The following is a 461373-nucleotide window of genomic DNA, read 5'->3' as shown; positions in this document are numbered from 1 at the left end:
ACCTCGTTCGGCAGCGATCGTCGTGCCCGTACGCCCCGTGCCGCCCCGCGCCGTAATCTATGGCGCGCCCCCACCTTACTACTACGCGCCGTACTGATTTCGCTCGTATGGTCGTGTCATGGCTTGACCTGGAATTCTGCCGGCTGGAAATCCTGGGTCGAGCTTTGTCCCCTGGCTATTCCGTGCACGTCATTCATTTCTTAACGGAGTCTTTGATGAAACGTTTATTCATTATTCTGGCTGCAACGTTCGCTGTGTCGTCTGCGTTCGCGCAGAGCAGCATGCAGCAGATGTTGGAAGCGCGCTTTACTGCCGCGAATGCAACTCATGACGGCAAGCTCACGAAAGAACAGGCGGAGGCAGGTATGCCGCGCGTCGCAGCCCATTTCGATGAGATCGATACTACGCATCAAGGGTACGTGACGCTTGAGCAGATCGAGCAGTTCGCTGCGCAGCATCGGCAGTAAGCGCTTGCAAGGCAAGCTTCAATACCCTCGGGTGGTTTAACCGTGTATTGAATATGTCCCATCGGGTCGCCTCATCACGTCGAATGATGGGGCTGCTGCGCGCTCCGGTTACCCGACGCTAGCAACCCGCCATGGGCAAGTCGATAGCTGGAAGTCCTGCGGGCCTGGCGCACCGAAATCAATCCGAGCGTGCTCGTCGCGCCCGGCGCTCCAGTGGAGGGCGACCTGGACAGGGAGACCAACACCGCGAATCTTGGCCCCCCAAATGCGGATTACGGTCTGGGACACGAGCGGCGCGGCGTCCCCAGCGGTAACGCCTGAACGCATCCCTAATGCCAGTCGCTGAGCCTCAATCGAAAGGAGTTGAATTAATGCTTAATGCGCGTGTTCTTTGTCGCTTTGCGCTTGCTGCCGGTTTTTGCATGAGTGCCGCGGTGCTTAGCGGCTGTGTAGTCGTTCCGGTGGGTCGTCCAATAATGGCCCGGCCACTGGTTGTAGTCCCTCGACCGCCACTGATCGTCGCTCCCGCGTACTATTGACCTGAGTCTATTCGCGTCCGCCCCGTGGGCGGGCGGGATGCATAGCGGCCGCTTTGCATCCTGTCCGAAGCTCGCCGCAGGGACGATGCGCAACTGCGTCCAGTTCACGGATAGCGACCAGGATATAACGGCCGCTCAAAAATCGTGTATATCCGAGTGAGTCAGTGAGCCGGCGCTCGACTTATCTTCGATTACCCTTGCCATGGCGTTCGCGGTGGTCACCACTTGGCCGCTGCTACCGTATAGTAGTTTGGCGACTGGTCGCGCTCGAAGCAATAAGCGCATATACAGCAGTATGAGGGCAACCAGAGACCTCAGTTATGCGAATGGTGAGTCGATGTGCCGGCAGCATGCTCTTCGAGGTCCGGCACGAAGATGTATCCGCACCCGCGAACGGTCTGGATGAATCGTGGTGTCGACGGGTCAGTTTCCACGATGCGGCGCAGACGATAGACCTGAACGTCGATGCCGCGATCGGCGGACTCGGATTCCGCGCCATGAAGTGACTTGAGCAGACGCCGGCGGGTGAGTGTGCACATGGGAGAATTAACGAAGATCTGCAGCAGCGCAAACTCACTGGCAGATAAGGTAAGAGATGTCTCTCCGCTATTCAGAGTGCGCGACTGAAAGTCCAGCGTGAACGCGCCGAATGTGTAAGGTTGCCGTCGTTGGGGAATGCCCGCATCGGGTACGGCGCGCTGGCGCCGCAGCACTGACTGAATCCGTGCTACCAGCTCACGCGGGTTAAACGGTTTGCGGAGATAGTCATCGGCACCCAATTCAAGGCCAGCGATGCGGTCCTCTTCGTTGGCGCGGGCGGTGAGCATCAAGACTGGAATGTCGTCGCCTGATGCGCGCAACCTACGTAGTGCCGTCAAGCCGTCGACGCCCGGCATCATAAGATCGAGCACTATCAGGTCCGGGCGTTCGTGTTTGAGCCGGTGTTCGAGCGAACGCGCATCATGTAGCACTGACACGTCGAAACCCCACCTTACCAGGTAGCGGCGAGTCGCATCACACAATTCGGCGTCGTCGTCGATTAGAAGAATCTGAGCTGACATAGGAAGAGAATAACGCTCACAAACGAGTGATGACCGGGGCCGCGACTAACCGCAATGCGAGCGCACCGCAGAAGCTGCAGCACACGATCGATCGAAGAAATGTAGGCGAATTTCATAACGCCAGGTGTTAGCAAATCATGTCAGGAAATGTCATCGACGGGGCCTGTTTTTCTGTCCGCAAATGCACGGGTGCACTCGCTTTCTCGCTGACCACGAGCGACAGCTGTAATATGAGCAGTCAGGATGGCATGCCCGGCACATACGGGTGGCGCCGGGCGGTCGTGGGCTTTCGCCAGTCAGTGTTGTGGCCAGCACAATCGATGACATCTTTTGACATACCTTTCCAACACATCCAGTGCGGAGATCCTTGTATATTCCGTTCGTCGAACCATACGGAACTTCCTGTGGCATGCAGATGCATGCGAAGGTGTTAGCGGATTGCAAGTCCGTTTTCTTGCCAAAGGAGGCATTGGATGTCGCTACGGAACTGCATGCCGCACTGGCACTGTCCGAGGTGCAACGTATCGCCGCAGACATCAAGCGGATTGGTAAGCAGTGCAGGCGCAACTGCAGGCCGGTAGGCCGCGCGGCGCAGCCCGCTTCGACGAGATTGTCGCCGCCCACCGAGGCACGTGACGGCTGTAGCAAAGCCAAGCGGTTCGCCGCGTAGCATCGGAAACAGGAACTAAAAGACAGGCGTTATTAGAGGTGTCTGCTTAATCATATGTCAGATGATCAGCCAACCGGTCGCATCATCGTGCTTGACGATGATGTTGAAATCCGCAATATGCTGCAACGCTTTCTGACGGCACAAGGTTTCTCGGTGCGCGCGGTGAAGACAGGCATTGAGTTGGACGTCTTGATCGAGCGCTACCCGTTCGACCTGTTGATTCTCGATATCATGATGCCAGGCGAAGACGGCCTGTCCATCTGCCGTCGGTTGCGTGCTCGGAGAGAGACAATCCCCATCCTCATGCTAACAGCGCGTGGCGATCCCGCGGACAAGGTCGTAGGTTTGGAGATCGGCGCCGACGACTATCTCGCGAAACCGTTTCTGCCGAGCGAGCTGATAGCGCGGGTTCGGGCGATGTTACGTCGGCAGCAGTTTCAGGTGCGCCTGCAAAACGTGCGGGGCGAGATGCTGCTCGCAGGCGAGTCGCAATGCTTGCGGTTCGGCGCCTTCAGGCTGGACGTTCGGCGTAGAGAATTGATGTCGGACGAAGCGGGCATCGTCGAACTCGGCGCAGCTGAAATGCGTCTCCTGTGTGCGCTTGCGGAGACGCCAAACCGTCCTGTAAGCCGCGCAAATCTGATAGAGCGCGCGCGCGGGTCGCAATATGAGGCGAGCGCCCGCAGCGTTGACGTGCAAGTTCTTCGCTTACGACAGGTGATTGAGACAGAGGCAAGCTCGCCCCGACATATCCGCACGGTGTGGGGCCTCGGCTACATGCTCGTTGCAACCTCAAACTAAAGCGTCACCTGTTGGACGCTCGACAGTGACATTCAAGCCGCTTCCTCTGCTTTCCGTGTACACCGCGCGCAACGCCGTGGCTACAGCGTTCATCGGGGTCTCTTGCGCTGCAACTCCCGCAACTCGTGTGGCTCCCGACAAAGCGTCGAGCGTGCCGCGGCTGCTCGGGTAAAACAACGAGGCAGGGCAGTTTCCGTCATCGCTTGCGCGACCGTTCAGCTATTTCAGGCCCTGTCCAGCGCCTTGATCGCAAGCGCAGCGCCAGCCGCGCGCGTCTCGACGTGCAGCTTACGGAACAGATGTTCGAGGTGCTTGTTCACCGTGCGCGGCGCCATGCCGAGAATGTCGCCGATATCGCGATTCGTCTTGCCGCGAGAGACCCAGAGCAGCACTTCGGCCTCGCGCGCCGTCAAATTGAAGCGCGCCGCGAGTGCGCTGCTGTGCACAGTGTCATCGGTCTCCTTGAGGGTGAGGATCCACTCTCCAGGATCGGGAGCGGAGGTTGCGCTCGCAGAACGCCGCACGTGTCCCGCGGTGAATTCGAGGACGGCGCCGGCCGGACTCCCGCGCCCGAGCCAGTCCACAAACCAGTCGCGCAACAGCGGCGGCAACATGGGGTGCGCAACCGCTTGCACGAGGTCATCGGCGTGGCTGGCCCGGTAGGCAGAAATTTGCCGTGCCGCTTGCGGACTCTGCCAGCGGATCGCGCCATCGGCGCCGACGATCAGCGCCGCCCGCGCATCGAGCGACAGTGCCGCGTGCGCATAGAGTTGCGCACGTGAGCGCTGCACGTGTGCGCCAATGCGCGCGCAAACCTCCTCGGGACGCACGGGTTTCGTCACATAGTCGATGCCGCCGACGCGAAACGCGCGTACCACATGCTCGCTTTCCGTTAATGCCGTCATGAAGATCACGGGCAGATGTTCGTGGCGAACGTCCTGCTTCAGGTGCCTGCAGGTCTCGAAGCCATCCATGCCAGGCATCATCGCGTCGAGCAACACGACGTCGGGCGTCACGCGTGCGAGGCGCTTGAGCGCATCTTCGCCCGAAAGCGCGACCAGCACCGCGTAACCATGTGCCTGAAGCGTATCGGAGAGAAATGCGAGGTTGTCCGGCGTGTCGTCGACAATCAACACGACGGGACGCTCGCGCAGCCACTCGGGCGACGCATCGGTGGAGTTCATCGCGCGCGCGTCAGACGTCCGCGGCGCGAGACAGTCGGTCGAGTTCATGCTCAAGCTCCCTTAGCTGAAAGCGTTCCGCCAAAGCGCGCAACACGTCGATCTGCTCCTGTAGCGCGGGCCAGGTCGCGCGCGCCGAGTCGAGTTGTTCGATCACGCCTTGCAGGTAGCCGACTTCGAGGTGTGCGCGCAGCCGCTCGAGCACCGCTTTCGGCCACGCGAGGTCCAGTGACGCGTGCCTGACGGGCGGCGTGGCTTGCGCGGACGCGGACGGCTCGGATGCGATCCAGTCGAGCACGAGTAACTGCGCGAGCTTGTCGAGCAACAAATTGATCTGGAGCGGCTTCACGAGATATCCGGCGCATCCGGTCGCGCTCGCGCGTTCCCGATCGTCGGCAAATGCATTAGCCGAAAGCAGCACGATCGGGGCGTTCGACAGCTGGTTTTCGCGGATCAGCCGGCTGGCTTCGTAGCCGTCCATCAGCGGCATTGAGATGTCCATGATGATCACGTCGACGCTGTGTGTCGCCAGCCAGCGCAACGCGTCGGGGCCGCTTTCCGCCTCGGCGACGTCGAAGCCGAGCGGCGTCAGCAGTTGCACGACGATGCCGCGCTGATCCGCGAGATCGTCGACGACGAGAATCGCGCGCTTCGGCCCGGTATAGCCGCGGATCGCCGCGAGTTCAGTGCGCGCGTCGGCTGCGCTGTTCACTGCTGGCGCGAACAGTCGCACGATGAAGCGCGTGCCGCGCCCGACCTCGCTGTCCACTTCCAGACTGCCACCGAGTGCCTGCGTGAGAAGCCGGCAGATCGTGAGCCCCAGTCCCGCGCCGTGATCGTGCGCATGCGCCGCTTCGCCTCGCTCGAACGGCAGGAACAGGCGCTCCATCTCGGCCGGAGGAATTCCGGGGCCGGTGTCGACTACTTCGAACTTCAACGTGTCGAGCACGTGGCTCACGCGCAGCGTCACTGTACCCGTGGACGTGAAGCGAATCGCGTTGCCGATCAGGTTGGTCAAAATCTGACCCATGCATTTCTGGTCGGTACGCACGGTGGCGGGCAGGCGGCCTACGGTCTGCACGTCGAAAGCGAGCGCTTTCTCGAGCGCCTGCGGGCGCAGCATTGAGGTGACGTGCGCGACGAAATCCACCAGTGACACGCGTGCGATGTTCAGTTCCAGCTTGCCCGCCTCGATACGCGCGACGTCGAGCAGCCCATCGACGAGCGCAAGCAGATGTTCGCCGCTGCGGTGAATCGTTCGCACGGCGCTGTAGCGCGTCGGCGAAAACTCCTCTTTCGCCTGCAAAAGCAACTGTGCATAGCCGAGAATGCTGTTCAGCGGTGTGCGCAACTCGTGGCTCAAACCGGACACGTAGCGGCTTTTCGCCTGATTCGCCGATTCGGCGGCGGCCGTCGCGCGCTTGAGCGCGGCGTCGGTTTTCTGGTGCGCGTCGATTTCCTGCATCAGCAATTCGTTTTGCCGTTGCGATTCTTCCTGCGTGACGCGACGGCTTTCGCGCTCCAGCACGAACCACCACGCCGCTATGCAGCCGACGAGAGAAAGCGCGAAGAATATCTTCAGAAAACTGTGGCCGATCGCGCTGTCGATCGACGATCCGTCGACGGCGAGCGAGGTCACACTCTGCGACCAGGTCAGATAGAGCACGCTCGCGAGCACCGCGAGTATCGCGCACATGAGGCTGGCATAGTGCATGAGACGCAGCGCGGCTGGGCCGAGCCGCACGCGGGGAAACACGCGATGTAGCGCGCGATCGGCTTGCGACGCGAAGCGTGCGTGCGGCTTGCAGCGATCGTGGCAGCGCGAATCGAGCGAACAGCACAGCGAGCAGATCGTGCCGCCGTAGGCAGGGCAGAAGGCTGTGTCTTCCGGTTCGAACGCGTTCTCGCAGATCGCGCAGCGAAGCGAAGTGGCGTTGCCCGTGGGTTGGGCGGCGCGCGCGATGTAGTAGCGTCCGCGCGTGACGATCGCGAGCACCGGAGCACAGGCGACCGCCACGCCGAACGCGATGAACGACGACATGGCTTGTGCCAGCAAGCCGAACATGCCGCTCTGCGCGAGCATCGCGGCGGCGGCGGCGATCAGCATCGCGCCTACGCCGACGGGATTCACGTCGTACAGGTGTGCGCGTTTGAATTCGATATGACGCGGGCTAAGCCCAAGCGGCTTGTTGATGACGAGATCGGCGAACAGTGCGCCGATCCATGCGATCGCGATGTTTGCGTAGAGCGACAGCACCCTGGCGATCGCCTCGAATACACCCATTTCCACGAGCAGCAGCGCGATCATCACATTGAACACGAGCCACACCACCCGCCCCGGATGGCTATGCGTCAGACGGGCAAAAAAATTCGACCACGCGAGCGAGCCCGCGTACGCATTCGTCACGTTGATCTTCAACTGCGAAACGATCACGAACAGCGTCATCGCGGGCAGCGCCCAACTCGCGAGCCCAAACGGATCGAGCAGCAAGTGATAGGCGACGAGGTACATCTGGGTGGGCTGCGTGGCCTCCGCCGGACTGACTTCGTACTGGATCGCGACGAAGGCGAGGAATGCGCCGCCGAGCATCTTGAGCGCGCCGGGCACGATCCAGCCTGGTCCCGCCGACAGCAGCGCGAGCCACCAGCGCGTGTGGTTCTTTGCAGTCAGCGGCGGCAGGAAGCGCAAGTAATCCACCTGCTCGCCGACCTGCACGATCAATGCAAACACCACGGTCGAGGCCTGCCCGAATGCGATCACGCTGAACGCGCGGCCTTGCGCAGCGAAGCCGGCAAAGGTCGTCCATTCGTGCACCAGACCCGGATGGTGCCACAGCACAGCCGCATAGGGCAGCGCGAACAGTACCAGCCACAGCGGCTGAGTCCAGCTTTGCAGCCGATTGATCAGCGTGATGCCGAACATCACGATCGGAATCACGACGAGCGAGCTCAGTACATAGGCGATCGCCAGCGAGATATGAAAATAGAGTTGCAACGCGAGCGACATGATGGCCGCTTCGAGCGCGAAGAAAATAAACGTGAAGACGGCATAGAGCAGCGACGTGAGCGTCGAGCCGATATAGCCGAAGCCCGCGCCGCGCGTAAGCAGATCCATGTCGACGCCATGGCGCGCGGCGTAAAAGCTGATCGGCAGACTGGTGAGCCAGATGAGCACCGATACGACCGCGATCGCCCAGACCGCGTTCGTAAAGCCATAGTTGACGACGAGACTGCCGCCGATCGCTTCGAGCACCAGAAAAGACACGGCGCCGATTGCCGTGTTGGCGACGCGCAGTTCCGACCAGCGTCGAAACGAACGCGGCGTGAAGCGCAATGCGTAATCCTCAAGCGTTTCGTCGCCGACCCACGCATTGTAGTCGCGCCGCACCTTGACGATGCGTTGGGTACTGGGCGTGCCCACTGACGGGTGACTCTGGGGCATGGAGATGAGCTGGATTGGTGCGGAAACGATCGGATCGGTGTCTGATGCAAATTACATTCCAGTGCGACTGCGGGGAATACGTCAATCGACGTATTCCGGTTGCCAATTTGGCTTTCTACATTGCGTCCAACCTCGAACCAGCTCTCGCAAGAAGCGCAGGGCGACCGATAAGGAGAATGTGATGTCCGCAGACGATCGAATCGATGATGATGCTCGCATACCGTCGCCGTTGCGCCGGAAACTGATCGGCGGCCTCGCCGCCGCGCCGTTGATGGCGCTGGGGCTGCCACGTACTTCGTTTGCTCAAACGCCGCCCACCGCCAAGGTGAACACCACCGGGCTCGCGGTGACCGATACCACGGTGACAGTCGGCCAGTTGCATTCGGCGACCGGCACGATGGCGATCTCCGAAACCGGTTCGATCCAGGCCGAACGCCTCGCGATCGAGCAGATCAACGCAATGGGCGGCGTGCTCGGCCGCAAGATCCAGATCATTCAGGAAGATGGCGCCTCCGACTGGCCGACCTTCGCGGAGAAGTCGAAGAAGCTGCTCGAGAACGACCACGTCGCGGCCGTGTTCGGCTGCTGGACCTCGGCCTCGCGCAAGGCAGTGCTGCCGGTGTTCGAGAAGGACAACGGGCTGCTCTATTACCCGACCTTCTACGAAGGCCTCGAACAATCGAAGAACGTGTTCTACACGGGCCAGGAAGCGACCCAGCAGATTCTCTGGGCGCTCGACTGGGCATCGAACACGAAGAAGGCCAAGACGTTTTTCCTGATTGGTTCCGACTATATCTGGCCGCGTACGTCGAACAAGATCGCGCGCCGCCATATCGAGCAGCATCTGCACGCGAAGGTCGTCGGCGAGGAGTATTACCCGCTCGGCACGACCGAGTTTGCGTCGCTGATGAACAAGATCAAGCTCGCGCGGCCGGACTGCATTTTCGCGAGCGTGGTGGGCGGCTCGAACGTTGCGTTCTACAAGCAGCTCAAGGCGGCCGGTATCACTCCGCAGAAGCAGTTCCTGCTGACGCTGTCGGTAACCGAGGACGAAGTGCTCGGCATCGGCGGCGACAACTTCGCGGGCTTCTATTCGTCGATGAAATACTTCGAGGCACTCGATAACGAGAACAACAAGAAGTTCGTCGCTGCGTTCAAGGCGCGCTACGGCCAGAAGTCCGTGATCGGCGACGTGACCCAGGCCGCGTATCTCGGCCCATGGATCTGGAAGGCCGCCTGCGAACGCGCGGGCAGCTTCGACGTGGACAAGGTGGTGGCGTCGTCGGCGGGCATCGACGTGGCCAATGCGCCGCAGGGCTATGCGAAGGTCGATGCGAATCACCACCTGTGGAGCCGCTCGCTGATCGGCCAGGGCCAGGCAGACGGCCAATTCAAGGTCGTCGCGCAGTCCGACCAGCCGATCCAGCCGAATCCGTTCCCGAAGGGCTACATGTAATCCGTCAACCGCAGCTGCGCGGCGACGCAACGCGCCGCCGCGCGAGGAGCGCTCGATGTCCGCCACCGACATTTTCAACATCACGCTGATGCAGGGCTTCGCCGGTCTGAGCCTGTTCAGCGTTCTGCTCCTGATGGGGCTTGGACTCGCCGTGATCTTCGGCCAGATGGGCGTGATCAACATGGCGCACGGTGAATTCATGACGATCGGCGCTTATACCGTCTACATGTTTTCGTGGTTCTCGCAGAACGTCTGGCACGCGTTCACGCCGGTGTACTTTTTCTTCGCGATCGTCGCGGCGTTCGGCCTCGCGTTCGCGGCGGGCTGGCTCGCCGAATGGGCATTGATCCGCCATCTATACCGCCGTCCGCTCGACACGCTGCTCGCTACCTGGGGTCTGAGTCTCGGCATGCAGCAAGTGTTTCGCTCGACGTTCGGGCCGAAGGAAGTGAGTCCTGCGCTGCCCGACTGGCTGATGGGCTCCTGGGAGCCAGCGCCAGGCCTGGATATTCCAGTCAGTGGCATGTTCGTGATGGGACTCGCGCTGGTCATGACAGGCGGACTGCTGCTCGCGCTCTACCGCTCGCGCTGGGGCCTGCGCGTGCGTGCCACGGTTGCCAACCGGCCCATGGCCAACGCTGCCGGCATCAACACGCGGCGCACTGACCGGATGACCTTCGCGATCGGCTGCGGTATTGCGGGGGTGGCGGGCGCGGCGTTCACGGCGATCGGCTCGACCGGACCCACCAGCGGTTCTCTTTATATCGTCGATTCGTTTCTTGTCGTCACCTTTGGCGGCGCGGCGAGCCTGCTCGGCACCGTGGCCTCGGCGTTCGGCATCGCGCAGATGCAGTCGATCAGCGAGTTTTTCCTGTCGGGTTCGATTGCACGTGTTCTTACGCTGCTGACGGTCGTCGTGATCCTGATGCTGCGTCCGCAGGGACTCTTTGCGTCGAAGGTGCGGCGCGTGTGAGTGCGGGGCGCCGTGCACGGCTCATTCACTGATTAATTCGTATGGAGATGGACATGGAACCCATCCAAGCCGTGGCGGGGAGCGTTTCCCCGCGATCCGGTCCCAGCGCGCCGGGAGGCTGGCGCGCGCTCGCGATGCGGCTCGACGCGTCGGGTTACGTGGGCATCGCGATACTCGCGGTGCTGATCGTTGTCGTGTTTCCGCTTGTGCTGGATACGTTTCGCCTGAACCTGATGGGCAAGTACCTCACCTACGCTTTCGTGGCGATTGGCCTCGTGATCGCGTGGGGCTACGGCGGCGTGCTCAGCCTCGGACAAGGCGTGTTCTTCGGCCTCGGCGGTTACGCGATGGCGATGTTCCTCAAGCTCGAGGCGTCCGACCCGGCCGCCACCCACACGCAGACCACGCCCGGCATTCCCGACTTCATGGACTGGAATCAGCTCACCGCGCTGCCGACGTGGTGGAGGCCGTTTCATTCTCTACCGTTCTCGATCCTCGCCGTGCTCGTGGTGCCTACGGCTCTCGCGTTCGTCGTCGGTTATGCGATGTTCAAGCGACGGGTGGGCGGCGTGTACTTCGCGATCATCACGCAGGCGGTCGCCTTGATTCTTTCGGTGCTGATCATCGGCCAGCAAGGATATACGGGTGGCGTGAACGGGATCACCGATCTGCGCACGCTGCTCGGCTGGGACATCCGCACCGACCACGCGAAGCTGGTTCTTTATTTCGTCAATGCGGTGCTGCTGATCGGCGCGCTGCTCGCCTGTCGCTGGGTCCAGCGCAGCAAGCTCGGGACGCTGCTGCTCGCGATGCGCGACAAGGAGGACCGCGTGCGCTTCTCCGGTTACGACGTCGCGATGTTCAAGGTGTTCGCGTTCTGCCTCGCGGCGCTGCTCGCGGCTGTCGGTGGCGCAATGTTCACGCTGCAGGTGGGTTTCATGTCACCGTCGTTCGTCGGCATCGTGCCGTCGATCGAGATGGTGATCTATGCCGCAGTCGGCGGGCGCATGTCACTGGTGGGCGCGGTGTATGGCGCGATTCTCGTCAACCTCGGCAAAAGCTGGTTCTCGGAGAGCCTGCCTAATCTCTGGCTCTATCTGATGGCGGCGATGTTCATCGGCGTGGTGATGGCCTTTCCGAACGGGCTCGCGGGTCTCTACGAAGAGCATGCCCGGCCGCGTATCCGCCGGTGGCTCGGCGCAGCGAACAAGGAGATCTGACGCATGAGCAACACTGACTTTCTGCTTGCGATCGAAGATCTGAGCGTGTCGTTCGACGGTTTCAAGGCGATCGATTCGTTGAACCTCTATCTCGAGCGCGGCGAATTGCGCGTCGTGATCGGCCCGAACGGTGCGGGCAAAACGACGCTGCTCGACCTGATTTGCGGCAAGACCAGGGAAACCGCCGGCAGCATCAAGTTTCGCAACGAGGAAATCACGAATCTCGCCGAGTTCCGGCGGGTGCGCAAGGGCATCGGCCGCAAGTTCCAGACGCCGTCGATCTACGAAAACCTGAGCGTCGCGCAAAACCTCGAAGTGTCGTTTCCGCGCGGACGCAGCGTGTTCGGCGCGCTCGCCTATCGCGAGGATGCCGAAGTGGCCGACCGGGTGCGTGCGGTAGCCGATGAGATCGGTCTTGCCGCTTCGCTCGATCTCGAAGCCGGGCTGCTGTCGCACGGCCAGAAGCAGTGGCTGGAAATCGGCATGTTACTGATGCAGGACCCCGAACTCCTGATGCTGGACGAACCGATTGCAGGCATGAGCGCGCGCGAACGGGAAGTCACAGCGGAACTGCTCGATCACATTTGCCGCAATCGCTCGATGATCGTGATCGAGCACGACATGGCCTTCGTCGAGCGGATCGCGCACAAGGTCACGGTCATGCATCAAGGCAAGATCCTCGCGGAAGGGCCGATGGCGCAGGTGCAAGCCGATCCTCGCGTGATCGATGTCTATCTCGGCCACTGAATTTACACGGAGAACACATCATGCTGGAAGTCGACGATCTCGTGGTCAGCTACGGCCAGAGCGAGGTGCTGCACGGCATCGGATTTTCCGTGGCGAACGGCGAAAGCGTCGCGGTGATGGGCCGCAACGGCATGGGCAAGACGACGCTTTTCAAGGCGCTCATAGGCATGCTGCCCGCCAATCGCGGCACGGTGCGGGTGGGCGGCGCCGACGTGTCCAAAGACGAGAGCTACCGGCGCGTGGCGAAAGGCATCGGCTACGTGCCGCAAGGCCGGCAGATCTTCGCGTCGCTGAGCGTCGAGGAGAACATCCAGACGGGCCTCGAAAAGGCGCGCAGCCAGCTCGTGCCCGACGATCTCTACGCGCTCTTTCCCGTGCTGTTCGACATGCGACGGCGCAAGGGCGGCAACCTCTCGGGCGGCCAGCAACAGCAGCTCGCGATTGCGCGCGCGCTCGCGACCGATCCGAAGGTGTTGCTGCTCGACGAGCCTACCGAGGGCATTCAGCCGTCCGTCATCAAGGACATCGCGAAGGCGCTCAATCAGATTCGCACGACCCGCAACATCGCCATCGTGGTGTCCGAGCAGGTGTTGAGCTTCGCGCTCGACGTCGCCGACCGGCTCTTCGTGATCGAAGGCGGCCGCTTCGTACATCAAAGCACCCGCGATGCAGGCGACACCGACCGCATCCGCGAATACCTCTCGGTATGAGTGCGGCGCACCGAACCGCATTTACTGACCCTCGAACCACGGAGCGAACGCAATGCCCGAAACTCTCATCAAGGTGGATCTGAACCAGCCGGCCTACGAAAACACGCAGGTGCACAACCGCTGGCACCCGGATATTCCGATGGCTTGCTGGGTCAAGCCCGGCGACGACTTCATCCTCGAAACCTACGACTGGACCGGCGGCTTCATCAAGAACGATGACAGCGCCGACGACGTGCGCGACATCGATCTGTCGATCGTCCATTTTCTGTCCGGCCCGGTCGGCGTGCATGGCGCGGAACCCGGCGATCTGCTGGTCGTGGACCTGCTCGACATCGGTGCGAAGTCCGAGAGCCAGTGGGGCTTCAACGGATTTTTCTCGAAGTCCAATGGCGGCGGTTTTCTCACCGACCATTTTCCTGCCGCGCAGAAGTCGATCTGGGATTTTCACGGCGTCTACACGAACTCGCGCCACATTCCAGGCGTGAATTTCGCGGGTCTGATTCACCCCGGCCTGATCGGATGCCTGCCTGATCCGAAACTGCTGGAAACCTGGAACGCACGCGAAACCGGCCTGATCGCGACCGCGCCGGAGCGCGTGCCGCCGCTGGCGAATCCGCCGTTCGCCGCGACCGCGCATATGGGGCAACTCACGGGCGACGCGCGTGACAAGGCGGCGGCGCAAGGGGCGCGCACCGTGCCGCCGCGTGAGCACGGCGGTAATTGCGACATCAAGGATCTGTCGCGCGGCTCGAAGGTGTTCTTCCCCGTCTACGTGGATGGCGCAGGACTTTCCGTCGGCGATCTGCACTTCAGCCAGGGCGACGGCGAGATCTCGTTTTGCGGCGCGATCGAAATGGCGGGCTGGGTACACATGCGCGTGAATCTGATCAAGGGTGGCATGGCGAAATACGGAATTCGCAATCCGGTATTCCAGCCGAGTCCTATCACGCCGAATTACAACGACTACCTCATTTTCGAAGGCATTTCGGTCGACGAGCAGGGCGCTCAGCATTATCTCGACGTGACGGTCGCGTATCGGCAGGCTTGTCTGAACGCGATCGAGTATCTGAAGAAGTTCGGCTATTCGGGCGCGCAGGCGTATTCGTTGCTCGGTTGTGCGCCGGTGCAGGGGCACATCAGCGGCGTGGTCGATATTCCCAATGCATGCGCGACCTTGTGGCTGCCGACACAGATTTTCGACTTCGACATTCGCCCGAATGCCGATGGGCCCATCCAGCACATCAAGGGCGGTGTGGATTTGCCATGCTCGCCGGATCTGGCGAACGTCTGAGCCAACGCTACGAGGAGAGCTTGTCATGCCGATCTACGACTTCGAATGCGTGAGTTGCGGTCCCTTTTCCGTCATGCGGCGCATGGCGGACCGCGAAAAGCCTTGCCGCTGTCCCGAGTGCGGAGGGGAGAGTGGCCGGGTGATCAGCGCGCCGTCGTTAGCCTTGATGGCGAATACACGGCGCTCCGCGCACGCAACGAACGAGCGCGCGCAGCACGCGCCGCGCCAGTCCGGTGACGGGGCGCCGTTGCGTCATCGGGCGGGATGCAGTTGCTGCTCGGGTGGCAGCGCGAAGCTCGCGGGATCGGCTTCGGACGGACTCAAACGGCCGGCAGGACGACCATGGATGATCAGCCACTAGTAGTGAGCGTGTGCTGAAGCGGAGCGGGCGGCCCGAAGTCCGCCTGCGATCTAAGGGACTTAAGGAGGATATGTCATGCGACATGGCGATATTTCGAGCAGCAACGATTGCGTGGGCGTCGCGGTGGTCAACTACAAGATGCCGCGTCTGCATACGAAGGCGGAGGTGCTCGACAATGCGCGCCGCATCGCCGGCATGGTGGTCGGCATGAAGCAGGGATTACCTGGCATGGATCTCGTCGTGTTTCCCGAGTATTCGACGCACGGCATCATGTACGACCGGCAGGAGATGTTCGATACGGCGTCGACGGTGCCGGGCGAGGAGACGGAAATATTTGCGGCGGCGTGCCGCCAGGCCAACGTCTGGGGGGTGTTCTCGATCACGGGAGAGCGTCACGAAGAACATCCGCGTAAGGTGCCGTACAACACGCTTGTGCTGATCGACAATCGCGGCGAGATCGTGCAGAAGTATCGCAAGATCATGCCTTGGACGCCGATCGAAGGCTGGTATCCGGGCGATCGTACCTACGTGACGGATGGGCCGAAGGGTTTAAAGATCAGCCTGATCATCTGCGATGACGGCAACTATCCCGAGATCTGGCGCGACTGCGCGATGAACGGCGCGGAATTGATCGTGCGCTGCCAGGGCTACATGTATCCGGCCAAGGAGCAGCAGGTGATGGTGGCTAAGGCAATGGCGTGGATGAATAACACTTACGTCGCCGTGGCGAATGCCACGGGCTGGGACGGCGTGTATTCGTACTTTGGTCACTCGGCGATCGTGGGTTTCGACGGGCGCACGCTCGGCGAGTGCGGCGAGGAGGAGATGGGCGTGCAGTACGCGGAGCTCTCGGTGAGCATGATCCGCGACGCGCGGCGCACGATGCAGTCGCAGAACCATCTATACAAACTTCTGCACCGCGGGTACACGGGCACGATCAATTCGGGCGACGGCGCGAACGGCGTGGCGGCCTGTCCGTTTGGGTTCTATCGCGACTGGATCGAAGACCCCGACGGCACGCGCCGCCGCGTCGAAGCACTCACGCGCCCGACGCCAGGGACGCCGGAGTGTCCGATTGAAGGGATTCCGAACGGGGCGTGAGGATTGGTTCGCCGGGCGTTGTCACGTTCGCGCGCTGGTCAGCTAGTCAGTCATCAGCCACGCGGTTCGGAGGTATTTCCGCTTTCAACTCAGCCTTCGCGACATCGAGGAGCTACTGTTCGAGCGCGGCGTGGTTGTCAGCCATGAATCGATCCGGCGGTGGACGGACAAGTTCGGCGCCAGTTTTGCGCATCAGGTCAGGACTGCCCGTCGCAAGCCGGGCAGCACATGGCCCGCGAAAACAGAGATCCCTGAGCTGGCGAATGTGAAGCACGTGTTCGTCAAGGCCTGCGCGCGCGAACAACCGCGCTGAAAACAGCCATCAACCCACGCGTGAACGCGAGCGCCGGATGCGAGGGTTTCGCTTGCCCGAACGCACGCAGTCATCTGCTGAGCGCCTCGCTCTATCGCAAACAGCTCGCCGCGCGATTTGAAGCGTGGCGTCTCTTCACCGGCATTGCCCAAGCTCCGTCCACCGTGTTCTGAGACACGCCTATTGGTGGCGTTTTTTTACATCGCAGCTCTGCGCATTTATTTTGTCACTGTTTTCTCATTAACGGGATGGCGGGCGGAGAGACGCGCACGCTGGTTTCCGGCGATCTTCGCACACAGTGGTTTTTTTGCAGCTGCAATTGGTGCGGAAGCGCACATACCGGTTGCCGCGCCTCCATGAATCATGCTCCGCATATCGAGTCGCGTAAATGCTTTCAATTTAAAAATTAAAGAAGATAAAAATGAAAGGAAACGCAATGAAGCGATATTTCCACGTAAGAAAAAGGAAAACAAAATGAAGGCGATGCTCCCGGGGCTGGACATCCTGCGGTTCCTGCTGGCCTGCTATCTGGTCGTCTTCCACACGCTCGTCATTTACCCCGAGGCGAGGGCGATGCCAATGGCCGACTTCTTCAAATTCGGCGGCTGCGCGACGAGTATCTTCTTTATTCTGTCAGGATTCATTCTATCGCACGTTTCGGTGGAAAAGAAAACTGGCGAAGCGATGAAGGTTTCGGCATCGAAGTTTTTTATCAACCGCTTTAGCAATATTTATCCCATTCACATCGTTACGTTAGCGCTGAGCATTGCATTAATGGCTGTGAATTCCCATCCCTTCGACACCGAACTGAGCAACCTCGATTCAGCAACGCCGATTGTGCACACCATGAGCGGTGTGGAAGTGGCGGTCAATGCGGTTTTACAGATCCTGTTATTGCAGGCCTGGAATCCCTTTTATCTGTCATTCAACATTCCGTCGTGGTCGTTGTCGACGCTGTTTTTTTTCTATTTATCGTTTCCGGCGCTCGCGCCACGCCTGCTGTCGATGCGCTGGAAGTCCACGATGCTGATGGCGATGTGGGGCGCCAGCCTGTTGCCGGCCGTGATCGTCGTTGCAGGCGGCTGGTATCAGGTGTGGCCGATCGGTGTGTTGCATACCAATCCGCTGGTGCGGCTTCCGGAGTTTCTGGCGGGCATTCTCGCTTACGGGATATTCGAGGCGAACGTCGAAAGCATTACCGGCATGATCGCGAGTTGCCGGTGGATCATATTCGCTGCTACAGGGGCACTTTTCATCGGCGCCACTTTTCTGTTTACGGCGGGAATGCGTTCGTGGGAAGTACTTCTTCACAACGGCGCACTCTTGCCCGCGCAAGTCGCAGTGATTTTTGTTTGCGCGAGCGCACTGCAAAACGCGTCGCCGCGCGTGGCCGCCTGGACGAGACGGCTCGGCAACGCTTCGTTGTCGATCTTCGCGCTGCAATACCCGCTATTTATCGGCTTTCTCAAAGTGCAGAAGCTGCTTGGCATTCCGTATTCGCTGTTGTCATGCGTGCATCGACCGCATGTTTGCCGGGAGGCGGCAAGCCAGGTGCCCGTGCATTTTTCCGCCTATCCGGTCTATCTGGTCCTGGTGCTGGTGGCGTCGGTGCTGTTTCAGGAGCGGGTCGTGTTGCCGCTCAGGACCAGGCTGCGTCGCGTGCTGAAGAGTCGCTGGGACGCAGCGCGGCCCGCGCCGCTGCCAGCGACGTCGGTGCCGAAGACACAGTGAGACGCGCTGCCGGCCAGGTGCAGGCGTTTGCGCATCCCGGTCCCGCACTCGTCGATGTGATCACATCGAAGCATGAGCTTGCCATGCCTCCGAAGGTGGAACGTGCCCATGCGAAGGGATTCAGCCTTTATATGCTGCGTGCGATATTGAACGGACGCGGCGACGAGATCGTCGAGCTGGCTCGCACCGAGCTCAGATGCAAACGGGCGCTAGCCCGATTGCCGACGGCTCGGGCCCGCGTCCGTGATCCTCGTCAACGTGTTCGACTCAGCGCGCCAGCAACGAAACCGTCGCGATGCCGAGAATCGTCATGATCAGCGAAGTGCTCAGGTGAATCGCCACTTCGCCCGCCGCCCAGCCGAACCGGCCGTCCTGCAGACGCTGCACGACCTCCACGGAGAACGTCGAGAACGTCGACAGCCCGCCCATCAGACCGGTGATGACGAACAGCCGCCATTCCGGCGTGAGCTGGGGCACTCGCGCGAAGCCCGCGACCGCCACGCCGATGAGGTAGCCGGCGATCACGTTGGCGGCGAGCGTGCCGAGCGGCAGGTCGCTAAAGAGCGGGTTAAGTCGAATGCCGAGGAACCAGCGAAACAGCGAGCCGAGTGCGCCGCCAATCGCGACAGCGAGAAAAGACCAATACATGGAAGAGGATCGAAACCGGAATGTCGACAGACCGGTTGATGCGGGCGAGTTGATGCCGCGTCCGCATAACCGGGCGTAGCAGGCATCATCAGCCCCAAGGGCGGTTAATGGAGAATGCCATCTCCAGCCGCGAAGTCTAACATCGGCGCGCGCATTTGGGGACAGGCGCGTGAGTCGCGCCTCTCCTGTTTCCCGCGAGCGCCGCCTTCGTTCACTCCGGCGTTGCCGAAATCTTGTGAATCGACAGATCGGCGCCGTTGTATTCCTCTTCCTGGTCGAGGCGCAGACCGACCGTCATGCGGATCACGCCGTACACGACCGTGCCGCCGAGCCCCGAAACGACGATTCCGCCGAGCGTGCCGATGACCTGCGAGGCGAACGACACACCACCCAGCCCGCCGAGCGAATGGATGCCGAAGATCCCGGCCGCGATGCCGCCCCATGCGCCGCACAGCCCGTGCAGCGGCCACACGCCGAGCACGTCGTCGATGCGCCAGCGGTTCTGCACGCAGGTGAACATGTAGACGAACAGCACGCCAGCGATACCGCCCGTGACCAGCGCGCCGAGCGGATGCATGATGTCCGAGCCCGCGCACACCGCGACGAGCCCGGCGAGCGGGCCGTTGTACGTGAAGCCCGGGTCGTTGCGGCCCGCGAACCACGCGCTCAGCGTGCCGCCGACCATCGCCATCAGCGAATTGACCGCGACGAGGCCGCTGATCTTGTCGAGCGTCTGCGAGCTCATCACGTTGAAGCCGAACCAGCCGACCGTCAGCACCCATGCGCCGAGCGCGAGAAACGGAATGTTCGACGGCGGATGCGCGGCGATGCCGCCGTCGCGGTGATAGCGACCGTGGCGCGCGCCGAGCAGCAGCACGGCCGGCAGCGCGACCCAGCCGCCGAACGCGTGCACCACCACCGAGCCCGCGAAGTCATGGAACGGCGCGCCGAAAGCCTGCGTGAGCCAGTCCTGGATGCCGAAGCGGCCATTCCACGCGATGCCTTCGAAGAACGGATAGATGAAACCGACCAGCACGAACGTCGCGAACAGCTGCGGATTGAACTTGGAGCGCTCGGCGATGCCACCCGACACGATCGCGGGGATCGCGGCGGCGAACGTCAGCAGGAAGAAAAAGCGCACGAGCGCATAGCCGTTGTGCTGGGCGAGCGTCGCCGCGCTGTCGAAAAACTGCACGCCGTATGCGATCGTGTAGCCGATGAAGAAGTACGCGATCGTCGAGACCGCGAAGTCCACCAGAATTTTGACCAGCGCATTCACCTGATTCTTCTTGCGCACGGTGCCAAGCTCCAGGAAGGCGAATCCCGCGTGCATCGCCAGCACCATGGCAGCGCCCATCAAAAGAAACTCGGTATCGGCGCCGTATTTCAGACTTTCCATCGATATGTCCCGCTTATGCCAAAAAAGTGCGCTATGTCAGCAAGAAGCGGGCCAAAGCTGTGCTGGTCGCGTCGACACGGTGCAATCGGGCACCGGGATGGGCATCCGGTGGGTTTTGAGCCATGCGCCGCCCGAGCGCGTCATGCACCTGAACAGAGAGGAATGGCACAAGAAAAGTGCATAAATCGACGCCCTTGCGCAGATTGACCCAGAGGAGGGCGAAATATTCGATGTAAATTACATTTTGATTCGAAATCCTGACGCAGCAAGATGCTGGTCGGGCGCGTCGATGCCCATTTCTGGCGCACTGTGCGCGAACGGCAGAAGCTACCGTCGACTCGTTCGTGCCCCTCTTTCTTTTCCCGCGCAAACGCCGACATAATGTGCCGACTCCGTGCACGATCCGCCGGCCAACCCCTCCCATGGGCACGCATGAGACTGACCACTAAAGGCCTGCTTCTGATCGCGATCCCGGCCGTTTTCGAACTCGCGCTGCTCACCGGTGTCGTGAAGGCCCAGACCGATGCGACGATGGCCGAGCGCTGGACGATGCATAGCGAGGAGGTGTTGCGCCAGAGCACGGAGATTCTCGATCCGGTGCTGGCCGAATCGGTCGCGCTGCGGGGCGCGGTGCTCGCCAACGACGCGCATTTCACCACCCCGATCGCGGTATGGATGGACGTCGACCGGCGCATCGACGAGCTCGCCGAACTCGTCGCGGACGATCCGGCGCAGGTTAAGCGCGTGGCCGAGGTGCGCCAGGCGGTGCAGACGTACCGCCAGTGGTCCGACCGGATCCAGGACATGCTGCACGCCGGGCGGCGCGGCGAGATTCTCGCGCGCTTCCACGATCTCGCCCAGGCCGACGTGCTCGATCATTTCCGTGTGGAGGTGAGCGCGTTCCAGGCCGAGGAGCGCCGTCTCGACAGCTCGCGCTCGAATGCCGTCGCCGCCGTGCGCGAACGGGAACAGACGCTGATCGTCGCGGCCGCGTTGGGCTCGCTGCTGTTCGTCGCGCTCGCCGTCTGGATGTTCACGCGCGGCGTGCGCGGCCGGCTCGCGCTACTGTCCGACAACGCGGGCCGGCTCGCCGGCAACGAGCGGCTCGCGCCGCTCGGCGCCGGTAGCGATGAAATCGCGCGGCTCGATCTGACCTTGCACGAGACGAGCCGCCGACTGCTCGAAGCCGAGCGCATCGAAGCTCGCTTTCACGCGGACCTCGAGCGGCGCGCCGCCGAGCTCGCGCGCAGCAACGAGACGCTGCGCCAGCAGACCCAGGAAAACGAAATGTTCATCTACAGCGTGTCGCACGACCTGCGCGCGCCGCTCGTGAACCTGCAGGGATTTTCCAGGGAGCTGATTCGCGCAAGCGACGAGTTGCGCGACGCGGTGCGCGGTTCGTCGCTCGCGATCAGGACGCGCGAGCGGATCGAGCGCCTCGTCGACGAGGACATCGGCGAGGCGCTGCATTATCTGCAGACCGCGGTGCTGCGCGCGTCGCACATCATCGACGCGCTGCTGCGGCTGTCGCGGGTCGGGCGGGTCGAGTACCGGCGCCAGAATGTCGATGTGCGCGACATCGTGCAACGTGTCGTCGATGCGATGCAGGGCTCGATCCGTGCGCGGCGCGCGTGCGTGACGGTCGGCGAACTGCCCGCGGTATGGGGCGATCCGACCGCGCTCGAACAGATCTTCGCAAACCTGATTGGCAACGCGGTCAACTATCTGGACCCGGCGCGCGAGGGCAGCGTCGAAATCGGCACGACGCCTGCGCCGCCGGGCGTGCATTCGCTGCGGATCTTCTACGTGCGCGACAACGGCCTCGGTATCCCGGCGATCGCGCTGCCGCGCCTGTTCACCGCGTTCCAGCGGCTGCACGGCAATGCCGCGGCCGGCGAGGGCATCGGCCTCGCGCTCGTGCGGCGGATGGTCGAGCGACATGGCGGCCGCGTGTGGGCGGAATCGAAGGAGGGGGTAGGCACGACGTTCTATCTGTCGCTGCCAGAGGCGGGTGCCGCGGGCGCGAAACCGGCCGCGGCTGGCGCGGCTGCGCTCGCCGCGGCGGGTCCGGCTCCGGCGGCGCGCGATGCGCGTCAGAGTGTGCCGGGCGCTGCGGGACCAGGCTTGGGCGCAGGCAGCGGGTCGTCCGCACGTTCGGTCCACGCGGTGCGAGGAATCAGCACGCGGTAGGGGGCGCTCGATCGTGCGGCGCGGATGGCGCTCGCCCGCGCATCAACCGGCGAAAATCCGCGGCTTCAGCAGTCTTCTGCCGCGCACCGACCAGGAGCAACCGCATGCCAGCAGCACGGCGATGCCGGCGAACGTTTCGGCCGGTGTTGGCCGAATGCCGGCAAGACCCTCGACGGCAAACAGGCCGTGCGTGACACCGAGCAGCGCCGCCCACAGTGCACACGCAGCCTGCATCAGCAAACGGGTCCCTTTCATATGCCGAGCGCGGGTGTCGTGCGACCAGGTGGGCAGCCGGCGCGCGCAGAAAAAAACGATCGCCATCAGCATGATGACGAGGGTGACGATCCAGTCGATCAGTTTCATCGAAACAGCACTCCCCAAAAGCAGCCGCGACACTATAGGGAGGTGTTTCGCCTGCAACTGTCGGAAGATTCTGAATTGTGGGGCGCTGTTGAGCGATGTTGAGGCGAGCGCCGCTGCAAGTCGACGCTCGTTGCTGCACGTGGTCTCGGGACTCGGTGGGCGATCCGCGTGCCGACTGTCGCGTGAATGCCCAGCGGTCTCAACTCGGCATGCAACGCTTCCGTGATGCCTTCGACGGCGAACTTCGTCGACGAATACACGCCAAAGCCCGCCGCGGCACGATAGCCGCCAATCGATGAAACATTGATCACGTGGCCCGAGCGGTTCGCGCGCATGGTCGGCAATACAGCGCGCGTCGGCTTCGCAATACTGCCGCGGCAACAGGCGCGCGCCGAAGACGATCGTTGAGGGAAGGATCGCCTTTGAATCGCGCGGACGTCAGCTCCATCAGGTTCGACAGAACCGCGACCAACTCGCCGGGGCGATCCGAAGCGGCCGCGCGGCGCAACGGCGGTATCATGGGCACGTCTTCGCATGTGCGAGCCGCCCGACGCGGCTCCTTCCAGATCATGATTTCATCTCTTTCCTCATCGTTATTACGCCGCGCGGCGGTCGTGGCCCTCGTGTTCGGCGCGCTGGCCGCGTGTCAGAAGAACGACGCGTCGGCCGGCCAGGTCGCGGGCAAGCTGAACGACGCCGCGCAGCTTGCCGGTCAGAAGCTCGATCAGGCCGCGAGCTACGTCGGCCAACAGGTCGACGCGACCAAGGACGCCGCGCAACAGAACCTCGACTCGGCCTCCGCGCCGTCGCTCAAGATCGACCCGGCCGCGCTCGCGTCGAGCGCGCAGGCCAACCTGCAGAACGCGGCGAGCGCGGCCAACGCGCAGCTCGGCAAGGCCGCGTCGATCACGGGCCAGGGCCTCGAAACGGCGGGGCGCAAGCTGCAGGCGTGGTCGGCGCAGAATACGGGCGCGTCGGCTTCGTCGACTGCATCGACCGATTCCGCCGACGCGCAGAAGCAGATGGATAAATGACTCGCGCCGTTCGATCCGGTTTCGCCGTTTGACATTAGCGTTATATGTAATTACGATGGTTACACATTGTCGTTTCGGGACGGATCTGCCGTGAACACGAGTAGCCGGTTTGCCTTTGCCGTGCATGTGCTCGCGCTGTTGTCGCTACAGGGCGGCGTGCCGTTGTCGTCGGAGATGATCGCGGGCAGCGTGAACACCAATCCCGCGCTCATTCGCCGGCTTCTGAGCATGCTCTCCGACGCCGGCCTCACCACCTCGCAGATGGGCGCCGGTGGCGGCGCGTTGCTTGCGCGGCGGCCGGAACGGATCACGTTGCTCGAGGTCTATCGCGCGGTGGAAGACGCGCAGTTGTTCGCGTTGCATCGCGAGGAGCCAAATCCAGCGTGCATGGTGGGGCGCAATATCCAGAGCGTGTTGAGCGGGATCATCGACGAAGCGCAGCAGGCAATGGAAGCGACGCTGGCCGCGCGCACGCTCGCCGACGCGACCGCCGACGTGGTCCGCTCGGAGAAGCAGCGCGAGCGCGAGCGCAAGCGCCGTGCTTGAGCGTGTCTTCGCGCACAAGACGCGTCGGCGGTGAACGATAGAAGCGCAGTGTCGTAGGGCGCGGCTCGAACTATTCCGGCACGCGTGCCAAACAAAGGAACGGGGTGAGCGCCCCGCTTTTTTTCTCGTTATATGTAACTATAAAAGTTACATATAAGACAACCTGAGGAGTACGCTGATATGAGCAAGCAACTGAAGATCGCCCTGTTTGGCGCGACTGGCATGATCGGTTCGCGGATTGCCGCGGAAGCCGCGCGTCGCGGGCATCAGGTGACGGCGCTGGTGCGCGATCCGGCGCGCGTGCCGGCCGGCGTCGCGAATCTGCATGCGGCGCAGGCCGATCTGCTCGACGCCGCGAGCGTCGGCGCGGCGGTGCGCGGTCAGGACGTGGTCGCAAGCGCGTATGCGCCGCCGCAGGGCGATCTCGCCACCCTGACGCAAGCGACACGCGCGCTGGTCGAGGGGGTGCGCGCGGCGGGGCTGAAGCGCGTCGTCGTGGTAGGCGGCGCGGGCTCGCTCGAAGTCGCAGCGGGCAAACAACTGGTCGATACCGACGGCTTTCCGGACGCGTACAAGGGTATTGCACTCGCGCACCGCGACGCCTTCGAGTACTACCGCGGCGTGACCGATCTCGACTGGACGTTCTTCGCGCCGGCCGCGCTGATCGCGCCGGGCGAGCGCACCGGCAAGTTCCGCACGGGCGCGAACACGCTGATTGCGGACGCGGACGGCAACAGCCGCATTTCGGCCGAAGACTACGCGATCGCGTTCGTCGACGAACTGGAGCAGGGCCGCTTCATCCGCCAGATCGCGACGGTCGCGTACTGACGAGCGGCGGTTCGAATTCGCCGGCCGCGCAAGCGTACTAACATTCGGTTACGCATGTTCGGCCGCGCCGGGCGAAACTGCGGCTACACTGGCGTCTGCCGTTTTCTCACGGATTGCCATGCAGTCATGCCCGTCGCAGCGTGAGTCCGAGGCTGCGCCGTCTGGCGGCGGCCAGCAGCCGGCGATTCTCAGCGCCCCCCATCTCTCCTCCGCTCACACCGCTTACGACACTGCCAGCGGCGACGCCCGCCCGCGCGCGAGCACAGATGCCGTCGGTTGGTTTGCCGCGCTGCTGTGCGCCGCGCTGATTCTGTGCCTCGGCGCGCTGCCGCGCATGGCGCAAGCCGCGGGCCCCGCGGTCGGCGGCGGCACGCCGGTGATCCCGGCATTGCAGAGCCTGATCAACAGCGCGACGGTGAACGCGACGCCGGCGTCCGCGGCATCGGGGGCGTCGGCGCCCGAGGCGGCGTCGGCGCCGTCGCCCGCGAGCCAGGCGGAGCTGGCGCGCTCGCTCGACAGCGTGATCGCCACGCTCGACAACGACCGCCAGCGCAGCGCGCTCGTTGCCCAACTGAAAAAGCTGCGCGACGTGTCGCAAAGCGCCGCGCAAACCGTCGGGCCACCTGCGCCCGCGTCCGCGCAACCTAGCCCGGGCCTGCTCGGCGCGATCGCCTCGGGCATCGCGTCGTTCGAATCTGACGTGCATCAGGGCCGCACGCCGGTGCGCTACTGGAGCGGGCGCGTGACCGCGGCCGGCAACGAGCTGTACACGATCGTCTCGGGCCAGGGACACGAGGGTGTCGGCACGATCCTGTTGGCGATGCTGGGGATGCTGGCCGGCTGGGGCGCCTGTGCCGGCGCGCTGATCTATCTGCAGCAACGGCTGCACCGGCGCTTCGGTGTCGAGCTGGTGCTGCGGCCCAATCCCACCACGCGCGAGCTGCTGATCTTCGCGTTGCGCCGCGTCGGTCCGTGGATCATCGCGTTCATCGCGGCGCTGCTGTTCATGCGCGCGATGCCCGATTCGCTCGGCCGCACGCTGGGCATGGTGGTCGCGTATGCGATCGTCGCGGGCGCGGTGTTTTCCGCGATCTGTCTGATCATGTTTTCGCTGTTCGGCTCGGGCCACCGCCGCGTCGCGGTGCGTCTGCTGATCGATCACGCGCGCCGCGTGCTGTTCGTGATCGGCGTGTGCGGCGCGCTCGGCGACGCAGCCGTCAATTACGACGTCGAGCATCAGCTCGGCACCAACCTCGCCGCGCTGATTTCGACCGCGGCCAACATGACGGCCGCCGTGCTGACCGGCTATTTCGCGCTCGCGTTTCGCCGGCCGGTCGCGCATCTGATCCGCAACCGGCCGTACGAACAGCGCAACGACCACAAGGCCGCGACCGAAGCGTTCGAGGTGCTCGCCGCGCTGTGGCACGTGCCGGTGCTGGTGCTCGCGGCCGCGTCGGTGGTCGCGACGCTCGGCGGCTCCGGCTCGAGCGAAAACGTGCTGCAGATCTCGATCGTCACCGCGCTGCTGCTGGTGCTGGCGTTCTTCCTGTCGGCGATCGTGCTGCGCATGACGCGGCCGCGCAGTGCCCGCGCGCGGCGCCGCTCGCCGTATCTGACGCGGCTGCTGCGCTTTTGCGGCACCTTGCTGACATTGTTCATCTGGCTGTTTTTCTTCGAATCCGCGGCGCGTCTGTGGGGCGTGTCGCTGGCCGCGGTGATCGAGAGGAACGTGGCGGCGCGCGGCGTCGCGCATGCGATGACGGCGATCGTCGCCACCGTGTTCATCGCGTGGCTGCTGTGGATTCTGGTCGACACCGCGATCACCGAGACGCTCAATCCGGGCAGCCCGCGCAACAAGGCGCGCAGCCCGAGCATGCGCGCCCGCACGATGTTGCCGCTGGTGCGCAACGTGTTGCTCGTCACGATCATGACGATCGGTGGGATCGTCACCGCCGCGAACCTCGGCATCAACGTGACGCCGCTGCTCGCGGGCGCGGGCGTGATCGGTCTGGCGATCGGTTTCGGCGCGCAGTCGCTGGTGACCGACCTGATCACCGGGCTCTTCATCATCATCGAGGACACGATCTCGGTCGGCGACTGGATCGACGTCGATGGCGGGCATGCGGGCACGGTCGAGCATCTGTCGATCCGCACCGTGCGGCTGCGCGACGGGCAGGGCGCGATCCACGCGATTCCGTTCTCGCAGATCAAGATCGTGAAGAACCTGTCGCGCGATTTCGCGTACGCGGTGTTCGAGGTGCGCATGTCGTTCTCGACCGATGTCGACGAGATCACGCAGTTGATTCGCGAAGTCGGCGCGGAGCTGATGGCCGACTTCCGCTACCGGCGCGAGATGCTCGGGCCGATCGAGGTGTGGGGCCTCGACCGCTTCGATCCGAACTGGATGGTCGTCAAAGGGCAGATCAAGACGCGGCCGCTGCAGCAATGGAGCGTCGCGCGCGCGTTCAATTTGCGGCTCAAGCGCAAGATGGACGAGGCCGGCATCGAGATTCCGGTCGCGCAGATGCGGCTGTACACATCGTCGAAAGATAGCGAGGGCGAGCCGCTGCGCGACGATGAGATGACCGGGTTCGTCGCGCCTGTGAATGCCGGTGCCGATGACAGCCGGCATGCGCATGGCGAGGCGCAGCAGCGGGCGCGGGACGGCGAGCGCGGCAAAACCCATCAAAGGGCGCATGAACCCACTCGCGAAAGAGACCGCGAAGGGCCGCACGAGTATCCGCGCGAAGCTGAGTATGAGGTGGGCGTCGTTGGCCCGTCGGCGCGCGCGTCGACACAGGTGCCGCTTGCGCCCGCCCGTGACGTGTCGCACGAACCGCGTCCGGCGCCGCCGACGACCGGACAGACCGCGCCGATTCCGCCGCAGATTCCGACGGCGGGTGATGTGGGTGGGAAGAATTGAGGCGGGGGTGTGTTTGGGGGCCGTGCAACCGTCAAACCATCTCCGCCGCGTCGGCCATGCGCACGATGTCGTTCACGTGCGAGCCGATCCGCGCGCCTTCGACGCCATAGATATGCAGCGACACCGCCGGCGCATCACTGCTGTTGCCAAGCCGATGAATCGCAGCACGGCCGCCGCGCACGAACGACACTGCGCCGCGTTTGCGCGTCTGAGCGCGCAGCGCGCTCGCGCATTGATGCGCGTCGTCCCATTCGAAGACCGTTTCGCTCAGCTTGCCCTCGACCACCGCGTAACCGCACCAGGTGTGATGCGCGTGCACGGGGCTCGCCTGGCCGGGCTGCCAGACCAGCGCGGCAATCGCATAGCGGCCTTGCGGATCGGCGATGAGCAGATGGCGCCGATAGGTGTCGGCGGAACCTTCGCGTTGCATCGGTGCGAGCAGCGCCGGGTCCGCGGCCGCCTCGGCGAGCGCGAGCCGCATGGTGCGCGCGAAGAACGTCGAATGCGACGGTTCCGGAAATTTCGCGCAGGCTCCGAACATCGCGTCGAGCGTGTCGCACAGGCGCTCGAGCGGTGTGCGCCCGATCTCGCCCAGCGTTTGTGTCGGTAACGCGGCCGTTTCAAGTCGGGCCGGGTCCGGCAGCGACTTCAGGTAGTCGGGAAGGTGCTCGAAAGCGGTGGCGCGAAGGTCGTCGCTCATGGTTTTATTGCAGCGCGGGCGCTGCTGTTCGGCAATTTTCGGTATCGATATTTATACCGGTTTGCCCGGAGAAAGAGTTTCCATATAATTCCCTCGACCGTCAGAAAAGTAGAATAATTTCCTATGAGGGGTGGGTGGTATGAGTATGGATATCATCGATCGGAAGCTGCTCGAATTGCTGCAGGCAGACGCGACGATGCCGATCGCCGAACTCGCGCAGCGCGTGAACCTGTCACAGACGCCTTGCTGGAAGCGGCTGCAGCGCCTGAAGGAGGCGGGCGTGATTCGCGCGCAGGTGGCGCTGTGCGACGCGCGCAAGCTCGGGGTCGGAACCACGGTGTTCGTGGCGGTGCGGACGAATCAGCACACGGAGACATGGGCCGCCGCATTTACGCAGGCGGTGCGCGATATTCCCGAGGTGGTCGAGGTCTACCGGATGAGCGGCGAGACCGACTATCTGCTGCGCGTGGTGGTCTCCGATATCGACGACTACGACCGGATCTACAAACAGTTGATCACGGCCGTGCCGCTGTACGACGTGAGTTCGAGCTTTGCGATGGAGCAGATCAAGTATTCGACGGCGTTGCCAGTGCGGCCGGTTGTGACTGTCACAAATAACGGCTGACGCGCGACATGCGATGGGGCGGTGACGAACGAACGGAACACGGGTTCGCTACGATGGCGACGTGGTCGATGCATTTAAGGCGACGGGAGAGCACAGACCAAGGAGCGCCGCTTGCTGCCTCGACAGTAAACGCGTCACAGCGCATCCGTACTGCTCCCTCGGCTGCAAGCCGCGTGCAAGCCCACTGGGCGTAGAATGCCGCCTTCTCCGACCCATCCGCGACTGCGTCGCGAACCGAGCCCGCTTCATGACCAGACCGCCGCGCAAGAAGAATCCGACCTTTGGCATCTCCGTCTTTATCGTGGTGGCGATCCTGCTGGTGATTGCCACGCTGTTCTATAACGCGATCCGCGAAAAGCACGAGTTCGACAGCCAGCCCACGCAGGTGCCGCCAGTGGCTTCGCAGGCAGCCGCGGCGGCCACCGCGATGAAACCGGCGAGCGGCGCCGCGCAATAACGCCCGCGCGCTTCCTGCTTCACTCCTCCGGTAGCCGGATCATGCTCGCGTCCTTGCGAATCTGCGCGGACGCCGCGAGCATCTGCTTGCATTGATGCGCGAGCAGCTTCGTGTCATGCACGGCATCGGCCGTATAGTCCGGCGATTTCTCCGTTTCGACGACCATCGCATCGAGTTCGCGACTCATCAGTTTGATCTGCTCGCCCTGCTCGGCGGGCAACGCGGTGCCGGCTTCGGCGGCGCTCAGGTTGTCGCGCACGAGGCTCAAAGCGCGCTGCAGCGGCTGTAGCGAGATATCCTCGACCTGGTGCTGCTGTTGCGCGGAAGTGCGCAACAGCGGCGCGGCGGCCGTGATCTGCGACGCGAGCACATGGCTGCGCACCAGCAGACCGTTCAACTCCGGCACGAACTTCTGCGCGGACTTCGGTTCGAGCATCATCCGCTGGAACGCCTGACCGAGATTCGCGAACGCAACGTGAACGTTCTTGCGCGCGAGCCGATAACGGTAATCGCGGTCGAGCGCGGTCGCCGCGGCGGCAGCGGCGACCGATGCACCGCTTGCCGGGCGCGCGGTCGCGTTGCGGATCGTGGTGGTGTCATGGCTGGCCTCGCCCGCGTTCGCCTCGGCATTGGCGTCGGCGACCGGCTGTGCCACGCCGGCGCGCCCAGCGCCGCGCGCACCGACGCCACTCGCCACTTCGGCTCCGGCACCGGCACCGGCACCGGCTCCGGCTCCGGCTCCGGAGCCGGAGCCGGCAACGGCGAGCGCCGGGCCGCCAAAGCCGATCGCCGGATCCGCCATCGCCGCCGCCGGCGCGCGCGCGCCCGCTTCGGTCACGGCCGCGACCACCGCCGCGGCCGGTTTACCGCTCCACCACCAGCTCGCTTCGAGATACTGCCGCGTCGCGCTGATCATGTTGTTGACGAGCTTGCCCATCAAGCGGTACTCCCAGTACGGGAACAGGTGGCTCGCCGCGATCGCGATCGCGCAGCCGACTACGGTGTCGATCGCGCGCTCGCCGATGATGCGCATGCTGCCCGGCGCGAGCAGATGGAACAGCAGCAGCACATACGATGACGTGAACACGACGCTCGCCGTGTAGTTGAACAGCAGCAGGCTGTAGCTCATCACCATCGACGCGAACATCACGACCATCAGGATGTGCGGCTCCTTCACGAAGATGGTCAGCGCGATGCTCGCCGCGCAGCCGATCAGCGTGCCGATGATCCGCTGCCCGTTGCGCTGCTTGGTCAGCGAGTAGCCGGGCTTCAGAATGATCACGGTGGTCATCACGATCCAGTACGCGTTCGTGAGCGGCAGCAGGCGGCCGAGCCAGAAGCCCACGGCGACCGCGATCGTCACGCGCAACGCGTGTCGAAAGCTCGGCGAGGCCATCGTCAGATTCGACAGGATCTGCCCGAACGGCACGCGCCGGCTCGACACGAAACGGCTCAGCGCCTGGTCGATGCGCAGTTCGGTTTCGGTCGGGCTCGGCTCGCTGGCAAGGCTTCGGCGCATCTTGTCGATCAGCCGCGTGGCGCTCCAGATGCGGCGGAAATTCGACGACACGGCCGAATACGCCTCCGGGTTCTGCGTCGGCAGCTCCTGCTTGCGCATCAGTTCGATTTCATACTCGATCGCGCGCAATTCCGCCTTCACGTTCACGCGCATGCGCGGCGCCTGGTTCTGCAGCACCGCGAGGCCGATCTCCTCGAGATCTTCGGCCGCCTTGCGGATCAGATCGCGATAGAACACCAGCAGATCGGAGCCGCCGAACGTGCTGCGCACGAGCGTGTAATCGGTTTGCGCGCCGACGAACAGCTCATGCAGATCGACGCTATTGATGAACAGGTTGTAGAGCATCGCGCGGCGTGGTTCGAGCTTGCCGCGCTTCAACCTGGGCAGATTGCGCAGCACCATGTCGCGCGCGGCGTCCTGGCGATCGACCGCGGAGATCTGCTTGTCGACGAGGTTGCGATAGCACTCGTCGAGATCGTTGTCGAGATCGTAGAAGGCGGCGCGCGCGAGCAGATAGTCCGCGCACGCGAACACGCTTTCGGCGAGCGCCTGCTGCTCGATCCGATGCATCATCCAGCGGCTCACGAAGGTCGACCAGTACGTATACCAGAGACCGCCGAGCAGGATCCACGACGCGTTGACGAGCGCCTGCAAGGGCGTGAAGTGCTCCTCCAGCGTCATGATCATCATGAACAGCGTCGCGAAGCTGATCTGCGGCCAGCGATTGCCGTACACGACGATTAGCGACAGCACGAACGTGAGCGGCACGACCGTGCACCACAGCGCGAGCGGATTGACGGTGGCGAGGCCGGTGGCGAGCGCGGACAGAAAGCCGATCACCGAGCAGGCCAGCATCTCGTTGTGCTTGTACTTGAGCGGGCCCGGCATGTCGACGACGCAGGCGCCGAGCGCGCCGGTCGCGATCGTGAAGCCGAGGTCACGATTGTGAAACACGATCAGGCACAGGATGGCCGGTAACGACACGCCGACCGCGATGCGCAGGCCGCCATAAAAGTACTGGCTATAAAGGAATTTTCTTATTTCGACCGAATAGCGCATCGACTACCTGAATCCATTCACCGAGAAAACCGCAGTTGGAAAGACAGCGCGAAACTGCCGTCGAGTCTAACTGATTTTGCGCGCGTTCTGACCTCGTCCATTCGGCCAGGTTATGCCCTGGGGATGGGTTTGTTATGCTGTCGCTTCAATGTCCGCCGTGGCTCGCGCGCATCGCTCGCGGGCCATCAGCGTGCCAAATGTGATCTGGAATCCATGCTTCAGCTCTTCTACTCGAACCGCTACGAAACGCTGGTGGGCGCGCTGCTCGGCGACCTCGCGCAAGCGCCGTCCGATCCGTGGACCGCGCGGCCCGTGATCGTGCCGAGCGCGGCCGTGCGCCGGCGGCTCGAGCTCGATATCGCCGCGCGCCAGGGCATCTGCGCGAACGTTAACTTTGGTTATCTCGCGCAATGGCTGTGGGCGCAGATCGGCGGCGTGATCGAGGTGCCGAAGCATTCGCCGTTCGCGCCGGACCGGCTCGTGTGGCGCTGCTACCGGCTGCTCGACGACTCAGACGAAGCGCTGCCGTGGAACGCGTCGCCGCGTCTGCGCGCCTATCTCGATGCGGCCGACGCGTCGATGCGCTACGAACTCGCGCGGCGCGTCGCGACCGTGCTCGATCACTATCTGACCTATCGTCCCGAATGGCTGCTGCAATGGCACAAGGGCGGCTCGATCTTCGCGAGCGGCGCGGCTGACGACACCGGTCCGCGTCTGACCGGCGCGAGCGACGCGGCGCGCGAGGACGAGCGCTGGCAGGCGGCGCTGTGGCGCGCGGTGCTCGCCGAGCTCGCGCAAGCCGGCGGTCATGCGCAAACATCCGCGGCCGCGCTGCCGCCCGCGTATCGGTTCCTCGATGAAATCGCGGCGCTCGATCTCGAGGCGATCTCGAACGCGCAATGGCCCGAGGCGGTCAGCGTGTTCGCGCTGCCGACCATGCCGCCGCTGCATATCGCGTTGCTGCGTGCGCTGTCGCGCTGGATCGACGTGCGTCTGTACGTGATGAACCCGTGCCGCGAGTTCTGGTTCGACGTGGTCAGCGAAGGGCGCGTGCAGGCACTCGACGCGGCGGGGCAGCTCGACTATCAGGAAGTCGGTCATCCGCTGCTCGCCGAATGGGGCCGCCAGACTCAGGCGCAGCTGCATATGCTGCACGAGCTGACCGAAAGCGCCGCATCGGCCGAGACCGGCGACTTCACCGAAAACCCGGAGCCGAGCTGGCTCGCCGCCGTGCAGAACGGCATCCTTGCTTTGCGCAATGAGGCCGATGCCGACGAGTTGCCTATCGAGCGCGGTATCGAGGTGCACGTCTGTCATAGCCTGTCCCGGCAGCTCGAAGTGCTGCACGATCGCCTGCTCGGCTGGTTCGACGAATTCGACGATCTACAGCCGTCCGACGTGCTGGTCGCGGTGTCCGATCTCGCGGCGGCCGGTCCGCTGATCGATGCGGTGTTCGGCACCACGCCTGCCGGCGACACGCGCCGCATTCCGTACCGCATTACCGGCCTGCCGCCGTCGCAGGCCAATCCGGTCGCGCGTCTGTTGCTCGACTGGCTCGCGCTGCCCGAGCGCAGCGTCGGCGCGCCGGATCTGATCGAATGGCTGCGCGTCGACGCGGTCGCGGTGCGCTACGGCATCGATGCGAATTCGCTCGAAGCCGCGCAGGAATGGCTCGCGGCCGCCGGCGCGCGGCGCGGGCTCGCGCCGCTCGAACCGGTCGGCGAGCACGTACCGGTCGCGCGTCATACGTTCGCCGATGCGCTGACGCGCCTGTACCTCGGCTACGCGATGCCGGCAGGCGGCGAGCCGGTCGATGCGTGGCTGCCGGTCGAAGGCGCGGGCGGTTCGGATGCTGAACTGCTCGGCCGTCTGTCGCGTTTCGTCGACGACATCGACAGCTTCGCGGCGAGCTGCGCGATCGAGCGCACGCCGTCCGACTGGTCGCAACTGCTGCTCGAGACTCTCGGGCAGTGCTTCGACGGCGGCGTCGAGTTCGCCGATTCGCTCGCGGCCGTGCGCGACGCGCTCGATGCGATGAGCGCCGCGATGCAGGCCGGCGCGCATGATGTGTTGCTGCCGGCCTCGGTGGTGCGCACCGCGCTCACCGAAGCGCTCGATGACCCCGCACGCGGCGGCGTGCCGTGGGGCAGCGTGACGTTTTCTTCGCTGACGAGCTTGCGCGGTTTGCCGTTCCGCGTGGTCTGCCTGCTCGGCATGGACGACGGCGTGCTGCCGTCGCTCGCGCGTGCCGACGAGTTCGACCTGATGGCCGCGTTTGGCAAGGCCGGCGACCGTCAGCGCCGCGACGACGAGCGCAATCTGTTCCTCGATCTGCTGCTCGCCGCGCGCGAGCGGCTCTTCATCGCCTACACCGGCCGCAGCATTCGCGATAACGCGCCGCTGCCGCCGGCCGCGCTCGTCGACGAACTGCTCGATCATCTCGCGCAGGTGTCGGCGGGCGAGGACGCGAGTCCGGCCGAGGTCGACAGCGCGCGGCGCGAGTTCATCGTCGAGCATCCGTTGCAGGCGTTCGCGTCGGACTACTTCGCGGCGAAGCCCGACCTGTTCACCTACGATGCCAATCGCGCCGAGCTGGCCACGCTGCTTGCCGAACCGCGGCATGCCGCCGCCACGCCGTTCTTCGATCAACCGCTGCCGCCGGAAGACATGCACGAGGTGGAGTTCGACGACTTCGTGCGCTTCTGGCGTCATCCGGCGCGCGCACTGCTGCGCGACCGGCTCGGTATCGCGTTGTCGGATGCGCAGGGCGAGTTGCTCGACACCGAGCCGTTCGATCTCGACTATGCGGGCCGCGACGCACTCGCCGAGCGCCTGCTGCCGGTCCTGCTAGACGCCGGCACCGACGACGAGGTGATCTATAGCCGCGTGCAGCGCGTCGCCGAGGCGAGCCCCGAGTTGCCCGGCGGCGCGACCGGCGCGGTCTGGCGCGCGCGCGAGCTGTCCGCGCTGCGGCAGTTGGCGCAAAGCGTGCGGCGCGAAGTGGCCGAGGGCGTCGAGCGCTTGCCGTTCGTGCTCGACGTCTCGCCGCGCTGGCCGCAAGGCGGCGCTGGCACCGACAGCGCCGTCTCCCTGTTTGGCGACTACGACGCGCTGCTGCGCGAGTCCGCCGAAACGCCGCTGCAATTGCGCGGCACGTTGAACCTGCTGACCGGAACGGGACAAGTGATCTTTCGTTATGCCAAAGCCAGCGCGCGCGACTATCTGTCCGCGTGGCTCGCGCATCTGGTCTATTGCGCGGCGCAGCCGGACGGCCCGCGCCGCACCGTATGGCACGGCAGCAACGAGAGCTTCGAGCTGGCGCCCGTCGCGGCTCCGCTCGACGAACTCGCGCCGTTGGCTGCGCTCTTCAATGCCGGCCGCCGGCTGCCGCTGCGCTTCTTCCCGAAAAGCGCATGGGCGCGGCTCAGCGAAAGCGAATCGGCGGCGCAAGGCGTATGGGTCAACGACCGCGTGCGCGGCGAATCCGACGACCCCGCGTTGCGCATCGCGCTGCGCGGCACACCGCTCACGCTCGACGAACCGTTCGGCAGCCTCGCCGCGATCGTTTTCAAGCCACTGATCCAGCATTTGCGGAGCGCCTCATGAGCGACGCGCTGCGCCATCAAAGCCTCGCCGCCGACGAACTCGACGTGTTCGCATGTCCGCTCGACGGCGTGAACCAGATCGAAGCGTCGGCGGGCACCGGCAAGACGTGGAACATCTGCGCGCTGTACGTGCGGCTGCTGCTCGAAAAGAACCTGAACGCGGATCAGATTCTCGTCGTCACGTTCACGAAGGCCGCGACCGCGGAGCTGCACGAGCGCATACGCGGCCGTCTCGCGGAACTGCATCGCGCGATCGAGATGGACGACGACGGCGACGATCCGTTCATCCGCCGGCTGTTCGAAACGACGCTCGCGCCGGAGCGCGGTATCGAGCGCGAGGCCGCGTTGAAGGTCGTGCGCCGCGCGCTGCGCACGTTCGATCAGGCCGCGATCCACACGATCCACGCGTTCTGTCAGCGCGCCTTGCAGGAAGCGCCGTTCGCGGCCGCGATGCCATTCGCGTTCGAGATGGAAGCCGACGACGCGGCGCTGCGTTTCGAACTCGCCGCCGATTTCTGGCGCGAGCAGGTCGAGCCGGTCGCGCATGCGCATCCGGCGTTCGCCGCGTGGCTGGTGGCCAAGCGCGCCGGTCCCGCGTCGCTCGACGAGCAGCTGGCACGGCGCCTGAAAAAGCCGCTCGCGCAATTGCGCTGGGGCAGCGTCGACGCGGCCGGCGTAAGCGCCGATCCGCAGGCCGGCTTCGATGTCGCGTGCGCGATCTGGCGGGCCGAACGCGACGCGATCGTCGCGCTACTGGCCGAGGCACAGGAGCGCCTGAGCAAGACCACGCACAAGCCCGATCACGTGAGCGACGCGATCGCCGCGTGGACCGACTACTTCGCGCAGGGCGATTGCCATGCGCCGCCGCCGCGCGCCGCGCTGAAGCTGATGGCGTCGGCGTTGAAGAAGGCAACCAAGGTCAAGTTCGAGCCGCCCGCACATCCGTTCTTCGAGCATGCCGACGCGCTGGCCGCGGCCGTGGTCGCCGCCGAGGCCGCGCAGCGCGCGCGCTGGCTCGCGCTGGTGCAGACATGGCTCGACTACGCGCCGGCCGAGTTGGTGGCGCGCAAGCGCACGCGCCGCGTTGTATCGTTCGACGATCTGCTCGCGAATCTGTATCGCGCACTGGCCGCGCATGCCTGGCTCGCCGATGCATTGCGTAGCCGCTATCCGGCCGCGCTGATCGACGAGTTCCAGGACACCGATCCGCTGCAATTCGCGATCTTCAGCCGCATCTTCGCGCCGGCGGGACCGCTGTTCCTCGTCGGCGATCCGAAGCAGGCGATCTACAGTTTTCGCGCGGCGGATCTGCATACGTATCTCGCGGCGCGCGAGTCGGCGTCCGCGTGCTACACGCTCGCGGTCAACCAGCGCTCGACCGCACCGATCGTCGAGGCGTGCAACCGCATCTTCGAAGCGAACCGCCAGGCGTTCGTGCTCGACGGGCTCGACTATCAGCCAGTGCGTGCGGGCGAGCGGCGCCGCGCGCCGTTTACCGATCCCGACGCGAGCGGCGGCGACTTCCGCATCTGGACGTTGCCGCGCGGCGCAACGCCGCTGGACAAACGCAGCGCGCAGCGCGCCGCGAGCGAAGCGTGCGCGGCCGAGATCGTGCGGCTTTTGCGAGGGGCGCGCGAAGGTGTCGTGACGATCGGCGACAAGCCGCTCGCACCGGGCGATATCGCCGTGCTCGTGCAGACGCACAAGCAGGGCAGCCTCGTCAAACGCGTGCTCGCGGCGTGGGGCGTCGGCAGCGTGGAGCTTGCGCAGGCGTCGGTGTTCGCGACGCTCGACGCCGAGCAGATCGAGCGCGTGCTCGCCGCCATCGACACGCCCGGCGATCTGCGTCGCCTGCGCGCCGCGCTCGCCACCGACTGGCTCGGGCTCGATGCCGCCGCGCTGTGGCGTCTCACGCAGGTCGCCGATGCGCCCGCGGCCGAGGCCGTTGACGAACCCGCGCCAGCGCTCGACGCCGCCGACGCGATGGGCTGGGTCGAGCGTTTTTCGCGCTACCGGATGCTGTGGCACGAACGCGGCTTCGCGGTGATGTGGCGCACGCTGGTGCGCGAGCTGCGCGTCGCGCAGCGGCTCGTCGCGGGTGTCGACGGCGAGCGTCGGCTGACCAACGTGAACCATCTCGCCGAGCTCGTACAGGCGCGCGCGGGCACCCAGCCCGGCATCGCGCCTACCTTGCGCTGGCTCGCCGCGCAGCGCGAGCAGGGCGGCGGTGACGAGGCCCAACTGCGGCTCGAGTCGGATCGCAATCTCGTGCAGATCGTCACGGTCCATAAATCGAAGGGACTCGAATACGCGGTCGTGTTCTGTCCGTTTCTGAACGATGGCGGCTTGCGCGAGCCGCCATCGTCGGGCTTGCCCGATGCGCGCGAGTATCACGACGACAGCGGCGACGCGGGTGCTGCACTACGGTTGCGACGAAGAGGAAGCCGGGCGCGCCTCGCGTTACGCGGTGCGCGAGCAGGCGGCGGAACGCGCGCGGCTCGTCTATGTGGCGCTCACGCGCGCGGTGTATCGCTGCTACCTGGTCGCGGGCACGTATCTGTCGTCGCGCTCGACGAAGGAGTCGCGGCGCAGCGTGCTGAACTGGCTCGTCGGCGGCAGCGGCCACACGTTCGACGCCTGGCTCGCTGAGCCTCCCGACGAAGCCGCGCTCGCGGCGAGCTGGCAGGCGCTCGCGGGCGGACCGGTCACGTTGCGGGCGCTGCCCGAAGTGACGCGCCGCGTGCCGCTCGAAAGTCTGCGGGATCAGGGCGCGCATCTGCGCGCGCGCGCGAATCGGCGGCCGTTGCGCGATCAGTGGCGCATGGCAAGTTTCAGCGGGCTGATCGCGGCCGGCGGCAGGAGCGCGGATGCGCACGCGCACGCGCCGCAGGAAGACGTGCGGCCCGACCACGATGAAATCGCCGATGCGCTACCCGCCGCGCCGCTGCTCCCGCCGCTCGCCGCGGCGAGCGCCCCGGCGCATGCCGACGACGACATCCTCGGGTTCCCGCGCGGCGCGGCGGCCGGCGATTGCCTGCATCGGATGTTCGAACTCGCCGATTTCACCGAGGCGCGCACCTGGCCCGACGCGATCCGCGGCGCGCTGCGCGAGCGTCCGGCGCCGGCCGCGCCCGAGCTCGCCGCGCGCTTGCCCGCGATGATGCATCGGCTGATCGCCGACGTCGTCTCGACCGAACTCGTGCCGGGCATGACGCTCGCGCGGCTCGATCCGCGTCGGCGCCTGAACGAACTCGAGTTTGTGTTCGCGGCCCCGTCGCTGGATTTTCCGGCGCTGCGCGAGCTGCTGATCGAATACGGCTATCCCGACGTCGCGCTGGAGCCCGGCGTGCTGCGCGGGTTCGTCAAAGGATTTATCGACATGATCGTCGAGCACGACGGCCGCTTCTGGATCGTCGACTGGAAGTCGAACCATCTCGGCGACACCGCCGCCGACTACGCGGCCGCGCCGCTCGAAACGGCGATGGCGAGTCACGCGTACCACCTGCAGGCGCTGCTTTATACGGTCGCGCTGCATCGCTATCTGAAGACGCGCGTGCGCGACTATGCATACGACACGCATATCGGCGGCTACCTGTATCTGTTCGTGCGCGGCGTGCGGCCCGACTGGCGCGATGTCGACGGTGCCGCCGGTGTGCACAGGCGGCGTGCGCCGTTCGAACTGGTGGCGCTGCTCGACGCGGCGATGATCGGAGGTGGCGCATGAGCACGCCCGGCACGCTTGATGAGCGCGCGGCCGCGCCGCTCGGCCTCGAAGACATCGGCGTCAACCTGCCCGCGCCGGCCGATTTCAGCATCGCGCTCGCCGAAGGGTTCGCGCGCCGTATCGGCATGCTCGCGCGGCGCGGTGGCGCATCGACCGAGGTGGTGAAGTGGGCCGCGCGCGGCGCGTTCGCCGCAAGCCGCGCGACCGCCGAAGGGCACGTGTGCGTGCCGCTCGCGACGCTCGCGCGCCGCTTCGACGCGTCGAGCGCCGAAGTGCGCGCGGCGCTGCTCGCGAGCGGCATGGCAAGCGATGGCGCAGCGGACGCGGCGGGCGCGGCGGCGTTGCGCCCGCTCGTGATCGACGCGCAGGGGCGTCTCTATCTCGCGCGCTACTACGACTACGAGCGGCGCCTGGCCCACGCCCTGGTCGCGCATGCGACGGGCGAGGCGAGCACCGCGAAGGCCGACGCCGACACCGCCCCCGCCGCTTTGCGCGAACGCCTGCTGCGCTACTTCGGTCCGCCGCGAGACGACGACGTCGACTGGCAACGCGTCGCGGCCGTGATGGCGCTGTCGGGGCGGCTGACGATCGTCAGCGGCGGCCCGGGAACCGGCAAGACCACGACCGTGGTCGGCGTGCTTGCGTGTCTGCTCGATGCGCGGGCCGATTTGCGCATCGCGCTGGCGGCGCCGACCGGCAAGGCGGCGCAACGGATGCAGGAAGCGTTGCTCGCGCGCGCGGGCGACCTGCCGCCCGAACTCGCCGCGCGTTTGCCGCAGACGTCGTACACGCTGCATCGCTTGCTGGGGTCGGGGCCGGGCGGGCGCTTCCGGCATCATCGCGATAATCCGTTGCCGTATGACGTGGTCGTGATCGACGAGGCGTCGATGATCGACGTGGCGATGGCCACGCATCTGCTCGACGCGATCGGGCCGCAAACGCGGCTCGTGATGCTCGGTGACAAGGACCAGCTCGCCGCGGTCGAAGCCGGCGCGGTGTTCGCCGAACTCAGCGCGCGGCCGGCGTTGAGCGCGCGCGGATTGCAATGGGTCGCGCAGGCGCTCGACATCGACGAGGCGCGGCTCACGCGGGCTTTGCCGCGCGCGTTGCGTGAAGCCGGTGAAGCACCGTTGGACGATTTATTTGCGCTGCCCGAGGCGCCGCAAACCTTCGAGCCACCCGCGTCGGGCGATCTGTTCGGTGACGGCGTGACATCGGCGACTGGCGAGCAGGCGGATCGCGATAAGCGATCGGCGATCGAACGCAACCCGCTCGCGGACTGCGTCGTCTGGCTCGAGCGCAACTACCGGTTCGGCCTCGAGTCGCCGATCGGCCGTTTGTCCGTCGCGATTCGCAACGGCTCACCGAGCGCGGCGCTCGACGTATTGCAGATCGACCCGACCGAGGTCTGCGCCGCGGCGCTGCACGAGGACGCTCACACGACGCTGGCCGAGCGCACCACCGCAAGACTTGCCGGTGGCTTCGCGCCGTACGCCGACGCGCTTGCCAGGGCGCTCGCCGTCGATACGCCCGATCCAGTGCCGCTCTTCGACGCGCTCAACCGCTTCCGCATCCTCTGTGCGACGCGGCTCGGACCTCGCGGCGTCGATCAGGTCAACGCGGCGATGGCGGCTGAGGTGCGCCGCGCCGCGGGCGTCACGCTCGCGGTCGGCGCGCAGTGGTTTGCCGGACGTCCGGTGATGGTGACGCGCAACGATTACGCGCTGGGTCTGTTCAATGGCGACATCGGCATTGCGCTGCCGGGCGCGGGTGGCGCGCTGCGCGTGTACTTCCGCACCGGCGACGGCGGTGTGCGCGCGGTGTCGCCGGCCGCGCTGCCGCCGCACGACACCGCGTTCGCGCTGACGGTCCACAAGTCGCAAGGTTCGGAGTTCGAGCAGGCGGTGCTGGTGCTGCCGTCGGCGTTCAGCCGGGTGTTGTCGCGTGAGCTCGTGTATACGGCGATTACTCGCGCGCGCGAACGCGTCGAGGTGATCGGCGCGCGGGCCGTGCTCGCGCAGGCGATCGCGACGCCGACGCAGCGTGATTCGGGGCTGGCCGCGCGGATTGCCGAAGCATCGCGTTGATTGCGCGGCAGCAGGCAGAAAAAGCGAAGTGGCGGACTTGTGGTGCGAGCGGCGCTCAACCGGCAACCCCGCTCGCCCGCTCGATGGCCTCGACGCGGCTGCGCATCGTCCTGCGATACCACAGTGTCCACAGCGCGAGTCCCGCGTAGATGCCGTAGCCGATAAACGGCGACACGACGAGGAAACGTTCGATCGGCCACGTCAGCGCCATCCACGCGCGTAGCGCGGTTTCGGCGGTCAGCCCGATGCCCCACACGAGCGTCATGGTTCGCATCGCGGTGGCGAGACCGGGGCGCTCGCGCCATAGCGCCTCGAAATGCGCGGCGCCGCCTTCCATTTCGCGCGCGACCGTCGCGCGCGCGAGGTAGAAGATCAGAGGACGACGCATCGGCAGTGACAGCAGGAACACGACGCCGACCGCGCCGGACACCAGCGACTCGCGCAACAGCAGCATGCGCGGACTGCCCCCGAGCGCCATGGCCGCGACCGACAGCACGATGCCCGCCACCACCATCACGCTGAGCGCATCGACGCGCCTGAAGCGCGCGAGCTCGATCGCGCTCCACACGAGCGGCGGCACGGCGGACGCGATTAGCGCGCCGGTCTCGCCGACCCGCGGCAACGCGAGCCGGTAAGCAAGCCACGGCAGCAGAAAGTTGACGGCCAGTTCGAGCACGAAACCGGGACGGATTTTCATATGAATTTACGCCGTAAGCGAAAGAACCAGTATCGGTGAACCGGTCGGGCCGACGCAAATGGTTTTTTTCGTAGCGTTCGCGAGCCGGTGCCGCCGGGCGCCGCACCGGGCGCTCCGCCGCCTTCCCGCGAGTTCGGGCATCTCGCGTCGAGCGCTTGTACACTGACGCATCTTCCTTGCCGACCACCCATGACATCCCGCTATCCGGTCCCGCCCAACGAAATCGAATTGACCGCCGTGCGCGCGCAGGGGGCGGGTGGTCAGAACGTCAACAAGGTGTCGAGCGCGATCCATCTGCGTTTCGACGTGCGTGCCTCGTCGCTGCCGGAAGTGCTGAAGATGCGTCTGCTCGCGCTGTCCGACCACCGGCTCACGCGCGACGGCGTCGTGATCATCAAGGCGCAGGAGCATCGGACCCAGGAGATGAACCGCGCGGCGGCGCTCGCGCGGCTCGATGAACTGATCGAAAGCGTCAGCGTGACCCGCAAGCATCGGGTCGCGACGCGGCCGACCCGCGCGTCGAACCTGCGGCGGCTCGACAGCAAGACCAGGCGCAGCGAGGTCAAGACGGGGCGCGGCCGCGTGCACGAGTAGCGGCGTGGGTCGCTAACGTCTCGCGCCGCGTGTGCCGGTGCGCACATCCGGCGGCGACGCCTCCGGCACGAAGTCGACGCACAGCACGTGCGTGCCGTCGCGCTCGAACGCGATCGCCGCGGTGTAGCAGTCCTGACCATCGGCGAGCGAATAATGCGGCCCCATCATCGCGACGCGGCCCGGCGCCGCGAGCGCGTGCCGGAAATACGCGCGACGCGACCAGTTGCTGCGCGTCTCCGTATAGAGCGGCGCGAGCCGCTTCGGAGGCGGCGGGACCGACGCCGCCGTCACCGAAGGCTGGGTCTGCTCGCCCAGGCCGTCGGTGAGGAACACGCGGCGCGCTTCGGGCAGATGCCAGACCTTTTGCGCGGCCTGTTCGAGGTCACCGGTCGCCTTGTAGGTGTCGGCGGCGGCCAGCACCGCTTCCGCGAAGCCCTCGAACCCGAGCCGCTGGTGGCCGGCGTGCGCACGCTCGTATTCGGCGAACTTGCTCCAGATCGACGCGACGAGCGCAGGCACCTTCGTGCAGGCGGCCAGCACGCTGCTCTCTGGCTGACCGAACCAGAACCCCTGCACGAAATCGACGTCGGCCTGCATCAGGATCATCAGCTCTTCATCGGTTTCGACGCCTTCGGCGAGCACGAGCGTGCCCGACTGATGCAGCATCGCGATCAGATGGCTGATCATCGATTCGTCGCCCTCGCGCTTGCCCGCGCGCGCGACGAGCGAGCGGTCGAGTTTGACGATGTCGGGGCGGAAGCGCCACACGCGATCGAAGTTCGAGAAGCCGGTGCCGAAGTCGTCGATCGCGATCAGAAAATCGCGCGGCTGCGAGGCGGCGAGCATGCTGGCGACGGCGGATTCATCGTCGGCGGGCTGCTCGAGCACTTCGATCACGATGCGCTCCTGCGGCAGCCCGAAATGCGCGGACAACTCGTCGATGAAAGCGCGCTGCGGCCAGCCGGTTTCGAACACCTGCGGGCGCGTGTTCAGAAACAGCCACCCGGTGCTGATGCCTTGCTCCATGAAGTTCGCCACATGCAGGCAGCGCGCGATGCGATCGAGTTCGCGCGCTTCGGCGGCCGAGCGCGTGCCGGAGAACAATACTTCGGGCGAGACGGGCAGACCGACCGGATCGAACGCGCGCAACAGCCCCTCGTAGCCGACCACGCACTGATGCGTGACCGACAGCACCGGCTGGAACACGCTGTGCAATGTCAACGCGCGCCAGGTCGCGGTCCAGCCCGACTCGCCGCGGACCAGGTGCGGGAGCAGGCCGCTCACGCTCAATTCGCTGACGGACGGCATAGAAGCGGGCATGAAAGCTGACATGGGATCGTTGCGGCAAGGGAATGAAGGGGCACGCAAACCCATTCGGCGCGTAGCGCTCGCACACCCGAAGCGCTGCCGGAACGAAACGAATGTGTCCCGCGAACACGGAGGGCGGTGCCAGCCACGCTGGACTCCGGCGAATTGGTCAAAATGAGTCTAGCAGTTTGCAGCGCGCGACAATGTGCGGGTTATCACAAACGCATGGGCGCGAAAATTGTCTGCAAAACGGCTGCCTACGGCCGTGCGGCAATCCGTTGCGGTAATGCGCCGGAGCGTCCCGCGCGCTTGCCACGCGCGAAACCGATTCTCAATCGCAATGAGTTACCGTACCACGCCGAGGGTAGCAGGGCGCCCGGTGGTCGCCCGCCAAACTCCAGGCCGACGGTGCTCACATGCTAGTGCCGCTGTAGGCGCTGATGCGGCCATTCGGGCGGCGGGCTTGGCACTGCTCTGCCGGGCGGATTCTGGCGCGACGTGCAGGAGCCGCGCCGGTTCGTGTTCATCGAGCGGTGGGAAAGCCAGGATGCGCTCGCGGCGCATGCGAAATCCGCGCATATCCAGGCTTATAAGAAGGCGGCCGCGGATTGGATCGAGCACGCGGAGATTCGCGTGATGTCGAAGATCGCCAGAATTCGGGCGCGGGCGTCAGCGGCGCGCGGACACGCTGGACAGGTGGGGCGGCCCTGAGGCCGCCGGCGCGCCGTCAGCGATCAGTGGGTTGCTTGCGGGACATCGAGAATCAGGATGATGGTCCAGTCGGCGTCGCCGTCATGGTGATACTGGCGCTCAGCGACAATGAACGGCTCCTGCTTGCCAGCCGGGCCGAGAAACAGCACGTCGCCTTCCATCGGCAGGCATTCGACGGGCGGCAGCGCGAGGTACGCTTCCTGACCGCCACGCGGCATCAGTTTTTCGATCTTGCGAGATGCTGCTTCGGTCCATTCGATATCAAGCTGGATGTTGCTCATGCTGTCCTCCGCACCAGGGTGCGCACGGGTTAGGGGATGCCGGCGGCTCGCCGGTCGGTGCGCGACTTTAGCATACAGAGAGCAGAGCGCCGGCGGCTTGCCAGGCCGGTGCACGCTCGGAGTGCCTTGCCAGCAGCGAGCGGGTCGCACAAATAAAAAAAGCCGAAACCGGCGCTGCCAGCTTCGGCTTTTTCACCTTCACGACGAGGCCGCGAGGCGAAATCCGCGAAGTCGTTCAGGTGCCCGACGCGTCGGCACCCTTCTTCGGATGATGCGGAGCCATCTTGTGATGCTTGGCCGGCGCGGCCGGTGCGCTTCCCATCGACTGCTCGCGGTTTTGCAAATCTTGCGCACGCTGCTCGACGTCGGCGGCCTTCGCCGGATCGGTGCTCGTCGTGATGCCGTTGTCCTGCGCGTGAGCCGCGCCGGCTGCGGCACACAAGGAAACCAGGATCGCCATGGACACTTTCTTCATCGTTACCTCCGTAGAATGGTGGTGGACCCGAGTATTGCCTGTCCAGTGGGAAAGACAATGCATTCTATCGAGCAAACTCTTCTCCAGCCGATGGCTTTGTAACCGTGCTCAACACTTGTTACGTTTTGTAATAACCGGGCGCTGGTTGAATAAACCGCGACGTCCTCGAGTGCGAGAGCGCAGCGGCCTACATCGTTCGTCAGAACCAGCCGATCGCGCGATATAGGTGAAATTGCGCGAGGCCGATTAGCTCATGCAACGCTATCTCCGCGGCCACGAGATTGGCGAAGCGCGGCAGCACGCCGATCCGCGCGCGCCGCGCGCTCGAAATCTGCGGCTGCGGCTCGACGCCGAAGCGCTGAAAATCGAGCAGCGCACGCGGCATGTGATACGCGGAGGTGACGAGTATCAACGTGTCGTAATGTGATTGACCGACAATAACCGAGACGTTGCGCGCGTTCTCATAGGTCGTGCGGCTGCGTTGCTCGAGCACGATGTCCGAGCGCGCCACCTGCTGACGCAGCAGATAGGGCAGGTAGGTGTCGGCTTCGGTCGCGCTATGCCGCTGCGGATTGCCGCCGCTGACGATCACCCGGCACGTGCTCGCCGTGCGCTTGCAGGCCGCGTAGTTCTGCGCGCTGACCTCGATGCGCGAGAGGACGTCGCGCGGTGGCACCAGCACGTGGTCGTGGTCGTAGACCGTGCCGCCGCCGAGCAGGATGATCGCGGTGCGTGGCGCAAAGGTGGCGGCCGTGGCGCTCTGTCGTTGCGGCTGCGCCAGATCGAGCAGTGGCGCGGTTAGCCAGCCGGCCGCGAGCAGCCAGAACAGCGCGATCATGCAGACGATGAGCGGCCGGCGCGCACGTTTCCATAGCACGATTGCTGCAAAAAAAAGCGCTAATAAAGTGAATAGAATCAATTTAAATGGGGTAACGTATGTCTTTCGGGACAAATCCACGGGCCTGCCATCGCGCCGCGGCGGTTGCATCGTCGGTTCATGGAGAGAACGCTAACATGCCGTTCTGACGGGGGTTCCGAAAACGAGACCAGGCAGCACCTGGCGGAAATCCGCCGTCAGACAGGCGGCGAGCTTCCGACCAGGAGCGGGTGCTACGCGCGTCGCCGGTGGCGCAGTGACGCGTGGGCATGAATGTGTCATAGCTGCACTTTAAGAAAGAAGTGAGATGACCACGTATTCCAACGAAGCGGTACTTGAAGCGCTGCGGCGAGCGCAATATCGTCAGGTTCCCTGGGCCAGAAGGCCGGGTGTCTTCCAATATCTTCGCGCGCTGGGGCTGATGGACACCGTTCGTCAGCGAACCGTCGCACCGGCGCCAGGCTTTCATGCTCCCGTCGACATCGCGGTGCTCACCGAACGCGGCAAAGCGGAGTTTGCGCGCCTCGAACACGACGAGCGTCTGCTCACATGGACAGCGCAACGCATGAACGATTATGTTCTCGGCGCGGCCGAACCGCAGTCCGCCGCGACAGCCGAAGTCAGATCTTAGCTCAAGGTTCATCGCTTATCCGAACTAAGTCACTGTCCGCCCGGGCATGTCACTCCCTCGGCGGGCCGTCGCTGACGTCGACCGGTCGCCGTGCGCGTCCCGGGGCGAATCTCGGCTTCCCATCGACAAGGCGGCGACGCGATCCGCGCAGGTCGTTGCCGTTGCGCGCCTTTCATGCCATCAACGCCTCGAGGGCGAAAAAAAGCCCGTATCACGAAGATACGGGCATACCGGAATTACTACTGCCACGCTGTGCTAATGGCGTTGAGTCAGACTGGTGCCGCGTCCGGTGGTTCCCCGATCGTAAGTGCGCAATGCAAGATACTGGGCACCGCGTCGCGCGACGCGCCGTCCGAGCGGCGACTTGGCAAATCAACGCCGCCGCTGATCCTCACGCGGCGCATCGGGCCGTGCCCGCACATTGCTGGCGATATCGCCGCGCAGATCGCCACGCGGCGTCGGCGGCGTGAAGTCGCGATTATGGGCCTCGCTCTGCTGCCACGCTTCCAGCGTGGCTTGGCGGTCCGGGCGCCAGTTCCACCCTTGCGGGCGTTGTTGCGCAATTGCGGGCGCGGCCATCGATGAAATCACAATGCCGCACAACACCAGTGACATTGGTTTCATTCCGAAATCCCCCTCAACCTCGAGCCCCTCGACTCAAGGCCTGTTTGCATAAGTATTAACGTATGCCGGGGGACGAAAGCACGCTGTAATTAATAGTAAATGGATGTTTCACCCGGAGCTATCGGGTAGTTTGGCAGTCTGAGGCAGCGCGCAAGGAGCGCTGTGGCGGTCGTGCGGGAGGCGCGACGAAAGGGGCGCGCGAAGCGGAGAAGACAGCGTCTCGCGGCGACCGTCAAATGCTGGCGGGTCGTGGGCGCGCACGCAATCGTGGAAAGTCGGCTCGATAAAAAACCGGGCGCCTACAGGCGCCCGGTGACCGCGTAGTTTCGCGTCAGGCCATCTTGACCGGCGCGCGCCACGATTCCGGATTGGTCCAGAACGCGCCGCGTAGGCGGTCGCGGCTCGGCGGTGCCGGCGGTTTCGCGGCCGTTGCGCCGATCCGGCCGCGCAGCGAGATTTCGCGGCCGCTCGTGCCAAGCCGTTTCACAATTTCAGCGAGCGTGCCATCGGCTTGCCACTCGTCGAAGCGCCGGCGGCAAGTCGGGGGGGACGGGTAGCGGCCCGGCAACTTGGACCAGCCTTCGCCTGTCGACAACACCCAAAGCACGGCGTTGACCACCGCCCGAGCTTCCACGCGCGGTCGACCGCGCCGTTCGCTGCGCGCCGGCTCGGCGCAGAACAAAGCCTCGACCAGCGCCCATTCGTTATCTCTCAAATCGTCGAACAGCATCATGTTTCACCTCAGCGAAGCTAACTCCGGTGCGCTGCCCCGCGCCGCGCACTCTTCACGCACTCGATAGGCGAGTGCCAAAGGGGACGGGCTTGCCACGGATTGCCATCGGAAATCAGGGCGCCCTCCCTGTGCGTTTCACAACGCACGAAGTGTGCCAATCTGCTGCCGATTGCCTGAAAGCCCCGTGGCGGCGGGCCAACGCGGGCGCCAGCCAGGGCCGTATAAGAATCCAAAAAACCCATCTCGCAAATCGGGACAATCACCAATCTGGGGCAGAAAAGCCCGGCCGGCGTGCGTTCGCGCTTTTTTGCTGCATTGCAGCGCCCACGTGGACGGTGCTATGCCGCATGTATTTGGTCGTACAATGCGCATCAAGCTGCGCTATTGATGAGGTGAACAAATGAATGTGACGCTGCGACAGCTCAGGGTTTTCATCGAGGTGGCGCGCTTGCAAAGCTTCAGTCGGGCCGGCGCCGAAATCGGCCTCACGCAGTCGGCGGTCAGTCGCTGCGTACGCGAGCTCGAAAGCGAGATCGGCCTGAAGCTCATCGATCGCACGACGCGCGAAGTGCAACTAACCGACGTAGGCGGCAACCTCGTGGCGAGTGTGTCGCGACTGCTGGGGGATCTCGATGACGCGTTGCGCGAGATCCGCGAAATCGGCGAGCAGCGCCGCGGACGCGTGGTGGTCGCGGCGAGCCCGACCGTCGCGTGCCGGCTGATGCCGCGCGTAGTCGCGTCGTGCGGACAGCAGTTTCCTTATGTGACGCTTGGGCTGCGCGACGACGTGCAAAGCGACGTAGTGCGCAAGGTGAAGTCGGGTGAAGTGGACTTCGGCGTGATCATCGGCCCGTTCTCCGACGACGATCTGCTCAGCGAGACGCTGATGACGGACTCGTTCTGCATCGTGTCGCGTGACGATCACCGGCTCGCCGCGCGCAAGCAGGTTACGTGGAAGGACCTCGACGGCGAGCAACTCGTGATGCTCGATTATGCGTCCGGCAGCCGCCCCCTCATCGATGCCGTGATGCAGGCGCAGGGCGTGAACGCCACCGTGGTGCAGGAACTCGGCCATTCGGCGACGGTGTTCGGGCTCGTCGAGGCGGGCGTCGGGATCAGCGTGCTGCCGTGGCTCGCGCTGCCGCTGCCGGCGGGGGCGTCGCTGGTCGCGCGTCCGCTGGTGCCGCGCGCGGAACGCCTCGTCGAACTAGTGCGGCGGCGCGACCGGTCGCTGTCGCCCGCGGCCGAGGCGGTGTGGAATCTGATCCGCCAGTTGCCGGGCCGGGCCGAGGAGTTGAATTAACGGGCGGGATCGCGTGCGATCCGTTCGACTGGTGGATTGGCGCCGGGCGCGGCCCGCCGCCCACACGCCGCCTGCCGCTACTCGCTGCGCCGCTGTCCGGTTACCCGGCGCGCTAAACTACCAACTTCATCGCGCACGCCTTCGCGGTTGCGCCCCGAGCCTCTTATCCTTCACCCACCCGGAAGCCTCGATGAGCGAATTGGACCTGCCCGTGCTCTCCATCCCGAATGCGCGCGACGCCGTACGCGCGCTGCGTCCATCGCAAATCCGTGAAGTCGCGAACGCCGGTTTCGGCGTCGACGACGTGCTGCCGTTCTGGTTCGGCGAGTCCGATCGCGTCACACCCGCATTCATTCGCGACGCCGCGAGCGCCGCGCTCGCCGCCGGCGCGACGTTTTACACGCACAATCTCGGCATCGCGCCATTGCGCGCGGCACTTGCGGGCTACGTCAGCGAGTTGCACGGGGCGACGTCGCCCGAGCACGTCGCGGTCACGAGCGCGGGCGTCAACGCGCTGATGCTCGCCGCGCAGCTGGTGGTCGGCGGCGGCGACCGCGTCGTCGCGGTGACGCCGCTATGGCCGAATCTGGTCGAAATCCCGAAGATTCTCGGCGCGCATGTCGAAACCGTCGCGCTCGGCTACGGCGAACGCGGGTGGGAGCTCGACGTCGGGCGATTGCTGACCGCGCTGACACCTGACACGAAGATGCTGATGATCAACTCGCCGAACAACCCCACCGGCTGGGTGATGAACCGCGACGACCAGCGCAGCGTGCTCGAACACTGCCGGCGGCACGGCATCTGGATCGTCGCGGACGAGGTCTATGAGCGGCTCTACTATCCCGGCGATGACGCTGCCCAGGCGGCCGGTGTGCGCACCGCGCCGTCGTTTCTCGACCTCGCGATACGCGACGAACGCGTGATCTGCGTGAATTCGTTCTCGAAAGCCTGGCTGATGACGGGGTGGCGGCTCGGCTGGATCGTCGCGCCGACCGCGTTGATGGACGACCTGGCGAAGCTGGTCGAGTACAACACGTCGTGCGCGCCGTCGTTCGTGCAGCAGGCGGGCGTCGCGGCGCTCGAGCAGGGCGAGCGTTTTACGCAGCAGCTGGTGCGCGACCTGAGGACGTCGCGCGATCATCTGGTGCGCGCGCTGTCGGCGGTTCCCGGCGTCGATGTGAAGGCCCCGCTGGGCGCGATGTATCTGTTCTTCTCGATGCCGGGCTCGACGCGCAGTCTCGATTTGTGCAAGGCGATGGTGCGGGAGGTCGGGCTCGGCGTGGCACCGGGCAGCGCGTTCGGGCCGCAGGGCGAGGGGTTCGTGCGCTGGTGCTATGCGTGCGATACGGTGCGGCTCGATGCCGGCGTCGAGCGCTTGACGCGGTTTCTGGCGCGCCACGCCGGGGCCTGATCATGCGGCCTCGTACGCCCCCCGCGCTTCGTGTTGACGTACCGCGAGCGGCGAAAAGCCGCGAATCGTGAGAATCTTCTTGCTGTCGACTCGACGCGGGCGGGCGCGGCTACACCGGTCAGCGCCGCAGCAGAAGATGCACGGCAGATCGCGGCTTTACGCCCCGGTCGTTTTTGCGTAATATGGCGCTCAGTCACGCGATTCCTTTCAGGAATATCGCCGCTCCGTCCGGCTGGGTCTGGCTCGATAAGTCTGTTCGCCACCCCCCGGTGCGTGCTCCCATCAATATGACCGATCAGAATCGGGCGAGCGCGTCTTCAGTTCCACATCGTCTGTTTGATCCGGTTCTTTGACCACAGGGTCTGACCTAGCTGCATGAATACCCAAGAGGCGAAGATCGTCCTCGAGACTGCCTTGATCTGCGCGCAGGAGCCGTTAAAGCTCGGCGAATTGCGCAAGCTCTTTGCCGACGGCGTGTCGGCGGACACTGTTCGGACCTTGCTCGAAGACCTGAAGCGGGACTGGTCTGGGCGCGGTGTGGAGCTGGTCGGGCTGGCGTCGGGCTGGCGGTTTCAAAGCAAGCCCGCGATGCGTTCGTACCTGGATCGGCTGCATCCGGAAAAACCGCCGAAATATTCGCGCGCGGTGCTCGAAACGCTCGCGATCATTGCCTACCGGCAACCGGTGACACGGGGCGATATCGAAGAAATTCGCGGTGTGACGGTGAATACGCAGGTCGTCAAGCAGCTCGAGGATCGCGGCTGGATCGAGGTGATCGGTCATCGCGACGTGCCGGGGCGTCCGGCGCTGTATGCGACCACGCGGCAGTTCCTCGATGACCTTGGTCTAACGGCGCTTGACGAGTTGCCTCCGCTTGCCGATCCGTCCGCACAACTGAACGTGGATCTGCTGGGTCAGCACGCGATCGAGTTTGCCGAGGGCGACGCGCAAAGCATGCAGCAGCCGGTGCAGGATGCCGGGCACGACATGGCGGGTGAGGCTGGCGAGCCGGCTCCGCCGGAAGCGGCGCAGCACGCCGCGTCGGGATTTGAAGCAGCGCCGCCCGAGACGGTAGCCGAGTCGACGCTCGAACCGGAGCCCCGTGCGGAAGCGACCGGGCAGGCCGGCACGACGAATGCGTCGAGTGCGTCAGACGCGTCGAGCGCGCCGCACGACATGCAACAACAGCCCGAACCGGCACCCGCGGCAGCGCATGCCAGCGTCGCCGGCTCGGCACAGCATTACGATCCGGTCGCCCAGACCGATCCGGCAACACCCGCGCACGGCTCGGGCGTGGCTCGCAATACGGAGCACGCTGCCGAGCCGAACCCGATCGAGGCGGCGCACGACGATCCCGAGGATCGCCGCGATGCCGCGCAGGACGCAGGCTTTCTGACCGACGACGAAACCGAGTCGCGCAGCGCCTGACGTAACCGAACTTTTTTGCCGCGCCCGCAACGGGCGCGCGCGACCTGACATTTTGAGGTTGTTTTGACACATACCCACGACACCGATTCGTCCGAATCCGAGCGCCCCGTGCCGTCGGCGCGGACCGACGAACGCACTACGCAAGCGGCGGCAGGCGAGGGCGAGCGCCCGGCTCATGGCGCGGAAGCAGAGGGCGAAGAGCGCCCCCGCCGCGGTCTGCGTCGCGGGCCGCGCAGCCTGATCGCGCGACGCCGCGCCGGCGCGAAGACGAAGGCAGCCGAGGGCGCGCCCATGCAAGGCGCGCCGGTCGTCGCCGAAACGCCGCCGGACGGCGAGGTCGTCGCCCAGGTGCGCACGCCGCGCAAGGACGCGGGTGCGAAACAGGGCGGGCGTCGTAACGCTGGCGGTGCGAAGCGCGAGGGCGCATCACGCGAAGACCAGCGCGAACGTCAGCCGCGCGAAGGTCAACGTGAGGGCCAGCGCCAGAATCGCCGCGGCGCCGATGCGGCCGCGGAGTCAGCTCAGGACGATCTGTTCTCATACGTGACTTCGCCCGCATTCGATGCCGACAACACCACGACTGGCGGCGTACGCGCGCCGATGCTGCGCCATGGCAAGGCAGCGGGCCCAAAGCGCGTGCTGTCGCCCGATGACGACGCGCCGAAGCTGCACAAGGTGCTCGCCGAGGCGGGCATGGGCTCGCGCCGCGACATGGAAGAGCTGATCATCGCCGGCCGCGTGTCGGTGAACGGCGAACCGGCGCACATCGGCCAGCGCATCATGCCGACCGACCTGGTCCGCATCAACGGCAAGCCGGTCAAGCGCAAGGTCGCCGGCAAGCCTCCGCGCGTGCTGCTGTACCACAAACCGACCGGCGAAATCGTCAGCCACGCGGACCCGGAAGGCCGTCCATCGGTGTTCGACAAGCTGCCGCCGATGAAAACCGCCAAGTGGGTCGCGGTCGGGCGTCTCGACTTCAACACCGAAGGTCTTCTGATGCTGACCACCTCGGGCGATCTCGCGAACCGGTTCATGCATCCGCGTTATAGCGTCGAGCGCGAATACGCGGTGCGTGTCGTCGGCGAACTCGCCGAGGGTATGCGTCAGAAGCTGCTAAACGGCGTCGAACTCGAGGACGGCCCGGCGAATTTCTTGCGCATCCGCGACGGCGGCGGCGAAGGCACGAATCACTGGTACCACGTCGCGCTCGCCGAAGGGCGGAATCGCGAAGTACGCCGCATGTTCGAAGCGGCCGGCCTGATGGTCAGCCGGCTGATCCGTACGCGCCACGGCCCGATCTCCCTGCCGCGTGGTCTGAAGCGCGGCCGCTGGGAAGAACTCGAGGACAATCAGGTGCGCGCACTGATGGCATCGGTCGGCCTGAAGGCGCCGACTGAGGAGCGCGGTAGCCGCAATGCGGCGCCGGAGCGTCGTCAGCCGGATCCGATGCAGACGTCGATGGGCTTTATCAACCGCGAGCCGGTGTTGATGTCGCACAGCCGCTTCGAGCAGCAGCCGCGCGGACAGGGTCGCCGTGGCGCGGCGGGCGGTGGCTTCGGCGCGGGGATGGGGGGCGGCACTGGTTCTGGTGTCGGTGTGGGCAATCGCGGCGCCGGGGGGCAGCGCGGCCGCGACGTCGACGGCAACCGCGCGTCGTCGCCCAACGGCAACCGTGCGCGCACTGGCGGCAAGCGTGCCGGCGCGTCCGGCGACAGCGGCGGCAATCGCGGGCCGGGCGGCAATCGTGGCGGTAACGCCAACCGTGCCGGCGGCAACGCGGGTTCGGGCGGCGCGAATCGTGGCGGCGGCACGGCGCGCGGTCGCTCGCGCGGCCGTTGAGCGGGGCGCTGTACCGCGTTTGAGGGGTGGCCGTTGAACGGCCATACCCTTTGGTGCAGTTCGCATGACCTGCCAGGCTGATATGACTCCCGGTGTCAATTGGGATCGGGTTTTTAGTTTCTCGAATTCACGTTGCGGGAATTTCCTCAGGGCGGCGTAGCAGTACATTTCGGCGGTGGATCAAGCTGATATCCGCGGGTTGGGTACCGCACTACAGATGTCCGCCCAATGAGCCTGCCGCTATCTGGAACCGCAAGTCGGATGCAGTAGTCCGTTGCGTAGCCTGGTCGCGGGTTACTCGTCCCAAGCGAGAGTAGAAAGGCCTTCACGCGTTGCCGTGCGCGCTTCAGGTCGTCTTTGGCGCCACCCACGTCCGTGCCAGATCGCGGAACGCTTCGTCGTCGTCGCTCGGCACGTACACCGCGGAGAGGTCACCGGCGCGCAAAGACCGCACAAGCTTGATCGCATCACGTCGCCCAGTCTTGACCCGTTCACCCGGTTTTTTCGGAATCAGCGATCGGGCGCACACGATGCACCCGAATCCCTTCTGCACGAACTGCCGGTAAAGTCCGTAGCCGCATGGACCGGCCTCGCAGACAACGCAGATGTGCCGCACTTTCGACTGCAGGCGCCTGCACAGGTGATCGATATCAGCCTGCGTCATACCGATCTTGCCCAGCAGTTCGACTTCGCCCGAGCCCGGCGCATACGCGACTTTGATCGAGTCCTTGTGTACATCGAGACCGACGCACAGCGTGCTATCGTCTTCCATGCTGGCCGCCGTGCCGGAAATCGCCGGGAGCGGCCGTGTCCGCACTGTGCTGCTCTGGCTGCAATGCTAACCCGCGCTTGATTCCTTACGGCGGGCCAGCCATTGCCTCACGGGAGTCATACTGCATACTGACTAGCAATGTCGAGTGCTTCCCGGCCGAGCCGTTTATCGTTTTTGGCGATTTTATGCCGCCTCTTGTTTGCCGCGTTCGCACGGCGTTCCGATGCGTCAAACGCCGTGCGAAACTGCGCTGAAGACCGACAGGACGCATCGCCGCAAAGTGTTGGCGTAGCCCGTCCGGCTCCCCTTCCCGACGGCTCGGGCGACCTTGCAAAAGCCCGGATTTGCCGCCACATTGTCGAAAGATTCCTATCAATTCAAGCGGAAATGCACATCGCCCGGCGTTCCGCGGATTGCGTTTGGGCCGGAAAATGGCTACAATCGCGAAGTCGCTGGGCGTACGGTTTCATGTGCGGCTCAGGTGCGACCACCGGCAATAAGATGATGGGCGTTCAGCCCATTTTTTTTTGCCGCTCAGTTCATCGTGGTTCGGCATCTCGGGTTCGCACGAACGTGCGCCGGCTTGGCGCGCGGCCCGCATTGGTTGTTTGCAGAAGAGGCGAGGCTCGCTGCGCGAACATCTAAGAGGGCACTGTGCAACTGACGGAACTGATTGAAACCACGGTCGTGGGACTCGGCTACGAGCTCGTCGATCTCGAGCGCACCGGGCGCGGCATGTTGTGTATCTATATCGACCAGCCAGCCGGCATCGCAATCGAAGACTGCGAGAAAGTCACGCGTCAGCTCCAGCACGTTCTGACGGTCGAAAATATCGATTACGAGCGGCTCGAAGTATCGTCACCCGGTCTCGATCGCCCGCTGAAGAAACTGGCGGATTTTGAACGTTTCGCGGGCAGCGAAGCGGTTATCACACTGAAAAAGCCATTGGACGGTCGGAAATCGTACCGGGGCATTTTGCGTGCTCCGCAAGGCGAGACGATCGGTCTGGAATTTGAAGGAAAAGAAGGGGCCGCGATGCTCGATTTCACGCTCGCGGACATGGACAAGGCGCGCCTTGTTCCGAAAGTTGACTTTAGGAGCCGCAAACAATGAGTCGCGAAGTGTTGATGCTGGTGGATGCGCTGGCACGCGAGAAGAATGTCGATAAGGACGTGGTATTTGCCGCGCTCGAAGCGGCTCTCGCTTCGGCCTCCAAGAAACTCTTCGAAGAAGATGCGGATATCCGCGTCCACATCGACCGTGAAAGCGGCGAGCACGAAACGTTTCGCCGCTGGAAGGTGGTGCCGGACGAAGCAGGTCTGCAGGAACCGGATCAGGAAATTCTGCTGTTCGAGGCGCGCGAGCAGCAGCCCGATATTCAGCTCGACGAGTTCATCGAGGAGCCGGTGCCGTCGATCGAATTCGGCCGTATCGGCGCGCAGGCCGCCAAACAGGTGATCCTGCAGAAGGTGCGCGACGCCGAGCGCGAGCAGATCCTGAACGACTTCCTCGAGCGCGGCGAACACATCATGACCGGCTCGGTGAAGCGCCTCGACAAGGGCAACTTCATCGTCGAATCGGGTCGCGTCGAAGCGTTGCTGCGCCGCGACCAGCTGATCCCGAAGGAAAACCTTCGGGTGGGCGACCGCGTGCGCGCGTATATCGCGAAGGTCGACCGCACCGCGCGTGGTCCGCAGATCGAGCTGTCGCGTACGGCGCCGGAATTCCTGATGAAGCTGTTCGAGATGGAAGTGCCGGAAATCGAGCAGGGCCTGCTCGAGATCAAGGCGGCGGCTCGCGATCCGGGCGTGCGCGCAAAGATCGGCGTGGTGGCTTATGACAAGCGCATCGATCCGATCGGCACCTGCGTCGGTATTCGCGGCTCGCGCGTGCAGGCCGTACGCAACGAGCTCGGTGGCGAAAACGTCGACATCGTGCTATGGTCGGAAGACCCCGCCCAGTTCGTGATCGGCGCGCTCGCGCCGGCAGCCGTGCAGTCGATCGTCGTCGATGAAGAAAAGCATTCGATGGACGTCGTCGTCGACGAGAACGAACTCGCGGTCGCGATCGGCCGCAGCGGCCAGAACGTGCGGCTTGCCAGCGAGCTCACCGGCTGGCAGATCAACATCATGACGCCGGACGAATCTGCGCAGAAGCAGAATCAGGAGCGCGGCGTCCTGCGCGACCTGTTCATGGCGCGTCTCGATGTCGACGAGGAAGTCGCCGACATCCTGATCGACGAAGGCTTCACGAGCCTTGAAGAGATCGCCTACGTGCCGCTCAACGAAATGCTCGAAATCGAGGCATTCGACGAAGACACCGTTCACGAACTGCGCAACCGCTCGCGCGACGCGCTGTTGACGATGGCGATCGCGAACGAAGAAAAGGTCGAGAATGTAGCGCTCGACCTGAAGAGCCTGGACGGCATGGACGCCGACCTGCTCGCGAAACTGGCCGAACATCAGATCCAGACGCGCGACGAACTCGCCGAGCTGGCCGTGGATGAACTGGTCGAGATGACTGGGATGGGAGAGGATGCCGCTAAGGCGTTGATCATGAAAGCACGTGAACACTGGTTCCAGTGAGAAATGACCATGGCGCACTGAATTGAACGCGGCCGTCAGGCCGCATGACCCGATGCTAACCGCAAGGAATCGGTCCTTGCATTAAGAGGAATGAATGGCGAGTAACAACGTAGCCCAATTTGCCGCGGAACTGAAAATGCCTGCAGGCGTGCTGCTTGAGCAGCTGCAGGCAGCTGGCGTCACAAAAGCGAGCGAAGCCGACTCCTTGTCCGAAACGGACAAGGCGCGTCTGCTCGACCACTTGCGCAAGTCTCACGGCTCGACTGATGCAGACAAGCGCAAGATCACGCTGACGAAACGGCATACGTCGGAGATCAAGCAGTCCGATGCGACGGGCAAAGCTCGCACCATTCAGGTCGAGGTGCGCAAGAAGCGCACGTTCGTCCGCCGCGACGAGACTGTCGCGGAAGGCGGGGATGCATCGAATCATGTGGCCGAGAACGCGGACGCAGAAGATCTCGAACTGCAGCGTCGTGAGGAAGAAGCACGTCACGAAGCTGAGCTGCTCGAAAAGCAGGCGCAGGAGCTGAAGGCGCGCCAGGAGCAGCTCGAGCGCGAAGAAGTCGACCGTCAGGCGCGCGAGCAGGCCGCGGAAGCCGAGCGTCAGCGCGCGGAAGAAGATGCAAAGAAGCGCGCAGCGGCTACGGCCGAGGCGGCGGCTCGCGAGAAGGCCCAGCAGGCGGCGGCGAAAGCCGCTGCACCGGTTGCCGAGAAGGCAAACGAGCAGGACGACGAACGCGCGGCAGCGGAACGCGCCGCGCAACGCGAAGCCGCGAAGAAAGCGGAAGACGCCGCCCGCGTGGCCGCCGAAAAGGCGCGCGCCGAACAGGAAGAAATCGCCAAGCGCCGCGCGGCGGCCGAAGCCGAAGCGCGCGCGATTCGCGAAATGATGAACACGCCGCGCAAGGCGCAGGTGAAGGCGCCGGAACCGGCACCGAAGCCCGCCGAGCCGGCCAAGGCGGCCGAAGCCAAGGGCACGCTGCATAAGCCGGCGCGTCCGGCTGGTGAAGCACCGGCGCGCCCGGCAGCGAGAAAGCCGGCAACCGCCGCGACTCCGGCGCCCGCGAGCGCACCGTCGGCGGGCGACAAGAAGAAGCCGGGCGGCGGTAAGAGCGGCTGGCAGGACGATGCAGCGAAGCGCCGCGGCATCAAGACGCGCGGCGATTCGAGCGGCGGCGTCGATCGTGGCTGGCGCGGCGGTCCGAAGGGGCGTGGCAAGCATCAGGAGCAGAGCACCACGTTCCAGGCGCCGACCGAACCGATCGTGCGTGAAGTGCATGTGCCGGAAACCGTCACGGTCGCGGATCTCGCGCACAAGATGGCGGTGAAGGCTTCGGAAGTCATCAAGGTGATGATGAAGCTCGGCCAGATGGTCACGATCAACCAGATGCTGGACCAGGAAACGGCGATGATCATCGTCGAGGAACTGGGCCACCATGCGCTCGCGGCGAAGCTGGACGATCCGGAAGCCATGCTGGTCGAAGGCGAAGCGAGCGACGCCGAAGCGCTGCCACGTCCGCCGGTCGTCACGGTGATGGGCCACGTCGACCACGGCAAGACCTCGCTGCTCGACTACATCCGCCGCGCGAAGGTTGCGGCAGGCGAAGCGGGCGGTATTACGCAGCACATCGGCGCCTACCACGTCGAAACGCCGCGCGGAGTGATCACGTTCCTCGACACGCCGGGTCACGAAGCCTTTACGGCAATGCGTGCCCGCGGTGCGAAGGCGACCGATATCGTGATCTTGGTGGTGGCCGCCGACGACGGCGTGATGCCGCAGACGAAGGAAGCGATCTCCCACGCGAAGGCTGGCGGCGTGCCGCTCGTCGTCGCGATCAACAAGATCGACAAGCCGGAAGCGAATCCGGAGCGCGTGAAGCAGGAGCTCGTCACGGAAGGCGTCGTGCCGGAAGAGTACGGCGGCGACTCGCCGTTCGTGCCGGTGTCGGCGAAGACCGGCGCGGGCATCGACGATCTGCTCGAAAACGTGCTGCTGCAGGCCGAGGTGCTGGAGCTGAAGGCACCGGTCGAATCGCCGGCCAAGGGCCTCGTCATCGAAGCGAAGCTTGACAAGGGTAAGGGTCCGGTCGCAACGATCCTCGTCCAGTCAGGTACGCTGAACCGCGGCGACGTCGTGCTGGCAGGCAGCGCCTACGGTCGCGTGCGTGCCATGCTCGACGAAACCGGCAAGCCGACCAAGTCCGCGGGTCCGTCGATCCCGGTCGAAATCCAGGGTCTGTCGGAAGTGCCGCAGGCTGGCGAAGAAGTAATCGTGATGCCGGACGAGCGCAAGGCGCGTGAAGTTGCGCTGTTCCGTCAGGGCAAGTTCCGCGACGTCAAGCTCGCAAAGCAGCAGGCCGCGAAGCTCGAGAACATGCTCGAGCAGATGGGCGAGGGCGAAGTGCAGTACCTGCCGCTCATCGTCAAGGCCGACGTGCAGGGTTCGCAGGAAGCGCTGGTGCAGTCGCTGCAGAAGCTCTCCACCGACGAAGTACGCGTGCAGATCGTGCACGGAGCGGTCGGCGGCATCAGCGAGTCGGACGTCAATCTCGCGACGGCGTCGAAGGCGGTCATCATCGGCTTCAACACCCGCGCGGATGCGCAGGCTCGCAAGCTCGCGGAAGCTAATGGCGTCGACATCCGCTACTACAACATCATCTACGACGCCGTGGATGAGGTGAAGGCGGCAATGTCGGGCATGCTGGCGCCGGAGAAGCGCGAAGTCGTGACGGGCACGGTGGAAGTACGCCAGGTATTCAAGGTGCCGAAGGTCGGCACGGTGGCCGGCTGTATGGTCACGGACGGTTTCGTCAAGCGCTCGTCGTCGGTGCGCGTGCTGCGCAACAACGTCGTCATCTTCACGGGCGAACTCGATTCGCTCAAGCGGTTCAAGGACGATGTGAAGGAAGTCCGTCAGGGCTTCGAGTGCGGTATGTCGATCAAGAACTTCAACGATATCGTCGAAGGCGATCAGTTCGAAGTCTTCGAGGTCACCGAAGTCGCGCGTACGTTGTAATTCGCGCGGCACGGCACAGCGGGCGGAACGGGCTTGACGCCCGCTCCGCCCGTTGTTTTTGAGCCCGCAGTGTCGAGTTTGTTGCTGGCTTGGTTGCCGCGTTCGTCGCAAATGGACTCTCACCCCGCCGCGGCGACCGCGACGCCGTCGTATCGAACGAATATCGAACACGGCTCGCGCGAACCAATTTTTTGCATCCGTCTTAGCGGAGCACACAACACCATGCCTAAGAAACGTACTACTCCCAATCGCAACGTGCAGATCGCCGATCAGATCCAGCGCGACCTTGCTGAGCTTCTGCGCGAGGTCAAGGATCCGCGCATCGGCATCGTCACATTTCAGAGCGTCGAGCTAACGCCCGACTACGCGCACGCAAAGGTCTACTTCACGACGCTGACGGGCGACCCGCAGCAAACGCTCGAAGCGCTGACGCACGCTGCCGGCCATCTGCGCAATCTGCTGTTCAAGCGCCTGCATATCCACACGGTGCCGACGCTGCATTTCCACTACGACAAGACGATCGAGCGCGCCGTGGAGATGTCGCGTCTGATCGACGAGGCAAATTCCACGCGCGCGAAAGACGACTGAGCGTCTGCCATGCCGTGGCGTTCCATGTAGCGCGCGGCGCCGTTTTTCGCATTTCCCGAACGTTCTGCCTCCCTCGACATGACCGCACCTCAACGCCCCCGCGTGCCGCGTCGCGCGCTCGATGGCGTGCTGCTGCTCGACAAGCCGCTCGGCCTGTCGAGCAACGACGCGCTGGTTCGCGCGAAACGTCTTTATCTGGCGAAAAAGGCGGGCCACACCGGCACGCTCGATCCGCTGGCTACCGGCCTGCTGCCGCTGTGTTTCGGCGAGGCCACCAAGTTTTCGCAAGACTTGCTCGAAGCCGACAAGACCTACGAGGCGACGATGCGCCTCGGTATCCGCACGACCACCGGCGACGCCGAAGGCGAGGCGTTCGACATCCGCGCCGTCGACTGCGACGAAGCGGCGGTGCGGGCGGCTTTGCCGAAATTCATCGGCGAGATCGTTCAGATTCCGCCGATGTACTCGGCGCTCAAGCGCGATGGCAAGCCGCTGTACGAGTACGCGCGCGCCGGCCAGACGGTCGAACGGGAAGGGCGGCAGGTGACGATTCGCGCGCTCGAGCTGATTGCGTGCGCGTTGCCGGATGTGACGTTTCGCGTGACGTGCAGCAAGGGCACCTATGTGCGCACGCTTGCCGAGGATATCGGCGAAGCGCTCGGCTGCGGCGCGCATCTGGTCGCGCTGCGGCGCACGGGCGTCGGCGCGCTGACGCTCGAGCATTCGGTCACGCTCGACGCGTTGTCCTACGCGACCGAACTCGAACGCGACGCATGGCTGCAACCGGTCGACGCGCTGCTGTCCACGTTCCCGCAGGTCTGTCTGAACGACGATGACACGCGCCGCTTCCTTCACGGCCAGCGCCTGAAGCTGTCGTCGCTGACGATCGCCGCCGACGCGGTGAATGCCCCGCGCGTGAGGGTGTACTCGGCGCAGGGGCGGCTTCTGGGGGTCGCGAAGCCGGGCGAAGGCGTGCTCGCACCCGACCGTCTGATCGTGACGACGGAGAGCTAGAGGTCGCCGTTTTGCCAGCCCGGCGCGGACAATAAAAAAACGGGATCGCCATCGAGCGATCCCGTTTTGATCATGCCCTCCGGTGGAGCGGTGTCGAACTAAAGCAACATCACAAACACCCCCCTCAATGCGCCGCGGCCGCCGCCGCTCCCGCATCGCCGCCTGCCCGTTCCGGCCGCGTGATCCAGATCAGCGCGATCAGCGCGACAAAAATACCGGCCGAAATGAAGAACAGATCGTTTACGCCGAGCTGCGCGGCCTGCTGCGTGACCATGGTGTTGAAGAGACCATAGGTCTGCTGCTGATCCAGACCCACCGCGCCCATCTGATGAATCGATTGACCGAACGCTGGGTTGTAAGCATTCGCCTGTTCGGTCAGTTGCGCGTGGTGCATGACCGTGCGGTGATCCCAGGCGGTCTGGAAGATCGACGTGCCGATACCGCCGCACATGATCCGCACGAAGTTCGACAGCCCCGAGGCCGCCGGAATCCGATGGCCCGGCAAGCCCGACAGCGTGATCGACACGAGCGGAATAAAGAAGCCGGCCATACCGATACCTTGAATCAGCGTGGGCAGCATCAGCGAGTACGTATCGACGCCCGTCGTATAACGCGAGCGCATCCAGAAACACAGCGCGAAAATCAGGAACGACAGCGTCGCGATATAGCGCGGATCGGTACGCGGCAGCACCTTGCCGGTCAGCGGCGACAACAGGATCGCGAACACACCGACGGGTGCCATCACGAGTCCAGCTTCGGTCGCCGTGTAGCCGATATCGGTCTGCAGCCACAGCGGCAACAGCACGAGATTGCCGAAGTAAAGCCCATAGCCGATCGACAGCGCGATCGTGCCGCCGGTGAAATTGCGCCGGCTGAACAGCGACAGATCAACCACCGGATGCTCGGCCGTCAACTCCCACACGATAAAAAACGCGAGCGCGATCACCGCGAGGAGCGCGAGCACGACGACCGTCGTCGACGAGAACCAGTCGAGGTCCTTGCCCTTGTCGAGCATCACCTGAAGCGAGCCGACCCAGACGATCAGAAGACCGAGGCCGACGCCGTCGATTGGCGCCTTCCTGATGACCGAATCGCGGTTACGGAAGATCATCCACGTCGCGGCGGCCGCGACCGCGCCGACGGGAATGTTGACGTAGAAGATCCACGGCCACGAGATGTTGTCGGAAATCCAGCCGCCGAGGATCGGACCGGCAACCGGTGCGATCAGCGTGGTCATCGCCCACATCGATAGCGCCATCGGCGCTTTCGCGCGCGGATAGCTCGCGAGCAGCAGCGTCTGCGACAGCGGGATCATCGGGCCGGCCACCGCGCCTTGCAGCACGCGCGACGCAAGCAGGAACGGCAGGTTCGGCGACAGCCCGCACATCCATGACGACAGCACGAACAGCACGATCGACGCCATGAACAGCCGCACCTGGCCGATGCGGTCGGTGAGCCAGCCGGTCAGCGGCACCGAGATCGCGTTGGCCACCGCGAACGACGTAATCACCCACGTGCCCTGGTCGGACGATACGCCGAGGTCGCCGGAAATCGACGGGATCGACACGTTCGCGATCGACGTGTCGAGCACGTTCATGAACACGGCGAGCGACACCGCGATGGTGCCGATCACCAGTTGCGCGCCCTCGAGCGGCGGGTGAGGGACTTGCGCCTGAGCCTGAGCCATTAAAAGAGCCTTCTTTGAATCGTCGGACGGAGCCTCAGCTCTTATGGGCCGCCGGTTTCGCGGCGGCCGCGGCGCTCGCCGCGGTCGACTTCTGCGCGCCGCCGTTCGCGTTCGTGCCGGCGTTTTCCGAGATGATGCGTGCGATTTCCGCATCGGCTTCCGCGCCGTACTTGTCGAAGACGTTGGTCTGGTAAACCGTGGACGGCGCCTGACCGAGCTGGCCGCCGGTGTCGTCCTTGATGTTCACGTCAGCTTGCATCGACAGACCGATACGCAGCGGATGCTTCTCCAGTTCCTGCGGATCGAGCGAAATACGCACTGGCAGACGCTGCACGACCTTGATCCAGTTGCCGGTCGCGTTCTGCGCGGGCAGCAGCGAGAACGCCGAACCCGTGCCGGCCGAGAAGCCGACCACCTTGCCGTGATACGGCACCGACGAGCCGTAGACGTCGGCCGTCAGTTCGACCGGCTGGCCGATGCGCATGTGCTTCAGTTGCACTTCCTTGAAGTTCGCCTCGACCCACACGTCATGCAGCGGCACGATCGCCATCAGCGGCGAGCCGGGCGATACGCGCTGGCCGACCTGCACCGAGCGTTTTGCGACATAGCCTGTGACCGGCGCCGGCAGAGTATTGCGAGCGTGGTTCAGGTATGCGTCGCGCAGCTTCGCGGCGGCGGCCTGCACGTTCGGGTGATCGGCGATCGTGGTGTTCGCGGTCAGCGCGCGGTTTGCCGCGAGTTGCTGTTTGGCGGCGTCGAGCGCGGCTTGCGCGCTCTTCACGGAGTCGCGTGCGTGCGAAATTTCTTCCTGCGATACCGCGCCGGTTTGCGCGACCGTCATACGGCGCTTCAGGTCGTCCTGGGCGCGCGACAGATCGGCCTGGCTCGCCGCGACCCGCGCTTCGTACTGGCTGTCGTCGGCGAACAGACCGCGCACCTGGCGCACCACCTGCGCAAGATTGGCCTCGGCCTGTTCGAGTGCGACGCGCGCGTCGGCCGGGTCGAGCACGACGAGCGGGTCGCCGGCCTTGACGACCTGGGTGTCGTCCGCGTTGACCGCGATCACGGTGCCCGTGACCTGCGGGGTGATCTGCACGACGTTGCCGCTCACGTAGGCATCGTCGGTGTCTTCATGGAAGCGCGCGACGAGGAAGTAGTACAGGCCGTACGCGACCGCGGCAATCAGGATCACGATGACGAGCAGCGTCATCATGCGCTTGCGTTTGCCGTTGTTCGCCGCTTGCGGTGGAGTGGCGGGCTGCTGGGGGGTGCTCATTGATGTGCTCCGGGTTCTTTTGAACGTCGTCGTTTATTCGGGTGTTCGTGTGTATGCGTGTGCGTCGGCGCGGGCGGGCTCGCTCAGTTCGCGGCGGTGCTCGTGGCGTGGTTCGCGGCGTTGGCCGATGCGGGAGCATCGGTCGGCACGACGAGACCGGTCTGGGTTGCGTCGAAGCCGCCGCCCAGTGCCTTGATCAGACCGATCTGCAGACTACGGCGGCGCATCTGCAGACCCGTGACCGTCTGCTCGGCGGCAAGGCGGTTTTCGTCGGCGGTGAGCACCTGCAGCTGCGGCGACAGGCCGGCCTTGTAGCGGATTACGGCGAGCTGGTATGCCTTGCTCGACGCGTCGAGCGCGCGCTGGGCGTCACCCTCCTGGCGGTCGATCGAGCGGATCGACGACACCTGCGTCGAGACGTCCTGCAGCGCGTTGATCAGCGTCTGGTTGTAGTTCGCGACGTCGCCCTCGAAGTCGGCGTAGCGGCCCTTCAACTGCGCGCGCAACGCGCCGGCGTCGAAGATCGGCAGATGGATCGCCGGGCCGAACTGGATCTGACGGCTCGACGCGGTCAGGAAACGGCCCCAGCCGAACGCGTCGAAGCCGAAGCCGGCCGCGAGATTCACGTCCGGGTAGAACTCGGCTTTCGCTTCCTTCACGTCATGCATCGCGGCTTCGACCTGCCAGCGCGCGGCGACGATGTCCGCGCGACGCGCCACGAGGTCGGCCGGGATGTTGTCCGGCAGAGCGACCACGTCGCCGCCGGTGAGCACCGGCTTGTCGATCTGCAGGCCACGGTCCGGGCCTTTGCCGAGCAGCGCGCCCAACTGGTAGCGCACGACGGTGATCTGGCCGTCGAGGTCGGTCAGGTTCGACTGGCTCGTCGCGACGTTGCCGGCGGCGGTCTGCTTCTCGACGTTGGTGTCGAGGCCGGCCGTCACGCGGTCATTCGTGATACGGCCGACGTCCTGGCGGTTCGCGATTTCACGCGCGGCGATGTCGCGAAACGCATACAGCTGCGAGAGCTGGTTGTAGGTGCTCGCGACCGACGCGGCGAGCGTCACGCGCGCCTGCTGCATATCGGCCTCGGCGGCTTTCTGCTGCGACACGGCCTGGCCGAGCCGCTGACGGTTCTTGCCCCACAGGTCGAGATCCCACGACGCGCTCGCGAGCACGTTGTTCTCGCTATACCAGGTGCCGCCGAACGGAGGCGGGTAAAGGGAGTTTGCCGAGTACAGCTCGCGGGTCCACGAATAGCTCGCGCTGACCTTCGGGAACAGCGCTGCGCGCGAGCTTTCAATATACGACGAAGCCTTTGCGAGCCGCGCTTGCGCCTGGGCGATCGACGGGCTGCCCTCGAGCGCTTCCGCGATCAGCTTCGGCAGTTGCGGGTCGCCGAACTGGTTGGCCCAGTCGAGCGATGGCCACTGGCCGCCCTCGTTGGGCAGACTCTGCGTCGACTCGTACTGCGTCGGCGACGCGATCTGCTTGTCGCTTTTGACGCCGAAGTAGTTCGCGCACCCCGTGAGGGCGAGCGCCGTCACCGCGGCGGCGACAGCGGCCCGGCTCGACAGCGCGGGCGCGGACAGGGAAAGGGATTTCATCGCTCGACTCTTCTTTGAGTGGAATGTATTGATGGACGCAGCAAGCAAGCTATTACGATTTGCTATCGGGATGGCTTGCGGCGTCGCGGGAAAGTCCCGTGTGTTCGCCGGAATTGACGAGCACGCGACGCAGCATGCTCTTCAGGAAGCCCACTTCTTCCGGGGTGAACCCGCTCAGCAGGTTATCGAGCACGCCATTGAAAATGGCCGGCATGCGAGCCGCGATCGCATGGCCTTCCGGCGTCAACGCGAGGCGCACGACGCGCCGGTCTTCGTTACTGCGCACCCGCGTGAGCAGGCCGCGCTTTTCGAGCCGATCGATCAGGCGCGTGACGGCGCTTGCGTCGATACCGTATTCACGCGCCAACTCAGCCGCGAGCAGGCATTTGCCGCTCGCCACCATGAACAGGATGCTGCCCTGCTGGCTGGTGATGCCGAGTTCGGCCATGCTGCGCTGTGTGATCAGGTTTGATAGCGTCGATTTCACCCGTGAGATGAGATAGCCGACGCTTTCGCCGAGCTGGTACTCGCTGAGATTCGGCGTGGATTCGTTGGACGGCTCCGTCATGATTCTCGTGCGAATGCAATGGTTGACTAGGCATTAGTATAGCTGGCTGTTGATTGACGCGACAAGCGTTAATACAGCTTAGGCAAGGATTATTTCGCGCTCAAGCAACAAACCGTACGGAATGACGTAGGGCAGGGCAAGGCGCGATTCGCGCAACTCGCGCAGGCGCGGAGAGCGGACGGTCTATCGGGGAATACCAGAAAAGGATCATCCGTGCGTGCTATAATTTTGGGTTCCCAAAAGTGCGCTTTGGGCTTGTTGTCGTGGTTTGGCTCCTCAACCAGCAGCATAAGCAAGCGGCGCACTCAACCGTCTTCAGGTTTCCTATGACCCGCGCCCTACGCAACATCGCCATCATTGCTCACGTCGACCACGGCAAGACCACGCTCGTCGACCAGCTCCTCCGTCAGACCGCCACGTTCCGCGAGAACCAGCAGATCGCCGAGCGCGTGATGGACTCGAACGACATCGAAAAAGAGCGCGGCATCACGATCCTGTCGAAGAACTGCGCGGTGGAGTACGAGGGCACGCACATCAATATCGTCGACACGCCGGGGCACGCCGACTTCGGCGGCGAAGTGGAGCGCGTGCTGTCGATGGTCGACTCGGTGCTGCTGCTCGTTGACGCGGTGGAAGGCCCGATGCCGCAAACCCGCTTCGTCACGAAGAAGGCGCTCGCACTGGGTTTGAAGCCGATCGTCGTGGTCAACAAGGTCGACCGTCCGGGCGCGCGGATCGACTGGGTGATCAACCAGACCTTCGACCTGTTCGACAAGCTCGGCGCCAGCGAAGAGCAGCTCGACTTTCCGATCGTCTACGCATCGGGCCTGAACGGCTACGCGGGTCTCACGCCTGATGTACGCGACGGCGACATGCGTCCTTTGTTCGAGGCAATCCTGCAGCACGTGCCGGTGCGCCCGGCCGACCCGGAAGGTCCGCTGCAACTGCAAATCACGTCGCTCGACTACTCGTCGTACGTTGGTCGTATCGGCATTGGCCGTATCACGCGCGGCCGCATCAAGCCGGGCATGGCCGTCGCGGTGCGATCGGGCCCGGAAGGCGAAATCCTCAATCGCAAGATCAACCAGGTGCTGTCGTTCAAGGGTCTCGATCGCGTGCAGGTCGACTCGGCCGAGGCGGGCGACATCGTGCTGATCAACGGTATCGAGGAAGTGGGCATCGGCGTGACGATCTGCTCGCCGGAACAGCCGGAAGCGCTGCCGATGATCACCGTCGACGAACCCACGCTGACGATGAACTTCCTCGTCAATTCCTCGCCGCTCGCGGGCCGTGAAGGCAAGTTCGTCACGAGCCGCCAGATTCGCGACCGGCTGATGAAGGAACTGAATCACAACGTCGCGCTGCGCGTGCGCGATACCGGCGACGAAACGACGTTCGAAGTGGCCGGCCGCGGTGAGCTGCACCTGACCATTCTGGTCGAAAACATGCGCCGCGAAGGCTACGAGCTGGCCGTGTCGCGTCCGCGCGTCGTGATGCAGGAAATCGACGGCGAGAAGCACGAGCCGTACGAAAATCTGACCGTCGACATGGAAGACCCCCACCAGGGCGGCGTGATGGAAGAACTTGGCCGCCGCAAGGGCGAAATGCTCGACATGGCATCGGACGGCCGTGGCCGCACGCGTCTCGAGTACCGTATTTCGGCGCGTGGTCTGATCGGCTTCCAGTCGGAATTCCTCACACTCACGCGCGGTACGGGTCTGATGAGCCACACGTTCGATTCTTACCAGCCGGTCAAGGAAGGCGCGGTCGGCGAACGTCGCAACGGCGTGCTGATCTCGCAGGACGACGGCGCGGCAGTCGCATACGCACTGTGGAAGCTGCAGGACCGCGGCCGCATGTTCGTGGCGCCGGGAGAAGCGCTGTATGAAGGCATGATCATCGGCATCCACAGCCGCGACAACGATCTCGTCGTGAACCCGATCAAGGGCAAGCAGCTTACCAACGTGCGCGCGTCTGGCACCGACGAAGCCGTGCGTCTCGTGCCGCCGGTTCAGCTGTCGCTCGAATACGCGGTCGAGTTCATCGACGACGACGAGCTGGTCGAAGTCACGCCAAAGTCGATCCGTCTGCGCAAGCGCTACCTGAAGGAACACGAACGCCGCAGCGCGAGCCGCAACAAGGTTGCCGGCGAATAAGCCGGACTCGAATATCCGTCTGGATAGCAGGAAGCGGAAGCCACCTTCGGGTGGCTTCCTTGTTTTCGGCGCATCAAAACGTTTGGCGCTGCATCATGCCTGCCACTTTCCGGGGCGGCACACATGTAGACACCCATTGCGCCGTTCGCCTTCATTTCTCACAGAACACTGTTGCGCGCTGTGAAAAGGCACCCCGTCGCCCGCGAAACGTCCGCCATCACAGGCTTTGCGCCTGTGCCGTTCGCTATCTGGGCTATTCGTTCTGTGCTATGCTCCCGGGTGCAAAGTTTTAGGTCCTTCCAAGCAAGACTTGATTCGCGCAATCCGCTAAACGGTCAGGCCGTGTCGCGGAAGGTTCGGTAACCCGCTATTTCTCGAGAAACTCGAAGAAAGGTGAGCGTAAAAATGATGAAGCAATTCCAGTCGAACTCTTATCTGTTCGGCGGCAATGCTCCGTACGTTGAAGAAATGTACGAAGCGTATCTCGATAATCCGGCGTCAGTGCCCGAGACCTGGCGCAGCTATTTCGATGCGTTGCAGAACGTGCCCGCATCGGACGGCAGCAACGCCAACGACGTGGCCCATGGCCCGATCGTCGAATCGTTTGCCCAGCGCGCCAAGGCCAATGCCTTCCTGCCGCGCGCAACGGTCGGCGGCGAAGATCTCGCAACCGCCCGCAAACAGGTTTACGTCCAGTCCCTCATCGGCGCATATCGCTTCCTCGGCTCGCAATGGGCCAATCTCGATCCTCTGAAGCGCCGCGAGCGTCCCGCGATCCCCGAACTTGAACCCGCGTTCTACGACTTCACCGAAGCCGACATGGACCAGGAGTTCAGCGCAACGAATCTGTACTTCGGGTTCGAGCGCGCGACGCTGCGCGAGATCGTCAAAGCCCTGCGCGACACGTACTGTGGCACGATCGGCGCCGAGTACATGTACATCAGCGATCCGGAGCAGAAGCGCTGGTGGAAGGAACGCCTCGAATCGATCCGTTCGACGCCGAGCTTCAACAACGACAAGAAGAAGCACATCCTGAATCGCCTGACGGCCGCCGAAGGCCTCGAGCGTTTCCTGCACACCAAGTACGTCGGCCAGAAACGCTTCTCGCTCGAAGGCGGCGAGAGCTTCATCGCGGCGATGGACGAAGTCGTGCGTCACGGCGGTCTGCGCGGCGTTCAGGAAATCGTCATCGCGATGGCTCACCGTGGCCGTTTGAACGTGCTGGTCAATACGCTCGGCAAGATGCCGGCAGACCTGTTCGCCGAATTCGAAGGCAAGCACGTCGATGATCTGCCGGCTGGCGACGTGAAGTACCACAAGGGCTTCTCGTCGGACGTCGCGACGGAAGGCGGCCCGGTTCACCTGTCGCTCGCGTTCAACCCGTCGCACCTCGAAATCGTCAACCCGGTGGTCGAGGGCTCGGCGAAGGCGCGTATGGACCGTCGCGGCGACGAAAACGGCGTTCAGGTGCTGCCGGTGCAGATCCACGGCGACGCGGCTTTCGCCGGCCAGGGCGTCGTGATGGAAACGCTGAACCTCGCGCAAACGCGCGGTTACGGCACGCACGGCACGCTGCACATCGTCATCAACAACCAGATCGGCTTCACGACGTCGGACCCGCGCGACTCGCGCTCCACGTTGTACTGCTCGGACGTCGTCAAGATGATCGAAGCGCCGGTGCTGCACGTGAACGGTGACGATCCCGAAGCGGTCGTGCTGGCCACCCAGATGGCGATCGACTTCCGCATGCAGTTCCACAAGGACGTCGTCGTCGACATCGTCTGCTTCCGCAAGCTGGGCCACAACGAGCAGGACACCCCGGCGGTCACGCAGCCGCTGATGTACAAGACGATTTCGAAGCACCCCGGCACGCGCGCGCTGTACGCTGAAAAGCTCGTTCAGCAGGGCGTCATCAAGGCCGAGGATGGCGAGGAATTCGTCAAGGCTTATCGCAGGGCGATGGACGAGGGCCACCACACGGTCGACCCGGTGCTCTCGAACTACAAGAGCAAGTACGCGGTGGACTGGGTGCCGTTCCTGAACCGCAAGTGGACCGACGCGGCCGACACGGCCGTGCCGCTCGCGGAACTGAAGCGCCTCGCCGAACGCATCACCACGATTCCGGAAAACTTCAAGGTTCACCCGCTCGTCGAGCGCGTGATCAACGACCGTCGCACCATGGGCCGCGGCGAAGCGAAGCTCGACTGGGGCATGGGCGAGCACCTCGCGTTCGCGTCGCTGGTCGCTTCGGGCTACGCAGTTCGTCTGACCGGTCAGGATTCGGGCCGCGGCACGTTCACGCACCGTCACGCAGTGCTGCACGACCAGAACCGCGAGCGCTGGAACGACGGCACCTACGTGCCGCTGCAGAACATCGCCGAAGGTCAGGCGAAGTTCACGGTGATCGACTCGGTGCTGTCGGAAGAAGCGGTGCTCGGCTTCGAATACGGTTACTCGACCGCTGAACCTAACACGTTCGTCGCGTGGGAAGCGCAGTTCGGCGACTTCGTGAATGGCGCGCAAGTCGTGATCGACCAGTTCATCTCGTCGGGCGAAGTGAAGTGGGGCCGCGTGTCGGGCCTGACCATGCTGCTGCCGCACGGCTACGAAGGCCAGGGTCCGGAGCACTCGTCGGCGCGTATCGAGCGTTTCCTGCAACTGTGCGCAGACCACAACATGCAGGTCGTTCAGCCGACCACGCCGGCGCAGGTCTTCCACCTGCTGCGTCGCCAGATGATCCGCCTGTTCCGCAAGCCGCTGATCGTCGCGACGCCGAAGTCGTTGCTGCGTCACAAGGAAGCCGTGTCGGATCTGTCGGAACTCGCGAAGGGTTCGTTCCAGCCGGTCATCGGCGAAGTGGACGAAACCATCGACGCGAAGAAGGTCAAGCGCGTGCTGGCCTGCTCGGGCCGCGTGTACTACGACCTGGTCGCGCATCGCCGCGAAGCGAAGGTGAACGACGTCGCGATCATCCGTATCGAACAGCTCTATCCGTTCGCGCACAAGCAGTTCGAAGCGGAAATGAAGAAGTACGACAACGCAACCGAAGTGGTGTGGGTGCAGGACGAGCCGCAGAATCAGGGCCCGTGGTTCTACATCGAGCACCATCTGAAGGAAGGCATGAAGGAAGGGCAGAAGCTGGCGTACAGCGGCCGTCCGGCTTCGGCTTCGCCTGCAGTCGGCTACTACGCGAAGCACTACGAGCAGCAGAAGGCGCTGATCGAAGGTGCTTTCGGCCGTCTCAAGAGCGCGTCGATCGCTAAATAAAGAAACAGACGAGCCGGGAAAGCGCAGTGCGCTTTCCCGCGCCGCGCCGAACGTTTCCCATGAGGTTCAGGCGCGGCGTTCACGGTTCGCAGGCGGTCGTGAAGAAGCGCCGTCACCCGATACGTAATCAGGATACTCATAATGGCTATTGTTGAAGTCAAGGTTCCCCAGCTCTCCGAGTCGGTCTCGGAGGCAACCATGCTGCAGTGGAAGAAGAAGCCCGGCGAGGCTGTCGCTCAGGACGAAATCCTCATCGAAATCGAGACCGACAAGGTCGTGCTCGAAGTGCCGGCACCGGCAGCAGGCGTGCTCGCGCAAGTCATTTCGAACGACGGCGACACGGTCACGGCTGAGCAGGTGATCGCGAAGATCGACACGGAAGGCACCGCAGGCGCCGCCGCTGTCGAAGCCGAAGTGAAGCCGGCTCCGGTCGCCGCCGCGGCTCCCGCACCGGCGGCTCAGGCCGCTGTCGCAACGGGGTCGAACACCGCTGCTTCGCCGGCTGCCGGCAAGCTGATGGCAGAGAAGGGTCTGGCTGCGGGCGACGTCGCCGGCACCGGCCGCGACGGCCGTATCACGAAGGGCGACGTGCTCGTCGCCGGCCAGGCTGCTCCGGCTGCCAAGGCTGCACCGGCTCCGGCTGCCGCACCGAAGGCTGCGAAGCCGTCGCTGCCGGACGTCAAGGCACCGGCATCGGCCGATCAATGGCTGAAGGACCGTCCGGAACAGCGCGTGCCGATGTCGCGTCTGCGTGCTCGTATCGCCGAGCGTCTGCTCGAGTCGCAGCAAACCAACGCCATCCTCACGACGTTCAACGAAGTGACCATGGCGCCGGTCATGGATCTGCGCAACAAGTACAAGGACAAGTTCGAGAAGGAACACGGCGTGAAGCTCGGCTTCATGTCGTTCTTCGTGAAGGCGGCTGTTCACGCGCTGAAGAAGTTCCCGCTCGTGAACGCGTCGATCGACGGTAACGACATCGTCTACCACGGCTACTTCGATATCGGTATCGCTGTCGGTTCGCCGCGCGGTCTGGTGGTGCCGATCCTGCGCAATGCAGATCAGCTGAGCCTCGCCGACATCGAGAAGAAGATCGCCGAATTTGGCCAGAAGGCGAAGGACGGCAAGCTGTCCATCGAAGAAATGACCGGCGGTACGTTCTCGATCTCGAACGGCGGCGTGTTCGGCTCGATGCTGTCCACCCCGATCATCAACCCGCCGCAGTCGGCGATTCTCGGCGTGCACGCCACCAAGGAACGCGCAGTGGTCGAAAACGGCCAGATCGTGATCCGCCCGATGAACTACCTCGCGCTGTCGTACGACCACCGTATCATCGACGGCCGCGAAGCAGTGCTGTCGCTGGTCGCGATGAAGGATGCGCTGGAAGATCCGGCTCGCCTGCTGCTCGACCTGTAAGCGCACGTTCCACCGACGCCGGCCCGCGGTTTGCGCGGGCCGGCGTCATCCGTAGCACGTCTTTAGCATTCCGCAGTACAGGAACGGCGCGCGCCACCTCGGGTGGCCCGGCGCCGTTCCGCCATCAAAGGGATTGTCATGTCCAAAGAATTTGACGTCGTCGTGATCGGCGCAGGCCCTGGCGGTTATATCGCCGCCATCCGCGCAGCGCAGCTCGGCAAGACCGTCGCATGTATCGAAAAGTGGAAGAACCCGGCCGGCACGCTGAAGCTCGGCGGCACCTGCCTGAACGTCGGCTGCATTCCGTCGAAGGCGCTGCTCGCTTCGTCGGAAGAGTTCGAGAACGCGTCGCATCACCTTGCCGACCACGGCATCTCGGTGGAAAACGTTTCGGTCGATATCTCGAAGATGATGGGCCGCAAGGACGGCATCGTCGAGAAGATGACCAAGGGCATCGAATTCCTGTTCCGCAAGAACAAGATCACGTGGCTCAAGGGCCATGGCAAGTTCACCGGCAAGACGGACGCCGGCGTGCAGATCGAAGTGAGCGGCGAAGGCGAAGATGGTGCAAGCAGCGAAGTCGTCACGGCGAAGAACGTGATCATCGCAACGGGTTCGAAGGCGCGTCATCTGCCGGGCATTCCGGTCGACAACAAGCTGATCGCCGACAACGAAGGCGCACTGTCGTTCGACACGGCACCGAAGAAGCTCGCCGTGATCGGCGCAGGCGTGATCGGTCTGGAACTCGGCTCGGTGTGGCGCCGCCTCGGCGCGGACGTGACCGTGCTCGAAGCGCTGCCGGAATTCCTCGGCGTGGCTGACCAGGCGCTGTCGAAGGAAGCGGCCAAGCAGTTCAAGAAGCAAGGTCTCGACATCCAAGTCGGCGTGAAGGTCGGCGAAGTGAAGACGAGCGCGAACGGCGTGACGATCGCCTACACGGACAAGGACGGCAACGCGCAGACGCTCGAAGCCGACCGCCTGGTCGTGTCGGTCGGCCGCGTGCCGAACACCGACAACCTCGGCCTCGAAGCGATCGGCCTGAAGGCCAACGAGCGCGGCTTCATCGACGTGGACGACCACTGCGCGACGGCCGTGCCGAACGTGTACGCGATCGGTGACGTGGTGCGTGGCCCGATGCTCGCGCACAAAGCTGAGGACGAAGGCGTGCTGGTTGCCGAAGTGATCGACGGTCAGAAGCCGCACATCGACTACAACTGCATTCCGTGGGTGATCTACACCGAACCGGAAATCGCGTGGGTCGGCAAGACGGAGCAGCAACTGAAAGCGGAAGGCCGCGAGATCAAGACCGGCCAGTTCCCGTTCATGGCGAACGGCCGCGCGCTCGGCATCAACAAGGCGGACGGTTTCGTCAAGATGATCGCCGACGCGACGACCGACGAACTGCTCGGCGTGCACATCATCTCGGCGAACGCATCGGACCTGATCGCGGAAGCCGTGGTGGCGATGGAGTTCAAGGCGGCGTCGGAAGACATCGGCCGTATTTGCCATCCGCACCCGTCGCTGTCGGAAGTCATGCGCGAAGCGGCACTCGCCGTCGACAAGCGCGCGCTGAACATGTAAGCACGCACGCCTGACCGAAACGCAACCTTGGCATCACCAAAGGCGGGCGGGGTTCAATCCCTCCCGCCTTTCTTTTTGCAGCAACACGATGAACGTCACCGAATACTACGAAAAAGAACTGCAGACGCGCGGTTATCAATCCGATCCGGCGCAGCGCGCGGCGGTCGACCGCCTGCAGCGGTGCTATGAAGAGTGGGTCGCATACAAGTCGCGCCGCTCGAACGCGTTCAGAAAGCTGATCATTCACCCCGATCTGCCGCGCGGCGTGTACATGTGGGGCGGCGTGGGCCGCGGCAAGAGCTTCCTGATGGACAGCTTCTACATGATCGTGCCGTTGCATCGCAAGACCCGTCTGCACTTCCACGAGTTCATGCGCGAAGTGCATCGCGAACTCGAAGAACTCAAAGGCCGGGCCGATCCGCTCGACGAACTCGCGCGGCGCATTGCGAAGCGCTATCGGCTGATCTGTTTCGACGAATTCCATGTGTCGGATATCGCCGACGCGATGATCCTGTATCGCCTGCTCGACAAGCTGTTCGAGAACGGCGTGCAGTTCGTGATGACGTCAAACTACGCGCCCGACACGCTGTACCCGGACGGCCTGCATCGCGACCGCATGCTGCCCGCGATCGAACTGATCAAGCAGAAGCTCGACGTGATCAACGTCGACGCGGGGATCGATTATCGCCAGCGCACGCTCGCGCAGGTGGAGGTCTATCACACGCCACTGGACGCCGCCGCCGGCAAGGCGCTGCGGGACGCCTTCGCGCGCCTCGCCGCGGTGCCCGACGAAAGCCCGCTGCTGCATATCGAGAAGCGCGAGCTGAAGGCGCTGCGCCGCGCGGACGGCGTGGTCTGGTTCGACTTCGCGACGCTGTGCGGGGGCCCGCGCTCGCAGAACGACTACCTCGAACTCGCGACCCGCTTTCACGCGGTGATCCTGTCGGACGTGCCGCAGATGTCGGTGCGCATGGCGTCGGAAGCGCGCCGCTTCACGTGGCTCATCGACGTGTTTTACGACCACAAGGTCAAGCTGTTGATGTCGGCTGCGGTGCCGCCGGAGCAGTTGTACGTCGACGGTCCGATGGCTAATGAATTCACGCGTACGGTGTCGCGCATCGTCGAGATGCAGTCGAAGGAGTATCTCGACACGCCGCGCCGGATCGTCGACACGTCCCTAACCTGAGCTACCGCGCACGACATATTTTCAGGATTCGGAGTGGTCTGATATTCCGCGCACGGATGACTGGCTATCTTTTGTCGTTGTTCTGACAAAGGAGGAAGCATGAACCCGTATCGCGAAATCACCGATGAAGAATGGCAGCGCGTTGCGCCACTGCTGCCCGAACTCCGGCCGCGTACCGAAATGCGTGGCCGTCCACTTGCCGATACCCGCTCGGTGCTCAACGGCGTGCTTTGGGTCATGTATAACGGCGCCACCTGGTCCAAAATGCCGCGCCGCTACCCGTCATATCAGACCTGTCATCGCCGCTTCAAGTCGTGGTACGAATCGGGCGTGCTCAAGCACGTCACGGAGCAACTGCTCGGCACCGCGAGCGAAGATTTCTGCAGATTGATGGAAGCGCGTATGCGTATGCACGCGAGCGTGCGGCACAAGCGCGCCGCGTCCAAGCGCGTGCCCGCGGCGTTTCGTATTCCGGCCGCCGCATACGATCCGGTACCGGCCACGTCGGTGCCGGCGTCGCCGATCGCTTACGCTGCACCGCTCAAGCAGGCAGCATGAGCATCGCAAACAGCTTGCCCCAATGAAAACGGCCGCGCGATTCTTGATCGCCGGCCGTTTTTTATGTTGCACCTCCTGACGCAGAGCGCGCATCGTTGCAGCATCATGCGCACATTCAGGCGACGTGCCAGGCGCCACGCATGCGCCGCACGTCGACCCTCATTGCTGCCGTATCCACGTTTGCGAGCGGCCAAGCAGCGCGACCCCAATGTAGCCACGCACCACGAGCTTGTTGCCGTCGTCCTCGAGATGCATCTTGCATTTGTAGACCTTGCCGTTTTCAGGATCGAGAATCTGGCCGTGATCCCATGCGTCGCCATCCTTCTTCATGCTGTTGATGATGGTCATGCCGAGGACCGGTTGATCCTTGCGCGCGTCGGTGCATTCGGTGCAACGGCGATCCGGCTGGTCGTTCGCGCCGAGACCCTTGATAACCTTGCCGTTCAGTTCGCCATTGCCGTCTTGTGTGATCTGCACGAGCGCCTTCGGCTGGCCCGTGTGATCGTCGATGGTTTGCCACGTGCCGATCGGTGTATCGGTCTGCGCCATCGCGGTCACGGCGCTGGCGAGCAGGGCGCCGGCGAGCGCGGCGTGACGGGCGGTGCGCAGCGCAAGCGCGCTGGCACGTCGAGTGAATTGCGTCATTGCCTTCCTCCTTGATATGAGACAGCGCGATCATGGTCGCGCGGCGTTATGGGCGTCGTGGTCGGATGTGCGGTACCGGCCCTCGCGATGCGCAACGATGCCAGCGGTGTGCCGTTTGCAGCGTCAGCGCAGAATACGCGAAAGTGCATGTGTCGTTTGATAGTGGAGCTTCTAATCCGCTCGCGGCACTTCTGAAGCGTGTCAATTCAGCTGGTAGCAGAACCTCGCGTTGATGCGCGGACTGTGCGATGCGCTCTCCACCGGCGCATCACCGACCGCTTTTCCGACGGACACATCGAGGCTGTAGCAGTGCGCATATGTGAAGCCGAGCGTGACCGGCCGGTTGGCCTCGACCGTCGCGCCCCAGCCGGAATCGCCCGACGCATCGCCCGGCTCATGGCATGTCCTTGCCGACGAGCGATCAGCGGCAGGGAATCGAACGGATCGTCGTCTACCGCCGCGCCGGTGAGGCGGGACTGCGCTTGTGCCTGTTATAGAAGCAAACGCGCAAGTACCATATTTTCGACGAAGAGCCCGAAACCCGCCAAAGTGAGTAATAATTCCCCGTTTTCTACTAAAACAAAATCTGTTCAACAGGTATCACATGGACCGAAAGTCGAAGCTACGAGAGATTGCTCTGGCCGCATGCATCGTATTGGGGGCCCTTCAGGGCGCGAATGCACAGGCTCTGCAGAACAGTGGTGCGAGCGGTACGGTCGTGTCCCAGCCGGGTACGACGAGTGCGTTGCCCGACACCTCGCAGGCCGGCCAGGCGGAAACCACTGCACTGACGCCGGATGAAAACCGGCAATCCGCCACCGGGAACGTGGCTGAATTGCAGCAGATGATCCACGGGCCGGATCTGAGCGAATTGCGCACCACGTATAACGGCAGCTATGGCGCGAGCCTGCTGTTCTACGGCAAGGAGATGACCTACTACATCGCGCTGTTCCAGCAGAAAAACTTCTGGCGCGTGATCAAGTCGCAGGACGCCGCGCGCGCCGAGCTGATCTACAAGGATTTCGCGCGGCAGACGATGCAACTGTCGGACATCGAGATCCGCCGTACGCAACTCGAAGCGCAGAAGGCGTTCACGCAGCGCATGGTCGCGCTGTCGCAGGAACGCGCGAGCCGGCTGCAGGCCGACCTCGACGTCGCGCGTCAGCAGCAAAGCATCGTCGCGAGCCAGCAGGAGCAGAAGCGCGCCGAGGCGACCGAACTGGCGCAGCAGAAGGCCGCCGCGCAGGATCAGTTGCGCGTCGCCCAGCGCCAGGTGCGCGACCTGCAGCGTCAGCTCAATAGCGGCTTGCCGGTGCATTGAGCACGACGGTGTGAGCCTGGGTGGAGTGGCGGGACGGCGCGGAAATCGGTGCGCCGTCCGGCTCGTCCGCGGGCGTTACCGTTGTTATGTTTGAGCGGTGCTTTCCATACCCCGCCAGCCCGCGCATCGCACTTTTACCGCCGGGCTTTTCGGCATTTGCACTCGGCATTTTTCGCGAGCCCTGACGGCTCGTTGCCGCGTCGTTGTGCGCCGCCGTCGTACGACGCAAGACGGCGCGACTTCAATGCCGCTTGCGCGTATCCGCTTGCGTTTTGCGCATCCGTTCGCGAGGCGGCTGCGTCACGTCGACGGCGATCGGATCGCTGGCGGGAAAGCTTTCCATCAGCGCTTCGTCGAGCCGCGTATCGGCGGACGTCGGGGGCGTCCGGCGCGTGCGCGCCGGTCGGGAGGCATGCTGGTTTTTGCTGGTCATGGCGCGCTCCATCGGTAGAGGGTCGATCATTCAGCATAGCGCATCGCGGCTATCGGCGAACGACCGCCAGATGGCGCAGGCGCGTCGTTTAAAGCCGGCTGGCATCGATTCGTTCTCCGAGTGTCCCGGCCGCGCTCGAGCCGCGAACGACACCTCCATCGATCCATCACACAGCGAACCAGATGAACGGGAAAAAGCCGGCGGGCTCGCGACGAGTGCTCGCAGCCCACGTCGTGGAAGCCGAACTGGAACACCTGGATTGGGCGACGCGGCAACCGGCGCTGCACCTGTTCGACGCCGGCTACTGGCGCCGCCGCGTGCTGGCGGTCAAGGGGAGATTCGAGCTGACCGAGCGTCAGCTGACCCAACTGGAGAAAATTCCGCGGCGCCTCGGTTCGTCCGCGCAGTAGCGAGGCGCGGCCGCTACAGCTTCTTCGTATTTATTCCTGATTGCCGCCGGGGCTGCCGCCGCCGTGGTTGCCGCCATGATTGCCGCCATGATTGCCGCTTTCGCCGCCGGTGCCGAACAGACGCCGCCGCCGCGTGACGACCACCGGACCTTCGGAGTTGCCGCTGCGCTCGCTCGGCGCGCGTTCCGCCGACGGCGTGCCGTACGATTCACGCCCTTCGCGCGGCTCGCGATGTTCGCGCGAACCATGGGGACCGCGCGCGCCATGTTCGCCATGCGACGTTCGGCCCGTGCGCGGCGCCGGCCGCGTGCCGGTGTCGAGCTGGATCGTGGAGATCGCGCGCTTGTAGATGCCTTGCAGGCCAACCGGCGTGCGCAGCATCACCAGGTACTGATCGAACGACTCGATGCATCCGGTCAGGCGGATGCCGTTGACCAGATAGATTTCGACGCGCTTTCGTTCCTTGCGCGCAGCGTTCATGAAGTCGTTTTGCGGATGCGATTCTGCGGAAGCCATGGACAATTCAGGTTAGATAGACGGTGGTTCGCCGCGATTTTACCCTTTCTACCCTATGCGGGGGCAGAACGCGTCGACGGGGCGAACTTTGTCCACTATAACGACTTGTGAGCACATAAGCATCCGATAACGTGGGACTGTAACGTTGAGTTACGAATCAGCTGGTCAATGTCGTCTTCTTCCGGTCTCTCCAGGCATTGCCGGCATGGTTGGCGGAAAAGGAAGAACATAGGGGCATGTTGCGCGACCACGGCGGCGGCGCCGAAGCGCCGCGAAAAGCCCGGAGAAACAGCGCAGCGAAACAGCGCCACGACGGCGATGGAATAAACCACGCGATCGCGGCGTTGAGTCCAGTATGGCAGTACCGCATTCCGCGGCCTGCCGCCCGCCGCGCCGGTCGGTCGATCGCGTGCCGGGCATCTGCCAGGAGGCTCACCATGAAAGCATCCCGTATTCTGTCAGCGCTCTTCGTCCTGCTCGCGCTCGCGTGCGGCTCCCTCGCGCACGCGGCCGATACCGACAACGCCGCGTCGGGTTCGAGCAACAACAGCAACAGCAGCGGCGGCGGCTACTAACGCCGCGACCGGGCGCTGGCACGCCGGGTGACATTCGAAGCGGAAGTGATCGCGTGGCTGCCCCAGCTGCGCCGCTATGCGCGCGCGCTGACGGGCGACCGCGCCTGGGCCGACGATCTCGTGCAGGATACGGCGGAGCGCGCGCTTGCGCGCTGGTCGGCATTCCGGCCGAACAGCAACCTGCGCGCGTGGCTGCTGACGATCCTGCGGCATCTGTACATCGACCAGCTGCGCGGGCGCCGCGAGATCGCCGTCGACGACGAAAGCGCGCCGTGGCGCAATCTCGAGGCGCCGCAAGGTGAGGTCGACGGTCTGGTGCTGCGCGACGTGCAGCGCGCGCTGTACTGCCTGCCGCTCGAGCAGCGTGAGGTGCTGCTGCTGGTGTGCGTCGAGGAGCTGTCGTACCAGCAGGCATCGAGCGCGCTGGGGGTGCCGATCGGTACGGTGATGTCGCGGCTGTCGCGGGCGCGCGAGCATATGCGCGCGTTGCTGTGCGAGGAGCCGCCAGGACCGATGCACGGACCGCAGCCCCGTGCGCCGCGGGCGGCGCATAAAGTCGCGCCGCTGAAAGTGGTGAGAAACCGATAATGAACAACGACGACTCCGATTCCGGCTTGCATGACGAGCTCGATCTGCGCGCGCTGTCGGCCTATGTCGATGGCGAATTGCCGGAAGAGCAGCGCGCCGCGATCGAAACGCAGCTTCGCCAGCATCCGCAGGCCACCGCGCGCGTGGCCGCGTGGCGCGCGCAGAAGGCGGCGCTGCGGGCGCTGTGCGGCGCGCCGGACAGCGATGCGCGGCAAGCGCAAGCAGGGCAGCGGGCCGACGATCGGCAGCAAGCCGCTGAAGCCGGCGAGCGAAGCTATGCAGGCAGCCAGCCCACGGAGGCGGAGGAGCCGGCTTTTATCGTCGTGCGTCGGACGCGGCCGTGGTGGCAGCGCGCGGGTCTCGCCGCCTGCTGGCTCGCGGCTGGCGCCGGGCTCGCGCTGGCGCTCGGTCCGCTCGCGCCGCGGCTGACCGGCGGCGCGTGGAGCGGCTTCGGCGGACAGCCGGCCGGTTTTGCGCAGCGCGCGGATGTCGCGTACGCGGTGTACTCGCCGGAGCGGCGTCATCCGGTCGAAGTCGCCGCGAGCGAAGAGGAGCATCTGATCACCTGGCTGTCGAAGCGGCTGAATCGTCCGCTGTCGGTGCCGTCGCTGCAGGAGTATGGTTATTCGCTGGTGGGCGGCCGGCTGTTGCCCGGCGAGGCCGGGCCGGCTGCGCAGTTCATGTACGAGAACCAGACCGGCGCGCGCCTGACGCTGTACGTGACCGGCGTCACCCGCAACGAAACCGCGTTCCGCCTGTTTCGCGACGGCAACCGCCGCACCTTCTACTGGATCAGCGACGGCATGGGCTACGCGCTGTCTGGCGCGATCGCGGAAGGCAAGCTGCGCGAGATCGCGATCGACGTGTGCAGCGAGCTCGGTGGTAAGCCCGAGACGTGGCAGCAGTAGCGGGCGGTAGCGTGTCGTCAAGGCCGTCAGCGGCGACGCACGCATAGCTTGCCCGCGCGACTGCACCCGCGGGTTGCCCGACCGACAAGGAGACGCCTTGCCCCAGACGCTGCCGCCCAACCTGTCCGCCGCGCAGTTCGACCGGGCGCTCGCCGGCTGGCGCGCGATCGTCGGTGAAGCGCACGTGCTGCGTTCCGACGCCGGCCTCGCCGCCTATGTCGATCCGTTCGCTCCTGGCGAGCCGGGGGCGTTTGTCGCGAGCGCCGCGCTGCTGCCCGCGTCGGTCGATGAAATCCGCGCGGTGCTGCGCATCGCCAATCAGTACCGGATTCCGCTGTGGACCGTGTCGACCGGGCGCAACTTCGCATACGGCGGCGCGGCGCCGCGTCTCAGCGGCTCGGTCGTGCTCGACTTGCAGCGCATGAACCGCATCCTCGAAGTCAACGAAACGCTCGCCTATGCGCTGGTCGAACCGGGCGTCAGCTATTTCGATCTGTACGCGCATCTGCGCGACAAGGGCTACAAGCTGTGGGTCGATCCACCGGCTGCCGGCTGGGGCAGCGTGGTCGGCAACACGCTGGAGCGCGGCTTCGGCTATACCGACTACGGCGATCACGCGGCGGCCCAATGCGGGATGGAGGTCGTGCTCGCCAACGGCGACGTGCTGCGCACCGGCATGGGCGGCGTCGAGATCGGCACTGCGTGGCAGCTGTATCAGCCGGGCTACGGGCCGTCGTTCGATGCGATGTTCATGCAGTCGAACTACGGCATCGTGACGAAACTCGGCGTGTGGCTGATGCCCGCGCCGCCCGCGTATCTGCTCGGCGAAATCCAGTTTCGTCGCGAGGCCGATCTGGAGGAGATCGTCGAGATTCTGCGGCCGTTGCGGCTCGACGCCACGATCCGCAATCACGCAGTGATCGAGGGCGGATTGCGGCGCGCGGCGAGCCTGTCGCCACGCCGGCAGTGGTACGACGGCGCGGGCGCGATGCCCGGGAGCGCGGTGCAGGCGATGCTCGACAAACTCGGCGTCGGACGCTGGAACCTGCATTTCGCGCTGTACGGCACGCCCGAATTGATCGATGCGCGCTACGCGCTGATCGAGCGCGCGTTCGCGCGTGTGCCGGAGGCGCGGCTCATGGCGGCGCGCTATGCGGGCGATGCTCAGCCGACTGGCGGCGGCGATCGCAACATGGCCGGCATTCCCGCGATGACCGCGTTTCGCATGCTCGACTGGCGCGGCGGCGCGGGCGCGCACGTCGACTTCGCGCCGATCTGTCCGGCGACCGGGCGCGACGCGATGCGCCAGTACACGATGGTGAAAGCGCGCGCCGCCGAATACGGCTTCGACTACTACGGTGGCTTCACCGCGGGCGCGCGGCATCTGCATCATATTTTCGCGGCGATTTTCGATCGCGACGACGCGAACCAGGTGGAGCAGGCCGGCGCGCTGCTGCGCTCGCTGATGAGCGACGCGCGCGCGGCCGGCTACGGCGAATATCGCGCGCATCTCGCGTACATGGATTTCGCGGCCGCGCAATACAGCTTCAACGACGGTGCGTCGCTGCGCTTCGCCGAAACGCTGAAGGATGCGCTCGATCCGAACGGCATTCTCGCGCCGGGCAAGCAGGGCATCTGGCCGGCGGCGTGGCGCGACCGGCGCGGGTACACGTGAACGACGCGTACGGACACGCACGGCAGACCGAAGCGCAAACAGAACGGAACGTACACGCCAATGGATCGACGCACTTTCATGCTCACCGGTGCATGCCTCGCGACGGCCGCGGGCGGCGCATGGCCGTGGCTCGCGCGAGCCGCCGCGTGCGCTGACAATGCGCGCGCGTTCGCGATCGTCGACTCGACGCTCGAATGCGGCGCGTCGTTCGCACGCTATGCCGCGCATCTTCGCTTGCCGACCTTCGAAACCGGCGACGATGCGGGTGCGCTCTGGTTCACCACACTTGCGCCACTGCTCGACGATGGGCGGACCCCGCACGCGATGCCCGCGCTGATCGGCTTCACGCGCGCGTCCGATTACTTCGTCCTGCAACACCTCGCGCTTCGCACGGGACGCTTCGTCGAGCATCGTCACGAAGCGCGCGAGGGGCTGGACGCGCAACCCGCCCACGTGGCCTTCGCGCTGACGCCGCGCAGCGCGCGCTAGAACTTATAGTCCTTGTTCTTTGGATCGAAGGTCGAATCGTCGAATGTCCTCGGCGTGATGCTCTCGAACACGATCTGCTCGAAAATCTTGCCGTCGTTGTCGTAAGACTGGACGCTGCGAAAGAACGGATGACGCAGATCGAGCCCGAGCGTTTCCTTTTTCGCGTAGAACTGTGGCTGGCCGACCGGTGTTTCGAACGTGAACGCGACGACGCGCACACCGTCGATGGTCTTCACTTCGATCCGCACCGAACGCGGCAAGCCGGCCTCGGTGTATTTTTTTCCTTCACTCAGGTATTGATCGGCAACGTACTCGGTGCCGAGATCGCGCACGCTGTGATTCGATTGCGAGCGTGCGAGCGCGCCGGTCAGCGACGTCCACAACGGCATCACGTTCATGATGCCGCCGAGGTGGCCGTAGGTTTCGTCGCTACGTTTCGATTCGTCGTAGATGATTTCCTGGCCCGCGTGCGCGCCGTCGGGCAGCCACTTCGCGTAGATGCGCAGCGGGTCGTGCGCGACGCGCACCAGCATGTGATCGGGCTTGTCGGGCCAGATGCCGCGAATGCGCTCGGAGCGCGACATCGTGAACTCGTACGACGGGTAGTCGTTCGGCCCTTCCTTGATATAGCGCGGCAGCGCGAGCGGATCGAGCGACTGGAACAGCGCGACCAGTTGCGCGTCGTCGAGCTTTTCGAGCGTGCCGCTTTGCTGCGCGGCGCGCAGCCATTTGACCTGCTGGTCGAGCGTCAGCATGCCGACCTGCGCGGCCGGCGTGGTGGGCGGCTTGACGGCGCTCGCGGTGTTGAGCGGGGGCGGGCGATCGTCGTTCTGCGCGAAGGCCGTCGGCACCGACAGCAGGCCGAGCGCGACGAGCAGCGCACCCAGCAAGCGCTGTCGCCGGCGATGCGAACGGGCGGTCATGCGGTGCTTCATGAATTTCTCCAGAAAGTGACGCGGCCGCTCATGCAACCTGCAAGGCAATAACGCGAAGCAACAAAGCAATAACGCTTTGAAGCAACGCTTATTCCCGTCAGGCGGACTTCTGTTTCGCGAGTTCCTCGTCGCGCAACGCACGGCGCAGAATTTTGCCGACGTTGGTTTGCGGCAGCTCGTCGCGGAACTCCACCAGCTTCGGCACCTTGTAGCCAGTCAGATTCTTGCGGCAGTACGCAATCACCTGCTCGGCGGTCAGTGTCGGCGTGCGCCGCACGATGAACACCTTCACGCGCTCGCCTTGCGCGGGGTCGGACACGCCGATCGCGGCGACTTCGCGCACGTCCGGATGCGCGGCGATCACGTCCTCGATTTCGTTCGGATACACGTTGAAGCCCGACACGAGGATCATGTCCTTCTTGCGATCGATCAGACGGATAAAGCCGCGCGAGTCCATCACGCCGATGTCGCCGGTCGCAAGCCAGCCGTCGTCGTCGATCACCTTCGCGGTTTCGTCGGGGCGGTTCCAGTAGCCCTTCATGACCTGCGGGCCCTTCACGCACAGCTCGCCCGCCTCGCCGATATTGGCCCAACTGCCGTCGTCTTTCCTGAAGCGCACCTGCGTGGACGGCGCGGGCAAGCCGATCGAGCCCTCGAAGTCGCGCAGATTGGTCAGATCGACCGGATTCATCGAGACGATCGGCGAGCACTCGGTGAGTCCGTAGCCCTCGATGATCGGCTTGCCCGTCACCGCCTTGAAGCGCTCGGCGACGGCTTTCTGCGTCGCCATGCCGCCCGCCATCGCGAGCTTCAGGTCCGAGAAGTCGCGCCGACAGAATTCCTCGTTGTCGAGGAACGCGTTATAGAGCGTGTTGACCGCGGTCATGCCGGTGAATTTTTCGTGACGGATGATCATCATCACGCGCTTCATGTCGCGCGGATTCGCGATCAGGATGTTGCGCCCGCCGAGCCCCATGAAGATCAGCGCATTCACGGTCAGCGAGTAGATGTGATAAAGCGGCAGCGGCGTGAGCACCGTTTCGCCCTCGCCGGACAGCTGCCCCGCGGCCCACGCCTTCGCCTGCAACAGATTGGCGAGGATGTTCCGGTGCGTGAGCATCGCGCCTTTCGCGACGCCGGTCGTGCCGCCCGTGTATTGCAGGAACGCGATGTCTTCGTGGGTCGCGCGCACCGGTGTATGCGGCCGCGCATAACCGGCCGAAAGCGCTGTCAGGAGCGGCACCGCCTGCGGCAGCTTGTAAGGGGGCACCATCTTTTTCACGTGACGCAGCATGAAATTGAGCAGGTGTCCCTTCAGGTTCGCGCCGTCGGCGAGCAGATCGCCGAGCCCGGTCACGATCACGTTGCGCACCTTGGTGCCGGGCAATGCATCTTCGAGCGTCTTCGCGAAGTTCTCGAATACGACGATCGTCTGCGCGCCGCTGTCCTTTAGCTGGTGCGCGAGTTCGCGCACCGTGTAGAGCGGATTCACGTTGACGACCACCGCGCCCGCCTTGATCGTGCCGAACAGCGCGACCGGATACTGGAACGTGTTCGGCAGCATGATCGCGACGCGCTCGCCCGGCTCCACGCCGATGCTTTGCAGGTACGCCGCGAACGCGCTCGCCTTGCGGCCCAGTTCACCGTACGTCAGGTTCGCGCCGACGCTCACGTACGCGACGCGCTCGCGGAACTGTGCGATGCATTCGTCGAAGAACTGATCGATCGACTCGTATTGCGTGACGTCGATGTCGCGCGGCACGTCGTCCGGATAGGACGCGTACCAGATGCCGTCGGTGTTCGGAGCGGGGTGGGGCACCGGGTTTTGACGAGGCGTGCCGCCTGCGTCCGGCACGTGCAGCGGGGCTTGGGTGGGCTCGGTCATCGGTTGCCTCCTGAAAATGTTGGTATGCGCTGCCGCGCTAGGGCCTGTTCACGCTAATAACGGGCTTGCGAACGTGCCTTTGCGCGCGTAGTGCAAGGAGAGAGGAGCGCCGTTTGGCCGAGCCAAACAAGCGACGACCGACGCCGCAATACGCGCGCAAAGGCACGTTCCCCTGTTTTAAAAAAATCCTTCCCGGGGCTGGCCGCCAGAAGGGCCGATCGCCGCGTCATGCTCCTTGCGAATACGTCGAGTATTCGCTGCGTCGCAATCCTTACGCTCGGCCCTTCTGGCGGCCAGCGCAAGCCCGTTATTAGCGTGAACAGGCCCTAGCGTTCCAGAATCGCGACGACCCCCTGGCCGCCCGCCGCGCAGATCGAGATCAGCCCGCGTGCGCTGCCGGCCGGTTTGTCGAGTTGCGCCAGCATCTTTGCGAGCGCGGCGACGATACGTCCGCCCGTCGCCGCAAACGGATGGCCGGTCGCGAGCGAACCGCCGTTCACGTTGAGCCTGGTGCGGTCGATCGCACCGAGCGCGCCGGCGAGGCCAAGCTGCGTGCGGCAATATTCGTCATCCTGCCATGCCGCGAGCGTGCACAACACCTGAGCCGCGAACGCTTCGTGGATTTCGTAGAAATCGAAGTCCTGCAGCGTGAGGCCGGCGCGCGCGAGCATGCGCGGCACCGCGTAGGCGGGCGCCATCAGAAGGCCTTCCTGCTGGTCGAAAAAGTCGACCGCTGCGGTTTCCGACCAGCTCAGATACGCGAGCACGGGCAAGCCACGCTCGGCCGCCCACGCTTCGCTCGCGAGCAGTACCGCGGATGCGCCATCGGTCAGCGGCGTCGAGTTGCCGGCGGTCAGCGTGCCCGCGTCGCGGTCGAACACGGGCTTCAGGTTCGCAAGCCTTTCGAGCGACAGGTCGGCGCGCAGGTTGTTGTCGCGCGCGAGGCCTTTGTACGGCGTCATCAGATCGTTGACGAAGCCGCGCGCGTACGCATCGGCGAGCTTGCGATGGCTCTCGTACGCGAGCACGTCCTGCGCCTCGCGCGAGATGTTCCAGCGCTTGGCCATCAGCTCGCAATGCTCGCCCATCGACAGCCCCGTGCGGGGCTCGCCGTTGCGCGGCAACAGCGGCTTGAACAACATGCCAGGCCGCAGCCTGCTGAGTGCGGCGAGACGCTGACCGGTACTCTTGCCGCGATTCGCTTCGAGCAGGATCTTGCGCATGCGCTCGTTGACGCCGATCGGCGCGTCGGACGTGGTATCGACGCCGCCCGCGATGCCCGCGTCGATCTGCCCGAGCGCGATCTTGTTGGCGACGAGGATCGCGGCTTCGAGGCCGGTGCCGCAGGCCTGCTGCACGTCGTAGGCGGGTGTTTCCTTCGCGAGCGTGGTGGACAGCACGGACTCGCGCGTCAGGTTGAAGTCGCGCGAATGCTTGATGACGGCGCCCGCCGCGACTTCGCCGAGACGCGCGCCGTGCAGGTCATAGCGATCGATCAGCCCTTGCAGCGTGAAGCTCAGCATGTCCTGATTCGATGCGCTCGCGTACGCGGTGTTCGAGCGGGCGAACGGAATCCGGTTGCCCCCGATGACGGCGACGCGGCGCACGGCAGGTTGCGGGTGGGACATACTCGGCTCCTTTGGGTCGTTCCCAGATTATTGGTCGATGCGAACGGCGCGCTCGCGGTTCACAGCAGCCGCCACTGCATGCGCCCGCGCAAATGCGGCTTTTCCCCGGCGATATCGCGCACCTCGAGATCGCGCTCGATCAGCGAAGGCGATGCGCTCCACAGCGACGCTTCGCCCGGCAGCAGCATCGGCACCTTGAACTCGGCGCTGAGCGTTGCTTCGGCGAGCGGCTTCGGCGGCTGCAGCGACGACGCCGCGCGCGCGAGCGTCCACATGCCATGCGCGATCGCGCGCGGAAAGCCGAACGCCTTCGCCGATAGCGCGCTGATGTGGATCGGGTTGTAGTCGCCGGACGCGCTCGCGTAGTCGCGGCCCAGTTGCGGCGCGAGCTGCCAGCGCGCGATCCGTTGCAGCGCATCGGGACCGAGCGTCAACGCTTCGAGCGGATGGCCGAGCGCCGGCACCGCGCGCTTCAGATAGATGCTGTCGCCGTCCCACACCGCCTCGCCGCGCCGATAGATGCGCGTATGCACGACGAACGCCTGGCCCTTGTCGTGACGCAGCAGCGCGCCGAATTCGACCTCGATGCGCAGCAGGTCCTTGTAGGCGAGCGGGCGGCGCAGCCGCACGTGATTGGCCAGATGCACGAGACCGAGCGCGGGCCACGGAAACGCGGGGTCGGTCAGCATCAGCAGATGCAGCGGAAACGCGAGCAGGTGCGGGTAGGTGAGCGGCACGCCGTGCTCGGGAATGAAGCCGCACACGCGCGCATAGCGCCACACGGGGCCGGGCTCGAGCACGACGGCGGGGCGCACGAGCCGCAACGGCGGCAGCCGCGTGTCGCGGCCGCGCTTGACGATGCCTGTCAGCGCGCGCCCGTACAGCTTGGCCGGCGCGGGCAGCGTTTCGATGACGACGGTTTTCGGCCGCGCGCCGTCGCCCGGCGCGGGAGCGAGCTGACGGCTGCCGAACGGATCACGCGGTTCGTCCATACCCATGCTCCCGTTCAGGCGCCAATCAGGCTTTGACCGCACACGCGCACGACCTGGCCCGTCACGCCGGCCGAGCCCGGATGCGCGAGCCACGCGATGGTCTGCGCGACGTCGACGGGCTGGCCGCCCTGACTCATCGAGTTCATGCGGCGGCCGGCCTCGCGGATCGCGAGCGGAATCTTCGCGGTCATCTGCGTTTCGATGAAGCCGGGCGCGACCGCGTTGATCGTGATGCCGCGCGCGCGCAGTGGCGGCGCCATGCTCTGCACCCGGCCGATCACGCCAGCCTTGGACGTGGCGTAGTTGGTCTGGCCTGCATTGCCCGCGATGCCGCTGATCGACGACACCGCGACGATGCGCCCGCCGTCGCGCAGGATGCCGCCCGCGAGCAGCGCGTCGTCGATGCGTTCCTGCGCGCTCAGGTTGATGTCGATCACGCTTTGCCAGACGGCGTCGGTCATCTTCGCGATGGTCTTGTCCTTCGTGATGCCGGCGTTGTGCACGATGATGTCGACGCCGAGCTCGTCGAGCGCGGCGGCGATCTGCGCGGGCGCTTCGGGCGCGGCGATGTCGAACGCGAGCGGGCTGCCGTTCAGCTGCCGCATCGTCGCATCGAGCGCGTCGCGCGCGGACGGAATGTCGAGGCCGATCACATGCGCGCCCTCGGCCGCGAGCACGCTCGCGATCGCCGCGCCGATGCCGCGTGCCGCGCCCGTGACCAGCGCGCGCCGGCCGGCGAGCGGCTGGCGCCAGTCGAACGCGGACGCGTCGTGCGGCGGCGCGCCATGTGCCGCGATCCGCACCACCTGACCGGACACATAGGCCGAGCGCGGCGACAGGAAAAAGCGCAGCGTCGCCTCGATGGCGTTTTCAGCGCCTTCCTCCACGTACACGAGATTCGCGGCGATGCCGCGCCGCGCTTCCTTGCCGAGCGAGCGCACGAGCCCTTCGAGCGCGCGCTGGGCAGTCCACTGACGCGGGCTCGCGCAGGCCTCGGGCGGCCGGCCCAGCACGACGATGCGCCCATACTTGCCGAGCGAGCGCAGCGTGTCGTGGAAAAAGCCGTGCAGCGGTTCGAGCAGGCTGCTGTCGTCGATACCGCTCGCGTCGAACATCAACGCGGCAAGCTTGCCCGGCGCACCGGCTTCGGCCGGCTCGAAGCGGCCGGTCATCAGGCCGTGGCGATGGGCGAGCGGCACCCACAGCCCGGCGCTTTCGTGCGCGACGCTCGTCATGCCGATGGTGGCGATCAGACTCGCGAGCGCGTCGAACAGGCGCGGCTCGCGGCCCGCGCCGATCGCGATCAGTCCGTCGAACTCGGGCCGGTCCGCGCGATAGCGCCGCAGCACCTCGGGCTTCGGCAGCCCGAGCGAGCGCGCGAGACGGCCGCCGAACGGCGAGTTGACGAACTTCAGGTAGGAGTCGTTCATGTTATCGGTTGCTCTGCTGGACGCGCCGCAGGCAGCCCCGTGATTTTCAGGGGCGCCGGACGTGTGTCAGTGTGCCTTGAGTTGCGTGACTCGGGTACGGTTTGCCGCGCTGGGTCGGTAGTTTTTTCTGCGTGAGCGCGCGCATCAGGCCACCAGTTCCAGCGCCTTTTCGAGCGCCTGCTTGCGCTGTTGCAAGCTCGCGAGCAGGTCGAAGTCGGCCGGGAAATCGTCGACCTTGACGACCTGCGCGCCGTAGCGCGCGTAGTCGTCGAGCACGCGCCGCTCGTCCGCGTCGACGAGGCCCTGGCGTTGCGCCGCATCGGTCCATGCGGCGAACTGCGGCAGGCTTTGCGGCAGCGGTTCGAGCAGACCCTGCTTCACCGCCTCGCGCAGCTTCTGCTCGATTTGCGTGAACTGCGGATTGAGCGCGAACGCGAGTTCGCCATAGCCGAGCGCATCGACGTCGGGGTGCGGCACGTACGAGTCGGCGACGAGCCGCTCGCGCGCGGCGCCGGGCGTTTGCATCAGTTCGGCGATCTCGCTGCCGACCCGGTCCGACGGCTCGCGATGCGGCAGGCCGAACGGGAATGCGAGCACACGCACGAGCGTCGCGGCGACCCGGTTCGGGTAGTTCGCGAGCACGCCGTCGAGCGCGTGCTGCGCCTTGTACAGCGCATCCTCGACGCCCCACCGCACGAGCGGCAGGTCGTCGTGCTGTCGGCCTTCGTCCTCGAAACGCTTCAGCGTCGCCGAGATCAGGAACAGCTGCGACAGCACGTCCCCGAGGCGTCCCGAGATGCGTTCGCGACGCTTCAGATCGCCGCCGAGCACCAACATCGACACGTCGGCGAGCAACGCGAACACGGCCGATAGACGCGTCGCCGCGCGATAGTACGCATGGAGCGGCGCATACGCGCGGCGCGGCTTCGCGATCAGCGCGCCGCCGCTCAGCCCATACACGGCACTGCGCACCACGTTCGACACCGTGAAATTCACGTGACCGAAGAACGCCGCGTCGAACTCGCGCAAGGCTTTCGCGCGATCGGGCTCGCGCGTCGCCGTCATTTCCTTCAACACGTACGGATGGCAGCGAATCGCGCCCTGGCCGAAGATGATCAGACAGCGCGTCAGAATGTTCGCGCCTTCGACGGTGATCGAGATCGGCATTTGCTGATACGCGCGCGCCAGAAAGTTCGACGGCCCCATGCAAATACCCTTGCCGGCGACGACGTCCATGCCGTCGTTGATGACCATGCGCGCGCGCTCGGTGATGTGATATTTGGCGATCGCCGAAATGACGGACGGCTTTTCGCCGAGGTCGACCGCCTGCGCGGACAGGCGGCGCGCGGCGTCCATCACGTACAGGTTGCCGCCCATGCGGCCGAGCGCTTCCTGCACGCCCTCGAACTTGCCGACGGCGGTGCGGAACTGGCGCCGAATCGCGGCATATGCGCCGGTGCCGCGCACGGCAATCTTCGCCATCCCGACGTTCGACGACGGCAGCGAGATCGCGCGGCCCGCCGCCAGACACTCCATCAGCATGCGCCAGCCGTTGCCGACCTGGGCGCGTCCGCCGATCACCCAGTCGAGCGGAATGAACACGTCCTTGCCCGAGTTCGGGCCGTTCTGGAACACCGCGTTCAACGGCCAGTGACGCCGGCCGATGTCGATGCCAGGGTGGTCGGTCGGAATCAGCGCGCAGGTGATGCCGGGTTCGTCGTTCGCGCCGAGCAGATGGTCGGGGTCGAGCGCGCGGAACGCGAGGCCGAGTACGGTCGCGATCGGCCCGAGCGTGATGTAGCGCTTGTCCCACGTGACGCGAAAGCCGAGCGTCTCGCGGCCTTCGTGCAGGCCCCGGCAAGCGATGCCGACATCGGGAATCGCGGCGGCGTCGGACCCGGCATACGGGCTCGTCAGCGCGAAGCAGGGGATTTCCTCGCCGCGCGCGAGACGCGGCAGATAGTAGTTCTTTTGCGCGTCGGTGCCGTAGTGCATCAGCAACTCGGCCGGGCCGAGCGAGTTCGGCACCATCACCGACACGGCCGCGGCCGAGCAGCGCGTCGCGAGCTTCATGATCACCTGCGAATGCGCGTACGCGGAGAACTGCTTGCCGCCGTACTGCTTCGGAATGATCATGCCGAGAAAGCCGTGCTGCTTGATGAACTGCCACGTTGGCGGCGACAGGTCCTGCCAGACCATCGTGGTTTCCCAGTCGTTCGCGAGCTCGCACAGTTGCTCGCATTCGACGTCGAGGAACGTCTGCTCTTCGGCGCTGAGCACGGCCGGGCCATAGCCGAGCAGCGTGTCCCAGTGCGGGCGGCCCGAGAACAGCTCGGCATCCCACCAGACCGTGCCCGCCTCGATCGCGTCGCGCTCGGTCGGCGACATCTGCGGCAGGATCTTGCGGAACGTGTCGAGCACCGGTTTCGCGAGCCATGCGCGGCGCAGCGGTTTGATCGTCAGCACGAGGGCGGGGAGTACGAACACGATCGCGAGCAGTGTCGTCAGCAGCGGGCCGGCCGCGCCGCTCACGAGTGCGGCCGCGACCCAGACGATCAGCGCCGCGAGCCACCATGAGGCGCGGGCCTGAACGTAGACGAGAGCGAATGCGGCGATGACGAGCGCCAGGATAAACCACGGCATGACGTTTCCTCCTCTGTGGTGACGCAATCGCCGGGCCAGCTGCGAGTCGCGCTCTTGCGTCGGGCGTTACCGCGTCTTACCGATTCGACTGACGGGCACGGCGCAGCTGCGCAACGTAGATGTACTGCTTGTACTGCTCGGGTAAGCGAGCTCGATCGGGTTCCATGTACGACGTGTGGTGGTTACGTCGAGTGATGACGCAATGACGCCGTGAGACGTCGTCAGGCGGTGCCGTGCAGCCCATGCTGATAGCTTGCCGGCGCCGCTTCCATCGTGCCGCCGCGGCTGTTGCTGTCGAACGTGTCGCGTGCCACTGCGCACGCGGCCGCCTCGCCGCTGGTATGTTCTTGCGCACTGGCGAACGTGCCGTCCACGCCGCCGTCGGTCGCATCGCCGAGCACGGCGCCGAACACGGCCAGTTGCGAGCCGTCCGGCAGCGGCGCCTTCAGCGCGGAGACCATCAGCGACGCAAGGCGCGCGATGAGCTGCAGATCGTTCATCGACTTGCCTTGCGAGAACTCGGCAATCAGGCTGTCGGTATCGGTGCCGGCGAGCACCCCCGACAGCGCGCCGATCGCGAAATGCAACCGCCAGCCGAGCTCCTCGCGCGGCAGATGCGGCAGCGCGCGCTGGAACGCGTCGAAGAAGCGCATCGCCACCGCTTCGTAATGCGCGTTCAGAAAGTCGCGGATGAACGACGAGGGATCGGTGTAGGCGCGCCCGAGCAGGCGCAGAAACGCTTTGCCGCCGACACGCGGATCGCGCGACAGACGCAGCGCCGGAATGAACATCGCGCCGAGCACGTGCTCGCAGGTCAGGCGCGCGCCGAGCATGACGTCGAAACGGTCGAGCAGCTTCAGGCGCTCCGGGTTCAGCTGATCGAGCCGGCGCGACAGCATCGAGTGAATCAGCGATTCCTTGCTGCCGAAGTGATAGTTGACCGCCGCGAGATTGACTTCGGCGCGCGAAGTGATCTGGCGCAGCGACATCGCCTCATAGCCGCATTCGATGAACAGCGTCTCCGCGGCGTCGAGAATGCGTGACTTCGTATCGCCGGCATGCCGGCCGGGTGTGCGAACTGCCATGTTGCCGTCTCCCTGTGGCCGGGGCTGCCGGCTCGCAAACACGCGATTCAAATCGATATTTGAAACGACCGTTTCCTGAGAAACTCCCCTGAGTCAGGTCGCTTTGGCCCGAAGGACATAGCCCAGGGACTCGGCCCGGCGCGTCAGGTTGTTCAGGACCCGCTGCCGATAACGTTCCTCATAATAGGCTGCGCCTGGATCGACATATTCCATGCCGTAGCGCAGTGTGTTGTAGAAGAGCGCCGCGATCTTGCGTGCGGTGGCAGTGACGGCCTTCGCCTTGCCGATGCGGGCTGACAGCCGTCGGTAGAAGCCGCCCAGAGCGGTGTCGGTCCTACCGACCGTGACGGCGGCGAGCCGCAACGCGGCAGCGGCCTTGCTGGAGGAGCGGCGCGTTTTCGAAGACAGGATCTTGCCGCCCGAGATCTTGTTGCCAGGTGCGAGGCACAGCCATGACGTGAAGTGCTTCACGCTCGGCCAGCGGGACATGTCGTTGCCGCATTCGGCAATGAGCTTGAGCGCCACGTAGGGTCCCAGGCCGTGAATCTGCGTCAGGTCGACACCGAGCATCCCGTACAGCGCAGCACGCACGTCGAATGAGAAGTCGTTTGACTGCTTGCCTCGATGTCGCGCTGCCGGCAGTGGCGCGGCGACGGGTTCGATGCCAGCCTGCAACTGCTTGAGCGCGATTTCGATCCGCTGATCGCATTGCGTCACCTGGGTCTGGTAGAAGTCGTACAGGGCCACGGCCTGGGTGAGCTCGAACACGTGTTCGGGCTGGTAATGACCGCCCAGCGCTTCACGGATTGTCTCGATGGAGGCTTTGCAGCGCCTGTCGCGATGCTGTGCGAGGACATCGGTATCGCGCTCACCCGCGACGATCGCCCGGATGATCTTCATGCCGGTGACGCCTGTGATGTCCTCAACGACGTGATGCAACTGTACATTCATCTGCATCATTGCCTTCTGCATATGCTGGATATGGGACGCCGCATATTCCAGCAGGCGCTCCCGCTGCCGCAGATAGGATCGTAGCGTGGCCACCTCCTGTCGGGGGCGGAAGCTGGCGCGCAGCAGTCCGTACCGGTGCAGCTTCTGCAGCCACTGGGCATCGTTCACATCGCTCTTGCGTCCCGGCACGCTCTTTGCCTCCCGGGCGTTGACCAGCAACACCTCGAAACCATAAGACTCGAGGATTTCGAACACGGGAAGCCAGTAAATCCCGGTCGACTCCATCACGACAGTCGTGACCTTGACCTGCCTGAGCCACCTGGCAAGTTCGTGAAGATCGGCGGTGAAGCTGCGGAACGAACGCACCGGTTCCTCGGCGCATTCGGGTCCGACCGCGACAACGTGAAACTGTGCGCCGACATCGATGCCTGCGGCGTGCGGATTGACAACGGACATATCGGTGCGGCGAGCGACGGTTCGCCTCGGTTTGGGCTGTGCCATGTCTGACCCTCCTGGTCATGGAAGTGCCAAAGGGCGGGACTGCGGTATCTATCACTTTCCTGAACGGGATCACCTCACGGTGTCACCAATGCCGGGTCCGCATCGGTCCCTGGACCATGTTTTTTAACGGGATCAGTCACCAGTAAGCGGACGGCCGCTCCCTTCAGCGTGGCCAGTGTAGGACTTGCCCGGAGTTTCTGCTCCTTGGGGAGGGCATGGCCCTTCGGATGTTTTTTAGGATAAGAAAGGATGGTCGGTGCGATCAAGGGACGGGCTCGACGAACTCCTCTAGAAGACCTGTCGGGGAACCATGCTGGCGAAGCGCGGCGCGTCATGCCGCGCGGAAAATAAAAAGACCGTTCCGAACGAATCGGAACGGCCTCGTGTCGTGTTGCGATGTAATCTGGCCTTGCGCTCGACGACCGGGTTGACCCGCCTCCACGCGTTGACGCGTATTGGCTAGCCGTCCAGTTCGAAAGCCTCAAGCTCTTAAACTCGTCCTCCGACCGCGCCGTCCGTCGATTCCGCGCCGACGACTTCACGCGCGGACTGCGTCATGTCGATGCCACGGCGCTCGCGACTGAACGGAATCAGCGCGCAGATCAGGATCGCGACGATGCCGACAACGATCGCCAGCACGAGCGCGTAGTTGTTGCCGTGCACTTCGGCGATTTTCGCTTGCAGCGGACCGTTGACCGACGCGATCAGATTGCCGAGCTGATACACGAGACCGGGGAAGGTCGCGCGGATTTCATCGGGCGAGATTTCGTTCAGGTGCACCGGAATCACGCCCCAGGCGCCTTGCACCGAGATCTGCATCAGGAACGCGCCGAGCGCGAGCAGGATCGGCGTGGTCGAGAAGGCCCACAGCGGCAGCACCGGCAGCGCGATCAACGCGGCGATGAAAATCGCGCGCTTGCGGCCGATCTTCTCCGACGCCCAGCCGAAGAACAGACCGCCGCAGATCGCGCCGATGTTCAGCGTGATCGTGATCCACGACACCGTGTGCGCGTCGAACTGGCGCTGTACGCGCAGGAAGGTCGGATACAGATCCTGCGAGCCGTGCGAGAAGAAGTTGAAGGCGGTCATCAGGATGATCGCGTACATCGACAGACCGACGTTCAGCTTGAGCGTCGCGACGAGGCCAGGACGGACCTTCTTCTCGAGCGTCTTGAACGCGGGCGACTCCGGCACATGCGCGCGAATGTACAGCACGAGCAGCGCGGGCAGCACGCCGACGAAGAACATGCCGCGCCAGCCGAGGTATTGATAGAACAGGCCGAACACGATCGACGCGAGCAGGTAGCCGCTCGGATAACCGGCTTGCAGAAGACCCGACACGATACCGCGCGACTTCGTCGGCACGGTTTCCATGGTCAGCGCGCCGCCGACACCCCATTCGCCGCCCATCGCGATACCGAATAGCGCGCGCAGCACGAGCAGCGTCATCAGGTTCGGCGACAGACCGGACAGCAGTTCGAGCAGCGAGAAGCACGCGATGTTGACCATCAGCGTCGGACGGCGGCCGTATTTGTCGGCGAGCCAGCCGAAAATCAATGCGCCGAGCGGGCGCATCATCAAGGTCAGCATGATCGCGACTGTGACCGAAGGAATGTCCGTATTGAATTCCTGCGCGATATCTTTCAATACGAACACCATCAGAAAGAAATCGAATGCGTCGAGCGTCCAGCCTAGATAGGCGGCGATCGTGACGTTTCTCTGTTCCCGAGTCCAGCTCATTGATTGTTCTCCTCAGTCTCCACAAAACCGCGTTTGATCGCGGACGGCACCGTAGCCCTTGCGCCTTATGGCAAGCGCTTCCCGGCGAGTGTACGCCGAGCATTAAACGTCTGCATGGTTGAAGCCGGTTTTCTCCGTGTTAATCCGGAGAGCAATATTCGTGCTGAATTCGTAGTGCATGTTTAATGTCGGAAAAATGCAATTGCCGGTTCGATTCATGTTTGTATTTTGTAATGTTTATCGGGATTTCCCAGCGCCCATTTTTCATGAAGTTTATGGCAATGGCGTTTTGACGGGGCGGCCCGTGCCGGTCCGCGCGCCGCATCGAACCTTCATGTACAGTTATTTCGCCAACTGATCGACATATCGCTATGTCCTTGACGCCATCGCCTTCGTTGCTCGACGAGATGCTCGACGCTGTCGCGCGTCGCTATCGCCTGCCGGCGCTTGCGGCCGTCTGCGCGCCGACGCAGCAAGCGAGACCCGCCACCGTGCTCGCGCTCGCGATCGAGCAGGCTCGCGAGGCGAGCGCGCGTGGCGAAGCGCCGGATGCGGCGAACCAGCGCTTCTTCGTCGAGGCGCTCGCGCGCATGATTCGGGAGGCGATGCGCGAGGACGCCGGCGACCCGGTGTTTCAGGCGATGCTGCTACGGCATCGCAGCACGGTGGTGCGCGAGTACGCGTCGCTGGCCGCGCACGCGAGCGTCGATCGCCGGCTGATCTACGCGGCCGTCAATGCGATCGCACATCCGGCCAAACAGCAGCGGCTGCTACCCGGCCTGCAACGCGACGCGCTGGCGCATCTGCACGCGCTGGCGTTCGCCGAAGCGTGGTCCGCGCTGGCCGAAGCCGTGCAAGCTTGCATCGATACGCCGCAAATCGCGCACGACGCGGCGCTGCAACGCGGCCTCGCGCAATTGCTGGAGAGTGCCGCTTTGCACCGCTTGCGGCGTCTTTACGCGCTCGCGTCCGACGCGCGCGTGCGTCAGTACCAGACGCTGTGGGATCGCCAGGGGCCGCGGCCGGGAAGCTCGACTGCCGTGGCACGAGGCTTGAGTTCGAAGCAGCGCGGCGCCGCGGTCGAGGCATCGGCCGCCGATGCGCTCGACGCGCTCGCGCGGCGCCTCAATGATGCGCAGGGTGCGCTCGCCTCGTACCGTGTCGTGAACTCGATGCGCGTGCCGGCCGCGATACCCGCGAGCCACGAGCGCGCGAAAACCGAATGGGACGTGGTGCTGCTGCGCCAGGCACAGCCCCCGGCCGACGCGGCGGCGTGGGACGTCTGCCTGCTCGTCGAAGCGAAGGCATCGGTCGATGCGGCCACCACCGATCTGCCGCGGCTCGTGCGTGGACTGACGCTGCTTGCGCATGCGGACCCGCACACTGTCTACCCGTTTCGGACGCAGCAGGGGACGGTGGGTTTGAGCGGCGCGTCGCTCGCCGCGCTGACGAGCGACGGGGCCGGTCTTCGCAGGACCGTGCTGTATTGCTGCGACGCACCCGTCGAAGCGGCGCCGCGCGTGCTGGGCCCTGCGAGCCGGATGCAGCTGCTGTCGGCGCACGCCAGCCTCGATTTCGCGGCAGCACTGGCGGATGGCCGTGATGCCGATTGCGCGGTGCTGGAACCGGTGTGGCATCAGTTGCTCGAATCGCCGAGATGGCGGACGGCGCTCGACCAGTACGCGACGCTGCGCGAGGTCCGCGAATTGATGGTTCATCCGGACGACTTGCGGGCCGCCGTCGGCATCGCCGACGCAAGACGGTTGAGCGCGGCGCGCTAGGCCTGCCAGGTCTGCCTGAGGCCAACGCAAGCGCTGTGCCGCAGTCGCGGCGCGATTGCATTGGAGGTGGCGCGCGCGTTGCTCGTAGCGATAGATCTTCGAGCAAAAAGGAGTGGTGATGGAAACGCCGTCGAAGCGACTGTCGGACACACAGGTGCAGGTTGCCAGCAAGATCTACGGATTTCGCTCGCCGCAGGAGGCGGACCGTTTCGTGCAATGTCTACGCGACGGCGACGCGAGCCGCTGCGTCGCGGACGTTCCGCCCGAGACAGCAACCGATGCCTATCCCCCAGGAACCCGCACAGGGTCGGGCGCGGGCATGACGATCGGGCCGCTGCCGGGCGGGCTCGATAGCGACGAGTAACGCGTTTGCGCCGGATCGCCGGCGCGGGCACGGTTCTAACGCCTCGGCGATCAGAAAGACAATCTCGACCCGGGCAATCCGTCGAACCTGCAATCACGACATTTGCAACGTGCGCGTATTGCGACGTGCGCGTGTTGCGACGCCCGCGTCAGCGCACCGGCCCCAGCGACGCCGACAGAGGTGCGGAGCCGCCGCCCAGCGTCCGGTCGATCAGATAGCGGCCCTGTTCGATGCCGGCGCGCAACGCTTCCGCCTCGGTGAGCCATTCCGGCGTCACGGGCTCCACGTTGGCCAGATTGGCGGGTATCTCCAGCGGCCGGCCCTCGCGGGAAATCGACACATCGGCGATCCAGGCGCCTCGCGAGTTCCGATGCGCGGTCACCGTGATCAGCGCGCCGCGGTGCGCGTCATGCATCGCGTGGTGGGAGCCGGGCTCGGCGCGCGCGGCCGGCATCGCGCGTCCGTCCGCGCTAGCCATATCGGAGCCGGTCTCGCCGATGCTTGCGCCGGCGCTGCGGTCAGTGTGATCGGTTGGGGGGAGCGGGGTCATGCTGTCCTCGGCGAGCGAATGATCTGCCTGATTCGAGCAAGCGCTGTGCCGACCGGGCGAACGCGTGCAGGCATCCGTCCAGAAACGGGCACGCGGCGTGCGATCGCTCAGCGCGGGCCCGGCTCTTGCGCTGCGCTCAACGCTGGCGTCGCTTCGCTCTGTCGGTCGAGAGGCGAAGTCTTTGCTGATGGCGGCCGGCGCAAATGAATCGTAAGGAGGACGGAATGTCGATCCATGCGAAGGTCACGAGGTGGCGCAACGTCGGGCGATTCTGCGTCGAACGTGTAACCGACTATAGCGAACTGCTCGCGCTGGAAGTCGAGGAGACGCGAAAGCGTCTGGTGCGCGAGTTGAGCGCACTCATGGCGTTGGCAGTCGCGGGCCTGTTCACGCTGTCCTTCATTTGCATCGCGATCATCGCCACCGCGTGGCAGACGCCTTACTTCCTTGCGGTGGTCTGGGGCGTGGCCGCCGCGTGGCTGCTCGTGTGCATCGTGTCCTTGCTCGTCTTGCGGGCGCAGAAACCGGCGCAATCGCTTCACGTGCTCAAGGCCGAGATTCACTCCGATCTCGACGCTCTCAGGGAGTCGCTCAAATGAGTCAGCCACAACACGCAAATGAGCTTGCCCGGGTCACCATTCTGGAACGCATGGAGGCATCGCGAGCCGCATTGGTCGCGGCGAACCAGACTGCCGCGTTGCCGGCGGTGCGGGCAGCCTCGCGCTCCTCCGCCGGCAATGTGCTCGCGTCGCTCGCCGAGGCGCCGCATGTTGCGCTGCTTCTCGCGCTGGTGATCGGCGGCATCGTGCTGGGGCCGCGCCGCACGCTGTCGATCGCGGGCCGTTCCGGTCTTGCGGCGTGGATCGCCCGCAATGTGCGGCGGTCGATCGCGCAGTGACGCCCTGAGCGAATGCAGCGATCGGACCAGGCAAAGCAGAATCGCCTCAGCGAACCGTGTGCAACCCTACCAGCCTGCTAGACTGGAAGTTCCCCTGCAAGCCATGGAGGGAAATATGACGACCGTCTACGTCGTAAAGACCGGCGAAAAGTTCCTCTGCACGGCAGAGGACGGCGATATCGGCATGGCACCGGAGATTAAGGAAGCCACGTCCTTTCGCTCGTATGAGGAAGCGAATAAAGTCGCGAACGAGCACGCCGACCCCGGATACGAAATCCTGACCATCGACGTTAACAAACGCTGACGAGGTGTTAGCTGTTTGCGCCCAGGCGCTCAGCGAAACAAGGCTGGCAATACAACAGGCGCCATGCGACATGGCGCTCGGGTCGGGTGCGTCCGAAATCGTCGTCATGACGGCTTCGGGCATTCAGGCGGCGGCCGCAACCACTCTGCAAGCGCGCATAGCACGACACTCCACGCCGTCCCCGGCGGGGACGGCATGCTCTGCATCGTCGAGCTGGTCAGGCGAGCAGGCTTACGATCCGCCAAAGAACACCGGCTTCATCCCACTCGTGCTGGCCGGATTACCCATCTGCTGCGTACCGCTGGTCGCGGGGCCGTAGCCGCTGCTTTGGCCTGCGGCAGTGGCGTTGGTGGTCGGCATGTTGGTAGGAAAGTCGACGGTATTCGCATTGGCCGGATTGAAGCCGGCTTGCTCGAGCTGAGCGATTTCTGCCTGCACTTGCGCGTGCGTCAGCGCCCCGTCCGACTGCGCCAGCGATGCAACTGACACAGCCATGACCGCGACCGCGCAAGCTGTGTGGACTAACGTCTTCATGATGGCCCGCCTCCTTGTTGGTTACTCCGGCTGACTCGCGCTTTGCTTTTCGCGGTTCAACTGATCAAAGGTTAGGTGAGGAACCGCACAGTGGTCGTTTATTTTTCATGGTAGGGGGTTCGTCCATCAGCCGACGCCGGTCGACGCTAGCGCCCGAACGCTCCGATGTCGGCCGCGCATCCGAGACCGTACCTCCGGACACGAGCCGACATCATCGAAGCGTGGGTCAAGCAGCCGTTCGCGGGTCGTCGTCGAACATCCGCATTCCCGCGGGTGCCGTCGTCAAGAAAGCTCAGGTGCGCGTAATCGAAGCCCCACCGTCCACCAACGAAGCGGTACCCGTCACGAAGGACGAATCGTCGGAAGCAAGGTAGAGCGCCGAGCGGGCAATCTCTTCCGGCTTTGCGACCCGCTTGAGCGCGTGCAGCCCGGTCACGAACGTCTGCGATTCGGCCGTATCGTTCATACCGCGATACATCTGCGTGTCCACCGCGCCCGCGAGGATCGCGTTGACGCGCACGCCTTGCGGGCCGTATTCAGCCGCGAGCGCTTGCGTCAGTCCGATCAGCCCGGCTTTGCTCGCGGCATAGGCGGCGGTCCCCGGGAAGGCGAACGAGTAGCCGACGAACGTCGGACGTGAAGATGATCGACCCACCGCCTTGCTTGATCATTTCAGGAATCTGATGCTTGGCGCCGACAAACGCGCTCGTCAGGTTGGTGGCCAGCGTCGCTGACCTACGCGCAGGCCGGCTCGTCCAGGTATTGCCTGAATACCGTTTGCCGGATATCGATGTGCTCGCGCTGTATCCGAGCCGTCGCCACGTGAGCGCAAAAGTTCGTGCGGCAATCGATTTCCTGGTCAACGCGTTCTCGGGCGTGCCACCGTGGGACGAGACGTGAAGGGATGTCTGATGTGTGTCGGCTGTCCGGAAACCGGATGCCTGCAATTGGGGAAGAGGCCGCCGGGCACGGCGCGTTCGATAGCATGATTCAACTGGAATTCGGTCTGTCACCGTTCTTTAATGTGTCGTATGGCGCGTCATGCAGGAGACCTGACACACCCGATGAAAACTGCACATTGAATTACCGGCACGGTCGCCCTCCAACGAGCTCATGCGGTGGCAGGTCTGGATCAGCGATGTCCCGGAACAAGAACCGACGGGAGACATTCGTGAGAACATCCGACGCCATCATGGCCGGTCTGATCTGCTGTTCATGCGCAGCCGCGGCCTACGCCGCCGACATCAAGGGAGCCGGCAGCACGTTCGCCGCTCCCCTCTACACCCAATGGGCCGCCGACTACCAGAAGTCGGGTGGCAGCACGGTGATCTATCAGGGCACGGGTTCGTCCGATGGGCTCAAGCAGGTCATCGCCCGGGAAGTCGACTTTGCGGGCTCGGACGCGCCACTGACCGACGATCAACTGACCCGCAACGGCTTGCGGCAATTTCCAATCGTAATCGGCGGCGTGGTAGCCGTCGTGAACCTTCCGGGGCTCAAAGCCGGCGAGGTGATGTTGACGGGGCCGGTCGTCGCCGACATCTATCTCGGCAAGATTCAGTTCTGGGACGACCCGGCAATCGTGCGGTTGAACCCAAAGATCAAGATGCCTAATTACCCGATTGCCGTGGTGCGTCGCCAGGATGGCTCGGGCACGACGCTGATCTGGACTCACTACCTCGCGCAGGTCAGTCCGGAATGGAAGCGCAGGGTAGGCGAAGGCACCAGCGTGCGGTGGCCGCTCGGCATCGGCGGCAAAGGCAACGAGGGCATTGCCACGTATGTCGGCTATCTGCCCGGCGCAATCGGCTATGTCGCATGGGATTTCACGAAACAGAACCGCTTGAAGTACGTTGCCATGACCAATGCGGCGGGTAATGTCGTTCAGCCCAGCGCCGCGACCTTCAAGGCAGCCGCGGCGAGCGCCGACTGGTCGGGCTCTCTCTCGCAATCGCTGACCAACCAGCCGGGCAAGGATGCCTGGCCGGTCATGGGTGCGACTTATGTGTTGCTTCCGGCGACGCCGAACAAGCCGGGCCACGACGAAGCCACCTTGAAGTTTTTCGAATGGGCGTTGAGTCATGGTGGGCCGACGGTCAACGCGCTGGATTACATACCGCTTCCGGAGCTGGTCGTGACGAAGATCCGCGCACAATGGCCCGCCGATACAGGCGAAAAGTCGGTGCACAACGCGTTCGCAGTGCCGTGACCAGCAATCGTGTCTGGCGCGTGTCGATTTCCCCTATGATCATTCGTCGTCGTCACTGGAGGCGCCGTTGCCTCCAGACACTTTCGTCTTCTAAGGGAAAACCCAAATGCGCGTCATGGTCATGATCAAGGCAACCCCCGAATCGGAAGCCGGGCAAATGCCGAGTACCGAACTCCTCACGGCGATGGGGCAGTACACCGAGCAATTGGTCAAGGCCGGCATCATGCAGGGCGGCGACGGGTTGAAGCCGAGTTCGGCCGGCGCTCGCGTGAGGTTCTCAGGGAAGGACCGCACCGTCATTGACGGCCCGTTTGCGGAAACCAAGGAATTGATCGCCGGGTACTGGCTCTGGCAGGTTCAATCGATGGACGAAGCGATTGAATGGGTAAAGCGCTGCCCGAATCCGATGGTCAGTGATTCAGAGATCGAGATTCGCCCGTTCTTTGAGCCTGCGGATTTTGGCGAAGCTTTTACGCCCGAGCTTCAAGACGAGGAAAATCGTCTGCGCAGGCAAATTGACGGGCAGATGCGTTGACGATTTTCACCGCATCAGTCTGCGGGTACGAACGCACTCCAGATCCGACTGTCCGAGACGCTACGCGGGCTTCCGATACGTTGTCCGGAAGCCCGATGCCACGGGTCGATGATTGCCGTCGTCAGCGGGTCGCCGGCCAACCGTTCGAAGCCGGTCAGTGCGAAGGTATCTGCTCGATCTTATCGGCGCTCAGGTCGCTCGGGAAGCAATGAGGATGCTCAAAGCCGATCGGAGATCCGCTCGTTGAATAGACGATGTTATCCGTGTTGTTCGGGCCTTGGCCGGCGGGTACAGTGCCGAGCCCCGCGAGCTTGCGCATACGATAGGCGATCGCATGATCGGCGCAGGCGCTATCGCCGCTCACACCCAATCCTCCGATGACTTTCCCTGCTGCATAAAGCGCGACGCCGCCGCCGAAGGTAATGACGCCGCCAAGCGTGTGTCCGATGCCGCTGCCCTGTTCGAGGAAGCGCGCGTCAAAAGGATTCGAATTATTCAGGCCGTAAAGGGAGCCGCCCGGCTGGGCGGCCGCGTAGAGATTTGCCGTCGATAGGGCAAGTGCGTCGTTGCTGAAACCGTTCGCGGTATAAGCTTTCGCGATTGCAATGGCCCGGCTACCGGGCCAGGCGTCGCCGGTCACGATCACCGAACACAGATGCCCCTGCCGATCGACAATGGCCGCCCACATCCGGTTAGGCTTGAAGATCCCGCCGTTCGCATCGGACAGGTTCACGACCGTATGCAACTGCTTTTCCACCAATGCGACCGTACCTTGAGGTAGCGTGCATCGGGCTTGTGGGACATCATCATCGCCAGAGGCACGACTTTCGTGCGAAAAGGACGCAATACAAAACGCTGCGACAGCGACGGTAAGCATCTTACGCATGACGATTCTCCTGACGATCGATTTGACAGCAGGCACGCTGTTGGCGAGAACGCGAACAAACAATAGGACAGCCAATGAAATAAACGACTCATCGCTGTTGAATGTCGGTGGCGAGTTCCCGGCAGCGAACGTACCTCGTTGATCCGGGACTTCGTGTAAATAGTGAAGACCATTATGCAAGGGCAATTGGCCAAAACAGAGTGCCCGTCAGCCATGCATGCCTGGCGTTCGACACTGCTACGGACACGAGCGACGATCGGCTCGCCAGAGCGTGGTGCGGCGACGGTTTTGATCGATTGGATGGCGCGGCATATAGTTGGCGCGTGCGCAACACTCTCATTGGAGATCGACGCAATGCCTTATCTACAGCTTGATGTAAACGATCACTACTCTGTCGAGAGCAAAAGACTGCTCGCGGCGAAAATGAGTGAGACCTATGCTCGGATGATGTCGGTGGACGTCAGGCGAATCAGCGTAGGCGAGCGATGAGGGTCCGGGTTCCGCGGCCTGTATTTGCGCATGGCCGTATGACGTCGGCGATATGCGGGAACCACGAGGGCGCCAGGATCGGATCCGCCTCCGTTGCGCCACGACCTGAGCCAAATTAGGAGGAGGACCATGAACAGGCTTGCGACATACCCGGCAGGTAATCGGCGGAAGCGACCGTGGTGGATGGTCTTGATCACGACGGTGTTCTGTTTCTTATGCCAGAGCGTCGTCGCGCAAGCGGACGACGGCGCGGCTCGCCTGCACGCGAAATATCAAAGTCTGACGCAGCAACTCGCGCACAACCAGTTTCAGCGACCGCTGTACCTCGAATCGCAGGAGTTGCCGTCGGCGCTCAAGGGCGATATTTACGGGGTGCTCAACTATCCTTTCGCGGTGGTCAGCGGCGCGCTCAACGACCCGACTCAGGGCCCGGCCAACTGGTGCGACGTGCTGATCCTGCATCTGAACACCAAATACTGCCATGCGTCGACCAGCGACAGCGGTACGATCCTCACCGTGAACATCGGCAAGAAAACCGAGGAATCGCTTTCGTCGTCGTACCGCGTGCAATTCAACTTTCGTGCGGTAGCGAGCACCCCTGATTATTTTCGCGTCGAGCTCACTGCCGCCAAGGGTCCGCTGAGCACGAAAGACTACCGTATCGTGCTGGAAGCGATACCGGTGGGCGATAACCGCACCTTTATTCACCTGACCTACGCGTACGGATATGGCACGGCGGGACGGATTGCCATGAAAACCTACCTGGCGACGATCGGCAGCGACAAGGTCGGCTTTTCCGCTACGCCCGATTCGTCGACGAGCGAGCCGCAATACATCGGCGGCGTGCGCGGCCTGGTCGAACGCAATACGATGCGCTACTACCTCGCCATCGATGCCTATCTTGGCGCGCTTTCCAGCCCGCCCAACGCCCGCCTCGACAAACGCCTCGCTGACTGGTTCGATGCGACCGAGCAGTATCCGCGGCAATTGCACGAGGTCAGCCGCGCCGACTATATGCAAATGAAGCACGACGAGTATCAACGTCAGCAGATCGCCCAGTGATCCGCGCAGCGGGCGGGGATCTGATCAATGCAACGCAATATCGTGTTGAAGGTTTTTTCGGGGGGATGTCGATCCGATGGTGCGTCGATCGTCGTTACCTGGTAAGACAATTGGTCAGGAACCCTGGATCTGCCGTTTTGCGCCAGGTCTGGCCGCCATCGTCATCCGACCTGGGAGCACACTGTGAACCGACTCGACAATCCGATCCTGCAAGTCCTGGAAGGCTACAAAGCCGCGGTATTGGCAAAAGACGTGGACGCGTTCGTTGCGCTATACGACCGCGATGCGGTGGTCTTCGACATGTGGGGGACATGGTCGTACCACGGCATCGCATCGTGGCGCGCCATGGTGGAGGGCTGGTTCGGTTCGCTGGGTACGGAACGTGTGATAGTCGATTTCAGCGCGGCGCAAACGATCGTCGCCGCGGACCTCGCCGTCGTTCACGCCTTCGCGACATATAAAGCCGTCGACGCCGACGGATCGGAACTGCGCTCCATGGACAATCGCCTCACCATGACGCTGAGGCAGCAGGCCGACGGATGGAAAATTGTCCACCAGCACACCTCCTCTCCGATCGAGGTCGGCACGGCGCAGGTCATTTTCAGGCGCTAGCGGTCTGGCGGTTCGACATCGCGCGTCGGCTCGCGAATAATCACGGCTGCGTGACTTTCCAATTTGCGACGTACCTTCTGTTTAAAAGTAGCCATGACACCATTGCTTGCCGGCCGATGCCTTTGCGGTGCCGTCCATTACTCGGTAAGAGACGAATTCGTCTATGCGTTGAACTGCCACTGTTCAAACTGCCGGCGCGCGACCGGCTCGGCGTTCAAACCCTTCGCGGGAATCGAGCGCGACAAGCTGCGCATCACTCGGGGCGAAGACAGCCTGTTGATTTTCGGCGATGAACGAGCGTCGCATGACGTGCGCTGCAAAATATGTGGAAGCCTGATGTTCTCAGTGGTTCGTCAGGGGCAGTACGTTCACGTCACGCTGGGAACACTCACAGACTCGCCCGCCATGTCTCCCACTGCCCACATTTTCGTGGGTTCAAAGGCACCGTGGTATTCGATCACTGACCAATTGCCGCAACACGACGAATTCGGGTGAGTCTCCTTCCTATCGCAACATCGACTCGAAAGGCGCCGTACCAGCCGCCGCCGCCCTGCGACAGCACGATCAGCGGCAGGTGATGGCCTGCTATCGGCGCGCCGGCCGCGACGGTCCGGGTGACGTCGCCCAAGGCGTGCGGCGTGGCCGGCGCATCGGTGGGATACCAGATTCCGGCCGTGAGCGGCGGCTCGGCGGCTGAGCTCCGGACGGCTCGAGGTCTATGAGACCAAAGTCCAATTGAATATTTCAGGCGCGGGTTCAATAGTAGTGAAACGCCGCGTTCTGTCGACGACAAAGCCGGCGCGATCCTCTTCCTAAAATGCCGAAATTGCAGGCAGGCCTTGGTATTGGCGTCAGGAACGTTCCAGTGGGTTTGAGTTTTCGCGATTGCAGGCCTATCACGGTGTCGCCGCCGAACCGCGACGCGACCTGGCGGGAGAACAACTTATGCTGCTCACACCGATTCCCCAACGGACTCCATCCCGAGAGATGCTCGACGTCCTGATCCGCGCCGGACTCATCGCGGTCCTGGCCGTATTCTGTTTTCGGATCTTCGCGCCGTTTCTTAACCTGATGGCCTGGTCGGTGATTCTTGCGATCACGCTCTATCCGCTGCAGGTCCTGCTTCGCTCCATGCTCGGCGGCAAGGATGGCCTGATCGCCACGCTGATCGTCCTTGTCGCGCTTGTCGTGATTCTGGTGCCAACGTATGCGCTGGGTCTCGCGGTAGCCGATTCGGTCGAGAAATCGATAGCCATTGCCAGGAGCGGTAGCTTCCGGATTCCGCCTCCCGCGGACTCGGTGGCGAGTTGGCCGCTGGTCGGCCAGCGTGTGTACGACTTCTGGCAACAGGCATCGACGGACCTGACCGGTCTTGCGCATAAATTCGCCCCGCAGTTGAAGGAGGCCGGGCTCGCTGTGCTTGCAACGGTGACGGGTCTCGGTGCCGGCCTGGTGATATTTTTCGTCGCGCTGATCGTCGCAGGCATCCTGATGGCCCACGGTGAGAAGGGCTATCACAGCGCGGTGCAGATCGCCTCGCGCATCTCGGGGCCCGAGAACGGCGCTCAGATCGCCGACTTGTGCACGGCGACGATTCGCGCGGTGGCCCAGGGGGTAGTGGGCATCGCGTTTATCCAGATGCTGCTGATCGGCATCGGCTTCATCGTGAAGGGGATACCCGGCGCGGGGTTGCTCGCGCTGGCCGTGCTGCTGCTCGGCATCATGCAATTGCCGGCCACGCTGATCACCATTCCGGTGATCGCCTTCGTGATCGTCACGGACGGCGTGAACACCGCAAACATCATCTTCTCGGTTTACGTGTTCGTCGCGGGCCTCGCCGACAACGTGCTCAAGCCATTGATGCTGGGCCGTGGCGTCGCGGTGCCGATGCCCGTCGTGCTGATCGGAGCGCTCGGCGGCATGGTGACGGGAGGCGTCATTGGGCTATTCGTTGGGCCCGTGATGCTGGCCGTCGGTTATCAGCTGTTCTGGCGCTGGGTCCGAGACCAGCCTCAACCCAGGCAACCCACGCAACCGACGCAGACCCACGAACAGAAGCAGACCTGAAGCTCGAGGATGGCTCCGTGTCACCGTTGATGCATCCGTACGGGATCGCAGTGCTGTTCGGGGCGGCGGTTGGCCTGAGCGGATGCATGCGGGTGGGCCCGGACTTCAAGCCGCAGCATGAAGCGTGGAGCGAGCACTGGAGTAGCGAATCGATCACGCGGGTCACGCAACAGGGTGCACAGCCCGATGTGCGCCAGTGGTGGCTGATCTTCGACGATAGGAATCTCGAACGTCTGATCGCCGAAGCCGACGCGAACAACGGCGACCTGAAGATCGCCGGACTACGCGTGCTCGAGGCGCGCGCACAGCTCGGCATCGCGCTCGCGGGACGCTATCCGCAGGTGCAGCAGGCGAGTGCCGATGTACTGGCTTCGGCGCGCAAGCGCTCGGATGGTTCCAATCCGCGCTCGGGCGCCTTCGTGCAGTACGGCGCGGGCTTCAGCATCGGCTGGGAACTCGATTTCTGGGGACGCTTCAGCCGCGCGATCGAATCGGCCGACGCCGGGTTCTTCGCCGCGCAAGCCAACCGCGACGATGCGCTGGTTCTGTTGCACGCGCAGGTCGCGGATTCGTATTTCACACTGCGGGTCGCGCAGGCGCGGCTACGTATCGCTCGCGAGAACGCCCAGTTGCAAAAACGCAGCTACGACATCGCTCAAAAGCTCTTCAAGGCTGGCGAATCCGACGAACTCGACTTCCAGCAGGCGAAGACGCAGTACCTTGGGACGCTGAGCAGCATCCCCGATCTCGAAAGCCAGATCGTGCTTGCGCGTCATGCGCTGTCGGTGCTGATCGGGCGAGCGCCGGGTCCGCTGCCGGAACTCGACGTGCAGTCGGGCAAGGAAGGCGTGGTGCCGCTGGTGGATCATGCGGTGCTGCAGGACGTGCCGGCCGATCTGCTGTTGCGCCGCCCTGACGTTCGCGCGGCCGAGTATCAGATGGCTTCGCAGTCGGCGCTCATCGGCGTGGCAAAAGCGGATCTGTACCCGTCGGTATCGTTGCTCGGCACGCTGACGTGGACCGCCAGTTCGCTCGCGGGCGCACCGAGCACACTGCTCTTTGCCGCGGGCCCGAGCGTGACGTGGAACGTGTTCGATTACGGCAGGATCACGAACAACGTGCGCGTCCAGGACGCACGGCTGCAAGAGTTGACGCTCGCTTATCAGAACACGGTGCGCGAGGCGGCGCGCGAGGCCGACGACGCCGCGACGGCGCTGCTCGCCGCCTTGCAGCGCGACACCATTCTGAATGACGCGCAGGGCGCGGCGCGGCGCTCGCTGACGCTCGCCAATACGATCTATCGGGAAGGGTATTCGGACTTCCAGCGGGTCCTCGATGCGCAGCGCGCGCTGTTCGCGCAGCAGGACGCGTACGTGGTCAATCGCAGCAATGCGCTCGGCAGTGTGATCGCGCTTTACAAGGCGCTCGGAGGCGGCTGGGAAACCGAACAGCCGCTCGTCGACGCGGCGACGCGCGCGCAGATGCGGCAACGCACCGATTGGGGCGACCTGCTCGACCAGACGGCGCCGTCTTCCGGTACGCCGGGGCAAGCCGAAGGGGCGTCACGATGAGCGATACCCAGGATACCCGCGAGCCTCGAACCGCCGCGCCGCCGAAGTCGTCGACGCCTGCCGCCGACCCTTCGGGCAGGGCGGTCAAATGGGTCGTCTGTCTGATCGTGCTGAGCCTGATCTGGTATCTGCTCGCCGACCGCTTCACGCCGTATACGCAGCAGGCGCGGATTCAGGCCTATGTCGTGCCCGTCGCCGCCGAGGTGTCGGGACGCGTGACGCGGGTGTTCGTCCATAACAACCAGGATGTCAACGCGGGGGACGTGCTGTTCGAAGTCGATAGCGAGCCCTACCGCATTGCCGCTGACCGCGCGCGCGCCGATCTGGAGTCCACGCGCCGGCAGCTCGGTGCCAGCACGGCCGGCATCGAGTCGGCAGTCGCGGCGTTGCGGGCCGCCATCGCGAACGAGGTCAAGGCGCGCCAGGACAGCGACCGTCTCGAGCGGCTCTATCGTGAAGACGAGGGCACCGTCTCCCTGCGACGCCTCGAGGTCGCGCGGGCGACGCATGAACAGGCGCTAAGCCAGGTCGACGGGGCCCGTGCCGAAGTCGAGCGGGCGCGGGAGCAGCAGGGCGGAAGCGAGGCGGAGAATGCACAGTTGCGCAGCGCCGCTGGCGCGCTGGAGAAGGCCGAACTCGATCTCGCCAACGCGCGGATCAGAGCCCGCTCGAGCGGCGTCGTGACCGATCTGCGCACGGAAGTCGGTCAGTTCGCCGCGGCGGGCAATCCGGTCATGACGCTGATCGCGATCCGCGACGTGTGGGTCAGCGCCGACATGACGGAGAACAATCTGGGCCATCTCAAACCCGGCACGCGCGTCGAGATCGCCTTGGACGTGCTGCCCGGCGAAGTGTTCGGCGGGCGGGTTCGCAGTATCGGCTATGGCGTGAGTGTGGGGCAGAGCACGCCGGCGGGCAGCCTGCCCACTGTGCAGAATAGCCGCGACTGGCTGCGTCCCGCGCAGCGTTTCCCGGTAATCGTCGAATTCGACGATAACGAGCGCGCGCGTCTGCGCGATCTGCGGGTGGGCGGGCAGGCCGAAGTGATGGCCTTTCCGACCCAGGGCAATCCGCTCAATCCGCTGGGACACGCGTTCATCCGGCTGATGAGCTGGCTTTCCTACGTCTATTGAGAAGCCCATGCAACCCGTGACCCAGCGCCTCGGTTATCGCGCGATACGTGTGGCCATCGGAACGGCGATCGCTCTTGCCGTCAGCTTTGGACTCGATTTCCCGATACCCGTCGTCGCGCCGGTATTCACGGTTTTTCTGCTGGCCACGCAGAGTCGCCCGCTATCGTTGAAGGCCGGCGTGATTCTTTCGCTGGTGGTGGCGTCGACCACCGGCAGCGGCCTGCTCCTCGTTCCGTTGCTTCGTCACTATGCGTTGGCCGGCATCATGATCGTCGGCCTCATGCTGTTCTTCGCGTTTCGTTACGGGCTGCGTGGCGGCAACAATCTCGTCGCGACTTTTCTGGTCGCGGGACTGACGATGATTTCCGCCGCGGGCACGGCCGACTTCGAACTGGCCCTTACGGTCGTCGGCGCGCTGGCGAAGGGACTTCTGCTTGCCGTGCTGGCGTCGACGCTGGCGCACAGATTGTTTCCTGAAAGCATGGGCGCGCGAGAACAGCCCGCCGCGGCAGCGATGGCGGAAGACGAGGCGGCCTATATCGCGCTGCGTGCCGCGCTCGTCGTCATGCCGGCCTATCTGCTCGCGATGACCGACCCGGCGAACTACATGCCGATCATCATGAAGTCCGTCAGCCTCGGGAGACAATCCTGCACGACCTCGGCCCGCGGCGCCGCACGCGATCTGATCGGCTCGACGCTGCTCGGCGGTCTGCTCGCCATCGCGTTCTGGTTTGCGCTGAGGCTGTTCGTGCATCTGTGGATGTTCTTTCTGTGGATGCTGTTGTTCGGCCTGCTGGTGGGACGCAAGCTGTACGGCCTGCAACCCACGCGTTGTTCGCCGGGCTTCTGGCTGAACAGTCTCGTGACGATGATCATTCTGCTCGGGCAATCGGTACAGGACAGCGTGGCGGGCAAGGATGTCTACACCGCGTTTGCCGTGCGAATGGGGCTCTTTCTGGCCGTAACGGCCTATGCGTATTTGATGCTTCTGCTTTTCGAGCAGCACCGCCGTGCGGAGTGAGGCGGTGCGGCATGCTGCAAAGCCGATCCGGTGATCGCAACAGGAGCGTGCAATGGGAAATGCGACAGGCGATGGCGCGGTCCGTCCTCGGGCTAGTGAGATTCTGAAGGAAATGGCGATAACCCTGTGGTATCTGAGAGCGATTCTGATCGGTCTGCTTCTACTGTTCGTCTTGCTGACGGTTGGCATGGACTACTGGGGCGCGCCCGTCGAGACAGCGAACCGGACACCGTCGCCGTTGGGTGAAACCGTGTACTTCTGCGCGATCACGGCGCTCACCATCGGGTACGGCGATGTCGTGCCCACTTCGGCGTTCGGCCGGATCGACGCCGCATGCCTCGGGCTGATCGGCGTGGTATTCACCGGCTTGATCGTGGCCGCGGCTGTACGAGGTGTGCAGGAGGCCGCGCATCGGGCGGAAAGGACGGGATAGCGAGGCGCGCAACAGAATGAGACGGACTGGACGGTATTGAAGGCGGCAGTCAAGGCGGGACGTATTCAGGTCATTCGTGAATGAGGTTCAAGTCCCAGCCTGACTTTTTCTAAACCACATCGGCTAATTGCCTTCCGGCATTTTCGACGAATGATGGCTGGTAATCAGCCACTTGTGCCCATTCCACGCGTAGGTGAACGTATAGCGCGCCTTGACGACCGAGCCGTCCGCGAACTTGAAGGTGTAGAGCCCCGAGTCGATCGCGGTGTTGCATTCGATCATGATGTCGCGGAAGTCGATCGTGCCGACCGGTTTGTTTTCGAGGAAGTGTTTGAAATAGTCGAGCTTTTCGTCGGCGGTCAAACGCGGCTTGTTCGAGACGGTCGGCAGCAGGATCGAGTTCGGCGCGTAGTTCGCCACGACCTTCCGCGGGTCGCCGGTTTTCAGCGAGTCGTTCCAGCGATCGAACAGTGCGGAAATCTGCTTTTCCGAGGTGGGATGGCAGGCCTCGGACCTCGCGAGTGCGCTGCCATGGGCCACGACCGCAATCATCGCAAAGACGACGGACGGCCCGTCAACGCTGATTCTCATGATGCCCTCCGCGATCGTTGCCGGTGGATTGTTCCGCCAGTAAATCGAAACTGCGCACGGCATATCCGCCACAGCATCGACGTTAGAGGACAAGAACCCGGGTTATTTGCGTCGGTTCAGCTCGCTTCTTCCAGAACCACGACACTGCGTGCCTCCACGCGAAATTGATCGCTTTCGACAGCGCCCTGTTGCGCCGCTTGCACGATGTCATGCGGACTGTCGCGCGCGGTATCGACGATACGCCGCCAGTGCCGCCCGTCGGACGCGGGCAACTGGACCGTGCGGGCGCAATCGTCCATGTTGAACACCGCGTGCAGTGCCGGCTCGCCAGGCTCTTCGCCGCCCAGCGTGACGGCGAGAAGCCGCGTGCCTGGATCGTGCCAGCCCGGCTCGTTCAGGCGCTCGCCGTGCCATGCCGCATCCGGCCGAGTCTGCCCCGGCGAGGGCCGGCCGGTCAGGAAATACCGCCGCCGCAAACTTGCGTGGCGCTTGCGCAGCGCGATCAACTCGCGCACGAAGCGCGACATGGCCGAGCCGGCTTCAGTGGGTGTCCAGTCGAACCAGCTGAGGGTGTTGTCCTGACAATAGGCGTTGTTGTTGCCGCGCTGGCTGCGCAGCACCTCGTCGCCGGCGAGCGTCATCGGCACACCCAGACTCAGGAACAGGATGGCCATCACGTTGCGCGCCTGGCGATGTCGCAGACCGAGAATCTGGGCGTCGCCGGTCCCGCCCTCGGCGCCACAGTTCCACGACAGGTTGTCGGAGCAGCCGTCGCGATTCTCGTCGCCGTTGGCTTCGTTGTGCTTCGATTCGTAGCTGACGAGATCGATCAGCGTGAAGCCGTCGTGGCACGTCACGAAGTTGACGCTGTTGTTGGGCAGCCTGCCGTCGTCCGCATAGAGGTCCGAACTGCCCGCGATGCAGGTGGCGACCGCCCCGATGAGCCCCGGGTCGCCGCGCACGAAACGGCGAATCACGTCCCGATAGCGGCCGTTCCACTCGGCCCATGCCATGCCGGGAAAGGCGCCGACCTGATACATGCCGGCGGCGTCCCACGCCTCCGCGATCAATGGCACGCGCGACAGCACACGCGAAGACTCGATCGCCCAGGGCAGCGGTGGATCGACCATCAGCTCGCCGCGCTGGTCGCGCGCGAAGATACTCGCCAGATCGAACCGGAAGCCGTCGACGCCGAGTTCTTCCACCCAGTATTCGAGGCAGCGCACGATGAACGTCGTCACCAGTGGATGGTTGCAATTGATCGTGTTGCCGCAGCCGGTGTAGTCCCGGTAGCGGCGCCGGTCGGCCGCGTCGAGGTGGTAGAAGATATCGTTGACGAGGCCCTTGAAGTTGATGACGGGGCCCGTCTCGCCCGCTTCGGCCGTATGGTTGAACACGACGTCGAGCAGCACGGCGATGCCCGCGGCGTGCATGGCGTCGGTCAGCGCGCGAAACTCCTGGGGCGCGCGCGCGGGATCGCGGCAGTAGCGAGGATGCGGGCTGTAATAGCTATGCGTGCTGTAACCCCAGTAGTTGCTCAGGCCGAGGGCCGCCGTGGCGGGCGGAACGTCCTGTTCGTCGAAGGCCATCACCGGCAGCAGCTCGACGTGGGTCACGCCAAGCTGCGTCAGGTACGGAATCTTTTCGATCAGGCCGGCGAAGGTACCGGGATGCTGCACGCCGCTCGACGGATCACGTGTAAAGCCGCCGACATGCAGCTCGTAGATGATCGCGTCGTCGAGTCCGCGCGAGATACGCCCAAGGGGCGAGGGCAGGGGTTCCGTCACGATCGCGCGGTGGGTTTTGTGCCCGTCCGGATTCGGCTGGCCGACCGCAGGCCGCGTCCACAGCACGTCGCTGACCGCGCGGGCATACGGGTCGAGGAGTTCCCTGTCGGCGTCGAACGCGTGGCCGCTAGAGCGCGTATCGCGCGGACCGTCCACCCGCCACGTGTAGTAGGTGCCGAACGGCAGCGCTTCGACCATCACATGCCAGTAGTAGAAGGTGCGGTTGCAAGCGGCGGCGAGCGTGATGATCTGAAACGGCTCGGGGCTGTCAGCCGCGTCGTACAGCAACAGCTCGACGCGCGTCGCGTGACGGCAGAAGATGCAGAAATTGATGCCGCCGGGCGCCGCCGACGCGCCCACGGGAAACCGCGACCCGGAGCGAACCGCATGAGCACGCACCGATCCCGTTTCAGGGTCATTGATCAAGGGTGATCCTCATCGGGCGGATCTTCCAGATCTTGTCGCAGTATTCGCCGATGGCGCGGTCGGAAGAGAACTTGCCCGAGCGCGCGGTGTTCAGGATCGACATCCGGGTCCAGCGCCGCGTGTCCTGCCAGGCGGCGCTCACGTCGTCCTGACGCGCCACGTAGGCGGCGTAGTCGGCGAGCACGAGAAACGGGTCCGCGTGCGTCAGATTGTCGATCAGCGGGCGGAACATCTCGCGGTCTCCTCGCGAGAAATGACCGTCGGCGATCAGTTGCAGCACTTCGCTCAGTTCCGCGTCGTCCTTCACATAGTCCGCGGGGCGATAACCCGCGCGCTTCACACGTTCCACTTCGTCGGCGCTCAGGCCGAACAGGAAGAAGTTTTCGTCGCCGACCTCTTCGCGGATTTCGACGTTGGCGCCGTCGAGCGTGCCGATCGTCAACGCGCCGTTCATCATGAACTTCATGTTGCCGGTGCCCGATGCTTCCTTGCCGGCCGTCGAAATCTGCTCGGACAGGTCGGCGGCAGGGTAGATGAAGTGCGCGTTCTTCACATTGAAGTCCGGATAGAACACGACTTTCAGCCGCCCGTTCACCATCGGGTCGTTATTCACGACTTCGGCGATGCCGTTGATCAAACGGATGATCAGCTTGGCCGTCGCGTAGCCGGGCGCCGCCTTGCCGCCGAATACGAAACAGCGCGGTGTCAGCGCGAGCTGCGGATCACGCAGCAGGCGCCGGTACAGCGTGACGATCAGCAACGCGTTCAGATGTTGCCGCTTGTATTCGTGGATGCGCTTGACCTGCACGTCGAACAGCGCGGCGGTGTCGACGCCGATGCCCGTGACGCTCCGGATATGCTCGGCGAGCACGGTCTTGTTCGCCTGCTTCACGCTACGCCAATGCTGCTGAAACGTGGCGTCGTCGGCATAGGCTTCGAGCTTGCGCAGTCGCGCGAGATCAGTGACCCAGCCAGCGCCGATGGTCTCGTCGAGCAGCCGCGCGAGCGCCGGATTGCAAAGCAGCATGAAACGGCGCGGCGTGACGCCGTTCGTGACGTTGTGAAAGCGCTCGGGCCACAATTCGGCGAAGTCCCGCAGCACGGTCTGCTTGAGCAGCCCGGAATGCAGTTCGGCGACGCCGTTGATCGCGTGGCTGCCGACCGTCGCCAGATGCGCCATGCGCACGAGCTTGTCACCGCGCTCGTCGATCAGCGACATGCGTGCGATGCGCGCGTCGTCGCCCGGATAGCGCTGCCGGACCTCGTCGAGGAAGCGGCGGTTGATCTCGTAGATGATTTCGAGCAGGCGCGGCAGCAGGTTGCGCATCAGCGGCAGCCCCCAGGTTTCGAGCGCTTCGGGCAGCAGGGTGTGATTGGTGTACGCGAGCGCGCGCCGCGTGATGTCCCAGGCCTCGTCCCACGGCACCTGCCTGTCGTCCACCAGCAGACGCATCAGCTCGGCGACGGCGATCGACGGATGCGTGTCGTTCAACTGCACGTTGAACAACTGCGCGAAGTGTCCGACCGGTTCGCCCTTGATTTGGAGCAGGCGCAGCATGTCCTGCAGCGAGCACGACACGAAGAAGTACTGCTGCGCGAGACGCAGGCGCTTGCCGATCGCGGGCTCGTCGTTCGGATACAGCACCTTCGACAGCGTCTCGGAGATGACCTTTTCGTTGACGGCCTCGTAATAGTCGCCGGCGTTGAAGTCCTGCAGGTCGAACGACTCGACCGCCTCGCTCTTCCACAGCCGCAAGGTGTTGCACGTGTTGACGTGATAGCCGGGCATCGGCGTGTCGCAAGCCACGCCCTTGACCTGGCGTGTGGGTGTCCAGCGCACGCACAGGTGCCCGCGTGCATCGGTTTCGTTGTGGGTGCTGCCGCCGAACCCCACGTAGTACGCAACCTCCGGGCGCACGATCTCCCATGGATTGCCCTTTTGCAGCCATTTGTCGGTGGTTTCGACCTGCCAGCCGTCGCGAATCTGCTGGTCGAAGATGCCGAACTCGTAGCGGATGCCATAGCCGATGGCCGGTATTTCCAAACTTGCGAGCGAATCCAGATAGCAGGCCGCGAGGCGGCCAAGTCCGCCATTGCCGAGCCCCGGCTCTTCCTCGAGTTCGAGCAGCATATCGAGGTCGACGCCGAGCGCGCGCAGCGCTTCGCGTGTGCTGGCCTCGATGCCGAGATTGACGAGGTTGTTGCCGAGTTGCGGGCCGATCAGGAACTCGGCGGACAGGTAGCAGGCGACCCGCACATCGCTTCCGGCGTAGGTCTGTACGGAGGTTGCCCAGCGGGCCAGCAGCCGGTCGCGCACGCTATACGCGAGCGCCATGTACCAGTCATGCGGGGAAGCGATCGCCGGATAGCGGCCCCGCAGGCACAGCAGATTGTCGAGCACGCCGCGTTGGAGCGCGGCGGCGCTCAGGCCGGTGCGCGCTGCATCCGCGCTTTGCTGCGAGGTCGTGGTGGGAGCGTCGGCCATGATGCTTTCCTCGGTGCATGCTGCGCGTGACGTTCAGAAGGGCCAGACCCAGTCGACGATCTCGGCGCGGTCCGTGCCATGCGTATGCGCATAGTTCAGGTTGCTGACGATCGCGTTCCTCATGTCTTCCCTGAGATGCGCGGATCTGCCCTGCAAGCGCGGCACGCGGTCGAGCACGTCGATCACCAGATTGAAGCGGTCCACCTGATTAAGAATCGCCAGTTCGAGCGGCGTGTTGATGTTGCCTTTCTCCTTGTAGCCCCGCACGTGCAGATTCTCGTGATTGCGAAAGCGATAAGCGAGCTTGTGGATCAGCCACGGGTAACCGTGGAAATTGAAGATTACCGGCTTATTGGTCGTAAACAGGCTGTCGAATTCGCGTTCGGTCGAGCCGTGCGGGTGCTCGCTCGCCGGCTGCATCCTGAACAGGTCGACCACGTTGACGAAACGCAGCTTCAGTTCGGGCAGACGTTCGCGCAGGATCGCCGTCGCCGCCAGCGCTTCCTGGGTGGCGACGTCGCCGCACGAGGCCATCACCACGTCCGGTTCGGCGTCCTCGTCGTTGCTCGCGCGCCGCCACACGCCGATGCCTTTGGCGCAGTGCACGACGGCTTCGTCGATGGTGGTGAATTGCAGGTGTTTCTGCTTGTCGGCGACGATCACGTTGATGCAGTCGGTGGTGCGCAGACAGTGGTCGGCGACCACCAGCAGCGTGTTCGCGTCGGGCGGAAGATAGACGCGCGTGACCGAGGGGCTCTTGTTGGTGACGAGATCGATGAAGCCGGGGTCCTGATGCGAAAAGCCGTTGTGATCCTGCCGCCACACGGTCGACGACAGCAGAATGTTTTCCGCCGACACCCACGCGCGCCATGGCACGTGATTGCGGCTGATGTCGAGCCACTTCGCGTGCTGGTTGAACATCGAATCCACCACGTGCGCAAACGCTTCGTAGGTATGGAAGAAGCCGTGGCGGCCCGTCAGCAGATAGCCTTCGAGCCATCCCATCAGCGTGTGTTCGGACAGCATCTCCATCACGCGGCCGTCGCGCGCCAGTTCGCCGCCGTCCTCGTCCTCGGGGAGCATCTCGGCCATCCACACCTTCTTGCTGACCTCGTAGATCGACTGCAGACGGTTCGAGGCCGTTTCGTCCGGGCCGAACACGCGGAAGGTGTTCATGTTCGCGCGCATCGTGTCGCGCAGAAACTCGCCGAGTGGCCGCGTGTTCTCCTGCAGCACCTTGCCCGCGTGCAGCACATCCACCGCGTACGCGCGGATGTCGGGCAGCTTCAGTTCGCGGCGCAGCACGCCGCCGTTCGCGTGCGGATTGGCGCTCATGCGCCGCGGGCCTTGGGGCGACAGCGCCTTGAGTTCGGGGATCAGCCGGCCCTCGGCATCGAAAAGTTCGGCGGGCCGGTAGCTGCGCATCCATTCTTCGAGCACTTCGAGATTCGCGGAGTTGTTGCGCACATCTGAAAAAGGCACCTGATGCGAGCGCCACGAGCCTTCGACCTTGTGCCCGTTGATCTGCTTCGGTCCGCTCCAGCCCTTGGGCGTGCGCAGCACGATCATCGGCCAGAGCGGCCGCTCGAGATTGCCGTTCGCGCGTGCCTGCCGATGAATTGCGCGAATTTCGCCGAGCACGGTATCGAGCGTGTGCGCCATCTTCCGATGCATTTCCGCGTGATCCGATCCTTCGACGAAATGCGGGGTGTAGCCGTAGCCGACAAAGAGCGCTTCCAGTTCTCTGCTGCTGATGCGCGACAGGATGGTCGGATTGGCGATCTTGTAGCCGTTCAGATTCAGGATCGGCAGCACGGTGCCGTCGCGGGCCGGGTTGATGAATTTATTCGAATGCCACGCGGTGGCGAGCGGCCCGGTCTCCGCTTCTCCATCGCCGACCACGCAGGCCACGATGAGGTCCGGGTTGTCGAGCACGGCGCCATACGCATGCGACAGGCTGTAGCCAAGCTCGCCGCCTTCATGGATGGACCCGGGCGTCTCCGGCGTCACATGCGAACCGATATGGCCGGGAAACGAGAACTGCTTGAAGAACTTCTGCATGCCCTCGGCATCCGCGCTCTTGTCCGGATAGATCTCCGAGTAGGTGCCTTCCAGATAGGTGGGGCCGAGCACGCCCGGTGCGCCATGTCCGGGACCGGCCATGAAGACGACATCGAGATCGTCGCGTTTGATCACGCGGTTCAGATGCGCCCAGACGAACGATAACGCCGGGCTCGCGCCCCAGTGTCCGAGCAGGCGATACTTGACGTGTTCGACTTTCAGCGGCTCCCGCAGCAGCGGGTTGTCCAGCAGATAGATCATGCCGACCGAAAGATAATTGCATGCGCGCCACCACGCATCGATCAGCTGAAGTTCGTCGCTGCCGAGCGCGGTCTGCTGCGAAGCGTCCGCCGCGGGATGTTTGCCCATACCGACGTCTCCTGTGCTTGCAGCCGCAACCCGAGGGTGTGGATCGTGTCGGGCCCGCTGCGCAGGCGCTTCGATGATTGATGGGGTCCGAATCGCGCCTGTCGGCGGACCTCTGCAACCGGGTATTCTTCGCCAGCCGATGAACATCCATAACGCAGAATATGTTACTGCGCGAAGATTGCAAGGATGATCCGACACCGTCTCGCGCGGCCCGCGAAACCGAGTCTTGTATTCAGGCCGCGATCCGATGTTCGTAGAACGGCCGGTCCCGATCATCGAGAATCGCGTACAACGCTGCCAGATCGCGCGGATCGGGATTCAACCACGCGTCGATATGCTCAGGCTTGATCGGAATGATGCAGCGATCATGGCCGGCAGCGGCCACCTCGGGTGGCGGATCATCGGTGATGGCCGCGAAGGACAATAGATCGGGCTCGCCTTTGCCGCTCCAGCGGGACCATAAGCATGCGACCAGCATGTCGTGAGGCGGATTGGGCCGGAACTCGAGCCGGACATTTTCATCTTTCTCGCCGGGCGCTGGTTCGCGGCCTTCCATTCGCGCGCGCGAGACGTTCTCATAGAACGAACTGGCCAGCACGAGTCCATGCGAATAGCCGAATAGCGCTTTCCAGAAACTTTCGAGACTGTCCCGACGAGCGTTGTACGTGCCGGGATAGCGGGTGTCGTACGATGCGGGCTTGCCGGCCAGGCGGCACTGATAGCGCATCGGTTTGACGACGCGCTGGCCATTCTCCATCATCATCACCGGCGCGTAGTAGCCTGGAAAGATGCGCGAGTCGCCTGCTTTGGGTGCGGTTCGGCCGAGGTCGTCGAGTCGCTCGAGCGTGCGGTCGATCTTGTCTTTGGCGATCCGTTTGCTCTCGGTCGCCGCCTTGGTGGCTTTGGTCTGCAAAGAGCGCTCGGCATCGGCGAAGCGGGTGCGCTGTTTGAACAGTTCCTGTTCGAGCTTCACGGTCTGCTGCGATCTGAAGCGCTCGATCAGCGCCCAGACTTCCCGTTGCGCGTCGGACTGCGGTTCCGAGAAGGCGTCTTCCATCGCTTTGGGAATCCTGGCCTGACCGTCCTCTGCGCGTTCGAAGAAAAGACGCGCGAATTCCTCGATGCTCATGTGCGCGCCGAACATGCGGACGTAGCGCCGGTAGTCCGCCAGAATCTGAGCCGAATAGCACATGGATGCCTCCGTTTGCTGTTCCGATGATACGCATTTGCGCGCTCGCGTCAGCAGAAGTCTCTGCTCGTCGTCTGCAACTCGCCCAACAGATGAGACATGTCGACGAGCCGCTGCGCGACGAGGTGCCGTACTTCTCCCTGACACTGCCACGTGCCGTATACGGCGAGCAGCGCGGCGCCCAACGCTTCTTTGCGCTGTTTTTCGAGCAGACTCGGCCAGATGATCACATTGACGTTGCCCGTCTCGTCTTCGAGCGTGACGAACACGACGCCCTTGGCCGTGCCGGGACGCTGACGCACCGTCACCAGTCCGCAGCCGCGCGCGAGGTGGCCGTTGCGATAGGTCCGCAGCGTCGAGGCCGGCATCAGCCGGTTCGCGAGCAACTGCGGCCGGAGCAGTTCCAGCGGATGGCGGTTGAGCGTCAGGCCGAGCGAACGGTAGTCGGCGACGATGTCGTTCGCTTCGCTCGGTGCGCCCAGTTCGGGCGTTTCGTCCTGAGTCGCCGCGGCCGCGAGCATATCCTTGTCCGGCACCGCGACGACCGACTGCCACAGCGCTTCGCGGCGGTTTCCCGCGAGCGCTGCCAACGCATTCGCATCCGCGAGCGCATGTAGGTCTTTGCGGTCGAGCTGCGCGCGGCGTGCGAGATCGTTGACGCTCGCGAACGGGCGAACCGCGCGCGCGTTCTCGATCCGTTCGGCGGCGCCGTCCTTCATGCCGCGCAGCAGCGAAAGACCGAGACGCACGGCGGGGCGCGTCGCCCCCGCACGGTGTTCGAGCGAGGAGTCCCAACCGCTGATCGTCACATCGACCGGCAACACCGTGACGCCGTGCCGCTGCGCATCCTGAACCAGTTGCGACGGCGAATAGAAGCCCATCGGCTGGCTGTTCAGCATCGCGGCGAGAAAGGCTTCGGGTTCGTGACGCTTGAGCCAACTGCTCGCATAGACCAGCAGCGCGAAACTGGCCGCGTGACTTTCGGGGAAGCCATATTCGCCGAAGCCCTTGATCTGCTCGAAGATCGCCTCGGCGAAGGCCTGGTCGTAGCCGCGCTCCTGCATGCCGAGCACGATGCGGTCATAGTATTTTTCGAGTCCGCCCTTGCGTTTCCACGCGGCCATCGCGCGTCGCAACTGGTCGGCTTCGCCGGCGGTGAAGCCGGCCGCGAGAATCGCCACCTGCATCACCTGCTCCTGGAAGATCGGCACGCCGAGTGTGCGGCCCAGCGCGGTCTTCAACGCGTCGCTCGGATAGGTCACGGGCTCGAAGCCCTGACGGCGCTGCAGATAGGGATGCACGGCGCCGCCCTGAATCGGACCGGGCCGCACGATCGCGACTTCGATGACGAGGTCGTAGAACTTCTCTGGCCGCATGCGCGGCAGCATGCTCATCTGCGCGCGCGATTCGATCTGGAACACGCCGACCGTATCGGCGGCCGAAATCATCGCGTAGGTCGCCTCATCCTCGGCGGGGATGTCCTGCATTTCGAAACGTTCTCCGCGCTGTTCCGAAACGAGGTCGAGGGTGCGCCGGATCGCCGACAGCATGCCGAGCGCGAGCACGTCGACCTTCAGCAAGCCCAATGATTCGAGGTCGTCCTTGTCCCACTCGATCACCGAGCGGTCGGCCATCGCCGCGTTTTCCACCGGCACGAGCCGGGTGAGCTTGCCGCGGCTGATCACGAAGCCGCCCGAATGCTGCGACAGGTGGCGCGGAAAATTCAGCAGTTGCGAGGCGAGCTTCGCCCAGGCCTGAATCAGGGGCTGGTTCGGATCGAGGCCGGATTCCGCGAAACGCGCGAGCAGATCCCGACTGGTATCGAACCAGTGATGCGACTTCGCGACCGCATCGACGATCTGCGGATCGACGCCGAGCGCCTTGCCCGTTTCCCGCAGCGCACCACGCGGACGATAGGTCGACACCGCCGCCGCGATCGCCGCCCGGTCGCGGCCGTACTTGCGATAGATGTACTGGATCACTTCTTCGCGCCGCTGATGCTCGAAGTCGACGTCGATATCGGGCGGCTCGCCGCGCTCCTTGCTGATGAAGCGCTCGAACAGCATGTTGCCGCGCGCGGGGTCCACCTCGGTCACGCCGAGGCAGTAGCAGACCGCCGAGTTCGCGGCCGACCCGCGCCCCTGACACAGAATGTGCTGGCTGCGCGCGAAGCGGACGATGTCGTAGACGGTCAGGAAATACGGCTCGTACTGCAGGTCCGCGATCAGTTCGAGTTCATGCTCGATCTGCTGCTGCACGTGATGCGCAATCCCCGCGGGAAAACGCCGCTGCGCGCCGACATAGGTTTCCTGACGAAGATACGAGGCCGGCGTATGGCCGGCCGGCACCAGCTCGTCGGGATACTCGTAGCGCAGCTCGTCGAGCGAAAACGTGCAGCGGCTCATGATGTCGACCGTCGCGGCCAGCGCGTCTTGCGGGTACAGGTTGGCGAGCCGCAACCTCGAGCGCAGATGCTGCTCGGCGTTCGGCGCCAGATCATAGCCGCACTGATGGACCGGTTTGCCGACCCGGATCGCGGTCATCGTGTCTTGCAGCGGCTTGCGCGAGCGCACGTGCATCACGACTTCGCCGAGCGCGACGACGGGCAGGTCGCGGCTGCGCGCGACGAACTCGACCGCGCCGCGATGCAGGTCGTCCATCGCGCGTTGATGGAGCACGAGGCCGACCCATGCGCGGCCGGTGAACGTTTCGTCGAGCCATTCGACCTGCGCATCGAGCGCGTCTTCGCTGGCCGGGAAATCCGGCACGAGAATCGCGAGGCAGTCGGGCATGCCGAGCAGGTGGCGATACTCCTTCTCCGGCCGCGACAGATCCTGCGGCGTGAGCCGGTATTCGCCCTTGGGCGCGCGCATGCGCGCCAGCGTGATCAGCTCGGACAGATTGCCGTAGCCGTTGCGGTTGCGGGCGAGCAGGATCAGGCCGAACGCCGGCGAACCATCGGCGTTGACGAGCCGGAAATACGAACCGACGATAAACGGCAGCTTCGCTTCTTTCGCCGCGACATGCGCGCGCACGACTCCCGCGAGCGAGCATTCGTCGGTGATCGCGAGCGCGGAGTAGCCGAGTTGCGCGGCACGCTCGGCCAGTTCCTCAGCGTGCGACGCGCCCCGCAGAAACGTGAAGTTGGAAAAGCAGAACAGCTCGGCATACGCCGGCAGCATCGTGAAGGTGGTGTCCATGGCCGCTCATCCGCGCATATCAGCCGAACAGGCCATGCAGGAACCAGCGTTGCTCTTCTTCCGCGTCGCGGCTGCTCACGCGCTCGCGGTAGATCCAGTAGCAGCTCTGGTCGTCCGCCTGCGCGACGAAGTAGTCGCGCGTGACGAGCTCGCCGTCGAACCAGCCGCTCTCGATGCGCTCGCCCGGCGACACCATGCGCAACGGCGAGCCATAAAACGGGCGGTGCTGGCGCATCAGCAGACGCACGGGCGTGTCGAGCATCCACGTCGGGCGGGGCAGATTCTGCGGCAGCGGGCCGGGCTTGACCGGCTGCGACACCGGCAGCCAGCGGTTCGCGATCTCCGGACGATGATCGGCGCTCGGCGCGGGTTTCAGCACGTTCTCTTCGCCGAGCCGCGCGACCAGCAGTTCGAGCAGCCGCGCGTGATCCTCCTGCGAGCCGCCCGGTTCGGGAAACAGCGTGTCGGACGCGGGCGCGGCCGACTCGACGTTCGACGCGTCGAGCCGCAACGCGATCACGGGCGCGGCGAGCTCGATACGATGCAGCCGCTCCTTGAGCAGCCGCATCAGATGTTCTTCGCGCCAGGTCGGCTCGCCGAGTGCGACGTCGATCGTGGTCGGCTCGATCGCAGCGCGTCCGCGCTCGTGTTCGAGCGATAGGCGAATGCCGGTGAGCGCGAGCTGTTTTGCGCACAGCCATCCGCACAGTTGCACGATCAGGCGCTGCGCGCCGAACACCGCGCCATCCGCGTGTTCGAGCCGGTCCGGCATCTCGATGCGCGCCGAGAACGTGGGCGGTAGTTCGAGCCAGTCGAACAGTTCGGGCGCGGTCCCGAACGCGCGGTCGAGCGAGTCGAGCAGATGTTCGCCGCAGCGGCGCTGCAAGCCGGCGCGGGGCAGGCGGCGCAGATCGGCGATGCGCTCGCAACCGAGGCCCGTGAACCAGTCGGCGAACGGGCGGACTTCGGGCACGGCGAGCATCGGCAGGGCGGACAGGCGCTGGTCGAGCGACGCGAGCTTCAGCACGCGCCGGTTGCCAAACTTCGCGAGCAGCCACGCGCCCTGGCCGGTCGGCGCGGCACTGATGCGCGCGGTGAAGCCGAGCGCGTCGAGGATGGTTTTCGTATCGCGGCACAGCGCGAGCAGGCCGCCGAAGAGCCGCAAACTCGCGCCGATCTCGACGACGACCGTCGCCTCATCGAGCAGCGCGACTTCGGGCGAGAAGCGCATCAGCGCGATACCCACCTCGCGATGGGCTGCCGTTTCACGGCCGCTATCGCGCTCATACATTTCGGTCTGCGGCGACAGCGTCAACACGCCGCCGCGCTTCATGCCCGGACGCACGCCTGCCGAGCGCGCGGCGGGGTCGGCCATGACCACCTTGTCTTTCTCCAGCACCGCGCAGCCATGCGCGGGCTCAGGCGACCACTTCGGTCTGAAGACCTCGAGCGGCAACTTTGGCAGATGAACGGCGAGAAAGACGCGCATGTCGGGAAAGCAGAACGGGAGTGGGTTGAAGGGGAATCGACAGGGGCTCTGCGCGAGCGGGCCCTCGTCGTTTCACGATGTCGATGGTGAGACCTTCGGCCGATGGCCTGAGCGCGAGCCGCAGCAGCGCGGGGGATGCCTCCTGCGCGGTGGCGAGCGGCCGCACCATGATGAAAAGCGTCTCCGACGACTGCGCGGCCAGATGCAAACGGCGCAGCGACGACGCCTGCGCGTACTGCGCCCAGAAGATCAGCGCGCCGCAACTGCCGGCGCGCAGGATCTGCTCGGCGGACCACAGCGCGTCGGCGGTTTTCGGCGCATTGATCCGCAGCACCTGCTGCAGCGACAGGCCGATGTAGTTGAGCCCGAGGCCGTCCGGCGTATGCGGCGGTTGCACGAAGACGAGCGGACGCTCGCCGACGGCGCTGAGCGCCGGCTGCAACAGCCGCAGTTCGCCGACGCCGGCCTGCTGCACGAGCAGATCGACCAGCGCGCCGAGCGGCCAGCCACCGCCGGGCAACTCCGCCGACAGGGCCGGATAGCCGGTATCGACGCTGCGGCCGCGGCCAGCGCCAAGCTGGGACGCCCGCCACAAGGACGGGTGAATGGCTTCCGGTGCTGGCAGGGGGGCTGTCATTTGCGAAAATACCTGTATGGATATACAGTATCCTACATGGTTTTATGAGATAGCGAACAGGCACTTTTTGGGGGGCGGGTTCATGGACATGCGAGTGCGCAAGCCAGCCGGGCATCCGATGCCGGAGATCGCGGCGTTCGTGGCCGAACTGAAAGCGGTGTTCGGCGAGCAGGACGTCGATGAAGCGATTCGCCGCGGCAAGGCGGGCGAGCCGACCTTTCATGCGCGGGAAAACGGACGCTCGGCGGGGACGGCGGCGCCGGTTGCGGCGAACGTCTGGCGCGTGGATCGCGCGGTGCGCGACCGCCATTACTGCGAGGGTTGCGACGGCTCGTGCATTGGCAGCGCGAAGTCGTGCCGTCCATAATGGCAGCGGCCCTCAACCCCGGAGAACCCCATGTTGCGCACGTACCTCGGAAGTTGCCATTGCCAATTCGTGAAGTTCGAGGCTCGCATCGATTTCGACGAGGGCACGTCGAAGTGCAATTGCAGCTACTGCAGCAGGCTGCGATTCTGGCACGTGCAGGTTCGCCGGGAAGATTTTCGTCTTCTTTCGGATGAAGCCGCGCTCAGCGAATATCAGGGGCACAATGCGGTCGCGCATCACCCGTTCTGCACACGCTGCGGGGTCCACGTATTCGATCGCATCGATATGCCAAACGGCACAGGGTATCCGTATATCAACGTGAACATCATGTGCCTCGATGAACTCGATCTCGATGCGGCGTTGAATGCGCCGGTGACCTATCGGAATGGCCTGCACAACGACTGGGGCAATCCGCCTTCGGAAACGCGGCAGCTTTGATTGCGCCGGTCAGAGCGCTCTTCGCGGATGGTGGGGAATGTCAGGCTGGTGGGCATCCAGTTGATGGCGTTCGGACGTGAATTGAACGAACTCGGGCTTGAACCGCGCAGGATCATCGAGCGTGCCGGCATAGAGGGTCACGATGTCCGGCGCATGATGCGGCGTAGCGAATAGCAGGCTGCCGCAATGAGCGCAGAAGTTGCGCGTCGTGGGCATTCCGCTGCCGCCGATCTTCGTATAAGGCCTGACGTCGCCTTTGAACGAAAAGCCGGCGGCTCTCACTACGACGACCGGCAACCCCGCGGAACCTGAAGCGCGCTGACAATCGCGGCAATGGCAGATCAGTTGCGCGAGTGAATCACCGCGAGCTTCGTATTGCACCGCGCCGCACAGGCAGCGCCCCAGCCAGGGTGTCGACATCGATCTTCTCCGGTTCAAATGATCTCGCGGTTTGTTCGGGAGCCTAAGAATAGGTGCGGCGGACCGTAGCTTAGCAGAGCTCGAACGTCGTTCAGCTATCGCATCGAATCAGCGAGCGAAGGGTCCAGGGGCGACGTGTCTTCGCCTGCCGTCATGGGTGCGCCGCTTGGCGGCGCACCCACGGACCAGCCCTCAAACGCGTGGCGCATAGACGTTGCACCAGCCGTCGGCGGCAACCGATTTGCCGGGGAACATCGGGCACGGTCCTGAAGCCTCGCCCGCTGCGCCAGTGTAGAAACGACAGTTCGCGCAGTTCTGGCCCGCGTGGTACTTGGGGAACTTCGCGGCGTCGACGCTGCTCGCTTTCGCACGATAGCCGAGCGAGCTGGCCGTGGCGTCGTTTTCATCGACGGCGGGCGGCGCGGCTAACGCGAGCTCGGCGCTGGCGAGCGCGGCACACAGGCCCGCGGCCTGGAGAGAGACCATGATGATGCCCTGAGAAAAGAAATGGGTCGTCCATGCCGCATTCGCTTGACGCGGCGTGGCGTCGTAATGCGGTGCGAAGCAACGTGTTAGTGGCGCGGTCCGGCGTTCAGCGGTGTGGTCGAGGATTGCGCGGCTTGCGCGGTCAGCTTCGCGCTACCGGCGTCGTAGCCATTCGTATAGAGCAGGAAGGCCATCAGATCGGCGTACTCCTCGTCGCTCATCTTGCCGGGATGATCCGCGGGCATGTTGGTCGACATGTACTGGTAAATGCCGCCGATCGTCAGATGCGAGTTCGCCGCTGGCGCGAAGGCCGGTCCGATCAACGACGGCGCGGTGTTGCCTTCGAGCTTCTCGCCGTGGCATTTCGCACACGAATCGGCATACAGATGTTCACCGTGGGTGACCTGATCGTGATCGAACGACGGTGTCTCGGTCGTCGCCGCAACCTTGATGAAGCCGCCGGCGGCGGGCATGCCGCCCACGCGCCATAGGTCCGCACGCGGCGATGCCTGGCTCGGGCCGTCGAAATAGCGCGCGAGATTCGCGTGAGTGCTGGCCGCGGTCGCCGAATCGCTCGCGAGGGTGGTTGGCAGCGCCCAGTTGCGCGTGAGCGCTGCGAGCCGGCCATCGCTGCGCAGACGCGTGAGCGCGTCATCGATGCGCTTTTGCAGCGGCTGCGTGTCGGGCCCCGACGCGAACACCAGATTCCAGTCGGCATAGGGCGACTCGGCGACGGCGACGTCGAAGTGCTGCTGCGGGTGCGCATGCCGATACGCCACCACGGCCGGGTACCAGACGATCGCGCGCTGGGCGCGCCCTTTCGCGAGGGCGTCGACGGTCAGCGCGGAGGTGCTTTCCAGATCGAAGCGCGCGTTCTTCTGCTGGACCGCGATCAGTTGCGACGGGCTCGACCAGGTGGCGGCAATGGTGATCTTGCCGTCCCGCGCCGCGACGGGGGTGTTGGCCGCATGGGCGCCGCGCAGCGTGACGCTGACGTAACCGGAGTGCAGATAGCTCCCGGAAAAGAGCAGGTGCGAGTCGGAGCCGTCGGCCACGCTCGAACGCGGAAAGCCCGCGATCACGTCGCAGTTGCGCTGCAGCGATGTCGAGAGCTCGCGAGCGGAGATGCCGTCGTCGCCGCCGTCGTCGTCGATGCCGCGCGGCGCGAATGTCGCGGTAATGCCCGCCGCGCTCAACACCGCGCGTGCAACGGACTTGTCCAGCTCGGCCGAAGGGCTGCCGGGCATCGTGCACACACGGACGCTGGAAGACGTCCGCGCGGCCGCCTGGACGGCAACATGTGCGGCGCCGGCGACGAGCGCGCTGGCGAGAGCAAGGTGAGTGAATCGAATGTTCATGATGGTGCGTTCCTGTGATGGCGGGAACACCGCGCCCGCATGGGCTGCGCGCGGGCGCGGAAAGATGCGGCTGCGAAGGCCGGATGGGCAGAACGATGCGGGTGCGGTGGCTGCGCCTAGCTGCGATCGAGCGCGAACACGTACAGCGTGCCGCCGCGCGGAACGTCCTTCGCGACGTCGGCCATCGGGCCGCCCCAGATCGGATTCGCACCGCCGTAGCCCGCGAGCACGGCCACGTATTCCTTGCCGTCGACTTCGAACACGGAAGGTTGCGCGACGATGCCGCTCGCGAGTTGCGGGCTCTCCCACAGCACCTTGCCCGTCGTCACGTCGAACGCGTACAGATGGCCGTCGAGCGAGCCGCTGAAGGCGAGGCCGCTGGCCGTGGTGGCGACGCCACCGTTCCAGGGCATCCTGGTCCAGTGACCCCACAGCTTCTTGCCCGTATTGACATCGATGGCCTGAAGCTCGCCATAACCCTGGCTGCCCGGTTCAGGCTGGATCTCGAAGCCTTCGCCGAGGTAGGGCAGACCCTCCATGTAGCTGACCGACTTGCCGGACAGGCTCATGCACGCATGCAGCGAGGGCACCACCGCGATGTGCCGCTCGGGATCGTAGGAAGTCGACCACCAGTTCTTGCCGCCGAGAAAGCTCGGACAGGTGTTGATCGTCGTGCCGGCCTTGGGAAACCGGCTGGCGTCCTGAACTGGTTTGCCGTCGGCGGTATAGCCCGTCACCGACAGCGCCTTGACGAACGGCTCCGCGTAGATCAGCTTGCCGGTCTTGCGGTCGATCGCGTGGAAGAAGCCGTTGCGGTCGGCATGGATGATGGCGTCATACTGCTTGCCCTTGTAGCTGATGTTGGCAAGAACCGGCGTGTTGACGCCGTCGTAGTCCCACGTGTCGTTACTCGTGTACTGATAGTGCCACTTCAGGTCGCCGTTCTTCGGGTCGAGCGCGAGCAGGGAATCGGAGTACAGATTGTCGCCGGGACGCAGCGCGGCGAGCCACGGTCCCGGATTGCCGACGCCCCAGTACAGCGTCCGCGTGGCGGCGTCGTAGGTGCCGGTCAGCCACGCCGCGCCGCCGCCATGTTCCTGCATGCCGTCGGGCCACGTATCGCCGCCCTTGTCGCCGGCATTCGGGATCGTATAGCGCTTCCAGATGATCGAGCCGTCGTCGGGATCGAGTGCGGCGATATAGCCGCGAATCCCATACTCGCCGCCTGATGTACCGACCACGATCGCGCCGTCGAGCGCGAGCGGCGCGAGCGAGAACGCGTAGCCGAGACCCGGTTCGAACATCTGCTTCTTCCATACGACATTGCCGCTCTGCGCGTCGATCGCGGCTACCTCGCCGCTCAGCATGGCCACGTAGACGTTCTTGCCATACAGCGCGACGCCGCGATTCACTACGTCGCAGCATGCGGTCCTGAACGATTCCGCGCCGAGCTTCGGCTCGTATTTCCAGAGCTTCGTGCCGGTCTTGACATCGAATGCATAGACGTTGTCTTTCGGCGTGCTGACGAAAAGGTAGCCGCCGTTGACGATCGGGGTTGCTTCGAAGCCTTGCTTGAGTTCCGCGGGGAACTGATAGCTCCAGGCCTCCTTGAGCCCGGCGACATTCGATGCATCGATCTGCTTCAGTGGCGAATGTGACTGGCCGCTATAGCTGCGGTAGTAGGTGAGCCAGCCTGGGTCGCTCTGTGCTTGAGCGAGGCGCTCGTAGGTCACGGCGGGGTAGTCCGGGGCGGCGTGCACCGGAGCCACGTTCAGTGCCGCGATCGCGATGCTCGCTCCAAGGACAGCCAGCCGGCCTGCGGCGGGCGAACGGTTCTTCATGGTCGTCTCCTGAGTGTTTGTCGATGCAGTGCCGGCAGAGGCGTCGCCCCTTTGTTCCGTGTCGATCCGGTTGCGGTGCCGTTACTGCAAGTCACATGCCATTTTTGCGGGCGAGTCCGAAAGGGCGGCACGCCTGAAACGTGCGGCGGCACATATCGCGCGTAGAGCGCTCCATGTGTTGCATCCCGGTACAACGCCGGGCGATGGAGTGTTGAGAAACAGGACAGTTGCAGCGCTGGCGCGCATGGCTCGGGTCGAGCGCGACGCCGGGATCGCGGGCGAAGCTGTCGCTGAAATGGATGGCCCGGAGCTTGCTTAAGAGGACGGAGAAAAGTCTGGCGAGGTACCAGGCTTTCCAGGAGGGAGACAATGCGCGATGACGTTCACCGGGCCGAGGCACAGACTGCCGTACGGTCCAATGACTTTCCCGTGCCGGCAATTCAGAAAGCGCACGAACGCTCCGAAACGTTTGGTCTGTGCGCGTCGGCGCGGCCGGAATACGAGGTTCTTTCGAACGCGGGTCTCGTGCTCAAACGCGAGCAGAACCGGGTGTTGTGCGCGCATGCGATGCCGGTGATGGAGTCGCTGCACGAGCAGATCGCCGACACGCAAAGCATGATCGTGCTGACCAATGCCGAAGGGCTGATCCTGCATTCGATCGGCGACGACGACTTCCTCGCGCGCGCGGAGAAAGTCGCGCTGCGGCCCGGCGCGAACTGGGCCGAGGACCGCCAGGGCACCAATGCGATCGGTACGGCGCTGGCCGAGCGCTGCGCGATGGTCGTGCACGGCGACCAGCACTACCTGGCGGCAAACCGCTTCCTGACCTGCTCGAGCGTGCCGATTCTCGATCCGTATGGCGACGCGATCGGGGTGCTCGACGTGACGGGCGACTATCGCAGCTACCATCAGCACACGATGGCGCTCGCCAAAATGTCGGTGCAGATGATCGAGAATCATCTCTTTACGACCACCTTTCACGAAACGCTGCAAGTGTCCTTCCATAGTCGTCCTGAGTTTCTGGGCACGCTGATGGAAGGCATCGTGGCGTTCACGAGCGACGGACGCTTTCTGTCGGCCAACCGGAGTGCCCAGTTCCAGCTCGGCATGTCGCTCGCCGGGCTGCGCGCGCATACGCTGTCGTCGCTGTTCCAGACCACGACCGCGCAACTGATCGATCGCGCGCGCGTGAGCCTCGACCCGCACCTGATGCTGAACCTGAGCAGCGGCGCGGTCGTCTGCGCGCGCGTGCAGTTCAGGCGGGCGTCGCTGGCCGAGGGCAGCCGTCCGGTCGCCGTGCACGACGGCGCCCGCGCGCTCGCGCGCGAGGAGCCGCCGCAGGCGGCCGCCGGACTCTCGCGTCTGAGCTATCTCGACACGGGTGACCCGCAGGTCGCCGCGGTCATTGCGAAGGTCAGGAGGGTGATCGGCAAGGACATTCCGATCCTGATCAATGGGGAGACCGGCACGGGCAAGGAACTGCTCGCGCAGGCTATCCACAACGATTCGCCGCGCTGCGCCGGGCCGTTCGTGGCGGTCAACTGTGCTTCGATTCCCGAGACGCTGATCGAATCCGAGTTGTTCGGCTACGAGGAGGGCGCATTCACCGGGGCGCGGCGCAAAGGCGCGATCGGCAAGCTGCTGCAGGCAAACGGCGGCACGCTGTTTCTCGACGAGATCGGCGACATGCCGTACTCGCTGCAAGTGCGGCTGCTGCGCGTGCTGCAGGAACGCGTCGTCAACCCGCTCGGCTCGACGAGGAGCATTGCGGTGGACGTCGCGATCATCTGCGCGACGCACCGGGACTTGCGCGAGATGATCGCGCAAAACCGCTTCCGCGAGGATCTCTACTACCGGCTCAATGGCCTCGTGGTGCGTCTGCCGCGGCTGCGCGACCGTACCGACCTCGCGGTCGTGATCCAGAAGATGTTGCTGCGCGAATCGATCGCCAGCGCGAGCGGACGGCCGCTTCACGTCGCACCCGATGTCATGGCGATGTTCGAGCGCTGTCCATGGCCGGGCAACTTCAGGCAGCTTGGCAACCTGCTGCGCACCGCGGCGGCCATGGTCGACGCGGACGGCGAGATCCGGCGCGAGCATTTGCCCGATGACTTCTTCGATGATCTGCGCTGCGGCGTTTCGTCGAGCGGCGCGGCGGATACGCCGGGCTCGGGCAATGCGTTCGCGCCGGAGTGCGCGCGCCTGCAGGACGTGACCGTGTCGGTGATTGCCGCCGCGCTCGCGCGGCATGGCGGCAACGTTTCGGCGGCCGCGCGCGAGCTCGGCGTGTCGCGCAACACGATCTATCGCAAGATGCCCGCGGTCGAGCCGGATCGTGAGGTGGACGACTTCTGAGCCCCGCCGCGCCGCTTTCATCAGCACTTCTGTTTCGCCCACGTGCTGTCACACCGTTGTTGCGTCCCGCAGCAGTGGTGCTCCAAAAATCAACACTGCCCATCTCCCGAAACGCGTCGTATGGCGACGCGTTTGTCCCGCTTACGTCAGCGAATTGACGATGTCGGCGCCCATACCCAGGCGAAGGCTTGTGCGCGAGCCAAACGAGCCTCGCGTGGCGACATCGGCATGTCCTTTGCTTTGAAGGGAACGGCCGCGCATCGAGTGCGGTTCTTCCGTCCCATCGCAAACAAGGAGACATGCCATGCAATGGATCACCCCGTCGTACGCCGAGGTGCGTTTCGGCTTTGAAGTCACGATGTATATCGCCAATCGCTGAGCGGGCTGCGGCATGCCGCCCGCAGTGCCGTAGTGGCGCCGCGGGCGGCGCTCGCCACGCCGGGCACGCCCGAGGCGCAGCAGCGCGCGCTCGATATCCTGCGGTTCAAACTCGATATTCTCTGGTCGATCCTCGATGCGGTCGAAAAGGCCTGGCCCCTATGAACACGCGTGACGCGGATAGCGGCGTGCCGCTGCGCCCCCGGCTGCGGAGCGTCTTCCGCCTGCAGTGGGAAGCGGCGCAGGACGCCTACGTGCTGCTCTATCCCGAAGGGATGGTGAAGCTCAACACTAGCGCCGGCGCGATCCTCGCGCGTTGCGACGGAGAACACGAGCTCGACGACATCATCGGCGAACTCGAACGGCTTTTCGGCACGTCCGAACTTGCGCCCGACGTCTATCGCTTTCTCGATCACGCACGGCTGCGCGGCTGGCTAGCCTGACCTAGCCCACGACCATCCCGGTACTTCCGTGCGTGTGCGGCGGCTCCTCGAGCCACGCCAGCGTCTCGAATAGCGGCTCGACTGCTTCCTCGTACGCGCTTCGGGCACGGTACCGGGCCCCTCAGCGAAGGTCCATCCGTGCTCGAGCATCAGCCAGTGGATCACCGACATACTGACCATCTCGTTCAAGCCCTCGAGCGCCCGCACGATCAACGCACGATGTGCCCAGGGGCAAGCCAGGCTGACGTATGGCAATTTCCACAACACATTGGCGCCGGTGAGGACACCGGCGACCATGGATCATGAAGTAAGCGGAGGAAGGCGCGTCGAATGCCGGCGCGACCGTCAAAGACGGCGCGCGTACTTCGCCGATCTGACGCTCATTGCCCGCGGATGATGTTTGCGAGCCGATTGCCGCGCGTCGGCAAACATTTTGCGAACGTTGCACAATACGGCTTGGGGAAACCAGCCGGAATTGGCCAGTCGTTGGCCGCCACGCCCGGCCGCCATCAATCCGCCATTAGCCATCAATCATGCCAACAGCAGAGGTTGAGAGTCTGCCCAGTCAACTGCCGGGAATGCTGCCGCGATTATGGGCGTTCTCGCTGCGCCTGTGCGGCAACCAGCACGACGCCGAGGATCTCGTCCAGCGGGCCTGTGTCCGCGGACTCGAACGCGCCCATCAATTGCAGCCAGGCACTTCTCCTCTGAGCTGGATGTTTTCGATCGTTCATTCCACCTGGATCAACGAGCTGAGAGCGCGCAACGTGCGCAACCGCTCGAGCATGGAATGGGACGACGATTTTCTGCAGACCGTTGCTGATCCCGATGCGCGCACGCCGGAAGAGAACCTGCTGAATGGCGAGATCATCGCGGCCGTCAACCGTCTGCCCGAGGCACAACGGATCGTCATGCTGCTCGTGGCCGTCGAGGGCCTGAGTTACGCCGAGGCCGCCGAGGCGCTCGGCGTGCCGATCGGCACGATCATGAGTCGCCTGTCCCGCGCGCGGCAGACCATTGGGGCGCAATTCGGCAATCGTGAAGCCACGGCGGCGCGCTCATCCAGCAGCGAGCGAGAAGTGTGATGACGATCGACGACACCACCCTGTTAGCGTACGTCGACGGAGAATTACCGCCGGACGAACGCGCACATGTCGAGAGCGCGATCGGCAAGTCGGACGACGTGGCATCGCGCCTGTCGATACTGCGGGCCTCGCAATTGCCGTACGCGGAAGCGTTCAGCCAGCAGGCTTTGCCGCCGGTACCGGAGACGTTGCGCCGCAAAGTCGACGAACTGATTCGACAGCATCTGGCAGGTGCGTCGGCACAAGGCGCGGTCAATGCCGCCGACGCAATCGATACCGCGACCAGCGGTGAGTCATCGATCCCGTCCGGTGGCAATGTGCATCGGCTGAAGCCGCACGCATCATTGCCGTGGCTGGCGGTGGCGTTCGTCGCGGGCGTGTTCTCCTGCGGCATCGCGTTCCGTCTGTTGCCGCAACTGACCGGTGGCGGCGCCATCACGACGGCATCGAATGATCCGGGCGTGTCGCCGTGGATCGCTGCGGCGGCCGGCTATCAGCAGCTTTACACACGCGACACCGTCGCCTCGTTGCAACCCGACATGCGCGCGACCGCCGTCACCGCCGCCAATATTCGTCAATACGACAATCTGGCGTTGCAGATTCCCGACCTGCGCAGTCAAGGGCTCTCGTTCAAGCGCGTGCAGCGCCTGAGATTTCGTGGCAAACCGCTCGTGCAGATCGTCTACCTGCCGGAGCATGGCGGCCCCGTCGCGTTATGCGTGCTGAAAGAAGCGAAGGCCGACGCGGCGCCCGCGCGCGATCGCGTCGGCGGCATGGACGTGGTGGCGTGGCGGCGCGGCCAACTCGGTTATGCGCTGATCGGCGAGCACGGCGGCGTCGATCTCGAAGCACTCGGCAAACGCCTTTACGGCGGCGAGGTGTCGACCACCATCGGCCGCACGGACGCGCATGACGATGCCCGGTCGGGCTGATCACCAGCGAGGCCATGGCTTGCTGCTGCGCTGGCTCGCGGTTTTCGCGGCGCCTATGTTACTGCTGGCGCTGTTCGTCTGGTGCGCCGGATGGTTCCCGCCGCGCCTGACTTCGCAGCGGATCGTCGATGCATTCGAAGCGACGACGACGCCGCACCCGGGCTTCCGGCGCAACCACGCGAAGGGCATCTGCATCACCGGACACTTCGACAGCAACGGCAACGGCGCGTCGGTATCGCGCGCAAGCGTGTTCGAACGCGGCAGCTACGCCGTCGTCGGGCGACTGTCGAGGCCCGGCGGCAATCCGCAACAAGACGACGGCGAAGCCCTGGTGCGCAGCTTCGCGTTGCTGATCGCGCTGCCGCACGGCGAGCAATGGCGTCTCGCGATGAATTCGACGCCGATTTTCGCGGTGCGCACGCCGCAGGCGCTATTCGAACAGCTTCAGGCGGAAGCGCTGGATCCGCACACCGGTCAGGCGAACCCCGCAAAAATGCAGGCGTTTCTCGACGGCCATCCTGAGGCCCGCGCGTTTCTCGAATGGGTCCGCTTGCACCCGCCATCGTCCCGCTTCGACAACGCGGCCTATTTCGGTATCAGTTCGTTCCAGACTACGGATGCGCAGGGCGTGCAGCGTTTCGTGCGTTGGGAGGTGGTGCCGGACAGTCCCTGGCGTCCTGTCGAAGCTCGCGCGCAAAGCGATCCAGACTTTCTGTCGCACGCTCTGATGACGCAACTCGCGAAGGGGCCATTGCGCTGGCATCTGGTGCTGAACGTCGCGATGCCCGGCGATCCGATCGACGACTCGACGCGGCAATGGATCGACTCACCGCAACGCGAGCGGGCCGACGTGGGCACGATCGTCATCGATCGCGCGCAGGCGCAGATCGATGGTCCCTGTCGCGACATCACGTTCGATCCGACCATCCTGCCCGATGGCATCGCGCCATCCGCCGATCCGTTGCTGGCCGCGCGGTCGTCGACGTATAGCGTATCGTTCAATCGCCGAACTCGGGAGGAGGCCGTTGCCGGATCGAATGGTCATTGAATGTCGTCTCTACCGCGAGGTGTCGGGAGCGACGCCTGAGAAAACGGTTGGCAATAGCAAGTCCTGGCCAGTGATCCACGCTTCATCCGCGCGCTGCGTACGACCTGCGAACAACGCGCAACTACGGTTATCATAGAATTTGATGACGAACGGGCGGTGCCCGACCCGCGCCTTGCAGGCGAATGCTGATCGTGCTCAACTTCCTTTAAGCCTATCGTCCTATGAGACCCGACGACAGTAAATTGATCGCGTATGTCGATGGCGAACTTGACGCGTATGAGGCGGCATCGATCGAAAAGGAACTCGCCGTTTCGCCTGAGTTGCAGGAGAGCGTCGATTTGCTGCGCGCGTCGCAGCTCCCTTATCGCGAGGCGTTTGCAACGCAGAAGCTACCGCCTTTACCGGGCGAATTGCAGCGCCGTATCGAAGCAATGGCGAGCGCCGCACAGCGCGACGAATCGAATCACGCATCCCATCAGCCGATACCCGCAAGAAAGCCGCAGGCGCGGCTGTGGCTTGCCGCGGCATTTGTCGCCGGCGCGTTTTGCGCGGGCCTCGCGATGCGGCTCGGACCTGCATGGCTGGGCGTGCCCGGCAGTGGCGGCGCGATTGTCGCGTCGAACGACGCGACGTCGTGGATCCATGCAGCGGTGGGCTATCAACGGCTCTATACACGCGATACCGTTGCCGACATCACGCCCGACCTCGGCGCGTCGGCGAAGACCGTCACGGCGATCCGGTACGTCGACGGCATTGCATTGCGTGTGCCGGATTTGCGGGAGGCGGGGCTGTCGTTCAAGGCAGTCGCGCGCCTGCGCTTCAACGACAAGCCGCTGGTCCAGATCGTCTATCTGCCCGACCACGGCGCGCCGGTTGCGCTGTGTGTGATGAAGGACGCGCGACCGGACCAGGCGATCGCGCAACAGCAGTTGAACGGCATGACCGTCGTATCGTGGCGGCAGAACGATCTTGCCTATGCGCTGATCGGCAAACCGGACTCAACCCATCTCCAGTCGATCGCACAGCGGATCTCGAACAGCAGCGTGGACGCGTTGTTCGCGCTTAACGATGCGCCCGATGCGAAGCCGAGGGATGCGAGTACATGAGCGCGGCGCGATCTGATCGCAGTGCGGGCCATTCCGCGTGACGGCGTCCGGAGTCAAGTTCTGCCGGTTTTTTGCGTGACGGGGTATGACAGGAGAGTCGTAGTGAAACGAAACGATGACCTCGCTGGTCGTTGTTTCGTTCTATTCAGTAAACGGCGACCCGTGAGCCGCGATTCGTAATCGAGGTCATAGCCACAAACGATTGGTCGCAACAGTGGTTTTTGGATAAAGATGCCCTGCGCACGCGTTCGGTCAAAATCGAAATGGAGCGGCGCTGCCTCTGGCAATTCTGCAAGCATCCGCGTTTAAGCCGTTGACGAACTCCATGCAACGGTCCCACATAAAGAGGTGGCGTCAGATCCGCCAAACCTCTGCTCGGCGAAGAGACCAATCAACCGGTCCAGAGAAATTCTGTCTGGCCTTGTTCCTGATGTGATCGATGTTAGGGCCTGGTTCGACGTGACCCTCAAGCGGCACGTCGAGCCGTCGTTCAAGGGCTCTACTCGAAATTGGCCACTCAACCATGTCCACCACTGTCGTTGAGAGTTTGCCGGACCTTTTACCCGGAATGCTGCCCAGATTGTGGGCTTTCTCGTTGCGCCTGTCCGGCAATCAGCACGACGCCGAAGACCTGCTGCAACGTTCGTGCGTACGCGGACTCGAACGGGCGCATCAACTGCAGCCCGGCACGGCGCCGCTCAGCTGGATGTTCTCGATCATCCATTCCACGTGGCTCAACGAATTGCGGGCACGCAGCGTACGAGGCCGGGCGAGTGTCGAGTGGGATGACGCATTGCTAGCCGTCTCCGATCCTGCCGCGCGTTCTCCCGAAGATGTGCTGCTGAGCCGTGAGATCATCGCCGCCGTCGGGCGCTTGCCCGAGGCTCAGCGCGTGGTGATGCTGCTTGTCGCGTTCGAAGGATTGAGTTACGCCGAAGCCGCGCAGGTGCTCGATGTTCCGATCGGCACGATCATGAGCCGCCTGTCGCGCGCGCGGCAAAGCATTGGCGCGCGCTTCGACAGCGGCGCGGGACCGGCCGCACGTTCGGCTCCGCCTCGGGTCGAAGTCGGGCGATGACGATCGACGACGCCGACCTGCTTGCTTATGTCGATCGTACGTTGGCTCACGCGCGCGTGGCCGACATAGAGCGAGCGATGCACGAGTCCGTCGATATTGCGAATCGCGTGATATGGCTGATGGCATCGAAGTTTCCATACACTGAGATCGTTGGCCGGCAAAGCTTGCCCGCATTGCCCGTAGCGCTGCGGTTACGGATCGATCGCCTGATCGCGGCCGCCTGACGATCGATTGGCGGCGCGAGCCGGGAGACTCAGGGTGGCGGGTCGTCGAAGGCACGCAAAAAAGCCTCGCGATCCACCGACGCCGGCAGCGCGTCGGCCAGTCGCGCACGGAAGGTCGCTGCGTCCGCGCCACGCGCGGCCCGCTCGGCGATCACGTGTGCGAACGGTCCGACGTGCGATGCGAGCCGCCGCGCGGCGGCCTCGACGTGCTCGGCATCGAGCGGCACGCACGCCGCGGATGTCGATTCGATGGGCAGCGTACCGCGCTTCGAGTCATCGCCCGAAGCGATCACGTGCTGCTTGAGCAGCGTATCGAACTCACGACGAGCGGCGTCGTTGGACAAATGGCGCGCAAGCTGAGCCGCCAGTGTTTGCGAGTCGGTCGCATGCGACGCGGCGCGCCGCACGAGCAGCGAGGCAATGGGGCCGACGTGGCTGGCGAGCCGTTGCTCCAACTGGGCCAGAAACTCGGGTGGCCAGTCTGGTCTGGCAGCCCCCGCCGGTGGCGCAAGCGTCTGACGCAACGGCTGCGCGCGCACGACGGTATGGTCGGGATCGAGCCGCGCCATGAATGAGTCGTGCAGCGTCAACAAGGCGTTGCGCCAGCTTTGCGCGGACGCATAGCGGTCGTCTGGCCGTTTGGCGAGCGCCTTCAGCACCATGGCATCGAGTTCGGCGGGCAGGCTTGTGACATGCGTCGATGGGGGCGGCGGCATCTCGTTCATCACCTGATGCATCACGGCGGCTGGCGCGCCGCTAAACGGGCATTGCCCGCTCAGCATCTCGTACAGAACGACGCCGGCGGAAAACAGGTCGCTGCGTGCGTCGATCTCCGCGCCTGCATACTGCTCCGGCGACATGTAGCTTGGCGTGCCGATCATCATGCCGGCCTGCGTCAGGCGTCCTGTATCGAGCTGTGCGATGCCGAAGTCGGTCACCTTGCATTCGCCGCGCGGCGCGATCAGCAGGTTCGCGGGTTTGATGTCGCGATGGATCACGCCGAGTTCGTGCGCATAAGCGAGTGCGTCGAGCAGTTGCGCGAACCACGTGAGCGCATCGAGCAACGGCATCATGCTGCCATCGCGGGCGTGCTGCGCGAGCCGTTGCGCGAGGTTCTCGCCGCGTACGTATTCAAGCGCGATGAACGCGACGCCTTGCGCCTCGCCATAGTCGAACACGCCGACGATGTGCGGATGCACGAGACGGCCGGCAGCGCGCGCTTCGTTGAGAAAGCGTGCGGTCAGCTCCGCACCGGATGGCTCCGCCGTGCCTTGTCCGTCGTTCAGTGACGAGGTGCGAATCGTTTTCAGTGCTACCTCGCGCTGGATATGCGGATCGGTCGCGAGATAGACCGTGCCCATCGCGCCGCGACCGAGCACCCGTTCGATCCGATAGCGGCCGATCTGTCGCTCAGTCGCGCTGGTTTGGGAAGTCATGGAGTCGTCCACGATGTGTGCGGCACGCTTACTCGTGGCGCTCTTCGATCATTTCGAACGCTGCGACGAGGCTCGTGCGCATCCGTCCGAACGACACGGCGAGCGACGCTATTTCATCGCTGCCGCCGGCCGGCAGTTCGACGTCGCCGAGTTTGCCAAGACTCACTTCGTCCGCGGCGCGCGACAACATCTGCAAACGCCGCGTGACGAGGAAGTGCACCATCGCGTTCAGCACGACGAGCACCACCGCGAATACAGCGGTCAGTGAGACCATCAGGCTGCGCCATACCGCACGGCCGCGCGCGATCGACTCCGACATCGGCACCGACACGAACTCTGCGCCGATCACGTCGTTCATGGTCCAGCCGAAACCATTGGCCGGCCCGTACTTGTCGATCATCGTGCGCGGCGCCGCGGACGGCGTGCTGTGACATTGCATGCACGCGGCGTCGGTAATGCGGCTCGGATGGGCGAGAAACAGCAACTGCTCGCCGCCCGGCGTATGACGCTGTCCGGTGGCCTGTTTCAATTCCGGATGGTCGTGCAGATGAGCGATCACTTCGCTTTCCCAGTCGCTTGGCCGGTCGCGCGGATTGGTCGGATTGAGCATCGCCGACTTGTACGAGAAGTTCGGAAACGCGCTCTGCAACGAGTTCAGCATTTCGATCGCCGAGTACGCCGGCACCGACTCGGGCACGAACGAATATTTAATCTGTGTCGCGAGCAGCGGCGTGATGTGTTGCGCCGTGTAGTTCTGCATCGCGCTGGCGGCGTTCAGAAGGACGTCCGCATCGTGACGGGTTTCGTCGAGCGCCTGCTGTTGCAACACACGATCCGCGATGAATCCGATGGCGGTCAGTCCGATCGCGAAGATCGCGATGAACACGAGATTGAACTTGATGGCGAGTGACAGCTTCATGGGCGAACCGGAGCGGATGGGTAAGCGGAACGGTAAGCGGAACGGTAGACGGAACCGGTCTGGATTGCGGGGCTCCGTATCGCGGCACGCGGTGGCGGCGGAAAGACCAGCGCACGCCAGTCCGGCAAATCGCGAATGCGCTGCACGACTGCGCGGCGAAACGCGGGATCGGTCAGGCGCGCCCGAAAGCGCGAAGTGAAGCGCGTCGATGGATCCCTGCGCGCCGCGAGTTCGCTGTCGAGCCAGTCCGATACGTCGTCGTAAGCGACCGGTCGGATGCTGCCCGGCGGCTCGTTACGTGGATGGGCCGGCATCGGCAGCACACGCAACGCGTCGCGGAATGTAACGGGCATCGCGGCGACGAAAGCGGGATCAGGGCCTGCTGTCACGGCAATCGTGTCGCTCGCGGCGGGATGCGTGGCGAAGCGAGGCGCATCGAGCTTGAGCGGCGCAACATTGCCGTGCGAAGTGCCGATGCCGAGAATGCTGGCCGCGCCGCTCTCACAGAACACTGCATCGGTGTCCTGGACGTTGGCGTTCCGCTCATTGCCACTCCGATAATTCGTTGCCGTTGCCGCGATGACCAGCACGGCTTTGTCCGCGGGCGTGAATCGCGTGCGCGCGGTTTCGATCACAGGGGCGGCGCAATTCGCCGTGTTTGCGTCGCACGCGTGCAGCACCTTCAGCCAGCCGCCGAGCAACGCGATATGCGCGTCGCGCATCAGCATCACGCGAGTGCCATGACCCAGCGCGACGCTATTGCCCGCGTCGTCCTGGATCTGCACGCCTGCGCTCGTCGGCGTTTCGACCATATCGTCAAGCGCAAAGCGCTGCCCGACATCTGCCTGATAACGCCCCGTCTCATGAATGACGGTGACGGGCGCATCGGCCTGCACGAGCGTCCACGCCGCATTGGCATAGGGTGCGAGCAGCAGCAAGGCGAACGGTACAGACCGCTTGAAAAGTCCGAAGATCATCCAGATGAGCCTGGTTGAGCGTTTCAATTGGCGAAGCGCGGTGAATACGGCGCGTTATATCGCGCGAGTATCAACAGAACAGCCGGCTCGCGGGTTTATTCCAGGGTTTCGATGATCACAAACTCGCCTTCGCGTGTCCCATATGGTGAGCCTGTCTCTGCGTGACGCACGCACGAAAAGATCCAGTCCACGACACAACGGAATATCCGCCCGGCTGGGCTGTTCTGATTTGCGCAAACAGCGGCGAGTGTGATCTGGAACATGAACGCAACAGCTTCGACAGACGTGGAATAGATCGCGATGCTGCGCTGTTCTGGGTGCATGGACGACGCGTCTGCAACGCTGCAAGTCGAGTGCAGGCTCGTGAGACGCATCGCCGGATTCACGAAACCCTACGGATACCAGAGGAAATCAGCGCATGGCAACGAGACAGAGCAGTCAGAAATTCATCGCGCGCAATCGCGCGCCACGCGTACAGATCGAGTACGACGTGGAGCTGTACGGCGCGCAGAAAAAAGTGCAGATCCCGTTCGTGATGGGTGTGATGTCGGATCTGTCAGGCGCCAATGCCGGCGATCTTCCGCCGCTCGAAGCGCGCAAGGCGGTGGAAGTGGACGTCGATAACTTCGACAGCCGCATGCAGTCGATGAAGCCGCGGGTGAACTTCAGCGTGCCCAACACGCTGACGGGCGAAGGCAATCTGGCGGTCGATATCACCTTCGAAGGCATGGACGATTTTTCGCCCGCCGAAGTGGCGCGCAAGGTCGACTCGCTCGCGAAGCTGCTCGAGGCGCGCACGCAGCTCGCCAACCTCGGCACTTATCTCGATGGCAAGTCGGGCGCGGAGAAGCTGATCGCGCAGGCGATCAAGGATCCCGCCTTGCTGCAATCCCTGGGCGCGGCGCCGAAAGCCGCCGACACCGAACCCGCACAGGAGTGAGCGCGATCATGGAAAGCCAGAATCAGATCGAGCAAGGCGTCGAGGACTCATTGAGCGGCGCCGATGATTTCGCCGCGCTGCTCAACAGGGAGTTCAAGCCGAAGAACGAGCGCGCGAAGCAGGAAGTCGAATCGGCCGTGCGTACGCTCGCTGCGCAGGTGCTGCAGGATTCGCACATCGTTTCGGATGACGTGACGCAAACCATCAACGCGTATGTCGCCGAGATCGACCGCAAGCTCAGCGAGCAGTTGAACCAGATCATGCACCACGCGGACTTTCAGAAGCTGGAAGGTGCGTGGCGAGGGCTGCACCATCTCGTTACCAACACCGAAACGGATCCGATGCTGAAGATCCGGGTGCTGAACATATCGAAGAAGGAACTCGCAAAAAATCTCAAGCGCTTCAAGGGCGTTGCGTGGGACCAGAGCCCTGTGTTCAAGCGCATCTATGAAGAAGAATATGGTCAGCTGGGCGGCGAACCGTATGGCTGCCTCATCGGCGATTACTACTTCGATCACGGTCCCCAGGACGTCGAACTGCTACGCGGCATTTCGCAGGTCGCCGCCGCCGCGCATGCGCCGTTCATCTCGGCGGCGGATTCGACGTTGCTCGGCATGGAAGGCTGGAACGAGCTGGCCAATCCGCGCGATCTGTCGATGATCTTCACGACGCCGGACTACGCGGGCTGGCGTTCGCTTCGCGAAATGGACGACGCGCGCTATCTCGCGCTGACGATGCCGCGCACGCTTGCACGGCTGCCGTACGGCGCGAAGACCGACCCAGTCGACGGGTTCGACTTCGAAGAAGACACCGAAGGCGCGGATTCATCGAAGTACACATGGCAGAACGCTGCGTATGCGATGGCGGTGAACATCAACCGTTCGTTCAAGTACTACGGATGGTGCACGCGGATTCGCGGCGTCGAGTCGGGAGGAGCGGTCGACAGTCTGCCGGTCCATACCTTCCCGAGCGACGACGGTGGCGTCGACATGAAGTGCCCGACCGAGATCGCGATCACCGATCGGCGCTCGGCCGAACTCGACAAGATGGGGTTGATGCCGCTCGTGCATCGCAAGAATTCGGACATCGCGGCATTCATCGGCGCGCAATCGGTCGCGAAGCCGGAAGAGTACGACGATCCGGCCGCCACGGCGAATTCGAATCTGTCGGCACGTTTGCCATACATGTTCGCGTGCTGCCGTTTCGCGCACTACCTCAAATGCATCGTGCGCGACAAGATCGGCTCATTCAGCACGCGCGAGCAGATGGAGAGCTGGCTGTCGAACTGGGTCATGAATTATGTCGATGGCGATCCGGTGAATTCCAGCGAGGAAACCAAGGCCCGCAAGCCGCTCGCTGCCGCGCAAGTCGTCGTCGAGGATGTCGAAGGCAATCCCGGCTACTACACGTCGAAGTTCTTCCTGAAGCCGCACTACCAGCTCGAAGGACTCACCGTATCGCTGCGGCTCGTATCGCGACTGCCTTCCGCGCAGGCGGCTTGAGGCTTCCGCTGCATCTCACCTTGCAGGTAATCGTCCGGAGCGGCAGCGTTCCGGTCCTGATCGTTCGTCGCTACGGCGAGCGCACTCTTTGGCTCACAAATAGAGGTCACTATGGCATTCGACATGCACCTGAAATTCGGCTCCGGAGCGGTCACGATCCAGGGCGCTTCCAATCACTCGAAGCACAAGAACCAGGTTCCGATCATCGCGTGGTCGTGGGGCGCCAGCAATACCGGCAATCTGCACACGGGTGCGGGCTATGCATCGGGCGGCAAGGCCAACATTCAGGACATCACCGTCACGAAGTACATCGACAGTTGCTCGAACGCGTTGCTAAACGCTTGCTGCACGGGCGCGCGCGTCGACAACGCCTATCTGTACGTCACCAACGCAACGGGTCAGCAGACCGACTTCCTGACCATCGAGCTGAGCGAAGGGGTGCTGGTCACGTCGGTATCCACGGGCGGCAGCGGTGGCGACGAACGACTCACCGAGAACATCACGTTGCATTTCGGGAAGTTCAAGTACTCGTTCCAGCCGCAGGACGATGAAGGCAAGGCAAATGGCGGCACCAAGGATTTCACATTCGATATCCAGCAGGTCACCAAGCAGTAAGCGGGCGGCGATACCGGTCTTTTCGCCCGCTTTCTTTCATTGAATGGAGCACATCCAGTGACACTTTCTTCAGTCGATGTCAAACCTGAAAAGCTGCTCGCGGACGGTCACTTGAACGACGCGTTGCAAGCGTTGGCCGCGAAAGTGAAAAACTCGCCGGCGGACGCGACGCTGCGCGTGTTTCTGTTTCAGTTGCTTGCGTTGCGGGGTGACTGGGAGCGTGCCGGAACCCAGTTGACCGTGGCGGGCGAACTGGAACGACAAAACGCGTTGATGGTCGCCGCCTACCGCGCGGCATTGGTCGGCGAACGCGAACGCGAAGCCGTGCTGGCCGCCCTGCGTAACCCGGCAACGGTCGGCGAGCGGTCGGAATGGGAGCGCTTGCTGTTGCAGTCGCTGCAACAACTGTGCGGCGGACGGATCGCCGAAGCGCTCGCATTGCGCGCGCGAGCCTTCGACGAAGCGGAAACGGTGCGCGGCAGCATCGACGGCGTGCCGTTCAAATGGATCGCCGACGCAGACCCGCGTTTCGGGCCGTGCCTCGAAGTGATCCTGAAGGACAGCTATGCGTGGGTGCCGTTCTCGCGCGTCGCTGCGCTGTCTTTCGATGCGCCCACTGATCTGCGCGACAAGATCTGGGCGCCGGTGCGAATCACCTGGAAGAGCGGTAATGAGGCGATCGGCTTCGTGCCTTGCCGCTATTGCGGCAGCGAGCGAGGTGAAGACGTCGCGCTCGCGCTGGCAAAGCGTACGGCGTGGACCGATCTCGGCGACGGCTGTTTCATCGGCGTTGGTCAGCGCATGCTGATCACCGACGTCGACGAATATCCTTTGCTCGACGTGCGCTCGATCACGTTCGAAACAGCTTGAGGGGGCGCACGTGATGGCAGAACTGATGCCCCAGGAGCGTCTGCAGCCGTCGCTGCTCGATCGTCTCACCGATTTCGATCCTGCGCAGCGCGAGGAGAGCCGGGAGCAGCGCGTTATTACGGCCGCGCGTTTGCGCGAATACGTGACACGCGATATCGCGTGGCTGCTCAACTGCACGCGGCACTGGAGCAGCGACGAGCTGACCGGATTCGCGCAGGTGGGTAATTCCGTACTGAATTTCGGTATCCCCGATCTTGCGGGTGCGGCGTTGTCGGGTATCGATGCCGAGCTGTTGCAGAACCGGATCCGTTCGGCGCTGCTCGACTTCGAACCCCGTCTGATCGCCAGCACTGTTCAGGTGAGCGTCGAGGTCGACGAAGCGCGCATGGGTAGCCGTTCGCTGCGTTTCCTGATCGAAGCCGACATGTGGGCGAACCCGATGCCGCTTTCTCTCTATCTTCGCACCGACGTCGATCTCGAGACCGGCGAGTTTCACGTGTCGCAACGCTTCGGCTGATCGTCATGGACCCACGACACTTGCGCTACTACAACCGTGAGCTGCAACACGTCCGCGAGATGGGAGCGGAGTTTGCGAGCGAGTATCCGAAGATTGCCGGCCGTCTCGGGATGGAAGGTCTCGATTGCGCCGACCCGTACGTCGAACGGTTGCTCGAAGGCTTCGCGTTTCTGGCGGCGCGCGTGCAAATGAAGCTTGATGCGCAGTATCCGGTGTTCACGCAGCATCTTCTGGAGATGATCTACCCGCATTACCTGACGCCGATTCCGTCGATGGCGGTCGTGCAGTTGTATCCGGATCAAGCCGAAGACCTTCCTGCCACCGGACACGCGGTCGCGCGGCACACGGTGTTGCGCAGTCTCACCGGCTTCGGCGAGCGCACGGCGTGCGAATACCGCACCGCGCACGACGTGACGCTGTGGCCGCTCGCGATCACCGAGGCGAGATACCTGGACACACCTGCGGCGCTTGCCGCCGCTGACCTCGTGCCGCCGCCGTCGAAAGCCGGGCAGGTCCGCGCGGGTTTGCGCCTGAAGTTCGCAACCCTTTCCGGCGTGGCGGCGAACACGCTCGCGCTCGACAGCCTGCCGGTTTATCTCGCCGGCGCCGACGATCTGCCGCGATGGCTCTACGAGCAGCTGATGGCCAACCGCATCGGCTATACGGTGCGCGCAACCGCGCCGGATGGGCAAACCATCGAGACACAGCATGACGCGTCGGCGCTGCGCGCCAAAGGCTTCGACGAAGAGGACGCGATACTGCCCTACGGTGGCCGTTCGTTCAGCGGTTACCGGCTGTTGCAGGAGTATTTCGCGTGTCCGGAGCGTTTCCTGTTTGCCGAGTTCACGGAGCTGCGCCCGCTGCTCGCACGTTCGCGGGGCAACGAGTTCGAGATCGTGGTGTGGCTCGAGCGCAGCGTGACGCGCCTGCACAACGCGATCGATGCAGGCAACTTCCGCCTGTTCTGCGCGCCGGTAATCAATCTGTTCGAGCGCCGCGCGGACCGTATTCATCTGCAGCAGGGCGACACCGAGTATCACGTGCTCGGCGACCACACCCGGCCGATGGATTTCGAAGTGCACAGCGTGCTGGAAGTGCGGGGCTACGGCGATCGCCAGGAGCCGGAGCAAAGCTTCCTGCCGTTCTACGACAGCACCGCTCGCACATGGCACGGCGGGCAGGCGGCCTTCTACACGCTGCGCCGCGAGCCGCGGCTGATCTCGAGCCGCCAGAAGCAACGCGGCGCACGCTCGAGCTACGTCGGCAGCGAAACGTTTATCGCGCTCGTGGATGCCAACGACGCGCCCTATGCGACCACGCTGCGCCAGTTAGGACTGCGGCTGCTGTGCACGAATCGCGATTTGCCGCTGCATATGCCGGTGGGCAAGTCGTACACCGATTTCACGCTCGATACCGACGCGCCCGTGGCGTCGATCCGCTGTGTGGCTGGACCGACCCGGCCACGCGCGCCGACCGCGACCGGCGAATCCGCGTGGCGGCTCATCAGCCACCTGCAGTTGAACTATCTGTCACTGCTCGACGAGGAAGGCGAAACGGGCGCGGCGGCGCTGCGCGAAATGCTCGGCCTGTATCACGACGAGTTCGACGCCGCGACGCGACGGCAGATCGAAGGCATCAAGCATGTCGCGGCGAAGCCCATCACGCGTCGCGTGCCGGTGCCCGGGCCGATCACGTATGGCCGCGGGCTCGAGATCACGCTGAGCTGCGACGATGCCGCTTTTGAAGGCAGCGGCGCATTTCTGCTCGCGTCGGTATTGCAGCACTTCTTTGCGCGCTATGTCTCGCTGAATTCGTTCGCCGAGACGGTGTTGCGCACGCTCGAACGAAACGAGGTAGCCCGATGGCCCGCGAATCCCGGCAAGCGCCCGATCCTGTAGTGCTCGAAGCCGCGTTGCGCGCGAGCCCGGAAGATTTCGAGTTCTTCGAGGCAATGCGCCGTCTCGAATGCGGGTATCCGGAACGGCCGCGGTTCGGTCATTCGACCAGGCCGGCCGAAGATCCTGTGCGTCTCGCCCATGCCGCGGCACTGGAATTTCCGTCGCGCAGCATCGCGCGCTTCGAGGCGGGAAAGGCCGGCCGGCCGGCGCGGCTGGTTGGGCTGTTTCTCGGTCTGTTCGGACCGAACGGGCCGCTGCCGTTGCACCTCACCGAATACGCCGTCGATCGGGAGCGGAACGCGAAAGACCCGACGTTCGTCGCGTTTGCCGACGTGTTTCATCACCGGATGCTGAGCCTCTTCTATCGCGCGTGGGCCGATGCGCAGCCCACCGTGCAGCTGGACCGTCCGGAACAGGACCGGTTTCGCACCTATGTCGGCGCGCTGATCGGCATCGCCACGCCGCACCTCGACGGACGCGACGCGCTGCCCGATCAGTACAAGCGCTTTTTCGCCGGGCGTCTGGTGCCGCAAGCGCGCAATGCCGAAGGACTCAGGCGTTTTCTCGAGCACTTCTTCGGTGTGCCGGTGCGCGTGCTCGAGTTCGTCGCCGGGTGGATGCAATTGCCTCGGGACGCGCGTTTGCATATCGGCAAGAGCATGGCCTCGATGGGCCGCGACGCATTGCTCGGCACGCATGTGCGCGGCGCGCAGCAGCGCTTCCGGCTGCGCGTCGGGCCGCTGACCCGCAACGAGTTCAACCGTTTTTTGCCGGGCGGCGACACGCTCCCGCAACTGGTGGCGGCGGTCAAGTTGTATGTGGGCGAAGAGAAGGGCTGGGACGTGCAGCTCGTGCTGAAGAAAGAACAAGTGCCGCTGACGCATCTGGGTCAGGCGGCCCGCATGGGCTTCAACACGTGGATGGGCCGCTATCCGCAGCACAACGATGCCGACCAGGTCGTGTTGAGCCCGGCCGAGTGAAGTCCGGCGTACGCATGTCCGGGCATCTTTCAACTGAACTGGCGACTGCTTCGCGGCCGCCTCTGGTCATACAGGATTGGAATCATGGCTGAAATAAGTCGTGGCGCCTTGTTCGGCAAGCTCAACGCGCTGGCCTATCGGGGTATCGAAAGCGCTACCGTGTTCTGCAGGCTACGCGGCAACCCGTACGTCGAACTGGCGCACTGGATTCATCAGATCCTGCAGCTACAGGATTCGGATCTGCATCGCATCGTCAGGCATTTCGGCCTGGATCCGTCGCACCTTGCACGCGACGTCACGGTCGCACTCGAACGTTTGCCGCGCGGCAGTACGAGCATCTCCGATCTGTCGGCCGAGGTGGAAGAAGCGGTCGAGCGCGGCTGGGTATTCGCTACGCTGCTGTTCGGCGAAGCCCAGGTGCGCACCGGCTATCTGATCGTCGGCCTGTTGCGTACGCGACACTTGCGTCACGCATTGCTCGATGTCTCAGGGGAATTCGACAAGCTACGCGCCGAGACGTTGGCCGACGACTTCGCCGGCATCGTCGAAGGCTCGCCGGAAGACGGCCAGCTTGCCACCGACGGGTTTCGTGCCGGCGCGGTTGCGTCCGGCGCGGTTGCGCCGGGCGAGAGCAGCGGTGCGATGGCGCCCGCGCAGATGGGCAGGCAACAGGCGTTGCAGCAGTTCACGGTCGATCTGACCGCGCAGGCGCGCGACGGCAAGATCGATCCGGTGGTGGGCCGCGACGCCGAGATTCGCCAATTGGTCGACGTACTGATGCGCCGGCGCCAGAACAACCCCATGCTGGTCGGCGAAGCGGGTGTCGGCAAGACGGCTGTGGTGGAGGGGTTCGCACTGCGCATTGCGCGTGCCGACGTGCCGCCGCCATTGCGCAACGTGCAGGTACGTGCGCTCGATATCGGCCTGTTGCAGGCCGGCGCGAGCATGAAGGGCGAGTTCGAAAACCGCCTGCGTCAGGTGATCGACGAAGTGCAGTCTTCGCGCAAGCCGATCGTCCTGTTCATCGACGAAGCGCATACGCTGGTGGGCGCGGGCGGTACGGCGGGCACCGGCGACGCGGCGAACCTGCTCAAGCCCGCGCTCGCGCGCGGCAATCTGCGCACGATCGGTGCGACCACCTGGGCCGAATACCGCAAGCACATCGAGAAGGATCCGGCGCTGACGCGACGTTTCCAGCCCGTGCAGGTGGACGAACCGAGCGAAGAGAAGACCATCCTGATGATGCGCGGTACCGCGAGCGTGATGGAGCAGCATCATCGTGTGCAGATTCTCGACGAAGCGCTCGAAGCAGCCGTCAAGTTGTCGCATCGCTATATTCCCGCGCGTCAGTTGCCGGACAAGGCCGTGAGCCTGCTCGATACCGCGTGCGCGCGTGTCGCGATCAGCCAGCACGCGGTGCCGGCGAAAATCGACGACACGCTCAAGCGGATCGAGGCGCTGCAGACCGAGCAGACGATCATCGCGCGCGAGAAAAGCGTCGGCATGGAGGTGGAGGCTCGCGAGTCGCTGGCTGCAGCGACGCTCGAAGCGGAACGGCTGCGTTTGCAGCAGTTCGAAGCCGCGTGGGACAACGAGAAATCGCTGGTCCAGCAGATTCTGGCGTTGCGCGCGCGGCTAGGAGGCGAGGCCGCGCCGGGCGAGAGCGCCGGCAGTGCGCGGGAACCGACTGCGCGCGGCGACGCGAAGTCCGACGCATCGACCAACTCGTTCGCGCCGCCGGCGCTCGACGATGACACGAGGGCAGAGGTGCTTGCCGAGTTGAAACGACTGCAGGCGCAGCTCGCCGAGCGGCAGGGCGAAAACCCGCTGATCCTGGCGAATGTCGACTACCAGGCGGTCGCGTCGGTCGTCGCTGACTGGACCGGCATTCCGGTCGGGCGCATGGTTCGTAGCGAACTGCGGACCGTGATGAATCTCGCCGACCTGATGTGCGAGCGCGTCGTCGGTCAGGACCACGCGATGGAGATGATCGCCAGGCGCATCCAGACATCGCGCGCCGGTCTCGACAACCCCAACCGTCCGATCGGCGTGTTCATGCTCGCCGGCACGTCGGGCGTCGGCAAGACCGAGACCGCGCTGGCGCTCGCCGAGGCGCTGTACGGTGGCGAGCACAACCTGATCACGATCAACATGAGCGAGTTTCAGGAAGCGCACACGGTTTCGACGCTGAAGGGCGCGCCGCCAGGCTATGTCGGTTATGGCGAAGGCGGAGTGCTGACCGAGGCCGTGCGGCGTAAGCCGTATTCGGTGGTGCTGCTCGACGAAGTGGAGAAAGCGCATCCCGATGTCCACGAAATCTTCTTTCAGGTGTTCGACAAGGGCGTGATGGATGACGGTGAAGGCCGCTCGATCAATTTCAGGAACACCTTGATCCTGCTGACCACGAACGTCGGCACGGATCTGATCGCCGGCCTGTGCCAGGACCCGGAGCTGATGCCGGACGCGCAGGGCCTCGCCAAAGCGCTGCGCGAACCGTTGCTCGAGGTGTTTCCCCCCGCGCTGCTAGGCCGGCTCGTGCCGATCCCTTACTTCCCGCTCAGTGGCGCGATGCTCGCGAAGATCGTGAGACTGCAACTGGATCGCATCAAGCGGCGTATCGAGGATCGCTATCGCGTGCCGCTCGACTATGACGACGCCGTGGCGCAACTGGTCGTGAGTCGCTGCACGGAGAGCGAATCGGGTGGCCGGATGATCGATGCGATTCTGACCAACACGATGTTGCCTGCGATCAGCCGCGAGTTTCTCGCACGCATGATCGACGGCGTCGCGATCGAGCGGGTTGGCGTGAGCGTCGAGGACGGCGATTTTGCGTATCGCTTCGACGAGTGTGCGCCGCTCATCGCCGCTATTCCCGGCATTCCTGATTAGTGTGACCGGGGCGCCACATGCTGAGGCGGTCGAAAGAAATTGACCTTTACGAGGAGTTCAAAACGTGAAAGCTATTCCAAAGATAATTCATATTATCTGGATTGGCGGCGATATCCCGCAACGAAACCGCGATTGCATCATAACGTTTCCAAGGTTGAACCCCGATTGGGAGGTGAATCTCTGGATTGACGCCAATCAGTTACTGACAGGCGAACGTCGCCGCCAGATCAGCGTACAACACAATGCCAGCACTACTCCGAACCAATGGGATGAGGTAGCTCAACGTTTGGGTCAGGACGGGGGCGATTCGGCAACGATGAGATATCTGAATCAGTATCTGAACATGCGCGGCGAGGATTTGCGTGGAATGCGGGGCCGCCAGGTCAACTCGATCATAAACTTCTGCGAGCAGAACAGGCTCAAGCTGCGCGAGGTGCAGCATGATTTGAAGATGGGTAAGAACTCGACGATTTACCGACGCGAATTGGTCAATCGCGGAGCCAACTTCGGTTCGGCCAGCGATATTCTGCGAATCGAGATTCTTCTTCAGCATGGCGGTCTCTATGTCGATACCGACGTCAGCTGCGTCAGTCCCTTGGGGGAAATCATCTGCCACCAGTCTTACCCGCGATTCTCCGCCGTGCATCCCGCCTGGTATTACGGAATAAGCGAGAGCGACTGGGTGAATCCAAACTGGTGGGAACAGTACGTCAGAGGCGACCAGACGCCATCGATCAGCAACTCGATCATTGCGAGTCACGCTGGCAGCGGTGGCTTGAAGTCCTACAAATCGCTCATACACAGCAACTTCAGATCGATCAAGACCAGCAATGATCTGCGAACAGAATATATGAATGACGTCCGGACGAGCACGATCAGAATGACGGGACCAACGGCAGCAGCGCAGAGTTCAGGCTTCAAAAAGGTCCGGGACAAAATGTTCGAGGAGCAAGTCCGCTCTCAGACCTCGGGTCAGAAACTGCAGAACAATCTATTCATGCGAGATAACTGGTACTTCCCCATGCACAAGGTCAGGGACGGTTACTTTCACGATTGGCTTGGCGTATGAGTTCTTCGAACGAATCCGGGATCACGTCAATATCGGGTTGATCCATAACACGCAGGACGACCTATATCAAATTCATTTGCGCCATGGCGAAGGAATAGATCGCGTGGGCCGGGTGTTCTGTTTGCCAAAGGGCGTACTAATCGCGCCGGGAGATGGAGCGATGCCAGCAGGCAAAAACCGTCAACCTGGAAGCGTCCGGTTCGCAACAGCGGCGCCGATACCGGTTCGATCACCGCGCTGCGGCTTTCCGTCCAGTACGACTTACCCGCAACGTAAAGAAGGTTCGCAGATCACGTCATGGCCCACGCAATCACACTCACTTCCAGTCTCGGCAGCAGTCTCCTGTTCGCAAACATGACCGCGACCGAGTCGCTCGGTCGGCTGTTTTCATATCGGCTCGAAGCGATCAGCAAGAACGCGGAAGTCGATCTGCGTTCGCTGCTGGGCACGCCGATGACGGTGAAGCTTGTCACGCCGCAAGGCTATACGCGTTACTTCAACGCGATTGTCCGCGAAGGCGAGCAAGGCGGCTTCGTCAACATCGACAACGTGCGCTATGCGGTCTACACGTTCACGCTCGTGCCGAAACCGTGGTTAGCGACGCGCAGACGCGACTGCCGCATCTATCGAAGCATGAGTGTGCCGCAGATCGTCCAGTCGGTACTTGGCGACATCGGCTATAGCGATCTGAAGGTGAGCCTCAGCGGTAGCTATCCGCCGCGCGACTATTGCGTGCAGTACCGCGAAAGCGACTTCGACTTCGTCAGCCGGCTGATGGAGCAGGAAGGCATCTACTACTTCTTCACGCATACGCAGAGCACGCACACGATGGTGCTCGCCGATGCGCTCGGCGCGCACTCGAGCGTGGCTGGCTTCGAGCAGATTCCCTATGCGCCGCCGATCGGGCGGGGCAAGCGCATGAAGGCGTCGATCGGCGACTGGGCGACCTCTCGCGCGGTCAACGCGACGAAGGTGCAGCTCGACGACTACGACTATCTGAAGCCGAAAGCATCGCTGCTTGCCACCGAAGAGCTGACCGACTTGGAGGACGCGCACAACGTGAGCGGCCTCGACATCTACGACTATGGGTACGACTACGTTGGCTACGACGAGCGTCTGTCCGACGGCCAGCGCTACGCGCAGGTGCGCGCGGATGCGTTGAATGTGCCGCTCGCGATGAGCGCCGGCCACACCGACGCCTGTGGTCTCGCCACGGGTGCGCTGTTCAGGCTCAAGGACTTTCCGCTTGCCGACGCGAATCACGAATACCTCGTGATCGACGCGGTGACGCGCCTCGTGGAGCCGGACTACTCGGCGGGCGGCGGTGGAGACGATGGCGAGGCGCCGTTCAAGTGCTGCTTCAAGGCGATCCGCAGTCGCCAGCTGTTTCGCACGATGCCGACGACGCCGCGTCCGGTGATCGCTGGCCTGCAGACGGCGGTGGTGTACGGCGATACGCCCGAAGACATCGCCGTCGACAAATACGGCCGCGTGCAGGTCACGTTCTTCTGGAATCGTCAGGGCAAACCGAACGCGCGGAACTCGTGCCCGGTGCGCGTCGCACAGATGTGGGCCGGCAAGCGCTGGGGCGCGCAGTTCATCCCGCGCGTCGGACAGGAAGTGGTGGTTAGCTTTCTCGACGGCAATCCGGACCGGCCGCTGATCATCGGCAGTGTCTACAACGCCGACAACATGCCGCCGTACAACCTGCCGGACAACAAGACCCAAAGCGGTGTGAAAAGCCGCAGCCACGAAGGTGGCGGTAGTGACGACTACAACGAGATCCGCTTCGAAGACCGGGTGGGCAGCGAGCAGGTGCTGATTCACGCGCAAAGGGATCTGCGCGAAGAGTCGGAGCACGACCACGATGTACAGGTCGCGCGCAACTACACGCTGACGGCGGGCAACCAGATCAGGCTGGTCACCGGACTTGCCAGCATCACGATGAACAGCACCGGCGAGATCGCGATTCAAGGCACCAGCATCTCGCTTAACGGAGAGATGAACGTGACGATGGCATCGGGTCTTGCGATGGAGATCAACTCGAAAGCGAATCTGAACATGAGTTCGATCGCGGCGATGGAAATCCTGTCCGAGGCCGATTGCCTCGTGCAGTCCACCAACCTGCAGTTGATCGGGACCGCGACGGCGGTACTGGGCGGCGCGGCTCCGATGATCTTATGAGCACGCCGTCGATTTTCGAAGCAGCGCGCCAGATGCGGCTTTCCACGCGTGCGCAAGCGTGCCTGCGGCCGTCGATGGCGGCGCGTTCGGCGGTGCAGACATTGCTCGACGCCGGACATTCAGCCGATGCGTTGAGCCTGCTTGGTCGTCTTCTGCCGCGCCGTTATGCGGTGGCGTGGGCGTGCCAGTGCTGCCGCCGTCAGTCGCTCGACGAACACGACCGCGCAGGTCTCGAACTCGCGGAAGCGTGGGTGCGCGATCCCATGGAAGCGCAACGCGCCGCGGCGCTCGCGTTCGCGAAGACGCATCGCTACCAGACGATCGGCGCATGGACGGCTGCCGCCGCAGGTTGGTCGGGCGGCAACCTGAATCCGGAGCACGAGCGGCCGACGCCGCCGCCGGAGCATCTGACGGCGATCGCGGCGACGGCCGCGGTGAGCTACATGGCCGCGCTGGTTCCCGCGCGGTTCGATGCGCGCCGTGCCGCGTTCGTGCGCGATGCGCTGGGCCTGCTGAGTGTTCCTGAAGGTAGCGATGGAGGTATGCAATGAGCGCCGCGCAGAGGCTGATTCTCTCGATAGAAGGCGAGGGGACCGGCGGCTTCGACGCAAGCCGCGAGCAGGTGTTCGACTGCCGCGATGGCAGCATCGGCCGTTCCGACGAGTGCGACTGGGTGCTGGGCACGGAAGGCGTGTCGCGTCTGCACGCGCTGGTGCGCTACCTGAACGGCATGTATTTCATCGAGGACCGCAGCACGAACGGCATGTCGCTGAACGGCGCGCCACTGCGAAAAGGCGATCCGGCCGCCCTGAAGCAAGGCGACCGCTTGCAGATCGACACATTCGATGTCAGCGTGCGCTTGAGCGGCAACGGTGCGACCGAACCGAACCCTCGGGCCGGCTCGGTCGATCCGGGGCGCATCGCGTCTTTCGTTGCTGCCGCGCCGGCCCCTGCCTGCGCACCGGCGCCTGCGCCTGCGCAAAACAGGGGTCCGCTGGACCTGAGCCTGCTGCTCGCGCCACGGCGCGCCACCCCGGCGCAGGAGCATGCGGGCGAGGCCGAAGGCCTGATTCCGGGCGTCGCCGATGGATCGGCGCCGGGTGCGAGTCTCGATCCACTCGCGTTGTTCGATGTGCCATCGTCCTACGCCGACGAACCGCTGCCTCGCGTATCGTCCGCGCCCGGTTGGAACCACACGCCTGCGGCGGCCGACCGCTTCCGGCCGCCGCAGGCCGAGGCAGCACGGCTTGGCGGTCCCGTGCTCCCGGAAGACTGGGACGCCACCGCGAGCCTGGTCGCCGCGCGTTCCGGGCAGGGGCGGTTCGAACCTTCTGAAGATGTGTCCATGACGACTGGCGGGATCCCGGCGCTTGTGCCCGCACCGTCGCCGCGACAGCAACGTTTGTCGGGAGATCTGAGCGGACCATTCGCGGTTGCGCCAACGCACGCATCGACGCCGACGCAGGTGCCGCCGCAAAATCAAACGCAGTCGGAAACGCCGATGCATTCGCACGCGTCGCCGGACACAACACCCGTCGTGATCGCTGCGGCAGTTGCATCGCCGGCAGTGCGTGCGGTTCCGACCGCTCCGCTCGCCTCTGCCGCCCCGTCGCCCGCCGGCGAAGACGCTCCCGAATTGATGGAAATGTTCCACATTGCCGTCGACGCGATGATGGACGTGCTACGCGCGCGCGCCGAACTGAAGAACAGCTTCCGGCTGCCCGCGACGTTGATCCAGCGTTCCGAAAACAACCCGTTGAAGTTCGCGCCGACCGCGCAGGAAGCCGTCACGAGGCTGCTCGCGCCGCCCGATGGCGGCTTCCTCCGCGGCAACGCCGCGCTGAACGATGCCGCCGACGACATCCGCAATCACCAGATGGCGATGCTTGCTGGCGTGCGTTCCGCGTTCCAGTCGCTGCTCGCGCAGTTCGATCCGGCGAGGATCGAACGGGAAGCCGAAGGCAGCGTGCGCTGTTTGCCGCTCGGTGGCCGGCCGCGTCACTGGGAGCGCTACAAGGAACAGTTCGAAGAAGTCACGAGCAATCCCGATGAATGCTTCAGGCGGCTTTTCGGCGATGAATTCGCGCGCGCCTACGAAGAACAGCTCGGACGCCTGAAAAGGCGGCGCAACGAGCCAACGTAACCAGCCAACGCGACCCGCCGGCGTAACGCGGTGCGGCGAGGCCCGAGGCCGTCGCGACCCGCACTCGTCGCGCGACGTGTGACAACCCCTATCCGGTTCACCGACATGACCCAGAGCAACAAGGTGGTATGGAGCGAAGGCCTGTTCCTCAGGCCGCAGCACATGCAGCAGCAGGAACGCTATTTCGAGCGTTACGTGGAGCTGCGCGCGGGCAATCTGCGTCCGCACGCATGGGGCTTTCACGAACTCGAACTGGAAAGCGACCTGCTCGCAATCGGCAAGCTCGGCATCAAGCGCGCACGCGGCGTGTTTCCCGACGGCACGCCGTTCGCAATGCCCGGCGATGATCCACTGCCGCCGCCGCTCGATATCGATGCGAACTGGCGCGACCAGATCGTCCATCTGACCTTGCCGCTGCGTTCGCCCACGCAGCCGGACAGCGCATGGCCCGGCGCCGGCAGCGATCAACTGTTCCGCTATCGCGTGCGCGAAACCGAAGTGCGCGATGCGTCGGGCAGCATGGAAGGCGTCACCGCGCTCGAAGTCGCGGGCATGAGCACACGTCTTTTACCCGAATTGCAGCCGATGGAAGGCCTGATGCGGATTCCGTTGGCACGGGTCGTCGAATGCCGCGCCGATCGGCGGGTGATCCTCGACGATGGCTTCATGCCGACCGCACAGAGCACCGAAGCGGCCGGGCGGCTCGTCACGTTCCTGTCCGAGCTGCTCGGCCTGCTGCATCAGCGCGGCGAGGCGCTCGCAGGACGTGTGAGCGAGACCGATCGCGGCGGTGCCGCGGAAATCGCGGACTTTCTGCTGCTGCAGGTGATCAACCGCTATCAGCCGCTCGTCGCGCATCTTGCCGAGGCGCCGCTGCTGCACCCCGAAGCGCTTTACCGGCTGCTGCTCGAACTGGCCGGCGAGCTGGCTACATTCACGACGCCGGGCAAGCGCGCGCAGGCTTTTCCGCCGTATCGGCACGAACTGCTGCGCGAAAGCTTCGAGCCGGTGATCGCGGCGCTGCGCATCGCGTTGAGCGCGGTGCTCGAACAGAGTGCTGTCGCGATTCCGCTGCAGCAGCGCAAGTATGGCGTGTGGGTCGGCATGGTGCCCGATCTCACGCTGCTCGATACGGCGAGCTTCGTGCTCGCCGCGAAGGCCGACCTGAAGTCCGAAGACATGCGCCGGCAACTGCCGACTCAATCGAAGATCGGTCCTGTCGAAAAGATCCGCGATCTGGTGAACCTGCAACTGCCGGGCATCGGCGTATCGCCGATGGCGGTCGCGCCGCGCCAGTTGCCCTACATGTCGGGCTTCCTCTATTTCGAGTGCGACAGAAACTCGCCGATGTGGCGCATGTTGAAGACGTCCGGCGGCATCGCGATGCACTTCGGTAGCGGCTTCGCCGGTCTCGACCTGCAACTGTGGGCGGTACGCGCATGAATACCACCAACGACCGTTCCGCCGACGCAACCCGGCGCGGCGATGCGACGATGGTGCGCCCGCAGCGCGCCGTCAACGGCGATCCCAACGCCGATCCCAACACCGACGCCGGCGAGCTCACGCGCATCGTGCGGCCAGCATCGCCCACTTCGCGCGTGATGCCGGCAAACCGGCCGTCGCAGCCGCCTGGCCCGCCGCCGCTGCGCGCCGAGCTGGGCGACTTCCTGAGCGGTGTCGCCAATCCGCTCGTCCGTGCGGCCAATCCGCTGCTGCTGCTGACGGTGCAATTGCGGCACAGCGTTGCGCCGCCCACCGACGTCGGCCGTCTGCGCGAACAGGCGGTCGCACAGGTGCGCAGCTTCGAGCGCTATGCACAGGGCGCGGGCATCGACACGCAAACCATCGTGGCAGCGCGCTACGTGCTATGCACGATGCTCGACGAGTCGGTGAACAACGCGCCGTGGGGCGACCTGAGCGGCTGGGCGCAAAAGACGCTGCTCGTGACATTCCACGGCGAGGCCTACGGCGGCGCGAAGTTCTTCCAGATTCTCGATCGCCTGAGCGTCGACTTCTCGCGCCATCTCGATCTGATCGAGCTGATGTACATCTGTCTCGCGCTGGGCTTCGGCGGACGCTATCTCGTGGAACCAGGCGGCCTCGCGCGCCTGGCCGACATTCAGGACGATCTCTATCGGCGCATTCGCGGGCTGCGCGAAGCGCCCGCCGCGGAACTGGCGCCGCATTGGCGCGGCGTCGAAGACCGCCGCAATCCGGTGATGCGGCATGTGCCGATGTGGGTCGCCGCGTCGGCTGCGGCCGTCGTGCTGCTGGGTGCATTCCTGGTGTTTTTCACGAAGCTCAACGCGCTCGCTGCGCCAGTCGGCGCACAGCTTGCCGCGATCGGTCTCGAGAACACGCCGCCGCCGCAAACCGTCGCGACGCCCGCGCCCACGGCCGCGCGCGTGACGCTCAAGCAACTGCTCGCGCCACAGGAACAGGCCGGGCAGTTGAGCGTCGACGAACTACCCGATGGCCGCGACACGGTGCGTCTCGCCGCCGCCGAACTGTTCCCGTCGGGCGGCGCCGACATCGCGCCCGACGTGGTGTCGCTCCTGCACCGGATCACGTCGGCGCTGAATCAGGTGAAGGGCAGGGTGATCGTCGTCGGCCACACCGACGACCAGCCCGTGCGTTCGCTGACCTTCAAGGACAACTTCGCGCTGTCGACGGCGCGCGCGCAGAACACGCAGCAGATTCTCGCGCAGGGGCTCGACGATCCGCGTCGTCTCGAAGCGAGCGGCGCTGGCTCGTCGCAGCCGATCGCGACGCCGGCCGATCTGCCGGCGAACCGCACGCGCAACCGTCGCGTGGAAATCCTGTATATCCCGGAGCACTGAACCCATGAACATGCTGAAAACCTGGGTGACGTCCCGGTGGTTCACCGTCGCGATCGGATTGCTATTGATCGCTGCGCTGATCTGGCTGGGCGCCCCCTATCTCGGGATCGGAGAACGGCAGCCGCTCGCGAGCGCCGCGGCCCGGCTGGCGCTGATCTTCGCGATCGTGCTCGGCTGGCTGCTGGTCGAACAGGTCATGCAATGGCGCGCGCGGCGCAAGACGTCGCAACTGTCCGGCGAGCTGGCTGGACAGGACGCGCAGCTTCCGCTCGACGATCCCGGCCGCGCCGAACGCGAGCAGTTGCAGCGTCGCTTTCGCGAAGCAATCGATATGTTGCGCAAGACCCGCAGCAATGGCAGCAATCTCTACGCGCTGCCGTGGTATGTCGTGATCGGTCCGCCGGGCTCGGGCAAGAGCACCCTGGTGCAGAATTCCGGGCTCGAGTTTCCGCTCTCGGAGCGCTTCGGCAAGGAGGCGCTGCGCGGCATCGGCGGCACGCGCAACTGCGACTGGTGGTTCACCGACGAGGCGGTGTTTCTCGACACCGCGGGCCGCTACACGACGCAGGACTCCGATGCGGCCGCCGACGCGTCCGCGTGGCAGGCGTTTCTGTCGCTGCTGCGCCGCTATCGGCGGCGCCGTCCGCTGAACGGCGTGATCGTGACCATGAGCGTGTCCGATCTGTTGACGCTCGACGAAGACACGCGTCAACAGCACATCCGCACCGTGCGCCGGCGCCTCGACGAACTCGCGCAGCACCTGAAGGTGGCGGTGCCCGTGTATCTCGTGTTCACCAAGTGCGATCTCGTGGCGGGCTTCACCGAGTTCTTCGACGATCTCGGGCCCGATCTGCGCAATCAGGTCTGGGGCATGACGTTTCCCGTCGACGCGAGTATCGACGGCAGCGCCTGCGCGCGCTTCGCGGGCGAGTTCGACCTGTTGCTGGAGCGTCTGAATACGCGCGTGATCGAGCGTCTGCATGGGGAGCGCGATCGCAGCCGACGCGCCGCCGTGCTCAGCTTTCCGCAGCAGCTCGGCGCGTTTCGCGAAATTGCGCGGCAGTTCGTCGAAGGCGCGTTCGGGCGTCATCAGTACGGCGCAGCGCCGCTGTTGCGCGGCGCCTATCTGACCTCCGGCACCCAGCAGGGCGCGCCGATCGACCGCATGCTGAGCGCCGTCGCGCGCACCTTCGGCGTCGACGTGGCGCGCGTGCAGGGCGGCGGCACGCAACGCCGGACCTTTTTCGTCGAACGGCTGCTGAAGGAAGTGTTGTTCCGCGAGTCGGGCCTCGCCGGCACCAATCCGCGGCTGGAACGGCAGAAGCTCCTGATACAGGCCGGGATGTATATCGGCATCGCGCTCGTCACGGCGCTGCTGATCACCGGCTTCGCCACCAGTTACACGCGCAACCGTCTCTACGTCGCGCAGGTGCAGGACACCCTGGAAGACCTGCCGCCAACCAGCAGCCTCGCCGGCGCACCGGATCTCAAGACGTATTTCGCGCGTGCGCTCGCGCGCCTCGAAGTCATCTCGGGCGCGCAGGGCGTCGCGGGCCAGTACCAGGGCCACGTGCCCTGGCTGATGCGCTTCGGCCTGTTCCAGGGCCACGCGTTGTTCGGGCAGGTGCATGCCGCGTATCTGCGCGAACTCGACGGCACCTTGCTGCCCGGCGTCGGCGTGCGCTTTCGGGAAGGACTCAACGCCAGTGCCAACGCTCCGCAGGCACTCTACGACTACCTGAAGGGCTATCTGATGCTCGGCCAGCCGCAGCATCTCGATCCCGGCGAGCTGGCCGCGCTCGCGCGCATCGAATGGCAACGCATGTTCCCGCAGGACCCGGCGATCCAGAACGCGCTCGACAAACATTTTTCCGCGCTGGTCGACGATCCGGCGAAGCCGCGCGCGCTCACGCTCGACAACGCGCTGATCGATCAGGCGCGCGCGACGCTGAAGACCGCTGATCTCGCGACGCTGATCTACGGCAGCGTCCAGCTCGACGCCGGGCGTTCGGGGGCGCCGCCGGTGCGACTCGACCAGTCGCTCGGACTGCTTGGCAGCGTGTTTCGCCGCAAGAGTGGCGCTCCGCTTTCGCAACCGTTCCCCGCGCTGTTCACGAGGCCGGTTTTCGCCGCCGAGGTAAACGGTGGAATCGATCGGTCGGTGGACGGCTTCGTGAAGGACTACTGGGTCTTCAACGCCAGCCGCATCGATCCGCTCGCGCGCTCGCGCTATGAACAGCAGGTGCTGGCGCTGTATGAGCAGGACTACATCAAGGCGTGGGACGCATTGCTCGCCGATCTGCAACTTCAGCCGGTGTCTGACATCCAGGGCGCGAGTGCGCTGGCCGCGAAACTGTCGGGTCCGAGTTCGCCGCTGAAAGCGCTGCTGCATCTCGTGCGTGACAACACCAGCGACATGTTGCGCGGCGCCACGGCTGACGGTGCAACTTCGGCTTCATCGGTTTTGTCGGCTTCGGCGGTGGGCGCGCAGGCGGCGTCTGTAGGCGAGAGCCTGGTCGCGAGACGCGCCGCGAACACGCGCCTTGCCGGCGAATTGCGCGATGCGGGCGCAACGTTGCCGGACGGCACCACGACCAACGGCACCGCAAGCACCAAACCGGGTTCGGGCGAAGCGCCGGCCAGCCAGCCGGGCGCCCCCATCGAGGCGCATTTCGCGCAGTTGAACGAGATGAGCGTCGGCACGCCGGGTTCGACGCCGCTCGATCAGATGTCGACCGTGCTCGACCAGCTCGGCAAGAACCTGTTGACGATGACTGACCTGAGCGCACCCGGCGCGCAGAACAATCCGGCCGTGCTCGCGGCGCGCCAGGAGAGCGACCAGTTGCCGCCGCAGGTGGCTTCGCTGATTTCCGGCCTCACCGGCAGGAGCGCGGATCTGGTCGCGAGCGGAAGCAGCGCCGCGCTCGCCAGCCAGTTTCGCGAGGCAGCGGGCAACGATTGCGCGAGCTTCGTCGATGGCCGCTATCCGTTTGCGTCGAACCGTGCATCGGACATCCCCGTGCAGAACTTCGCCGAGCTGTTCGGCGATGGCGGACGGTTCGACAGTTTCTTCAAGTCGACGCTCGCGAAATCAGTCGACACGAGTGGCCGCAACTGGCGCTGGAAGCCCGGCGCGCCGGCCGGCCCCGACGCCGTGCTGAGCGAAGCGCAGAGTGCCGACGCGATCCGCCAGATCTATTTCCGCAACGGCGCGCAACTGCAGGTCGGCTTTACGCTGCTCGCGCCGCAGCTCGATCCGGCAATCGCGAAGCTGACCGTCGAAATCGACGGGCAGAAGTACGACTACGCGGCGAACGGCCCCGCGAGCATGACGATGATGTGGCCTGGACCGCAGCCCGGACACGTGGTCGTCAGTGCGTTCGATACGTCCGGCCAGCCGGTCGGCACGCCGCTGAAATTCAATGGCGACTGGGCGTTCTTCCACGCGCTCGATGCGGCCCGTCTGCAAAAGCAAAGCGACCTGCGCTATCTCGCGACCTTCGACTTCGGCGGCCATGCAGTGAAGCTGCCGATCGCGCCCGCGAGTCTGAAGAACCCGTTCCTCAACGACGAAGTCCGTCGTTTCAGGTGTCCGCGATGAACGGTGGAGTCGGCTTCTTCGGGAAGTTGCCCAGCGCGGGCGATTTTGTTCAGCGACGGCTGCCGTCCGTGTTCGTCGAAGGCTGGGACCGTGACTTCCAGCGCGCGGTCGAAACCGGGCGCCGCGAACTCGGAGCGCACTGGGACGCCGCATGGCGACAGGGCGCGGCGTGGCGCTTCGTGCTGCCGGCACCGGTGTGCGGCAACGTCGCGTGGTGCGGTCTGATCGGACCGGCCGTCGATCGGCTCGGCCGCGCCTTTCCGATGGTGCTGGCTGCGCCCTGTGGCGGCGATGTCGCGACCGTGCTCGGCAATCACGCGTGGTTCGACGCGCTCGAGCGCGTCTATCGCAGTGCGCAGCACGAGGTCGTGAGCGTCGACACGTTCGATGTGCGCGTGGCGGCGTTGCCCGGTCCGCTGACGCACGTGCGACCCGCGACCGACATGGCTGCGTTCTGGCGCGCGCTGTCGTGGGACGGCGGTCAATGGCGACTGGCGATGCCCGAAGGCGTGGCCGTCGGGATGGTGCTGGCCGAGGCATGGTCGCAACTCGGCAAGCGGCCGGGGCCGTGGTGCCTCTGGTGGACCGAACGTGCTGCGTGCCTGCTGGCGACGCGTGGTTTGCCGTTGAGCTACGCAGCGCTACTGGAGCCGGTGGTGTCGAGGGTGGGCGACATGGGCGACATGGGCGATGCGCTGCGCGAGTTCGACTCGGCATCCGCTCGTCAGTGCGAGTCTGTTGCGTTGCCGGGCGATGAAGAGATCGCTGCCGGGCAATCCGGTCTGCACGCGGAGGATGGTCACGATGATCGAGTGTTGCCCGTCGGTTCATCGGCAGCCGGTCACGCTGCAGATGCCAGCGATGCGCTGCTGCTACTCGACGACGGCCGCACGCTGGTGCTGAGCGCCGATGACGGCCCGTCTCACTCGCATCAACGTGCAGCGCGCGCCATCCGCGAGACGGCGCAGCGCAGTGCGGCGGATCTGCCCAGTCTGCGGACCGGCCTGCTGGCGCTGCACGCGCAACTGCGCGGCGCCCGGCACGATGCGCACGATGCGCACGATGCGCGTTACGCAGCGGCAGCAAACGGCGCCGCCCTCGTCGCGCGCTTTGACGCAGCGCAGGTGCGACTGCTGCGGATCGGCGCCGCAGCAGCCTGGCACTGGCGGCGCGGCCAGTTGCAACCACTGTTCGTCGAGCGGGCGGCAGGCGCCGGCGGCGAATTTGACGATCTGCTGTTCGGCGATGCATGGCTCGCGATGCCCGGCATCGGCGCCTCCGAAGAGCCGGATTGCGACGAAGCGTGCATCACGCTCGAGGATGACGATCGCCTGCTGTTGCTCGTCAGCCGCGCGCTCATCCAGCTTCCGCACGCGTGTCTGCTCGAGGCGCTGGCATTGACCACGAACGATGACGCCCGCCTGCATCTCGCGATGTGCGCGGGCCTCGGCACGCAGCCCGCGCAATGGCCGCTGGCCGTGATTGAAGCCGGCTCATGACGACGCATTGTTGCTCCGCCGGCCACACCGAGACAGGCAAGGTGCGCCGCCGCAATGAAGATGCGATTCTGGTTCGCGAGGACCTCGGACTGTGGGCTGTGGCCGACGGTCTGGGCGGCCATTCGGCCGGCGACTACGCGAGCACGCTGATCATCGAACGCCTTGGTGCGCTGACGCGCGAAGGCAGCGTCTTCGACTTCATTGCTGCGATCGAAGACAGCCTGCAGCAGGTGAACACCGAACTGCGCGAGGCCGCCGTCGCGCGACAAACCGACATGATCGGTTCGACCGTCGCGCTGCTGGTGCATGACCAGCAGTTCGTGCTGTGCGGCTGGGTCGGCGATAGCCGCGTGTACGTTCAGGAAAACGGCGCACTGACGCAACTCACTCGCGACCACGTGCATGGTCAACCGGTCGACATCACGCATTTCGGACCACGCGCGCCGGCAGGCGTGGGCACTGGCGTGCTGACCCGGGCGGTCGGCGTCGACGAGACGCTCTACGTCGACTGGGCCATGGCCGGCAGCCGTCCCGGCATGCAGTTCCTGCTGTGCTCGGATGGCGTCAACAAGGAGCTGAGTGATGGCGAATTGACCGCCGCCTGTCGCGAGCAGCACAGTCCACGCCGGCAGATCGAGCGCCTGTTCGAGCTCGCCCTTGCGCGTCGCGCGCGCGACAACATTTCCGCCGTCATCGTGCGGCTCGAAGCATCGTGAAATTTCCGCCATGAACCATCCGGACCCCATCCCTTCCGCTTATCACGGGCGCACGCCGAAGCTGGCCGCGCTATCCGACGCTTTCAGGACACGTTGTGAGCGTCAGATCGACGTTCTTCGCAGCGGGTCGGCACCCGCGAGAACTGGCGCGCGTTCCACCACTTCATCGTCCGCACAGATGGCCGGTGCGTTATCGGCATCCGTGCGCCGCAACCACGGCATGACTATCGTGCCGCCTGCGCTGTCGGTCCGCAGCGATCCGAACGGGCAGGATGTCGTGCAGTGCGAGTGGCTGCGACCGAGGAGGCAGCAGGCATGAGTGTGGACGAGCAGCAGGTCAACGACGCATTGCGCGCGCTCGACGAAGCCCATCGACTACAGCGGATTCAGCGCAACGAATACCGGTACCGCCGACGCATGTTGTTCGAATCGCTGGGGCGGGACACTGCGGGTACAGGCGACACCGTGCGGCGGGTCGTGCTGTCGGGCGTCATGCAACAGCCGGACGTGTCGGCGGAAGGTCACGATGCCGGAAGTGCGGCAAGTGCTGAAGGGGGGGCAGTGCGCACGGACCTCGGCGCGCGACCGCTCGCCGCGTGGGCCGCCGTGCTGCTCGGCGTGGCCGCGGTGGGCGTCATGCTGTTTTGCTGGTTTGTCTTCGCCTATTGAGCCGCGTTTTCGAAGCAGCCAGTCCGAGCGCAACAGCCGCTCAATGTTGCGCCGATCTGCAGGGATTATTCTTCGTCCGGCCCGGATAGCGTCTGCAGTTCTGCGAGGCCGCCGGGCGCGATGTTTTTAAGGACCTCCGCGAAGCGCTTGCCGACCAGACGTCTGGCTCGCTTGAGCAGGATCGGCACCGGACTGGACGGTTCGTGACGTTCGTAGTAGTCGCAGATTTCGTCGATGCACAGGACGACGTCATCGGGTCCCTGGATTCGTCCGTTATCGCGCCGAGGGGCAGCGTTCGTGGGCGCGTCTTCGCCGGTCGACACCAATCCGGCGGCAAGCGCTTCGCCGCGCTCTGGAAAGCGCCGCGCCAACTGTGCATCGACGAACTTCTTCAACTCTTCGATATCGTCGGTCAGGTGGCCCAGATCGGGTCCAGCGGTACCCAGCTTTTCGCTCGCAATTGCATCAATGGCGCGCGCGTGCTCTAGCGCTATCGCGAGTGCTGCGGCCGCATCGGGCAACTGGTGTTCGGGGCAATCCATGCAGCACGCTTCGAGATCGATCAGCGTGGGCGCAGGCATGCCCTCCGCAGAGGGTGGCCGGGTGATTGCGCCCGTCGCGATACGCAGATCGCGCAACGAAAAGCGGCCGAGTCGCGGTGAGCTCACGAAGGGCGCGTTGCGGAAATAGGCGAGTACGCTCCGGGGATCGCCGAGCGGCATGATCGCGTTGGTGCGCGCGGTAGCGTCGTTGTCGTCGGCGGCGTCCAATTGCGGGTGCGCCGCTTCCCAGTAACGTTCCAGCAGACCGCGAACCAGCCCCAGACCGGCGCTCCAGCCTGCAATGCCATGAATGCGGGTCGAGGCGGCGGTCAGATGGATGGCCACACGCAGGTCGTTGGTACGGTTGAACAAAGCCTCGGCGGAGGTTGCCACCTTATCCCAGTCCGGTTCTACGGCGGCCTTCAGGCTGTCGCCCATCGCCCGCTCGGATGTCGGTGTGGCGAGCCGTTCCAGCGCGATGAATTCTGGATCGTATTCGAGGTTCTCGCCTGTCGGCGTGCTGTCATCGATGGGGCGGAGCAGGTGATCTGGATCGAATGGCGTCATGATTGGCTGGCGAAAAAGGAAGGGCGCTGAGACTACAACGACAGGGCGCGTCCAACGAGCGCGCGGCATCAAACGGACAACAGCTAGTGCCCCGTAGTTATTCCGTCTCAACTGATCGTCAGCCTGGTACGCAGATCGAACGCTTTGCTACCGAGCGCCAGGCGCTTGCTCCCTTGCAAGACGTAGAACCTGGGTTCGAAAATCGCTGGCGCGCGTTTATTTGAGACTTCCATATCGCGGCAGTGAGCATGAGCGTGCCGCCGTTGTGGTGTCGATGGGTTGGGCGAACCTCGCGGCGGTCATTCTTAATCTTGAGGTTGCATTCGCAGCTCGGACCGTCGTGCAACGTGGTGAAAGCAATTGCATGCATGATCGGGTTCGCTTTGTCCTCGGCTGAGCTGTGTGAAGCTCGGCGTGGGCGCAGACCGCAGTGTGACAAATTAAAGCATGGTCATCTGTAAAAGTGAATAAGGATTTACGTGGCGTTTGCCCTGTCATCGTCCCACAATCGCCCGACCTCGGTGGCGCAGCCGCGCTCTTCTTCCGCTCTTCTTCCTGTAGGTTAGGCCGCAGCGCGCGGATCCTTGCTTGACCGCAACGCTCGGGTAAACTAGGTGTAAATCTACATTTACTTTGTAGCGCGGGTCGGCTTTAATGTCACAGCGGCCGACCTTCTGAGGTTCGAAAATGAGTCTTCCAGAGCGGAGCATCGGCACAGGTCAGAAGGCAGAGTGGGATAGCCTCACCGGCGAGGCACTGTCTGCCGGTGAGTTCAGAAGAGCGATGGGGGCGCTTCGCCAGTGGCGTGACAGTGCTCAGCGTTTCCCATTCTGGCGGTGTGCGCTCAATGACTGCAAATGCCTTCACGTCCGTTTACCTCGACCCGCCGCTCGTGGTTGTCTCGATTGCGCATACCGCAGGTTTCCTGGCCCTCTTGAATTCTGCGGATGCGGACTTCGGTATCTCGTTTCTTTCTTCAAAACAGCGGATCTACAGGGACATGGACGCCGGTTCCCAACACGTCACCTCGTCGCCCGTGATGCTCAGCGAGTGCGGAAAGGAATTGGCGGGACTGGCACCGGGCAAGCAATGGGGCTTCCTGGGACTTGTTGATGCCGTTGCTGAATGACATCCACCAGAATGTCGATCGAGAGAGAGCCCGCAGGAACTGCGCAACGGGTTCAGAACGCTTAACGCGAGTCTCCATCGTCCGGTACGGTCGTTTTGCAGGTGCCTTTGCCACAAGGCCCGGATGACCATGGTTTCGAGTCGGTAGCTCAGCTGTGAGTAGGGCATTCGCATCGGATCTTGCAAACCACCTTTCGGAACGCAGTGCTGCGTAAAACGATGTCAAATTTGAGAATTGAAACTGCGCCACCGCTGGCACCTGAGTATCTCGCCGAAATCCGAAGAATTCCGAGGACACTCTCTCCGGAGAGCTTTCAAGCGTCGCTCACCCTTTGCGCGCCGCTCCACTCGCGCGCCGTGGGAGCGGCGTGCGGCACGGTTACGCCAGATCTGCGCTACGGACCCGATGACCGGCATTGTCTGGATCTTTATCGCACAGTCGATGCAGCGGGACCGAGCCAGCCGCTCGTTCTTTTCGTCCACGGTGGTGGGTTTGTCGGCGGGAACCGCCGCATACCGGGCAGTTATCTTTATTCCAACGTTGCTGCGTGGGCCAATTCTCATGGCTTCGCGGCAGCATTGATGTCCTACCGTTTGGCTCCTGCAGCTCAGTGGCCAGCAGGTGCCGAGGATATCGAGAGAGCGATTGATTGGCTGGCCATGCATTCCGGGCAACTCGGCATATCAACTGAGCAGTTGATCGTCATCGGTCATTCAGCAGGTGCAACGCATCTCGCTTCTTGGCTGTCCGGACATCATGGCCGAATCCCTGATTCGTCAGCCCTCCGTGGGGCCGTGCTCATTTCAGGTATCTTTGCCCCTTCATTGCTTCCGTTTCAAGGCGCGTTTGCTTACTACGGCGACGATTTAACGCCAGGCCGCTATTCAACAGTCAATGGCATCGGTGCGACTGAAGCTCCTCTGTTGCTGGTCGCGGCAGAATTGGATCCACCGGAATTCATTAGCCAATGGAAAACCGTGGTCAGCGCCAGAACGTCGACACCAGGCGCTAAGACCACGACGTTTCTGATTCCAGACCAAAATCATTTTACGTCCGTCCAGCACCTCGGCGTCGACTCGGACGACCTGGGAGTTGAGATGGCGACGTTCGTGCAGGTGTGTGTAAAGACGTCCTATTGAATTTCCCCGTGCCGCATCCTTGTACAAATGCCGACCGACGAGACTGAGTTGCCGGTAAGCGTCCGACCCAATATCGCGGACGTGGCGCGGCTATGACTGAATAGGTTTGCCTTCACCTCCGAACCGCAGGCCACCGGATCCTCGGGGTCGACTAGCTGCTGCCGCGCCGGACAGTGAGTTCCGAAAAGCTCTGCAGGCATGGACGTCCGCAAAGGAGTCCGCCGAGTGTGCTCACCTGCACATGGTCGGGACTGTACAGTCTAAATAATTGAACTCTTGTTCACGTCTTCCGCTGGAGCGGTTTGCGCCCTATTGTCGGCGGGTCACGTATCTGTTTCGTTGCACGCTGGCCCGTTGCGCTCGGTGGCACAGCGCCTTGAAGGGGAAAACCCTATGTGACGCGCCATTTACTTTTGCATGTGAATCGTGATTTACTTCTATCCAGCAGACCTGCCACCCCCATGGCCGTTAAGCGCTGAGCGATGCTCACGAGAGGCCCCGCTCAAGGGACACCAGGTCATCGGAGTGGCGTTAAAGGGACCACCCCTATGCGCCATGCCACTGTCCGAATTTGGTTTGTCCGCACGGGACCCGCAACGGCAACGAACGAAAGGGAATGAAGAAGTGATTGATTACGAACTGGACAAGGATGGCATCGCACACATCATCTGGAACAACCCGGACGGTCCTGTGAACGTCAAGACCCCGGCGGCCGTCGATGCATTCGCACGCGCCGTCGACCGCGCCATCAACGATGACGCAGTGAAAGGGGCGTCGATCCGGTCGGCAAAACGCGACTATGTCGCAGGCGGCGATCTGATGGCGCTTTACGCAATCCAGACGCCGGAAGAAGCTCAGGCCATGGTGGCTCCGGTTGGCGCGTGCCTACGCGCGATCGAGCGCTCATCCAAGCCGTTCGTCGCAGTCATCACGGGCTCGGCGCTTGGAGGAGGGCTCGAAGTTGCGCTCGCCTGCCACCGAAGAGTGGCAAGCGACGACGCGCGGGTGCAGCTTGGCTGTCCGGAAGTCAATCTTGGGCTGATCCCGGGTGCGGGTGGCACGCAACGGTTGCCGCGGCTCATAGGAATCGCGCCCGCGACAAAGATGTTGCTTGAAGGGAAGCCCATAGGCGTGCAGGAGGCACTCGGCTGCGGCCTCGTGGATGAGATCGTTCCCGCGGACCAGGCATTGGATGCCGCGCGCCGGTGGGTGCTTGATCACCCATCAGCACAGCAAGCGTGGGATCGCGAGGGGTTCCAGTACCCGGGATTCCAGCCGCACTCGGCCGAAGGCCAAGCGTTCTTCGACAAAGCGTTCGCGGAGCGGCAGCGCAAATCGCCTCCGGAAGATGTCGCGCCCCACGCCGTCCTGGAGGTGCTGAGGGAGGGATTGGCTGTCGACATCGATGCAGGGCTCGCGATCGAAGCCCGCCGTTTCGGGACGGTGGCGATTTCGCCCTCCGCCAAGAATCGCATTCGTACGCAGTTCATCGCAACGGGCGCAGTGAGGAAAGCGGGCCAATCCGGAGCCGGCGCGGCGACGTTCACGCCAACGCGCATCGGGGTCGTGGGTGCCGGGACAATGGGAGGCGGTATCGCTCTGGTGTGTGCCAGGTCCGGCATAGAGACCGTGCTCATCGACCGCACAGACGAAGAGGCGCGCAAGGGACTGGATCGCATCGCCAAGACGCTGGACGCTGCCGTGGCGCGACAACTGATGGGGCACGGGCAACGCGACGAGGCCCTCTCCCGCATTGAAGCCACGACTGACTTCGGGCGCCTCGAGGGATGCCAGGCCGTCGTTGAGGCAGTAGCGGAGATCGCGGAAGTGAAGAGCGAGGTGTTCAGGAAGATCTTCGACGCGGCGGGTCCGGACGTCCTCGTGGCGAGCAACACCTCGACGCTATCGATCACGAAGATGGCCGAGACGGTTCAGACACCTGGAAACTTCATCGGCTTGCACTTCTTCGCCCCGGTGGACCGGATGGCACTCGTGGAAGTCGTGATGGGCAGTCAGACGAGCGCTGAGTCGCTCGCTCGCTCGAAGTCTCTGCTGAAGCTGCTCGGCAAGACGCCTGTCGTGGTCAATGATGGGCCAGGCTTCTATACATCCCGGGTGGTAGCGGCCTACTCCCGCGAAGCGCTGCAGATGCTGGGCGAAGGTATCTCGCCAGAGTTGATCGACAAAGCGGCGGCGATGGCCGGATTCCCCATCGGACCTTTGGCCATGGGCGACCTCACTTCCTACGATCTGCTGAAGAACATCTTGACCAGCCTTGCGAAGGCCGGACGGGGCACGGCCGTGCAGTCGCAGCCGGCGCTGGATGTGATTGACAGGTTGCTGCGGGCCGGACGAGTTGGACGCAAGGGTGCCGGGGGCGTCTACAGCTATGGGCCCACGGGCAAGACCGTGTGGGACGAACTGCCGTCTGTTTTCCCTCCACAGCGGCAACAACCCGAAGCGAGCGTGGTGATGGAGCGACTGCTGAACATGCAGTCTATCGAAACCACGCATGTGGTCGCCGAAGGCATCGCGAGCGATCCACTCGCACTGGATCTCGGTGCAGTGCTCGGCTGGAGCTATCCCGCATTCCGAGGTGGCGTGCTGGCGCATATCGACCAGGTGGGGCTCCGCCAGTTCGTGAAACGCAGCGATGAGATGGCGACGGAGTTCGGCCCTCGCTACGTCGTTCCCGCACTCCTGCGCGAGATGGCCGCATCGGGCGCTTCATTTCACGCCTCGCACTAATCGGTTTTATCGGAAACAGGAGAAATAACTTGCCAGTCGTACAACTCAAGGCGGCCCGCGACTCCAGTACGAGCCAAGTCTATGTGCCGCCCCGCAGCCTCGTTGCCGACGGCTCCCTGCGGGAGCCGGACCTGATCGAAGTTCCCGCCCAGGGGCTGTTGTATAGCGCCACCACCTTCAATGGCCAGGCCTATGGAATCGTGGATCTCGACTGCGGCGCTCGTATCCAGGCCCTTCTTGCGGCAGGCACCGATCGTATCGGAGATCGCGTGATTGCGAAAACCGGTGACACCAACAATGAGACGAGATTCTCCCATGAATGACGTTTTGATCGCAGGCGTGGGCATGGTCCCGTTCGGCAATCACGGACCAGGCGTTGGCGTGAAGCTCGGGCGCGATGCGGCTCTCGCGGCATTGCAAGATGCCCATTTGACCTACGCCGAGATTGACGCCGTGGTTGTTGGTACAGCGCATCCCTTGTCGCCGCGAGGAATCTTTGTCGCTAAAGAACTCGGGCTAACGGGCGTGCCAGTCCAGCACGTCACCAACGCGTCCGCCACCGGGCTGTCGGCGATGCACTGCGCCCGGCAGGCAATTCTCTCGGGCGATGCACGACGGGTGCTCGTCGTGGGCATGGACTCGCCGCAAAAGGCAGTACCGGTGGAGGACATCATCGTGGCTGAAGGGAACTTGCCACCGGTCGTTTCGTTCGCGCTCTGGGCCAAACGTCGCATGCATGAATCGGGGACCACGCGCGAGCACCTTGCCGCCATCACGGCAAAGAATTGGAACTATGCGCGGGAGAACCCTTTCGCTGCCCGCCGCGCTCCCGAGCCGGTCACGATCGAGCGGGTGCTAGGCAGCCGCATGATTGCTGATCCGTTCACGTCGATGATGTGCACGCCTTGGGGAGAAGGTGCGGCCGCGGCCGTGCTGTGCAGCGACGACGGTTGGCCGGTGGGCGCGACGCAACCCCGGATACGTCTGGCCGGCAGCGCATTCGGAAGCGACGCGTACTCCCCTGAATTAATCCTTGAGGGCGCGATTGTGGGTCCGCCGGAACTTTCGCAGCGAACCGCGGCCCAGGCGTTGACCCAGGCGTCAGTGAAACGCTCCGATGTGGACGTCGTGCAGGTGCACGATGCATTCGCCGTGGAGGAACTGATGTACTACGAGCTCCTCGGATTCTCCGAACCGGGCCAGGCGGAAGCGTTAGTCGGCGAAGGGGCATTCGGACCCGGTTCGCGGGAGCGCTTTGGCCTGCCGGAGTTTTCAACCGACGGCGGGCTGCTTGCGCGGGGTCATCCGGGTGGACCGACCGGCCTCGCACAGATTTGGGAAACAGTGCGGCGCCTGCGCGGCAAGGATCGTGTGGGGATGTGCCATCTGCTTGGAGCCGGCTCCGTCTGCGTGGTTCAGGTGCTGGTGCGCGACTAAGGATTTAAGTGCGATAAGTAGTGTCGGTTTAATTTCGCACATTCAGTTGGTTAGCGGATTGCGGCATTTCCGGGAGTGATGGATCGGGCCGCAAAGCGCGCGAGATCTCCGTTTTCTCGCACATCGGAGGCCGAAAGAATCTGTAGCAGGGTGCAGAGCAATTCGATTCCCTGTCCTACAAATTGCATCGCGGCTACGGTAATAGGATCGATCCCGATCAAGGGAAATGAAGGAAGAGACGATGGCTAGCACAGGAAAACCTCTGCGTTTGATGGTCGAAAATTGGCTCGCACCGAATCGGGCGATGGCGGTTCGAGTCATCGAGTTCGGGCACTTCCGCTCACATCGGGGGCGCTATGTACGCGTCGAGGCACTTTGGCCGACGGGCTCGGTTTCAATGTTTTTCTTTCGCCACCGTGACGGCACATGGAATGTATTCCCGCCTAACCCCGAACGGCCTGCGATGGGTGTTTACTTGCACGCAGCGTGATTGCGGTACATGCGGGGACTCCTGTTAAGGTCTGCCGCCCCAGGTCGCCCAAACCGGAAAGGATCGCAAATGCTGAATTCGAAATTCAAATCGTGGACACCCAGGGGTGGGCTCTCGGCATGGGACGCGTCGGGGACATGATCTCGCCGTTTGCCGCTGGCGTGCTGCTCGGCACCGGGAGTGGCGGTCACGCGCTCTACACTGTTTTTGCCGTTCCCTTTGCGCTCGCCGCGGTAGCGGTTTTTATGTTCAGTAGATCTGGTCTTCAAATAGCAATGAAACAAGAAATCAGTCTCGGCTAAAGGGCTCAATTCGCTTTCCGCTCTTGGACCATTCGCGGCCCCGTGGTCGCGAGCGGCCCGTGCGTGCTCGATGCGGTGAAACCGAGGGCCGCCTTCGCGGCAAAGGTTGCATGGGAATGTGCCAGCCGCTCGGTGCCGGCTCCGTTTGCGTGACCCAGCAGCCTGTGCGCGAGCAGGGAAACGCCCTGCAAGAGGTGATAGTCGTTCAGGCGCCGGTTTGGCTGCGGACTATCGACCTCCTCATCGCATGAAAGCAAGACAAATACCGGGTAAATGCGGAGTAAATCGTGATTTACTTTTAAGCTTGGCCGTGGCTTACTTTAGCCAGTCGCACATGGCCGGATCAAGGCGGCGCCGACCGCCGGCGAAGCTTGCCGTCAACAAGGAGACAGACATGCATTTTCGAAACAAGGGTTGCTTAGGGGCTTTGACTGCCGCGTTCGTAGCGGCACTGCTCAGTTCGCATGCCATGGCAGAGAAACGCTATGACAGAGGAGCGAGCGACACCGAGATCAAGATCGGGCAGACATGGGCGCTCAGCGGTCCAGTCGCATCGGAGGCCTACGAAACGAAAGTGCAGGCCGCGTATTTCGAGCGCCTGAATGAGAAAGGCGGTATCAACGGCCGGAAAATCCGCTTCGTCACGTTGGACGATGGCTACAGCCCGCCGCGAACCATGGAGCAGACGAGAAAGCTGGTAGAGGAGGATGGCGTACTGTTCATTGCCCTGCCTTTTGGGTCGCCGACCAATGCGGCGACTCAACGTTACCTCAACGCTGCCAAGGTGCCTCAGATCCTCGTGACGAGCGGAGGATCTCGATTCGTTGACGCGAAGACCTGGCCCTGGACGACCGCCGCATTGCCCGCTTATCAACGGGAGGGCGCCATCTATGGGCGCTACGTTGCCCAGCTGGCGGCAGACCCGGCTTCCTCCTCGCACGCTCCGAAGGTCGGAATCCTCTACCAAAACGATGATTTCGGCCGGGATTTCGTCAAAGGCGTGAAAGCGGGCATGGGCGCCAAAGCCGCCTCGCTGATCGTAAAAGAAGTGAGCTACGAGCCCACCGATCCAACGCTCGACTCGCAATTGATTTCGCTGAAGGCATCCGGCGCCAACGTCTTTATGAACTTCACCACGGGACGTGCAACGAGCCTGTCCATCCGCAGAGCATATGAAATCGGCTGGAGGCCGCTGCAGATCCTCGACTCGCCCTGGGCATCGATCGAAGCGGTGCTGAAACCCGTTGGCCTCGAAAAGTCCACAGGCATCATCACTGCGAGTTACTTCAAGGAGCCGAGCGATCCTGCCTACTCCAACGAACCCAGCATGGTGCAGTTCGTTGAGTTCATGAAGAAGTATGTGCCGGACGTAAATCCCCGGTCCAGGAATGCGGCCATCGCCTATTTTGATGCCTCGCTTCTGGCCAGAATCATCGAGCAATCCGGCGACGACCTCACTCGTGCCAACATCATCAAGCAGGCTACCAGTTTGAGCAAAGTAGCCAGTCCTTTCTTGCTGCCTGGGATCACGGTGAATGTCGGCGACTCGGATCGCGATCCCATCAAGCAGTTCCAGATTGTTCGCTTTGATGGGACCAAATGGGTGCCGCAAGGCGCGCTTCTTTCGAATTGAAATACCGCGGCGTATGGATTCTGATGAATGATCACGACCACAGCACAGTCGAACGCGCCGGAGCGATCCGCCAACAAGCGCCAAGCGTTCTTGGAGGGGCGGTGATGGACGCTGAAAACACGGGGGTGATTGGCTCTTGCCTACCTCTTCTGCGCATCAGGGATGTCAGCGTCCGATTCGGGGGCGTCGTCGCCCTCGACAAGGTCTCCTTCGACGTCGAAGCCGGACAGATTTGCGGACTCATCGGGCCGAACGGCGCAGGCAAGAGCACGCTATTCAACTGCTTGTCGAGGCTGTATGACTGCAACGAGGGGAGCGTGGAAGTCGGCGGCATATCCACACTGTCGAGACCCAGGCACGAGATCGCGCACATGGGTATAGGTCGCACGTTCCAGAATCTTGCGCTCTTCAAGACCATGTCTGTGCGTGAGAACGTGCTGCTCGGCGTGCATGGCCGGGTGCAACCGCGTTTCTTGGCAAGCGCTTGGCGATTTCGTTCTGAACGCGTTGTCGAAGCGGACCATCAGCGGCGCGCGCAGGAGGTTATCGATAGCCTGGGGCTGGCGGCCGTCGCGGAACGCACAGTGTCGGAGCTGCCCTTTGGGACACAGAAGAGAGTGGAGATGGCGAGGGCCCTCATATCGCGTCCTCGCTTACTTCTGCTTGATGAGCCCGCGTGCGGTCTCAATCACGAGGAAGTCGAGGCGCTGGGGGGGCTCCTGCAAGATGTACGGCAGCGGTTCAAGCTCGCGGTGCTGCTTGTGGAACACCACATGGGCTTGGTGATGTCAATTTCCGACAAGGTGGTCGCGTTGAATTTCGGTCGCAAGATTGCCGAAGGCACGCCGGAAGCGGTACGCAATGATGGTCGAGTTATCGAGGCCTACCTGGGCAAGTCAGCGGAGCATTCCTATGTTGCTTGACGTGACTCAGCTCGCGGCCAGGTACGGCTCAACAAGCGTGCTCCATGGTGTTGATCTTCAGGTGGATAACGGCGAGATCTGCGCTCTGCTCGGTGCCAATGGAGCGGGCAAAACAACCACCTTGCGTGCCTTGTGCCAGTTGATGGTCAAGACGGAAGGCAAGGTGACTTTTTCCGGGCAAAGAATCGATGGCTGTACGACCGAGCGAATCGCAAGGGCGGGAGTGGCTCATGTTCCGGACGGAAGAGGAACTTTCCTTGGATTGACCACTGAAGAAAACCTGCTCCTTGGCGCGAGTTCGCGAGGCGGGGCGCGGGCCATCGCTTCCGATATCGAGAGGATGTACGGCTACTTTCCGCGCCTTCGCGAGCGCCGTAAGCAGCAGGCCGGCACGCTCTCCGGCGGCGAGCAGCAAATGCTGGCGATTGGACGTGCGCTAATGGGGCGTCCAAAACTGCTGATGCTGGATGAACCCTCGTTCGGCCTAGCCCCCCTGGTCGTTCAGGACATCTTCAGCATCATGCGGCGGATCAACAGGGAGGAGGGCATGGCGATCTTGTTGATCGAACAGAACGCCAACATCGCGCTGGATCTAGCGCACCGCGCTTACCTGATTGAACAAGGCCGCATCGTCATGAGCGGCAAAGCCGACGACATGCGCAAGAACGCGCGCATTCGTCAAGCCTATCTAGGGGACTGAGAATGGAAGCATTTGGCCAACAGCTTCTCGCTGGAGTAGGCACAGGCAGCATCTATGCGATCGTGGCGCTCGCGCTCGCAGTGATCTACCAGGCGACCCATCACGTGAACTTCGCTCAGGGGGAAATGGCGATGTTCTCGACGTATCTCGCATGGGTATTGATCCAGGCTGGCATTCCGTACTGGGCCGCGTTCCTCGTGACTGTCGCCGTTTCCTTCGTCATGGGGGCGGTGTTGGAGCTGGTCGTGATTCGACCTCTTCGCGACGCCCCAGATCTGTCCATGGTGGTGGTATTCATCGGCCTGCTGGTGACTTTCCACGGCATGGCCGGTTGGCTCTTCGGCTATGACAGCCACGACTTCCCCAGTCCGTTTGCCAACCTGCCATGGGGATTTCCACAGCTGTTGTCGGCTCATCAGGCCGGCTCGATTGCGCTGACATTCTTTTTTGGTCGCCTTGTTATTCGCCTTTTTTTACAGAACGAGCCTCGGATTGAAAATGCGCGCGGTTGCGCAAAATCGCGTTTCCTCTCAGTTGGTCGGCATTTCTGTCGGCAAGATGCTGATGCTAGGGTGGGGCCTCGCTGGAGCGATCGGCGCTGTATCGGGCTTATTGGTGGCGCCGATGGTTTTCCTGGACCCGTCCATGATGATGGGAGCGGTTCTCTATGCATTCGCCGGCGCCTTGTTGGGCGGGATCGGCAATCCTGCTGGCGCCGTTGTTGGAGGATTCCTGGTCGGAATTTCCGAAAATCTGTTGGGGACCTATGTGGTCGGCACCGATCTAAAGCTATCGATAGCGCTGTTGCTGATCGTGGTCGTTCTGATATTTGCGCCGGACGGCCTGTTTGGCCGTCGGGTCGTCACGAGGGTTTGATCATGAGCAATTTCCTCGATCGTGCATATACCGCACAGCGCGCCGTTGGCATTCCGTTCCGGCTTTGCTGGGCGGGATTGTTCGTGGTCGCGGCGGGCGTGCTCTTTGTCGGCAACGGGTATCAGCTTTTTCAAGCGACGATGCTGCTGGCGTATGCGGTCTCTCTACTCGGCCTAAACCTGCTGACCGGCTACAACGGGCAAATCTCCCTCGGACATGGAGCATTCTTTGGCATTGGTGCTTACACGGTTGCGATTCTCATGGATCGATTTGGTTTGCCCTACTGGCTCGTGGTGCCGCTGGCCGGAATCGTCTCGCTGGTCATTGGTTACGCATTTGCCTGGCCAGCACTCAAGCTCGATGGAATCTACCTGGCGTTAGCCACTTTTGGCCTTGGCGTGGCGACTCCACAGCTTTTGAAGTGCCGCTTACTCGAACAATGGACAGGCGGTGTTCAAGGCATTGCAGTGATAAAGCCAGCGGTGCCATTGGGGTTGCCTTTGTCGCAGGATCAATGGCTGTTTCTGTATGCGGTTTTGATCTGCGCGATCGTGTTCTGGATGGCCAACAACCTTCTTCGGGGGGCTGCCGGTCGCTCCATGCGCGCGATCCGTGACCATGCGCTGGCGGCCGAGGCAACGGGTCTTAACATAACGGGCGTCAAAACGAAGACCTTTGCCTTGTCCGCCGCTTATACGGGCGTGGGTGGCGCCGTTTCAGCACTGGCCGTGCAGTTCGTGGCGCCCGATTCGTTCTCCCTGTTTCTGTCAATCACTCTCCTGGTCGGGATTGTCGTGGGCGGTGTCGGAACGCTGTGGGGCGCCGCTTTCGGCGCGGTCTTCATTATGGTGATACCTGCTTTTTCGGAGAGCGTTTCCAAGTCAGCCCCTTGGGTCGTGTATGGGGTGCTTCTGATTGTTTCAGTCTATGTTCTTCCTGGTGGCATCGCGGCCTTGGGCAATCGCTATCGCCTGATGAGGTCGCACCGCTAATGTCCGTGCGCCGAGCCAAAAGAAGACAAAGAGAAAGTGACATGAAGAAGATAAACGCAGCCGGTTTGGCAGCGTCGGCAATCCGCGTCGCATTCGCTCGATCCAATACGTCGCGATGCGGATTGATTCGTTGTGACTGTGAGGGCGGTGCGCGATGATGTCGACGGATAACACACCACAGAGCGGTCTGCCCGGCGCTCTCTTTGACCTGGCCGGCAGGAAAGTTGTCGTGACCGGTGCTGCATCCGGCTTGGGCCGTATGTTTGCCGAAGCGCTTTCCCAATCTGGCGCAGCGGTGGCTTGGGTCGATCGCGAGGCGGAGGCGCTCGCGGCCTGCGAGGCCGTAGGCGTCTGCGATTGCCGCGTTGTCGCTGATCTTGGCGACGAAGCGGGCGTTTCACAGATGGCAGAAAAAGTCCTTGCCTGGTGTGGCGGAAAGCTAGACGTGCTGATCAACAACGCTGGCATCGCAACTCGGCCCGGGCGTTTGCTGGACGTCCAGGCGAAGGACTGGGATCGTGTCTTCGCGATCAACTTGCGCGGCGCCTTCCTGGTTACGCAGGCACTGCTGCCGGCATTGATTCAGAGCGGGCGCGGTTCAGTGGTGAACATCAGTTCTTATCTCGGCACCGTCGGTGTCTACCCAGGCTTCCCAGTCACCGCGATTCCCTATGCGGCATCGAAAGCCGGACTGATTGGCTTCACGCGGCAGCTCGCAATCGAGTATGCGGCCGAGCAAGTGCGGTCGAACGCGATCGCGCCGGGCTGGCATAGTGGCACGCGCCTTGGACGTGAGCGCGACACGACGGGCGGCGCCGCGGCCGTCGCGCAGATGGACGCCTTTGTCGAGCGGGAGGTGCCGCTCGGCTATAGAGGTAGGCCGGCTGACCTCGTGGGCCTCGTCATCTACCTTGCGAGCGATGCCTCGAGCTATGTCACGGGTCAAGTGTTTGTTCATGATGGCGGCATAACCGCCCGCTAACTCAGCGAGGTGAGCCGCTGGCGCTGCCGGAGATTCGCCCCGGTTTGACCTATACGATGGTCATTGCAAATGCATGGTTGGCTCTTGCTGCACGCAGCGATGGCCTGTTCCGTTGTCTGCACGTCGAAGCGCCCATCATTGCGTTCCCGCTGATCGGCGTCATCGGCTCAGTGCACCATTTAGCTCCCGCGATTGAGTTCTCGGTTCAGCGCGGTCATTTCGTCGGTGCTCGGGAAAGCGGGGTACGCGCTGAGTCGATCCATGAGCGCTTGGAGGTTCTGCGGCGCACGGGCCTTGTCCGCTGCCGCCAGCGCTTTGCGCAGGTCATGCGCTGTCAGGGAGGTGCAATAGGCCGGCGTGCCCGGCTGCTGACGCCAGGAGTCGGCAAGGCTTCCCGCATCGACCGGCTCGAACCCGGTTTCGTCCACCAGCGTCTGCGCGATCGCCTTGGCGGCCGCGTCATCGCCAGCAACCGGTACGGCAATGCGATCGGCTGCGCCGCGCGCTTTCCCCCCGTCCGCAAGCACGCCAGCCAGAATGGCGTTAAACGTCTTCACTACCGGGCGGCCGAACTGGGCGCTAGACCAGACGCTCTCGGGCTTGCCGTCATCGACTTCGGCGATATTGCCGTCGCGCACGGGATAGTAATTCGAGGTGTCGATGACGACGACGTCCGCCGGCACATCGGCGAACAGGCCGGCGAGCTCCGGGTTGTTCTTGAAAGGAATGGAAACGACGACGACGTCGACGTTCTTGACTGCTTCGTCCGGGGTGACCGGTTCCGCGCCCACCTTTTGGGCCAATTGGCGTAGTTCGTCGGGGGTGCGGGTTGAGGCCAGCTTGATGCTGTGCCCGTTCGCGGAAAATTTTTGCGCGAGCGTTGCGCCGATGTTGCCTGCGCCGATGATGCCTATTTTCATGTTCGTCTTCCTAAGTGTCGCCAGTGTCGGCTGCAAGCCAACGAGGGTGGAGTTGATTGCAGCCGAAGCGAGGCTGTGTACGTTACGTCAGACGGCCCGACGAGAGCCGATGATCGCCTTGGTCTCCAGGTATTCGCCGAAGGCAACCTCGCCCCATTCGCGTCCGTTGCCCGATTGCTTGTACCCGCCAAACGGCGCGGCAAAGTCCATGTCGGCATAGTTCAGCGTGACTTGGCCGGCGCGCAGCCTGCGCGCAACGCGCTCGGCCTGGGCCGGCTCGCCCTGGACGTAAGCCGCCAGCCCAAAAACCGTGTCGTTGGCGATGGCGATGGCGTCGGCTTCATCGGCATAACCGATGATTGCGAGAACCGGACCGAAGATCTCCTGCTGTGCGATCGCCATATCGTTCTTCACATTGGCGAAGACGGTCGGGCGAACATAGAAGCCCGTTTCCAGTCCCTCGGGTCGGCCAGGACCGCCGGTGACGAGCGTCGCGCCTTCATCGATGCCGGACTGGATCAGGCGCTGGATCTTGTTCCACTGCGCCTCAGATACGACCGGTCCCATCTTCGCGCTGCTAGCCGGATGCCCCACGGTCCACTGCTCGGCTGCGGCCCTGGCAAGCTCGGAGGCCTCCGCCATCCGCTCGGCGGGAACCAACATCCGTGTGGGCGCACCGCAGGATTGACCGCTATTGATCATGACGCCCGCGACGCCCGCCGCAACAGCAGACGCCAGATCGGCGCTGGGCAGGAGGATGTTGGGCGACTTGCCGCCCAGTTCCTGATGCACGCGCTTCACCGTCTGGGCTGCATTGCGCGCCACCTGGATGCCGGCTGGCGTGGATCCGGTGAACGAGACGAGATCGACATCGGGATGTGCGGTCAGGGCATTGCCCACGCCTGCTCCGTCGCCTTGCACCAGGTTGAACACGCCGGCAGGCGTCTTAGCCTCATGCATGATCTCGGCGAAGATCGTCGCCGAATACGGCGAGATTTCCGACGGCTTCACGACCATCGTGCAACCGGTCGCCAGCGCCGCGGCGACCTTGCAGGCGATCTGGTTGAGCGGCCAGTTCCAAGGGGTGATGAGCGCACAGACCCCGATCGGCTCACGCACGATGTGTGCAGTGCCGTGGGGGCCCTCGAAGCTATAGCCCGCGAGCGCAGTCCGACCGATCTGAAGGTGGCCGAGGCCGACGGGCACCTGATACTGCTCGGCAAGCCAAAGCGGCGCGCCCATCTCCTCCGAAACCGCGTGGGCCAGGTCTCCGGCACGCCGCTGGTAGGCGGCGATGATACGGTCGAAGAGCGCAAGACGGTCCTCGACCGAAGTCAGCGAGAAGGTCTCGAACGCAGCGCGAGCTGCGGCGACCGCTCGGTCGACGTCGCGGGCGTCGCCGATCGCGACTTGGCCGGAGACAGATTCATCCGCGGGGTTGATGACATCGATCACGGTGTCGCCGGCAGGCTCTACCCACGATCCGTTGATATAGAACTGAAGATTGTTGCGCATATCTGGACTCTCCATCGTCGTCAAAGGAGGCCAAGGTATATGTCGTAGACCTGGGCGTCAATTAGGCACCTGGAGTAGCGCTGGTAGGCTTGAGGATACCGCGTGCCATGGTCCAACCCGTTCGGCGGCTGTCTCCCGGTCGCCCTCGCAGCCCTTGGTCGACAGGGCCTGCAGGTCGCTCGTCAAGCAAACTGCCGATGTTCTGATCCTTCCGCCAACGCGCTTCCACCCGCCGCCGCGTCGAACGCCTGACGTGCGGCCTCGACCTCGGAAAACTTGACGAGCGTCCACTCATGCAGTGCCCGCAATGGCGGCTGCAACGTGCGCCCAAGAGGCGTGATCTGATACTGCACCGCCACCGGAGACAGCGAAACGACTGTCCTCGAGATCAGGCCGTTGCGCTCGAGCCGGCGAAGACTTTGAGTGAGCGCCTTCTGCGTGACGCCTTGGAGGCGCCGCCGGATGGCGTTGAAACGCTGCGGCCCGTCATCCAGCACGACCAGAACCATCATCGACCACTTGTCCGCGATCTGGTCGAAGAGTGCGCGGCTGGGACAGTCAGACGAAAAGCATTTCAGTTCGGGAACGGGCATGGTGGTTTCCTTCGATACACCTGGGCGACTTCAGGTGCCTAATTGACGGCAGGTATCAAACATATACCATGATGCCTTTGTTTGCAACGGAGCCTCTTCAATGTTTCACCCCGATACCAGCACCCTGTTTCGTCCCTTCTCAATCCGCTCGCTCAACCTGAAGAACCGGATCGTCATGGCCCCGATGACGCGGCTCTTTGCCCCCGAGGGCGTGCCTGGCGACGCGAACGTCATCTATTACCGGCGCCGGGCGGAAGGGCGCGTGGGGCTTATTCTGTCCGAAGGGACGGTCATTGACCGTCCTGCATCACGCAACGACGGCGGCATTCCGTTGTTTTATGGCGAGGCCGCGCTAGCCGGTTGGAAAGATGTGATCGATGCCGTCCACGGCGCAGGCGGACGCATGGCGCCGCAGATCTGGCACACCGGTTCCACCCGTTACATCAACAACTGGGAGCCCGATGCGCCGGTCGAAAGCCCATCCGGGCTAGTCGCGCCCGGCAACCCTCGCGGCGTGGCTATGACTGAAGAGGACATCGCTGATACGGTTGCCGCCTTCGCCAAGGCGGCAAGAGACGCCAAAGCGCTCGGCTTCGACGCGGCAGAGATCCACGGCGCCCATGGCTATCTGATCGACCAGTTTTTTTGGTCGGGGACCAACCAGCGGACCGATCGCTATGGTGGGCCGACGATCAAGGAGCGGTCCCGTTTCGCAAGTGAGATTGTCGCTGCCGTGCGAGAGGCCGTCGGTCCGGATTTCCCGATCATCATGCGGTTCAGTCAGTGGAAGCAGCAGGATTTGAGCGTGCGCGTCGCCGAGACCCCGGCGATCATGGAGGACTGGCTACTGCCGCTGGTTGAAGCCGGCGTCGATCTCTTGCACTGCTCGCAGCGACGCTTCTGGGAACCCGAGTTTCCTGAGATCGATGGCGAAAATGGGCTAAATTTTGCCGGCTGGGCCAAGAAGGTGACGGGTGCCGCGACGATCAGCGTCGGATCGGTCGGGCTTGAAAAGGATTTCGCCACCTCTTTTGCCGGCGAGGGATCGAGTCCTGCGAGCCTGGACCGTCTCGTCGAGCGAATGGAACGCGACGAATTCGATCTGATCGCCGTTGGCAGAGCCATTCTCAACGACCCAAGCTGGGTCAAAAAGGTCGAACACGGCGAATACGGCGCGCTGAAAGGGTTCGACGCAGCGGCGCTCGCCGAATTGGTCTGATGGTGAGTTCGAGGACGGGGAACATTCTTGGAACCCGTCCTTGTCGTTATTCGGACTTCATACTTTCCTATGGATGAAGGAAATGCCCAACCTTTTAGACTACACGGATAAAGTTGTGCTGATCACCGGCGGCGCTACCGGGATCGGACAAGCGACCGCGAAAGCGTTCGCCGGCCAAGGCGCGAAGGTCGTGATCGGAGACGTCAACGAGGGCGCGACGGAAACCGTTGCGCAGATCAAGCGGGCTGGCGGCGAGGCCTTGTTCGTGCGGACCGACGTAAGCGATCCTGCTTCGGTCGAAGCCCTCGTCAAGGCCACGGTCGATACCTACGGCCGCCTCGACTGCGCGTTCAACAACGCCGGCATCCTGCCGACAGCCACCCCCCTCGCCGAAATGTCGGTCGCGGACTTCGACAAGGTCATCTCGATCGACTTGCGCGGCGTGTTTCTCTGCCTCAAGTATCAGATCTCGCACATGCTGACGGCGGGGGGCGGCTCGATCGTCAACACGGCCTCAGTGGCCGGGCTAATCGCCGGCCGGAACACGTCTTCCTACGTCGCCGCCAAGCATGGCGTGATCGGTCTTACAAAGGCAGCCGCGCTCGACTATGCCACTCAGGGCATCCGCGTGAATGCCATCGCTCCTGGCCTGGTCGCCACTGCCATGACCAAGGGTTGGTTGGAAGACGCTGAGTTCAGTCAAAGATTGTTGCAGACCATCCCGCTCGCCCGCCCAGCGGAGCCTGAGGAAATGTCTGGCATGGTGCTTTTCCTCAACTCATCCCAAGCGTCGTTCATCACGGGGCAGACCTTCACCGTCGATGGCGGGCAAGTCCCCCGCTGATCGCGGTGCCGCCCGGTATCCAGAATCATGGATCGAGACAACGTGCTTGGAGAGCGGGGAGGCCAGTTGACTTGAGAGCACTGTTCGATCGCCTAGACGTGAATAGGAGTGTGCCCGGTGCGGCCCGGGCGCTCCTCATCGTCGGCGGCGCAGGTGGCGTCGGCTCGATCGCCGTCCAACTTGCACGCGTCCTGACCGATATCACCGTCATCGCCACCGCCTCGCGGCCCGAGACGATCGAGTGGGTTCGGTCGCTCGGCGCACATCTTGTCGTCGATCATTCGGCATCACCGGCCAGGGGTCGAGGCGCTGTCGCTCAATGCGCCACCGGCTCTCGTGTTCTGCACGACGAACACCTATGCACACCTCGCCGACATCGTGGAATGGATCGCGCCGCAGGGCCGCTTTGCGCTGATCGACGCCCCAGCGGTGCTGGACGTCAATCCCCTCATGCCCAAAAGCGTCTCGACGCATCGGAGTTCGTGTTCATGCGGTCGCTGTTCGGAACGGCCGATATCGGCGCGCAGGGGCAGCTTCCCGCTTTCTCCGGCGTCAATCGATCCAGGTCACCACTTCATCGAGTGGAGCACGTCCCGTCCGGAAATTGTTCGCTGCGTGAGCGGTGTCTTCGTACCCGAAAGAGATGCCAACCACCACATGTCGATCGTCGGAAATACCCAGATGGGAACGTATGAACTGTGGATACGAGGCCAAGGCTGCTTGCGGCGCAGAGGCTACTCCAAGATCCTGTGCCGCAAGGATGAAGTTCGCCAGGTAGGCGCCGGCGTCGACGGCACCGTACGTGCCGAGACAACGGTGGGTCGTGATGATCGCCACGTGTGGAGCGCCAAAAAAACGGAAGTTCTCCAGCGTTTGACGCGCCGAGCCTTCGCGATCGCCCTTTTTGACGCCCACGCTTTCATAGAGCCGCCAGCCGCATTCCCGACGGCGATCTTTCAAGACACCTTCATAGGACTGCGGAAATTCAAAGTCGGGCGCAATCGGTTCGTTTTTCTGAGCGAAGCGGGTGTACGCCTCCCGGAATGTATCGGCGGCGTCACCCGAAACGATGGTCACCTGCCAGGGCTGCACGTTGCCCCACGAAGGTGTTCGCTGCGCGGCCTCCAGGATGGACTCGATGGTGCTGCGCGCGACGGGAATCGGCAGAAAGGCTCTGCAGGTGTGTCGACGAGAAATCAAATTGTTTAGTGTGTTCGGCGGGCGGGTCATGACGCTGAAGAATGGTCGTTTAAAGTAAATCAGAATTTACACGCAAATCTGGGCTAGTGCAACGGAGCAACAGCACCAATGTGGTAGGGTTTTCCACGGTAATTCACGATTTACTTTTAAGGATGGATGGTGAGACAATTCGCTGTGGAAGCGGACCGGCTTGCGGCAAACCACCTTTTCGGCTTCGGATGTGCGGCGAGGCTTCGGCCATGAATCCGGGTTCGCCTGTTCGACTGAATCTTCAGTTTTTACGACCATGGAGCGCCATTTATGATGTCGACGGCAGCGCTGCGCAGAGCGGCGAGCATTTGTCCAAAAGGGCTGGCCATTTCCAGTGGTGAGGAACGGCGCACCTGGCCCGAGCTGTTGGGACGAGTCTCAGCGCTGGCTGGCGCCCTGCAATCTGCGGGGCTCGAGCGCGGTGATCGGGTAGCCACGCTGGCGAGGAATTCGCCTCGCTATTTTGAACTCCTGATGGCGATCTGGTGGGCGGGCGGAGTGATTGTTCCCCTCAACACGCGTTTGGCCTTCGAGGAGCTTCGCCACATCGTGGAGCACTCCGATTCCGTGCTGCTGTTCAGCGACGAGTCGTTCGAGGAGTTCGGAGCGCGGATGGCTGAGGTTCTGCCGTCTCTAAAGGAATTCATCCGCTTCGACGACGCGCGGTATGCGGCGATGCTCGAGCACCCGCGTGTTGAGGATGCTTGCGGTGACCTCAATTCGCTAGCCGGGATCTGCTACACAGGGGGGACGACCGGACTGCCCAAGGGAGTGGAGTTGACGCACCTGAACTTCAGCTTCGCCGCGATGAGCCTGCATCGCGAACTCGGGTACAACCAGGACACGGTCTATCTCCATTCGACGCCGATGTTCCATTTGGGAGACCTTGCAAATGGGCTGGCTGTGACGCTTGGCGGCGGCACGCACAGCTTCATAGCGCAATTCAAGCCGGAGGTTTTCTATCGGCGCCTGCGCGACGATGGTGTCACGCACGTTCAGCTCGTCCCAACGATGGTTGCGATGGTCCTGGACGGGCCCGAGCGCGATGACGAGCTTCTATCGCGAATTCGCTCGATCCAGTACGGTGCTGCTCCGATATCGCAGGCGTTGCTTGCTCGAATGCTGCAGGCCTTTCCCAATGCGCGGATCAACCAGTTCTATGGAATGACCGAGGCATGCGGAGGCATTTGTAGCTTGCCCCCCGACCGGCATGTCTTGAGCGGCCCCAAGGCGGGAAAACTGAAATCGGCAGGGCAGGCGTTGCCCGGCTTTGAGATCCGTATTGGGAGCGATCAATCTCGCCCATGCAAACCGGGGGAAGCGGGCGAGATCCTGCTGCGCGGCCCGGCTATCATGCGCGGTTATTGGAAGGCGCCCGAGAAGACCGCCCAGACGCTCGTTGACGGTTGGCTCTATTCCGGTGATGCGGGCTATCTAGACGAGGACGGTTTTCTGTACATCGTCGATCGGATAAAGGACATGATCATCAGTGGTGGCGAGAACATCTATTGCGCCGAAGTCGAGAACGCGTTGGCTTCACACCCTTCGGTAGACGCCTGCGCAGTCTTGGGTCTGCCCGATGAGCGCTGGGGAGATCGGGTGCATGCCGCGGTTGTTCCGAAACCTGGCGCGAGTTTGAGCATCTCAGAACTGGACGCACATTGCCGGGCGCAGATTGCCGGCTACAAGGTTCCACGCAGCTACGACATCCGCAGCGAGCCGTTACCACTTTCAAGTATCGGCAAAGTTCAAAAGAACCAACTGCGGGAAGCGTGGCTTGCCGCTGAAAAGAGCAGAGCCGGTTAGCCGGAAAACCGCATCGGACGGAATTTCTCCCACTGAAGTTACTTGTCCTCAGACCTTGGTTGGCTGCGGCGTATGACGCATTGCTGATCGACTCCTTCATCTTGAAATAGTAGGACCACCGGGGGGTGAATCCGCCTGCGCCATGACGTCCGCGGCCTTCGCGGCGGCAAAGCCATCGATGTCGCGCGCATGGCGCGCTGCTTGATCGCCTCTCGCTTTGGTCTGCACGCATGGCCGCGTCTCTCCCGCGGTGAAGGGGCGGCATGGTCGGCTAACCAAGCGCCAGTTCGACGAAGCTACCATCACTTCAAATAAGGGTTTCCGATAAATGAATCTGGATTTACTTTTTGTGCGCCATGCATTGTAATACGTTTCATGGGCCGCGCTGGACCCATCACCGCGCACCGAAATCGGAGGATTTCAGGACAGATGTTTAGGCGCCGCGTGGGGAGGAGGGCTGCTCGAAGATAGCGCCGCGCAGGCGGGCTGCATCGAACGCCCGATGCTCCTGAGGTGCGATCGCAGCGCGCTACTGCTTTGTCAACCTGAATCGGAAGACCCCGTAATGAATGCATCAAATCAACAAAAGTCGCTTGATGTCGTCATCGTCGGGGCCGGCTTCGCCGGCCTCTACCAGTTGCACCGCGCCCGCAAGGCGGGCCTGACTGCCCGCGTGATCGAGGCCGGCGAGGACGTCGGCGGCACCTGGTACTGGAACCGCTACCCCGGCGCGCGGTGCGACGTAGAAAGCCTCGACTACTCATTTTCCTTCGACAAGGAGCTCGAACAGGAATGGACCTGGAGCGAGCGCTACGCGACACAGCCGGAAATTTTGCGTTACATCCACCACGTCGCCGAGCGATTCGACCTGCGGCGGGACGTCCAGTTTCGCACGCGTGTGACGCGGGCAGTATTTGACGAACGGGCAAAGCGATGGACCCTGGAGACAGACGCGGGCGAGTCATTCGACGCGCAGTTCTGTGTTATGGCCACTGGATGCCTTTCGATCGCGCAAGCCCCGAATTTCGAGGGCCTGCACAGCTTCGCCGGCACCTGGTATCACAGCGCCGATTGGCCGAAACAGGGCGTGGATTTTACTGGCAAGCGGGTAGGGGTGATAGGCACCGGTTCTAGCGGTGTGCAGATGATTCCGTTGATCGCGGAGCAGGCCGACCATTTGACAGTCTTCCAGCGCACCGCCAACTTCAGCGTGCCGGCGCAGAACGAGCCGCTCGACGATGAGGCCGTCCGCCATGCCAAGGCCCACTACCGTGAGCGGCGGGCTCGCGCGAGAGAAGCCAACAACGGCCTGTATCTGGAGGCAGTCGACAAATCGGCCCTCGAGGTTTCAGAAGACGAGCGGCTGCGCGAGTTCGAGTTCCGCTGGCGCGGTGCCGGTGGTGGATTCCGGATGCTCCGCGCATTCAATGACCTGCTGGTCAATGAAAAAGCCAACGAGTATGTCTCCGACTTCGTGCGCTCCAAGATCCGTGCGATCGTGCGCGACCCGAATGTGGCCGAGCTGCTGTGCCCCAAGAAGGAGCTGCGCTTCGGCACGAAGCGCCTTTGTGTGGACTCCGGCTACTACGAAACATTCAACCGCCCCAACGTGACGCTGGTCGACGTGAAGGCTGCGCCGATCGAGGAAGTGACACCGCGTGGGCTGCGCACGAGCGCCCAAGCGTATGAGCTGGACATCCTCGTGTTCGCGACCGGTTTCGACGCCATGACGGGTGCGCTGCGTGCCATCGACATCCGCGGAGTCGGAGGCGTGACGCTGGGGGAAAGGTGGCAGCACGGTCCACGCACCTACCTGGGCGTATCGTGCGCGGGCTTTCCGAACATGTTCATCATCGCGGGGCCCGGCAGCCCATCGGTGCTCAGCAACGTCGTGCACTCCATCGAAGAGCACGTCGATTGGGTCACTCGGCTCATTCAGCACGCGCGTGAGACCAAAAGGGCCTACGTCGCTTGCGACCTCGAGGCGGAGAACGAGTGGGTTCACCACGTCAACGAGGTGGCCGATCGCACCCTCTACCCACGCGGCAATTCGTGGTACGTCGGCGCCAATATTCCCGGCAAACCTCGAATCTTCATGCCCTACGTGGGCGGGGTACCGGCTTACCGCAAGATTCTGAACGAGGTGGCCGATGCCGGATACCGCGGGTTCGTGCTCTCCTGAAAAACGGATAAAAGGAAGTCCTGAATGAAAACGCTTGTCCTGGGCGGTACTGGCTTCATAGGGATGCATGTCGCGCGCGAGCTTGCCGCGAGGGGCGAAGAGATTGTGATTGCAGGTGCGAGAGCAGAACGCTCGCCTGCGGAACTCAGGGAGTTTTTCGGAGAGGCCCCGCAGCAGGAACGAATTGATTTGACGGTCAGCTATGACGTCTTCGATGCGATTGCCCGTATCAAGCCCGATAAGGTATTCGACGCGTCGGGGTATGCCCCAAAATCGATGTCGCCGGCGCGTGAAGTCCATTTACGAACGGCTTGTGCGCTCAATGTGATCGAAGCCTGTCGAATCATGAATGTCGGACAGCTGACGATCACGAGTTCCAGCGACATCTACTGGGGCCTGGACTCAAAATACTATCCGTATAGCGAGGCCGGGCCGATCGCCATCACTGAACAGAAGGACCATCACTATATTCAGGCTGGGCCCAAGAAGTTGCTCGAGGCGATCGCCGCCATCTTTCAGCGCCAGACGGACCTCGACATCCGAATCGTGAGAATCGACGGCACATACGGGCCGCTCTACAACAAGATGATCAATGTCGTCGCGCGGATGGTTCACGCCGCCGTGCGCGGCGTCCCCATGGATCTGACCTCGGACAAAGGGCGCTTGCCATGCGCGGACATGGCTTGGGACTTCAACTATGTCAAGGACCATGCATACGGCATGGCGCTGGTCCACCAGGCGATTGCCCCGGAGCACAAGGTCTACAACGTGGGCAGTGGCAAAACCACGCGGCTGGACGAATTCGCTGATGCAGTCAACGCGCTGTTCCCAGGCGCGATACCGCCGTTGCCGCTGCACCCTCATGGGCCTTCGAGCGACCAACGCTATCTGGACATAACGCGCGTGCGTGCGCTCGGCTATGAACCACGATGGTCGGTTGCGACCGGCGTTGCTGATTATGTGCAATGGCTGCAATCCCACGACGTCTGATTTTCGTGCTTGAGAGCAGCGCAAGGCGATGAGGTCAGTGGGCCGCCGGCCCACGCGGTGGCGGCCACCGGAGTTTCGGTGGCCGAGTAATCCGCGCCGCGCATGAGGACCTCACGTTCCCGCGGCAGGCCGAGTTTCTCGAGCCCGCCACTTTCGATGGCCTGCCCATCCTGCCGGCAGTTGACCGCCCTGAGCACTCCATCACGCGGCTGGCTTTCCCGACGTCCGAGTCAAAGCACCGCACCTCCAAAAGTGAACAGTAAATTCTACGGTGTTCGTCCCCGCCGTTACCCGCCAGTCCTGGCTAGACGCTCTCGGCATGGCCGAAAGGGCGTGCATGGTTTCGATGCCGACGAAAGTGAATCTGAATTACAATTACGCGTCCCGGGGACGTCAGCGGAAACTCCCGATCCATGCGGCTCAGGCGGCGCTTTGACACGCACTCGGGCGTTGAATCTGGGGGGGGCGGGCGCCCCGGCGTGACCTGGATTCCTCGAGACTGAGTGATGTCGAAAAGCCGTTGAACAGCGGGAAGCCGCAATTGACGAATATTCCGGCCAAGTGCCGGTCAGACTAATGGACGATTGTTCTCGTTATGGACGAACTCATCGAGCCGGCGACCCGGCGGACACCGAAGGGCAATACGACGCGAGAAGCGATCAAGCTTGCGGCGAAGCGCGCGTTGGCAGTAGATGGGTTTTCGAACGCGAAAATCGCCGACATCATGGCGAGCGTCAACCGCTCACCGGGTGCCTTCTACAAATACTATCCAAGCAAGGAAGCACTGCTGCACGAGCTGCTTGACGAATTTCGCACGCGCCTCAAGGCAGAAGTAAACCGCCCCTTGAACACGCGTGGGGACCCGCTTGAACACCTGAAAGAGCGGTTAGGTGCGTTCTGGAAGATCTATCGCGATGACTGGCCTGTGGCAACTGCAGCATTTCAGATGTCGATGGCGGATCGTGAGTTCGCTCGTGCGTGGCATGGTGTGAGGCAACAGGGCATACGAGGCATGTCGAGCGTGATCAAGCTCCTCCAAAAGGAAGGCTATTGCGCCGGGCTCGATAGCGAACTGATTGCTTCGGCACTGTGTTCGATGCTCGAATACACCGGCTACAACTGGACTGCGCGCGCCGGTGACTTCCCAGACCGGCTGATTGATGACGGGGCGGCTATTGAGGTACTGACTCGACTGGTCCTGAACGGTGTGAGAGGCGGCGCCGCTGAGACAACAGCCGCGTCTCCCGCAGACAAGGAACCCGGCCGCGATCCGGTGCGGCGTCGTGCAAAATCGGAGCGCCGCTGAGCCGGCGAATCTTATGTAGTGGTTGAGGCCTCGAAATGCATGGGGGGCCGGAGGCGACGCGCGAAGTCGCGTTCAGCGCATGGATGTTTCGGGGACCGGCTGCGCCACCCAGTTGGTGATCCTCTGCTGTCGGCTCGAGAACTCGCGCACCAATTGTCTGGGCGTGCGCCCAGTCTTCACGAACTCCACATCTCCGCCTGGATATCCGTCGCACGAGGCTTTCGAAGCTTGCCCGTGCCGACATTCCCCTCATCCAAGAAAAGAGTCCGTCTTTCGTGGCTCAACTCAACTTCGACTGACGCCTATCGTTGCGCTTCGTGTATTGCGACGGGCTGCAGTGTCTAACGGTTCACCCCCCGATTCTTCGCGTCTGCGCAGCACAAACTCGCAGGTCGTTACTGGCAGCACAGTTCGGGTAAACCAAAAGTGAATTGCAATTTACTTATGGGCGCCGATAGGCTCTAATGGCTACCAATGGGCCGGACTTCCAAACGCCCGCTGCGGTGGCACAGCAAGGTCTCGCTCTTGACCCTCAGCGACTTGCCGAAGAATGCATGGCGTTCTTGCCAGGGAGGGCTAGGAACTGCGCCGCAAGGTGGGCGGTTACGCCCACGCCAAACAGTTGAGGCGATGACGAATTGCGCGGAAGCCGGCACGCGCGAACCGCACTGAACGACAGATGTCGCGCCGGATGGCCATAGACCGCAGGGGGCGTCATCGGCTCGTTCAGAACACGGCGGAATGTGAATCCGTCGGCATAGAGACGGTAGTCAGTCTTACTAAATAAATGGAATGGAGACAGACGCGTGAAATCTAAATTGGCCAATCTTCTTGTTGCGTCGGGCCTACTGAGCTTCGCCGGGCTGGCGAGTGCCCAGAGCAGCGTGACCCTCTACGGCTTGATCTCGACAGGTATCGCCTATGCGAATAATCAGAAAGGCGCCTCTTCATGGTACGTGGCAAACGGCCCGATGCAGGCGCCACGCTTCGGACTGAAGGGAACCGAGGACCTCGGCGGCGGGCTGCATGCCATCTTCACGCTGGAGAACGGCTTCAGTATCACCAATGGATCGCTTGGGCAGGGCGGGCGCATGTTCGGGCGGCAGGCGTTCGTCGGCTTGTCGTCCGATAGGATCGGCACGCTCACGATCGGGCGGCAATACGACCTCGGCGCCGCAACCCTCTATGGCTACGAGTCGGCGTGCCAGTTCGCCGCCTACGGCACGCATATCGGCGACAACGATAACGTGTTCGACACGTTCCGCATCAACAACGCTGTCCAGTTCAAGAGTCTCGACTATCGCGGGTTGCAAGTCGCCGCGCTGTATGGCTTCTCGAACAAGGCTGACGGGTTCTCGGACAACAGCAGCTACAGCGCCGGCGTGTCGTACCACAACGGCGGGCTGTCGCTCGGCGCGGCCTATAACCAGGTCACAAAGCCGAACGATCCGAATAACACCGGCGGCGCCGTTTCCGGCGACTACGGCTTCACTTCGCCGTTCATCACTAATCCGGCGACCGGCGCAGGCGTCGCCAAACAGTGGATGTTCGGCGCAGGCGGGGCCTATAAGTTCGGCGCGGCAAGCGCGTCCGTGCTCTATACGAAGTCGCGCTTCGACTACCTCGATACGTCCAGGCTCGACCTGAACAACTTCGAGGTCTCGCTGGTGGACTATGTCTTACCCGACTTGCTCGCCGGCGCGGCCTACATCTACACATCAGGCAGCTATCACCCACAACCTGTCGACCCGAAATGGCATCAGATCAATGTCGGGCTCGATTATTTCCTGAGCAAGCGGACCGACCTCTTTCTCGTCGGCACCTACCAGCGCGCGGCCGGCGATGCAAAGTTCGCACAGATCTATTCGCTGTCGCCTTCCAGCACGAAAACGCAAGTGTTCGGGGTGGTGGGGATGCGGACGAAATTCTGAGGCGAGGGCCCCCGGCTTGCATCGTGGCGATTGCACGAGACAGCTCATAGCTCTTCGGGCAACGCCTTCGCCTCTCGCAAGTCGGTGGAGTCGAAGCCTTCCGTGAAAGCGCCATAGGTTCCAGCGAGCCGCTGGCGGGCCGCCTCACTCTTGCCTTGTGCTTGCCACAGGCGCAGGAGGTTCAACGTGGCGCGCAGCTCGAGCGACTTCGCGGCTTGATGGCCGGCGACTGCGATCGCGTGTTGAAAGCACGCTTGCGCTAATAACGCCCCCCGTTTTGTCAACCATAGCGCGCGCCTCCGTTAGCGCGCTTGGCCCGGCCTGCGTTTGTCCGCCATGTCCGTAGGCGGTGGACCGCTGCTCAGGCTCATCAACATCGTCTGCCGCTTCTCACTAGAAACGGGCGCGACAGTATTTGCCGCGCATTTCGCGGAAACATCGGCGGGCACGGTAAAGCGGGTTGGCAGAGGATTCGAATGGAGTTATGGGGAGGCCGATCCAGCGATCCGTGACGGGTGAATGCAGCGGATATCCACCATGGCCGATTTGCGGCCACGACCTCATGTGAGCGCATGATCGTTTGACCTTGAAACCGGCCATCGCTGCCAGACGGAGTGAAGCCTACGCAGGTCCGCGGAGTTGTCACCCATTGCAAGACTGGAGTAAGTGAATAAATCTTCCCCTCAAGGACCCGAGCCCTGCATCGCGTACTTTTTTTGGCCATCCTGGCAATGCGAAGCTTGGTGGCGCGTCCGGTTTCTCGTCGTCTGGCTGCGGAACTGATCCGCACCAGTCACTCATCGGGATCAAGGTGAACCTCCGCTTTCCGGTATTCACCCCTGGCTCAGTCGAGCTCCAGAGAATCGTCGGTGCCGGGCCAATGTCCAGAGGGATACATGTCAATTCCATGGTCGCCCGCATGGCGGTACCAGACAGCTATCGGCTCATGACCTGGGCGTCTCGGTGTTCGCAGCAGCGGGATGGCCGGGGACTGGGCACAATCAACTCAATGGTTTCGGACCAACGACTCTACCGGGCTCTCAGTCTCCCGCCAAACCTGGCTAAAGCATCGCGTTACCTCGAATGGTTGGTCATCACGCATCATGTAATAAGTCGCACGCCGCAGCTTCGATGAACGCCCAGGCGAGATCCAGGCGATCCAGTAACTCGATTTCCGTTTTCGTGAATACCGCTTCGGGCGTGGCCTGTGGAACTGCGCGGCTGATCATCGTGAGCCAGAAGATGCGCCAGCTCAGGATGCAGAGGACGGAGTCTGCGAAGTCGAGTGCGTCTTCGCGCCGGAGGAGACATGTTTAACGCTTATGGCTGCACTTTGCATACCGGCAATGTGCGATCCGCGCTCCTTACCGCATCTAATCTCTTCCTTTATGGTGGATAATATGGCATTCCACGCTCCGATCACGCCATGGTGTGACCCGAGCTTTCTCTGTCCATTTTTTTACTTATGTCAGATCTTAAAGTTGTCCGCGAAACCAAAACCCTTCGTGAACTGACGCTGGACAAGCTGCGCGACGCAATTGTGCAGGGGTATTTCCAGCCGGGCGCACGCCTCGTCGAACGCACGCTGTGCGACGAGTTGGGGGTGAGCCGCACGATTGTGCGCGAAGTATTGCGGCACCTCGAGACCGAGGGGCTGGTGGATGTTATCGCGCGCCAAGGGCCGGTCGTCGCGCAACTGAATGCCGGCCAGGTTAGCGAAATATACGAACTGCGCGGGCTACTGGAGGCGAATGCCGCACGCGCGTGTGCCGAGCAGTCCACACCCGAACTCGTGAGGCGACTGCGGGAGATCCGCAAACAGATCGAAGCAGCGTTCCAGGTCAAAGACTTGCCAGCGGTGCTCGCCTACACGGAACACTTCTACGAGGCGTTGTTCGAGGGCGCGCAACGGACCGTCTCCCTGGCCGTGGTCAAGACGCTCAATGCGCGGATCAATCGATTGCGCGCACTCACGATAGCCACGCCGGGACGCAGCCAGGAGTCGAATCGCGAGATGAACATGATGCTTGATGCCATCGAACGGCGCGACGGCGATGCCGCGTCTTCCGCCTCGATCGCGCATATCAGGCGCACGGCGGAGCTTGCGCTTGCGGCGCTTGCTCAACGAAGCGAAGGGGCGGCCGAAGCTTGACGCGAACGGCCTGACGATTCTCTACCGCTTGTCTGCGCCGCGGTTCCGCGGCGCGCTCCGCGCGCTCCTTCCGAGCGCCAGACCACTCCCACTCCACTCCCCATAACGCGCCGTTCGCTTGCGGCGTTGTCTTCGCTCGACCCGGCCGCGAGGCGCTCCTGGTTTTTCAGCGCGAGGCTCCGACCGGCAACCGCGTGCCGTCGGCAACGTCCATGCCAGCCAGTTCTCCGTTCGAAATTATGGTATTCCATAATATTTTGACGCGAAAAGTTTGCTGTAGTATGGCATACCATAATCTTGTGGAGCATGAGCCGAATGAATCCTGACCGGACGCCCAGGCTTGCCGCAGCGCGCGGCGAGATTGCAGGGACGAGCTACAGCGTGCATGCGCCGAAGTCGGGCGAAGCGCCGGCAACAGTTGTCCTGATTCACGGCGTGGGGATGAATCAGAGCGTATGGTCGTCGCAGATCGAGCCGTTGACGGCGGCGAACTACGAAGTCGTGGTCTACGACATGCTCGGGCATGGCGCCAGTGCTCTGCCTCCGGCCGAGCCGACGCTCGATGATTACGCCGCCCAGCTCGAACGCCTGCTCGACGGCCTCGACATCGAGCAGGCGCACGTCGCCGGTCATTCGATGGGCGCACTCGTCGCACTCGAGTTCGCGCTGACTCGTGCGCCGCGTACGCTGAGCGTCGCTGCACTGAACGCGGTCTACGACCGCTCGCCTGCACAACGCGAAGCAGTAATGTCGCGCGCCGCGACGCTCGGCGATACACCGGCCGATACGGGCGCGATTGCGGGCGTCGACGCCACGCTCAAACGCTGGTTCGGTGACCCGGTGCCGGCGCATCTGACGCAGGCGGCGCAAGCGGTGCGCCACCTGCTGCTCTCGGTCGATCCGGTCGGCTATGCGCGGACTTACGGTCTCTTCGCCTGCTCGGACGACGTCCACGTCGGTCGGCTGACGAGCCTCGCTGTGCCGGCCTTGTTCCTGACCGCCGAGCTAGATCTGAACTCGAGTCCGGACATGTCGCGGGCGATGGCAGAGGCCGCGCCGTTCGGTCGGGCCGAGGTGGTTGCGGGTGCGCGTCATATGATGAACGTTAGCCATCCAGAAGAAGTCACCGCACGCCTGCTTGCTTTTTTCGCCGAAGCAGCGCAACGAAACGGGGCAAATGCAACGAACGTGGGGGAAGACCATGTCTGAGCCGATCATCGAACAGACTTTCGACACTCTCGAATTTCGCCGCGCACTCGGCGCATTCGTCACCGGCGTGACTGTTGTCACGACGATCCAGCCGGACGGTTCCCCGCGCGGCTTCACGGCCAACTCGTTCGCCTCGGTTTCGCTCGATCCGCCGCTGATCCTCGTGTGCATCGCGAAGAGCGCGTCGAGCCACGCGGTCTTTGCCACCACGAATCACTTCGCAGTCAGCGTGCTGGCGGGGGAGCAGAAGGCCGTGTCGGGCGTCTTCGCGTCGAAGTCGGTCGACAAGTTCGCGCAGGTCTCATGGCGCGTCCGCGCAACGGGCGCGCCGATCATGGAGGGCGCGGCGGCGACGTTCGATTGCAGGACGCACGACGTCGTGGATGCCGGCGATCACATCATTCTGATCGGGCGCGTGGTCGACTTCGTGCATACGAATTCTTCGCCGTTGGGTTACTGCCGTGGCGCGTACGTAAACTTCAGTCTCTCGCAGGACGCGCTCGCGGCAACCGGCGCGCGCGCCCAGGTGGGCGCAATTCTCGAACATCGCGACGGCCTGGTGCTGCTTGAAACGAAAAACGGTTTGCAGTTGCCGACCGGCGTCAAGCTCGAACCCGAAAGTGATGCGGGGAGCCTGCGCGGCGTGCTGGCGAAACTCGGTCTCACCGCGCATCTCGATTTCATTTTTGCCGTTTTCGAATCGGGTAGTGGTCCGTCGGCGAGCGTCCACGTCTATTACCGGGGACGCGTGAGCAGCAGCCTCGCCGCAATGATGGACACCGCGATCCACATCGTCCCGCTGCCACGGATTCCATGGAGCGAACTGCGCGACGACGCCGTGCGCTCGATGCTGCAGCGCTATGTGCGCGAGCGCAGCGAAGACGCCTTCGGCATCTACGTCGGCGACACAGAGGCAGGACAGGTCCAGACGCTCGCGACAGCACATTGAGATGCCCGGTGTCGCACGGCTGCCGCCGTCATCCAGATACGCTTTGCGACGACCGGTTTGTCTGGGGTTAATCCACCAAAAAGATCCATCAATCCAGCATCGCAGTGGGGAGACAAAGGAAAAGATGGAAAACAGCAACATGAAGCCAGCGCGTTCTTCGCCGTTGGCCGCAGAGACGACCGATTCGACGACCACGCAGTCAATTTAGCGCGACCAAACCGACTTGAAGGATACCGATATGACCCGCACCCGCAGTCTGATGATTTCTCCGCTGTTCGCGCTGTGCGCGGCAGCGTTCATGGCGACGCCGGCGCTTGCCGCAGATCCCATCGTGTTCACGAGTTGGGGCGGCACGACGCAATCGTCGCAGCAAAAGGACTGGGCGCAGCCTTTCACCCAGGGGAGCGGCATCACCGTGCTGATGGATGGTCCGACCGACTACGGCAAGCTCAAGGCGATGGTGGACAGCGGCAATGTTAGCTGGGACGTCGTCGACGTCGAGGGCGACTTTGCCTATGCCGCGCAAAAGGCAGGGCTGATCGAGCCTATCGACTACACCGTGGTCAAGAAGGGCGAGCTCGATCCACGCTTCTCGAGCGCCGATGCGGTGGGCAGCTTCTATTACTCGTTCGTACTCGGCTATAACAAATCGAGCTTCAAGGGCGCGCAGCCGCAGGCGTGGGCCGATCTGTTCGACACGAAGAAATTTCCCGGCAAACGAACGTTCTACAAGTGGTCCGCACCCGGCGTGCTCGAAATTGCGCTGCTTGCCGACGGCGTGCAGCCGGACAAACTCTATCCCCTCGACCTCGACCGCGCATTTAAAAAGCTCGACTCGATCAAGAGCGACATCGTCTGGTGGAGCGGCGGCGCGCAGTCGCAGCAACTGCTCGCATCGGGAGAGGCGCCCGTCGGCATGTTCTGGAACGGCCGTCTGCATGCGCTCGAACAGACGGGCGTGCCGGTCGGCGTTTCGTGGAACCAGAACCTGACTGCCGCGGACATGCTCGTGATCCCGAAGGGCGCGAAGCACAAGGCCGAGGCGATGAAGTTCCTCGCCGTCGCGACGAGTCCGCAGGCGCAGGCAAAGTTCGCGCAGGATACGGGCTACGCGCCGATCAACGTGAAGTCGGCGGCGCTGATGCCTGCTGCAGTCGCGAAGACGATGCCGGACCAGTACAAGACCTCCCAGATCGACCTGGACATGAAGTACTGGGCGGACAATCGCGACGCGATTGCGAAGCGCTGGTACGCGTGGCAATCGAAATAAGCGTCAGCGAAAGAGGCGTGCCCCGAAGCGGCGGTCAGGCAGAAGGCGCGTAGCAGCAACTGGAGAATGCAGGAGATACCATGCCCAATGTTCTGAGTACCGCGGCCCATCCGCCGGCGACACCCACGCGTCGGCGTCGCGACTGGCGCAACATTCGCCTGTTGATACCGGGGCTCGTGCTCCTCGTGATCTTCTTCATGCTGCCGGTGCTTTCGCTCCTGCTGCGCAGCGTGCTGGAGCCCACACCGGGGCTGCACAACTACGAGCAGCTTCTCGGCTCTTCCACCTACCTGCGCGTGTTCGGCAACACGTTCCTGGTCGCGACCGTCGTGACCGTGGTGACGGTGGCGATCGGTTTCCCGACCGCATGGCTGCTCGCCATTGCGCCGCGCAGGCTGAGTTCGCTGCTGTTTTCGATCATGCTGCTTTCTATGTGGACCAACCTGCTGGCGCGCACGTTTGCCTGGATGGTTCTGCTTCAGTCGACGGGCCCGATCAACCGCATGTTAATGGCGATCGGCCTCATCCACGAGCCGCTGCCGCTCGTGAACAACCTGATCGGTGTGACGATCGGCATGACGTACATCATGCTGCCATTTCTCGTCATGCCGCTGCACGCGACGCTGCGCAGCATCGACCCCTCGACACTGCGCGCCGCGGCGGTCTGCGGCGCGAGTCGCTGGCAGGCCTTCTGGCGCGTCCTTGTGCCATTGGCGATGCCGGGCATCGCATCGGGCGCATTGATGGTATTTGTCATGGCCCTCGGCTACTTCGTGACCCCAGCATTGCTCGGCGGCGCGCAATACATGATGCTCGCCGAACTGGTGGCCCAGCTCGTGCAGGAGTTGTTGAACTGGGGTCTCGCCGGTGCCGCCGCCTTCGTGCTGCTCGCCGTGACGCTCTCGCTCTACGCGCTTCAACTGCGGTTCACAGGCGGCGCGCGCGCCACTGCTGGAGGCCTTTGACATGTTGCTCGATTTCGACCGTTTAGGTGCGTTGCGCTGGGCGCTGCTTGCAATCGGCGCTGCCGTTGCACTTTTCCTTCTGTTGCCCATCGTGTTCATCGTCGCCTTGTCGTTCGGCGATTCGCAGTGGCTGATCTTTCCGCCGCCGGGCTGGACGCTGGAGTGGTACCGCCAGCTTTTCACCGACCCGGGATGGCTCGACTCGCTGCTCACGAGCGCCAAGCTCGCGGTGATCGTGACAGTGCTGTCCGTGCTGATCGGCTTTCTTGCATCGCTTGCGCTCGTTCGCGGCAAGTTTCGCGGCCGCAACGCGGTGAAGGCGTTTTTTCTGACGCCGATGGTGCTGCCCGTGGTGGTGCTGGCTGTGGCGCTCTATGCGTTCTTTCTGCGCATTGGCCTGACCGGCACGATGACCGGCTTCGTGATCGGCCATCTGATCATCGCCTTGCCGTTTTCGATCATTTCAATCAGCAACTCGCTGTCGAGCTTCGATACCGCACTGGAAGACGCAGCGTTGATCTGCGGGGCATCGCCGCTCGAAGTGAAGCTGCGCGTTACATTGCCGGCGATCCGGCTTGGCCTGTTCGCCGCAGCGATCTTCGCGTTCCTTGCGTCGTGGGACGAGGTGGTGGTGTCGATCTTCATGTCGAGTCCGACCTTGCAGACGCTGCCTGTGCGCATCTGGGCGACGCTGCGGCAGGACCTGACTCCCGTCGTCGCGGCAGCATCCTCGCTGCTCGTCGGACTGACGACCGTTTTGATGTTGGCGGGCGCAGTGCTGCGCCGCGCCCGATAACGCCCGAACAATGAGGTGATTAGCCATGACTTCCGCATTCCTGCAAATCCAGCGCCTGCGTAAGACCTACGACGACGTCGTTGCCATCGACCAGGTTTCGCTCGATGTGCACAAGGGCGAGTTCATGACCTTCCTCGGGCCGTCGGGCTCGGGCAAGAGCACGACGCTCTATATCGTCGCGGGTTTTCAGGAGCCGACTGAGGGTCGCGTGCTGCTCGACGGCAAACCGCTGCTGTCGGTCGCGCCCAATAAACGCAACATTGGCATGGTGTTTCAGCGCTACACGCTGTTTCCGCATCTCACCGTCGGGCAAAACGTGGCTTTCCCCTTGCGGGTGCGCCGCCGCCCCGAGGCGGAGATCAAGAAGAAGGTCGAGCAGATGCTCGCGCTGCTTCATCTCGCGGAGTTCCGCGATCGCATGCCGGGCCAGCTCTCGGGCGGCCAGCAACAGCGGGTGGCGATTGCGCGCGCGCTGGCGTACGACCCGCCTGTGCTGCTGATGGACGAACCGTTGTCCGCGCTCGACAAGAAGCTTCGCGAGGAAATCCAGCTCGAATTGCGCCGCATCCACCAGGAGACCGGCGTGACGATTCTCTACGTGACGCACGACCAGGAAGAGGCGTTGCGTCTTTCGGATCGTATCGCTGTGTTCAACAAGGGCCGCATCGAACAATGCGGAACCGGCGAAGAGCTCTATGAAAATCCGGCTTCGCGCTTCGTCGCCAACTTCATTGGCAATTCGAACTTCCTGCCTGTTCGCATCACCGCGCGCGACGCGGCGCAATCGAGCGCCGTCTTCCCGAGCGGCCATGCAATCGCGGCCACCGGCGATGCCACGCTTTCGGTGGGCGGCGACGGCACGCTGATGGTTCGCCCCGAGCAGATCCGCATTCGCGCTGCCGGGGCGGCAAAAAACACGGCGGGCTTGCCAGTTACCGTGCGAGACATCACCTATCTCGGCGACGCCATGCACTACTCGGTGACGACGCCGTGGGCACAGGACATGTCAGTGCGGATGCCTGCGGGAGATCATCGGGACAGTGGGATCGTCATCGGCACGCAGGCCTGGATCGACTGGGATGCGCGCGACACGAGGCTGTTCGCGCAGGCTTGATCGGATACAGCAATGCACCAACCGATCTCGTCCCTGAAAGTTGAGCGCCGAACGACCACGCTCAGAGCGCTTGCGCTCGAGAAAATGCGTAGCGCCATCCTGGACGCGCGTTTTCAGCCAGGCGCCCGGCTGGTCGAGCGGACCTTGTGTGAAGAGCTGGGCGTGAGCCGCACGGTCGTGCGCGAAGTGCTGCGCCATCTGGAGACGGAGGGGCTCGTCGATACCCTGCCGAATCAGGGGCCCATCGTTGCCGTGCTCGATCTCAAGACCGCAACGGAGATTTACGAAATTCGCGGCCTGCTGGAGGGCGAAGCGGCGTCCGCCTGTGCGCGGCTTGCCGACGCACGCACCGTCGACGATCTGGACGCACTGATCGACAGCATTCAGCTCGCTTTCGATGACCGGGACTATCGCGCAGTGCTGGCGTTCACGACGGCGTTTTACGAGCGCATGTTCACCGCGGGCCACAAACATGTCGCGTGGGAAATCGTCCAGTCGCTGACGGCAAGAATCAACCGTCTGCGAGCGTTGACCATCGCGTCCGACGATCGCGGCAGCCAGGCAGTTCTGGAAATGCGTCAGATCCTGGCCGCGATACGCGCGGGGGACGCGGTCGCCGCGCACAGCGCCGCCGTCACGCACATCAGCGGGGTGGCGGAAATCGCCAGGAAGCTGTTGGTTGAAGGGCAGGGCCTCTTGCTCCTGAAACGCGCGGGGTAATCTTCGGGCCCTTTGCTCCTTGCGCAGAAGCGGCGATAGAAAAGAAAAAACGGCTCGGTACGACGAAGCGTTCAGAAGAAAAAAGCACGTTCACCCACACGCCCCCACGTTTCGTGGCGGGTTAGCAGCGCATTTGACAAGGAGAGAAGAAGGCATGAAACGTCGTAATAAGAAGAACATTGCTATGTGGTTATTGGCGGGGAGCGCTTTCGTCGCGTTGAACGCGCACGCGCAATCGTCCGTCACGCTGTATGGCGTGATCGACGAGGGCATCGACTACGTCAGCAACAGCGGCGGCCATTCGCTTTGGCGCATGCGCGACGGTACGTATGACGGCGTCTATGGCAGCCGCTGGGGTTTGAAGGGCAGCGAGGATCTCGGCGGCGGTCTGAGCGCGCTGTTCAAGCTGGAATCGGGTTTCAGCACGGAAAACGGCCAAAGCCGCCAGGGCGGACGCCTGTTCGGCCGTCAGGCCTACGTAGGGCTTTCGGATGCGCACCTCGGCATGGTCACGCTCGGGCGCCAGTACGATTCGGTGGTCGATTATCTGCAACCGCTCACCGCGCCCGGACAACTCGGGGGACCGCTCGTTCATGCTGGTGACATCGACAACACGGACAACTCTTTTCGCGTCGACAATTCGATCAAATACGCGAGTCCGAAGATCGGCGGCCTGACCTTTGGCGGCCTCTATTCGTTCACCAATACGAACGCGCCCGGCCGTGGAACGACCGGCTTGTGGAGCCTTGGGGCGAATTACGCTTTTGGCGGGTTCAACATCGCGGGCGCTTACCTGTACGCGAAGAATCCCGCGGCACTTCTGACCGACGGAAATTACGTGAGCAACACCACCGGCGCGGCGATTGGCGCGAGCGGCCCGTTCAGCTACGTGGGCAATCCGGCCAATGAGCAGATCTTCGGTGCGGCGATCAATTACGCGTTGGGTTCGGCGACGCTCGGTCTGGATTACACCAACACGAAGTTCAACGACGCCAACGGCACGCAGGGCACGGTGATTTTTGCGAACTACGAAGCGTGGGGCCGCTACAACCTGACGTCGGCGTGGTACGTGGGTGCGCAGTACGTGTACACGCACGGCAACGTCGGCTACGACCAGTCGATTCCGATTTACCACCAGGTGGGACTCACGACGGCCTATGCCTTGTCAAAGCGCACCTCGCTATACGCGATGGGCGTCTGGCAAAAGGCAGCGGGCGCGGCGTCGAATGCCGACATCTTCGATGGCGCGGTGGGATCGGCGTCGTCGAACAATCATCAGACCGCGGTGCGTATCGGTATGTATCACCAGTTCTGATAGCAGCGTGCTCCGTCCTGGCGCGGAGCACGGTTTCGACCCAGCTTGATATCGCGCGCCCTGACCAGCATCGGGGTGCGCGACACTTTTTTGCAACCCCTTTAGGAATGACCATGGAATTGGCAACCCGGTTGAAGGATCCGCTGCTGTTTCGACAACAGGCCTACGTCAACGGCGAATGGCAAAGCGCAGCCAACGCCGAAACATTCGAGGTTCGCGATCCCGCAACGGGCGCGCTCGTCGGCAACGTTCCTTTGATGGGCGCGAGCGAAACACGTCAGGCGATCGACGCAGCGAACGCGGCCTCGCCCGCGTGGCGCAAAAAGACCGCGAAAGAACGCGGCGCCATTCTGCGCAAATGGCACGATCTGATGATGGAGAACGCCGATGATCTCGCGCTGGTCCTGTCGACGGAGCAGGGCAAGTCGCTTGCGGAAGCGAAGGGTGAAATCGGCTATGCCGCGTCGTTCTTCGAATGGTTTGCGGAAGAAGGCAAGCGCGTGTATGGCGACACGATTCCGACGCCGGCGAGCGACAAGCGCATCGTCGTGGTGAAGGAACCGGTGGGTGTGTGCGCCGCGATCACGCCGTGGAATTTCCCGGCCGCGATGATTACCCGCAAGGTTGGACCCGCGCTCGCCGCCGGTTGCACCATCGTCGTCAAACCCGCCGAAGCGACGCCGTTCTCGGCGCTGGCGCTGGCCGTGCTGGCCCAGCGTGCAGGAGTGCCCTCCGGTGTGTTCAGCGTGGTGACGGGTGACCCGAAGGCGATTGGTGCGGAGCTGACGTCGAATCCCGTCGTGCGCAAGCTCTCGTTCACGGGATCGACGCCGGTGGGCCGCCTGTTGATGAGCCAGTGCGCGTCGACGGTCAAGAAAGTGTCGCTCGAACTCGGCGGCAACGCGCCGTTCATCGTGTTCGACGATGCCGACGTCGATGCGGCCGTCCAGGGTGCCATCGCATCGAAGTACCGCAACAGCGGGCAGACGTGCGTGTGCACGAACCGCTTCTACGTGCACGACACCGTGTACGACCAGTTCGCGGAAAAGCTCGCCGCAGCGGTCAGCCGCCTGAAGGTCGGACGCGGCACCGAACCCGATGTCGCGCAAGGCCCGCTCATCAACGAGGCGGCGGTGCAGAAAGTTGAAGCCCATATCGCGGATGCACTCGCGAAGGGCGCGTCCGTTGTCACGGGCGGCAAGCGTCATGCGCTCGGCCACGGCTTCTTCGAACCGACGGTGCTCCGGGACGTCACCCCGGCGATGCAAGTCGCGAAAGACGAGACCTTCGGCCCACTCGCGCCGCTCTTCAGATTCAGCAGCGACGACGAGGTGATCGGCTTCGCGAACGACACCGAGTTCGGTCTCGCATCGTACTTCTACAGCCGGGACATCGGCCGCGTCTGGAGGGTTGCGGAAGCGTTGGAGTACGGGATGGTCGGCGTGAACACGGGCCTGATTTCGAACGAAGTCGCGCCGTTCGGTGGCGTGAAGCAGTCGGGCATGGGGCGCGAGGGTTCGCACTACGGCATCGACGATTATGTCGTCATCAAATATCTGTGCATGGCGGTTTGACCTGAAAAAAGCGGGGTGCAAAAGCGGACGCTCGAACATGAATACCTGGTCATCCGGAAACAATGAAGCGGGCGCGGCCCGTTTGCACGACACGGCGCTCGATCGCACCGAACCCGGCGCGGTGAGCATACCGTTGCCGGTAACGATACGCGTCGTCGCGATCTGTCTGGCGATGATCCTCGCCGAAGGTTACGACGTCGCAATTTACGGCGCCGTGCTGCCCATGCTGACGCATGGCACGAACTGGTCGCTCTCGCCATTCCAGTTGGGCGCGATTGCGAGTTGCTCATTAGCGGGCATGATGATCGGCGCGATGTGTGCCGGCACGGTGAGCGACCTGATCGGCCGGCGCTGGGTATTACTCGGCAGCGTGGCGCTGTTCTCGGCCATGATGGCTGCGGCGGCGCTGGCGCCCACGCCCACGGTCTTCGTCGTCGCGCGTGTCGTGGGCGGGTTGGGGCTGGGCGGCGTCGTGCCGACCGCCGCGGCGCTCAGCGTCGAATATTCTCCACCGCACCGGCGCTCGTTCAACTACGCGTTGATCTACACCGGCTATTCGCTCGGCGGCATTCTCATCGCGCTGCTCGCGATCGCCTGGTTGCCGACGCATGGCTGGCGATGGCTGTTCGGCCTGGGCGCGCTGCCTCTGCTGCTGGTGCTCGCGGCGGGGCCTTCGTTGCCGGAGTCGATCGATTTCCTCATTGCACGAAAACGTTTTGACGAAGCGCGGTCGCTGGCGCGTGCGCTGCGGATCCGGCACGCGTGGCTTGAAAACGAGTGCGGCGGCGACGCAGTACGTATCGCTGAAAAAAGCGCCCCCGCGCCTGTGCGTTCGTTGTTCGATCGCTCCTTCATTCATGCCACGCTGGCGTTCTGGCTCGCGATGTTTATGGGCCTGCTTCTCCTGTACGGCCTGAGCACGTGGCTGCCGCAACTCATGCGCAAGGCGGGCTATCCGCTCGGGTCGAGCCTCGCATTGCTCATGACGCTCAATCTTGCCGCCGCGCTGGGCTCGCTGTCCGGCGGTGCGTTGGCCGATCGCATCGGTTCGAAACGCGTGGTCAGCGTGTTGTATCTGCTGGCGGCTGCGAGCCTATGCGCGTTGCCGTTTGCCCATGGCGTGGTGCTCACGTATGTGCTGGTCAGCATCGCGGGGGTTGGCACGATCGGCAACACCATGCTGCTTGGCGCTTATATCACGCAGTACTACCCGCCTCACAGTCGGGCGACTGGAATCGGCTGGGCGCTCGGCATAGGACGCTTCGGCGCGATCGCGGGACCATTGATCGGTGGCGTTCTGGCGCAATGGGACGTCGTGCTCGCGTGGAACTTCTTTGTGTTTGCTGCCGCGGGTCTGCTGGCGGCAATCGCCGTGCTGATGGTACCGGGCAATCGCACAAGGCCGATACGAGACTGAACTACAACCACAACTTGCCAGTTTCAACATGAAAATCATTAAAAGCGTCTCCATCTCCAGCAAGATCTTCATCGCGTTTTCAGGCGCGATTTTCGTTTTTATTGTCAGCGCGTGCGTTTGTCTTTACAGCGTTCGGGCCATTGATCAGAAGCAGAAAGAGATCGAAGCATCGGAACAGATGTTGCGTCTTTTGAAAGACGGGACGGGCGACTATCTCAACATAATCTGGGCGGTTCTGGCGAACAACCTCAACGGGAAGGCGTCACACAAGCAATGGATCGTCGATCACCGCCCAGACTTTGGCGAAAAATTGACGAAGCTCCGCGCGATGGATCCCACGCCCGAAGGTGCGGCACTGGTCAACGAAGGTCAGCGGGAATACGACGCGTGGGTAAGAACGGTCGTCGACCCGCTCGTGGAGATGCGCAAGAAGGTGGACGCTTTTTCGGTGAACGTGAGCGACCTCTCCACGTTGACCGAGAGTTTCGGCTCATATCTGGGAACCGAAAAACTGATTGCGGCGGTCGGAAAGCTGGAAAGCTATGAGCAGCAGAGAGTGTCGGCGAATCGTGCGCAGCTCGATTCGCTGCGCACCTCGATTTACGCTAGCGTGCTCTGCGCGTCGTCGATTGCCGTGCTAGCGTCGATTCTCGCAGGACGATGGCTATCGCGCACGATTTCCCGGCCGTTGAAACAGGCCGTATCGGTGGCGACGTGTGTCGCCGAAGGCGATCTGACGAATCGCATCGAAGCGACGTCGACGGACGAAACCGGACAATTGATGCTGGCCATGAAGGCGATGAACCAGAGTCTCGCGGGCATCGTGGGCGGAGTTCGCTCCAGCGCCGATCGCATTGCGTCTGCGTCCAGCGAGATTGCCGTTGGTAATCTCGACCTGTCTTCGCGCACCGAGGAGCAGGCGAGTTCGCTGGAGGAGACGGCCGCGAGCATGACGCAACTGACCGAAACCGTGCGCCAGAATGCGGACAACGCACGTCAGGCCAGTACACTGGCGACGCGCGCGTCCAGCATGGCGGACGCAAGCAATGAAGCGGTGCACGGCATGGTCGAGACGATAGAACGCATCAGCGGCAGCTCGGACCAGATTTCGGAAATCACCGGCGTGATCGAAGGCATCGCTTTCCAGACGAACATCCTGGCCTTGAATGCGGCGGTCGAAGCCGCGCGCGCAGGTGATCAGGGACGCGGGTTTGCCGTCGTGGCGAACGAGGTGCGCGCGCTCGCCCAGCGCTCGGCAACAGCGGCGCGGGAAATCAAGGAACTGATCGGGTCATCGGTGGAGACAATCCAGAGCGGAGCGAGGCGGGCGCATAACGCAGGCGGCACGATGACCGAAGTGAAGCTCGCGATCAGGCAGGTGGCCGACATCGTAAGCGAGATCGCGGCAGCATCCGACGAACAAAGCAGGGGCATCGAGCAGGTGAACCAGGCTGTGAACCTGATGGACAAGGTCACGCAGCAGAATGCGGCGCTCGTCGAGCAGGCTGCCGCGGCGGCCCAGTCGCTGGAAGACCACGCGATGGATCTGAAAAATGCCGTTGCGGTATTCAATCTCGCGGATCACGCTGGGCAACACGCGTAGACCGTAGCGGCAACGCAGAACCGGCTCGTTGCAGCAACGAGCCGGCTGAAGATCGCAATTCAATAAACGCGATTCAACGGGCGCGGTTACTCGGACGCCGTGGCGCCTGCTGGAGCGCGGCGCGGGGAGCGTGAACCGTTGGTCGGCGCGAGCAGGTAGTAGGCAAGCGCCGTCGCAACGAGGCCGACCATCCAGGAAACGTCCGCACCGCCAAGCAGCGACGCCCAAGGGCCGTGGAAGAAGCTCTCTTCCATGAACGGCACCTGAACCGCAATGCCGAAGACGTACAGTGCGATCGCCGTCACATTGAACGAGCCGTACATGCCGCCGTCACTGCTGATGATTTCAGCGACGTGGTAGTGTCGTTTGTTGATGAGGTAGAAGTCGACGAGATTGATCGCAATCCACGGCGCGAGCACGATGCGCATCGCGAAGATTGCATTCAGGAAGATCGCGATGAAGTTGCTCGACGCCCACAAAAACGCGGTGACGGTGGACCCGATCAGCAGGATCGTCGACACGACGACGCGAACGTTGCGGCCAGGCATCCAGTGCGGACGGAACGTTTGCGCGGCGGTGATGAAGGACAGCACAGCGCCGTACAGATTCATGCCGTTATGCCCGATGATGTTGACGAGGAAGAGGAAGATCAGCACATAGCCGAACATGCCCGTCTGCGTGCGGATGGCCTGCATGGCGTCGGTGGTATGGCCGGTACTCACGGCGACCACGCCGAACACGAATGCGAAGATCGTTCCCAGCGACGTGCCGAAGTAGGTGAATGCGAAGGTCTTGACGAACCCGGTGGAGCTCGGCAGGTAGCGCGAATAGTCGGACGTATACGGTGCGAAGCTGATTTGCCACACCGCGCAGAGTCCGAACATCGCGAACCAGCCGGAGAGATCGAAATGGCCCTGCTGGAAGACGTGGGCGTCGAGGCCCGGCGCCATCAGGATCATGCCGATCAGGAGCGCGCTGCCCATGAACCACGCACCAACCTTGTTGAAGCGATGGATGAAGTGATAGCCGATCACGCCGACCAGCGTCGCGAGAACGGCGCCCATCACTGTCGCAACCGGCACGGGAACCGGCGGGATAGCGGCGTGCAGCGTCTTGCCCGCGAGAATGATGTTCGAAACGAAGAACCCGAGATAGATCAGCGTGGTGAATCCCACCACGAGCAACGACCCATACCGGCCGAATTGCGCACGGCTCTGAATCATCTGCGGCACGCCGACGAGCGGCCCCTGCGCGGAGGTGAGGGCGTGGAAAATCGCGCCGAAGAATTGCCCGACGACGATGGCAAGAATGGCGCTCACCAGATCCAGGTGGAAAATCAGCACTGAGGTAGCGCCGGAAATCACGGCCAGCGGCGCGACATTCGTGCAGAACCACAAGGTGAAGAGATCGACCGGTTTGCCGTGCCGGTTTTCCGGCGCAACATACTCGATCGAGTTGCTTTCGATGGTCAGAACGCTGTTATCGTTCGCCGGGTTTGTCATCATGTCTCCATTTTTATACCAGACTGCGCCGCACCACGAACGCAATGCGTGTGGCGACAGCGCAGCCTTTACGGCTTTGAATCGATACGGCAGGGGAGCGCGCCCGTCTAGCGCATCACGAACGGGTCGCTGATCGGGTCGTCCGAGGTGCGAAGCCACACGGACTTCGTCGTCGTGTATTCGAGCGCAGCGGCGAATCCGCCTTCACGGCCATGCCCCGACAGTCCGAAGCCGCCGAATGGGACGAGCGGCGAAACCGCCCGATACGTGTTGATCCAGACGATGCCCGATCGAACGCGCTTTGAAACGCGATGGGCACGCGTGAGATTGGTAGTAAAGATGCCGGCTGCAAGACCGTAGGCTGTGCTGTTTGCCTTTTCGATTGCTTCCTGTTCGGTGGCGAACGTATCCACCGAAAGCACCGGCCCGAAGAGTTCCGTCGTAATACTGTCCGCGTTCGCGACACCGGTACAGTCCAGAATCGTGGGCGCGTAGTAGAAGCCGGCGCGCTCGATAGCCTTGCCCCCCGTCAACACTTTGGCGCCCTGGCGCACGGAGCTTGCAACGACCGACTCGATATTACGCAGTTGCCGCTTGGTGCAAAGCGGCCCGTATTCCGTTGCCATGTCATTGGGCAAGCCGACGAGAATGCGCGAGACGCGTTCGACCAGCAACGCAAGAAACTCGTCCTTGACGGATGCTTCGATCAACAGACGCGAGCCCGCGACACAGCTCTGACCGCTGGCAGCGAAAATGGCCGCGACCTGTGCATTCACGGCGCTTTGAATGTCGGTGTCAGCGAATACGATGAACGGCGATTTGCCGCCCAGCTCCAGCGAAACCTTGGCGAGGTTATTCGCCGTGTTCGCGACAATATGCTTCGCGGTTTCGGGGCCGCCCGTGAAGGCGACTTTGTCCACCTTTGGGTGGCTGCTGAGCACGGCGCCGCATTGCGCGCCAAAGCCCGTGACCATGTTGACGACACCCGGAGGGAACCCGGCTTCGTGGACCACGCGAGCGAATTCGAGCAACGGGCCGGGCGCTTCCTCGGATGCCTTGAGCACCACCGTGCAGCCGGCGGCAAGCGCCGGCCCGAGCTTCACTGCGGAGAGGAACAACTGGCTATTCCATGGAACGATCGCGGCCACCACGCCAACGGGTTGGCGGTCGAGCCAGACCTGCATGTCCGGCTTGTCGACGGGAATATGGCTGCCTTCGAGCTTGTCGGCAATGCCCGCGTAATAGCGGTAGTACTCCGCCACGTACGCGATCTGGCTGGACGTCTCGCGGATGATCTTGCCGGTATCGTTGGTTTCAATTTCAGCGAGTCGCGGCGCAGCCTTTTCGAGGAGTTCGGCAAGCCTGTACAGCAGTTTCCCTCTGGCCGACGCGGTGATGCCGGCCCACGCAGGATCGGTCAGCGCACGGCTGGCGGCGTCCACGGCGCGGTTGACCTCGTCGTTCCTGGCCTCGGGCATCTGCGCCCACACTTCGCCCGTAGCCGGGTTCACGCTTCCGAACGTCGCGGCGCCCGATTCGAACTGGCCGTCGATATAAAGCTGAAAATGAAAACTCATGGAATTACGCCCTCACTGAAAGGCCGGCATCACGTCGTTGATCATCCGTTCGAGCGACGCCTTCTTGCGCTCGAAGCTCATGCCGGTGTCGATCCAGAAGGAATACTCGTCGAAGCCGAGCGCTTCGTATGCCTTCAGGCGCGCGATCACCTCATCGGGCGTACCGATGACGTTGTTCTTGCGCATGGCTTGTGGCGTGTAGAACGGGTGAGCGGCGATTTCTTCCTTGCTCAGCGACTTGATCATGCCACGGCTCACCGGACGTTCGTTCTTGAACCATGCGCCGAAGTAGTTATAGAAGACGTTCACTTCGTCGGCCGCCAGTTGCGCGTCGTCCTCGCTGCTCGCGACATAGGTGTGGCGCAGCAACATGATCTGCGGGCGAGGCATGTCGCTGAACTTCTCGCATGCCGCGTTGAAATGGCCGGCGAGCTTCTCGACTTCTTCGTCGCCCATATGCAACGGCGTGACCTGGACGTTGCAGCCGTTCGCCACGGCGAACTCGTGGCTGTTCGGGTCGCGGGCGGCTACCCAGAGTGGCGGGTGCGGCTGCTGGAGCGGTCGCGGAGACGACGTTGTCGAAGGGAATTTCCAGAACTCGCCTTCGTGCGCGTAATCGCCTTCCCACAGTTTTTTCACTGCCGGAATGAGTTCGCGCATTCTCTGGCCGGCACCCCATGCATCGAGGCCCGGCAGCAGACGTTCGTATTCGAACGAATACGCGCCGCGTGCGATGCCCAATTCCAGACGGCCGTTGGTGATGATGTCGGTCATCGCCGCTTCGCCAGCAAGCTTGATCGGATGCCAGAATGGCGCGATGACCGTGCCGGTGCCCAGCCTGACGTTCTGGGTCTTGTTGGCCAGATCCACGAGGTTGAGGAACGGATTGGGCGCGATCGTGAAGTCCATGCCATGGTGCTCGCCGGTCCAGACGGCGTGCATGCCGCCCCGGTCCGCGATCTGACAAAGCTCGACCATCTCGTCATAAAGCTGTTTCTGACTGGTCTGGTCGGAGACGCGCTCCATGTGCACGAAAAGTGAAAAACGCATGGGGTAACCTTTCAGGAAAGAAGCGGGCGGACGGTGCCCTGGCTATGGTCGCCGTAGTACATGCCGTAGCTCTTCAACTGGCTTTCCTTGCGGTAGCGTTCGAGCATGCTGGCGACGGCGGCGTCCTGGAACTGATTCGAGCCGATCTCCTCGAGGCTCACGAATTCGCCCGCAACAGCGGCCTCATCCGGCGCGCTGCAGAGAAACGAGATGTACTGGTAGTGGGTTTCGGTGTTGTTGTACGCCGAATAGATGAAGCTTGCCGATGCGTCCGGCTGGTACTTCGCGAAGATCTCGGCGAGTGCCTTGTCGGCGCCTTCCTTGCCGATTTCTTTCGAAGGCAGACGCCATCTGTTGTCCGCGTCCCGCGTGAGCAGCACCTTGTCGTCGCGCGCGATGATCGCGCTCACGATGACTTTCGGGCCGGCGATCACTTCGGCCGATACCTTGGCGGGCGTGAAATAGCCGCCGCGGTAATAGCCGAGGCCCGCGTAGCCAGCAGAGTGGAATGCCTCGACCTTGCCGACGATGAGCGCGTGGTCGCCCGCATCGATCACCGTGTGCGTTGTGCAGTCGAACCACGCACTGACGTCGCCGATGAGCGGGTTGTTGTTCGCGCTCAGATGCCAGTTCACGTCGGCGAAGCGATCGTCGCTGGGCCGCGCGAAGGTATTCGACAAATCCTTCTGGCTTTCCGCGAGAATGTTGATGGCGAAGTGTCCCGTCGTGGAAAACGTCTGGTAGTTGCTCGACGTCTTTGCGATGCTCACGAGCAGCAACGCCGGGTCCAACGAAACTGACGAGAACGAGTTTGCGGTAAAGCCGAGCGGCTTGCCGTCGTCTCCTGCGGTCGTCACAATCGTGACGCCTGTCATGAAGGCGCCGAATGCATCGCGCAGTTCACGAGGATTGATTCTGGCGGTCTCTTGGGTCATATCACACTTCCGATTTCAACGTTTCGGCGAGATGCTCGGTCTGCAGCCAGGCGCGGAGGGCGCGATTGACTTCCTCGGGGGCGGTCAGGTTCACCATATGGCGCTCGTTGCGGATTACGACGGCACGACCGTTGTGGGCGGCACTGGCCATCTGTTCTGCCATCTCCGGGGTCGAATTCGCATCATCCGAACCGGTAAGCACGAGAGCAGGGCAGGCAATCGTATGCCAGCCGTCGGCATACACTTCATCGCCACTCGCGAAGGCCGTATAGGCCGTGGCGTAACTTGCCGGATCGACGGATTTCAGCCAGGACTCGACCTTTTGCGCCGCGATGTGCTGCGTTTCCCCGGCATTGAACCAGCGCTTGAGCGGTGTCTCGACGTCAATGGTTCCCGATCGAAGTTCGGCCGCGCGTTGCAGTACGGCGTCGCGGGCCTCCGGTGTTCGACGATACACGCCGTTCAGAACGGCTACGCGCCTGACCAGATCGGGCCGTGTGACGGCCACGCCCGCGGCAATCAATGAACCCATCGAATGACCCGCCAGATTGACGGGGCCTGCGTCCAGTGCTTCGATGAATTCGATGGCCCAATTCACGAATTGCTGCAATCCGGCATTCACGTCCAGCGCGGTGCTCGTGCCGTGCCCGGGCATATCGACCGAAATCACCCTGAATTCGGCCGACAGATCGTCGATCTGCGGGTGCCACGCACGCGCCTGCATGCCCACCCCATGAATCAGGACCAGTGGCTCCCCAGTTCCCTGCTCGAGATAGTGCGCGACGCGATTACTTGACAGATGCAGGATTGTTGAGGTCATTTCCGAGTTCTGCCAGATCTTTGTAACGATCGCCAATGCGGTGATGCGGACGGCCGCCGGTCGCGCCGCCAATTGCAATAACCAGTTCGTCCGGCGCCGGCGCATCGGCGATCGCGAACTGTAGCGTCAGGTAATGCGAACGGCGGCCTTCGTCGTTCTTGTCCATCATCGGGATCAGCAGCGGCGCATTTGCCGGGCCGCGCGTGTTGTTGAAAGCCAGATACGACTTGGCGCCGACGGCCGTGCGATAGATGTTGCCGAAGTGCAGCGTGTGGATCAGCGCGGACGCATGCTCGAGCTCACCGTCGAGGCCGACAATCGCGCTCTTGCCGAACGCCTCGACCGCTTCGCCTGACCCCGCCTCGTCAAGGATGAGCTTCGTGAGGTGCTCGCTGAGTTGCGGCGCGATTGCGCGAATCTCGGACGACAGATCTTCGACATAGCCTCGGCCTGCCCACGGGTTTTTGATAACGGCCGCCGCGCCGATCATCTTCAGCGGCTTCGCGGCGGCTTTGTCGCCATCCACGAAGACCGTCTCGACATGGAGAATAGATTTGCGAATCAGGCTCATAGCAAGGTGTCCCAAGGTCAGTTGTTGATGTAAAGTATTATGGTATGCCATAGTACGGCGTACCATAAGTGTTAACCCTAGCGCACGGATGGCGGCCCAGAAAATGGCGTCGCCCGCGCTCAGGACATGAAATGCACTCGTGCGAGGGGCAATGTGCGCTGACGAGCGTCGCGCGAAAGGAGCCGGAAATTCGACGTCAGCGTGTCAGGCGGTAATGGCTAAGAGATCTTTGAAGGTGGAAAGGAGGAAAGATGACTGCATACTGGATTGCTCATGTCACCGTGCTCAACCCTGTGAAATACAAGGATTACACCGACATCGCACCGCTGGCATTCAAGAAATTCGGGGCGGTTTTCCTGGCGCGTGGAGGCGCGTCGAAAGTGCTCGAAGGGGAGTCGTTCGAGCGCCACGTGGTTATCCAGTTCAGCGACATGCAAACAGCGCTGGATTGCTACAGTTCACCCGAATATCAGTCGGCCAAGCAGGCGCGAGACGGACACTGCATCGCGCAAGTGTCGATTGTCGAGGGCTTAGACGGCGGATAGGCTTGCGGGGGGCCGTATTGCGCAAGCGAGATCATGAAGGTCTAGTGTCGTTCAAGAGGCTGCTTTGATGTTTATGTCAGTCACTGCCTGCGACCGTCGACGCGAACCGCTTACTCTCGTTTCTTTGTAATACGTTGAAAAGGGCCCCGTGCCATGGTGGTGGTGGCAAATGCTTGTTGATTCGTCAGTATTTACGAGACAGCGGCTTCAAAGTTGAAGCCGCTTTCTAATTTGACATGGTCACATGTTCGAATAATTCGGACCGCCACCGCCTTCCGGCGTGACCCACACGATGTTCTGTGTCGGGTCCTTGATGTCGCAGGTCTTGCAGTGCACGCAGTTCTGCGCGTTGATCTGCAAGCGGTCTTCGTTTTGCTCGTTCTTCACGAACTCGTAGACACCCGCCGGGCAGAAGCGTGACTCAGGTCCCGCGTAGGTCTGCCAGTTCACGTTCACCGGCACCGTCGGATCTTTCAGCGTCAGGTGCACCGGCTGGTTTTCTTCGTGATTCGTGTTCGAGATGAACACCGAGGACAACCGGTCGAACGTCAGCTTGCCGTCCGGCTTCGGATACGTAATCGGCTTGCACTGCGAAGCCGGCTTCAGCATCTCGTGATCGGAATGCTGGTGGTGCAGCGTCCACGGCACGTTGCCGCCGAGCAGCTTCTGCTCCAGACCGACCATCAGCGTGCCAAGGTAGAGACCCTTGCTCATCCACTGCTTGAAGTTACGCGCGCGATACAGTTCGGTGTACAGCCACGACGTCTTGAAGGTTTCCGGGTAGGCGCTCAGTTCGTCGGCCTGACGGCCGGCCTGCACGGCGTCGAACGCGGCATCGGCGGCGAGCATGCCGGTCTTGATCGCGGCGTGCGACCCCTTGATGCGCGACGCGTTCAGGAAGCCCGCGTCGTCGCCTACCAGTGCACCGCCCGGGAACACCAGCTTCGGCAACGACATCAGGCCGCCCGCGGTGATCGCGCGCGCGCCGTAGGACACGCGCTTGCCGCCTTCGAGAATCGCGCGGATCGCCGGATGCGTCTTGTAGCGCTGGAATTCCTCGAACGGCGACAGATACGGATTCGAATAGCCGAGGCCGACCACGAAGCCGACCACGACCTGGTTGTTGTCCATGTGGTAGAGGAACGAGCCGCCGTAGGTGTCGTTTTCGAGCGGCCAGCCGGCCGTGTGCATCACCAGACCCGGCTTGTGCCTGGCGGGATCGATCTCCCACAGCTCCTTGATACCGATGCCGTAGACCTGCGGATCGACGCCGTCGCGCAGCTTGAACTTCTCGTTCAGCTGGCGGCCGAGGTGGCCGCGCGCGCCTTCGCAGAACAGCGTGTAGTTCGCGTGCAGCTCCATGCCGAGCTGGAAGTTCCCGGTCGGTTCGCCGTCCTTGCCGATGCCGAGGTTGCCGGTCGCGACGCCCTTGACCGAGCCGTCGTCGTTGTACAGCACTTCGGCCGCCGGAAAGCCCGGGAATAGCTCGACGCCGAGCGCCTCGGCCTGCTGACCCAGCCAGCGCGTCACGTTCGCGAGGCTGATCACGTAGTTGCCGTGGTTCTTGAAATTGTCCGGCAGCGCCCAGGTCGGCACGCTCTTCGAACCGGTTTCCGTCAGGAACAGGAAGCGGTCTTCGGTCACGTCGACCGTCAGCGGCGCGCCTTTTTCCTTCCAGTCCGGGATCAGCTCGGTCAGCGCGCGCGGGTCCATCACCGCGCCCGACAGAATATGGGCCCCGATCTCAGAGCCTTTTTCGAGTACGCACACGCCAATGTCAGCGCCTCGTTCGGCGGCGCGCTGCTTCAGGCGAATGGCCGCCGACAGGCCCGCAGGGCCGCCGCCGACGATGACGACGTCATATACCATCGACTCGCGAGGACCGTACTGCTCAATGAGGTTGTGCATGGTCGAATGCCTTATTGCGCGGGCGTCCGGACGTTCGGTTCGATCGCAATCGACACCAGCTTTGCGCCGGGGCCGACATGATGCAGATCCAGCTCCTCGCTTCGGCCTTCGATCCAGATGCCATGCATCGGCGACAGCGTGACGTTCTTCAGCAACTCACTCGACAGGCTCCATTGTCCGGAGAGACTGATCAACAGTTGCACGCTTGCTGGCGTGATCCGCAGCGCGTTCGTGGCGACGCTGACTTTCGCGCGGCAGGCTTCGCGCCGGGCCGTCACATTGAGTACCTGAACGGGTTTCGTCGGCAAGCTGACCCACACGTGCAGGTCGCCGGAGAAGTGCACAGGCTGGCCGGTTCGCGCGAGCAGTTGGCCATCCTGCGAATGCAGATCGACTGTGCCGTCGTCGATCAGCAGCAGCGTGCGTTCGAAGCCAGGGAATTGCGAAAACCGCGCGGCGCCCTTAAGGTCCGCCAGACTCACGCGCCAGTCGGCTACGCCCGCCGGATTCGCACCACGAGCGAGGGTGCGGGTCGTACCGCCGCCGTTGACCCATGGTTCGGGCGAGACCGACGTGCAGTCGAGAAAGCGGACCGACGGCAGGTTCTCGTCGGCACGATGCGTTTTCAGATGACCCAGCGCTTCGCCGCTATCGCGCGAGATGGGGTTCGGCAGGTCGAGTTCCATCACGCTGCCCTTGCGCCGGCATGGGCTTCGAGTTCACTTAATACATCGAACAGATCGCCGACGATGCCGTAATCCGCCACCGAAAAAATCGGCGCGTCCGGATCCTTGTTGACGGCGACGATCACCTTCGAATCCTTCATGCCGGCCAGATGCTGGATCGCGCCGGAAATGCCGAATGCGAAGTACACATCGGGTGCGACGGTTTTGCCGGTCTGTCCCACTTGCGTGGCGTTCGGCGCATAACCCGCATCCACGGCGGCTCGCGATGCGCCGAGTGCGGCACCTATGCGATCGGCGAACTCGCCGAGACGGACCATGTTGTCTTTCGATGCCAGTCCGCGGCCGCCCGAGATGACGACACGTGCCGTGCTCAGATCGCGTCCGGATTGTCCGGATGCCTGGCGCTCCAGTAGCTTCGTTTTCTTGAACGCGGCGACCGGTTCCGTTTCGACAATCGCGGCGGCACCGCCCGATGCCCGCGCCGCAACGAAAGATGAGGTTCGTACCGTGGCAAACGTCACGCGCGCTGTGACCGATACTTTGGCGATGACGCTGCCCGCATAAAGACCTCGCGTGAAGCGGCCTTGCGCGTCGATGCCGGTCACGTCCGCGAGAAACGCGCCATCGGTTAGCGCAGCGGCACGCGGCAACGCACTGCGGCCGAGATTGCGGTGACTCGCGACGATCAGCGTGTAATCGTGAGAGACGGCCTGAAGCTGCATGCCGAGCGTTTCGGGTACCTGAACATGAGCCACATCGCCCGTGATGGCGAGCACGCGCTCCACGCCGGTGATGCTGGCCGCAGCGTGGGCGCCTGCTGCCGGTACCAGGACGTCGACCGGCAAACCACGTTGCAACGCCGCAGTGACGGCGCGCCGCGTCGATTCCGCGAGCTCGCCATGCTCCCATTCCCCTACCACAAGGCTTCTCATACCGGTGCTCCCAGGTTGTCCAACGGACGCTGTGCGGCGAGCGCATCCAGCAGCGCGACGGTATTCGCGACCTTGATGCCGCCCTCGCGCACAGGCGGGTCTCGCAGTTCGACGATCGTCGTGCTCGGCGTCAGATCTACGCCGAGCGATGCGCCGTCGATCGTCACAAGCGATTTCTGCTTCGCCTTGACGATGCTCGGCAGCGTGACGCGACGCGGCTCGGCCAGACGCAAGTCCGCGCTGATAACGCTCGGACCGTCCAGTTCCCACACGGATGTGCCGCCGTCATCGCCACACGTCACCTGCCAGTGAGCGTCGCGTGCGGACAACGCGCTTGCGTTCAGCGCCTGGGACCAGCCAAGCAACGCCGCGAGCATGGCGGCGACGCCGCCAATGTCGTTGTCGATTGCCTGCTTGCCGCATAGGACGAGGCCGAAGTCGCTCGTTGCCATGTACGCGCGCAGCGAGCGCGCGACGGCCAGCGAGTCCACGGTGGCGCTGGCGGCGCCAGTGTCGATCAGCACGGCGTCGTCGGCGCCCATCGCGAGGGCGGTGCGCAACACGTCCTGGCTGGTGGACTGGCCGCACGTCACCACCGTTACCTGGGAGGCCACGCCTGCCTCCCTCAGTTGCAGCGCCTTTTCGACCGCGCATTCGTCGAAGGGGTTGAGCGACATCTTCAAACCGGTTGTGTCGATCGCGCCGCTCGTGCTGACCCGCACGCGCACGTTGGCATCGACGACCCGTTTGACGGGAACGAGAATTCGAATGGTCATGTGGATAGGCTCCGGATCAGGACACGGCGCCCGCGCCGTATTTGCCGACCAGCAGCGCGCCGCTCGCGAACCGGCTCAACGCATAGGGGTCCAGCGAAACGTCAGTGGGCAGTCCGAGCGCATGCTGCGCGAGAATCTTACCGACCCCCGGCGACAGCTTGAAACCGTGTCCCGAGAAACCGAATCCCACCACCAGTCCTTCGATATCGCCAACTGAGCCGAGCACCGGATTCCAGTCGGGCGTGACGTCGTACACACCCGTCCATGACGACGCCAGACCTGCGGTCTCATAAGCGGGAAAGCGTTCGGCGACTTGCGCTCCGACTTCTCCGACGTAATCGAGCGAGATATCGCCTTGCTCGGTCTCCGGCGCATTCAACGTTTCGCCGACCACGCCTTCGGACACGAGCATCTGGCTGCCGCCATAGCTGCGGTAGTAAAGCATCCCGGCTGAGCCAAGATCCTTGAACGCGGGCATCTTGAACGAATAGGCGGCTGCGTCGCATTCCAGTGCAAGCACCGTATGACGTTCAGGCTTGACCGGCAATTCGACGTCCATCCACGCGGCCATCTCCGGCGTCCAGATGTTCTGCGTGCTGATCAGCGCGCCGCAACTGAACGAGCCCGCCGACGTCTGAACCCCAACCACCTTGCGGCCTTCGCGTACTACGCCGGTGACGCTCACGCCCTCCATGATCTTGACGCCTTGCCGGCGCGCCGCGCGAGCGAAGCTGGTCGCAACCAGATACGCGTCGGCGAAGCCCGCTTCCGGCTCGTAGCCGATCAACGCGGCGTCGTCGAATTGCGCGATCGGCAGGCGTTCGCGCGCCTCGGCCCGGTCCAGCAGTTGGACCTCGATACCCATGTCCTGCTGTGCGGTCAACGATGCGCGCAGCGGATCGATCTTGCCGCCGTCCGGTGCGGAAATCATGTAGCCGCATTTGACGAGACCGCACGACGCTTCGTCGTCGCCAACATATTCGGCGAAATTGTTGAAAGCCCACCACGACGAGCGAGCCAGTTCGACGTTCTGTTTCACCGAATAATGGGTGCGCAACAGACCGGACGACTGTGACGTCGTGCCCGCGCCAATGGTGCTGCGTTCAAGCACAAGCACGCTTTTCGCGCCGAGCGCGGCCAGATGATGGGCTACCGAGGCTCCGATCACACCGGCTCCGATCACAACAAAATCGTAATGGCTCATGTGAACCTCTGCGTTGAAGATGGAGCCGATTCTAGGCAACCGAACCCCACGGGACTTTTGTATTAGGCAAACTTATGGTGCAGACCGTGGATTGCTCATGGTCGGCAAGTGCCGGCAGAAAAAAAGCATCATGCACGCTCTTCCGTGACAAAAGAGGGCAAGAAGGCGAAAGGCGCCAGACGCGATAACCAGCGGAGTTTTCATGCGACGAACCCAACCTCCCATCGACCTGCGCGCGTTGCAGGCTTTCATCGCAGTCTGCGAGGCGGGGTCCATGACGGGCGCGGCGAAGCAGTTGGGCGTAAGCCAGAGCGCGATCAGCCAGGCCATTAGCGCGCTGGAGCGCGATCAAGGCGTCGATCTGTTCGATCGCGAAAGCCGGCCGCCACGCCCCAATATCGCTGGACGCGCATTGCTGGAACTGGCCGGTCCGTTGATCGAACATGCGCAGATGGTGAGCGCACGCGTCGGCGATGCGTCGCATGCAGGCAAGCTGCCGGTGCGGCTCGGTTGCGTGGATTCGTTCGCGGCCACCGTGGGGCCCGAACTGATCCGGGCGGTATCGGGCTCGGCGCGGCAGATTTCGCTCTGGTCTGGTCTGACGCCGGGCCTCAGCAAGCAGTTGCACGACCGGGAACTGGACGTGGCGATCTGCACGCAGACGTTATTGAGCGACGCACGGATTGTCGAAGTCCCGCTGTTTTCGGAAGCCTTCGTGGCCGTCGTGGCGCGACGTTATCTCGATCAGCGCAAGAACGTCGACTGGCGCACGCTCGCAGTGGAATTGCCGCTGATCCGCTATACGGCGCGCTCCGTGATCGGCCAGCAGGTTGAGCGGTTCGCGCGGCATCTTGGCATAGAGAGCGCGCGGCGCTATGAATTCGACGCGACCGATCCGCTATTGAGTCTCGTGGCCGCAGGGCTCGGATTCGCCATTTCGACGCCGCTCTGTTTGTGGCAGGCGCGTCATTATCTCGACGACATTGCCGTATTGCCGCTGCCCGATAGCCGTCTTGGGCGTCGTGATTTTTTTCTGCTGCATCGTCAGGGTGAATGGGACGATTTCGCGTCGGAGATCAACACACTCACACGTGGCGTGCTCGATCACAGCATCCGGCCGGCGCTGGCCCGCGTATTGCCGCATCTGCCCGACGACGCGCTGCGCTGAGCCTGCATTTAGAGGAGTGAACGATGACTGAGCTTTACAACCTGCATCGTGGCGATGCGCCATTGCTGATTTCGATCCCGCATCTCGGCATGGAGATTCCGTCGTCGTTGAAGCAGGGGTATTCGGAGGTGGCACTGAGTGTGGCGGACACCGACTGGCATCTCGACCGTCTCTACGACTTTGCGAAAGCGCTGGGCGCGACCTTGCTGGGTGCGCGACTCTCGCGCTACGTGATCGACCTGAACCGGCCGCCGAACGACGAGAGCCTGTACCCCGGCCAAACGACGACGGGCCTTTGTCCGACGGAAACGTTTCGGGGCGAAGCGGTTTACCGGCCCGGCCAGGAACCCGATCAGGCGGAGAAGCAACGCCGCGTGGCTGCCTATTGGCAGCCATACCACACGGCATTGCAAGCGGAGTTGGCGAGGCTGCGCGAGCGGCATCCGAATGTACTGTTATGGGAAGCACATTCAATCGCGAGCGTACTGCCGCGCCTTTTCGACGCGAAGTTGCCGGATCTCAATCTCGGGACGCAAGACGGCCGCACCGCAAACGCGCTCGTGCAAAACGCAGCCGAACGAGCCGCTGCGGACAGCGCCTATACGTGGGTCGCGAACGGGCGCTTCAAGGGTGGTTATATCACGCGTCACTATGGCGAACCCGAGCGCGGTATCCACGCGGTTCAGCTTGAAATGTGTCAGTGCATCTACATGAATGAAGACGCGCCGTTCTCCTATCACGACGCGCGCGCCGCGGCGCTTCAACCGACGCTGCAACGCATGGTGGGCGGCGCGCTGAATGCGCTCGAGCACCTGTGACCACTTGTATAAGTCATGCTGTTGATGTATCTGAACCCGAGGTGCCGTTCCTGTGCAGCGAGGCACCGCGCAGGTCGGTAAACCGCACTGCTTTGATGCGGTGAGGATCCGCGGAAGTCACCCGTTTCATGCCGTCGGTTCGCCCAAAGTGTTTCCCATCATGAATCTTATGTTCCTACGGGTAATCATGGCATGGAGGTTGCATAAGAGGTAGCGGCGAATGAAGGCGCATCAGTCCCGGTCACCTTCGCCGTACACGAAGATGGACAGGAACTGAATCGGCATTTTGATCAGCCGCTCGGGACCGTGGGGCACGTCGGCCTGGAAGGTGAGGGTGTCGCCGGGATGCAGGATGTACGTTTGCTGGCCGTGCCGGTACTCGATGACACCCTTGAGCATGTGGATGAACTCGGTGCCCTGGTGTTCGAAGACGGGGAAGGTTTCCGATTCATCGTCCATCGTGATCAGGAACGGCTCGAACAGTTTTTTGGGGCCCTGGTCGTAGGCAAGCAGGTGATAGGTGTGGCCGCGTTTGGTGCCTTTACGGACCACCTCCATGCCTTCGCCCTTCTTCACGAGCTGGGCGCCGCCTTCGGGAACGTCGAAGCGGCGGAACAGGGTGGACATCGACACACCGAGCGCATTGGCGATCCGGTTGAGCACGTCGAGCCCGGTGGAAGTCTGGGCGTTCTCGATCTTCGAGAGCATGCCGCGGCTGATCCCGGCCTGCTCCGACACCTGGGCGATGGTCAGCCCGTGGCGCTGGCGAAGTTCGCGGATCGTGGCACCCAGATAGCGTTCGAGCGAGTTTTTGCTGTCTTCGCCGTTTTGCATGGTTGAACCTCGTTGAAAGGCGTGAGGGTAGCAGATAAGAAAGGCCGCATTGCGCCCTGAATGTTTCTTGTTGGGAACTATTGTTGCACGGTAATAAATTTGTATTGATGCTGCGAACAGGCTCGCAGTGGGGTCGTGCAATGGGGCATGACTCGCCAATCAGCCAGCGATGGTGGTGCAAGGAGTGACGATGAACCTGAACGATGCGAGCAAGCTGCCGGTCAACGAGTTGGGTAGCGTGCCCCGCTTTGGCTCGGCTGAGGAGGCCCAGGACTATCTCACGCAACGCGGCGTGAAATACGTGCTGGCGCAATTCGTGGATATTCACGGGGTCGCGAAGGCCAAGTCGGTCCCGGTCGCGCATCTCAAGGGTGTGCTGAAGGCGGGCGCCGGCTTTGCGGGCTTCGCGATCTGGGGCGTGGGCATCGAGCCGAACGGTCCGGACTACATGGCGGTGGGCGATCTGTCGACGCTCACGCCGGTGCCTTGGCAGGACGGTCTCGCGCGAATCGTCTGCGACGGCCACGTCGACGGGCAGCCGTGGGCATACGACTCGCGCGTCACGCTGAAGAAGCAGGTCGCGCGCATGACACAACGCGGCTGGACGCTTTTCACCGGACTGGAGCCGGAGTTCTCGCTGCTCAAGCGCTCGGTGACGGGCGCGATCGAACCGTGCGACCCGAGCGATACGCTCGCCAAGCCGTGCTACGACTACAAGGGACTGTCGCGTACGCGGGTCTTCCTGGAAAGGCTCACCGAATCGATGCGCTCGGTCGGCATCGACGTCTATCAGATCGATCACGAAGACGCGAACGGCCAGTTCGAAATCAACTACACGTATACCGATTGCCTGACTTCGTGTGATCACTACGTGTTCTTCAAGATGGCCGCCTCCGAGATCGCAAACGAGTTAGGCATGATCTGCTCGTTCATGCCCAAACCGTTCGCGAACCGTCCGGGCAACGGCATGCACATGCATATGTCGATCGGCGATGGCGAGCGCAATCTGTTCTCGGACAAAAGCGACAAGCTCGGCATGGGGTTGTCCACGCTCGGCTACCAGTTCACCGCGGGACTGCTCGCGCATGCGCCGGCACTCGCCGCGCTATGCAATCCGACCGTCAATTCGTACAAGCGTCTCGTGGTGGGCCGCTCGCTGACGGGCGCGACATGGGCGCCGGCCTACATCAGCTATGGCGATAACAACCGCTCGACGATGGTGCGCATGCCCGGCGAGCGCATCGAACTGCGTCTGCCCGACGGCGCATGCAATCCGTATCTCGCGACGGCCGCTGTGATCGCCGCGGGTCTCGACGGCGTTGAACGTGAATTGTCACCGGGCGCGCCGGCCAACGAAAACCTCTACGACTGGTCGCCTGCGAAGTTGCGCGAGCACCAGATCGGCATCCTGCCGCAGAACCTCGAACAGGCGCTCGACGCACTCGAAAGCGATCGACTGATCTGCGATGCGCTCGGCCCCGTCGCCGACGAATTCATCAAGCTCAAGCGGATGGAATGGCTCGAGTACATGCGTCATGTCTCGGACTGGGAAATGAAAAGTTATCTGGAATTCTTCTAAGGGGTACGACTATGTGTGGAATTGTAGGCTTGCTGGTCAAGACGCCGGCACTGCGCGCGCAACTTGGTCAATTGATGGTGCCGATGCTGATCGGCATGACCGAGCGCGGCCCGGACTCGGCCGGACTCGCCGTGTTCGGCAGCGCGGTCGACGAAAGCCAGCGCAAGCTGAGCCTGTATGCGGGCTTTACTGACGCGGGAAACGACTTCGACTGGAACGCGTTGATCGATGCGCTCAACGGCGCGATCGAAATGAATGCGCGCGTTGAGGCGAAAGGCAATCATGCGGTGCTGACGGTGAATGGCAATGTTGACGCTGTAAAGGCGTGGCTCACCGAGCATTTTCCGAAGCTGTTTCTGCTGTCCACCGGACGTTCGATCGATCTGTACAAGGACATCGGCTCACCTGCCGACGTCGCGCAACGTTACGACTTCTCGAAGCTGACCGGCTCGCATCTCGTCGGCCATACGCGGATGGCGACCGAGTCGGCGGTCACGCCGGATCGCGCGCACCCGTTCACGGCCGGCGAAGACTTCTGCCTCGTGCATAACGGCTCGCTCTCGAATGCGCATGGCGTGCGCCGCAAGCTGGAGCCGCAAGGTATCCGCTTCGAGACGGACAACGACACCGAAGCCGCGTGCCGCTTTCTCGAATGGCGGCTGCGTGAAGGGGATGAACTGCCGGTCGCGTTGCAGAAGGGCTTCGAAGAACTCGACGGCTTCTACACGTTCCTGATGGGCACCTCGACCGAACTCGCGCTGATTCGCGATCCGTTCGCGTGCAAGCCGGCGGTGGTCGCGGAAAACGACGACTACGTCGCGATTGCCTCCGAGTTCCGCTCGCTCGCGCACTTGCCGGATATCAAAAACGCCAGGGTATTCGAACCCGCACCCGAGGAGATGTATGTATGGAAAGCATGAAGTTCGACCTTGAGGGGTCGTCGGTCCGCGCGCTGAACCAGTACCTGCATGGCGCGAAAGAAGCGCTCGAAGGCGTGAAGGTCGACATTGCGTCGCCGAACGGCGCGCACAACATCGCGGTGGGCGTCAACGCGCACGTGACGGTCACGGTGCAAGGACACGCCGGTTATTACGTGGGCGGCATGAACCAGCTCGCGACGATCATCGTGGAAGGCAGCGCCGGCACCGGTGTCGCGGAAAACATGATGAGCGGCAAGGTCCACGTGAAGGGCTTTGCATCGAACGGCGCGGGAGCTTCCGCACATGGCGGCCTGCTCGTGATCGACGGCGATGCGGGCTTGCGCTGCGGGATTTCGCTCAAGGGCGGCGATATCGTGGTCGGCGGCTCGGTGGGCAGTTTCTCCGCCTTCATGGCGCAGGCCGGCCGCATGGTGATCTGCGGCGATGCGGGCGACGCACTGGGCGACTCGCTGTATGAAGCCGTGCTGTATGTGCGCGGCGAGGTGAAGTCGCTCGGCGCGGATGCGCAGTACGAACCGATGACCGAAGCGGACGTGACGGCGGTCAGCGCATTGCTCGACGCCGCGGGTCTCGGTCACGACCCGCACTCGTTCAAGCGCATTGCATCGGCCCGCACGCTCTACCACTGGAACGCTGACGCGGACCAGGAGTATTGAGCGCTGCCTGCAGCTGCAATCGAACAACCAGTTCACAGAGAAGATTTCCATGGAAGCCAAACCCATCCATTTCGCCCGCTTGCAGCAGGAAGAGTCGCAAGGCTACGACCGCAAGACAATTGACTACATCCACACCGCCGCGCAGCGCGGACTCTATGAAATTCGCGGTCTCGGAGCGAAACGCCGCGTGCCGCATTTCGACGATCTGCTGTTTCTCGGCGCGTCCCTCTCGCGCTATCCGCTCGAAGGGTATCGCGAGAAATGCACGACGCAAACGGTGCTCGGCACGCGCTTCGCGAAGAAGCCGGTCGTGCTCGATATTCCGATCACGATTGCGGGCATGAGCTTCGGCGCGCTGTCGGCGAACGTGAAAGAAGCCCTCGGCCAGGCGGCTACCGCGATGGGCACATCCACCACGACCGGCGACGGCGGCATGACGCAGGAAGAGCGCCGCTCGTCCAAGACGCTGGTGTATCAGTGCCTGCCGTCGCGTTATGGCTGGAATCCCGACGACGTGCGCCGCGCCGATGCGATCGAAGTCGTGATCGGACAGGGTGCGAAGCCGGGCGGCGGCGGCATGCTGCTCGGGCAGAAGGTGAACCCGCGCGTGGCCTCGATGCGCACGCTGCCCGCGGGCGTCGACCAGCGCTCGGCGAGCCGTCATCCGGACTGGACCGGCCCCGACGATCTGGCGATCAAGATTCAGGAGCTGCGCGAAATCACCGATTGGGAAAAACCGATCTACGTGAAAGTCGGCGCGACGCGTACGTTCAACGACGTCAAGCTGGCTGTGCATGCCGGTGCGGACGTGGTGGTGATCGACGGCATGCAGGGCGGCACCGCCGCCACCCAGACGTGCTTCATCGAAAACGTCGGCATTCCGACGCTGGCGGCGGTTCGTCAGGCCGTGGACGCGCTTGAAGACCTGAACATGAAGGGCACGGTGCAGCTGATCGTGTCAGGCGGTATCCGCTCCGGTGCGGACGTGGCCAAGGCGCTCGCCATGGGCGCCGACGCGGTCGCAATCGGGCAGGGCATGTTGATGGCGCTCGGCTGCAATAGCGATACGTACTTCCAGAATGGCGCGCTGCATCCGGCGGTGGCGGATTATGCCGCGCTCGGCACGTCGCCAGGGTTCTGTCATCACTGCCACACCGGCAAGTGCCCGGTCGGCGTGACGACACAGGACGCCGTGCTCGAACAGCGCGTGCAGGCGGAAGAAGGATCGCGCCGCGTGCGCAACTACCTGAAGACGCTGAACATGGAACTGACGACGATAGCGCGCGCCTGCGGCAAGCAGAACGTGCATCACCTCGAGCCGGAGGACCTCGTTGCGTTGACGGTGGAAGCCGCTGCCATGGCGCGTATTCCGCTCGCCGGTACGTCGTGGATTCCGGGGCAGACGTACTGATCGGTGCAGGATTCGACGCCCGGTGCGGGGCTCGCAATGCGAGTAACGCCGGGCGTCGGGACTGTCGCGGAGGTTGATGCATTGTGTGCGGCGCTAACGCAGGACCGCGCCGCGGCGGTCGGGTATCGCCGCTGGTTTAGACCAGCGTAGCAGTCGCCATTGGATTCTGTTTTACCCCACACTCATCACGGTCACCGCCTGCTTGCGCATGGTCCATCGCGCACGAGCACGCTTCGACGTTTTCTACAGGATCGCGCAATGAAAAGACTGAACAGGGTTTTTGCGTTACTCATGATGCTGGCGTTCGCTGTGCCGGTGTACTCGCAGAACGCCGCAGCCGCACCAGTGCCGAACAAGGGCGATACCGCCTGGATGATCGTCGCCACTCTGCTCGTCGTGATGATGGCCGCGCCGGGCCTCGGGTTGTTTTACGGCGGCATGGTGCGTGCCAAGAACATGTTGTCCGTGCTGATGCAGACACTCGTGGTGTTCTGCCTGCTTGGCGTATTGTGGGCCGTGTATGGCTACAGCATCGCCTTCACCGAGGGCAATGCCTTCTTCGGCGGTTTGAGCAAGGCGTTTCTTGCCGGCATTACGCCGGACTCGACGGCGTCGACGTTCAGCAAGGGTGTCGTGATTCCGGAATTCATCTATGTGTCATTCCAGTTGACGTTCGCGGCGATTACCCCGGCGTTGATCATCGGCGGCATCGCTGAGCGCGCCAAATTCTCCGCGGTGCTGCTTTTCATGGTGCTGTGGTTCACGTTCTCATATCTTCCGATTGCACATATGGTCTGGTACTGGCCTGGTCCCGATGCCTACACAAGCGCTGCCGCGGGCGAAAAGGCGACCGCGACCGCGGGCTTCCTGTTCCAGAAGGGTGCGATCGATTTTGCGGGCGGCACGGTGGTGCACATTAACGCGGGCATCGCGGCGCTGGTCGGCGCGGTCATGATCGGCAAGCGTACCGGTTTCGGTCGCGAAACGATGGCACCGCATAACCTCACGATGACAATGGTGGGCGGATCGCTGCTGTGGGTCGGCTGGTTCGGTTTTAACGTCGGCTCGAACCTCGAAGCCAGTGGCGCGGCCACGCTGGCGTTCATCACGACCCTGCTCGCCACATGCTCGGCCACCGTATCGTGGACGCTGGTGGAATGGGTGCTGAAGAAGAAGCCGTCGATGCTCGGCGCGGTGTCCGGCGCGATTGCCGGACTCGTCGTGATCACGCCCGCATGCGGCTACGTCGGGCCCATGGGGGCGATCGTGATGGGCTTGATCGCCGGGGGCGTCTGCTACTGGGGCGTGAACGGGCTAAAGCGTCTGCTTGGTGTCGACGACTCGCTCGACGTGTTTGGTGTGCACTGTCTCGGGGGAGTGGTTGGCGCACTGCTGACGGGCGTGTTTGCATCGCCGGGACTCGGTGGCACCGGTGTCTACGATTATGTCGCCAACAAGGTCGGCGACTACGATATGTTCGGCCAGTTAATCGCGCAGTGTTGGGGCGTGGGTATCTCCCTGGTCTGGTCGGCGGTGGTATCGATCGTCGCGTTCAAGCTGGTCGACATGACGGTCGGACTGCGTATCGAACAGGAGGGTGAGCGGGAAGGGCTCGATGTCAGTTCGCATGGGGAATCAGCCTACCATTCCTGACATTCGGCAGCGTGAAGGAGCTGGCTTTGGGGTGCAAAAATTGGCACTACGAGGCCGGTGACAAGGGACATGAAAGGTGCCGGCTCTTATGCTGCATGTCACGAATGTTGATTCGAGCGATAGACGTCGGCAATCAAGCGTAGGGTGAGAGACCATCTCGCCAGCAGCTGCAACGAAAATTCCCGTCCTGTGGCCCCAAAATGTCGACCGCACCTTGGACAACCAGGCATGGTCGCATGCATGCTCCACGTTAGCCGGAAACAACCTCCCGCGAGGGCTCCGCGGCTCGGTCGGGTCCGGCGGTGCGAGGTCGCCGTGTTCCGGCTGGCGCCATGCTGATGTAATGGCACCAGGCCTGCATCATTTCGCGCCGCTTCTCAAACATGTCGCTGCGGAAGTAGGCGCGCTTCTGCCTTGTTGCTCAGCGTATGCGCAAGCGCTGCTTCGGCGAGCTCGCGAGGGTAGGCAGTCATTTCGGCACACCAGTCGCGGAACGTGGAGCGGAATCCGTGAACCGTCAGTTCCGGATAGCCTGCCTTGCGCAGCAACTGAAGCATGGCCATGTTCGACAGGCCGGTTCCCGCCTTCCATCCCGGGAAAACGAAATCGCTCCTGCGTGCTTTCTTCATCTGCGTCAGAAGTTCGATCGCGCGGCTGGACAGCGGGACCCGGTGTTCGCGCTTCGCCTTCATCCGTGTCTTCGGAATGATCCATACCGCCTCCCGCAGATTGATCTCTTCCCAGGTGGCTGCGATGACCTCGCCGGTGCGCGTCGCAGTAAGAATCGTGAATTCGAGCGCTCGCGCCGTCACGCCGGGCTGCGCATGCAGCCCGGTGACAAACGCGTGGATGTCCTTGAAGGGAAGGGCTGCGTGATGTTTCTGCCGTTGTACCGAGGCGGGACGGGGCAACAGGGTATCAAGATGATTACGCCAGGTCGCCGGGTTGTCGCCGGTGCGCAGGCCGCGGGTTCTGGCCCACGCCAGCACGCGCTCCAGGCGGCCGCGTACGCGGGACGCAGTTTCGTTCTTGCTGACCCAGATCGGTTCCAGGATCTGCACGATATGCTGGGTATCGACAAGCCCGACATCGAGCTTGCCGATGACGGGCATCGCGTAAGTGTCGAGGGTATTGGTCCACTGGTCGGCGTGCTTGGGGTTTTCCACCCCGGGCTGTGCATGGCAATATATTGACCAGTTGTATTCCTGCGATATCACGTATTTGCCGACGACGATCCGTGGGCATTACTTTTATCTGTGCCTGTTTCTGGATGTATTCGCAAGATCGTGGGTTGACAGATCTATGCGGAGGAAAGCAGCGCGCTGACCAGCGAGGTTCTCAGGGACCTCTGCCCGCGTGAAGCGATACAGCCTGACCGGGTGATTCTGCATTCGGATAACGGCGGCCCGATGAAAGGCGCGGCGATGCTTGCCACACTCCAGGCGCTGGGTGTCATGCCGTCGTTGAGTCGCCCGGGCGTGAGCAACGACAACCCCTGTTCCGAGTCGCTGTTCAAGCCCATGAAGTACCGGCCCGCTTACCCGCAAGGCGTTCGATACCCGTTCGCCGCGCGCAGCTGGGTGGGCGCACTGGTGTGCGGGTACAACGACGAACATCGTCACAGCGCGATCCAGTTCGTGACGCCGCCGCAGCGTCATGCCAACCTTGATCAGGACATTCTGGATCGGCGCATGGCGCTCTACAAGACTGCCCGGCAGCGCAATCCGCTGCGATGAAAGGCCGCACGCGCAACGGGCAGCGCGTAAGTGCTGAGCATCTGAACCCGGATCGAACTCACAACCTGCCAGGCACTCCGCAGCGCGATCAGCAGGAGCGAAAGGCCGTCTGAACTCAAACGTTGAGGCGACAACTACCTTGAAAATTTCAGAAGATGGCATCGAGGTTTCGTGGGTCGATGAGCAACCTCCGCCCGGGATAAGTGCTTGCGAAAATCGAGCCAAGGGCGGCCTGATGATCGTCTTCGGACCGTAGCGATAGAGCGAGCTGCCGGGACAATTGGCCGCGTCGTACTGACCACTGAGCTGCAACGTCAGCAATCTTCGAACGGTGACGTAGCGAAAAGTGTTTCGTCGACTGACGGCGACAGACCAGTCCTGGTCAGTAACAAACCATCGCACCACACACGTTCGACGCGTCCCCACGCACAGGCTGAAGCAGCGTCCGGGAAGAAACCTCGTCCGTGATAGTTGGCGCTCGTGTTGCAGAGCAACGGAATACCCGTCAGCTTTTCGTATTCGACCAGAAGTTGCGCCACCGGATGCTTGGAAGTTCTTGAAATGGTCTGCAATCGGGCAGATCCGTCGAGATGCACGACGGCAGGGATTTTTTCTCGCCATTCCGCGCGCGTCTGATGATCGAACAACATATAGGGATCAGGGCTCCCCGGGCTAAAAATGGTCGGCGCACGATCCTCAAGGCATATTGGCGCTACGGGACGGAAGTGCTCTCGAAACTTGATGTCGTTGAGATGATCCTTCATTGTGGGCGAAGTCGCGGCGGCCAGAATGCTTCTGCCCCCCAATGCTCGTGGTCCGAGCTCGGCCCGGCCGGCAAGGAAAATGACGGGCTCGCTACTGGCGAGTATGCCGGCGAGTTCTGCAATGGAGCAAGTAGACGCCGTCCATCCGGGCGGTACTTGGCAACCTTTTAAGGCCGGTCCGCTATATACCGACCACTCCAGCGGCACGAAGCCCTTCTCGGCTGCCAGCGCGCAACAAGCGGCGCCAATCGCAGACCCGCTATCGTTGGGAAACGGCGGCACCCAGATTGCGTCGAACAAACCGCTCGCGCGCAGGGCGCTGTTCCATTTGATATTGAGTCCGCATCCGCCAGCGATGCACAGATTTTTCGGGCCCGCAATCGAATGGCGCTGCAGCGCGCTACCCATTTCATGAACGAGAAGACGCTCGAGGAATACATGGAACGAGGCGAGTACGTCTTCGGGCGGCTTGGCTTCCAGTCGCAGCGCGCTTGCTTCGAAGAACTCTCCTACAGCCGCTAGTGACACGTCCGCGCTGTGGATGTTCTCGCGATAAGCTTGCGCACACTCCGTGTCGCCAGCAAAGCGTGCCTGATAAAGCTCGCGAAATACCTCAACGATATCTTCGTCAACGGAGCCCAGCGCGATGTAAGCCATCAGCTTGCCGGCCACACCCAGATCCCACCGGGCGCCGCCCGGCTTCTTATAAGGACCAAAGTGATGACCCGCCGCAGCGTAGATGTGACCTATCACGGGGAACAGGCAGTCAACATGGCGGGCGTGGTGGCGTTCTACATGATAGAGGCGTGGGACGATGCCACCATCCCACACCAAACAGAATGCAGGTTGCCCGCTTTGGGCAAAGGGACTGGTGCAGTACGCGGAGGCCACATGGCCTGACACGTGAGGATAGCTTTTATAAGGAAAGGACTGGCCGCCGACAAGCAGTCCGGAGCCGTCGAGCGAAGCGAGAAGATCATCGGCTCGGCGTTCGGCATAAGGGGCCCCTTTCAGGCTGACGGGAATCGACCCACTGAGGACGCGAAACTGCGACTCGACTACTCCGTCCCAGCCGTCGATGACAAACTGGTCGATATCGTGCGCATCGAAACCATGCTCGGCCAATGCGGTCGCGATCGCATCGAGGTCGTCGATCGCCTGATACCGCGGATTGTTGTCTCGCTTTTCCTGCTCCACGCAAAAAACCAGTTTTCCATCCTCGACAAGGGCGATCGCTCCGTCGTGCGTCAATTTGATCCCACAGATGCGCATAATGTCTCCCGGCCTAACGCTGGTAAGTTGGTCCACACGAAGGCGAAGCCGCGTTTCGAAAACAGGCGAGCAGACAGTCTTCATTCAACGACTGACCGACGCACCTCAAACGATCGATTTCAACCAGCTCTTCTTCCAGGATGGCTATGACCGTCTCGGCTCCGGCAATGTGGCCCCACCGCCGGCAATTGGCGTCATGTGCCGATCCGAAAACCAGCTGTCCGCCGGGCGCAAGCATCCGTGCTAAATTGCGGACAGCCGCGCGCACCTCGGCGCTGCCGTCGAGGTAATAGAGAACCTCCGCCACCACGACCAGATCGAACTGTTGCTCAGTCGAAAAATGCTGGACATCGGAGACGATCCAATTGATGTGTGGTGGGTCCATCATCCGTTCGCGTGTCCTGGCAATTGCGTGTGGCACGATATCGATCACGGTGAGCCGTTGGCAGTGCGGTGCCAATTTTTCCGTGAAGGCTCCGCCTGCGCATCCGACTTCGAGCGCATTTGTGACGGATCCCTGCGAAAGTGCCATCCGAAGCATTTGCCTGTGGCGCTCGTGCTCAAAGGGATTGCTATCGAGCCGCCATGGATCGTCTGCGTCCAATTCCCGACGCAGCAATTCGAAGTTCGTTTGATGTGTCAATTCCGCCTACCTTTATGGTGCGCCGCTGCATGTGTCCGGACCTTGGGCCGGGACTGGTGCTCCGTTGGACACCGGCGTGTTGGTACAAGAACTGCACGGCGGCCAAACGCTATTGTTTAACGTTCTAGAAAAATAGCTCGCGAGCGCTGTTACCTAGCTTCAGACCTTCAGCAACTCATTGGAGGCGCGTCGTTACCGTGACAACGCCCGTGAGGGATGTAGCCGAACCCGACGCTGTTCCCACAATCCGCGCAGCTCCTCGACGAGGGCTTCCCGTTGAGTCTGCTCAGGCGTAATTGAATCGAGAAGATGTCCGAGCACGGCTTCGCCTTCGATCCGAATCAGCAGATCGAACAACTCATGTGAAATACGCACACTGTCATAGTTGGAGCCGCCGGTGCGAATTTCGCACACCGTCTCCTGACGATCCCGCGCTGTGTGAGCGCGGACCCGATAGAGCGATGCATAGGGCGGCAGTGAAACCGCGAGCGCAGTCCAATGTTCCTGCGTTGCGAGCCGCTTTTTGACGAGGAACGGCCCGACCACAAGTCCATCCAGCTCTGTCGTCAGAAATGTGGCAATTGCGTCTGCAACCGAATCTACGATCGGCTCAGCGTTGTTATTAAAGGAAGTATTGAGCAGAATTGGGATTCCTGTCCGCTTCTTGAACGCATTAATAACCTCCCAGTAGGCGGGATTGGTCTTGCGCGATACTGTTTGCAGCCGCGCTGTACCGTCAATGTGCGTGATGGCGCCGAGCAAGGCACGCTTGGAGTCGCGCACGCGAACTACAAAATTCATAAAAGGGAATTCGCGGGTGCCCTCTGGGAGGTCAAAAAATTCGCGCGCATCGTCCTCGAGCACTGATGGCGCGAACGGTCGGTAACCCTCACGCTTTTTGACCATGGCGTTGATCCGGTCCTTGTTTGCCACCGGCCTGGGATCGGCAAGAATGCTGCGGTTGCCAAGCGCGCGTGGCCCGAACTCCGAACGACCCTGCACCCAGCCGATCACGGCGCCATTGGCCATCCAGTCCGCTGCTCTGCCTGCCACGTCATCACTGCGTTCAACGTCGAGGTGTCCGGACCACGCATTCAATTCTTGCTCCACAACCAGATCGCTCCCAATATCGGGCCCCCAATAAACGTCCTGCAATCGCTCACGCGGCGGGGGCCGACCGAAGTCGTTTGACATCATAAGGGCAGCGCCTAATGCGCAACCGGCGTCATGCGCTGCGGGCTGCACGAAGATGTCTTCGAAAAGTCCCGAATACAGCAGCTTACCGTTCATGGTGCAGTTATGAGCTACTCCTCCGGCTATACACAGCCGCTTCATACCGGTGACCTCGCGATGATGGCGGAGAATGTGAAACACGATCCGCTCCAGCGCTTCCTGCAATGAAGCACCCACATCTCGATGCTGCTGTGTGAATGGCATTCCCTTTCGCCGGACCTGGATGCTGCGGAGCAACGTCGGACCGATGCGGTCCAGGTAGACGCGGTACTCACCGTTGGCGGACAGTTGATAGAATTGCTCGAAGAGCCCGCGATAGGGAGCGGGATCCCCATAAGGTGCAAGCCCCATGACCTTGTATTCGTCGAACAAGCCGTAACCGAGATACCGGATTGTTTCGAGATAAAACAGCCCTAGAGAATTATTCTCTGCGAAAGTCGCAAGTTGCGTAATTTCGGTTCCAGATCCGAGCGCCAGGAGCCCCGAGAGGAAATCACCGCCGCCATCGACCGCGAGGATCAGACTTTGCTCGAATCCAGACATCGCAAACGCGCTCACGGCATGCGCCAGATGGTGACTCACGAATGAGACTCGCGAAGGATCGACCTCGGTACCGAATTCCCGCATTAGTAAGTTACGCAGAAACAGCTTGGCATCCACCGGAATGGAGATGTTCGGCTGGGACAGGAACAGGCGTTCGAGCATAACGTTGCAATAGGCCTCGGTAGCGTAAAACGCGATGTGGTCGATATCGCTGAGCTGAATCCCTGCGGATGCGAGGCAGTATTGAATTGAACTGCTCGGGAACTTGTTAGAGTGCTTGATCCGGTTGAGGCGCTCCTCTTCGACGGCCGCTATTACGCGTCCGTCCCGGACAAGCACCGCAGCGCCGTCGTGCAGAAATGTGTTCGGCAGTTCGAGTGAATTTTCATGAACTTTGTCTAGCCCGCCGCTCACTCCTAAGCACAGCATGTTTCTCTCCTTCATCGTGGTAGGAAGGCCCTACTGGCAAGACTCGAACCCCTACCACATAAGTAAGGTAGGGTATCGCTCGCCGCTGCGAACACCGGCCAGAGGTCACCAGCCCAAAGAATCTCGCGTAGGGTCCGTCTGCAAAATGGCGCCGCAATTCATGAAAATTCTGTACCGTTTGGTCCAGGGGGCGCGTTTCTTGGCTCTGAAGGATGGCGCGACCAGAAAGCTGAAGCGCTGGAACCCCGAGGAAATCCCCAATCGTTGCCAAACATGCGGCGGCGGGTTCGCGAGGAGGCTCCCGATGCAAGTGATTGATCGTCAACTGCTGCAACGTCATTTCCTCGGCGTCGCTCAGTTCCACGACACACTTCATCCACTATCCCGGCACCACGAAGGCGCCAGCAGGTTGCGAAATTGAAATGGATCTACCAGGAACACTATCCTCCATGCCGTACAATTCGTAAAATCGATTGTTTTGATGGAAGACATCTACATTATGGATAACTTGGAATCATGCGTTTCAAGGGCCTCGATCTAAATCTCCTCGTCGCGCTCGATGCTCTGATGACCGAGCGTAATCTCACCGCGGCGGCACGCAGCATCAACCTGAGCCAGCCGGCCATGAGTGCGGCCGTCGCCCGGCTACGCGCCTATTTTTGCGATGAACTATTTACGATGAGGGGCCGGGAATTTGTCCCAACACCGCGTGCGGAAGGGCTCGCTGCTCCAGTCCGGGAGGCTCTGGTGCACATCCAGCTCTCCGTTATTTCGCAGGACGTGTTCAACCCAGCCAAATCGGATCGCCGCTTCAGGATCATTCTTTCCGATTTCATGACAGTCGTATTTTTTCGAAAGATCGTGGAGCGTATTGCACGGGAAGCTCCCGCCGTCAGTTTCGAATTGCTGCCACTTGCCGATGACCCCGATGAGGTTCTCCGGCGCGGCGAAGCCGATTTTCTTATCTTGCCGGAATTTTTCATGTCGAGCGCGCACCCTAAAGCGAAGCTGTTCGAGGAGACGCTCGTGTGCGTAGGCTGCCGCACGAACCAGCAGCTATCAGGGCAGCTCACATTCGAGAGATATATGTCGATGGGGCACGTTGTGGTCAAGTTCGGGCGTGCGCGGCAGCCCTCCATCGAGGAATGGTTTTTGCTTCAGCACGGTCTCAAGAGACGGGACGAGGTCATCGTGCCGAGCTTTAGCATGATCCCGCCTATGCTATTAAACACTGACCGTATAGGGACGATGCCCTTAAGGCTGGTCAAGTATTTCGAAAAAGCGATGCCTCTGCGGATCGTCGAACTTCCGCTGCCACGTCCCGCATTCACCGAGGCCGTCCAATGGTCTGCCCTTCACAACAGTGATCCGGCAAGCAATTGGATGCTGGAGATAATATTGCAGGAGGCGTCACGCATGATTCCTCCGCCTAAGACCACGCGAAGACCAATTCAGCCAAGTTAGGAAATGGGATCTTTCAGCAAGGTTTTTGCGGCATGGATTTGTGGGGTTTCGAGGGTTTCGTGGCGATATAACGTGTATCGGCACACCAGGCCTCATTCGGCGCGGTGACGGCAAACGCCTGATCGAGCAGGTTCGGCGCGACCGGCAAGGCGTGTGTCAATCTGGTTGTTGCCTTGATTTGCGTTTCCGGTTGCAACGCAACCCCTGCTTGCGACGCGGTCTCTTTATCGGATGTACGCCGAATTGTCGGCACCGCTGGGCTACCGGTTTCCACGGCTCGCTGAAAAACGTCCACGGCATGGCGTGCGCGCCCGCGCGAAGTGTGCGGCGAGCGTCGGCTTTGACTAGTGAAACGATCGCCATGAACTGCAATGGAGTTCTGCCATAGCCAAGCCGGGGACATATTGTCGATCTGTCAGTTGATCTTCCGGCGGCGATTATCGGGATCCGGACTGTGCGAGCAAGGCTTCCACGACGTCCAAGCCTATGCAATCGATCGGGTCCAGCCTGCGCAGCTTGGCGATCAGCTTCAGTGCAACGGCGCGCTCACCGCGCCGCACGCTGATGAACGCGAGCGCCTTCAGTGTGAAGAGCCAGAAGCGGCCCGGACCAGGAATGGTGAAGTCGGTGTCGCCCGGCTGTACCGCACACCAGTCGCTGTCGAGCGACGCCTGCCGGGCGGCGACCGCCAAAGCCTTGGTCGCGACCTCCTGCGCCTCGCCAAGTTCACCCCGGTTCGCATGGAACTTATACAGCAGATAGTAGGGTGGCAGGCAGCGCGGGTACGACAGGACCGCAGTCCACAACGCGGCGGCCACATCGTCATTGCTGCCGCCGCGGGTTCTCTCGATCAGCTGTAGCACGGGGGAGGGAACGTTGCCGCCGAAGAGATCGGTCGATTCGATACCAGTAATGAGATTCATCAATTTGCTCCGATATGGTGAGTGGTGAGGCGTCCGGCCGCTTTTGCGGCGCTCGGAAGCCGATGTGACGATGGATGTGTTTGTCTACGCGAACCTGAACTGGATGCGATGCTCGCTGCGCGGACACGCCCATTCGAGGTTGTGATGGTCGGTGCACAGAATGCGGCAACTACGGGTCAATGTTCAGCTCAGTGCAGTCGGCGGTGAGGCCGGTCAAGAGCGTCGTTGCGACAGATCCGGCGAGATCCCGGGCCATCGAGGTTGCACCGAGCAGCAGAATCTCGGAGCGGTACTTGTTGACCGGGTCGGTCAGCCCCTTCGTGAACGGTTCGTTGCGATAGCCGAGCGACACAGGGTCGTGAATCACATACGCTTTGTCCGCGCCGAAACTGAACGCCTCACTGGCAAACTGCTCAAGCGGCTCGTCGGTACCGCCGAGCACGGCCACAGCGACACGACTGCCGAGTTTGTCGGCGGGCTTGCGCGCCTCACCGAGCAGCTCCCACGACACGCTATGCATGTGGCCGCGGTCGTGCTCGAGAAAGACCCAGACGCCCTGGTAGGCTTTCAGATCTTTGGGCAGATTGAGGTTACGGCCGGCGGCCCGTTTGACCGGCGCGGCCGGCTTCTTTTCCGAGGCAGCGGGCGAGTTCAAGGGGCTCTCTTCATCAACAGGTCCGCCTCCAATGTAGGATGGCGAGCGAATATCTTGTGCACGAGTTTCAGCGACACGTCGCGCAGGCTGGACGCTTTGAAGACCTTTTGCTCCGCGGGCGTGGATACAGCGAAGTCGTTGTAGGCCTTCTGCAGTAAGCATCGATAGACGGCGAGCACGGCCGTCGCGTTGTTACGCGGCAGTTCTTTCTGTTGCTCGATATTCTGAAAGAAGCGCTTGAGGATGTGCAGGCGGCTCACGTTCACCACCTTATCGCCGAATGCGATGTCGAAGAATCGCAGGAAATCCTCGGCCGGCGACAGGTGACGCAGTTGTTCGATAACTTCTTGCATGTCGTTACTTCTATTGGACAAGTTTGGCCGCCATCACCACACTCACGACACCTTCACCCGCGTGCTGTGGACTTGGGTCAGGAAGCGGCGCAGATCGCTTGCATTCGGCGCCTGCTTGTACTGCGTGACGAAAGAGCGGATGCGCGCAAGCAGGAGCGGGATGAGCCGCTCCGACACCGTCACGCCTAGAGCGTCGTAGGCCTCACGCACACTTTGAGATCCAGAATGTTTCCCGAGTATCGTCGACCGTTGCCGGCCGAGCTCTGCCGGATCGAATCCCTCGTAGGTCGTGGGGTGCTTCGCGAGGCCGTCGGTGTGAATGCCCGACTCGTGAGTAAAGATGCTCCTACCGATGATGCTCTTGTTGAAGGAAACTGCGCGGCCTGAGGCTTGTTCGACCAGCGACGAAATGTCGGGCAGCGCTCTGGTGTCGACGCCAGTGTCTCGTCGCAGCAGGTGCCGCGCGCCCATCACGACTTCTTCCAGCGCTGCATTGCCGGCGCGCTCACCCAACCCGTTGACGGTGGTGCTCGCATGGGTCGCGCCGGCCCCAAGGGCGGCCAGTGTGTTGGCTGTGGCGAGCCCGAGGTCGTCGTGCGCATGGATTTCGATCTCCAGATCGACGGCGACGCGCAGCGCTGCAATGGCGTAGAAGGTCTTAAAGGGGTCCAGGATACCGACAGTGTCGGCAAAGCGCACGCGCTGGGCCCCGTGCTGCTGCGCGCATTGAGCCACTTCTATGAGAAATGAGGGATCCGCGCGCGAGGCGTCTTCCATGCCGAGGGAAATCTTGGGATGGTTTTTCGCTGCCTCGTCGACGACGCGTGCGATCTGCGCCAGTACCCAACTGCGCGACTGCCGCAGCTTGTGTTGCAAATGAATATCCGAAACGGGAACCGAGAGATGAACGATATCGGCATCGCAGCGCAATGCCGCGGTGAGATCCTCGTCGGTGAGGCGCCCCCAAACCATCAGGCGGGCGTCGAGGTTCAGGTCGACGATTGCAGCGATGCACGCCATTTCGTCTTCGCCCATGGCAGGAATTCCGATTTCGAGTTCGGCCACGCCGGCTTGCGACAGTGCGGCGGCAATCGCGCATTTTTCCTCGCTGCGAAACGCGACGCCGGCGGTCTGCTCGCCGTCACGAAGCGTCGTGTCATTGATGATCGGATTGAGCATGTCAGGTCTCTTGAGTTGTCGGCGATGGATCGCAAGCGTTGTGCCAAGCGAGCATCTACAGTCGGAGCACAATTTGCGGGATGTTGACCGGCACAATGTCGGGTTATGGCGGTGCATCGTCCGTTTGTTGGTGTCGCGAATGTTACGTTCCGGACAATGCGGCAGCGCTGGAGGTGGCTCGATCGGTTCCGCAAGAGCCGCCGCGATCAGGGCCGCAAAAGCGAGATACGGATTCAGATCCGCACCGCCAATGCGGCACTCAACGCGGACGGCGTCCGAGCCTTCGCCGTAAAGGCGGAAACCGACCGTCCGATTGTCTTGGCTCCATGCGACCTTGGTCGGCGCGAACGTACCGATCTGGAATCGCCTGTAGGAGTTGATGTGGGGCGCCAGAAAGAGGGTGATGTCCTTCGAATATTTCTGCAGGCCCCCAAGGTAATGGTGCATCAGATTGAGACGTTTATATGCGGATGCGGTACGAACGCTTTGCCGCGCGGCAACGTTTCACAGGGGAATCTTGTCCGTGCAAAATCTGGCGGTGGGCGAGTGCCGAGCTGCTTGCGGTAAGGCTCAGTAGCTCCCAGTTTTCACGGAGTCGACGGATGCACAAATCGTTAGTCGGTAAGGGATTTTAGAAACCAACTGCTAGATTCTCTATTGCTCAATGTACACAGCGCATAGGCTTTCAGGGGGAGCAAGAGAAAGAGGTTAATGGGTGTGTGAAGAGAAAAGCCAAGAAATCGAATCTGGCGAGCGCGAACCGATGCCACGCTACAGCGGATCATGGTCGACGATGCGATTATCAGGGCAGTCCACCACGGCACTGTCGCTGTCAACGCGAGCTGCGCGAGCCCCGCTAGAAGCGATAAGGCGAGAAATAGCGAGCCCAGATTCAGTGCGATCACGTCCAGCGTAAGGTAACGATCGAGACAGGGCAGCAGGCGCAGCGAAAGCAACGTGTCCCGATACGTACTGCGCGCCCAGCGCAGTTGTTGGCGCAGATACGACCCCAGTCTGTCCGGAACGACTGTCGCCGCAATGGCGTCCGGAACGTACTCGGTCCGATAACCTGCCGTCAGCATGGGAATCGTGAGATGACGGTCCTCGTCGAAGTCGCTCGGCTTCCCGCGAAAAAGTTGCGTCTCGTACTGATCTAGCAGCAAAAGGAGCGCGGAGCGCATAAGACGAGACAGCGACAGTGCTAGTTGCGCCAAGCATGTTCATAGGGTGTCTGGTTTGTCCGGTTAGGTTGAGGAAGCGATCGGATTGCAAACCCCCGGTCATGCAATGCTGGAATCATGAGGGAAAGCGCCATGAGGGTCTGCTCGCGCCGACCAGCGTGAGTGCATCGTCCCAACTCATCGGGAGGGCATCCGTCGTGCAAGAGCACAATTGCACCCGGCCGGACAGAGGCCAGCACTGCGCTGACAATCGCGTCCACGCCGGGACGAGACCAGTCTCGCGGGTCTACCGACCAGTGGAGGGGCGCCAGACCAGCGCTCGCTGACGTAGTGAGCACTGCTTCGGTCCACAAGCCATACGGGGCACGCATATACCGCAGCGAAGCATGGGGGCTCGCCATCCTGATGACCCTGCTTGCCGTTAGTATTTCCTGTTGTACTTCGGTGGGTTCGCATCTGGACAGGTCCGGATGAGTCATCGTGTGGTTTGCGACCTCGTGCCCTTCTGCGATCATCCGTCGGATCAGCTTCGGCTGGTCCGCTGCGTACGCGCCGATGACGCAGAAAGTCGCTGGCACCCGGTGTTCCGCCAGCACATCGAGGACGTCCGGTGTGCAAAATGGATTAGGGCCGTCGTCAAACGTCAAATAGACGTCGCGACGTCCGTTGGTGTCAGCGCACTCGCTGCGCGCTTCGGATAAGCAGTGCCTCACAGCTCTGGCCCGTTTCGATCAATTATCGTTCCGGTCGGCCAATCGCTCATTGACCGTCCAATCGGTAAGACGACAATGAGTACGTCCTCGATGCGCGTGGGCGGCGTGTCGAGATGCACTTCTCGAAGGGTCGACCTCACGCGAACTCCAGACACAATAGTCGCCAGACCGGGTCGGCCGAGCAGCCTTGCAATGTGTTGCCGCAACGCGTGTCGAACCGTGCCGAAGCCGAATGGAACGTCAAGTTCCTGCAACACGGGATACATCACGCGCATTAATTGAGGGATTCCGAGTCCCTCAAGATCCGGACGTACCGCGTACAATCCTAGTTCGGCCACTAGTAGATCGACTGCGCCAACCTTGATGAAACGACGCAGTGCGCCGATATGAGCCGCTACGCCGCGCGCGTCGTAGCCGATTGCACGGAACTCTGGCCTCGCACCAGCCCAACTGTGATTGCCTTCGAATGGTTTTGCATTAAACGCCCCGGTCGGTCCGTAGGTCTTTCGGAAGAACTCGGACAGTTCGATGTGGTCGGCGAGTCGCAACTCATTTTCCCAAACCAGCCTCCACCGCACCTGAGAGCGCATGGAGAGAGGTCCTCTATCTGTGGACACGGCCAAATTCACGACTGCCTCCTATGCGCCGTCCGGCCTTTGAGGGTGGACCTGACGGACGCGAAGGACTTGCTGAGAAAGCGGTTCGATTTCGAGAAATCATCTGCACTCTGGAACAGTTCTGGGATGAAGCCCGAAGAAAAGAGTATTTCCGTCAACGCTTCACGGACCGATCGAACCTCATCCACGATGGAGATTACATCGAGTGCGCGTGCCTTTCGCACCGGATCTATCAAAGACTTCCCCCGCATCTTCCGCACGATCTGACCGCGATTGACACGAGATCCATTTGGCAGGGTCGCTGAAGCAATTGGCACCTGCAAACGGCTGCTCCCGATTCGTCGCGAAGCCAAGGCGAAGTCGAGGGTTGCCTCAACTGTACGAAGGTAAGCGGCCGATATAGAAAGGGTTTGGAGAACTATGCGCAGTTTTGCCGGTAGTAAGCGCCTACGCGACCCGCCGGACGCTTGGCGCGTCGTGTCGGCGCGATCCAGCTTGCCCATGCCGCCGAAGACCGTGGCCGCATTGGACATGTGCCTCGGTTGATGCTCGGCGAACACCTGAGGATTTCTCTCGGCGTCAGGGCAAAGACAGACAACCATCTTGATATGCCCAAATTCTATTTCTCCGGCCCGACGTTTTGCCGCAGTATTCATGAGAGCGTCCACGAGAAATTGACTTGAAATTTGGTGCCGTGTCCGCCGAGAAAGTTCAGCGAGTTCGGGATCTGCGATTTCCTTCGTCCAGGTGATGAAGCGCCGCCAGTGGTGCTTCACGTGCCCACCGTTATGGCCGCCCATCGGGCCGGACACGCCGCTGTTGCGCCATGCGTGAGCCAGTCACAGATCGACTGCCCGCTCACGCCGAGTTGCTCGGCGGTGAGCTTGCGCTTGATCCTGTGTCCGAGCGGCGACAGGGCCGCCGCTCGCGTGCGCGTGTCCCGATGCATGTGATTGATCGACAACTGCTGCAACGTCATTTCCTCGGCTTCGCTCAGTTCTACGACACACTTCATCCGCTACCCCGGCACGACGAAGGCGCCAGCAGGTTTGCGAAATTGAAATGGATTTACCAGGAACACTATCCTCCATGCCGTACATTTCGTAAAATCGATTGTTTTGATGGAACGCATCCACACTATGGATAAGTTGGGATCATGCGTTTCAAGGGCCTCGATCTAAATCTGCTCGTCGTGCTCGATGCTCTGATGACCGAGCGTAATCTCACCGCGGCGGCACGCAGCAAGGCCCAACTCAACGTCGTTCGCTACGCCGATGACTTTATTGTGACCGGTATGTCGAAAGAAGTGCTCGAATTCGAGGTGCTTCCGGCGCTCAGGCAGTTTATGGCCGCTCAAGGTCTGGAGCGCTCGGAAGAGAAGACCCGGATCACGAACATTGCAGACGGTTTCGATTTCCTTGGCCAGAACGTGCGCAAGTACGACGGCTACTGGCCCAGCGCCTGTGAAGATACTTGGGGTTGCCAAAACAATAGAGGTAGTGAGGATGGCTGGCACCTGGAGCCCGGAGGGCTTTTTTTTGCACCTGAAACGTTACGCTAACGCAGCCATGACTTACCAAACCAGATTAATCGGACCGATAGGCTCGGATCTGATGATCTGAAAACAGTTTCCATACGTCCTCGGCCAGTTCAAGACGGACATTTTGTCGCCCGACACGGAAGCGCTTCTTGTGCCAAATATCCCGCTGCACCGGGCGGGCACGCCCGAAGAGGTCGCAAAGATAGATCATCTTCGTCCTATGCTCGGATGCGGCGAGTTATCTCACGGGCACCGAGGCAGCAATCAATGATGGACGACACCTGTAATCGGCTGCACCTGGAGTAGACAAATCGCAGTTGATTTGAGCGACATCAATGGAACTCGAGTTCCTAACGGAATCCACGCAGCGAGATCGCAAAAGCAGAAAATAAGTACATCAAGGCACTACAGTTTCACCGTCCTTCCATGAAAAGGCATTATCTTTTGAAGTCAGCCCGTGAAATTGGGCGCCAGATCGAGGATGATATGCAACACAATGCCCGCAAATCCGAACAAGGTGACGGGGAGCACGGTCCCCACAACGGGGACGTCGTCATGCTGCATATCGCTTCCGTACGCGAAAGGCCTGGCTCAAAGTCCGAGACGGACCACGCGGTTCCTATTGTGCAGTGGCACGAGAGCGTGCTTACCGGCATCTTCGAAATATCGAAGGTACTGACCGCCCCCTACCGGCTCGAAGTCACGTTGGCCAACGTCATCGATCTCCTGCAATCGTTTGTTCAGATGCGGCTCGGTATCGTCTCTCTCTTCGACGATGATGGCGTACCGGACATTACCGTTGGCGCGGACTGGAGCGAAGGCAGCGATGAGCACTACCGGACGCGCCTGCCGCAGAAGGCAATTGACCAGATCATGGCGACGGACAGGCCGCTCGTCGCCGAGAACATAGCGGTGCATTCGGGCTTCAGTGCCGCCGACATGGGCGTGCTCGGTGCCTCCGACAACATGCGAGTGTCGTTCATTGGCGTCCCTATTCGCATCGACGCGAAAGTCATAGGCACGCTGACCATCGACCGTATCCTGGACTATGGGTCGAACTTCCGGCTCGATTACGACGTGCGGCTGCTTACCATGGTCGCCAACCTGGTGGGGCAGACGGTGAAGCTGCATCGCTTTTTCAAGAGCGACCGCGAGCGACTGATGGCGGGGAAGGACGGGCTGCAAAAGCCATTGTCCGAGCTCAAGCACCCTGCAGGGGAGCGTAAGAAGTTTCAGATCGAGGGGATCATTGGCGACAGCCCGGCGCTGCGCAAGCTGCTCGCGAAGATCGCGGTGGTAGCCGAATCGAACAGCACAGTTCTGTTGCGCGGCGAATCCGGTACCGGGAAGGAGCTGGTCGCCAAGGCCGTTCACGAGCTGTCGCCGCGCGCCAAGCGGCCCTTCATCAAGCTCAATTGCGCGGCGCTCCATGAGACGGTGCTGGAATCCGAATTGTTCGGTCATGAGAAGGGTGCCTTTACCAGCGCCTTCAATTCGCGCAAGGGGCGCTTCGAGCTCGCCGACAAGGGGACGCTGTTTCTGGACGAGATCGGCGAGATCTCGGCCTCGTTCCAGGCAAAGCTGCTGCGCGTCCTGCAGGAGCAAGAATTCGAGCGCGTCGGCAGCAACCAGACCATTAAGGTCGATGTTCGCGTGATTGCCGCCACGAATAAAAACCTGGAAGAGGCGGTGGCAAGGAACGAGTTCCGCGCCGACCTTTATTATCGCCTCTGCGTGGTTCCCTTGCTGTTGCCGCCGTTGCGTGAAAGGCGCAGTGATATTCCGCTCCTCGCCGTTGAGTTTCTCGAGAATTTCAACAGCGAGAACGGCCGTACGCTGACCTTCGATGCGAGCGCGATTGAAGTATTGATGAACTGCGGTTTTCCCGGCAATGTCCGCGAGCTCGAGAATTGCGTGCAGCGGAGCGCGACCTTGGCGCCGGGACCAGCGATCGTGAGAAACGACTTTGCCTGCTGCCACGGCCAGTGCCTGTCCGCGATGCTGTGGAAGAGCCGATCGGACGAAATTGCGCTGCAGCCCGGGCGAATCGTACCAGTGCCCGTGAAGCCGGCTACGCCGGGGGCCCAGGCTGTTACGTCGGGCGCAGTTGCGGTCCAGCCTGTCGGCAGCGAGCGGGCTCCGTTAGCGGCTGGCGGCGCAGTCCTCGGAAGTGATGCGAAGATGACCAACCGCGAGCGTCTCATCGCCGCCATGGAAAGATCCGGCTGGGTGCAGGCAAAGGCGGCGCGGCTGCTTGGACTGACGCCGCGCCAGATTGGCTACGCGCTGAGGAAATACGGTGTCGAGATCAAGCGTCTCTGAAAGGACTGTCGGACTTGCGGCGTGTCGGGGCCGCGACATCGCGACTGAGGCGAATGGCTCGGAGAAGTCAAATCTGGATTTGGCGCGGACCTTGGCACGATCACGATGGGGAGCGGCCCGTATCTCGACTAAGGTGGTGCGAACGCGGCGCTGTCATCGCCGGTTCGTTGGGCCATGTGTCTCCTCAGACGGCCCGTTGCAGCGACGCTCCCACTACGGGCCGAGGCAGCCCGAATATGTGATCGCGACGGTATCGGGCGCCTGGCGTTTCTGCTGTTCCGCCCAGAAGACCTTCAGCAGCGCGGCCGAGCCCTTGCCGCCCGCGCAGGCGCCCCGCGGATGCGGCGGCGGCCGGTTCTCGGTGCAAGCAAACACATGTCGTTCTGCTCTGGCAATGACGATGTTCCTCAACCGAACTTGAACAGGATGCCGTGACCACCGCGCGGGTAGTCCCACTCGATATTCTGGTGGTCGGTGCAGAGGATGCGGCAACTGCCGCATTCGAGGCAGCCGTCGGTGATCAGCGTCACCGCGCCGTTGCCTTCGGCCTTGTAGCACGAGGCCGGGCAGACGAAGGTGCAACTCTTCGCGCTGCATTCGCTCTGGCAGACGTCGGCATCCTTGATGTGGACGTGCGGCCGTCCTGCATCGACGCGATAACGGTTCTGGAACAGCTTTTCCTCTACGTTGACGGGTAGGGTGCTCATCGGAAGGCCCTCAGGAGTTTGTAGGCGTCACCCACGATGCCGGAAAGCGAACGGGCTGTGCGGAAGCTCGAAAAAATCTCGCGCTCCTTGCTTTTCTTGTCCTTACCGTCGACCGTGATCATCGTGCGCGCGGCGCGTGCCATGAGGTCGGGGTAGGTCGTGAAGAACTGCGGATTCTGGTGCAGCACGGCCGGCATGTCGCGGTACTTGTGCAGGTCTTTCATCACGAAGCTCTGATCGAGCGCGGCCTTGTAGGCCTTGAGCGTGCCGGCGCGGTAGCCGTGGCCCGCGGCTTTCGCGTGGATCACCGTTTCGGCGGCGAGGCGTCCCGTGGTCATCGCAAGATTCGATCCTTCTCGGTGCGCGGCGTTCACGAAACCGCCTGAATCGCCAACGATCATCCAGCCGTTGCCGTAGACCTGCGGGATTGCGTGAAAACCGCCTTCGGGAATCAGATGCGCGCAATACTCCTTCATCTCGCCGCCCGCAATCAGCGGTGCGATCGACGGGTGCTGCTTCATCTTTTCGAGGAGCGCGTAGGGGCTCGTGCGGTTGGGGTTTTTCTTGAAGTCGCTCAGCATGCAGCCCACGCCTATGGTGAGCGATTCCTTGTTGGTATAGAGGAAGCCAGTGCCCATCATGCCGTCGGTGATCCTGCCGACCATCTCGATCACGACGCCGTCGTCCTCGCCGACGTTGAAGCGCTGGCGGATCGTCTCCTCCGGCATGAAGAGAATCTCCTTGACGGCGAGCGCAACGTTGCCGGCCCCGATCTCTCCATGAAAGCCCGCCTTGCGCGCGAGCGTCGAATTCACGCCGTCGGCGAGCACCACCACGTCGGCATAGACATCGCCGTGCTCGCGGTCGCACTGCACGCCGACCACCACGTCGCCGTCCATGATCAGTTCCTTCACCGTGGTCTCGCAGAGCAGCAGTGCGCCGGCTTCGCGCACTTTCGATGAAAACCATTTGTCGAACTGCGCGCGGATGATCGTGTAGCGGTTATAGGGCGGCTTGTTGTAATCCTCGCTGCGCACATGTGTACCGACAAACGACGTATCGTCGAGCATCCACATCCGCTGCTCGATGATGTGGCGCTCCAGCGGCGCATCGTCGCGGAAGTCCGGGATGATCTCTTCGAGCGCCTTCGCGTACAGGATCGCACCCTGAACGTTTTTGCTGCCCGGATATTCGCCGCGCTCGATCTGCAGCACTTCCAGACCTGCATTGGCCATCGTGTAAGCGGCAGCGTTGCCGGACGGACCGGCGCCGACCACAATCACATCGAACTGTGAAGGTTTTCTCATCGTGATTCTCCTCAGGCAGCCTGCTTGCGGCGCCGGGTCAAATGCTCCACAAATGCCTGCTTCAGCGCGGGCAACACTTGCAACGCATTGCCCACAATCCCGTAGTGTGCGAAATCGAAGATGGGTGCGTTCGGGTCGGTATTGATCGCCACGATCACATCTGCGCTTTCCATGCCCACGCGGTGCTGGATCGCGCCGGATATGCCGGCGGCGATGTAGAGCTTGGGCCGCACCGTCTTGCCGGTCTGTCCCACCTGGCGCTCCCCCTCGACCCAGCCGGCCTGCACGCATGGCCGGGTCGCACCCACTTCGCCGCCGAGCACGTTCGCCAGATCGAACGCCAGCTGGAAGTTCTCCGGGCTCTTCAACCCCTTGCCGCCGCTCACGATCACATCGGCATAGGACAGGTTGATCCGGTTGCTGCTCGCATCCGGGATAAAGTCGAGCAGCCTCGTGACGATATCCGTCTCGATCATCCCCAGCGTTCCATGGACGATGTTGCCGGTGCGTTCGGCGTCGCGCAGCGGCATCGGCATCACGCGCGGGCGCACCGTCGCCATCTGCGGACGGTACGCGAGCGTCATGATCGTGCACAACAGCGAGCCGCCGAAGGTGGGGCGCGTCGCCGCCAGCGCCCGCGACGCGGGATCGATGTTGAGTTCGGTGCAATCGGCGGTCAGCCCGGTCAGCAAGGTCGTCGCTACGGAGCCGGCGAGGTCGCGGCCCATCGACGTCGCGCCCAGCAGCAGGATCTCGGGCTGATGCCGGTTGACGAGGTCGGTCAGCCCTTTCGTGAACGGCTCGTTGCGATAGCCTTGCAAGACCGGGTCGTGGACGATGTACGCATCGTCCGCGCCGTAAGTGAAGGCTTCTGCGGCGAACTGTTCGAGCGGTTCATTCGCGCCGCCGAGCACCGCGATGCCCACTCGGCTGCCGAGCGTGTCGGCCAATTTGCGCGCTTCACCGAGCAGTTCCCACGAGACGCTGTGCACGTGTCCACGGTCGTGCTCGATAAAGACCCAGACGCCTTTGTAGGCCTTCAGGTGTTCCGGCAGTTCGAGGTTGAGTCCTGCGCGGCCGGCGGGTTTCTTCGCGGTGGCGGCGGGTGCGTTCATGACCCCTCCTTCATCAGCAGGTCAGCTTCCAGGGTAGGATGGCGCGTGAAGATCTTTTGCAGCAGGTTCACCGACACGTCGCACAGACTCGATGCGTCGAGGTCGAGCATCTCCGCTTTCTCGCTGCGCGGCGTCGGTCCAAAGACTTTTCTGACCGCTGTCGGCGAGCCCTTCAGGCCGATCTTGCTGAGGTCTTCGATGCCGGCCTGTTCGCAGTTCCATTTGTGCACCGGATAGCCGGCCGCATGAATCATCGCGGGCAGCGTCGCAAAACGCAGTTCGTTGGTGTTCTCCAGCATTGTGATCAGGCACGGCAGCGCAGTCCTGAGCACGTGCACGCCGCCCTCGGCGCGTCGCTCGACGGTGATCGTGCGCGCATCGAGAACGGTCTCGACGATGCGCGACACGTAGGTCAGCAGTTGCAGCCCGAGGCGTTTGGCGATACCGGGGCCGACTTGCGCGGTGTCGCCGTCGATCGTCTGCTTGCCAGTGAACACGATGTCCACCGCCTGCTCCTTCGCGATCTGCTGGATACCCGCTGCCAGCGCGTACGACGTAGCGAGCGTATCCGCGCCGGCGAATGCACGGTCGGTGAGCAGCACGGCGTCGTCCGCGCCGAAGCTGATGCACTTGCGCAGCGCTTCCTCGGCCTGCGGCGGGCCCATGCAAAGCAACGTGACCTTGCCGCCGAAGCGGTCCTTCAGTCGCAGCGCCTCTTCGAGTGAAAACAGGTCATACGGGTTGACGATCGCCGGAACACCCTGGCGCATGATCGTGTTGGTGACCGGATGAACGCGGATCTGCGTCGAGTCCGGGACCTGCTTGATGCAGGCGACAATGTGCATGGTCTTAACGATGTGCATGGTCTTGCTCCACCTTTCAGGCAAGGGTGCGCGCGGGCAGCGACGCGCGCAGACTGTCGAGTGAAACGTGCTGCCGCCCATTTGTGTCCTGGAACACCTTGAACACTTTTTCCTGCGCCGGCGTGGAGGTGACGAAGTCGCCGTAAGCCTTCAGCAGCAGCGCGTGATATGACGTGAACAGGGCGGGTTCGTCGCCTTCCGGCAGCGCGTCCTGTTGCTGGATGTACTGAAAGAAGCGCTTGAGGATGTGCAGTCGACTCACGTTGACGACCTTCTGGTCGAACGGAATGCCGAAGAACTGCAGGAAGTCCTCGGCTGAGGACAGCGCCTTGAGTTGCTGGACAAAGCTTTCCATCGCGTTTACTCCTTGCAAGCGGATGAGGATAGGTGTGGACAGAACGTCGGCTCGGCGAAGTACTTGTCGCAGGCGCCGCTGGTGGCGCACGGCGTCGTCGTGCCCGACTGTTCGGGTCGCGCGACGCACTTCGTGAAGCCGACCACAACGCCGCTCATGACAATTCTCCGACGGTGTAGCGCAACTCGATCAGGAAGCGATACAGGTCGGCGGCGCTGGGCGTTTGCTTGTGCTGGGTGGCATGGTGGCGGATACGGGTCAGCAGCAGCACGAGCAGCTTTTCACTGACGGCCAGGCCGAGCGCGTCATAAGCCCGGCGCACGCTTTGCGAACCCGAATGCTTGCCGAGCACGACCGAGCGTTCGCGACCGAGTTCGGCGGGATCGAAGCTCTCGTAGGTCGATGCATTCTTCGCGAGCCCGTCTGTGTGGATGCCGGACTCGTGCGTGAATACGCTGGCGCCGACAATGCTTTTGTTGAGCGCGACCGGGCGTCCTGAAGCCCGTTCGACAAGCCGCGAGATGCTCAATAGCGCGGTCGTGTCGACGCCGGTGTTGCGACCCATGATATGACGCACGCCCATCACGATCTCCTCCAGCGCGGCATTTCCGGCGCGTTCGCCGAGACCATTGACAGTGGTGTTGGCGTGGGTTGCGCCGGCGCGCAGTGCGGCAAGGGTATTCGCGGTCGCGAGCCCGAGGTCGTTGTGCGCGTGGATTTCGATTTCCAGATCGACCGCGTCGTGCAATCGCGCAATCGCTTCATAGGTCGAAAAAGGATCGAGGACGCCGAGCGTGTCCGCAAAGCGGATGCGTTGCGCACCGCACTGTTGCGCGTGCCGCGCCACGTCGGCAAGGAACGAGGGGTCCGCGCGCGAGGCATCCTCCGCGCCCAGCGAAACCTTGCGGCCGCTCTTGACGGCGGCGCTGATCACGCGATTCACCTGCGCGAGCACCCACGAGCGCGGCTGGTGCAATTTGTGTTGAAGGTGGATATCGGACACGGGAATCGACAGGTGAATGATGTCGGGATTGCAGCACAAGGCCGACGCCAGGTCCGCGTCGGTGAGACGGCCCCAGACCATCAGATCGGCGTCGAGATTCAGCGCGACGATGGTCTGGATGCAATCGATTTCCTCGGCACCCATCGCGGGGATACCGATTTCCAGTTCGGGTACGCCGGCGCTTGAGAGCGCCTCGGCAATCGCGCATTTTTCGGCAACCGTGAATGCGACGCCAGCGGTCTGTTCGCCGTCGCGCAGTGTGGTGTCGTTGATGATCGGATTCGACACGGGAAGTTGTCCTTTAGGCATTTGAACATACGGTTTGCAAGTACTGCGCCATGCACGGTTAGTGCGAATAGCCGCTTGCCGCGGGGCTTTCCAGTGTTCGCTGGCGCTGTGATGAAGCGGTTCCAACGAAGACCTGTCGCGAATGTCCTGTTTCGAACAGCCAGGTGTAGCGATGAACACGGCGCTGCAGAAAGCGATGCGCGATGCAAACGCTGTAGGGATTGGCTATCCATAGCGACGGCGATGCGGGAAGATAAACACAGGCGGCGGCTATCCAAGGCCCCACGCATTGTCGAACTGGTTGTTCTCCTCGTCGTCGGGAGGCGCCAGTCAGTGAGATTTCATGATTGCCTCACACGGAAAACGAACTGCCGCAGCCACAGGTGCTCTGCGCATTGGGGTTGTGAATGACGAAGCGCGAACCTTCCAGGCTGTCTTCGTAGTCGACGCGCGCGCCGGGCAGGTATTGCTGGCTCATCGAATCGACCAGCAGCGTGACGCCGTCCGTGACGGTCTGCATGTCGTCGTCCGCCACCTGGTCGTCGAACGCGAAGCCGTACTGCAAGCCCGAACACCCGCCGCCGGATACGTACAGCCGCAGCTTCAGGTTGGGATTGCCTTCTTCCTCGATCAGCGAGGCCACTTTCGCAGCAGCCTGAGGCGTGAATTCGAGTAGGTCGGGCATGACGCCGGGTGTGGCGGCAGCCGGTTGGGTGAGCGTTTCCATGGAGGTTCCTCTCAGGCTTGAATGGACTCACTTCGGGTTAGACGAGCAGGTCGGTTGCTCGGCGAGTTACAGGTCGTCGGCTGCTGCGCCTCGAATCGTCTGGCGCGAGCGAAAGTCAGACACGACCGCCTTGATCGCGTCCTCGGCGCGAGAATCGAGCAGTGGATCTCGACCGGCGGCAATGGCAGTTCCTCGACGATCTGATGCGTGCACAACGTCCCCGAGCGCATGCCGCGCTCGGGGACGCCGCCGTGCATTTGGCGCGCGATCCGCATGCGCGGCCGGAGCTCCACGAGGTCCAGACAATCTCGTGCGGGTCCCCGTTGACGAGCGAGCTGACCTGCTCGCGGGCCAGTTCCACCGCTTCTTCGCCGACCCAGCCGTAGGCATGCGAACGGCTGGCGGGATTGCCGTACATCTCGGTCAGGTAAGGCAGCATGCGTCTGATCACGCGCGGATCGACCGGCGTGGTGGCGGCATGACCCAGATGCACGGGGTTGAAGCCGCGCGGATGGAGGCGGGTATTCACGCGTTGGAAATCCGACATTGCAGGCTCCTGAAAGCGGGGTAATGCGACCTTCAGGGCAACTTCTATGCCAGTGGATTTTCACGCTCTAGTGGCCTCTTTCAACTGGGCCGCTGTTGTTTCGCTGTTGTTTTTGTGTCGATGCGCCCGACGAGTGAGGATTGCCGCCGTTCTTTTTGTCGGATTTGTCGTTACGCGCGCTGGATTGACATGCGCGATGGCTGAATCGTCAGGCGTAGAAATGCGCTTACTTCAAACGCTGTGTCTTTGGGTCGATCGTGCGCCTTGCGCCGGTACATCGAAAGCGCGCAGCGCACGAAGGGGAAGTCAACGGTGAATATTCAGGCAAGCGTTGGACGGCAAGCGTTGGACGGCGTCTACGAGGTGAGCAAGACGCTGGTTTCGTCGCTCGATGTGGCGAAAGCCTTGCGCGAGTCCCTGAACTAGCTTGTGCAGACGATGGAGTGGCGGCGCGCCTTTGTGGTGCTGGCCGAACCGGACGGGCAACTGCGCGGCCTGAGCGCTACGGGTCTTTCGCGTGACGAGCAGCAGCGGACGACCACACGTTCGCGACATCGCAAGCCGGGGAAGCCGGAGGGTGAACGCGAACGATTGATCTGGTTTGTGCGGGTCCATCTCGCTGGTTCAGAACATGCTGTCCGGGTCGTGTGAGATTTGTCGCAACACCGACACGACGCAACGAAATTGTAGGGATACGTCGCGCGCCGGGATCAAACAGAACTGCGAAATATATCCTAACCCGTTGATTCCTGGCGCTCTTGTCGAGTGGCATGGATCTGGCTCTATGGCTTGCGCGCGGCCGCCGTTGGTTGCGAGGAGATATCCATGCAAGCGAGTTCAAATGCGAGCGACTTGCCCGCAGCGGCCTATATCAGCGTCGGGCAGATTAAACCGCTCGGCGTGAAGATCGAAGACCCGTCCACCGGTGGCGGCTGCGGCACGCACGGTGGCGAGGGTAAGGCCAGCTGCGGAGCGTCGGGTAGTCTCGACGACATGCCGCCGGACATCTGGGAGAAGGTCAAGAATCACCCATGCTACTCGGAAGAAGCCCATCATCACTATGCGCGCATGCATGTGGCGGTGGCGCCGGCTTGCAACGTCCAGTGCAACTACTGCAACCGCAAATACGACTGCGCGAACGAGTCGCGTCCCGGCGTGGTCTCTCAGAAGCTAACGCCGCCACAGGCAGTGAAGAAGGTCGTGGCGGTCGCAAGCGAGATTCCCCAGATGACGGTGCTTGGCATCGCCGGTCCCGGTGATTCGCTGGCGAGCCCGAAGAAGACCTTCGAGACGTTCCGGATGCTGCAGGAACAGGCGCCGGACATCAAGCTGTGCCTGTCGACCAATGGCTTGGCGTTGCCCGACCTCGTGGACGAAATCTGCAAGTACAACATCGACCACGTGACAATCACCATCAACATGGTCGACCCGGCGGTGGGCGAGAAAATCTATCCGTGGATTTTCTGGAAGCACAAGCGCGTGACCGGTTACGAAGCAGCCCGCATCCTTCATGACCGGCAGATGAAGGGTCTCGAGATGCTCACCGCACGCGGCGTGCTGACCAAGATCAACTCGGTGCTGATTCCCGGCATCAACGAGGAGCACCTGATCGAGGTCAACCGCGACGTCAAGAAACGCGGCGCGTTCCTGCATAACATCATGCCGCTGATCTCGGAGCCCGAGCACGGCACTCACTTTGGCCTGAACGGCCAGCGCGGACCGACTGCGCAGGAACTCAAGGCCGTGCAGGACGCCTGCATGGGCGGCGCCAACCTGATGCGTCATTGCCGCCAGTGCCGCGCGGATGCGGTTGGCCTGCTGGGCGAGGACCGCAGCGAGGATTTCACGCTCGACAAGATCGAGCGGATGGAAGTGGTCTACGACCTCGACCGCCGCCGTGAATACCAGCAGCGCGTCGAAGCCGAGCGTCAGGCGCAGCACGACGCGAAGCAGGAAGCGCTGGCTGTCTCTCGCGAGATCGACGTGGCCGACGACATGAAGGCGCTGGTCGCGGTCGCAACGAAGGGCGGCGGCCGGGTCAACGAGCACTTCGGCCACGTCACGGAGTTTCAGATCTTCGAGGTCTCGGCAGCCGAAGCGCTGTTCGTCGGCCATCGCCGGGTGGACCTGTATTGCCGGGGCGGTTACGGCGACGACGAGCAACTACCGTCGGTCGTGCGCGCGCTCGACGACTGCCACGCGGTGCTGGTCGCGAAGATCGGCGCCTGCCCGAAAGACGAACTGGCGCAAGCGGGCATCGAGCCGGTCGATCAGTACGTCGGCGAATTTATCGAAAAAGCGGTGCTTGCTTGGTTCAACGACTACCGCAGTCGCATCGCCAGCGGCGCCATCGTGCACCGGGACCGCGGCGATGCTTCGATCCGCCAGGGTGCTTACACCTCGTCAGCCTCAGCGGCGTGACACCCCACACCCTTCCAGACAGGACAACAGGAGAGCCTCCATGCCTCTGAAGATTATCGCGTCCACCTGTACGGGATGCTCGGCCTGCGAACCGGAATGCCCCAATGTCGCGATCAGCGACAAAGGCGGCGTGTTCGCGATCGACCCCAAGAAATGTACCGAATGCGAAGGCCACTTCGACGACCCGCAGTGCGTCGCCGTGTGTCCCGTGGACGGCTGCATCGTTCAGGTTTGAGTCTGGCTCGTGGCCGGGCCGGCCATTCATCCATCAGGAGACTACGCATCATGCTGTCCAACGTAACTGTTACGAGCGCCGCCGAGAAGTTCATGCGTCGTATCGTGCGCTTTTCGGGCCTGCCGGCTGGGGCCGGCTTTCGTCTGGTGGTGAGCGCCGGCGGCTGTTCCGGCTATACCGCGGAATTCACCGCCGAGCCGGCGCTGCAACCAGGCGAACAGGAACTCGACATCAACGGCCTGCGCGTATTCCTGCCGGCTGAGAGCCGGCTGATGCTCGAAGGCATAACGATCGATTTCGCCGACACGCCAACCCAGTCCGGCTTGATCTTCTTCAATCCGAACCAGGCCGCTTGTGGTTGCAGCAGCAGTGCGGAGTCGGCGCCGCCGGGCGTGGCGACCATCGATGTCAGCGCGATTGGCCGCGGGCGGCCGCCGCTGCCGCGTCAGATCTCCTGAAGAGGAGCGATGGCGATGGAGTCCGGCGACCGTGCCCTCGACGACGTAATGACCGCGTTTGCGCAGAGAGCGATTGGCGGCGGCTTGCCGTCGGGCGTCAATGCATTGATCGCCGAGGCGGGTCGGTTGCGCGAGCGCCCCGACGAGGCGCTCGCGCTGTTGCAACGCGCCCGCGCCGCCGCGCCGCGCCATCCGGTGCCGTTGATCGCGCTGTACCGCTTTTACTTCTACGGCCATCAATTGGCGCAGGCGCGTGCGATCGGCGAAGACGCGCTGGCGGTCGCCCGCACCGCGCTGGGCTCAGATCTCGGCGACGAACCGCTTGCGGCCGCGATCGTGACCACGCCTTATGACGCGGCCGCGCGTTTTTATCTGTTCACGCTGAAGGGCCTCGCGTACGTCAACATGCGTCTCGGCGACTTTGAAGAAGCGCGCATGCGACTGCGCGAATTGCGCCGGCTCGATCCCGAAGACCGGGTGGGGGGCGCGCTGCTTTCGCAAGTCTTGGATCATCATGAGACCGGCGTCGGGTCCGACGATGCAATGGATGCGCTGAGTGCGTATCCGACGCGCGGCTGGACGGGGACGCAACCATGAGCATACAGAACGTGCGCGTACCAGGCGGCGACATTGCACCGCGCCACTGGCAGGGCGGCCCGCTCGACTGCGCCGGCTGCGGGTACGTGCGGTTGCGCGAGTTGCCGGCGGAGCACGGTTGCGGGCCAGCGAGTCACGCCGGTGTGTTTTGTCTGCCGGCATTGCTCGGCGACCCGGACGAGATGGTCCGGCTGCAGCTCGCGTTGCGATTGCCGCAGGCGCAACTGGCGCGCCTGATCCACGATCCGCATCGCGAGGTGCGGATTCGCGTGGCGCAGCGCCTGTCGCCTGCTGCATTGGTCGGCATGCGGGGCGATGCCGACTACGGCGTGCGCGAATGGGTGGCGCAGCGTCTGCCGCTCGCGCGGCTGCCGCAGATGATCGGCGACCCTGATCGCGTAGTCCGGATGCGGCTGGCCGAGTGTCTTGAGATGCCCGCGCTGCTGCGTATTGCCGACGACAGCGAGGCCGAGGTACGCCGCATCGTTGCCGAGCGTCTGCCCGCGACGCTGCTATCGCGCCTCGCGTTCGATCCCGATTGGCGAGTGCGCTGGCAAATCGCGCGGCGCGCCGCTGGCGAAATCGTGGCGTCGCTGATGGATGACGCGGACGAAGAGGTGCGCGCGCTCGCGCGGCAGCGCCGGCCGTCGGGCGAGGTCGCGAACCTGATGACCACCGGACAGACGCAACGATCAGCAGGAGTGAAGCATGGCTGACATCAACCGCGACGACGACCTGCTCGAGGTCGCGTTTCCCCCGCGCTTCAACTACGGCGAGCGCGTAATCGCACGCGCGGTGATCCGCAACGACGGCACTTACAACGGCAAGGACATCGGCGAAGTGCTGGTGAACAAGGGCGAGATTGGCTACGTCACCAGCATCGACACCTTCCTTCAGCAGTTCTATATCTACGCGGTGGATTTCGTCGAGAGCGGCCACCGTGTCGGCATGCGCGCGAAAGAGCTATGCACGCTCGACAACCTGCCGGACGACGTGCTGCAAGGCTTGGGCGAGCGGGCCGAAGCGCTGCACAAGATCGGCACGCGGGTCCAGCCAGAAACGTCGCAACCGCAGGAGCCGCCAGCATGAGTATCGAACCGGTTCAGCCTGCTTATCAGTGGGGCATGCGCGTGATCGCGCTGGATGACCTGTGCAACGACGGCAGCTTTCCGGAGCGCGGCCAGGACGATTGTCTGGCCGAGGCGGGTACGGTCGGCGAAATCGTCAACGTCGGGCAGGTGGTTGAGAGCGGCGAGCCGGTCTATCTGGTGGAGTTCGGCAACTGTGTCGTCGGATGCACGGAGAATGAAATTGCGCTCGCACCCGCCGGCCTGCTACCCGAAGAAGGAGCCAAGTCATGACGGTTCAGGCGTGCGCGCCAGAAGCGGCGCCGCCGCGCGACGGTTTGCGCGCGGGCCGCCCGTTCGACCTGACCCAGCGCCAGATCGAGCAAGCGTTGCACGAGCGTACCCGCTACCGCTATGTGCTGCCGCGCGTGCTGCGCGACGGGCAGGGGTTCCGTGTCGAGAGCCCGTGCTGCTCCCGCAATGTCGACGCGAATGGCGGGCTGATCGACATAGCCTGGCTCACGCGCGATGAAGACGGTATGTGGCAGCTGAGCGCGCGCGATCATGCGTCGCACCGATGGATGCCCCAGCATGAGAGCACCGATCTGGCCGAGCTGCTGGACACGCTGTGCATCGATCGCGAATGCGTGTTCTGGCCGTGAAGCAAACTAACGGAGCCGGGCGACGATCTATCTCGACCACAACGCGACCATGCCGCCAGCCTCCGCCGTGGCAGGCGATGCTGTCCATCCTGATGGATGTGTGGGGCAACGCGTCGTCGCAGCATGCCGTCGGGCAGCAGGCGAAGGGCACGCTCGCTGCGGCCCGCGCGACGATCGCGCGAACGCTCGGTTGCAAGCCCGCAGAGTTGATCTTCACGAGCGGCGCCACCGAAGCCAATCACCTGGCCGTGTGCGGGCTGCACGCGGCGGTGCCGGAGGGCCGGCACCGTGGCGTATTCAGGGCGATCGAACATGCAGCGCACCTGAAGCTGGCGCGTGCGCTGGCTGCACACTGCTGGAGGAAGCAGCGCATCCAGCTTGAACCTGGTTTGAACCTGTCATCAATCTCCGGAGTCCGCAACCATGAAAGTCATGATCCGCAAGGACAGCAAGGGCGCGCTGAGCGCCTACGTGCCAAAGAAGGACCTGGAAGAGCCCATTGTCGCGATGGTGCAGCCCGGGATGTGGGGCGGTCTCGTCACGCTCGCGAACGGCTGGCAACTCGAATTGCCCGCGATGGCCGACGATACGCCACTGCCCATCACGGTCGAAGCGCGGCGCATTGCTGGCGTGGAGGAGTGAGATGAGCCTGAACGCCGAGCAATTGGACTTCGCGGCGGACCTGCTCCGCACGGCACCGACGCTACGCGACGCCGCCGCGCAATGGCACGAACGTTATCCCGAGGTGCGCACAATGCATGTCAGCGCAACGGTGATGCGCGACGAGACAGCCGCGCTCCGGTTCGGTGTGCGCAGTATCTATTTCGCGATATCGGCCGGGTATTACAGGACCATCACGCAGCGGCCTGAAGAGGCCGATGCGTTGATCCTGACCGAGGACAAGGCGCATGGAAATCGATGAGATCGCGCTGAGCGAACCGGCTTGCGCGGCGCGCGAGATCGATCTCGTCAACGCGGTGCTGCAATCCTCGCGTTGGAGCGACGGGCCGATGCTTGATTCGTTCGAGCGCGCGTTTGCGGGCTGGGTTGGCCGGGAGTATGCGGTCGCGGTCGCGAGCGGCACGCTCGCCACCTGGATTGCGTTGCGCGCGACGGGGATCGGCCCGGGAGACGAGGTGGTCTGCGCGTCGCACACCTGGCATCAGGTGGCGCAGGCGATCACGCTGGCGGGAGCCGTGCCGGTGTTCGCCGACATCGACTACTGGAGCGGTTGTCTGAGCGCCGAAAAAGCCGCGCAGAAGATCGGCCCTCGCACGCGCGCGATCCTCGCCGGCAATACCAACGGCCACCCGGCCGCGTGGGCGCTGCTGCGCGAACTGGCCGACGCGCAGCGCTTGCGGCTGATCGAAGACAGTACTGAGGCGTTGGGCTCGCGCTACCGGGGCCGCAACGTCGGCTGTTTCGGCGACGTATCGGTGTTCGACTTCTCCAGCCCGTCCGCGCTGTGCACAGGAGCGGGCGGCATGCTCGTCACCGACGATGACGAACTCGCCCATGAACTGCGCTATCTGCGCGAGCGGCGCGTCACGGACCGCGCGTCCGTCTCGGTCGGCTCGCGGGTGCCGCTGCAGGCGGGCATCAGTGATCTGACCGCCGCGCTCGGTCTCGCGCAACTGGCCGAACTCGACACGCGCCTCGCGCAGCGAAAGCAGGTCGAGACCTGGTATCACGAAGCGATGCAAAGCTTCGAAGGGATCAAGCCGGCCTACGTGGCCGAGGACGTCGAAGAAGTGCACTGGATGCTCTACGTTGTGCATTTGGGCAAGCGTTTTACGCAGAGCGCGCGCGCCCAGATGATCGACGACATGAAATCTTGCGGCATTGAGACGGTGGCCTACAGCCATCCGCTGCATCAGCAGTTCCACTACATGAACGCGGGCGATGCGATCGGCCGCAAGAGCGGCCTGTTGCCCGACACCGAGCGCATCGGCGATCGCGCGCTGGCGCTGCCGCTGCACACGCTACTCGACACCGACCAGGTCAAGTACATCGTCAAGACACTGAAAGACACCGCGACCAACGTGGGCGCCGGCGCTGCCATTTATCTGTGAGACGCACTGCATGACCGTTTCAGTCCAGACCATCGCCGAACGCCTGTGTGCGGGCGGCGTCATTCCGTACCTGGGACCAGCGCTGCTCGCGCTGTGCCCCGATACGGCCGTCCCTGCCACGCCGCTCGCGCTCGCCGAAATCATCACGGCCAAGGTCAGCGTGCTGCACAAGATCCGCACCCGGCTGACCCAGGCGGCGCAGTTCATCGAAAACTTCAAGCATCGCAAGTCGCTGGTGAGCGTCATGAATGAGGCCTTCGCCATGACGCCGACGCCGTCGGCACTGCATTGCGCGCTGGCGGCGATCGGCGCCGGGCTGGTTGTCGACAGCTGGTACGACGACACCTTCGCCTGCGCGCTGGCGCAGGCGCGGCCGCAGGGCGGCTGGACGCAGTTGCAGGGGCTGTCGCAGGCCGAGCATTTCGGCCATTGGTTCGCGGCCTATAGCGCAGACGGCGCGTTGCTGGATGACGTGCCGGCCTCGGGCGCGCTGCTCTACAAGCCGGCAGGACGTTTCCGTCGTGGTCATCGAAGCGCGCGAGCGCGAGGGCGGCCGTGCTGACGCAATGTTGCGAAGCCACGCGTCGAGATACGGGCAGATGCCCTTCGCGCGTTCCAGCGGGCTGTCGGCGGTGGCCTGATCCAGCGTGCCGGCCATGAAGACGGTGAGACTGAGTGCCATCCCGTAGGCGCCCTCGAGGTTCATCTACATCGACAGCGCGATTCCCGGTTGGGCTCAGCGCAGCAGCTTGCGGCGCTCGGCCGGCGAATAGTTGCTGAGGTGCCCTTCGCGCGCCGCCTGACGCCGTGCGCGGGAGATGATCGCGCGGCTCTTGCCGGGCGAGGCCGGCGCGCTGACCTGCTTGTCCAGCACGGTGCCGCCGCATTGCGGGCAGACGGGCGTGTGGCCGGCGCGCACCAGCGTTTCGAATGCGTGGCCGCAGGCCGCGCAGCGGTAGTCGTACAGGGGCATAGTGACCAGATCTCCGTTTCAGGTGGATGGGGCGCAGCGGATCGCCCGTTGGTGCGAGCTGTGGTCTGTCATTGCGCGCTCGCTAGAACTTCATCCCGACGCCTATTCCCAGTACCAGTGGGTCGATGTCCAGCCGGCCCAACGAACTATCGCCGACCGAGGCGTCCGTGTGCATCCAGATCTTCTTGATATCCGCGTTGAGAAAGACGGTCTTCGTGATCTGCACGTCGACGCCAGCCTGCACCGCCGGACCGAAGCTGCTGCGTGACACCTGGATGCCTTCGGAGCCCGCGCTCAGGCCGTCGTTGTAGAAGTACGTGTAGTTGACCCCCGCGCCGACATACGGTCGGATCATGCCAGCATGGTTGAAGTGATATTGCAGCAGCAGCGTCGGTGGCAGCACGTTCACGCCACCGAGATCGCCGAGGCCGGACGTCACGTGGTGCCGCGAGGTGGCGAGAATCAGCTCGATGCCGATCGCGTCGCGGATCATATAGGTCAGGTCCAACTCCGGCACGAGTGCGTTATTGACACCCACGCCGAGCGACGACAACGTGCCGCTGGTGTGTACTTCGGGCTCGATCGAGATGGCACGCAGACGCACGAGCACGTCACCGGCGTGGATCCCATCCGCCGGCACCTCGCCTGCCATCGTGCTTCCGTTCGCGCTTACGTCATCCGCGTATGCCAGCACTTCGAACAAACCGGTAGCGCACAGGCTTGCCACGATCATGACGGCCTTAATCATGTGCTTCATCGCTTTCCCCTTGTTGATGTATGCGGGGAATTGTCGACGCGCAAATCAGGGCTGCCCTTGCGCAGGGTCAACCGGTCCCGATCCCGAAGTCAAGATGCGACACCGGGTCACGCCTAGGAATGTCGAGATAGCGGGAGCCTTGAGGCCGGACTATTGGCCTTCAACCGCATTGACTGGTACCCAAGATGTTTCTCGCACCCGGAGACACCGATTTCGCAGCCATTGCCGGACTGGCTGCAGCCGCCGAACGGCACGCAGATCACTCTGCTACTTCTGCGCATGCAACAAGGTCATTACGCACGACCATGGCTGCAGCGCCAGATATCTGAGCTACCTCGTTCGTGAGATGGACCTGGTCGCGTCACATCTCGGACCTGACCGGCGAACCGTGCAGCTACATCTGGGAGATGGAACGCCGACCTTCTTCCCTGTTGCCGAACTCGAAGAGCTTGTCCAGCAACTGCAGAACCGCTTCGCGTTCTCGATCGCCGCAGAACTTGCCATCGAAATTGATCCGCGAACCGTCGGCACCAAAACGCTTTCACCACTCGCGCGCCTCGGCTTCAACCGAGCGAGCTTCGGCGTACAGGACTTTGCTACGACGTTCAGCAGGCTGTCAATCGCATCCAGCCACTCGATGTGGTGGAACGCGCACTCAGCGGCGCACTGCGTCAGTGCACCGCACCCCGCCGCTTTGTTCGTCCTTGATCGACATCAATCACAAAGCTGGCCGGTTGTCGGACCATGACGCTGCGAGTGTGATGCCGCATGCGTCAAGCCAGCTTCAGGTCAAAAGTGCCACAACCCGGACTTAACCACTATGACAGACAGAAAAGCTTTAAGGAAACGGTCGATAGCCATCGTCACGACATTGAGCGCCTGTCTATCGGGATGTGGTCTGACTGTGCTTGATCCAAAAGGGAGCGTCGGCGCGGCCGAGAAGTCGCTGATCGCCACCGCCACGTGGGCGATGCTGATCGTCGTGATCCCGGTGATCCTGCTGACGCTGTTCTTCGCGTGGCGCTACCGTGCGTCGAACCGTCACGCGGTCTATGCACCCAAATGGGCGCACTCGACGGCGATCGAGATCGTCGTCTGGACGATCCCCGCCCTGATCATCCTGTACCTCGGTATCCTGACGTGGCGCACCACGCATGAGCTCGACCCGTACCGGCCGCTGCAGTCGAGCGTGAAGCCGATCGACGTCGAGGTGGTCGCGCTCGACTGGAAGTGGCTCTTCATCTACCCGGACCTCGGCATTGCGTCGGTGAACCAGCTCGCCGTGCCAGTCGATACGCCGGTGAACTTCCGGATCACGTCGGACTCGGTGATGAACTCATTCTTCATCCCGCAACTCGGCACCCAGGTGTATGCAATGGTCGGCATGCAGACCCGTCTGCACCTGATCGCGGATGCACCGGGAAATTTCGAAGGCATGTCCGCCAACTTCAGCGGCAAGGGATTCGCCGACATGAAGTTCCGCACGCTCGCGACGAGCGCCACCGGCTTCGACGCATGGGTGCGGAAGGTCAAGGCTTCGCCGGACCGCCTGAGCATGGACGAATACGCCGAAGTCGCGAAGCCGAGCGAGAAGCAGTCGGTACGCTACTTCTCATCGATCGACCAGCACCTGTTCCGCAACATCGTTGCCCGATACAACAACGGCAACGTCACGGCCTTCCGCGACGCCGCCTGTCGCACGCAGACCACGGAGTAAGCCATGTTTGGAAAACTCACGCCCGGCGCGATTCCGTTCGATCAGCCGATCATCATGGGCGCGGCCGCGTTCATGGCGCTCATCGTGCTGGCGGTCATCGCCACGCTCACGAAGCTCGGCCGCTGGAAGTGGCTCTGGACCGAGTGGCTGACAAGCGTCGATCACAAGAAGATCGGCATCATGTACATCATCGTCGCGGTGCTGATGCTCATGCGCGGTTTTGTCGACGCCGTAATGATGCGGCTTCAGCTCGCGATCGCGTTTCACGGCCCCGGTTACCTGCCGCCGCACCACTACGACCAGATATTCACCGCGCACGGTGTCATCATGATTTTCTTCATGGCGATGGCGCTGATGGTCGGCCTCTTCAATCTTGTCGTGCCGCTGCAGATCGGCGCGCGCGACGTCGCCTTCCCGTTCCTGAATTCGCTGAGCTTCTGGATGACGGCGATCAGCGCGATCCTGATCAATCTGTCGCTCGTGATCGGCGAGTTCGCGCAGGTCGGCTGGCTCGCGTATCCACCGCTGTCGGAGCTGCAGTTCAGTCCGGGCGTCGGGGTCGACTACTACATCTGGAGTCTGCAGCTCTCCGGCGTCGGTACGCTGATTACCGCGATCAACTTCTTCGTGACGATCGTCAAGCTGCGCGCGCCCGGCATGACACTGATGAAGATGCCGGTGTTCACGTGGACCGCGCTGTGCTCGAACGTGCTGATCATGGCAACGTTCCCGATCCTAACCGTGACGCTCGCACTGCTCGGCCTCGACCGCTACGCAGGCATGCACTTTTTCACAAATGAGCTCGGCGGCAACGCGATGCTGTACCTGAACCTGATCTGGGCGTGGGGCCACCCGGAGGTGTACATCCTCGTGCTGCCCGCGTTCGGCATCTACTCGGAAGTGATCGCGACCTTCGCGAAGAAACCGCTGTTTGGCTACAGAACGATGGTCTACGCGTCGTGCGCGATCACGGTGCTCGCATTCCTCGTGTGGGCGCACCACTTCTTCACGATGGGTTCCGGCGCGGACGTCAACGCGTTCTTCGGCATTATGACGATGGTCATCGCGATCCCCACGGGCGTGAAAATCTTCAACTGGCTGTTCACGATGTACCGCGGTCGCATCGAGTTCACCACACCCGTGCTGTGGACGATCGGCTTCATGGTCACGTTCACGATCGGCGGCATGACGGGCGTGATGATGGCGATCCCGGGCGTGGACTTCGTGTTGCACAACAGCCTGTTCCTGATCGCGCACTTTCACAACGCGATCATAGGCGGCGTCGTGTTCGGCTATCTCGCAGGCTTCCATTACTGGTTCCCGAAGGCGTTCGGCTTCAAGCTTAACGAGAAGCTCGGCAAGCGGGCGTTCTGGTGCTGGTTCGTCGGCTTCTACGTATCGTTCGTGCCGCTCTACGTGCTCGGCTTCATGGGCATGACCCGGCGCCTGAATCACTACGACAACCCGACCTGGCATCCCTGGCTGTTCGTCGCCGCATGCGGCGTGGTGCTGATCGCACTCGGTGTCGTGCACCAGATCGCCCAGGTCGTCGTGAGCGTGATCCATCGCAACGAGCCGGAATACGGCGACCTGACGGGCGACCCGTGGAACGGCCGCACGCTCGAATGGGCCACCTCGTCACCGCCCGCTGTCTACAACTTCGCGCGCATACCGGTCGTCCACCAGCTCGACGCGTTCGCGCACATGAAGGAAAGCGGCGCAGCAAATGCCGCACTGGCGCATTACGAGGACATCCACCTACCGTCGAATACCGCGGACGGGTTCCTGATCGGCGCATTCAGCCTCGTGCTCGGCTTCGCCGGCGTCTGGCACATCACGTGGCTCGCCGTGCTGGCCTTCGTCGCGATCGTCGCCGCGCTGATCGCGCGTAGCTTCCGCGACGACCATGGCTACGTGATTCCGGCCTCGCGCGTGCGCGAAATCGAAGCACGACGCGGCAGCGCACCCGCCCCGGCCGCCCTTGAATTACCCGAATCCGCGGAGACCTGATCCATGACGCAACCTGCATTACTCGTCCATCACGGCAGGTCGAGCGCTGACCACGGCCCAACGCCCACCGTGTTCGGCTTCTGGCTGTACCTGATGACCGACTGCATGCTGTTCGCGTCGCTGTTCGCCGTGTTCGCCGTAATGGCGCACCAGTTCGCGGGCGGCGCGTCCGGACGGGACCTGTTCGACATCCCGGGTGTCGCACTTCAAACCGGCGCGCTGCTGCTGAGCAGCACCACCTACGGCTTCGCGATGCTCGGCGCACAGCGCCAGGGGCGTGGTGCCGTGATCGGCTGGCTCCTCGTGACGTTCGTGCTTGGCGCGCTGTTCCTCGCGTTAGAGCTGCGCGAGTTCTCGCACCTGGTCGCCGACGGTGCTGGCCCCAGTCGCAGCGCCTTCCTGTCGTCGTTCTTCACGCTGGTTGGCACCCACGGCCTGCACGTGACAGCCGGCCTCGTCTGGATGGCCGTGCTCGTCGTGCATGTCGTCCGCTCGCCTGAACTGTCCGGTCGCGACCTCACGAGTCTGACATGCCTGAGCCTCTTCTGGCACTTCCTCGACATCCTGTGGATCTGCGTGTTTTCGTTTGTCTATCTCGGGAGCATGCTCTAAATGGTCCATTCACACTCGACGTCCACGACCGCCTCGCGTGGTGACGTCGCCGGTTATATCACCGGTTTCGTGCTTGCCGTGGCGCTGACGGCGGGCTCATTCTCGATCGTCACGCAACGGTTGCTGCCGTCCGGCTCCGCGATTATGGCGCTCGCGTTGCTGGCGTTCGTGCAGATCGTCGTGCATCTGGTGACGTTCCTGCATCTCGACCTGTCGCGCGGCCAGCGCTGGAACGTGCTGGCGTTATGCTACACCGCGCTCGCCGCGCTGTTCCTGATCTTCGGCACGATCTGGGTGATGCACAATGTCAGCATGAACATGATGTCGCGCTGACTCGCCACCAGCGCGAAACGGTCTGGTCACATCATCGCGGACACGGCATGCAGCCATCGACCGCGTGCGTAGTGTTGTGCTGCACCGCTCTACCGGTCATTCTTCATGAACAGTCCGAATCACCCCGTTCCCGCCAATGAGCCATTGCCCCATCGCAAGGTCATCCGCTCGTGGCTGACACCGTTCGCCGAACGCCGCACCGCCTACGCGCTTCTGCTGCTCGTGCTCGACTACGTTTTACTATTGTGTGCGCTCGCCGCGAGCGTGTTCGCGCACGGGTTCGTGCTGAAGACCGTATTCGGATGCATGGCGGGCTTCGTCATCGGACGGCTCTTCGTCATCGGTCACGACGCATGTCATGAGAGCCTGACCCGGCACCGCACGCTCAACCGCTGGCTGGGGCGGATCGCCTTCCTGCCGTCGCTCACGCCGTACAGCCTGTGGCAAGTGGGTCACAACGTGGTGCATCACGGCTACACGAACCTGAAAGGCGTCGATTTTGTATGGGCACCGCTGACGATCCAGGAATATCGCGCCTTGAGTGGGCCACGGCGCGCACTGGAACGTATCTATCGCAGCGGCTGGGCGCCTGGTCTCTACTACATGATCGAAATTTGGTGGACGAAGATGTTTTTCCCGTCGCGGGCCGCAATGCCGACGCGGCGCCTCGTGTTCTTCCGTGACTGCACGCTGGTATCGGTGTTCGCACTGCTGTGGATCGGCGCGCTCGCGTGGATCGCTCGCGCGACGCAGCGGGGGGTGGTCCCGTCAATCGCATGCGGGTTCGGGGTGCCGTTCCTGTTCTGGTGCGCGATGGTGGGTTTCGTCGTGTACGCGCACCACACGCATCCGCAAATCCGCTGGTACGACGATCGCGCGAAATGGGGGCGTTCGGATCCGTTCGTATCCACGACGGTGCACTTGACCTTTCGCTGGCGTTTTGGTGCGCTGTTTCATCACATCATGGAGCACACCGCGCATCACGTCGACATGAGTCTCCCTCTATACGGGCTCGTCGGTGCTCAGCGAACCCTCGAAGCGATGCTTCCGGAACGGATCGTCGTGCAGCGGTTTTCGTGGCGTTGGTACTTCGACACAGCACGAGGCTGCAAACTATACGATTTTTCGACTGATCAGTGGACCGACTTCGCTGGTCGCGCGACGCACGTTCCTCTTAAGACTCGCTAACAAAGCCTGTCATCCGAAAGCAAGCAGCAGTTGCAGCCCGAGGTCGGCTGCCATGTCGAGCGCGCTGCGGCCATCCGGTGCGCACAGTTCTGCGTTCGCCCCATGCGCAAGCAGCATCTGCAGGACGTCGAGGCGAGCGCTCGCGGCTGCCTGCATCAGGCATGTGATGTCGTCGTCGTTCACATGGTCGATCGGCGCGCCGGCGTCGATCAGCCGCAGGATGGTCGCGGGGCCGCCGTGCAGGCACGCGAACCAGAGCGCATGGTTGCCGTCGTCATCGAGCGCGTCGGCGCGTGCGCCGAGTGCGAGCAACGCTTCGACGACCGCGTCCTCGCCATGCTGCGCGGCGCGCATCAACGGCGTTTCGCCGTTCACGCAGCGCGAATGCGGAGCAGGGAAGCCGTGGTACGCCAGCCAAGTGGAAAGTGCGGTGGGCACGATCGTTTCGAGTTGTGCATCGGGGTTCCGGACAACGCGCGAGGCCAGGCGTTCGCGGACGACGAAAGCAGTGTCGGTGTGCATGATCATGGTCGCGTTCGGGTACAAGGGAACATCGGTTGGCGCAGCCGCGCGGGCGGCGGCCGCAGGGACCCGAGCCTCAGACGGGCCGGTTCTCGTTGGGGTTGCGCACCGGCCCCATCAATTCAAGTCCTTCGCTGTAGGTGATCGTCTCGAAGGTCACGTCGAACTTGATGGCCGCGTCCGCTACCGCATCCAGCTTGCCGCCTGAGTCCTTTTTCTTCAATTCGTTCTTCTCGAGGTACAGCAGTTCGAGCATCTCGTTGTAGACGGTGGACTCGAGAATCGGCAGCACATAGAACATCGCGCTCTTGTACGGCACCTGATATCGCTTGCTCAGGTCGATGTTGTCGCAAAACAGAAAGTACTTGCCGTCCGCCGAGAGCGTGTCGCTGAGCACCTCGGCCACGTCCTTCAGATGCTCGAAGCTCAACAGATACCCGGCGAAGAACGGCAAGTGCTTATGGCCGATCGTCGCGCATGCCATCACCTGATCGCAGGTCAGCTCCGGCGGCCGCGCTTCGTCGGCGAGCTTTGGGGCAAACCGCAGCGCAAGTTCGCCGCGGAAGCCGACCCGGTCGAGCCTGTTCGTCAGCCCCTTGAGAACCGGGTTGAGCAGACGGCCTTCATGTTCGAGACGGGCGAACGCGGTGTCGTCGATCTCCTTGTGCGCGAGCGTTTCGGTCATCAAAGATCCTTGGGTTAAACAGCGTTGAAGAGGGATTCACGTCTGCGTATTGCGCATCCGGTCGGCGATTTTGAAAAAGGCCTGCATCAGTTCATCGCGTAGCACCGGATCGACACCCGTCTCGTCGAACGCGGCGCGCATGCAAGCTAGCCACGCATCCCGTTCGGCGGTGCCGATCGCGAATGCGGCATGACGCGTGCGCAGCCGTGGTTGGCCGCGCTGTGCCGAGTACCGCTTGTCGGCGCCGAGCCATTCGCACAGATACAGCACCAGCACGGCCTTCGTCGAAGACAGGTCCGGGTGATGCATCGCGCGAATGCGCTGCGCGTCGGCCCGCGTATCCATGTGCCGATAGAACGCGTCGACCAGGCGGATGACGGCGGTCTCGCCGCCTAGACGGTCGAAGTGCGTCTCGCGCGGCACGGGTCGCGAAGCTTGGGTGGCTGGTGTGTCCATGGCGCGATCAATGCAATAACCGAACCAGGCCGCAACCCGGCGATTGTCCGGCTGCACGCAGGCCAATGCGACAGAAATCGCACGACAAACGCGCCCGAATGGTTTCATTGGCGACGAAGTTCGCGTGGTTTGTCGCGAAATCGACAAGACAGAAGAGGAGTCCGCAAAAGTCCCGTACCAACCGCCGCAGCGCGGCGGGGCGGACGCGTCGCAGTACCGCTGGTGACGTGGCACAGAAGCTGCGTTTGGAGTCCAGCGCGGACACAGGTCCGGCCGATGCGTGACTCGATATAAGAAGACCCATACAGGCACGACAGGCTGACATGGTCGCGGTTACGCAACCCTGGTTTCAACCCTTCTTCCTGAATGGAGAAATGCAATGTCTAAACTTCGGCAAATCGCGTTCTACGGTAAAGGCGGTATCGGCAAGTCGACCACCTCGCAGAACACCCTGGCAGCCCTGACGGAACTCGGGCAGAAGATCCTGATCGTCGGCTGCGATCCCAAGGCGGACTCTACCCGCCTGATCCTGCATGCAAAGGCGCAGGACACCATCCTGTCGCTAGCGGCCGAAGCCGGCTCGGTGGAGGACCTCGAACTCGAGGACGTGATGAAGATTGGTTACCGCAACATCCGTTGCGTGGAGTCCGGCGGTCCGGAACCGGGCGTCGGCTGCGCGGGCCGTGGCGTCATCACGTCGATCAACTTCCTCGAAGAAAACGGCGCCTATGACGGCGTGGACTACGTGTCGTACGACGTGCTCGGCGACGTGGTGTGCGGCGGTTTCGCAATGCCGATTCGTGAGAACAAGGCGCAGGAAATCTACATTGTGATGTCCGGCGAAATGATGGCCATGTATGCGGCCAACAACATTTCAAAGGGCATTCTGAAATACGCGAACAGCGGCGGTGTGCGGATCGGCGGGCTCGTGTGCAACGAGCGTCAGACCGACAAGGAACTCGAACTCGCCGAAGCGCTGGCGAAGATGCTCGGTTCGAAGCTGATCCACTTCGTGCCGCGCGATAACATCGTGCAGCACGCCGAGCTGCGCCGCATGACGGTGATCGAGTTCGCGCCCGAATCCAAACAGGCGGAAGAGTATCGCCAGCTCGCCACCAAGGTGCACAACAACGCGGGCAACGGCACGATCCCGACGCCGATCACGATGGATCAACTGGAAGACCTGTTAATGGAGCACGGAATCATGACGTCCATCGACGAATCGCAAGTCGGCAAGCCTGCAGCGGAACTGACCGCCTAAGCGAGCGCCGCTGCGCGCGGCCCGGTGTTCTTCTTCACGCGATGAACCGGGCCATGCCGGCCACCCGCTGCCAGGCTTGATACTCACCCTATGGAGCATTCCCCCATGAGCGTCACTGTTGAAGAGCGCAAGGCCGCGAACAAGGCCCTGATCGATGAAGTGCTGAAGGCCTATCCGGAGAAGATGGCCAAACGGCGCGCCAAGCATTTGGGCACCTTCGAGGACGGCAAGCCCGACTGTGGCGTGAAATCAAACATCAAGTCATTGCCGGGCGTGATGACGATTCGCGGTTGCGCGTACGCCGGCTCGAAGGGCGTGGTCTGGGGGCCCATCAAGGACATGATCCACATCAGTCATGGTCCGGTCGGTTGCGGCCAGTACTCGTGGGCCGCGCGTCGCAACTACTACATCGGCACTACCGGTATCGACACCTTCGTGACGATGCAGTTCACGTCGGACTTCCAGGAAAAGGACATCGTCTTCGGCGGCGACAAGAAGCTCGACAAGATCATCGACGAGATTCAGGAACTGTTTCCGCTGAACAAGGGCATCTCGATCCAGAGTGAATGCCCGATCGGCCTGATCGGCGACGACATCGAGGCCGTCTCGAAGAAGAAGAGTGCGCAGTATGAAGGGCACACCATTTTGCCGGTGCGCTGCGAAGGTTTTCGCGGCGTTAGCCAGTCGCTGGGCCACCATCTGGCTAACGATGCGATTCGAGACTGGATATTCGACAAGGCCGATCCGGACAAGCGGCCCGAATTTGTTTCGACGCCTTATGATGTTGCGATCATCGGCGATTACAACATCGGCGGCGATGCCTGGTCGAGCCGGATTCTGCTCGAAGAGATCGGCCTGCGCGTGATCGCGCAATGGTCGGGCGACGGCTCGATCGCCGAGCTCGAGAATACGCCCAAGGCCAAGCTCAATTTGCTGCATTGCTACCGCTCGATGAACTATATCAGCCGGCACATGGAAGAGAAGTACTGCATTCCGTGGGCGGAATACAACTTCTTCGGCCCGTCGATGATCGAGAAGAGCCTGCGCGAGATCGCCAGCCACTTCGACGACACCATCAAAGCCAACGCGGAGAGGGTGATCGCCAAGTATCGTCCCCTGGTCGATGCGGTGAACGCGAAGTTCAGAGCGCGCCTGCAGGATAAGACCGTGATGCTGTTCGTTGGGGGCCTGCGTCCGCGCCACGTGATCGGCGCCTACGAAGACCTCGGCATGAACGTGGTCGGCACCGGCTACGAATTCGGCCACAACGACGACTATCAGCGCACCACGCACTACGTGAAGGACGGCACACTGATTTACGACGACGTGACCAGCTACGAGTTCGAGAGGTTCGTCGAACAGGTCCAGCCCGATCTGGTCGGCTCCGGCATCAAGGAAAAGTACGTGTTCCAGAAGATGGGCGTGCCGTTTCGCCAGATGCACAGCTGGGACTATTCCGGTCCATATCACGGCTACGACGGCTACGCCATTTTCGCGCGCGACATGGACATGGCCATTTCCAGCCCGGTGTGGGGGCTCGCCAAGGCGCCCTGGAAGAAAAACCCCTAAGCGCCGGCCACCGGACTGATCACCGGCCGGCAGGCCTTTGAATTGAATATCAGGAGCATCCCGTGCCCCAATCCGCAGACCAGATTCTCGACCAGGAACTCCTGTTCCGTGAGCCCGAGTACCAGAAAATTTTCCGCGCGAAAAAGGAAAACTTCGAGTTCAACCATTCAGACGAGCAGGTCAAGCAGATCGTCGAGTGGACCAAGAGCGAAGACTACCGGCAAAAGAACTTTGCACGCGACTCGCTCACCATCAACCCGGCCAAGGCCTGCCAGCCGCTCGGCGCAGTGTACGTGGCCAACGGCTTTCACAGGACGCTCAGTTTTGTGCATGGCTCGCAGGGCTGTGTAGCGTTTTATCGCTCGCACTTCTCGCGTCACTTCAAGGAGCCGACCTCGTGCGTCAGCTCGTCGATGACCGAGGACGCGGCGGTGTTTGGCGGCATGAACAACATGATCGACGGCCTCGCAAATGCGTACAACCTGTACAAGCCCGACATGATCGCAGTCTCCACGACCTGCATGGCGGAAGTGATCGGCGATGACCTCGACGCGCTCATCAAGAGCAGCAAGCAGAAGGGCAGCGTGCCGGAAGACTATGACGTGCCGTTCGCGCACACGCCGGCCTTCGTCGGCAGCCACGTGACCGGCTACGACAACGCGCTCCTCGGCATCCTCAGGCACTTCTGGGACGGCAAGGCCGGCACAGCGACGCCGCTTGAGCGCGTGCCCGACGACAGCGTCAACTTCATCGGCGGCTTCGACGGCTACGTGGTCGGCAACATGAAGGAAATTCGCCGCATCTTCGATCTGTTCGGCGTGACGGTGAACATCATCTGCGACCCATCCGAAACGTGGAATACGCCGACCGACGGCGAGTTCCGGATGTACGAAGGCGGCACGACCAAGGAGGAAGTCGAGCGCGCGTTGAACGCGAAGGCGACCTTCGTGTTCCAGGAATACTGCTGCGAGAAGACCAGCAAGCTCATTGGCGAGCATGGCCAGGAAGTGGTGGTGCTGAACTCGCCGGTTGGCGTCGCGGGCACCGATCAGTTCCTGATGGAAATCTCGCGCGTGACCGGCAAGCCGATTCCGGCGCAACTGGAGAAGGAGCGAGGCCAGCTCGTCGATGCGATGGCCGACAGCCAGGCTCACCTGCACGGCAAGCGCTTTGCACTCTACGGCGACCCGGACCAGATGCTGGGCTACACGCAGTTCCTGCTGGAACTCGGCGCCGAGCCGGCTCACGTGCTGGCGACCAACGGCAACGAAACCTGGGCTGCGAAGGTGCAGGCGCTGCTCGACGCGTCGCCCTACGGCGCCGGCTGCAAGGTGTATCCGAAACGCGATCTGTGGCACATGCGCTCACTGCTGTTTACCGAGCCGGTGGATTTCCTGATCGGCAACACCTACGGCAAATATCTGGAGCGCGATACCAAAACGCCGCTGATACGCATGGTGTTCCCGATCTTCGATCGCCACCATTACCATCGCTTCCCGACCTGGGGCTATGAAGGTGCGTTGCGGGTGCTGGTCACGCTGCTGGACGAGTTCTTCGAAGCGCTCGACGCCAACACGATCGACGTGGCGAAGACCGACTACAGCTACGACATCATTCGCTGACGAGGAGAGCGCGGCCATGGCAGACACAGCAGATGCATCGGGCGCGGCAGATGCAGTTCTGGTCAAGATGACGCAGGACGGCCGTAACGTCGAGGTCATCAGCGGCTAGGTTTGCCTGGCCGGTGTGGGCGAGGCCGGATGCGTTGCTGGAGGCGCGCGCGAATGCGATCGCGCGGGTCCCGCTCCATACGGAACGGCAAGGCAGGCAGTGAACGTGTGTTGTCGTTTTCTGTGTCGCGAGCCGTCTGTCGCAAACCGTTCAAACCCGCCATGGCGATGCGCGCGAGCGACTGCTTCAGCGCCAATTGGCACGTTTTCAAGGCGTTTCCCGGTGGTATGGGACTTGCCACTAGAGAAACGTCCATCCATCAGGAGCACGTCATGTCTGCTTCGCTCAATGCCCAAATCGCCGAAGTTTTCGACGAGCCGGGTTGCGACAAGAATCAAGGCAAGAGCGAGAAGGAGCGCAAAAGGGGCTGCACGAAGCAGCTTTCGCCGGGCTCGGCCGCAGGCGGGTGCGCGTTCGACGGCGCGAAGATCGCTCTGCAGCCGGTGGTGGACGTCGCACACCTCGTGCACGGGCCGATTGCCTGTGAAGGTAACTCGTGGGACAACCGGCACGCCGCTTCGTCCGGTCCGCAACTCTATCGCACCGGCTTCACCACCGATATCAACGAACTCGACGTGGTGTACGGCGGCGAGAAGCGCCTGTTCAGGAGCGTGCGCGAAATCATCGAGAAATACGATCCGCCCGCGGTGTTCGTCTACCAGACCTGCGTCACTGCGCTGATCGGCGACGACATCGAGGCAGTCTGCAAGCGCGCCACCGAACAATTTGGCAAGCCGGTGATTCCGGTCATTTCTCCCGGTTTCGCCGGGCCGAAGAATCTGGGCAACAAGCTTGGCGGGGAGGCGATCCTCAACCATGTGATCGGCACGCGCGAGCCCGAGTACACGACGCCGTATGACATCAACGTCATTGGCGAATACAACCTGTCGGGCGAACTCTGGCAGACCAAGCCGCTGCTCGACGCGCTGAGCATCCGTATCCTCTCGTGCATCTCCGGCGACGGGCGCTACAACGAGATCGCAAGTGCGCATCGCGCCAAGGTCAACATGATGGTCTGCTCGAAGTCGATGATCAACATCGCGACAAAGATGCAGCGGCGCTACGGCATCCCTTACTTCGAGGGCTCGTTCTATGGGATCGGCGACATGAGCGACACGCTGCGCCATATCGCCAGCCTGCTCGTGCAGCAGGGCGCGCCGGACGATCTGCTCGAGCGGACCGAGCGCCTGATCGCCGCCGAGGAAGCGCGCGCGTGGGAGCGCATCGCGCACTACAAGGCGCGCCTTACCGGCAAGCGGGTGTTGCTCATCACAGGTGGCGTGAAGTCTTGGTCGGTGGTTTCCGCGCTGCAGGAAGCGGGGCTCGAAATCGTCGGCACCAGCGTCAAGAAGAGCACTAAGGAAGACAAGGACAAGATCAAGGAGATCATGGGCGACGACGCCCACATGATCGACGGTATGACGCCGCGGGAGATGTACGCGATGCTCAGGGACGCGCGGGCCGACATCATGCTGTCGGGTGGCCGCTCCCAGTTCGTCGCACTGAAGGCCCGCATACCGTGGCTCGACATCAATCAGGAACGCCACCACCCTTATGGCGGCTACCAGGGGATCGTCGAGCTGGTGCATGAGATCGACCGCGCGATCTACAACCCGGTGTGGCAACAGGTGCGGATCCCTGCTCCGTGGGGCGACGACGGGGGAGCGCTCGGTGTGGTCCAGGCGCAAGCCGCCCGCCCGCTGTCGAGCGCCGCGGGGTGGGGGCGATGAGCCTCGAACCCAGTATGCCGACCTGACGCCCCCGAACTCGAGAACATGCCATGGCCGATGTCGTCGAATCTATGAAAGCCTGTGCGGTCAATCCGCTCAAGATGAGCCAGCCGCTGGGCGCGAGCCTCGCGTTCCTTGGGCTCGATGCCTGCATGCCCGTGATGCACGGCTCGCAGGGCTGCACGTCATTCGGCCTCGTGCTGCTGGTGCGCCACTTCAGGGAGGCGATCCCGCTGCAGACGACAGCCATGGACGAAGTCACCGCGGTGCTCGGCGGCTACGAGAACATCGAGGCCGCGCTGCTCAACATCCGCAAGCGCGCTGCGCCGAAGGTCATCGCGATCTGTTCAACAGGTCTCACCGAGACCGAGGGCGACGACGTGGACGGCTATCTCGTTACCGTGCGCAAGCGCAAGCCCGAACTCAACGACACTGAGATCGTCTATGTGTCGACCCCCGACTATGTCGGAGCATTCGAAGACGGCTACCGGCATGCGATTACCGGCATCGTCAACGCGCTGGTCAAGGCGTTGCCAACGGTGGCCAATCAGGTGACGCTGCTGCCCGGCAGCCATCTGTCGCCTGGCGACATCGACGAACTGCGCGAGATCATCGAAGCGTTCGGCCTCGATGTCATCGTGCTGCCCGACATTTCCGGCTCGCTCGACGGCCAGATCGCGCCGGACTGGCGCGGCACCACACTGGGCGGTACCACGCTCGCGGAGATCCGGGCCGCGGGTGCATCGGCATTTACGATCGGCGTGGGCGAGCAGACGCGCGACGGCGCCGAGGCATTGCATGCTATCGCCGGCACACCGTTCGAAGTGTTTGGGCGGCTCACCGGACTGGAACCCAACGATCGTCTGCTGCAATTGCTCGCGCAGCGCTCCGGACGACCCGTTCCCGCGAAATACCGGCGTCAGCGCAGCCAATTGCTCGATGCGATGCTGGACGGCCATTTCTACACCGGAGGCATCAAGGTCGCGATCGGCGCAGAGCCCGATCTGCTGTTCGCGGTCGGCAGCATGCTGCACGAGATGGGCGCGCAGTTGCGCTGCTGCATCAGCACGACGCGATCGCGCGCGCACGCGTTGCTGCCCGCTGATCAGGTCGTGATCGGCGATCTGGAAGACATGGAGCGCGCCGCGGCGGACTGCGACCTGCTGATCACCCATTCGCACGGCAGGCAGATGGCCGAGCACCTGCAAAAGCCGCTCTTCCGGATCGGTTTTCCGGTCTTCGACCGGGTTGGAAACTCACATCGACGCTACGTCGGCTACCGCGGCACGATGAACCTGATCTTTGAGATCGCCAACCTGATGATCGAACAGATTCCGCATCACGATCCGGCCGACTGGCCGCTGCCGCAGGCCGCTATCGATCTGGCCGCGCGCGATCCGGCGCGCGAAGCGAACATTCCTGTCGTCGCGGCCGGTGCTTGACCCACCTAAAGGAGCACACAGCATGAAGATCGCGTTCGCCACCCAGGACAGGCAGTTCGTCGATGCGCATTTTGGCTGGGCGAGGAGCATCGTCACCTACGACGTCACACCGGACGGCTACCAGTTCGTCGAGGCGTTCGACTTTGGTGGCAAGCTCGAAGAGGACGGCGACGAGGACAAGCTCGCGCCCAAGCTCGAAGCCGTCAAGGATTGCGCGATCCTGTACGTCGCCGCAATCGGCGGCTCGGCCGCGGCTCGAGTGGTTGCGCTGAAGATTCACCCGATCAAGGTGCCGCGGCCCGAGTCCATCGAGGAGATTCTCGGCAAGTTGCAACAGGTGCTGAAGGGCACGCCGCCGCCGTGGCTGCGCAAGGCACTGGCGAAGGGTGGCGAACGTGTATACGACTTCGAAGACGATGAGGTGTCCCATGGCTGATTCATCCGCAATTCCATCCAAGGCCAGCGACGAAATGCTGCTGGTCGCACCGTTTGTGCAGCAGCTCGTCAGGCAGTTGCGCGCGGAGGACACCCACGGCGTGTGGGACGGAAAGACCGACCTGCAACTGCTCAAGCCGTACATCCACACGCCGGAGGAACGCCGCGCGATTCCGATCACGGGCGACCCCGACCCCGAAACGCTGTGGCGGCTCGAGCTTTTCTATAGCGCGATTGCGGTGGCGATCGAGCGTGAGACCGGCCAAATGGTTTCGCCGATGATGAAGATGAGCCACGAGGGCTTCGGGCGCATGGTGTTGCTCGCGGGGCGGCTCGTTGTCGTCAACAAGCAGTTGCGCGACGTACACCGGTTCGGCTTCGCTTCGCTGGAGAAGCTCGCCGAGGCGGGCGCAAAGCTTCTCGACGAAGCGGTCGAGGTGATCCGGACGTACCCCGCCGTCGCACAGTACGGAGCCTGAAGGAATCGTGAGGGGACCGAGACGATGAGCACCGATGCCGACGAACTCAAGGCGCACCTGAAGAAACTCAACGCGCAAGCGACCCAGGCGAAGTTGGACCTGCACGACCTCTCAGAGGAACTCCCGACCAACTGGGAGAACATTCTCGCTGTCGCCCAGCGCTGCCATGACGCCCACGCCGCGCTAATGGCAGCCCGCAAGGCTGCCGCTGCGGCAGCTGCCTGAACCAGCGAAGCCACGGAGCCACATCATGAGCGATACCTTCAGCGTTACGCTGCCGAGCGGCGCCACCTGGACGCCGACCTTCGTCAACAGGCTCGACGAAGAAAAATGCATTGGTTGCGGACGTTGTTTCCGTGTCTGTCCGCGTGGCGTGCTGCAACTCGCCGGGCTTAACGAGGACGGCGCGCACATCGCACTGGACGGCGACGACGAAGACGACGAGTACGAGAAGAAGGTGATGACTATCGTGCATCGGGAACTGTGCGTCGGCTGCACCGCGTGCGCGAAGATCTGCCCGAAAAAGTGCTACACGCACGCGGCGGCCGTTCTCTGAGCGATGCCGCGATGGACGCCTATGCGACCCTGATGGCGTGTGCGGTGGATGCGGCCGATCCCACCGTGCTGGCACTGGCCGGCGTGCTGTCGAGCGGGTTCGAGCACCACGGCGTCGAGGTGCTGCCGATGCCCGGACTGGACGCCGACCAGACGCGCCGGATGCTCGCGCGCTGGTTCCCGGGTGCCGGCTCGGCGCTCGGTCTTACGTGCGTCTTGTCGCCCGCCACGATGCCGCGTGGCGACGAACTGGAAGACCTGGTGGCGTTGCTCAATCACCATGCCGATCCGCGCGCCGGCCCGGCAGACGAGGCGAACTGCGTGGCTCATGCATTGGCCTGCGCGAGCCTCGGGCAAAACCACCTTTGGCAAGACCTGCTTCTGCCGTCGCGGCGCGAGTTGTCCGCATTGATCAGCCACTGGTTTCCGCGGCTGGCCGCGAAGAATACGCATGACATGAAGTGGAAGAAGTTCTTCTACAAGCAACTGTGCGAGCGCGAGGGCCTGTTCATCTGCAAGGCGCCGAGTTGTGGCGTCTGTTCTGACCATGCGCTTTGCTTTAGAGCGGAGTAGGCAGCACGCGTCGGTCACCGCTTCGATTGTGTCGCGTCGCGGGTGGCCGACTTCTGGGGCTGGGCGAAGCTGCTGTCCGAGCATCGGCTGGCGCCGCACGCGCGTCATGCCGGCCGGACGCGCTACACGAACGACGCGGTGCGTAGCTGGTTTCTCACCCCGGCAGCAGGCGAACGGTTTGCGGGCCATGTCACGAGGTGCTCTCCATGAGACCCATGCCGCCTGCCGTTGCCGTAACGGTGCGATCCGAAGCGCAGCCCGTCATGAATCAGAACCGCGGCACATGCCTTCCCGACAGCAGTGCGAGCCTGTCGCTGGAGCGCGCGCGGGCACATGTCGCGAGCCTGCAGCACGAGTTGTTCGCGGTTGAGCAGGCGCTGCTCGACGACCGCGCATTGACGCGCGCATTGAGCGGGCGTCGATGGGTTTATGTGGGCGGGCGGCCAAGCATCAACGCCGTGCTGCGTGCGCTGGTGGAGGCGGCCGGAGGCGAGTTCGTTCATCACACCGGGACCATCGACGACGATAGCCGTGCCGAAGGCTTCGAGGCTTTGCTGTCAGGCGCCTACCGGGTGCTGTGCCCATTGGATCTGATCGACCCGGACTCGCTGGTCGCGCTGCGGCGATTGTGCGCGCGTCACCGCGCGCCGTGGTCCGCTTTGCGTTCGTCGAGCGTGACGAGCTTCATCGCGGGCGTGTTGCGGGCTCGGCCTGCCCAGCCGCACGGTGTGGTCGCAGCGTCGCGCTTCTGCCTGAGGCATGGCTGACGTCGTCATGACTTTACGTACCGCGAGATGTGGGCGCAAAACTTGCCTTTGACGTGGTCTTTCCACGAGAGGGCCTGCCATGTCGGATTCCGCACAACGCTACGGCCTTTTCCTCAACGTCGAGAACCCCGACGGCGACGCGCGCGATGCGCTGACGCAAACCGTGCGTACTGCGCCGGCCATAGCTGGCATTAAGACATGAGGCGTCGACGTAACAGCGCCACCGACAGGAAGAACGGCAACACCGTGCAAATACAGAGAGCGCCAATATGCAGGGCAACACTGCCCGCCGGGCGTCCGAGCATCGCGGGACGGATCAGGTCGACGGAATGTGCGAGCGGCAAGAAGCGCGCCACGTCGCAAAAAACGGCAGGCAGCTTACTGATCGGGAAGATCACGCCGCTCAGGAGCACCATGGGCGTGAGAACGAGCGTTTGATAGAACACGAAGTAATCGTGACTGGGTGCAAGCGCCGTGAGGATCATCGCCAGACTCGCGAAGGCGAGGCCAGTCAGGGCGATGGCAGGCAATGCATAGAGAATGGATGACCACGCTGCATAACCCAGCACGGTGGCTACCACCATGACGGCGATGCCGGCAAAAAAGGCCCTAGTGGCGGCCCATGCCAGTTCACCGAGAACGATATCGCCGAGCGTGAGCCGTGTACACAGGATCGCTTCCCACATGCGCTGAACATGCATGCGAGAGAAAGCTGCGTAAATCGTTTCGAAGGTCGCGGAGGTCATCGCGCTTGTGGCGACCATACCCGCCGCGAGAAACGCGATATAAGATGCGCCATCGACGCGACCTACCATTATCCCGAAACCAAAGCCGAGGCCGAACAGATAAATCATAGGATCGGCAAGGTTACCGAGAACCGAGACAAACGCGACTTTTTTCCATGCCAGATAGTTGTGGCGCCACACTGCAACCCAGTTCCACACGTTCGCGGGCAGGGCCGCTGCATAAAACTCTCTCATCGTTCACTCCTTCATCCCGCGCCCGGTTAACTGCAAAAAGACATCCTCGAGATTTGCTGGACGCTGTAAAAGGCGCAGCGCCGCGCGCCCGCGCAACTGTACACACACCCGTTCCGGATCGGACACATAGCAGAAGAGGGTCCCACCACTGACCTCGATACGCTGCGCGTGCGGCGCGATCAACGTGCGCAGCTCATGCGGATTGCCGCCGTGGATCTCGACCACGTGGCTCCCGATCTGTTCTTCGATCAGCACGCGAGGCCCGCCTTCGGCGATCTTTCGCCCCTCCTCCAGCACACACAGTCGGTCGCACAACCGCTCGGCCTCTTCCATGAAATGGGTGGTCAAGAGGATCGTCTTGCCGCGCGCCAACAGGGAACGCAGGCTTTCCCAGATCAGATGGCGCGCATGCGGGTCGAGACCCGTTGTAGGCTCGTCCATGACCAACAACTGTGGATCGTTGATCAGCGCGCGTGCCAGCATCAGCCGCCGCTTCATGCCGCCGGATAGTTCGGTGACGCGCGCATCGACCTTGCTTTCGAGGCAAGCGAATTCGAGCAGCGACGGCACGACCGCTTCGATTTCACGTGTGCTCATGCCGAAGTAGCGCCCAAACACCAGAAGGTTCTCGCGCACGGTGAACCCGGGCTCGAGGTTGTCGAATTGCGGCACCACGCCAATGCTCATACGTGCCGAGCGAGCGCGCGCCGGCACTGGCTCCCCGAGCACGATGATCTTGCCTGCGTCGGGCGGCGCCATGCCGAGAACCATACGCACCGTCGTGCTCTTGCCCGCGCCATTTGGCCCTAGCAGACCGAAGCACTCTCCAGGCGCGACGCTAAACGACAATCCATCGACTACGATCTTGTCGCCATATGACTTCCTTACGCCGGTGAAGCTGATTGCTGCTTTGGACATGGAGATAAGAAGGAAAATTACGCACTCGTCTTAGAGAAAAAGAAGCCGTTCTGCTGCTGCGGCGCGATTGAAAACGCCCTGGTCGATAGACGATCCTTGCCTGCCACGCGGGAGAGTTACTGACAATGGAGTACCAGGATTTCGGTGAATGCACTGGCGTTGGGAAGACGACAATCGAGCCTTTGCGTGAGACGATCGCACTCAAGCGGACCAGTGCCGATGGTGGGCGGTTCTGGGTTGGCGCAATACTCGAGATCTATATGTACGATTAACTAATCGCCATCGAATGCTTCGTCAGACGTCGCTAATGTTGAAGACTCACACGCGTGATCCTGCCGACGGTGCGGAGTCGCAGATCTTGACGCTGAAGTCGCGTTCGGCTTTGTAACCGGATTCGAAGTATCGACCTGTTTTTCACGAACGATCGATACGTTGCCTGCAGAGCCACGGGACAGCCAATCGCTATTGCTCAATGTACACAGCGCATAGGCTTTCAGGGGGAGCAAGAGAAAGAGGTTGATGGGTGTGTGAAGAGAAAAGCCAAGAAATCGAATCTGGCGAGCGCGAACCGATGCCACGCTACAGCGGATCATGGTCCATGATGCGATTATCAGGGCAGTCCACCACGGCACTGTCGCTGTTAATGCGAACTGCGCGAGCCCCGCTAGAAGCGATAAGGCGAGAAATAGCGAGCCCAGATTCAGTCCGATCACGTCCAGCGTAAGGTAGCGATCGAGACAGGGCAGCAGGCGTAGCGAAAGCAACGTGTCCCGATAAGTACTGCGCGCCCAGCGCAGTTGTTGGCGCAGATACGCCCCCAGTCTGTCTGGAACGACTGTCGCCGCAATGGCATCCGGAACGTACTCGGTCCGATAACCTGCCGTCAGCATGAGAATCGTGAGATGGCGGTCCTCGCCGAAGTCGCTCGGTTTCCCGCGAAAAAGCTGCGTCTCGTACTGATCGAGCAGCAACAGGAGCGCGGACCGGCGGTACATGGCACACGGACCACAGCAACACATAACAGCGCCGAAGCGAGCCTGTGCGGCGCGCTCTTCGTTGCAAGCCAACCAGTACTCCATATCGATCAGACGGGTCAACCAGGTATCGTTGCGGTTGCTGGCGGTCAACTGACCCATGGCGGCGCCTATCGTCGTGTCTCGCATTCTCAATCCGAGCTTCTTGACGACATCGGGCGCCAGCGTCGTGTCCGAGTCGACGTTGAGTACCAGTTCCCCGGATGAACAGCGTATCGCGGCGATCTGTGCCTTGCGCTTTCCCATATTTTGGGGAAGCGTAATGAAGTTGAATCTCGGGTCGCGCGCGTGGGCATCGTATACCGGCCTCACGGCGTCGAGATTCGCAGAACCATCATCGACCACATAGACCCGCAGTTTTCCGGCGTAGTCCTGGTTTGCAATGGACTCCAGGCACGCCGAGAGCGTGCGCGGTTGCTCGTTAAAGCACGGCACGATGACGTCCACGTCCGGCAGAAAGTTGGGGTCGGCGGCATTGGGCGAATTCGGCGGACCACTCGTCGGTAGGCCATGGAGGGCCTGTACGCTTTTGTAAACAGTCGAGAGTAGTGCATACAACAAAACCGGGGCAGTGCTGATTGTGGCAATGGCATTCATAGATGTCGGTTTGTTCAGTGTGGTTGGGGTAGCGAGCTGATTACAAATCCGCGGTCACGCAGTTCTGGAATCAGGCGGGAAAGCGCCATGAGGGTCTGGTCGCGCAGCCCAGCATGACAGCACCGTCCTGACTCGCCGGGAGGACGTCCGTTGTGCAAGAGCACAATTGCGCCAGGCCGGACAGAGGCCAGCACCGCGCTGACAATCGCATCGACGTGTAGACAGCAGCACTTGATTCGACAGACAGTGACAGTTCATTTCATCGTTCCCGACTTGAAAGCTGCTTTTTTCGGGGTGAGGAAAAGGTCAAGCCCGAAGCCGCGAAGCGGTGCGCCGCAGGCGCAGGCTTGAGGTTCGACTCGCCCCGAAGAATCATTCCCTGGTCGGGGGCGGACGATAGCTCCGCTGACATTGTCTGGCCGGTCAAGTACCGGCTAATACACATCGACGCCGGGGCGAGACTAGTCTGACGCCAAGGGTCTACCGACCAGTCAAGAGCCGCCAGGCCCGCCTTTTCCGCTTCAGCGACCACTTCGTCCGTCCATGTTCCGTAAGGGGCACGTATATGCCGAACTGTGGCTTGGGCACACACCATCCGGATGATCCTGTTCGCGTCCAATATTTCGTGTCGTACTTCATCAGGTTCGCATCTGGACAAATCCGGATGAGTCATCGTGTGAGTGGCAATCTCTTGTCCCTCGGCGATCATTCGTTAGATCAGCTTCGGCTGGTCCTCTAGGTACGCGCCGATGACGCAGAACGTTGCTGGCATCCGGTGTTCTGCCAGCACATCGAGGACGTCCGGTGTGCAAAGTGGATTAGGACCGTCGTCAAACGTCAAATAGACGTCGCGACGTCCGGCGCGATCGTGGCATTCGTCGCGCGCCTCGGATGCGCAATCGAGTACCTTCACAGCTCTGGCCCGTTTCGTTCAATTATCGAGCCAGTAAGCTGCTCCATAGTCGATCGTCCCATCCGGAAGGCCACGGGCACGGTTTCGGTAAGCTTAGGTGGCGTGTCGAGAGATACATCCAAAAGTGTGGGCATCATGGAGACATGTCTAAATCTGCCGTACTACTTAGGTTTATAAAATTGAAGTATTCGATCAATCAACTTCGATTTCCATTTCCGCAACGACGGGTTTCACTGTGCAATACAAAAATTGATTTGTAAAATTGATTGTGTTGATGCCTTGCATCTATAACGTGGATACGTTGAGAAATGCGTTTTACAGTGAGTGGATAGAGGCATGTCCCTATACAGGAGTCACGAGTCGTCTTCGCGAAGGGCCTGAATGGTCGAGACTGCATCCATAGTTCGCTGCATGCCGATCCAGAGGGTTTTCGCACCCGGTTCGCCATCACTCTTACGGCGTAGAAGTCCACCCAGTGAAGAAATCAGGCGAATGATTTGATTGAGCGTGATGGGCGTCTTCGGTCGAGGCTTCTTCGCCAGCAGAAACTCACCGCGTATCTCGTCGGCATGGAAGAACAGTGACGCATCCAGTTCGGGGCGGGTCCGGCCTAAACGCATCAGTCGGGCAATGCGCCACAGCAACATGCGGTGATCCCAGTGGTTTTCGACCCAGTCGCACAGCAGCGTCTTGATCGAACCGAAGTCGATGATGCGCCCGAGATCGTCAAGCGAGGCGGCTTCGCAAGCGAAGTGGATGCGGTAGTTGTGCCCATGCAGGTTCTGGCACTTGCCTTCATTCCCGTAGACGCGGTGCCCGCATGAGATGTCGTGATAATGCTCGGCCTGTAGCATGGTCAGAACTCTTTGTCGTGCGATGTTCAGGAACTCGTCGCGTGCGCCTTTGCGATCGCGCAGGAAGCCGCGCATCACACTTGTCATCATGGTGACTTCGTGGTCACACACGCCGCGCGTCGTCATGCGCGATTGCGTTGCACGGGTGAGCACGCCCAAGCCCTGCGGCGTGGCCCGTTCCTCGATTTTCGTCGGCCAGTTGCATCACGGCTTCCTTCTGAATCTGGGAACACGACATCACCCAGTCGGCGAGCCGGTTGAACTGCGACACGCCGATCAGACGGTCACCGGGTATCACGCCAATCCATGCGCGGCCCGTGACCGAGGCCAAGTGATGCGAGCGCATCGGGCGAATCGGGAGAGAGCCGACCGTATGGAACTCATCGAGCCGCCGCGCCCATTTGCGCAACGGACAGGTGAAATTCGCGCGCCATGCGCGGCGCGGCGACCCCGGTCGATTGCAGGTCGAGACCTTCGAGCAACGCGACGCCAAGACACAATCCAATGGTGATAGCACCGCTTGCACGGGCCGATGTTGACGTTTTCATGCGATGTCTCCAATGTGAAATCAGCGTCGCTCTTGGCGGCGATACGCTGTTGGCAAGATCTGCGAACACGCGGCGGCTGCGTTCAAGCGCAGGCGCCGCGAGTGCTGCTTCAGCTTTGGCTTTCGAGTGCCCGCGTCAAATCCAGCGCGACGTCGACGATCATGTCTTCCTGGCCGCCCACCATGCGGCGCTTGCCGAGTTCGACGAGAATGTCGACGGTCTTCAGGCCGTACTTCTTCGCGGCCACCTCCGAGTGACGCAGGAAGCTCGAATAAACGCCTGCGTAACCGAGCGCGAGCGTCTCGCGGTCGACGCGCACCGGACGGTCCTGCAGCGGACGCACAATGTCATCGGCTGCGTCCATCAGCGTGTACAGGTCAGTGCCGTGGTTCCAGCCCAGACGCTGCGCCGCGGCGATGAACACCTCGAGCGGCGCATTGCCCGCGCCCGCTCCCATGCCGGCGAGACTCGCGTCGACGCGGTCACACCCTTCTTCCATCGCGACGATCGAATTGGCGACGCCGAGCGACAGGTTGTGGTGGGCATGCATGCCGGTCTGCGTTTCGGGCTTGAGCACGCCCTTAAGCGCCCTGAAGCGCGCACGAATGTCGCTCATGTTCATCGCGCCACCCGAGTCCACGACATAGATGCAGGTAGCGCCGTAGCTCTCCATCTTCTGCGCTTGAACGGCGAGGTTTTCGGGGGTCGTCATGTGGCTCATCATCAGGAAGCCGACCGTGTCCATGCCAAGTTCACGCGCATATTCGATGTGCTGCATCGAAATGTCCGCTTCGGTGCAATGCGTCGCGACGCGCACCACGCGCGCGCCCGCCTCATACGCGGCCTTCAAATCGTGAATCGTGCCGATGCCGGGCAACAGCAGTGTCGCGATGGTCGCGTAGCTCACGACGTCGGCCGCCGCCGCAATCCATTCGAGATCGCTGTGTGCACCAAATCCGTAATTGAAGCTGGAGCCTTGCAGACCATCGCCGTGCGCGACTTCGATACTGTCCACTTTCGCCTTGTCGAGCGCGCGTGCGATGTCCTGCACGTTCTTGATTGAGTACTGATGGCGGATGGCGTGCATGCCGTCGCGCAATGTCACATCGGAGATATAAAGCTTCTTGCCCATGTCGGTGTGCTCCCTACGCGTTCGCGAGCGATTGGGCCATGCGCTCGGCGGTCGCGAGCGCGGCGGAGGTCATGATGTCCAGATTGCCCGCATACGCCGGCAGATAATGTGCTGCGCCTTCGACCTCGATGAACACCGAGGTCTTGAGTCCGCCGAAGCGGCCAAGTCCGGGGATGTTGAGCGGCGAGTCGGCAGGAATCTCGTCGAACTGCACCTTCTGCTTGAGACGGTAGCCAGGCACATACGCGTTCACCGCGCGCGCCATCTCCTCGATCGACGCCTCGACCTGCGCGCGCTCCGCGAGTTCGGACAGCACATAGACCGTGTCGCGCATCATCAGCGGCGGCTCGGCCGGATTCAGCACGATGATCGCCTTGCCCTTCGCCGCGCCGCCGACCGCTTCAATCGCCTTCGACGTGGTCTCGGTGAACTCGTCGATGTTCGCGCGCGTGCCGGGGCCAGCCGACTTGCTGCTGATCGATGCGACGATTTCCGCATAGTGGACCTTCGCCACGCGCGACACCGCCGCCACCATCGGAATGGTCGCCTGCCCGCCGCACGTGACCATGTTCACGTTCGGCGCATCGAGACGCGCATCGAGATTGACGACCGGCACGCAGTACGGGCCGATCGCGGCAGGCGTCAGGTCGATCATCCGGATGCCGGGCTTGAGCGCGCGCAGGAAAGCGTCGTTCTTCACATGCGCGCCGGCGGAGGTTGCATCGAACACAAACTCGATGTCCTCGAAGACCGGCAAACGCGCCAATCCCTGAACGCCCTCGTGGGTTGTCGCGACGCCGAGCTGCGCGGCGCGCGCGAGACCGTCGGAAGCGGCGTCGATGCCGACCATCGCCGCCACTTCCAGGTGCAAGCTGCGACGCATGATCTTGATCATCAGGTCCGTGCCGATGTTGCCGGAGCCGATGATCGCGGATTTGAGTTTTTCGGAAGCCATGTCAGTCCTCAATGCTACTGGTTGCAGGTTTTTCGCAGGGGTTAAAATGGGCGGAAAGGCCGGCTGGGTAAGGGATTGGAGCGGTTGTCGTCGAAGCGGCTAGCATCCATCGCTTTGCTGATGGAAAATGGCACAACGCCAAGCTCGACAACGGATTCCGGTGGAATTGAGCGAAGCGCAATTCAACGAATTTGTCTTACCTCATTTGCCACGGGGTCGTCGAGGCCCGCTGCCGCGACTGCCGTTGTACAGGATCTTCAACTACATCCTGAAGGCGCTTTACCTTGGCTGCCAGTGGCACACGCTGCCGATCGACAGGAATCAGCAGGGTCGACGCGAAATCCATCCGACGAGCATTTACCGGATCTTTCGTCGCTGGCAGGCGAGCGGATGTTTCGACGCGATATTTCTGGCCTCAGTACGCCGACTCCAGCAGGACCCAGTTGCTCGATCTGTCGATCATTCACGGCGACGGCACAACGACTGCGGCAAAGAAAGGCGGCGACAATCTCGGTATCAGTGGCGTCGCCGGCCATCACTGCTCACGCCGACGGGTTCAAGCTTCAAGGGATCTGAGGGATTCTGCGTCATGTGTCCACCTGTCAGTTAGGTGGACACATACTGCGCCGTCCCGCCCCAGGAAACCATGTGCGCCTAATTCACCGCTTACCCTTGGACCGTACCGCTCTGGAGCTCGAACAGCTTGTTGCCACCGACGTTGTTCGTATAGTTGACTCCTTCATCGATCAGACCGTAAAGCGTCACGGTACTTTGGGCCATTGTGGGAGCCGCGGCGGCTGACATCACGAAAGCTGCAAGAAGTTTCATTTTCATTAAGGTCTCCAAAGGTTATATTGTGGGTTACGATGCTTCTTTGTGCGCAACCCTGGGTCGGGCATGCGGTCTGTTTTGCTGGGCAGTTGACGTCAATTAACCGCCGTAAATATCGAACGTGAAGTACTTCTTCGCAATTCGGTCATACGTCCCATCCTTGCGGAGACTGTCGATCGCACCGTTGATTGCTTCGAGCAGGGCTCTGTCACCCTTTCTCACACCGATGCTGACGCCCGGGCCGAAGATGCTTTCGTCCTTGATGGCCGGACCTCGCGCGAAACCGAAATCACGACCCTGCGCAGTATTCAGGAATCCCGACTCAGCCGTTGGCCCCGAAACCAGTGCCGCATCGAGCCGCCCATCCGCGAGGTCATTCCATACCTGGTCTTGCGAAGGGTAGGGCACAATGTCAACTCCATTCGTCCAATGCTTCCGTGCATAGGCTTCCTGTGTGCTTCCCTGCAAGACTCCGATATGCTTTCCGTTGAGCGATTCGGGCATTGCCACCAGAGCCGAGCCGCGCCTTACAACCAGCGCTTCGAAGTTGGCGTATATCTTGTGGCTGAAATCGATTGCCTTCGCGCGCTTCTCGGTCTGCGACATTGACGAATTGATCGCGTCGAACTTGCGCGCCTGCAACGCGGGAATCATGCCGTCGAACGAGTTTTCAACCCAGACGCACTTCACCTTGAGCTTCGCGCAAATTGCATTACCCAGATCGATGTCAAATCCAACGAGATCGCCACTCGGGGTTTTCGACTCAAATGGCGGGTAAGCGCTGTCGACTCCGAACTTAAGTTCCTTTCCATCGTACGCGAATGCCGCAAATGGAATGGACGTTGCGCACAGGGCGACCAGCAGCGTTTTAATCTTCATTTTGGTTTCTCATAAATTCCAAGTCCGGATTTGCGGCATAGTACTTCTGCTTTTATTGCGTCGGTGGCCTCGGACTCGGACGCCCCTCGAGCGCATCGCCGGATGTAATGGCATCTAGGTTGGAACGGCATAGCCGTCGACTACAAGCCTTTTGAGGGTGTCGATTTGAAGCGATCCAATTTCGGAAAGAATGTCGTTGTCCGCCACAAAGTCCCGACCGTGACAAGTTAAAACAACAAGCTTATGCAGGACAAGCGATATGGAGGATCGAATCGTTGCGCGCAGCAGGGCGAGCGGCCCGGTTTTTTAGTACACGGGGACGTCGGCACAGTGCGCCGCAAGCTGCCGCCCGGCCCAGGACGCGGCCGCCTGAACGATGTGTGCGCAATTCAGCGGGCCGCGCACCTGGATCGGCGCGGACCGACGAGTGCCGCCACGCGGCCACATGATCGCCGAGATATCTCTTCGAGAGGCCGAGCCTCATTTTTCCGTCTTTCATCATTTCGACACCTCAATTGCGGATTACGCCACCCGACAATGCATGAGCGGCATGAGCGGCATGAGCGGCATGAGCGGCATGAGCGGCATGAGCGGCATGAGCGGCATGAGCGGCATGAGTGGCATGAGTGGCATGAGCAGGATGGTGTGCTGCCGACGTGAACGACACAATGCCGTCAAAATAGGTCCGGTATTCGAAATGCGTATAGGGGGTTTCCCCCCCATATGGCTCGGCTCTGCAATTCAGTGGCCTCGCTGAACGAACTTAATGCCAGCCGCGACTATGGACCGAGCAGGCCTTGACTCGGCGAACACGCGTCGGATGCCGGTGCGGTACGGCGCACGGAGCAGGCCCACGGCCGTCGATAGGGCCGGCACCACCGTCGCGCTGCACCTGCCGAAGGCTGGCAACGATGTCGCCCCAAGGGCGCGAAGCGCAGCAATGAGACAGGCACCGCGCACACCGATAACGATGCAGGGTTTTTCGCATGGGCAGCACATCGGGCCAGTTTCAGCCTCGCCTCAACGAAGTCAGGGAATACCCTTATCCGCTTTTCAAATAGACGGCCGCCTTTGGCGACATTGTTTATCGGACGGTGAAGCGCGAACATTCACCCATGCCGCCATGTTCCGGGCGGACCAGGCCAAGAATGGGAGCGCATGCAATGACTAAAGACGGAAAAATGAGGCTCGGCCTCTCGATGAGATATCTCGGCTATCACGTTGCCGCCTGGAGGCATCCGGATGTGCCGGCGGACGGAGCGCTGAGCTTTGCACATTTCCTAAACACGGCCCGCAAGGCGGAAGCGGCGCATCTCGACATGGTTTTCTTTGCTGACGGTCTTGGGATCCGCGCCAATGACAATCCGAAAGGATCACTTGCGCGTGACATGCGGAATGCAGAGTTGGAACCGATCACCCTTCTCGCCGCACTGGGTGCAACCACGTCAAACATCGGGTTAGTGGCAACTGCCTCAACCACCTACAACGAACCGTTTCACGTCGCACGGAAATACGCTTCGATCGACCACATCAGCGGCGGCCGCGCCGGATGGAATGTCGTCACTTCGTGGTCAGATGAGGAAGCTCAAAACTTCAACAGGAACGAGAACCTTGCCTATGAAGAGCGGTACGAACGAGCCGACGAATTCGTCGACGTTGTCAGATCCCTTTGGCGGAGTTGGGAGGAGGACGCGTTCGTTCGAGACAAGGAAAGCGGACTTTTCTATCACGAAGACAAGTTGCACGTGCCGAACCACAAGGGCAAGCATTTCCAGGTACGCGGCCCGTTGAATTCCGCGCGTACTCCGCAAGGAGAGCCGATCATCGTGCAGGCCGGAGCTTCCGAGGCCGGACGTGAGCTTGCCGCCAGATGCGCGGATGTGGTTTATAGCAATTCGCATTATCTGAAACATGCGCAAGATTACTATGGCGATCTGAAGGGGCGGCTCGCGAAGTATGGTCGCGAGCCAGGCGAGTTGTTGATCATGCCGGGCATTACACCGTTCGTCGGTAGGACCAGGCAGGAGGCACAAGACAAGTTCGACCAGCTTCAGGAGCTTATCCACCCGCTGAGCGGCCTGGCCGAGCTCTATAACGCGCTCGGCGACCTATCCGGCTATCCGCTCGACGGGCCGGTGCCAGACATCGGTGGGCAGAAACTCAGGAGCCTTGCATCAAACCTGTTGGAGATGGCTCGTGCCGAGAACCTCTCAATTAGACAACTCTATCAGCGCGTCGCATCGACTTTCTCGGTACGCCTGGTGATCGGAACCGCCAGTGACATCGTTGATGAAATGGATGAGTGGTTCAAGAATGATGGCGCAGACGGCTTCAATTTTTGCCCGGCCATTCTTCCGGGCGGTATGGACGACATTAGCGATTTCATCATCCCGGAACTGCGCCGCCGTGAGTTGTTCAGGGACCGATATGAAGGACGAACTCTGCGCGAGAACCTTGGCCTCAAACCCAGTGTCTACAAGCGTGGGCGAGCCGTCATAGTCTAGTCAGGTGACAGAAATGCAAACCATCGATTCCAAAGCTAACTTCCAGCAGGCGATGTCGTTGTTCGCTGCCGGTGTTACAGTTATTACCGCAATGCACCACGCAAAGCCGGTCGGCCTCATCGCGACATCGGTGTGCAGTCTCTCCGACGACCCACCGTCGGTCATCGTCTGCGTGAACAAGTGCGCTTCGTCCCACGATGCAATCCTGGGCGCAGGTAGCTTTGCCGTGAATCTTCTTTCGACAGCGCACTGCGGGCTCGTTGATACGTTTCGCAAGCGCAAAGGGCAAGACCGTTTCGCCGCCAACAAATGGTCATCTCTCGAGACCGGTGCGCCGATCCTGCCTGATGCTACCGTTGCATTGGACTGCGAAATCAGCGATCGGCATGACGGATTCACTCACTCCATCATCGTTGGCGTAATCAGAGAGATTGCGTTCAATGAGACTGTCGATGCGGGATGCCTTCTGTGGCACGAACGTGGTTTTGCACGAAGCGCGCCTCTAAGAATTTGACTGGCAGACGCTGGTGCGGTCATGTCACTGAGTACGCGTCTGGCATGATCGCAGATAAAACTGCAGATTTTGGTCTAACGGATTGATATCAATTTCTTGATGCGAGGCGTCTTGATTGCCCGTTCAACTTGGCTGGCCGGTGTGATCGTTCGTCTTATGCGCACTTGATTGGGCGGTGTCGACTTAGAAGGACCAGCAATGCTCGATCATATGAATACCGTGGCCGACACGCCCTTGCGATGTCGGTCCGAACCATAGATGATGGTTGCTGAAAGGGGAAAGTCACTTGGGAAATCATGAACATCCGGCAACTTGAAGCGTTCCGCACGACCATGATGGTCGGCACTGTAAATGGTGCGGCGGATCTACTGGGGCTGTCTCAGCCATCGGTGAGTCGCTTGATCACCGAGCTCGAAAAGGAGCTCGGCGTGACATTGTTTAACCGCGCTGCTGGCAGGCTCGTGCCGACGCCTGAGGGCAGGATGATCCACGAGCAAGTGGAGAACACATTCCGTGCGTACCAAAAGATCGGAGAACTTGCCGCTGATGTGAGGAAACTTCGCGTAGGCGGCATTTCGATCGCATGCATGCCTGCCCTCGGAATAACTTTTTTGCCGGCAGTCATAGCCCTGTTTTGCGAAGCTCACCCAGACGTTGATATCTCACTGGATGTTCAAACCTCCACGAAGGTGGAAGACTGGATTGCGACGGAAAGAATCGATCTTGGTCTTGCAGAAGTACCTTACGACCGCGAAGATCTTTCGGTAGACGAATTCTGCAACGTTCCCTACTACGCGGTTATGAAGAAGGGGCACAATCTCGGTAAAAAGTCGACGCTTTCACCTGAGGATTTCGAAGGTTGCACATTTATCTCAACCACGGCGCACTATCAAGACCGGCCGCATGTTGATCGTCTATTTGAATCGCGAGACGTAAGCCGTGTTATGCGTATCGATACGTCATTCTCCCACTCGACATGCGAGTTGGCCGCACTGGGAATGGGTGTCGGTTTTATCGATCCTTTCAGTGTTCACGGATACCTTGACCGGGTCGACGTTCGACTCGTGGACCCGTGTATCACCTTCCGGGTTGGGCTGCTATACCCGAAGTGTCGCCCGTTGTCGAAAGTGGGGCGAGCATTTGTTTCGTTTATGAAGCAGCATCGTGATCGATGGTTCGCTGAAGTCGCAGCAGCTTGCAAACTCCATGAATGACTCTGCCCAGACGCTTTTAACCTGGCAGTCGCGTAGGCGGCCTAGATTGATCGCCTGAATATGTTCAGACCTAGGCGCAAATGGAGTAACTCTAGAAAAGTCCGTCTCACCCTGTTATCAAATTCCGACTATGGCTATCCAAATAATTCGCAGACCTGGTTATCCGATTGATGCGCAGTTCGTCGAGAGAGGTGGTTTCGCTTGTTCGGACAGGTTCTCGATATTTTTAAGTGGAACGTCCAGGGCAGTCATGCTGCCAATTTGATCGCAGGCAGTGTTGCGAAGTATGCCTCATCCGGCGTGCGGTCTTCCAGACTCGAATGAGGCCGTCGCTGGTTGTACAGATTGATGTAATCGCCGATTGAGCGCCGGGCGTGGCCGACCGATTCATAGGCTTTCAGATACACCTCTTCATATTTCACGCTTCGCCACACGCGCTCGACGAACACGTTGTCTCGCCAGGCACCTTTGCCGTCCATCGACAAGCGGATGCCCCGGCTGAGCACGGCCTCGGTGAACGCTGTCGCGGTGAACTGGCTGCCCTGGTCGGTATTGACGATCTCAGGTTGCCCGTACTTCGCGAACGCTTCTTCCAACGCCTCGACAACGTGCATCGCCTAGATCGTGATCTCTACGCGGTGGGCCAGTACCTTCCGGCTGACCCAGTCCACCACGGCGGTCAGATACACGAAGCCGCGCGCCATCGGGATATCGCTCGTATCCAGTGCCCAGACCCGGTTTGCCCGATTGATCGTCATGCCCAGCAGATACGGCCAGATCTTGTGCCGCGCATTGCGTCGGCTCGTGTTCGGCTTGCAGTACAGCGCCTCGATACCCATGCGCTTCATCAGCGTGCGCACGCGCCTGCGGCCAATCTCGTGTGCCTCGCGACGCAGCAGTCGCGCCAGCATCCGCCCGCCGGAAAACGGAAACTCCATGTGCAGTTCATCGATCCGGCGCATCAGCAACTGGTCTGCCTCGCTCACCGGTTGCGCCCGGTAATACACGCTCGATCTTGCGATACCAACGAGTCGCGCCTGCTGCGAGACCGGCAATGCGTGTGTACGATCGATCATCGCTTTGCGCTCAGCAATCCCGCCTTGTTGAGCGCGCCGCTTAAAAAATCGTTCTCCAGCGTGAGCTGGCCGATCTTCGCATGTAGCTCCTTCAAATCGACTTGCGGCTCGCTCGACGCCGTGCCGCCTGCGCCAAACACGTCGGCGGCACGTTCCTGCAACTGCCGCTTCCATTCGGTGATCTGGTTCGGGTGCACATCGAACTGCTGCGCCAGTTCGGCTAGCGTCCGCTCGCCCCTTGACCGCCGCCATCGCCACTTTCGCTTTGAACCCGGCTGAGTGCGTCCGTCGGGTTCTCTTCGTCATCTTCCTGGTTCCTTTGTCGGCATTATCGCCGGCTCAGGTCCCGAGCATTCCACTTATCCGACTGTCCGAATTTGCGCGGCCATCTCTCAGCGCGTGGGCCGCAAGCCACGCGCTACACATGCGTTTCACTCGCCTTTGGAGGTCTTCGCAGGCATGCGCGAAGTCGCTTCAACACGTCCCTCTGCATTTCACTAAACCGGTTGCACTTCACCTTTCAAACTGCTCGACCAAATACGCTCGCCGCTTAGCTCTGAGTCTAAACGCGTGCGGTTTGTCGGGAAGTCGACCTCATTGTCTGAAGACCGACGTTAATGAGCGGCACAATTCTTCGCAAGTGGGTCAGAGGTCCTGTCGTCCCGGGATTCCGAGGGTTTGCGGCCCACATGGCCCGGAAGCTGCTCAGAGACTGCGCGGATACAGTCCGGTCGCTGCCGCAACCGCGGAGAAAGACCATATGCCCTCAGCACACGGAGACATGGTCACGCTATGCAGCCCCCGATTCGCAACCACGTTTCTAACTTTTTCTCAACTGGAAGGTGCCAATGTTGATGATTTGGAGCGCAAAGAGAGCGCGAAATGAGTGATTCACGCACGAACGTAGCCATCATTGGATCAGGAACGCTTGGTACCGATCTGATGTGCAAGGTCCTCGCGTCGGAAAGCTTGAGCCTTGCGTTTTTGGCCGGACGCGATCCGAAGAGCCGCGGGCTCGCCGTTGCGAAAGAGCGTGGCGTCGAGACGTCGGCGGATGGAATCAATTTCCTGAAAGCGCACCGCAATGCATATGACATCGTGTTCGATGCGACCTCCGCCTATGCGCACGTCGACCACAATGCCGTTTTTTCTGCTTGCGGGAAATTTGCCGTCGATCTGACGCCGGCTGCCATTGGTATGGTGTGTGTGCCATCGGTCAATCTCACCGACGTCGCCGGGCAGCAAAACGTCAGTCTGGTTACCTGCGGCGGACAGGCGAGCTTGCCGCTCGCGCATGCGCTCAGGCAGGCGACGCAGCAGATTGACTACCTCGAGGTCGTTTCAACAATAGCGGCCGCGAGCGCGGGCATGGCGACGCGGGAAAATATCAACAATTACCTTACTACTACCGAGCGGGCCCTGTCTCTCTTTTCGGGGGCGGACAAGGTGAAGGCGATCCTAAATATCAATCCTGCGGAACCGGGCGTAATGATGCAAACGACGATCTACGCTTACGCGAAATGTGGTGACTTTTACGAAATCGAGGGCGCAATCAGTAGCGCCGTCGCTTCCGTACAGGAATACGTCCCCGGCTTTCAGATCGTGCTCGCGCCGATTCTGGATGAAGGACGAATCACTGTCAGCGTGAAGGTGCAAGGCAGCGGACATCATCTACCGAGCTATGCGGGCAATCTCGACATCATCAATTGCGCGGCTGTCGCGGTAGCGGCGCACAAGGGCCGTGTGACGAGGAGCAAGCAATCGTGAAAAGCTACATCACTCTGACCGACGCATCCCTGCGCGACGGAAATCACGCAGTGCGGCACCAGTTGACAATTGGGCAGATCGTCCGCTACGCGCAGGCCGCCGACGTGGCTGGGATCAATATCGTGGAGGTGGGCCACGGTAACGGACTGGGTGCCTCATCGGCTCTGCTGGGTAAAGCGGCGAGCACCGATGCGGAGATGCTGGCGTCCGTGCGTGAAAAGCTCAGGCATACGAAGCTCGGAGTTCATTTGATTCCCGGGCTCGGCAAGATATCCGACATTGAGGTGGCGCTAGAAGCCGGCGTCGACGTGTTTCGGCTGGCATCCCATTGCACCGAGGCCAACATCACCCGGCGTTTCATCGAGTACGTGAGGCACGTCGGGAAAACCGCCTATGGCGTGCTGATGATGTCGCATATGGCCGATGCCAGAGAGATCGTGGATCAGTCCCGCCTGATGCAATCGTACGGCGCGGAGGCGATCGTCCTGATGGACAGCGCGGGCTTTTCGACCCCGGATCTCGTCAAGGAAAAGGTCGAGGCCCTGATCGATGGTCTGTCAATACCAATCGGGTATCACGCTCACAACAACTTGGGGCTCGCAGTAGCGAACTCGATTGCCGCGGCGGAGAGCGGTGCTACGCTCCTCGACGCCTGCGTGTGCGGTTTCGGCGCCGGCGCCGGCAACACGCAGCTCGAAACGTTGGTTCCAGTTCTTGAGCGCCATGGGTACCAGTTAGGTACAGACTTCGCGCGCGTAGCCAGACTAGCGAAGTGCGCAGACGAGGTGCTGCCGATCCGGACCCCTCACATCCCCATCGCTAACATCATCACGGGCGTTTTTGGCCTCTTCTCGGGTTTCGTTCCGCACATCGAGCGCCTAGCGTCCGAGCTTAAGATCGATCCTTTCGAGCTGTGTCAGGCCCTTGCCCAGCGAAAGCTGGTAGCGGGGCAAGAGGACGTGATCGTAGAAGAAGCGCACCGCCTCGCGGCCATGAGCGCACAGAGCGTCGCGGTGAGGTAGTTCCGTCCGCGAAGATGGCACACGCCGACGTTTGCCGTCCTTGCCGAGAGTGGCGATTTGAACAACATGTATCTGGTTGCGTTGCATGTGCAGCGCCGGTGCAGCATCTGACAGATCTTATCGCGTCATGATTTCTTACAGGACAGAGAGCAATGAGCAAGCTTGCACATAAAGCAGCAGTCGTAACGGGCGCATCGAAGGGTATCGGTGCTGCCGTTGCAAAGGCGCTGGCGGCCGAAGGCGCGGCCGTCGTCGTCAACTATTCAAACAGTAAGAAGGGAGCGCATGCGGTTGTCGATGCAATTACAGATGCCGGAGGCAAAGCCGATTACAGATGCCGGAGGCAAAGCCGTCAAAATCGGCGGCGATGTCTCGAAACTGGCGGACGCACAAGGTATCGTCGACGGCGCGATCGAGCATTTCGGTCGCCTTGACATCGTTGTCAACAACGCAGGGATCTACGAACTAGCTTCCATAGAGGACGTGACGGAAGAGCATTTTCATGAGCAGTTCAATATCAATGTGCTTGGCACGCTGCTCGTCACACAAGCTGCGATCAAGCATCTGCTCGGAGGCGGCAGTATCATCACCCTTAGTTCCGTCGCAAGTCACGCGGCAGTTCCGAGAACGGCAGTTTATGCGGGTACGAAAGGGGCCATCGATGCCGTTACGGGGGTGCTTTCGCGCGAACTCGGACCACGCCACATTCGCGTTAATTCGATCCAACCCTAGCATAGTCCTGACAGAAGGTACGCACAGTGCGGGCATCGTCGGGTCCGATTTTGACGCTCTGGTGCTCAGACAGACGCCTCTGGGTCGTCTTGGGCAGCCCGATGATATTGCTGCTGTGGCGGTGTTTCTCGCGTCGGATGACGCGCGGTGGATTACGGGCGACAACCTGCTCGTTGGTGGTGGCTTACCGGATTGCGGGCCATCGCGAAAGCGGTGGAATCACCACCGGCGCCTACCGGGGTGCGCGCCAGTTCTCGACCCTACCTTAAGGGGAGGGGCTGTAAACGGGCCGGGTTAGCCGCGTACCGCCGCCAGTTCCTTAACCGGACACTACTGATACTGATAAAGGCTTCTTGGATCTCTCATAGCAATGCCCTCTAGTTCATGAAGTGTGTTCGAAGAAGTCCGGCTGATCGTTGGAGACCTTGATGCGCAAGCCTTTGCATCGTCCGCGACGAACCAGCACGGCGTCGAGCCCGCCGCGCTTTACACGCTGCAACACCGTTTGACGGGCAAGCTTCACTGCTCTTGAAGATTTCATCTATCTCGGCAGCAAGTTCGTCGAGCCATTGCTGCAGTGCCTTCAGTTGCTCGAGGTACATCGAGCCAAGCCGTCTGAGCAACGTGGTGATGGGGGAATCGGGATTGTTGACGAGCTCAACCACTCCTTTTCTCAATTGCGGAAGCCCGACCGGGAAGATCACACCCTCTTCAGCAAACATACTCCAGATCTGATTCGATTTCGCTGTGTTCCTACTACCGTGAACATAGGTCGCGGTGCGGGGCCCACTGGGCGGCCGGCATTTCGATGACACCGGGCATACGAGACGTCATCGAGTACATTGAGAAATGATTCGCCGGAGGTGCTTGCAAATTGCTTTACTGCCACCGCTGGCAACCAGTGACATGATCAGTGCGCTCGGCAGCAAACCAAAAAAAACGCCGCACCAGACCCCGGTTGCTGACACGAGATTCACGCTGCCGAGCCAAAGCCGCTGCGTTGCGAACCCGTCTCCCAGAACCGCAACACCTATCCACAGGCTAATTATCTGCACAAATGCGGGAAACGCATTAATGCCAAGTGCACGCAGAGCCGCTGCGGCACTAGTTTGAAGGCAGTCAACGAAAATCACTAATGACAGGAAGATAAGAATTCTGTTCGAGATCGACAAAACTCTCTCGTCCGCCGTATGAAGTCGGAAGACAGCGGCTCCAAAAAACATATGTAAGCTGGCAAGTAAGAAGCCGACTGCCATCGTGACGAAGATCGCCGTTCTTGCTTTGCAGCCCGCTGCAATTTGTCCCTCAATCCCGAATGCTTGACTTATCTTGACAGAAAATAAAACTGCAAGGGAAACGACCAATGTGTACCCGACGTTATAGACGTTAGAGACGATTTGATGGGCGCTCAGCTGGTCAGCGTCGAACTTGCTTATCAATATAGTCATGTATCCGAATGCTGCAACTTCGGAAAGCGTCGAAAATGCGACGGGGAGGCCAGTTCTCAAGAGAACCACCAACTGAGATGGCTCTCGAGACAGAAAAAAATCAAATCGGAATACGGAAAATCGCCTATCGAATAAAAATAGAAGCGTGGCGCCTATACCCATGATATAGAAGGCAATGGTAGTTGACAGACCACAACCAATCAGGCCAAGCTGGAAGTGTGGGCTGTCGACCAGCGCTAGGGATAGGGTAATTTTTGCTATTAAACCAATGCCTTGCAGTGCTGTAATATAGGCTGTGGCCCGAATCGAGTTTGCGATGCAGGCTATAATTCGAAAGAGGATGAACGGCAAAGCGCTAAACGTGAGAGCATCAAGATAATCTTGAGTCGCGACCACTAAATAGGGTGACTGGTTCGACCAATGATGGACTGTCGAAAAATACTTCATAACACAGAAAAAGAATGAAGCAGCAAAGATTCCAGACGCAAATCCGTAGTAAGCGATGTATTTAAGTGTTGCTACGGATTTCTCTGCTATAATTCTCGATGCATTTATGGTGATCGACGAAAAAAACGCGGTCATGATTACACCAAGTGGACCGTAAATCGCGTTCCCCAATGCCAGCGCACCGAGGAGATCTGGCCTTCTGTTGCCGACGATAAGAACGTCTGCTACGGCATAGGCAACTACGAACAGTTGCCCGACCCAAATCGAAAAGAAGAAAGAAAGATCGCGACTTAAATTGACTAAAGATGGTTCATGTTCGGACACTTGAAATCTCCGGTGTCAGGAAACCAGTACCCTAGACGTGTATGCAAGGCGCTGCTCTACGTCGTCGCCTTCTAGCGCTTCGCGATCATTAAGCGGAGTGACGCAAGTGTTCCGTCTCCGACGGCGGTTTAACAGAAAGCTGGTCGACAAGATGTCCCACAGGCGCAGTCTAGTTGGCAAACGTGTCGAATAGGATGTCCAGAGGACGACGAACGAATCGCTTGTCCAAGGCGATCGGTTTCCGGTAGCCCGACTGCTTTCTTAGCGACTGCTTGCCCCTGCCGAAATCGCACTGTTTTCTCTGATGTCACCTCGCCCATGGGAGGTGCCAAGTCGCGCTATCAATAAACCGCAACAGTTCTATTTTCGACATGTGATCCATGCCAAGGCGCTTCAAATTGCGGCCACTTTTAAAGTAGTCAACGCCGTTGATGACCGACGCGATGTCCACCACAGCCTTGATGGTCGGAGCCTGGACTTCTACTCTCGAGCCAAGCTCGTACCAAGGGACCAAAATATAGGGTACATCCTCTGACACGTATCTGTCTTGCATGTGAGTGGGCGCTATCTTCTTCGCGTTGTGAACCTTAGTTTGCGACGCGAAATCCGAAAATTTCTCACAAGCCCCACCGTAGAAACCGACCATTTCCTGCAAAACCGTCTGCAGTCGAAACCCGAAGGCTTCCGCGATCTTCAGGCGCTCGGCGTCTACCGCCTCTATAACGTTCCCGACTGAGGGCGAAATCCCATCACGATAGAACAGGAAGTCTCCTTTTCTACTTTCTATCCAACCTGTGTTCAGGATTCCTGCCGCCGGATGAATAACACCATTATTGGACTGCATTCCGATTTCAAAAATGTTGTTGCACCACAGGAGCGTCTTAGGAAATATCTCGGAGATTTGCGACCCCTGCTGCTCCCCCATATTGTTCGGAAGCGCTGCGATGGGGAGGCTGCTCTTGACTCCGGCGATAGACACTTCGCCGTCCTTGACCCAAGATGCGTATGGAGAAGCGTTGGTTTCTAGGATGGCCTGCGCGTTCAACTCGCTATGACCGAGCAAAGCGAAGAAGTTGCCATTGATGACTACGATAATGTGATTACTGAGATCGAAGCCCTTCAAATTATTAATAATGTCGGCGTGCCCGTACGATGGCACAGTGACCACGAGAAAGTGTGAAAATCGTACCGCATCGGCCATCTCGGTGGTTAAAATTGGGTTAAATTCACCTTCTATCTCCATACTAGAGGCAAGGCAACCTTTTTTCCGGATCGCGTCAATATTGCCTCGGTGTTTGGGATGACCATAAAGAAGAACATCAACTCCTCGGCTGGCAAGATCAGCCGCGAAGGTGCACCCAGTATTTCCGGCGCCGATGATTGAAACAGGCAGCTTTGAAGACATCGCCTCTCCTTCTTCACAAATTGTAATTCGAATGATAGGTCTCGTAGAACCCCTCGCCTAAAATGAAAATTAATGTCAATGTGCAGATCCGACACCGCTGCCAACAGAGACTTGCAACAATCGCGCCAACTGCCAAAAAGCAGTCAAAAAGTTTTCCGCTTGCCATGCCAATGGTCGAATAGAGCCCCGTGGGGCGCCCGGCTGATTACCACTGTGTCGCGGACTCGACAAAGCTCACATCTGCTGCAGGGTTGTCGAGTTCGCGACATATCGGTAGGTGCTCTGGTCCGTCTATGAAAGCCCCCATTTTTGACAAGCGGGTCTGATGGGTCGTCGCTCAAGATTTCGGGGGCGCGAATGGCGACGGGAGAAACTGGACGCGTGCAAATGGCTCGGTGAAGAGAGGCGATAGTGTTATTGCCGATAGTGCAGGATGTTTGCGGAAGCAGGGCCACGGTCGAGGAGATAGATGCGGCAATCGTTGGTCAAGGACACGTTAGCGGCTCCGTGCCTCGGGGAAGGGCGCGCGAGGGGAACTACACAGGCCGAGCGACAGAGATGGCGCCAAGAATTCGGACATTTCGTTGAGTGGAAAAGCTGGGGCGTGAGTCGGCCATAATGGCTGGCGACAAGGAACCAGAAGATGACGAAACGAAACCGACGGACACACTCACCGGCGTTCAAGGCAAAGGTGGCCCTAGCGGCGCTCAAGGGCGACAAGACGCTGGCAGCGCTGGCCCAGCAGTTTGAGGTTCATCCGAGCCAGATCACGGACTGGAAGAAGCAACTGCAGGAGTGGGTTGTCCACGGCCGGGCGGCGGGTCGCCTGTCACGACCACGACGCTGCCTGGCGGTGGACAACCCGCGCGTCGATAAGCTTTGACCTTGCGCATGCAGGTTTTCGAACTCGAGCGGCGAACAGTAACCGATGCTGCTGTGCAGGCGGCGTATGTTGTACCAGCTCTCCAGAAACGAGAACAGACGCCGCCGTGCCTGTTCGTGGGTCGCGAAGTGTTCGCGACAGAGCAGTTCGGCTTCGAGTGTGCCGAAGAACGACTCGCACATCGCGTTGACGCTCCTATGTCAAGCGAAGGCTGTAGAGTCAGCTAGATCGGCGAGAATGAGAGGGTAAAGTTCTCGCACTATGTACCGCTTCAGGCAGCGGTGAATTTCCTTCTTCGAGATATCCTCATGGCTGCGACGTTGCACGTACGCTTTCGTCCTCGGGTCACTACGCATCCGGACCATCGCTATTGTCCATAGCGCGTTGTTCGCGGAACGGTTTCCCCCGCGATTCAGTCGATGCCGTACTGTTTTCCCGGATGAGGCCTGGAGAGGGCTCGTTCCGCAAAGTGCTGCGAGAGACGCTTCATTTTGAGGCGTTCAGGGTTGTCGCCGGCAACAGTAACGAGTGTCGCGGCGGTGTGAGGTCCGACACCGAAGCGCCCCCTAAGCCGACAAGCGTACTGGTTGGTAAGCTTCTCCAGCATTGCATCGAGCGTCTTCAGTTCTTCCTCCAAAGCCACCCACCGCTTGGCCAGCAAGCGAAGCGTGATGGCCAGAGTCTGCAACATGGGAGTGTTGCCAGCGACCTGACTCGAGCGCAGTTCGCAACGCACTCGGCCATCTTCGTGCTTGAAAGGCGTTGGCGAACGTCTTGGGGTGCGTTGGCGAGCAGGCTTCTCAGCTGATTGATGGCTTGGGTTTTCGCCTTAACAGCACTTCGCCCAGCGCGCATAGCCTCAGCAGCGCCCGATTTGTCTTTTGGGATGGCTGCGGCCTTGCCCGAAAGGACGGCGCGTGCAGCGCTTTCGGCGTCGGTGGTATCGGATTTGCCGCGAAACCTGCGATCTGCGCGGCCCGGCCGGTTCACTTCCCGAACTTCAATCTCATGATCGAGCAGAACGCGCGTCAGCCCTGCGTCGGATTGGATGCAGTTTTGCCGATGGAGCAGCCAGTCGGGGGCGCCGGCGCGGCAATCACGGTTGTGTCTGGCCCTCACAGGTGCAAACGATCGCGCGCGGGCAGAAAAACCGTCCGGCGTTCTACGCATAGGGATTTTTACTGCCAGCTTGTTATTTCCAGTTCGAACTGGTCTCGCAACAACGCAGCGAATTCCTCCGCCAATTGTGAGACTGCTCTGTGCGGAGGATAGAGAAGGAAGTTGGGGTAGTTGACGGATGGTGAAAAGGGCAGAACCTTGATTCCCTGGCCTACATAATCCGTAGCCACCAGGGGATGGGCCAATGTAACGCCGAGCCCGAGCTTTACCATCTCGCAACATGTGGCACTGTATTGCGCTTCGAGCGACAGCACGCGTTCGACCGCCTCCTGCTCGAAGACACGGTCGGTTTCTTCCCTCGAGCCATCTCCATGCACGAGCGAGATGTATTGCTCGCCGCGAAGGTCGGTAGCCTTTATTCTGCTTTTTCCAGCGAGACGATGGCTTTTCGGCAAGAGGCAAACGACCTCTGCGTCAGGCAGCGCAATCGCCTGGCAGGTAGCGGCGGCAGATACGAACGCGACGATTCCGACGTCGCAGAACTGTGACGAGACCCATTGCTCTACCGTGTTAGACGTATTCGTATGGATCGATACGGTCACATCGGGGCGGGACTGCCTGAAGCGCTGCACGACTCTGGGAAGGAAGCTCATCCCGATGCCGGGGATTGACGCAATGCGCAGGCGGCCGCTGCCGAGATTGCGAATGCTGTCGGCCGCGTACGCGAGGCTTTTCAGCCCGACGAAGACGCGCTCAACCTCGCGAAACAGAGCTTTTGCCTCCGGCTTTGGACTGAGACGTCCACCGGAGCGCTCGAAGAGAACGAGCCGCGTATCGGCCTCGAGTTGAGTAATGAGCCTGCTCACGTTGGACTGAGAAGTATGCAGTTCTTCGGCGGCGCCGGTGGTTGAACCGGCTTGCATCACTGCGCGGAAGGCCTCGATTTGACGTAGCTTCATCTTGGCTATCTCGTTTCGGCATAGGGTTGCATTATATTGGTATTTGACTGCATAGGAAGGGGCCGTCAACATCCGTACTACTACGCACGTGGCTCGTTGGTAGCGAAGACGCTTCAGGCAAAGCCGATGCTTTTTTCTCTGCGAGGCGCATACAGGAGGGGCGAGCAACGGCGAGGAATCATTATCTTGCGCGAGGACGCAGTATGAAGACACACCATTTGACGGGCTCCTACGATGCGATTGTCGTCGGCGGTGGGTTGGTCGGGTCTGCTGTCGCCTATGGCATCGCCCGCGAGGGCGCTCAAGTCCTCGTTATTGACGAGGGGGACGACACGTTCGGCGCGTCGGCGGGCAACTTCGGCCTGGTCTGGGTGCAGGGCAAAGGTATCGGACAACCCGCGTACACTACATGGACCCGGGAATCCGCGGCGCTCTGGCCATCATTCGCCGACGCCTTGCGCGATGAAACCGGCGTGGACGTGCAGTTGCTGCAGCCGGGCGGTTTTGATTTGTGTTTCTCAGATGGCGAGCTCGAGGAGCGTGGAAAGCAGCTGCTGCGGCTATCGAACGACGCCGGTGGCGACTATCCTTTCGAGGTTCTCGGCCGCGCGGACCTGAAGGCCCGGATACCGGAAATTGGCGGGTCCATCGCTGGCGCAACGTATACGCCGATGGACGGTCACGTGAATCCGCTAAAGCTACTGCTCGGCTTACGAAGAGGCTTGACCAACCGCAAAGCACACCTCGTTAACTCCGAGAGGGTGGTGCGCATTGACTCCCAACCCGGCGGATTCGTTGTATGCGGACAGCGGGGGCACTGGTGCTCTGCACGGGTCGTGCTCGCTGCGGGTCTGGGCAACAAGGACCTTGCGCCCATGGTCGGATTACAGGCTGCCGTCGTGCCAATACGCGGTCAAGTCCTCATAAGCGAGCGCGTCGCGACGTTCCTTCGCTTCCCAACCGCCACAGTGCGGCAGACGGATGAAGGCACCGTCCAATTGGGCGACTCACTTGAGAACGTCGGCTTCGATAACGGTGTCACAACGGACGTGCTCTCGGAAATAGCAACGCGCGGGGTGAAAGCTTTTCCACTGCTTCGTGAAGTTCGGCTCGTGCGGGCATGGGGGGCTCTCCGCGTGATGACTCCGGATGGATTCCCGATCTACGAGGAGTCCGCGATCTGTCCCGGGGCCTTCAATATCAGCTGCCATAGCGGGGTAACGCTTGCCGCGGCGCACGCGCTGCGGCTTGCGGGTTGGACAACCGGCGAACGGCGAGTTCCGAATTTCCAGTCGTTTGCCGCGGATCGCTTCCGAAATCAATATGAATCATTTTCCCATGTCGATTGAACCGCTCTTCGAGCAACTGCCGGTTGCGCAAGGTCCAAAGGTGCGCATTACCTTCAACGATGTACCTTATGAGGTGCCTGACGGAATGAACCTGGCTGCCGCGCTCCTTGGTGCGGGTGTTCGACGTTTCCGCAGTACGCCTGTGAGCGGATCCCCGCGGGCACCCTATTGCATGATGGGTGTTTGCTTCGAGTGTCTGGTCGAGATCGACGCGACTCCGAACTGCCAGAGCTGTCTCGAAAGCGCGCGTGACGGCATGGTCATTCGGTCACAAGAAGGCGTACGGCAGGTGCTGGCCGAATTCAGCGCTGAGTCAGCAAGCACGATTGGTGGAAAGGGGCAGCGTCAATGATGCCAGAATCAGTTGATGTCGTAGTTGTCGGTGCAGGACCAGCAGGCATGAGTGCCGCGACCACCGCCGCGCAGGCGGGACTTAAGGTTGTGCTGCTTGACGAACAAATGGCAGTTGGCGGCCAGATCTATCGGTCTATTACCCGCGCCGACGACAAACGCATTGACTTGCTAGGGCCGGACTACGCGTCTGGAAGCACTATCGCTGTGGCTTTGTCCGCAAGCAATGTCCGTCATGTAACCGGTGCCCAAGTATGGTTTGTGAGCAGAGAGCATGCGGTACATTACACGCAGCAAGGGCAGAGCAAGTCCCTGGTGGCGCGTCACGTTGTGCTCGCCACGGGCGCCATGGAAAGACCATTTCCGATTGTCGGCTGGACTACACCTGGAGTGATGACCGCCGGCGCCGCGCAGATTCTGCTGAAAGCATCTGGCACGGTACCTAGGCAGCCGGTCGTGCTCGCAGGCTGTGGACCACTACTCTATCTGCTTGCCTGGCAGTACTTGCGTGCGGGCGTGCCCATCCGGGCCTTCGTCGAGACGACTGGTCTTGCAGACAAATTCAGAGCGGCGAAACATTGGTCGAGCGCCCTATTGGGATGGCGCGACTTGACGAAAGGCCTCAACTTGTTGCGAGCGCTCAGAAGGGCACGCGTACCAGTATACCGAGGTGCAACAGAGCTGCGTGTTGAAGGCGAGCCGGTTGCCACAGCACTGACCTTCATAGCGAGCAAGAAGCGTCAACGCATTGATGCTCCACTGATACTTCTGCATCAGGGGATTGTGCCAAATACGCAAATCACCTGGTCGCTTCAGGCATCGCATCATTGGGACACGAACCAACTGTGCTGGGTTCCGGACCGCAACGACGTCTTCGAGCTGGACGTGCCAGACGTTTTCGTTGCAGGCGATGGTGGCGGCATCGCTGGCGCGAAGGCCGCGGCGACGCAAGGACAGATCTGTGGGCTTGAGATAGGCCGCCGTCACGGCAGGATCGAAAGACGTGAGTTTGATAAGCGGCTCGACAGCTTACGCTCGGAGCATGCCGGGCATCTTAGCGTACGGCCGTTTCTCGATGCGCTATATCGACCTTGCGACGGAACACGAATTCCGGCAGATGACGTACTGGTCTGTAGATGCGAGGAGGTCACGGCAGCCGAGATCCGGCAATCGGTAGCGCTTGGATGCGTTGGTCCCAACCAGACCAAGGCGTTCAATCGATGTGGTATGGGCCCCTGCCAGGGCCGACTATGCGGGCTGACAGTCACGGAGATCATCGCGCGAGAGCGTCGTGTCTCCCCGGAAGTCGTCGGCTACTACCGGATCAGACCACCCATAAAACCTCTTACACTTGGGCAGTTGGCGTCAATTGGCGACCATGCCGAATAACACGTGCAACGTTGAAACAGGATGCCGCAATCAGCAATGTAATCGCTACGATCCACACGGACAGCAGTTACGACAGACCCGGGAAGACGCGCTTCATCTACGACGTTCACGGCGACTGAATCCTGATTTTCAAAAAAGGGAATTTTATGATAATCCGTCAAGGAATTACTGGAAGGCTGAGCAAAGCTTTGGTGGTGAATGGCTTTGCGTTTCTATCGGGTCTGACTGACGTTGCCCGCGAATTTCGGATCCCTTATCTGAAGGCCGTCGGAACGGACAAGTCCCGCATCGCGGTTGCGAACATCTGGCTGCGGGACGTTCGTACATTGTAAGAAGTTCAAGCTACGGCCACATGGCATGCTCAGAATTTGTGACGAATGGCGACACGAGCGACGACCTGGTTCTTGCTCGACGACACGTCAGCGGCACCTGGCACATAAGCGAAGTCGAGCACAGTTCCGGTCCGGTCGCCGCCAACGTGCTGATAGACGCCCTGAACATATAGATCGGTGCGTTTGGACAGGTTGTAATCGGCCATCCAACCAACCATTTGGTAGCTTGGGTTAAGCTTGCCTGCGGTACTGTTGAAGTCGGCTCGCGTGTATGTGTACATGGCCCCCGCATAGAACGCCGGGGTGAACTGATACTTGCCGTTTATTTCGAAATTCTGAAAGCGCAGGCTGGAAAGCGTGCCTGCGGCCGGGGTAATGTCACCGACGTATCCGGATGCAGTCGGATTAGCTACGTACGTGTTCGTGTACGCGACACCAACATTAGCGGACCCGAAGGTGTAGCTCGCGCCTGCGCCGAAAATACGCAATTTGCTTCCTACGAAGTTCTCGTCGCCTTCATTATTGATCGCACCGCCGGCTGTAGCCGATGGATTGTTGGCCTGCAGATACGCCGCCGCGAGAAGCAGTCCACCGGTGGTGTACTGCGCACCGAGGCTGTATTGGCGATTGTTGGCAAAGTTCGTATCGTTCGAGAAGCTATACGTGCCGCCAAACTGAAACCCTGCGATCGTCGGGCTGGTGTACTTTACGGTATTGTTTACGCGGAAACTGTTGTCCGTGTTGTCATTGTCATAGGGGTGCGAAAAAAGGTAGCCCGCCCAGTTGCCGTTCGCGGTGGTCTGCGCCAGGTAGTCGACGACCGAATCATACTGTCGACCCAATGTCACGGAACCGAACTGATTCGAGGAAATTCCGACGTATGCCTGACGGCCGAACATCAGCCCGCCTTGCCCGAGTCGACCATTGTTGGCATTGAAGCCGTTCTCCAGTTTGAAAATCGCGCTCAGCCCGCTGCCAAGACCCTCTGTTCCTCTAAGACCCCAGCGGCTACCTTGAGCGTAGCCGCTCTGGAGTTCATATACTTTCGAACCTGCGACATTGTTGGTGTAATCGAAGCCTTCATCAATCAGACCGTAAAGCGTCACAGTAGATTGAGCGAATACCGGAGTTGCGATAGTGGAAATAAAAAGTACAGCAAGTGTGATTTTTTTCATTAAAGTCTCCGAATATTAAAATATAACTACGTGAAAACGTCCTTGTCGACGGACCCAAATTAACCACGCCTGATTCGTATCCAATCTATCAGTAATACTGACGAAAAATAAGACGTCGCCGGCAGTTTTCTCACGGTCGCGGGCTACTTCAGGCTGCCAGAGAGAAACTGCCTCAGTCGTTCGCTGCACGGCTTGCTCAATACTTCCTCAGGAAGCCCCTCTTCCTCCGTGCGTCCTTTATGAAGAAACACCACATGATTTGATACGTTGCGGGCGAACCCCATTTCATGCGTAACCACAATCATTGTGCGTCCTTCGTCTGCGAGCTTTTGCATTACCTTGAGAACTTCACCTACCAGCTCCGGGTCGAGTGCAGATGTTGGTTCATCGAACAGCATCACGTCAGGGTTCATCGCCAACGCGCGCGCAATCGCGACACGTTGCTGCTGCCCTCCGGAGAGATGCGAGGGATACTGCTTCTCCACGCGCGGCGCGAGTCCGACTTTCTCCAGGTATTCACGCGCGCGCTCTTCGGCCTCGCGACGCGGCAGCCCGAGCACATGTATCGGCGCTTCAACAATGTTCTCGAGAACGTTCATGTGCGCCCAGAGATTGAAATGCTGGAACACCATCGAGAGTTTCGTCCGGATACGCTGCAGCTGCTTCGGGTTCGCGACGTCGAGATAGCCGGATTTATTGGACTTCGTCTTTACGGCTTCGCCATCGACCGAGATGCGCCCGGAGTTCGGTCGCTCAAGAAAGTTGATGCAACGAAGAAACGTACTCTTTCCCGAGCCACTTGCCCCGATGATGCTGATAACGTCACCCTTGTTTGCCTTCAGGGACACGCCCTTGAGCACCTCGTGGTCTGCGAAGCGTTTATGGATGTCATGAACTTCTAACTTGCAAGTTTCCGTCTGAGTCGTGCGCCTCAACATTCTGATCCCTTATCGTTACGTTTAAAGCACCGGTGTGTCGGACACCTTGGCTGGACACCAACGTGCAAGCTTAGTGAGCACGCGGTCCGAGGTAGCCGAGCCAGTGGCGTTCAGCACGCCGGAACACAGCAACCAGCGCGAAAGAGATGGTCAGGTAAAGAAGCGCGGCAATACCAAATGCCTGGAACGACTGGTAGGTTGCTGAGTTGGCATCGCGGGCGACCTTCAGGATATCGGGCACGGTCGCCGTGAAAGCAACCGAGGTGGCATGCAGCATAAGGATCACCTCGTTGCTGTAGAGAGGCAGGGACCTTCGCAACGCGGAAGGGATGATGATGCGTCTGTACAGGGTGAACCAGTTCATTCCGTACGCACGTGCTGCCTCAACTTCACCGTGAGACATCGAGCGCATCGCGCCAGCGAATATCTCGGTCGTGTAGGCGCAAGTATTAAGCGCAAACGCAACAATTACGCAGTGGTAACCGCTTCGAAAGAAGGCATCGGTAAGCTCATGCGACCGAATAAAGTCGAAGCTATAAATACCCGTATAGATCAGAAGCAATTGCACGTACAACGGTGTGCCCCGGAAGACATACGTGTAGAAACGCACGGGCATGCTTATGCATCGATTCGTGGAGACACGAGCCACCGCGAGGGGCACCGCCATCAAAAAGCCGACTACGAGAGATGCCACCAGCAGCCAGAGGGTGACGGCGAGGCCGGAGACGCGCTGCCCGTCCCAATACAGGAAAGCGCGCCAGAACTGGGTGAGGATATCGATCATGAGCCTAGAGTTCCGCGTGACGAACGCCAGTCGAGAATCGTTTCTCGAGCCTGAACAGCATGAAATTGGAGATGGTTGTCATCGCGAGATAGATGAGCGCGGCACACATGACAAAGAAGAACATTTTGAACGTGCTCTTACCCGCATCCTGTGTGGCCTTTACGACGTCTGCCAGGCCGATAATGGAGACCAGCGCAGTCGCCTTGACCAGAACCTGCCAGTTGTTGCCGATGCCCGGAAGTGCGAAGCGCATCATTTGAGGAAACAGGATGCGCCGGAAAACAAGAACCCCATTCATTCCATAGGCGGCGCCCGCTTCCAGTTGACCGCGCGGCACTGCAAGGAATGCGCCCCGAAAGGTTTCCGTGAAGTAGGCTCCATAGATGAAGCCGAGTGTCAGGACGCCTGCCGCGAACGGGTCGATGTCAAATTGCGCGAGACCCAGGGCGTCGGTAAGATTGTTGACCGCGATCTGGATGCTGTAAAAGACAAGGAGCATCAGGACAAGGTCTGGTACCGATCGTATCAAGGTCGTGTACGCTGAGCCGATTGCGCGAAAACCACGATTTAGCGAGAGCTTCGCGACGGCGCCCATGAGGCCAAGGACAACCGCGGCCGCTAGCGAGAGCATCGACAATTCAATTGTCCGCACAGTGCCGGCCAGCAACTGCGGACCAAATCCGAATAGAAACACATGCGTCTCCGTGCTTGTTATAGGTAGAAAACGGCGAGCCGAAAGCCCTCGCATCTCTGTTGTGCGGCAACCATTCAGTCACCCAGGCGGCAAGGAAAATCGCGGCGGCTCGGAAGGGGCACTCACCGGGCACGCAGCAGCGTCTTGTCCCACATCTCCTTCAACAAAGGCGTGGGAGAACAGAATAGGTAACGGCCCCTTTTCCGATGGCCATTGGTTAGCCTGACGGTCTCCAAATGCCGGACTTTGGCCGCTGGCGATTGGCACCAAACTCGGCCGACGTTTTCGCAAGTTCTATCTGGATAGTTGCAGGCACGTCAGCCGCCATAGATGTCGAAGCTGAAGTATTTCTTTGAAATCCTGTCGTAGGTGCCGTCTTTCCGGATGCTATCGATAGCGCCGTTGACTGCGTCAAGCAGGGCCTTGTCGCCTTTCCTGATACCGATGCTTACGCCCGGGCCGAAGATGCTTTCGTCCTTGATGGCCGGACCTCGCGCGAAACCGAAATCACGACCCTGCGCAGTATTCAGGAATCCCGACTCAGCCGTTGGCCCCGAAACCAGTGCTGCATCGAGCCGCCCATCCGCGAGGTCATTCCACACCTGGTCTTGCGAAGGGTAGGGCACAATGTCAACTCCATTCGTCCAATGCTTCCGTGCATAGGCTTCCTGTGTGCTTCCCTGCAAGACTCCGATATGCTTTCCGTTGAGCGATTCGGGCATTGCCACCAGAGCCGAGCCGCGCCTTACAACCAGCGCTTCGAAGTTGGCGTATATCTTGTGGCTGAAATCGATTGCCTTCGCGCGCTTCCCGGTCTGCGACATTGACGAATTGATCGCGTCGAACTTGCGCGCCTGCAACGCGGGAATCATGCCGTCGAACGAGTTTTCAACCCAGACGCACTTCACCTTGAGCTTCTCGCAAATTGCATTACCCAGATCGATGTCAAATCCAACGAGATCGCCACTCGGGGTTTTCGACTCAAACGGCGGGTAAGCGCTGTCGACTCCGAACTTAAGTTCCTTTCCATCGTACGCGAATGCCGCAAATGGAATGGACGTTGCGCACAGGGCGACCAGCAGCGTTTTAATCTTCATTTTGGTTTCTCATAAATTCCAAGTCTGGATTTGCGGCATAGTACTTCTGCTTTTATTGCGTCGGTGGCCTCGGACTCGGACGCTTCTCGAGCGCAGCGCCGGATGTAATGGCATCTAGGTTGGAACGGCATAGCCGTCGACTACAAGCCTCTTGAGGGTGTCGATTTGAAGCGGTCCAATCTCGGGAAGAATGTCGTTGTCCGCCACAAAGTACCGACCGTAACAGGTGCCGAGAATTGCCACGCCGCCCTCGTGCAAGGGCGCTCTCACCCCAGCCAGTTCGGCGAGTCGAAGCGTCGGTACCAACCCGAACGGCACTTCTTCGAGCACGTAGCGTGTGGCGATGTCTCTCGGGCCGGGCGGATCACTCCCTTGCCGGACAAGTTGCTCCGATATTGCCGAAAATGAGTCACCAACCACGCCAAAAGACAGCCTGCAATGATCAAAGGTCGTTCTCACTGACTTTCCGAATGCTGCTGCAATGGTAAGTGTCTCCTGGTCTAGACGGGCTCCCGATGGAGACCAGACTTTCGGTTTATGTCCATTCTGTATGAGATACGCCGCATAACCCAAAGCGATTGCGCCGGCTCCTACGATTGTCACTTGCATGTGCCTTCCACCTTGAAATAGTCCACTGACCGTGCACGACCTAGGCGGTTATGTAATAGATTTCTCAGCCCAAGCCCGAACCCATCGCTGTTTAGGAGAGGGCAAACGAAACGTCACCTACACGTTCTTCGCATATGAGATAGCAAAATGGCAGACGCCAGCCCCACGAATCGATCTGTTGCGGCGACAGATAACGATTCGCGCCGTAGGCGAATAGCGACGCCGCCAGTACGGCGAGACCTGACGTCTACCATTGCAAGCCACCGAAAAACCCCCTGCTGTTCACATCCTGTTCGGTGAGGAAGGAATTGGCCGTTCCGAACTCGCCGCCCGCCGAAAAGCCTTGCAGCAGGCGTCTCGCCACTAGAATCACCGGCGCGAGCACGCCGATCTTGTCGTATGTCGGCACGAGGTTAATCGACGCAGTGCCGCACAGCATCAGGAACGCCGTGCGGCTTAGCGTGAATCGCCGACCGTACTTATCTGCGACGACCCCGAGGATAATTGCACCGACGGGCCGGATGAGGAACGAGCTAGCGAAGGTGAGAAGGCTGAGCAACAGCGCCGATTGTTCGTCCCCGGTCGGAAAGAACAGCTTGGACACGGTGATTGCGAACATCGCGTATACGAGCAGGTCGAACCATTCGAAAAACGTGCCGAAGTTGGCGGCGATGACATCGCGGACCGAATTTTTTACGGGCGTCGCGCAGACACCGGCGTCAAGGGTGTTGGTTCTGTTCGGCATCTTATCTCCTTTGCAGTCGGCGCCGGTCGGATTGTTGCCGCCGGAGCCGTTATAGAGACGCGCCATGCGCGCGCCGCGATTTAAAACAACAAGCTTATGCAGGACAAGCGATATGGAGGATCGAATCGTTGCGCGCAGCAGGGCGAGCGGCCCGATCTTTTAGTACATGGGGACGTCGGCACAGTGCGCCGCAAGCTGCCGGCCGGCCCAGGACGCGGCCGCCTGAACGATGTATGCGCAATTCAGCGGGCCGCGCACCTGGATCGGCGCGGACCGACGAGTGCCGCCACGCGGCCACATGATCGCCGAGATATCTCTTCGAGAGGCCGAGCCTCATTTTCCGTCTTTCATCATTTCGACACCTCAATTGCGGATTACGCCACCCGACAATGCATGAGCGGCATGAGCAGGATGGTGTGCTGCCGACGTGAACGACACAATGCCGTCAAAATAGGTCCGGTATTCGAAATGCGTATAGGGGGTTTTCCCCCCCCCATATGGCGCGGCTCTGCAATTCAGTGGCCTCGCTGAACGAACTTAATGCCAGCCGCGACTATGGACCGAGCAGGCCTTGACTCGGCGAACACGCGTCGGATGCCGGTGCGGTACGGCGCACGGAGCAGGCCCACGGCCGTCGATAGGGCCGGCACCACCGTCGCGCTGCACCTGCCGAAGGCTGGCAACGATGTCGCCCCAAGGGCGCGAAGCGCAGCAATGAGACAGGCACCGCGCACACCGATAACGATGCAGGGTTTTTCGCATGGGCAGCACATCGGGCCAGTTTCAGCCTCGCCTCAACGAAGTCAGGGAATACCCTTATCCGCTTTTCAAATAGACGACCGCCTTTGGCGACATTGTTTATCGGACGGTGAAGCGCGAACATTCACCCATGCCGCCATGTTCCGGGCGGACCAGGCCAAGAATGGGAGCGCATGCAATGACTAAAGACGGAAAAATGAGGCTCGGCCTCTCGATGAGATATCTCGGCTATCACGTTGCCGGCCGGAGGCATCCGGATGTGCCGGCGGACGGAGCGCTGAGCTTTGCACATTTCCTAAACACGGCCCGCAAGGCGGAAGCGGCGCATCTCGACATGGTTTTCTTTGCTGACGGTCTTGGGATCCGCGCCAATGACAATCCGAAAGGATCACTTGCGCGTGACATGCGGAATGCAGAGTTGGAACCGATCACGCTCCTCGCCGCACTGGGTGCAACCACGTCACTGGGCGGCTCGCACTGAGCCAAAAGTACTACCGAAAAGTCGTACGTTTTAAATGAATAGCTTAACCAATCACAAATTCGATATATAAAGAAAGGAGCGGAGATGAGACAACTGGTAGCCTCCACTGTGCTTTGCCTGCTGGCGTCTTCTGCGTGCGCCACAGATACTCTGCGCTTCGGCACTGAAGCAGACTATCCGCCGTTTGAATATAAGCTGCCAAGCGGAGAATTGGCAGGTTTCGATATTGACATCGGCAATGCTATTTGCGCGAAACTGCAGGTCAAATGCAAATGGGTTGAAAGTTCGTTCGATGGCCTCATTCCCGCTCTTGAGGCGCGCAAGTTTGACGCCATCAATTCGGACATGTGGGCCACGGAACAGCGCGAAAAAGTAATTGATTTCACATCCGTTATTTACGCGACCTCGGCCCGTTTGGTGGCGCGCTCGGACAGTCACATCCTGCCGAACGTAGAATCGCTCAAAGGCAAGCGCGTCGGTGTTCAACAAGGTGGAACGCAGCAATATTACGCAGAACAGAAGTGGGCGCCGGGTGGCGCTGTCGTAGTTACATATCCGAGTCAAACCCAGGTATACGCGGACTTGGCCGCCGGTCGAATTGATGCTGCCTTGCAGTCGCAGCAAAGCGCGGAGGACAATTTTCTGAACAAGCCCGAAGGCAAAGGGTTTGCGCTGGTTGGCCCGCCACTGACCGATGAGAAGATATTTGGCCGCGGAGTTGCTTTCGGCGTCCGCAAGCAGGATCCGGAGCTCAAAGCTCGCCTTAACGAGGCTATCGCCTCCTTGAAACAGGATGGCACGCTCAGCAAGATTGCCAAAAAGTATTTTCCGTATCAGATCGTGACTCCCTGAAATTCCCGCCAATTCCAACGTGGAGTTTCGCGTGCTTGGGACCAAAAGCGACTATATATCGAGATTACTGCACACCCGCGCAACTTCTGCGGAGAAATCTCGCACAATGGAAAGCAGGAACGAGCTCATTGAGCAAAGCGAAGAAGGTTCGGGAGAGAAATCTCGAAGAGCCGTGCATGATACGAGGAAGGACCCTATGAAGAGGAAGCAGCTATGAAGTCGCCGGTGGCATATCGGGACCCGCACACTACAGTCGTCGACCTGTTCGCATCCTATGTCGAAGAGGCTCGAGACAGGCCTGTTCCGCAGCACGTTTCGGATGTCGCCATAATGCATATTTTTGATCTCATAAGTGCGGCTGGGGCAGGCATCTATGAGCAGATCGCGGTCGTCAGCCGCGACTTAGCTCTGGAAACCTTTCGGCGTGGGCGCGTACCGATCTGGTTCACAGGCGCCGCCAGTTCCGTCATTGGAGCCGCCTGGGCGAACAGCGCCGCCGCTTCGGCGCTCGATCTTGACGACGGGGATCCAGTGGCGCGCGGCCATCTCGGAGCGGCGGTTATTCCCACCGCTTTCGCCGTGGCCCATGAAGTCGGCGCGACATTCGACGAAATCGTGCGAGCCATTGTTATCGGCTACCAGGTCGGTGCGACGATCGCTACCGCGCGCACATCCTATGGTACGACCGGAACTTGGGCTCCCTATGCTGTAGTCGCGACAGCGGGCGCGCTCCGTGACATCGGCAGACGTGTATTGGCGCACGCACTTGCAATTGCGGGGGAAGCGGCGCCGAACTGCGCGCTTATGAGTGCTCCTGCGCCCCATGACCCGCTCCCCGAAGGCAGTGACGTAAAGGAGGGGATTCCTTGGTCTGTCGTAACAGGCCTAAATGCCCTGGAGGCGGCTCAGAAGGGCATGACCGGACCACGAAATATTCTCGATAGTGTTCGTCATTACAAGTTTCCCGTTGATCTCGACGAGGTTATTCGTTCCGGTTCACGCATCAGGGATAGCTATTTCAAATTCTATTCCTGCTGCCGACACATCCATGGTCCGCTGGATGCGCTGCAGGAGTTAATGGCAAAGAACAAAATCAAAGCGCCAGATATTCAAGAAATTAAAGTCGAAATTTACGACGACGCAATGCGTCTTGAAAACAGGTGTGAGCCCCAAAATCTGCCGGACATCCAATATAGCATCCCCTACTGTCTCGCACTCGTAGCTCTTTTCGGGCCGCAGGTCTTGCTGCCACTCAGTGGGGGGGCTCTGAATCGCAATGATGTATCTGCTCTTGCTCGAAGAGTTTTGCTGTCGTGTAGCGCAGATATTGAAGCGGTATATCCGCAGCAAACGCTATCGCGCGTGACTATCACGTGTGGCAGCGGAACGTTTAGCTCTGGAGATACCGTTCCGAAGGGCAAGGGCGAGCATGTTACCTGGCAGGAGCTCGAGTCGAAGTTCAAGATGGCGACGCGCCTTGTCGCCCTTCCGGCACAGCAGAACGAGATCGTTGAGGCCGTACACCAAGCCCGGGCGGGAAATGCGTCAAGCTTGATGACCTGTCTCGCGGAGGTGAGATTTGACGAAGTGGACCGACGCACGAGCAACGAAGGCTAGTTATCTCTAGTAGGAGAAGTATGAAGCTATCTACACCGAAAAATTAATGATGGGTTGGCGGGTGTGGTTTGAGCCGTTTAAACGACGTAGGATTTGCTTGCTTAGGCCGATTCGAATCATTTCCGGGAGATCACATCCACCATGAAGTGGATCCTAAGCTTCCGGTACTGGAGAATAATCGCCTCTGCTGATATTTCGCGAAAGGCGATTGGCGCGGGCCACCCGACTCTCGTGCGTGCTTTGGGCATCTGCCAATTAAACCGGCACTTCTACCAGGTGCTAAGCGCAGTAATTAAATTTGATAGAAGAAACAGCGCCTGCGGATCTGCAGATGACTAATCTTCTGTCTGTGACCTTTTCCAGGAAATGTGATGCGAGATGGATCCGACGTTAATGCGATGGCACGGGTGGTCGCAGCCGAGGTGTTCGAAATTGAGGCGGCGCTTGTTACCCCATACAAGCTGTCCGAAGGAACACTGGTGTCAACACGCGCCGTATTGCTCAAACTGACGGACGCCGATGGCGTTGAGGGCTGGGGCGAGGCCAATCCTTACGATTCCTTTACCGGAGGCACGGCAAGCGATGCTGCACGTGCCCTAAAGGAAACACTGCTGCCAGCAGTCATGGCATCTTCGGCTCCCACCCCCGGTTGCATCGACGAGGAACTCGATACACGGCTCGCTGGACACCTCAGCGCCAAGGGGGCCGTGACGATGGCTCTGCTCGATATACTCGGCAAGCGGCTCGGTGTCCCCGTTGCAACGCTACTGGGCGGGGCGCTGCGGGAGTCACTTCCAGTGGTTTGGCCGCTCAGCAATGGTACATCCGAGGAAGACATCCGCGTGATCGACCAGCGGATTGAGCAAGGATTCTCAAGCTTCGCGTTAAAGATGGGTACGTCGCCAATACGTAGCGAGATACAACGGGTGGCTGACCTGGAGGCGCGTTACGGGAGCCGTATAACGCTGACCGCCGACGCTAACGAAGGCTGGAACCGCGAGGAAGCTCGTGAGTTCCTGAAAGGAGTTAGTGGCTCCCGGCTTGCGTTCGTCGAACAGCCGTTGGAGAAGTCTGATCTGGAGGGAGCGGCGTTGTTGGCCAGGGACAGCAGGCTTGCGATCTCAGCGGACGAAGCGGTGGCTGAACTCTCGCATGCGGCGCGGATTGCAAGCGTCGGTGCCGCTAGTGTCTTTAGTGTCAAGAGCAGCAAAAATGGAGGCCCTTTGCGCGCTCAGCGCATTGTGGCGGTAGCACAGGCGTTTGGGATTTCCTGCTACATGAATTCGATGATCGAGTTCGGCGTGACGCAAGCCGCGTCATTGCAGCACGCCGTAACCATAGGGAATCTCGTCGACGTCGGCCACGCCTTTATGTCAACGTTACGGCTCGCCGAGGACCCGACCGATTTTTCTTCATTCGTGCGCAAGGGGGTAGTGCATCTTCCTGAGAAAGCGGGATTGGGTGTGGAGGTAGACGAGTTCCATGTGCGTCGCATGGCGGTAAGTGGATTTCATCTTCGCCGCTCACCACAGTGAATTGCCAACAACAGCATGTCGGATGAAAAGCATGACGGAATGCGAGACACGCCCGGCTCCGCTAGCAGTATTCTGATTGAGGATACTGCTCCGGTTCAGGGCCCTTCGCCTCAACAAGGAGGCGAATCGACAACCTGATGCTTGCAAACCGCTCGTGTGGGAGGCTCGCGCGAGCGCGACCCTTAATTCTGTGCCTGAGTGCAGTGCGGATTGCACGTCATGCGCTTTGAGGGATATTTATCACCGGCTCTACTCCTATCCGACGAGCGTTATTCGCGTGAATCAGATTCGTGTTTGGCCCCGGTGCGCAGATCTTCGCCGCGGATCGGGTGCTGTGAGCCGGTGGCTATACAGAGTGTACTGAAGGCGCCTAAAGCGCGTAACCAATCGCAATGCCGTTCGGCAATCTTGCCGACGTATCCCGACGAGAGCGGGTCGGCTACATACATAGGTATTCGAATATGCCGACGTTAGCCTAACCGAACGGAAATGAAGCCTTCATTGATCAGGCCATGACCTTCACAAAGGATGAGGAAGTTATGACGATTGTAGGAATGTCGTTGAGAAATATGGTGGAGGGTTGGCGCCCGACCCGAAGAGAGGATTTCGAGTCAGCCATTACGGACGATCCAGCACGGGACGTTACGTTTGCGTCGTCGCAGACAACGGAGGCGGGTCAAGGGCGATGTTCTTTTTTCGACACCGAAACGGAAAATGGTGCGTCTTTCCACCCGATCCAGAGAGACCTGCCATACGCATCGCCGAGATTTCGTATGCCCGGGACTGAGGGTGAAAACAAGCGTCAGGCTGAACATTCAGAGCTCGGTCGGTGCCACCGACGATGCGCCAGGGACTTTCTTCGTGTGCTGTGGGTGAGCGATCGTTGATCGCGGTCAGTTTTTCCACGTCCTGATCGTGGTTGCGTGGCCGGTTCGCTGCGATCATCGAACACGTGCCGGCCGGGAACCGGTGAATGCGTGTTCCGCGCCACGCGCGGCTACGCGGCGTGCAGCGAAAAGTACGTGTGGATGTTTAGCATATCGAGGTGAATATGGAGCCGTCCGAAAATCCTGCTCACGAACTGCCCACATCCGCACCGATTCGGCTTGCCGGGCGGGAGGCCTGTGACAGTAAGTGTGACGCGTGCAACGCGAATTTCGACGGTCAGAGAAAGAGGGAAGATCGTCCACGTTCGTGCCAGCGGTCGATGCCCACGCGAATCGACGCGCCAGCGGAGCCTGCCGGATCGGTCGGGGAGCTCTGCGTCGTCGCAACGATCGTGAGTGGACGCTTTCTGTGAACACTTGGGCGGCGAGCAGTTCAGACGATTCAGCGGTCACTCATCCTGAACAGGATGTGGCGCGTTCGGGAAGATGAACGTCTGAGAAAACGCATTTTTTTTGCGTTAATCCGAGGGGCGGTCTGGCTATTCGCGATTATCGGCCATCTATTGCTCACAGTGGCTGTTGCAACGGAAATGTGCAAAGCTCGATTTCTGGCACTAACCGCCCAAGTCACCTCGGGAAATCTACGGGCGGACGGCGCCGCATCCAGTGGGCTCGCGTTGTAGTAGCAATATTCCGAAGTCGTGAACTTGCGCTGCGGGACAAGAATGTGCGGGATTAGCATGTATCGCAGATATTGAGCCGACGGTGCAAGCGTGGCACGCAAGCGCGATGCTAGATGCGGGTTCTGGCTTTCGGCCCGCCGACCGCCGATTTGTTTAACCATCACCGGCCCTCGACATCGGCTAAGCGGAATTGTCTCGAGGAAGCCGGACATTTCGTTACCGCGGTTTTTTGTGACGGCATGGAGTCTCAAGTTGGATGCAATCGTCGTTGGAGCGGGAGTCATAGGGATCACCGCGGCATTGGAACTTCAACAGCGTGGGTTGAAGGTCATGCTGCTGGACCAGCAGTCTGTCGCGCAGGGCTGCAGCTTTGTCAGTGCGGGCGTGATCTACCCAGGCGCATTCCCGTCCAGCACGTACTATCGCATTCCCGAGCTTCCCGCCGCTTTCTTCAAGGCTAGTTCGTCTGCCGCCCTCGATTGGCGATCAGCTCCAGGCCTGCTTTCGTGGTGTGTTCAATACGCGAGAGCAACGCGGTCGGACATCGTCTGGCATGGCACGGACCTACTTCATGAACTCTGTCGGGACTCACTTCGTTCTCTCGAACTGCTGCTTGGCTCGGACCTGCCGCCCCTCAGCAGATGCGGTCACCTGGCGGTTCATCTCTCCACTTGCGAAGTCGATCGGGCAACATGTCTGAACTCGATTCGCACGTCGCTCGGCGCGGCTGTCAGGATAGTGTCTGGCGGAGAACTGGCCGCGTTAGAGCCTGCGATTTGCCGTCTCGCGCTTGGGCCAAGTGCGGCCGGAGCTACCTTCCTGGCAGGGGCGGCTCACGTGACAGATACCGCTGCGTTTGTTGCCAGTCTTGCGGACGTATTTGTCCAACGCGGCGGGCTCCTGTGCTTCGACAGGGTACAGGGCCTTAATAGCGCAGGATGCGGAAAGGTCGCCGTGAAGTGTGCCCGGGGAGACTACTCACCCGGAACCGTTGTTCTCGCGACCGGCGCACACTCGAACCGGCTTCTGGCAGATTGCGATCATCGCATTCCGCTAGTTGCCGAAACCGGGTACCACATCGAGTTGGACGTCGAGCCCGGATTTATCAGTAGGCCTGTTTCGCTATCAGGCCTTGGCGTGATTCTGACGCCGAGTGAACGCGGAGCCAGGATTTCCGGCCTCAGTCACTTCGGGATGCCAGGTTTCCGAGCGCGGCCCGACATGCTGTTATCCGCGCTGGATCGCGTGCGCAAATCCCTGCCGGGTCTCAGAGCTCGACCAGGATTCGAGGTACGCAGCGGTGAGCGCCCCAGTACACCGGACTCCTTGCCGGTCATCGAGCGCGTTCCAGGCCATCGTTCCATCTTTGTGTCCACCGGGCACGGGCATCTGGGCCTCACGCTGGCTGCCGTCTCGGCGGGCATCCTTGCGGATCTGGTGACGAATGGCTCATCGAGCTATGAAAGCGAACTCAGCTCCCAAAGGTTCAGCAGAAGTACTAACAGCGAGGCGGTTTTGCGAGCGGCATAAACGGCAGAAGAGCATGTTTGCCGACAATGTCACGGCGAGTGACGAAACGGCGGAACTCGCGCGGCGGATACGCGGTGATCGCATCAAAGCGTTGAATCGATTTGCGGGGCGCCGGCGGGATTCAACATGCCGAATGCGGGAGCGCCGCAATCCATGATTGACAGCTGGCAAGGCACAGCTGGAAAGAGAGCGTCACATCTGCGAGATCCGTACGATCGCCGCACTGAGGTTGAAACAGGATGGAGAAAGTCATGGGAAGCGTAGGAAGGTCGTTGAGAAATATGGTTCAGGATTGGCTGGCACCCGATCCCAAACGAGGGTTTAGAGTCAGTCACGTCGGACGATCCGGACACGGGCGCTACGTTTGTGTCGTCGCAGACAATGGGGCGGGCTCAAGGGCAATGTTCTTTTTTCGCCACCGTGACGGGTCATGGTGCATCTTCCCGCCACAGCCAGAAAGACCCGCCATGCAGGTTGCGGGGCATTGTGTTGAACACGAAAGCGTAAATCAATAGGCCGACGGAGCTGTTGCCCGGACTATGCTCCGCTTCCCTTATCGTTGCCTCCTTGGAAGGATGCAATGGTTAAACCGATACCCGATGATGTCTTGTGGTCACTAATTCAACTATCTTTGCCGCCGATCAAGCGGCAGCGCGCTTGATAACCCGGATGTGCACCTTTGTGCTGCGGCGCAGTGCTAAAGAACCTTCTGTCCGTGCACGTCTCGAAGTGATTCGAGGAGCACTGAGCGGTAGAACAGCCTGCGTGCACGAGCTTGCCTTCCGTCACGCATCGCGGCCTACGGTGCCGCGATGAGCAATCGCCTTCGGCTCGTCCGCCGGCCAACGGAGGTCAGATCGCTTTCGATAGCGGAGGAGGAAAATGTGCAGGGCACATGCGAGGCAGCGAACGAAAGTCTGGTGTCCGAGAGCACCGCACGCGGGAACCCACTGTGCATCGTGGCGTCAATCCGTAACCTCGCGCACATTGAAAGCGCTTACGGCACCGCAACCGCGCTGACCGTCAGGCATGTTGTATGCAGGCGCGCTCGCGATTTCTGTACGCGGGAGTCGGGCATCATGACGCGCAGCGGAGAGCAGATTGTCGTTCTGATTGACCGTGCTGTTCCTGAAGACCTGGCGAACGCTCACGCAGTTTGCAGCGACCATAGCATCGTCGATGCGGTCGTCGCGGCGCTGGGCGACGCGCCGGTGTTCACGTCGATGGGCCTGATCCGCGCAGCCATCGGTGCATCGATCCCGACCTGGACGGCACACCGTTCGACCCCGAAAAAGAAGCATCCGCGGAGATGCGAATGGGCACCAGAAAGGGGCGGACCCGATACGCGCGCGACATGGAAATTGCCGGGGAACTGCTAGGCGCGATGGAACGCGACGAGTGGTGCTTCCGCTACGAGAAGGTCTGCAGCGCGACCGGTACGGAGAGCGTCAGCTATTGGGAGGCGTTGTTGTGCAGGACCGGAGATGGCGTACCGGTCAGTGTAGGCAAATGGATTCCCGCTCTCGAACGGCTCGGACTGGTGAGCCGCCTCGACAGATGGGTCGTGACGACCGTGATCGATACGCTGCGTGCGCATCCGAGCATGTCGCTAGGCTGTAACGTGTCGATTCAGAGTGCAGCGCTCGGCGGCTGGCGGTCGACGGTCATCGAAACCCTTGCCGGGGAGCCTCAGGTCGCGGCACGGCTCGTCATCGAGTTGACGGAAAGCGCGCCGCTGACCGACATCGACGCAGTCGTGGACTTCGTCCGGGCGCTGCAACAGCTCGGATGTCGCGTCGCTCTCGATGACATCGGTGCAGGCTACAGTTCCGTGCGGAGTCTTATGGAACTGGGTGTGGACATTGCAAAAGTCGATGGTGGATATCTGCATCAGGCCCGCTCGAACGGGTGCGCACGAGTACATCTGGGTGCGCTGATCCGTCTGGCGCGAACATGCGCTTCGCAGGTGGTGGTCGAACGTGTCGAGGACGAGGAAGACCTGCACGTATCCCGGGCCTGTGGCGCGCATTGGATTCAGGGATATCTCTTCGAGCCCATCTTCGCCGCCGGTTTGGCACAATCCGCGTCTGAGCCCGAACGGGACTGATGCGCGAGATGGAAGGTCCTGCGGGAGAAAGGAGAAGTCATGACCGACATCTATCAGTACAAACCTGGAAGTGGCGTGCCGGTCGTCACACAGCCCATCCCTGGCACGCGGACCTGCAGGCCCGCCTGCAATTTTCTTCTTCCGCGACAATGACCGCGCTTGATGCGTCTTCCCGCCTGAGTCCGAACCTCCGTGATGGAGTGTTTCCCGCAAGTGCAGCGCGATAGAGGATCGACCCGGCCATCAAAGCCGGGCAAGTCCGGGATTGAGTGGAGTACAGAAATGTTTGAGAAATCGAAGCCGCTAACGCCCGAGTACGCCCGCGAGCTGGAAGTATGGACGTGCGCCTGGTACGACGAAGCCGTTGCAGCGAATTTCGTGCGCCCGCCGTATCACCCTGACGCGACGATCATCAAACATCTCCAGGGCTACTTCCACGCCGGCCTGGCGCCGGCTGAAGCCGCAGTGGCATGCTTCGGAAGGAATCACTGAACGGTGTCGTCATCGCGTCCCCGCTGGGCAAGGATGGTCCTGCGGAAGGCAGACAACGATCCGCGGAGGCAATGAATGCCCAGCCCGTTACACGCGTGTATTAACCACTGGAATCGGGCAACAACTTTCAGCGAAGGTGCGCGTCTGTTGGTGTACCGAAGGCGGCGCTTTGGCACCTGAACGAAGGAAACCATCGACGCGAAGCCCTCGGGCGGCTGTGGGGCGGCGCCGCCGCCGCATTCCAGACAGAATGTTTTTTTGTTGATACCTATGCGTGGTTCGGGAGGAGGGCACGACGTTGAACATGATCGAAGTCGCCCGGCGTGTCAAGGTTGAAGTGTGCTATGCGTTGACGCCTGCCCGCTACGCACTGTCCCACATTACTGGGCGCACGGATCGCCGACAACCGGCAGCTCTTGCATTCTGTAAAAGCTCCCGTCGTTGTCATCGGATCGAGTGGATAACGTTGAAGCAACGAACCGCGGTTTCATCAGGCTGCGATTTCGTCGTTGTCGAGCGATTGCGAAGATGTAGATGGCGATTGCACGGGTTTCTGGTTGACCCGTTGGGCAAATGACTGCTGCTGGGCAGGTTGCATGCCGGTCTTCAGCACATCAAGGTAGTCAGCGTACCACTGGATCATCGCGCGACGTTGCACCAGATACTTGGCGTGGTTGTAGTCGCCGGCAATGCCTTCCTCTAGATGAGCTAGTTGCGTTTCGACGTGATCCTTTATCCAGCCGTGCTCGCGAAGAAGGGTGCTCGCGGTATGGCGTGTGCCGTGACCGACCATACGGCCCTTGTAGCCAATCTTCGAAAACACGAGGTTGATGGTGTTCTCGCTGATGACTTCGTGCTTCGTGCCGATGCCGGGGAAGACGTACTGGTGACGGCCCGTCAGCTCCATGAGCTCGCGCAGTGCCTTGACTAGTTGCGATGGAAGCGGAGTGACGTGGCTGCGCCGCATTTTCATTTTTTCAGCGGAGATCGTCCACAGGGCGCCGTCGAGATCGATCTCGGTCCATTCGGCATAGCGGACCATACCCGGCCGGCTTGCCGTCCAGATTGTCATCCAGGCCGCGACGTATGCGATGAGGCGGCTCTTTGATTTTTCAAGCGCCCGCAGGAAGTCGGGCAGCTCCGGTTCGAGCAGGTGAGGATAAGGCTTAGCCTTTGGGGCGGCCTTCGCAATGACCTTGAGTTCCGACGCCGGGTTGAATTCGCACTTGCCGCGTGCGATGGCCTGACTGAAGATTTCGCGTAACCACCCGCGGGCCTTTTTCGAGACGTTGAGTGCGTCGCGCTTTTCGAAGCGTTCCTGGACGCGGGCGCAGTCAGCACGCGTGATGTTTGCCAGCTTGATCGAACCGAGCTCCGGCAGGATGTCCTTGTCGAGGTACGTCCGAATCTTGTCGAGCGTTGACGCCGACCGACCCGCATCCTGTTTGCTCTTGTACCAGAGTTCAGCGGCTGCCCTGAACGTGCCGTCGTCGCTGGTATCCGCCCGCTGCCGGTCTATCCGTCGTTTTGCGCGAGGATCGGCACCGTCGGCGACGAGTGTCCGGTAGGCCGCTGCTTGTTGCCTCGCTTTCTGAAGCGTGGCGTCGGGGTAGCCTCCCAACGAGATGCGCGGTTGCTTGCCGTGCAGGCGGTAACGGAAGTGCCAGAATTTGTTGCCCTCGGGCGTGACCCAAAGGACGAGACCGTCGCCATCGGCCACACCGTAAGGCTTTGGCTGGGGACGGGCTGCTTCGACTTCGCGGACTGTGAGCGGCATGGTGAGTACATTGAGCGATCTCGAACTTTCAATGTACTCAAAAACGTACTCATCTGCACGTGGCTTGCCGTATCCCGGCTTGGACGGCAATAAACAAAAAACCCCGCAAATTCAATGATTTACGGGGTCTTCTGGACTTCTTTGTACTACGCTAAACAGCCTTGTGGTGCCCAGGAGAGGACTCGAACCTCCACGGTGTTGCCACCGCTAGGACCTGAACCTAGTGCGTCTACCAATTCCGCCACCTGGGCACGTCTTCAAGCTAGACTGCTATTTTAGCAAGATGATTAAGTTTGTCAATTCCTGCTTCAAACAATTGTTAGGAGCAAATCAATTGTCCGGTTCTGTAGCACGTAATGTGTCCGGTTTTTGGGTGCGGTATGGAACCACCCGTAAGCCGGGCACGCTGGTTACAGGAAACCCGGAAGATGAGATTCGAAGAGGTGTACACGGACTGGCAGGATCGGCGACTTACGCAGGCGGAAGCGGCGCGCCTGCTGGGGGTTTGCGAGCGCACGCTGCGGCGACAGATTGATCGCTACGAGGCGGACGGACTGCAGGGGCTGATCGACAAACGGCTTGACCAGATATCGCATCGTCGGGCGCCCGTCGATGAGGTAGTCAAGCTCGTGGAGCTCTACCGGCGCGACTACCCCGGCTGGAACGTTCGACATTTCCATGGCTGGTACCGGCGTGAGCATGGCGGCCAGCGCAGCTACACGTGGGTCAAGAACCAGTTGCAGCAGGCCGGTGAAGTCAAGCGGGCCAAGGCGCGTGGCAAGCACCGCAAGAAGCGCGAGCGAGCGCCGCTGGCGGGCATGCTGATACATCAGGATGCGAGCCGTCACGAGTGGGTTAGCGGGCACGACTGGGATCTGGTGGTGACAATGGACGATGCGACGGGCGAACACCTGTCGATGTTCTTCTGCGACGAGGAAGGCACGGCGTCGAGTTTCCACGGCGTGGGCCAGACAATCGCGCAGCACGGCCTGTTCTGTGCGCTGTACACCGATCGCGGCAGCCACTATTTCCATACGCCTGAAGCTGGCGGCAAGGTCGACCGAAACAACCCGACGCAGTTCGGCCGGGCGCTGGCGCAGCTGGGCATCGAGCACATCGCGGCGTACTCACCCGAGGCGCGCGGGCGTTCGGAGCGGGCCTTCGGCACGCACCAGGAGCGGCTGCCACGCGAGCTCGCCAAAGCCGGCATCACCAGCATGCAGCAGGCCAATGTGTATCTGGAACAGGTCTATCTTCCCCGCCACAACGCCGAGTTCGCGGTATCTGCAGCCGAGTCAGGCAGCGCCTTCGTGCCGTACATCGGCAATGGCCTGGCCGACATCCTGTGCGAGCACCACGAGCGCACCGTGAACAACGACAACTGTGTGAGCTTCGAGGGGCTGCCACTGCAGATCCCGGCCGGTGGTTCGAGGCCCCATTACGTCAAGCGGCGGGTGCGTGTGCATCGCTGCGTGGACGGCTCGCTTGCCGTGTTTTACGGTCCGCGCTGTCTGGGACGTTATGATGCCGCGGGCACACTGCAGGTTGACCCGGTTCAGCAGGCCGCCTGAGGGTTCGCCAGACGGCCGCGTGGGCGGCAAACCGGCTTCGGGCTATGCCCTGCGCCGCTTTGCCGCCCACGCAGGAAAGCGGACAAATCATTTGCTATAAAACCGGACAGTTCTATTTGCTCCCAACATTCCTGCTTCAAACAAACTTGCTTTTCTCGTCCGCTCGGTTGAACGCGCAGCGAAGTAATGCAATCGCTACTGAACCACCGTCCTGCTGCTCCGGCAATCGAAACACAAACAACGATTTCGACTACCAGGCCTTACAAAAAAAGAGAGCCGCCAAAAGGCGGCTCTACTTTTGAATCTGGTGCCAGGAGAGGACTCGAATGTGAAGTTCAAGTGCTTGATTTTAAATTAAAAAAATTGTTGATTTATGGCGTATATACGCACCTGTATACGCAAAAATGTTGGATCCCACAGGACGCTATTCCGTGCCGGATGGCTCCGCACGCCGCGACGGCGAACAGACTCTTCAGATCGGGGAGATTTGTTCCTTTCATGGGGTGCAGGTGGTCGGAGGTTCAAATCCTCTCGCCCCGACCAATAGATATAAGGCTCTCATGGCTTCGGCTGTGAGAGCCTTTTTCGTTTGGGGCGATTTTGCCCCCACGTTTGCCCCCACAGGACGGACGGCTCTCGCGGGAACAAAGCGGAATTTTGGGTCGCGTCGAGGGGCCGGCCGCGTTCGCTGCTCACGAGATTGAGACTCGTATATCAGTGCGCGAACTGTGCTCGCGACAACCTGTTTACTGGTAACGCAGCCCCATTTCTGACGGCTTGGGGGCTGCCAGCGGTCCAACTGTAGGGCGGGCGGAGCAGCAGTTCATTCGCTTAGGAAAACCAGGAATGCGCGTTGGATACTAGTACGGCCTATCGATAACAGCCTGGGGGAATCTCTATGAGCGGATGCGATTGCAGCTTATGCGTCGAAAAGGACACTGCAAGGTGGTGGATCGCTGCTCAGATCGAAACATCGATTAGGCTCCTATAGGTTTATCACTCCGCAGAGCGCAGCGCTGTTCGATCACTCCCTCTCCGCCAGAAACGGCGGCAAACCCCGCAGAGTCTGGGCCTAACCGCATTTTGTTTTTGCAAGATCCACACAACGACATCAAGTCATAGCCGGATTCTGGCGGACCTTCTTGTATGTCGGTCCAATGCATGGACCGAACTTATGTCCGGTCGCCGACAAGACGTTGATGACGTGTGCTTTATTAGCCACCATCGTCAACTCCAACGCAGCGACGATGCCGTACAACTCGCCCTTAATGTTGACGTCGACCATGCGATCGCACTCCCCTACGTGCAAGCGGTCAAGCGTCGAGCGAGCGAGGCGTGAGTTTCGTATAGTTGAGCATGACATCGACGCGGGCATGCGTCTTGATGGCGTGGTCCACGAGGTGTTAAGCCTAGTGGTGGTGGGGTTGTCGTCCCTCAACCTCACGGAGTGGCTTGTCTTTAGTCTTCGTCGTACTGCGCGATCCCGGCCAACGGTTGCGCAGAGGATGCGGGCGGCATTTCTCGTCGCATGGAATTCAACGCCAAGGCGCCCGCCGTTGAGCAAGTGACCGACGCCGCACCCGCCAAGAATCCTGGCCCAATTCCCGCATGTCCGGTCAGCAAGCCAAGAAGCGGCTTGTCACGCCAAGCGTCGTGTCGAAGAACGAGGTGGACGCACCATCGCAGCGCCATTGCTCGCGGCGGCGCGCCACGCACGGCCTCGACGCCGAAACCCGCATAGACGAGTGCATAGCTGATCGCCGTCAATGCCGCCGTGCGATGGCGATTGAAAGCAAGTATCGGCACGGAGTTGCGGCGACAGACTGAAATCGACACCAGAAGGATTTCGCAAGGAATGAAAGGTACCTGCAACCCAGAGATCAAAAGACAGGAGACGGAAGTGCACAAAAGAATTGCTGGATGCATGCTGGGTGTCTTGCTGCCATGCGTAGCGCACGCTCAGTCGAGCGTCACGCTTTACGGCGTTGCTGACGTGTTTTACGGTTACTTCAAGAACTCCGCCACAAGCGTGAGCAGCCTCAATTCGGGCGGACTGGGCGGATCACGATGGGGCATTCGCGCCAAGGAGGATCTTGGCGGCGGCGTGACTGCAATTGCAGTTCTTGAAAGCGGCTTCAACATTAACAATGGAACGCTCGGGCAGGGCGGTCGGGAGTTTGGCCGCCAGGCGTATGTCGGCATCGACAGCCAGTGGGGAACGCTCGTGGGGGGGCGCTTGCAGACGGCAGGCTACGTATGGGGCACGACGTTCGACCCGATCTTGATGTCTGCAGGATCGGTCCTGGGGTCGATGACCGGCGAGGAACCGCGACCGTGGATCTTCAACCCGCTGCAGGATCCCGCCCGCCAGGACAATGCGCTGCAATACAGCTCGCCCACCTGGCATGGCCTCAGCGCGACCTTGGGCTACTCGTTTGGCTCAAACCAGGGCGCCGCCACGAATACGAAGTATCAGATCGGCACGCTGTGGTATACGAATGGCGGTCTGGTCGCCAGCTACGGACTGGGCCGCAGTCTCACCGTGGCGCCAGGTGGCGACGCCAATACCCTGGAACATGCGTTTGGCGTCAAATACCGGTTCGACTGGCTTTCCCTCTACGGCACGTATCAGTTGCGGCGAAACAATCCTGGATTTACCGACAAGGCATGGCAAGCGGGCTTCACGGTGCCGACAGGGGCCGTGGGTATGTTCGGCTTTGCGTACGGCGGGCTGAGCGACGAGAACCAGGTCCGCTCGCAAAACTGGAGCGTGCGCTCATTCGCAGTCAGCTATACCTATTATCTTTCGAAGACCACTTCGCTCTATGGCTTCTATAAGAAGCTCTGGAATCGCGGAGTCGCGAAGCAGACCATCTTCCCACCCGGCGGCTTGCCCGCGCCCACCACGTACGATGAACATGTGTCCGCTATCGGCATCGGCATGCAGATGCGGTTCTGAACCCCGTTGGGAAATGCGGAACTCGTCATCGGGCATTCGGCTATAGCCGTGCCCTCGAGAGCCCGGGCGACCTCGACATCGATGCGATGCGCAACTGCATTGGTGCATCGTTTGCGGTCATGCGCAGTGGGCGATCAAGCTTCGTTGACGAGCGAGGCTTGATGTACTCCCGCCTCGTGGCACCACGGTCCTCGGCCGGTAATAAATAAATGTAGCGCCCCCGGGCGGCCCAATCAGGAAGGGCTCGGACGCCTTGCGCCGTCGACAATCAGGATATAATTTCGGATTGAATACAACTCTTGGGCGGTCATCGTGACAATTACAGAACTTGATGGGGTCGACTTCCCGTCCCAGATCGCGTCGGAGATGCGCAAACTGATCAATCGCGGAACACTCGCGCCGGGCTTGCAGCTTCGCCAGTCCGATCTGGCCGAGCGTTTTGGCATCAGTCGCGTGCCAGTGCGCGAAGCGCTCAAGCTTCTGGCAGCTGAGGGCATCATCGAACACGACCCGAATCGTGGGTTTTTCGTGGCACCCTTGTCCAGTGACGAGGCACGTCAACTCTATCGGATGCGCCATCTGCTTGAATCCGAGTTGCTCGCCACCATTGTCTGGCCCAACCCGCCCCAGTTGAAGAGCCTCAAGGCGATGGTGGCCGAGCTCAACCAGTTACTGGCAAGCGGCTCGCGCGACGCCTGGATTGAGCGCCACCGGGCGTTTCACGACGCGATCTTCGATCTGTCAGAAAACAAGATCCTAAAGCGTGAAGCTTTGCGGCTGATGCGCCTGACCGATCGGTATCGCTCGTTGGCGGCGGACATCACGCGCCAAGGTACGCACCTCGACGCGCGAATCGAGGAACAGCTTCTCAAGGCATTGTCGGCGAAAGATCGCAAACTGCTCCTGAGCACCTACGACAAGGGCCGCGCCATCGTGCTCCAAGGCTTGATGGCGGTTTTGGCTGCGCGCGGCGTTTAGGAATGTTCATTAAGGGGCCGCCGGGATCAGGCTGGTCCGCGGCGCGCCCGTTTCGCTGCTTCTAGAACCGCAACTGCATTCCGGCAGCGGGGACCGACTGGATCTTGCCCGCCGCCGCGGTGCCAATTTCGGCAGGGTAAGCGCCGTTCGTAGGTAAGCGGTAAGCCATGGGCGTTATAGATCTCGCGTAGAGGCGATCGCACAATGCTCTTCGTTCAATTCGATCAGGAGCAGGCGATGACGGCATCAGCTAGAGAAGAGCAATCGGAAACGGGATGTTCTGCTGGACCGAACTCGGTGCCAGGCAGATCGGTATCGCGCAAAGCCTCCTCGTGACGTGCAAGCTACACGACATCGATCCCTACGATTATCTGGTCGACGTGCTGCAGCGCGTGGGCCAGCATCCGGCATCGCGCGTGCATGAACTCACGCCGCGGATGTGGAAATCGCTCTTCGCCGGCAATCCGCTGCGCTCGCCCTTGCATCAGATCGCCTGACATCGCAAGGACGTCGGTGAATTGCCGATTACGTTCGTACGCTGAAACACACCGGCCAGGTGGACTGCAGTGGTTTTGGATAGCGCGTGGGTGAGCTGGACCGCCGCTTGGTTGATTGCGACATTCTTCAAAAAGGCATTGTCGTTCCGAATCGGTGTGGGCTGCACCAAGATTCCATGCCGGGGCGAAGTCAGCTTGACCGCATTGGACATGCGCTTGCCGCTCACACGGTCCCAGTTGATCGCCCCAGGCCCGTGGGCACGCCGTTGTTGATGATGGGCGGGTACGGGCCGACTGCGGCCACCGCGCCGATCTGCGCGGGACCCGCGACACAGAGCAGGTCGGCGCCGTAGCTTCCGGTGCGAAAGTTCAGCATGCCTCGTGCTGCTCCCGTTGCGGGATCAATGCCGCCGATCAGAAAGTAGTCGAAGGCAAAATCATTCTGTCGCCCCAACCGGAAAAAGCCCAGCCCTGTCTGGCGCATCCCGACCGAAGCGGAGTTTTCGAATAGCGCCCCGCGCGACTGCGGGTCAAGGTTGCCGGTGCTCAGGCTGATCAGGGAGTCCAGGCTGAAATTGGCGCTGAGCCCACCGCCGAGGTCCTCGTGCCGCGAAAGAAGAACTTCGTCGGAAAGATCGCAGAGTCCTGCATCTGGATCAGGCGAGAGCCATTCGCATCCCGATAACCCGCGATGCTCTCGTCCAGAAATCCGCCGATGGTAGACGAGCCTGAGCGTCGGGTGACCGGGGCGAGGCCGGCGTAGGCGGCGAGATGCGCAGCTGAAGCGAAGGCTTTGTGGGCGACTTCCGCGAGGAGTCTGGCGGCGGTCCTGACGGCCCACTCCCGTCATGCTGGTCAGGACCGGCCAAACAGGGTGCGCGTGCACCAGGCGTTCAACTTCGCTGGCAACCTCGTCGCGTTGTTTGCGCAAAGACGCGAGCTGCTGGGCCAGACGCGGCATGACGATGGTTGCTGCCTGCGTACCAGGTACGACCACAGCCTGTTCGCTGAGCGCCTGAACGATTTCGGCAGCAAGGCTTTTGCCCATGCGAGGTGCAAGTTTGGTGAGGCGGTTGGCGAGTGTTTTCTCGCTGGTCGCGGCAAGCTCGGCGGGCGACGGGTACCGCGCAAGCAGATCGAGCACGGCCGGATGGTCGAGGCGCGGCCCCAGAACCCGTTCCAGTGCGGGATGGATCTGGGTAAGCAGGCCGCGAATGCGATTGCTGGTCTATGTGATCTGCGCGGCGAGATCGCCACCGACGCCGCATAGCATGGTGAGTTCGGCAAGTTGCTCATCAGCCACTCGACGCGAGCGCAGCGTATGCGGCATCGAGCGCGCGGCTTCTGCAATGATGGCGGCATCGCGGGCGTCGGTCTTGGCTTCGCCTGCATGCAGATCGGCGATGCGGCGCATGGCCAGACCCGGCAGATAGGCGACCAGGACGCCTTCATCACGGGCGACTGCCACGGGCAACGCGCCAATCGTGGCGGGGCTGGTCGACGACGAACAGAAGTTGGTCATGCGTCTTGAGCTCGGTGATCAGGGCACGCAGTTTGGCCTCATTGTTGGGCAGCACTTTGTTGTACAGGTGCTTTCCGGTCCGATCGAGAGCGACGGCGTGATGGCGGCCATTGCCGACATCGACGCCGACGAATACGTCGACTGGAGTCATGTTGTTAGTTTTCTTGCATCGAAGGCGTTGCAGGTCTTGGTATCCACGTTACGGACGGCCTCAAGATATCCTGATTGAGCCCCTATTAGCGATCACCAGCCACCCACCAGACCCGGTGACAACACCCCCGGATCATGACTGCGACTGGTGGCGGGAAAAGCAAATCTGATTGCTTCCCTCGAAGCGCGGTCTCTAAGCGCGCTCGGACGTGAAAAGCGGGGCGGGGAAACCCTCACCCAGAATGTGACGTTGAACATGCGGCCTCGGTCGTTCAGACGCCGTATGAGTTGAAGCACGTTCTCGAACCATCTCGGGTATACCCGCCAATCGCAACCCTTGTGTCTCGTGGTCATGTCGCATAATATGGTGAATACTGAATTAAATAATATTTGGCAGGTTTTACAGTCAGCCGATAGCGCAGTTTGCGTCACACCAAGCGCTGGAGTAGCGCTGGCTGTCACGGTAAATGCAAATGCTGTGGCCGGATGGCCGCGCAAATCGATCGCGAGCATTTAGATTAGGAGACTTGAATGAATTGCGCCAACGCATCACCATGGAAGTACGTCGTCATGTGGTTGCGGCTCTGCTTCCGGAGTTCATCTTTTCTACTCGGGGATCGATACATCCTGAGCGGTTAGGTGCCGGAAATCCCCGGTATCGGCGGAGCTTACGTTGCGGCGGCCACAACAATTCATATGTATCCAGCGGTCAAGTAAATGGAGTTCTTTTACGGGCTGATGCTCTTGACGAACCGGGGCGTACTGCTCGCGCTAATCCGCGAGATGCCAACCACCGTAACGATCTTCTGGCTCAACACGTACATTGTCGCCACGCCGCGCCAGCTCTTTACCGGGCCGCAGGAATTGTTTATGAACGGCATGCTCCTGCTGGCCTACAGCGGATACATGGCGGCGGTGTTTCGACTCAAACTCGAACCGATGTGGCTTTGGAACGGCCGGAAAAGGTCTTTCCGGAGCGAACCCAACAGTTCAACAGCGAAACGTGCGCTGTCATCACCACATCAAGGCGACGCATAACCGTTGAGGCTGATATGAAGAAGGATACCTGGATAGCAGCAGGAATCTGTTTGTTGCTCACCGTGGCGGCGTATATTGGCTCGACGGGTTTGGGGTATGCCGATTACCGTCCGCTGCGCAATTTCGACTACTTCGGGTTGGGTGTGGCTTAGCTGGTTTTTGTTGCAAACCTCATACGTGACCAGCGATCGGTAAGCGCATAGAGGTATGACCCGGGGCTGATGCAGTAGCAGGCGGCTCAAGATGATGCGGCACCGACACGATACGGTTTGCCGACGACGTGGATCCGGGTCTTTTGGTTGGTCGCTCGACACGATCACCTCGACGGGCGATCATCCGCCTTTCCGTCCGTCAATTCTTGGTTCAGAGAATGTGGAAATAGCACGCTTGTCGATGGTTTGCGCTGGAGCACTGGCATACGCATCGCACGGGCACCCAACATCGGCACAGTGCATCGACAGGCGCCTTTTCGCGGGACAGAGAGGATAAAGTGATGAAGACCGGAGAGCAATCTTTACGTTTCGTAGTTGAAAAGTGGCTCGGGTTGCAACCTCCAGAGAGCGCAAGGGTGACGGCACTGGGCCGTCCGCGCTCGGGCAAAGGGCGTTTCGTGTGCGTCGAGACCGTACACGGCAGCGAAAGACTCGCACTGTTTTTCTTTCGGCACGACGACGGATGCTGGAAGGTCTTTCCTCCTGCTGCGGCGTTGCCAGAGATGGCTTTGGAGCGTCTGTTTGGGTAGCCTAAATCGGGCCTGTCAGTAATTTCGTGTTCGAGGCATACAACCCCGCGTACAAGCAGGAAATTATCAAAATTCCTGCTGTACGCATAATCGAGGCAGGGCCGGTCGTCGAGGACCGTAATACAGCGGCCGCGAAGTAGGGCTCTTGTCAGCTTGGCGGGCACAGACTGACCTGTGTCGCTCAAGAGTAGTTATCCTTATCAAATAATTTTCTCGACTGCGGCAGAGACAGTCCAAGCATGCCATGCGGCGAAGCGTTCTCTGAGTACGGCACGATGACAGGCCGCGGTCATCCGATGTCCGGGCAACGCGAAGTGCTGCCCGATCGGGCCGAAGCATGAGAGAAATGTCTGCGTGCGACGGGATCGCGAAAGCCGCACATCTGGCGTTCGCGCCTGCGGGTCGGCTGGTGGCTGTTCTCGGCGCGGTTGTTCACGCATGCAGCTGCTTTGACGAAAACGTGCTTCACATGAGCGAGCTCGGGAATCTCAGCCTTCGCCGCCGGATAGCTGCGAAGCTGGTCGGTAACGATCCGGCGCCGCGCCGGGTTTGAACGCAGCAGGCGCTTGAAGAAGCGCTTTGCCGCGGCCTTGTTGCGCCGCTTTTGCACCAGCACATCGAGATCGGCGCCATGCTCGTCCACTGCACGCCACAACAGATACGGCTCGCCGCGCAGCGTCACGAACAGCTCGTCCAGATGCCAGGTGCTGCCCGGCTTGCGCCGCGCCGCTTTCGCGCACTGGGCGAATCGAGCGCCGAACTTGTCGCACCAGCAACGGATCGTTTCGTACGTGACCACGACACCACGCTCGAGCATCAACTCCTCGATGTCGCGCAAGCTCAGGCTGAACCGGAAATACCAGCGAACCGCGCAACTGATGATGACCGCAGGGAAGCGGTGGCCGTGATAAGGCGATTTCGTTTCTTTCATCACTTCATTCTACCGCCGCCTCCCCACCAACCTGACAGTGCCCTTCATGGTCATCCGGCAGGCGATGGATGTCGCCAGGAGTCGGCGCGAAATGGCTGCGAAGATGTTGCGTGAGTTCGTTGAGGACATGAAACGAAACGGTTTCGTCGCGCAAGCGCTTGAACGCCACCGTATTGCAGGTGCCTCTGTCGCGCCGCTCGAGTAAATAGCAGGGAAGGGTGTAGAAGCGCGGTCCGCTGGATGACCGTTGCGTGACGCCACTGCGGCTCGGGTGACCGTAGACGGTCACGGCTGAAGGTGAGCTGCCATCGGCCGTCGGCCGTCGCCGTCACGTTGCCATTCGAGATGGTTACTTTCCTTTTTGGGGTGCCGCCTCTTACCACGGGCAATCAGTGTCGAAGATGAATCGAACACTTCCGACCGCATCGCCTACATGCGGCGCGCGTCAAGCAAGTTGTCGCCTCACTCATGCAGCCAGAGGCTGTTTATTTGCGCTGATCGACGCCATCTCGACGACTGAGTCGCGTTCGGGGTTAAGCGTCACGGCACCAACCGGTGTCCAGTTGCGCGTGTGGCGCGACCAGCGGGCCGGATTGCGCTCGCGGGCCCTCTCGTACAGTGCATGCCGAGCGGCGAGAAGCGCACGATCGTCACCGGCGTGACGCTGCGCAGGCGTCACGTAGCGGATGCCACTATGACGATGCTCGAAGTTGTACCACTGCACGAAGCCGGCAGCCCAGGTGCGAGCAGCGTTCAGGTCCTCGAAGCCTGTGACCGGAAACTCCGGCCGGTACTTCGCGGTTCGGAACAGCGCCTCGGCATAGGCGTTGTCGTCGCTGACCCGGGGGCGCGAGTACGACGGCTTGATGCCCAGCCAGTGCAGCATCGCCAGCACGGTAGTGGCCTTCAGCGTCGCCCCGTTATCGCCGTGCAGCACCGGCCGGGCCTCAAGGGCGGCAATGCCTTCGGAGAGCGCCGTACGACGTACGAGATGAGCAGCGTGTTCGGCCGCGTCGCTGTCGTGCACCTCCCAGCCGACAATCTTGCGGCTGTACAGGTCCAGAATCAGGTACAGGTGGAACCATCGCCCTGTGACCGTTGCCGGCAAATAGGTCATGTCCCAGCACCACACCTGGCGCGGCGCGGTTGCAACGTGCGTGGTCGGCGGCCGGCCGCTCGAAGGAGTTCTGGCACGGCCACGGCGCCTCATCTGCCCATGCTCGCGCAGCACGCGTGCAAAGGTCGATTCGCTGGCGATATACACGCCTTCGTCAGCCAGCATCGGCACGATGCGCGCCGGTGGCATGTCGGCAAAGCGCGGCTCGCTGGCTACGCGCAGCACGTTTTCCCGCTCCTGCGGGCTCAGGGTGTGCGCGGGCAGCAGGCGCATCGCGCCGGGCCTGGCGTCGCCAGTGACGAGCCCTTGATTGGCCCTCCAGCGCTGCAGGGTACGCACGTCGATTCCGGCCACCTCGCAGGCCAGGCGCAACCGTGCGCCAGCCAGTCTTGCCGAATCGATTTCCCGGGCCAGGAACTGGCGATCTTCGAGGCCGATCATTCGTCCTCGCCCTTGTCCGTGTTGAAGATCGCCCCGAGTTTTTTTGAAAGAACCAGCAATGCGGCTGCCTCGGCCAGTGCTTTCTCCTTGCGCCGCAGTTCGCGTTCCAGTTCCTTGATGCGACGCTGGTCCTGCTTCGTCTGCTGTGGACTCGCACGGGCCTCTTCGGGCTCGGCCAGCGCCTGCGTGGCCGCTTGCCGCCACTGCGCCAGTTCCTGCGGATACACGCCATGCTCGCGGCACCACGCATTGCGGGCCGTCTCGTCCATCGCTGCCGTGCTCAACACCGCTTCGAAACGCGCGGCCGCTGTCCATGCCCGCTCGCGAGCGGGCATGGACAGCGCATCACTGCGCCAGCGCTCCAGCGTCTGCGCGCCCACACCGATCTCTCGCGCAACCTCTTCCACTGATGCGCTCTCCGGCGGCAGCAACCGCGCCACTGCCCTGTCCTTGAATGTCTTTCCGTAACGCGCCAACTTGTTCTCTCTTTATCGCCCCCAGATTCCAATTTTATCCAGGCGACAACCATTGTGACGCGGGGGGCATGCGCGAAGCTACGTGTTGCTTGTCAAAAGGTTCTAAATAAGGATTACGTTCCGAACGCAACAGAATGCGCAGCTATGGCATTGGTAGACCACGTAGTGATTGAAGCTCCGCAGACTTTCCAGATTATTTACGCGGTAACTAAGTTTAATTTGACCGGGTGTGCTGTGCGTTGGTACTGCTCAATCGGTTCGGAACGGGCTTGAGGTAGGAGGCCGATGCGTGATGGCATGCAGTTACCGACGATTCGTAACCATGCCCGGGCGCGGTTCTCCGACTTTGATCGTGTAAGGAAGATCGCTTAGGGTCATTGCTCGAGCGGCGTCAACTGGCCGAGCGCGCTGCGGTCAATAAGCTGTTCGGCGTACACCGTGGATGCGCGTCGCGCATCTCCCGCGTTTGCGAATGAATGCTTCTCCGGTACATGAAACGGCGCGCAGCACGATCCGGTGCTGTCGGATGCACGCTTCGATGGTATCGCCGACTTTTTCGGCGAGCGGCAGCAGTACTCCATAGTCGAAGCGGAAGCGCAATTGCCTCTGCCTGTACCCAAGAGCGACGCCGTATACGCGTCGCTGGTCAAGCGGGCGGTGAAGCTCGCAAAGAGAGCAGAACTGCGCTCGGGGTTCCAGGGTTACCTCGGCCCGGCCGACTGACACGCGCAAGCATGGCATGCATCGGCACCTCTGGCCTATGCTTCCGCTGCTCGCGCTCGCGATGGCCATGCAGGACGAGACAATCGCGAGCTTCGGCGGCGAGTCTATCTGGACGATCGACGTCATCGCCAACATCGTCAAATGCGCGGACGCGATGATAGCGATCATCTGGGTGGGGAAGGCGGACGGGCAGCGGACGGCCTTTTGCTACGATCCCGACGTGGGCCAGGCAGCACGACTTTCATGCACGTCGACCGGACACGCATGGCTCATGACGATGACCGATGAACAGGCGGCCGCGCTGGTCTTGAAACAGGGCTTCGGACAGCCGAATGAATTCGGACCCAATGCGCCGACGACGCTCAGGGCGCTGCTCGGTTTTCTGCACGCTGCACGGCTCCGTGGCTATGCGATGATCGACGAGGTGTTCGCGCCGCGCATGTCGGCGGTTACCACGCCCGTGCGGCTCGCGCTGCGTTGGCGTCATCAGCCCGGCCGGTCCGAGAGGACGGCTGACCGTGGGAAAAATACACGAGTATTCGGTACTGCTGGGCGAGGCGGCCAATGAGCTAGTCCAGTTGAGCAACCTGGCGGGGTTCCCAAGTCGGCCGCCGCTCGGCAAGGGATGAGAAAATCGGGGCTTACGCCGTCCAGCCGACGGGGCTTGCGCCCTTTGGTCGAACCGCTATCTCCGGCACGCCGTGACCGGAGTCGCGTGACACATCAGAAGCCGGGACTTTAATCGGCAAGCGCCTTCGCGCGGAAGCCGACCACTACGCAGGTCGCTGGCTTTACTGGGGAGCTTGCGGAATGTGTACCGAGAGTGACCACCCGCCTCGTATCGGAATGATCCGTTGCAGCTTGAGGCAGTCAAACTGCCAGACAAACGCATCGAATGTGCTCTGGTGATCGAGGAGGATCTGGTGCAAATAGGTAGTGGATAGTGGGTCCGTTATGCCTTGAGATATGGATGCCTTATCAATTGAAAATGACGGCATTCCAGACGGAGGGGCAGTGATGTCCTCAAGCGCAAGAGCGGACAGGTCAAACTGCCCCTTGCGAATGCGATGCATCAACTCGATGCCTGAAATCGTAGTCTGGGCATTTATGAACCTCTTGAGCCCGCGCATCACATTCGCCCTGGACTTGATGTGACGATGGTCTTGTTCGATCAGGTTATTGAGGTACTTCGAGGAGCGCACCTTCGTATCCTTGGAAGCAGTCCATAGGACTTCATCTCACGCCCAGCCCGGTGCGACGCTGCATACCCATATGGCGTGGCCGTCTCCCGTGGTCGCCCTGATGCTTGATTGCCTTGGTGAAAAAGGCCTTAGCTGCTGCGACATCGCGCGGCATCACAGCACAAGGTCGTGATACGTGCGCAAGGTTATAACGCGCAACTCAATAGTCGCGAACCGCCACCATTGAATGGCAAATTGCGCCAGTTGGGGAAGCCAAGGGTTTTCACCAGAATATGGCTCATTGACATTGTAGGCCGCTATAAATACTATTTTGACTGAGGACAACGAATTCTATTTTGCCTGCTTTTAGGCGCGCGCTTCCAGTGGAAGACTTTGGCATGCGCGCCCTGCTTTCCGCCACGTATCTTCGTGACACGCGGCTCTTCGCGGTCCGCGGGGTCACGGCTGCGAGCGCGCTTCTTCTTCTTTTGTCACCGGGTCATGGTGGCGGGGCAATTACGACGGCCGAAAACGTGGCTTTGATCGCGAGGATGATACTGAAGGGCATTTCGATCGCAGGCATACAGCTTGGCGAATATCCTCTGTCGACCCATATCTATCCAACCCGTTCCGGGGATCCAGTGTGGGATAAATGGTGACTCTCTCCCATGTCGGTGCGATTAGCGCGGTATCGACCGCCGGATTGGCAATCAAGACGTCGGTTGCTGCTTACGTTTCCGTCGGGGCGGCGGTTGCGATCGGCATTATTGGTGCGCATTAGGTGGTATCAGGATGCATTAGAAAAGCGTTATCGAGATCATGCGAATCCGAAGCCGAACATGATGCTGAAGGCTGATCCACGGACTCTCACGGAGTGACGGATTAGAAGGTGATTGATGGCCGTGGGAAGTCGGAAGACTGTGTGGGCAAGCTCATGGCTACTAGGGGTGGTCGACAACTGGGCCGACGCCGGCCCCTTTCTCTATTTGGTCGGTGCCTACGGGCAACTGGCACCGCCCCAGGCGCTCGCCATTCAAGAATTGCTTCGGGCGTCCCGCCGGGTCCCGACGTCGCATTGGATGCTGCACATTTCCAGGAGGGCAACGGACCAGCGTAACAAATTGACGTACTCGCGTTTCTAATTCAATAGCAGTCGGTTTCAGAGACCACATATAACAATCAGGAGAATGTATGAAACACCAGGGGACGTGGAGGAAACACCGGTGGGCCGCGGTGCCGCTTGCATGTGCATCAGTTTGCATGAGCGTTACGGCCGCCCGTGCGCAAAGTAGCGTCATGCTTGGGGGATTTCTTGACGAAGGTGTCGCCACCTATCGTGATTCAGGTGGGGCCCGTTTGTATCAAATGCAGGATTCCGCCATCTTTCCCACCAAGTTTTTCTTCCGCGGGAGCGAGGACATGGGAGGGGGCCTGCGCGCAAACTTCAGCCTCGACTCGATGATCAGCCTGAGCACAGGGGGACTTGATCCGCAGTCCCGCGGCGCGATGTTCGAGAACTCGTCGTGGGTCGGACTCAGTCAAGCAGGGATTGGCAGCTTCCGCCTCGGGCGCCAAAACGACTTCGCCTTCGACTACTACCTGATCGGTGGTATCGATCCGGCAACGGGCATCGCTGGCGGTATGCTCAACTTCCGGACCGGTAGCTTCGGTGCCGACCTGCTCGGCGTTTCAGGGCCGGCGCAGATTGCTGGCGCCGTCTCGGGCGGCCCGTTCGCGCCTATCACGACGAACGGCCAGATTTCTGGATTAGCGGCCATCAACTGGGATCGTGTCGGCGGCAAGCGGATGGCGAATGCCATCAAGGTTGTGTCGGAGGAATATGCCGGGCTGTCGGCTGGCGTCATGTATAGCTTCGGCGGCACAGCGGGCGACTTCAACAACGGGGCCGGAAAAAGCGCGGCGATCAGCTTCCGGAATGGTGAAACGCGTGCTGCTGTTGTTTACACTGAGCAGAACTATGCGCCGGTCAACAATGGACATAGTGGCATCGCCAACCTGGTCGCCGGAGCAAGGACGAAGTTCGGCCATTTCACTGTCTCAGGGATGTATAGCGACGCGCGCAACACTCATACGGGGGCCAAGATTTACGCCCTGGCTGGTGGCGTCGGATATGACTTCTCACCGGCTTGGAACCTCGGCGGCGCTTATACCTACGAAAATGGTAACGCGTTGCTGAAGAACGTGGTGATCAACCAGGCCGCGTTGCAGTTGACGTACACGTTGTCGAGACGCACCGCGGTCTATGCCGCCGGCGTATATCAACGCACCAACGGCGCATACGCTGCAGAAATCGGGAACATCGTGGCAAGCGGCAATATCCAGACTGTTTTCCAGCTTGGCATGATGCATCGATTCTGATGCTTCATTGAGGAACGGCAGCGATGATCATGTTTTCGTCATCGCTGTCGTGGCCTTCTTGGGTTATGCACCGGGGGCCGCAAATACTGCCATCCGTCCGTTCCAAGCGGTCGCCAAGGTTAGCGCGGCGCAATTCGAACTCAGTGCCAGCGTGCCTCGATTGATCAGTTTTGCCTTTCCGCTGCGATTTGGGTAGGAAAGTCCGCCCCGTCAAGCTCAGAAAGTGCCCCGATTTCCCCTCGTCCGAAGTAATGATAATATTCACATTTGAATGCTATAATAAAGTCCAACGTCTTCGGAAACGTTCGACCCGCGGATGAGAGCAATTCGGTGCGCCGGGCAAGCAGTAGCAGCGCAGGAGCGAATGATCAACCATAGTACGAGGTGGTTTTAGGACGTATAGAGCACGCCCAACCACTGGTTCCGACCACCTTTGCAGGAAAAGCAGCAAGAAATGAAGAGCGAGGAGGGGCTACACCTAGGTTATGAGGCGGAAGTCCCGGCTTTAAGTTGGCTCACCCGTATTGTTGAGATTGACAAAGCGATCTCCGAGTCTGCTGATCAACATTTGAAGTCATCGCTTGGGATTTCGTTTGCACAGGCGAAGGTCGTCGCATGCCTGGCTGGGCACCAATTCATGACGCAGGTTCAACTCGCGCACCGGCTGCATTTCGATATGGGGGCGCTATCCAGAATCATTCCGCGTCTCATGGATGCTGGAGTTGTAATGAGGTCTCGGCATCCAAACGACTGTCGCTGCTGGTGTGTTCAGCTTACGGGAAGCGGAGTTGCGATGGCTGCGAACATTACAGCCATTCTCGGCGCAGCTGACAATAAATTGATTGGCCTCTTAACCGAGGATAAAGCCGATATTTTTATTGCGTTGCTTAAGCGCCTGCTTGCTAATTCCCCAGCCCACGGCTCAATCGATGTCTCGAGATTTGCCGTGACGGGCAGTCCAAGACCCTCCAGCGTCGTTGGCGCACCGGCGTGAACGGCAACCTCCCTTCTCCGCCCTAAAACGTGGCCAGCGGATGATCTAATCCAGCGCGTCTTTGCGTTGCCCTTTACCCACGACGTCTTCTCGCCGCCGCGGCCGCGAGCAACGGTCTGAACAAACGCCAGCATTGCGCGCCATGCACTGCTTTCGCCCAGTCGACGCGACTGTCCGGATGCCGCATGCGCGGCACGCTGGTCCTGCTCGAGTTCAGAGTTTCCAGTGCGCACGCGTACAGGGCGGTTATCGATCTTGCGGGGCGCGGCTATAACGCATCAGGCCAGATTACACAATTAACGTTGTCACCTATCCATACTCATAGGGCTCATGCCGAAATACAAAGTATACAATTAATGTAGGCAATAAAACATGCTCATGCTTCTTTGCAATCTCAAAATACGCAACCGGCTGTTTGCAAGTTTCGCAATCGTTATCGTGCTGCTATGCAGTGCCGCGGGATTTGCGCTCTTCCAGGCGCATCAGATTCAATCACATCTAATGGACATCAAACAGAATTGGATGGAGTCAGTCAAAACGATTGCGGATCTTCGTCTGGCGCTCAGTACAGATCGTCGTTCCACGCTGGGTCTTGTCTTGTCTGATACCAAGAATGCCAAAGATACCAATGCTGCGATTCGAGCCGAAGCCTTGAATCAGCTGAGAAAGAGTGTCGATCGCTATGAGAAACACACGCGCCCGGGCGAGGATCGTCAGTATTTCGAGAACGATAAGAAAGCAATCGCTGCGTACGCGATGATCAACAAAGAACTCTACAGAGATAAAGTCAGAACTGGTGTACGGGGGGATTGAGGCGGGAGATTGAAGGCGGTGGAGGTTTCAGCTGAGAATCTGATTGTCGAAGTCGGAAACCAGCAACCAACAAACCATCCACCATGAGCAAGTTTACGGAAAAAGAAGTCGTCGGTCTATCGGCAACCGGTCTGGGTCTGGACGAACTGGTCCGGCAGGGAGCGCGGCAGGTGATCCAGCAGGCAATCGAAGCAGAGCTGTCGGCGCTCCTGGAGCGGTTCGAGAACGTCAAGACCTTGCACGGACAGCGTGCCGTGGTGCGCAATGGCTATCTGCCGGAGCGCGAAGTGCTGACGGCGGCCGGCCCCATTGCGGTGAAGGTCCCGAAGGTTCGCGATCGATCAGGATCAGGTGTGAAGTTCAATTCATCGATTGTGCCGCCGTACGTGAGGAAGTCGCCGCGCGTGAGTGCCGCGCTGCCGTGGCTGTATCTGAAGGGCATCTCGACGGGCGATATGAGCGAGGCGCTGAGCGTGCTGCTGGGAGATGACGCCAAAGGCTTGTCGGCCAATGTGGTGAGTCGGCTGAAAGCGCAATGGGCCGACGAGCACGCCAGCTGGAGTCGACGGGACCTATCAAAGTCGCGCTACGTGTATTGGTGGGTTGACGGCATTCACACCGGGCTGCGAAGCGAGAACTCTGACGGCCAGTGCCTGCTCGTGATCATCGGAGTGAGGCCCGATGGACGCAAGGAGCGTGTGGCAATCGGCGACGGGTATCGCGAGTCGAAGGCGTCCTGGCAGGAGCTGCTACTGGAGCTGAAGGCGCGCGGCTTGCAGGCCGGTCCGCTGCTGGCAGTCGGCGATGGGGCGATGGGCTTCTGGGCTGCGCTGGAAGAAGTGTTTCCTGCGACACGCGGCCAGCGCTGCTGGTTCCACAAGATGGGCAACGTGCTCAACGCGCTGCCGAAGTCGCAACAGGGACGCGCGAAGGCAGACCTGCAGGCGATCTGGATGGCCGCTACGCGTGCGGACGCGTACGCTGCGTTCGATCGTTTCGTAACGGTCTACGCGGCGAAATATCCGAAGGCGACCGAAACTCTGAAGAAGGACCGTGAGAGCCTGCTGGCGTTTTACGACTTCCCGGCCGAGCACTGGCAGCATTTGCGCACCACGAATGCGATCGAGTCGACGTTCGCGACCGTGCGTCACCGCACTACGCGGACGCGCAACTGCGTGTCGCGACCAACCTTCCTCGGCCTGGCATTCAAGCTGATCGAGGAAGCCGAGAAAACCTGGCGCCGCATTAACGGCCCCGAACAGATCAAGCTGTTGCTGGAGGGTATTGCCTTCAGGGACGGCGAACCGGTGCAAGACGATCAACCGGGTCAGCAGAAACTCGCCGCTTGACGTCGCCGGCTATCAACGGCCCATACACCAGACTTGACGTTATCTCAACTCTACACGCTTGCAATGTCTGATAATCCGGATCTTGCTACCGAGCGTGTGCTCGCCAACACCAAGATCTTTGCTGTTTTCAAATCCACGGAGGAGACGCTCACCGCCCATATGGACTTCATTCAGAAGCAGGCAGATCAGGCTGCGGAAAAGGCCATTCATGACTATGATGTGGCCTTGATGCTGACGTTCACCGTAATATGTATCGCTATCGTTGCTACGGTATATGTCTGCAACACGGTTGCGACGTCGATCGTCTTCCCGTTGAATGACGCCGTAAAGATTGCTGAGGCAGTTGCGTCAGGGGATTTGACGTCAGAAGTCAGGGTACATTCCGATACTGAACTTGGCCAATTGATGCGCGCGCTTCGCAGCATGAATGAGAGTCTCGTGGATATCGTAAAGCAGGTCCGGTCCGGCAGTGAGGCGGTATTGACCGGCGCAACCGAAATCGCCGCGGGGAACGAGAATCTGAGCCAGCGCACCGGGGAACAGGCGGCGTCTCTCGAGCAGACGGTAGCTTCGATCCAGCAGTTGACGGCGACGGTGCAGAACAACGCGGCGAATGCCAAACAAGGCCTCAAACTCGCACAGACTACGTCCGATCTGGCAAACAGCGGTGGAGAGGTCATGAAACACGTTGTGACCACCATGAGCGGCATTGCCGATCAATCGAGGAAAGTCGCCGACATCATTGCGACTATCGAGGGCATCGCTTTTCAGACCAATATCCTAGCCCTTAACGCGGCGGTCGAAGCCGCACGTGCTGGCAACGAAGGCCGTGGCTTCGCCGTCGTGGCCCAGGAAGTCCGCACGCTGGCTCAACGCTCGGCAACGGCGGCCAAAGAGATCAAGGAATTGGTCAGCAATTCGGTCACCCGCGTTGTCCAAGGATCTCAACTGGTGAACGATGCCGGGTCCAAAATCAACGACGTGGTGAGTGAGTTCACCCGGGTCTCGACTCTGATGGAGGAGATCACCCACGCATCCGATGACGGCCACCGCGGCATCATGGAGATAAATAAGGCGATCGGCGAAATCGATACAGTGACCCAGCACAACGCAGCCTTGGTCGAAGAGGCCGCTGCTGCAGCCCGTGGCGTTCATGCAGAAGCAGAGCGCCTACAGACACTGGTTACTAACTTCAAGATCGCACGCGCCATCTAAATCAGAGTCTCCAGGCACAAAAAAGCCATCGATGAGGGATGGTTTCCTTGATATCGACGAAGACTGCGGTACTGCGGACAACTTATTGCAACAGAACCGAGAAAAAGCCCCCGATGTTAATTAACTGCATCCCAAAAGTTCGACAGAGCTAAAGTCGAATCTGGTGTACGGGGGAGTTGAGGCGGGAAGTTGAAGGCGGTGGAGGTTTCAGCTGAGAATCTGATTGTCGAAGTCGGAAACCAGCAAACAACAAACCATCCACCATGAGCAAGGATACGGAAAAAGCAGTTGTCGGTCTATTGGGCGCCGGCCTGGGGCTGGACGATTTGGTTCGTCAAGGGGCACGGCAAGTGATTCAACAAGCGATTGAAGCGGAGCTGGCAGAGCTGATGGAGCGGTTCGCGAACGTCAAGACCATGCATGGACAGCGCGCGGTGGTCCGCAACGGCTACTTGCCGGAACGCGATGTGTTGACGGCGGCCGGGCCGATTCAGGTGAAGGTACCGAAGGTGCGTGATCGATCAGGATTCGGCGTGAAGTTCAACTCGACGATCGTGCCGCCGTACGTGAGGAAGTCGCCCCGCGTAAGCGCAGCCCTGCCGTGGCTGTATCTGAAGGGTATTTCGACGGGCGACATGGGCGAAGCGTTAAAGGTGCTCGTGGGCGATGACGCCAAGGGCTTGTCGGCCAACGTGGTGAGTCGGCTGAAGGCGCAATGGGCTGAAGATCATGCGGCCTGGAGCAAGCGGGACTTGTCGGAATCACACTATGTGTACTGGTGGGTGGACGGCATTCACACCGGGCTGCGCAGCGAGAACTCGGACGGTCAATGCTTGCTCGTGATCATCGGCGTGAGGCCGGATGGGAGCAAAGAGCGCGTGGCGATCGGCGATGGGTATCGCGAGACGAAAGCATCGTGGCTGGAACTGTTGCTCGACCTGAAAAAGCGCGGTCTGAAGGCGGGTCCACGGCTGGCGGTCGGCGACGGCGCGATGGGCTTCTGGGCGGCGCTGGAGGAAGTGTTTCCGACAACGCGTGGTCAGCGCTGTTGGTTTCACAAGATGGGCAACGTGCTCAACGCGCTGCCCAAGTCGCAGCAGGCGCGCGCGAAGGCCGACATGCAATCGATCTGGATGGCCGCGACGCGTGCCGAAGCCCATGCCGCGTTCGATCGTTTCGTGTCGATCTATGCGGCCAAATATCCGAAGGCGGCGGAGACGCTGAAGAAGGACCGAGAGAGCTTGCTGGCCTTCTACGAGTTCCCCGCCGAACATTGGCAGCATCTGCGTACCACCAACGCGATTGAATCGACGTTCGCGACGGTGCGCCACCGTACGACACGTACGCGTAACTGCGTGTCGCGACCTACCTTCCTCGGCCTGGCATTCAAGCTGATTGAGGAAGCCGAGAAAACTTGGCGCCGTATCAACGGCCCGGAAAAGATCAAGCTGTTGCTCGAGGGTGTGGCCTTCAAGGACGGCGAACCGGTGCAAGACGATCGACCGGTTCAGCAGAAACTCGCCGCTTGAAATCGACCGCCATCAAAATGTTCATACACCACTCTTGACGTTAGCTCAGTTCGACACGGATCCAACCTTTGGGGTGTCTTTCATGGCGAAGTACGATAAGCGGTTCAAACTGAAGTTAAGCAACACGCATTTGCGCGGGGGGAGTTGGGCGGCCAGTATTGGCAGCCCGCCACGAGATCGGCTACTCGATGTTGCGTCGCTGGGTTGATGCCTATCGTTTGCACGGCGACGCAACGCTATGCCCTAAGCGCAGTCGATACGACGTTCACTTCGCGGGCCGAAGGTGCTCAGGCTCACGTCGCGTGAGGGACTTTCCCTGCGCGAAGTCACGGCTCTGTAGGACATCCACGATCCTGCCAGGGTCTCGCAATGGGTGCGCCTATATGATGAGGGCGCTGCAGATGCTCTGATGCCCCGCCGACGATGGCGTCCAAAAAATGCCCAAGACCCGGCGTGACCTGCCTGTTGAAGAGAAAGCTGCCGATACGCGATCACGCGAAGAACAACTCAGGGAACTCGTGTATCTGCGGATGGAGGCGGCGTATCTGAAAAAGCTCGATGCGCTGTCCAGGGGAAAAACCAAACAGCACAAAAGAAAAACACGCAAATCGTGAAGGGCTGCGGACTCGGTATCCGCTTGCCGCACTACTGAAAATCGCGGGACTGGGCGGTGAGCGCGTATCACCGCACGGATGGTGCTGACAACGCCATGAAGCCACCATGAATGCCAACATCGTGTCCAGCGGCAAGGTACCGTGGGGCCGAACACCTCCTGTACACGACGTTCCAATCAAATGAGCGTAAGGGGGCACAGATTGCGGCCCTCCTTTCGTTTTTAGGCCCCTCTAGCGGCCAGCACCCTCACCAGTCCTTCCAAAACCACTGAACGCCCTTGATCATAGGCTGCAAGCAGATGAACTCTGTCCCGACTTTCCAGTGCCTGCACCAATCGCGCTTCGATATCTCTGCCCGGCGATGTTCCGGACTTGCCGAGACATCCGCGGCCAGCGCACGATAGCGATCCGACAAACGCATCAAACGCAGGATTTCTAGCTTGATCACCTTGTGTGGAGACAGTTCGAAAATCGTGTCGTGGAAAGCACGGTGCTTTTCGATCCAGCCATCGCGATTACCCGCCGCCAGCAACTCCGTGAGATCTGTAAGCATTCGCTTGAGCAGCGTCAGCTGCTCGGGCGTAGGCCACTCGATCGTGCTCAGCAGTTCTGCCTCAAGCAGTTGACGCATCCGATATAGTTGTCGGGCCTCATCACTTGACAACTGTGCGACAAAGAATCCACGATTCGGATCGTGCTCAATGATGCCTTCTGCCGCCAAGAGCTTCAGTGCTTCCCGGATCGGAACGCGGCTGATCCCGAATCGATCAGCAAGTTCCGACTGCCGCAGTTGGAGGCCCGGTGCTAACACCCCTCGATTAATCAGCTTGCGCGTCTCTGCGGCCACGTGAGCCGGAAAATCAACGGTGTCCGTTTCGCGAAGTGCGGTGACCATCTACTCCCCACCAAAACGAAATACATTTTGGTCTTATATATCAAGATTCGAACTTCCGAGTATCTCTCGTTGGCAAAATGAAGAAAAGCCCTTTTCTGTTCAGGATTCCGACAGCAGATCACTCACGGTGCCGTTTTTTTCGTTTATTCCCGGGCCGCAAGCACTATCATCAACCCGTCAAGAACCACCGTTCGCCCTTTCTCATAAGTTGAGAGCAGCAATTCCCGGTCTTTGCTTTCCAAAGCGTTCACGAGTTTTGCTTCGATATTAGCGTTACGATTTTGCGGATGCGCTGAAATATCGGCAGCCAGCGCCCGATAACGATCGGTGAGTCGCAACAATCGTAGGACTTCCCGTTTAATCACTTTATTAGGCGAGAGGTTGAAAATCTTATCGTGAAGTGTGCGGTGTAATTCGATCCACCCCTCACGATTACCGGCTTGAATCAATTCTTCAAGCCGGGACAGTAAGCCCTTGAATTCCCTGATCTGCGCGGATGTGGGCCATTCAACCGTCATGAGCAACTCTGCTTCGAGGAGTTGGCGCATCCAATACAACTGTCGGGCCTCACCGCTCGACAACTGAGCGACGAAAAATCCACGATTCGGATCGTGTTCGATGATGCCTTCCGCCGCCAGTAGTTTCAATGCCTCACGCACCGGCACACGGCTGATGCCGAAACGTTCCGCGAGGTCCGACTGTCGCAGTTGAAAGCCGGGCGCGAGCGTTCCCCTATTGATCAGTTTTCGCGTCTCTGACGCCACCTGAGCTGGAAAGTCAATGCCATCCACTTCCGGGACGGTAGCAATAGGAGTTCGGCCTGGTGTCGGAATCGCATTCATTTTAGTATTATATCTGAAAATCTTCGCCTGACAACGTTGTCAGGCGATTCGGTGATCGACCGTTAGAAGGTCTTATAAACTCCCGGCCAGGAAAAGCGCAGAGCCTGGCCAACGGAGATAATCGGGTGAGGAATGGTACTTCTGCGCGCCGTATAGCTGACGTTGATGAACGAGAACGCGCCACAGCGTCGCTATGCCCCGCGCGAGATGTTCAACACTCCTTGCTGGGTTGTGGGCTGGTGCATCGTGACGCTTGTTGCTTGCCCAATGACTTTCGAGCGTGGGAGTCGTCGAACAGCAGACGCAGCGCTGGGTTGAGGAGGCTGTCTCGATGCGATAGACAATGACCTGTGTTCGATCGTCCGGGTCGCGCAGGAGCGCAGTGGTAAATCGAGCGCGGTCTTTGTGGACGGTCGACCTACGCGAGAGCGCCACGTGCGGGTCACGACGGCTACAAACGAAAATGCGGCGGCGAGGTCCACGCGAACGCAGCTTTGCTGGCTCAACTGCGTCCGCCGGCTGAGCCAGACGCGCAGTCATTTATACCCCGGAATTGGCTTGCGCAAAAAACTTGGTTACCACCGCCCGCAAATTCGCCACGCTGCACTGTCAATGTGGAGAAGCGTGAAGGACTTTATGTCCGCATAGATGAAAGTACGTCTGTTCAGAGACATTTCGGCCAGTGCCAGATGTAGCAGTCGAGGCCCCAAACAGAAACTTCCCCGTTCGTCCTGCGCCACCGATCCGGTGCTGCGTAGGCTACAAATGTATCGGTAGGCTGGTACTGCGCGACATGTTCAAGTGTGTCGAAATCTCCTGCTGGCGAAGTGCGAAACATTCTTCCACGGCACCGGTGGCGCATGCGTGATCCGAATGCCAAACGCCGCCAAGATCACGCTTTCATTGCAACCTGGTCACGCAAAAGCCAGCTCATTACGACCTTGGGTTTAAGCGTCTTATCCAGCTTCGCCATGAAAAACCCCAAGGGTCGGATTTATCTCCAATTCTTGGGGTTCAGTGCAACGATAGGGGTTTTCTATGTTGCACCGTGGTTTCAGATCAGTACACGAAGCCGGGCATCACTTCGCTCGCAGTGGGAACATCCTTGATCTCGGGGATACGCGCCGAACCAAAGACCACCAGGGGACGCATCTGACCTTTCTTGATGTACGGGGCTGCGACATCGTACGGAACCGGGATCACCTGCACCTTCGCTTTCATCAAACCGTCGATTTCCTCTGCGGTATCCTTGTACGATAACTTGACCATGCGAACACCGTTACGCTTTTGCAATGTGGTCATCGCGGTCAGGTCGCGCGTACCGTCAGCCGTCGTACCGAAGGTGTAGCAATCCGGATTATCTTTCAGGCGACTAATCAGATCCGCGTAGTCCTTGATGTCGGTTCCGGACACGCCTTTGCCGATTTCAGCGACCAGAACAACACCCGTGGGCGCACCAACCGGGGCTGCCGCTGCCGGCTTAGCCGCAGGTGCAGCAATAGGTGCAGGTGCCGGTTTGGCAGGTGTACTCGCGAGGGCGACGCCCGAGATCAGTGCGCCCGCTGCGAGGACTGCCGAGAGGAAGAGTTTCCGGTTCAGTTTCAAGATCAATTGTCTCCAAGTATTCTAAAGGATGCCTGAAAGGCGGCTAACAATAATGCATTTTGTGATTAACAAAATCGCATCATATCTTGCGTGCGGAATAATGCGGGCCGTACCTCCATCTGAAATTTTTAAATTAGTCGGACCCCCAGTTGGAGATCCACAGTAAATCATGGAAATCGACGGCTCTATTCGCCTGAAATTCGCCGTAAGAGCCTTGGGAATACAGCAGCGGCGTCGTTGCGTCGCCATTAATGGCAGTGCCTTCGACATGCCCAAAAATCACGGCGTGGGTACCAATCTCAATGATGCGTTCGACGCTGCAATCGAAATTGACCATAGTATTGGCCAAAGCCGGAGCCCCCGTCTTAATACGATTCCACGTCCCTGCCTGAAACTTTTCTTGCGGCGAAATGGGTCGCGAGAACCGCTGCGCCAATTCCCGCTCACTGCGCGCCAGAACGTTGACGACGAAGTTGCCAGTGGCCTGCACATGCGCCAGAGACGAGTTTGCACGATTGATACAGACCAGCAGAATAGGAGGCGCTGCACTAACAGACGTCACAGCGGTTGCGGTCATGCCGGCAAGCGGTCCGTCCGTGTCCGAACCGGTAGTGATCAAACATACGTGCCCGGTCAAACAGCGCATGGCGCGTTTGAATTCGGATTCTTCTATGCTCACCTCACCCTCCAATCAAAAAACCAGACGGCGAAAATGGAGGGGTGGCGTTTTTTCGGGACGCCACCCATGCTATAGACGCGAGTCTCAGCCGGTTTATTGATCCCAACCGAAGATACTGAGCGTGCTCTCGCCCGCTTCCATTCGCTTCATCTGCTGTGCTTCTGCTGCTTCGCGTGCTTCGGATGCAATGATCACCTCGGCGATTCGCTCACGCGGGATGCACACGACGCCGTCTTCATCACCAACGATCAGGTCACCTGCATTTATAGTGACATCGTCGAATCGAATCGGGGCGTTGATCCAACCTCTGGCGCCGAAATCTTTTCCTGTGCCACGGATACAAAGACCGCGAGCGAAAACGGGAAACCCGATCTCGGACAGCAGCCGCTGATCACGAACACAGCCGTTAATGACGAGACCGGCAAGCCCCCGAACCTTTGCGGCCGTTGACATGATCTCGCCCCAGTACCCGTGTTCATATGCTTCGCTTACGGAGACGACCAGGACATCACCTGGTTGTGCTCCGTAAATCGCACGGTGAAGCCAAAGGTTATCGCCACCGGGCGAATGGACGGTCACAGCTGGGCCGCAAATCTTGAAGCCGGGCGCGACAGGCTTAATTTCATAAGGCAGGACGCCGATCTTTCCGGCAGCCTCGTGAAGCGTTGCTGCCGGCAATTTCGCGGCGGCGTCAAGCAAATTGACGTCCGGTCGCTCGATAGCGAGACGCGTGGTCTCATGACGATTGAAAACCGGGCCCGTCATGCCTCTTCTCCAGTCCGACGCGTTTGCAGTTGATGGTACTTGAACTGTTTGCGAGCCTCGTCTAGCCGCATACCCGTTGCCACAGACCGTCGGATTGCATTTTCCGCGGCATCGATTTCTTCAGCAGCAGCAAGCACGCGTTCTTCGTGTTCCTTCGGAATCGAGATCACGCCGTCCGCGTCACCGCGCAGCAGATCGCCCGGAGCAACGCGCACGTTACCGATATTCACCGGAACGTTGGTGGCTTCGACCTGCACGCGATCCTTGCCCGTGCGCATCCAGTTATCCTTGGAGAAAACCGGGTAACCGAGCGACAGGCACAGGTGTACGTCACGATTTATGCCGTCGATTACGGTACCAGCGATACCACGGCGATGAGCGATCTCGGTCAGGATGTCGCCCCATACCGTTGCGTCTTCGCGACCACCGTTGTCGAGGACGATGACCGAACCCGGCGGAACGTCGTCGATGAAGTCACCCACGGTGCCTGCGGGCGAAGCGGCGGGGCCGTAGAGAATCGTGAATGCCCGACCGGCCATTCGGAACGACGAATCACGCGGCTTGATCTTGTGGCACTGACCGTTCAGGCCCAATCGGTCCAGTGCGTCGCTCAGGGTCGCCGTTTCGAGTTTCGCTGCGCGGGCAACATTCTTGTCTTGTTCGATTTCGGACATGGTTAATCCTTAAGCATAAATTCGTAGTTGCCACCCATGACTTCATGGATCGGCGTGTCCGCCAGTAGTGCCTTCGCCATCAAGGCTTCGCGTGCGACGATCGATTCAGCAGTCTCGACCACCCTGGCGATGTTTGCCTTGCTGATGAAAATCACGGCGCTGCTGTCGGCGATCACGTAGTCGCCGGCTTCCACTGCGGCCCCGAAGACTTCAATGGGGACGTTCACGCCCTTTTCGACGATACGGCCACGAGCGGTGAGCGCCGTGAACTTGTTTGTGAACACCGGCAGGCCCATCTCGCGGGATTCGTCGATATCGCGAACCGGACCGTCAGCGATCACGCCCGCGATACCGCGAACCTTGGCACCCAGCGACAGGATGCCGCCCCACGAACCGGCTTCAATACCGGTGCGCTGCTCGACAACGATCACATCGTCGGAGTTGCCGAGTTCGATCGCGGTGGTGCCCAGATGACGCGGCGGGCCGGGAGGCGGATCACCAACACCGAGTTTCATCGTGATAACGCGACCTGCGATGCGCTTCGTGCCTGAGGCTTGGGCGACGCCGCTCACGACGCCGGACAAGCCGAGTTTATCGAGTGCGTCCGAGACTGCGCAGCAGTCCAGCCGACGAAGGCGGTGGATCAATTCGTCTTTGGTTGCCATATATTTGATGTTTCCTTATTCGGACTGCGGCTTCCAGTACACAAAGCCCATGGCGTTGCCGGTACCGGCTTCGCTGCGATAGCAGGGCACATAGTCGACCACCGTCATGTCGAAGGCGAGTTCATCCATCATGCCGGCGACGGGAATCCAGTTCTTGATTTCCGATGTACCCGCCTGGAAGATTTCTTCGCCCAACGCGAATACCGGCGTGAGGTCGTGGTTCTTCATCGCGTCGAGAATCAGATTGTCGACGCGCTCGTCAATGACGAAGTGCGTCAGACCACCGGAAGCGATGACAGCTACACGTGCGTCCGAATCCCACGATTCGATGGCGCGAGCAATCGATGCACCGAAAGCGTGGCAGCGTGCGACTGTCGGTTGATTCGGCGGATAGAACGTATTGACAAACACCGGCACGGTCGGAACGACCTGGTCTTTCATCAGCTGGCGGAACACGAAGCCGTATGCATGCGGCGTTTCCGTTTCTGACAAGCGGCCAAGAGCGGCCACGTCAAAGTTGTCGGCGATCGCGTTCTTGATAATGTGCTTTGCAAGCTCTGGAACGCCTTCATGCGTGGCAGTTTCCGGCTTGTAACCCGGCATCGAATGGCGCACGCCCGGAGGCATTTGCATCAATTTATCGTGACTGATCATGTTGTTCACGATCGTCGGGCCGTGCATGACGCCGAATGCGGGAATGCAATCAGTGGTGAAAATTTCCATCTGATCGTTGCCGACAATGACAACGACGTCAGCTTTGGCCTCAGCCAGCACCCGCGCCATTTCCTCGATAGCCGCCCGGCACTGAGCATGGCGCTCCTTCCACTTCTCCGGCGTGATCTGATCCGCGAGGTTCTCGCTACGGCGATATTCAACGAGTTCATCGAAGGCCCATTCGCGGCCTTCGAAATCATGCTTGCTCAGTCGATCATCAGGTACGCGAGCGCCCCAGGTCTCCGGTGGCGTGATGAGCATGGGGCCATGCGAAGTTCCCATTCCCAATACGATTTTTGCCATGATTTCGAGTCCTGTGGGCGTCGGGATTATTCGTAATCCGCGAGGTTGAGCTTAAAGAAGTCGCGAGCGTTCCCGAAGAAGATTGCATCCTTCTCTGCTTTCGACAGCCAGTCGAAGCTTTCGATATACGGCTTGATGTCGTCGAAAGTGCGGCCGGTGTCCGGGTTGATAGCCGAACCCACGCCCGGGCACTCAGCGCCGAACATGCAGCGGTCAGCGCCAACCGTCTTGATCAGTAGACGCAGCGATTCTTCGGAGTAGAGCACGGTGTCGTAGTACAGATTTCGCATGCCCTCGAGGAAGTTGCGGCCGGCACGCGAGGCGCCCGACTGGAAACGGCCGATCTGGTAGGGGATCGAACCGCCGCCGTGCGACACCATGATCTTCAGATTCGGAAAGTCCTTGAAGACGTTCGAATTGACGAGGTTGAACACCGCGATCGTTTCTTCGTTAATGAAGTGAACGGTGTACGGCGAACGAGCCGACTGCGAGCCAGTAGCGTGAATGTGCGCCGGTACGTCGAGTTCGCACAGTTTCTCGTACAGTGGGTACCAGTAACGATCACCGAGACCGGGGGCTTCGACGCCGCTGTTTTCGAATGGGTCGGGATTCAGCAGTACGCCCTTGAAGCCCAGTTCCTTGACGCAGCGCTCCAGTTCCGGCAGCACGACCTCGATCGGGTCGCCCGACACTTGCGGCAGGCCGCCGACTCCGATGAAACGCTTCGGCAGCAGCTTGACAGTGCGCGAGATGATGTTGTTGGTTTCTTCCGTGAACCAGTGCACGAGCTTGCCCGGCTTCTGGCTGTGCATCATCTGGAACGGACGCGGCGACATCAGCTGGACGTTCGTGCCGACGCGGTCGAGCATGTCGAGGTGGCCAACCGGCGCCATTTCCTTCTTGTTGGCGTAGTGCAGGATTTCCTCGTCGGTCACCTCCGGCATCTTGCGACCGTGTTCGCCCCGATGCGACAGAATGTGTGCCTTGTAGACCCACAATTCTGCGGGTGCGCTGACGTGACCGTGGCAATCAATAATCACTTACGTGTCTCCTTGATTAACGTGATGGTGGGTGCCCGTAGGCACACGGGTGTTTGTTACAGATCGAGGACGAGACGATCGCCCTTGCAGCCAGAACAGCAGATAATCATCGTCTTGTTCGAAGCCTTTTCGGGCTCCGACAGAATGGCGTCGCGGTGATCCGGCTCACCTTCCAGCACGCGGACTTCACATGCACCGCATACGCCTTCTTCGCACGAGTATGAGATCGGTACACCGGCTTCGCGCACGACGTTGAGAATCGTCTTGCCTTGAGGGACGGTGAGCGTCTTGCCGCTCTTACGCAGTTCAACGACGTAGTTGCCATCGAGTGCGGCTTCGTGTTTGGCACTGAAGTACTCGACGTGGACTTGTTCAGGGGGCAAAGTCGAGCAAGCCTTTTCGAATGCTTCGAGCATCGGGCCGGGGCCGCAGCAATAGAAATGGGCCGACGCCGGCTCCCGCTTCACCACGTCTTCGATATTCAGAAACGTGCCGACTTCTGCGTCGACGTGAACGAGCGAACCTTCGAACGTCTTCAATTCTTCAGCGTAGGCGACGTCAACCCGGTCTCGGCACGAATAATAGATACGCGGCGACTTTCCGATTTCCTTCAGGCGACGCGCCATACACAGAATAGGCGTGATCCCGATACCACCGGCAACCAGAATCGTGTGCTTAGCGTCTTCGTCGAGGGGGAAGTTGTTGCGCGGGGTTTCGACCTGCACGAGGTCGCCGACACGCATCGTTTCGTGGATGTAGCGGGAGCCACCACGCGACTGCGGGTCGAGTTTGACGCCAATCACGTACGAACGCTGCGTCAGGCTATTGCTGGACTCAAGGAGGGAGTACTGACGCGTCAATCCGTTCGGCAGGATCAGTGCGACGTGCGAACCCGCGTCAGCGGCGGGCAGACGCTCGCCCTCGGGGTCTTCAAAGGTCAGAGCCAGCGTGTTGCGCGCTAAATATTGACTCGCCGTCAAGCGCAGAGTCATCACTTCATTAAGTTCAGTCATCTCACCTCCAAAATCATAGAACGCGCGGAACCCTGCGAATGGGGGGCAGGCATCACACATCACGCTTCCTCAGTCACCAATCATTGAAAGTTTCTTGCCAACCGTTTGACGCGTAATTCTTTTTTGCATATTATTTCGTCTGAGCGGGAAAAAGTCAAAGACAGGCGACATCACATGGGGTATTCCCTAGGGAGGAGAAATGATTGCAGTTTTGACCACCAACGGTGGAACCGTTACGCACGGTGATGGCGCGGCAACGACGCTACTGGTTGCTACGATTCGCGGCATGCTCGTATTCGAGCGTGAAGACGCCAGTGCCCCGTGGGATCTCACGCGCACGACGCTGGAAGATCGCCACGTGAGCGCGTTGCTCTATGTTCCGGGTGCGGGCCTGTTGTTCGCGGGCGCACACGGCCAAGGCAGTCTCGTGGTCTCGAAGGACTTGGGCCTGACGTGGGAACCAGCCAACAATGGCCTGAAGAGCACGCATATTTATACGATGGCGCAGCAGGAGCGCGACGGGAAGACCGTCCTGTTCCTGGGCACTGAGCCGTCCGCGCTTTATCGCAGCGACGATCTGGGTGCTTCGTGGGTCGAAATTCCCGAAATGATGACGGTGCCGGACCAGGACAGGTGGACGTTCCCGCCGCCCCCGCATATTGCACACGTCAAGAACATTTCGTTTCACCCGGCCGAACCCGAAACGCTTTATGTCTGTATTGAACAGGGCGCGCTTCTCAAGACCACCGACGACGGCAAGACGTGGAACGAGCCGCGGTCGTACGAATCGGAAAACGACAAGTTCTACCACGACAACCACCGCGTGGTGATCCGCCCGTCGAATCCGAAACAGATCTTCATGTGCGGCGGCGAAGGCCTGCATTACAGCGCAGACGCTGGCGAGACCTGGGTTCACCTGATGACGCGTCAAGACCTTATCGGTTATCCCGACGCCATGTTTATCGACCCGCGCAACGAGAACGTTTTGTATCTCGGTGGACCGGGTAACGCACCGCGCGATTGGGGCGCCCGTAAGTCGGCGAACGCAACTGTTCTCAAGAGCACCGATGGTGGTGTTACCTGGAAACATATGCGTAACGGTCTGCCCGAGGAAATTATCGGCAACATCGAGGGTATGGGTATGTACCGTTGGGATGACAAGATCATGCTCATCGCCGGTACGGCAACGGGCGAAATCTATGCGACGGAAAACGACGGCGAAAGCTGGTACGTCGTCTCCGAAGACGTTCCGCCGATCTCGAAGGGCGGTCACTATCGCTGGTTCCTCGACGCCAAGGAACGTATGACCGTCGAAGATCGTTATGGTCGCAACGAACACTGAGCGATATCTAAGCAAAAACCATTCTGCACGCCGGCCACGTTCCGGCGCACCAAGTCCTCCCAGGAGAATGTCTTGAGCCGTATTAACAGCCGCGAGGAAGCCCTCGATATTGCCCGTGGTTTGCATGACGCGATTCGTTCACGCGTCAAACAGACCGAAAGCGACCGCGTGGTGCCCAAAGAAACGATCGATGTACTGCGCGAAACGGGTCTTTTCAACATCATCACACCGAAGACGTTTGGCGGTTCCGAACTAGGTTTCACTACGCTCGTCGAAGTTACGGCAGAAATCGCATCGGCCTGTGGCTCGACGGGTTGGGTTTTCGGCGTTCTGGCGGGTCATAGCTGGATGTTGAATCTGTTCCCGTTGCAAGCACAGCAAGACGTGCTTGGCAAAGGCCACGTATTGACGGCAACCGTGTTCCGCTTGGGCGGCACGATTACCGAAGTCGACGGCGGCTACAAACTCGTGAACGGCGACGGTCGCTTCTGTTCGGGTATCGACCACGTGCAATGGGTCATCATCGGAAACGCCGTGCAGCATTCCGATGGGCCGCCTGAACCGCGCTTTTTCGTGATCCCGCGTTCGGATATCGAAATTGTCGATGACTGGCACACGGCTGGCCTGCGTGGCACCGGTAGCCGCACGATCAAGGTCGCGGAAGCGTTCATCCCGAAACATCGTTCGGTGTCGGTCAAAGACATGATGACGGGCAACGTCGAAGGCGCTGACGCAATGCGTGCCCCGATCTACCGGATGCCTTTCCAGAACGTCACGCCGTTCTCGCTCATCGGCGCGCCGCTGGGCATGGCACGCGCAGCACTCCGTTCGTTCGCTGAGGGTTTGGCGCCGTGTCTTCAGGCAATGCCGGCCGCTCAAATGGCGGAACAGTCGGCTACGATCGAACGCCTGGCACACGCGACGGCAGATCTCGACGCGGCCTACGCATTGATTCTCGAAGACACGCGCCGCGTCGATACGGCAGAAAGTGCAGAGTCACTGACGGCGCTCGAATGGTCACGTATACCGCGCGACTGGGCGTATTCCGCTCAAACCGCTCGTCGCGCCGCCAACAGTGTCTTCGAAGCTGCCGGCGGCACCAGCATTTACAACGCTTCGGAGCTCCAACGTATCTGGCGCGACGTCAATTCCGCCGCCCAGCACTTTGCTTTCACGTGGGATTCGGCGCTGACGGCATTTGGTCGCCATGCGCTCGGCCTCCCACCTTCGCAGTTCGGTCCAGGTCCCAAGAAATAAGGATGAGCCATGAACGTGGATGATATTCACTCGATCGAAGATTACTCACCGCAAACGCTGCGTGAACTGATCGGGCGCGTGGAGAAGTCGAGTACGTTCGAGCACATGATTTACCGCGAATCCGAGCTCGATGAAGTCTGGCGGCTGCTCGATAACGATATCGTCGCTGCTGCACGGCAGGGCTCGAATGTGCGGGAAGTGCAGAACCTTGCTGCTCTGCGCAACCTGATTGTCGAAGCGCACGATTTCATTGGCAACGACAGCAACACCGTAGACGCGCGTGATCGATTGCTGAAGGCCGTCGAACTCGTTTAACGCTAGTGGGAGCGCATTTATCTCCCGCGCATATTCACAGATAAACAAAATCTAGGAGCAAACCATGCTTTCCCGCGAAGATAACGACGTTCTGACCCAGGTTGGTAAAGGCACGCCGAACGGCGACATGATCCGTCAATTCTGGATTCCGATGATGCTGGCGTCGGAAATCAGCGAGCCTGGCGGCAAGCCCGTGCGTGTGCGTCTGTTGGGCGAAGGCCTAGTGGCGTTCCGCGATAGCGACGGCAAGGTTGGTCTGCTCGAAGAACAGTGCCCGCACCGTCGTGCGTCGCTCGCGCTGGGCGACAACTCGGAAGGCGGCCTGCGTTGTCTGTATCACGGTTGGAAGTTCGCCGTCGATGGTCAGTGCATGGACACTCCGACGGAGCCGGAAGATTCGAAGCTGTGCTCGCGTATCAAGGCAGTGGCGTATCCGACTCGAGAAGTCGCTGGCGTGATCTGGACGTACATGGGCGATCCCGCGAAGGTTCCGCAATTCCCCGACTTCGATTTCCTATCGTACCCGGCGGAAAAGGTTGTTGCGTTCAAGGTACTCGAAGACTGCAACTACGCCCAAGCCGTCGAGGGCACGATCGACTCCGCACACGCAGGCGTCCTGCACCGTGAACAACCGTGGGCAGCGCCGGCCAAGTACGAACACGAACGCGATCTGCGTCCGAAGATCGAAGTCGAGTACACGCACTACGGCCTGCGCTATGCAGGCGTGCGCAATTTCCGTGAAGAAGGCAAGTTGCACGCCCGCGTCACGCAAGTGATCCTGCCGTTTTTCACGCTGATTCCGCCCGATGGATTCGGCGTGCGCAAGAACCGTCGCATGGCAAATGCATTTGTTCCGCGCGATGACGAATCGACGTGGCATATCCAGTGGTTCTTCGACGAAACGCAGCCTGTCGATATCGAATATCGTATTCAGGAAGGCGGTCACTGGCTCGATGAAAACTTCCGCAAGGAGCTCAACATCGACAACTGGTACAAGCAGGATCGCGAGGCGATGAAGACGACGTCGATGTCGGGCATCAAGGGCATCCTGACGCAGGACCACGCAGTCAGTGAAACTCAGGGCCGTATCCTCGACCGCACGAAGGAACACCTCGGCACATCGGATGTCGCGGTCGTTGCATGGCGTCGTCAGATGATCCGTGCGGCTCGTGCTTACTCGGAAAGCGGCGAATTGCCGAGCGTGTTGACGACCACGATTCCGTGGAATGAGATTCACGCTTCGACGGTGATTTTCCCGAACGACCGTACGTGGAAAGAAGAAGTACCCCTCAATCCGGAAGTCGCTCTGAAGGCCTGAGGTCCACATGATCGTCGATAGTCACGCGCATGTTTCGCCTCATTGGTATGAGCCTGTCGAGACGTTGATCGACCAAATGAATGAGTATGGCGTTGATATGGCCATTCTCACTCAGATGATCGGACAGACGGATAACCGATATCAGCAAGACTGCGTCAAGCGATATCCGGGCCGTCTGTCGAGCGTGGCTTGGGTTGATGTCGAAGCCCCGGACGTTGCAATGACGATCAAAAACCTCGCAACCGATGGCGTGTCGGGTATTCGGCTTCGCCCCTCCTCGTGTCTTCCGGATGGTCGTCTTCCGGAAGCATGGCGTGCAGTCCAGGAAACTGGATTGCCCGTCAGTTGCGTGGGGTCGGCGGAAGCATTCAACGCGCAGGGGTTTATCGAACTGGTTGCGAGGTTGGCAGGGACGACCATCGTCCTCGAACATCTGGGTGGCACCAGCACGCCCGTCACGACAGATGAGCAGTTAGCTATTCGTCGCCAGGTGTTCAAGCTCGCCGCCTTTCCGAATGTCATGCTCAAGGTTCCGGGGCTCGGCGAATTGATGCCTCGCGACCCGAAAACCTGGCATCTGGGCCGTCCCTTCGGGGACGCGACGTCGCCACTTGTCCACGAGGCGGTAGCCGCATTCGGCGCGAATCGCCTGATGTGGGGTTCCGATTTCCCAGTCGTGAGTTCTCGCGAAGGCTACGGGAATGCATTGGATCTCACCCGTATTGCACTCAATGGATTACCTGATGAGGATCTCAACGCGATCTTCGGTGGTAACGCACTTCGCGTATTTGGGAAACTCTGAGATCGAAAACGAGCAGGAGACAAACACATGACGAAGAAGGTACTGGCAGCAGTTAAGACGGATGTCGAAACCACGGAAATTCGTGAATTCGATTATCCGACTGTCAAGCCTGAAACCGGAATTCTGCACATCGAAGCCAGTGGCGTAGGTGGCAGCGATCCCGAGCTCTACCGCAAGGCCGGCCACGTTCCGGTCATCATGGGCCACGAAAACGTCGGGACCATCGAAGAAGTCGGTGAAGTCGCGGCCAAGCGTTGGGGCGTGAAGCCCGGCGATCGCGTTGCTCTGCACGAATATCTCCCGTGCTGGCACTGCGAATGGTGCATGAAGGGAGATTTCCGTCTGTGTATGGACGTCGATTTCTTCAATGTGAAGGATCGCCTGAATACCGATCGGTTCGGCATGTCCACCGCCAACAAGGCACCGCATTTGTGGGGTGGCTACGCGCAGTATATGCATCTGCCGCTCAACACGGTGTTGCATAAAATTCCGCAAAACATGCCGGCAACGCACGCAACACTGGCAGTGCCGTTCGGTAACGGCGTGCAGTGGGCGTGTCTCGACGGCGGCGCAGGTCCCGGTAAGGTCGTACTCGTCTGGGGACCGGGCCAGCAGGGCTTGGGCTGCGTGCTGGCGGCAAAGGCCGCAGGCTCATATACGGTGATTCTGGCCGGCATGACGCGCGATCAAAGTCGTCTCGATCTGTCGCTGCGCCTGGGCGCCGACTATGCAGTCAACGTCGAAACGCAAGAGCTCGAAGCCGAAGTGATGCGTATCACCAAGGGTCGGGGCGTGGACGTCGTGGTTGATACGACCGGCGACCCCAAGGGCGAGATCGTCAAGCAGTCGATCGCACTGGCGGCAAAAGGCGCCTATCTGAGCCTGAACGGCCTGGAGCAGCACGTACCGATCGGCGAGATCAAGAAGCGCTATCTGACGGTTCGTGCACCGCGTGGCCGTAGCTACGCAGCGGTCGAATTGGCACTGCGCTATGTAGGCTCAGGCCGCTATCCGATCGATGAAGTGTGCTCGCACACGTTCGGCCTGTCGCAGGTGCACGACGCAATTCTGGCCACCGCAGGTCGGGGCATTCAAGGTGCGATCCACGTGTGCGTGGACCCGTGGAAATAATGCCGCAGATCATTGGTTAAATTGAATTTAATAGAGGTAACGTCATGATTGACAGCCACGCACACCTTATTTCGACCGACCGCGAGAAATATCCGCCGTCGCCGCTGAGCGGCGTTCTGGAAGAAAACGCATTCGACAATCCGGTAACGGCTGAGCGCTTGATCGACTTGCTCGGCACATTCGGTATCGATAAGGCGCTCGCGGTCCAACGCGCGCACCTCTACGGCTTCCACAACGACTACGTCGTGGATTCCGCACAGAAATATCCGGACCGTCTGCGTTCGCTGTGCATGCTCGACGCACTGGCACCGAACGTCGAAGAAACGGTGAAATACTGGGTCGGCGAGCGCGGCTCGGTCGGCATCCGTCTGACGGAACCGAAGAAAGGTGCAGACAGCAGTTGGTTCGCTTCGACGCAAGCGCGTCGTGCATGGGCAGCAGTGACGGATCTCGGCGGCAGCGTGCGTCTGCACTTCTACCGCTGGAATCGTTTGGCAGCACTCGAAGCGCTTCAAGACGTGGTGACGGAGTTCCCTGATACGCCGGTTATTCTTGACCACTTTTCAAATATTGTCGGCGAGGGCCCGGGACCGGATTACGGCGTGGATGAAGCACTGCTGAAATTCGTCGACAGTCCGAACGTCTTCTTGCTTTATTCCATGATCAACCTCGGCAAGTTGAAAGCGCTCGAGCTGCCGTCCGCGCCGGTTGTCGAGCGTGTGGTGCGCTCGTTCGGTGCCGATCGTGTGATGTGGGGTTCCGACATCGCTCAATCGAAGGGCGACTACAAGGACATGGTCCAGCTGGCGAAGGACTCCGTCTCCACCCTGTCGGCCGAAGATCAGCGCAAGGTGCTGCATACGACGGCTGAGCGCGTCTACTTCAGCTAATGAAGTTGCAAACATAAACGGCGTTCTGACTGGAACGCCGTTTACGTGCATTTCAGGGTTATCCCGAGTCATGTCGCGCGAAGCAACGCGATAAGATGCCATGAATACTGAATTGAATACTATTTAGGATGCCAGTCCGGTTGAGTCACAGAGGTCGCATGCGCAAACTGGCAGGTCTATTGTGTCGCACCTTGTTCCGATTTATCCGTTCTCGATTCCTTTCTCAGGAGACTGACAATGAAATTCCTCCGGAACTGCTGGTATATGGTTGGATGGTCGAGCGAGTTTTCGGCTACTGATATCGTCCCGTTCACGGTGATGAACGAGGCACTGGCGCTCTACCGCAAGGAAGACGGCACGCTCGTAGCACTCGAAGATCTGTGTCCGCACCGCCTGGTTCCGCTGTCGGTCGGCCGTAAGGAGGGTGATGAACTGCGCTGTATGTACCATGGTCTGAAATTCTCCGCCGACGGACGCTGCACCGAAATCCCGGGCACCGATCGTATCTCGTCGAAGGTCTGCGTTCGTAGCTACCCGATCGAAGAAAAACATGGTGCTGCATGGGTTTGGATGGGTGACGCTGCAAAGGCTGATCCCGCGCTGATTCCGCCGATCGAAGGTCCGGACAGCGCTGTCTTCGCGATGAAATGCTCGAAGAAGGTATGGAAGGGGAACGCGGAAATTGTCGCTGACAACTTGCTCGACCTTTCGCACGCACCGTATGTTCACGAAGCGACGTTCGGTGCCAACAACAAAGTGTCGCTCAAGATTCAGAAAGATGGTGAAGCAAAGCGCGGCATCGATACGGTCGAGCGTGGCGTCGTTGCTGACCGCTGGCACCTGGGACGTCAGTCGAATCCATACTTCGGTGAAATCCCTTCCGACGACAACGTCGTCAGCACGTTCCTCGTGCCGGGCGTCTTCATCCTCAAGATCCATTCGTACGCCCCGGGCGTTCAGGATCGTCTCGTCGATGGCAGGCCCACAGAAGAGCCGATCTTCCGCCGTTGCACATGCCAGATGATCACGCCGATCAACGATACGGAATCGATGTTCTTCTACAACTTCGGTCCTGATCACGAGCATGCCGATCTCGCAGATCACGCTTTCGCGATCGCCGAAGCCGCATTCGCTGAAGACAAGGCAATCATCGAGACGCAGCAGGCAACGATCTCGAAAACGCCGGGGCGCAAGATGATCATGTTGGTGATGGATCAACCGGTGCTGCGTTACAACGAAATCTACAACGGTCTTCGCTCGGCGGAAGAGGCTGAGCGAGCCGCTGCTGCCCCCGCAGCCTAGGTAGATCGAACCGCGCTGGTATGTTTTCTGAGACACGAGGAATAACGAAAATGGAATTGAATTGGACCGAGCCCCGATGGGATGACCAGGCCGATATGGTTGTTGTCGGCTACGGCGGCGCCGGCGCGGTGTTTGCGCTTGAAGCTGCTGAGCAGGGCGCCGACGTGCTCATTCTCGAAAAGGGTGCGCAGGGCGGCGGCAACTCGGTCTGCGTCGCGGGCGGTCTGATCATGACCTCTGTCGACGAAGAAGAGTCGTTCAAATATCTGAATTGGCTGTGTGGAGGCCAAACTGATGAAAGCGTTCTTCGCCATTTCGTGTCGAGCCTCAAGAACATACCCGCCTGGCAGCACAAACTCGAATTGCCGCTCAAGGACAACCCGCAGCCGTTCTCGGCACCGGGATTTTTTCCCGAATTCCCGGGGGCTCCCGGCGGGGAAAGCATCAAAGGTATGAGCGTCGTCGCCGCACCGGGCGGAGCTGGCCTCTGGAATGCGATCTCCGCACAAGCGGAGAAGGCGGGTGGCCGCGTCCAGTGCAACACTCGCGTCACCAGGTTGGTTCAGCACCCGGCCACGAAACGGATTCTCGGTGTTGAAGCCGAACATGACGGCAAGACGATCGCGGTGCGTGCTCGCAAGGCAGTCGTGTTGGCCAGTGGCGGCTTCGAGGCGAACGACGCCATGTGCAAACAATTCCTGACTGCTTGCCCGATCTACTTCCTTGGTAGCCCGAATCTGACCGGCGACGGCATTCGAATGGCGCAGGAGGTTGGCGCGCAACTCTGGCACATGAACGCCGTAGCGGGCCCCCTGAACATGGGCATCAAGACGAAGGAAGGCTACGTCTATGTGACTTACGACCTGAACAAGGTCGCGGGCTTCGGCTATAAAAGCGGCGCCTTCAAGGACGGCGGCAGTCTGTTGTGGGTCAACCGCCAGGCGAAGCGCTTCCATAACGAAACGGTGGACACGTCGGTTGTCCAACATGGATTGGCCAATCGCGATACCTGGTTGGCAACGACGCCGGGCACCCCGGAATTCACGAACGTGCCGGCATTCCACATTTTCGATGAAAAGGTGCGTGCGGGCGGTGCGGCAATGACGACGCTGAATTCGCGTGTGCCGCCGTGGTCGCAAGACAACCTCAAGGAAATCGAAGAAGGCCTCGTCATCAAGGCCGATACGCTTGAAGAACTGGCGTTGAAGTGCCAGTGGCCGGAGATCCAGGGTGTGTGCAAGGCCGGCCGCCTCGATCCGGCCGCACTTCGCGAGACGGTTGAGCGTTACAACGATCAGTGCCGCAACAACCTTGATCGCGATTGCGGGCGCGAAACGTTCCTCGTGCCGCTCAACGATGAAGGCCCGTACTACGCGATCGGGCCAATGCTCCCGACCTATTTGAACACGCACGGCGGTCCGAAACACGACGCAGGTCAGCGTGTTCTCGATCATCAGAACAAGCCGATTTCCGGTCTTTATGCAATCGGAGAATGCGGATCGCTATGGGGACCGTATTACAACTCGATGGGCGATATCGCCGAGTTCATCGTATCTGGCGTGACGGCGGCAAAGACCGCACTCGCCGATAGTGGGCAGGAGAAGGGCGCTAAATAGTTGTACGGATAATTAGCAAGGAGACACTGTAGTGAGTGAGATCGCAGATGTACAAACGAAGTTGGCCCCCGCCGACAACGTGGAAGATTCAAAGACGACCAAAGGTGCATGGTGGATGCTTATCGTTTTGACGTCCACCTACGTCATCTCGTTTATCGATCGGGGCGCGCTTGCTCTCGTTGTCGGACCGATTAAGGAAGACCTCGGAATTTCCGATCTTCAGGTCAGTTTGTTGCTTGGCCTTTCCTTTATGTTGCTGTATAGCATGCTCAGTATTCCGATGGGCATTCTGGTCGACAAATACCAACGGAAGACGCTCCTCGGCGGCGCGATCATGGCATGGTCGGTGGTTCAGATGCTTTGTGGTCTGAGTACGACCTATCTCCAGTTGTTCTTCACACGTGTTGGTCTCGGTGTTGGTGAATCGGCGCTGGCACCCGGATCGCAGTCGATGATTCGTGACGCATTTCCGCCGCATCGTCGCAGTATTGCTTTCGGTATCTACAATATCGGTCCGATGTTGGGTACTGGTTTGTCCATGGCTCTCGGTGCCGTCCTGTTGAAGGCAGCTTCTGCAGGCGCATTCGATACACTACCTGTCGTCGGCGGCATGAAGCCCTGGCACTTTGTACTGCTGGTGCCGGGCATCATTGGGGTTCCGTTCGCGATTCTGCTTTGGCTGCTGCGTGAGCCGCCCCGTCGTTTCCAGACCGATATTTCCGATGTGACGTACAAGCAGACCATGTGCTTCGTCTGGAAGAATCGTGGCGTGTATGTTCAACTCTGGGCTGCGATTTGCCTATACGGTATTGCCATTGGTTCCCAGATGGCATGGCTTCCGGAAATCATCGCTCGCACGCTACATGTTGCCCGTCCGGAAATCGGTAAGGCGATAGGCGGCGTTGCACTGCTCGCTTCCCCACTCGGTCTCCTGATTTGCGGCGGAATCGCGGACCGGTTGCGCAAGCGCGGCATGGTCGATGCGCCTGTTCGGGTAGCGGCAGTCACAACGGCAATCGCCGCAGTCGTTACGGCATGCTTCCCGCTCGTCCATACGATGAGCGCGGGTATCGTCCTCTACTTCGTCCAAATGTTCATGTTTGCGATGTTCGCGGTGGCAGGCGGTGCAACGAATGCCGAGTTCACGCCGGGTAACATGATGGGCAAGATCACCGCCCTCTATTACTTGATCACGAATCTCGTCGGGTTGGCACTCGGCCCTACCGTGGTGGCGCTCGTTGCTAAATTCTTCGACGGTGCGAATGCACTTGGCGCCTCGTTCGTCATCTGCTACGTGGTCTCCGTGGCATTGGCAGTGATTCTGCTGATCCGTGTCAGCGGTGCATTGCGTCGGCCAGTTGTGCAATAACTCGTCGTCGCGTCGGGGCGTCATTTCTGACGTCCCTTCCCACGAATATCTATAGGTTTAAATCAAGTGAAGATAACCCGCGTTGAGTGCATTCCGATTTCGATGCCGCTGAAGAAGCCGATTAAGCTTCCGAATGTCACCATCACATGCCTGAATACGCTTTTCTTGGCTATTACAGCCGACAACGGTCTCGTCGGCTATGCGGAGTCGGGGGACACTTCATCGTGGTATCGCGGTGAAAGCCAAGCGTCGATGACGGCGATGATTTCCGATATTTTCGCGCCACGAATTTTGCTTGGTGAAGATGCGAGCAATATCGAAAAGATCGTCGGCATGATGGATCAACTCGCACGCGACAACAATCAGGCGAAGGCGTTGGTCGACTGTGCTCTGCATGATCTGAAGGGCAAATCTTTGGGCGTGCCAGTCTACAGCCTGTTGGGTGGCCGCACTCGCGAGAAGATTCCGCTCGGTTGGGTATTGTCGGCGGGTGAGCCCGAAAAGGTGGCCGAGCTCGCGATCCAGGTCCGCGAAAATGGCTTCTCGGCGTTCAAGCTCAAAGTCGGCCGTCATACGTTCAATAACGACGTGGCTACGGTCCGCGAAGTGCGAGCCGCGCTCGGTCCGGATGCCAAGATCATCCTGGACGCGAATGGCTCATGGAACTACGAGCAGGCGTTGGCGACGATGAAGCGCCTCGATCAATACAACCTCTCATTCATGGAGCAGCCACTGGCGCATCAATACCGCGACAGCCTGTCGAAACTGCGCGAGCGTATCACCACACCGATATACGCAGACGAGGGAGCGCAAGAGTTGGGCGATCTCCGCGAAATCGCCGAACGCCGTTCGGCCGATGGCGTCGTTTTCAAGATTCAGAAGGTCGGCGGGCTGGTCAAGGCACAACGATTCCTGGCCGCATGTCGCATGTACGACATTCCTGTCTTTTGCAGCACGCTGATCGGATCGGGTGTCGAATCCGGGCCGAGCACGCATCTCATGGTCGCAAACGAGTGGGCATGCCAGTTCATGAGCGAAAGCATGGGCCCTCTCGCGATCCACGCAGCATGGAACAGTGGTGATATCCCCGTCGATCAGGACTTGGCTATCGGCGGCCAGCGCTTTAGCGGCGGCTTTGCGTATCCGAGTGAAGGCGTCGGATTCGGATTTGCATTGAATCAAGAATTACTGGCCAAGATTCATACGCCGGGACAGCAGCATCGGGTTGTCGAAGCGTAATAGCGGAACACAAGGCGGCGGGCTCGATTCCGGCGCGTTGCATAACCATAATCCAATATAGGAGATATTCGATGCACGGACTTAATTCGCCACCGTGGAAATATGCTGTACTTTGGCTCCGGGTTTATTTCGGCGCCGATCTTTTGTGGTCGGGTTTCCGCTATCTTTCGACAGGCTGGGTTCCGTTTATTCCAGGCATCGGAGGCCAATACGTGCAGGCGCTCGATGCCATTCACATGTTTTATGCCGTCAAAGCAGTGGAAATGCTGGCCGGCATCCTGTTGCTGACGAACCGATACGTGTTGCTCGGCGCAATTCTCGAGTTCCCGACATCTATCTCGATTTTCTGGATTAATACCTTTATCGTTGCGACTCCACGTCAATTGTTCTCGGGTCCGAATCAACTACTAATGAATGGCCTCATTCTGGTGGCGTATGGCGGCTATATGGCAAGTGTGTTTAAGCCAAACAAGCCGCTCGCGCTATGGGAGGGCTTCAAGGTCGACGTCTGGAAAGAGCATTTGAGGCTGAGTAAAGGCGCCGAATCGACGTCCACTATTAAGAAATCAAGCGATTTCGCATAAGGGAGATCGAAGATGAAAAGTAACCGGAATCTTTATATTGGCCTTGCATGCTGCGTCATCATGACGTGCTGGGTATTCTTCGGATCCACAGGACTGGGCTATACAGAATATCGAGAATTGCGCGCACGCGATATGTTTGGCCTGGCAATTCCATGGATCTGCGTCATCACCGTTTTAATTCGGGATCGACGCAAAGGCATCATTTAACGGGCTCTCAGGCAGTGGTCTGGACCACCGCCTTTGGGGTATGCCTGCCGCAGGCATATTTCGTCGCTGTACTGCACTAACTTTTTGGAAATATTTCCTTATGCAAAGCGCTAATTCTTCCCCGTGGAAGTACGTCATTACGTGGCTTCGGCTGTATTTCGGCGCACACCTTTTCTTCTCAGGCATTCGATTCGTGATCGACGGGTACGTACCGATGGTTCCTGGTCTTGCTGGTCAGTATTTGGCCGGTGCCGATGCAATCGGTATGTATCATTGGGTCAAGTATATGGAGGCGATTTACGGCTTCCTGCTTCTGACGAACCGTTTTGTCTTACTGACGCTGATTCTCGAAATGCCGACGACGGTTACGATTTTCTGGCTGAATACGTTCATTTCCGCAACGCCGCGTCAATTGTTTTCGGGCCCGCAAGAACTGCTGATGAACGGTTTGCTGCTGCTTGCGTATAGCGGTTATATGGCTGCATGCTTCCGCCCGACCCTGAACCCTATGTGGCTGTGGGACGGTTGGAATGGTTTCAACCTGAAGGGTAAAGGTGGTCTATTGCAAACCGACCCAACTTTGGTCGGTGTGTCTGTCGAAGAAAAAGTATCGGCTTAAGGAGCACTCGCATGAAAAAAAATACCTGGATCGCAATCGCCATCTGTATCGCGCTGACGCTGCTGGCCATCGACGGATCAACGGGTTGGGGTTGGGCGGACTACCGTCCGCTGCGTAACTTCGATTACTTCGGTCTCGGCATCTCCTGGCTGCTTTTTATCGGCGTGCTCATCCGCGACAAGATCAAAGGTGAAGCCTGAGCCTCGGTTGTGGATCTATAAAAGAGCCCGGAGACGACTCTCCGGGCTTTTCTATTGTGCGCCGAGCATGCGCAACAGCTTGGGGGTGTGAGTCCCCTGTCCAACCTGATGGTGGTGAAGGACTAGCGAAACGCAAGGGCGTCGTCGTGAGGCGGGGTCTGAAGGAAGCGTGTAGCAAAGCCATGACCTGACGAACAGAAACCAGATGCGAGGCCTACCTAGCCGGACGAGCAAGCAATTGATTGCGAAGTCCATAGCCATCAAGGGCTGGGGTGGTAGATCTGGCAGGTGTGTGGTGAAGGCGGTTGCGCTTACCTCGGGAGGCCTGCATGGCGTCCTGGAATCAGGACTGAGCGGCTCGCAAGGGCCGTTGACCACCGTGCAGGAGTCAGCAGAGGGCATATTAGGGCGGCGACGCCTGAAGGCCCGAACGGAAAGGAGCGGCGAGTAAGCCGGAGAACTCGACATGGGAGAGCAGCAGAAAACGCATCGCGTCCTCGACAGCGGAAGCAGGGGTGAAGCCCCGATGGCTGCTGGTGGAGGGGCTGAACCTACGGCGGCGAACCCCGAGTCTGAAAGCCCGTCGGCATATGACCGACTGATGGAAGAAGTCTGCGAAAGGGGGAACCTGAAGCAGGCGTTGAAGCGTGTGAAAGCGAACAAGGGCGCACCGGGCGTGGACGGGATGACCGTTCAGGCATTACCGGCGTACCTGCGGGAGCATTGGCCGTCGATACGGGCCACGCTGCTGAACGGCACATACAAGCCTCAACCTGTGAGACGGGTCGAGATACCCAAGCCGGATGGTGGTGGCGTGCGCAAGCTCGGCATCCCCTCTGCGCTTGATCGATTCGTCCAGCAGGCGGTCTTGCAGGTGTTGCAAAGGCAGTGGGACCCGACGTTCTCGGAGTCCAGCTACGGCTTCCGTCCGGGCCGCTCGGCACATCAGGCCGTGGCGCAGGCGCAAAGCTACATCCAGTCGGGGTACCGATGGGTTGTAGATCTGGATCTGGAGAAATTCTTCGATCGCGTGAGCCACGACATCCTGATGAGTCGGGTGGCAAAGCGAGTCAGCGACAAGCGAATGCTGAAGCTGGTCCGCTCCTTCCTGACGGCGGGTGTGATGGAGCACGGGCTGGTTGGTGCGACGGACGAGGGCACACCCCAGGGTGGTCCCCTGTCCCCGCTATTATCCAATCTGATGCTCGACGATCTTGACCGGGAGCTTGAGCGACGCGGGCTGCGTTTCGCGAGGTACGCTGACGACTGTAACGTCTACGTACGCAGCGAACGCGCGGGCCAGCGTGTGATGGCGGGGCTGAAGGCCTTCCTCGCCGGCAGGCTGAAGCTGACGGTCAACGAGACCAAGAGCGCGGTCGCACGGCCACACACGCGGAAGTTTCTGGGGTTCACCTTCTCGGATCGGGACAAGGTCAAACGGCGTATTGCGCCCAAGGCGCTGTCCCGCCTCAAGGAGCGCATCCGGGAATTGACTCAACGCACGCGCGGGGTCAGCGTCGACCAGATGATCGGCGCGCTGAAACGTTATCTGGCAGGGTGGCGGGGCTACTTCGGTTTCTGCGAAACGCCCAGCGTTCTGCAACGCCTGGATGAATGGATACGCCGCCGCATCCGCTGCTTCTTCTGGAAGCAGTGGAAACGGGGCCGCACAAGATTCCGGGAGCTGACAGTACGCGGCGTCAGCCGAAACCTTGCTGCCCAGACGGTCGGTTCGCCACACGATGCGTGGCGGCTGAGTTGCAGTCCCGCGCTGGGCATCGCCCTGTCAAACCGTTACCTTCGCTCGCTGGGGCTTCCATCACTAAGGCCATAGTCGATTAACCGATCCGAACCGCCGTGTACGGACCCGTACGCACGGTGGTGTGGGAGGGGCCGGGCCGCGAGGCCTGCCCCTATCCCGATTGAAATGTATCGCTAAAAGGTGCTGTTGAGAGTTCGAAAGTGGATGCGCTGAAGCTCGCAGAATACGAAGCTGCTGAGCCAGCAGAAGATGCATTCGACCATTTAGCGGTTCCGCAACAGAGCGAAGGTTTTTTCGCGACCGGTAGCCTGACGACTAACGCTGGATGCCTTGCCCGACTCGGCCTGGCAGGCTCTTCGCCGGTGAGCTGTCACCGGCGAGCGCCACCGGACAGTCTGACCGGCGGCTTTCTGAACTCGACGCGCCAGTTGGCCAACTGGCACGTCTGCGGCTCGTTGGCTGCCGTCACATGCACGGGGGGCAACAGCGCCAAAGTGTCCATCGCCATATGGACCTTGAGAAGATACGTGCGTCAAATTCGTGTAGAACTATAGAGGAATAGAAACGCGAGGAGCGCGGCGAGCGGTACCACCTCGCATTTCCTACGAAATTAATCTACCAGCGCCTCGTATGTACGATACTTGCGCAGCCCACATTCACGGCCAATGCCACCACGGACTTGGCCAGCGCCGACCTCCCCATATGTCGGCTTCAGGCTCACATCAAGTTCACGAGAATTCGGCACCGAGAGCCAGAGGCGGAACAGATGGCGCTTCCTCGCTTCGTCGGTGTAATCCTCAAACGCCGTACGTCCATGGACACAGACATGGTTATTGACGAACTGCATGTCACCGGCCTCGAACATCATGGACACTGCAAACTCTTCGCTTTCGGCAAGTTGGGTGACCAGGTCGATGGCCTCGCGTTGCTTATCCGTCAGATGGGGAACGCCTTCCATCCCTTGGGCGAGATTGATCTTCACGGGAAGCCACAAGCACGAGAGCTTGTTGGCTACTCGCGAAAACAACGGCTGCTGGAAGTAGGGCGGATGACCTGCACTAAACGGAGCTGGGATTGTAGTTTTCCAGCAGAACGGCTGGTAGAGCACCTCCAACAGATCTGGTCGGGTCCGCGCGATTTCGTTATGTATTGCGACGGTACTGGCAATTCGTGACAGTCCGCCAGACTTCGCCGGACGCACGACAAACAGACCGACTACGTCGCAGGTATCGACATGGAATCCACCGGCGGCGTTGGTATTGTAAAGTCGACCATCGCTTGTACCAAAATCACGGACATCGCCGAGAAAATCTCCTTTATAGCTTTGGCAAACGGCGGTCCCGAGATGCAATCCGATTCCCCAAAAGATATAACGGAGATCGTCGACTGATTTGCCTTCTGTTGGAAATCCGCGAAGGACATACAGCCCGTATTGATTCTCCAGTGACTCCTTTAGGTGAGACAAGCGGACGCCGACGTCCGGAAGCGGAAAATCTTCCATGGTCAACGTATCGATTGTCTTTCCGAGGGAATAGGCATGCGCTGCTGCCCGTTCGATCTCGTCAATTTCATCCGGCGTCAACGAGTGAATCCAGTCTGTTGCGGACCCCATAGCGGCGCCGCGCCAGTCGCAGGGGTCATCAATAACAGTATTCATATGATTCTCCAAATATAAAAGCGGGATGACGATCAGTCATCCCGTGAGTCATTCAGCGAACTCTAGACGGGCGATGCTTGGGATTCCGTAACCTGCTGTTCTACAGATCGTTTCGGAATATGAGTCTTGAGCAAACCAAGCGCGATAAACGTGACAGCAATGGAGATTGCAACGCCCAAGAAAAGATACGGCGCACCAAAACTCTTGATCACCCACCCAGTAATCGAAACGGAGCAAATGGCGCCCGCGCGCGAGACGGCGACCACCCACCCCACTCCGGACGCACGAAATTCGAGGGGGTAGATATTGGTAGAAAGAGGATATTCGCCGAGTTGAATGCCTGCGATCGAAATGCCGGTCAAGCCCATGCCGACAATCAACGCCAGGTCCTCAAGCGGTGTCGAGGGGCCGTTCACGTGGTTGATTGTGAGCGCGAACAATCCGAGGGCAACGAATACGCCGAGCAGAGCAGTATACTGCAGCGATTTTCTGGAACCTAACCGGCCAAGCAGCCAGCCGCCGATCAATGCGCCGATTGCGCCGGCAAAATTCGAAACCATCAGGCCGTGAACTGCGACATAGAAACTGAAGCCCATGCCCGTCAGTGCCGAGGAAGCCCAACTGGAGAAAGAGACGGCCGCAAACTGATTGGACGCCCCGCTGACCCAAAGACAAAGCGTATCCCGGAGATATTGCGGCGAAAATAGCATGCGAACACCAACGCGACCGAACTTGGGACGTTCAACGAAGAATTGGCTTTCGCTTGATACCGTAAGGTCCGGGCGCAACTTTTGTAGCGTGGTCGCGAGTTCCTTATTTCTTGATTTTCTCAGCGTAAGAAAGCCGGGAGATTCCGGCACGAGTCCGAAAAGTACGAAAACGAGAAGTAGCGGCACTACACCGCCAAACATGACGACACCGCGCCAACCGAAATGCGGCAAGACCAATGGAATCAGCAGACCATTCAGCGATGCACCGAGCGGGAATCCGATAAATGCCGTGGCCATGACCTGACTGCGAATGCGCTGTGGCAACAGTTCGGACAGGAGTGATGCGATATTCGGAGTTGCGGCACCAAGTCCGACGGAAGCAATCAGGCGAAATGCGATGATAGCCTGCATGCTGGGTGCCGCCGAAATCGCAACCGTTGCACTACCAAAAAGAATCACACTTGCGATCAATGCACGGCGACGGCCCCACCGGTCACCAAGCGAGCCACCGATAAATCCACCGCAAGCGCCACCAATCGGACTGACAGACAGCGCCAGCGTCACGAGACTACGACTCGCGCCGAAATGCTTGGCCACGACCGGCATCAGGTAGCCGAGTGTCGTGAAGTCCATGCCGTCAATCAATAGCGTAAAGAACAGACAGATCGACACCGCGATCAAAAGGCCTTGAAACTTCGCGCCTTCGATCATCTTATCGACGTCTACTCGCCCTAATATATTTTCAATCACGGGTATCCTCTGTTAGCAAATAGTCCAAAATGCTAAATGGATTAAAACTCAACGGACCAGTAGCAGCGGTTTTCCAAGAAGGAACGATCCACGTCCAGGCCGAAGCCAGTTCCGCTAACGGCCAGGCTGCCAACTCCGTCGGGACGCGGCACCTTGTGGAACAGGCAGTCGCCCCAGTCCAATACTTCTACGGGCAGATGATCGTCCACGCCGCAGGCGATATGCGCGGAGTAGTACGGATAGGCATGGGAGCCGACGCGAGTTCCGATGCGGTTTAGAATGCGGGCGGCTTCGAGTTGACGCAATGGACCGCCCAAGAGTCCCATATCGAGCAGCATATGGGTAGCGCCTGACTCGGCGAGGAGCAGCAGCTCGGAGACGCTCGTGCTAATCTCACCAACGGCAACGGGCGAGGCGACCGATACACGGTTAAGTTCTGGATAGGCAACGGGATCTTCTACCCAAAACAGCGGGGCCGAAAGTCGCTTGACGAAATCGTTCGCCTGTTGCGGCGTCCAGCGACGAAGCGCGTCGATCGCCAGGTTGTCCGCACCGAACATCATGAGCATGCGCTCGACGCGCTTGATATCTACCTCGAAGGGCTGGGCTCCGACGATCATTTTCGCGCGAGTGAAGTTTTCTTCAAAGCAGTGAGTGGCCGCCGCTTCAAGATCGTCGTCGGCTGCAAATGCGAGGTGGTAACTGCTATAACAGGGCACCGGACGAGCGAAACCGCCCCAAAGATGCGCAACCGGAACATCGAGGATCTTACCTAAGAGGTCCCACGCTGCAAGACTAATAGCGCATGCTGCCGCGCGAGTCGCGTTATTCGAATCCCGACCGAAATGCCGTTCTTCGCTTCTTTCGATAGCGATCAGGGTGGAGAGTTTAATGCTCTGTGCTCTCAATAGCTCTTGAGCGGCATGCGCCGCATCCAACGAAGCCTCGCGCGTCATGTGCTGCACATGGCCGAATCCGCACCGGTCATTTCCATCGCGGATCAATGCATAGAACACGGTTACATGATTGCGGAAACCGGATAGCGCGCGAAAAGGCGTAATCGGAATTTCAGCGGCCCCAATGGAAATCGCGATCTTCGTTCCGAGAAGACTTGCAACGTCGAGATTTTCTACCATTTGTTGCTCACACGACAGAGAAGAGGGACGCGACAGAACGTACTGAGAATCGATCTGCGTCTTGACAGAGGCGTACAGCCTTGGCCGTGTCAAATCCGAATCCGTCGAGATTGTCTCGAAACTTCTCGACGATCTGCGCCCTTGTTACGGGAGAAGCTCCGTGCTGGCTACCGGTAAATGAACGCCCGTCCTGGGTCTGCAGAGTAATCTCTGTAGACCATCGTCCGGGGCCCGTATTTAGCGGCAAGATGCTAATCCTTTTCATCATCGACTGGACGACGGGGTTTGAGATGTTTTCAGCCTCATACCAATCGCGATAGGGACGAACGCGAAGAATCGCGAGTGCCAGGCCGTATCGCAAGTCGGTCCACGCTTCGATGGGGGTGCTGACATCTTTCTCGTGATGAAGATAGTGTGTTCTTGTCAGGACCTCGACATGATCGAGATCGCCTATGGTCAGATCATTATTGGAAATGAGACCGAGCAACAGCTCGATGATCGGTACAGACCCGGTGCCGACAGGGTAGGGCTTGAATTCGACAGTATCGAGTTTCCAGACTTCACCGAGCCCCGTGAGAAGATGGTCCCAGTCACAGCCCTCGGCGCCGGATAATCGCCAAAACGGATAGTCGCCCTCAAGGACAGATTGATCGCCGGTAAAGCCGCGGCGGGCCAGCAGTGCAGCCTCGACTCCATTGCGCGCCGCCAAACCGATATGATCATATTTTGTCATCGCATCCTGGGACTTGCTGAAGAACCGCCGGAGGGTCGGTATCTGTGCGGAGTAGGCTGCGATACCGAACGCGTTCAGAAATTCGTTTTCAGAAAGGTTCAAAAGGCGACCGGCGGCGACCATAGCACCAATCGTTGCAAAGGTATGTCCCGTCAGCGGAGCCTTCGATTTAGTCGGCCTGCGAAGGGCGGCACCGAGACGGCCCCCCATTTCCATTCCAAGCGCAATAGCGGTGATCAAGTCGTCGCTGGAAGAGTCGATGGCTTCCGCTACTGCAAGGGCGGCAGGTACAACGACGACTGCCATATGTCCTTCAGGACCGAATGCATCGTAATCAAGGGCGTTTCCGAAGATCGTGTTTGCGAAAACGGCGCTCAGTAGGCTGACGGGCTTATGGCCCAACATAGTGGCTTCCAGAGGTCCGTGCTCTCCAGCACAATAGTCGGCGACGATCCGTCCAACTTCTGTTGTTGAGCCGGCAACCGCACAGCCGATCGTATCCAGCAGAATCGATCTGACGCGACGTTGTGTTTGCTGTGGCAGATTTTCGATCCCAACGCCTCGCGCCATCTTCACGATTTCGAGTGTGGGATTGTCGATCGGTGGCTTGAAAGCCTCTGCATTTTCGTTTGGCGCCATGACGCTTTCTCACTCTATTTAGAACGTATTACGACGGGGCCTCCACGGCCGCCCCGGGGCTTCAGCAAATCAGAACTTATGCAAGATACCGACACGCAACACGAGCTGCTTGTTCGTCGTGGACGGCGATTCTCCATTTAGGACAGCGACCTGACCATCGCCGCCCGTTTGTTGATACACAAGCGTGGTGAAGAGTTGCGAGCGTTTTGACAGAAGATACGCCGATGACACAGCAAAGACGTCCCACTTGTATTGGTCCATGGTCGAGTAGGAATAGGCGCCTTGGACGATGACGTCGGGCATGACGTTATAGCGACCGCCGACTTCGTAACTCGACATCGTTTCCGTGATGTTGTGGAACGCCATTTTCGTCTGCGTGAACGTCGCCGTAACCTTGAGGTCTTGGGTCCGATACATCGCGCCGACACCCAATACATTGCTGTGATCGAGGAGGAAACTTCGCGCCGAAAAATTCTGGCCGAACATGCGATGAACCCCAATGTCAGTCGCCGGGTTAATCGTCGTGCCGTTGATGCTCTGATAACTGAGGTACAGGTTATACGGACCGTTGGAGTAGACGAGGTTGCCGCCGACACCCCGGCCCGTGTTCGTCGTCCCGGAGTCGGGCGAGCCGAAACTGTAGAACAGCATCGCGCGCGTGTTGGCAATCGGCTCACTTTGGTACTTGATCGTATTGTTCAGCGTCAGACCGGTACCGCGGTCGTAATTGCCGGCGTGCGCCGCCGTCGTCGAGTTGTCGATCGCCGTGGTGAACGGCACGATACCGTAAGCGGCGTCATACTGCTTGCCCAACGTGAGCACACCGTACTTCTTGTCCGACAGGCCAACCCAGGTTTGACGCGTGTACGAACCGCCAGTATTCAACTGGATACCGGTTTCATATCGGAAGACTGCCGACAGACCGCCGCCCAGATCTTCTGTTCCGGTCATCCCCCACATGTTCGGCCAACGCTTTTGGCTGGCTAGTGACCAGAGCGAGTGCCCATTGGAGTTGGAGTTGTAGCTCAGGCTGTCATCGACGATGCCGTACAAGGTTGCGCTGGATTGGGCATAAACCCAGTTGGTGCCCGCGAGTAAAGCGACTGCGCATAGCGCGCTGTACCTGGTCCTTTTCACGAAAGATAGTCTCCTGATCGTTTTAATTTTGACGCTTGTCCGAAGGGCAGGACTGCCGAACGACACTTCGCGGCTTGCGGAATCGAATATGTTCGCTACCAAATCTAAAAACACATCGAATCCGCAAGTAGCCTGCTTCTGATCACTGCAGACACACGCGATAGCTAGCTCTTTATGCCGGCAATATCGTAGGCGAGAAGATATACCATACACGCACGGCCCGGCCCTCAAGGTTTAACCTGGTTAACATTCCCGATGAGTATTGGAATTTGAGCGAATTTTTTCGCTAGACCTGCGCCTGCCTCCCGGAATGAGCTGTCGGAATCAGAATGCGGGTTTTCCCTGCGTCCGCGCGACGCGACGATATACTATACTTTGGATAGGCTAAATTGAATACAAAATCTGCGGGGCGGTTCTTTCGTCGTTGAGCCCGCGGGGAGTATGTTTGGTTCGCCACGGGGAACTCTGCTTGAGCAGCACACTGCGACTCGAGTAAGCGCCTGGTTCGACAGTTTGCATGGATGTGGGGCGTTGCACTTCTGGGGTCTTGTTCATCGTGCAGATCGCTCACGAGTTCCACTTCGGCCCGCATTGGCACTGGTACGCGGACACAGGCAAGCTCCGGCATGAAATCTTTACCGGAGTTCATGGAGAGGCTTCCGCAAAGGTGCCAGTACATGATGGTGTGGCACACCAGGTACTGCTCCTGATGTTGATGTTCAAGCCGGTGATCGGCCGTATCGTCGACTGGAAGGCGTTGTCGAGCATTTGCTGGCCGGACGTCGCGTAAGTCTGTAAATCGGATATACGAAATTGCAACTGATTACCCCAAGTGAGGGTTCGCTGCCTCGCATAGGTGACGTAGTCTTTTTATCTGTATCAAAGGAAAGTACGATGAAGATGGCACACGAATCACCGTGGAAGTACCTAGTCATGTGGGGGAGGTTGTATTTCGCGTTCCACTATCTTGAGTCAGGACTTTATTACGTAATTTTTAGATACGTGCCGGATTTCAGCCACGCAGGCAAAGTTGGTGCGTATATCGGTGCGATGGCGGACGTCGGGTTCTATCAAATGATCAAGTATGTTGAGGTCATACTCGGTACGTCGCTGCTACTCGATATAGGGGTGCCGCTTGCGCTGATCGTCATGGCGGGTATCAGTACGACGATCGTCTTTCTGAATCTCTTCGTCTCGCCTGATCCGCGTGAATTGTTCACTGGCCTTCAGGAGTTGTTCCTGAACGGCGCACTCTTGCTGGCATACGGTGGATACTATGCAAATTTTTGCCGTATAAAGGCGCAGCCGTTTTGGTTTTGGGACGGGATGAAACGCGAAGGACTTGAGCCGAGGGGTGAGTCGTGAAGAGGGATTTCGTTGTTGTTTTTATGGTTGTTGTGGCGGTCACGCTGATTGTAATTTCCACTTCGACAATTTTCTTCGTGCGTCATCTACGTCTTTATGATTATGGTCCGCCCCTGGGCGCCGGGATCATTGTTTTGGCGATGATGATCCGGGCCGCGGTATCAAGGCGATATAAAGATTGACGCGCCGTCCACAGCGCACCCGTACCTTCACTTCACCGTCTCGAAGGACGCTGGAAACATGACGAAGCGATTTACACGTTCCAAGTCGATATGGTCGCTAAAGCATATTTGCAATCACATTACCGGGGCGCTGCTCGGAACGCTTTTGATTGCACAGCCGATATGGGTACATGCACAGCCGCTGCAAACGCTTACGATCATGGAATATCGGTCGCCCCTGAATTCGGATCAACCGACAGTGCGCGGCATGATCCGGTTCGCGGAACTCGTCAACGAGGAGTCCAACGGACGCCTGGCAGTGACAGTAAGTCGAGCGACGGTTCCTGGATCGCCCGAAGACCAGATCAAGGCATTGCAAAAGGGGGGGCCTGGTGCTCCCGATATGATGCTGCTGGTTACGCCGGCGCTGCGTCATCTCGAACGCGAATTCGAAATCATGGACCTTCCGTTCGTGGTCAACAGCGATCGCCAGGCGCATGAACTGCTGGACGGTCCCTTTGGCCGGGAATTGCTGTCGCGTCTCCAAGGCCATGGACTGACGGGTCTCGCTTGGTGGGAAAACGGATTCCGGCAGATCACGACGTCGGGGCAGCCATTCAAACACGCTGATGATCTGACTGACCGTCCGGTTCGTGTGATTCCGGAACCGGCGTTTGTGGAGACGTTTAAGGCCTTAGGTGCCAAGGTCGTTGGTCTTCCGTATCCCGATCTATATCCGGCTCTGAAGTCGGGACGAGTGGAGGCCGAAGACAACTTTTACTCCCAAATCCTGGTTGGCCATCTGTATGATGTTCAGTCGAGCGTGACGGTGACGAATCATTCCTATAGCGCGATTGCAGTCGTTGCTAACTCCGCAATATGGCAAAGGTTGTCGGTTGGGGACCGGAATGTTCTGCAACACGCAGCGGTGGAAGCAGGGCGCTATGAACGCGACCTGGTTCGAGAACAGGCCGAGGCAGATAGAGCCACACTTGCACATCATGGAATGATCGTTCAGAGCCTCTCGCCAAAGGAAATTGCAAGGATGGAATCTATGACGGAGCCCGTCAGAGAGCAATTCTTCCGGAACTACGATCCCATAATTCTCGATACCTATCGGCGTCAGATAGGAAAGCGTTAGATAATTCGGTGAGTGACGAAAATATAATCCTCGGGGCAAAGCAGGACGCCAAAACGGCGTCGCCCTCTCGGCAGACGCGACTGATTCCTATGATCGTCGCTGTGCCGATGTTTTTGCAGGCAATCGATACGTCGATATTGGGCACGGCACTTCAATCGATTGCTACGTCGTTGAACGTCGAGATACTTCACCTCAACTTCGCCATCACCGCGTATCTTTTAAGTTTAGCGCTGTTTCTGCCCGCGAGCGGTTGGCTCACGGATCGCTTCGGTACCCGCCGTGTTTTCTGTTCGGCAGTTGCGATATTCTCGGTGGCGTCGGCACTGTGCGGAGCCGCAACTTCTATCACTCAAATAGTTCTGTTCCGGGTATTGCAGGGCCTTGGCGGCGCAATGATGGTGCCAGTCGGCCGGTTGATTCTCTTGCGCAGCATTCCGCCTGCACATTTGGTAATGGCAATGGTCTGGTTTACTGTGCCTGGGACCATCGGTCGTGTCTTGGGACCGCTCCTCGGAGGCTTCATCGTCACGCTGGCGTCATGGCGCTGGATATTCCTGCTCAACATCCCTTTCGGCGTGCTGGGGATCTTGTTGTCACTAAAGTTTGTGCCGGATTCGCGATCAGAAAAAAGGGAACCGTTTGATGTCACCGGCTTTGTTTTGATGGCGATCGGACTTTCTGGAGTGGTCTGCGGCCTGGAAACTATCGGGCACAATTTTGTTTCTCTGAGCGCTACAATTTTTGTTACAAGCATTGGTATCGTGGCATCAATCGCCTATTGGATCTATAGTCGAGATCGTGCTGACGTGATCATTCCGCCCAGCCTATTCCGATATAAAGCATTCAGCATCACAAATATCGGCGGTATGCCATTAAGAATAGCGGTCGGATCGTCTCCGATTTTCGTTCCGCTGCTTTTGCAGGTCGGTTTGGAATTCACGCCTATTCAGGCCGGATTGACGAGTGCCTGGCTTTCGGTTGGAGCCTTTGGGATTCGGCCAATTATGCGACGGGCGATTAATAGATTCGGATTCAAACCTCTTATGATTGCAGCGACGGTACTGTCAGGTGCCGCATTTGCTGCTTATGGTTTGTTCTCGCCCGGAATGTCGATTTATTTCATGTGCGCCGTGCTCTTCGCGGCTGGCATCTCCAATTCGCTTGGAATGGTCACGATGAATACGGTCGGATATTCCGGCGTCCCGAAGGCCATCATGAGCAAGGCAACAGCACTTTCAACTATGATGCAGCAGACGTCGATGAGTATTGGTGTCGCACTATGCGCTTCCTGCTTGACGTTTAGTGCGCGGGCTCACGGGCATAGTGCGGAGCATTTGACGATGAGCGATTTTCCGATGATGTTCTTTATCGTCGGGGCGTTGAGTTGTCTGTCAATGCCTGCGTTCCTCCGTCTTCCGAACGATGAAGGTGCCGAGCTGCGGTAAGTGATCTCGGTTAAAACGATGAGCGCCGGATGCGCACCCGCAGTCAGCGACAATTTCGGGCGGAGTTTAGGCTAGCCATTATGATGGCCACGATCGCGATGTGCGCTTCGCATGCTTCACATTCGGCCCGATCTGCTTGTCGACTAGACTTTGCGGACGATACCGTCGAGCCTAACCGTTAAGAGAAAAAGCCTAGGCACTGAACTGAGCCCGGAGAACCGGATGGTGCAAGGAGGCGGAATACCGAAGGGCTGGGCGCTACACCGGAGGCGAGCTGTATGCAATTGAGCCCGCGATCCGCGGCAAGCCACGGACGTGCGAAGACGTGTCTGTCAGGAGCAGGCGCGTCCGCTACTCGACGCCCTCGAGACCTGGCTGCGCTCGACATTGAGTCATATGTCGCAGAAAGGCGATACCGACAAAGCCATCAACTACGCGCTCAACCAGTGGCCCGCGCTTACAATGTACGTCGACGAGGGGATAGTCGAGATCGACAACCATCCCGCTGAACGCGCCCTGAGAGCGGTAGAGCAGGAAAGGAAAGGCGGATTCAACCGGTCGTCGCAATCTTTGATCATGTTGGTGTTTATGGGGCGACCAGCGGGATGGATGCATAAGCTGACCGGGCGAGGGGCGATGCGCTCGTCAGGTGCACCGTCGCGTCGGCGTGAGATCGAGCGGCGACTCTGGAAGCAATTTGCAAGAGACATTACAAACGCGAAAGCAGAAGATCTGTTTTCACGGATTCAGTTTGACCTCGTTCGCCTTTCCGAATTGCAGGGGGATGAACGGTGCGGATCATCTCGCTGACGGTCATCGAGAAGCAGTATTGCCGGAATGCGAAACTGGCGAAGCAGATTTCAAGCGTCCCGACGTTTTCCATAGCGTCGCATGTCGTGAAGAAGCGACGACGGTGCCCGACATCCACTCCGCCGCATTGAAGACGCGATGCGGGCTTCCCGCCCTTCACGTCCCTTTGTGATGGACGGCAGCCAGAAGATTGCGCCGCGTATTCCTTTGACAATTGCGGCGTGGCTCGATGCTAGGCGATCCATCAAACACCTCGGGCCGGCCATGGCCGCAAGGTCCAAATTCGCGCCTGGACGAAGGACTGCGGCGAAGCCGGCGGTCTGTCGAAGCTTGCCTCGGCGGCGCAGGAAGTAGGGCACCAAGTCGGCGCGCCGCTTGCTGGAGCCACATTTCGAGGGTCTCGGCGGTACACATCAGGCAGAATGAATGTTGTTTCGATCTGCCTTTTTTTTGTCAAGACAGCGCCTATACTCTCAGGGATATCCCCGATAAAAAAGGCCTTGCCATGACCTCTCTTCCGCGTATTGCGCTCGGCGCCCTTGCCGCAGCGTGCTGCTTTGCGTCCGTTGCGGCGCTCGCCCAACCGTACGATTCCACAGCGCCGCTGACGCGCGCCCAGGTGCGCGCCGAGGTGATCGAATGGCAGCGGGCGGGCTACGATCAGTCCGACGATTGGTCTCACTACCCTGAAAGCGCGTTACGCGCAGGCGCGATCGTCGCACAACGGCGTGCAGAGACTGCCACTCCTGCGGGTGGCGCGCGCCATTGACCGCGGCGATCCTCGACTGGAAAGACCGCTCGCGTGAACCGCGCCCCTGTAGTTGGATATTGATCCGGCCTTTGGATGCAAAGTACAACGAGCAGTTTCGGCGGCAGATAGTTCAGTGGTATCTGGAGCCGGGCGCGAGCACACGAACGTCGGCCGCGCGTTATGGCATGGGTGGCAGGGCGATCCGACCCGGGGGCGAGCTACCGGGAACATCGCCTGGCCGGCCAGTGCACTAAGGTCATTGGCCACGATGCCCGGTTTAGGCCGTCGGTGCTTTGCCTGCAGCAGCGCATCGAGCCTTTTCAGGGACGCTACTCTGGGGACGAGCGTCCGGTACGCGGACCTCACAGTCGAGCTCCGGAGCGACTATGATCATCACGGGCGCGTTACGGCGATGTGCATGTCATGGAGGCGATCCGGCAGGCTGGACAGTTGATCAAGTACCGCGCCGGTGGCCCGTCCAGAAGTGGGTTCCGATGTAGCCGGCTCTAACGTCGACGGGCCGAAGCTTCTATGTGTCGCCGGTGATGGATTCATACAACGGAGAAATCGTTGCTTCCGGATGGATCAGCGACTCAGCTACGAACTGGCCAGCGGAGGTTGAAGAACGCACAGACCGCACTCCCACGCAAGGAGTGGCCACTGCAGCGTTCAGACCAGTGCTGACACCGCTGCACGTCAGCCTATCGTCAACTGCAGGACCGCCGCAGCCACGTGCAAAGCATGTCCCGCAAGGGCGATTGCCTCGATAAGGCGGCCATGGCAAGCCTCTTCGGCGCGCTCAGTCTGAATCCGCCGGGCTCGAACGTTTTGCGTGCGCCGGTCAATTGCACGCGCGCTGGATAGATACATCCACTACAACAACCACGAACGCGTCAGGAAAAATTAATGGCCTAAGTCCTATTCAGAAAAGGACTCAGGCCTTGATGGCCCGCCAGATTTTAACTGTCCGACTTCGCGGGGTCAGTTCGTTCGGCGGGTTTTCAATTGCAACAGCAACTACGCTCAGAAGCGCGTCGACATGCCCAGACCGATAGCCGTCACATTCGAGTGCTGACCGGTAGTAGCCAAGCCCCCCGGGGGGTAAATCGACTGACTTGCGATACCGCTATTCCAGAGCTTCTTGACGAAGCCATAGAGCATAGTGGATTTCGAAACCGAGTAGGTGTAGCCGATAGCAGCGGAACGGATGAACCAGTCTCCGACTTTAACCGGCGTCGTGATTTGTGTGCCGCTCGCAGTGAGATTCTGGTCGCTCAGCTCGCCATACGAGACGCGGACCGTGCCGAAAGGGCTGGTCGGGACCGTGAAGCCAACCTGCCACCCCTTGTCAACGAAGCCTGGATCGTTGGTACGGATTTGGCCCGAGGCATACAATTCCATGAAATTCAGGTTGTAGCGGATGCCAAGGACATTTTCGTATGTATTGCGAGCCACGGCAGCTTGGTTCTGAAGGCTATGGCCGAAACCGTATTCCGTGATCAGGGGGCCGTTTTCATACCGCAGCGTCGCGAGTTCGAAGTGCCGCTGGTAGGCTTGAGCCGTCAGCGGATCGGAGGGATCACCCCAAGAATAGGTTAGCGTGCCGGTCAAGCCGCGAAATGTCGGGCTCGTGTACTGAATCGAATTGTCCGACCGTGCCGGGTCTTGCAGCATGTTGAACAGCCACGGACGCGGATTCTCACCGCCGATCGAACCCAGCGGGGATCCCGGTGCGAGCAGTATCGGGTCGAACGTGCCACCCCAATCGTAACCCATCGTCTGGAGGCGACCGGCGATCAACTCGCCGTACTGTGCGCTATGCAGGCCGACAAACGCACGACGACCAAACAGACGGCCGCTTTGGCCTGAGGTGCCGTTGTTGATATTGAAGCCACTTTCGAGGGTGAAGATTGCCGATAGACCGTTACCGAGATCTTCCTGGCCCCTCAAGCCCCAGCGCGAACCACCTGCACCACCGCTGTTCATGCTGATGACGTGCTGCCCATTGGAGTTGGCAAAATAACCCATGAACACATCGGCCACGCCATACAGTGTGACACTGCTCTGCTGCGCTTGAGCCATCATCGGCGCGAATGCTGCTGCGGCAATTGCGCCGCAGGTAATAAGTTTACGCACTGGAAGCCTCCAAAAATTGATATTGGTCGTAGGGCGGGCTGCCGACCCACCGTGACACGCCGAGATATGGGGTGTACGAATTCAAAATGATATTCTTTGTTGCATAAGTTGTGTGGAAAAAGCACCAAAATGTTGCTTAAGGGTATCCACTAGATGACAGTCGCGTGATCCATTTGGCATGACTTTGTTACTTAGCGATGCAAAGTAATGTGCAATAGGGACTCATTTTTCTTAGGGTCGGAAGTCAAAATCGGGTTTTCCCCACGTTTACAAGGCTTCTTGTTTGCCTATAGCATTAGATATGCTAAATTGAATACAAAACGCGGACCGGGGCAGCGGGCTCAAGGTTCCTATTGCAATGTGCCAAGGAGAAAGGATGTCAAACATTCAGGGTGGTCTTTCGTCGCCCGAGTTCATCGCGCAAGCAGATGGATGGCTCGATAGTTGGACGGGACGTGTAGCAGCAATGCTTGTCGGATTCATTTTCGTCGGCTGGATTGCGCACGATCTCCATTCGGATCCACGTTGGAAGTGGCACGCAGGCACCGGCAAACTTCCCCATGAGGTCGTTCACGAATTTATGGACATGGCCTATGCGCAGGGCCATGGGAGCGAGGCCTACAAGGAATACTTCTCGGCTAAAGCGATTGATACCGCGCCCCAGACCGTCGATCACCGGGATGGCGAGCCGATCCCCGATCACGTGAAGAAGATTATCGTTGAAGGCTTTGACGTCGCTGTCTACCACACGATTGGCGCCGCGCGCGGTCAGGCCGCACAAGACGTCGTTGATGTATTCCAGCTCGACGGGTCGGGCTGGATCATTCGACGTGATCGTCTCACGGCTCCGGTGCAAGAACAGGCGGCGAACACTGAGGTTGCCGCGCAAAAGCGGGGCTCCAAATAAGCGGGTCGTAAACAAAACGGTGAAAGCATATATGTCTAACGATGATCGTAGGACGACGGCTCAACTCGTCGGCAAAATTATTCTGACCTTCTGTCGCCTGTATCTCGGCGGTTGGATGGTGGTGAGCGGCACCAGCTATTGGCGCACCGTACTCGGGATGGGACCAATCTTTCCGCAGCCGTTCGGCACGCTCCATGCGTCGAATGAATTGCTTGTCACGATGGTTCACACGCACTTCTTCCACATCGTGAAGACGCTTGAGATCTTGGGCGGCCTGTCTCTCGTGCTTGGCCTCTTCGTGCCGATCGGCCTACTGGTCCTGCTGCCGGTGTCGTTTGTGGTCTGGTACAACGCAATCATCCTGAACCATCGTTTCGATAAGATGTTCACGCCATACATGGGCGTCGGGTGTCTCTACATCAACCTGGTGCTGTTGGTCTGGTATATCCGCTACTACCTGCCGATGATGACGTTCAAGACGACGATCGGCCGCATCAGCGACTGGAAGAAGTTGTCCAAAATTTTCAAACCAGATGCTGCTGATCTGGTCTGAATTCGGATTTTGAAGTGAGGGATTTAGCTATGCTGCTTCGCAACGTAGCTCTTTTTTTGTGTAAGTATCTCGCGATATTCCCGAACAAACGACAAAAAGGTTACTACTTCTTAAATCGGTTTGTCATTCAGCCGAGTTTGTAGCGACATTCGGGGTGCATTATTTGCCATGCTGTTGATCGTGCAATAACGAAGTTCGGATTCAAACCGATCATGGTCCTGTCCGCGTCTGTGCAGGCGATATCGGCGCAGCGTCGGGACTTGGGCGACTTCGCGCGATTGCAGGCATTCCTTCAAGTGTCTGACGAAGAGGGCGCACTCAGTTACGGTAAATGATATGAGCTATTCTTTTAAATCACAGTCCAACACACATCCCGGTTCAAATGACTACGGTCAAGACCTTGCAAATCACTTCGGTGGTTTCGACCTGGAATTTTACGACCGGCGCGTGGCCCATCAAGAAACCGAACTGCAGGAGACGCCGCGAGGTGAAGCGCGAGAAATCGAACAGGGCGTAAAGTTCACGCTCGCGCGTGATCAATGGTAAGCGCGCGATTTAGCACACCGAGTTCATAGGGGTATACGGAAGGCGACATGCAATACGGCAGCGCATCGATCGGCAAGGCGCTTCGAATGCGTCGGCCAGATCAAGCTCAACGAGCGGCTGCGGTGAGCTTTGCGTAGTTGAACGGCAGGAGGTCAGTCACGTCGGCACGCGGTTCGCGTTGCGGTAGTTCGGTGAGTACGTGCACGAAGTAGGTGGGCCGGCCCCCCGCGAAAACCGGACACAAGGTAACGCTTAAACTTTGAGGTAGTCTTACGCCTATGTTTAAGCCCAGCTCTAACGTGGAACCCATTGAAGTTCTGACCCAACCCGAACAGCGCCGTCGGCGCTCTGTCGAGGAGAAGCTCGCGATAGTGCGCGAGACCTTCGAGCCCGGAGCAACCGTTTCCGGAGTCGCCCGTCGTCATCAGGTGAATGCAAACCAGGTATTCGCCTGGCGCAAGCTCTATCAGGACGGAAGCCTGTCAGCAGTCAGTGCCGGCGAGCAGGTGGTGCCGGCGTCGGACCTGGCCGAAGCGATGAAGCAGATTCGTGAACTCCAGCGGCTGCTGGGCAAGAGGACGATGGAAGTGGAAATCCTCCGCGAAGCAGTGGAGTACGGCCGGGCAAAAAAATTGATTGCGCGCTCACCATTGCCGCCGGGGGACGACCGATGAAGACGGTCTGTGAAGTCCTGGGTGTGTCGCGCTCTAATCTCGCGGTGAAATCAAAGCGCGACGCTGAATGGGTCGACAGGCGCAAGACGCCCGCCCGCGACGACATGCCGCTCGTGGCGGAACTTCAAGGGCTGGTTGCTGATTTGCCTACTTACGGCTACCGACGCGCCTGGGCCCTGCTACGGCGAAATCGGGACGCACATGGGCAGCCTCGCGTTAATGCAAAACGGGTTTATCGGGTCATGCATACCCATGGTCTGCTGCTCGAACGCCGGCCGCGCCATCCCCAGTCAACTCGCCGGCACGACGGCAGGGTCGCGGTGGACCAGAGCAATGCGCGCTGGTGCTCGGACGGCTTCGAGTTCCGTTGTGATGACGGCTCGCCGCTGCGCGTTATCTTTGCACTGGACTGCTGCGACCGGGAGGCCATGAGCTGGGCTGCGACCACCGGGGGCTACACCGGAGACATGGTGCGTGACGTTATGCTTCAGGCTGTGGAAAACCGTTTCGATGGTGCACTGAAGGCCGACAACGAAATCGAATGGCTCAGCGACAACGGTTCCTGCTACATTGCCGAGGAGACGCTCACCTTCTCGAAAAAAGTGGGCCTGAAACCTATCACGACTCCGGTCAGAAGTCCGCAGAGCAACGGGATGGCCGAAAGCTTCGTCAAAACGATGAAGAGAGGGATGCCCAAGCCGGACGCGAGAACGGCGTTGCAGAACCTGGCCATCGCGTTTGACCACTACAACGAGTCGCATCCGCACAGCGCCCTGAAATACTGCTCACCACGCGAGTTTCGCCAGCGAGCAAATTCACCAACCTAAGCGTGACTGCATGTCCGGTTATGCAGGGGCAAGTCCAAAACCGTGGACCCCACCATGCCCGGCATTCCCCGGTTAGCAGGCCTGCGACGCCGACTAGACATTCATAGCTCTGGTTGAAGACTTGTCCCGCGTGCTGCGAGGCAAGATCTCGAAGACGATCCTGGACGTCAATCAGCATCGAGGGGCCGTAGGGTGCGTCTCGCTGGCGCGCGCGAAGATTGGCTTCAGACAGTTCCCCATGCACGCGCTGCTCAATCTGCTGGAGTCGCTCGGGGAACTTTTCAGGGTATCGGGTTGCTTCTTCGAGAAGGTTATATTCGGCCGCACGTGCACGCGCAAGCATGTAGTCAACATCCTCTGACAATCCAGCTGCAACGAGCTTCTGTTCCAGCACGCTGGTCTTCAGGCCCGCATTGAGATCGATCGTCGGTTTGCCCGGAAACCGGAAGGAGGGTTTCCCGGCTGACGAAGGTACAGCCAGCAGCGCCTGTGCGATGTCGACACGCTTGGCCAGCAGGACTGGATCGGGATCCACAGGATCGATGAGTGCACGCAGATGCCTGATGGGGTCGCTCACCTGAAGGGATGCGGCCCGATGGACGAGTGCAACCAGGCTGTCCCTGAATGTATCGAGCTGTTCAGCAATGAACTCGCGGCAGATCGGCAGCCGGGCAATGTGTTCGTGTGACAACGCGGCATCGAACTCGCCACGCGACGGACCGAGAATCAGATCCATGCGGTGCAGGGTGAGCAGCAATTCGTCGACCTCACAGCCACAGGCGGCCAGTAGTTCGTCGAAAGCGCCGTCAAAGGGCGATGATATTTCGGCCCTGCTGGGACACTGGCGGATATGCTCGAGGAATAGACGTGGACTGCGCCCGCGTCGTTTCTGGTCTGTACTCGCCGGCGTTGGCTCGTCGAACTCTGTATTGGAGACGAAGTAGACGTGACCAATCCGGTCGCCGAATTCCGTTATGAGATCAACGAAGCGCCCGATCGACCTTGTCAGTTCGCTATCGGCCAAGTCCCAGGCGCCGCGTTCCGGGCGTGATGTCTTGATCTGGTATGCATCGAAGATGCCCTGGCCGTTCTCGGCGAGAAAGTCCTCATGATGTTCGCACCACAGCGCGGTGTACGGTCGCGTCCCAAGCCGGGCCGCAACCATAAGCATGACCCCGTACGCATGCTGATACCGGAAATTGCGCTCCGTGGCGTCGCCGGGGTCGCTGGTATTGCGTTTCGTTGCAGGGTTGGGCGCGCTCGGTGCACGCACTGTTGATTTGGCCTCGCCGCTCGGTCCCATGGGAATTCTATATTTGGATTGGGGTAAACCTCATCGCTCTCGCGCAGAACAGTATCAGGAAACAAGCAAATGCGGCAACGATTCCAGGGGAGATGCCAAGCAATCCGGCGCAGCATTCCACAGTCGTGCGAGTGTGCTGCCCGGCAGAGCCCGTAGTGCTGGTGATGACGTTGTCGTATCCATATCGCATACGATCCCGTTATTTTCGTTTTTTCGTTTCCGAAAGAAATGCGAAACCCGGACGCGACGCGGGTTTGAGGGACGCGACGACTGGGCGCCTTGACGTGACGGTAGCGGTTGGTCTATTCGAGACTACACGTCCCATCAGGTTCTTTGATTTCCGAAATTTTAAGAACTTCAGGGCTCCAACGAAGCTGGGCTACTGGTACGAGGACTATGAAGAGCGACAGATCTGCCGTGAATTGTTGCTCCATCTGCCGGAGGTCATCGCTAAGCCAGTGCGCGAAGGCGAAACCGGTTATATCACGACACAAGCGATGGTCGAGTTTATTCGTCACAAACTCGCGGGCGATTTCGGTGGTGTGATTTTCTCCTCCGTTCAGCATGCGGGTGGTACCAACTTTGTTGTTTTCAGCGATAGTGCGGTTTCGGCGCTGCTGGACGATCTTACTCACGAGCCGACGTTCCCAGTGAAGCTTCACGACAGGCCGCAGTTCTTTCATATTGACGCGGTGGCGTATACGTCGAAACCACTAAAGGTCGAGTCTTCCGCTTCGGTTTGATAGCTTCACCCGCAATAAATGCAGGCGGATTGCCAGATGGTCTTGTGCTGTCTTGTTTGGGGGTAGCGGTTCTCGTATCAAGAGGTCACGTCAGAAATGCAAACTATGTATCTAACAAGCGAACGAACCCACTACACATCCGCCGGGTACGAAGAAATCTCGACACATTCTGGAACGGGGTCATTCGTCCTTCTGAACCATGCAGCGGAGAGAGCGGTCAAGATCTCTCAAGACGAAGCCTACGATCAGTTTGTCCGATTCGTCCATACCCAGTCATTACCTTGCTTTCCGAGAATCGATTGTCATCGAGCGCCGCTCGGACCTTTCATCTCAGGATCGAATGATCCATACACTGTAACGGAAACTGAACTGTTGAAAGACCTCGATGCGGCGACCCAAAGGCAGATTTATGATTGGATACAATCCGTGTTGCTTTTTGTACATGGAGCTCCGGGAGCGAGCGCGCCAGTTGGCGATCCGTATGGCCTGCTAGCGGGTTTGCAAGCTATGAGCATATGGCTCAAGCGCGAATGCACGGGAATCGGTATTGACAACAAACCCGGAAATGTACTTCCTCGTCATCGCGGCGGCAGTGTGGAGTACGTTATGACTGACGGCTTTGCTTGTTGTTGAGCCATTGAACGCTTTACGTGCGTGGCGAGAGGATCGAAGACACGCGGACGGTGGCGTGTGCTCGCGCGACGGACAGACCTAATAGAGGCGTGAAATCGGTCGCTCCCGGCCAGCATGCACGTCGGGCAGGGGAAGATAATGACCGGGCTATGCAGTAGTACGTGGAGCGAAACAATTCGCGATCAAACGGGGCAGGGATTCTCAGTTTCTACCTGCTCCAGCAGTTCGCGTTGAAAGTTGACCTCTGTGTCCGTCGCTTGGCACATGCAGGACCCGTTGGATGCTTTTTGGAAAAAAATGAGTCTGGAGTCAGCCGGTCCAATGTTACGCTGACTTGCACAATGCAAGGATTGATTTGTTGTCAGACTTTGATGTCGAGTTTCTCGAGAGCATTTCTCACTGCAGCTTGACCTGGATGCTTGTCGCCGGACCGTACGTGCCTGAACGAAAAAGCATTGCCAGGGCATGGAGCTGTCAGATTTTTTACGATACCGACGACATGCCTAATCTCGGACAGCAAGTAATTCAGCCAGTCGAGAAACGTAAGTTCATCGTGAAGTTCGAAAACCAGACCTTGGAAACTTTCTTCCGCACCAGTTTCCGTGCCATCATCTCCTTTCGCAATTCGCGGACGCCTCTGAATTTCAACGATGTAAATTACCTTTTTGGGGCTAACAACGCGCGCTACAAGTATGCCGCGAGGAAGGCGGTGTTCGACATCGAAGAAAAGCCAGTTGCGCTTCTTCGTTGTAATGTCCTTGTCGTCTTTGTCAAACGGTGTAAGCGCGACGAGTTGTGGTGGCTCGCTGCTTCTGAAACCATTCTCGTGCGTGTACCATTCAACGCTGCGAACCTGATCGGGATGTGACGTTGGGAGTTTTCGGAGAGCATTCCACATGTCACGTAGTGTGCCTTCGGATTCCATTGCCACATGCGCGTGAATGGAAGCATGGCCGGTGTCAGTCCCGGCACCGCGGACTTCTCCACTTGAGAACGAGTCTGGATTGCGCCCATCGCTGCGTTTCCCTGCGGATGTTTCCGCTTGGTAGCGGCGATAATCCTTAACTGCCCGCTTTTCTCCCAATACTTCGAAGTCGTCTTCGACCACGTCGGTCGACGCGGCCCCGAACCGCGGGCATTAGCATCAGTGAGGTCCACGATCTTGGGGGGCGAACGATGTGACGGCCCGGTGCCCCTTTCCACGCTTCTCCGATGCCGCTGCCTGTCGCCGGATTTTCCACTTTGTTCGAATTTTCCCTATCGCGCTGTAGTGGAATGCCGCTTGGTTCTGTCAAGCCATCGACGCGAAGAGCCAAAAACGTCCGGCCATTGTTTATCCAGTGGCCACGGACCTTGATCGTTGCTGTGCCCGAGAACCACGGGCCTATTTTGGGGAAAGCGTACGAGTCGCCGCGGTTGAATGCAGCGCTGATCTGAGTGAAAATGCTCTTTGCTGCGTTTCGCGCGAAATCGTCGTGCAATGCATGGGCGAGGAATACCGTGTCTCCGTTGTGCAGACGCTTGCGTAATCTGATCGGCCAGTACCCTGGCTCGACCGCTGTCGCGTCGAATGGAGCGAAAAAGCGGTTCGCAGCTTCTTCCCAACGATACGTTGTAAGTATGCGAGGCACTTCCTGGGAGCGGCCATAACATCGGGTCAAAAACTCGATGCATGGGACAAGAAGATTGCCTCCGTTGGGCAAGCGGAAGCTAATCAACCAATTCCTGTCGCGTTGATACCGGAGCGGGTAGTCGGAGCCGGACAGGGGGCTCGGTTCACCTTTATACAAACACTCGTCAGGAGAGGTAAAACTCCATTCCCCTGGAGTAAACTCGATCTCGGCACGCAGATCGTCTTGTTCAGCTTTGCCAATACAAACTCCATTTTGCCAAACCGTCCCAATGCGCAGAATGCCCAAGTGGGTCAACGTCACGCTAATTTGCTGCCATGCTCGGGGTACATTGTCCTTGTCGAGCGTTCGGAGGAACACTGCGACTTTGGGCACGCTTTCATCGCGGCGGTTCTGAACTATGCCGCCGAACCACCAAACCACGACTTTCCCCTGTATCGCGCGGAGATCCTCACTAGGTCTGACATTTCCGGAGACCGGTCGCAAGACGATTGCCCCACTGGGAGGACGATGCTCAACGGGCGGACTGGCTTTGGTAGTTTCGGCGGGTGTATCGAGCGACATTGGGGACAAGATATATTTTCCAGACAAATTCATTGTGCCACAGGGACGGAACAGCAAAGACTTCGAGAAGGAGTGCGCAGCGTACTTCCTGAGGCGTCTTTCAACTGCCTGAGCGCGAAGATAATCACCTTGCTTTCCCTCGACCTCGACATCTGCCTTCCCGCCGTATGCGCTTGCAAAGGCCGATCGACGTGGGTGAAGAGTTGGCGCAGTAGTTATTTTTAGCGCTCCGTCAACGCGGTGACGTCACCATCTTGATGGTTTTGACTGCCAGAAAATCGTTCGCGATACCCGGGGAGACAAGTGCAGTCGCGCGACCGCTCTACGCCTATGAGTGCAATAACTTCATCCGCATTTTCCGAGGGAATCCGCATGCGGCCATCGCGTAGGGCGTGATATAGCGTCTACAGCATGTTGGACACCAAGTGTGGCGATGACCGTCGGATGCCAAAGAAGGTCTAGCGACCAGTGCGGCACTAACGCTGGCAGCAGTGTGCCGGCGCGTATTCGCTCCCTTCGTTCATCAATAACCGGTCGAAGTTGCCTGGAGGCGGCGATGGCAATCGTCGCGGCCTCACCATCATCCAGCGACGGAGACGTCGAAGTAAGTTCGTGGAAAATCAGATACTCAGCGTCGGTTAGACCGACGACAGTAACGATTCGATCTGCCACAAGCGCCTGCAGAAAGGTGTACTCGCCATTTTTACGGCTTCTCTCATGTTCCAGTTCTCCCGCGACGATTTCGGGAACGAGAATGTCGTTCGGGATGGCCGAGAGGATTCGTTCACCATATTTGCACGCGTGAAGGTTAATCAGTACGCTGGTGTCGAGAACCCATTGGTTCACGATATCAATCCGGGAGCTTGAGCAGTTCATCCGTATCCCTTTCCTCAAGCTCGATTTGATCGATAATGCTGCGTACTTCCACTCGGCCTAACTTTAGTAACTCCGCCAATTGTCCTTCCGACATTAATTCGCGCTTCCAGGCGGCATGTGCCATCAAGCTCAGGCGGTGGGAGATGGGACGGTCGGCATCGCTTTTCGCCGGATCTCGGCGTTCAGTCATTTCGCCGAGAACCTCCCGAGCGTGCTCATCGGTGATGCCGCCATTGTTCTCGAACCAGACCCAGGTACCTTTCTTGGCAAGCCCTAATTCCTCGAGCCGGAGGCAGCACGCCTGTCGCGATATGTTGTACTGTTGGGCGAGGAGAATTATTAGACGGCGGGTCGTCTTGCCAGTGATCTGCTTCAATTGGCGGAAGCTTTCCGAGAAACTCTCGGCCGGCGTCAGGAAAGTACGACCAAAAGCGTTGGCATAGCGCTCGTCGCGTGACAGGAATTTCTCATCTTCTTCGAGCACCTCCGGAGTCTGACGCGTCCCATAGAAGTGGCCGAGCTCATGCGCCGCGGACTGGATGCGCCGGGGTAACGGATGACTAGCGTTGAGAAGAATGCAGGCACCAATGCTTTCATCGTAGTTGAAGAGGCCCGCAATCTTCGAGTTGGAAGCAAGGCGACGCTGATACAGGCGGATGCCAAGATCCAGCTCGATTACCGAGAAAATGTCGGCAATCGGTCCAGAGCCAAGACCAAGCCAGTCGCGCAATTCCTTGGCATGCTTTTCCGCAAGTGCCGTGACGTCGCCCTCATTGAGGCCGCGCTCCGGCGGATAATTTCGTCGGCGCTGAATGCCCAGTATATTCTCCATTTCAACATCCGCTTTAATCAAGTCGTTGAATAGCCGGATAGCATCAGCGGTTTGCGCGTCTTCTGTTTCACGCAATTTTCGAAAGCGAGGCAATAAGTCGACGTGAACGGCTTCCCGGCGGAGCAGAGCGTTCACTGATACGCCGTAGTGGCGGCCGAGCAACTGGATTTCCTGAATACGCACGCGGCGTACGCCCTTCTCGATGGATACGAGAGTGGGGCGGGAAACGCCGATGATTTTGGCTGCATCCTCTTGCCGAATGGCTGCGTTCTCTCGTGCTATTCGCAGGCGGCGTCCAATTTCCTGTGAGGTCAGCTCATTTAGATCAGCCATAGCGTCCTCCATCCATCCAGTTGTTCAGGAAGCTTTGTTGCCCTTGAGCGCACAGAAATGCTCGCCATTCTTTGGCATGTGATGCCAACATCCATTTCAGTTTTTTCAAAGTTTCCTCATAGGTTTCCCCGGTCGCGATCGCGATTTGCGAAGCGTACGCGCGAAGACCGTCGTCGGGTCGACCGGCCATGTCCGCAAGATGCTGCAGATGGCGCGCACCGACGCTTCCATATTCGATCATGATGTCTCTATCGGCCTTCTGAGGGATGACCGACAAAGCATCTCCCACATCGGAGGCGGCAAGATCGAACACAATATAGGTGTCGCGAGTCTCTGTGACTCCGGCGGCATGCAGACTCAAGCGCCTCAGCAGGCAGGCAGCGCACAGGCCACACTGTTTCTTCTCACCTACATTAACTACTCGGCGTGTTTGCCAGCAGGATCGAGTATTCGTCAGATGCTCTTTAGACTTTCCAGGTATGTGCAAGAATGCGCTTAGTGTTTGGCCTTTCGTGAACCAAAGGCGCGGTTGCTCAAAACTGACCTGGTAGTTTTGCAATGCCCTGATGAACTGCTCCATCTTTCGAAAGAACGTCGGATGGTTGCGATAGTCAGGGTAAACGTTGTACAGCGGAAGCAGCACCGGTCCAAGCGCTCCCTGTCCGCTCTCTGGAACGACAATCCGAGTCACGTTCGAGAGCTGCGTGGCAATCGCTGTTACCGCTGCGAACTGAAATCCGCGTGAGCGGAAGCTACTCTCGCTGCCACGGTATTCCTTGGTCTCGAAGGGAATCTGAGTGAAGTAGCTATCGCCGTCCTTGGGGCGCTGGTAATTTCCAGCGACCCGGATACAAAGGGCTTCGTCCCTTGCGCCGCTCAAGGCCGATACTGCGCGCGAGTCCAAACCATTGCTGTAGGCAACAGCAAAGGTCTTGGTCTTACCAAAGTCCAAAGGTATCTGTCGCGAGCCGATTGGCGAGGGCGCCTTCGTTTTCACAAAGGTGAATTGCCACGTGTCGCCGGTCAGATGGTTCAAGACGCCCTGGAGGCTGTTCAGAACCTCCGGCTGCTGCCAACTCTCGGGGGCGGCAACGGGAAGAGTCACATGTAAGATGCGCCGCCAGCCCAGCGGCCGCTTCCAGCGACGATCAGCGAACTCCACGGCGGCACAGAGAACGAGCATATCGTAGTGAATTGGCTTGCACCCCTCAACGTCGAAGCTATCGAGAGCTGACGGATCAAAGCGGATGTGCTGGCCGATTTCCGCGATTTCGGCATCCTTCGGGACGGCACGACCGCGCTTCTGCCCATTCTCGAGGACAACCAGACGCTTTTCCGATCTAGCTGGTTTTTTGACGCTAGTGCTCATTCTTCAGGGCCCTCATCTACGCCGCTTTTCTTATGGAGCGCTTCGCCAAATGCGCGCTTGTTACCGGAGGCCAAAGCAGCGCAGAGCTCATCAGGCTTCATGGCAGAAAAGGTTTCGTGGTTTCGCTCAAGGCCCTTTCGATAATCCTCGCGCTTCATGTCTCCAAGATCGCGGGCACGAATGCAGTGTTCGTCGAGCCGATTCTTAGTGGTGCCGATCCATTCTCTTGCCGTGTTCCCCAACGCTTGATCAAGTGCTTGCTTCGTCGAAATCTGATCCCTGAGATTGGCGATCAAATGCCTGTTCAGAGACTCGGACAGAAACGACCTGGGGTGGCGATCAAAGATCGTCTCGATCGCTGCCGCAGGGTCCAGATCCATTTGGGGGCGCTGGGCATGTGCTCTGAGTTCGCCGAAAAGGGGATGGAAGGTCTTCATGTCTACGTCGCGAATCATGCTGTGGCAAGCCTGCGCCATGCGCTCTTCAGCGCTCGTGGCGTCGCTAACCAGCTTTTGGCCGTATACCTTCCAACGACTAGTTAATGCGACATTTCTGAATGGTCCGTCAGACATAGCGCCCTCCAATGTCAGTAATGTACGATTTAAATCTGACAATGTCAACTTATGTGTAAAATATGCTGACATTGCGCCTAGCCGAGGTCACGGGCGAAGAAATCGCTGACGATCGGCCTTGACGGTGGAGGACGCGAGTCTCGCTGGGTCAATAAGAACCGCTGGATCAGCGACGTGCCGTTAGCGGAGTCGGATCCCAGGTCGGTTTTCTGACCGCTGGTGGTGCTGAGACCGGGTGGGCCCGCGCAAATGAGATGTAGACGTCGAAATAGCAGCCGGCCAATATGAGATCGACATCGGTGAGGCGCAGCCCGGAATCGTGGAATTGAGCGTGGCGGTGCAAGAATTTGCCACTATTATTTTGATTGCGGCGGCTGTAGCGCTTCGAGAGCGTTTGCTTTGTCGCAGAGAAGCTTCCCCGCTTCTGAGGGGCGTAGCATAGCTTCCGCAGGCTCTGCCGGGACCGTGTTGGAACGTGCCTGACGGTATCGACGACGGTATTTCGACAGAAGCCGTCCTCGAATGCTTCGTGTCTGCGATCTTTCAATGGAAGCACGGGTCGATTCTCCGATACAGTCTCGTCAAAGCTGACAACTGCTGCTTGGAGTTTCCGGTATCACTGACGGTATCGATCCAGCGTGACAAGGCGGAAACGCTGTCCCGACTGGGCTCCCGCCTTGGGATTGACAATCGAGTGGGGAGGGTGCCCAAGACGAGCGAGAAGGCGTTGAATGAGAATGGGCGGTGCTCCAAGTAGCGAGGGCGTCGTCATCGGTCGGCTCAATTACGGCTTCGCGCTGCAGAGCCGGTCAATGTAATCAGCCCACTCTTGCATAACGCGGCGACGGTCATCGTCGAAGGTTGTCCTGTCATACGCCTTCTGCACGTCCCCTCGTTTTGCGTGCGCGAGTTGCGCCTCCAAAATGTCGATGTCGATGCCTAGCCGCTTCCTCCCCACGGTGCGTAGCATGCCGCGGAATCCGTGAGTTGCATGCTTTCCCTGGAAGCCCAATTCGCGCAATGCCTTGCTTAGGGCATCCCGGTGCAAATGCGGCGTCTTCTGGCGCGCCGGTGAGGGGAAGACGTAGTGTCCGCGGCCGGTCAGAGCCTCGAGCTCCTCGAGCAACTCAACCGCTTGCTTCGGCAGTGGCACGATGTGCTCGTGCTGCATCTTCATCCGGCCGGCCGGGACGTGCCATTCGGCCACATCGAGATCCACTTCGTCCCAGGGTGCGGCTGCGACCATCCCCGGACGCAGACCGGTAAGCATGGTCAGTTTCAGGGCGGCCCGCGTGATCGGCGATTTATAGGTGTTAATGGCTTGCACGAGCGGCGCGATCTCGGCGGGTTTCGTGATTGCCGGAATATGCCCTTTCTTATGCCGTGGGATGACGCCGCGCAGCGACAGCGGAATACCGTCTTCTCTTAGACCGTGTTGTATTGCGTAGGTCACGATGCCGCCGACGTACTGGCGCGCTTTCGTGGCGAGGTTCGGCGCGTGCGCCGCAATCGCTTCCAGCACGGGTTTGACCTCGGGCGTAGCCAAGGTCGAAATCGGCTTATTGCCAAGCGCCGGACTCAGGTACTCGCGCACCACGAACTCGGCCTTCCGGTACGTCTCATCGGCCCACTCCTTGCGCTTGAATGCGAGCCACTTCTGAGCCACAAGCTGAAATGCGCCTTCGGCTGCGCGCTTGCGCGCCGCTGACTCGGCTCTCCGGTGCTCGACGGGATCGGTGCCATCGCGGACGAGGTTGCGCGCGATGGTGGCTGCTTTACGCGCATCCACGAGCGAGACGTCAGGGTAGGGACCAAGGCTGAGGAAGTTTTCCTTGCTGGTGCCCGGTCGCCGATATCGCAACAGCCACGTCCGGGTACCGTTTGGCCGGACCCTCAGTGCAAGACCATTTCCATCAGCGAGCAGGTAAGGCTGCGCGCGCGGCTTGGCGGCGCGAAAGACCAATTCCGACTTCGAATCGACGCGTCTGGGCATGAGAAAGCCCCCGAATCTGGTATACGCAACAGTATACGTAAAATTGATCGACGTCAGCGGAACGTAACGGAACTGCAGGCAACAAAAAACCCCGTAAGACCTTGATCTTACGGGGTTTCTCGGACCACTACGGCTTACGCCGGAACAACTGATGGTGCCCAGGAGAGGACTCGAACCTCCACAGTGTTGCCACCGCTAGGACCTGAACCTAGTGCGTCTACCAATTTCGCCACCTGGGCAGATGATGAACAGCAAAGACCGCAATTATAGCGACAGATTCCGACCTGTCAAGCGATTTGCCGAACGCGATTCAACCTCGCGGCGAGCCCGGCGCACTATGCGTCCCAACCACCGCCGCAGGCCCGCGTGGCGCCCGACACGGGTGTTAGAATGCCTCGCAGTAGTTCGTTGGCACGATGCACATCCGGCGTCCCGACGCGAGTGTCACTTGCGATCAGGCAGACGCGCGTCGGCTGGCGTCGAACGAGCCGGACCCAGGCAGTTTCCGGTGCAAATCGCAGTGGGAGCAGAAGAGCAGAAAGCAGCAGGTGCAATGACCGAGCCAGCGCAGCCGCCGTGCAGATGCAGCCGAGCGTGACTGCGCGCATTACGCAAACGCCTTCCAGGCCGGATCACATCGCCGACCGACGTCCATGCAACGAGAAAAAATCATCGACAAGCCCTTGAGCAAATTTCCGTATCCGATTCCAAGCCGCGAAGAAATCCTCGGCGTGCTGCGCACGAGTGAAATGCCGCTTGCCGCGAACGACATCGCCGAAGCCCTGTCGATCAAGCGCCAGGAGCGCGAAGGATTTTTCAAGCGTCTCGGCGCAATGGAGCGCGACGGCCAGATTCGGCTCGATCAGCGCAATCTCTATCAACTGACCCATCCGTCGAACTTCGTCGCGGGCCGCGTCCAGGGCCATCGCGACGGCTACGGTTTCCTGATTCGCGACGACGGCCAGGACGACCTGTTCCTGCCCAACGGCGAGATGCAGAAGGTCATGCACAACGACCGCGTGCTCGCGCGCATCGTCGGCTATGACCGGCGTGGGCGGCCCGAAGGGCACATCGTCGAGGTCACCGACCGCGCGAACAAGCGCGTGATCGGCCGTCTGCTCAACGAGAACGGCGCGCTGATCGTCGCGCCCGAAGACAAGCGCATCGGCCACGACATCCTGATCACGCAGAACACCCGCAAGGCGAAGGTTGGCCAGGTCGTGGTGGTCGAGCTGACCGATTTTCCGAGCCGTCATTCGCAGCCGCTCGGCCGCGTGGTCGAAGTGCTGGGCGATATCGACGACCCCGGCATGGAAATCGAAATCGCGGTGCGCAAATACGGCGTGCCGCACGAGTTCGGCGAGGCCGCGCTGGCCGAAGCGGCGAAGCTGCCCGACGAAGTGCGCCCGGCCGATATTCGCCATCGCGTCGATCTGCGCGACGTGCCGCTCGTCACGATCGACGGCGAGGACGCGCGCGACTTCGACGACGCCGTCTATTGCGAGCCGGTGCAGGTGGGCCGCGGCGACGGTTTCCGCCTGATCGTCGCGATCGCGGACGTGTCGCATTACGTGCTTGCGCAAAGCGGGCTCGATACCGACGCGATCGAGCGCAGCACGTCGGTGTATTTCCCGCGCCGCGTGATCCCGATGCTGCCGGAGAAGCTGTCGAACGGACTGTGCTCGCTGAATCCGCAAGTCGACCGCTGCGTGCTCGTGTGCGACATGATCGTCACCGCGCGTGGCGACGTGAAGGCGTATCAGTTCTATCCGGGCGTCATGCATTCGGCCGCGCGGCTCACCTACACCGAAGTCGCCGCGGTGCTGAAAAACACCAAAGGCCCGGAAGCGACCCGCCGCGCCGCGTTGCTGCCGCAACTGCAGAATCTGTATGGCGTCTACAAGGCGCTGTTCGCGGCGCGTCAGAAGCGCGGCGCGATCGACTTCGATACGACGGAGACGTACATCGTCTGCAACGCGCAGGGCAAGATCGAGCAGATCGTGCCGCGCACGCGCAACGATGCGCACAAGCTGATCGAGGAATGCATGCTGGCCGCGAACGTGTGCGCGGCGGACTTCCTCAAGCGCAACAAGCATCCGGGCCTGTTCCGCGTGCATGCGGGCCCGAGCGCGGAAAAGCTCGAGAACCTGCGTACCTTCCTGCGCGGCATGGGCCTGACGCTCGGCGGCGGCGACACGCCGCACGCGAGCGACTACGCCGCACTGATGGCGCAAATCCGCGACCGGCCCGACGCCTCGATGCTGCAAACGATGCTGCTGCGCTCGATGCAGCAGGCGGTCTACAGCCCCGACAACATCGGCCACTTTGGCCTCGCCTACGAGGCCTACGCGCACTTCACGAGCCCGATCCGCCGTTACCCCGACCTGCTCACGCATCGCGCGATCTACGCGATCCTGCAGGGCCGTAAGTATCAGCCGCAGCCGCCGCAGGGCGTCGAGCTCAATACCGCACTGTCGCCGCGCGCCCGCGCGATGCAACAGGCCGACGAGGAAAAGCGGGGCGCCCGCGGGCGCGCGAACAACGTGGCGATCTGGGAAGAACTTGGGCTGCACTGCTCGGCGAACGAGCGCCGCGCGGACGAAGCATCGCGCGATGTCGAAGCGTGGCTCAAGTGCTATTTCATGCGCGACAAGCTCGGCGAAGAGTATGGCGGCATGGTCAACGGCGTCACGTCGTTTGGTATTTTCGTGCAGCTCGATTCGCTGTTCATCGAAGGCCTCGTGCATGTGACCGAACTCGGCTCCGACTACTTCCAGTACGACGAGATCAAGAACGAGCTGCGCGGCGAGCGCACCGGCATTCGCTATCGGCTGTCGGATCGCGTGCGCGTGCAGGTGAGCCGCGTCGATCTCGACGCGCGCAAGATCGACTTCCGCCTTGTGCGCGATACGCCGATCAAGCCGCCTTTGGCACGCGGTATCGCGGCGGACAAGGGAGAAGGCGCTGGCCCGCGCGTGCGCGTGATGCCGCCGGTGGAAAGTGGCGCGTCGGTGCCGGGTCCGCGGCGCAAGAGGGCCGCGCCCGCGCAGAGCGCGGCGGTCAAGGAAGCGCGCGTGGCGAGGAAGCACGGTGTCGCGACCAAGGCGGCGTCGAAGCAGGCACGCAAGAAGCGCTGAGGCTTTCACAGCGCCAGGACCGCGCGCAGCGGGCACGTGAGTACGTGCCGGTTGCGCGCGGTCTGCCTTTTGGTTTCATATTCATCACAGTGGCGCGCGTTGAATGCGCGCCCCATCAAAGGTTGTTCAGTCATGGCACGTCATAAGGTCTTATACGGTTTCCACGCAGTGACCGCGCGTATCCGGCACGACGCGTCGACGGTCGAGGATGTCTATTACGACGCGACGCGCAAGGACCGTCGTATGACCGAATTCCTGCAGGCCGCGAAGGACGCGGGCGTGCGTCTGATCGCCGCCGACGAAACGCGTCTGTGGGGCCTCGCGCGCACGGAACGTCACCAGGGCGTGGTCGCGCGCGCGGGCGATCTGCCGCTTGCGCAGAATCTCGCCGAACTGCTCGACGGCATCAGCGGCTCGCCGCTGATCCTCGTGCTCGACGGCGTGACCGATCCGCACAATCTCGGCGCCTGCCTGCGCGTCGCCGACGCGGCCGGCGCCCACGCGGTGATCGCGCCGCGCGATCGCGCGGTGGGACTGAACGCGACCGCCGCGAAAGTCGCGAGCGGCGCGGCCGACACGGTCCCGTACATCACGGTCACGAATCTGGCGCGCGCGCTGCGCGAACTGAAGGACGCGGGTGTCTGGGTGGTCGGCACGGCCGACGACGCGCAGAAGAGCGTTTACGAAACGGAACTCGACGGGCCGGTGGCGCTCGTGATGGGAGCCGAAGGCGAGGGCATGCGACGCCTGACGCGTGAAACCTGCGATGTCGTCATGAACATTCCGATGGCGGGGACGGTGGAGAGTTTGAATGTATCCGTGGCTAGCGGAGTGTGTCTGTTCGAGGCTGTGCGGCAGCGGGCGGTGAAGAAGTAGTTTTTCTGTCGTCGTTCTTGTTGTTGGCCGATTGTGGGCGCCCGGAACGCCGTGGTGGTTCCGGGCGTTTTGCTTTGAGTGCGGAAAATACAGCTATTTGCGCAGGAGGCGCTTTAGTGTTGCCCCACAATTTGGCGCAAAAGCCAGTGTCGTATTCCCTTTCGAAAGCGGGATCAAGGTCCATCGGGTGCGCATTCATGAATAGATCAATTTCGCCGATCAATTCGTGATGGCGATGGATGATTCCTGTGTCTCAATGTGTCCAATCGTGTCCGGCAAACAAGCGTGGTCCGCGGCACAAAGCCACCCAAACCCGGCCTTCTCCGCGCCACTCCGGTAAACTACGGGTTTTTCACGCTTTCCCCGCCTCTCCCATGACTCAAGACGAACTCAAGCAACTGGTCGGCCAGGCCGCCGCCGATTACGTGAATGCCAACGTGCCGCAAGGCTCGGTGATCGGCGTCGGCACGGGCTCCACCGCGAACTGCTTCATCGACGCGCTGGCCGCCACCAAATCCCGCTATCGCGGCGCGGTGTCGAGTTCGCTCGCCACCACCGCGCGTCTGCAATCGCACGGCTTCAAGGTGCTCGACCTGAATGAGATCGACTCGCTGCCGGTGTACGTCGACGGCGCCGACGAAATCGATCACAGCGGCGCGATGATCAAGGGCGGCGGCGGCGCGCTCACGCGCGAGAAGATCGTCGCGTCGGTGTCGGAAGTTTTCGTCTGCATCGCGGATGCGAGCAAGGTCGTCGAGACGCTGGGCCATTTCCCGCTGCCGATCGAAGTCGTGCCGATGGCGCGCACCGCGATCGGCCGGCGCGTGACGGCGCTCGGCGGCGTGCCCGTCGTGCGTGTGACGAAAGAGGGTGTGCCGTTCATCACCGACAACGGCAACGAGATCATCGACGTGAAGGGCTTGAGGATCAGCGACCCGCGCACGCTCGAGGCGCATATCAACGCATGGCCCGGCGTCGTCACGGTCGGCCTGTTCGCGGGCCGCGGCGCGAACCTGTGCCTGCTCGGCACGGACACCGGCGTGCAAACGATCACGTACGGCCAGAATTAAGCGAATTGCGTTTCTGTTCGCTCTGACGCGTGTGAGCCGCTCCAACGGTTCACACGCGTTTTTTGTTGCGGTCGTGCCGCACGATCCCGCTTATACCGCCCGCCGCGGCGGCAATCGCGCGCACCTGGCGGAAAATGCCCGGCACCGTGCGCAGACAATTAGCCGCCGATGCCCGCCGCGCGATGCCCGACACGCGCGCGTCGCCGATCATCCGCGCGCCAGGCGCTTCGAAGCGCACGCGCAATGGACCGTCCGACAGCAGCACCACTGCGTCGCGCGCCGTGCAGCGCACGGCGAATTCCCCCAGGGCCGAACCCGGCCCTCCCAACTGACTGCTCCGATCGCCAAACGGCACGCGAGGCACGCGAGGCACTGCGGCCGTCGAGGTCGCACGCCCGTCGCTCGCGCAGCGCTCCGATCGTAAAGGTGTCGGCTGGACTGGCGAGCAGGCGTGAGGCGATACGTCAGGCGTAGTGCACATACGAAAGCGCCGGAATGAAGCCGTGTTTTTGCAGACGCGAACGGACTCTCCGAATTACTCGCTTACTGTCGCACGTCGAATGTGGGCACGCGCACGCACAGTCAGGAACGTGGCACATACACTCTTCTCTGAGGCCAGGTGGCGATTCGTGACAGATAGGACGGAATATGAAAGTAGCGATCGTGCACGATTGGCTGGTCGCTCCCGGCGGCGCCGAGAAAGTGCTCGGGCAGATCATCGAGTGCTTTCCCGACGCCGACGTTTTCAGCGTCGTCGATTTTCTCGAAGATCGCACGCCGCTTGCCGGTAAGCCGGTCACCACGTCGTTCATTCAAGGCCTGCCGTTTGCGCGCAGCCGTTATCGCGCCTATTTGCCCTTGATGCCGCTCGCCGTCGAACGGTTCGATCTGTCGAGCTATGACCTGATCATCACCAGTTCTTGCGCAGTCGCGAAGGGCGTATTGGTCGGCCCTCATCAGACGCACATCAGTTACGTGCACTCGCTGATGCGATATGCGTGGGATCTGCAGTATCAGTATCTGCGCGAAGCGAATCTGCTGCGCGGGCCGAAGTCGTGGGCCGCGCGGGTATTGCTGCATTACCTGCGCGGCTGGGACGCGCAGTCGACGAATGGTGTCGATCGTCTGATCGCGAATTCGCAATCGGTCGCGCGGCGCATGATGAAAACCTATCGGCGCGATGCCGCGGTGATTCCGCCGCCCGTCGACGTGAACGAATTCGAACTGCGCACCGAAAAAGACGATTTCTATCTGACCGTGTCGCGGATGGTGCCGCACCAACGCATCGATCTGATCGTCGAGACGTTCAACGCCACGCCGCAGCGCAAGCTGATCGCGATCGGCGACGGGCCGCAGATGGCGTCGATCCGCGCGAAGGCAGGACCGAACGTGACGGTCCTCGGCTATCAGCCATTCGGCGTACTGAAGGAGTATCTGGCGCGTGCGCGAGCCTTCGTGTGCGCCGCCGAGGAAGATTTCGGCATCGTGCCGCTCGAAGCGCAGGCCTGCGGCACGCCGGTCATTGCGTTCGCCAGGGGCGGGGCGCTCGAAACGGTAGTGCCGGTCGGCGACCCGCACCCGACCGGCGTTTTCTTCGCGCGTCAGACGGCGGTGTCAATGCTCGACGCGATCGACCGCTTCGAGCGGCTGAGCGCGTACATCACGCCGGCGGCCTGTCGCGCGAATGCCGAGCGGTTTTCGCCTCAGGTGTTCCGGCGGGCGTTCATGGCCGAGGTCACGCGCACGATTGCGGCGGTCGCTCAGGGTCTGCCGGCGATGGAGCTGGGGGAGCAGGTGAGGTGGGCGCAGCCCGATCTCGCGACCCGGGAACTCGGCATCGCCAGCGACACGGCGCCGAAAAGCAGGTGGAGGCAATGAGGTGAGGGTCTTTCGCTGTTCTCGCCTCGTGGAGTTTTCGATAGGAGAGAAAGAGGTTTTCGTCGTCATGCAGTGATTTCGCAACGGGCAGTAACGAGCCGTTCTGACCAACGCGTCCGGGCGGCTCTTGGTGTGGGCGCGTCCGCTTCGCGCTTTGTGTCGGCAGCGCGTATCGCGTATCGCGCGATACGCGCCGCGCGTGCAAGGCCAGCCGCGGCGGGCCATTGTCAAGCAAGCAGTATTGGACTTCAAAAAACCACATCGGGGTGCGCGCCACGCGCTATGGGCGAGATATTCGCTGGCGCGGCATGCCTCGCGTGGCCATAACGACCTGAAGCAGACGTTCGCTATCGTGATCGCTGAATTTCCTCACTGCGAAGTTCGCCGTGCCGGCAATTCGGCGTGTCACGGCGATTCACTACAACAGGCAGTCGTCATTCGCGCGTCACCGATTAACGCGCCGACGGCTTTTGGACGAGGACGAATTAAAACTCATGAATGCCGATCGCCTTCCGGGACCCTTTCCCGACATCTCCGCAACGTGGGCTGCGCTGAAGAGCCAGTTGCCGATCACGCCGATTCGCACCGAAGAGGATTATCACCAGATGGTGCGAGTCGCCAATTCGCTGTCCGATCATCTAAGCGGCAACGACAACGATCCGCTCGCCGATCTGCACGCGATCGTGACGGAACTGGTCGGTCATTGGCAAGCGCGCAACCTGACGATTCCAAAAGCGGAGCCGCGCGAGGTCCTGCGCCATCTGCTGATCACGCATGGTCTCAAGCAGAAGGATCTGGCCGGCATCGCGTCGCCGACCGTGGTCAGCGATATTCTCGCGGGGCGCCGCGCGATCAGCAAGAAAGTCGCCAAGGCGCTCGCGGTACGGTTTCAGACCGATGTCAGCGCGTTCCTGTAGAGGCGGTGTCGCGCGGCGGACCCGTCCATGACGTGGTCCGTCGCGGCTGCTCATCTTGCGTCAACCACGGCGGCTGTCGATCGGGCCGCCGGCGTTGGCGCTTCTATTCGCAGCGGCGTGTACGCGTTGTTGCCCGGTTGGGTGTTTTTCTCGAATGGAACGCAGGCGCATTCCGGCGATCCTTCAGCGCACCGCCTTCAGTACCCGCACTTCGCATGCGCCGCAGTGCCGGCACGATGACCGACACTCCCGGATGCGATTCCCTCGATGGCGTGGTCAGAACGCGTTGCGGCCGACAAAGCCCTTGAAAATCGTGATGAAGACGATCTTCATGTCGAACCAGAACGACCAGTTCTGGATATAGAAGAGATCGAACTTCACGCGCGCTTCCATCTTCTCGACCTTGGTGGTCGCGCCGCGATAGCCGTTGACCTGGGCCCAGCCGGTGATGCCGGGCTTGATGCGGTAACGGTGCATGTAGCCGTATACCTGGTCCTTGTACAGATCATCGTGTTCGACCGCATGCGGACGCGGACCCACCACCGACATCTGACCGAGCAGCACGTTCAGAAACTGCGGCAGCTCGTCGAGACTCGTGCGACGCATGAAGCTGCCGAGCTTCGTCACGCGCAAGTCGTTGCGGGTCGCCTGCGTGATCTGGCCGTGCTCTTCCTGGTGCACGGTCATCGAGCGGAACTTGTAGATGCCGAACGGCTGGCCGTCGACGCCCTTGCGGATCTGCCGGAAAAACACCGGTCCCGGCGACGTGAGCTTGATGCCGATCGCGAGCACGGCGAACACCGGCGCGAGCACGATGAGCGCGAGCACGGCGAACAGGCGGTCGAACATCAGCTTGGGCCACATCTGCGGCGACGAGAATGGCGTCGCGCTCAGATTCAGCGTCGGCAAACCGACGACATCGACGATCGCTTGATTGAACAGCGACAGACTGCGCACGTCGGGAATGAAGCGCAGATTGACGAAGTCGTGTCTGAAGGTGCGCGTGAAGCGGTAGATCGTGTGTTCCTCGGAAAGCGGCAACGCGAGCCACACTTCGTTCACGCGTTCATTGCGCACCTTCGTCGCGAACGCTTCCAGATCCGTCAGCACGGGTAGGCGGGTCAGACGCGCGCCATACGCGTCGTGGCCTTGCACGCTGGTGTCGAACACGCACACCGGTTTGAAGCCCGCTTGCGGCGCATGCTCGAGATGCGCGAGCAGCGTGCGCGCAAACCCCGGTGCGCCGACGATCGCGACGGTGCGCGCGTTCATGCCGCGGCGACGTACGAAGCGCAGCACCACGTGCATGATGCAGCGTGTCGCGATGATCAACGCGCCGGAGATCAGCGTCGAGTAGCCGAGCCACAGGCGCGACACCGCATCCGTCCGATGCAGCGTGAACGCGAGCAAGAGCGCGGTCGCGACCACCGTGAGCCACGCGGCGGCGATTCGCGCGAGCACCGGCGCGAGCGCCTTGCCGCGCCACGTCTCATAGACCCCGAAGCCCGGAAACAGCAACAGAACCAGCACACACTTGAACGCGATCAGAAGACGCTCGGTATCGGCGAACGCGATCGGCGCGGAAAAGCGCATCCAGTGGGCGAGCAGACCGCCTGCAATCACGAACAGTGCGTCGAGACATCGAGCAGTAATCCTGAACATAGGCAAATCGACCCCGGTCATCGAGCCGCGTGCCGCTTATTCGACGGTCTCGGCCTGGCGCAGTCGCGGCAGCAGACGATCGAATTCGCGTTTCACGAGGCCGTAGCATTCGCACGCGCGGGCTTCGAGGCCCTTGCGGTCGAGCACCTTGATATGACCGCGGCTATGATGAATCAGGCCTTCGTCGTGCAGCTTGCCGGCCGCTTCGGTGATGCCTTCGCGGCGCACGCCGAGCATGTCGGCAATCAGCTGCTGCGTGACGATCAGATCGTTCGACGCCACGCGGTCCACCTCGATCAGCAGCCAGCGGCACAGTTGCTTGTTGAGCGAGTGATGGCGGTTGCACGCGGCGGTCTGCGCGACCTGGGTCAGAAGAGCGTGCATATACAGCAGCATCAGGCGGCGCAGAAAGTCGGAGCGCGCGAACTGCTGCTTGAGCGCCTGTGCGCTCATCCGGTAGGCGAAGCCCGCGCATTGCACCTGTACGCGGTTGGGCATGGTTTCGCCGCCCGTGAGGACCGGCACGCCGGTCATGCCTTCGCGGCCGACCGCGGCGATCTCGACGGAGCTGCCGTCTTCCATCGTCGAGAGCATCGAGATGATCGCGGTCGTGGGGAAGTACACATGATGGATCCGTTGACCCGAGTCGCATAGCAGTTGCTCGGTGCGCAGATGAACCAGTTCGAGGTGGGGAGCTAGTGCCTGCCATTCGTGCGACGGCATTGCGCCCAGCAGATGGTTACCGTGCAAATCGGATTGAAGTGTCAACATGATCGGTCCTCGCATGAAAGTCGCGCCTCGCGCGACTCTCTCCGTTTATTTGATCCGATGCCCGCATCCTCGGGAGTGGGCTGCCCGGCGAGCAGCCTGGATGAACACATCGGCCCCGTTTTAGGCCTGTCTGCCACCGCCTCTGTTGTTGCGCTCGTGTGCGGTGACACTCTGTTGCGTGGAGGTAGTAGCGAGGACCGTGCCAACGTTAGGGAAAACGCCTGCTGATGCGGCGCAGCGAAGAAACCCGGAGCGCGTCGGGAGAGTAAAAGCGGCTTTTTGTTTCAGTTCTGCACACCCCTGCCGGATGGGGAATGCATCGTATGAAAGCTTCGGGTTTGGGCGAATCCCTTGATATCAAAGGCTTCACGGCCAAAAACTGGGTGCTGTCGAAGCTGTCTCAGATTTGAACCTGGCGCCGCATGCACGTTTTGAAGCGCTCCTCGTGAAGTGCCGGAAATGATTCAGAAGTGTTAAATGGAGTGCGTGCGCTGTCGCACGTAAGGCCTCTCAAAGCAGGCAACAGTCGCGTTCGAGCCAACAGTGAGCGAGCCGGGCAGACAGTTCGAGACCTGCGAAGCGAGCTTTGGGGCGCTTCGCGTACGTGCGACTAGTTCGGAATGACCACTAGCCGTAGAAGATGGCGGATAGCGCATTGATCGCGCGGACTTCCCCCTGGGGTGCCCCGCATGTTTCATCCACTTTAAAGGCCGCGTTTGATGCAGGAGCAACGAGTTCTTGCGGCGACGCCGCGAAGGCGGTCGGCAGCAGCGGTTCGAGCGCATGCAGCGGCACGATACAGCGCCGGTTCGGCGCGAGATGGAACCAGTCGCGCGCCGCGCGATAACGGGGGTCAATGATATGAACGAAGCGCGCAAAGCGCTTAGTTTCGATCGCAAGCTGCCAGCCGCTGCCGTCGCCACGAGGTTCGACCTCGACGGTCATACCGAGGTCATCACGCGCGTGCACGCTACGCTCGGGCAGATGAAACGCTTCGGACACGATCTCGCCACTCGCGGCATCGTAGAGCGTTGCAATCGTGACATCGTGCGCGCGTGGGCCGAAGCGGTACGCATGCGTGAAATCGAAGAACTGGCCCAGATGCGCGGCCGCACTGATGCGTTGCAGGCTGCGCGGGGCAAGCGTCAGCGCGCGTCGCGCGGACGTGACCTTCACGCTGCCGTCGCGCAGACAGACCAGTTCGAGTTCGCCGCAAAACGTTTGTGCGCGCTCGTTGATCAGATGAATATCGAGGCCGTTCAGGCCTTCGTCGGTGAGCGTGATCTGCAACGGCTGCAGTGTCTGCGCGAAGCCGTGCAGCGCGCTTTTCGGCCGTCCCGTCGCGTCGATCACGCCCCAGCCCGCGCCCGCGCGCAGATCCTGCAACTGCCACACGAGGCCGCCGCCGCACGACGAGCCCGCGCGCCGCCACTCGGCGAACACGTCGCCGATCAGCTCGGCAACCACCGCGCGCGACAGATACAGATAACGCGCCGCATCTTCATAGCGCAAGCGCGCCGGCTCGACGCCGTAAAGCGCCTGCAAATAATGATCGCGCACGTCGTCGAAATCCCAGCCTGCGCCAGGATCGCGCGGCACGGCGGCTTTCCAGCGCGGATCGTGCGTGTGGATCGTGCCGAGCGCGTCGTGCAGCGTCGCCTCGTCGGGGACGTTGGCGAATGCCAGGCATTCGGCCGCGAAGCGCACCTGCGCGCGGCGCACGTCGGCGAGCGGGCGCTGATACGCGCCGACGCCGTAGTAGTGCGTGACGCCCTCGTTGGTCGAGAACGGCCACGCGCCGCCCGATGGCGAATTGCTGACATAGGGCACGTCCTCACGTTCGCGCGCGACGAGCGCGGGCAGCAGCTCGGTAAACAACGCTTGCGCGCGCTGCGCCGCGGGCAGTCCGAACATCGCCGCCTGCTGGTCGACCTCGCTGCCGCCGCACAGCACCGCGAGCGAGGCAAAGCGACGCGTGCGGCTCAGGAACTGGCTCGCTTCGCACTCGATCAATGCGCTGAACGCGGCATCGTTCGGGTAGTCGAAATTCGCCAGCGCGAAGTCCTGCCAGATCAGCAGGCCGTACTCGTCGGCGAGCGCATAAAACAGATCGGACTCATAGAGCATCGTGCCGCCGACGCGCAGCATGTTCATGCCAGCGGCGCGCGCGAGCTCGAACGTATGGCGCAATTGCGTTTCGGTGCCTGCTAGCGTGACGAGATCGGCGCTGGTCCAGCACGCGCCGCGACAGAATACGGGCACTTCATTCACGCGCAAGGCGAAACCCGCAGCATCGGCGCCGCGGTCCACTTCGATACGACGAAAGCCGATCGAGCCCAGAGACTGAGAGATCACGTTGCCGTCGACGAGCTGCAACGTCAGAGGATATAAAGTGGGCTCTCCATGCGTATGCGGCCACCAGCGTTTCGCGTGGGGCACGCGCACGTCGCCGGTGAGTGTATATGCATCGTGCCATTGCAAAGACGAAACATGGTCGCCGCAAGAAAGTGTCGCGCGGCAGGCCGCGACGTCGTGGGGGCGTACGAAACGTAAAGTCAACGAAACAACCCCATCCTCTTGCTCGAGCCGGCTGGTCAGATCAATCGTGTCGAATGCGTGCGGCGCGTCGCCGAGCATTTCGATCGGACGCCACGGGCCGACCGTCTGAATCGACGGACACCAGCCGGGCATATGGCCGAGCAGCGTGGTGCGCACGTTGCGAAGCGTCGGCGGCGACACGAGCCGCGGCCGCCAGCGCGCACGCGAGCGTTTGGCCGCCAACGCTGGCGTCAGTGAGCGAAAGCACAGCACGAGCGTCGCGCGGCCATCCAGGTCGATATCCAGATCATGGGCGATGAACATCGATGCGGACTCGAGCCGCTTCACATCGTCGAGCCACACTTGCGCGAGCGTCGCGAGTCCATGAAAACGCAAGCGGCGCCGCCCCGTACCGATCAGCGTGACGCGATACCAGTGATCGTCGAATGCGAGCGGTGGCGGGTGATCGACATCGAGCAGACCGGCGGCGAGCCGCGCGCTCGCGACGGTGCCGGGCACCTGCGCGGCGAGCCAGCCTTGCGCGGGCAGATCGGCCGGCGACTCATAGGCGTGCGGCGCGGTGCTCAGACAGGCCCAGCCGGTGTCGAGCCGTTGCGGCCATAGCGAGGGCGCGGCGCGGGCAGTGCCTGCATCATGCGCTTGCGCGATCGCGCCGGTCGCGCGCGCACGGCCAGCATCGCCCTCGTCAGCGGGCGGATCGAGTGTCGATACATCCACGGTCAATTCCCGGAAAAACCGCGCGGCACGAAGTGCGCGCAACCACGCATCACCGTATTAGCGCACCAGAGCGGCCAGCGGTGGCAGCGTTTTTTCATAAGCGCTTTCAAGCACGTCGAAGCAGTCTTCGCAGGTATCGAGACGGCCGCGCGCGATCGCGCGAATGAGCCGGAACTGCATCACCATCGACTCCGACGCGATGCTTTGCGCGGCGGCCGGTATCGTCGGCGGGATCTCGAAGCCTTGCGCGAACAGCCACTGCAGATACTTCGACAGGAACTCGAAGTTCGCGCCGAGCTGCCGCATCAGATTGAACGAGTACAGATGGAAGTACGCCTCGTCGCGCTCGAACAGCGTATCGAGATGCGCGGGAAACGCGGCACGCCATTGCGAAATCGGATTGGTCAACGGACGCCGTTCCAGATGCGCGCACAGCAGTTCCGCCGACGCCTCCGCGAGCGCGGTGCCTTCGAGCGCGGGCCGCGCCTGCTTGGCGAACTCGACGTAGGGAAACAGCAGATCGGGCTGCGCGGTGAAATGCGGCAGCTTGCGAAACACGCCGTCGTAGTCGTCGCCCTCGAGCCGGTGGTAGCCGGTGTTGTGGAAATAGCCGAGGCGGCGCGCGGCGGTGTCGACGAAGTCGATGCCGATCGTGGTCTTCGGATGCTCGCGGCGATACGAGGTCGCGCGCGTATCGGGGAGGTAGTAGCCGTCGACCTCGACGAGCACGGTGTGGCCGCGCAGCGTCTGCGCGAGCACGCGTTCTTCGAGCGAGTCGTAGATCGCGAGCTCCTGCACCTGGGTGCCATACAGATGTTCGAGATCGTCGAGCGGAAACTTGAAGAACGTGAACTGATCGCCTTCGAAATCCTGCGTGACCGTGAACGCGAGCGCCGCGCGCGGATCGAGCCCGAAGCCGTGCAGCAGCTCGATCCACAGATCGACATAGCAGTTGGTCTCCTGCCACACGCGTTCGCCCTGATGCAGCGCGTGCGCTACGTGCTCGCGCAATTGCGTGCCGGCACCGGGCAACGCGTGGGTCTGCTGATGCGTCGGCGGATCGCCTGCCGGTCGCGGCAGCGACGAGTTGGCGAGCGCGCCGGCAAGCGCCGAAGTCGGCGATGGATTCATGCGCGCTCCCCAGCGACGGTCGCCGTTGGCGTCGCCTGCGTTGCCTGCAGCGCATCCGCGACGCGGGTCTCGGTATCGCCCCACAGCAGCGCGCGCACCTCGTCGGGCCACGCGTCGACGTCGAGCCCATGATGACGGAACAGCGCGAGCGTGATGCGTTCCATGCCGAAGCCGACACAGCCCGTATGCGCGGTCGCGCCGTCTTCGCAGGCGATCTTCCAGATCGCGCCGAAGTGGTCCATGTGATAGTTGAACGACAGGCAGGCCGTCTTGCCGCGCGGATCGGCGACCGCGATCAGCAACTCGAACTTGAGCGCCTGCGCGCGCTGACTATCGGCGACGATCTTGCCGCCGCGGCCGAAGAACGGATCGTTCGCGAGATCGACTTCGACCGGCAAGCCTAGCAGCTTCACAAGCAGCGAGCCGCGCTCGATCCACATCTGCCGGAACGCCATCACCTGCTCGGGGCTGCCGAGACGCACGTATTCCCGTTGACGGAACATCTGCATGCGGCCCGGATCGAGCGACGGCTCATGACGGAAGCAGTACGACAGCACGTCGACGGTGTGGCCGTCGGCGGGCAGCGCGCCGCGCCGCGCCATCACCGGATAGATCGGATAGCAGGCGGCCGGCGTCAGCACGACGCGCGTCGGTTTCTGTTGCGCGAGCCACGCGTCGCCGCGGTCGTCGTCGCTGTCGGCCATCGCATCGTCGAGCGCGCGCAGCAGACGGTGGTGGCCCATGTCGTCGCCGCAAAACGAATGGATGGTGCCCGCTAGATTCGGAAAGCTCTTCAGGTATTCGCTATCCTCGAAGTCGGTGCGGCGCATCGCGGGCGGAAAACGCAATACTTCGGCTTGCTGATCTTTACCCAGCTGCGTAATCGCGAGGTTCAGTCGCTCGATCACGTCCTCGAAAACCTGGCTGCGGCCATACAGTCCGTTTTCACCGGTGTCGATCAGCAGGCCGGCGGCCAGCATCTCGTCGCGCAGCGTGAGCGAAGGCCCCACGTCCGTGGCGGCGGCGGCCGCGGCGATAGCGGCGGTATCGGTCATCAGCTTCATTCAGGGTCTCCCCGGCGCGGCAGGACGTTGCGCGAGCAGCAGACTCGCGGTGTTCTGCGCGATACGGTCGTTATTGATCATCAAGGGCGCCGAGTGCAGGTCGCGCAGATGGCGGCCGACGCTATAGGGCGTGCCGTTCTTGTAGCCCGCCATGCCGCAAATCATCAGCACTTCCTGTACCACCTGCAGCGCGGTGGTCGAAATGCTGGTCTTCAGCGTGTTCATGTCCGACGCGAAACCGAGCATCGCCGCGAGCGGGGCGTCCGCTTGGGTCGCGCCCTCGCGTGCCTGATGCGCGGCGCGCGCGGCCTCCAGCGCGACCGATAGACGCGCCTGCATCATCTGCAGCAGCCCGACCGCTTCGGCGAGCCGCAGGCCCGCCGGCGGCATCGTGCCGGGCTTCGCGCGCGCCTGCGCGCGGAAGAACGCTTTCGCGCGATTGACCGCGTCGACGGTGATGCCGGTCCATACCGAGGCCCACAGCGTGTGCGACACGGGCAGCATGGTCTGATCGGCGATGTCGGCGAACGGCGTCGCGAGGATCTGTTCGGCCAGTCCGGTTGCGACGAGCCGGAAGCCCTCGCTGCAGGTGCCGCGCATGCCCATCGCGTCCCAGCCGCCGCGCCGCTCGAGCTGCGTATCGGCGCGCAGCGCGACGATCAGTACCTGGTCGGACGCGGCCGCGTCGGCGGTGCGCCGCGCGGTCACGAGGATGCCGTCGGCGTGCGCGCCGTACGAGATCGTCGGGGCGAGCTTTTCGATCCGAAAACGCGCGCCATCGAGCTCCACCGAGCACGCGCTCGTGCGCATGTTGCCGCCGATCGTCTCTTCCGACGTCGCCGACGCGAGCAGCCATTGCTGCTCGGCCAGTTGTGCAAGCAGGCTCGCTTGCCAGGCGGAGGCGCCGCGATGAGAGTCGATGCACGCGACCTGGATCTGATGCATCGCATAGATCATCGCCGTCGATGCGCAGCCCTGCGCCAGCGTTTCGCAGATCGCACCGATATCGGCAAGCGACAGGCCCGCGCCGCCGAAAGCGGTCGGCACCATCGCCGACAATAAACGCTCGGCCTTGAGCGCGTCGAACGCCTCGACCGGAAAGCGCGCCTCGCGGTCCACGGCGTCCGCGTACTGCGCGGCGATCGCCGCGCAACGATGCGCTGCAGCACGCCATTCGGGACCGGTATCGAGCGCGCTCAGCGTCCCGGTGCCAGCGCCCTGGCCGTCGCCGGTCCGGGCGTCAGTAGTCGAGTTCGAGGCCGCCCCGCAGGCCGCTGCGGCGGCCTGATCCAGCAGCGGCGCACTCATGCTGCCGCCTTGGCCTGCTGCAACTCCGTCATCGCGGCGGCCATCGAGTCGATGCTCGAGAACAGACGGCGCGTCAGCATACGGTCAGGAATTTCGACGTTGAATTCGTCTTCCATGGCAAGCATCAGATGCACGGTCGCGAGCGATGAGAGTCCGGCAGCATAGAGGTCGGCGTCGTCGGCGAGGCTTTCCAGCGGGACATCCAGGCGTGCGGATTCGGACAGGATGCGTCTCAATGCAGTTTTCATGCAGTGCTCCCTTATGGTCAAAGGTCTGCCGATGGGTGCCGAGGTCGAATGACGTCGGCACCTGATTTTCGTGTGTAGTTTCGTGCGGTGCGAAGACCGCGGCGTGCGTTCGCGATGGTGCAGTGCAGTGTTGCAGGCGGGCCTGCGTGAAGCCATCTGCGATACCGGGCGAACGTGGCAAGGCTGCGCTTCGTTGGCTCGTATTTAAGGATCGTCAACCCCGAGCGTCAGTGCGATGGCGCACGGAAGCACATCTTTAGCGCACGTTACCGTGTAGTCGATGATGAGGGACCGTCATGGATCGGCCTGCCGTCGCGCACGGCAGGCATCGCCGGACCCGCCGAAAATTTTGACAGCCGGGGGCGTGATGAACTGGAAAACGCTGGAGTTCGATCAGCTATCTGCACGTGAGTTGTATGTCGTGCTGCGTGCGCGCAGTGCGGTATTCGTCGTCGAGCAGTCGCATGTGTGCCTCGACGCGGACGGTCGCGACGAGCAGGCCTTGCATGTGTTCGCGGTCGAAGACATGGCGCGGCCGATGCCGGTGCTCGCCTATGCGCGGGTGCAGCCCGGCGATTCCGAAGATCCGGAAGTGACGATCGACAAGGTGCTGACGAGTCCGCTGCGGCGCGGCGACGGCACCGCCGAGATGCTGATCGAGCGTGTGCTCGAAGCGGTCGCCCAACGCTGGCCGGGCCGCGCCACGCGCGTGAGCGCACCGCTTGGTTTGCGCGGGTTCTACGAGCAGTTCGGCTTTCGCAAGACGGAGGGACCGTACCTCGAACACGGCATGCCGTTCATCGGTCTCACGCGTCAGGTGCGCGGCGCTCAGGCGCGCTTCGGTCTGAGGCGCCGCGAGCGCGACGGCGCATCGTTCGTCAATACGTTCGAACTGTTGTGACGCCGCGTCGGCTGGGTACGTGTTTTCAGCCTTGGCATCCAGGTCCACCGACCGTGAACGAGCGGTGGACCGGCGTCATTGATTGCGCGCGCGGGGACTCAGCCTCGTGCCCGTCCGGACGACGGCGCGCAACGCAGCCAGAGCCTGTAAAGCGCGTCGCGCAACTCGCTCGACCCGCGCAGCGACATGCCGAAGTTCGCCGCGCTCAACGCGAGCGCGACGACGATCGCCAGCAGCAACGCGCTGATTGAATCCGCGAGCGCGAGCGCGACGAGCAGAAACGCGAGATGCGCGAGCATGTTGCGCACGATCGTCCATGCATGCAGCCCTGAGAACGCGAGCAACACCGAGTAATCGAGCAGCACCTTCAGCACGACGACGACCGCCGCGCCCATGATGCCGAACCAGTGGATGCCGCACCATAACGCGCCGGTAAAGAACGGCAACTGAAGCCAGCTGACGCTCGCCACTGCCACGGGATGGGTCTGCGCCTGCAACAGGCTGCCGAGGATGCTCGACTGGCCGCTCAGCCACACGCCGAGGATCAGCACGCTCGCGACCGGCGCCGCGGCGGCGAGCTGCGGTCCGAGCCACAGCAGCAAAAACGGCTTCAGGGCGAACAGCGCGATGATCACGCATGGCGTAAATGCTCCATTGAGAAACGCGAGCGCGTTGTGCGCGAGCGCATCCGCATCCTCGCGCGACGCCGCCGACAGTCGCGGAAACAGGGTGCGCACCATAGCGAGCGGCAGCAGGTTCAATCGATTGATCAGGTTTTGCGGCGTCGCGTAGTAAGTGACGAAGCGCGCGCCGAGCAGTCCGCCGATGAACACGCGGTCGAGCGTCGACGCGATCATGTTGGCGCCGGAAAACATCAGCAGCCAGCGGCCGTTGCGGAACAGCCCGATCATCAAGCGCCATTGCGGCATCCGCATACGGCGAATGCCGAGCGCGCGAATGGCGGCCACGCCCAGCATCAGGCCGCCGACGAAACGCGCGATCACGGCGGCTGGAATCGCGATCGCCAGTGACGGCGAAAAGCAGAGGACCGCCACGATCGGCAGCAACTGGAACAGCGCGGTGCCGAACGTCTGGTTGATGTTGTAGCTCGTGAAGCACTCGACGCCGGTAATCGCGCCCGCGAACACCCAGGTCACGTTCGCGATCGGCACAGCGACCGCGATCCACGGCAGGCTCGCCATCACTTCATGCTGGAACGTCGGCTCGATTTTCACGCCGTAGGTGATGTAGACGATGGCTCCGGCATAAATCAGCGCGCCGCCGATGATGCCGGTACCGAGATTCATGAACCACGCACTCCAGAAAATCGGTTCGATCGAATCGTCGCTGGCCGCGCGAGCCTTGGCGATCTGGTTTTCCGTCGCCAGACTGGTGCCCAGATCAAGGACGCTGAAGTAGCCGATCAGCGCCCACACCAGATTGATCACCCCGTAACGCTCGGCGCCCAGCAGATGAATGTAGGTGGGCACGGTCACGAGGGAAACGAAGGTCGGCGCGACGGCGCCGGCAAGGTTGATGAAGATGTTCCTGACGATGCTTCGTTCCATGTTCCATTGCCGGGCCGGTGAGAAGGGCCGCGCGGACATACGCGGCGGCATCAACGCGTCGCAGGTCTTGCATCTTGCCCCCGGGCGCCGCGTGACTGTGTGGGTGGCCGTACAGATAGCCGCGATCGGGAGGGGGTTAAATGGCAAAGCTCATAGGGTAGCGCAGTGGTTAGCCACGAGCCGGCCGCGCGCACCGCATTGCGGAGCATTCCTAAGCGCGCCCGCGCCGTCTCCATCACGTAATGCTCGCGGCACGCTGCACGCAGTCGCGGGCAGCGACCACAGCGCATGACCGACGCGATCCGCCGCGCGTCGGTCCACACGCGGGGCATGCTGCACTGCACAGCACGCTCATCGACACACGCCAGCGCAGCGCGATTCGGAACCCAAACTAATGTGGCGCGACGCACATATGCGCGAGAGCACCTTTGTTGTAATCATTTGAAAAGGAAGAGTAAGGAGCGGACCGTGAGACCCATCGTCTTCGACGGCAAATTCGGCTGGTTGCATCCAGCGAACGGCCCGGATGGCGTTGTGATGTGTTCCCCGTTTGGCTACGACACGCTGTGCACGTATCGCGGCATGCGCCGGCTCGCCGAGCGCCTCGCCGCGCGCGGCATGCCGGTGCTGCGCTTCGACTACCCGGCGACCGGCGACTCAGCCGGCGACCCGACCGACGCCGGCCTGTGGCGCGCATGGATCGACAGCGTGAAGCAGGCGGTCGCGCAACTGCGCGAGGCGACCGGCGTCGAGCGTGTCAGCGTGTGCGGTCTGCGTCTCGGCGGCATGCTGGCCGCGCTTGCCGCGCAGGAACTTGGCGATGTGCACGGTCTCGTGCTGATGTCGCCGGTGCTGTCGGGCAAGACTTACCAGCGCGAATTGCGCGCGCATTACCGGCAGTGGTTGAACGATCCGGCCGCGATGGATTGCGTGGTCGAGCCCGATACCGACGAGTTCGTCGAAGCGTATGGCTTTCGCATGTATCGCGACACGCTGCAAAGCCTGCACGCGGCGGATCTGTATCGCGCGACGAGCCGGCCGGCCGCGCGCGTGCTGCTGCTCGATTCACTGAACCCGGCTCGCGCCGGTGCGCTCGCCGCGCATTACAGCGAACATGGCGTCGAGCTCGAGCGTCACCCGTTCGACGAATACAGCCGCTTCATGATGGAACCGCTCGAAAGCGAAATACCGCACGCCGCGTTCGAGACCATCGAGAACTGGCTGCTGGCGGGGAGCGCGCAAACGGCCCAAACGGCCCAAACGGTGGCGCGCGTGCCCGAGCGAGCGGAAGAGCCGGCGGGCGGCCACTATGTCGCGCCGAGGCTGCACGAGACGCCGGTGTGGCTGAATGAGGGCAAGGTGTTCGGCATCTACTGCCGGCCCGACGGCGCCGCGGCGGCGCGCGCCCCGGCGGTGCTGCTGCTCAATACCGGCGCGGTGTCGCGGATCGGCAATGGGCGTTTCGGCGTACATTTCGCGCGGCGTCTCGCACGCCAGGGGATCGCGTCGCTGCGCATCGACGTCCGTGGTGTCGGCGACAGCATGCCGTCGTGCGACACGTTGAGCCTCGACGCGCTGTACTCTCAGTCGAGTGTCGGCGACGCCGCGTACGCGTCGCGCTGGCTTGCCGCGCGCGGTCATGCGGGCGCGCTGCTGCTCGGCATCTGCTCGGGCGCTTACACCGGCCTGCATGCGGCGATGCGCGAAGCGGCGGTGGTGGGCGCGGTGATCGTCAACGTGCAGAAGTTCAGATGGCGTAACGTCTGCGACGAACACGGCAAGCCGATGATCCCGGTGTCCGCGTTCGGCTCGACGCGCAACTACATGCGCTCGATGAAGCAGCCGGGCAAATGGCTGCGCGTGCTCAAGGGCGAGACGGGCGGCTGGGGCCTCGTGCGCGAGCTGGTGGTACGCCAGCTCGCGCGGACCGGCGAAACGCTGGCCGACCGGATCGAGCAACTGTGTGGCCTCGAATTCGGCGCACGTGACGAGCGGCATCTGTTCGCGAACCTCGAAGCACGGGGCGTCGACACGCACCTGGTGTTCGGTGTGCTGGACGAAGGCGTCGAGGAGCTCGAGCGCTACTTCGGCGTGCGCGGCACGCGGCTCGCGCGCTTCACGCGCATTCACGTGGCCTTCTGCAAGCACACCGATCACGCGATCCTGTCGTCGGTGGCGCAGGAAAACATCATGTCGTACGTCGAGAACGTCTATCGCGGCGGCTTCACGAAGCTGCGTCAGCCCGACAGCGCGGCGCTCGACGGCGAGCTGCACAGGCACGATGAACATCGCGCCGCGGGGGCGTTGCGTCCGTTCGGAGAAGCATAGGGAGCACGCGGACAGACAGGGGCGCCCAGGCCGCAGCGTGCGTCGCGCGCATACGACTGAACGCGCGTGCGACCACGAGGCACTTGCTGGCGTCATGCCGGCCCGTGAACAGGATCTGGATTCGACAGGATCGCAAATGAATCGAATGGTAGAACCAGGTAATTCGCCCGCGCCGCAGGCTGGGACCGCCGCCGCGCTGCGCGAACTGACCGTGCAACCGGTGATTCTCGCGAGCGGCTCCGGTACGAGGCTGTGGCCGCTGTCGCGCGAACGCAATCCGAAGCAGCGGATCGGGCTGATGGGCGACCAGTCGCTGCTCGAAGCGACGCTGCGCCGCCTCGACGACGCGTTCGACCCGGCCGCGCCCGACGCGGCCCGCACCACGCCGCCCGCCGCGCCGCTGGTGGTCTGCTGCGAGGAACTGCGGCTGCCGACGCTCGAGCGCGTCGAGCAGTACCGAAAGCCGGTGCGCATACTGCTCGAACCGATGGCGCGCAACACCGCTCCGGCGCTGACCGTCGCGGCGCTCGCCGCGCGCGCGCTTGCCGCGGCCGGCGACGATCCGATGCTGGTCGCGCTGCCCGCCGATCATCCGATCGCCGATCAAGCGGCGTTCGGCGCGGCGCTCAAGGAAGCGCTCGCGCATGCTTCGCGGGGCGCGATCGTCACGCTCGGCGTGCCGCCGCAGCGCGCGGCGACCGGCTACAGCTATATCCGCACCGCTGCGGCCTTGGGAAACCGGGGTGCGCGGACGATCGAGCGCTTCGTCGAGAAGCCCGATGCCGAGCTGGCCGAGCGCTACTTCGCGTCGGGCGAGTACTGGTGGAACAGTGGCATGTTCGTGGTGCGCGCGTCGGTGTGGCTCGACGCGATCGGCCTGTGCCGTCCGCTGATCGCGGCGGCCTGCAAGGACGCATTCGCAGGCGCGAGCATTGACGAGGCCGGCGCGCTGCATCTCGCGCGCGACGCGTTCGCCGCGTGTCCGTCCGACTCGGTCGACTATGCGGTGATGGAGCGCATCGGCACCGACGCGCGTCTCGTCGGCGTGACGGTGCCGCTCGACGCGGGCTGGTCGGACACCGGCGCCTGGGACTCGGTGTGGGACGCGTCGAGCAAGGACGGCGACGAGCGCTTCCTGCTGTCGGAGAATCAGTCGACGTTGATTCCGCTGGGCGTCAGGCATCGGCTCGAAAATGCTGGCAAGACGCCGCTGGAAATCATCGAGGTGCAGTCGGGCGGCGCTCCCGGCGAAGACGACATCGTGCGCTTGCACGGCTGATGGACGCCGAGCTGTTCGGCGTCAGCGTGCTGTCGGAGGCGCAGGAGCCGATCTTTGTTCGCCGGAACACGCAGGCGTCCGACCACGTCCGTGCAAATCAGACAATTTCATCACGCCAACGTGCGAATGCGCACAATTCAAACCCCACAACGCAGGCACGCTTTGACGAGCGAGCTTTGTGCCTGGCGAAACAGATGGCGTTACACGAACGAAACAAATCTTCAGAGGGATAACCCTGTCAGGAAGTGTCCCACTGGCGCATCCGTTTCGAAGCTTGCAACGTATCGAAAAACGATTCTATTGGCATAACAGATACGTACGGGCCCTTCAATCAACAGGCCACGCGGGGTCAACACCGCTTCGGGGATATGTCATGGAACACGCAAACAAGGATCGCTCGTTGGTGAGCAAAGTCATGGACGGGCTCGTCAGCGGCATCGTCGAGGAAAAATACGGCGCGATTCTGCCGCCGCAGGATGTGCTGTCGAAGGAATTCGATGTGAGCCGCACCGTGATGCGCGAGGCGCTATCGATGCTGCTCGCGCGCGACATGCTCGACGTGCGGCCGAAGATCGGCACGCGCATCCGGCCGATGAGCGACTGGCGCATGATCGACGAGGACGTCGTCAATTGGCGTTTCCGCGCAAAGCCCGATCCGATGTTTCTGCGTGACGTGATCGAGTTTCGCATGCTGATCGAACCGCGCGCGTCGGCGCAGGCGGCCGCGCGCGGCAGTGCCGCGGAAGTCGCGGCGATTCGCGAGGCGTTCGAGGCGTTTCGCATGATCCGTCCGGGCGAGGCCGGCTATCAGGAAGCCGACGAGCTGTTCCATACGCGCATCGTGATCGCGAGCGGCAACCAGTTCTTCAAGCAGATGGCGGCGATCATTCGCGGCGCGCTGTCGACCCTCAATCCGATCGTGCACGACCGGGAAGGGCTGTGGGAGAGTGCGATCGCATCGCATCAGCGCGTCATCGAAGCGATCGAGCGGCGCGATCCGAAGGAGGCCGAGATCGCTGCGCTCGCGATGATCGATTACGCGGCCGAGGAGGTCGGCGGGCGGTTTTCCGCGGAGCCGCCGGCGCGGGTTTGAGCGTGATTGCGAGCGCGGGCTGAGCGTATCTGTCAATGTCCGGCGGGAGCGGCGGGGTGGGGTGTCGAAGGTCGGTGCGCGGCAGTGATGCCGCATGGTTCGATTGGCCGGGTTCGCCGCGTTCGCAAGCGGCATCGGTGACAATAGCGGCTGTTCCGAACCGCATGGACCTTTGCACACACGATGACAGATACGACAGCGGCACCGCACGCAGCCAGCACCCAACCGACCGATCGGGCAGCGCAGGACACCGCTTCATCGCGCGAGATCCGCTGGGGGATCGTCGGCACCGGCCGGATTGCGCGCCGCTTCGCGCAAGGGCTCGCGTTCGTGCCGCGGACGCGGCTCGCGGCGCTGTGGTCGCGTCGCGTGGAACCGGCCCAGGCGTTCGCCGATGAATTCGGCGGCGCCGTCTGCGACAGTTTCGACACTCTGCTCGCGAGCGGCATCGACGCGCTCTATATCGCGACGCTGCAGGACAGTCACGCCGACTATGCGATCGCCGCGTTGCAAGCGGGGCTGCACGTGCTGTGCGAGAAACCCGCGTGTATCAATCGTCCGCAGCTCGAGCGCGTGCTCGACTCCGCGCGCGCTTCGCAACGGCTCTTCATGGAAGCGATGAAGCCGCCGTTCTATCCGCTCTACAGAAGGTTGCGCGAGCACCTCGCGGCCGAGCCGATCGGCGAGGTCGGGCTCGTGCGCGCGGGCTGCTCGGTGCCGGGCGTGCCGGCCGATCATCCGTCGCTGTCGTTCGAGCATGCGGGCGGCGCGCTGCTCGATATCGGCATCTACGAGATGTTTCTCGCGGTCGACTGGCTCGGCGCGCCACGCGACGTGCAGACCTTCGGCCGGCTTGGCGCGACCGGCGTCGATACGTTCGCGAGTCTGAACAGCCAGCACGAGCGCGGTGGTATCGCGCAGCTATTCTGCGGGCTCGATCTGCATGGCAAGGGCGATGCGCTGCTGATGGCCCAAGGCGGTCACGTGACGCTGCACGAGCCGTGGTGGAACCCGTCGCGCGCGACGATCCGTTATGCGGATGGCCGCGTCGTCGAACTCGACGAACCGTTCGAAGGCGGCGGCTTGAACTACGAGACCGCGCACTTTTGCGAGCTGATTCGCGCGGGTGTGCTGGAGAGTCCGCTGATGCCGCACGACACGTCGCGACAGATGATCGCGATGGCCGACGCGGCGCGCGCGGCGTTGGGGCTCAAGTTCGCTGGGGAATGAGCCGCTGGGGCCAACGAAAGGGAGTGGGCGGCGCTCAGTGCCGCGTAGGCAGCGACAGCCGCCGCTCGTACCAGCGCTGCGCCCACTCGAGCACCTGACACAGCACCCAGTACACGGCCGCGGCCGCAAGATAAAGCGGCAGCGGCTGGTAGGTCGACGCGATGATTTCCTGCGCGCTGCGCAGCAACTCGGTCACCGTGATGACGGACACGAGCGAGGTGTCCTTGATCAGGCTGATCAGGCTGTTCGACAGACTCGGCACCGCGATGCGCAGCGCCTGCGGCGCGATCACGTAGCGCAGCGTCTGACGCCGCGACAGCCCGAGGCTGTACGAGGCGAGCCACTGGCCCTGGTGGATGCCCAGAATCGCGCCGCGCATGCTCTCGGACAGATACGCGGCGACGTTTGCCGACAGCGCGATCACGCCGGCCGGCGTCGGATCGAGCGAAATGCCGAAGCTCGGCAGACCGTAGTAAATCACGAAGATCTGCACGAGCAGCGGCGTGCCGCGCATCACGCTCACATAGACGCGCGCGATCCAGTTCAGCGGACGGCTGTGGCTGATGCCCATCAGCGCGAGCATGGCGCCGCCGATCAGGCCGAAGATCATCGACAGGATCGCGAACTTGATCGTCAGCAGCGCGCCTTGTGCGAGCACCGGCAGCGATTGGAGCAGCAGGGATGTGATGGACATGGGCATTGTTCTTATTGACGCACAAAGCGCACATCATAAACTTTGGCGCGCGTTCAGGCGCGGGTCGCGCGATGCGGCTTGGGGTATACGCGACGCGCGGCTCGGCTCCCGCAACTCGCGTGGGCCGCAAAAAGCGCGAAGGGCGGCATCGTGATCGATGCCGCCCTTCGTTCGACTCCACGCGTGTTACTTGATCGGCTTGCTGACGTCGATGCCGAACCACTTGTCCGAGATCTTCGTGAAGGTGCCGTCCGCTTCGAGCTGGGTCATTGCGTCGTCGATCGCCTGCGCGAACTTCGGGTTGCCCTTTCTGAACGGAATGCCCGACGGGTTGCCCGGGCCGACGTTCGCGCCGGTGCGCAGCGGCAGGTTCGAGTTCTTCAGCAGGTACGCGAGCATCAGACGGTCGTTCAACGCCGCGTCGAGCCGGCCGGCGGCCAGATCACGCAGGTATTCGGGTGCGCCCGGGTAGGTCTTCACGTCGATGCCCGGCACTGCCTTCGCCATGTCCATGTAGTTCGTGCCGAGACCGACGCCGAGCTTCTTGCCCTTCAGGTCTTCGAGCGAGGTGAACTGGCGCGTGTCGTTCTTGCGCTGGATCAGTTGCGCCGCCGAGTACGTGTACGCCGGGGAGAAGTCGAGCGTCTGCTTGCGCGCGTCGGTGATGCCGACCTGGTTGACGATCACATCGAACTTGCCCGCCTGCAGACCGGCGATGATGCCGCTCCACTCGGTCGTGACGAACTCGGGCTTCACGCCGAGCCTGGCCGCGACCGCCTTGGCGATGTCGACGTCATAGCCGACCAGCTCGCCCGACGGCGCTTTCGAGTTGAACGGCGGGAAGGTGCCTTCGAGACCGATGCGCAGCGTGCCGCGCTGCTTGACCTGGTCGAGCAGGTCTTCCGCGTGCGCGGTAACGGCGCTCAGCGACATGCCGATCAGCGCGGTGGCGAGGAGCTTCTTCAACAGGCCGAATTTCATCGTGTTCCTTGTACGTCTGATGTTTTGACGGTCGAGAGCATAGCAAACGAGCCTATCGCCACCTAAATACCGTTTGTTTATGTCTATATGCGGCGGCGCGGATGCCTAGCGCAACGCCTGCGCGCATTCGGCGACGAGCGCCGGACCGCGGTAGATGAAACCAGTATAAAGCTGCACCAGCGACGCGCCGGCCGCGAGCTTCGCGCGCGCATCGTCGCCCGAGAAAATGCCGCCGACGCCGATGATCGGCACGGCCTCGCCGACTTCGGCGCGCAGCTTGCGGATCACCTCGTTCGACGCGTCGAACACCGGCTTGCCCGACAGGCCGCCGGCTTCGTCAGCATGCCGCATGCCGGCGACGGCGGTGCGCGAGAGCGTAGTGTTGGTCGCGATGACGCCTTCGAATTTGTGGCGCAGCAAGGTGTCGGCGATCGACTTGACCTGCTCGTCGTCGAGGTCGGGCGCGATCTTCAGTGCGAGCGGCACGAGCTTGCCGTGCATGTCGGCGAGTCTTTGCTGCTTGTCCTTCAGCGCGGCGAGCAGCGCGTCGAGTTCGTCGGCGCCCTGCAGCTGGCGCAGGTTCTTCGTATTCGGCGACGAAATGTTGACCGTCACGTAGCTCGCGAACGGGTACACGCGCTCGAGGCAGTACAGATAGTCTTCAGCGGCGCGCTCGATCGGCGTGTCGGCGTTCTTGCCGATGTTAAGACCGAGGATGCCGCGATAGCGCGCGGCCTGGACGTTCTTCACGAACTGGTCGACGCCGGCGTTGTTAAAGCCCATCCGGTTGATCACCGCGTTCGCCTGCGGCAGCCGGAACATGCGCGGACGCGGATTGCCCGGCTGCGCGCGCGGCGTCACGGTGCCCACTTCGATGAAGCCGAAGCCGAGCGCCGCCAGACCGTCGATGCACGCGCCGTCTTTGTCGAGGCCCGCCGCGAGTCCGACCGGGTTTCGAAACGTCAGGCCCATCAGGGTGCGCGGCGAATCCGGCACGCGTGACGCGAGCGCGCCGGCGAGGCCGGTGCGACCGGCGGCGCCGAGCATGCGCAAAGTCAGATGGTGAGCGTCTTCCGCGTCCATGCGAAAGAGTTGGGCGCGAACGAGCGGATAAAGGGAGCTGAGCACGGGATGAAGCCGGACGGCCGGAAAATGGGAACCCGCTATTTTACCGGCTTTGGGCTTTGATGAGACTGGTGGGGCGTTGCCGGCGACGAGCAGGACCCGGCAACGACTCGACGGACGGCACCTCGACTACGGCCTGAGCGGCCCGCGTCGTCCATGCATCGCGAAATCGACCGGCGGCAGGTCGATGCTGGCCGGATCGAGCACGCGCCACGCGCCGTCGATCAAGCCTTCGAGCGGCCGGAAATTCGCCTTGTACGCCATTTTCGGGCTTTCGCGAATCCAGTAGCCGAGATACACGTACGGCAGGTTCAGGCTGCGCGCCTGCTCGATCTGCCAGAAGATGTTGTAGGTGCCGAAGCTCGCGTGCGGCAGGCTCGGCTCGAAGAACGTGTACACCGACGACAACCCGTCGCCGAGGATATCGATCATGCTGATCATGCGCAGCGCGCCCCGCGCGTCAGGTGGCCCGTCAGGTCGCCCATCGGGCTGCAGCGGCGCTGGCTCACGAAACTCGACGAGCCGCGAGTTGATCCGGCTTTGCAGCAGGAACTGCTCGTACTGGTCGCGGCTGTCGCGATCCATGCCGCCGCCCGCGTGGCGCGCCGACTGGTAGCGCATATACAGCGCGTAATGCTCCTCGTCGTAGTGCAGCGGCGCGACGGTCGCGATCAGGTCGCCGTGCTTTCTCCATACACGCCGCTGCGTGCGGTTCGGCTGAAAACGCTCGACCGGCACGCGCACCGGCACGCACGCGCGGCAGCCGTCGCAATACGGGCGATACGTGAACACGCCCGAGCGCCGGAAGCCCGCCTTGACGAGGTCGGTGTAGACGTCCGAATTGATCAGGTGACTGGGTGTGGCGACCTGCGAGCGCGCGATGCGGCCGTCGAGGTAACTGCAGGGATAGGGCGCCGTTGCATAAAATTGCAGCGCGGAAAGCGGAGAAAGAGGCAGCTCGTTGGGATGAGTCACGTTGGCAGCTCTCGAAGCGTCTCTGGTAATGCAAACCCGGCACGCCCGGCGGTTGATGCCGCTATTCGATGGGCGGCGGACCGGATTCGGCCTGATTTTTCCTACGCCGCCTGCGCGAGGATGTCGAGCAGGGCGGTCTTGTCGAAGCGCCACGGGATAGCCGGCGCGCCGACAGACGCGCGAACATGCGCGACAAACGCCTTGCGCGCTATCTCGCGGCCGCCGAGCGACGCCAGATGCGACGTGTTCTGCTGGCAGTCTATCATTTCTATTTCGTGACGTCGCAAGTGGCCGACCAGCGCGGCCAGCGCCATTTTCGAGCCGTCGGTGACGTCGGTGTACATCGATTCGCCGAAGAACATCCGCCCGAGCGACACGCCATACAATCCCGCTACACGCTTGCCCTCGAGCCAGGTTTCGATGCTGTGCGCGTCGCCCAGGCGGTGCAGCGACGAATAGGCTTCGACGACGTCGGCGGTGATCCACGTGCCGCGCTGACCGTGGCGCGGCGCCTGCGCGCAGGCGCGCATCACGGCGGCGAAATCGTGATCGACGCGGATTTCCCACGCGTCGTCGCGCAACACGCGCTTGAGCGTCTTGCGCAGCGATGGCGACACCTTGAACTCGGCGGGGCGCAGGATCATGCGCGGATCGGGGCTCCACCACAACACCGGCTGGCCGTCCGAATACCACGGGAAGATGCCGCGCCGATACGCGTCGATGAGGCGCGACGGCAGCAGATCGCCGCTTGCCGCCAGCAGACCGGGCGCGCCGCTCGCGGCGCCGAGCGCGCGCTCGACGGGCGGAAACGGGTCGTCAGCTCCGAGCCAGGGAACCATGCGCGCCGCTCAGCCTTCGCGCAGGGAGCGGAAGATGTCGCCGGTATGCAGGCCGAAACTGCCGGCCGCGCGGTCGGCGAAAAAAAAGCGCAGCGTCTGGCCGACGGTCGGAAACGCGATCTCATCCCACGGAATCTCGTGCTCCTCGAACAGCTTCACTTCGAGGCTTTCCTCGCCGGCGACGACGTCGAGATCGAGCAGCCGCGCCATGTAGAACAGATGTACCTGATGCACGTGCGGCACATTCAGCAGCGAAAACAGGTTCTGCACCTCGACGCGGGCGCCGGCTTCCTCGAGCGTTTCGCGCGAGGCGGCTTCGGCCGTCGTTTCTCCCATTTCCATGAAGCCGGCGGGCAGTGTCCAGTAACCGTAGCGCGGCTCGATCGCGCGACGGCACAGCAGCACCTTGTCGTCCCACACGGGAACGGTGCCGACCACGTTACGCGGATTCTGATAATGCACGGTGCCGCAACTGCCGCATACGAAGCGCTCGCGATTGTCGCCCGGCGGAATGCTCAGACTGACGCCGTGGCCGCAGACAGAACAGAATTTCATTGGAAAGGGGACGAGAAAGGGTGATAGGAGTTTATCACCGGGGCGAGGGATTACTGAGGCGCCGACAGGGGCTGCGCGAGACGACGTCCAAGGCGGCGAGCGCCGTCGTGTCCGACATTGATTGACAGTCGATTTTTGGATGCGCTGATGGCATCGGTCCTGATGGTTGAGATGGAGGCCACCGCGTCCACCGCAGTCATCTTTTCTCTCTTGTACATTGCCCCGTAGCTTGGCGCGTCATTCAGTTGACGCGTTTTTTTCGCCTGAGGGAGGGGCGGTCAAGGGGATCACCAGACCAAGGCCACAAAAACAAAAAAGGGTTACACGCCGATGCGTTGTAACCCTTCAATGATTTCGGTTGGTTGCGGGGGTAGGATTTGAACCTACGACCTTCGGGTTATGAGCCCGACGAGCTGCCAGACTGCTCCACCCCGCGTCCGTCGAAGAAAAGATTATAGACCAGCCAGACGGCCAGCGCAATAGCCATGTAAGAATTGGCTTCATTGCGCTTCGCTCTGCCCGCGCGACGTCGCCTATCGGAAAGGCTCTGGAAAGCCGTGCGCGGACGCTGCGATAGAATTCAGATTCTCCACGCGGCTCGCCGGATCTTCACGACGGCGGCCCCTTTGACTCTGATGCCCCGACCCGTTCTGAACCCCATGGATATCGCTCACGACCTGCAGGTCATCGCCATTCAGGAAAAGACCCTCGTGTTTCCCCGCTTCGATGCCGACCGCGCGTGGCAAGTCGGCGCGTATCTGCACGAAGTCGCGAAAGCGCGCGGCATTGCCGCTGCGATCGACGTGCGCACGTTCGGCCAGCCGCTGTTCTTCAGCCTGCTCGACGGCGCGACGCCCGACAACGTCGACTGGGCGCGCCGCAAGGGCAACACCGTCGCGCAATTTCGCCGTAGCTCGTACGCGATCGGTCTGAAAATGCAGCTCGCGGGCGCGACGCTCGCCGACAAGCACGGACTGCCGGCCACCGAGTACGCGTCGCACGGCGGCGCGTTTCCGCTGGCGGTGGAAGGGGCGGGCGTGATCGGTTCGATCACGGTGTCCGGTCTGCCGCAGCGCGCCGATCATGAACTCGTGGTCGAAGCGCTGTGCGCGCATCTCGGTCACGACTACGGCAAGCTCGCGCTCGCGAAAAACTGACGCGATGCGCGTACCCCCGTATGCGCTGCTCGCGATCGCGATCGTCGCCGAAGTGATCGCGACTTCCGCGATGCGGGCCTCGGACGGCTTTTCACGCCTGCTGCCGTCGATGGTCGTCGTGCTCGGCTACGGCATCGCGTTCTATTGCCTGTCGTTGACGCTCCGAAGCATTCCAGTCGGCATCGTCTACGCGATCTGGTCCGGCGCGGGCATCGTGCTGATCACGCTGGTCGCGCTAGTGCTGTACCGGCAGGTACCCGACGTGCCGGCGATCATCGGGCTGGGATTGATCGTCGCTGGCGTCGTGGTGTTGAATCTCTTCTCGAAGATGCAGGCGCATTGAGCGCCCGCGCCAGCCGCCGCGATTGCCGCCAGGCACGTAAATCGGCTTACTTGCAGCGCACGATCATCGAGCGGCCCTTCACGTTCGCCGACGCCACGTTTGTGACGCTGCCGCCGGCGGTGCCGCCTTCGTCGTTGTCCTTCGACACGATGTCGTAGCCGGTCGCGCCGCAGGCCTTACCTGCTTGCACGTAGCACGAGGCCCAACTCGAGCCGGCGTCGGCGCCGCTGCAGTTGACCGCGAAGCCGGTCTGGCCGTTGGGCAGATTGATCAGCGTGGTCGTGTTCGACGACGCGCAGCCGCCCAGTCCCGCGGCGAGCAGCAGTGCGGCGGGCAAGGCGGCCGACAGCGACGCGCGACGCACGAGGGCAAGCGCGGCGCTGGATCGGAGGCGGTGGAATCGGCCGGCGCGTCGCGGTTGCGTCGTGAATTGCATCGTGTTGTGTCCTTTCATTCAGATAGAGGGGGTCTGCCGGGCCGGGTCGGCCGCTGTGGAGCGCGAGGGCGTGCGCCACGGCTCAGGTCATTTCGACCGTGATGCCCGCCGCGTTGAGGAGCCGCCGGGCTTCCGCGCCTTCTTCAGTGGCTGCGTCTTCCCAGATGCCGATCGCTTTCGGGATGTCGATGCCGTGACTTTCGGCGTACTCGAACCAGCGGTTCGCCGCATCCGGCTCGGGCAGTTCATGATCCTGCAGAAAATATTTTCCCATATTGCGCTCGCTGGCCTCGAAATGGCGTCGTAACAGGTACCGTGCGACAGCATGGAGCATGCCGGTATGGACCGTTCGACCAGCGCGCGCGGCTGAAGTGCGGCGCGGCTCTTCTGGCGCGGCGCGGGGGGCGCGTCTCGCGAGCAGAACTTATCGCGCTGCAACGCGCCTTATCGTTATGGGACGGGCCGCCCGCACACACCCAGTGCAGCGGCGCGCCGCATGCTGAAGCATCAGGGCGGCGCCGTTGCGACTGGCGCCAGCTCTGCAACCGCAACAGGAGGACGAAGATGGCTGAACGGGTCAGTGGCCCTTATCGCGGCTATTACATCAGCGCCGCCGCGCGCCTCGTGCCAGGGGGCAGCACGTCGGGCACGTCGGGCGACGCGCACACCAAAGCGGACGGTACTTACGTCGGCACGGTCAGCCTCGCCGAGCTCGGCCCGGACGATCCGCACCGGATGGAAACGCTGCTCGAGCTCGGCGACCGGCAACGCTTCGACAGTGAAGAAGAGGCGCTCGCGTTCGTCGAACGGGCGGCCCGCGAGTATGTCGACCGATTGCTGGATGGGCCGTGAGCGTGTCGGCGATTTCCGTGCAAAGGGCCCGCCGATGGGCTCGCCAAGGCAGCGCGCGATGCCCTGAATCAGGCGCCCGCGCGCGCTGGACCGTGATCCGGCGGCGCGAGTACCATAGCGGGACTTGCGAGGATCGGCGGCGCGCAGGGCCTTCCGCGCAAGCTACGTTCCCGCCGCCAACTTCTGACGAGGCGACCATGAAGATCCGTTTTCCCGAAGACGCGCCTGCTTACCGCGACTCCAACCTGACCGTCGTGTTTTCCGCGCTGGTGGACGGTGAGCCGGTGCCGTGCGCGATCTCGGTGGAAGCGCTCGAGGATCATTTCGGCGCTTACAGCGAGGACCTCGACGGCTGGCTGCGCGCGTTCGATGCGGGCCGGCCGCGCATCGAGGCCGTTGCGCGTGAGCATCTGCAGATCAGTAACGGCACACCCGTGCTGCTCAAGAGTGGCCACTTTCCGCCGGGGCAGATGGCAGGCTAAGCCGACCTGCCGACGGACCGTCGGCGCCAGAGGCCGGGTGCAGGTCCATCTCTGCGGTTTTCATTTCACCTACGCATCGCCAACGCCTTGCCGCTAATTCATGTCGCGTGCCGGCACCACCTCGCGCGCCGCTTCGAAGCACCGCCTGATCCCTTCCTGATACGACGTCTTCCTGAGCGGCCCGATCAACGTCGCCAGCGCCGAATCATCGAGCACGACCGGCTCGGTCATCAGATAGTTCATCTCGACCAACTCGCGCATCAGCGGATTGAATAGCCCAAGCACGCGCAGCATGCCCTTGCCGGCCACCATCAGCTTCGGCCGGGAGCTCGCAAGCGCGTAGGCCTCGCGAGCCACCTCGCGCTGCGTGATCGTGCCGGCGCCCGCGAGATGCCACCAGCGGCCGTAGGCTTCGGGCGTGCGCGTAAGTCGTTCGATCACGGGACCGACATCCGGCAGATAGATGAATTCGTGCGGTACGTCGACGGGACCGAGCACCTGCGCGCGCTTGCCGGTAGCGGCGCCAACGAAGACACCGTGCAACAGGCTGCGCTCGACCCCCGGTCCGTAGAAATCGGGCAGTCGCAATACCAGCGTTTCGAGACCTTTCTGGCCATGCGCGGCCAGCACGAGCTTTTCCTGTTCAAGCCGCATGCGGCCCTTGAAGGTGTGCGGCTCGCGCGGATGATCTTCGCGGACCGGGTTGCCGCGCGCGCGGCCATACGGATACACGGTGCCGATCAGAATGAAGCGCTCGACACCGGCGGCCGTCACGCCAGCCAGCGTTTTCTCCATCAACGGCGGGTGCTGCGCGAACTGGTCGTAGGGCACGCCGACGAGGTAGATCACGGTCTGAAGACCGGCGGCCGCGGCGCGGATCGAGGCGGGGTCGTCGGGGTTCCAGGTGACGATCTCCGCGTGCGGGTCGTCACCGAAAGTCCGTTGCAATACCTCGCGCGAGCGGCCGACCACCCGGTAATCGCGGCCCGCCGCGCCAAGCGCCGTCGCGATGCTTTGACCCGCAGCGCCCGCTGCACCGAATAAACCGACCTTTCCCGTGGTTTGCATGACGATTCCCTCAGATGGCGGCGCGACATCGTCGCGCGCTCGTGGCTGCTCGATTTGACAGATGAAAATTTACTGAACATTGTTCAGTAAACGATGTTCAGTTTAAATTGACTTTTCAGTTTGTCAATCTGAAAATTGCGAGTCATGGGAATCGCCGAACGAAAAAACCGCCAGAAGCAGGCACTGCGCGAACGCATCCTCGATGCCGCGCGGCGCATCGTCGTGGGCGAGGGCTTTGCCGCGCTGTCGATGCGCAAGATCGCTGACGCGATCGAATATTCGCCCGCCACGTTGTATCTGCATTTCGCGAGTCGCGACGACATCGCGCGGGCCTTGTGCGCCGAAGGCTACGCGCAGTTGCTCGCGACCTTCGTGCCGCTCGTGCAGATCGCGGATCCCGCCGAACGGCTGAAGGCGCTCGGGCGCGCGTACGTCGCGTTTGGCGTCGAGCATCCTGAAACGTACCGGCTGATTTTCATGGAGGACCCGAGCTATACCGGCGCGGCGCTCGGTGGCGGGGTGGGCACTGGCAAACACGACGGCAACACGGGCGACACAAGCGCGAACACCGGGACCGGTGGTTCGACCGCCTCCCTGGGCAACGCCGCCGGCGGCGTTGCCGACGACGATCCCGGCGACGCCGCGCTGCACATCATGATCGACGCGCTCGACGAATTGCGAGCAGCGGGGCATCTGTCGGCGTCGGTCGCATCGATGGAGCCGGCCATCTGGGCCGAGGCGTTGTGGGCGAGTCTGCATGGCATCGTCGCGCTGAATCTCACGTGCCCGGTGTTTCCGAGCGTGCCGCTCGAGACGCTCGTCGGCGTGACGCTCGACGCATGGCTCGGTGTGCCGCAGGCCGTGGCGGCGGGCGCATCGAACAGCGCCGCAGTCCGCGGCAAAAAAACCGTCGCGCGGCGCCACGCCAAGTCGGCCGGCTCCACGGACCCGGCCCGCGAGCTCCCCACCAAACGCAAAGCGGCAGGCCCGTGATAACGTTCGGTTCCACCTCATGCCGCGCCGCCGCGCCCAGTTCTCCATGTCCACGTCCGCCTTGCCCGCCACTAGCGACGAAATCGCGACCCACGTAGCCAACCGCATCGGTCTCATCGAACTGGAGCGGCCGAAAGCGCTGAACGCGCTGTCGACCGGCATGATCCGCGCGATCCACGCGGCGCTCGACCAGTGGCGCGAGGACCCCGAGGTGCTGGCCGTCGTCGTGCGCAGCCGGCACGAGCGCGCGTTCTGCGCGGGCGGCGACATCCGCTTCATGTATGAAGCGGCGCAAACCGGCGACCAGGAGGCGCGCGATACGTTCTTCAGCGAGGAATACCGGCTCAATCACGCGATCTTCGTGTATCCGAAGCCGTATATCGCGTTGATGAACGGCATCGTGATGGGCGGCGGCGTGGGCATTTCGCAGGGCGCACATCGCACCGGCGGCCTGCGCGTCGTCACGCAATCGACGAAGATGGCGATGCCCGAAACCCGTATCGGCCTCTTTCCGGATGTCGGCGCGAGCTGGTTTCTCGCGCGCACGCCCGGCGCGATCGGCCGCTATCTGGCGGTGACCGGCGAGACGATCGGCGCGGCCGACTCGCTGTACGCGGGCCTCGCCGATGCCTACATGGACGACGCGGCGTTGCCCGCGCTCGTCGATAGGTTGGGTCGCGAACCGTTCGAGCGCGGTGCTGATGTGGTTGCGTGCGTCGAGCGCGAGACGCTCGCGTATCAGGTCGCGCCGCGGCCCGAGGAGAGCGCGCTCGCGAAGGCGCGGACGTTGATCGACCGGCATTTCGCGCTGCCCGACGTCGCGCGGATACTCAAGTCGCTCGAACAGGAACGCGAGCGCGGTGGCGACGCGGCGGAGTGGGCCGAGCAGACGATCGCGGTGCTGCGCGAGCGCTCGCCGCTGTCGATGGCGGTCTCGCTCGAAGTGGTCACGCGCGCGGAAGGGTCGATGGCCGACGTGCTGCGCACTGATCTCGATCTGACGCGCTCGAGCTTTCTGCGCGGCGATACGGTGGAAGGCATTCGCGCCCGCATCATCGATAAGGACAACGCGCCGCGCTGGCGTTTCGCGCGCATCGAGGACGTCAACCGGGCCGATGTGGAGCAGATGTTCGACAGCCCGTGGCCGGCGAACGAGCACCCGTTGGGCGCTCTGCGCGGCTGAACGCGCGGCCTCGCGAACCCGCCCGCGCGAATCTAGGCGTTGCGCGAATTCATGTTCCGCGCTTATTCCTCTGCCTCGCTCGCCATGAACGCGCGCATGAACACGAGCGCACCCCAGCCCCACATCGCGTTCGCCGTGAAGCCCACCGCGAGGCGCGGCAGCATGTTGCCGCTCGGCCAGATGCCGCGCAGCGGATCGACGACGAACACGCTCGCCGCCGTCAGCACGATGCCGCCGAACACGAACGCGGGTACCCACGGCGCGCGCCGATGCGGCGCGACGCGCAGCAGCCAGGCCATCAGCACGGCCCAGCACGCGCTCCAGATTGCGTTCGCGATGAACTCAGGCAGGCCGAGCGGCAAAAACGGCGCGGTCGAAAAACCGCTGGGGTCGATCATGCCGGCAGCGTGCATCAGCGCCAGCGTCGATTCGCGAAAGAACAAAGAAGCCAGAAAACCGGCGACGAACGGCAGAATAATTTTTTGCATGCATTGCACCGGCAACGTACAGGCAACTCGCAAGACCTGTACCGGGTGATTGGAAACGAGCGCCATTATATCGACCGGGGTTGGGCGGCCGGGGCCGCGTGTATAAAGCGCAACAACCGTATGCGGTAGAACCGGGCTAATCACGAAAGCGGAAATCCTAAGCTCAATAAAATCGTTCAAAAGCCGCGGACCGCTCCATAGACTGTTTCCTCATGCAGACGGCTCGGGTGTCGCCGTCATCCGATAAATCGAGCGCATCACGCGCACGTTGGTCGAGGAAAGCCGTCGCAATGTCGAGCCTCACACCGAATCTCCGTTGTCGCAGGGCCCGCGCGCGGTCGTGTTCGCGGTGTCGTCCGCCAGGCGCATAGCCTTCATCGATTTGACGCAGTTGCCGATGGCCTGAGTCCATCGTCCGTTTCTCAATCCTTCAACGCGTCGCAGCGCCTTGCCGGTTGCCGGCTCGATGCGCGCGGCCGGCGCTCGCGCTCACCGTTTTCATTACGTCAGGGACAGACAGGAGTAACAACATGAATGTGTTCTGGTTCATTCCGACTCACGGCGACAGCCGCTATCTCGGTACGTCCCACGGCGCACGCGCAGCCGACTACGACTACTTCCGGCAGATCGCCGTCGCCGCCGACACGCTCGGCTACGAGGGCGTGCTGCTGCCGACCGGCCGCTCGTGCGAGGACGCCTGGGTCGTCGCGTCGAGCCTGATTGCCGTGACGCAGCGGCTGAAGTTCCTCGTCGCGATTCGCCCGGGGCTGTCGTCGCCGGGACTCGCCGCGCGTATGGCGGCGACGTTCGACCGGCTGTCGACCGGGCGTCTGTTGATCAACGTGGTGACGGGCGGCGACGCGGCCGAACTGGCCGGCGACGGCGTGTTCGTCGATCACGACACGCGCTACGAAATCACCGACGAATTCCTGCATATCTGGCGCAAGCTGCTCGCCGCGTCGCCCAGCAACGAAGCGATCGATTTCGACGGCAAGCATTTGCGGTCGAAGGGCGGCAAGGCGCTATATCCGCCGGTGCAAAACCCGCATCCGCCGCTGTGGTTCGGCGGCTCGTCGGCGGCCGCGCACGATATCGCGGCCGAGCACATCGACACCTATCTGACGTGGGGCGAGCCGCCCGAAGCGGTCGCGAAGAAGATCGCCGACATTCGCGCACGCGCCGCGGCGCGCGGCCGGCAGATCCGCTTCGGCATCCGTCTGCACGTGATCGTGCGCGAGACCGAGGAGGAAGCGTGGGCCGCGGCCGACCAGCTGATCAGCAAGCTCGACGACGACACGGTCTCGCGTGCGCAGGCGTCGTTCGCGAAGATGGATTCGGAAGGGCAGCGCCGTATGGCCGCGCTGCACGGCGGCAGGCGCGGCGGGCGCGAGCAGCTCGAGGTCTATCCGAACCTGTGGGCGGGCGTGGGGCTCGTGCGCGGCGGCGCGGGCACCGCGCTGGTCGGCAGTCCGGAGCAGGTGGCCGCGCGTATGAAGGAGTACGCGGCGCTCGGCATCGAGACGTTCATCCTGTCGGGCTATCCGCATCTCGAGGAATCCTACCGCTTCGCCGAACTCGTTTTTCCGCTGCTGCCGCAACGCTTCAGCAAGGTTGCCAACGGGCCGTTGTCGGGGCCGTTCGGCGAAATCGTCGGCACCAGCTATCTGCCGAAGGCGGCGAGCGCGAGTTGAGCGCGCCCATAGCATGGGTCGCGCGGCTTGCGCGACACGCGCACGACGATCGACAGGCAAGGAGAAAAGCCAACATGAGTGACACCACTTTGAGCGCGGGAACGGCGGTAACCCCGCAGCCCGCGTCCACGGCGCGCGCTGCCGCGCTGCGCCGTTTCGGCGCGCACCTGCTGCCGTGGCTCGCGCCGATCGCGATCCTGCTCGCGTGGGAAATCGCCGCGCGCAGCGGAGCGCTGTCGACGCGCGTGCTGCCCGAGCCGCTCGCGGTCGTGAAGGCCGCATGGTCGCTGATCCAGTCCGGCGAAATGTGGGCCGACGTGAAGGTCAGCACCTGGCGCGCGGTGTCGGGCTTCGCGATCGGCGGCGGCATCGGTCTGGTGCTCGGACTGGCGACGGGTCTCTTCAAACCCGCGGAAATCGTGCTCGATTCGACCGTACAGATGATCCGCAACATTCCCGCGCTCGCGATGATTCCGCTCGTGATCCTGTGGTTCGGCATCGAGGAACAAGCGAAGGTGTTCCTCGTCGCGCTCGGCGTGTTCTTCCCGGTCTATGTGAACACGTTTCACGGCATCCGTTCGGTCGACGCGAACCTGACCGAGATGGCGCGCAGCTATGGCGTCAAAGGTTTCGCACTGTACTGCCACGTGATTCTGCCGGGTGCGCTGCCGTCGATTCTGGTCGGCGTGCGTTTCGCGTTCGGTCTGATGTGGGTCACGCTGATCGTCGCCGAGACCATTTCCGCGCAATCGGGCATCGGCTACATGACGATGAACGCGCGCGAATTCCTGCAAACCGATGTGGTGGTGGTCGGCATTCTGCTGTACGCGGCGCTCGGCAAACTCGCGGACATGCTCGCGAAGAGCCTCGAGCGCGTGTCGCTGCGCTGGCATCCGGCCTATCAGCGAGGAGCAAAAGCATGAGCGCAACGACGCTATCGACGACGTTCGGCGGTATCGCGGGCAGCGATCTCGAGACCGAACTCGCGCAGCCGCGGCTCGCGGATCACGACGCGAACGAGGCTGCGAAGGTTGAGCGGGACGGGGCGGCCGGGACTCATCACGGCTCGCAAGCCGGCTTGCAACCCGCTCCCGCGCTGGCCCGCAGCGACGCGCGCCCGGCGAGCGACTACGCGGTGCAATTGCGCGGCGTCGGCAAGCGCTATGGCGAGCGCGAGGTGCTGTCGGGCTTCGATCTGTCAATCGAGCGGGGCAGCTTCGTCGCGATCGTCGGCCGCAGCGGTTGCGGCAAGTCGACCTTGTTGCGGCTCGTCGCGGGTCTCGAGGAAGCCAGTTCGGGTGTGCTCGAAAAGCGCGCCGGGAACGGCGGTCCGCTCGACACCCGCATCATGTTTCAGGATGCGCGTCTGCTGCCGTGGAAAAGCGTGCTGCAAAACGTGATGCTCGGCCTCGGCCGCGGCGCGCGCGACGATGCGCGCGCGGTGCTCGCCGAAGTCGGCCTGCTCGAACGCGCGAACGACTGGCCCGCGCAACTATCGGGCGGTCAGCGGCAGCGAGTCGCGCTCGCGCGGGCGCTCGTGCATCGTCCGCAATTGCTGCTGCTCGACGAGCCGCTCGGCGCGCTCGATGCGTTGACTCGCATCGAAATGCACGCGCTGATCGAAAGGCTGTGGCGCGAGCATCGCTTCACCGCGCTGCTCGTCACGCACGACGTGCACGAAGCCGTCGCGCTCGGCGAGCGGATTCTGCTGATCGAGGAAGGCCGCATCGCGCTCGATCAGCCGGTCGCGCTCGCACGTCCGCGCGCGCGGGCGTCGGCGGGCTTCGCCGCACTCGAAGACCACGTGCTGCAACGCGTGCTGAACAACGCGCCGAACGACGACACGCTGGCGCATCGCGCGTATCAGCCCTATGACCCGGATGGCTTGCCCGAACCCGGTCGTCTCACGCGGCCGACCGAAGTGCGCTGGGCCGTCTGAGTTTTCCTGGCAAATCGATCCGATCCGTTATCACCTGCTTCTGTGGAGTTATCTGAAATGAGCATTTCCGCCATCAACGTGCGCAATCAGTTCAAAGGCAAGGTCAAGGAAATCATCCGCGGCTCGGTGGTGTCCGAGGTCGACGTAGAGACGCCGTTCGGCATCGTCACGTCGGTGATCACGACGCGCTCGGTCGACGAACTCGAACTGAAAGTCGGCTCGGAGGTGGTCGCGCTCGTGAAGTCGACCGAGGTGTCGATCGCGCGGCTTTGATGACGCTCCGCCAATGCGAGCGGCGTGCGCAGCGGCTATTTCGCGTTTGCGCCGCTTGCGGGCGGCTCGTGCGACATGTGGTCGTTGGTTGGCTTCGCCGGCCGCTTGATCGGCATGTTGTCCGGGTTGCTCGAACTGCCGGCGCCCGATGCCGCCTCGGGCGGTTTGGCCATCGGCGCATGGCTGTCCGGCGGCGCGCTGGGCGCCGTCTGCGCGACGGCGCTCGCGCCGCTCGCAAAGAGCGCTGCCAGCGCGGCGGCGGTGGCCGTCAACGTGGCCCAATTGCCTCGCTTCATGTCGTTCTCCTTCGATGTCGCGTGCCGTCTGCAGACACGCGGCTGTGTGCACAATTAGCTAGTAGCAGGCCGCGTTCCGGGGCCGCTGCTGGCGCGTTGAGGCGTGCTCCTAACGGTCATGCCGGTTTCAGACGCCAATTGCCGGGCTCGACGCTCCGGGGAGCGGGCTCGTCAGGCGCACACCTGCATCCGCCGATGAAACTTGCTACGATGAATTGAGCATTCCGACGGAGACGGCCATGTCGAAGTCCTTGAGTCCTGAAGCGGTGGAAGCGTTGCGGCGTCTGAACGACGTCGGCGTCGGACAGACGGCGCCCGAAGTCGCGCAGTCCGTTGCGGCGGAGTTGCTGGCATGCGACCTGGTTGCCGAAGCGGGCAGCGGTGGGGTCGAAATCAACTGCAACGGCCGGCAGTATCTTTCCGGCGATTGCAACTGATCCGCTGATCGGCGGCCGGCCGCACGGCCGGTGTGGAGAGCGAGGCGGCGCGTCGCGGGTGAGTCGCGAGCAGGTGATTGGCCAGCGCGACGCCAGCGGGACGCGCGCGTCCGCCTACCCGCGATCAGCGAAACCACGGAGACGAGCATGGAGCCGAAGGGCGTCGACATGGGCGACTATCAGGCGCGCTATGGCGACTACGACATCGAGGTGGCGGTGGAACAGGTACTGACCGGCGTCAAGGCGCATTTCCGGGTGCTGCGCGACGATTCGACGGTGGTCGACTGGCAGCTCGTGCATATCGATAGCTTGTGGTCCACCGAGCATGCGGCCGCCGAGGCGGCTTTTCGCGCGGCGCGCGAATTGATCGATGCGGGGCTGGCGAGTTAGACGCGGATAGCCGCGTCGCGACGGAAGGGGACGTCGTGTTCGGATGAGGCAAGGAAGCGGCAGGCGCACGAGACAACGGTTGCAAACCGAAGGCTACCCGGGCAACGTACCGGGTACCACGGCTGCCGTAAATGCAACTGGGCGCCGGCATCGATACTGCATGCGCGGCGCCCAGTTTGATCGCTGCCTTCAGAGGCAGCGGATCTGACGGTACTGCTGGCGGCTTAGTGGCCGAAGAACACCGATTGCGGACCCGACGTGGGTTCGCTGCGCGTGCCCGATTGCGTCGACACGCTATTCACGCCGCCGTATGCATTCGATTGCGCGTTGGCGCGTTCGGCAGCGACGGTCTGCGCGTTCTGGCCTTGTTGCGAAGCCGGCGCGCCAACCGACGGACGGTAGTACGGTGCCGGACCATAGCCGCTGGCGAAAGCGGGAGCGGCGATAGAGGCGGAAGCGGCAACCAGCAGGGCGGCGATAAACTTGGTCTTCATGGTAGGACTCCGATAACGTTTCGACTGCATTTCAGGAAGATGTTGCAGGAGCCAGTGAACCAGGTGTCTGCAACGTCGATGGAAGCCAGTGTATACCCCTACTATTGAAAATTTGTGCCGATAATCTGAAATTACTATTCCCGACGAAGAAACAATCGTTCAGACGTACGCGCCGCAAGGCGGACCGGTGATCCGGCCCTGTTGGCCAAGCGGTTTTTGAGAGGCGGAAGAAGGCGGGAAGGGGTGATTGCGGTGCGGAAAACCGCACAGACATCATGGAAAATGCAGAAGGCCGTCAGCAAAACAAAAACGGCGTTGTGATTGCTCACAACGCCGCTTGCTTGAATTCTGTGGGGTGGCTGATGGGACTCGAACCCACGACGACAGGAATCACAATCCTGGACTCTACCAACTGAGCTACAGCCACCACTAACATCCGCTTGACTTACTCTAAAAACCTGTCTCGCCGACGAAGAAACGAGATTATAGGGACTAGGTGGTGGTTTGCCTAGTCCTTTATTCAAAAATTTCGATGGGCTCGCGCAGATGCTGTCTTGCTTCGTCGAAGATGGTCAGATCACGGGCCGCAAGTCGCTTGCTGTCGGACAAAACTCGACGCCAACCACGCGCACCCGCTTCGCCGCGATACAGCCCAAGCGCATGGCGCATGATCGCGCCGAGATAGGTGCCGCGCGCCATTTCGGTCGCGCAATACTCGATCAGTTTCGCTTCGACCTGCTCGCGCGTCAGCGGCGCCTGCGCGGAGTCGTAGAAGCGCGCGTCGACATCGGCGAGCAGGTAGGGGTTGTGATACGCCTCGCGCCCGAGCATCACGCCGTCGACGTGCTGAAGATGCGCGTCGACTTCGTCGAGCGTCTTGATACCGCCATTGATGATGATTTCCAGTTGCGGAAAATCGCGCTTCAACTGATACGCGTAGTCGTACTTGAGCGGCGGAATCTCGCGGTTTTCCTTCGGGCTCAGGCCCTTCAGGATCGCGTTGCGCGCATGAACGATAAAGACTTCACAGCCGGCTTGCGCGATCGTGCCGACAAAATCGCGGACGAAGCCGTATTCCTCGACCGTATCGACGCCGATGCGGTGCTTGACCGTGACTGGCACCGATACGACGTCGCGCATCGCCTTCACGCAATCGGCGACGAGTTGCGGCTCGTTCATCAGGCATGCGCCGAACGCGCCGCGTTGCACGCGCTCGGATGGGCAGCCGCAATTCAGGTTGATTTCGTCATAGCCCCATTGCTCGCCGAGCTTGGCCGAACGCGCGAGATCGTCGGGCTCGCTGCCGCCGAGTTGCAGCGCGACCGGCGCTTCGTCGGGCGTGAATGCGAGATGACGCGGCACGTCGCCGTGCAGCAGCGCGCCGGTCGTCACCATTTCCGTGTAAAGCCAGGTATGGCGCGAAATCATTCGATGCAGCGAGCGGCAATGGCGATCCGTCCAGTCCATCATCGGTGCAACCGATACGCGGCGAGGGCTTGAATTCATTGGGTTTCTTCGCCAGATGGGCTTCTGGCCGGTGTTTCGGCGTTGCATGATTCAACGCGGTTTCAGGGTGATTTCCGGTCGTTTTCCGGTGAAGTGCTACGATGTAGGACCGATTATTGGTCTGTAGCACCGGGGAAACGATGGGGACAATATCGGCGCGAGAGCGCAAGGACAAGAGTATAGGCTACACCGCGCAGATCCGCCTGAAGGATGGCGGGAAGGTGGTCTACACAGAATCGAAGACCTTTGACCGGCGCCAGGCGGCGCAGTCGTGGCTCGACAAGCGCGAGCGCGAGCTGGCACAGCCGGGCGCGCTGGAGTCTGCTGCGAAGGAAGATCCGCCGCTGGCCGACGTGATCGACCGCTATATCAGGGAGTCCCGCCGCGCCCTCGGGCGCACGAAAGAGCAGGTGCTACAGGCGATCAAGGTAGCACCGATCGGCCAAATGAACTGCAGTAGGATCGTCAGCCAGACGTACGTGCAGTTCGGGCAGAGCCTGAAAGTCAAGCCCCAGACGGTCGGAAATTACATGTCACACCTTGCCGCCGTGGTGCATGTTGCGCGGCCGGCGTGGGGGTATCCCCTCGACGAACAGCAGCTCGTCGACGCGCGCACCGTGCTGAAGAAGCTCGGCGCGACCAGCAAGTCGCGGCAACGCGATCGGCGCCCAACGATCGAGGAGCTCGACCGGATCATGACGCACTTCGGCGAGATTCGCGTGCGGCGCCCGGCCAGCGCGCCCATGCAAGCGCTGACCGCGTTCGCGATCTTCTCGACGCGCCGGCTCGAGGAAATGCTGCGCATCGCGCATGAAGACCTCGACGAGGCCCATAGCCGAGTGCTCGTGCGAGACCTGAAGCATCCGGGCCAGAAGATCGGCAACGACGTATGGTGCGATCTGCCGCCCGAGGCAATGCGCATCATCAAGGCGCAACCGACGAAAAAGGGGCGGATTTTTCCATACACCAACGATGCAGTCGGCGCAGCGTTCACGCGCGCGTGTCAGTTTCTGGCGATCGAGGATTTGCACCTGCACGACATGCGCCATGAAGGCACCAGCAGGCTATTCGAGATGGGGTTGACCATTCCGCACGTGGCGGCGGTGACAGGGCACCGAAGCTGGTCGAGCCTGAAGCGCTATACGCACCTCAGGCACACGGGGGATCGGTTTTCGGGATGGAAGTGGCTCGGCGTCGTCGCGCCACCTCAGGCGACTCCGGAAAGCTGATTGCACTCTTTGACGGCCGCTTTGCGGCGCTTGTCGATGTAATCAGCCAGATCTGTCAAGTGAACGCCCTTCGCGCCTTTCTGCGACGACTCCATGCGCACGAGCGGCAGCGCGATCTCGCCAGCGGAAATCTTGCGCAGCAGTGTCGGGGCCGTGAGCGGCGCGAAGTAGTCGCGGCAGACGGTTTCGAGCGGGATAACCGCGGCTGCGTTGTATTGGGCCATCAGCAGGAAGACGGTGTTCATTTCACGCTCCAAGCTTTTCGTGTTGTCTCGATGATATGTGCGGCTGCTTCGGTGATTTCGGGAATTCGTCATGCGTACGGCCGTCGAGCAGGCGGCCGGCTGCCTTCTTGCCGACGCGGTCCATGAGCATCCGGCCATCGAGCCGAACATTTCCGGCCGCTTCGAGTCGAACGCCGTCATCAAACGGCGGAACATATCCCTCGGTCGCCAGAAGGAACTCTCCGTTCGGCAATACGCCGGCCGTGTCGCGAAGCCCAGCCCGCTCGCCCCAGTCTTCGTCAGTCCATTCGCCCCATTGTTTGAAAAGAAACGGCACTCTGGCGGCTTCGCACTGATCGCGCAGCGCGCGAGGCCAATGCGGATGCATCGGTCGTGCGCCCGGGCCGCTTTCACCGCCGGCGATCACCCAGTTGACGCTCGCGAAGACGCCTTGCTCCCACTCCCCGTCAAGCCAGTGCGGCTGCAAAGTGACAGCGCCCAGCAGTGGCTCCATCGACAGAAAGCGCACGTGCGCCGGCACCTCGAGCAGCTTCGGAATATCGCGGTCTGCTTCCTCTTGGTTGACGATCGTCGCCCCGAGCCAGACATTCGGCCACGGCCAGGGAGCGTGAGCCTTCAGGCCTTTCCTCTGCAGTAGCGCATCGACGATCATGTCTCCAGCATTGCCGATGCGCTTCGTTAGTAGCAGCCAATCGAGATTCGGCGTGCTGGCGATCAGCTCGAAGAGGTCAGCACGCCAAGCGGGGTCGACGGCGTTGTCAAACACGTCGGCAAGCGACGCGCAGAACACTCGTTGACGACGCCCGTGCTTCTCGAAGAATGCGTCGTGCCGTCTGTTCCATGCGCCCGGCTGCTTCCACGTGCTATCCGCCGTGCGGTGCCGCGCCTCGCCCGGCCCCCAAACGACACTCATCGCGCGCGAAGGCGTGCTCACGGCTGCGTAGCAGTGGTCGCAACCGCGCGACACGCGCGTGCACCCTATCCACGGATTAAACGTGTGGTCGGTCCATTCGATCTTGCTGTTTTCGCTCATGCTACGATCCTTCGCTAAAAGCTTTTCGGGGGAACCATGCGCAAATGGAGTTTGGCCACTTGGGCCGTTTTGGTTGCTGCCGCGGCGGTGCTCATTGCCGCATGGATGTTCAGGTACGAGACTACTGAGCGCGTTGGTGTCGTTTGGGACCGGTG

The 461373-nt window shown here is 61.7% G+C and carries 409 protein-coding genes, 4 tRNA genes, 37 pseudogenes and 1 riboswitch (1 of these 451 cut by a window edge); of the genes and pseudogenes, 262 read left to right on the top strand and 188 right to left on the bottom strand.

Features of this window, described 5'->3' with window-relative positions; translation table 11 throughout:
• Positions 1-97, top strand: partial view of a glycine zipper domain-containing protein gene (locus tag OKW35_RS40640; RefSeq protein ID WP_429554995.1) — the 3' portion only. It extends 458 nt beyond the left edge of the window; only the last 97 of its 555 coding nucleotides appear in the window; its start codon lies off the left edge, out of view; the stop codon is at positions 95-97.
• Positions 98-107: 10 nt separating this feature from the next.
• Complete coding sequence (locus OKW35_RS40635) at positions 108-467, top strand: hypothetical protein (RefSeq protein WP_429554994.1); 360 nt, start codon at positions 108-110, stop codon at positions 465-467.
• A gap of 853 nt (positions 468-1320) precedes the next feature.
• Here the strand turns inward: OKW35_RS40635 and OKW35_RS40630 are convergent.
• The gene (locus OKW35_RS40630; RefSeq protein ID WP_429336223.1) at positions 1321-2067 is read right to left on the bottom strand and encodes a response regulator; all 747 of its coding nucleotides are present in this window, start codon (positions 2065-2067) and stop codon (positions 1321-1323) included.
• A gap of 724 nt (positions 2068-2791) precedes the next feature.
• Between OKW35_RS40630 and OKW35_RS40625 the strand changes: the two genes are divergently transcribed.
• Positions 2792-3538: a response regulator gene (locus OKW35_RS40625; RefSeq protein WP_429554993.1), complete on the top strand. Its 747-nt coding sequence runs from the start codon at positions 2792-2794 to the stop codon at positions 3536-3538.
• A gap of 224 nt (positions 3539-3762) precedes the next feature.
• On the opposite strand, the gene OKW35_RS40620 is transcribed toward OKW35_RS40625, so the two are convergent.
• The gene (locus OKW35_RS40620; RefSeq protein ID WP_429555136.1) at positions 3763-4722 is read right to left on the bottom strand and encodes a response regulator; all 960 of its coding nucleotides are present in this window, start codon (positions 4720-4722) and stop codon (positions 3763-3765) included.
• A 10-nt stretch (positions 4723-4732) separates the two neighbouring features.
• A complete protein-coding gene (locus OKW35_RS40615; protein ID WP_429554992.1) occupies positions 4733-8161 on the bottom strand; it encodes a hybrid sensor histidine kinase/response regulator in 3429 nt (1142 codons plus the stop codon).
• Between the two features lie 181 nt (positions 8162-8342).
• Here OKW35_RS40615 and urtA point away from each other — a divergent pair, with 181 nt between their 5' ends.
• The 12 genes and pseudogenes from urtA to OKW35_RS40555 all read left to right on the top strand — a co-directional run.
• Positions 8343-9617 (top strand): urea ABC transporter substrate-binding protein, encoded by a 1275-nt coding sequence (gene urtA, locus OKW35_RS40610; protein ID WP_429554991.1) that lies wholly within the window; start codon positions 8343-8345, stop codon positions 9615-9617.
• Positions 9618-9672: 55 nt separating this feature from the next.
• Positions 9673-10590, top strand: a complete 918-nt coding sequence (urtB, locus tag OKW35_RS40605; protein WP_090804070.1) for an urea ABC transporter permease subunit UrtB — start codon at positions 9673-9675, stop codon at positions 10588-10590.
• A gap of 53 nt (positions 10591-10643) precedes the next feature.
• Entirely contained in the window at positions 10644-11810 is a 1167-nt protein-coding gene (gene urtC, locus OKW35_RS40600) for an urea ABC transporter permease subunit UrtC (RefSeq protein WP_184039859.1), read from the top strand.
• 3 nt (positions 11811-11813) lie between these two features.
• Positions 11814-12557: an urea ABC transporter ATP-binding protein UrtD gene (urtD, locus tag OKW35_RS40595; protein WP_429491743.1), complete on the top strand. Its 744-nt coding sequence runs from the start codon at positions 11814-11816 to the stop codon at positions 12555-12557.
• A gap of 20 nt (positions 12558-12577) precedes the next feature.
• The gene (gene urtE, locus OKW35_RS40590; protein WP_187610422.1) at positions 12578-13267 is read left to right on the top strand and encodes an urea ABC transporter ATP-binding subunit UrtE; all 690 of its coding nucleotides are present in this window, start codon (positions 12578-12580) and stop codon (positions 13265-13267) included.
• 52 nt (positions 13268-13319) lie between these two features.
• Positions 13320-14558, top strand: coding sequence for a formamidase (gene fmdA / locus OKW35_RS40585; RefSeq protein ID WP_429554990.1), 1239 nt, complete (start codon positions 13320-13322; stop codon positions 14556-14558).
• 25 nt (positions 14559-14583) lie between these two features.
• Positions 14584-14919, top strand: a complete 336-nt coding sequence (locus OKW35_RS40580; RefSeq protein WP_090804077.1) for an FmdB family zinc ribbon protein — start codon at positions 14584-14586, stop codon at positions 14917-14919.
• Positions 14920-14994: 75 nt separating this feature from the next.
• Positions 14995-16020: an aliphatic amidase gene (locus OKW35_RS40575; RefSeq protein WP_429554989.1), complete on the top strand. Its 1026-nt coding sequence runs from the start codon at positions 14995-14997 to the stop codon at positions 16018-16020.
• Positions 16021-16072: 52 nt separating this feature from the next.
• A pseudogene (locus tag OKW35_RS40570) lies at positions 16073-16211 on the top strand (IS6 family transposase); the annotation flags it as partial.
• A gap of 44 nt (positions 16212-16255) precedes the next feature.
• A pseudogene (locus OKW35_RS40565) lies at positions 16256-16403 on the top strand (IS6 family transposase); the annotation flags it as partial.
• A gap of 293 nt (positions 16404-16696) precedes the next feature.
• The gene (locus tag OKW35_RS40560; RefSeq protein WP_429554988.1) at positions 16697-18064 is read left to right on the top strand and encodes an acyltransferase family protein; all 1368 of its coding nucleotides are present in this window, start codon (positions 16697-16699) and stop codon (positions 18062-18064) included.
• Positions 18065-18087: 23 nt separating this feature from the next.
• Positions 18088-18261: pseudogene (locus OKW35_RS40555) on the top strand (ubiquinone-dependent pyruvate dehydrogenase); the annotation flags it as partial.
• A gap of 70 nt (positions 18262-18331) precedes the next feature.
• Here OKW35_RS40555 and crcB read toward each other — a convergent pair.
• Positions 18332-18712: a fluoride efflux transporter CrcB gene (crcB, locus tag OKW35_RS40550; RefSeq protein WP_429554987.1), complete on the bottom strand. Its 381-nt coding sequence runs from the start codon at positions 18710-18712 to the stop codon at positions 18332-18334.
• Between the two features lie 72 nt (positions 18713-18784).
• Positions 18785-18846, bottom strand: a riboswitch (Fluoride riboswitch).
• A gap of 77 nt (positions 18847-18923) precedes the next feature.
• Complete coding sequence (locus tag OKW35_RS40545) at positions 18924-20111, bottom strand: ammonium transporter (RefSeq protein ID WP_184066730.1); 1188 nt, start codon at positions 20109-20111, stop codon at positions 18924-18926.
• Between the two features lie 432 nt (positions 20112-20543).
• Here OKW35_RS40545 and OKW35_RS40540 point away from each other — a divergent pair, with 432 nt between their 5' ends.
• Positions 20544-22301 carry a sensor histidine kinase gene (locus OKW35_RS40540; RefSeq protein ID WP_429554986.1) on the top strand — a complete coding sequence of 586 codons (1758 nt, stop codon included), beginning with the start codon at positions 20544-20546 and terminating at the stop codon, positions 22299-22301.
• Between the two features lie 42 nt (positions 22302-22343).
• Here the strand turns inward: OKW35_RS40540 and OKW35_RS40535 are convergent, their stop codons facing one another.
• Together OKW35_RS40535 and OKW35_RS40530 are read right to left on the bottom strand one after the other, a co-directional pair.
• A complete protein-coding gene (locus OKW35_RS40535) occupies positions 22344-22664 on the bottom strand; it encodes a hypothetical protein (protein WP_429554985.1) in 321 nt (106 codons plus the stop codon).
• Between the two features lie 173 nt (positions 22665-22837).
• Positions 22838-23020, bottom strand: a pseudogene (locus tag OKW35_RS40530) (SDR family NAD(P)-dependent oxidoreductase); the annotation flags it as partial.
• A 213-nt stretch (positions 23021-23233) separates the two neighbouring features.
• Between OKW35_RS40530 and OKW35_RS40525 the strand changes: the two are divergent.
• The 4 genes from OKW35_RS40525 (at position 23234) to OKW35_RS40510 (ending at position 27995) form a co-directional block, all read left to right on the top strand.
• The gene (locus tag OKW35_RS40525) at positions 23234-23698 is read left to right on the top strand and encodes a hypothetical protein (protein WP_429555135.1); all 465 of its coding nucleotides are present in this window, start codon (positions 23234-23236) and stop codon (positions 23696-23698) included.
• Between the two features lie 90 nt (positions 23699-23788).
• On the top strand, positions 23789-24244 hold the full coding sequence (locus OKW35_RS40520) for an Rrf2 family transcriptional regulator (RefSeq protein WP_429357021.1): 456 nt from the start codon (positions 23789-23791) through the stop codon (positions 24242-24244).
• 180 nt (positions 24245-24424) lie between these two features.
• On the top strand, positions 24425-25072 hold the full coding sequence (locus tag OKW35_RS40515; protein WP_184066739.1) for an NAD(P)-dependent oxidoreductase: 648 nt from the start codon (positions 24425-24427) through the stop codon (positions 25070-25072).
• 118 nt (positions 25073-25190) lie between these two features.
• A complete protein-coding gene (locus tag OKW35_RS40510; protein WP_429554984.1) occupies positions 25191-27995 on the top strand; it encodes a mechanosensitive ion channel family protein in 2805 nt (934 codons plus the stop codon).
• Positions 27996-28026: 31 nt separating this feature from the next.
• On the opposite strand, the gene OKW35_RS40505 is transcribed toward OKW35_RS40510, so the two are convergent.
• Complete coding sequence (locus OKW35_RS40505; RefSeq protein WP_429554983.1) at positions 28027-28695, bottom strand: cysteine dioxygenase; 669 nt, start codon at positions 28693-28695, stop codon at positions 28027-28029.
• Positions 28696-28834: 139 nt separating this feature from the next.
• Between OKW35_RS40505 and OKW35_RS40500 the strand changes: the two genes are divergently transcribed.
• Both OKW35_RS40500 and OKW35_RS40495 read left to right on the top strand, forming a co-directional pair.
• Positions 28835-29320 (top strand): Lrp/AsnC family transcriptional regulator, encoded by a 486-nt coding sequence (locus tag OKW35_RS40500; RefSeq protein WP_184044147.1) that lies wholly within the window; start codon positions 28835-28837, stop codon positions 29318-29320.
• A gap of 247 nt (positions 29321-29567) precedes the next feature.
• The gene (locus OKW35_RS40495; RefSeq protein ID WP_090804099.1) at positions 29568-29777 is read left to right on the top strand and encodes a hypothetical protein; all 210 of its coding nucleotides are present in this window, start codon (positions 29568-29570) and stop codon (positions 29775-29777) included.
• A gap of 19 nt (positions 29778-29796) precedes the next feature.
• Here OKW35_RS40495 and OKW35_RS40490 read toward each other — a convergent pair whose 3' ends face one another.
• Positions 29797-32355: an FUSC family protein gene (locus tag OKW35_RS40490; protein ID WP_429554982.1), complete on the bottom strand. Its 2559-nt coding sequence runs from the start codon at positions 32353-32355 to the stop codon at positions 29797-29799.
• Positions 32356-32568: 213 nt separating this feature from the next.
• On the opposite strand from OKW35_RS40490, the gene recC reads away from it, so the two are divergent.
• The 3 genes and pseudogenes from recC (at position 32569) to OKW35_RS40475 (ending at position 41771) form a co-directional block, all read left to right on the top strand.
• Positions 32569-35961, top strand: coding sequence for an exodeoxyribonuclease V subunit gamma (gene recC, locus OKW35_RS40485; protein ID WP_429554981.1), 3393 nt, complete (start codon positions 32569-32571; stop codon positions 35959-35961).
• A pseudogene (recB, locus tag OKW35_RS40480) lies at positions 35958-39684 on the top strand (exodeoxyribonuclease V subunit beta). The gene recC and the pseudogene recB overlap by 4 nt, the downstream one beginning before the upstream one ends.
• Positions 39681-41771 carry an AAA family ATPase gene (locus OKW35_RS40475; protein ID WP_429554980.1) on the top strand — a complete coding sequence of 697 codons (2091 nt, stop codon included), beginning with the start codon at positions 39681-39683 and terminating at the stop codon, positions 41769-41771. Before recB ends, OKW35_RS40475 begins: the two are co-directional and overlap by 4 nt.
• A 55-nt stretch (positions 41772-41826) precedes the next feature.
• Here OKW35_RS40475 and OKW35_RS40470 read toward each other — a convergent pair whose 3' ends face one another.
• The gene (locus OKW35_RS40470) at positions 41827-42468 is read right to left on the bottom strand and encodes a VC0807 family protein (protein WP_090804107.1); all 642 of its coding nucleotides are present in this window, start codon (positions 42466-42468) and stop codon (positions 41827-41829) included.
• Between the two features lie 189 nt (positions 42469-42657).
• On the opposite strand from OKW35_RS40470, the gene arfB reads away from it, so the two are divergent.
• Complete coding sequence (arfB, locus tag OKW35_RS40465; protein WP_187618979.1) at positions 42658-43062, top strand: alternative ribosome rescue aminoacyl-tRNA hydrolase ArfB; 405 nt, start codon at positions 42658-42660, stop codon at positions 43060-43062.
• Between the two features lie 12 nt (positions 43063-43074).
• Here the strand turns inward: arfB and OKW35_RS40460 are convergent, their stop codons facing one another.
• The gene (locus OKW35_RS40460; RefSeq protein WP_429555134.1) at positions 43075-44370 is read right to left on the bottom strand and encodes an EAL domain-containing protein; all 1296 of its coding nucleotides are present in this window, start codon (positions 44368-44370) and stop codon (positions 43075-43077) included.
• A 492-nt stretch (positions 44371-44862) separates the two neighbouring features.
• Here OKW35_RS40460 and OKW35_RS40455 point away from each other — a divergent pair.
• A pseudogene (locus OKW35_RS40455) lies at positions 44863-45021 on the top strand (putative quinol monooxygenase); the annotation flags it as partial.
• Between the two features lie 83 nt (positions 45022-45104).
• Here the strand turns inward: OKW35_RS40455 and OKW35_RS40450 are convergent.
• The 3 genes from OKW35_RS40450 to OKW35_RS40440 form a co-directional block, all read right to left on the bottom strand.
• On the bottom strand, positions 45105-45362 hold the full coding sequence (locus tag OKW35_RS40450) for a DNA-binding protein (RefSeq protein WP_090804111.1): 258 nt from the start codon (positions 45360-45362) through the stop codon (positions 45105-45107).
• 235 nt (positions 45363-45597) lie between these two features.
• Positions 45598-45837: a hypothetical protein gene (locus OKW35_RS40445; protein ID WP_090804113.1), complete on the bottom strand. Its 240-nt coding sequence runs from the start codon at positions 45835-45837 to the stop codon at positions 45598-45600.
• A gap of 199 nt (positions 45838-46036) precedes the next feature.
• Positions 46037-46756: a YdcF family protein gene (locus tag OKW35_RS40440; protein WP_409259671.1), complete on the bottom strand. Its 720-nt coding sequence runs from the start codon at positions 46754-46756 to the stop codon at positions 46037-46039.
• A 265-nt stretch (positions 46757-47021) separates the two neighbouring features.
• Between OKW35_RS40440 and OKW35_RS40435 the strand changes: the two genes are divergently transcribed.
• Complete coding sequence (locus tag OKW35_RS40435; protein WP_018418368.1) at positions 47022-47345, top strand: hypothetical protein; 324 nt, start codon at positions 47022-47024, stop codon at positions 47343-47345.
• A 372-nt stretch (positions 47346-47717) separates the two neighbouring features.
• Here the strand turns inward: OKW35_RS40435 and OKW35_RS40430 are convergent, their stop codons facing one another.
• Together OKW35_RS40430 and OKW35_RS40425 are read right to left on the bottom strand one after the other, a co-directional pair.
• Positions 47718-47969 carry a hypothetical protein gene (locus OKW35_RS40430; RefSeq protein WP_090804114.1) on the bottom strand — a complete coding sequence of 84 codons (252 nt, stop codon included), beginning with the start codon at positions 47967-47969 and terminating at the stop codon, positions 47718-47720.
• A 334-nt stretch (positions 47970-48303) separates the two neighbouring features.
• A pseudogene (locus OKW35_RS40425) lies at positions 48304-48699 on the bottom strand (transposase); the annotation flags it as partial.
• 403 nt (positions 48700-49102) lie between these two features.
• Between OKW35_RS40425 and OKW35_RS40420 the strand changes: the two are divergent.
• The 4 genes from OKW35_RS40420 (at position 49103) to rluB (ending at position 54683) form a co-directional block, all read left to right on the top strand.
• Positions 49103-50005 carry a LysR family transcriptional regulator gene (locus OKW35_RS40420; RefSeq protein ID WP_184029942.1) on the top strand — a complete coding sequence of 301 codons (903 nt, stop codon included), beginning with the start codon at positions 49103-49105 and terminating at the stop codon, positions 50003-50005.
• A 190-nt stretch (positions 50006-50195) separates the two neighbouring features.
• Positions 50196-51416, top strand: coding sequence for a pyridoxal phosphate-dependent aminotransferase (locus tag OKW35_RS40415; RefSeq protein WP_429554979.1), 1221 nt, complete (start codon positions 50196-50198; stop codon positions 51414-51416).
• Between the two features lie 375 nt (positions 51417-51791).
• On the top strand, positions 51792-52844 hold the full coding sequence (gene scpB / locus OKW35_RS40410) for an SMC-Scp complex subunit ScpB (protein WP_429554978.1): 1053 nt from the start codon (positions 51792-51794) through the stop codon (positions 52842-52844).
• A 63-nt stretch (positions 52845-52907) separates the two neighbouring features.
• The gene (gene rluB / locus OKW35_RS40405; protein WP_429554977.1) at positions 52908-54683 is read left to right on the top strand and encodes a 23S rRNA pseudouridine(2605) synthase RluB; all 1776 of its coding nucleotides are present in this window, start codon (positions 52908-52910) and stop codon (positions 54681-54683) included.
• A 302-nt stretch (positions 54684-54985) separates the two neighbouring features.
• Here rluB and OKW35_RS40400 read toward each other — a convergent pair.
• Positions 54986-55455, bottom strand: a pseudogene (locus OKW35_RS40400) (IS110 family transposase); the annotation flags it as partial.
• Between the two features lie 654 nt (positions 55456-56109).
• Between OKW35_RS40400 and rimP the strand changes: the two are divergent.
• From rimP to truB, 5 genes are all read left to right on the top strand, one after another.
• Positions 56110-56568, top strand: coding sequence for a ribosome maturation factor RimP (rimP, locus tag OKW35_RS40395; protein ID WP_184066771.1), 459 nt, complete (start codon positions 56110-56112; stop codon positions 56566-56568).
• On the top strand, positions 56565-58040 hold the full coding sequence (gene nusA / locus OKW35_RS40390; RefSeq protein ID WP_176120042.1) for a transcription termination factor NusA: 1476 nt from the start codon (positions 56565-56567) through the stop codon (positions 58038-58040). The genes rimP and nusA overlap by 4 nt, the downstream gene beginning before the upstream one ends.
• A gap of 94 nt (positions 58041-58134) precedes the next feature.
• Entirely contained in the window at positions 58135-61056 is a 2922-nt protein-coding gene (infB, locus tag OKW35_RS40385; RefSeq protein WP_184066774.1) for a translation initiation factor IF-2, read from the top strand.
• 222 nt (positions 61057-61278) lie between these two features.
• Positions 61279-61644 (top strand): 30S ribosome-binding factor RbfA, encoded by a 366-nt coding sequence (rbfA, locus tag OKW35_RS40380; protein WP_008922231.1) that lies wholly within the window; start codon positions 61279-61281, stop codon positions 61642-61644.
• A 78-nt stretch (positions 61645-61722) separates the two neighbouring features.
• Complete coding sequence (gene truB / locus OKW35_RS40375; RefSeq protein ID WP_187610397.1) at positions 61723-62658, top strand: tRNA pseudouridine(55) synthase TruB; 936 nt, start codon at positions 61723-61725, stop codon at positions 62656-62658.
• Between the two features lie 124 nt (positions 62659-62782).
• On the opposite strand, the gene OKW35_RS40370 is transcribed toward truB, so the two are convergent.
• From OKW35_RS40370 to OKW35_RS40355, 4 genes are all read right to left on the bottom strand, one after another.
• On the bottom strand, positions 62783-64345 hold the full coding sequence (locus OKW35_RS40370) for a DHA2 family efflux MFS transporter permease subunit (protein WP_429554976.1): 1563 nt from the start codon (positions 64343-64345) through the stop codon (positions 62783-62785).
• A 34-nt stretch (positions 64346-64379) separates the two neighbouring features.
• Positions 64380-65621, bottom strand: a complete 1242-nt coding sequence (locus OKW35_RS40365; RefSeq protein ID WP_184029918.1) for an EmrA/EmrK family multidrug efflux transporter periplasmic adaptor subunit — start codon at positions 65619-65621, stop codon at positions 64380-64382.
• A gap of 83 nt (positions 65622-65704) precedes the next feature.
• Positions 65705-67225 (bottom strand): efflux transporter outer membrane subunit, encoded by a 1521-nt coding sequence (locus tag OKW35_RS40360; protein WP_429406520.1) that lies wholly within the window; start codon positions 67223-67225, stop codon positions 65705-65707.
• Between the two features lie 52 nt (positions 67226-67277).
• Positions 67278-67793, bottom strand: a complete 516-nt coding sequence (locus tag OKW35_RS40355; RefSeq protein WP_429357034.1) for a MarR family winged helix-turn-helix transcriptional regulator — start codon at positions 67791-67793, stop codon at positions 67278-67280.
• Between the two features lie 326 nt (positions 67794-68119).
• On the opposite strand from OKW35_RS40355, the gene typA reads away from it, so the two are divergent.
• The 6 genes from typA to OKW35_RS40325 all read left to right on the top strand — a co-directional run bounded on the left by typA (position 68120) and on the right by OKW35_RS40325 (position 77957).
• Positions 68120-69949, top strand: coding sequence for a translational GTPase TypA (gene typA, locus OKW35_RS40350; RefSeq protein ID WP_090804133.1), 1830 nt, complete (start codon positions 68120-68122; stop codon positions 69947-69949).
• Positions 69950-70354: 405 nt separating this feature from the next.
• Positions 70355-73216: a 2-oxoglutarate dehydrogenase E1 component gene (locus tag OKW35_RS40345; RefSeq protein WP_429554975.1), complete on the top strand. Its 2862-nt coding sequence runs from the start codon at positions 70355-70357 to the stop codon at positions 73214-73216.
• 141 nt (positions 73217-73357) lie between these two features.
• Positions 73358-74632 (top strand): 2-oxoglutarate dehydrogenase complex dihydrolipoyllysine-residue succinyltransferase, encoded by a 1275-nt coding sequence (odhB, locus tag OKW35_RS40340; RefSeq protein ID WP_429554974.1) that lies wholly within the window; start codon positions 73358-73360, stop codon positions 74630-74632.
• Positions 74633-74770: 138 nt separating this feature from the next.
• The gene (gene lpdA, locus OKW35_RS40335) at positions 74771-76213 is read left to right on the top strand and encodes a dihydrolipoyl dehydrogenase (RefSeq protein ID WP_429357037.1); all 1443 of its coding nucleotides are present in this window, start codon (positions 74771-74773) and stop codon (positions 76211-76213) included.
• Between the two features lie 88 nt (positions 76214-76301).
• Positions 76302-77399, top strand: coding sequence for a cell division protein ZapE (zapE, locus tag OKW35_RS40330; protein ID WP_090804139.1), 1098 nt, complete (start codon positions 76302-76304; stop codon positions 77397-77399).
• A gap of 99 nt (positions 77400-77498) precedes the next feature.
• Entirely contained in the window at positions 77499-77957 is a 459-nt protein-coding gene (locus tag OKW35_RS40325) for a transposase (RefSeq protein WP_429554973.1), read from the top strand.
• Positions 77958-78116: 159 nt separating this feature from the next.
• Here the strand turns inward: OKW35_RS40325 and OKW35_RS40320 are convergent, their stop codons facing one another.
• The gene (locus tag OKW35_RS40320) at positions 78117-78602 is read right to left on the bottom strand and encodes a DUF2147 domain-containing protein (RefSeq protein ID WP_429406506.1); all 486 of its coding nucleotides are present in this window, start codon (positions 78600-78602) and stop codon (positions 78117-78119) included.
• Between the two features lie 201 nt (positions 78603-78803).
• Positions 78804-79001: pseudogene (locus tag OKW35_RS40315) on the bottom strand (ShlB/FhaC/HecB family hemolysin secretion/activation protein); the annotation flags it as partial.
• A gap of 205 nt (positions 79002-79206) precedes the next feature.
• On the opposite strand from OKW35_RS40315, the gene OKW35_RS40310 reads away from it, so the two are divergent.
• A complete protein-coding gene (locus OKW35_RS40310) occupies positions 79207-79923 on the top strand; it encodes a DUF2968 domain-containing protein (RefSeq protein ID WP_429554972.1) in 717 nt (238 codons plus the stop codon).
• Positions 79924-80164: 241 nt separating this feature from the next.
• Here the strand turns inward: OKW35_RS40310 and OKW35_RS40305 are convergent, their stop codons facing one another.
• Positions 80165-80356, bottom strand: coding sequence for a hypothetical protein (locus OKW35_RS40305; protein WP_090805694.1), 192 nt, complete (start codon positions 80354-80356; stop codon positions 80165-80167).
• Positions 80357-80538: 182 nt separating this feature from the next.
• Here OKW35_RS40305 and OKW35_RS40300 point away from each other — a divergent pair, with 182 nt between their 5' ends.
• Complete coding sequence (locus OKW35_RS40300) at positions 80539-80766, top strand: hypothetical protein (RefSeq protein WP_429554971.1); 228 nt, start codon at positions 80539-80541, stop codon at positions 80764-80766.
• A 30-nt stretch (positions 80767-80796) separates the two neighbouring features.
• Here the strand turns inward: OKW35_RS40300 and hfq are convergent, their stop codons facing one another.
• Positions 80797-81282, bottom strand: a complete 486-nt coding sequence (hfq, locus tag OKW35_RS40295; RefSeq protein ID WP_184066817.1) for an RNA chaperone Hfq — start codon at positions 81280-81282, stop codon at positions 80797-80799.
• A 437-nt stretch (positions 81283-81719) separates the two neighbouring features.
• On the opposite strand from hfq, the gene OKW35_RS40290 reads away from it, so the two are divergent.
• The 5 genes from OKW35_RS40290 to OKW35_RS40270 all read left to right on the top strand — a co-directional run bounded on the left by OKW35_RS40290 (position 81720) and on the right by OKW35_RS40270 (position 85517).
• A complete protein-coding gene (locus OKW35_RS40290; RefSeq protein ID WP_167368637.1) occupies positions 81720-81857 on the top strand; it encodes a hypothetical protein in 138 nt (45 codons plus the stop codon).
• Between the two features lie 27 nt (positions 81858-81884).
• Positions 81885-82445, top strand: a complete 561-nt coding sequence (locus OKW35_RS40285; RefSeq protein WP_429357042.1) for a sigma-70 family RNA polymerase sigma factor — start codon at positions 81885-81887, stop codon at positions 82443-82445.
• Positions 82445-83353 (top strand): anti-sigma factor family protein, encoded by a 909-nt coding sequence (locus OKW35_RS40280; protein ID WP_184066823.1) that lies wholly within the window; start codon positions 82445-82447, stop codon positions 83351-83353. The genes OKW35_RS40285 and OKW35_RS40280 overlap by 1 nt, the downstream gene beginning before the upstream one ends.
• Positions 83354-83450: 97 nt before the next feature.
• Positions 83451-85028, top strand: coding sequence for an FAD-binding oxidoreductase (locus OKW35_RS40275; RefSeq protein ID WP_429554970.1), 1578 nt, complete (start codon positions 83451-83453; stop codon positions 85026-85028).
• 60 nt (positions 85029-85088) lie between these two features.
• Positions 85089-85517 (top strand): hypothetical protein, encoded by a 429-nt coding sequence (locus OKW35_RS40270; protein WP_429554969.1) that lies wholly within the window; start codon positions 85089-85091, stop codon positions 85515-85517.
• On the opposite strand, the gene OKW35_RS40265 is transcribed toward OKW35_RS40270, so the two are convergent.
• The 9 genes from OKW35_RS40265 to OKW35_RS40225 all read right to left on the bottom strand — a co-directional run bounded on the left by OKW35_RS40265 (position 85514) and on the right by OKW35_RS40225 (position 99307).
• Complete coding sequence (locus OKW35_RS40265) at positions 85514-86452, bottom strand: DUF1571 domain-containing protein (protein ID WP_429554968.1); 939 nt, start codon at positions 86450-86452, stop codon at positions 85514-85516. The genes OKW35_RS40270 and OKW35_RS40265 overlap by 4 nt on opposite strands.
• A gap of 97 nt (positions 86453-86549) precedes the next feature.
• Positions 86550-88337, bottom strand: a complete 1788-nt coding sequence (locus OKW35_RS40260; protein WP_429554967.1) for an AMP-binding protein — start codon at positions 88335-88337, stop codon at positions 86550-86552.
• A gap of 326 nt (positions 88338-88663) precedes the next feature.
• Complete coding sequence (locus OKW35_RS40255; RefSeq protein ID WP_429554966.1) at positions 88664-89965, bottom strand: acetyl-CoA C-acetyltransferase; 1302 nt, start codon at positions 89963-89965, stop codon at positions 88664-88666.
• A gap of 59 nt (positions 89966-90024) precedes the next feature.
• Entirely contained in the window at positions 90025-90957 is a 933-nt protein-coding gene (locus OKW35_RS40250; RefSeq protein WP_090804158.1) for a MaoC/PaaZ C-terminal domain-containing protein, read from the bottom strand.
• Between the two features lie 14 nt (positions 90958-90971).
• Positions 90972-92387: a 3-oxoacyl-ACP reductase gene (locus tag OKW35_RS40245; RefSeq protein ID WP_429554965.1), complete on the bottom strand. Its 1416-nt coding sequence runs from the start codon at positions 92385-92387 to the stop codon at positions 90972-90974.
• A gap of 144 nt (positions 92388-92531) precedes the next feature.
• Positions 92532-95030 carry an acyl-CoA dehydrogenase gene (locus OKW35_RS40240; RefSeq protein ID WP_429554964.1) on the bottom strand — a complete coding sequence of 833 codons (2499 nt, stop codon included), beginning with the start codon at positions 95028-95030 and terminating at the stop codon, positions 92532-92534.
• Between the two features lie 221 nt (positions 95031-95251).
• On the bottom strand, positions 95252-96115 hold the full coding sequence (locus OKW35_RS40235) for a TetR/AcrR family transcriptional regulator (RefSeq protein ID WP_429554963.1): 864 nt from the start codon (positions 96113-96115) through the stop codon (positions 95252-95254).
• 93 nt (positions 96116-96208) lie between these two features.
• Complete coding sequence (locus tag OKW35_RS40230) at positions 96209-97567, bottom strand: IS110 family transposase (RefSeq protein ID WP_429552359.1); 1359 nt, start codon at positions 97565-97567, stop codon at positions 96209-96211.
• Between the two features lie 489 nt (positions 97568-98056).
• A complete protein-coding gene (locus tag OKW35_RS40225; protein ID WP_429357050.1) occupies positions 98057-99307 on the bottom strand; it encodes an MFS transporter in 1251 nt (416 codons plus the stop codon).
• A gap of 371 nt (positions 99308-99678) precedes the next feature.
• Here OKW35_RS40225 and OKW35_RS40220 point away from each other — a divergent pair, with 371 nt between their 5' ends.
• Together OKW35_RS40220 and OKW35_RS40215 are read left to right on the top strand one after the other, a co-directional pair.
• Complete coding sequence (locus tag OKW35_RS40220) at positions 99679-101088, top strand: 3-deoxy-D-arabino-heptulosonate 7-phosphate synthase (protein WP_429554962.1); 1410 nt, start codon at positions 99679-99681, stop codon at positions 101086-101088.
• A 118-nt stretch (positions 101089-101206) separates the two neighbouring features.
• Positions 101207-101452 (top strand): hypothetical protein, encoded by a 246-nt coding sequence (locus tag OKW35_RS40215; protein WP_090804167.1) that lies wholly within the window; start codon positions 101207-101209, stop codon positions 101450-101452.
• A 148-nt stretch (positions 101453-101600) separates the two neighbouring features.
• Here the strand turns inward: OKW35_RS40215 and OKW35_RS40210 are convergent, their stop codons facing one another.
• A complete protein-coding gene (locus tag OKW35_RS40210; RefSeq protein WP_429554961.1) occupies positions 101601-102002 on the bottom strand; it encodes a DUF6566 family protein in 402 nt (133 codons plus the stop codon).
• Positions 102003-102226: 224 nt separating this feature from the next.
• Between OKW35_RS40210 and OKW35_RS40205 the strand changes: the two genes are divergently transcribed.
• The 3 genes from OKW35_RS40205 (at position 102227) to OKW35_RS40195 (ending at position 103204) form a co-directional block, all read left to right on the top strand.
• Entirely contained in the window at positions 102227-102601 is a 375-nt protein-coding gene (locus tag OKW35_RS40205; protein WP_090804170.1) for a phage holin family protein, read from the top strand.
• Positions 102598-102900, top strand: a complete 303-nt coding sequence (locus OKW35_RS40200; protein ID WP_429554960.1) for a hypothetical protein — start codon at positions 102598-102600, stop codon at positions 102898-102900. The genes OKW35_RS40205 and OKW35_RS40200 overlap by 4 nt, the downstream gene beginning before the upstream one ends.
• Before the next feature lie 115 nt (positions 102901-103015).
• Entirely contained in the window at positions 103016-103204 is a 189-nt protein-coding gene (locus OKW35_RS40195; RefSeq protein WP_018418322.1) for a hypothetical protein, read from the top strand.
• Between the two features lie 231 nt (positions 103205-103435).
• On the opposite strand, the gene OKW35_RS40190 is transcribed toward OKW35_RS40195, so the two are convergent.
• Complete coding sequence (locus OKW35_RS40190) at positions 103436-103738, bottom strand: DUF4148 domain-containing protein (protein WP_184029736.1); 303 nt, start codon at positions 103736-103738, stop codon at positions 103436-103438.
• Positions 103739-104030: 292 nt separating this feature from the next.
• Positions 104031-104466, bottom strand: a pseudogene (locus OKW35_RS40185) (SDR family oxidoreductase); the annotation flags it as partial.
• 4 nt (positions 104467-104470) lie between these two features.
• Between OKW35_RS40185 and OKW35_RS40180 the strand changes: the two are divergent.
• The 3 genes and pseudogenes from OKW35_RS40180 to OKW35_RS40170 all read left to right on the top strand — a co-directional run.
• A pseudogene (locus tag OKW35_RS40180) lies at positions 104471-104638 on the top strand (LysR family transcriptional regulator); the annotation flags it as partial.
• 292 nt (positions 104639-104930) lie between these two features.
• Positions 104931-105947, top strand: a complete 1017-nt coding sequence (gene pstS / locus OKW35_RS40175) for a phosphate ABC transporter substrate-binding protein PstS (RefSeq protein ID WP_429555133.1) — start codon at positions 104931-104933, stop codon at positions 105945-105947.
• A 106-nt stretch (positions 105948-106053) separates the two neighbouring features.
• Positions 106054-106482 carry a YciI family protein gene (locus OKW35_RS40170; protein WP_429554959.1) on the top strand — a complete coding sequence of 143 codons (429 nt, stop codon included), beginning with the start codon at positions 106054-106056 and terminating at the stop codon, positions 106480-106482.
• 154 nt (positions 106483-106636) lie between these two features.
• Here OKW35_RS40170 and OKW35_RS40165 read toward each other — a convergent pair whose 3' ends face one another.
• A complete protein-coding gene (locus OKW35_RS40165; RefSeq protein WP_184066861.1) occupies positions 106637-107368 on the bottom strand; it encodes a GlcG/HbpS family heme-binding protein in 732 nt (243 codons plus the stop codon).
• Positions 107369-107722: 354 nt separating this feature from the next.
• Between OKW35_RS40165 and OKW35_RS40160 the strand changes: the two are divergent.
• The 9 genes and pseudogenes from OKW35_RS40160 to OKW35_RS40120 form a co-directional block, all read left to right on the top strand.
• A pseudogene (locus OKW35_RS40160) lies at positions 107723-107854 on the top strand (tautomerase family protein); the annotation flags it as partial.
• Positions 107855-108040: 186 nt separating this feature from the next.
• Complete coding sequence (locus OKW35_RS40155) at positions 108041-108919, top strand: hypothetical protein (RefSeq protein WP_260321421.1); 879 nt, start codon at positions 108041-108043, stop codon at positions 108917-108919.
• A 183-nt stretch (positions 108920-109102) separates the two neighbouring features.
• Complete coding sequence (locus OKW35_RS40150; protein ID WP_429554958.1) at positions 109103-109531, top strand: YybH family protein; 429 nt, start codon at positions 109103-109105, stop codon at positions 109529-109531.
• 93 nt (positions 109532-109624) lie between these two features.
• The gene (locus OKW35_RS40145) at positions 109625-110026 is read left to right on the top strand and encodes a GFA family protein (RefSeq protein ID WP_429406477.1); all 402 of its coding nucleotides are present in this window, start codon (positions 109625-109627) and stop codon (positions 110024-110026) included.
• A 450-nt stretch (positions 110027-110476) separates the two neighbouring features.
• On the top strand, positions 110477-111598 hold the full coding sequence (locus OKW35_RS40140) for an AI-2E family transporter (RefSeq protein ID WP_184066869.1): 1122 nt from the start codon (positions 110477-110479) through the stop codon (positions 111596-111598).
• Positions 111599-111615: 17 nt separating this feature from the next.
• Positions 111616-113169, top strand: a complete 1554-nt coding sequence (locus tag OKW35_RS40135) for a TolC family protein (protein WP_429554957.1) — start codon at positions 111616-111618, stop codon at positions 113167-113169.
• Positions 113166-114302 carry an HlyD family secretion protein gene (locus tag OKW35_RS40130; protein WP_429406476.1) on the top strand — a complete coding sequence of 379 codons (1137 nt, stop codon included), beginning with the start codon at positions 113166-113168 and terminating at the stop codon, positions 114300-114302. The genes OKW35_RS40135 and OKW35_RS40130 overlap by 4 nt, the downstream gene beginning before the upstream one ends.
• A gap of 7 nt (positions 114303-114309) precedes the next feature.
• Positions 114310-115323 (top strand): DUF2955 domain-containing protein, encoded by a 1014-nt coding sequence (locus tag OKW35_RS40125; protein ID WP_429554956.1) that lies wholly within the window; start codon positions 114310-114312, stop codon positions 115321-115323.
• Positions 115324-115375: 52 nt separating this feature from the next.
• Positions 115376-115756, top strand: coding sequence for a potassium channel family protein (locus OKW35_RS40120; protein ID WP_429554955.1), 381 nt, complete (start codon positions 115376-115378; stop codon positions 115754-115756).
• 123 nt (positions 115757-115879) lie between these two features.
• Here OKW35_RS40120 and OKW35_RS40115 read toward each other — a convergent pair whose 3' ends face one another.
• The 8 genes from OKW35_RS40115 to imuA all read right to left on the bottom strand — a co-directional run bounded on the left by OKW35_RS40115 (position 115880) and on the right by imuA (position 129990).
• Positions 115880-116347: a protein kinase gene (locus tag OKW35_RS40115; protein ID WP_429357059.1), complete on the bottom strand. Its 468-nt coding sequence runs from the start codon at positions 116345-116347 to the stop codon at positions 115880-115882.
• 116 nt (positions 116348-116463) lie between these two features.
• Positions 116464-118560: a glycogen debranching protein GlgX gene (gene glgX, locus OKW35_RS40110; protein ID WP_429554954.1), complete on the bottom strand. Its 2097-nt coding sequence runs from the start codon at positions 118558-118560 to the stop codon at positions 116464-116466.
• A complete protein-coding gene (locus OKW35_RS40105) occupies positions 118550-121045 on the bottom strand; it encodes a glycogen/starch/alpha-glucan phosphorylase (protein WP_429554953.1) in 2496 nt (831 codons plus the stop codon). Before OKW35_RS40105 ends, glgX begins: the two co-directional genes overlap by 11 nt.
• A gap of 33 nt (positions 121046-121078) precedes the next feature.
• The gene (locus OKW35_RS40100) at positions 121079-123475 is read right to left on the bottom strand and encodes a phosphoketolase family protein (protein ID WP_090804194.1); all 2397 of its coding nucleotides are present in this window, start codon (positions 123473-123475) and stop codon (positions 121079-121081) included.
• A 232-nt stretch (positions 123476-123707) separates the two neighbouring features.
• Positions 123708-124667: an SOS response-associated peptidase family protein gene (locus OKW35_RS40095; RefSeq protein ID WP_429554952.1), complete on the bottom strand. Its 960-nt coding sequence runs from the start codon at positions 124665-124667 to the stop codon at positions 123708-123710.
• Positions 124668-124714: 47 nt separating this feature from the next.
• A complete protein-coding gene (locus OKW35_RS40090) occupies positions 124715-127864 on the bottom strand; it encodes an error-prone DNA polymerase (RefSeq protein WP_429554951.1) in 3150 nt (1049 codons plus the stop codon).
• A gap of 19 nt (positions 127865-127883) precedes the next feature.
• Positions 127884-129353, bottom strand: coding sequence for a Y-family DNA polymerase (locus OKW35_RS40085; protein ID WP_429336272.1), 1470 nt, complete (start codon positions 129351-129353; stop codon positions 127884-127886).
• Positions 129283-129990: a translesion DNA synthesis-associated protein ImuA gene (gene imuA / locus OKW35_RS40080; RefSeq protein WP_184066899.1), complete on the bottom strand. Its 708-nt coding sequence runs from the start codon at positions 129988-129990 to the stop codon at positions 129283-129285. The genes OKW35_RS40085 and imuA overlap by 71 nt, the downstream gene beginning before the upstream one ends.
• An 82-nt stretch (positions 129991-130072) precedes the next feature.
• On the opposite strand from imuA, the gene OKW35_RS40075 reads away from it, so the two are divergent.
• Both OKW35_RS40075 and OKW35_RS40070 read left to right on the top strand, forming a co-directional pair.
• Positions 130073-130357, top strand: a complete 285-nt coding sequence (locus OKW35_RS40075; RefSeq protein ID WP_184066902.1) for a hypothetical protein — start codon at positions 130073-130075, stop codon at positions 130355-130357.
• 30 nt (positions 130358-130387) lie between these two features.
• Complete coding sequence (locus tag OKW35_RS40070; protein WP_090804208.1) at positions 130388-130795, top strand: GFA family protein; 408 nt, start codon at positions 130388-130390, stop codon at positions 130793-130795.
• Positions 130796-130804: 9 nt separating this feature from the next.
• On the opposite strand, the gene OKW35_RS40065 is transcribed toward OKW35_RS40070, so the two are convergent.
• The 4 genes from OKW35_RS40065 to OKW35_RS40050 all read right to left on the bottom strand — a co-directional run bounded on the left by OKW35_RS40065 (position 130805) and on the right by OKW35_RS40050 (position 134900).
• Entirely contained in the window at positions 130805-131215 is a 411-nt protein-coding gene (locus tag OKW35_RS40065; protein WP_429554950.1) for a GFA family protein, read from the bottom strand.
• A 192-nt stretch (positions 131216-131407) separates the two neighbouring features.
• The gene (locus OKW35_RS40060; protein WP_429554949.1) at positions 131408-131701 is read right to left on the bottom strand and encodes a high-potential iron-sulfur protein; all 294 of its coding nucleotides are present in this window, start codon (positions 131699-131701) and stop codon (positions 131408-131410) included.
• A gap of 86 nt (positions 131702-131787) precedes the next feature.
• On the bottom strand, positions 131788-133059 hold the full coding sequence (locus tag OKW35_RS40055) for a c-type cytochrome (protein WP_429554948.1): 1272 nt from the start codon (positions 133057-133059) through the stop codon (positions 131788-131790).
• A gap of 116 nt (positions 133060-133175) precedes the next feature.
• The gene (locus OKW35_RS40050) at positions 133176-134900 is read right to left on the bottom strand and encodes a methanol/ethanol family PQQ-dependent dehydrogenase (RefSeq protein WP_429554947.1); all 1725 of its coding nucleotides are present in this window, start codon (positions 134898-134900) and stop codon (positions 133176-133178) included.
• A gap of 369 nt (positions 134901-135269) precedes the next feature.
• On the opposite strand from OKW35_RS40050, the gene OKW35_RS40045 reads away from it, so the two are divergent.
• The 4 genes and pseudogenes from OKW35_RS40045 (at position 135270) to pqqD (ending at position 138076) form a co-directional block, all read left to right on the top strand.
• The gene (locus OKW35_RS40045) at positions 135270-137255 is read left to right on the top strand and encodes a sigma-54-dependent Fis family transcriptional regulator (RefSeq protein ID WP_429554946.1); all 1986 of its coding nucleotides are present in this window, start codon (positions 135270-135272) and stop codon (positions 137253-137255) included.
• 304 nt (positions 137256-137559) lie between these two features.
• Positions 137560-137634: a pyrroloquinoline quinone precursor peptide PqqA gene (pqqA, locus tag OKW35_RS40040; RefSeq protein ID WP_090805708.1), complete on the top strand. Its 75-nt coding sequence runs from the start codon at positions 137560-137562 to the stop codon at positions 137632-137634.
• A gap of 65 nt (positions 137635-137699) precedes the next feature.
• Positions 137700-137798 (top strand): annotated as a pseudogene (locus tag OKW35_RS40035) (pyrroloquinoline-quinone synthase PqqC); the annotation flags it as partial.
• Positions 137795-138076 carry a pyrroloquinoline quinone biosynthesis peptide chaperone PqqD gene (gene pqqD / locus OKW35_RS40030; RefSeq protein ID WP_184044028.1) on the top strand — a complete coding sequence of 94 codons (282 nt, stop codon included), beginning with the start codon at positions 137795-137797 and terminating at the stop codon, positions 138074-138076. The pseudogene OKW35_RS40035 and the gene pqqD, both read left to right, overlap by 4 nt.
• A 99-nt stretch (positions 138077-138175) precedes the next feature.
• Here pqqD and OKW35_RS40025 read toward each other — a convergent pair.
• Positions 138176-138325 (bottom strand): annotated as a pseudogene (locus tag OKW35_RS40025) (glutathione S-transferase family protein); the annotation flags it as partial.
• A 284-nt stretch (positions 138326-138609) separates the two neighbouring features.
• Between OKW35_RS40025 and OKW35_RS40020 the strand changes: the two are divergent.
• The 6 genes from OKW35_RS40020 to OKW35_RS39995 all read left to right on the top strand — a co-directional run bounded on the left by OKW35_RS40020 (position 138610) and on the right by OKW35_RS39995 (position 143549).
• Positions 138610-139161 (top strand): RNA polymerase sigma factor, encoded by a 552-nt coding sequence (locus OKW35_RS40020; protein WP_090804226.1) that lies wholly within the window; start codon positions 138610-138612, stop codon positions 139159-139161.
• Positions 139161-140093: an anti-sigma factor family protein gene (locus OKW35_RS40015; RefSeq protein WP_429554945.1), complete on the top strand. Its 933-nt coding sequence runs from the start codon at positions 139161-139163 to the stop codon at positions 140091-140093. The genes OKW35_RS40020 and OKW35_RS40015 overlap by 1 nt, the downstream gene beginning before the upstream one ends.
• Positions 140077-141141 (top strand): catalase family peroxidase, encoded by a 1065-nt coding sequence (locus tag OKW35_RS40010; RefSeq protein WP_429555132.1) that lies wholly within the window; start codon positions 140077-140079, stop codon positions 141139-141141. Before OKW35_RS40015 ends, OKW35_RS40010 begins: the two co-directional genes overlap by 17 nt.
• A 221-nt stretch (positions 141142-141362) precedes the next feature.
• Positions 141363-142247 (top strand): anti-sigma factor family protein, encoded by an 885-nt coding sequence (locus OKW35_RS40005; protein ID WP_429554944.1) that lies wholly within the window; start codon positions 141363-141365, stop codon positions 142245-142247.
• 523 nt (positions 142248-142770) lie between these two features.
• Positions 142771-143325, top strand: coding sequence for an RNA polymerase sigma factor (locus OKW35_RS40000; protein ID WP_090804233.1), 555 nt, complete (start codon positions 142771-142773; stop codon positions 143323-143325).
• The gene (locus tag OKW35_RS39995) at positions 143322-143549 is read left to right on the top strand and encodes a hypothetical protein (protein WP_090804235.1); all 228 of its coding nucleotides are present in this window, start codon (positions 143322-143324) and stop codon (positions 143547-143549) included. The genes OKW35_RS40000 and OKW35_RS39995 overlap by 4 nt, the downstream gene beginning before the upstream one ends.
• Positions 143550-143578: 29 nt before the next feature.
• Here the strand turns inward: OKW35_RS39995 and OKW35_RS39990 are convergent, their stop codons facing one another.
• Genes OKW35_RS39990 through OKW35_RS39980 form a run of 3 tightly spaced genes read right to left on the bottom strand, consistent with a single transcriptional unit; the run spans position 143579 to position 146881 of the window.
• Complete coding sequence (locus tag OKW35_RS39990; protein WP_429554943.1) at positions 143579-144985, bottom strand: serine/threonine-protein kinase; 1407 nt, start codon at positions 144983-144985, stop codon at positions 143579-143581.
• A 28-nt stretch (positions 144986-145013) separates the two neighbouring features.
• Positions 145014-145904: a c-type heme family protein gene (locus OKW35_RS39985; protein ID WP_429554942.1), complete on the bottom strand. Its 891-nt coding sequence runs from the start codon at positions 145902-145904 to the stop codon at positions 145014-145016.
• Positions 145901-146881: a hypothetical protein gene (locus OKW35_RS39980; protein ID WP_429554941.1), complete on the bottom strand. Its 981-nt coding sequence runs from the start codon at positions 146879-146881 to the stop codon at positions 145901-145903. Before OKW35_RS39980 ends, OKW35_RS39985 begins: the two co-directional genes overlap by 4 nt.
• Before the next feature lie 418 nt (positions 146882-147299).
• Between OKW35_RS39980 and tssB the strand changes: the two genes are divergently transcribed.
• From tssB to OKW35_RS39890, 18 genes are all read left to right on the top strand, one after another.
• Positions 147300-147821: a type VI secretion system contractile sheath small subunit gene (tssB, locus tag OKW35_RS39975; RefSeq protein WP_184064122.1), complete on the top strand. Its 522-nt coding sequence runs from the start codon at positions 147300-147302 to the stop codon at positions 147819-147821.
• A gap of 8 nt (positions 147822-147829) precedes the next feature.
• Entirely contained in the window at positions 147830-149323 is a 1494-nt protein-coding gene (gene tssC / locus OKW35_RS39970; protein WP_187610345.1) for a type VI secretion system contractile sheath large subunit, read from the top strand.
• 111 nt (positions 149324-149434) lie between these two features.
• Positions 149435-149938 carry an Hcp family type VI secretion system effector gene (locus OKW35_RS39965; protein ID WP_090804249.1) on the top strand — a complete coding sequence of 168 codons (504 nt, stop codon included), beginning with the start codon at positions 149435-149437 and terminating at the stop codon, positions 149936-149938.
• Between the two features lie 57 nt (positions 149939-149995).
• Complete coding sequence (locus OKW35_RS39960) at positions 149996-150808, top strand: type VI secretion system accessory protein TagJ (RefSeq protein ID WP_429554940.1); 813 nt, start codon at positions 149996-149998, stop codon at positions 150806-150808.
• A 13-nt stretch (positions 150809-150821) separates the two neighbouring features.
• Positions 150822-151325 (top strand): type VI secretion system baseplate subunit TssE, encoded by a 504-nt coding sequence (gene tssE, locus OKW35_RS39955; RefSeq protein ID WP_090804253.1) that lies wholly within the window; start codon positions 150822-150824, stop codon positions 151323-151325.
• A gap of 5 nt (positions 151326-151330) precedes the next feature.
• A complete protein-coding gene (tssF, locus tag OKW35_RS39950) occupies positions 151331-153223 on the top strand; it encodes a type VI secretion system baseplate subunit TssF (protein ID WP_429554939.1) in 1893 nt (630 codons plus the stop codon).
• Positions 153187-154203 carry a type VI secretion system baseplate subunit TssG gene (gene tssG / locus OKW35_RS39945; protein WP_429406432.1) on the top strand — a complete coding sequence of 339 codons (1017 nt, stop codon included), beginning with the start codon at positions 153187-153189 and terminating at the stop codon, positions 154201-154203. The genes tssF and tssG overlap by 37 nt, the downstream gene beginning before the upstream one ends.
• An 84-nt stretch (positions 154204-154287) precedes the next feature.
• Positions 154288-157092: a type VI secretion system ATPase TssH gene (gene tssH / locus OKW35_RS39940; RefSeq protein ID WP_429554938.1), complete on the top strand. Its 2805-nt coding sequence runs from the start codon at positions 154288-154290 to the stop codon at positions 157090-157092.
• Between the two features lie 64 nt (positions 157093-157156).
• Positions 157157-158161: a TcdA/TcdB catalytic glycosyltransferase domain-containing protein gene (locus OKW35_RS39935; RefSeq protein WP_429357092.1), complete on the top strand. Its 1005-nt coding sequence runs from the start codon at positions 157157-157159 to the stop codon at positions 158159-158161.
• Positions 158162-158458: 297 nt separating this feature from the next.
• Entirely contained in the window at positions 158459-160345 is a 1887-nt protein-coding gene (gene tssI / locus OKW35_RS39930) for a type VI secretion system tip protein TssI/VgrG (protein WP_429554937.1), read from the top strand.
• On the top strand, positions 160342-160896 hold the full coding sequence (locus OKW35_RS39925; RefSeq protein ID WP_429554936.1) for a DUF6931 family protein: 555 nt from the start codon (positions 160342-160344) through the stop codon (positions 160894-160896). Before tssI ends, OKW35_RS39925 begins: the two co-directional genes overlap by 4 nt.
• The gene (gene tagH / locus OKW35_RS39920; protein ID WP_429554935.1) at positions 160893-162488 is read left to right on the top strand and encodes a type VI secretion system-associated FHA domain protein TagH; all 1596 of its coding nucleotides are present in this window, start codon (positions 160893-160895) and stop codon (positions 162486-162488) included. The genes OKW35_RS39925 and tagH overlap by 4 nt, the downstream gene beginning before the upstream one ends.
• Positions 162489-162593: 105 nt before the next feature.
• Positions 162594-163931, top strand: coding sequence for a type VI secretion system baseplate subunit TssK (gene tssK / locus OKW35_RS39915; RefSeq protein ID WP_429357096.1), 1338 nt, complete (start codon positions 162594-162596; stop codon positions 163929-163931).
• Complete coding sequence (icmH, locus tag OKW35_RS39910; protein WP_429554934.1) at positions 163928-165328, top strand: type IVB secretion system protein IcmH/DotU; 1401 nt, start codon at positions 163928-163930, stop codon at positions 165326-165328. Before tssK ends, icmH begins: the two co-directional genes overlap by 4 nt.
• Positions 165329-165332: 4 nt before the next feature.
• A complete protein-coding gene (gene tssM / locus OKW35_RS39905; RefSeq protein WP_429554933.1) occupies positions 165333-168929 on the top strand; it encodes a type VI secretion system membrane subunit TssM in 3597 nt (1198 codons plus the stop codon).
• Positions 168926-170428: a type VI secretion system-associated protein TagF gene (gene tagF, locus OKW35_RS39900; RefSeq protein ID WP_429554932.1), complete on the top strand. Its 1503-nt coding sequence runs from the start codon at positions 168926-168928 to the stop codon at positions 170426-170428. Before tssM ends, tagF begins: the two co-directional genes overlap by 4 nt.
• On the top strand, positions 170425-171144 hold the full coding sequence (locus OKW35_RS39895) for a PP2C family protein-serine/threonine phosphatase (protein ID WP_429554931.1): 720 nt from the start codon (positions 170425-170427) through the stop codon (positions 171142-171144). The genes tagF and OKW35_RS39895 overlap by 4 nt, the downstream gene beginning before the upstream one ends.
• A 321-nt stretch (positions 171145-171465) precedes the next feature.
• The gene (locus OKW35_RS39890) at positions 171466-171813 is read left to right on the top strand and encodes a hypothetical protein (RefSeq protein WP_187626821.1); all 348 of its coding nucleotides are present in this window, start codon (positions 171466-171468) and stop codon (positions 171811-171813) included.
• Positions 171814-171878: 65 nt separating this feature from the next.
• On the opposite strand, the gene tssA is transcribed toward OKW35_RS39890, so the two are convergent.
• Entirely contained in the window at positions 171879-172991 is a 1113-nt protein-coding gene (gene tssA, locus OKW35_RS39885) for a type VI secretion system protein TssA (RefSeq protein WP_429555131.1), read from the bottom strand.
• 697 nt (positions 172992-173688) lie between these two features.
• Here tssA and OKW35_RS39880 point away from each other — a divergent pair.
• The 12 genes and pseudogenes from OKW35_RS39880 (at position 173689) to OKW35_RS39825 (ending at position 186273) form a co-directional block, all read left to right on the top strand.
• Entirely contained in the window at positions 173689-174051 is a 363-nt protein-coding gene (locus OKW35_RS39880) for a flavin reductase family protein (protein ID WP_429491840.1), read from the top strand.
• A gap of 179 nt (positions 174052-174230) precedes the next feature.
• A complete protein-coding gene (locus OKW35_RS39875; RefSeq protein ID WP_429554930.1) occupies positions 174231-175190 on the top strand; it encodes an alpha/beta hydrolase in 960 nt (319 codons plus the stop codon).
• A gap of 555 nt (positions 175191-175745) precedes the next feature.
• Positions 175746-177938, top strand: a complete 2193-nt coding sequence (locus tag OKW35_RS39870) for a 3-hydroxyacyl-CoA dehydrogenase NAD-binding domain-containing protein (RefSeq protein ID WP_429554929.1) — start codon at positions 175746-175748, stop codon at positions 177936-177938.
• A 29-nt stretch (positions 177939-177967) separates the two neighbouring features.
• Positions 177968-178261 (top strand): hypothetical protein, encoded by a 294-nt coding sequence (locus OKW35_RS39865; protein ID WP_429554928.1) that lies wholly within the window; start codon positions 177968-177970, stop codon positions 178259-178261.
• A complete protein-coding gene (locus OKW35_RS39860) occupies positions 178254-179375 on the top strand; it encodes a thiolase family protein (RefSeq protein ID WP_184066935.1) in 1122 nt (373 codons plus the stop codon). Before OKW35_RS39865 ends, OKW35_RS39860 begins: the two co-directional genes overlap by 8 nt.
• 582 nt (positions 179376-179957) lie before the next feature.
• Positions 179958-180167 carry a hypothetical protein gene (locus OKW35_RS39855; protein WP_429406397.1) on the top strand — a complete coding sequence of 70 codons (210 nt, stop codon included), beginning with the start codon at positions 179958-179960 and terminating at the stop codon, positions 180165-180167.
• Positions 180168-180561: 394 nt separating this feature from the next.
• A complete protein-coding gene (locus tag OKW35_RS39850) occupies positions 180562-181800 on the top strand; it encodes an ABC transporter substrate-binding protein (RefSeq protein WP_184069165.1) in 1239 nt (412 codons plus the stop codon).
• Positions 181801-181904: 104 nt separating this feature from the next.
• Complete coding sequence (locus OKW35_RS39845) at positions 181905-182723, top strand: ABC transporter ATP-binding protein (protein WP_429408424.1); 819 nt, start codon at positions 181905-181907, stop codon at positions 182721-182723.
• A complete protein-coding gene (locus OKW35_RS39840) occupies positions 182707-183423 on the top strand; it encodes an ABC transporter ATP-binding protein (protein WP_184069174.1) in 717 nt (238 codons plus the stop codon). Before OKW35_RS39845 ends, OKW35_RS39840 begins: the two co-directional genes overlap by 17 nt.
• Before the next feature lie 2 nt (positions 183424-183425).
• A pseudogene (locus tag OKW35_RS39835) lies at positions 183426-184299 on the top strand (branched-chain amino acid ABC transporter permease).
• A gap of 2 nt (positions 184300-184301) precedes the next feature.
• A complete protein-coding gene (locus OKW35_RS39830; protein WP_429554927.1) occupies positions 184302-185291 on the top strand; it encodes a branched-chain amino acid ABC transporter permease in 990 nt (329 codons plus the stop codon).
• Positions 185292-185445: 154 nt separating this feature from the next.
• The gene (locus OKW35_RS39825; protein WP_429491855.1) at positions 185446-186273 is read left to right on the top strand and encodes an SDR family NAD(P)-dependent oxidoreductase; all 828 of its coding nucleotides are present in this window, start codon (positions 185446-185448) and stop codon (positions 186271-186273) included.
• Between the two features lie 179 nt (positions 186274-186452).
• Here OKW35_RS39825 and OKW35_RS39820 read toward each other — a convergent pair whose 3' ends face one another.
• The 3 genes from OKW35_RS39820 to OKW35_RS39810 all read right to left on the bottom strand — a co-directional run bounded on the left by OKW35_RS39820 (position 186453) and on the right by OKW35_RS39810 (position 189301).
• The gene (locus tag OKW35_RS39820) at positions 186453-187229 is read right to left on the bottom strand and encodes an NADPH-dependent F420 reductase (RefSeq protein ID WP_429554926.1); all 777 of its coding nucleotides are present in this window, start codon (positions 187227-187229) and stop codon (positions 186453-186455) included.
• 51 nt (positions 187230-187280) lie between these two features.
• Positions 187281-188708 carry an aldehyde dehydrogenase family protein gene (locus tag OKW35_RS39815; protein WP_429406384.1) on the bottom strand — a complete coding sequence of 476 codons (1428 nt, stop codon included), beginning with the start codon at positions 188706-188708 and terminating at the stop codon, positions 187281-187283.
• Positions 188709-188890: 182 nt separating this feature from the next.
• Positions 188891-189301: a winged helix-turn-helix transcriptional regulator gene (locus tag OKW35_RS39810; protein ID WP_184063090.1), complete on the bottom strand. Its 411-nt coding sequence runs from the start codon at positions 189299-189301 to the stop codon at positions 188891-188893.
• 100 nt (positions 189302-189401) lie between these two features.
• Between OKW35_RS39810 and OKW35_RS39805 the strand changes: the two genes are divergently transcribed.
• Together OKW35_RS39805 and OKW35_RS39800 are read left to right on the top strand one after the other, a co-directional pair.
• Entirely contained in the window at positions 189402-190520 is a 1119-nt protein-coding gene (locus tag OKW35_RS39805) for an NADH:flavin oxidoreductase (RefSeq protein ID WP_429554925.1), read from the top strand.
• 82 nt (positions 190521-190602) lie between these two features.
• On the top strand, positions 190603-191364 hold the full coding sequence (locus OKW35_RS39800) for an SDR family NAD(P)-dependent oxidoreductase (RefSeq protein ID WP_429406380.1): 762 nt from the start codon (positions 190603-190605) through the stop codon (positions 191362-191364).
• A 92-nt stretch (positions 191365-191456) separates the two neighbouring features.
• On the opposite strand, the gene OKW35_RS39795 is transcribed toward OKW35_RS39800, so the two are convergent.
• Positions 191457-191645 (bottom strand): hypothetical protein, encoded by a 189-nt coding sequence (locus OKW35_RS39795; protein ID WP_184063084.1) that lies wholly within the window; start codon positions 191643-191645, stop codon positions 191457-191459.
• A 271-nt stretch (positions 191646-191916) separates the two neighbouring features.
• A complete protein-coding gene (locus tag OKW35_RS39790; protein WP_429554924.1) occupies positions 191917-192594 on the bottom strand; it encodes a nitroreductase in 678 nt (225 codons plus the stop codon).
• Between the two features lie 270 nt (positions 192595-192864).
• On the opposite strand from OKW35_RS39790, the gene OKW35_RS39785 reads away from it, so the two are divergent.
• The 5 genes from OKW35_RS39785 to OKW35_RS39765 all read left to right on the top strand — a co-directional run bounded on the left by OKW35_RS39785 (position 192865) and on the right by OKW35_RS39765 (position 200809).
• Positions 192865-194400, top strand: a complete 1536-nt coding sequence (locus tag OKW35_RS39785; protein WP_429554923.1) for a class I adenylate-forming enzyme family protein — start codon at positions 192865-192867, stop codon at positions 194398-194400.
• 565 nt (positions 194401-194965) lie between these two features.
• Positions 194966-196582 (top strand): flavin-containing monooxygenase, encoded by a 1617-nt coding sequence (locus OKW35_RS39780; RefSeq protein ID WP_429554922.1) that lies wholly within the window; start codon positions 194966-194968, stop codon positions 196580-196582.
• A 24-nt stretch (positions 196583-196606) separates the two neighbouring features.
• Entirely contained in the window at positions 196607-197572 is a 966-nt protein-coding gene (locus OKW35_RS39775; protein WP_429491871.1) for an NAD-dependent epimerase/dehydratase family protein, read from the top strand.
• A gap of 595 nt (positions 197573-198167) precedes the next feature.
• On the top strand, positions 198168-198878 hold the full coding sequence (locus tag OKW35_RS39770) for a TetR/AcrR family transcriptional regulator (protein WP_184063074.1): 711 nt from the start codon (positions 198168-198170) through the stop codon (positions 198876-198878).
• An 806-nt stretch (positions 198879-199684) separates the two neighbouring features.
• Positions 199685-200809, top strand: coding sequence for a porin (locus OKW35_RS39765; protein WP_429554921.1), 1125 nt, complete (start codon positions 199685-199687; stop codon positions 200807-200809).
• A gap of 1094 nt (positions 200810-201903) precedes the next feature.
• Here OKW35_RS39765 and OKW35_RS39760 read toward each other — a convergent pair.
• Positions 201904-202038 (bottom strand): hypothetical protein, encoded by a 135-nt coding sequence (locus tag OKW35_RS39760; protein ID WP_429491875.1) that lies wholly within the window; start codon positions 202036-202038, stop codon positions 201904-201906.
• Positions 202039-202274: 236 nt separating this feature from the next.
• On the opposite strand from OKW35_RS39760, the gene OKW35_RS39755 reads away from it, so the two are divergent.
• The 12 genes from OKW35_RS39755 (at position 202275) to OKW35_RS39700 (ending at position 215893) form a co-directional block, all read left to right on the top strand.
• Positions 202275-202961: a GntR family transcriptional regulator gene (locus OKW35_RS39755; protein WP_102634254.1), complete on the top strand. Its 687-nt coding sequence runs from the start codon at positions 202275-202277 to the stop codon at positions 202959-202961.
• A gap of 315 nt (positions 202962-203276) precedes the next feature.
• Complete coding sequence (locus OKW35_RS39750; protein WP_429355287.1) at positions 203277-204170, top strand: alpha/beta fold hydrolase; 894 nt, start codon at positions 203277-203279, stop codon at positions 204168-204170.
• The gene (locus tag OKW35_RS39745) at positions 204163-205119 is read left to right on the top strand and encodes a flavin reductase family protein (protein WP_429491878.1); all 957 of its coding nucleotides are present in this window, start codon (positions 204163-204165) and stop codon (positions 205117-205119) included. The genes OKW35_RS39750 and OKW35_RS39745 overlap by 8 nt, the downstream gene beginning before the upstream one ends.
• Before the next feature lie 238 nt (positions 205120-205357).
• The gene (locus OKW35_RS39740; protein WP_128598245.1) at positions 205358-206389 is read left to right on the top strand and encodes an ABC transporter substrate-binding protein; all 1032 of its coding nucleotides are present in this window, start codon (positions 205358-205360) and stop codon (positions 206387-206389) included.
• Positions 206390-206469: 80 nt separating this feature from the next.
• Positions 206470-207354 carry an ABC transporter permease gene (locus OKW35_RS39735; RefSeq protein WP_027194702.1) on the top strand — a complete coding sequence of 295 codons (885 nt, stop codon included), beginning with the start codon at positions 206470-206472 and terminating at the stop codon, positions 207352-207354.
• Position 207355: 1 nt separating this feature from the next.
• Positions 207356-208150: an ABC transporter permease gene (locus tag OKW35_RS39730; protein ID WP_102634259.1), complete on the top strand. Its 795-nt coding sequence runs from the start codon at positions 207356-207358 to the stop codon at positions 208148-208150.
• A gap of 25 nt (positions 208151-208175) precedes the next feature.
• Positions 208176-209264 carry an ABC transporter ATP-binding protein gene (locus OKW35_RS39725; RefSeq protein ID WP_429554920.1) on the top strand — a complete coding sequence of 363 codons (1089 nt, stop codon included), beginning with the start codon at positions 208176-208178 and terminating at the stop codon, positions 209262-209264.
• 12 nt (positions 209265-209276) lie between these two features.
• On the top strand, positions 209277-209984 hold the full coding sequence (locus OKW35_RS39720; protein WP_184063065.1) for a GntR family transcriptional regulator: 708 nt from the start codon (positions 209277-209279) through the stop codon (positions 209982-209984).
• Positions 209985-210138: 154 nt separating this feature from the next.
• A complete protein-coding gene (locus tag OKW35_RS39715) occupies positions 210139-211299 on the top strand; it encodes a porin (protein WP_429554919.1) in 1161 nt (386 codons plus the stop codon).
• A 113-nt stretch (positions 211300-211412) separates the two neighbouring features.
• Complete coding sequence (gabD, locus tag OKW35_RS39710) at positions 211413-212873, top strand: NADP-dependent succinate-semialdehyde dehydrogenase (RefSeq protein WP_429554918.1); 1461 nt, start codon at positions 211413-211415, stop codon at positions 212871-212873.
• 37 nt (positions 212874-212910) lie between these two features.
• Entirely contained in the window at positions 212911-214290 is a 1380-nt protein-coding gene (locus OKW35_RS39705) for an MFS transporter (RefSeq protein WP_429554917.1), read from the top strand.
• A gap of 28 nt (positions 214291-214318) precedes the next feature.
• The gene (locus OKW35_RS39700) at positions 214319-215893 is read left to right on the top strand and encodes a methyl-accepting chemotaxis protein (protein ID WP_429554916.1); all 1575 of its coding nucleotides are present in this window, start codon (positions 214319-214321) and stop codon (positions 215891-215893) included.
• Positions 215894-215979: 86 nt separating this feature from the next.
• Here the strand turns inward: OKW35_RS39700 and OKW35_RS39695 are convergent, their stop codons facing one another.
• The 6 genes from OKW35_RS39695 to OKW35_RS39670 form a co-directional block, all read right to left on the bottom strand.
• Positions 215980-217398, bottom strand: a complete 1419-nt coding sequence (locus tag OKW35_RS39695) for a purine-cytosine permease family protein (protein WP_429554915.1) — start codon at positions 217396-217398, stop codon at positions 215980-215982.
• A 104-nt stretch (positions 217399-217502) separates the two neighbouring features.
• Positions 217503-218972 (bottom strand): aldehyde dehydrogenase, encoded by a 1470-nt coding sequence (locus OKW35_RS39690; RefSeq protein WP_429554914.1) that lies wholly within the window; start codon positions 218970-218972, stop codon positions 217503-217505.
• A 12-nt stretch (positions 218973-218984) separates the two neighbouring features.
• The gene (locus OKW35_RS39685) at positions 218985-220022 is read right to left on the bottom strand and encodes an LLM class flavin-dependent oxidoreductase (protein ID WP_184063057.1); all 1038 of its coding nucleotides are present in this window, start codon (positions 220020-220022) and stop codon (positions 218985-218987) included.
• An 11-nt stretch (positions 220023-220033) separates the two neighbouring features.
• The gene (locus OKW35_RS39680) at positions 220034-220957 is read right to left on the bottom strand and encodes a flavin reductase (protein WP_429554913.1); all 924 of its coding nucleotides are present in this window, start codon (positions 220955-220957) and stop codon (positions 220034-220036) included.
• A 1-nt stretch (position 220958) separates the two neighbouring features.
• On the bottom strand, positions 220959-221777 hold the full coding sequence (locus OKW35_RS39675; protein WP_429554912.1) for an alpha/beta fold hydrolase: 819 nt from the start codon (positions 221775-221777) through the stop codon (positions 220959-220961).
• Positions 221746-222348, bottom strand: coding sequence for an amino acid synthesis family protein (locus tag OKW35_RS39670; protein ID WP_102633966.1), 603 nt, complete (start codon positions 222346-222348; stop codon positions 221746-221748). The genes OKW35_RS39675 and OKW35_RS39670 overlap by 32 nt, the downstream gene beginning before the upstream one ends.
• A 251-nt stretch (positions 222349-222599) precedes the next feature.
• Here OKW35_RS39670 and OKW35_RS39665 point away from each other — a divergent pair, with 251 nt between their 5' ends.
• Positions 222600-222893 carry a DUF1330 domain-containing protein gene (locus tag OKW35_RS39665; RefSeq protein WP_128598348.1) on the top strand — a complete coding sequence of 98 codons (294 nt, stop codon included), beginning with the start codon at positions 222600-222602 and terminating at the stop codon, positions 222891-222893.
• Positions 222894-223133: 240 nt separating this feature from the next.
• On the opposite strand, the gene OKW35_RS39660 is transcribed toward OKW35_RS39665, so the two are convergent.
• From OKW35_RS39660 to OKW35_RS39640, 5 genes are read right to left on the bottom strand one after another with little or no spacing between them, the layout of a single operon-like run.
• The gene (locus tag OKW35_RS39660) at positions 223134-224801 is read right to left on the bottom strand and encodes an electron transfer flavoprotein-ubiquinone oxidoreductase (RefSeq protein ID WP_429554911.1); all 1668 of its coding nucleotides are present in this window, start codon (positions 224799-224801) and stop codon (positions 223134-223136) included.
• Positions 224802-224812: 11 nt separating this feature from the next.
• Positions 224813-225487 (bottom strand): HutD/Ves family protein, encoded by a 675-nt coding sequence (locus OKW35_RS39655; protein WP_429554910.1) that lies wholly within the window; start codon positions 225485-225487, stop codon positions 224813-224815.
• On the bottom strand, positions 225487-226419 hold the full coding sequence (locus tag OKW35_RS39650; RefSeq protein ID WP_429554909.1) for an electron transfer flavoprotein subunit alpha/FixB family protein: 933 nt from the start codon (positions 226417-226419) through the stop codon (positions 225487-225489). Before OKW35_RS39650 ends, OKW35_RS39655 begins: the two co-directional genes overlap by 1 nt.
• Positions 226416-227189, bottom strand: a complete 774-nt coding sequence (locus OKW35_RS39645; protein WP_429555130.1) for an electron transfer flavoprotein subunit beta/FixA family protein — start codon at positions 227187-227189, stop codon at positions 226416-226418. The genes OKW35_RS39650 and OKW35_RS39645 overlap by 4 nt, the downstream gene beginning before the upstream one ends.
• Positions 227190-227211: 22 nt before the next feature.
• Positions 227212-228399, bottom strand: coding sequence for an NAD(P)/FAD-dependent oxidoreductase (locus OKW35_RS39640; RefSeq protein ID WP_102633961.1), 1188 nt, complete (start codon positions 228397-228399; stop codon positions 227212-227214).
• A 202-nt stretch (positions 228400-228601) separates the two neighbouring features.
• On the opposite strand from OKW35_RS39640, the gene OKW35_RS39635 reads away from it, so the two are divergent.
• Both OKW35_RS39635 and hutG read left to right on the top strand, forming a co-directional pair.
• Complete coding sequence (locus OKW35_RS39635) at positions 228602-229567, top strand: LysR family transcriptional regulator (protein WP_429554908.1); 966 nt, start codon at positions 228602-228604, stop codon at positions 229565-229567.
• 23 nt (positions 229568-229590) lie between these two features.
• The gene (gene hutG, locus OKW35_RS39630; RefSeq protein ID WP_429554907.1) at positions 229591-230385 is read left to right on the top strand and encodes an N-formylglutamate deformylase; all 795 of its coding nucleotides are present in this window, start codon (positions 229591-229593) and stop codon (positions 230383-230385) included.
• A gap of 231 nt (positions 230386-230616) precedes the next feature.
• On the opposite strand, the gene OKW35_RS39625 is transcribed toward hutG, so the two are convergent.
• Positions 230617-231219: a helix-turn-helix domain-containing protein gene (locus OKW35_RS39625; protein WP_184063039.1), complete on the bottom strand. Its 603-nt coding sequence runs from the start codon at positions 231217-231219 to the stop codon at positions 230617-230619.
• Between the two features lie 190 nt (positions 231220-231409).
• On the opposite strand from OKW35_RS39625, the gene glnT reads away from it, so the two are divergent.
• The 5 genes from glnT (at position 231410) to OKW35_RS39600 (ending at position 237459) form a co-directional block, all read left to right on the top strand.
• Complete coding sequence (gene glnT, locus OKW35_RS39620) at positions 231410-232798, top strand: type III glutamate--ammonia ligase (RefSeq protein ID WP_184063037.1); 1389 nt, start codon at positions 231410-231412, stop codon at positions 232796-232798.
• Between the two features lie 11 nt (positions 232799-232809).
• Positions 232810-233718: a class II glutamine amidotransferase gene (locus OKW35_RS39615; RefSeq protein WP_429554906.1), complete on the top strand. Its 909-nt coding sequence runs from the start codon at positions 232810-232812 to the stop codon at positions 233716-233718.
• Positions 233706-234395 (top strand): protein glxC, encoded by a 690-nt coding sequence (locus tag OKW35_RS39610; protein ID WP_429554905.1) that lies wholly within the window; start codon positions 233706-233708, stop codon positions 234393-234395. Before OKW35_RS39615 ends, OKW35_RS39610 begins: the two co-directional genes overlap by 13 nt.
• Positions 234396-234444: 49 nt before the next feature.
• The gene (locus OKW35_RS39605) at positions 234445-235806 is read left to right on the top strand and encodes an FMN-binding glutamate synthase family protein (protein WP_184063031.1); all 1362 of its coding nucleotides are present in this window, start codon (positions 234445-234447) and stop codon (positions 235804-235806) included.
• 291 nt (positions 235807-236097) lie between these two features.
• Positions 236098-237459, top strand: coding sequence for an ammonium transporter (locus OKW35_RS39600; RefSeq protein WP_260321336.1), 1362 nt, complete (start codon positions 236098-236100; stop codon positions 237457-237459).
• 377 nt (positions 237460-237836) lie between these two features.
• Here OKW35_RS39600 and OKW35_RS39595 read toward each other — a convergent pair whose 3' ends face one another.
• Positions 237837-238625: a tyrosine-type recombinase/integrase gene (locus OKW35_RS39595; RefSeq protein ID WP_429554904.1), complete on the bottom strand. Its 789-nt coding sequence runs from the start codon at positions 238623-238625 to the stop codon at positions 237837-237839.
• A gap of 258 nt (positions 238626-238883) precedes the next feature.
• On the opposite strand from OKW35_RS39595, the gene OKW35_RS39590 reads away from it, so the two are divergent.
• Entirely contained in the window at positions 238884-239195 is a 312-nt protein-coding gene (locus OKW35_RS39590) for an integrase core domain-containing protein (RefSeq protein ID WP_429554903.1), read from the top strand.
• A 314-nt stretch (positions 239196-239509) separates the two neighbouring features.
• On the opposite strand, the gene nodU is transcribed toward OKW35_RS39590, so the two are convergent.
• The 3 genes from nodU to OKW35_RS39575 all read right to left on the bottom strand — a co-directional run bounded on the left by nodU (position 239510) and on the right by OKW35_RS39575 (position 244079).
• A complete protein-coding gene (nodU, locus tag OKW35_RS39585; protein ID WP_429554902.1) occupies positions 239510-241231 on the bottom strand; it encodes a nodulation protein NodU in 1722 nt (573 codons plus the stop codon).
• A gap of 13 nt (positions 241232-241244) precedes the next feature.
• A complete protein-coding gene (gene nodS, locus OKW35_RS39580; protein ID WP_429355306.1) occupies positions 241245-241874 on the bottom strand; it encodes a nodulation methyltransferase NodS in 630 nt (209 codons plus the stop codon).
• Between the two features lie 192 nt (positions 241875-242066).
• The gene (locus OKW35_RS39575) at positions 242067-244079 is read right to left on the bottom strand and encodes a carbamoyltransferase family protein (protein ID WP_429553389.1); all 2013 of its coding nucleotides are present in this window, start codon (positions 244077-244079) and stop codon (positions 242067-242069) included.
• Between the two features lie 160 nt (positions 244080-244239).
• Between OKW35_RS39575 and OKW35_RS39570 the strand changes: the two genes are divergently transcribed.
• Both OKW35_RS39570 and OKW35_RS39565 read left to right on the top strand, forming a co-directional pair.
• Entirely contained in the window at positions 244240-244500 is a 261-nt protein-coding gene (locus OKW35_RS39570; RefSeq protein ID WP_429553390.1) for a hypothetical protein, read from the top strand.
• 95 nt (positions 244501-244595) lie between these two features.
• Positions 244596-245543 carry a LysR family transcriptional regulator gene (locus OKW35_RS39565; RefSeq protein ID WP_429553391.1) on the top strand — a complete coding sequence of 316 codons (948 nt, stop codon included), beginning with the start codon at positions 244596-244598 and terminating at the stop codon, positions 245541-245543.
• 58 nt (positions 245544-245601) lie between these two features.
• Here the strand turns inward: OKW35_RS39565 and OKW35_RS39560 are convergent.
• The 11 genes and pseudogenes from OKW35_RS39560 to OKW35_RS39510 all read right to left on the bottom strand — a co-directional run.
• Positions 245602-245750, bottom strand: a pseudogene (locus tag OKW35_RS39560) (IS3-like element ISBvi4 family transposase); the annotation flags it as partial.
• Between the two features lie 230 nt (positions 245751-245980).
• Positions 245981-246466 (bottom strand): hypothetical protein, encoded by a 486-nt coding sequence (locus OKW35_RS39555; RefSeq protein ID WP_184063013.1) that lies wholly within the window; start codon positions 246464-246466, stop codon positions 245981-245983.
• Between the two features lie 172 nt (positions 246467-246638).
• Positions 246639-247121, bottom strand: a pseudogene (locus tag OKW35_RS39550) (electron transfer flavoprotein subunit alpha/FixB family protein); the annotation flags it as partial.
• Entirely contained in the window at positions 247118-247474 is a 357-nt protein-coding gene (nifW, locus tag OKW35_RS39545) for a nitrogenase-stabilizing/protective protein NifW (RefSeq protein WP_260321329.1), read from the bottom strand. The gene nifW (OKW35_RS39545) and the pseudogene OKW35_RS39550, both read right to left, overlap by 4 nt.
• 42 nt (positions 247475-247516) lie before the next feature.
• Positions 247517-248653: a homocitrate synthase gene (gene nifV / locus OKW35_RS39540; protein WP_184063011.1), complete on the bottom strand. Its 1137-nt coding sequence runs from the start codon at positions 248651-248653 to the stop codon at positions 247517-247519.
• A 96-nt stretch (positions 248654-248749) separates the two neighbouring features.
• Positions 248750-249100: pseudogene (locus OKW35_RS39535) on the bottom strand (hypothetical protein); the annotation flags it as partial.
• Between the two features lie 167 nt (positions 249101-249267).
• Positions 249268-249867: a glycosyltransferase family 2 protein gene (locus OKW35_RS39530; RefSeq protein ID WP_429554901.1), complete on the bottom strand. Its 600-nt coding sequence runs from the start codon at positions 249865-249867 to the stop codon at positions 249268-249270.
• Complete coding sequence (gene nodB / locus OKW35_RS39525) at positions 249855-250547, bottom strand: chitooligosaccharide deacetylase NodB (RefSeq protein ID WP_429554900.1); 693 nt, start codon at positions 250545-250547, stop codon at positions 249855-249857. The genes OKW35_RS39530 and nodB overlap by 13 nt, the downstream gene beginning before the upstream one ends.
• Positions 250544-251176, bottom strand: a complete 633-nt coding sequence (locus OKW35_RS39520; RefSeq protein WP_429554899.1) for a NodA family N-acyltransferase — start codon at positions 251174-251176, stop codon at positions 250544-250546. Before OKW35_RS39520 ends, nodB begins: the two co-directional genes overlap by 4 nt.
• The gene (locus OKW35_RS39515; RefSeq protein WP_429554898.1) at positions 251173-251940 is read right to left on the bottom strand and encodes a hypothetical protein; all 768 of its coding nucleotides are present in this window, start codon (positions 251938-251940) and stop codon (positions 251173-251175) included. Before OKW35_RS39515 ends, OKW35_RS39520 begins: the two co-directional genes overlap by 4 nt.
• On the bottom strand, positions 251937-252179 hold the full coding sequence (locus OKW35_RS39510) for a hypothetical protein (RefSeq protein WP_429355313.1): 243 nt from the start codon (positions 252177-252179) through the stop codon (positions 251937-251939). The genes OKW35_RS39515 and OKW35_RS39510 overlap by 4 nt, the downstream gene beginning before the upstream one ends.
• Positions 252180-252398: 219 nt before the next feature.
• Here OKW35_RS39510 and OKW35_RS39505 point away from each other — a divergent pair.
• A pseudogene (locus OKW35_RS39505) lies at positions 252399-252611 on the top strand (reverse transcriptase domain-containing protein); the annotation flags it as partial.
• Between the two features lie 579 nt (positions 252612-253190).
• A complete protein-coding gene (gene nifA, locus OKW35_RS39500; RefSeq protein ID WP_429554897.1) occupies positions 253191-255026 on the top strand; it encodes a nif-specific transcriptional activator NifA in 1836 nt (611 codons plus the stop codon).
• A 213-nt stretch (positions 255027-255239) separates the two neighbouring features.
• On the opposite strand, the gene OKW35_RS39495 is transcribed toward nifA, so the two are convergent.
• The 10 genes and pseudogenes from OKW35_RS39495 to OKW35_RS39450 form a co-directional block, all read right to left on the bottom strand.
• Positions 255240-255401, bottom strand: a complete 162-nt coding sequence (locus OKW35_RS39495; RefSeq protein ID WP_429402232.1) for a hypothetical protein — start codon at positions 255399-255401, stop codon at positions 255240-255242.
• 32 nt (positions 255402-255433) lie between these two features.
• Positions 255434-255733 (bottom strand): ferredoxin family protein, encoded by a 300-nt coding sequence (locus OKW35_RS39490; RefSeq protein ID WP_018423212.1) that lies wholly within the window; start codon positions 255731-255733, stop codon positions 255434-255436.
• Positions 255730-257040 carry an FAD-dependent oxidoreductase gene (locus OKW35_RS39485; protein WP_429554896.1) on the bottom strand — a complete coding sequence of 437 codons (1311 nt, stop codon included), beginning with the start codon at positions 257038-257040 and terminating at the stop codon, positions 255730-255732. The genes OKW35_RS39490 and OKW35_RS39485 overlap by 4 nt, the downstream gene beginning before the upstream one ends.
• An 11-nt stretch (positions 257041-257051) precedes the next feature.
• Positions 257052-258155: an electron transfer flavoprotein subunit alpha/FixB family protein gene (locus tag OKW35_RS39480; RefSeq protein ID WP_429554895.1), complete on the bottom strand. Its 1104-nt coding sequence runs from the start codon at positions 258153-258155 to the stop codon at positions 257052-257054.
• Positions 258152-259000, bottom strand: coding sequence for an electron transfer flavoprotein subunit beta/FixA family protein (locus OKW35_RS39475; protein ID WP_429555129.1), 849 nt, complete (start codon positions 258998-259000; stop codon positions 258152-258154). The genes OKW35_RS39480 and OKW35_RS39475 overlap by 4 nt, the downstream gene beginning before the upstream one ends.
• A 34-nt stretch (positions 259001-259034) precedes the next feature.
• Complete coding sequence (gene nifW / locus OKW35_RS39470) at positions 259035-259373, bottom strand: nitrogenase stabilizing/protective protein NifW (protein WP_429554894.1); 339 nt, start codon at positions 259371-259373, stop codon at positions 259035-259037.
• Between the two features lie 5 nt (positions 259374-259378).
• Positions 259379-259531, bottom strand: coding sequence for a hypothetical protein (locus OKW35_RS39465; RefSeq protein ID WP_165576702.1), 153 nt, complete (start codon positions 259529-259531; stop codon positions 259379-259381).
• Positions 259528-260664: a homocitrate synthase gene (gene nifV / locus OKW35_RS39460; protein ID WP_429554893.1), complete on the bottom strand. Its 1137-nt coding sequence runs from the start codon at positions 260662-260664 to the stop codon at positions 259528-259530. The genes OKW35_RS39465 and nifV (OKW35_RS39460) overlap by 4 nt, the downstream gene beginning before the upstream one ends.
• Positions 260665-261016: 352 nt before the next feature.
• A complete protein-coding gene (gene erpA, locus OKW35_RS39455) occupies positions 261017-261391 on the bottom strand; it encodes an iron-sulfur cluster insertion protein ErpA (RefSeq protein WP_429355320.1) in 375 nt (124 codons plus the stop codon).
• A 292-nt stretch (positions 261392-261683) separates the two neighbouring features.
• Positions 261684-261938 (bottom strand): annotated as a pseudogene (locus tag OKW35_RS39450) (aminotransferase class V-fold PLP-dependent enzyme); the annotation flags it as partial.
• Positions 261939-262763: 825 nt separating this feature from the next.
• Between OKW35_RS39450 and nifB the strand changes: the two are divergent.
• From nifB to OKW35_RS39385, 13 genes and pseudogenes are all read left to right on the top strand, one after another.
• The gene (nifB, locus tag OKW35_RS39445) at positions 262764-264359 is read left to right on the top strand and encodes a nitrogenase cofactor biosynthesis protein NifB (protein ID WP_429554892.1); all 1596 of its coding nucleotides are present in this window, start codon (positions 262764-262766) and stop codon (positions 264357-264359) included.
• 40 nt (positions 264360-264399) lie between these two features.
• Positions 264400-264594 (top strand): 4Fe-4S binding protein, encoded by a 195-nt coding sequence (locus OKW35_RS39440; protein ID WP_090811334.1) that lies wholly within the window; start codon positions 264400-264402, stop codon positions 264592-264594.
• A 50-nt stretch (positions 264595-264644) separates the two neighbouring features.
• Positions 264645-265052 (top strand): HesB/IscA family protein, encoded by a 408-nt coding sequence (locus tag OKW35_RS39435; protein WP_090811332.1) that lies wholly within the window; start codon positions 264645-264647, stop codon positions 265050-265052.
• A 15-nt stretch (positions 265053-265067) separates the two neighbouring features.
• A complete protein-coding gene (locus OKW35_RS39430) occupies positions 265068-265649 on the top strand; it encodes a hypothetical protein (protein WP_429554891.1) in 582 nt (193 codons plus the stop codon).
• Entirely contained in the window at positions 265646-266365 is a 720-nt protein-coding gene (locus OKW35_RS39425; protein WP_429554890.1) for a 4Fe4S-binding leucine-rich repeat protein, read from the top strand. The genes OKW35_RS39430 and OKW35_RS39425 overlap by 4 nt, the downstream gene beginning before the upstream one ends.
• Positions 266358-266738, top strand: coding sequence for a nitrogen fixation protein NifZ (locus OKW35_RS39420; protein ID WP_429554889.1), 381 nt, complete (start codon positions 266358-266360; stop codon positions 266736-266738). Before OKW35_RS39425 ends, OKW35_RS39420 begins: the two co-directional genes overlap by 8 nt.
• Positions 266735-267010: a nitrogen fixation protein NifZ gene (locus OKW35_RS39415; protein WP_429554888.1), complete on the top strand. Its 276-nt coding sequence runs from the start codon at positions 266735-266737 to the stop codon at positions 267008-267010. The genes OKW35_RS39420 and OKW35_RS39415 overlap by 4 nt, the downstream gene beginning before the upstream one ends.
• Positions 267007-267378 carry a hypothetical protein gene (locus OKW35_RS39410; protein ID WP_429554887.1) on the top strand — a complete coding sequence of 124 codons (372 nt, stop codon included), beginning with the start codon at positions 267007-267009 and terminating at the stop codon, positions 267376-267378. The genes OKW35_RS39415 and OKW35_RS39410 overlap by 4 nt, the downstream gene beginning before the upstream one ends.
• Positions 267360-267668: pseudogene (locus OKW35_RS39405) on the top strand (aminotransferase class V-fold PLP-dependent enzyme); the annotation flags it as partial. The gene OKW35_RS39410 and the pseudogene OKW35_RS39405, both read left to right, overlap by 19 nt.
• Before the next feature lie 133 nt (positions 267669-267801).
• Positions 267802-268020: a putative nitrogen fixation protein NifT gene (nifT, locus tag OKW35_RS39400; RefSeq protein ID WP_184062972.1), complete on the top strand. Its 219-nt coding sequence runs from the start codon at positions 267802-267804 to the stop codon at positions 268018-268020.
• A gap of 1 nt (position 268021) precedes the next feature.
• Positions 268022-268300: a hypothetical protein gene (locus tag OKW35_RS39395; protein WP_187613728.1), complete on the top strand. Its 279-nt coding sequence runs from the start codon at positions 268022-268024 to the stop codon at positions 268298-268300.
• Positions 268287-269450: a DegT/DnrJ/EryC1/StrS family aminotransferase gene (locus OKW35_RS39390; RefSeq protein ID WP_429554886.1), complete on the top strand. Its 1164-nt coding sequence runs from the start codon at positions 268287-268289 to the stop codon at positions 269448-269450. Before OKW35_RS39395 ends, OKW35_RS39390 begins: the two co-directional genes overlap by 14 nt.
• 10 nt (positions 269451-269460) lie before the next feature.
• Positions 269461-269988, top strand: a pseudogene (locus OKW35_RS39385) (SIR2 family protein); the annotation flags it as partial.
• A gap of 198 nt (positions 269989-270186) precedes the next feature.
• On the opposite strand, the gene OKW35_RS39380 reads toward OKW35_RS39385, so the two are convergent.
• Together OKW35_RS39380 and OKW35_RS39375 are read right to left on the bottom strand one after the other, a co-directional pair.
• Complete coding sequence (locus OKW35_RS39380) at positions 270187-270423, bottom strand: FmdB family zinc ribbon protein (RefSeq protein ID WP_184062965.1); 237 nt, start codon at positions 270421-270423, stop codon at positions 270187-270189.
• 82 nt (positions 270424-270505) lie between these two features.
• Positions 270506-271180 (bottom strand): OmpW/AlkL family protein, encoded by a 675-nt coding sequence (locus OKW35_RS39375; protein ID WP_429554885.1) that lies wholly within the window; start codon positions 271178-271180, stop codon positions 270506-270508.
• 259 nt (positions 271181-271439) lie between these two features.
• Between OKW35_RS39375 and OKW35_RS39370 the strand changes: the two are divergent.
• The 6 genes and pseudogenes from OKW35_RS39370 to OKW35_RS39345 form a co-directional block, all read left to right on the top strand.
• Positions 271440-271846 (top strand): annotated as a pseudogene (locus tag OKW35_RS39370) (radical SAM protein); the annotation flags it as partial.
• 154 nt (positions 271847-272000) lie between these two features.
• Positions 272001-272897, top strand: coding sequence for a ubiquinol oxidase subunit II (cyoA, locus tag OKW35_RS39365; protein ID WP_429554884.1), 897 nt, complete (start codon positions 272001-272003; stop codon positions 272895-272897).
• Between the two features lie 3 nt (positions 272898-272900).
• Complete coding sequence (gene cyoB, locus OKW35_RS39360; protein WP_429554883.1) at positions 272901-274907, top strand: cytochrome o ubiquinol oxidase subunit I; 2007 nt, start codon at positions 272901-272903, stop codon at positions 274905-274907.
• A 3-nt stretch (positions 274908-274910) separates the two neighbouring features.
• Positions 274911-275519: a cytochrome o ubiquinol oxidase subunit III gene (cyoC, locus tag OKW35_RS39355; RefSeq protein ID WP_429554882.1), complete on the top strand. Its 609-nt coding sequence runs from the start codon at positions 274911-274913 to the stop codon at positions 275517-275519.
• A complete protein-coding gene (gene cyoD, locus OKW35_RS39350) occupies positions 275520-275852 on the top strand; it encodes a cytochrome o ubiquinol oxidase subunit IV (protein WP_090811308.1) in 333 nt (110 codons plus the stop codon).
• A gap of 105 nt (positions 275853-275957) precedes the next feature.
• Positions 275958-277040, top strand: a complete 1083-nt coding sequence (locus OKW35_RS39345) for a fatty acid desaturase (protein ID WP_429554881.1) — start codon at positions 275958-275960, stop codon at positions 277038-277040.
• A gap of 9 nt (positions 277041-277049) precedes the next feature.
• Here OKW35_RS39345 and OKW35_RS39340 read toward each other — a convergent pair whose 3' ends face one another.
• From OKW35_RS39340 to OKW35_RS39330, 3 genes are all read right to left on the bottom strand, one after another.
• Complete coding sequence (locus tag OKW35_RS39340; RefSeq protein WP_090811304.1) at positions 277050-277568, bottom strand: ankyrin repeat domain-containing protein; 519 nt, start codon at positions 277566-277568, stop codon at positions 277050-277052.
• A gap of 70 nt (positions 277569-277638) precedes the next feature.
• Positions 277639-278247: a hypothetical protein gene (locus OKW35_RS39335; protein ID WP_429554880.1), complete on the bottom strand. Its 609-nt coding sequence runs from the start codon at positions 278245-278247 to the stop codon at positions 277639-277641.
• 36 nt (positions 278248-278283) lie between these two features.
• Positions 278284-278703 carry a group II truncated hemoglobin gene (locus OKW35_RS39330; protein WP_026226291.1) on the bottom strand — a complete coding sequence of 140 codons (420 nt, stop codon included), beginning with the start codon at positions 278701-278703 and terminating at the stop codon, positions 278284-278286.
• A 379-nt stretch (positions 278704-279082) separates the two neighbouring features.
• Between OKW35_RS39330 and nifH the strand changes: the two genes are divergently transcribed.
• The 12 genes from nifH to OKW35_RS39270 all read left to right on the top strand — a co-directional run bounded on the left by nifH (position 279083) and on the right by OKW35_RS39270 (position 289447).
• Complete coding sequence (gene nifH / locus OKW35_RS39325) at positions 279083-279964, top strand: nitrogenase iron protein (protein WP_018423167.1); 882 nt, start codon at positions 279083-279085, stop codon at positions 279962-279964.
• A gap of 105 nt (positions 279965-280069) precedes the next feature.
• A complete protein-coding gene (nifD, locus tag OKW35_RS39320) occupies positions 280070-281533 on the top strand; it encodes a nitrogenase molybdenum-iron protein alpha chain (RefSeq protein WP_429554879.1) in 1464 nt (487 codons plus the stop codon).
• A gap of 62 nt (positions 281534-281595) precedes the next feature.
• The gene (gene nifK, locus OKW35_RS39315; RefSeq protein WP_184062948.1) at positions 281596-283155 is read left to right on the top strand and encodes a nitrogenase molybdenum-iron protein subunit beta; all 1560 of its coding nucleotides are present in this window, start codon (positions 281596-281598) and stop codon (positions 283153-283155) included.
• Between the two features lie 381 nt (positions 283156-283536).
• On the top strand, positions 283537-284994 hold the full coding sequence (gene nifE, locus OKW35_RS39310) for a nitrogenase iron-molybdenum cofactor biosynthesis protein NifE (protein ID WP_429554878.1): 1458 nt from the start codon (positions 283537-283539) through the stop codon (positions 284992-284994).
• A gap of 50 nt (positions 284995-285044) precedes the next feature.
• On the top strand, positions 285045-286436 hold the full coding sequence (nifN, locus tag OKW35_RS39305; protein ID WP_429554877.1) for a nitrogenase iron-molybdenum cofactor biosynthesis protein NifN: 1392 nt from the start codon (positions 285045-285047) through the stop codon (positions 286434-286436).
• Between the two features lie 22 nt (positions 286437-286458).
• Positions 286459-286872, top strand: coding sequence for a nitrogen fixation protein NifX (gene nifX / locus OKW35_RS39300; RefSeq protein ID WP_429554876.1), 414 nt, complete (start codon positions 286459-286461; stop codon positions 286870-286872).
• Entirely contained in the window at positions 286865-287350 is a 486-nt protein-coding gene (locus tag OKW35_RS39295) for a NifX-associated nitrogen fixation protein (RefSeq protein WP_429554875.1), read from the top strand. Before nifX ends, OKW35_RS39295 begins: the two co-directional genes overlap by 8 nt.
• A gap of 24 nt (positions 287351-287374) precedes the next feature.
• A complete protein-coding gene (locus tag OKW35_RS39290; RefSeq protein ID WP_121325245.1) occupies positions 287375-287575 on the top strand; it encodes a CCE_0567 family metalloprotein in 201 nt (66 codons plus the stop codon).
• Positions 287576-287600: 25 nt separating this feature from the next.
• Complete coding sequence (gene fdxB / locus OKW35_RS39285; RefSeq protein ID WP_429554874.1) at positions 287601-287906, top strand: ferredoxin III, nif-specific; 306 nt, start codon at positions 287601-287603, stop codon at positions 287904-287906.
• Between the two features lie 11 nt (positions 287907-287917).
• Positions 287918-288478 carry a nitrogen fixation protein NifQ gene (locus OKW35_RS39280; RefSeq protein WP_429554873.1) on the top strand — a complete coding sequence of 187 codons (561 nt, stop codon included), beginning with the start codon at positions 287918-287920 and terminating at the stop codon, positions 288476-288478.
• 263 nt (positions 288479-288741) lie between these two features.
• Positions 288742-289245, top strand: a complete 504-nt coding sequence (locus tag OKW35_RS39275) for a DUF2325 domain-containing protein (protein ID WP_260321323.1) — start codon at positions 288742-288744, stop codon at positions 289243-289245.
• A gap of 79 nt (positions 289246-289324) precedes the next feature.
• Positions 289325-289447 (top strand): hypothetical protein, encoded by a 123-nt coding sequence (locus OKW35_RS39270; protein WP_429554872.1) that lies wholly within the window; start codon positions 289325-289327, stop codon positions 289445-289447.
• Here OKW35_RS39270 and OKW35_RS39265 read toward each other — a convergent pair.
• From OKW35_RS39265 to OKW35_RS39225, 9 genes and pseudogenes are all read right to left on the bottom strand, one after another.
• Positions 289437-290225, bottom strand: coding sequence for an ABC transporter permease (locus OKW35_RS39265; protein ID WP_429554871.1), 789 nt, complete (start codon positions 290223-290225; stop codon positions 289437-289439). The genes OKW35_RS39270 and OKW35_RS39265 overlap by 11 nt on opposite strands.
• Positions 290226-290228: 3 nt before the next feature.
• Entirely contained in the window at positions 290229-291143 is a 915-nt protein-coding gene (gene nodI / locus OKW35_RS39260) for a nodulation factor ABC transporter ATP-binding protein NodI (RefSeq protein WP_184053521.1), read from the bottom strand.
• 272 nt (positions 291144-291415) lie between these two features.
• Positions 291416-292774: a chitooligosaccharide synthase NodC gene (nodC, locus tag OKW35_RS39255; protein ID WP_429554870.1), complete on the bottom strand. Its 1359-nt coding sequence runs from the start codon at positions 292772-292774 to the stop codon at positions 291416-291418.
• A 259-nt stretch (positions 292775-293033) separates the two neighbouring features.
• Positions 293034-293687 (bottom strand): annotated as a pseudogene (locus OKW35_RS39250) (polysaccharide deacetylase family protein).
• Positions 293688-294040: 353 nt separating this feature from the next.
• Entirely contained in the window at positions 294041-294541 is a 501-nt protein-coding gene (locus tag OKW35_RS39245; protein WP_429555128.1) for an IS4 family transposase, read from the bottom strand.
• 103 nt (positions 294542-294644) lie between these two features.
• Positions 294645-294887 (bottom strand): GTP cyclohydrolase I, encoded by a 243-nt coding sequence (locus tag OKW35_RS39240; protein ID WP_260321321.1) that lies wholly within the window; start codon positions 294885-294887, stop codon positions 294645-294647.
• A 43-nt stretch (positions 294888-294930) separates the two neighbouring features.
• Positions 294931-295089 (bottom strand): annotated as a pseudogene (locus OKW35_RS39235) (3-(3-hydroxy-phenyl)propionate transporter MhpT); the annotation flags it as partial.
• A 109-nt stretch (positions 295090-295198) separates the two neighbouring features.
• A complete protein-coding gene (mhpE, locus tag OKW35_RS39230) occupies positions 295199-296221 on the bottom strand; it encodes a 4-hydroxy-2-oxovalerate aldolase (RefSeq protein ID WP_429355349.1) in 1023 nt (340 codons plus the stop codon).
• A gap of 13 nt (positions 296222-296234) precedes the next feature.
• Complete coding sequence (locus OKW35_RS39225) at positions 296235-297176, bottom strand: acetaldehyde dehydrogenase (acetylating) (protein ID WP_429355350.1); 942 nt, start codon at positions 297174-297176, stop codon at positions 296235-296237.
• Positions 297177-297303: 127 nt separating this feature from the next.
• Here OKW35_RS39225 and OKW35_RS39220 point away from each other — a divergent pair, with 127 nt between their 5' ends.
• Positions 297304-297786 (top strand): transposase, encoded by a 483-nt coding sequence (locus OKW35_RS39220; protein WP_429355351.1) that lies wholly within the window; start codon positions 297304-297306, stop codon positions 297784-297786.
• A 56-nt stretch (positions 297787-297842) separates the two neighbouring features.
• Here OKW35_RS39220 and OKW35_RS39215 read toward each other — a convergent pair whose 3' ends face one another.
• Positions 297843-298010: a porin gene (locus tag OKW35_RS39215; protein ID WP_184062919.1), complete on the bottom strand. Its 168-nt coding sequence runs from the start codon at positions 298008-298010 to the stop codon at positions 297843-297845.
• A 96-nt stretch (positions 298011-298106) separates the two neighbouring features.
• Positions 298107-298886, bottom strand: a complete 780-nt coding sequence (locus tag OKW35_RS39210; RefSeq protein ID WP_429554869.1) for an ABC transporter substrate-binding protein — start codon at positions 298884-298886, stop codon at positions 298107-298109.
• A gap of 445 nt (positions 298887-299331) precedes the next feature.
• On the opposite strand from OKW35_RS39210, the gene OKW35_RS39205 reads away from it, so the two are divergent.
• The 4 genes from OKW35_RS39205 (at position 299332) to OKW35_RS39190 (ending at position 303118) form a co-directional block, all read left to right on the top strand.
• The gene (locus OKW35_RS39205) at positions 299332-299643 is read left to right on the top strand and encodes a hypothetical protein (RefSeq protein ID WP_429554868.1); all 312 of its coding nucleotides are present in this window, start codon (positions 299332-299334) and stop codon (positions 299641-299643) included.
• Positions 299644-300049: 406 nt separating this feature from the next.
• On the top strand, positions 300050-301390 hold the full coding sequence (locus OKW35_RS39200) for an LLM class flavin-dependent oxidoreductase (RefSeq protein WP_429554867.1): 1341 nt from the start codon (positions 300050-300052) through the stop codon (positions 301388-301390).
• 13 nt (positions 301391-301403) lie between these two features.
• Complete coding sequence (locus OKW35_RS39195) at positions 301404-301904, top strand: flavin reductase family protein (protein ID WP_184062911.1); 501 nt, start codon at positions 301404-301406, stop codon at positions 301902-301904.
• A gap of 296 nt (positions 301905-302200) precedes the next feature.
• Complete coding sequence (locus OKW35_RS39190) at positions 302201-303118, top strand: LysR family transcriptional regulator (RefSeq protein WP_429355356.1); 918 nt, start codon at positions 302201-302203, stop codon at positions 303116-303118.
• 248 nt (positions 303119-303366) lie between these two features.
• On the opposite strand, the pseudogene OKW35_RS39185 reads toward OKW35_RS39190, so the two are convergent.
• Positions 303367-304500, bottom strand: a pseudogene (locus OKW35_RS39185) (IS3 family transposase).
• Positions 304501-305076: 576 nt separating this feature from the next.
• Between OKW35_RS39185 and OKW35_RS39180 the strand changes: the two are divergent.
• The 3 genes and pseudogenes from OKW35_RS39180 to OKW35_RS39170 all read left to right on the top strand — a co-directional run.
• Positions 305077-305961: an acetaldehyde dehydrogenase (acetylating) gene (locus OKW35_RS39180; RefSeq protein ID WP_429554866.1), complete on the top strand. Its 885-nt coding sequence runs from the start codon at positions 305077-305079 to the stop codon at positions 305959-305961.
• The gene (gene dmpG / locus OKW35_RS39175; RefSeq protein ID WP_429355358.1) at positions 305958-306983 is read left to right on the top strand and encodes a 4-hydroxy-2-oxovalerate aldolase; all 1026 of its coding nucleotides are present in this window, start codon (positions 305958-305960) and stop codon (positions 306981-306983) included. The genes OKW35_RS39180 and dmpG overlap by 4 nt, the downstream gene beginning before the upstream one ends.
• A gap of 152 nt (positions 306984-307135) precedes the next feature.
• Positions 307136-307902: pseudogene (locus OKW35_RS39170) on the top strand (SDR family NAD(P)-dependent oxidoreductase); the annotation flags it as partial.
• 325 nt (positions 307903-308227) lie between these two features.
• Here the strand turns inward: OKW35_RS39170 and OKW35_RS39165 are convergent.
• The 3 genes and pseudogenes from OKW35_RS39165 to OKW35_RS39155 form a co-directional block, all read right to left on the bottom strand.
• A pseudogene (locus tag OKW35_RS39165) lies at positions 308228-308464 on the bottom strand (IS110 family transposase); the annotation flags it as partial.
• An 81-nt stretch (positions 308465-308545) separates the two neighbouring features.
• Positions 308546-309934, bottom strand: a complete 1389-nt coding sequence (locus OKW35_RS39160) for an MATE family efflux transporter (RefSeq protein WP_429554865.1) — start codon at positions 309932-309934, stop codon at positions 308546-308548.
• 307 nt (positions 309935-310241) lie between these two features.
• A complete protein-coding gene (locus tag OKW35_RS39155; RefSeq protein ID WP_429554864.1) occupies positions 310242-311339 on the bottom strand; it encodes an NAD/NADP octopine/nopaline dehydrogenase family protein in 1098 nt (365 codons plus the stop codon).
• Between the two features lie 643 nt (positions 311340-311982).
• On the opposite strand from OKW35_RS39155, the pseudogene OKW35_RS39150 reads away from it, so the two are divergent.
• Positions 311983-312135 (top strand): annotated as a pseudogene (locus OKW35_RS39150) (transposase); the annotation flags it as partial.
• Here the strand turns inward: OKW35_RS39150 and OKW35_RS39145 are convergent.
• The 3 genes and pseudogenes from OKW35_RS39145 to OKW35_RS39135 all read right to left on the bottom strand — a co-directional run bounded on the left by OKW35_RS39145 (position 312093) and on the right by OKW35_RS39135 (position 314300).
• On the bottom strand, positions 312093-312404 hold the full coding sequence (locus OKW35_RS39145; RefSeq protein ID WP_184062901.1) for an IS3 family transposase: 312 nt from the start codon (positions 312402-312404) through the stop codon (positions 312093-312095). The pseudogene OKW35_RS39150 and the gene OKW35_RS39145 overlap by 43 nt on opposite strands.
• An 18-nt stretch (positions 312405-312422) precedes the next feature.
• Positions 312423-313260: pseudogene (locus tag OKW35_RS39140) on the bottom strand (transposase); the annotation flags it as partial.
• A gap of 140 nt (positions 313261-313400) precedes the next feature.
• Complete coding sequence (locus OKW35_RS39135) at positions 313401-314300, bottom strand: LysR substrate-binding domain-containing protein (RefSeq protein ID WP_184062899.1); 900 nt, start codon at positions 314298-314300, stop codon at positions 313401-313403.
• Between the two features lie 203 nt (positions 314301-314503).
• Here OKW35_RS39135 and OKW35_RS39130 point away from each other — a divergent pair, with 203 nt between their 5' ends.
• The 3 genes from OKW35_RS39130 to OKW35_RS39120 are packed head-to-tail and all read left to right on the top strand — an operon-like array spanning position 314504 to position 317389.
• Positions 314504-315649 (top strand): NAD(P)/FAD-dependent oxidoreductase, encoded by a 1146-nt coding sequence (locus OKW35_RS39130; protein WP_184062897.1) that lies wholly within the window; start codon positions 314504-314506, stop codon positions 315647-315649.
• Positions 315624-316001 carry a (2Fe-2S)-binding protein gene (locus OKW35_RS39125; RefSeq protein WP_409259537.1) on the top strand — a complete coding sequence of 126 codons (378 nt, stop codon included), beginning with the start codon at positions 315624-315626 and terminating at the stop codon, positions 315999-316001. The genes OKW35_RS39130 and OKW35_RS39125 overlap by 26 nt, the downstream gene beginning before the upstream one ends.
• On the top strand, positions 315998-317389 hold the full coding sequence (locus OKW35_RS39120; protein WP_429355363.1) for an FAD-dependent oxidoreductase: 1392 nt from the start codon (positions 315998-316000) through the stop codon (positions 317387-317389). The genes OKW35_RS39125 and OKW35_RS39120 overlap by 4 nt, the downstream gene beginning before the upstream one ends.
• Before the next feature lie 361 nt (positions 317390-317750).
• On the opposite strand, the gene OKW35_RS39115 is transcribed toward OKW35_RS39120, so the two are convergent.
• The 7 genes from OKW35_RS39115 to OKW35_RS39085 form a co-directional block, all read right to left on the bottom strand.
• Positions 317751-318896, bottom strand: coding sequence for a porin (locus OKW35_RS39115; protein ID WP_429355364.1), 1146 nt, complete (start codon positions 318894-318896; stop codon positions 317751-317753).
• Between the two features lie 143 nt (positions 318897-319039).
• Positions 319040-319834, bottom strand: a complete 795-nt coding sequence (locus OKW35_RS39110; RefSeq protein ID WP_429355365.1) for an ABC transporter ATP-binding protein — start codon at positions 319832-319834, stop codon at positions 319040-319042.
• Positions 319835-319904: 70 nt separating this feature from the next.
• Positions 319905-320618 (bottom strand): ABC transporter permease, encoded by a 714-nt coding sequence (locus OKW35_RS39105; RefSeq protein ID WP_429554863.1) that lies wholly within the window; start codon positions 320616-320618, stop codon positions 319905-319907.
• Between the two features lie 4 nt (positions 320619-320622).
• Positions 320623-321312 (bottom strand): ABC transporter permease, encoded by a 690-nt coding sequence (locus tag OKW35_RS39100; protein WP_429355367.1) that lies wholly within the window; start codon positions 321310-321312, stop codon positions 320623-320625.
• Positions 321313-321629: 317 nt separating this feature from the next.
• The gene (locus OKW35_RS39095; protein WP_184062884.1) at positions 321630-322409 is read right to left on the bottom strand and encodes an ABC transporter substrate-binding protein; all 780 of its coding nucleotides are present in this window, start codon (positions 322407-322409) and stop codon (positions 321630-321632) included.
• 114 nt (positions 322410-322523) lie between these two features.
• Entirely contained in the window at positions 322524-323018 is a 495-nt protein-coding gene (locus tag OKW35_RS39090; RefSeq protein ID WP_429355369.1) for an NAD/NADP octopine/nopaline dehydrogenase family protein, read from the bottom strand.
• A 247-nt stretch (positions 323019-323265) separates the two neighbouring features.
• Positions 323266-323829, bottom strand: coding sequence for an MFS transporter (locus OKW35_RS39085; protein WP_429554862.1), 564 nt, complete (start codon positions 323827-323829; stop codon positions 323266-323268).
• A gap of 871 nt (positions 323830-324700) precedes the next feature.
• Here OKW35_RS39085 and OKW35_RS39080 point away from each other — a divergent pair.
• From OKW35_RS39080 to OKW35_RS39045, 8 genes are all read left to right on the top strand, one after another.
• Entirely contained in the window at positions 324701-325003 is a 303-nt protein-coding gene (locus tag OKW35_RS39080) for a hypothetical protein (protein WP_429355371.1), read from the top strand.
• A gap of 84 nt (positions 325004-325087) precedes the next feature.
• Positions 325088-325855, top strand: a complete 768-nt coding sequence (locus OKW35_RS39075; protein WP_184062880.1) for an ABC transporter substrate-binding protein — start codon at positions 325088-325090, stop codon at positions 325853-325855.
• A gap of 213 nt (positions 325856-326068) precedes the next feature.
• Positions 326069-327472 (top strand): MmgE/PrpD family protein, encoded by a 1404-nt coding sequence (locus OKW35_RS39070; protein WP_429554861.1) that lies wholly within the window; start codon positions 326069-326071, stop codon positions 327470-327472.
• 371 nt (positions 327473-327843) lie between these two features.
• Complete coding sequence (locus OKW35_RS39065; RefSeq protein ID WP_429554860.1) at positions 327844-329007, top strand: enolase C-terminal domain-like protein; 1164 nt, start codon at positions 327844-327846, stop codon at positions 329005-329007.
• A 1822-nt stretch (positions 329008-330829) separates the two neighbouring features.
• Positions 330830-332107 carry an NAD(P)/FAD-dependent oxidoreductase gene (locus OKW35_RS39060; protein ID WP_429554859.1) on the top strand — a complete coding sequence of 426 codons (1278 nt, stop codon included), beginning with the start codon at positions 330830-330832 and terminating at the stop codon, positions 332105-332107.
• Positions 332108-333027: 920 nt separating this feature from the next.
• Positions 333028-333486 carry a hypothetical protein gene (locus OKW35_RS39055; RefSeq protein WP_429554858.1) on the top strand — a complete coding sequence of 153 codons (459 nt, stop codon included), beginning with the start codon at positions 333028-333030 and terminating at the stop codon, positions 333484-333486.
• A gap of 5 nt (positions 333487-333491) precedes the next feature.
• Complete coding sequence (locus tag OKW35_RS39050) at positions 333492-334214, top strand: EAL domain-containing protein (RefSeq protein WP_429554857.1); 723 nt, start codon at positions 333492-333494, stop codon at positions 334212-334214.
• A gap of 282 nt (positions 334215-334496) precedes the next feature.
• Positions 334497-334706 (top strand): hypothetical protein, encoded by a 210-nt coding sequence (locus OKW35_RS39045; RefSeq protein ID WP_429554856.1) that lies wholly within the window; start codon positions 334497-334499, stop codon positions 334704-334706.
• 490 nt (positions 334707-335196) lie between these two features.
• Here the strand turns inward: OKW35_RS39045 and OKW35_RS39040 are convergent, their stop codons facing one another.
• Together OKW35_RS39040 and OKW35_RS39035 are read right to left on the bottom strand one after the other, a co-directional pair.
• On the bottom strand, positions 335197-336483 hold the full coding sequence (locus tag OKW35_RS39040; protein ID WP_429554855.1) for a tyrosine-type recombinase/integrase: 1287 nt from the start codon (positions 336481-336483) through the stop codon (positions 335197-335199).
• A gap of 164 nt (positions 336484-336647) precedes the next feature.
• A tRNA-Leu gene (locus OKW35_RS39035) sits at positions 336648-336734 on the bottom strand.
• A 192-nt stretch (positions 336735-336926) separates the two neighbouring features.
• Between OKW35_RS39035 and OKW35_RS39030 the strand changes: the two genes are divergently transcribed.
• Entirely contained in the window at positions 336927-338054 is a 1128-nt protein-coding gene (locus OKW35_RS39030) for an ISNCY family transposase (protein ID WP_429554854.1), read from the top strand.
• A gap of 1111 nt (positions 338055-339165) precedes the next feature.
• On the opposite strand, the gene OKW35_RS39025 is transcribed toward OKW35_RS39030, so the two are convergent.
• Together OKW35_RS39025 and OKW35_RS39020 are read right to left on the bottom strand one after the other, a co-directional pair.
• Positions 339166-339339 carry a hypothetical protein gene (locus OKW35_RS39025; protein ID WP_184062866.1) on the bottom strand — a complete coding sequence of 58 codons (174 nt, stop codon included), beginning with the start codon at positions 339337-339339 and terminating at the stop codon, positions 339166-339168.
• 173 nt (positions 339340-339512) lie between these two features.
• Positions 339513-339980 carry a hypothetical protein gene (locus OKW35_RS39020; RefSeq protein WP_429355378.1) on the bottom strand — a complete coding sequence of 156 codons (468 nt, stop codon included), beginning with the start codon at positions 339978-339980 and terminating at the stop codon, positions 339513-339515.
• Between OKW35_RS39020 and OKW35_RS39015 the strand changes: the two genes are divergently transcribed.
• From OKW35_RS39015 to OKW35_RS39005, 3 genes and pseudogenes are all read left to right on the top strand, one after another.
• The gene (locus tag OKW35_RS39015; protein WP_429554853.1) at positions 339979-341013 is read left to right on the top strand and encodes a porin; all 1035 of its coding nucleotides are present in this window, start codon (positions 339979-339981) and stop codon (positions 341011-341013) included. The genes OKW35_RS39020 and OKW35_RS39015 overlap by 2 nt on opposite strands.
• A 312-nt stretch (positions 341014-341325) precedes the next feature.
• Positions 341326-341991 (top strand): GntR family transcriptional regulator, encoded by a 666-nt coding sequence (locus tag OKW35_RS39010; protein WP_184062864.1) that lies wholly within the window; start codon positions 341326-341328, stop codon positions 341989-341991.
• A gap of 269 nt (positions 341992-342260) precedes the next feature.
• Positions 342261-342488: pseudogene (locus tag OKW35_RS39005) on the top strand (transposase domain-containing protein); the annotation flags it as partial.
• A 223-nt stretch (positions 342489-342711) separates the two neighbouring features.
• Here the strand turns inward: OKW35_RS39005 and OKW35_RS39000 are convergent.
• Both OKW35_RS39000 and OKW35_RS38995 read right to left on the bottom strand, forming a co-directional pair.
• Positions 342712-342972 carry a hypothetical protein gene (locus OKW35_RS39000; protein ID WP_260321315.1) on the bottom strand — a complete coding sequence of 87 codons (261 nt, stop codon included), beginning with the start codon at positions 342970-342972 and terminating at the stop codon, positions 342712-342714.
• Positions 342973-343199: 227 nt separating this feature from the next.
• A pseudogene (locus tag OKW35_RS38995) lies at positions 343200-344161 on the bottom strand (IS110 family transposase); the annotation flags it as partial.
• Positions 344162-344877: 716 nt separating this feature from the next.
• Between OKW35_RS38995 and OKW35_RS38990 the strand changes: the two are divergent.
• From OKW35_RS38990 to OKW35_RS38980, 3 genes are all read left to right on the top strand, one after another.
• Entirely contained in the window at positions 344878-345198 is a 321-nt protein-coding gene (locus OKW35_RS38990; protein ID WP_429554852.1) for a hypothetical protein, read from the top strand.
• 14 nt (positions 345199-345212) lie between these two features.
• Positions 345213-345350, top strand: coding sequence for a hypothetical protein (locus OKW35_RS38985; RefSeq protein ID WP_429554851.1), 138 nt, complete (start codon positions 345213-345215; stop codon positions 345348-345350).
• Positions 345351-345691: 341 nt separating this feature from the next.
• The gene (locus OKW35_RS38980; protein ID WP_184062860.1) at positions 345692-345940 is read left to right on the top strand and encodes a hypothetical protein; all 249 of its coding nucleotides are present in this window, start codon (positions 345692-345694) and stop codon (positions 345938-345940) included.
• Positions 345941-346140: 200 nt separating this feature from the next.
• On the opposite strand, the pseudogene OKW35_RS38975 reads toward OKW35_RS38980, so the two are convergent.
• The 3 genes and pseudogenes from OKW35_RS38975 to OKW35_RS38965 form a co-directional block, all read right to left on the bottom strand.
• A pseudogene (locus OKW35_RS38975) lies at positions 346141-346871 on the bottom strand (IS6 family transposase).
• Positions 346872-346875: 4 nt separating this feature from the next.
• Positions 346876-347160 (bottom strand): hypothetical protein, encoded by a 285-nt coding sequence (locus tag OKW35_RS38970; protein ID WP_429554850.1) that lies wholly within the window; start codon positions 347158-347160, stop codon positions 346876-346878.
• 177 nt (positions 347161-347337) lie between these two features.
• A protein-coding gene (locus OKW35_RS38965) for an IS3 family transposase (RefSeq protein WP_090812387.1) occupies positions 347338-348905 on the bottom strand; the annotation gives its coding sequence in 2 pieces (ribosomal slippage) (positions 347338-348467 and positions 348467-348905; 1569 coding nt in all).
• 516 nt (positions 348906-349421) lie between these two features.
• Here OKW35_RS38965 and OKW35_RS38960 point away from each other — a divergent pair.
• Both OKW35_RS38960 and OKW35_RS38955 read left to right on the top strand, forming a co-directional pair.
• Positions 349422-349628: a hypothetical protein gene (locus OKW35_RS38960; protein ID WP_429554849.1), complete on the top strand. Its 207-nt coding sequence runs from the start codon at positions 349422-349424 to the stop codon at positions 349626-349628.
• Positions 349629-349689: 61 nt separating this feature from the next.
• Positions 349690-350196, top strand: coding sequence for an IclR family transcriptional regulator domain-containing protein (locus OKW35_RS38955; protein ID WP_429554848.1), 507 nt, complete (start codon positions 349690-349692; stop codon positions 350194-350196).
• Between the two features lie 410 nt (positions 350197-350606).
• Here OKW35_RS38955 and OKW35_RS38950 read toward each other — a convergent pair.
• Positions 350607-350827: pseudogene (locus OKW35_RS38950) on the bottom strand (DDE-type integrase/transposase/recombinase); the annotation flags it as partial.
• Between the two features lie 380 nt (positions 350828-351207).
• On the opposite strand from OKW35_RS38950, the gene OKW35_RS38945 reads away from it, so the two are divergent.
• The 8 genes from OKW35_RS38945 (at position 351208) to OKW35_RS38910 (ending at position 359702) form a co-directional block, all read left to right on the top strand.
• Complete coding sequence (locus tag OKW35_RS38945; protein ID WP_429355385.1) at positions 351208-351468, top strand: hypothetical protein; 261 nt, start codon at positions 351208-351210, stop codon at positions 351466-351468.
• 532 nt (positions 351469-352000) lie between these two features.
• On the top strand, positions 352001-353188 hold the full coding sequence (locus tag OKW35_RS38940; RefSeq protein ID WP_429554847.1) for a porin: 1188 nt from the start codon (positions 352001-352003) through the stop codon (positions 353186-353188).
• A 454-nt stretch (positions 353189-353642) separates the two neighbouring features.
• The gene (locus tag OKW35_RS38935) at positions 353643-354182 is read left to right on the top strand and encodes a MarR family winged helix-turn-helix transcriptional regulator (RefSeq protein ID WP_429554846.1); all 540 of its coding nucleotides are present in this window, start codon (positions 353643-353645) and stop codon (positions 354180-354182) included.
• A gap of 372 nt (positions 354183-354554) precedes the next feature.
• Positions 354555-354995 (top strand): MCP four helix bundle domain-containing protein, encoded by a 441-nt coding sequence (locus tag OKW35_RS38930; protein ID WP_429554845.1) that lies wholly within the window; start codon positions 354555-354557, stop codon positions 354993-354995.
• Between the two features lie 83 nt (positions 354996-355078).
• Complete coding sequence (locus OKW35_RS38925; RefSeq protein WP_429554844.1) at positions 355079-356344, top strand: IS256 family transposase; 1266 nt, start codon at positions 355079-355081, stop codon at positions 356342-356344.
• A gap of 63 nt (positions 356345-356407) precedes the next feature.
• Positions 356408-357559 carry a methyl-accepting chemotaxis protein gene (locus OKW35_RS38920; protein WP_429554843.1) on the top strand — a complete coding sequence of 384 codons (1152 nt, stop codon included), beginning with the start codon at positions 356408-356410 and terminating at the stop codon, positions 357557-357559.
• Positions 357560-357822: 263 nt separating this feature from the next.
• Positions 357823-359088, top strand: coding sequence for an IS256 family transposase (locus OKW35_RS38915; RefSeq protein ID WP_090812446.1), 1266 nt, complete (start codon positions 357823-357825; stop codon positions 359086-359088).
• Between the two features lie 437 nt (positions 359089-359525).
• Positions 359526-359702 (top strand): hypothetical protein, encoded by a 177-nt coding sequence (locus tag OKW35_RS38910; RefSeq protein WP_429554842.1) that lies wholly within the window; start codon positions 359526-359528, stop codon positions 359700-359702.
• Between the two features lie 221 nt (positions 359703-359923).
• Here OKW35_RS38910 and OKW35_RS38905 read toward each other — a convergent pair.
• The 10 genes and pseudogenes from OKW35_RS38905 to OKW35_RS38860 all read right to left on the bottom strand — a co-directional run bounded on the left by OKW35_RS38905 (position 359924) and on the right by OKW35_RS38860 (position 368897).
• Positions 359924-360597: pseudogene (locus OKW35_RS38905) on the bottom strand (GntR family transcriptional regulator).
• 143 nt (positions 360598-360740) lie between these two features.
• Positions 360741-361439, bottom strand: coding sequence for a GntR family transcriptional regulator (locus tag OKW35_RS38900; RefSeq protein WP_184062844.1), 699 nt, complete (start codon positions 361437-361439; stop codon positions 360741-360743).
• A 1059-nt stretch (positions 361440-362498) separates the two neighbouring features.
• Complete coding sequence (locus tag OKW35_RS38895) at positions 362499-363044, bottom strand: tripartite tricarboxylate transporter substrate-binding protein (protein ID WP_184062842.1); 546 nt, start codon at positions 363042-363044, stop codon at positions 362499-362501.
• 133 nt (positions 363045-363177) lie between these two features.
• On the bottom strand, positions 363178-363723 hold the full coding sequence (locus OKW35_RS38890) for a flavin reductase family protein (RefSeq protein WP_311734868.1): 546 nt from the start codon (positions 363721-363723) through the stop codon (positions 363178-363180).
• A 93-nt stretch (positions 363724-363816) separates the two neighbouring features.
• Positions 363817-364488 (bottom strand): 4-carboxy-4-hydroxy-2-oxoadipate aldolase/oxaloacetate decarboxylase, encoded by a 672-nt coding sequence (locus OKW35_RS38885; protein ID WP_184062839.1) that lies wholly within the window; start codon positions 364486-364488, stop codon positions 363817-363819.
• Positions 364485-365162: an RraA family protein gene (locus OKW35_RS38880; protein WP_429554841.1), complete on the bottom strand. Its 678-nt coding sequence runs from the start codon at positions 365160-365162 to the stop codon at positions 364485-364487. The genes OKW35_RS38885 and OKW35_RS38880 overlap by 4 nt, the downstream gene beginning before the upstream one ends.
• Before the next feature lie 2 nt (positions 365163-365164).
• Positions 365165-365827 carry an RraA family protein gene (locus OKW35_RS38875; RefSeq protein ID WP_184062835.1) on the bottom strand — a complete coding sequence of 221 codons (663 nt, stop codon included), beginning with the start codon at positions 365825-365827 and terminating at the stop codon, positions 365165-365167.
• A gap of 15 nt (positions 365828-365842) precedes the next feature.
• Positions 365843-366844 carry a protocatechuate 3,4-dioxygenase gene (locus OKW35_RS38870; RefSeq protein ID WP_184062833.1) on the bottom strand — a complete coding sequence of 334 codons (1002 nt, stop codon included), beginning with the start codon at positions 366842-366844 and terminating at the stop codon, positions 365843-365845.
• A 26-nt stretch (positions 366845-366870) separates the two neighbouring features.
• Complete coding sequence (locus OKW35_RS38865; RefSeq protein ID WP_027197812.1) at positions 366871-367884, bottom strand: amidohydrolase family protein; 1014 nt, start codon at positions 367882-367884, stop codon at positions 366871-366873.
• A 56-nt stretch (positions 367885-367940) separates the two neighbouring features.
• Positions 367941-368897: a PDR/VanB family oxidoreductase gene (locus OKW35_RS38860; RefSeq protein WP_429488515.1), complete on the bottom strand. Its 957-nt coding sequence runs from the start codon at positions 368895-368897 to the stop codon at positions 367941-367943.
• Between the two features lie 199 nt (positions 368898-369096).
• On the opposite strand from OKW35_RS38860, the gene OKW35_RS38855 reads away from it, so the two are divergent.
• The 15 genes from OKW35_RS38855 to ltrA all read left to right on the top strand — a co-directional run bounded on the left by OKW35_RS38855 (position 369097) and on the right by ltrA (position 384922).
• Positions 369097-370239: a glycosyl hydrolase gene (locus tag OKW35_RS38855; protein WP_429406308.1), complete on the top strand. Its 1143-nt coding sequence runs from the start codon at positions 369097-369099 to the stop codon at positions 370237-370239.
• A 72-nt stretch (positions 370240-370311) separates the two neighbouring features.
• Positions 370312-371496, top strand: a complete 1185-nt coding sequence (locus OKW35_RS38850; protein ID WP_429554840.1) for an acyl-CoA dehydrogenase family protein — start codon at positions 370312-370314, stop codon at positions 371494-371496.
• Between the two features lie 9 nt (positions 371497-371505).
• On the top strand, positions 371506-371811 hold the full coding sequence (locus OKW35_RS38845; protein WP_184062819.1) for a hypothetical protein: 306 nt from the start codon (positions 371506-371508) through the stop codon (positions 371809-371811).
• A gap of 64 nt (positions 371812-371875) precedes the next feature.
• Complete coding sequence (locus OKW35_RS38840; protein WP_429554839.1) at positions 371876-373129, top strand: Rieske 2Fe-2S domain-containing protein; 1254 nt, start codon at positions 371876-371878, stop codon at positions 373127-373129.
• Between the two features lie 7 nt (positions 373130-373136).
• Positions 373137-373931 carry an amidohydrolase family protein gene (locus OKW35_RS38835; protein WP_429554838.1) on the top strand — a complete coding sequence of 265 codons (795 nt, stop codon included), beginning with the start codon at positions 373137-373139 and terminating at the stop codon, positions 373929-373931.
• A 27-nt stretch (positions 373932-373958) separates the two neighbouring features.
• A complete protein-coding gene (locus OKW35_RS38830; protein WP_184062813.1) occupies positions 373959-375062 on the top strand; it encodes a zinc-dependent alcohol dehydrogenase in 1104 nt (367 codons plus the stop codon).
• 44 nt (positions 375063-375106) lie between these two features.
• Positions 375107-375952, top strand: a complete 846-nt coding sequence (locus tag OKW35_RS38825) for an amidohydrolase family protein (protein ID WP_184062811.1) — start codon at positions 375107-375109, stop codon at positions 375950-375952.
• 237 nt (positions 375953-376189) lie between these two features.
• Entirely contained in the window at positions 376190-377254 is a 1065-nt protein-coding gene (locus OKW35_RS38820) for an aromatic ring-hydroxylating dioxygenase subunit alpha (RefSeq protein ID WP_260321311.1), read from the top strand.
• Positions 377255-377304: 50 nt separating this feature from the next.
• On the top strand, positions 377305-378870 hold the full coding sequence (locus OKW35_RS38815) for an FAD-dependent oxidoreductase (RefSeq protein ID WP_429554837.1): 1566 nt from the start codon (positions 377305-377307) through the stop codon (positions 378868-378870).
• Between the two features lie 31 nt (positions 378871-378901).
• Positions 378902-380239, top strand: a complete 1338-nt coding sequence (locus OKW35_RS38810) for an MFS transporter (protein ID WP_184062809.1) — start codon at positions 378902-378904, stop codon at positions 380237-380239.
• A gap of 66 nt (positions 380240-380305) precedes the next feature.
• Entirely contained in the window at positions 380306-381478 is a 1173-nt protein-coding gene (locus OKW35_RS38805; RefSeq protein WP_429554836.1) for a mandelate racemase/muconate lactonizing enzyme family protein, read from the top strand.
• 71 nt (positions 381479-381549) lie between these two features.
• Positions 381550-382062, top strand: a complete 513-nt coding sequence (locus tag OKW35_RS38800) for a hypothetical protein (RefSeq protein ID WP_429355395.1) — start codon at positions 381550-381552, stop codon at positions 382060-382062.
• Positions 382063-382369: 307 nt separating this feature from the next.
• Positions 382370-382888: a hypothetical protein gene (locus OKW35_RS38795; RefSeq protein WP_260321309.1), complete on the top strand. Its 519-nt coding sequence runs from the start codon at positions 382370-382372 to the stop codon at positions 382886-382888.
• Between the two features lie 11 nt (positions 382889-382899).
• Positions 382900-383088, top strand: coding sequence for a hypothetical protein (locus OKW35_RS38790; RefSeq protein ID WP_184062805.1), 189 nt, complete (start codon positions 382900-382902; stop codon positions 383086-383088).
• Positions 383089-383554: 466 nt separating this feature from the next.
• Positions 383555-384922: a group II intron reverse transcriptase/maturase gene (ltrA, locus tag OKW35_RS38785; RefSeq protein WP_429551605.1), complete on the top strand. Its 1368-nt coding sequence runs from the start codon at positions 383555-383557 to the stop codon at positions 384920-384922.
• 538 nt (positions 384923-385460) lie between these two features.
• Here the strand turns inward: ltrA and OKW35_RS38780 are convergent.
• The 5 genes from OKW35_RS38780 to OKW35_RS38760 all read right to left on the bottom strand — a co-directional run bounded on the left by OKW35_RS38780 (position 385461) and on the right by OKW35_RS38760 (position 391612).
• Positions 385461-386507, bottom strand: coding sequence for a TauD/TfdA family dioxygenase (locus OKW35_RS38780; protein ID WP_429406290.1), 1047 nt, complete (start codon positions 386505-386507; stop codon positions 385461-385463).
• 62 nt (positions 386508-386569) lie between these two features.
• Positions 386570-387967, bottom strand: a complete 1398-nt coding sequence (locus tag OKW35_RS38775; RefSeq protein ID WP_184062800.1) for an MFS transporter — start codon at positions 387965-387967, stop codon at positions 386570-386572.
• Between the two features lie 41 nt (positions 387968-388008).
• Entirely contained in the window at positions 388009-389103 is a 1095-nt protein-coding gene (locus OKW35_RS38770; protein WP_429554835.1) for an enolase C-terminal domain-like protein, read from the bottom strand.
• Between the two features lie 7 nt (positions 389104-389110).
• On the bottom strand, positions 389111-390475 hold the full coding sequence (locus OKW35_RS38765; protein WP_429554834.1) for an MmgE/PrpD family protein: 1365 nt from the start codon (positions 390473-390475) through the stop codon (positions 389111-389113).
• 69 nt (positions 390476-390544) lie between these two features.
• On the bottom strand, positions 390545-391612 hold the full coding sequence (locus tag OKW35_RS38760; protein WP_184062794.1) for a porin: 1068 nt from the start codon (positions 391610-391612) through the stop codon (positions 390545-390547).
• 556 nt (positions 391613-392168) lie between these two features.
• On the opposite strand from OKW35_RS38760, the gene OKW35_RS38755 reads away from it, so the two are divergent.
• The 7 genes and pseudogenes from OKW35_RS38755 to OKW35_RS38725 all read left to right on the top strand — a co-directional run bounded on the left by OKW35_RS38755 (position 392169) and on the right by OKW35_RS38725 (position 397303).
• On the top strand, positions 392169-392402 hold the full coding sequence (locus OKW35_RS38755; RefSeq protein ID WP_429554833.1) for a hypothetical protein: 234 nt from the start codon (positions 392169-392171) through the stop codon (positions 392400-392402).
• Between the two features lie 104 nt (positions 392403-392506).
• Entirely contained in the window at positions 392507-392977 is a 471-nt protein-coding gene (locus OKW35_RS38750) for a hypothetical protein (RefSeq protein ID WP_027197791.1), read from the top strand.
• Positions 392974-393159 (top strand): hypothetical protein, encoded by a 186-nt coding sequence (locus tag OKW35_RS38745; RefSeq protein WP_429355402.1) that lies wholly within the window; start codon positions 392974-392976, stop codon positions 393157-393159. The genes OKW35_RS38750 and OKW35_RS38745 overlap by 4 nt, the downstream gene beginning before the upstream one ends.
• 58 nt (positions 393160-393217) lie before the next feature.
• Positions 393218-394279, top strand: a complete 1062-nt coding sequence (locus OKW35_RS38740) for a DctP family TRAP transporter solute-binding subunit (protein WP_429554832.1) — start codon at positions 393218-393220, stop codon at positions 394277-394279.
• 89 nt (positions 394280-394368) lie between these two features.
• On the top strand, positions 394369-395724 hold the full coding sequence (locus tag OKW35_RS38735; protein ID WP_429554831.1) for a DHA2 family efflux MFS transporter permease subunit: 1356 nt from the start codon (positions 394369-394371) through the stop codon (positions 395722-395724).
• 268 nt (positions 395725-395992) lie between these two features.
• Positions 395993-396294 (top strand): annotated as a pseudogene (locus OKW35_RS38730) (IS66 family transposase); the annotation flags it as partial.
• Between the two features lie 745 nt (positions 396295-397039).
• The gene (locus OKW35_RS38725) at positions 397040-397303 is read left to right on the top strand and encodes a DUF4148 domain-containing protein (RefSeq protein WP_184062786.1); all 264 of its coding nucleotides are present in this window, start codon (positions 397040-397042) and stop codon (positions 397301-397303) included.
• A gap of 1005 nt (positions 397304-398308) precedes the next feature.
• Here OKW35_RS38725 and OKW35_RS38720 read toward each other — a convergent pair.
• Positions 398309-399421: a porin gene (locus tag OKW35_RS38720; RefSeq protein WP_184062784.1), complete on the bottom strand. Its 1113-nt coding sequence runs from the start codon at positions 399419-399421 to the stop codon at positions 398309-398311.
• 376 nt (positions 399422-399797) lie between these two features.
• On the opposite strand from OKW35_RS38720, the gene OKW35_RS38715 reads away from it, so the two are divergent.
• The 4 genes from OKW35_RS38715 (at position 399798) to OKW35_RS38700 (ending at position 402928) form a co-directional block, all read left to right on the top strand.
• Positions 399798-400328 (top strand): hypothetical protein, encoded by a 531-nt coding sequence (locus OKW35_RS38715; protein ID WP_260321307.1) that lies wholly within the window; start codon positions 399798-399800, stop codon positions 400326-400328.
• Between the two features lie 31 nt (positions 400329-400359).
• The gene (locus OKW35_RS38710; protein ID WP_027197785.1) at positions 400360-400881 is read left to right on the top strand and encodes a DoxX family membrane protein; all 522 of its coding nucleotides are present in this window, start codon (positions 400360-400362) and stop codon (positions 400879-400881) included.
• Between the two features lie 336 nt (positions 400882-401217).
• Positions 401218-401427 carry a hypothetical protein gene (locus tag OKW35_RS38705; protein WP_184062782.1) on the top strand — a complete coding sequence of 70 codons (210 nt, stop codon included), beginning with the start codon at positions 401218-401220 and terminating at the stop codon, positions 401425-401427.
• A gap of 278 nt (positions 401428-401705) precedes the next feature.
• A protein-coding gene (locus OKW35_RS38700; RefSeq protein ID WP_429554830.1) for an IS3 family transposase occupies positions 401706-402928 on the top strand; the annotation gives its coding sequence in 2 pieces (ribosomal slippage) (positions 401706-402060 and positions 402060-402928; 1224 coding nt in all).
• Positions 402929-403853: 925 nt separating this feature from the next.
• Here OKW35_RS38700 and OKW35_RS38695 read toward each other — a convergent pair.
• Positions 403854-404231, bottom strand: a pseudogene (locus tag OKW35_RS38695) (dsDNA nuclease domain-containing protein); the annotation flags it as partial.
• Between the two features lie 92 nt (positions 404232-404323).
• On the opposite strand from OKW35_RS38695, the gene OKW35_RS38690 reads away from it, so the two are divergent.
• The 3 genes from OKW35_RS38690 (at position 404324) to OKW35_RS38680 (ending at position 406475) form a co-directional block, all read left to right on the top strand.
• Complete coding sequence (locus tag OKW35_RS38690; protein WP_429554829.1) at positions 404324-404974, top strand: RES domain-containing protein; 651 nt, start codon at positions 404324-404326, stop codon at positions 404972-404974.
• Between the two features lie 372 nt (positions 404975-405346).
• The gene (locus tag OKW35_RS38685; RefSeq protein ID WP_429554828.1) at positions 405347-405607 is read left to right on the top strand and encodes a hypothetical protein; all 261 of its coding nucleotides are present in this window, start codon (positions 405347-405349) and stop codon (positions 405605-405607) included.
• A gap of 358 nt (positions 405608-405965) precedes the next feature.
• Positions 405966-406475 carry a hypothetical protein gene (locus OKW35_RS38680; RefSeq protein ID WP_429554827.1) on the top strand — a complete coding sequence of 170 codons (510 nt, stop codon included), beginning with the start codon at positions 405966-405968 and terminating at the stop codon, positions 406473-406475.
• Between the two features lie 193 nt (positions 406476-406668).
• Here the strand turns inward: OKW35_RS38680 and OKW35_RS38675 are convergent, their stop codons facing one another.
• The 7 genes from OKW35_RS38675 to OKW35_RS38645 all read right to left on the bottom strand — a co-directional run bounded on the left by OKW35_RS38675 (position 406669) and on the right by OKW35_RS38645 (position 414016).
• Positions 406669-407661, bottom strand: coding sequence for a hypothetical protein (locus OKW35_RS38675; protein ID WP_429554826.1), 993 nt, complete (start codon positions 407659-407661; stop codon positions 406669-406671).
• Between the two features lie 486 nt (positions 407662-408147).
• Complete coding sequence (locus OKW35_RS38670) at positions 408148-408648, bottom strand: DNA-binding protein (protein ID WP_429554825.1); 501 nt, start codon at positions 408646-408648, stop codon at positions 408148-408150.
• Between the two features lie 4 nt (positions 408649-408652).
• Complete coding sequence (locus OKW35_RS38665; RefSeq protein ID WP_429554824.1) at positions 408653-409843, bottom strand: ImmA/IrrE family metallo-endopeptidase; 1191 nt, start codon at positions 409841-409843, stop codon at positions 408653-408655.
• Complete coding sequence (locus tag OKW35_RS38660; RefSeq protein ID WP_429488559.1) at positions 409836-411212, bottom strand: 7-cyano-7-deazaguanine synthase; 1377 nt, start codon at positions 411210-411212, stop codon at positions 409836-409838. The genes OKW35_RS38665 and OKW35_RS38660 overlap by 8 nt, the downstream gene beginning before the upstream one ends.
• Positions 411209-411784 carry a hypothetical protein gene (locus OKW35_RS38655; protein ID WP_429355413.1) on the bottom strand — a complete coding sequence of 192 codons (576 nt, stop codon included), beginning with the start codon at positions 411782-411784 and terminating at the stop codon, positions 411209-411211. The genes OKW35_RS38660 and OKW35_RS38655 overlap by 4 nt, the downstream gene beginning before the upstream one ends.
• A gap of 784 nt (positions 411785-412568) precedes the next feature.
• The gene (locus OKW35_RS38650; protein ID WP_429554823.1) at positions 412569-413777 is read right to left on the bottom strand and encodes a tyrosine-type recombinase/integrase; all 1209 of its coding nucleotides are present in this window, start codon (positions 413775-413777) and stop codon (positions 412569-412571) included.
• Positions 413778-413929: 152 nt separating this feature from the next.
• A tRNA-Leu gene (locus OKW35_RS38645) sits at positions 413930-414016 on the bottom strand.
• A gap of 414 nt (positions 414017-414430) precedes the next feature.
• On the opposite strand from OKW35_RS38645, the gene rnr reads away from it, so the two are divergent.
• From rnr to rpiA, 3 genes are all read left to right on the top strand, one after another.
• On the top strand, positions 414431-416914 hold the full coding sequence (gene rnr / locus OKW35_RS38640; RefSeq protein WP_429554822.1) for a ribonuclease R: 2484 nt from the start codon (positions 414431-414433) through the stop codon (positions 416912-416914).
• 132 nt (positions 416915-417046) lie between these two features.
• Positions 417047-417790 carry a 23S rRNA (guanosine(2251)-2'-O)-methyltransferase RlmB gene (rlmB, locus tag OKW35_RS38635; protein WP_026225426.1) on the top strand — a complete coding sequence of 248 codons (744 nt, stop codon included), beginning with the start codon at positions 417047-417049 and terminating at the stop codon, positions 417788-417790.
• A gap of 374 nt (positions 417791-418164) precedes the next feature.
• A complete protein-coding gene (rpiA, locus tag OKW35_RS38630) occupies positions 418165-418860 on the top strand; it encodes a ribose-5-phosphate isomerase RpiA (RefSeq protein ID WP_429554821.1) in 696 nt (231 codons plus the stop codon).
• 49 nt (positions 418861-418909) lie between these two features.
• Here rpiA and OKW35_RS38625 read toward each other — a convergent pair whose 3' ends face one another.
• Positions 418910-419152, bottom strand: coding sequence for a hypothetical protein (locus OKW35_RS38625; RefSeq protein ID WP_184068685.1), 243 nt, complete (start codon positions 419150-419152; stop codon positions 418910-418912).
• Positions 419153-419508: 356 nt separating this feature from the next.
• Between OKW35_RS38625 and OKW35_RS38620 the strand changes: the two genes are divergently transcribed.
• Together OKW35_RS38620 and OKW35_RS38615 are read left to right on the top strand one after the other, a co-directional pair.
• Complete coding sequence (locus OKW35_RS38620; protein WP_429554820.1) at positions 419509-420738, top strand: glycosyltransferase family 4 protein; 1230 nt, start codon at positions 419509-419511, stop codon at positions 420736-420738.
• 494 nt (positions 420739-421232) lie between these two features.
• Positions 421233-421655 carry a helix-turn-helix domain-containing protein gene (locus OKW35_RS38615; RefSeq protein ID WP_026225425.1) on the top strand — a complete coding sequence of 141 codons (423 nt, stop codon included), beginning with the start codon at positions 421233-421235 and terminating at the stop codon, positions 421653-421655.
• 276 nt (positions 421656-421931) lie between these two features.
• Here OKW35_RS38615 and OKW35_RS38610 read toward each other — a convergent pair whose 3' ends face one another.
• From OKW35_RS38610 to OKW35_RS38580, 7 genes are all read right to left on the bottom strand, one after another.
• Entirely contained in the window at positions 421932-423317 is a 1386-nt protein-coding gene (locus OKW35_RS38610) for an undecaprenyl-phosphate glucose phosphotransferase (protein WP_429406257.1), read from the bottom strand.
• A gap of 36 nt (positions 423318-423353) precedes the next feature.
• A complete protein-coding gene (locus OKW35_RS38605) occupies positions 423354-424088 on the bottom strand; it encodes a Crp/Fnr family transcriptional regulator (protein WP_184068676.1) in 735 nt (244 codons plus the stop codon).
• Positions 424089-424715: 627 nt separating this feature from the next.
• Positions 424716-427406, bottom strand: a complete 2691-nt coding sequence (locus tag OKW35_RS38600) for a glycosyl hydrolase 2 galactose-binding domain-containing protein (RefSeq protein ID WP_429554819.1) — start codon at positions 427404-427406, stop codon at positions 424716-424718.
• 15 nt (positions 427407-427421) lie between these two features.
• A complete protein-coding gene (locus OKW35_RS38595; RefSeq protein WP_429554818.1) occupies positions 427422-428495 on the bottom strand; it encodes a DUF1839 family protein in 1074 nt (357 codons plus the stop codon).
• Positions 428492-429559 carry an amino acid--[acyl-carrier-protein] ligase gene (locus OKW35_RS38590; protein ID WP_429554817.1) on the bottom strand — a complete coding sequence of 356 codons (1068 nt, stop codon included), beginning with the start codon at positions 429557-429559 and terminating at the stop codon, positions 428492-428494. Before OKW35_RS38590 ends, OKW35_RS38595 begins: the two co-directional genes overlap by 4 nt.
• The gene (locus OKW35_RS38585; protein WP_429554816.1) at positions 429560-430867 is read right to left on the bottom strand and encodes an acyl-CoA dehydrogenase family protein; all 1308 of its coding nucleotides are present in this window, start codon (positions 430865-430867) and stop codon (positions 429560-429562) included. It abuts the gene before it with no gap.
• Positions 430864-431115: an acyl carrier protein gene (locus OKW35_RS38580; protein ID WP_090804328.1), complete on the bottom strand. Its 252-nt coding sequence runs from the start codon at positions 431113-431115 to the stop codon at positions 430864-430866. Before OKW35_RS38580 ends, OKW35_RS38585 begins: the two co-directional genes overlap by 4 nt.
• A 367-nt stretch (positions 431116-431482) precedes the next feature.
• On the opposite strand from OKW35_RS38580, the gene OKW35_RS38575 reads away from it, so the two are divergent.
• Complete coding sequence (locus OKW35_RS38575) at positions 431483-432016, top strand: GNAT family N-acetyltransferase (RefSeq protein WP_184029325.1); 534 nt, start codon at positions 431483-431485, stop codon at positions 432014-432016.
• Between the two features lie 98 nt (positions 432017-432114).
• On the opposite strand, the gene OKW35_RS38570 is transcribed toward OKW35_RS38575, so the two are convergent.
• The gene (locus OKW35_RS38570; RefSeq protein ID WP_429554815.1) at positions 432115-433584 is read right to left on the bottom strand and encodes an oligosaccharide flippase family protein; all 1470 of its coding nucleotides are present in this window, start codon (positions 433582-433584) and stop codon (positions 432115-432117) included.
• Positions 433585-434052: 468 nt separating this feature from the next.
• Between OKW35_RS38570 and OKW35_RS38565 the strand changes: the two genes are divergently transcribed.
• From OKW35_RS38565 to OKW35_RS38545, 5 genes are all read left to right on the top strand, one after another.
• The gene (locus tag OKW35_RS38565) at positions 434053-435912 is read left to right on the top strand and encodes an alpha/beta fold hydrolase (RefSeq protein ID WP_429554814.1); all 1860 of its coding nucleotides are present in this window, start codon (positions 434053-434055) and stop codon (positions 435910-435912) included.
• A 136-nt stretch (positions 435913-436048) separates the two neighbouring features.
• Complete coding sequence (locus tag OKW35_RS38560; protein ID WP_429554813.1) at positions 436049-437191, top strand: mannose-1-phosphate guanylyltransferase; 1143 nt, start codon at positions 436049-436051, stop codon at positions 437189-437191.
• Positions 437191-437424 (top strand): hypothetical protein, encoded by a 234-nt coding sequence (locus OKW35_RS38555; protein WP_090804338.1) that lies wholly within the window; start codon positions 437191-437193, stop codon positions 437422-437424. The genes OKW35_RS38560 and OKW35_RS38555 overlap by 1 nt, the downstream gene beginning before the upstream one ends.
• A gap of 140 nt (positions 437425-437564) precedes the next feature.
• Positions 437565-438284 (top strand): FadR/GntR family transcriptional regulator, encoded by a 720-nt coding sequence (locus OKW35_RS38550; protein ID WP_184068648.1) that lies wholly within the window; start codon positions 437565-437567, stop codon positions 438282-438284.
• A 183-nt stretch (positions 438285-438467) separates the two neighbouring features.
• A complete protein-coding gene (locus OKW35_RS38545) occupies positions 438468-439514 on the top strand; it encodes a Gfo/Idh/MocA family protein (RefSeq protein ID WP_429554812.1) in 1047 nt (348 codons plus the stop codon).
• A gap of 34 nt (positions 439515-439548) precedes the next feature.
• Here OKW35_RS38545 and OKW35_RS38540 read toward each other — a convergent pair whose 3' ends face one another.
• From OKW35_RS38540 to OKW35_RS38510, 7 genes are all read right to left on the bottom strand, one after another.
• A complete protein-coding gene (locus OKW35_RS38540; protein WP_184029308.1) occupies positions 439549-440208 on the bottom strand; it encodes an amino acid ABC transporter permease in 660 nt (219 codons plus the stop codon).
• 186 nt (positions 440209-440394) lie between these two features.
• Entirely contained in the window at positions 440395-441189 is a 795-nt protein-coding gene (locus OKW35_RS38535; protein WP_429355428.1) for a cystine ABC transporter substrate-binding protein, read from the bottom strand.
• Positions 441190-441294: 105 nt separating this feature from the next.
• On the bottom strand, positions 441295-442317 hold the full coding sequence (locus OKW35_RS38530) for a quinone-dependent dihydroorotate dehydrogenase (protein WP_184044001.1): 1023 nt from the start codon (positions 442315-442317) through the stop codon (positions 441295-441297).
• Between the two features lie 126 nt (positions 442318-442443).
• The gene (locus OKW35_RS38525; protein WP_090804348.1) at positions 442444-443289 is read right to left on the bottom strand and encodes an arginyltransferase; all 846 of its coding nucleotides are present in this window, start codon (positions 443287-443289) and stop codon (positions 442444-442446) included.
• A gap of 101 nt (positions 443290-443390) precedes the next feature.
• Positions 443391-444128, bottom strand: a complete 738-nt coding sequence (gene aat, locus OKW35_RS38520; protein WP_429406241.1) for a leucyl/phenylalanyl-tRNA--protein transferase — start codon at positions 444126-444128, stop codon at positions 443391-443393.
• A gap of 9 nt (positions 444129-444137) precedes the next feature.
• Positions 444138-444683, bottom strand: coding sequence for an NUDIX hydrolase (locus OKW35_RS38515; RefSeq protein ID WP_090804352.1), 546 nt, complete (start codon positions 444681-444683; stop codon positions 444138-444140).
• 359 nt (positions 444684-445042) lie between these two features.
• Positions 445043-445119, bottom strand: a tRNA-Met gene (locus OKW35_RS38510).
• A gap of 223 nt (positions 445120-445342) precedes the next feature.
• Between OKW35_RS38510 and OKW35_RS38505 the strand changes: the two genes are divergently transcribed.
• A complete protein-coding gene (locus tag OKW35_RS38505; RefSeq protein ID WP_184043993.1) occupies positions 445343-445840 on the top strand; it encodes a heme-degrading domain-containing protein in 498 nt (165 codons plus the stop codon).
• A gap of 4 nt (positions 445841-445844) precedes the next feature.
• Positions 445845-446183, top strand: coding sequence for a DMT family transporter (locus OKW35_RS38500; RefSeq protein ID WP_429554811.1), 339 nt, complete (start codon positions 445845-445847; stop codon positions 446181-446183).
• 46 nt (positions 446184-446229) lie between these two features.
• Here the strand turns inward: OKW35_RS38500 and OKW35_RS38495 are convergent, their stop codons facing one another.
• Together OKW35_RS38495 and OKW35_RS38490 are read right to left on the bottom strand one after the other, a co-directional pair.
• Positions 446230-446619: a hypothetical protein gene (locus tag OKW35_RS38495; protein WP_090805720.1), complete on the bottom strand. Its 390-nt coding sequence runs from the start codon at positions 446617-446619 to the stop codon at positions 446230-446232.
• 82 nt (positions 446620-446701) lie between these two features.
• Positions 446702-446893 (bottom strand): hypothetical protein, encoded by a 192-nt coding sequence (locus OKW35_RS38490; protein WP_184029291.1) that lies wholly within the window; start codon positions 446891-446893, stop codon positions 446702-446704.
• Positions 446894-447183: 290 nt separating this feature from the next.
• On the opposite strand from OKW35_RS38490, the gene OKW35_RS38485 reads away from it, so the two are divergent.
• Together OKW35_RS38485 and OKW35_RS38480 are read left to right on the top strand one after the other, a co-directional pair.
• Entirely contained in the window at positions 447184-447471 is a 288-nt protein-coding gene (locus OKW35_RS38485; RefSeq protein WP_184068631.1) for a hypothetical protein, read from the top strand.
• Between the two features lie 197 nt (positions 447472-447668).
• The gene (locus tag OKW35_RS38480) at positions 447669-447953 is read left to right on the top strand and encodes a DUF1488 domain-containing protein (RefSeq protein WP_184029285.1); all 285 of its coding nucleotides are present in this window, start codon (positions 447669-447671) and stop codon (positions 447951-447953) included.
• A 93-nt stretch (positions 447954-448046) separates the two neighbouring features.
• Here the strand turns inward: OKW35_RS38480 and OKW35_RS38475 are convergent, their stop codons facing one another.
• Positions 448047-449021, bottom strand: a complete 975-nt coding sequence (locus OKW35_RS38475; protein ID WP_429554810.1) for an NAD-dependent epimerase/dehydratase family protein — start codon at positions 449019-449021, stop codon at positions 448047-448049.
• A 144-nt stretch (positions 449022-449165) separates the two neighbouring features.
• Here OKW35_RS38475 and OKW35_RS38470 point away from each other — a divergent pair, with 144 nt between their 5' ends.
• Together OKW35_RS38470 and OKW35_RS38465 are read left to right on the top strand one after the other, a co-directional pair.
• Positions 449166-450014 (top strand): TetR/AcrR family transcriptional regulator, encoded by an 849-nt coding sequence (locus OKW35_RS38470; protein ID WP_429554809.1) that lies wholly within the window; start codon positions 449166-449168, stop codon positions 450012-450014.
• A 46-nt stretch (positions 450015-450060) separates the two neighbouring features.
• Positions 450061-451197 (top strand): enoyl-CoA hydratase/isomerase family protein, encoded by a 1137-nt coding sequence (locus OKW35_RS38465; protein WP_429554808.1) that lies wholly within the window; start codon positions 450061-450063, stop codon positions 451195-451197.
• Between the two features lie 62 nt (positions 451198-451259).
• On the opposite strand, the gene OKW35_RS38460 is transcribed toward OKW35_RS38465, so the two are convergent.
• Positions 451260-451685 (bottom strand): hypothetical protein, encoded by a 426-nt coding sequence (locus tag OKW35_RS38460; protein ID WP_090805723.1) that lies wholly within the window; start codon positions 451683-451685, stop codon positions 451260-451262.
• 530 nt (positions 451686-452215) lie between these two features.
• Here OKW35_RS38460 and ssuD point away from each other — a divergent pair.
• The 4 genes from ssuD to OKW35_RS38440 all read left to right on the top strand — a co-directional run bounded on the left by ssuD (position 452216) and on the right by OKW35_RS38440 (position 455588).
• The gene (gene ssuD, locus OKW35_RS38455) at positions 452216-453376 is read left to right on the top strand and encodes an FMNH2-dependent alkanesulfonate monooxygenase (protein WP_429554807.1); all 1161 of its coding nucleotides are present in this window, start codon (positions 452216-452218) and stop codon (positions 453374-453376) included.
• A gap of 74 nt (positions 453377-453450) precedes the next feature.
• The gene (gene ssuC, locus OKW35_RS38450) at positions 453451-454299 is read left to right on the top strand and encodes an aliphatic sulfonate ABC transporter permease SsuC (RefSeq protein WP_429554806.1); all 849 of its coding nucleotides are present in this window, start codon (positions 453451-453453) and stop codon (positions 454297-454299) included.
• Positions 454296-455315: an ATP-binding cassette domain-containing protein gene (locus OKW35_RS38445; RefSeq protein WP_429554805.1), complete on the top strand. Its 1020-nt coding sequence runs from the start codon at positions 454296-454298 to the stop codon at positions 455313-455315. The genes ssuC and OKW35_RS38445 overlap by 4 nt, the downstream gene beginning before the upstream one ends.
• A gap of 57 nt (positions 455316-455372) precedes the next feature.
• A complete protein-coding gene (locus tag OKW35_RS38440; RefSeq protein WP_008922916.1) occupies positions 455373-455588 on the top strand; it encodes a TOBE domain-containing protein in 216 nt (71 codons plus the stop codon).
• Between the two features lie 35 nt (positions 455589-455623).
• Here the strand turns inward: OKW35_RS38440 and OKW35_RS38435 are convergent, their stop codons facing one another.
• Complete coding sequence (locus OKW35_RS38435; RefSeq protein WP_090804375.1) at positions 455624-455884, bottom strand: hypothetical protein; 261 nt, start codon at positions 455882-455884, stop codon at positions 455624-455626.
• Between the two features lie 239 nt (positions 455885-456123).
• Between OKW35_RS38435 and OKW35_RS38430 the strand changes: the two genes are divergently transcribed.
• Together OKW35_RS38430 and OKW35_RS38425 are read left to right on the top strand one after the other, a co-directional pair.
• Positions 456124-456321, top strand: a complete 198-nt coding sequence (locus OKW35_RS38430; protein ID WP_013089281.1) for a hypothetical protein — start codon at positions 456124-456126, stop codon at positions 456319-456321.
• Between the two features lie 147 nt (positions 456322-456468).
• Positions 456469-456711 (top strand): DUF6566 family protein, encoded by a 243-nt coding sequence (locus OKW35_RS38425; protein ID WP_018418205.1) that lies wholly within the window; start codon positions 456469-456471, stop codon positions 456709-456711.
• A 224-nt stretch (positions 456712-456935) separates the two neighbouring features.
• On the opposite strand, the gene OKW35_RS38420 is transcribed toward OKW35_RS38425, so the two are convergent.
• From OKW35_RS38420 to dusA, 3 genes are all read right to left on the bottom strand, one after another.
• Complete coding sequence (locus tag OKW35_RS38420) at positions 456936-457205, bottom strand: hypothetical protein (RefSeq protein WP_018418204.1); 270 nt, start codon at positions 457203-457205, stop codon at positions 456936-456938.
• 351 nt (positions 457206-457556) lie between these two features.
• Positions 457557-457632: transfer RNA gene (locus OKW35_RS38415), tRNA-His, on the bottom strand.
• An 89-nt stretch (positions 457633-457721) separates the two neighbouring features.
• Positions 457722-458711, bottom strand: a complete 990-nt coding sequence (gene dusA, locus OKW35_RS38410; RefSeq protein WP_429554804.1) for a tRNA dihydrouridine(20/20a) synthase DusA — start codon at positions 458709-458711, stop codon at positions 457722-457724.
• 140 nt (positions 458712-458851) lie between these two features.
• Between dusA and OKW35_RS38405 the strand changes: the two genes are divergently transcribed.
• Positions 458852-459940 carry a tyrosine-type recombinase/integrase gene (locus OKW35_RS38405; RefSeq protein WP_429554803.1) on the top strand — a complete coding sequence of 363 codons (1089 nt, stop codon included), beginning with the start codon at positions 458852-458854 and terminating at the stop codon, positions 459938-459940.
• Here the strand turns inward: OKW35_RS38405 and OKW35_RS38400 are convergent.
• Both OKW35_RS38400 and OKW35_RS38395 read right to left on the bottom strand, forming a co-directional pair.
• Entirely contained in the window at positions 459919-460185 is a 267-nt protein-coding gene (locus tag OKW35_RS38400) for a pyocin activator PrtN family protein (RefSeq protein ID WP_429554802.1), read from the bottom strand. The two genes, OKW35_RS38405 and OKW35_RS38400, sit on opposite strands and share 22 nt — an antisense overlap.
• Position 460186: 1 nt before the next feature.
• Positions 460187-461218: a phage Gp37/Gp68 family protein gene (locus OKW35_RS38395; protein ID WP_429554801.1), complete on the bottom strand. Its 1032-nt coding sequence runs from the start codon at positions 461216-461218 to the stop codon at positions 460187-460189.
• Between the last annotated feature and the right edge of the window lie 155 nt (positions 461219-461373).

The sequence above is a fragment of the Paraburkholderia sp. MM5477-R1 genome, assembly GCF_050436385.1.
Classification (GTDB): domain Bacteria; phylum Pseudomonadota; class Gammaproteobacteria; order Burkholderiales; family Burkholderiaceae; genus Paraburkholderia; species Paraburkholderia tuberum.
This window is presented reverse-complemented; position numbering and strand designations above follow the sequence as displayed.

Excerpts from the sequence above, each read along its gene's own strand:
- OKW35_RS40635 (WP_429554994.1), top strand. The coding sequence starts at position 108 with ATGGTCGTGTCATGGCTTGACCTGGAATTCTGCCGGCTGGAAATCCTG.
- OKW35_RS40630 (WP_429336223.1), bottom strand. The coding sequence starts at position 2,067 with ATGTCAGCTCAGATTCTTCTAATCGACGACGACGCCGAATTGTGTGAT.
- OKW35_RS40625 (WP_429554993.1), top strand. The coding sequence starts at position 2,792 with ATGTCAGATGATCAGCCAACCGGTCGCATCATCGTGCTTGACGATGAT.
- OKW35_RS40620 (WP_429555136.1), bottom strand. The coding sequence starts at position 4,722 with ATGAACTCCACCGATGCGTCGCCCGAGTGGCTGCGCGAGCGTCCCGTC.
- OKW35_RS40615 (WP_429554992.1), bottom strand. The coding sequence starts at position 8,161 with ATGCCCCAGAGTCACCCGTCAGTGGGCACGCCCAGTACCCAACGCATC.
- urtA (WP_429554991.1), top strand. The coding sequence starts at position 8,343 with ATGTCCGCAGACGATCGAATCGATGATGATGCTCGCATACCGTCGCCG.
- urtB (WP_090804070.1), top strand. The coding sequence starts at position 9,673 with ATGTCCGCCACCGACATTTTCAACATCACGCTGATGCAGGGCTTCGCC.
- urtC (WP_184039859.1), top strand. The coding sequence starts at position 10,644 with ATGGAACCCATCCAAGCCGTGGCGGGGAGCGTTTCCCCGCGATCCGGT.
- urtD (WP_429491743.1), top strand. The coding sequence starts at position 11,814 with ATGAGCAACACTGACTTTCTGCTTGCGATCGAAGATCTGAGCGTGTCG.
- urtE (WP_187610422.1), top strand. The coding sequence starts at position 12,578 with ATGCTGGAAGTCGACGATCTCGTGGTCAGCTACGGCCAGAGCGAGGTG.
- fmdA (WP_429554990.1), top strand. The coding sequence starts at position 13,320 with ATGCCCGAAACTCTCATCAAGGTGGATCTGAACCAGCCGGCCTACGAA.
- OKW35_RS40580 (WP_090804077.1), top strand. The coding sequence starts at position 14,584 with ATGCCGATCTACGACTTCGAATGCGTGAGTTGCGGTCCCTTTTCCGTC.
- OKW35_RS40575 (WP_429554989.1), top strand. The coding sequence starts at position 14,995 with ATGCGACATGGCGATATTTCGAGCAGCAACGATTGCGTGGGCGTCGCG.
- OKW35_RS40560 (WP_429554988.1), top strand. The coding sequence starts at position 16,697 with ATGCTCCGCATATCGAGTCGCGTAAATGCTTTCAATTTAAAAATTAAA.
- crcB (WP_429554987.1), bottom strand. The coding sequence starts at position 18,712 with ATGTATTGGTCTTTTCTCGCTGTCGCGATTGGCGGCGCACTCGGCTCG.
- OKW35_RS40545 (WP_184066730.1), bottom strand. The coding sequence starts at position 20,111 with ATGGAAAGTCTGAAATACGGCGCCGATACCGAGTTTCTTTTGATGGGC.
- OKW35_RS40540 (WP_429554986.1), top strand. The coding sequence starts at position 20,544 with ATGAGACTGACCACTAAAGGCCTGCTTCTGATCGCGATCCCGGCCGTT.
- OKW35_RS40535 (WP_429554985.1), bottom strand. The coding sequence starts at position 22,664 with ATGAAACTGATCGACTGGATCGTCACCCTCGTCATCATGCTGATGGCG.
- OKW35_RS40525 (WP_429555135.1), top strand. The coding sequence starts at position 23,234 with ATGATTTCATCTCTTTCCTCATCGTTATTACGCCGCGCGGCGGTCGTG.
- OKW35_RS40515 (WP_184066739.1), top strand. The coding sequence starts at position 24,425 with ATGAGCAAGCAACTGAAGATCGCCCTGTTTGGCGCGACTGGCATGATC.
- OKW35_RS40510 (WP_429554984.1), top strand. The coding sequence starts at position 25,191 with ATGCAGTCATGCCCGTCGCAGCGTGAGTCCGAGGCTGCGCCGTCTGGC.
- OKW35_RS40505 (WP_429554983.1), bottom strand. The coding sequence starts at position 28,695 with ATGAGCGACGACCTTCGCGCCACCGCTTTCGAGCACCTTCCCGACTAC.
- OKW35_RS40500 (WP_184044147.1), top strand. The coding sequence starts at position 28,835 with ATGAGTATGGATATCATCGATCGGAAGCTGCTCGAATTGCTGCAGGCA.
- OKW35_RS40495 (WP_090804099.1), top strand. The coding sequence starts at position 29,568 with ATGACCAGACCGCCGCGCAAGAAGAATCCGACCTTTGGCATCTCCGTC.
- OKW35_RS40490 (WP_429554982.1), bottom strand. The coding sequence starts at position 32,355 with ATGCGCTATTCGGTCGAAATAAGAAAATTCCTTTATAGCCAGTACTTT.
- recC (WP_429554981.1), top strand. The coding sequence starts at position 32,569 with ATGCTTCAGCTCTTCTACTCGAACCGCTACGAAACGCTGGTGGGCGCG.
- OKW35_RS40475 (WP_429554980.1), top strand. The coding sequence starts at position 39,681 with ATGAGCACGCCCGGCACGCTTGATGAGCGCGCGGCCGCGCCGCTCGGC.
- OKW35_RS40470 (WP_090804107.1), bottom strand. The coding sequence starts at position 42,468 with ATGAAAATCCGTCCCGGTTTCGTGCTCGAACTGGCCGTCAACTTTCTG.
- arfB (WP_187618979.1), top strand. The coding sequence starts at position 42,658 with ATGACATCCCGCTATCCGGTCCCGCCCAACGAAATCGAATTGACCGCC.
- OKW35_RS40460 (WP_429555134.1), bottom strand. The coding sequence starts at position 44,370 with ATGCCGTCCGTCAGCGAATTGAGCGTGAGCGGCCTGCTCCCGCACCTG.
- OKW35_RS40450 (WP_090804111.1), bottom strand. The coding sequence starts at position 45,362 with ATGAGCAACATCCAGCTTGATATCGAATGGACCGAAGCAGCATCTCGC.
- OKW35_RS40445 (WP_090804113.1), bottom strand. The coding sequence starts at position 45,837 with ATGAAGAAAGTGTCCATGGCGATCCTGGTTTCCTTGTGTGCCGCAGCC.
- OKW35_RS40435 (WP_018418368.1), top strand. The coding sequence starts at position 47,022 with ATGACCACGTATTCCAACGAAGCGGTACTTGAAGCGCTGCGGCGAGCG.
- OKW35_RS40430 (WP_090804114.1), bottom strand. The coding sequence starts at position 47,969 with ATGAAACCAATGTCACTGGTGTTGTGCGGCATTGTGATTTCATCGATG.
- OKW35_RS40420 (WP_184029942.1), top strand. The coding sequence starts at position 49,103 with ATGAATGTGACGCTGCGACAGCTCAGGGTTTTCATCGAGGTGGCGCGC.
- OKW35_RS40415 (WP_429554979.1), top strand. The coding sequence starts at position 50,196 with ATGAGCGAATTGGACCTGCCCGTGCTCTCCATCCCGAATGCGCGCGAC.
- scpB (WP_429554978.1), top strand. The coding sequence starts at position 51,792 with ATGAATACCCAAGAGGCGAAGATCGTCCTCGAGACTGCCTTGATCTGC.
- nusA (WP_176120042.1), top strand. The coding sequence starts at position 56,565 with ATGAGTCGCGAAGTGTTGATGCTGGTGGATGCGCTGGCACGCGAGAAG.
- infB (WP_184066774.1), top strand. The coding sequence starts at position 58,135 with ATGGCGAGTAACAACGTAGCCCAATTTGCCGCGGAACTGAAAATGCCT.
- rbfA (WP_008922231.1), top strand. The coding sequence starts at position 61,279 with ATGCCTAAGAAACGTACTACTCCCAATCGCAACGTGCAGATCGCCGAT.
- truB (WP_187610397.1), top strand. The coding sequence starts at position 61,723 with ATGACCGCACCTCAACGCCCCCGCGTGCCGCGTCGCGCGCTCGATGGC.
- OKW35_RS40370 (WP_429554976.1), bottom strand. The coding sequence starts at position 64,345 with ATGGCTCAGGCTCAGGCGCAAGTCCCTCACCCGCCGCTCGAGGGCGCG.
- OKW35_RS40365 (WP_184029918.1), bottom strand. The coding sequence starts at position 65,621 with ATGAGCACCCCCCAGCAGCCCGCCACTCCACCGCAAGCGGCGAACAAC.
- OKW35_RS40360 (WP_429406520.1), bottom strand. The coding sequence starts at position 67,225 with ATGAAATCCCTTTCCCTGTCCGCGCCCGCGCTGTCGAGCCGGGCCGCT.
- OKW35_RS40355 (WP_429357034.1), bottom strand. The coding sequence starts at position 67,793 with ATGACGGAGCCGTCCAACGAATCCACGCCGAATCTCAGCGAGTACCAG.
- typA (WP_090804133.1), top strand. The coding sequence starts at position 68,120 with ATGACCCGCGCCCTACGCAACATCGCCATCATTGCTCACGTCGACCAC.
- OKW35_RS40345 (WP_429554975.1), top strand. The coding sequence starts at position 70,355 with ATGATGAAGCAATTCCAGTCGAACTCTTATCTGTTCGGCGGCAATGCT.
- odhB (WP_429554974.1), top strand. The coding sequence starts at position 73,358 with ATGGCTATTGTTGAAGTCAAGGTTCCCCAGCTCTCCGAGTCGGTCTCG.
- lpdA (WP_429357037.1), top strand. The coding sequence starts at position 74,771 with ATGTCCAAAGAATTTGACGTCGTCGTGATCGGCGCAGGCCCTGGCGGT.
- zapE (WP_090804139.1), top strand. The coding sequence starts at position 76,302 with ATGAACGTCACCGAATACTACGAAAAAGAACTGCAGACGCGCGGTTAT.
- OKW35_RS40325 (WP_429554973.1), top strand. The coding sequence starts at position 77,499 with ATGAACCCGTATCGCGAAATCACCGATGAAGAATGGCAGCGCGTTGCG.
- OKW35_RS40320 (WP_429406506.1), bottom strand. The coding sequence starts at position 78,602 with ATGACGCAATTCACTCGACGTGCCAGCGCGCTTGCGCTGCGCACCGCC.
- OKW35_RS40310 (WP_429554972.1), top strand. The coding sequence starts at position 79,207 with ATGGACCGAAAGTCGAAGCTACGAGAGATTGCTCTGGCCGCATGCATC.
- OKW35_RS40305 (WP_090805694.1), bottom strand. The coding sequence starts at position 80,356 with ATGACCAGCAAAAACCAGCATGCCTCCCGACCGGCGCGCACGCGCCGG.
- OKW35_RS40300 (WP_429554971.1), top strand. The coding sequence starts at position 80,539 with ATGAACGGGAAAAAGCCGGCGGGCTCGCGACGAGTGCTCGCAGCCCAC.
- hfq (WP_184066817.1), bottom strand. The coding sequence starts at position 81,282 with ATGGCTTCCGCAGAATCGCATCCGCAAAACGACTTCATGAACGCTGCG.
- OKW35_RS40290 (WP_167368637.1), top strand. The coding sequence starts at position 81,720 with ATGAAAGCATCCCGTATTCTGTCAGCGCTCTTCGTCCTGCTCGCGCTC.
- OKW35_RS40280 (WP_184066823.1), top strand. The coding sequence starts at position 82,445 with ATGAACAACGACGACTCCGATTCCGGCTTGCATGACGAGCTCGATCTG.
- OKW35_RS40270 (WP_429554969.1), top strand. The coding sequence starts at position 85,089 with ATGGATCGACGCACTTTCATGCTCACCGGTGCATGCCTCGCGACGGCC.
- OKW35_RS40265 (WP_429554968.1), bottom strand. The coding sequence starts at position 86,452 with ATGAAGCACCGCATGACCGCCCGTTCGCATCGCCGGCGACAGCGCTTG.
- OKW35_RS40260 (WP_429554967.1), bottom strand. The coding sequence starts at position 88,337 with ATGACCGAGCCCACCCAAGCCCCGCTGCACGTGCCGGACGCAGGCGGC.
- OKW35_RS40255 (WP_429554966.1), bottom strand. The coding sequence starts at position 89,965 with ATGTCCCACCCGCAACCTGCCGTGCGCCGCGTCGCCGTCATCGGGGGC.
- OKW35_RS40250 (WP_090804158.1), bottom strand. The coding sequence starts at position 90,957 with ATGGACGAACCGCGTGATCCGTTCGGCAGCCGTCAGCTCGCTCCCGCG.
- OKW35_RS40245 (WP_429554965.1), bottom strand. The coding sequence starts at position 92,387 with ATGAACGACTCCTACCTGAAGTTCGTCAACTCGCCGTTCGGCGGCCGT.
- OKW35_RS40240 (WP_429554964.1), bottom strand. The coding sequence starts at position 95,030 with ATGCCGTGGTTTATCCTGGCGCTCGTCATCGCCGCATTCGCTCTCGTC.
- OKW35_RS40235 (WP_429554963.1), bottom strand. The coding sequence starts at position 96,115 with ATGGCAGTTCGCACACCCGGCCGGCATGCCGGCGATACGAAGTCACGC.
- OKW35_RS40230 (WP_429552359.1), bottom strand. The coding sequence starts at position 97,567 with ATGGCACAGCCCAAACCGAGGCGAACCGTCGCTCGCCGCACCGATATG.
- OKW35_RS40225 (WP_429357050.1), bottom strand. The coding sequence starts at position 99,307 with ATGAGCTGGACTCGGGAACAGAGAAACGTCACGATCGCCGCCTATCTA.
- OKW35_RS40220 (WP_429554962.1), top strand. The coding sequence starts at position 99,679 with ATGTCCTTGACGCCATCGCCTTCGTTGCTCGACGAGATGCTCGACGCT.
- OKW35_RS40215 (WP_090804167.1), top strand. The coding sequence starts at position 101,207 with ATGGAAACGCCGTCGAAGCGACTGTCGGACACACAGGTGCAGGTTGCC.
- OKW35_RS40210 (WP_429554961.1), bottom strand. The coding sequence starts at position 102,002 with ATGACCCCGCTCCCCCCAACCGATCACACTGACCGCAGCGCCGGCGCA.
- OKW35_RS40205 (WP_090804170.1), top strand. The coding sequence starts at position 102,227 with ATGTCGATCCATGCGAAGGTCACGAGGTGGCGCAACGTCGGGCGATTC.
- OKW35_RS40200 (WP_429554960.1), top strand. The coding sequence starts at position 102,598 with ATGAGTCAGCCACAACACGCAAATGAGCTTGCCCGGGTCACCATTCTG.
- OKW35_RS40195 (WP_018418322.1), top strand. The coding sequence starts at position 103,016 with ATGACGACCGTCTACGTCGTAAAGACCGGCGAAAAGTTCCTCTGCACG.
- OKW35_RS40190 (WP_184029736.1), bottom strand. The coding sequence starts at position 103,738 with ATGAAGACGTTAGTCCACACAGCTTGCGCGGTCGCGGTCATGGCTGTG.
- pstS (WP_429555133.1), top strand. The coding sequence starts at position 104,931 with ATGGCCGGTCTGATCTGCTGTTCATGCGCAGCCGCGGCCTACGCCGCC.
- OKW35_RS40170 (WP_429554959.1), top strand. The coding sequence starts at position 106,054 with ATGCGCGTCATGGTCATGATCAAGGCAACCCCCGAATCGGAAGCCGGG.
- OKW35_RS40165 (WP_184066861.1), bottom strand. The coding sequence starts at position 107,368 with ATGCGTAAGATGCTTACCGTCGCTGTCGCAGCGTTTTGTATTGCGTCC.
- OKW35_RS40155 (WP_260321421.1), top strand. The coding sequence starts at position 108,041 with ATGGTCTTGATCACGACGGTGTTCTGTTTCTTATGCCAGAGCGTCGTC.
- OKW35_RS40145 (WP_429406477.1), top strand. The coding sequence starts at position 109,625 with ATGACACCATTGCTTGCCGGCCGATGCCTTTGCGGTGCCGTCCATTAC.
- OKW35_RS40140 (WP_184066869.1), top strand. The coding sequence starts at position 110,477 with ATGCTGCTCACACCGATTCCCCAACGGACTCCATCCCGAGAGATGCTC.
- OKW35_RS40130 (WP_429406476.1), top strand. The coding sequence starts at position 113,166 with ATGAGCGATACCCAGGATACCCGCGAGCCTCGAACCGCCGCGCCGCCG.
- OKW35_RS40125 (WP_429554956.1), top strand. The coding sequence starts at position 114,310 with ATGCAACCCGTGACCCAGCGCCTCGGTTATCGCGCGATACGTGTGGCC.
- OKW35_RS40120 (WP_429554955.1), top strand. The coding sequence starts at position 115,376 with ATGGGAAATGCGACAGGCGATGGCGCGGTCCGTCCTCGGGCTAGTGAG.
- OKW35_RS40115 (WP_429357059.1), bottom strand. The coding sequence starts at position 116,347 with ATGAGAATCAGCGTTGACGGGCCGTCCGTCGTCTTTGCGATGATTGCG.
- OKW35_RS40105 (WP_429554953.1), bottom strand. The coding sequence starts at position 121,045 with ATGGCCGACGCTCCCACCACGACCTCGCAGCAAAGCGCGGATGCAGCG.
- OKW35_RS40100 (WP_090804194.1), bottom strand. The coding sequence starts at position 123,475 with ATGGGCAAACATCCCGCGGCGGACGCTTCGCAGCAGACCGCGCTCGGC.
- OKW35_RS40095 (WP_429554952.1), bottom strand. The coding sequence starts at position 124,667 with ATGTGCTATTCGGCTCAGATTCTGGCGGACTACCGGCGCTACGTCCGC.
- OKW35_RS40090 (WP_429554951.1), bottom strand. The coding sequence starts at position 127,864 with ATGGACACCACCTTCACGATGCTGCCGGCGTATGCCGAGCTGTTCTGC.
- OKW35_RS40085 (WP_429336272.1), bottom strand. The coding sequence starts at position 129,353 with ATGCGCGTCTTTCTCGCCGTTCATCTGCCAAAGTTGCCGCTCGAGGTC.
- imuA (WP_184066899.1), bottom strand. The coding sequence starts at position 129,990 with ATGACAGCCCCCCTGCCAGCACCGGAAGCCATTCACCCGTCCTTGTGG.
- OKW35_RS40075 (WP_184066902.1), top strand. The coding sequence starts at position 130,073 with ATGGACATGCGAGTGCGCAAGCCAGCCGGGCATCCGATGCCGGAGATC.
- OKW35_RS40070 (WP_090804208.1), top strand. The coding sequence starts at position 130,388 with ATGTTGCGCACGTACCTCGGAAGTTGCCATTGCCAATTCGTGAAGTTC.
- OKW35_RS40065 (WP_429554950.1), bottom strand. The coding sequence starts at position 131,215 with ATGTCGACACCCTGGCTGGGGCGCTGCCTGTGCGGCGCGGTGCAATAC.
- OKW35_RS40060 (WP_429554949.1), bottom strand. The coding sequence starts at position 131,701 with ATGGTCTCTCTCCAGGCCGCGGGCCTGTGTGCCGCGCTCGCCAGCGCC.
- OKW35_RS40055 (WP_429554948.1), bottom strand. The coding sequence starts at position 133,059 with ATGAACATTCGATTCACTCACCTTGCTCTCGCCAGCGCGCTCGTCGCC.
- OKW35_RS40050 (WP_429554947.1), bottom strand. The coding sequence starts at position 134,900 with ATGAAGAACCGTTCGCCCGCCGCAGGCCGGCTGGCTGTCCTTGGAGCG.
- OKW35_RS40045 (WP_429554946.1), top strand. The coding sequence starts at position 135,270 with ATGCGCGATGACGTTCACCGGGCCGAGGCACAGACTGCCGTACGGTCC.
- pqqD (WP_184044028.1), top strand. The coding sequence starts at position 137,795 with ATGAACACGCGTGACGCGGATAGCGGCGTGCCGCTGCGCCCCCGGCTG.
- OKW35_RS40020 (WP_090804226.1), top strand. The coding sequence starts at position 138,610 with ATGCCAACAGCAGAGGTTGAGAGTCTGCCCAGTCAACTGCCGGGAATG.
- OKW35_RS40015 (WP_429554945.1), top strand. The coding sequence starts at position 139,161 with ATGACGATCGACGACACCACCCTGTTAGCGTACGTCGACGGAGAATTA.
- OKW35_RS40010 (WP_429555132.1), top strand. The coding sequence starts at position 140,077 with ATGCCCGGTCGGGCTGATCACCAGCGAGGCCATGGCTTGCTGCTGCGC.
- OKW35_RS40005 (WP_429554944.1), top strand. The coding sequence starts at position 141,363 with ATGAGACCCGACGACAGTAAATTGATCGCGTATGTCGATGGCGAACTT.
- OKW35_RS40000 (WP_090804233.1), top strand. The coding sequence starts at position 142,771 with ATGTCCACCACTGTCGTTGAGAGTTTGCCGGACCTTTTACCCGGAATG.
- OKW35_RS39995 (WP_090804235.1), top strand. The coding sequence starts at position 143,322 with ATGACGATCGACGACGCCGACCTGCTTGCTTATGTCGATCGTACGTTG.
- OKW35_RS39990 (WP_429554943.1), bottom strand. The coding sequence starts at position 144,985 with ATGACTTCCCAAACCAGCGCGACTGAGCGACAGATCGGCCGCTATCGG.
- OKW35_RS39985 (WP_429554942.1), bottom strand. The coding sequence starts at position 145,904 with ATGAAGCTGTCACTCGCCATCAAGTTCAATCTCGTGTTCATCGCGATC.
- OKW35_RS39980 (WP_429554941.1), bottom strand. The coding sequence starts at position 146,881 with ATGATCTTCGGACTTTTCAAGCGGTCTGTACCGTTCGCCTTGCTGCTG.
- tssB (WP_184064122.1), top strand. The coding sequence starts at position 147,300 with ATGGCAACGAGACAGAGCAGTCAGAAATTCATCGCGCGCAATCGCGCG.
- tssC (WP_187610345.1), top strand. The coding sequence starts at position 147,830 with ATGGAAAGCCAGAATCAGATCGAGCAAGGCGTCGAGGACTCATTGAGC.
- OKW35_RS39965 (WP_090804249.1), top strand. The coding sequence starts at position 149,435 with ATGGCATTCGACATGCACCTGAAATTCGGCTCCGGAGCGGTCACGATC.
- tssE (WP_090804253.1), top strand. The coding sequence starts at position 150,822 with ATGGCAGAACTGATGCCCCAGGAGCGTCTGCAGCCGTCGCTGCTCGAT.
- tssF (WP_429554939.1), top strand. The coding sequence starts at position 151,331 with ATGGACCCACGACACTTGCGCTACTACAACCGTGAGCTGCAACACGTC.
- tssG (WP_429406432.1), top strand. The coding sequence starts at position 153,187 with ATGGCCCGCGAATCCCGGCAAGCGCCCGATCCTGTAGTGCTCGAAGCC.
- tssH (WP_429554938.1), top strand. The coding sequence starts at position 154,288 with ATGGCTGAAATAAGTCGTGGCGCCTTGTTCGGCAAGCTCAACGCGCTG.
- tssI (WP_429554937.1), top strand. The coding sequence starts at position 158,459 with ATGGCCCACGCAATCACACTCACTTCCAGTCTCGGCAGCAGTCTCCTG.
- OKW35_RS39925 (WP_429554936.1), top strand. The coding sequence starts at position 160,342 with ATGAGCACGCCGTCGATTTTCGAAGCAGCGCGCCAGATGCGGCTTTCC.
- tagH (WP_429554935.1), top strand. The coding sequence starts at position 160,893 with ATGAGCGCCGCGCAGAGGCTGATTCTCTCGATAGAAGGCGAGGGGACC.
- tssK (WP_429357096.1), top strand. The coding sequence starts at position 162,594 with ATGACCCAGAGCAACAAGGTGGTATGGAGCGAAGGCCTGTTCCTCAGG.
- icmH (WP_429554934.1), top strand. The coding sequence starts at position 163,928 with ATGAATACCACCAACGACCGTTCCGCCGACGCAACCCGGCGCGGCGAT.
- tssM (WP_429554933.1), top strand. The coding sequence starts at position 165,333 with ATGAACATGCTGAAAACCTGGGTGACGTCCCGGTGGTTCACCGTCGCG.
- tagF (WP_429554932.1), top strand. The coding sequence starts at position 168,926 with ATGAACGGTGGAGTCGGCTTCTTCGGGAAGTTGCCCAGCGCGGGCGAT.
- OKW35_RS39895 (WP_429554931.1), top strand. The coding sequence starts at position 170,425 with ATGACGACGCATTGTTGCTCCGCCGGCCACACCGAGACAGGCAAGGTG.
- tssA (WP_429555131.1), bottom strand. The coding sequence starts at position 172,991 with ATGCCGCGCGCTCGTTGGACGCGCCCTGTCGTTGTAGTCTCAGCGCCC.
- OKW35_RS39870 (WP_429554929.1), top strand. The coding sequence starts at position 175,746 with ATGCCACTGTCCGAATTTGGTTTGTCCGCACGGGACCCGCAACGGCAA.
- OKW35_RS39860 (WP_184066935.1), top strand. The coding sequence starts at position 178,254 with ATGAATGACGTTTTGATCGCAGGCGTGGGCATGGTCCCGTTCGGCAAT.
- OKW35_RS39850 (WP_184069165.1), top strand. The coding sequence starts at position 180,562 with ATGCATTTTCGAAACAAGGGTTGCTTAGGGGCTTTGACTGCCGCGTTC.
- OKW35_RS39845 (WP_429408424.1), top strand. The coding sequence starts at position 181,905 with ATGGACGCTGAAAACACGGGGGTGATTGGCTCTTGCCTACCTCTTCTG.
- OKW35_RS39830 (WP_429554927.1), top strand. The coding sequence starts at position 184,302 with ATGAGCAATTTCCTCGATCGTGCATATACCGCACAGCGCGCCGTTGGC.
- OKW35_RS39825 (WP_429491855.1), top strand. The coding sequence starts at position 185,446 with ATGATGTCGACGGATAACACACCACAGAGCGGTCTGCCCGGCGCTCTC.
- OKW35_RS39815 (WP_429406384.1), bottom strand. The coding sequence starts at position 188,708 with ATGCGCAACAATCTTCAGTTCTATATCAACGGATCGTGGGTAGAGCCT.
- OKW35_RS39810 (WP_184063090.1), bottom strand. The coding sequence starts at position 189,301 with ATGCCCGTTCCCGAACTGAAATGCTTTTCGTCTGACTGTCCCAGCCGC.
- OKW35_RS39805 (WP_429554925.1), top strand. The coding sequence starts at position 189,402 with ATGTTTCACCCCGATACCAGCACCCTGTTTCGTCCCTTCTCAATCCGC.
- OKW35_RS39800 (WP_429406380.1), top strand. The coding sequence starts at position 190,603 with ATGCCCAACCTTTTAGACTACACGGATAAAGTTGTGCTGATCACCGGC.
- OKW35_RS39795 (WP_184063084.1), bottom strand. The coding sequence starts at position 191,645 with ATGATCGACGACAAGATGTGCGCCGAGCGACCGAACCCACTCGATCGT.
- OKW35_RS39790 (WP_429554924.1), bottom strand. The coding sequence starts at position 192,594 with ATGACCCGCCCGCCGAACACACTAAACAATTTGATTTCTCGTCGACAC.
- OKW35_RS39785 (WP_429554923.1), top strand. The coding sequence starts at position 192,865 with ATGATGTCGACGGCAGCGCTGCGCAGAGCGGCGAGCATTTGTCCAAAA.
- OKW35_RS39780 (WP_429554922.1), top strand. The coding sequence starts at position 194,966 with ATGAATGCATCAAATCAACAAAAGTCGCTTGATGTCGTCATCGTCGGG.
- OKW35_RS39775 (WP_429491871.1), top strand. The coding sequence starts at position 196,607 with ATGAAAACGCTTGTCCTGGGCGGTACTGGCTTCATAGGGATGCATGTC.
- OKW35_RS39770 (WP_184063074.1), top strand. The coding sequence starts at position 198,168 with ATGGACGAACTCATCGAGCCGGCGACCCGGCGGACACCGAAGGGCAAT.
- OKW35_RS39760 (WP_429491875.1), bottom strand. The coding sequence starts at position 202,038 with ATGATCAGCCGCGCAGTTCCACAGGCCACGCCCGAAGCGGTATTCACG.
- OKW35_RS39755 (WP_102634254.1), top strand. The coding sequence starts at position 202,275 with ATGTCAGATCTTAAAGTTGTCCGCGAAACCAAAACCCTTCGTGAACTG.
- OKW35_RS39750 (WP_429355287.1), top strand. The coding sequence starts at position 203,277 with ATGAATCCTGACCGGACGCCCAGGCTTGCCGCAGCGCGCGGCGAGATT.
- OKW35_RS39745 (WP_429491878.1), top strand. The coding sequence starts at position 204,163 with ATGTCTGAGCCGATCATCGAACAGACTTTCGACACTCTCGAATTTCGC.
- OKW35_RS39740 (WP_128598245.1), top strand. The coding sequence starts at position 205,358 with ATGACCCGCACCCGCAGTCTGATGATTTCTCCGCTGTTCGCGCTGTGC.
- OKW35_RS39735 (WP_027194702.1), top strand. The coding sequence starts at position 206,470 with ATGCCCAATGTTCTGAGTACCGCGGCCCATCCGCCGGCGACACCCACG.
- OKW35_RS39730 (WP_102634259.1), top strand. The coding sequence starts at position 207,356 with ATGTTGCTCGATTTCGACCGTTTAGGTGCGTTGCGCTGGGCGCTGCTT.
- OKW35_RS39725 (WP_429554920.1), top strand. The coding sequence starts at position 208,176 with ATGACTTCCGCATTCCTGCAAATCCAGCGCCTGCGTAAGACCTACGAC.
- OKW35_RS39720 (WP_184063065.1), top strand. The coding sequence starts at position 209,277 with ATGCACCAACCGATCTCGTCCCTGAAAGTTGAGCGCCGAACGACCACG.
- OKW35_RS39715 (WP_429554919.1), top strand. The coding sequence starts at position 210,139 with ATGAAACGTCGTAATAAGAAGAACATTGCTATGTGGTTATTGGCGGGG.
- gabD (WP_429554918.1), top strand. The coding sequence starts at position 211,413 with ATGGAATTGGCAACCCGGTTGAAGGATCCGCTGCTGTTTCGACAACAG.
- OKW35_RS39705 (WP_429554917.1), top strand. The coding sequence starts at position 212,911 with ATGAATACCTGGTCATCCGGAAACAATGAAGCGGGCGCGGCCCGTTTG.
- OKW35_RS39700 (WP_429554916.1), top strand. The coding sequence starts at position 214,319 with ATGAAAATCATTAAAAGCGTCTCCATCTCCAGCAAGATCTTCATCGCG.
- OKW35_RS39695 (WP_429554915.1), bottom strand. The coding sequence starts at position 217,398 with ATGATGACAAACCCGGCGAACGATAACAGCGTTCTGACCATCGAAAGC.
- OKW35_RS39690 (WP_429554914.1), bottom strand. The coding sequence starts at position 218,972 with ATGAGTTTTCATTTTCAGCTTTATATCGACGGCCAGTTCGAATCGGGC.
- OKW35_RS39685 (WP_184063057.1), bottom strand. The coding sequence starts at position 220,022 with ATGCGTTTTTCACTTTTCGTGCACATGGAGCGCGTCTCCGACCAGACC.
- OKW35_RS39680 (WP_429554913.1), bottom strand. The coding sequence starts at position 220,957 with ATGACCCAAGAGACCGCCAGAATCAATCCTCGTGAACTGCGCGATGCA.
- OKW35_RS39675 (WP_429554912.1), bottom strand. The coding sequence starts at position 221,777 with ATGACCTCAACAATCCTGCATCTGTCAAGTAATCGCGTCGCGCACTAT.
- OKW35_RS39670 (WP_102633966.1), bottom strand. The coding sequence starts at position 222,348 with ATGAGCCTGATTCGCAAATCTATTCTCCATGTCGAGACGGTCTTCGTG.
- OKW35_RS39665 (WP_128598348.1), top strand. The coding sequence starts at position 222,600 with ATGACTGCATACTGGATTGCTCATGTCACCGTGCTCAACCCTGTGAAA.
- OKW35_RS39660 (WP_429554911.1), bottom strand. The coding sequence starts at position 224,801 with ATGCACAACCTCATTGAGCAGTACGGTCCTCGCGAGTCGATGGTATAT.
- OKW35_RS39655 (WP_429554910.1), bottom strand. The coding sequence starts at position 225,487 with ATGGAACTCGACCTGCCGAACCCCATCTCGCGCGATAGCGGCGAAGCG.
- OKW35_RS39650 (WP_429554909.1), bottom strand. The coding sequence starts at position 226,419 with ATGAGAAGCCTTGTGGTAGGGGAATGGGAGCATGGCGAGCTCGCGGAA.
- OKW35_RS39640 (WP_102633961.1), bottom strand. The coding sequence starts at position 228,399 with ATGAGCCATTACGATTTTGTTGTGATCGGAGCCGGTGTGATCGGAGCC.
- OKW35_RS39635 (WP_429554908.1), top strand. The coding sequence starts at position 228,602 with ATGCGACGAACCCAACCTCCCATCGACCTGCGCGCGTTGCAGGCTTTC.
- hutG (WP_429554907.1), top strand. The coding sequence starts at position 229,591 with ATGACTGAGCTTTACAACCTGCATCGTGGCGATGCGCCATTGCTGATT.
- OKW35_RS39625 (WP_184063039.1), bottom strand. The coding sequence starts at position 231,219 with ATGCAAAACGGCGAAGACAGCAAAAACTCGCTCGAACGCTATCTGGGT.
- glnT (WP_184063037.1), top strand. The coding sequence starts at position 231,410 with ATGAACCTGAACGATGCGAGCAAGCTGCCGGTCAACGAGTTGGGTAGC.
- OKW35_RS39615 (WP_429554906.1), top strand. The coding sequence starts at position 232,810 with ATGTGTGGAATTGTAGGCTTGCTGGTCAAGACGCCGGCACTGCGCGCG.
- OKW35_RS39610 (WP_429554905.1), top strand. The coding sequence starts at position 233,706 with ATGGAAAGCATGAAGTTCGACCTTGAGGGGTCGTCGGTCCGCGCGCTG.
- OKW35_RS39605 (WP_184063031.1), top strand. The coding sequence starts at position 234,445 with ATGGAAGCCAAACCCATCCATTTCGCCCGCTTGCAGCAGGAAGAGTCG.
- OKW35_RS39600 (WP_260321336.1), top strand. The coding sequence starts at position 236,098 with ATGATGCTGGCGTTCGCTGTGCCGGTGTACTCGCAGAACGCCGCAGCC.
- OKW35_RS39590 (WP_429554903.1), top strand. The coding sequence starts at position 238,884 with ATGCTTGCCACACTCCAGGCGCTGGGTGTCATGCCGTCGTTGAGTCGC.
- nodU (WP_429554902.1), bottom strand. The coding sequence starts at position 241,231 with ATGCGCATCTGTGGGATCAAATTGACGCACGACGGAGCGATCGCCCTT.
- OKW35_RS39575 (WP_429553389.1), bottom strand. The coding sequence starts at position 244,079 with ATGCTGTGCTTAGGAGTGAGCGGCGGGCTAGACAAAGTTCATGAAAAT.
- OKW35_RS39570 (WP_429553390.1), top strand. The coding sequence starts at position 244,240 with ATGAAAATTCTGTACCGTTTGGTCCAGGGGGCGCGTTTCTTGGCTCTG.
- OKW35_RS39565 (WP_429553391.1), top strand. The coding sequence starts at position 244,596 with ATGCGTTTCAAGGGCCTCGATCTAAATCTCCTCGTCGCGCTCGATGCT.
- OKW35_RS39555 (WP_184063013.1), bottom strand. The coding sequence starts at position 246,466 with ATGAATCTCATTACTGGTATCGAATCGACCGATCTCTTCGGCGGCAAC.
- nifW (WP_260321329.1), bottom strand. The coding sequence starts at position 247,474 with ATGCAAGAAGTTATCGAACAACTGCGTCACCTGTCGCCGGCCGAGGAT.
- nifV (WP_184063011.1), bottom strand. The coding sequence starts at position 248,653 with ATGCTCAATCCGATCATCAATGACACGACGCTTCGTGACGGCGAGCAG.
- OKW35_RS39510 (WP_429355313.1), bottom strand. The coding sequence starts at position 252,179 with ATGAAGTGTGTCGTAGAACTGAGCGAAGCCGAGGAAATGACGTTGCAG.
- nifA (WP_429554897.1), top strand. The coding sequence starts at position 253,191 with ATGCAACACAATGCCCGCAAATCCGAACAAGGTGACGGGGAGCACGGT.
- OKW35_RS39490 (WP_018423212.1), bottom strand. The coding sequence starts at position 255,733 with ATGAGCACCCTACCCGTCAACGTAGAGGAAAAGCTGTTCCAGAACCGT.
- OKW35_RS39485 (WP_429554896.1), bottom strand. The coding sequence starts at position 257,040 with ATGAGAAAACCTTCACAGTTCGATGTGATTGTGGTCGGCGCCGGTCCG.
- OKW35_RS39480 (WP_429554895.1), bottom strand. The coding sequence starts at position 258,155 with ATGAACGCACCCGCCGCCACCGCGAAGAAACCCGCCGGCCGCGCAGGA.
- OKW35_RS39475 (WP_429555129.1), bottom strand. The coding sequence starts at position 259,000 with ATGCACATTGTCGCCTGCATCAAGCAGGTCCCGGACTCGACGCAGATC.
- nifW (WP_429554894.1), bottom strand. The coding sequence starts at position 259,373 with ATGGAAAGCTTTGTCCAGCAACTCAAGGCGCTGTCCTCAGCCGAGGAC.
- OKW35_RS39465 (WP_165576702.1), bottom strand. The coding sequence starts at position 259,531 with ATGAGCGGCGTTGTGGTCGGCTTCACGAAGTGCGTCGCGCGACCCGAA.
- erpA (WP_429355320.1), bottom strand. The coding sequence starts at position 261,391 with ATGGAAACGCTCACCCAACCGGCTGCCGCCACACCCGGCGTCATGCCC.
- nifB (WP_429554892.1), top strand. The coding sequence starts at position 262,764 with ATGCAAGCGAGTTCAAATGCGAGCGACTTGCCCGCAGCGGCCTATATC.
- OKW35_RS39440 (WP_090811334.1), top strand. The coding sequence starts at position 264,400 with ATGCCTCTGAAGATTATCGCGTCCACCTGTACGGGATGCTCGGCCTGC.
- OKW35_RS39435 (WP_090811332.1), top strand. The coding sequence starts at position 264,645 with ATGCTGTCCAACGTAACTGTTACGAGCGCCGCCGAGAAGTTCATGCGT.
- OKW35_RS39430 (WP_429554891.1), top strand. The coding sequence starts at position 265,068 with ATGGAGTCCGGCGACCGTGCCCTCGACGACGTAATGACCGCGTTTGCG.
- OKW35_RS39425 (WP_429554890.1), top strand. The coding sequence starts at position 265,646 with ATGAGCATACAGAACGTGCGCGTACCAGGCGGCGACATTGCACCGCGC.
- OKW35_RS39420 (WP_429554889.1), top strand. The coding sequence starts at position 266,358 with ATGGCTGACATCAACCGCGACGACGACCTGCTCGAGGTCGCGTTTCCC.
- OKW35_RS39415 (WP_429554888.1), top strand. The coding sequence starts at position 266,735 with ATGAGTATCGAACCGGTTCAGCCTGCTTATCAGTGGGGCATGCGCGTG.
- OKW35_RS39410 (WP_429554887.1), top strand. The coding sequence starts at position 267,007 with ATGACGGTTCAGGCGTGCGCGCCAGAAGCGGCGCCGCCGCGCGACGGT.
- nifT (WP_184062972.1), top strand. The coding sequence starts at position 267,802 with ATGAAAGTCATGATCCGCAAGGACAGCAAGGGCGCGCTGAGCGCCTAC.
- OKW35_RS39395 (WP_187613728.1), top strand. The coding sequence starts at position 268,022 with ATGAGCCTGAACGCCGAGCAATTGGACTTCGCGGCGGACCTGCTCCGC.
- OKW35_RS39390 (WP_429554886.1), top strand. The coding sequence starts at position 268,287 with ATGGAAATCGATGAGATCGCGCTGAGCGAACCGGCTTGCGCGGCGCGC.
- OKW35_RS39380 (WP_184062965.1), bottom strand. The coding sequence starts at position 270,423 with ATGCCCCTGTACGACTACCGCTGCGCGGCCTGCGGCCACGCATTCGAA.
- OKW35_RS39375 (WP_429554885.1), bottom strand. The coding sequence starts at position 271,180 with ATGAAGCACATGATTAAGGCCGTCATGATCGTGGCAAGCCTGTGCGCT.
- cyoA (WP_429554884.1), top strand. The coding sequence starts at position 272,001 with ATGACAGACAGAAAAGCTTTAAGGAAACGGTCGATAGCCATCGTCACG.
- cyoB (WP_429554883.1), top strand. The coding sequence starts at position 272,901 with ATGTTTGGAAAACTCACGCCCGGCGCGATTCCGTTCGATCAGCCGATC.
- cyoC (WP_429554882.1), top strand. The coding sequence starts at position 274,911 with ATGACGCAACCTGCATTACTCGTCCATCACGGCAGGTCGAGCGCTGAC.
- cyoD (WP_090811308.1), top strand. The coding sequence starts at position 275,520 with ATGGTCCATTCACACTCGACGTCCACGACCGCCTCGCGTGGTGACGTC.
- OKW35_RS39345 (WP_429554881.1), top strand. The coding sequence starts at position 275,958 with ATGAACAGTCCGAATCACCCCGTTCCCGCCAATGAGCCATTGCCCCAT.
- OKW35_RS39340 (WP_090811304.1), bottom strand. The coding sequence starts at position 277,568 with ATGATCATGCACACCGACACTGCTTTCGTCGTCCGCGAACGCCTGGCC.
- OKW35_RS39335 (WP_429554880.1), bottom strand. The coding sequence starts at position 278,247 with ATGACCGAAACGCTCGCGCACAAGGAGATCGACGACACCGCGTTCGCC.
- OKW35_RS39330 (WP_026226291.1), bottom strand. The coding sequence starts at position 278,703 with ATGGACACACCAGCCACCCAAGCTTCGCGACCCGTGCCGCGCGAGACG.
- nifH (WP_018423167.1), top strand. The coding sequence starts at position 279,083 with ATGTCTAAACTTCGGCAAATCGCGTTCTACGGTAAAGGCGGTATCGGC.
- nifD (WP_429554879.1), top strand. The coding sequence starts at position 280,070 with ATGAGCGTCACTGTTGAAGAGCGCAAGGCCGCGAACAAGGCCCTGATC.
- nifE (WP_429554878.1), top strand. The coding sequence starts at position 283,537 with ATGTCTGCTTCGCTCAATGCCCAAATCGCCGAAGTTTTCGACGAGCCG.
- nifN (WP_429554877.1), top strand. The coding sequence starts at position 285,045 with ATGGCCGATGTCGTCGAATCTATGAAAGCCTGTGCGGTCAATCCGCTC.
- nifX (WP_429554876.1), top strand. The coding sequence starts at position 286,459 with ATGAAGATCGCGTTCGCCACCCAGGACAGGCAGTTCGTCGATGCGCAT.
- OKW35_RS39295 (WP_429554875.1), top strand. The coding sequence starts at position 286,865 with ATGGCTGATTCATCCGCAATTCCATCCAAGGCCAGCGACGAAATGCTG.
- OKW35_RS39290 (WP_121325245.1), top strand. The coding sequence starts at position 287,375 with ATGAGCACCGATGCCGACGAACTCAAGGCGCACCTGAAGAAACTCAAC.
- fdxB (WP_429554874.1), top strand. The coding sequence starts at position 287,601 with ATGAGCGATACCTTCAGCGTTACGCTGCCGAGCGGCGCCACCTGGACG.
- OKW35_RS39280 (WP_429554873.1), top strand. The coding sequence starts at position 287,918 with ATGGACGCCTATGCGACCCTGATGGCGTGTGCGGTGGATGCGGCCGAT.
- OKW35_RS39275 (WP_260321323.1), top strand. The coding sequence starts at position 288,742 with ATGAATCAGAACCGCGGCACATGCCTTCCCGACAGCAGTGCGAGCCTG.
- OKW35_RS39270 (WP_429554872.1), top strand. The coding sequence starts at position 289,325 with ATGTCGGATTCCGCACAACGCTACGGCCTTTTCCTCAACGTCGAGAAC.
- OKW35_RS39265 (WP_429554871.1), bottom strand. The coding sequence starts at position 290,225 with ATGAGAGAGTTTTATGCAGCGGCCCTGCCCGCGAACGTGTGGAACTGG.
- nodI (WP_184053521.1), bottom strand. The coding sequence starts at position 291,143 with ATGTCCAAAGCAGCAATCAGCTTCACCGGCGTAAGGAAGTCATATGGC.
- nodC (WP_429554870.1), bottom strand. The coding sequence starts at position 292,774 with ATGAATGCCATTGCCACAATCAGCACTGCCCCGGTTTTGTTGTATGCA.
- OKW35_RS39245 (WP_429555128.1), bottom strand. The coding sequence starts at position 294,541 with ATGCTACAGGCCGAGCATTATCACGACATCTCATGCGGGCACCGCGTC.
- OKW35_RS39240 (WP_260321321.1), bottom strand. The coding sequence starts at position 294,887 with ATGCGCTCGCATCACTTGGCCTCGGTCACGGGCCGCGCATGGATTGGC.
- mhpE (WP_429355349.1), bottom strand. The coding sequence starts at position 296,221 with ATGGGCAAGAAGCTTTATATCTCCGATGTGACATTGCGCGACGGCATG.
- OKW35_RS39225 (WP_429355350.1), bottom strand. The coding sequence starts at position 297,176 with ATGGCTTCCGAAAAACTCAAATCCGCGATCATCGGCTCCGGCAACATC.
- OKW35_RS39220 (WP_429355351.1), top strand. The coding sequence starts at position 297,304 with ATGGCACAACGCCAAGCTCGACAACGGATTCCGGTGGAATTGAGCGAA.
- OKW35_RS39215 (WP_184062919.1), bottom strand. The coding sequence starts at position 298,010 with ATGAAAATGAAACTTCTTGCAGCTTTCGTGATGTCAGCCGCCGCGGCT.
- OKW35_RS39210 (WP_429554869.1), bottom strand. The coding sequence starts at position 298,886 with ATGAAGATTAAAACGCTGCTGGTCGCCCTGTGCGCAACGTCCATTCCA.
- OKW35_RS39205 (WP_429554868.1), top strand. The coding sequence starts at position 299,332 with ATGATCGCCGAGATATCTCTTCGAGAGGCCGAGCCTCATTTTTCCGTC.
- OKW35_RS39200 (WP_429554867.1), top strand. The coding sequence starts at position 300,050 with ATGACTAAAGACGGAAAAATGAGGCTCGGCCTCTCGATGAGATATCTC.
- OKW35_RS39195 (WP_184062911.1), top strand. The coding sequence starts at position 301,404 with ATGCAAACCATCGATTCCAAAGCTAACTTCCAGCAGGCGATGTCGTTG.
- OKW35_RS39190 (WP_429355356.1), top strand. The coding sequence starts at position 302,201 with ATGAACATCCGGCAACTTGAAGCGTTCCGCACGACCATGATGGTCGGC.
- OKW35_RS39180 (WP_429554866.1), top strand. The coding sequence starts at position 305,077 with ATGAGTGATTCACGCACGAACGTAGCCATCATTGGATCAGGAACGCTT.
- OKW35_RS39155 (WP_429554864.1), bottom strand. The coding sequence starts at position 311,339 with ATGTCTTCAAAGCTGCCTGTTTCAATCATCGGCGCCGGAAATACTGGG.
- OKW35_RS39145 (WP_184062901.1), bottom strand. The coding sequence starts at position 312,404 with ATGTGCGAGTCGTTCTTCGGCACACTCGAAGCCGAACTGCTCTGTCGC.
- OKW35_RS39135 (WP_184062899.1), bottom strand. The coding sequence starts at position 314,300 with ATGAAGCTACGTCAAATCGAGGCCTTCCGCGCAGTGATGCAAGCCGGT.
- OKW35_RS39130 (WP_184062897.1), top strand. The coding sequence starts at position 314,504 with ATGAAGACACACCATTTGACGGGCTCCTACGATGCGATTGTCGTCGGC.
- OKW35_RS39125 (WP_409259537.1), top strand. The coding sequence starts at position 315,624 with ATGAATCATTTTCCCATGTCGATTGAACCGCTCTTCGAGCAACTGCCG.
- OKW35_RS39120 (WP_429355363.1), top strand. The coding sequence starts at position 315,998 with ATGATGCCAGAATCAGTTGATGTCGTAGTTGTCGGTGCAGGACCAGCA.
- OKW35_RS39115 (WP_429355364.1), bottom strand. The coding sequence starts at position 318,896 with ATGAAAAAAATCACACTTGCTGTACTTTTTATTTCCACTATCGCAACT.
- OKW35_RS39110 (WP_429355365.1), bottom strand. The coding sequence starts at position 319,834 with ATGTTGAGGCGCACGACTCAGACGGAAACTTGCAAGTTAGAAGTTCAT.
- OKW35_RS39105 (WP_429554863.1), bottom strand. The coding sequence starts at position 320,618 with ATGATCGATATCCTCACCCAGTTCTGGCGCGCTTTCCTGTATTGGGAC.
- OKW35_RS39095 (WP_184062884.1), bottom strand. The coding sequence starts at position 322,409 with ATGAAGATTAAAACGCTGCTGGTCGCCCTGTGCGCAACGTCCATTCCA.
- OKW35_RS39090 (WP_429355369.1), bottom strand. The coding sequence starts at position 323,018 with ATGCAAGTGACAATCGTAGGAGCCGGCGCAATCGCTTTGGGTTATGCG.
- OKW35_RS39085 (WP_429554862.1), bottom strand. The coding sequence starts at position 323,829 with ATGGCGCGTCTCTATAACGGCTCCGGCGGCAACAATCCGACCGGCGCC.
- OKW35_RS39080 (WP_429355371.1), top strand. The coding sequence starts at position 324,701 with ATGACTAAAGACGGAAAAATGAGGCTCGGCCTCTCGATGAGATATCTC.
- OKW35_RS39075 (WP_184062880.1), top strand. The coding sequence starts at position 325,088 with ATGAGACAACTGGTAGCCTCCACTGTGCTTTGCCTGCTGGCGTCTTCT.
- OKW35_RS39070 (WP_429554861.1), top strand. The coding sequence starts at position 326,069 with ATGAAGTCGCCGGTGGCATATCGGGACCCGCACACTACAGTCGTCGAC.
- OKW35_RS39065 (WP_429554860.1), top strand. The coding sequence starts at position 327,844 with ATGCGAGATGGATCCGACGTTAATGCGATGGCACGGGTGGTCGCAGCC.
- OKW35_RS39050 (WP_429554857.1), top strand. The coding sequence starts at position 333,492 with ATGGAACGCGACGAGTGGTGCTTCCGCTACGAGAAGGTCTGCAGCGCG.
- OKW35_RS39045 (WP_429554856.1), top strand. The coding sequence starts at position 334,497 with ATGTTTGAGAAATCGAAGCCGCTAACGCCCGAGTACGCCCGCGAGCTG.
- OKW35_RS39040 (WP_429554855.1), bottom strand. The coding sequence starts at position 336,483 with ATGCCGCTCACAGTCCGCGAAGTCGAAGCAGCCCGTCCCCAGCCAAAG.
- OKW35_RS39025 (WP_184062866.1), bottom strand. The coding sequence starts at position 339,339 with ATGGTCGACGTCAACATTAAGGGCGAGTTGTACGGCATCGTCGCTGCG.
- OKW35_RS39015 (WP_429554853.1), top strand. The coding sequence starts at position 339,979 with ATGCTGGGTGTCTTGCTGCCATGCGTAGCGCACGCTCAGTCGAGCGTC.
- OKW35_RS39020 (WP_429355378.1), bottom strand. The coding sequence starts at position 339,980 with ATGCATCCAGCAATTCTTTTGTGCACTTCCGTCTCCTGTCTTTTGATC.
- OKW35_RS39000 (WP_260321315.1), bottom strand. The coding sequence starts at position 342,972 with ATGCGCCAGACAGGGCTGGGCTTTTTCCGGTTGGGGCGACAGAATGAT.
- OKW35_RS38990 (WP_429554852.1), top strand. The coding sequence starts at position 344,878 with ATGGAGTTCTTTTACGGGCTGATGCTCTTGACGAACCGGGGCGTACTG.
- OKW35_RS38985 (WP_429554851.1), top strand. The coding sequence starts at position 345,213 with ATGAAGAAGGATACCTGGATAGCAGCAGGAATCTGTTTGTTGCTCACC.
- OKW35_RS38980 (WP_184062860.1), top strand. The coding sequence starts at position 345,692 with ATGAAGACCGGAGAGCAATCTTTACGTTTCGTAGTTGAAAAGTGGCTC.
- OKW35_RS38955 (WP_429554848.1), top strand. The coding sequence starts at position 349,690 with ATGGCCATGCAGGACGAGACAATCGCGAGCTTCGGCGGCGAGTCTATC.
- OKW35_RS38945 (WP_429355385.1), top strand. The coding sequence starts at position 351,208 with ATGCGCGCCCTGCTTTCCGCCACGTATCTTCGTGACACGCGGCTCTTC.
- OKW35_RS38940 (WP_429554847.1), top strand. The coding sequence starts at position 352,001 with ATGAAACACCAGGGGACGTGGAGGAAACACCGGTGGGCCGCGGTGCCG.
- OKW35_RS38935 (WP_429554846.1), top strand. The coding sequence starts at position 353,643 with ATGAAGAGCGAGGAGGGGCTACACCTAGGTTATGAGGCGGAAGTCCCG.
- OKW35_RS38930 (WP_429554845.1), top strand. The coding sequence starts at position 354,555 with ATGCTCATGCTTCTTTGCAATCTCAAAATACGCAACCGGCTGTTTGCA.
- OKW35_RS38925 (WP_429554844.1), top strand. The coding sequence starts at position 355,079 with ATGAGCAAGTTTACGGAAAAAGAAGTCGTCGGTCTATCGGCAACCGGT.
- OKW35_RS38920 (WP_429554843.1), top strand. The coding sequence starts at position 356,408 with ATGTCTGATAATCCGGATCTTGCTACCGAGCGTGTGCTCGCCAACACC.
- OKW35_RS38915 (WP_090812446.1), top strand. The coding sequence starts at position 357,823 with ATGAGCAAGGATACGGAAAAAGCAGTTGTCGGTCTATTGGGCGCCGGC.
- OKW35_RS38910 (WP_429554842.1), top strand. The coding sequence starts at position 359,526 with ATGCCCAAGACCCGGCGTGACCTGCCTGTTGAAGAGAAAGCTGCCGAT.
- OKW35_RS38900 (WP_184062844.1), bottom strand. The coding sequence starts at position 361,439 with ATGAATGCGATTCCGACACCAGGCCGAACTCCTATTGCTACCGTCCCG.
- OKW35_RS38885 (WP_184062839.1), bottom strand. The coding sequence starts at position 364,488 with ATGACGGGCCCGGTTTTCAATCGTCATGAGACCACGCGTCTCGCTATC.
- OKW35_RS38880 (WP_429554841.1), bottom strand. The coding sequence starts at position 365,162 with ATGTCCGAAATCGAACAAGACAAGAATGTTGCCCGCGCAGCGAAACTC.
- OKW35_RS38875 (WP_184062835.1), bottom strand. The coding sequence starts at position 365,827 with ATGGCAACCAAAGACGAATTGATCCACCGCCTTCGTCGGCTGGACTGC.
- OKW35_RS38870 (WP_184062833.1), bottom strand. The coding sequence starts at position 366,844 with ATGGCAAAAATCGTATTGGGAATGGGAACTTCGCATGGCCCCATGCTC.
- OKW35_RS38860 (WP_429488515.1), bottom strand. The coding sequence starts at position 368,897 with ATGACTGAACTTAATGAAGTGATGACTCTGCGCTTGACGGCGAGTCAA.
- OKW35_RS38855 (WP_429406308.1), top strand. The coding sequence starts at position 369,097 with ATGATTGCAGTTTTGACCACCAACGGTGGAACCGTTACGCACGGTGAT.
- OKW35_RS38845 (WP_184062819.1), top strand. The coding sequence starts at position 371,506 with ATGAACGTGGATGATATTCACTCGATCGAAGATTACTCACCGCAAACG.
- OKW35_RS38840 (WP_429554839.1), top strand. The coding sequence starts at position 371,876 with ATGCTTTCCCGCGAAGATAACGACGTTCTGACCCAGGTTGGTAAAGGC.
- OKW35_RS38835 (WP_429554838.1), top strand. The coding sequence starts at position 373,137 with ATGATCGTCGATAGTCACGCGCATGTTTCGCCTCATTGGTATGAGCCT.
- OKW35_RS38830 (WP_184062813.1), top strand. The coding sequence starts at position 373,959 with ATGACGAAGAAGGTACTGGCAGCAGTTAAGACGGATGTCGAAACCACG.
- OKW35_RS38825 (WP_184062811.1), top strand. The coding sequence starts at position 375,107 with ATGATTGACAGCCACGCACACCTTATTTCGACCGACCGCGAGAAATAT.
- OKW35_RS38820 (WP_260321311.1), top strand. The coding sequence starts at position 376,190 with ATGAAATTCCTCCGGAACTGCTGGTATATGGTTGGATGGTCGAGCGAG.
- OKW35_RS38815 (WP_429554837.1), top strand. The coding sequence starts at position 377,305 with ATGGAATTGAATTGGACCGAGCCCCGATGGGATGACCAGGCCGATATG.
- OKW35_RS38800 (WP_429355395.1), top strand. The coding sequence starts at position 381,550 with ATGCACGGACTTAATTCGCCACCGTGGAAATATGCTGTACTTTGGCTC.
- OKW35_RS38795 (WP_260321309.1), top strand. The coding sequence starts at position 382,370 with ATGCAAAGCGCTAATTCTTCCCCGTGGAAGTACGTCATTACGTGGCTT.
- OKW35_RS38790 (WP_184062805.1), top strand. The coding sequence starts at position 382,900 with ATGAAAAAAAATACCTGGATCGCAATCGCCATCTGTATCGCGCTGACG.
- ltrA (WP_429551605.1), top strand. The coding sequence starts at position 383,555 with ATGGGAGAGCAGCAGAAAACGCATCGCGTCCTCGACAGCGGAAGCAGG.
- OKW35_RS38780 (WP_429406290.1), bottom strand. The coding sequence starts at position 386,507 with ATGAATACTGTTATTGATGACCCCTGCGACTGGCGCGGCGCCGCTATG.
- OKW35_RS38770 (WP_429554835.1), bottom strand. The coding sequence starts at position 389,103 with ATGGTAGAAAATCTCGACGTTGCAAGTCTTCTCGGAACGAAGATCGCG.
- OKW35_RS38765 (WP_429554834.1), bottom strand. The coding sequence starts at position 390,475 with ATGGCGCCAAACGAAAATGCAGAGGCTTTCAAGCCACCGATCGACAAT.
- OKW35_RS38750 (WP_027197791.1), top strand. The coding sequence starts at position 392,507 with ATGAAGATGGCACACGAATCACCGTGGAAGTACCTAGTCATGTGGGGG.
- OKW35_RS38740 (WP_429554832.1), top strand. The coding sequence starts at position 393,218 with ATGACGAAGCGATTTACACGTTCCAAGTCGATATGGTCGCTAAAGCAT.
- OKW35_RS38735 (WP_429554831.1), top strand. The coding sequence starts at position 394,369 with ATGATCGTCGCTGTGCCGATGTTTTTGCAGGCAATCGATACGTCGATA.
- OKW35_RS38725 (WP_184062786.1), top strand. The coding sequence starts at position 397,040 with ATGACCTCTCTTCCGCGTATTGCGCTCGGCGCCCTTGCCGCAGCGTGC.
- OKW35_RS38715 (WP_260321307.1), top strand. The coding sequence starts at position 399,798 with ATGTCAAACATTCAGGGTGGTCTTTCGTCGCCCGAGTTCATCGCGCAA.
- OKW35_RS38710 (WP_027197785.1), top strand. The coding sequence starts at position 400,360 with ATGTCTAACGATGATCGTAGGACGACGGCTCAACTCGTCGGCAAAATT.
- OKW35_RS38705 (WP_184062782.1), top strand. The coding sequence starts at position 401,218 with ATGAGCTATTCTTTTAAATCACAGTCCAACACACATCCCGGTTCAAAT.
- OKW35_RS38690 (WP_429554829.1), top strand. The coding sequence starts at position 404,324 with ATGCCAAGCAATCCGGCGCAGCATTCCACAGTCGTGCGAGTGTGCTGC.
- OKW35_RS38665 (WP_429554824.1), bottom strand. The coding sequence starts at position 409,843 with ATGGCTGATCTAAATGAGCTGACCTCACAGGAAATTGGACGCCGCCTG.
- OKW35_RS38660 (WP_429488559.1), bottom strand. The coding sequence starts at position 411,212 with ATGAGCACTAGCGTCAAAAAACCAGCTAGATCGGAAAAGCGTCTGGTT.
- OKW35_RS38655 (WP_429355413.1), bottom strand. The coding sequence starts at position 411,784 with ATGTCTGACGGACCATTCAGAAATGTCGCATTAACTAGTCGTTGGAAG.
- OKW35_RS38650 (WP_429554823.1), bottom strand. The coding sequence starts at position 413,777 with ATGCCCAGACGCGTCGATTCGAAGTCGGAATTGGTCTTTCGCGCCGCC.
- rnr (WP_429554822.1), top strand. The coding sequence starts at position 414,431 with ATGCAACGAGAAAAAATCATCGACAAGCCCTTGAGCAAATTTCCGTAT.
- rlmB (WP_026225426.1), top strand. The coding sequence starts at position 417,047 with ATGGCACGTCATAAGGTCTTATACGGTTTCCACGCAGTGACCGCGCGT.
- rpiA (WP_429554821.1), top strand. The coding sequence starts at position 418,165 with ATGACTCAAGACGAACTCAAGCAACTGGTCGGCCAGGCCGCCGCCGAT.
- OKW35_RS38620 (WP_429554820.1), top strand. The coding sequence starts at position 419,509 with ATGAAAGTAGCGATCGTGCACGATTGGCTGGTCGCTCCCGGCGGCGCC.
- OKW35_RS38615 (WP_026225425.1), top strand. The coding sequence starts at position 421,233 with ATGAATGCCGATCGCCTTCCGGGACCCTTTCCCGACATCTCCGCAACG.
- OKW35_RS38610 (WP_429406257.1), bottom strand. The coding sequence starts at position 423,317 with ATGTTCAGGATTACTGCTCGATGTCTCGACGCACTGTTCGTGATTGCA.
- OKW35_RS38605 (WP_184068676.1), bottom strand. The coding sequence starts at position 424,088 with ATGTTGACACTTCAATCCGATTTGCACGGTAACCATCTGCTGGGCGCA.
- OKW35_RS38595 (WP_429554818.1), bottom strand. The coding sequence starts at position 428,495 with ATGAATCCATCGCCGACTTCGGCGCTTGCCGGCGCGCTCGCCAACTCG.
- OKW35_RS38590 (WP_429554817.1), bottom strand. The coding sequence starts at position 429,559 with ATGAAGCTGATGACCGATACCGCCGCTATCGCCGCGGCCGCCGCCGCC.
- OKW35_RS38585 (WP_429554816.1), bottom strand. The coding sequence starts at position 430,867 with ATGAGTGCGCCGCTGCTGGATCAGGCCGCCGCAGCGGCCTGCGGGGCG.
- OKW35_RS38580 (WP_090804328.1), bottom strand. The coding sequence starts at position 431,115 with ATGAAAACTGCATTGAGACGCATCCTGTCCGAATCCGCACGCCTGGAT.
- OKW35_RS38575 (WP_184029325.1), top strand. The coding sequence starts at position 431,483 with ATGAACTGGAAAACGCTGGAGTTCGATCAGCTATCTGCACGTGAGTTG.
- OKW35_RS38570 (WP_429554815.1), bottom strand. The coding sequence starts at position 433,584 with ATGGAACGAAGCATCGTCAGGAACATCTTCATCAACCTTGCCGGCGCC.
- OKW35_RS38560 (WP_429554813.1), top strand. The coding sequence starts at position 436,049 with ATGAATCGAATGGTAGAACCAGGTAATTCGCCCGCGCCGCAGGCTGGG.
- OKW35_RS38555 (WP_090804338.1), top strand. The coding sequence starts at position 437,191 with ATGGACGCCGAGCTGTTCGGCGTCAGCGTGCTGTCGGAGGCGCAGGAG.
- OKW35_RS38550 (WP_184068648.1), top strand. The coding sequence starts at position 437,565 with ATGGAACACGCAAACAAGGATCGCTCGTTGGTGAGCAAAGTCATGGAC.
- OKW35_RS38545 (WP_429554812.1), top strand. The coding sequence starts at position 438,468 with ATGACAGATACGACAGCGGCACCGCACGCAGCCAGCACCCAACCGACC.
- OKW35_RS38540 (WP_184029308.1), bottom strand. The coding sequence starts at position 440,208 with ATGTCCATCACATCCCTGCTGCTCCAATCGCTGCCGGTGCTCGCACAA.
- OKW35_RS38535 (WP_429355428.1), bottom strand. The coding sequence starts at position 441,189 with ATGAAATTCGGCCTGTTGAAGAAGCTCCTCGCCACCGCGCTGATCGGC.
- aat (WP_429406241.1), bottom strand. The coding sequence starts at position 444,128 with ATGGTTCCCTGGCTCGGAGCTGACGACCCGTTTCCGCCCGTCGAGCGC.
- OKW35_RS38515 (WP_090804352.1), bottom strand. The coding sequence starts at position 444,683 with ATGAAATTCTGTTCTGTCTGCGGCCACGGCGTCAGTCTGAGCATTCCG.
- OKW35_RS38505 (WP_184043993.1), top strand. The coding sequence starts at position 445,343 with ATGGATATCGCTCACGACCTGCAGGTCATCGCCATTCAGGAAAAGACC.
- OKW35_RS38500 (WP_429554811.1), top strand. The coding sequence starts at position 445,845 with ATGCGCGTACCCCCGTATGCGCTGCTCGCGATCGCGATCGTCGCCGAA.
- OKW35_RS38495 (WP_090805720.1), bottom strand. The coding sequence starts at position 446,619 with ATGCAATTCACGACGCAACCGCGACGCGCCGGCCGATTCCACCGCCTC.
- OKW35_RS38490 (WP_184029291.1), bottom strand. The coding sequence starts at position 446,893 with ATGGGAAAATATTTTCTGCAGGATCATGAACTGCCCGAGCCGGATGCG.
- OKW35_RS38485 (WP_184068631.1), top strand. The coding sequence starts at position 447,184 with ATGGCTGAACGGGTCAGTGGCCCTTATCGCGGCTATTACATCAGCGCC.
- OKW35_RS38480 (WP_184029285.1), top strand. The coding sequence starts at position 447,669 with ATGAAGATCCGTTTTCCCGAAGACGCGCCTGCTTACCGCGACTCCAAC.
- OKW35_RS38475 (WP_429554810.1), bottom strand. The coding sequence starts at position 449,021 with ATGCAAACCACGGGAAAGGTCGGTTTATTCGGTGCAGCGGGCGCTGCG.
- OKW35_RS38470 (WP_429554809.1), top strand. The coding sequence starts at position 449,166 with ATGGGAATCGCCGAACGAAAAAACCGCCAGAAGCAGGCACTGCGCGAA.
- OKW35_RS38465 (WP_429554808.1), top strand. The coding sequence starts at position 450,061 with ATGTCCACGTCCGCCTTGCCCGCCACTAGCGACGAAATCGCGACCCAC.
- OKW35_RS38460 (WP_090805723.1), bottom strand. The coding sequence starts at position 451,685 with ATGCAAAAAATTATTCTGCCGTTCGTCGCCGGTTTTCTGGCTTCTTTG.
- ssuD (WP_429554807.1), top strand. The coding sequence starts at position 452,216 with ATGAATGTGTTCTGGTTCATTCCGACTCACGGCGACAGCCGCTATCTC.
- ssuC (WP_429554806.1), top strand. The coding sequence starts at position 453,451 with ATGAGTGACACCACTTTGAGCGCGGGAACGGCGGTAACCCCGCAGCCC.
- OKW35_RS38445 (WP_429554805.1), top strand. The coding sequence starts at position 454,296 with ATGAGCGCAACGACGCTATCGACGACGTTCGGCGGTATCGCGGGCAGC.
- OKW35_RS38440 (WP_008922916.1), top strand. The coding sequence starts at position 455,373 with ATGAGCATTTCCGCCATCAACGTGCGCAATCAGTTCAAAGGCAAGGTC.
- OKW35_RS38435 (WP_090804375.1), bottom strand. The coding sequence starts at position 455,884 with ATGAAGCGAGGCAATTGGGCCACGTTGACGGCCACCGCCGCCGCGCTG.
- OKW35_RS38430 (WP_013089281.1), top strand. The coding sequence starts at position 456,124 with ATGTCGAAGTCCTTGAGTCCTGAAGCGGTGGAAGCGTTGCGGCGTCTG.
- OKW35_RS38425 (WP_018418205.1), top strand. The coding sequence starts at position 456,469 with ATGGAGCCGAAGGGCGTCGACATGGGCGACTATCAGGCGCGCTATGGC.
- OKW35_RS38420 (WP_018418204.1), bottom strand. The coding sequence starts at position 457,205 with ATGAAGACCAAGTTTATCGCCGCCCTGCTGGTTGCCGCTTCCGCCTCT.
- dusA (WP_429554804.1), bottom strand. The coding sequence starts at position 458,711 with ATGAATTCAAGCCCTCGCCGCGTATCGGTTGCACCGATGATGGACTGG.
- OKW35_RS38405 (WP_429554803.1), top strand. The coding sequence starts at position 458,852 with ATGGGGACAATATCGGCGCGAGAGCGCAAGGACAAGAGTATAGGCTAC.
- OKW35_RS38400 (WP_429554802.1), bottom strand. The coding sequence starts at position 460,185 with ATGAACACCGTCTTCCTGCTGATGGCCCAATACAACGCAGCCGCGGTT.
- OKW35_RS38395 (WP_429554801.1), bottom strand. The coding sequence starts at position 461,218 with ATGAGCGAAAACAGCAAGATCGAATGGACCGACCACACGTTTAATCCG.